The organism is Staphylococcus sp. FSL W8-0271, assembly GCF_038006605.1.
GTDB classification, from domain to species: Bacteria; Bacillota; Bacilli; order Staphylococcales; family Staphylococcaceae; genus Staphylococcus; species Staphylococcus cohnii.
The window spans coordinates 2,017,048-2,478,420 of the sequence record NZ_JBBOVM010000001.1 but is presented as its reverse complement, the minus strand read 5'-3'; the positions used below and the strand labels follow the sequence as shown (position 1 = coordinate 2,478,420).

General features: G+C 33.2%; 417 protein-coding genes, 11 tRNA genes, 10 rRNA genes, 1 other RNA gene, 5 pseudogenes and 1 other annotated feature (1 of these 445 only partly in view). Of the genes and pseudogenes, 348 read left to right on the top strand and 96 right to left on the bottom strand.

Going from position 1 to position 461,373, the window contains the following annotated elements:
* Window positions 1–150: 150 nt before the first annotated feature.
* Window positions 151–318 (bottom strand): hypothetical protein, encoded by a 168-nt coding sequence (locus NST87_RS12155; protein WP_019469920.1) that lies wholly within the window; start codon window positions 316–318, stop codon window positions 151–153.
* Window positions 319–467: 149 nt separating this feature from the next.
* Window positions 468–680, bottom strand: a complete 213-nt coding sequence (locus tag NST87_RS12150) for a hypothetical protein (protein ID WP_019469921.1) — start codon at window positions 678–680, stop codon at window positions 468–470.
* Window positions 681–868: 188 nt separating this feature from the next.
* Between NST87_RS12150 and NST87_RS12145 the strand changes: the two genes are divergently transcribed.
* The 3 genes from NST87_RS12145 to NST87_RS12135 all read left to right on the top strand — a co-directional run bounded on the left by NST87_RS12145 (window position 869) and on the right by NST87_RS12135 (window position 2,294).
* On the top strand, window positions 869–1,063 hold the full coding sequence (locus NST87_RS12145; RefSeq protein ID WP_019469922.1) for a hypothetical protein: 195 nt from the start codon (window positions 869–871) through the stop codon (window positions 1,061–1,063).
* A gap of 171 nt (window positions 1,064–1,234) precedes the next feature.
* The gene (locus tag NST87_RS12140) at window positions 1,235–1,396 is read left to right on the top strand and encodes a hypothetical protein (RefSeq protein ID WP_019469923.1); all 162 of its coding nucleotides are present in this window, start codon (window positions 1,235–1,237) and stop codon (window positions 1,394–1,396) included.
* Window positions 1,397–1,988: 592 nt separating this feature from the next.
* Entirely contained in the window at window positions 1,989–2,294 is a 306-nt protein-coding gene (locus NST87_RS12135) for a hypothetical protein (protein ID WP_019469924.1), read from the top strand.
* 127 nt (window positions 2,295–2,421) lie between these two features.
* Here NST87_RS12135 and NST87_RS12130 read toward each other — a convergent pair whose 3' ends face one another.
* Window positions 2,422–2,838: a YxeA family protein gene (locus NST87_RS12130; RefSeq protein WP_340721754.1), complete on the bottom strand. Its 417-nt coding sequence runs from the start codon at window positions 2,836–2,838 to the stop codon at window positions 2,422–2,424.
* Between the two features lie 343 nt (window positions 2,839–3,181).
* Here NST87_RS12130 and cspD point away from each other — a divergent pair, with 343 nt between their 5' ends.
* The gene (gene cspD / locus NST87_RS12125) at window positions 3,182–3,382 is read left to right on the top strand and encodes a cold-shock protein CspD (RefSeq protein WP_019469926.1); all 201 of its coding nucleotides are present in this window, start codon (window positions 3,182–3,184) and stop codon (window positions 3,380–3,382) included.
* 578 nt (window positions 3,383–3,960) lie between these two features.
* On the opposite strand, the gene NST87_RS12120 is transcribed toward cspD, so the two are convergent.
* Together NST87_RS12120 and NST87_RS12115 are read right to left on the bottom strand one after the other, a co-directional pair.
* Entirely contained in the window at window positions 3,961–5,394 is a 1,434-nt protein-coding gene (locus NST87_RS12120) for an MDR family MFS transporter (protein WP_040029833.1), read from the bottom strand.
* A 252-nt stretch (window positions 5,395–5,646) separates the two neighbouring features.
* A complete protein-coding gene (locus NST87_RS12115; protein ID WP_040029834.1) occupies window positions 5,647–7,266 on the bottom strand; it encodes a PucR family transcriptional regulator in 1,620 nt (539 codons plus the stop codon).
* Window positions 7,267–7,581: 315 nt separating this feature from the next.
* Between NST87_RS12115 and allW the strand changes: the two genes are divergently transcribed.
* The 3 genes from allW (at window position 7,582) to NST87_RS12100 (ending at window position 12,504) form a co-directional block, all read left to right on the top strand.
* Window positions 7,582–9,072, top strand: a complete 1,491-nt coding sequence (gene allW / locus NST87_RS12110) for an allantoin permease (RefSeq protein ID WP_019469929.1) — start codon at window positions 7,582–7,584, stop codon at window positions 9,070–9,072.
* Window positions 9,062–10,423 carry an allantoinase AllB gene (allB, locus tag NST87_RS12105; RefSeq protein WP_340721753.1) on the top strand — a complete coding sequence of 454 codons (1,362 nt, stop codon included), beginning with the start codon at window positions 9,062–9,064 and terminating at the stop codon, window positions 10,421–10,423. Before allW ends, allB begins: the two co-directional genes overlap by 11 nt.
* A 734-nt stretch (window positions 10,424–11,157) precedes the next feature.
* Complete coding sequence (locus NST87_RS12100; RefSeq protein WP_340721752.1) at window positions 11,158–12,504, top strand: alanine/glycine:cation symporter family protein; 1,347 nt, start codon at window positions 11,158–11,160, stop codon at window positions 12,502–12,504.
* 125 nt (window positions 12,505–12,629) lie between these two features.
* Here the strand turns inward: NST87_RS12100 and NST87_RS12095 are convergent, their stop codons facing one another.
* The 4 genes from NST87_RS12095 to NST87_RS12080 all read right to left on the bottom strand — a co-directional run bounded on the left by NST87_RS12095 (window position 12,630) and on the right by NST87_RS12080 (window position 15,575).
* Window positions 12,630–13,217, bottom strand: a complete 588-nt coding sequence (locus NST87_RS12095; RefSeq protein WP_019469931.1) for a histidine phosphatase family protein — start codon at window positions 13,215–13,217, stop codon at window positions 12,630–12,632.
* Between the two features lie 266 nt (window positions 13,218–13,483).
* Entirely contained in the window at window positions 13,484–14,734 is a 1,251-nt protein-coding gene (locus NST87_RS12090; RefSeq protein WP_145395532.1) for a M20 family metallo-hydrolase, read from the bottom strand.
* Between the two features lie 155 nt (window positions 14,735–14,889).
* Complete coding sequence (locus NST87_RS12085) at window positions 14,890–15,414, bottom strand: alpha/beta hydrolase (RefSeq protein WP_340721778.1); 525 nt, start codon at window positions 15,412–15,414, stop codon at window positions 14,890–14,892.
* Between the two features lie 2 nt (window positions 15,415–15,416).
* A complete protein-coding gene (locus NST87_RS12080; RefSeq protein WP_340721751.1) occupies window positions 15,417–15,575 on the bottom strand; it encodes a hypothetical protein in 159 nt (52 codons plus the stop codon).
* Between the two features lie 174 nt (window positions 15,576–15,749).
* Between NST87_RS12080 and allC the strand changes: the two genes are divergently transcribed.
* From allC to NST87_RS12035, 9 genes and pseudogenes are all read left to right on the top strand, one after another.
* A complete protein-coding gene (gene allC, locus NST87_RS12075) occupies window positions 15,750–16,982 on the top strand; it encodes an allantoate deiminase (protein WP_340721750.1) in 1,233 nt (410 codons plus the stop codon).
* Window positions 16,983–17,112: 130 nt separating this feature from the next.
* Window positions 17,113–17,938: pseudogene (gene allE, locus NST87_RS12070) on the top strand ((S)-ureidoglycine aminohydrolase).
* A 15-nt stretch (window positions 17,939–17,953) separates the two neighbouring features.
* Window positions 17,954–18,985, top strand: a complete 1,032-nt coding sequence (gene allD / locus NST87_RS12065) for an ureidoglycolate dehydrogenase (protein ID WP_019469936.1) — start codon at window positions 17,954–17,956, stop codon at window positions 18,983–18,985.
* Window positions 18,986–19,141: 156 nt separating this feature from the next.
* On the top strand, window positions 19,142–20,191 hold the full coding sequence (allD, locus tag NST87_RS12060) for an ureidoglycolate dehydrogenase (RefSeq protein ID WP_145395534.1): 1,050 nt from the start codon (window positions 19,142–19,144) through the stop codon (window positions 20,189–20,191).
* A gap of 15 nt (window positions 20,192–20,206) precedes the next feature.
* The gene (locus NST87_RS12055) at window positions 20,207–21,967 is read left to right on the top strand and encodes an acyl-CoA synthetase FdrA (RefSeq protein ID WP_071560200.1); all 1,761 of its coding nucleotides are present in this window, start codon (window positions 20,207–20,209) and stop codon (window positions 21,965–21,967) included.
* Window position 21,968: 1 nt separating this feature from the next.
* Window positions 21,969–23,234 carry a YlbE family protein gene (locus tag NST87_RS12050; RefSeq protein WP_340721749.1) on the top strand — a complete coding sequence of 422 codons (1,266 nt, stop codon included), beginning with the start codon at window positions 21,969–21,971 and terminating at the stop codon, window positions 23,232–23,234.
* Window positions 23,231–24,001: a DUF2877 domain-containing protein gene (locus NST87_RS12045; protein WP_019469940.1), complete on the top strand. Its 771-nt coding sequence runs from the start codon at window positions 23,231–23,233 to the stop codon at window positions 23,999–24,001. Before NST87_RS12050 ends, NST87_RS12045 begins: the two co-directional genes overlap by 4 nt.
* A 13-nt stretch (window positions 24,002–24,014) precedes the next feature.
* Complete coding sequence (gene arcC / locus NST87_RS12040) at window positions 24,015–24,965, top strand: carbamate kinase (RefSeq protein WP_340721748.1); 951 nt, start codon at window positions 24,015–24,017, stop codon at window positions 24,963–24,965.
* 112 nt (window positions 24,966–25,077) lie between these two features.
* The gene (locus NST87_RS12035; RefSeq protein WP_019469942.1) at window positions 25,078–26,289 is read left to right on the top strand and encodes a CynX/NimT family MFS transporter; all 1,212 of its coding nucleotides are present in this window, start codon (window positions 25,078–25,080) and stop codon (window positions 26,287–26,289) included.
* A gap of 93 nt (window positions 26,290–26,382) precedes the next feature.
* Here the strand turns inward: NST87_RS12035 and NST87_RS12030 are convergent, their stop codons facing one another.
* Complete coding sequence (locus tag NST87_RS12030) at window positions 26,383–27,612, bottom strand: pyridoxal-phosphate-dependent aminotransferase family protein (protein ID WP_340721747.1); 1,230 nt, start codon at window positions 27,610–27,612, stop codon at window positions 26,383–26,385.
* A 463-nt stretch (window positions 27,613–28,075) separates the two neighbouring features.
* On the opposite strand from NST87_RS12030, the gene NST87_RS12025 reads away from it, so the two are divergent.
* Window positions 28,076–28,816 carry an alpha/beta hydrolase gene (locus NST87_RS12025; protein ID WP_019469943.1) on the top strand — a complete coding sequence of 247 codons (741 nt, stop codon included), beginning with the start codon at window positions 28,076–28,078 and terminating at the stop codon, window positions 28,814–28,816.
* A gap of 76 nt (window positions 28,817–28,892) precedes the next feature.
* On the opposite strand, the gene NST87_RS12020 is transcribed toward NST87_RS12025, so the two are convergent.
* Window positions 28,893–29,264: an iron chaperone gene (locus NST87_RS12020; RefSeq protein ID WP_019469944.1), complete on the bottom strand. Its 372-nt coding sequence runs from the start codon at window positions 29,262–29,264 to the stop codon at window positions 28,893–28,895.
* 264 nt (window positions 29,265–29,528) lie between these two features.
* Window positions 29,529–30,833 carry a branched-chain amino acid transport system II carrier protein gene (gene brnQ, locus NST87_RS12015; protein WP_019469945.1) on the bottom strand — a complete coding sequence of 435 codons (1,305 nt, stop codon included), beginning with the start codon at window positions 30,831–30,833 and terminating at the stop codon, window positions 29,529–29,531.
* Window positions 30,834–31,112: 279 nt separating this feature from the next.
* On the opposite strand from brnQ, the gene NST87_RS12010 reads away from it, so the two are divergent.
* Window positions 31,113–32,441 carry a sodium-dependent transporter gene (locus tag NST87_RS12010; RefSeq protein ID WP_064263453.1) on the top strand — a complete coding sequence of 443 codons (1,329 nt, stop codon included), beginning with the start codon at window positions 31,113–31,115 and terminating at the stop codon, window positions 32,439–32,441.
* A gap of 376 nt (window positions 32,442–32,817) precedes the next feature.
* On the top strand, window positions 32,818–34,959 hold the full coding sequence (lip, locus tag NST87_RS12005) for a YSIRK-targeted triacylglycerol lipase (protein ID WP_340721746.1): 2,142 nt from the start codon (window positions 32,818–32,820) through the stop codon (window positions 34,957–34,959).
* Window positions 34,960–35,809: 850 nt separating this feature from the next.
* On the opposite strand, the gene NST87_RS12000 is transcribed toward lip, so the two are convergent.
* On the bottom strand, window positions 35,810–36,583 hold the full coding sequence (locus NST87_RS12000; RefSeq protein WP_026034736.1) for an AraC family transcriptional regulator: 774 nt from the start codon (window positions 36,581–36,583) through the stop codon (window positions 35,810–35,812).
* Between the two features lie 23 nt (window positions 36,584–36,606).
* Window positions 36,607–37,179 carry a LysE family translocator gene (locus NST87_RS11995; protein ID WP_019467869.1) on the bottom strand — a complete coding sequence of 191 codons (573 nt, stop codon included), beginning with the start codon at window positions 37,177–37,179 and terminating at the stop codon, window positions 36,607–36,609.
* Window positions 37,180–37,376: 197 nt separating this feature from the next.
* Between NST87_RS11995 and NST87_RS11990 the strand changes: the two genes are divergently transcribed.
* Window positions 37,377–37,784, top strand: coding sequence for a DUF2000 domain-containing protein (locus NST87_RS11990; RefSeq protein ID WP_019467868.1), 408 nt, complete (start codon window positions 37,377–37,379; stop codon window positions 37,782–37,784).
* 122 nt (window positions 37,785–37,906) lie between these two features.
* On the opposite strand, the gene ilvD is transcribed toward NST87_RS11990, so the two are convergent.
* Window positions 37,907–39,607 (bottom strand): dihydroxy-acid dehydratase, encoded by a 1,701-nt coding sequence (ilvD, locus tag NST87_RS11985; RefSeq protein ID WP_019467867.1) that lies wholly within the window; start codon window positions 39,605–39,607, stop codon window positions 37,907–37,909.
* Window positions 39,608–40,065: 458 nt separating this feature from the next.
* On the opposite strand from ilvD, the gene NST87_RS11980 reads away from it, so the two are divergent.
* Window positions 40,066–40,845: an arylamine N-acetyltransferase family protein gene (locus tag NST87_RS11980; protein WP_019467866.1), complete on the top strand. Its 780-nt coding sequence runs from the start codon at window positions 40,066–40,068 to the stop codon at window positions 40,843–40,845.
* A 161-nt stretch (window positions 40,846–41,006) separates the two neighbouring features.
* The gene (locus NST87_RS11975; protein ID WP_019467865.1) at window positions 41,007–41,972 is read left to right on the top strand and encodes a LysM peptidoglycan-binding domain-containing protein; all 966 of its coding nucleotides are present in this window, start codon (window positions 41,007–41,009) and stop codon (window positions 41,970–41,972) included.
* A gap of 123 nt (window positions 41,973–42,095) precedes the next feature.
* Here NST87_RS11975 and NST87_RS11970 read toward each other — a convergent pair whose 3' ends face one another.
* A complete protein-coding gene (locus tag NST87_RS11970; RefSeq protein ID WP_019467864.1) occupies window positions 42,096–42,365 on the bottom strand; it encodes a hypothetical protein in 270 nt (89 codons plus the stop codon).
* A 166-nt stretch (window positions 42,366–42,531) separates the two neighbouring features.
* Between NST87_RS11970 and NST87_RS11965 the strand changes: the two genes are divergently transcribed.
* Both NST87_RS11965 and NST87_RS11960 read left to right on the top strand, forming a co-directional pair.
* Entirely contained in the window at window positions 42,532–43,401 is an 870-nt protein-coding gene (locus NST87_RS11965) for a GNAT family N-acetyltransferase (protein WP_071560194.1), read from the top strand.
* 740 nt (window positions 43,402–44,141) lie between these two features.
* Complete coding sequence (locus NST87_RS11960; protein WP_019467862.1) at window positions 44,142–44,762, top strand: hypothetical protein; 621 nt, start codon at window positions 44,142–44,144, stop codon at window positions 44,760–44,762.
* A gap of 191 nt (window positions 44,763–44,953) precedes the next feature.
* On the opposite strand, the gene NST87_RS11955 is transcribed toward NST87_RS11960, so the two are convergent.
* The 3 genes from NST87_RS11955 to gltC form a co-directional block, all read right to left on the bottom strand.
* Window positions 44,954–45,742 carry a YibE/F family protein gene (locus NST87_RS11955; protein WP_019467861.1) on the bottom strand — a complete coding sequence of 263 codons (789 nt, stop codon included), beginning with the start codon at window positions 45,740–45,742 and terminating at the stop codon, window positions 44,954–44,956.
* On the bottom strand, window positions 45,739–46,851 hold the full coding sequence (locus NST87_RS11950; RefSeq protein WP_340721745.1) for a YibE/F family protein: 1,113 nt from the start codon (window positions 46,849–46,851) through the stop codon (window positions 45,739–45,741). Before NST87_RS11950 ends, NST87_RS11955 begins: the two co-directional genes overlap by 4 nt.
* Window positions 46,852–46,932: 81 nt before the next feature.
* On the bottom strand, window positions 46,933–47,820 hold the full coding sequence (gene gltC, locus NST87_RS11945) for a glutamate biosynthesis transcriptional regulator GltC (protein ID WP_019467859.1): 888 nt from the start codon (window positions 47,818–47,820) through the stop codon (window positions 46,933–46,935).
* Window positions 47,821–47,961: 141 nt separating this feature from the next.
* Here gltC and gltB point away from each other — a divergent pair, with 141 nt between their 5' ends.
* The 68 genes from gltB to rrf (NST87_RS11600) all read left to right on the top strand — a co-directional run bounded on the left by gltB (window position 47,962) and on the right by rrf (NST87_RS11600) (window position 119,126).
* Window positions 47,962–52,461, top strand: a complete 4,500-nt coding sequence (gene gltB / locus NST87_RS11940; protein ID WP_340721744.1) for a glutamate synthase large subunit — start codon at window positions 47,962–47,964, stop codon at window positions 52,459–52,461.
* A gap of 18 nt (window positions 52,462–52,479) precedes the next feature.
* Window positions 52,480–53,943 (top strand): glutamate synthase subunit beta, encoded by a 1,464-nt coding sequence (locus NST87_RS11935; RefSeq protein WP_340721743.1) that lies wholly within the window; start codon window positions 52,480–52,482, stop codon window positions 53,941–53,943.
* Between the two features lie 60 nt (window positions 53,944–54,003).
* A tRNA-Ser gene (locus NST87_RS11930) sits at window positions 54,004–54,096 on the top strand.
* Between the two features lie 340 nt (window positions 54,097–54,436).
* A complete protein-coding gene (treP, locus tag NST87_RS11925; RefSeq protein WP_064263480.1) occupies window positions 54,437–55,864 on the top strand; it encodes a PTS system trehalose-specific EIIBC component in 1,428 nt (475 codons plus the stop codon).
* An 88-nt stretch (window positions 55,865–55,952) separates the two neighbouring features.
* Window positions 55,953–57,587, top strand: coding sequence for an alpha,alpha-phosphotrehalase (gene treC, locus NST87_RS11920; RefSeq protein ID WP_340721742.1), 1,635 nt, complete (start codon window positions 55,953–55,955; stop codon window positions 57,585–57,587).
* Between the two features lie 30 nt (window positions 57,588–57,617).
* Window positions 57,618–58,343: a trehalose operon repressor gene (gene treR, locus NST87_RS11915; protein ID WP_019467668.1), complete on the top strand. Its 726-nt coding sequence runs from the start codon at window positions 57,618–57,620 to the stop codon at window positions 58,341–58,343.
* Window positions 58,344–58,414: 71 nt separating this feature from the next.
* Window positions 58,415–58,684, top strand: an RNA gene (gene ffs, locus NST87_RS11910) — signal recognition particle sRNA large type.
* Between the two features lie 181 nt (window positions 58,685–58,865).
* Entirely contained in the window at window positions 58,866–59,396 is a 531-nt protein-coding gene (locus tag NST87_RS11905; RefSeq protein ID WP_019467669.1) for a GNAT family N-acetyltransferase, read from the top strand.
* A gap of 59 nt (window positions 59,397–59,455) precedes the next feature.
* Complete coding sequence (gene dnaX / locus NST87_RS11900; protein WP_040029844.1) at window positions 59,456–61,165, top strand: DNA polymerase III subunit gamma/tau; 1,710 nt, start codon at window positions 59,456–59,458, stop codon at window positions 61,163–61,165.
* 89 nt (window positions 61,166–61,254) lie between these two features.
* On the top strand, window positions 61,255–61,572 hold the full coding sequence (locus tag NST87_RS11895) for a YbaB/EbfC family nucleoid-associated protein (RefSeq protein WP_026034724.1): 318 nt from the start codon (window positions 61,255–61,257) through the stop codon (window positions 61,570–61,572).
* A 4-nt stretch (window positions 61,573–61,576) separates the two neighbouring features.
* Window positions 61,577–62,173 carry a recombination mediator RecR gene (recR, locus tag NST87_RS11890; protein WP_019467672.1) on the top strand — a complete coding sequence of 199 codons (597 nt, stop codon included), beginning with the start codon at window positions 61,577–61,579 and terminating at the stop codon, window positions 62,171–62,173.
* Between the two features lie 524 nt (window positions 62,174–62,697).
* A 16S ribosomal RNA gene (locus NST87_RS11885) occupies window positions 62,698–64,250 on the top strand.
* Window positions 64,251–64,531: 281 nt separating this feature from the next.
* Window positions 64,532–67,452, top strand: a 23S ribosomal RNA gene (locus NST87_RS11880).
* Window positions 67,453–67,529: 77 nt separating this feature from the next.
* Window positions 67,530–67,644 (top strand): 5S ribosomal RNA (rrf, locus tag NST87_RS11875).
* The 16S, 23S and 5S rRNA genes sit together here, the layout of an rRNA operon.
* A 733-nt stretch (window positions 67,645–68,377) precedes the next feature.
* Window positions 68,378–69,721, top strand: a complete 1,344-nt coding sequence (locus tag NST87_RS11870; RefSeq protein WP_071560441.1) for an Orn/Lys/Arg family decarboxylase — start codon at window positions 68,378–68,380, stop codon at window positions 69,719–69,721.
* A gap of 1 nt (window position 69,722) precedes the next feature.
* Window positions 69,723–70,340, top strand: coding sequence for a dTMP kinase (tmk, locus tag NST87_RS11865; RefSeq protein WP_040030576.1), 618 nt, complete (start codon window positions 69,723–69,725; stop codon window positions 70,338–70,340).
* Between the two features lie 26 nt (window positions 70,341–70,366).
* Complete coding sequence (locus NST87_RS11860; RefSeq protein WP_019467733.1) at window positions 70,367–70,696, top strand: cyclic-di-AMP receptor; 330 nt, start codon at window positions 70,367–70,369, stop codon at window positions 70,694–70,696.
* 125 nt (window positions 70,697–70,821) lie between these two features.
* The gene (locus NST87_RS11855) at window positions 70,822–71,748 is read left to right on the top strand and encodes a DNA polymerase III subunit delta' C-terminal domain-containing protein (protein WP_019467732.1); all 927 of its coding nucleotides are present in this window, start codon (window positions 70,822–70,824) and stop codon (window positions 71,746–71,748) included.
* 2 nt (window positions 71,749–71,750) lie between these two features.
* Window positions 71,751–72,554, top strand: coding sequence for a PSP1 domain-containing protein (locus NST87_RS11850; protein WP_340721741.1), 804 nt, complete (start codon window positions 71,751–71,753; stop codon window positions 72,552–72,554).
* Between the two features lie 15 nt (window positions 72,555–72,569).
* Window positions 72,570–72,911 carry a DNA replication initiation control protein YabA gene (yabA, locus tag NST87_RS11845; protein WP_040030575.1) on the top strand — a complete coding sequence of 114 codons (342 nt, stop codon included), beginning with the start codon at window positions 72,570–72,572 and terminating at the stop codon, window positions 72,909–72,911.
* A 110-nt stretch (window positions 72,912–73,021) separates the two neighbouring features.
* Window positions 73,022–73,747 carry a tRNA1(Val) (adenine(37)-N6)-methyltransferase gene (locus NST87_RS11840; RefSeq protein WP_071560444.1) on the top strand — a complete coding sequence of 242 codons (726 nt, stop codon included), beginning with the start codon at window positions 73,022–73,024 and terminating at the stop codon, window positions 73,745–73,747.
* Window positions 73,740–73,988 carry a GIY-YIG nuclease family protein gene (locus NST87_RS11835; RefSeq protein WP_019467728.1) on the top strand — a complete coding sequence of 83 codons (249 nt, stop codon included), beginning with the start codon at window positions 73,740–73,742 and terminating at the stop codon, window positions 73,986–73,988. Before NST87_RS11840 ends, NST87_RS11835 begins: the two co-directional genes overlap by 8 nt.
* A 5-nt stretch (window positions 73,989–73,993) precedes the next feature.
* A complete protein-coding gene (rsmI, locus tag NST87_RS11830) occupies window positions 73,994–74,827 on the top strand; it encodes a 16S rRNA (cytidine(1402)-2'-O)-methyltransferase (RefSeq protein ID WP_019467727.1) in 834 nt (277 codons plus the stop codon).
* A gap of 302 nt (window positions 74,828–75,129) precedes the next feature.
* Window positions 75,130–77,103 (top strand): methionine--tRNA ligase, encoded by a 1,974-nt coding sequence (gene metG / locus NST87_RS11825; RefSeq protein WP_340721740.1) that lies wholly within the window; start codon window positions 75,130–75,132, stop codon window positions 77,101–77,103.
* 25 nt (window positions 77,104–77,128) lie between these two features.
* Window positions 77,129–77,902, top strand: a complete 774-nt coding sequence (locus tag NST87_RS11820) for a TatD family hydrolase (RefSeq protein WP_019467725.1) — start codon at window positions 77,129–77,131, stop codon at window positions 77,900–77,902.
* 132 nt (window positions 77,903–78,034) lie between these two features.
* The gene (gene rnmV / locus NST87_RS11815) at window positions 78,035–78,586 is read left to right on the top strand and encodes a ribonuclease M5 (protein WP_019467724.1); all 552 of its coding nucleotides are present in this window, start codon (window positions 78,035–78,037) and stop codon (window positions 78,584–78,586) included.
* Between the two features lie 6 nt (window positions 78,587–78,592).
* Complete coding sequence (rsmA, locus tag NST87_RS11810) at window positions 78,593–79,477, top strand: 16S rRNA (adenine(1518)-N(6)/adenine(1519)-N(6))-dimethyltransferase RsmA (RefSeq protein ID WP_162496144.1); 885 nt, start codon at window positions 78,593–78,595, stop codon at window positions 79,475–79,477.
* Between the two features lie 98 nt (window positions 79,478–79,575).
* Window positions 79,576–79,839: a biofilm formation stimulator Veg gene (gene veg / locus NST87_RS11805; RefSeq protein WP_019467722.1), complete on the top strand. Its 264-nt coding sequence runs from the start codon at window positions 79,576–79,578 to the stop codon at window positions 79,837–79,839.
* Between the two features lie 345 nt (window positions 79,840–80,184).
* Complete coding sequence (gene ispE / locus NST87_RS11800; RefSeq protein WP_019467721.1) at window positions 80,185–81,033, top strand: 4-(cytidine 5'-diphospho)-2-C-methyl-D-erythritol kinase; 849 nt, start codon at window positions 80,185–80,187, stop codon at window positions 81,031–81,033.
* Window positions 81,034–81,051: 18 nt separating this feature from the next.
* A complete protein-coding gene (gene purR / locus NST87_RS11795; RefSeq protein WP_019467720.1) occupies window positions 81,052–81,876 on the top strand; it encodes a pur operon repressor in 825 nt (274 codons plus the stop codon).
* Between the two features lie 17 nt (window positions 81,877–81,893).
* On the top strand, window positions 81,894–82,268 hold the full coding sequence (locus NST87_RS11790; RefSeq protein ID WP_019467719.1) for a RidA family protein: 375 nt from the start codon (window positions 81,894–81,896) through the stop codon (window positions 82,266–82,268).
* A gap of 70 nt (window positions 82,269–82,338) precedes the next feature.
* Window positions 82,339–82,647, top strand: coding sequence for a septation regulator SpoVG (gene spoVG, locus NST87_RS11785; RefSeq protein WP_019467718.1), 309 nt, complete (start codon window positions 82,339–82,341; stop codon window positions 82,645–82,647).
* Between the two features lie 135 nt (window positions 82,648–82,782).
* Window positions 82,783–84,326, top strand: a protein-coding gene (locus NST87_RS13860) for an IS3 family transposase (RefSeq protein ID WP_437129139.1) whose coding sequence is annotated in 2 segments (ribosomal slippage) — window positions 82,783–83,457 and window positions 83,460–84,326 — 1,542 coding nt in all. Because the reading frame shifts where the segments join, the coding sequence is not laid out codon by codon here.
* Window positions 84,327–85,279: 953 nt separating this feature from the next.
* Entirely contained in the window at window positions 85,280–86,635 is a 1,356-nt protein-coding gene (gene glmU / locus NST87_RS11770; protein WP_019467953.1) for a bifunctional UDP-N-acetylglucosamine diphosphorylase/glucosamine-1-phosphate N-acetyltransferase GlmU, read from the top strand.
* Between the two features lie 142 nt (window positions 86,636–86,777).
* Entirely contained in the window at window positions 86,778–87,743 is a 966-nt protein-coding gene (locus tag NST87_RS11765; protein ID WP_019467954.1) for a ribose-phosphate diphosphokinase, read from the top strand.
* 140 nt (window positions 87,744–87,883) lie between these two features.
* On the top strand, window positions 87,884–88,534 hold the full coding sequence (locus tag NST87_RS11760) for a 50S ribosomal protein L25/general stress protein Ctc (protein ID WP_040030460.1): 651 nt from the start codon (window positions 87,884–87,886) through the stop codon (window positions 88,532–88,534).
* Window positions 88,535–88,726: 192 nt separating this feature from the next.
* On the top strand, window positions 88,727–89,299 hold the full coding sequence (gene pth / locus NST87_RS11755) for an aminoacyl-tRNA hydrolase (RefSeq protein ID WP_340721739.1): 573 nt from the start codon (window positions 88,727–88,729) through the stop codon (window positions 89,297–89,299).
* Window positions 89,296–92,808, top strand: coding sequence for a transcription-repair coupling factor (gene mfd / locus NST87_RS11750; RefSeq protein WP_019467957.1), 3,513 nt, complete (start codon window positions 89,296–89,298; stop codon window positions 92,806–92,808). The genes pth and mfd overlap by 4 nt, the downstream gene beginning before the upstream one ends.
* Window positions 92,798–94,336: a polysaccharide biosynthesis protein gene (locus NST87_RS11745; protein WP_340721738.1), complete on the top strand. Its 1,539-nt coding sequence runs from the start codon at window positions 92,798–92,800 to the stop codon at window positions 94,334–94,336. Before mfd ends, NST87_RS11745 begins: the two co-directional genes overlap by 11 nt.
* Window positions 94,336–95,523, top strand: a complete 1,188-nt coding sequence (locus tag NST87_RS11740; protein WP_019467959.1) for a MazG nucleotide pyrophosphohydrolase domain-containing protein — start codon at window positions 94,336–94,338, stop codon at window positions 95,521–95,523. Before NST87_RS11745 ends, NST87_RS11740 begins: the two co-directional genes overlap by 1 nt.
* A 2-nt stretch (window positions 95,524–95,525) precedes the next feature.
* A complete protein-coding gene (locus NST87_RS11735; RefSeq protein WP_026034742.1) occupies window positions 95,526–95,789 on the top strand; it encodes an RNA-binding S4 domain-containing protein in 264 nt (87 codons plus the stop codon).
* Between the two features lie 20 nt (window positions 95,790–95,809).
* The gene (locus NST87_RS11730) at window positions 95,810–96,211 is read left to right on the top strand and encodes an FtsB family cell division protein (protein ID WP_019467961.1); all 402 of its coding nucleotides are present in this window, start codon (window positions 95,810–95,812) and stop codon (window positions 96,209–96,211) included.
* A gap of 100 nt (window positions 96,212–96,311) precedes the next feature.
* Window positions 96,312–96,710, top strand: coding sequence for a S1 domain-containing RNA-binding protein (locus NST87_RS11725; RefSeq protein ID WP_019467962.1), 399 nt, complete (start codon window positions 96,312–96,314; stop codon window positions 96,708–96,710).
* 208 nt (window positions 96,711–96,918) lie between these two features.
* A complete protein-coding gene (tilS, locus tag NST87_RS11720) occupies window positions 96,919–98,211 on the top strand; it encodes a tRNA lysidine(34) synthetase TilS (RefSeq protein ID WP_019467963.1) in 1,293 nt (430 codons plus the stop codon).
* A gap of 4 nt (window positions 98,212–98,215) precedes the next feature.
* Window positions 98,216–98,755 carry a hypoxanthine phosphoribosyltransferase gene (hpt, locus tag NST87_RS11715; protein ID WP_019467964.1) on the top strand — a complete coding sequence of 180 codons (540 nt, stop codon included), beginning with the start codon at window positions 98,216–98,218 and terminating at the stop codon, window positions 98,753–98,755.
* A 284-nt stretch (window positions 98,756–99,039) separates the two neighbouring features.
* On the top strand, window positions 99,040–101,154 hold the full coding sequence (gene ftsH, locus NST87_RS11710) for an ATP-dependent zinc metalloprotease FtsH (protein ID WP_019467965.1): 2,115 nt from the start codon (window positions 99,040–99,042) through the stop codon (window positions 101,152–101,154).
* A 212-nt stretch (window positions 101,155–101,366) separates the two neighbouring features.
* Window positions 101,367–102,245: an Hsp33 family molecular chaperone HslO gene (hslO, locus tag NST87_RS11705; protein WP_071560239.1), complete on the top strand. Its 879-nt coding sequence runs from the start codon at window positions 101,367–101,369 to the stop codon at window positions 102,243–102,245.
* Between the two features lie 156 nt (window positions 102,246–102,401).
* On the top strand, window positions 102,402–103,334 hold the full coding sequence (gene cysK / locus NST87_RS11700) for a cysteine synthase A (RefSeq protein ID WP_019467967.1): 933 nt from the start codon (window positions 102,402–102,404) through the stop codon (window positions 103,332–103,334).
* A gap of 444 nt (window positions 103,335–103,778) precedes the next feature.
* Window positions 103,779–104,582 carry a dihydropteroate synthase gene (folP, locus tag NST87_RS11695; protein WP_019467968.1) on the top strand — a complete coding sequence of 268 codons (804 nt, stop codon included), beginning with the start codon at window positions 103,779–103,781 and terminating at the stop codon, window positions 104,580–104,582.
* The gene (gene folB / locus NST87_RS11690; protein WP_071560240.1) at window positions 104,560–104,925 is read left to right on the top strand and encodes a dihydroneopterin aldolase; all 366 of its coding nucleotides are present in this window, start codon (window positions 104,560–104,562) and stop codon (window positions 104,923–104,925) included. The genes folP and folB overlap by 23 nt, the downstream gene beginning before the upstream one ends.
* Window positions 104,925–105,404, top strand: coding sequence for a 2-amino-4-hydroxy-6-hydroxymethyldihydropteridine diphosphokinase (gene folK / locus NST87_RS11685; protein ID WP_071560241.1), 480 nt, complete (start codon window positions 104,925–104,927; stop codon window positions 105,402–105,404). The genes folB and folK overlap by 1 nt, the downstream gene beginning before the upstream one ends.
* 556 nt (window positions 105,405–105,960) lie before the next feature.
* Complete coding sequence (lysS, locus tag NST87_RS11680; protein ID WP_019467971.1) at window positions 105,961–107,448, top strand: lysine--tRNA ligase; 1,488 nt, start codon at window positions 105,961–105,963, stop codon at window positions 107,446–107,448.
* A 470-nt stretch (window positions 107,449–107,918) separates the two neighbouring features.
* A 5S ribosomal RNA gene (gene rrf / locus NST87_RS11675) occupies window positions 107,919–108,033 on the top strand.
* A gap of 16 nt (window positions 108,034–108,049) precedes the next feature.
* A tRNA-Val gene (locus tag NST87_RS11670) sits at window positions 108,050–108,125 on the top strand.
* Window positions 108,126–108,141: 16 nt separating this feature from the next.
* Window positions 108,142–108,217 (top strand) — tRNA-Thr (locus NST87_RS11665).
* Window positions 108,218–108,223: 6 nt separating this feature from the next.
* Window positions 108,224–108,296 (top strand) — tRNA-Lys (locus NST87_RS11660).
* A gap of 14 nt (window positions 108,297–108,310) precedes the next feature.
* A tRNA-Gly gene (locus NST87_RS11655) sits at window positions 108,311–108,385 on the top strand.
* Window positions 108,386–108,392: 7 nt separating this feature from the next.
* Window positions 108,393–108,481, top strand: a tRNA-Leu gene (locus tag NST87_RS11650).
* A gap of 13 nt (window positions 108,482–108,494) precedes the next feature.
* Window positions 108,495–108,571, top strand: a tRNA-Arg gene (locus NST87_RS11645).
* A 26-nt stretch (window positions 108,572–108,597) separates the two neighbouring features.
* Window positions 108,598–108,671, top strand: a tRNA-Pro gene (locus NST87_RS11640).
* An 18-nt stretch (window positions 108,672–108,689) separates the two neighbouring features.
* Window positions 108,690–108,765: transfer RNA gene (locus NST87_RS11635), tRNA-Ala, on the top strand.
* A gap of 138 nt (window positions 108,766–108,903) precedes the next feature.
* Window positions 108,904–110,456, top strand: a 16S ribosomal RNA gene (locus NST87_RS11630).
* Between the two features lie 281 nt (window positions 110,457–110,737).
* Window positions 110,738–113,658 (top strand): 23S ribosomal RNA (locus NST87_RS11625).
* A gap of 77 nt (window positions 113,659–113,735) precedes the next feature.
* Window positions 113,736–113,850, top strand: a 5S ribosomal RNA gene (gene rrf / locus NST87_RS11620).
* 248 nt (window positions 113,851–114,098) lie between these two features.
* Window positions 114,099–115,651 (top strand): 16S ribosomal RNA (locus NST87_RS11615).
* 101 nt (window positions 115,652–115,752) lie between these two features.
* A tRNA-Ile gene (locus NST87_RS11610) sits at window positions 115,753–115,829 on the top strand.
* A 184-nt stretch (window positions 115,830–116,013) separates the two neighbouring features.
* A 23S ribosomal RNA gene (locus tag NST87_RS11605) occupies window positions 116,014–118,934 on the top strand.
* A gap of 77 nt (window positions 118,935–119,011) precedes the next feature.
* Window positions 119,012–119,126: ribosomal RNA gene (gene rrf / locus NST87_RS11600) — 5S ribosomal RNA — on the top strand.
* Between the two features lie 175 nt (window positions 119,127–119,301).
* Here rrf (NST87_RS11600) and pdxR read toward each other — a convergent pair.
* On the bottom strand, window positions 119,302–120,678 hold the full coding sequence (gene pdxR / locus NST87_RS11595; RefSeq protein ID WP_019468592.1) for a MocR-like pyridoxine biosynthesis transcription factor PdxR: 1,377 nt from the start codon (window positions 120,676–120,678) through the stop codon (window positions 119,302–119,304).
* 97 nt (window positions 120,679–120,775) lie between these two features.
* Between pdxR and pdxS the strand changes: the two genes are divergently transcribed.
* The gene (gene pdxS, locus NST87_RS11590; protein ID WP_019468591.1) at window positions 120,776–121,663 is read left to right on the top strand and encodes a pyridoxal 5'-phosphate synthase lyase subunit PdxS; all 888 of its coding nucleotides are present in this window, start codon (window positions 120,776–120,778) and stop codon (window positions 121,661–121,663) included.
* Window position 121,664: 1 nt separating this feature from the next.
* Window positions 121,665–122,240, top strand: a complete 576-nt coding sequence (pdxT, locus tag NST87_RS11585) for a pyridoxal 5'-phosphate synthase glutaminase subunit PdxT (RefSeq protein WP_340721737.1) — start codon at window positions 121,665–121,667, stop codon at window positions 122,238–122,240.
* Between the two features lie 67 nt (window positions 122,241–122,307).
* On the opposite strand, the gene NST87_RS11580 is transcribed toward pdxT, so the two are convergent.
* Window positions 122,308–123,522, bottom strand: a complete 1,215-nt coding sequence (locus NST87_RS11580; RefSeq protein WP_019468589.1) for a NupC/NupG family nucleoside CNT transporter — start codon at window positions 123,520–123,522, stop codon at window positions 122,308–122,310.
* Window positions 123,523–123,678: 156 nt separating this feature from the next.
* Between NST87_RS11580 and NST87_RS11575 the strand changes: the two genes are divergently transcribed.
* The 28 genes from NST87_RS11575 (at window position 123,679) to tuf (ending at window position 155,175) form a co-directional block, all read left to right on the top strand.
* A complete protein-coding gene (locus NST87_RS11575; protein ID WP_019468588.1) occupies window positions 123,679–124,140 on the top strand; it encodes a CtsR family transcriptional regulator in 462 nt (153 codons plus the stop codon).
* Between the two features lie 24 nt (window positions 124,141–124,164).
* Window positions 124,165–124,716: a UvrB/UvrC motif-containing protein gene (locus NST87_RS11570; protein WP_340721736.1), complete on the top strand. Its 552-nt coding sequence runs from the start codon at window positions 124,165–124,167 to the stop codon at window positions 124,714–124,716.
* Window positions 124,709–125,719, top strand: a complete 1,011-nt coding sequence (locus NST87_RS11565; RefSeq protein WP_019468586.1) for a protein arginine kinase — start codon at window positions 124,709–124,711, stop codon at window positions 125,717–125,719. Before NST87_RS11570 ends, NST87_RS11565 begins: the two co-directional genes overlap by 8 nt.
* Window positions 125,720–125,730: 11 nt before the next feature.
* Window positions 125,731–128,193: an ATP-dependent Clp protease ATP-binding subunit gene (locus NST87_RS11560; RefSeq protein WP_019468585.1), complete on the top strand. Its 2,463-nt coding sequence runs from the start codon at window positions 125,731–125,733 to the stop codon at window positions 128,191–128,193.
* A 347-nt stretch (window positions 128,194–128,540) separates the two neighbouring features.
* A complete protein-coding gene (gene radA, locus NST87_RS11555) occupies window positions 128,541–129,911 on the top strand; it encodes a DNA repair protein RadA (RefSeq protein WP_019468584.1) in 1,371 nt (456 codons plus the stop codon).
* Between the two features lie 74 nt (window positions 129,912–129,985).
* On the top strand, window positions 129,986–131,044 hold the full coding sequence (locus NST87_RS11550; RefSeq protein WP_340721735.1) for a PIN/TRAM domain-containing protein: 1,059 nt from the start codon (window positions 129,986–129,988) through the stop codon (window positions 131,042–131,044).
* A 439-nt stretch (window positions 131,045–131,483) separates the two neighbouring features.
* Window positions 131,484–132,938 carry a glutamate--tRNA ligase gene (gene gltX / locus NST87_RS11545; protein WP_019468582.1) on the top strand — a complete coding sequence of 485 codons (1,455 nt, stop codon included), beginning with the start codon at window positions 131,484–131,486 and terminating at the stop codon, window positions 132,936–132,938.
* A gap of 324 nt (window positions 132,939–133,262) precedes the next feature.
* A complete protein-coding gene (gene cysE / locus NST87_RS11540; protein WP_037539884.1) occupies window positions 133,263–133,904 on the top strand; it encodes a serine O-acetyltransferase in 642 nt (213 codons plus the stop codon).
* Window positions 133,888–135,288, top strand: coding sequence for a cysteine--tRNA ligase (cysS, locus tag NST87_RS11535; protein ID WP_019468580.1), 1,401 nt, complete (start codon window positions 133,888–133,890; stop codon window positions 135,286–135,288). Before cysE ends, cysS begins: the two co-directional genes overlap by 17 nt.
* 1 nt (window position 135,289) lies before the next feature.
* Entirely contained in the window at window positions 135,290–135,676 is a 387-nt protein-coding gene (locus NST87_RS11530) for a Mini-ribonuclease 3 (RefSeq protein ID WP_037539882.1), read from the top strand.
* 7 nt (window positions 135,677–135,683) lie between these two features.
* Window positions 135,684–136,433: a 23S rRNA (guanosine(2251)-2'-O)-methyltransferase RlmB gene (gene rlmB / locus NST87_RS11525; protein ID WP_019468578.1), complete on the top strand. Its 750-nt coding sequence runs from the start codon at window positions 135,684–135,686 to the stop codon at window positions 136,431–136,433.
* Window positions 136,430–136,954 carry an NYN domain-containing protein gene (locus NST87_RS11520; RefSeq protein ID WP_019468577.1) on the top strand — a complete coding sequence of 175 codons (525 nt, stop codon included), beginning with the start codon at window positions 136,430–136,432 and terminating at the stop codon, window positions 136,952–136,954. Before rlmB ends, NST87_RS11520 begins: the two co-directional genes overlap by 4 nt.
* Before the next feature lie 73 nt (window positions 136,955–137,027).
* Window positions 137,028–137,609 (top strand): sigma-70 family RNA polymerase sigma factor, encoded by a 582-nt coding sequence (locus NST87_RS11515; RefSeq protein ID WP_019468576.1) that lies wholly within the window; start codon window positions 137,028–137,030, stop codon window positions 137,607–137,609.
* 122 nt (window positions 137,610–137,731) lie between these two features.
* Window positions 137,732–137,875, top strand: a complete 144-nt coding sequence (gene rpmG, locus NST87_RS11510; RefSeq protein ID WP_071560108.1) for a 50S ribosomal protein L33 — start codon at window positions 137,732–137,734, stop codon at window positions 137,873–137,875.
* Window positions 137,876–138,002: 127 nt separating this feature from the next.
* On the top strand, window positions 138,003–138,182 hold the full coding sequence (gene secE, locus NST87_RS11505) for a preprotein translocase subunit SecE (protein WP_019468575.1): 180 nt from the start codon (window positions 138,003–138,005) through the stop codon (window positions 138,180–138,182).
* Window positions 138,183–138,196: 14 nt separating this feature from the next.
* A complete protein-coding gene (gene nusG / locus NST87_RS11500) occupies window positions 138,197–138,745 on the top strand; it encodes a transcription termination/antitermination protein NusG (RefSeq protein WP_019468574.1) in 549 nt (182 codons plus the stop codon).
* A 270-nt stretch (window positions 138,746–139,015) separates the two neighbouring features.
* The gene (gene rplK, locus NST87_RS11495) at window positions 139,016–139,438 is read left to right on the top strand and encodes a 50S ribosomal protein L11 (RefSeq protein ID WP_019468573.1); all 423 of its coding nucleotides are present in this window, start codon (window positions 139,016–139,018) and stop codon (window positions 139,436–139,438) included.
* Window positions 139,439–139,665: 227 nt separating this feature from the next.
* The gene (gene rplA, locus NST87_RS11490; protein ID WP_019468572.1) at window positions 139,666–140,361 is read left to right on the top strand and encodes a 50S ribosomal protein L1; all 696 of its coding nucleotides are present in this window, start codon (window positions 139,666–139,668) and stop codon (window positions 140,359–140,361) included.
* Between the two features lie 90 nt (window positions 140,362–140,451).
* Window positions 140,452–140,599, top strand: a sequence feature (ribosomal protein L10 leader region).
* 76 nt (window positions 140,600–140,675) lie between these two features.
* A complete protein-coding gene (gene rplJ / locus NST87_RS11485) occupies window positions 140,676–141,185 on the top strand; it encodes a 50S ribosomal protein L10 (RefSeq protein ID WP_019468571.1) in 510 nt (169 codons plus the stop codon).
* Window positions 141,186–141,228: 43 nt separating this feature from the next.
* Window positions 141,229–141,594, top strand: a complete 366-nt coding sequence (rplL, locus tag NST87_RS11480) for a 50S ribosomal protein L7/L12 (protein ID WP_019468570.1) — start codon at window positions 141,229–141,231, stop codon at window positions 141,592–141,594.
* 251 nt (window positions 141,595–141,845) lie between these two features.
* Window positions 141,846–142,454: a class I SAM-dependent methyltransferase gene (locus tag NST87_RS11475; RefSeq protein ID WP_019468569.1), complete on the top strand. Its 609-nt coding sequence runs from the start codon at window positions 141,846–141,848 to the stop codon at window positions 142,452–142,454.
* Window positions 142,455–142,653: 199 nt separating this feature from the next.
* Window positions 142,654–146,205, top strand: a complete 3,552-nt coding sequence (gene rpoB, locus NST87_RS11470; protein ID WP_340721734.1) for a DNA-directed RNA polymerase subunit beta — start codon at window positions 142,654–142,656, stop codon at window positions 146,203–146,205.
* Window positions 146,206–146,375: 170 nt separating this feature from the next.
* The gene (rpoC, locus tag NST87_RS11465) at window positions 146,376–149,969 is read left to right on the top strand and encodes a DNA-directed RNA polymerase subunit beta' (protein ID WP_186299744.1); all 3,594 of its coding nucleotides are present in this window, start codon (window positions 146,376–146,378) and stop codon (window positions 149,967–149,969) included.
* Between the two features lie 285 nt (window positions 149,970–150,254).
* Complete coding sequence (locus NST87_RS11460) at window positions 150,255–150,509, top strand: ribosomal L7Ae/L30e/S12e/Gadd45 family protein (RefSeq protein ID WP_019468566.1); 255 nt, start codon at window positions 150,255–150,257, stop codon at window positions 150,507–150,509.
* A gap of 95 nt (window positions 150,510–150,604) precedes the next feature.
* Window positions 150,605–151,018 (top strand): 30S ribosomal protein S12, encoded by a 414-nt coding sequence (rpsL, locus tag NST87_RS11455; protein ID WP_019468565.1) that lies wholly within the window; start codon window positions 150,605–150,607, stop codon window positions 151,016–151,018.
* Between the two features lie 71 nt (window positions 151,019–151,089).
* On the top strand, window positions 151,090–151,560 hold the full coding sequence (rpsG, locus tag NST87_RS11450) for a 30S ribosomal protein S7 (RefSeq protein WP_019468564.1): 471 nt from the start codon (window positions 151,090–151,092) through the stop codon (window positions 151,558–151,560).
* A 118-nt stretch (window positions 151,561–151,678) separates the two neighbouring features.
* Window positions 151,679–153,772, top strand: a complete 2,094-nt coding sequence (gene fusA / locus NST87_RS11445) for an elongation factor G (RefSeq protein ID WP_019468563.1) — start codon at window positions 151,679–151,681, stop codon at window positions 153,770–153,772.
* A gap of 215 nt (window positions 153,773–153,987) precedes the next feature.
* Window positions 153,988–155,175, top strand: a complete 1,188-nt coding sequence (gene tuf / locus NST87_RS11440; RefSeq protein WP_064264070.1) for an elongation factor Tu — start codon at window positions 153,988–153,990, stop codon at window positions 155,173–155,175.
* A 164-nt stretch (window positions 155,176–155,339) separates the two neighbouring features.
* On the opposite strand, the gene NST87_RS11435 is transcribed toward tuf, so the two are convergent.
* The gene (locus NST87_RS11435; protein ID WP_019468561.1) at window positions 155,340–156,512 is read right to left on the bottom strand and encodes a M20 family metallopeptidase; all 1,173 of its coding nucleotides are present in this window, start codon (window positions 156,510–156,512) and stop codon (window positions 155,340–155,342) included.
* A 190-nt stretch (window positions 156,513–156,702) separates the two neighbouring features.
* On the opposite strand from NST87_RS11435, the gene NST87_RS11430 reads away from it, so the two are divergent.
* From NST87_RS11430 to NST87_RS11385, 10 genes are all read left to right on the top strand, one after another.
* Window positions 156,703–157,890 carry a glycine C-acetyltransferase gene (locus NST87_RS11430; RefSeq protein WP_040029893.1) on the top strand — a complete coding sequence of 396 codons (1,188 nt, stop codon included), beginning with the start codon at window positions 156,703–156,705 and terminating at the stop codon, window positions 157,888–157,890.
* Window positions 157,891–158,074: 184 nt separating this feature from the next.
* Window positions 158,075–158,569, top strand: a complete 495-nt coding sequence (locus NST87_RS11425) for an AAA family ATPase (protein ID WP_040029894.1) — start codon at window positions 158,075–158,077, stop codon at window positions 158,567–158,569.
* A gap of 108 nt (window positions 158,570–158,677) precedes the next feature.
* Window positions 158,678–159,247, top strand: a complete 570-nt coding sequence (locus NST87_RS11420) for a GNAT family N-acetyltransferase (RefSeq protein ID WP_340721733.1) — start codon at window positions 158,678–158,680, stop codon at window positions 159,245–159,247.
* A 24-nt stretch (window positions 159,248–159,271) separates the two neighbouring features.
* Window positions 159,272–159,778, top strand: a complete 507-nt coding sequence (locus NST87_RS11415; protein WP_040029896.1) for a GNAT family N-acetyltransferase — start codon at window positions 159,272–159,274, stop codon at window positions 159,776–159,778.
* Window positions 159,779–159,927: 149 nt separating this feature from the next.
* Window positions 159,928–160,635, top strand: a complete 708-nt coding sequence (locus NST87_RS11410) for a CoA transferase subunit A (RefSeq protein WP_340721732.1) — start codon at window positions 159,928–159,930, stop codon at window positions 160,633–160,635.
* 1 nt (window position 160,636) lies between these two features.
* The gene (locus NST87_RS11405) at window positions 160,637–161,287 is read left to right on the top strand and encodes a 3-oxoacid CoA-transferase subunit B (protein ID WP_040029898.1); all 651 of its coding nucleotides are present in this window, start codon (window positions 160,637–160,639) and stop codon (window positions 161,285–161,287) included.
* Between the two features lie 146 nt (window positions 161,288–161,433).
* Entirely contained in the window at window positions 161,434–161,844 is a 411-nt protein-coding gene (locus NST87_RS11400; protein WP_040029899.1) for a hypothetical protein, read from the top strand.
* Window positions 161,845–161,853: 9 nt separating this feature from the next.
* Window positions 161,854–162,819, top strand: a complete 966-nt coding sequence (locus tag NST87_RS11395; RefSeq protein WP_040029900.1) for an ornithine cyclodeaminase family protein — start codon at window positions 161,854–161,856, stop codon at window positions 162,817–162,819.
* Between the two features lie 468 nt (window positions 162,820–163,287).
* Window positions 163,288–164,229: an NAD-dependent epimerase/dehydratase family protein gene (locus NST87_RS11390; protein ID WP_040029901.1), complete on the top strand. Its 942-nt coding sequence runs from the start codon at window positions 163,288–163,290 to the stop codon at window positions 164,227–164,229.
* A gap of 11 nt (window positions 164,230–164,240) precedes the next feature.
* Complete coding sequence (locus tag NST87_RS11385) at window positions 164,241–166,757, top strand: glycosyltransferase (RefSeq protein WP_040029902.1); 2,517 nt, start codon at window positions 164,241–164,243, stop codon at window positions 166,755–166,757.
* Window positions 166,758–166,913: 156 nt separating this feature from the next.
* Here NST87_RS11385 and NST87_RS11380 read toward each other — a convergent pair whose 3' ends face one another.
* Complete coding sequence (locus NST87_RS11380; RefSeq protein WP_040029903.1) at window positions 166,914–167,981, bottom strand: acyltransferase family protein; 1,068 nt, start codon at window positions 167,979–167,981, stop codon at window positions 166,914–166,916.
* Between the two features lie 228 nt (window positions 167,982–168,209).
* On the opposite strand from NST87_RS11380, the gene NST87_RS11375 reads away from it, so the two are divergent.
* Entirely contained in the window at window positions 168,210–169,052 is an 843-nt protein-coding gene (locus NST87_RS11375) for a sialate O-acetylesterase (RefSeq protein ID WP_340721731.1), read from the top strand.
* Between the two features lie 129 nt (window positions 169,053–169,181).
* Here NST87_RS11375 and NST87_RS11370 read toward each other — a convergent pair whose 3' ends face one another.
* Entirely contained in the window at window positions 169,182–169,487 is a 306-nt protein-coding gene (locus NST87_RS11370) for a monooxygenase (protein ID WP_040029905.1), read from the bottom strand.
* Window positions 169,488–169,758: 271 nt separating this feature from the next.
* Between NST87_RS11370 and isaB (NST87_RS11365) the strand changes: the two genes are divergently transcribed.
* The 3 genes from isaB (NST87_RS11365) (at window position 169,759) to cidR (ending at window position 172,489) form a co-directional block, all read left to right on the top strand.
* Entirely contained in the window at window positions 169,759–170,346 is a 588-nt protein-coding gene (gene isaB, locus NST87_RS11365; protein WP_340721730.1) for an immunodominant staphylococcal antigen IsaB family protein, read from the top strand.
* 376 nt (window positions 170,347–170,722) lie between these two features.
* Complete coding sequence (bla, locus tag NST87_RS11360) at window positions 170,723–171,571, top strand: class A beta-lactamase (RefSeq protein WP_040029907.1); 849 nt, start codon at window positions 170,723–170,725, stop codon at window positions 171,569–171,571.
* 42 nt (window positions 171,572–171,613) lie between these two features.
* Window positions 171,614–172,489, top strand: coding sequence for a cidABC operon transcriptional activator CidR (gene cidR, locus NST87_RS11355; RefSeq protein ID WP_040029908.1), 876 nt, complete (start codon window positions 171,614–171,616; stop codon window positions 172,487–172,489).
* A gap of 443 nt (window positions 172,490–172,932) precedes the next feature.
* Here cidR and NST87_RS11350 read toward each other — a convergent pair whose 3' ends face one another.
* Window positions 172,933–173,877, bottom strand: coding sequence for a LacI family DNA-binding transcriptional regulator (locus NST87_RS11350; protein WP_064209878.1), 945 nt, complete (start codon window positions 173,875–173,877; stop codon window positions 172,933–172,935).
* A 145-nt stretch (window positions 173,878–174,022) separates the two neighbouring features.
* Here NST87_RS11350 and eda point away from each other — a divergent pair, with 145 nt between their 5' ends.
* From eda to NST87_RS11310, 8 genes are read left to right on the top strand one after another with little or no spacing between them, the layout of a single operon-like run.
* Window positions 174,023–174,640 (top strand): bifunctional 4-hydroxy-2-oxoglutarate aldolase/2-dehydro-3-deoxy-phosphogluconate aldolase, encoded by a 618-nt coding sequence (gene eda / locus NST87_RS11345; protein ID WP_040029910.1) that lies wholly within the window; start codon window positions 174,023–174,025, stop codon window positions 174,638–174,640.
* Between the two features lie 2 nt (window positions 174,641–174,642).
* A complete protein-coding gene (locus NST87_RS11340; RefSeq protein WP_040029911.1) occupies window positions 174,643–175,614 on the top strand; it encodes a sugar kinase in 972 nt (323 codons plus the stop codon).
* Between the two features lie 28 nt (window positions 175,615–175,642).
* Entirely contained in the window at window positions 175,643–176,680 is a 1,038-nt protein-coding gene (locus NST87_RS11335; protein ID WP_340721729.1) for a TRAP transporter substrate-binding protein, read from the top strand.
* The gene (locus NST87_RS11330; protein ID WP_145381443.1) at window positions 176,655–177,164 is read left to right on the top strand and encodes a TRAP transporter small permease subunit; all 510 of its coding nucleotides are present in this window, start codon (window positions 176,655–176,657) and stop codon (window positions 177,162–177,164) included. Before NST87_RS11335 ends, NST87_RS11330 begins: the two co-directional genes overlap by 26 nt.
* Window positions 177,161–178,456 (top strand): TRAP transporter large permease, encoded by a 1,296-nt coding sequence (locus NST87_RS11325; protein WP_340721728.1) that lies wholly within the window; start codon window positions 177,161–177,163, stop codon window positions 178,454–178,456. Before NST87_RS11330 ends, NST87_RS11325 begins: the two co-directional genes overlap by 4 nt.
* Before the next feature lie 15 nt (window positions 178,457–178,471).
* Entirely contained in the window at window positions 178,472–179,878 is a 1,407-nt protein-coding gene (gene uxaC / locus NST87_RS11320; protein ID WP_040029914.1) for a glucuronate isomerase, read from the top strand.
* 2 nt (window positions 179,879–179,880) lie between these two features.
* Complete coding sequence (uxuA, locus tag NST87_RS11315; RefSeq protein WP_046207233.1) at window positions 179,881–180,912, top strand: mannonate dehydratase; 1,032 nt, start codon at window positions 179,881–179,883, stop codon at window positions 180,910–180,912.
* Complete coding sequence (locus NST87_RS11310) at window positions 180,912–181,733, top strand: SDR family oxidoreductase (RefSeq protein WP_040029916.1); 822 nt, start codon at window positions 180,912–180,914, stop codon at window positions 181,731–181,733. Before uxuA ends, NST87_RS11310 begins: the two co-directional genes overlap by 1 nt.
* A gap of 100 nt (window positions 181,734–181,833) precedes the next feature.
* Here NST87_RS11310 and NST87_RS11305 read toward each other — a convergent pair whose 3' ends face one another.
* Together NST87_RS11305 and NST87_RS11300 are read right to left on the bottom strand one after the other, a co-directional pair.
* A complete protein-coding gene (locus NST87_RS11305) occupies window positions 181,834–182,391 on the bottom strand; it encodes a MurR/RpiR family transcriptional regulator (RefSeq protein WP_340721777.1) in 558 nt (185 codons plus the stop codon).
* A gap of 93 nt (window positions 182,392–182,484) precedes the next feature.
* Window positions 182,485–182,616, bottom strand: a pseudogene (locus tag NST87_RS11300) (MurR/RpiR family transcriptional regulator); the annotation flags it as partial.
* Between the two features lie 73 nt (window positions 182,617–182,689).
* Here NST87_RS11300 and NST87_RS11295 point away from each other — a divergent pair.
* The 4 genes from NST87_RS11295 (at window position 182,690) to NST87_RS11280 (ending at window position 186,466) form a co-directional block, all read left to right on the top strand.
* A complete protein-coding gene (locus tag NST87_RS11295; protein WP_080760397.1) occupies window positions 182,690–183,751 on the top strand; it encodes an FAD-dependent oxidoreductase in 1,062 nt (353 codons plus the stop codon).
* Window positions 183,752–183,782: 31 nt separating this feature from the next.
* A complete protein-coding gene (locus NST87_RS11290; protein WP_340721727.1) occupies window positions 183,783–184,445 on the top strand; it encodes an MFS transporter in 663 nt (220 codons plus the stop codon).
* Window positions 184,442–185,101 carry an MFS transporter gene (locus tag NST87_RS11285; RefSeq protein WP_340721726.1) on the top strand — a complete coding sequence of 220 codons (660 nt, stop codon included), beginning with the start codon at window positions 184,442–184,444 and terminating at the stop codon, window positions 185,099–185,101. Before NST87_RS11290 ends, NST87_RS11285 begins: the two co-directional genes overlap by 4 nt.
* 291 nt (window positions 185,102–185,392) lie before the next feature.
* Entirely contained in the window at window positions 185,393–186,466 is a 1,074-nt protein-coding gene (locus NST87_RS11280; protein ID WP_040029918.1) for a YkvI family membrane protein, read from the top strand.
* A gap of 71 nt (window positions 186,467–186,537) precedes the next feature.
* Here NST87_RS11280 and NST87_RS11275 read toward each other — a convergent pair whose 3' ends face one another.
* From NST87_RS11275 to NST87_RS11265, 3 genes are all read right to left on the bottom strand, one after another.
* Complete coding sequence (locus tag NST87_RS11275; RefSeq protein WP_445684177.1) at window positions 186,538–187,713, bottom strand: Nramp family divalent metal transporter; 1,176 nt, start codon at window positions 187,711–187,713, stop codon at window positions 186,538–186,540.
* Window positions 187,714–187,774: 61 nt separating this feature from the next.
* Window positions 187,775–188,719, bottom strand: coding sequence for an agmatinase family protein (locus NST87_RS11270; RefSeq protein WP_040029920.1), 945 nt, complete (start codon window positions 188,717–188,719; stop codon window positions 187,775–187,777).
* A 223-nt stretch (window positions 188,720–188,942) separates the two neighbouring features.
* Window positions 188,943–190,187, bottom strand: a complete 1,245-nt coding sequence (locus NST87_RS11265) for a Glu/Leu/Phe/Val family dehydrogenase (protein ID WP_040029921.1) — start codon at window positions 190,185–190,187, stop codon at window positions 188,943–188,945.
* A gap of 833 nt (window positions 190,188–191,020) precedes the next feature.
* On the opposite strand from NST87_RS11265, the gene NST87_RS11260 reads away from it, so the two are divergent.
* From NST87_RS11260 to NST87_RS11250, 3 genes are all read left to right on the top strand, one after another.
* Window positions 191,021–192,403, top strand: coding sequence for an amino acid permease (locus tag NST87_RS11260; RefSeq protein WP_040029922.1), 1,383 nt, complete (start codon window positions 191,021–191,023; stop codon window positions 192,401–192,403).
* 75 nt (window positions 192,404–192,478) lie between these two features.
* Complete coding sequence (locus tag NST87_RS11255) at window positions 192,479–192,619, top strand: hypothetical protein (protein ID WP_340721724.1); 141 nt, start codon at window positions 192,479–192,481, stop codon at window positions 192,617–192,619.
* 21 nt (window positions 192,620–192,640) lie between these two features.
* Entirely contained in the window at window positions 192,641–192,955 is a 315-nt protein-coding gene (locus NST87_RS11250) for a hypothetical protein (protein WP_340721723.1), read from the top strand.
* Between the two features lie 156 nt (window positions 192,956–193,111).
* Here the strand turns inward: NST87_RS11250 and NST87_RS11245 are convergent, their stop codons facing one another.
* Complete coding sequence (locus NST87_RS11245; RefSeq protein ID WP_340721722.1) at window positions 193,112–194,293, bottom strand: MFS transporter; 1,182 nt, start codon at window positions 194,291–194,293, stop codon at window positions 193,112–193,114.
* 123 nt (window positions 194,294–194,416) lie between these two features.
* Between NST87_RS11245 and NST87_RS11240 the strand changes: the two genes are divergently transcribed.
* A complete protein-coding gene (locus NST87_RS11240) occupies window positions 194,417–195,307 on the top strand; it encodes a LysR family transcriptional regulator (protein WP_340721721.1) in 891 nt (296 codons plus the stop codon).
* A gap of 185 nt (window positions 195,308–195,492) precedes the next feature.
* Here the strand turns inward: NST87_RS11240 and fusF are convergent, their stop codons facing one another.
* Window positions 195,493–196,137 carry a fusidic acid resistance EF-G-binding protein FusF gene (gene fusF, locus NST87_RS11235; RefSeq protein WP_040029926.1) on the bottom strand — a complete coding sequence of 215 codons (645 nt, stop codon included), beginning with the start codon at window positions 196,135–196,137 and terminating at the stop codon, window positions 195,493–195,495.
* A gap of 408 nt (window positions 196,138–196,545) precedes the next feature.
* On the opposite strand from fusF, the gene NST87_RS11230 reads away from it, so the two are divergent.
* On the top strand, window positions 196,546–197,502 hold the full coding sequence (locus NST87_RS11230; RefSeq protein ID WP_040029927.1) for an NAD-dependent epimerase/dehydratase family protein: 957 nt from the start codon (window positions 196,546–196,548) through the stop codon (window positions 197,500–197,502).
* Window positions 197,503–198,031: 529 nt separating this feature from the next.
* On the top strand, window positions 198,032–199,108 hold the full coding sequence (locus NST87_RS11225) for a branched-chain amino acid aminotransferase (RefSeq protein ID WP_040029928.1): 1,077 nt from the start codon (window positions 198,032–198,034) through the stop codon (window positions 199,106–199,108).
* Between the two features lie 135 nt (window positions 199,109–199,243).
* On the opposite strand, the gene NST87_RS11220 is transcribed toward NST87_RS11225, so the two are convergent.
* A complete protein-coding gene (locus NST87_RS11220) occupies window positions 199,244–199,750 on the bottom strand; it encodes a cupin domain-containing protein (RefSeq protein WP_052437205.1) in 507 nt (168 codons plus the stop codon).
* Window positions 199,751–199,925: 175 nt separating this feature from the next.
* On the opposite strand from NST87_RS11220, the gene NST87_RS11215 reads away from it, so the two are divergent.
* Complete coding sequence (locus tag NST87_RS11215) at window positions 199,926–200,612, top strand: HAD family hydrolase (RefSeq protein ID WP_040029929.1); 687 nt, start codon at window positions 199,926–199,928, stop codon at window positions 200,610–200,612.
* A gap of 217 nt (window positions 200,613–200,829) precedes the next feature.
* Entirely contained in the window at window positions 200,830–201,219 is a 390-nt protein-coding gene (locus tag NST87_RS11210; RefSeq protein ID WP_040029930.1) for a hypothetical protein, read from the top strand.
* A gap of 655 nt (window positions 201,220–201,874) precedes the next feature.
* Here NST87_RS11210 and NST87_RS11205 read toward each other — a convergent pair.
* Together NST87_RS11205 and NST87_RS11200 are read right to left on the bottom strand one after the other, a co-directional pair.
* Window positions 201,875–202,537 carry a deoxynucleoside kinase gene (locus NST87_RS11205; protein WP_040029931.1) on the bottom strand — a complete coding sequence of 221 codons (663 nt, stop codon included), beginning with the start codon at window positions 202,535–202,537 and terminating at the stop codon, window positions 201,875–201,877.
* On the bottom strand, window positions 202,530–203,147 hold the full coding sequence (locus NST87_RS11200; protein WP_040029932.1) for a deoxynucleoside kinase: 618 nt from the start codon (window positions 203,145–203,147) through the stop codon (window positions 202,530–202,532). The genes NST87_RS11205 and NST87_RS11200 overlap by 8 nt, the downstream gene beginning before the upstream one ends.
* Before the next feature lie 64 nt (window positions 203,148–203,211).
* On the opposite strand from NST87_RS11200, the gene tadA reads away from it, so the two are divergent.
* The 3 genes from tadA (at window position 203,212) to NST87_RS11185 (ending at window position 205,258) form a co-directional block, all read left to right on the top strand.
* Window positions 203,212–203,721: a tRNA adenosine(34) deaminase TadA gene (tadA, locus tag NST87_RS11195; RefSeq protein WP_040029933.1), complete on the top strand. Its 510-nt coding sequence runs from the start codon at window positions 203,212–203,214 to the stop codon at window positions 203,719–203,721.
* A gap of 79 nt (window positions 203,722–203,800) precedes the next feature.
* A complete protein-coding gene (locus NST87_RS11190; protein ID WP_040029934.1) occupies window positions 203,801–204,673 on the top strand; it encodes a Cof-type HAD-IIB family hydrolase in 873 nt (290 codons plus the stop codon).
* 18 nt (window positions 204,674–204,691) lie between these two features.
* Window positions 204,692–205,258 carry an NADPH-dependent FMN reductase gene (locus NST87_RS11185; RefSeq protein WP_040029935.1) on the top strand — a complete coding sequence of 189 codons (567 nt, stop codon included), beginning with the start codon at window positions 204,692–204,694 and terminating at the stop codon, window positions 205,256–205,258.
* A gap of 135 nt (window positions 205,259–205,393) precedes the next feature.
* Here the strand turns inward: NST87_RS11185 and NST87_RS11180 are convergent, their stop codons facing one another.
* The 4 genes from NST87_RS11180 to NST87_RS11165 form a co-directional block, all read right to left on the bottom strand.
* The gene (locus NST87_RS11180; RefSeq protein ID WP_046207254.1) at window positions 205,394–205,732 is read right to left on the bottom strand and encodes a transcriptional regulator, SarA/Rot family; all 339 of its coding nucleotides are present in this window, start codon (window positions 205,730–205,732) and stop codon (window positions 205,394–205,396) included.
* 1,221 nt (window positions 205,733–206,953) lie between these two features.
* A complete protein-coding gene (gene folE2 / locus NST87_RS11175) occupies window positions 206,954–207,835 on the bottom strand; it encodes a GTP cyclohydrolase FolE2 (RefSeq protein WP_040029938.1) in 882 nt (293 codons plus the stop codon).
* A gap of 14 nt (window positions 207,836–207,849) precedes the next feature.
* A complete protein-coding gene (bshB2, locus tag NST87_RS11170) occupies window positions 207,850–208,515 on the bottom strand; it encodes a bacillithiol biosynthesis deacetylase BshB2 (protein ID WP_019468220.1) in 666 nt (221 codons plus the stop codon).
* A gap of 12 nt (window positions 208,516–208,527) precedes the next feature.
* Window positions 208,528–208,887: a YojF family protein gene (locus tag NST87_RS11165; RefSeq protein ID WP_040029939.1), complete on the bottom strand. Its 360-nt coding sequence runs from the start codon at window positions 208,885–208,887 to the stop codon at window positions 208,528–208,530.
* Window positions 208,888–209,247: 360 nt separating this feature from the next.
* On the opposite strand from NST87_RS11165, the gene NST87_RS11160 reads away from it, so the two are divergent.
* From NST87_RS11160 to hxlB, 3 genes are all read left to right on the top strand, one after another.
* The gene (locus tag NST87_RS11160; protein WP_040029940.1) at window positions 209,248–209,976 is read left to right on the top strand and encodes a glucosamine-6-phosphate deaminase; all 729 of its coding nucleotides are present in this window, start codon (window positions 209,248–209,250) and stop codon (window positions 209,974–209,976) included.
* A 115-nt stretch (window positions 209,977–210,091) separates the two neighbouring features.
* Entirely contained in the window at window positions 210,092–210,724 is a 633-nt protein-coding gene (gene hxlA / locus NST87_RS11155) for a 3-hexulose-6-phosphate synthase (protein ID WP_040029942.1), read from the top strand.
* A gap of 1 nt (window position 210,725) precedes the next feature.
* The gene (hxlB, locus tag NST87_RS11150; RefSeq protein ID WP_040029943.1) at window positions 210,726–211,274 is read left to right on the top strand and encodes a 6-phospho-3-hexuloisomerase; all 549 of its coding nucleotides are present in this window, start codon (window positions 210,726–210,728) and stop codon (window positions 211,272–211,274) included.
* A gap of 143 nt (window positions 211,275–211,417) precedes the next feature.
* On the opposite strand, the gene NST87_RS11145 is transcribed toward hxlB, so the two are convergent.
* Both NST87_RS11145 and NST87_RS11140 read right to left on the bottom strand, forming a co-directional pair.
* A complete protein-coding gene (locus NST87_RS11145; RefSeq protein ID WP_340721720.1) occupies window positions 211,418–213,592 on the bottom strand; it encodes a bifunctional glycosyltransferase/CDP-glycerol:glycerophosphate glycerophosphotransferase in 2,175 nt (724 codons plus the stop codon).
* Between the two features lie 228 nt (window positions 213,593–213,820).
* A complete protein-coding gene (locus NST87_RS11140; protein WP_340721719.1) occupies window positions 213,821–217,006 on the bottom strand; it encodes a CDP-glycerol glycerophosphotransferase family protein in 3,186 nt (1,061 codons plus the stop codon).
* Between the two features lie 118 nt (window positions 217,007–217,124).
* Here NST87_RS11140 and NST87_RS11135 point away from each other — a divergent pair, with 118 nt between their 5' ends.
* The 10 genes and pseudogenes from NST87_RS11135 (at window position 217,125) to NST87_RS11085 (ending at window position 228,553) form a co-directional block, all read left to right on the top strand.
* Complete coding sequence (locus tag NST87_RS11135) at window positions 217,125–218,552, top strand: glycosyltransferase family 2 protein (protein ID WP_340721718.1); 1,428 nt, start codon at window positions 217,125–217,127, stop codon at window positions 218,550–218,552.
* Between the two features lie 303 nt (window positions 218,553–218,855).
* Entirely contained in the window at window positions 218,856–220,883 is a 2,028-nt protein-coding gene (locus NST87_RS11130) for an acyltransferase family protein (protein WP_070038906.1), read from the top strand.
* 76 nt (window positions 220,884–220,959) lie between these two features.
* Window positions 220,960–221,115, top strand: a complete 156-nt coding sequence (locus tag NST87_RS11125; RefSeq protein ID WP_157948047.1) for a hypothetical protein — start codon at window positions 220,960–220,962, stop codon at window positions 221,113–221,115.
* 126 nt (window positions 221,116–221,241) lie between these two features.
* A protein-coding gene (locus NST87_RS13855; RefSeq protein ID WP_437129139.1) for an IS3 family transposase occupies window positions 221,242–222,785 on the top strand; the annotation gives its coding sequence in 2 pieces (ribosomal slippage) (window positions 221,242–221,916 and window positions 221,919–222,785; 1,542 coding nt in all).
* A gap of 310 nt (window positions 222,786–223,095) precedes the next feature.
* The gene (locus NST87_RS11110; RefSeq protein ID WP_230620694.1) at window positions 223,096–224,463 is read left to right on the top strand and encodes an AMP-binding protein; all 1,368 of its coding nucleotides are present in this window, start codon (window positions 223,096–223,098) and stop codon (window positions 224,461–224,463) included.
* Window positions 224,464–225,606 (top strand): thiolase family protein, encoded by a 1,143-nt coding sequence (locus NST87_RS11105; RefSeq protein WP_340721717.1) that lies wholly within the window; start codon window positions 224,464–224,466, stop codon window positions 225,604–225,606.
* A complete protein-coding gene (locus tag NST87_RS11100) occupies window positions 225,578–225,961 on the top strand; it encodes a hypothetical protein (protein ID WP_340721716.1) in 384 nt (127 codons plus the stop codon). Before NST87_RS11105 ends, NST87_RS11100 begins: the two co-directional genes overlap by 29 nt.
* Window positions 225,942–226,208, top strand: coding sequence for a hypothetical protein (locus NST87_RS11095; RefSeq protein ID WP_070038917.1), 267 nt, complete (start codon window positions 225,942–225,944; stop codon window positions 226,206–226,208). The genes NST87_RS11100 and NST87_RS11095 overlap by 20 nt, the downstream gene beginning before the upstream one ends.
* A gap of 186 nt (window positions 226,209–226,394) precedes the next feature.
* Window positions 226,395–227,806: pseudogene (locus tag NST87_RS11090) on the top strand (MFS transporter).
* 306 nt (window positions 227,807–228,112) lie between these two features.
* On the top strand, window positions 228,113–228,553 hold the full coding sequence (locus tag NST87_RS11085; RefSeq protein ID WP_340721715.1) for an ASCH domain-containing protein: 441 nt from the start codon (window positions 228,113–228,115) through the stop codon (window positions 228,551–228,553).
* A gap of 247 nt (window positions 228,554–228,800) precedes the next feature.
* Here NST87_RS11085 and vraX read toward each other — a convergent pair whose 3' ends face one another.
* A complete protein-coding gene (gene vraX / locus NST87_RS11080; protein WP_019468209.1) occupies window positions 228,801–228,971 on the bottom strand; it encodes a C1q-binding complement inhibitor VraX in 171 nt (56 codons plus the stop codon).
* A 284-nt stretch (window positions 228,972–229,255) separates the two neighbouring features.
* Here vraX and isaB (NST87_RS11075) point away from each other — a divergent pair, with 284 nt between their 5' ends.
* On the top strand, window positions 229,256–229,783 hold the full coding sequence (gene isaB / locus NST87_RS11075; RefSeq protein WP_019468208.1) for an immunodominant staphylococcal antigen IsaB family protein: 528 nt from the start codon (window positions 229,256–229,258) through the stop codon (window positions 229,781–229,783).
* A gap of 81 nt (window positions 229,784–229,864) precedes the next feature.
* Here the strand turns inward: isaB (NST87_RS11075) and thiD are convergent, their stop codons facing one another.
* Window positions 229,865–230,695, bottom strand: coding sequence for a bifunctional hydroxymethylpyrimidine kinase/phosphomethylpyrimidine kinase (gene thiD / locus NST87_RS11070; protein WP_340721714.1), 831 nt, complete (start codon window positions 230,693–230,695; stop codon window positions 229,865–229,867).
* A gap of 244 nt (window positions 230,696–230,939) precedes the next feature.
* Between thiD and NST87_RS11065 the strand changes: the two genes are divergently transcribed.
* The 4 genes from NST87_RS11065 (at window position 230,940) to NST87_RS11050 (ending at window position 233,923) form a co-directional block, all read left to right on the top strand.
* Complete coding sequence (locus NST87_RS11065; protein WP_256277550.1) at window positions 230,940–231,605, top strand: uracil-DNA glycosylase; 666 nt, start codon at window positions 230,940–230,942, stop codon at window positions 231,603–231,605.
* 5 nt (window positions 231,606–231,610) lie between these two features.
* Window positions 231,611–231,982 (top strand): DUF5327 family protein, encoded by a 372-nt coding sequence (locus NST87_RS11060; protein WP_340721713.1) that lies wholly within the window; start codon window positions 231,611–231,613, stop codon window positions 231,980–231,982.
* Window positions 231,983–232,006: 24 nt separating this feature from the next.
* The gene (locus NST87_RS11055; protein ID WP_046207271.1) at window positions 232,007–232,369 is read left to right on the top strand and encodes a DUF423 domain-containing protein; all 363 of its coding nucleotides are present in this window, start codon (window positions 232,007–232,009) and stop codon (window positions 232,367–232,369) included.
* Between the two features lie 63 nt (window positions 232,370–232,432).
* Entirely contained in the window at window positions 232,433–233,923 is a 1,491-nt protein-coding gene (locus tag NST87_RS11050) for an APC family permease (protein WP_340721712.1), read from the top strand.
* 202 nt (window positions 233,924–234,125) lie between these two features.
* On the opposite strand, the gene NST87_RS11045 is transcribed toward NST87_RS11050, so the two are convergent.
* The 3 genes from NST87_RS11045 to hemQ form a co-directional block, all read right to left on the bottom strand.
* Window positions 234,126–234,578 (bottom strand): threonine/serine exporter family protein, encoded by a 453-nt coding sequence (locus tag NST87_RS11045; RefSeq protein ID WP_340721711.1) that lies wholly within the window; start codon window positions 234,576–234,578, stop codon window positions 234,126–234,128.
* Between the two features lie 11 nt (window positions 234,579–234,589).
* The gene (locus NST87_RS11040; protein ID WP_046207274.1) at window positions 234,590–235,363 is read right to left on the bottom strand and encodes a threonine/serine exporter family protein; all 774 of its coding nucleotides are present in this window, start codon (window positions 235,361–235,363) and stop codon (window positions 234,590–234,592) included.
* Between the two features lie 741 nt (window positions 235,364–236,104).
* Window positions 236,105–236,854 carry a hydrogen peroxide-dependent heme synthase gene (gene hemQ / locus NST87_RS11035; RefSeq protein ID WP_046207275.1) on the bottom strand — a complete coding sequence of 250 codons (750 nt, stop codon included), beginning with the start codon at window positions 236,852–236,854 and terminating at the stop codon, window positions 236,105–236,107.
* A gap of 171 nt (window positions 236,855–237,025) precedes the next feature.
* On the opposite strand from hemQ, the gene pta reads away from it, so the two are divergent.
* The 23 genes from pta (at window position 237,026) to NST87_RS10920 (ending at window position 261,497) form a co-directional block, all read left to right on the top strand.
* Entirely contained in the window at window positions 237,026–238,012 is a 987-nt protein-coding gene (pta, locus tag NST87_RS11030; protein ID WP_340721710.1) for a phosphate acetyltransferase, read from the top strand.
* Window positions 238,012–238,851 (top strand): lipoate--protein ligase family protein, encoded by an 840-nt coding sequence (locus tag NST87_RS11025; RefSeq protein ID WP_340721709.1) that lies wholly within the window; start codon window positions 238,012–238,014, stop codon window positions 238,849–238,851. The genes pta and NST87_RS11025 overlap by 1 nt, the downstream gene beginning before the upstream one ends.
* Before the next feature lie 541 nt (window positions 238,852–239,392).
* On the top strand, window positions 239,393–240,316 hold the full coding sequence (gene mvk / locus NST87_RS11020) for a mevalonate kinase (RefSeq protein ID WP_070038939.1): 924 nt from the start codon (window positions 239,393–239,395) through the stop codon (window positions 240,314–240,316).
* A gap of 4 nt (window positions 240,317–240,320) precedes the next feature.
* A complete protein-coding gene (mvaD, locus tag NST87_RS11015) occupies window positions 240,321–241,304 on the top strand; it encodes a diphosphomevalonate decarboxylase (RefSeq protein WP_340721708.1) in 984 nt (327 codons plus the stop codon).
* Window positions 241,305–241,316: 12 nt separating this feature from the next.
* A complete protein-coding gene (locus NST87_RS11010) occupies window positions 241,317–242,393 on the top strand; it encodes a phosphomevalonate kinase (protein ID WP_046207280.1) in 1,077 nt (358 codons plus the stop codon).
* A gap of 425 nt (window positions 242,394–242,818) precedes the next feature.
* A complete protein-coding gene (locus tag NST87_RS11005; protein ID WP_340721707.1) occupies window positions 242,819–243,166 on the top strand; it encodes a DUF1450 domain-containing protein in 348 nt (115 codons plus the stop codon).
* Between the two features lie 227 nt (window positions 243,167–243,393).
* Window positions 243,394–245,925, top strand: coding sequence for a glycosyltransferase (locus NST87_RS11000; RefSeq protein WP_340721706.1), 2,532 nt, complete (start codon window positions 243,394–243,396; stop codon window positions 245,923–245,925).
* A 113-nt stretch (window positions 245,926–246,038) separates the two neighbouring features.
* Entirely contained in the window at window positions 246,039–247,019 is a 981-nt protein-coding gene (locus NST87_RS10995; protein WP_340721705.1) for a ketoacyl-ACP synthase III, read from the top strand.
* Between the two features lie 693 nt (window positions 247,020–247,712).
* The gene (locus tag NST87_RS10990) at window positions 247,713–248,648 is read left to right on the top strand and encodes an aldo/keto reductase (RefSeq protein WP_340721704.1); all 936 of its coding nucleotides are present in this window, start codon (window positions 247,713–247,715) and stop codon (window positions 248,646–248,648) included.
* Window positions 248,649–248,943: 295 nt separating this feature from the next.
* Window positions 248,944–249,483 (top strand): flavodoxin family protein, encoded by a 540-nt coding sequence (locus tag NST87_RS10985; protein WP_070038947.1) that lies wholly within the window; start codon window positions 248,944–248,946, stop codon window positions 249,481–249,483.
* Window positions 249,484–249,614: 131 nt separating this feature from the next.
* Window positions 249,615–250,094: a GNAT family N-acetyltransferase gene (locus NST87_RS10980; RefSeq protein ID WP_064209583.1), complete on the top strand. Its 480-nt coding sequence runs from the start codon at window positions 249,615–249,617 to the stop codon at window positions 250,092–250,094.
* 17 nt (window positions 250,095–250,111) lie between these two features.
* Entirely contained in the window at window positions 250,112–251,428 is a 1,317-nt protein-coding gene (locus NST87_RS10975) for an HD domain-containing protein (RefSeq protein WP_174894800.1), read from the top strand.
* A gap of 126 nt (window positions 251,429–251,554) precedes the next feature.
* Window positions 251,555–252,067 (top strand): YwhD family protein, encoded by a 513-nt coding sequence (locus NST87_RS10970; RefSeq protein WP_046207290.1) that lies wholly within the window; start codon window positions 251,555–251,557, stop codon window positions 252,065–252,067.
* Window positions 252,068–252,360: 293 nt separating this feature from the next.
* Window positions 252,361–252,774 (top strand): DUF1934 domain-containing protein, encoded by a 414-nt coding sequence (locus tag NST87_RS10965; RefSeq protein WP_340721703.1) that lies wholly within the window; start codon window positions 252,361–252,363, stop codon window positions 252,772–252,774.
* A complete protein-coding gene (argS, locus tag NST87_RS10960; RefSeq protein ID WP_340721702.1) occupies window positions 252,775–254,442 on the top strand; it encodes an arginine--tRNA ligase in 1,668 nt (555 codons plus the stop codon). It begins immediately after the preceding gene.
* A gap of 153 nt (window positions 254,443–254,595) precedes the next feature.
* Entirely contained in the window at window positions 254,596–255,231 is a 636-nt protein-coding gene (locus NST87_RS10955) for an endonuclease III domain-containing protein (RefSeq protein WP_340721701.1), read from the top strand.
* A 76-nt stretch (window positions 255,232–255,307) separates the two neighbouring features.
* Window positions 255,308–256,189, top strand: a complete 882-nt coding sequence (locus NST87_RS10950) for an ABC transporter substrate-binding protein (RefSeq protein WP_046207294.1) — start codon at window positions 255,308–255,310, stop codon at window positions 256,187–256,189.
* 228 nt (window positions 256,190–256,417) lie between these two features.
* Window positions 256,418–257,368: a FecCD family ABC transporter permease gene (locus tag NST87_RS10945; protein WP_070038959.1), complete on the top strand. Its 951-nt coding sequence runs from the start codon at window positions 256,418–256,420 to the stop codon at window positions 257,366–257,368.
* 102 nt (window positions 257,369–257,470) lie between these two features.
* Window positions 257,471–258,169, top strand: a complete 699-nt coding sequence (locus NST87_RS10940; RefSeq protein ID WP_046207296.1) for an HAD family hydrolase — start codon at window positions 257,471–257,473, stop codon at window positions 258,167–258,169.
* Between the two features lie 3 nt (window positions 258,170–258,172).
* The gene (locus tag NST87_RS10935) at window positions 258,173–258,970 is read left to right on the top strand and encodes an alpha/beta fold hydrolase (protein ID WP_340721700.1); all 798 of its coding nucleotides are present in this window, start codon (window positions 258,173–258,175) and stop codon (window positions 258,968–258,970) included.
* Window positions 258,971–259,118: 148 nt separating this feature from the next.
* The gene (locus tag NST87_RS10930; RefSeq protein ID WP_019468424.1) at window positions 259,119–259,625 is read left to right on the top strand and encodes an SA0570 family protein; all 507 of its coding nucleotides are present in this window, start codon (window positions 259,119–259,121) and stop codon (window positions 259,623–259,625) included.
* Between the two features lie 140 nt (window positions 259,626–259,765).
* Window positions 259,766–260,476 (top strand): hypothetical protein, encoded by a 711-nt coding sequence (locus tag NST87_RS10925; RefSeq protein ID WP_019468423.1) that lies wholly within the window; start codon window positions 259,766–259,768, stop codon window positions 260,474–260,476.
* Between the two features lie 217 nt (window positions 260,477–260,693).
* Entirely contained in the window at window positions 260,694–261,497 is an 804-nt protein-coding gene (locus tag NST87_RS10920) for an alpha/beta fold hydrolase (protein WP_019468422.1), read from the top strand.
* A 117-nt stretch (window positions 261,498–261,614) separates the two neighbouring features.
* On the opposite strand, the gene sarA is transcribed toward NST87_RS10920, so the two are convergent.
* The 3 genes from sarA to NST87_RS10905 form a co-directional block, all read right to left on the bottom strand.
* On the bottom strand, window positions 261,615–261,989 hold the full coding sequence (gene sarA / locus NST87_RS10915; RefSeq protein WP_019468421.1) for a global transcriptional regulator SarA: 375 nt from the start codon (window positions 261,987–261,989) through the stop codon (window positions 261,615–261,617).
* Between the two features lie 361 nt (window positions 261,990–262,350).
* On the bottom strand, window positions 262,351–263,274 hold the full coding sequence (locus NST87_RS10910) for an efflux RND transporter periplasmic adaptor subunit (RefSeq protein WP_340721699.1): 924 nt from the start codon (window positions 263,272–263,274) through the stop codon (window positions 262,351–262,353).
* Window positions 263,275–263,478: 204 nt separating this feature from the next.
* A complete protein-coding gene (locus NST87_RS10905) occupies window positions 263,479–264,408 on the bottom strand; it encodes a DMT family transporter (RefSeq protein ID WP_019468418.1) in 930 nt (309 codons plus the stop codon).
* A 249-nt stretch (window positions 264,409–264,657) separates the two neighbouring features.
* Between NST87_RS10905 and NST87_RS10900 the strand changes: the two genes are divergently transcribed.
* The gene (locus NST87_RS10900) at window positions 264,658–264,903 is read left to right on the top strand and encodes a hypothetical protein (RefSeq protein WP_019468417.1); all 246 of its coding nucleotides are present in this window, start codon (window positions 264,658–264,660) and stop codon (window positions 264,901–264,903) included.
* 98 nt (window positions 264,904–265,001) lie between these two features.
* A protein-coding gene (locus NST87_RS13850; protein ID WP_437129139.1) for an IS3 family transposase occupies window positions 265,002–266,545 on the top strand; the annotation gives its coding sequence in 2 pieces (ribosomal slippage) (window positions 265,002–265,676 and window positions 265,679–266,545; 1,542 coding nt in all).
* A 218-nt stretch (window positions 266,546–266,763) separates the two neighbouring features.
* Here the strand turns inward: NST87_RS13850 and NST87_RS10885 are convergent.
* Both NST87_RS10885 and sroA read right to left on the bottom strand, forming a co-directional pair.
* Window positions 266,764–266,982, bottom strand: a complete 219-nt coding sequence (locus tag NST87_RS10885) for a DUF2922 domain-containing protein (RefSeq protein ID WP_019468416.1) — start codon at window positions 266,980–266,982, stop codon at window positions 266,764–266,766.
* A 14-nt stretch (window positions 266,983–266,996) separates the two neighbouring features.
* Window positions 266,997–267,203 (bottom strand): sigS mRNA-stabilizing protein SroA, encoded by a 207-nt coding sequence (gene sroA / locus NST87_RS10880; RefSeq protein WP_019468415.1) that lies wholly within the window; start codon window positions 267,201–267,203, stop codon window positions 266,997–266,999.
* A gap of 146 nt (window positions 267,204–267,349) precedes the next feature.
* Between sroA and NST87_RS10875 the strand changes: the two genes are divergently transcribed.
* From NST87_RS10875 to NST87_RS10835, 9 genes are all read left to right on the top strand, one after another.
* On the top strand, window positions 267,350–267,901 hold the full coding sequence (locus NST87_RS10875) for a tyrosine-type recombinase/integrase (protein WP_019468414.1): 552 nt from the start codon (window positions 267,350–267,352) through the stop codon (window positions 267,899–267,901).
* Between the two features lie 23 nt (window positions 267,902–267,924).
* Window positions 267,925–270,321 carry a DUF4040 family protein gene (locus NST87_RS10870; RefSeq protein ID WP_340721698.1) on the top strand — a complete coding sequence of 799 codons (2,397 nt, stop codon included), beginning with the start codon at window positions 267,925–267,927 and terminating at the stop codon, window positions 270,319–270,321.
* Window positions 270,308–270,733 carry a Na+/H+ antiporter Mnh2 subunit B gene (gene mnhB2 / locus NST87_RS10865; protein WP_019468412.1) on the top strand — a complete coding sequence of 142 codons (426 nt, stop codon included), beginning with the start codon at window positions 270,308–270,310 and terminating at the stop codon, window positions 270,731–270,733. The genes NST87_RS10870 and mnhB2 overlap by 14 nt, the downstream gene beginning before the upstream one ends.
* The gene (gene mnhC2 / locus NST87_RS10860; protein ID WP_340721697.1) at window positions 270,730–271,077 is read left to right on the top strand and encodes a Na+/H+ antiporter Mnh2 subunit C; all 348 of its coding nucleotides are present in this window, start codon (window positions 270,730–270,732) and stop codon (window positions 271,075–271,077) included. Before mnhB2 ends, mnhC2 begins: the two co-directional genes overlap by 4 nt.
* A complete protein-coding gene (gene mnhD2 / locus NST87_RS10855) occupies window positions 271,067–272,569 on the top strand; it encodes a Na+/H+ antiporter Mnh2 subunit D (RefSeq protein ID WP_340721696.1) in 1,503 nt (500 codons plus the stop codon). The genes mnhC2 and mnhD2 overlap by 11 nt, the downstream gene beginning before the upstream one ends.
* Window positions 272,569–273,051 carry a Na+/H+ antiporter Mnh2 subunit E gene (gene mnhE2 / locus NST87_RS10850; RefSeq protein ID WP_340721695.1) on the top strand — a complete coding sequence of 161 codons (483 nt, stop codon included), beginning with the start codon at window positions 272,569–272,571 and terminating at the stop codon, window positions 273,049–273,051. The genes mnhD2 and mnhE2 overlap by 1 nt, the downstream gene beginning before the upstream one ends.
* The gene (mnhF2, locus tag NST87_RS10845; RefSeq protein WP_019468408.1) at window positions 273,048–273,350 is read left to right on the top strand and encodes a Na+/H+ antiporter Mnh2 subunit F; all 303 of its coding nucleotides are present in this window, start codon (window positions 273,048–273,050) and stop codon (window positions 273,348–273,350) included. The genes mnhE2 and mnhF2 overlap by 4 nt, the downstream gene beginning before the upstream one ends.
* On the top strand, window positions 273,325–273,774 hold the full coding sequence (locus NST87_RS10840; protein ID WP_019468407.1) for a Na+/H+ antiporter subunit G: 450 nt from the start codon (window positions 273,325–273,327) through the stop codon (window positions 273,772–273,774). Before mnhF2 ends, NST87_RS10840 begins: the two co-directional genes overlap by 26 nt.
* 370 nt (window positions 273,775–274,144) lie before the next feature.
* Complete coding sequence (locus tag NST87_RS10835) at window positions 274,145–276,196, top strand: cation:proton antiporter (protein WP_340721694.1); 2,052 nt, start codon at window positions 274,145–274,147, stop codon at window positions 276,194–276,196.
* A 361-nt stretch (window positions 276,197–276,557) separates the two neighbouring features.
* Here NST87_RS10835 and mntC read toward each other — a convergent pair whose 3' ends face one another.
* From mntC to NST87_RS10820, 3 genes are read right to left on the bottom strand one after another with little or no spacing between them, the layout of a single operon-like run.
* Window positions 276,558–277,490: a manganese ABC transporter substrate-binding lipoprotein MntC gene (gene mntC / locus NST87_RS10830; RefSeq protein WP_145395468.1), complete on the bottom strand. Its 933-nt coding sequence runs from the start codon at window positions 277,488–277,490 to the stop codon at window positions 276,558–276,560.
* Window positions 277,490–278,320 carry a metal ABC transporter permease gene (locus tag NST87_RS10825; protein ID WP_019468404.1) on the bottom strand — a complete coding sequence of 277 codons (831 nt, stop codon included), beginning with the start codon at window positions 278,318–278,320 and terminating at the stop codon, window positions 277,490–277,492. The genes mntC and NST87_RS10825 overlap by 1 nt, the downstream gene beginning before the upstream one ends.
* A gap of 21 nt (window positions 278,321–278,341) precedes the next feature.
* The gene (locus NST87_RS10820; RefSeq protein WP_340721693.1) at window positions 278,342–279,076 is read right to left on the bottom strand and encodes a metal ABC transporter ATP-binding protein; all 735 of its coding nucleotides are present in this window, start codon (window positions 279,074–279,076) and stop codon (window positions 278,342–278,344) included.
* A 121-nt stretch (window positions 279,077–279,197) separates the two neighbouring features.
* On the opposite strand from NST87_RS10820, the gene NST87_RS10815 reads away from it, so the two are divergent.
* On the top strand, window positions 279,198–279,842 hold the full coding sequence (locus NST87_RS10815; protein WP_019468402.1) for a metal-dependent transcriptional regulator: 645 nt from the start codon (window positions 279,198–279,200) through the stop codon (window positions 279,840–279,842).
* A gap of 171 nt (window positions 279,843–280,013) precedes the next feature.
* On the opposite strand, the gene NST87_RS10810 is transcribed toward NST87_RS10815, so the two are convergent.
* Window positions 280,014–280,763 (bottom strand): M50 family metallopeptidase, encoded by a 750-nt coding sequence (locus tag NST87_RS10810; RefSeq protein ID WP_019468401.1) that lies wholly within the window; start codon window positions 280,761–280,763, stop codon window positions 280,014–280,016.
* Window positions 280,764–281,017: 254 nt separating this feature from the next.
* Between NST87_RS10810 and tarA the strand changes: the two genes are divergently transcribed.
* Window positions 281,018–281,764, top strand: coding sequence for an N-acetylglucosaminyldiphosphoundecaprenol N-acetyl-beta-D-mannosaminyltransferase TarA (gene tarA / locus NST87_RS10805; protein ID WP_019468400.1), 747 nt, complete (start codon window positions 281,018–281,020; stop codon window positions 281,762–281,764).
* Window positions 281,765–281,921: 157 nt separating this feature from the next.
* On the opposite strand, the gene tagH is transcribed toward tarA, so the two are convergent.
* On the bottom strand, window positions 281,922–282,716 hold the full coding sequence (tagH, locus tag NST87_RS10800) for a teichoic acids export ABC transporter ATP-binding subunit TagH (protein WP_019468399.1): 795 nt from the start codon (window positions 282,714–282,716) through the stop codon (window positions 281,922–281,924).
* Window positions 282,717–283,082: 366 nt separating this feature from the next.
* Here tagH and NST87_RS10795 point away from each other — a divergent pair, with 366 nt between their 5' ends.
* The 4 genes from NST87_RS10795 to tagD all read left to right on the top strand — a co-directional run bounded on the left by NST87_RS10795 (window position 283,083) and on the right by tagD (window position 286,649).
* Window positions 283,083–283,883 carry an ABC transporter permease gene (locus tag NST87_RS10795; RefSeq protein ID WP_019468398.1) on the top strand — a complete coding sequence of 267 codons (801 nt, stop codon included), beginning with the start codon at window positions 283,083–283,085 and terminating at the stop codon, window positions 283,881–283,883.
* A 129-nt stretch (window positions 283,884–284,012) separates the two neighbouring features.
* Entirely contained in the window at window positions 284,013–285,104 is a 1,092-nt protein-coding gene (tarB, locus tag NST87_RS10790) for a teichoic acid glycerol-phosphate primase TarB (RefSeq protein ID WP_026034763.1), read from the top strand.
* Window positions 285,101–286,159, top strand: coding sequence for a glycosyltransferase family 2 protein (locus tag NST87_RS10785; RefSeq protein ID WP_340721692.1), 1,059 nt, complete (start codon window positions 285,101–285,103; stop codon window positions 286,157–286,159). The genes tarB and NST87_RS10785 overlap by 4 nt, the downstream gene beginning before the upstream one ends.
* 91 nt (window positions 286,160–286,250) lie before the next feature.
* On the top strand, window positions 286,251–286,649 hold the full coding sequence (tagD, locus tag NST87_RS10780; RefSeq protein ID WP_019468395.1) for a glycerol-3-phosphate cytidylyltransferase: 399 nt from the start codon (window positions 286,251–286,253) through the stop codon (window positions 286,647–286,649).
* A gap of 202 nt (window positions 286,650–286,851) precedes the next feature.
* Here the strand turns inward: tagD and pbp4 are convergent, their stop codons facing one another.
* Window positions 286,852–288,144, bottom strand: coding sequence for a penicillin-binding protein PBP4 (gene pbp4 / locus NST87_RS10775; protein WP_064264355.1), 1,293 nt, complete (start codon window positions 288,142–288,144; stop codon window positions 286,852–286,854).
* 241 nt (window positions 288,145–288,385) lie between these two features.
* Between pbp4 and NST87_RS10770 the strand changes: the two genes are divergently transcribed.
* The 12 genes from NST87_RS10770 (at window position 288,386) to NST87_RS10715 (ending at window position 301,946) form a co-directional block, all read left to right on the top strand.
* Entirely contained in the window at window positions 288,386–290,104 is a 1,719-nt protein-coding gene (locus NST87_RS10770) for an ABC transporter ATP-binding protein (protein ID WP_103211089.1), read from the top strand.
* A 338-nt stretch (window positions 290,105–290,442) separates the two neighbouring features.
* Window positions 290,443–291,672, top strand: coding sequence for a NupC/NupG family nucleoside CNT transporter (locus NST87_RS10765; protein ID WP_019468392.1), 1,230 nt, complete (start codon window positions 290,443–290,445; stop codon window positions 291,670–291,672).
* Between the two features lie 600 nt (window positions 291,673–292,272).
* A complete protein-coding gene (locus NST87_RS10760; protein WP_019468391.1) occupies window positions 292,273–293,109 on the top strand; it encodes a YitT family protein in 837 nt (278 codons plus the stop codon).
* Window positions 293,110–293,422: 313 nt separating this feature from the next.
* Window positions 293,423–294,226, top strand: coding sequence for an ABC transporter ATP-binding protein (locus tag NST87_RS10755; protein WP_019468157.1), 804 nt, complete (start codon window positions 293,423–293,425; stop codon window positions 294,224–294,226).
* 8 nt (window positions 294,227–294,234) lie between these two features.
* A complete protein-coding gene (locus NST87_RS10750; RefSeq protein WP_019468158.1) occupies window positions 294,235–295,236 on the top strand; it encodes a FecCD family ABC transporter permease in 1,002 nt (333 codons plus the stop codon).
* Window positions 295,233–296,249, top strand: coding sequence for a FecCD family ABC transporter permease (locus tag NST87_RS10745; protein WP_019468159.1), 1,017 nt, complete (start codon window positions 295,233–295,235; stop codon window positions 296,247–296,249). The genes NST87_RS10750 and NST87_RS10745 overlap by 4 nt, the downstream gene beginning before the upstream one ends.
* Window positions 296,250–296,494: 245 nt before the next feature.
* A complete protein-coding gene (gene dhaK, locus NST87_RS10740; protein ID WP_064264652.1) occupies window positions 296,495–297,463 on the top strand; it encodes a dihydroxyacetone kinase subunit DhaK in 969 nt (322 codons plus the stop codon).
* A 33-nt stretch (window positions 297,464–297,496) separates the two neighbouring features.
* Window positions 297,497–298,072, top strand: a complete 576-nt coding sequence (dhaL, locus tag NST87_RS10735; RefSeq protein ID WP_019468161.1) for a dihydroxyacetone kinase subunit DhaL — start codon at window positions 297,497–297,499, stop codon at window positions 298,070–298,072.
* A gap of 1 nt (window position 298,073) precedes the next feature.
* Window positions 298,074–298,439, top strand: a complete 366-nt coding sequence (gene dhaM, locus NST87_RS10730) for a dihydroxyacetone kinase phosphoryl donor subunit DhaM (protein ID WP_019468162.1) — start codon at window positions 298,074–298,076, stop codon at window positions 298,437–298,439.
* Between the two features lie 184 nt (window positions 298,440–298,623).
* The gene (locus NST87_RS10725; protein WP_040029953.1) at window positions 298,624–299,124 is read left to right on the top strand and encodes a hypothetical protein; all 501 of its coding nucleotides are present in this window, start codon (window positions 298,624–298,626) and stop codon (window positions 299,122–299,124) included.
* Window positions 299,125–299,702: 578 nt separating this feature from the next.
* A complete protein-coding gene (locus tag NST87_RS10720; RefSeq protein ID WP_019468164.1) occupies window positions 299,703–300,770 on the top strand; it encodes a YkvI family membrane protein in 1,068 nt (355 codons plus the stop codon).
* Window positions 300,771–300,914: 144 nt separating this feature from the next.
* The gene (locus NST87_RS10715; protein ID WP_019468165.1) at window positions 300,915–301,946 is read left to right on the top strand and encodes an alpha/beta hydrolase; all 1,032 of its coding nucleotides are present in this window, start codon (window positions 300,915–300,917) and stop codon (window positions 301,944–301,946) included.
* 364 nt (window positions 301,947–302,310) lie between these two features.
* Here NST87_RS10715 and NST87_RS10710 read toward each other — a convergent pair whose 3' ends face one another.
* On the bottom strand, window positions 302,311–302,817 hold the full coding sequence (locus tag NST87_RS10710) for a GNAT family N-acetyltransferase (RefSeq protein WP_019468166.1): 507 nt from the start codon (window positions 302,815–302,817) through the stop codon (window positions 302,311–302,313).
* A 122-nt stretch (window positions 302,818–302,939) separates the two neighbouring features.
* On the opposite strand from NST87_RS10710, the gene NST87_RS10705 reads away from it, so the two are divergent.
* From NST87_RS10705 to NST87_RS10685, 5 genes are all read left to right on the top strand, one after another.
* The gene (locus tag NST87_RS10705; RefSeq protein ID WP_040029952.1) at window positions 302,940–303,857 is read left to right on the top strand and encodes an NAD-dependent epimerase/dehydratase family protein; all 918 of its coding nucleotides are present in this window, start codon (window positions 302,940–302,942) and stop codon (window positions 303,855–303,857) included.
* 13 nt (window positions 303,858–303,870) lie between these two features.
* On the top strand, window positions 303,871–304,545 hold the full coding sequence (locus NST87_RS10700) for a response regulator transcription factor (protein WP_019468168.1): 675 nt from the start codon (window positions 303,871–303,873) through the stop codon (window positions 304,543–304,545).
* Window positions 304,538–305,563, top strand: a complete 1,026-nt coding sequence (locus NST87_RS10695; protein ID WP_019468169.1) for a sensor histidine kinase — start codon at window positions 304,538–304,540, stop codon at window positions 305,561–305,563. The genes NST87_RS10700 and NST87_RS10695 overlap by 8 nt, the downstream gene beginning before the upstream one ends.
* Before the next feature lie 739 nt (window positions 305,564–306,302).
* Window positions 306,303–306,920, top strand: a complete 618-nt coding sequence (locus NST87_RS10690; protein WP_019468170.1) for a DUF47 domain-containing protein — start codon at window positions 306,303–306,305, stop codon at window positions 306,918–306,920.
* Between the two features lie 13 nt (window positions 306,921–306,933).
* Window positions 306,934–307,941 carry an inorganic phosphate transporter gene (locus NST87_RS10685; RefSeq protein WP_019468171.1) on the top strand — a complete coding sequence of 336 codons (1,008 nt, stop codon included), beginning with the start codon at window positions 306,934–306,936 and terminating at the stop codon, window positions 307,939–307,941.
* Window positions 307,942–308,535: 594 nt separating this feature from the next.
* Here the strand turns inward: NST87_RS10685 and NST87_RS10680 are convergent.
* Window positions 308,536–309,345 carry a LysM peptidoglycan-binding domain-containing protein gene (locus tag NST87_RS10680; protein WP_019468172.1) on the bottom strand — a complete coding sequence of 270 codons (810 nt, stop codon included), beginning with the start codon at window positions 309,343–309,345 and terminating at the stop codon, window positions 308,536–308,538.
* A gap of 451 nt (window positions 309,346–309,796) precedes the next feature.
* On the opposite strand from NST87_RS10680, the gene NST87_RS10675 reads away from it, so the two are divergent.
* The 6 genes from NST87_RS10675 to NST87_RS10645 all read left to right on the top strand — a co-directional run bounded on the left by NST87_RS10675 (window position 309,797) and on the right by NST87_RS10645 (window position 314,701).
* Complete coding sequence (locus tag NST87_RS10675; protein WP_040029951.1) at window positions 309,797–310,459, top strand: Bax inhibitor-1/YccA family protein; 663 nt, start codon at window positions 309,797–309,799, stop codon at window positions 310,457–310,459.
* 96 nt (window positions 310,460–310,555) lie between these two features.
* On the top strand, window positions 310,556–310,747 hold the full coding sequence (locus tag NST87_RS10670; protein ID WP_040029950.1) for a hypothetical protein: 192 nt from the start codon (window positions 310,556–310,558) through the stop codon (window positions 310,745–310,747).
* Between the two features lie 166 nt (window positions 310,748–310,913).
* Window positions 310,914–311,270: a transcriptional regulator, SarA/Rot family gene (locus tag NST87_RS10665; protein WP_019468175.1), complete on the top strand. Its 357-nt coding sequence runs from the start codon at window positions 310,914–310,916 to the stop codon at window positions 311,268–311,270.
* A 192-nt stretch (window positions 311,271–311,462) separates the two neighbouring features.
* Window positions 311,463–313,006 (top strand): IS3 family transposase gene (locus NST87_RS13845; RefSeq protein WP_437129139.1). Its coding sequence is split into 2 segments (ribosomal slippage): window positions 311,463–312,137 and window positions 312,140–313,006, totalling 1,542 coding nucleotides; the frame shifts between segments, so codons are not numbered across the junction.
* 473 nt (window positions 313,007–313,479) lie between these two features.
* Window positions 313,480–314,196, top strand: coding sequence for a YebC/PmpR family DNA-binding transcriptional regulator (locus NST87_RS10650; protein ID WP_019468176.1), 717 nt, complete (start codon window positions 313,480–313,482; stop codon window positions 314,194–314,196).
* A gap of 1 nt (window position 314,197) precedes the next feature.
* Window positions 314,198–314,701, top strand: coding sequence for a cupin domain-containing protein (locus NST87_RS10645; RefSeq protein WP_019468177.1), 504 nt, complete (start codon window positions 314,198–314,200; stop codon window positions 314,699–314,701).
* Between the two features lie 70 nt (window positions 314,702–314,771).
* On the opposite strand, the gene NST87_RS10640 is transcribed toward NST87_RS10645, so the two are convergent.
* Window positions 314,772–315,884 carry a 5-methyltetrahydropteroyltriglutamate--homocysteine S-methyltransferase gene (locus NST87_RS10640; protein WP_019468178.1) on the bottom strand — a complete coding sequence of 371 codons (1,113 nt, stop codon included), beginning with the start codon at window positions 315,882–315,884 and terminating at the stop codon, window positions 314,772–314,774.
* Between the two features lie 210 nt (window positions 315,885–316,094).
* Here NST87_RS10640 and NST87_RS10635 point away from each other — a divergent pair, with 210 nt between their 5' ends.
* The 5 genes from NST87_RS10635 (at window position 316,095) to NST87_RS10615 (ending at window position 320,957) form a co-directional block, all read left to right on the top strand.
* Window positions 316,095–316,823, top strand: coding sequence for a DUF402 domain-containing protein (locus NST87_RS10635; RefSeq protein WP_064264637.1), 729 nt, complete (start codon window positions 316,095–316,097; stop codon window positions 316,821–316,823).
* Window positions 316,824–316,989: 166 nt separating this feature from the next.
* Window positions 316,990–317,844 (top strand): LysR family transcriptional regulator, encoded by an 855-nt coding sequence (locus NST87_RS10630; protein WP_019468180.1) that lies wholly within the window; start codon window positions 316,990–316,992, stop codon window positions 317,842–317,844.
* A gap of 89 nt (window positions 317,845–317,933) precedes the next feature.
* Window positions 317,934–319,142, top strand: a complete 1,209-nt coding sequence (locus NST87_RS10625; RefSeq protein WP_019468181.1) for a sugar efflux transporter — start codon at window positions 317,934–317,936, stop codon at window positions 319,140–319,142.
* 6 nt (window positions 319,143–319,148) lie between these two features.
* Window positions 319,149–319,637 carry a DUF456 domain-containing protein gene (locus tag NST87_RS10620; protein WP_019468182.1) on the top strand — a complete coding sequence of 163 codons (489 nt, stop codon included), beginning with the start codon at window positions 319,149–319,151 and terminating at the stop codon, window positions 319,635–319,637.
* A gap of 159 nt (window positions 319,638–319,796) precedes the next feature.
* Window positions 319,797–320,957 (top strand): MFS transporter, encoded by a 1,161-nt coding sequence (locus NST87_RS10615; RefSeq protein ID WP_340721691.1) that lies wholly within the window; start codon window positions 319,797–319,799, stop codon window positions 320,955–320,957.
* Window positions 320,958–321,033: 76 nt separating this feature from the next.
* Here NST87_RS10615 and NST87_RS10610 read toward each other — a convergent pair whose 3' ends face one another.
* Window positions 321,034–321,717, bottom strand: a complete 684-nt coding sequence (locus NST87_RS10610; RefSeq protein WP_026034754.1) for a DUF1129 family protein — start codon at window positions 321,715–321,717, stop codon at window positions 321,034–321,036.
* A 98-nt stretch (window positions 321,718–321,815) separates the two neighbouring features.
* Here NST87_RS10610 and NST87_RS10605 point away from each other — a divergent pair, with 98 nt between their 5' ends.
* The 5 genes from NST87_RS10605 (at window position 321,816) to NST87_RS13840 (ending at window position 325,403) form a co-directional block, all read left to right on the top strand.
* Complete coding sequence (locus NST87_RS10605) at window positions 321,816–322,277, top strand: GNAT family N-acetyltransferase (protein ID WP_019468185.1); 462 nt, start codon at window positions 321,816–321,818, stop codon at window positions 322,275–322,277.
* 53 nt (window positions 322,278–322,330) lie between these two features.
* Window positions 322,331–322,543, top strand: a complete 213-nt coding sequence (locus tag NST87_RS10600) for an SA0632 family lipoprotein (RefSeq protein WP_019468186.1) — start codon at window positions 322,331–322,333, stop codon at window positions 322,541–322,543.
* A 251-nt stretch (window positions 322,544–322,794) separates the two neighbouring features.
* A complete protein-coding gene (locus tag NST87_RS10595) occupies window positions 322,795–323,091 on the top strand; it encodes a hypothetical protein (RefSeq protein ID WP_019468187.1) in 297 nt (98 codons plus the stop codon).
* A 94-nt stretch (window positions 323,092–323,185) separates the two neighbouring features.
* The gene (locus tag NST87_RS10590; RefSeq protein ID WP_019468188.1) at window positions 323,186–323,740 is read left to right on the top strand and encodes a GNAT family N-acetyltransferase; all 555 of its coding nucleotides are present in this window, start codon (window positions 323,186–323,188) and stop codon (window positions 323,738–323,740) included.
* Window positions 323,741–323,859: 119 nt separating this feature from the next.
* Window positions 323,860–325,403, top strand: a protein-coding gene (locus NST87_RS13840; RefSeq protein WP_437129139.1) for an IS3 family transposase whose coding sequence is annotated in 2 segments (ribosomal slippage) — window positions 323,860–324,534 and window positions 324,537–325,403 — 1,542 coding nt in all. Because the reading frame shifts where the segments join, the coding sequence is not laid out codon by codon here.
* A gap of 418 nt (window positions 325,404–325,821) precedes the next feature.
* Here the strand turns inward: NST87_RS13840 and NST87_RS10575 are convergent.
* Complete coding sequence (locus tag NST87_RS10575; RefSeq protein WP_340721690.1) at window positions 325,822–327,273, bottom strand: aminotransferase-like domain-containing protein; 1,452 nt, start codon at window positions 327,271–327,273, stop codon at window positions 325,822–325,824.
* Window positions 327,274–327,585: 312 nt separating this feature from the next.
* On the opposite strand from NST87_RS10575, the gene NST87_RS10570 reads away from it, so the two are divergent.
* Window positions 327,586–328,203 (top strand): LysE/ArgO family amino acid transporter, encoded by a 618-nt coding sequence (locus tag NST87_RS10570; RefSeq protein ID WP_019468230.1) that lies wholly within the window; start codon window positions 327,586–327,588, stop codon window positions 328,201–328,203.
* 57 nt (window positions 328,204–328,260) lie between these two features.
* Here NST87_RS10570 and NST87_RS10565 read toward each other — a convergent pair whose 3' ends face one another.
* The 4 genes from NST87_RS10565 to NST87_RS10550 all read right to left on the bottom strand — a co-directional run bounded on the left by NST87_RS10565 (window position 328,261) and on the right by NST87_RS10550 (window position 331,037).
* The gene (locus NST87_RS10565; RefSeq protein WP_019468231.1) at window positions 328,261–328,827 is read right to left on the bottom strand and encodes an LOG family protein; all 567 of its coding nucleotides are present in this window, start codon (window positions 328,825–328,827) and stop codon (window positions 328,261–328,263) included.
* Between the two features lie 3 nt (window positions 328,828–328,830).
* Window positions 328,831–329,295, bottom strand: coding sequence for a YaiI/YqxD family protein (locus NST87_RS10560; RefSeq protein WP_340721689.1), 465 nt, complete (start codon window positions 329,293–329,295; stop codon window positions 328,831–328,833).
* Between the two features lie 5 nt (window positions 329,296–329,300).
* Entirely contained in the window at window positions 329,301–330,002 is a 702-nt protein-coding gene (locus NST87_RS10555; protein ID WP_040030248.1) for a hypothetical protein, read from the bottom strand.
* A 159-nt stretch (window positions 330,003–330,161) separates the two neighbouring features.
* Complete coding sequence (locus NST87_RS10550; RefSeq protein WP_040030247.1) at window positions 330,162–331,037, bottom strand: undecaprenyl-diphosphate phosphatase; 876 nt, start codon at window positions 331,035–331,037, stop codon at window positions 330,162–330,164.
* Window positions 331,038–331,422: 385 nt separating this feature from the next.
* Between NST87_RS10550 and NST87_RS10545 the strand changes: the two genes are divergently transcribed.
* Together NST87_RS10545 and cydC are read left to right on the top strand one after the other, a co-directional pair.
* A complete protein-coding gene (locus NST87_RS10545; protein WP_019468235.1) occupies window positions 331,423–333,048 on the top strand; it encodes an ABC transporter ATP-binding protein/permease in 1,626 nt (541 codons plus the stop codon).
* Complete coding sequence (gene cydC / locus NST87_RS10540; protein WP_019468236.1) at window positions 333,045–334,721, top strand: thiol reductant ABC exporter subunit CydC; 1,677 nt, start codon at window positions 333,045–333,047, stop codon at window positions 334,719–334,721. The genes NST87_RS10545 and cydC overlap by 4 nt, the downstream gene beginning before the upstream one ends.
* A 472-nt stretch (window positions 334,722–335,193) precedes the next feature.
* On the opposite strand, the gene NST87_RS10535 is transcribed toward cydC, so the two are convergent.
* Window positions 335,194–335,637 (bottom strand): MarR family winged helix-turn-helix transcriptional regulator, encoded by a 444-nt coding sequence (locus tag NST87_RS10535; RefSeq protein ID WP_019468237.1) that lies wholly within the window; start codon window positions 335,635–335,637, stop codon window positions 335,194–335,196.
* A gap of 225 nt (window positions 335,638–335,862) precedes the next feature.
* On the opposite strand from NST87_RS10535, the gene NST87_RS10530 reads away from it, so the two are divergent.
* From NST87_RS10530 to mdh, 5 genes are all read left to right on the top strand, one after another.
* On the top strand, window positions 335,863–336,789 hold the full coding sequence (locus tag NST87_RS10530; protein ID WP_019468238.1) for a CobW family GTP-binding protein: 927 nt from the start codon (window positions 335,863–335,865) through the stop codon (window positions 336,787–336,789).
* A 37-nt stretch (window positions 336,790–336,826) separates the two neighbouring features.
* Complete coding sequence (locus NST87_RS10525; protein ID WP_040030244.1) at window positions 336,827–337,735, top strand: aldo/keto reductase; 909 nt, start codon at window positions 336,827–336,829, stop codon at window positions 337,733–337,735.
* A gap of 26 nt (window positions 337,736–337,761) precedes the next feature.
* On the top strand, window positions 337,762–338,061 hold the full coding sequence (locus NST87_RS10520; RefSeq protein WP_019468239.1) for a hypothetical protein: 300 nt from the start codon (window positions 337,762–337,764) through the stop codon (window positions 338,059–338,061).
* 40 nt (window positions 338,062–338,101) lie between these two features.
* On the top strand, window positions 338,102–338,719 hold the full coding sequence (locus NST87_RS10515; protein WP_019468240.1) for a DedA family protein: 618 nt from the start codon (window positions 338,102–338,104) through the stop codon (window positions 338,717–338,719).
* 157 nt (window positions 338,720–338,876) lie between these two features.
* The gene (gene mdh / locus NST87_RS10510) at window positions 338,877–339,815 is read left to right on the top strand and encodes a malate dehydrogenase (protein WP_019468241.1); all 939 of its coding nucleotides are present in this window, start codon (window positions 338,877–338,879) and stop codon (window positions 339,813–339,815) included.
* A gap of 76 nt (window positions 339,816–339,891) precedes the next feature.
* Here mdh and NST87_RS10505 read toward each other — a convergent pair whose 3' ends face one another.
* The 3 genes from NST87_RS10505 to NST87_RS10495 form a co-directional block, all read right to left on the bottom strand.
* Window positions 339,892–340,167, bottom strand: a complete 276-nt coding sequence (locus NST87_RS10505; RefSeq protein ID WP_064264668.1) for a hypothetical protein — start codon at window positions 340,165–340,167, stop codon at window positions 339,892–339,894.
* Window positions 340,164–340,739: a DUF1361 domain-containing protein gene (locus NST87_RS10500; protein WP_046467659.1), complete on the bottom strand. Its 576-nt coding sequence runs from the start codon at window positions 340,737–340,739 to the stop codon at window positions 340,164–340,166. The genes NST87_RS10505 and NST87_RS10500 overlap by 4 nt, the downstream gene beginning before the upstream one ends.
* A 790-nt stretch (window positions 340,740–341,529) precedes the next feature.
* A complete protein-coding gene (locus tag NST87_RS10495) occupies window positions 341,530–341,949 on the bottom strand; it encodes a PPC domain-containing DNA-binding protein (RefSeq protein WP_340721688.1) in 420 nt (139 codons plus the stop codon).
* A gap of 207 nt (window positions 341,950–342,156) precedes the next feature.
* On the opposite strand from NST87_RS10495, the gene norA reads away from it, so the two are divergent.
* From norA to NST87_RS10440, 11 genes are all read left to right on the top strand, one after another.
* Window positions 342,157–343,317 (top strand): multidrug efflux MFS transporter NorA, encoded by a 1,161-nt coding sequence (gene norA / locus NST87_RS10490; RefSeq protein WP_040030241.1) that lies wholly within the window; start codon window positions 342,157–342,159, stop codon window positions 343,315–343,317.
* Between the two features lie 469 nt (window positions 343,318–343,786).
* Entirely contained in the window at window positions 343,787–344,533 is a 747-nt protein-coding gene (locus NST87_RS10485; protein ID WP_019468246.1) for a hypothetical protein, read from the top strand.
* Window positions 344,534–344,696: 163 nt separating this feature from the next.
* A complete protein-coding gene (gene galU, locus NST87_RS10480) occupies window positions 344,697–345,566 on the top strand; it encodes a UTP--glucose-1-phosphate uridylyltransferase GalU (protein ID WP_340721687.1) in 870 nt (289 codons plus the stop codon).
* Between the two features lie 61 nt (window positions 345,567–345,627).
* Entirely contained in the window at window positions 345,628–346,107 is a 480-nt protein-coding gene (gene ybaK / locus NST87_RS10475; RefSeq protein ID WP_019468248.1) for a Cys-tRNA(Pro) deacylase, read from the top strand.
* Between the two features lie 797 nt (window positions 346,108–346,904).
* On the top strand, window positions 346,905–347,663 hold the full coding sequence (locus NST87_RS10470; protein ID WP_019468250.1) for a DeoR/GlpR family DNA-binding transcription regulator: 759 nt from the start codon (window positions 346,905–346,907) through the stop codon (window positions 347,661–347,663).
* The gene (pfkB, locus tag NST87_RS10465) at window positions 347,660–348,583 is read left to right on the top strand and encodes a 1-phosphofructokinase (RefSeq protein WP_040030240.1); all 924 of its coding nucleotides are present in this window, start codon (window positions 347,660–347,662) and stop codon (window positions 348,581–348,583) included. Before NST87_RS10470 ends, pfkB begins: the two co-directional genes overlap by 4 nt.
* 1 nt (window position 348,584) lies before the next feature.
* Window positions 348,585–350,522: a PTS fructose transporter subunit IIABC gene (locus tag NST87_RS10460; RefSeq protein WP_019468252.1), complete on the top strand. Its 1,938-nt coding sequence runs from the start codon at window positions 348,585–348,587 to the stop codon at window positions 350,520–350,522.
* A 169-nt stretch (window positions 350,523–350,691) separates the two neighbouring features.
* Entirely contained in the window at window positions 350,692–351,852 is a 1,161-nt protein-coding gene (gene nagA / locus NST87_RS10455; RefSeq protein ID WP_040030239.1) for an N-acetylglucosamine-6-phosphate deacetylase, read from the top strand.
* 298 nt (window positions 351,853–352,150) lie between these two features.
* Complete coding sequence (locus NST87_RS10450; RefSeq protein ID WP_019468254.1) at window positions 352,151–353,503, top strand: hemolysin family protein; 1,353 nt, start codon at window positions 352,151–352,153, stop codon at window positions 353,501–353,503.
* Window positions 353,504–353,719: 216 nt separating this feature from the next.
* A complete protein-coding gene (locus NST87_RS10445; protein WP_019468255.1) occupies window positions 353,720–354,559 on the top strand; it encodes an aldo/keto reductase in 840 nt (279 codons plus the stop codon).
* Window positions 354,560–355,090: 531 nt separating this feature from the next.
* Window positions 355,091–356,182 carry a glycosyltransferase family 2 protein gene (locus NST87_RS10440; RefSeq protein ID WP_019468256.1) on the top strand — a complete coding sequence of 364 codons (1,092 nt, stop codon included), beginning with the start codon at window positions 355,091–355,093 and terminating at the stop codon, window positions 356,180–356,182.
* 543 nt (window positions 356,183–356,725) lie between these two features.
* Here the strand turns inward: NST87_RS10440 and NST87_RS10435 are convergent.
* From NST87_RS10435 to queC, 5 genes are all read right to left on the bottom strand, one after another.
* Window positions 356,726–356,980 carry a GlsB/YeaQ/YmgE family stress response membrane protein gene (locus NST87_RS10435; RefSeq protein WP_019468257.1) on the bottom strand — a complete coding sequence of 85 codons (255 nt, stop codon included), beginning with the start codon at window positions 356,978–356,980 and terminating at the stop codon, window positions 356,726–356,728.
* Window positions 356,981–357,043: 63 nt separating this feature from the next.
* A complete protein-coding gene (locus NST87_RS10430; protein WP_019468258.1) occupies window positions 357,044–357,637 on the bottom strand; it encodes a hypothetical protein in 594 nt (197 codons plus the stop codon).
* A gap of 242 nt (window positions 357,638–357,879) precedes the next feature.
* Window positions 357,880–358,596, bottom strand: a complete 717-nt coding sequence (gene queE / locus NST87_RS10425; protein WP_019468259.1) for a 7-carboxy-7-deazaguanine synthase QueE — start codon at window positions 358,594–358,596, stop codon at window positions 357,880–357,882.
* Window positions 358,589–359,014, bottom strand: a complete 426-nt coding sequence (queD, locus tag NST87_RS10420) for a 6-carboxytetrahydropterin synthase QueD (RefSeq protein WP_019468260.1) — start codon at window positions 359,012–359,014, stop codon at window positions 358,589–358,591. The genes queE and queD overlap by 8 nt, the downstream gene beginning before the upstream one ends.
* Window position 359,015: 1 nt before the next feature.
* Complete coding sequence (gene queC, locus NST87_RS10415; RefSeq protein WP_040030237.1) at window positions 359,016–359,687, bottom strand: 7-cyano-7-deazaguanine synthase QueC; 672 nt, start codon at window positions 359,685–359,687, stop codon at window positions 359,016–359,018.
* A 250-nt stretch (window positions 359,688–359,937) separates the two neighbouring features.
* On the opposite strand from queC, the gene NST87_RS10410 reads away from it, so the two are divergent.
* The 6 genes from NST87_RS10410 (at window position 359,938) to ltaS (ending at window position 367,297) form a co-directional block, all read left to right on the top strand.
* On the top strand, window positions 359,938–360,531 hold the full coding sequence (locus tag NST87_RS10410; RefSeq protein ID WP_040030236.1) for an anthranilate synthase component II: 594 nt from the start codon (window positions 359,938–359,940) through the stop codon (window positions 360,529–360,531).
* Complete coding sequence (locus tag NST87_RS10405; protein WP_040030235.1) at window positions 360,515–361,654, top strand: chorismate-binding protein; 1,140 nt, start codon at window positions 360,515–360,517, stop codon at window positions 361,652–361,654. Before NST87_RS10410 ends, NST87_RS10405 begins: the two co-directional genes overlap by 17 nt.
* Window positions 361,654–362,262: an aminotransferase class IV gene (locus tag NST87_RS10400; protein WP_019468264.1), complete on the top strand. Its 609-nt coding sequence runs from the start codon at window positions 361,654–361,656 to the stop codon at window positions 362,260–362,262. The genes NST87_RS10405 and NST87_RS10400 overlap by 1 nt, the downstream gene beginning before the upstream one ends.
* A 424-nt stretch (window positions 362,263–362,686) precedes the next feature.
* The gene (gene pxpB, locus NST87_RS10395; RefSeq protein ID WP_040030234.1) at window positions 362,687–363,394 is read left to right on the top strand and encodes a 5-oxoprolinase subunit PxpB; all 708 of its coding nucleotides are present in this window, start codon (window positions 362,687–362,689) and stop codon (window positions 363,392–363,394) included.
* A complete protein-coding gene (locus NST87_RS10390; RefSeq protein WP_040030233.1) occupies window positions 363,382–364,386 on the top strand; it encodes a 5-oxoprolinase subunit C family protein in 1,005 nt (334 codons plus the stop codon). Before pxpB ends, NST87_RS10390 begins: the two co-directional genes overlap by 13 nt.
* Before the next feature lie 970 nt (window positions 364,387–365,356).
* A complete protein-coding gene (gene ltaS / locus NST87_RS10385; protein WP_019469532.1) occupies window positions 365,357–367,297 on the top strand; it encodes a polyglycerol-phosphate lipoteichoic acid synthase LtaS in 1,941 nt (646 codons plus the stop codon).
* Window positions 367,298–367,829: 532 nt separating this feature from the next.
* On the opposite strand, the gene NST87_RS10380 is transcribed toward ltaS, so the two are convergent.
* On the bottom strand, window positions 367,830–368,648 hold the full coding sequence (locus NST87_RS10380) for a ZIP family metal transporter (RefSeq protein ID WP_019469531.1): 819 nt from the start codon (window positions 368,646–368,648) through the stop codon (window positions 367,830–367,832).
* A 112-nt stretch (window positions 368,649–368,760) separates the two neighbouring features.
* Here NST87_RS10380 and NST87_RS10375 point away from each other — a divergent pair, with 112 nt between their 5' ends.
* The 6 genes from NST87_RS10375 to NST87_RS10350 all read left to right on the top strand — a co-directional run bounded on the left by NST87_RS10375 (window position 368,761) and on the right by NST87_RS10350 (window position 377,218).
* A complete protein-coding gene (locus NST87_RS10375) occupies window positions 368,761–370,641 on the top strand; it encodes an ABC-F family ATP-binding cassette domain-containing protein (RefSeq protein ID WP_040030232.1) in 1,881 nt (626 codons plus the stop codon).
* 13 nt (window positions 370,642–370,654) lie between these two features.
* A complete protein-coding gene (recQ, locus tag NST87_RS10370) occupies window positions 370,655–372,433 on the top strand; it encodes a DNA helicase RecQ (protein ID WP_019469529.1) in 1,779 nt (592 codons plus the stop codon).
* Window positions 372,434–372,720: 287 nt separating this feature from the next.
* On the top strand, window positions 372,721–373,683 hold the full coding sequence (locus tag NST87_RS10365) for an ABC transporter ATP-binding protein (RefSeq protein ID WP_019469528.1): 963 nt from the start codon (window positions 372,721–372,723) through the stop codon (window positions 373,681–373,683).
* Window positions 373,680–375,194: an ABC transporter permease/substrate-binding protein gene (locus NST87_RS10360; RefSeq protein ID WP_019469527.1), complete on the top strand. Its 1,515-nt coding sequence runs from the start codon at window positions 373,680–373,682 to the stop codon at window positions 375,192–375,194. Before NST87_RS10365 ends, NST87_RS10360 begins: the two co-directional genes overlap by 4 nt.
* A 189-nt stretch (window positions 375,195–375,383) precedes the next feature.
* Window positions 375,384–376,439 (top strand): histidinol-phosphate transaminase, encoded by a 1,056-nt coding sequence (gene hisC, locus NST87_RS10355; protein WP_019469526.1) that lies wholly within the window; start codon window positions 375,384–375,386, stop codon window positions 376,437–376,439.
* Window positions 376,440–376,669: 230 nt separating this feature from the next.
* On the top strand, window positions 376,670–377,218 hold the full coding sequence (locus tag NST87_RS10350; RefSeq protein ID WP_019469525.1) for a 5' nucleotidase, NT5C type: 549 nt from the start codon (window positions 376,670–376,672) through the stop codon (window positions 377,216–377,218).
* Window positions 377,219–377,428: 210 nt separating this feature from the next.
* Here the strand turns inward: NST87_RS10350 and NST87_RS10345 are convergent, their stop codons facing one another.
* The 5 genes from NST87_RS10345 to NST87_RS10325 form a co-directional block, all read right to left on the bottom strand.
* A complete protein-coding gene (locus NST87_RS10345) occupies window positions 377,429–378,382 on the bottom strand; it encodes a diacylglycerol/lipid kinase family protein (protein WP_026034811.1) in 954 nt (317 codons plus the stop codon).
* 203 nt (window positions 378,383–378,585) lie between these two features.
* Window positions 378,586–380,094: a peptide MFS transporter gene (locus NST87_RS10340; protein ID WP_019469523.1), complete on the bottom strand. Its 1,509-nt coding sequence runs from the start codon at window positions 380,092–380,094 to the stop codon at window positions 378,586–378,588.
* A gap of 261 nt (window positions 380,095–380,355) precedes the next feature.
* Window positions 380,356–381,870 (bottom strand): peptide MFS transporter, encoded by a 1,515-nt coding sequence (locus NST87_RS10335; RefSeq protein WP_040030230.1) that lies wholly within the window; start codon window positions 381,868–381,870, stop codon window positions 380,356–380,358.
* Between the two features lie 179 nt (window positions 381,871–382,049).
* Entirely contained in the window at window positions 382,050–382,550 is a 501-nt protein-coding gene (gene queF / locus NST87_RS10330) for a preQ(1) synthase (RefSeq protein ID WP_019469521.1), read from the bottom strand.
* Between the two features lie 13 nt (window positions 382,551–382,563).
* Window positions 382,564–383,451, bottom strand: coding sequence for a DMT family transporter (locus NST87_RS10325; protein ID WP_019469520.1), 888 nt, complete (start codon window positions 383,449–383,451; stop codon window positions 382,564–382,566).
* Between the two features lie 710 nt (window positions 383,452–384,161).
* On the opposite strand from NST87_RS10325, the gene nrdI reads away from it, so the two are divergent.
* The 8 genes from nrdI (at window position 384,162) to NST87_RS10285 (ending at window position 392,736) form a co-directional block, all read left to right on the top strand.
* Entirely contained in the window at window positions 384,162–384,560 is a 399-nt protein-coding gene (gene nrdI / locus NST87_RS10320) for a class Ib ribonucleoside-diphosphate reductase assembly flavoprotein NrdI (protein WP_019469519.1), read from the top strand.
* A complete protein-coding gene (gene nrdE / locus NST87_RS10315) occupies window positions 384,523–386,628 on the top strand; it encodes a class 1b ribonucleoside-diphosphate reductase subunit alpha (protein ID WP_040030229.1) in 2,106 nt (701 codons plus the stop codon). The genes nrdI and nrdE overlap by 38 nt, the downstream gene beginning before the upstream one ends.
* A 236-nt stretch (window positions 386,629–386,864) precedes the next feature.
* Entirely contained in the window at window positions 386,865–387,833 is a 969-nt protein-coding gene (gene nrdF / locus NST87_RS10310; protein WP_019469517.1) for a class 1b ribonucleoside-diphosphate reductase subunit beta, read from the top strand.
* Window positions 387,834–388,289: 456 nt separating this feature from the next.
* A complete protein-coding gene (locus NST87_RS10305; protein ID WP_019469516.1) occupies window positions 388,290–389,258 on the top strand; it encodes an ABC transporter permease in 969 nt (322 codons plus the stop codon).
* The gene (locus NST87_RS10300) at window positions 389,248–390,207 is read left to right on the top strand and encodes an iron chelate uptake ABC transporter family permease subunit (protein ID WP_019469515.1); all 960 of its coding nucleotides are present in this window, start codon (window positions 389,248–389,250) and stop codon (window positions 390,205–390,207) included. The genes NST87_RS10305 and NST87_RS10300 overlap by 11 nt, the downstream gene beginning before the upstream one ends.
* Entirely contained in the window at window positions 390,204–391,004 is an 801-nt protein-coding gene (locus tag NST87_RS10295) for an iron ABC transporter ATP-binding protein (RefSeq protein WP_040030228.1), read from the top strand. The genes NST87_RS10300 and NST87_RS10295 overlap by 4 nt, the downstream gene beginning before the upstream one ends.
* A 106-nt stretch (window positions 391,005–391,110) precedes the next feature.
* Window positions 391,111–392,160 (top strand): ferrated catecholamine ABC transporter substrate-binding lipoprotein SstD, encoded by a 1,050-nt coding sequence (locus tag NST87_RS10290; protein WP_064264212.1) that lies wholly within the window; start codon window positions 391,111–391,113, stop codon window positions 392,158–392,160.
* Between the two features lie 249 nt (window positions 392,161–392,409).
* Complete coding sequence (locus NST87_RS10285) at window positions 392,410–392,736, top strand: PH domain-containing protein (RefSeq protein WP_019469512.1); 327 nt, start codon at window positions 392,410–392,412, stop codon at window positions 392,734–392,736.
* A gap of 135 nt (window positions 392,737–392,871) precedes the next feature.
* Here NST87_RS10285 and NST87_RS10280 read toward each other — a convergent pair whose 3' ends face one another.
* The 3 genes from NST87_RS10280 to NST87_RS10270 all read right to left on the bottom strand — a co-directional run bounded on the left by NST87_RS10280 (window position 392,872) and on the right by NST87_RS10270 (window position 394,789).
* Window positions 392,872–393,186, bottom strand: a complete 315-nt coding sequence (locus NST87_RS10280; RefSeq protein WP_040030226.1) for a CHY zinc finger protein — start codon at window positions 393,184–393,186, stop codon at window positions 392,872–392,874.
* 12 nt (window positions 393,187–393,198) lie between these two features.
* Window positions 393,199–394,122 (bottom strand): UDP-N-acetylmuramate dehydrogenase, encoded by a 924-nt coding sequence (gene murB / locus NST87_RS10275; protein WP_103211359.1) that lies wholly within the window; start codon window positions 394,120–394,122, stop codon window positions 393,199–393,201.
* Between the two features lie 124 nt (window positions 394,123–394,246).
* Complete coding sequence (locus NST87_RS10270) at window positions 394,247–394,789, bottom strand: GrpB family protein (RefSeq protein WP_040030224.1); 543 nt, start codon at window positions 394,787–394,789, stop codon at window positions 394,247–394,249.
* A gap of 127 nt (window positions 394,790–394,916) precedes the next feature.
* On the opposite strand from NST87_RS10270, the gene NST87_RS10265 reads away from it, so the two are divergent.
* From NST87_RS10265 to NST87_RS10255, 3 genes are all read left to right on the top strand, one after another.
* Window positions 394,917–395,804 (top strand): EMYY motif lipoprotein, encoded by an 888-nt coding sequence (locus tag NST87_RS10265; RefSeq protein ID WP_340721683.1) that lies wholly within the window; start codon window positions 394,917–394,919, stop codon window positions 395,802–395,804.
* A 153-nt stretch (window positions 395,805–395,957) separates the two neighbouring features.
* Window positions 395,958–396,278 (top strand): bacillithiol system redox-active protein YtxJ, encoded by a 321-nt coding sequence (ytxJ, locus tag NST87_RS10260; protein ID WP_019469507.1) that lies wholly within the window; start codon window positions 395,958–395,960, stop codon window positions 396,276–396,278.
* 430 nt (window positions 396,279–396,708) lie between these two features.
* Entirely contained in the window at window positions 396,709–397,833 is a 1,125-nt protein-coding gene (locus NST87_RS10255; RefSeq protein WP_019469506.1) for a glycerate kinase, read from the top strand.
* Window positions 397,834–398,219: 386 nt separating this feature from the next.
* Here NST87_RS10255 and pepT read toward each other — a convergent pair whose 3' ends face one another.
* The 3 genes from pepT to NST87_RS10240 are packed head-to-tail and all read right to left on the bottom strand — an operon-like array spanning window position 398,220 to window position 400,746.
* Window positions 398,220–399,458: a peptidase T gene (pepT, locus tag NST87_RS10250; protein WP_019469505.1), complete on the bottom strand. Its 1,239-nt coding sequence runs from the start codon at window positions 399,456–399,458 to the stop codon at window positions 398,220–398,222.
* A gap of 11 nt (window positions 399,459–399,469) precedes the next feature.
* On the bottom strand, window positions 399,470–399,970 hold the full coding sequence (locus tag NST87_RS10245) for a threonine/serine exporter family protein (protein WP_040030223.1): 501 nt from the start codon (window positions 399,968–399,970) through the stop codon (window positions 399,470–399,472).
* Between the two features lie 14 nt (window positions 399,971–399,984).
* Window positions 399,985–400,746 carry a threonine/serine exporter family protein gene (locus NST87_RS10240; RefSeq protein ID WP_040030222.1) on the bottom strand — a complete coding sequence of 254 codons (762 nt, stop codon included), beginning with the start codon at window positions 400,744–400,746 and terminating at the stop codon, window positions 399,985–399,987.
* 410 nt (window positions 400,747–401,156) lie between these two features.
* Between NST87_RS10240 and NST87_RS13835 the strand changes: the two are divergent.
* Window positions 401,157–401,525, top strand: a pseudogene (locus tag NST87_RS13835) (IS5/IS1182 family transposase); the annotation flags it as partial.
* Between the two features lie 357 nt (window positions 401,526–401,882).
* On the opposite strand, the gene gdpS reads toward NST87_RS13835, so the two are convergent.
* On the bottom strand, window positions 401,883–402,953 hold the full coding sequence (gene gdpS, locus NST87_RS10230; RefSeq protein ID WP_019469501.1) for a GGDEF domain-containing protein GdpS: 1,071 nt from the start codon (window positions 402,951–402,953) through the stop codon (window positions 401,883–401,885).
* Between the two features lie 406 nt (window positions 402,954–403,359).
* Here gdpS and NST87_RS10225 point away from each other — a divergent pair, with 406 nt between their 5' ends.
* Window positions 403,360–404,418 (top strand): glycosyltransferase family 4 protein, encoded by a 1,059-nt coding sequence (locus tag NST87_RS10225; protein ID WP_019469500.1) that lies wholly within the window; start codon window positions 403,360–403,362, stop codon window positions 404,416–404,418.
* Between the two features lie 226 nt (window positions 404,419–404,644).
* Here the strand turns inward: NST87_RS10225 and NST87_RS10220 are convergent.
* Window positions 404,645–405,285, bottom strand: a pseudogene (locus tag NST87_RS10220) (YigZ family protein).
* Window positions 405,286–405,422: 137 nt separating this feature from the next.
* Between NST87_RS10220 and fakB1 the strand changes: the two are divergent.
* From fakB1 to NST87_RS10120, 20 genes are all read left to right on the top strand, one after another.
* On the top strand, window positions 405,423–406,286 hold the full coding sequence (fakB1, locus tag NST87_RS10215; protein WP_040030220.1) for a fatty acid kinase binding subunit FakB1: 864 nt from the start codon (window positions 405,423–405,425) through the stop codon (window positions 406,284–406,286).
* Between the two features lie 254 nt (window positions 406,287–406,540).
* Window positions 406,541–407,809 carry a DEAD/DEAH box helicase family protein gene (locus tag NST87_RS10210; protein ID WP_019469497.1) on the top strand — a complete coding sequence of 423 codons (1,269 nt, stop codon included), beginning with the start codon at window positions 406,541–406,543 and terminating at the stop codon, window positions 407,807–407,809.
* Between the two features lie 107 nt (window positions 407,810–407,916).
* Window positions 407,917–408,480, top strand: a complete 564-nt coding sequence (locus NST87_RS10205; protein ID WP_230620702.1) for a ComF family protein — start codon at window positions 407,917–407,919, stop codon at window positions 408,478–408,480.
* Window positions 408,481–408,546: 66 nt separating this feature from the next.
* Window positions 408,547–409,113 (top strand): ribosome hibernation-promoting factor, HPF/YfiA family, encoded by a 567-nt coding sequence (gene hpf, locus NST87_RS10200; protein WP_019469495.1) that lies wholly within the window; start codon window positions 408,547–408,549, stop codon window positions 409,111–409,113.
* Between the two features lie 290 nt (window positions 409,114–409,403).
* Window positions 409,404–411,935, top strand: a complete 2,532-nt coding sequence (gene secA, locus NST87_RS10195; protein WP_019469494.1) for a preprotein translocase subunit SecA — start codon at window positions 409,404–409,406, stop codon at window positions 411,933–411,935.
* A gap of 234 nt (window positions 411,936–412,169) precedes the next feature.
* Window positions 412,170–413,295, top strand: a protein-coding gene (gene prfB / locus NST87_RS10190) for a peptide chain release factor 2 (RefSeq protein WP_103211357.1) whose coding sequence is annotated in 2 segments (ribosomal slippage) — window positions 412,170–412,241 and window positions 412,243–413,295 — 1,125 coding nt in all. Because the reading frame shifts where the segments join, the coding sequence is not laid out codon by codon here.
* Between the two features lie 411 nt (window positions 413,296–413,706).
* The gene (locus tag NST87_RS10185) at window positions 413,707–414,663 is read left to right on the top strand and encodes a CHAP domain-containing protein (RefSeq protein WP_040030218.1); all 957 of its coding nucleotides are present in this window, start codon (window positions 413,707–413,709) and stop codon (window positions 414,661–414,663) included.
* A gap of 345 nt (window positions 414,664–415,008) precedes the next feature.
* Entirely contained in the window at window positions 415,009–415,650 is a 642-nt protein-coding gene (locus NST87_RS10180; RefSeq protein WP_019469491.1) for a YfbR-like 5'-deoxynucleotidase, read from the top strand.
* Between the two features lie 5 nt (window positions 415,651–415,655).
* On the top strand, window positions 415,656–415,886 hold the full coding sequence (locus NST87_RS10175) for a CsbA family protein (RefSeq protein ID WP_019469490.1): 231 nt from the start codon (window positions 415,656–415,658) through the stop codon (window positions 415,884–415,886).
* A 307-nt stretch (window positions 415,887–416,193) separates the two neighbouring features.
* On the top strand, window positions 416,194–418,179 hold the full coding sequence (uvrB, locus tag NST87_RS10170) for an excinuclease ABC subunit UvrB (protein WP_026034809.1): 1,986 nt from the start codon (window positions 416,194–416,196) through the stop codon (window positions 418,177–418,179).
* 5 nt (window positions 418,180–418,184) lie between these two features.
* On the top strand, window positions 418,185–421,022 hold the full coding sequence (uvrA, locus tag NST87_RS10165) for an excinuclease ABC subunit UvrA (RefSeq protein ID WP_019469488.1): 2,838 nt from the start codon (window positions 418,185–418,187) through the stop codon (window positions 421,020–421,022).
* A gap of 338 nt (window positions 421,023–421,360) precedes the next feature.
* The gene (gene hprK, locus NST87_RS10160) at window positions 421,361–422,299 is read left to right on the top strand and encodes an HPr(Ser) kinase/phosphatase (protein WP_019469487.1); all 939 of its coding nucleotides are present in this window, start codon (window positions 421,361–421,363) and stop codon (window positions 422,297–422,299) included.
* The gene (lgt, locus tag NST87_RS10155; RefSeq protein WP_026034808.1) at window positions 422,296–423,132 is read left to right on the top strand and encodes a prolipoprotein diacylglyceryl transferase; all 837 of its coding nucleotides are present in this window, start codon (window positions 422,296–422,298) and stop codon (window positions 423,130–423,132) included. Before hprK ends, lgt begins: the two co-directional genes overlap by 4 nt.
* Before the next feature lie 9 nt (window positions 423,133–423,141).
* Window positions 423,142–423,618 carry an acyltransferase gene (locus NST87_RS10150; protein ID WP_019469485.1) on the top strand — a complete coding sequence of 159 codons (477 nt, stop codon included), beginning with the start codon at window positions 423,142–423,144 and terminating at the stop codon, window positions 423,616–423,618.
* A gap of 23 nt (window positions 423,619–423,641) precedes the next feature.
* Window positions 423,642–425,090, top strand: a complete 1,449-nt coding sequence (locus NST87_RS10145) for a tetratricopeptide repeat protein (protein WP_340721679.1) — start codon at window positions 423,642–423,644, stop codon at window positions 425,088–425,090.
* 65 nt (window positions 425,091–425,155) lie between these two features.
* Entirely contained in the window at window positions 425,156–426,100 is a 945-nt protein-coding gene (trxB, locus tag NST87_RS10140; RefSeq protein ID WP_019469483.1) for a thioredoxin-disulfide reductase, read from the top strand.
* A gap of 494 nt (window positions 426,101–426,594) precedes the next feature.
* Window positions 426,595–427,521 carry an RNase adapter RapZ gene (rapZ, locus tag NST87_RS10135; protein WP_340721677.1) on the top strand — a complete coding sequence of 309 codons (927 nt, stop codon included), beginning with the start codon at window positions 426,595–426,597 and terminating at the stop codon, window positions 427,519–427,521.
* Entirely contained in the window at window positions 427,508–428,494 is a 987-nt protein-coding gene (locus NST87_RS10130; protein ID WP_040030214.1) for a gluconeogenesis factor YvcK family protein, read from the top strand. The genes rapZ and NST87_RS10130 overlap by 14 nt, the downstream gene beginning before the upstream one ends.
* A gap of 51 nt (window positions 428,495–428,545) precedes the next feature.
* Window positions 428,546–429,490, top strand: coding sequence for a DNA-binding protein WhiA (gene whiA / locus NST87_RS10125; protein WP_019469480.1), 945 nt, complete (start codon window positions 428,546–428,548; stop codon window positions 429,488–429,490).
* Window positions 429,491–429,833: 343 nt separating this feature from the next.
* On the top strand, window positions 429,834–430,679 hold the full coding sequence (locus NST87_RS10120; RefSeq protein WP_040030213.1) for a YitT family protein: 846 nt from the start codon (window positions 429,834–429,836) through the stop codon (window positions 430,677–430,679).
* A gap of 393 nt (window positions 430,680–431,072) precedes the next feature.
* Here the strand turns inward: NST87_RS10120 and NST87_RS10115 are convergent, their stop codons facing one another.
* Both NST87_RS10115 and NST87_RS10110 read right to left on the bottom strand, forming a co-directional pair.
* Window positions 431,073–432,122 carry a tyrosine-type recombinase/integrase gene (locus NST87_RS10115; RefSeq protein ID WP_340721675.1) on the bottom strand — a complete coding sequence of 350 codons (1,050 nt, stop codon included), beginning with the start codon at window positions 432,120–432,122 and terminating at the stop codon, window positions 431,073–431,075.
* Window positions 432,123–432,134: 12 nt separating this feature from the next.
* Window positions 432,135–432,740, bottom strand: coding sequence for a helix-turn-helix domain-containing protein (locus tag NST87_RS10110; protein WP_019469478.1), 606 nt, complete (start codon window positions 432,738–432,740; stop codon window positions 432,135–432,137).
* Window positions 432,741–432,887: 147 nt separating this feature from the next.
* Between NST87_RS10110 and NST87_RS10105 the strand changes: the two genes are divergently transcribed.
* From NST87_RS10105 to NST87_RS10000, 22 genes are all read left to right on the top strand, one after another.
* Entirely contained in the window at window positions 432,888–433,049 is a 162-nt protein-coding gene (locus NST87_RS10105) for a helix-turn-helix domain-containing protein (protein WP_019469477.1), read from the top strand.
* A gap of 1 nt (window position 433,050) precedes the next feature.
* Complete coding sequence (locus NST87_RS10100; RefSeq protein WP_340721673.1) at window positions 433,051–433,692, top strand: BRO-N domain-containing protein; 642 nt, start codon at window positions 433,051–433,053, stop codon at window positions 433,690–433,692.
* 16 nt (window positions 433,693–433,708) lie between these two features.
* A complete protein-coding gene (locus NST87_RS10095; protein ID WP_019469475.1) occupies window positions 433,709–433,969 on the top strand; it encodes a DUF771 domain-containing protein in 261 nt (86 codons plus the stop codon).
* Between the two features lie 13 nt (window positions 433,970–433,982).
* Window positions 433,983–434,156: a hypothetical protein gene (locus NST87_RS10090; RefSeq protein ID WP_019469474.1), complete on the top strand. Its 174-nt coding sequence runs from the start codon at window positions 433,983–433,985 to the stop codon at window positions 434,154–434,156.
* Window positions 434,157–434,516: a pathogenicity island protein gene (locus NST87_RS10085; RefSeq protein ID WP_204171030.1), complete on the top strand. Its 360-nt coding sequence runs from the start codon at window positions 434,157–434,159 to the stop codon at window positions 434,514–434,516. It abuts the gene before it with no gap.
* A 1-nt stretch (window position 434,517) separates the two neighbouring features.
* On the top strand, window positions 434,518–434,949 hold the full coding sequence (locus NST87_RS10080) for a hypothetical protein (protein WP_340721671.1): 432 nt from the start codon (window positions 434,518–434,520) through the stop codon (window positions 434,947–434,949).
* A gap of 12 nt (window positions 434,950–434,961) precedes the next feature.
* Window positions 434,962–435,264 carry a type II toxin-antitoxin system toxin TscT gene (gene tscT / locus NST87_RS10075; RefSeq protein WP_103211174.1) on the top strand — a complete coding sequence of 101 codons (303 nt, stop codon included), beginning with the start codon at window positions 434,962–434,964 and terminating at the stop codon, window positions 435,262–435,264.
* 100 nt (window positions 435,265–435,364) lie between these two features.
* Window positions 435,365–436,249, top strand: a complete 885-nt coding sequence (locus NST87_RS10070) for a primase alpha helix C-terminal domain-containing protein (protein WP_340721670.1) — start codon at window positions 435,365–435,367, stop codon at window positions 436,247–436,249.
* A gap of 28 nt (window positions 436,250–436,277) precedes the next feature.
* Window positions 436,278–437,747, top strand: a complete 1,470-nt coding sequence (locus NST87_RS10065) for a virulence-associated E family protein (RefSeq protein WP_340721776.1) — start codon at window positions 436,278–436,280, stop codon at window positions 437,745–437,747.
* A 305-nt stretch (window positions 437,748–438,052) separates the two neighbouring features.
* Entirely contained in the window at window positions 438,053–438,394 is a 342-nt protein-coding gene (locus tag NST87_RS10060; RefSeq protein WP_040030201.1) for a hypothetical protein, read from the top strand.
* Window positions 438,395–438,707: 313 nt separating this feature from the next.
* Window positions 438,708–439,346: a hypothetical protein gene (locus tag NST87_RS10055; protein WP_340721669.1), complete on the top strand. Its 639-nt coding sequence runs from the start codon at window positions 438,708–438,710 to the stop codon at window positions 439,344–439,346.
* Window positions 439,347–439,358: 12 nt separating this feature from the next.
* A complete protein-coding gene (locus NST87_RS10050; RefSeq protein WP_040030199.1) occupies window positions 439,359–439,814 on the top strand; it encodes a hypothetical protein in 456 nt (151 codons plus the stop codon).
* 1,502 nt (window positions 439,815–441,316) lie between these two features.
* Window positions 441,317–441,739 carry a DUF3102 domain-containing protein gene (locus NST87_RS10045; protein WP_340721775.1) on the top strand — a complete coding sequence of 141 codons (423 nt, stop codon included), beginning with the start codon at window positions 441,317–441,319 and terminating at the stop codon, window positions 441,737–441,739.
* Between the two features lie 5 nt (window positions 441,740–441,744).
* Window positions 441,745–442,251 (top strand): phage terminase small subunit P27 family, encoded by a 507-nt coding sequence (locus tag NST87_RS10040; RefSeq protein WP_040030197.1) that lies wholly within the window; start codon window positions 441,745–441,747, stop codon window positions 442,249–442,251.
* 365 nt (window positions 442,252–442,616) lie between these two features.
* Window positions 442,617–443,153 (top strand): spore coat protein, encoded by a 537-nt coding sequence (locus tag NST87_RS10035; RefSeq protein WP_340721668.1) that lies wholly within the window; start codon window positions 442,617–442,619, stop codon window positions 443,151–443,153.
* The gene (locus NST87_RS10030; RefSeq protein WP_107385302.1) at window positions 443,150–443,476 is read left to right on the top strand and encodes a hypothetical protein; all 327 of its coding nucleotides are present in this window, start codon (window positions 443,150–443,152) and stop codon (window positions 443,474–443,476) included. Before NST87_RS10035 ends, NST87_RS10030 begins: the two co-directional genes overlap by 4 nt.
* Complete coding sequence (locus NST87_RS10025) at window positions 443,469–443,816, top strand: hypothetical protein (RefSeq protein ID WP_280561361.1); 348 nt, start codon at window positions 443,469–443,471, stop codon at window positions 443,814–443,816. The genes NST87_RS10030 and NST87_RS10025 overlap by 8 nt, the downstream gene beginning before the upstream one ends.
* A 394-nt stretch (window positions 443,817–444,210) precedes the next feature.
* A complete protein-coding gene (locus NST87_RS10020) occupies window positions 444,211–444,402 on the top strand; it encodes a hypothetical protein (protein WP_019469459.1) in 192 nt (63 codons plus the stop codon).
* A gap of 81 nt (window positions 444,403–444,483) precedes the next feature.
* Window positions 444,484–444,816, top strand: a complete 333-nt coding sequence (locus NST87_RS10015) for a DUF1722 domain-containing protein (protein WP_019469458.1) — start codon at window positions 444,484–444,486, stop codon at window positions 444,814–444,816.
* A gap of 127 nt (window positions 444,817–444,943) precedes the next feature.
* A complete protein-coding gene (locus tag NST87_RS10010; protein ID WP_071562172.1) occupies window positions 444,944–445,123 on the top strand; it encodes a hypothetical protein in 180 nt (59 codons plus the stop codon).
* A 1,238-nt stretch (window positions 445,124–446,361) separates the two neighbouring features.
* Window positions 446,362–446,844, top strand: coding sequence for a hypothetical protein (locus NST87_RS10005; protein ID WP_340721667.1), 483 nt, complete (start codon window positions 446,362–446,364; stop codon window positions 446,842–446,844).
* A gap of 98 nt (window positions 446,845–446,942) precedes the next feature.
* Window positions 446,943–447,782, top strand: a complete 840-nt coding sequence (locus NST87_RS10000; RefSeq protein ID WP_340721666.1) for an aminoglycoside 6-adenylyltransferase — start codon at window positions 446,943–446,945, stop codon at window positions 447,780–447,782.
* Window positions 447,783–447,961: 179 nt separating this feature from the next.
* Here the strand turns inward: NST87_RS10000 and NST87_RS09995 are convergent.
* Window positions 447,962–448,033 (bottom strand) — tRNA-Arg (locus tag NST87_RS09995).
* 150 nt (window positions 448,034–448,183) lie between these two features.
* Here NST87_RS09995 and clpP point away from each other — a divergent pair.
* Window positions 448,184–448,768 (top strand): ATP-dependent Clp endopeptidase proteolytic subunit ClpP, encoded by a 585-nt coding sequence (gene clpP, locus NST87_RS09990; RefSeq protein WP_019469455.1) that lies wholly within the window; start codon window positions 448,184–448,186, stop codon window positions 448,766–448,768.
* A 142-nt stretch (window positions 448,769–448,910) separates the two neighbouring features.
* Here clpP and NST87_RS09985 read toward each other — a convergent pair whose 3' ends face one another.
* The 3 genes from NST87_RS09985 to NST87_RS09975 all read right to left on the bottom strand — a co-directional run bounded on the left by NST87_RS09985 (window position 448,911) and on the right by NST87_RS09975 (window position 450,565).
* Window positions 448,911–449,099 carry a hypothetical protein gene (locus NST87_RS09985; RefSeq protein WP_019469454.1) on the bottom strand — a complete coding sequence of 63 codons (189 nt, stop codon included), beginning with the start codon at window positions 449,097–449,099 and terminating at the stop codon, window positions 448,911–448,913.
* A gap of 17 nt (window positions 449,100–449,116) precedes the next feature.
* The gene (locus tag NST87_RS09980; protein WP_019469453.1) at window positions 449,117–450,013 is read right to left on the bottom strand and encodes a TIGR01777 family oxidoreductase; all 897 of its coding nucleotides are present in this window, start codon (window positions 450,011–450,013) and stop codon (window positions 449,117–449,119) included.
* A gap of 363 nt (window positions 450,014–450,376) precedes the next feature.
* Entirely contained in the window at window positions 450,377–450,565 is a 189-nt protein-coding gene (locus NST87_RS09975; RefSeq protein WP_019469452.1) for a hypothetical protein, read from the bottom strand.
* A gap of 276 nt (window positions 450,566–450,841) precedes the next feature.
* Between NST87_RS09975 and NST87_RS09970 the strand changes: the two genes are divergently transcribed.
* Entirely contained in the window at window positions 450,842–451,489 is a 648-nt protein-coding gene (locus NST87_RS09970; protein ID WP_040030212.1) for a DUF4887 domain-containing protein, read from the top strand.
* A gap of 140 nt (window positions 451,490–451,629) precedes the next feature.
* Here NST87_RS09970 and NST87_RS09965 read toward each other — a convergent pair whose 3' ends face one another.
* On the bottom strand, window positions 451,630–451,857 hold the full coding sequence (locus NST87_RS09965) for a hypothetical protein (RefSeq protein ID WP_019469450.1): 228 nt from the start codon (window positions 451,855–451,857) through the stop codon (window positions 451,630–451,632).
* A 352-nt stretch (window positions 451,858–452,209) separates the two neighbouring features.
* Here NST87_RS09965 and NST87_RS09960 point away from each other — a divergent pair, with 352 nt between their 5' ends.
* The 10 genes from NST87_RS09960 to rnr all read left to right on the top strand — a co-directional run.
* A complete protein-coding gene (locus NST87_RS09960; protein ID WP_019469449.1) occupies window positions 452,210–453,238 on the top strand; it encodes a sugar-binding transcriptional regulator in 1,029 nt (342 codons plus the stop codon).
* Window positions 453,239–453,277: 39 nt separating this feature from the next.
* On the top strand, window positions 453,278–454,285 hold the full coding sequence (gene gap / locus NST87_RS09955) for a type I glyceraldehyde-3-phosphate dehydrogenase (protein WP_019469448.1): 1,008 nt from the start codon (window positions 453,278–453,280) through the stop codon (window positions 454,283–454,285).
* 129 nt (window positions 454,286–454,414) lie between these two features.
* Complete coding sequence (locus NST87_RS09950; protein ID WP_340721665.1) at window positions 454,415–455,605, top strand: phosphoglycerate kinase; 1,191 nt, start codon at window positions 454,415–454,417, stop codon at window positions 455,603–455,605.
* Window positions 455,606–455,669: 64 nt separating this feature from the next.
* The gene (tpiA, locus tag NST87_RS09945; RefSeq protein WP_019469446.1) at window positions 455,670–456,431 is read left to right on the top strand and encodes a triose-phosphate isomerase; all 762 of its coding nucleotides are present in this window, start codon (window positions 455,670–455,672) and stop codon (window positions 456,429–456,431) included.
* A gap of 1 nt (window position 456,432) precedes the next feature.
* On the top strand, window positions 456,433–457,950 hold the full coding sequence (gpmI, locus tag NST87_RS09940; protein ID WP_064264386.1) for a 2,3-bisphosphoglycerate-independent phosphoglycerate mutase: 1,518 nt from the start codon (window positions 456,433–456,435) through the stop codon (window positions 457,948–457,950).
* A gap of 192 nt (window positions 457,951–458,142) precedes the next feature.
* Complete coding sequence (eno, locus tag NST87_RS09935; protein WP_019469444.1) at window positions 458,143–459,447, top strand: surface-displayed alpha-enolase; 1,305 nt, start codon at window positions 458,143–458,145, stop codon at window positions 459,445–459,447.
* Between the two features lie 221 nt (window positions 459,448–459,668).
* Window positions 459,669–460,130 (top strand): hypothetical protein, encoded by a 462-nt coding sequence (locus tag NST87_RS09930; RefSeq protein ID WP_019469443.1) that lies wholly within the window; start codon window positions 459,669–459,671, stop codon window positions 460,128–460,130.
* Between the two features lie 68 nt (window positions 460,131–460,198).
* Window positions 460,199–460,432: a preprotein translocase subunit SecG gene (secG, locus tag NST87_RS09925; RefSeq protein ID WP_019469442.1), complete on the top strand. Its 234-nt coding sequence runs from the start codon at window positions 460,199–460,201 to the stop codon at window positions 460,430–460,432.
* 140 nt (window positions 460,433–460,572) lie between these two features.
* Complete coding sequence (locus NST87_RS09920; RefSeq protein WP_040030208.1) at window positions 460,573–461,313, top strand: alpha/beta hydrolase; 741 nt, start codon at window positions 460,573–460,575, stop codon at window positions 461,311–461,313.
* Between the two features lie 35 nt (window positions 461,314–461,348).
* A protein-coding gene (gene rnr / locus NST87_RS09915; protein ID WP_019469440.1) for a ribonuclease R crosses the window boundary here: on the top strand, window positions 461,349–461,373 show its start. It continues 2,348 nt past the right edge of the window; only the first 25 of its 2,373 coding nucleotides appear in the window; its start codon is at window positions 461,349–461,351; the stop codon falls past the right edge of the window.

The following is a 461,373-nucleotide window of genomic DNA, read 5'->3' as shown; positions in this document are numbered from 1 at the left end:
AGCATTAACCATAACAGAAATATTATGATGTGGATGTAGTCACAATCGTTTACTTTCCATAAGATAGTCATAGCTGAAACATTATTATGTTTCAGCTTTTGTTTTTATTACAAGTATAGTTTTATTTAAATATTTACCTATACAATAAGCTTAGGACTGAGACTTCATTTTATTGTAAAGAATACCCACGCCACAGCTGCTGTATCCTAATTGGTAATCAAACTTAATGATTTCGATATAAGGATTTTCTTCTAAGAATTCATTAACCTTCTTGTTTAGGCCTTTTTCTGTCATAGCCGTTAAATTTACAAATTTCATACGATGACTCCTTTGCTATTTTTTGTGTTTATTATATTATACAGTATATAAAAACATACTTTTTACAGTTCGAGTTTTAATTCAACTATATCATTTCTCATTTATGGTAGAAGATCATCTTATTTTGATTATTACTCAATTCAAATTTATTAGAACAAATTTGAATTGAGTAATAATAGATAAAAGCCTGTTGCCATAACTGCAAACAAACACCACATAAAGCGGCATTGTTTACCATTCATTGCTGCCGTACCTTCGTTTTCAGCTCGTCTAATAAGTTTGATATGTAAAAGTATTGTTGAATTTGAAGCATATACAAAAACGAAAATAATACCTAAAAGTGTAAGTAAAAATAGTTGCACAATACCCCTCCAACTTTATGATAGCTAACCCATATAATTTTAAAAAATAATCATATACAATGTTAATTATAAAATAACACATATGTTTTTATGTTGTAATAAAAATTAAAATTTATTTCGATATTTATTCTTTAAAAAACTTGTGGTACGATGTGGAATAAATCAGATGATATCTTGGAGGGCGAACCATGGCTATTATATTGTTGAGCATTGTTTTGATCGTTAATTTTGTTGAAGCGTTGTATTTAGGAATCAAATTTATTCGGTTGAAAATGCGTAATGCACCAGATCAAGCGTATAAAGATTTAGTGAGTTCTCCATTTTGGTTAATGTCACTCATTATTTCGATTATATTATTTGTGATTGCATACATATTGAGTTGAAAAACTTTAAGTGTGGTTAAGAGGGACTTGACTGTGTTTTGTAAATGAAAAGTTATTGTATTTGTGACGCCAAATTTTTTAAAACTCTACAACAGACTGTCTTTATTTCTTTTTAAATGAATTTTAGTATAGGAATAATGTAAATTAATATAGCGAAAAGGAAGTAATCCAATGAAACTTTCATCTATATTAATCAGTATTATAACTGGTTTGCTTATGTTTTTAGTGACGTTTTATACTAGCAATCATGCTGTTATACCATCATTAGTTATGGGAATTGTCGGTTTAATAACAAATATATGGATTGGTATTGACGCAAAAAAACGATTATAAGCGTTGAAATGATAGAAAAATATTAGAAGTATCAAAGACTGGGGCAAATGTTGTCTCAGTCTTTACTATATTATTGATTCATGAAACGTTAGTCAAAAGCGAGATAGATTATATCATATAGCGATTTTTATTTTTATGGACGCTATTGTTGTGATATTGCTCTCAAAACTTATGAATCTGTTTCATGGATAGTCAATTTCATCTTATACCCAAAGAATATAATGCATTATAATAGTATAAAATAATGAAATGTTTTGAAAAATTTTAAAAAGGATAGATATAAAATAGGTTCATTATAAGGGGATGAGGTATATGATTTCGGTGTTTTTATGGACGATATAGAAAATTGGTGCCATTTTGTCGATTTTTTATATCGTTTTATTAAATTATAAGTATAAATAAGAATTATCTAAATTAAAGTTTAAAATATAATTTCAGGGTATAGATGTAATATATAACTTTTGGAGTAATTTTAATTCATTGTAAGTGGTATGACTTGATTTATTGTTTTAAGTTTAGGGGTCAAAAAGTTAACTTGATATCATGTAACCTTAATTTGAGATGGATTTGGTGAATGAAATGGGGGATTCGAATGGTTAATGATTACAATAAAGATATAAAAATAGATAGAACTGATGAAATGCGTTCAGATGAAATTTCTAAAATGATTGAAGAGGGTGGACTAGGTGCTGATCAGTATTATGTTATAGATAAGTATCAGCCCAACCATAAGAGATTAGTAGAAAATATTGATCAATTTCGACAAGAATTAGTTCAAATGAATAATGATGATTTAGTAGATATTTTGATTATTAACACTCAAGAAAATACAAGTTCTAAGTATAGCCAAGCATTAATGATTATTAAGCATGAAATAGTCAAAAGAATGAATAACTAAGGCGTAGTCACTAAATCATTACAAACAAAGCGCGCAAGTTAGAAAGTTATATTTTGAAAATAAATATTTCTAACTTGCGCGCTTTTTATATTATCAGCACATTAAAGTGACTTTTTTATTAAGTGAATTATTTAAGTTGATTTAATGCTTTTTTAGGTACTTTATCTTTAGATACTTCTTCATAACTTTGGACATGACCAAGTTCGGTATCTAATTTTAAGAAATGATCTGATTTTAATGGTTTTTCACCAAAACCATTAAAATCTAAGTGTCTTTTTTCACCTTTTTTATTATAGCCATCTTGCTTATAATTATATGTGACAAAAGATTCTCCTTTATCATCTTTATCGTGTTCAACTTTTGTTGGTTTTTGAGTTTTTACGTAATATGCTTCATTAGTAATGAGGGGGTTTAATTTGGCAAAACTAACGATGTCAGGATTGTCTGCGTTTTTTTCTGCGTAAACTTTCCAGCCAAAAAGACCGATAAGAACAATGACAATGATAATAAAGATGCTTAGAAGTACTTTTATAAATCTGTTCATACTTATTACCTCCTTAAAGTAACTATCTATAATGTAAAAGTTGTTTGCATCGTTTGCTATATTTTTAAATTACAAAAAAGCATTTTAATATAACAATTTTGTCATTTTTTCATTAGTGATTAAATAGTATATATTCACTAATGGATTATATTACTAAAAATAAAGTGCAAAATATATTTTTTTGAAAATAGGGGTATACAAAGGTCGAATTATTCGTTATACTAGGTATTAAGTAATTTAGTTCGTGAAATTGATTTGTAGTTTTATTCTTTTGAATTTACTCCTTTTGATTTTTTAGACAGATTACAAATTTTTGTGCAAAAGCACTTGGAGGATTTTTATTATGAATAACGGTACAGTTAAATGGTTTAACTCAGAAAAAGGTTTTGGTTTTATCGAAGTAGAAGGCGGAAACGATGTATTCGTACACTTCTCAGCAATTAACCAAGACGGCTACAAATCATTAGAAGAAGGACAAGCTGTTGAATTCGAAATCGTTGAAGGCGACCGCGGACCTCAAGCAGCTAACGTTATTAAATTATAATAACGCATAAAAAAGACGAGCAACGCTCGTCTTTTTTTATTTGTCTTAAAATCAATATTTGAAATTATATGTGTGTATTCACTTTTAAAGGTGCAAATTCAAAGTCAACTTGTTAGTTGTTGCTGCGGATTTGCACCTATTTTTTGTTTTTTACTACCAATAAAATATTAATTACTCTTGAAAAATTGCTTAGCATTAATACATCATTGAAGCTAATCTTATAAAAGAATGGTAATAGCCACAAACAGCAACATAAAAATTAATTTTGGATGTATGCATGTAGAATAATTTTTAACATCATTTTGAGTTGAAATAGAGCCTTTTTTTAAAGTACGTCAATGAGAAATTACATATGAATATGTTGTATTTTGGCGAGACTCTTAAGGGGACAGGACAAGCTGAAGACTACAGGCTTAAGCTGTCCCCTAAGAAAGTGAGACAACAATACGAAATATTGAATAATAAAATAGCTATGAAGAAATCTATCGTCATAGATTTCTTCATAGCTAATCTTAGTATGTTTTTTTCACCGTTCGAGTTGTTGAAGCATTGCTACTTTCACTTAAATAGATTTAAAATTATACTTCATGCGTATTTTCCGCTTTGTTTTTTGTTTTTATCAGTAGTGTTAATATAAAACCAATAATTAATAAAAGCGTCGTGAATGCAAATGCTGCGTCAACACCTTGGACGGTTGCTTGTTGTGCAATGTCTGTTTTGGACTGATTTTCACTTGGAACATAGTTTGTACGAACAATTGCCATAATTGTAATCATAATGGCAGTACCAATCGCACCTGCAATAATTCTTAAAGAATTGATGATCGCAGTACCATGTGAAATATTTTTGCTTTCTAATGCGTTAATACCAATTGTATTCAGTGGCATTATAATCAATGCTACAGCAAACATTCTTATTGCGTAAATAACGACAATATACCAATAAGGTGTCTCTGACGTTAAGAAACAATGTAGAATTGTCATAAAAATTAACAGTATAAATCCAGGAATCGCCAATACTTTCAAGCCATATTTGTCATATATTTTCCCTGTATAGACGGACATGAATGCGTTGACTACTGCACCTGGTAAGATAACAAGACCTGACAGAATTGCAGATAGACCTAAGCCTGATTGGACATAAATTGGAATCAATAATGCTGGGCCTACAATTCCGATAAATAATACCATAGATGCAAATGCAGATAGTGAAAATGTACGATTTGTAAATACGCGCATATTTAATAGCGGATTATCGATTCTAATTTGTCTTGTTACGAAAATGGTAACAATTAAGATTCCCACAATAAGTGAAATAATAACGATTGGTGATGTGAAACCTAAGTTGCCTGCGCTACTAAAGCCGTAAAGCATTAAACCAAAGCCTAATGTTGAATATATAACAGAGGTTTTGTCTAATTGTGTATGTTTGGTTTCGTTATTACTTTCTACAAATATCGCACCTACAATAAATGCAATAATCGCAATAAAAGCTACCACAATAAATGGTGCTCGCCAGCTAAATGTATCAATTAAAAACCCAGTTAAGGTTGGTCCGATTGCTGGTGCTGATTGTGCTACTATACCGGTAAGTCCCATTGCAAATCCACGTTTCTCAGAAGGGAACAGTGTGAAAACAGTGAATTGCATAAGCGGTAAGAGTATACCTGCGCCAATAGCTTGAATCACACGTGCAAACATGAGTAAGCCAAATGTAGGCGAAAGTGCTGCAATGATCGAACCAATGAGGAACGCACTCATAGAAAAAATATAGAGTGGTCTTGTATGAAATCGATCCATGAGAAAGGCTGTTAGTGGAATCATGATGCCATTCACTAACATAAAACCTGTAATTAACCATTGAGCAGTTGTATCAGTTATTTCTAATCCCGTAATAATTGCTGGTAGTGCGGTATTAAGCAATGTTTGATTTAGCATCGCTACAAAAGCACTACTTAGCATAACTAATATAATCGTATTTCTTTTTTTATTAGATATAACATTCTCCGACATTATAAACGCATCTCCTTTTTATAACATCCCATCGATAAATTTTAATTATTTTAAGTTAGCAAAGCAAACCATTCGGTTTAAAAAATTAATATTTTTTACAAAGGATTTCTAGAAAAAATTAATGAATAGATGATTTAGGTCGGAATACATTGTATTAAAGGTGTCACAGGTCAGTGATGTTCAATTAATGAAAAAGCTACGCTGTTTGCATGGTTGTGCAAACAGCGTAGCTTTTTGAAATAGATTGAGCACCTAATCGAAACTAATCATTTCAGATACATATAAAGCGATACGTATATTTAATGAATGGACAGGGTCTTCAATATTTGTGCCAATCATATTACTACATTTATTGATTCTATATTTCACTGTATTTCTGTGTATAAATATTTTATCTGCCGTTTTAGTTATATCGCATTGATTATCCATATACACTTTTAAAGTTTGTTTTAATTCCAAATCTTTTTTTTGTTTTGGATAACTCAGTGGGCCCAAAGTATGTTTAACGAAAGGTAATAACTTTTCTTGAGGTATAAGTTGCAATAACTCTTGGATATCTTTGGAATGATATTGTGAGATAAATGCTTTTGCGTTATTTAACAATTCATTTTCAAAGGCTTCATTAGCTTCAAAAAAGGAAGATGGTAACTGTGTAAATTCTGTTACTTCATTGCCAATGCCAAATGAAATCGTATCATCAAAGTATTCGCTATAACTTTGCTGTATTTTTTTAAGGTATTCAAAATAATATTCGTGACGATTTTGTATGAGTATCGCAAAACGATCGTTACTAGGTAATTTATAAACACTAATATAAGAATCAATATCGGTTAATTTATGCTTTAACCAAAGGAATGTGAGATGGTGCCGTTCATTTAAGTAATAACTATTTTCTAAATTATTTTTAGTATCAATACCGCAAATGATAATTTGATAATAGTCAGAAGGATAAATATAATATTGTCTTAATAAATCAGCATGCTTTTTAATCGAAAGGGTTTGATCGTTTTGATTATTGACCAATGATTCGAAAAATCGATTAATATCATTTTCTTCGGCCTCTTGTATTTTGGTGTTTTTGTATAGGGCGAAACTCAACACACTGACCACTTGTTCGAGTGTTAATAAACTAAATGGATAGGAAAGCTTATTAACTTGAGAAACCATTAAATAGTAAGGGAAGTATGTGTAGCCTAATACTTTGAAGATTACATGATCTTTATTCTCAAAGACGAGGTTATTTTTATCATATGTTAGCGCATCTTGATAATGGTTCATGAAATATTTGGTATGTTCAGTCATTAGGGCATTACCTTGTCTATAATGACGACTGTATGCTTCAGGTGCTTTGAATGGGTCAAATAGAATGATAGGTACGCCTAGTAATTTGCTCATGCGATCAATCATTGTATCAATACTGAAACCTTTGATTAATAATTGATTTAATTCTTGTTGTACTTGTAATGCATAATTTAGCTTTCCTGTTTCAGAATCTGAAATAAATGAAGAAATTTCATGTGTAATTTCACCTAGATTCCAACTTTCTGGTATCTCAATTAATGGAAATTCGATAGCATCCGCAAAATCAATGACATCTTGATTGATTTCATGCAAAAATCTTGAAACTTTGATGCCAAGTCCAGCAGTGTTTATATCATTCAAATCTTTAATTAACTTTTTCAAGTTATCTTGATTATCTTGAAATAAGACACCAGTTGTTAAGATAAATGAATTATTTGAAGTGAAATGCTTAATATCATTATTCTCAGTAATATCCAAATTGGTTACTTCTGCTGATAAATCTCCGTTGCTATTTAACAATTTTAAGCCTTTAAATTGGGGAACGGATAAAATTTCATTTAGGGTAGTCATAATTATGTCCTCCGCTTCTAATTTACACAATCACTCGTTATGAAAATGCATAAAAAATATCTAATAATAAATTCTATTTGTCTGTATTATCTTAAAAAGCAGCTTTTTTGTCAATTCGTGATAACGATTGTTCAAAATGCTCAAAAAATTTAGTGTATATCGTTAATTATACACTTATTTTGTCCGATTCCTATAATTTTATTGCATAGAAATGTCATTAATAACAAAGAAAAACGCTTACACTCGTACTACACTTATAACTGAAGATTATACATTTAGTTATTAGCTTATTAAAGTAAAGGAGATATCAATAGAATGGGAAGACAGCAGAACAATGTGGCATTATCACAGGCGGTTTTCGAAAAGCGCGGTTATAATAAAGATATAATGCCAAAGACACCGACACAAAGAAATAACTCCGCATTTAACTTTTTTACACTATGGATGGGTGCTGTACATAATATACCTAACTATACTGCAGTTGGGGGATTCTTATTAATAGGTCTATCGCCATTACAAGTAATATTTGCATTAATATTAAGTTCTTTTGTAATCGCTTTATTATTGGTAAGTAATGGTTATGCTGGTTCTAAATACGGTATTCCATTTGCTATGCATTTACGTCATACATATGGTGATGTAGGCGCGAAGTTACCCGGTATCCTACGTGGTGTTGTCGCAGGTATCGCTTGGTTTGGTCTGCAAACATTTGCGGGGTCACAAGCACTATTAATACTATTAAATAAAATATTCCCTGGTTTTGCGGATATTGGACAAGGCATATCGATACTTGGTATTTCTGTTCCAGGTCTCATTGCATTTTTAATATTTTGGGCTATTAGTTTTGCGATTGGATTTGGTGGTGGAGATATTTTAAATAAATTCACAGCTATATTAAATCCACTTATTTATATTGTTTTTGGTGGTATGGCTATCTGGGGCGTTATGGCTGCTGGTGGCGTTGGAAATATTTTAGATTATGAAATTTCTACAAAATCTAGCGGTATCATTTACCCAGCGATTTTATCCTTTATTTTAATTATCAACTCGCTTTTAGGCGTGTGGGCTGGTCCTGGTGCGAGTGTCTCTGATTTTACACAAAACGCAAAATCAACTAAGACACAGGTGGTTGGTCAAATTTCAGGTATCGTGGTTGCGCACATTTTATTCGCGATTGCGAGTGTGTTTATCATTATTGGTGGTTCAATTTATCTCGGTCATCAAGAGTGGAACATCTTAACAATTATTAATGAGTGGAGCAACTTTTGGGCTATTCTGATATCTACTGGCGTGTTATTAATGACGACGATTTCGACAAATGCGACAAGTAATATCATTCCAGCAGCGTACCAACTCACTGCACTTTTACCAAAATGGATTAATTACCGTCGTGGCGTAATTATTGCCTCGGTATTGAGTATAGTCATTATGCCGTGGAAGATGATGGAAGAAGAAGATAGCATTTTCTTATTCTTAAACGCGATAGGTGCTATTCTTGGTCCGGTAGCAGGTGTAATGACTGTTCATTTCTATATTGTGTCTAAATGTCACATTGATATAGATAAGTTGTATTTTGATTTGAAAGATAAAGAGCACAAAATACCACGTATTAATATTTCTGCATACGTCGGAACGATTGCTGGTGTTATCGTTTCACTATTAGGATTTTTACCAGCATTCACAGTGATATCAGACTTTTCTTGGTTTATAGGCTTTGTCATTGCCGGTGGTGTTTACTTAATTTTACATTATGTATTCCATGCAGAAAGAAGAAAAAAAGGAGGAGCAGATTATAATGAAGTATGATTTGATTATTAAGAATGGTTTAGTCATTTTAGAAGACGGGGAGCAACAAGTTGAAGTTGGTGTTAAAAACGGTAAAATTGCCGCAATTGGTCAAGCATTGGGAGAAGCTGAGCAAGTCATTGACGCACAAAATCAAATTGTTTCACCTGGAATGGTGGATGCACATGTGCATATTACTGAGCCAGGTGGTGGCTATCGTGACGGTTGGGAAGGTTATGTTACAGGAACAAATGCTGCTGCTAAAGGTGGCGTAACTTCATTTGTAGAAATGCCATTAAACCAAGTTCCAGCTACAACTGACAAAGCATCTATCCAAGCTAAATTTGACGCTGGGAAAGATGAATTATCAGTAGATGTCGCAAGTTATGGTGGTTTAGTACCATATAACTTAAATGGAGGTATTCAAGAATTAGATGAAGCGGGTGTTGTGGCTTATAAAGCTTTCTTAGCTACTTGTGGTGATCGTTCTATCGAAGGAGACTTTGAAAATGTTGACGATTATTCATTATATGAAGGCATGAAGCAAATTGCTAAGACTGGTAAAATTTTATCAATCCATTCTGAAAATGCGGCCATCACTGACCGATTAGGTGAAATCGCAAAAGAAAATGGTGAAACGACATTAAGTGCTTACGTGGATAGTCGTCCAGTATTTACAGAAGTTGAACCAATTCGCAAAATCATTTTATTCGCTAAAGAAACGGGCTGTCGTGTGCACATTGTACACGTTGCTTGTGAAGAAGGCGTTGATGAAGTCATCAAAGCACAACAAGAAGGTGTAGACATTACTTGTGAGACATGTACACACTACTTGTACTTCTATAAAGAAGAATTAGATGACATTGGACCAGTTGTTAAATGTTCTCCACCAATCCGTGAGCAATCTCGCTTAGAAGGAATGTGGGATCGTGTATTAAACGGTGATATTAGTTTTGTAACATCTGATCATTCACCTTGTACACCAGACTTAAAAGATACTGACAATGCATTTGAAGCATGGGGTGGTATTGCTGGGTTACAAAACAACGTAGATATTTTATTCGACGAAGGTGTTCAAAAACGTCAAATGTCATTAACAAAATTCGCTGACATTATTGCGACAGCACCTGCTAAACGCTTTGGTTTAGATGCAAAAGGCAGTATTGCAATTGGTAAAGATGCTGACTTCGTATTTATTAAACCTGACGCACCGTATACTTTACAAGCTGAAGATTTAGCTTATCGTAACAAAATGAGTCCATATATTGGACGTGAAATTGGTGCTCAAGTAACACGTACAATTTTAAGAGGACAAGAAATTTATAGTGATGAAGCAGGTATTTCAGATAAACGTATTGGACGTTTTATCTAAAAATTTCTTAAAAAAAGACTGAAGTAAAAACATTGAAACATAAAAGCAAGAACAAAAGGACTAATCCATTTATTAACTGGATTAGTCTAGACTGTCGACAGAGTCTCCGACTTTGTTGGCAGTTTTTTTATGCACGCTTTCCGTGGGCACTGCCTTAGCCAGCAGTCTTCGGCTAGTGCTATTCCCGCAGGAGTCGGCATAAATCACTGCCAATATTAAATTGAAAACATATATAAATTAAACAGTGATGGTGTTTATGATGTTGAATAAATCAATTGAAAAAAAGATCAATATGAAATGAGTTCTATCTCTAAATTAGTCTTTAATAATCATTTATTGCATAAATTTGATGCGATATTAGATTTAAATTTTATATAAGAACTTGTCGAAGACAAATATTGACTTGATAATGGTAGACCATCTATAGAATCAATTGTTTTAGTGATAATATTGCATATTCAAAGACTATTTGTTAACAAATCAATGTGACAAATGATTAAAGAAATAGAAACAAATGTTGCATACCAATGATATTTAAAATATAGCTGAAGATTTAAGATTTGTTTTCATAAGCTCTGAACTCGGTTTGAGTGAGCAACTCTAGGGAATAATATTACATATTACATTTATTTAGTGTCTACATAGCTCATTTTTATAGCGTTTTGTGATTAAAGTCATAAGATTTTTATCACAACGGATGGTGAGATGCTTTAAAAACAAAGGGGTTGTAAAATTTGGAAAAATTAATTTCTTTTTCGGATTGGTTATGGGGTTATCCACTTGTACTTCTACTTTTGTTTGCAAGTGTATTTTTGACAGTCTATTTAAATTTTATTCAATTTCGTCATTTTTTCTATATGCTCAAGCAAACATTTGTAAGTGTTAATAAAAAACCCAAAGGGGAAGGGACAATTACACCTCGTCAGGCTTTGACCTCTGCGCTATCTTCAACTGTAGGTGCAGCTAATATTGTTGGGGTGCCTACAGCGATTATGATGGGGGGACCTGGTGCGGTATTTTGGATGATGGTTATTGCTTTTTTAGGTATGGCTTTAAAATTTAGTGAGAATGTCTTAGGTGTCCACTATCGTGAGAAAAATAAAAAAGGTGAATTTGTGGGCGGCCCGACTTATTACATGAAAAAAGGTTTTAAAAACAAGAAGTTAGGTACAGTTTTTTCTTTGATATTTGCCTTTGCATTGATGATTGAAATTATTCCAAGTATTATGGTTCAAGGTCATTCTGCAGCGAGCACTATGAAAGATACATTTAACGTACCTATGGCAGTTTCTGGCGTTATATTAGCATTTCTTGCTGCGCTTGTCGTTTTAGGTGGTGTGAAACGTATCGCATCGTTTGCTGAAAAAATTGTGCCAATCATGGTTGGCCTTTACTGTTTTTTTGGTTTTTTAATCATTTTGATGAATATTGGACATGTGCCTAATGTTATTTGGTTAGTGGTAGAACAGGCATTTAATCCTACGGCAGCTGTTGGAGGTACATTTGGTGCAGCGTTAGCTACTACAATTCGTTGGGGCTTTGCTAGAGGGATTTATTCTAATGAAGCTGGTCTTGGTACATCATCCATCGCGCATGCAGCCGCAAAAACGGATCACCCAGTTCGCCAAGCATTCTGGGGCATTAGTGAGATCGTAGTAGATACATTGATTATTTGTAGCACGACTGGTTTTGTGGTTTTAGTTTCAGGTGTTTGGAAAGCGAGTGATGCGAAAGCGCAGTCTGCAGCGCTAACAGCCAGAGCGTTTGAAAATTCTTTTGGCCAATTTGGAAGTATGATGGTCTCTATTTCAATGATGTTTTTCGTATTTTCGACCGTTGTGGTAGTCATTTTCTACGGATCGAGAATGGCAGAGTTTTTATTTGGACTTACGGCAGGTTGGGTGATGAAAACAATATATGTGCTTTCAATGATAGTGGGTGCGTTAGGTGCGGCACAACAATTGTGGGACTTGCTTGATTTGGCACTTGCTGCCGTATTGATTCCAAACGTTATCGCAGTGATAATGTTATCGCCAAAAGTGAAATCGTTAACTACAGATTTCTTTAAAAATTATAAGTAAAGTTAGTGAATATAAAAAGTACCAAACCTCATACCTGTCATTACTAAAAGGAAAATATTGGGTTTAACTTTTAGTATGATGAATCATGGATGAGCGTTATGGTACTTTTAATTGTTTATAAATAGTTATGATTTTGGGTTCTGAGCTGGTAAGTGATGTGTCGTGTTATAGTCTAGGATGTGCGTGTGGTTGTTGTTAATTTCTAAAGTGCTGAAACTACCATTGGTTAGTTTAGTAACACCTGTGCCGACTGTCCCATTAGAAAAATAGTGAAATATAGCATTAATAAAGGCACCATGAGAGACAATCAAAATATTTTTATTTGTGTAATTCTGATGTACAGTATGAATCCCCTTTAAAAAACGTTCAGTAACCATTGCTTCAGTTTCTTTGTTTGGATAATCGCGATTAGGAAAACGCACATCTCGTTCGTAATAAGTAAGACCTTCTGCATCTCCAAATGCAACTTCAATAAACGATGTCATTTCGTGAAGTGGTATGTTTAATTTTTGTTGAATAATTTGTCCAGTTTCTTTAGCTCTTAATAAAGGGCTTGTAATAATAAGATCCCATTCATTTTGAAGTAATGAAATGCCACAAGCTTGTGCTTGTTTTATGCCAGACTCATTCAGTGGGATGTCTGTTCTACCTTGTAATTTACCAGCAATATTCCAGTCTGTTTCTCCATGCCTAATAAAGCGTATTTTTGTCATTATATATCAACCTTTACAGTGATGTGTTTTCAGCAACATCTCTATTATAACGCTAACAGTTTTCTATTCATATGGTATTGCATAATTTGAAATGGCATCTATCTATAGATGATAGTCACACACAAGTCGGTGTTAAATGATAAAACGCATATCATTGAGTGTTAGATTCAAAAAATTATGTGCTTATGAATTGATAATAATGGATGTGACTATACTAAAAGTTTTACCTTCATAATAGTAATTGATTGGTCAAAAGCCAATGTACATTATGCGTCCAATACTGTGTCCACTTTTGCTAATTCAATCGTTGTTGCTATCATCACATTAATTCCTTTTTCGATTTGACTATCAGTTACAGATTCTTTTGGGGAGTGGCTAATGCCATTTTTACACGGGATAAAAATCATACTCGTAGGACAAATGGGCGCAAAATTCATAGCATCATGGCCAGCACCACTATACATATAGCGATATTGGTATGCTAGTGTCTTACAACTGTGTTCAGAAATCTTAGCAATTGTTTGATTGAATTTACGTGGTTGATCCTGACCTAAATCTTCTAATACATAATCTGCTTGACGATTTGTTGTAATGGTTTCGATGTGTACTTTCATCTCTTCGACTACTTTTTCACGAATAGATTTATCTTTACCTCGAATATCGATGAGTAGTGTGACCTCACCAGGTATTGCATTCATTGTATTAGGATAAACGTTGGCATAACCTACAGTCGTTACTATCCCCTTATCATGGTAAGCCTGACCTAAGGCTTCGATTTTTAAAATGACTTCAGCAGCAGTAGTTAAAGCATCTGTGCGCATCGGCATAGGTGTTGATCCTGAGTGACTTGTAACGCCAGCTATTTGTAACTTGAAGCGGTGTGGTGCAGCAATGTCTGTAACGATGCCAATATCCTTTTGATTATTTTCAAGAATAGGACCCTGTTCAATATGTAACTCTAAAAATGCTTTGATTTTGTTTCTTTCAAATAATGCTGTTTTACCGTTCATATCTTGAGCTAAAGGTGCAACGATATCATAAAGTACGTTGTCATCATTATCTTTGATGAATTTCATATCATCTTTTGTCATTTTGCCAGTAAGATATTTACTACCTAAAGTTGCTTCGTTGAAACGTGTAGATTCTTCGCAAGCAAAAGCAATAATGATAATTGGATGATCTGTTTCTATGTGATGTGCGTTTAGATGTTCGACAACTTCAAGTGCACCAAGTACACCTAAAAGACCATCATATTGTCCACCATCTTTTACTGTATCGATATGTGATCCTAACACAATTGGCTTTAAAGAAGGCTGCTTTCCCTCTCTACGTGCGATAACGTTACCAAAGAAATCAAAGTAAACATCTAGACCCGCCTTTTGACATAACATTGAAAATTTTAAAGCCGCGACACGTTCTGGATGACTAAAAGCAATGCGGTTAATACCGCCATTCTTAGGATTTCTGGCAAAGTTATTAAACGTTTGAAAATTTTCTATTACATTTTGTAAGTTCATCATTGATCCCCTTCGATATTCAGTTTAATTTGATTCAAGAATTGAATCGCTTGTTCATATATTGCTTTACTAGTGGGGGTAACTTCACGATCAAAATCATGGCTGTCTAGCTCTAAACGTACGAAGTGACTCGTTTCAATTAATTTATCTATATATTAACTTTCACTATAAGGTACATCAGGGTCTCCTGTACAGTGTACAATGAACATAGGAGGGAAATTTTTCAATTCTTGTGGTGTGACATTATAAGTGCTTTGTGTAGATGATTGAATTCCTAAATAGGACATCCAACGTGCTTGACCACGCGCATATAAGTAAATTGGATATCTTGTTTGTAACGGTGCAGATGTTAATGGTTTAGGTTGAATCAATTGATTTAATATTTTTGGTGTAATTTGTGTAGATAATGCTTGATATTGCTTATTTGGTTTCAAAAAGGCAGGTACATGTACACGGGAATAACCATAGAAATCAATGATACCATCAACTTTACGATGACGTGCGACAAGCATCGCTAAAAATGCGCCGGCTGAACGTCCAAAAGTAATCAAAGGTAACGAAGGATAAAGCGACTTTAAATAATCGTAGTTACTCAGTGCATCCTCAATAATCGTATCAATATGACTTTCTGGAGCAAGTCGATAGGAAACCATTATTAAGTGATATGATTCCGATAAAATATCTATATATGCTTGCGGTAAATCGTTTGGTTGCCCAAAAATGAGTCCACCCCATGAAAATACATAATGATACCTTTAGGGCTTTGGTTTTTAGCTTTTATCATTGAATAAGGTAATGAAAATCCATCCTTTGATAGACAAGTAGCTTGTTGTTGAGTCAAATTGACCTAGCCTCCTATTAGATATATTTTGCTAAATATAGTATCTCAAATAAAAAATACCATGTATTTGTATAAATCGAATAAAAGTAAAGAACATTATTGTTAGAATTGTGAATGATAAGTCATATGTAAACGCTTATAATTGTATGTGAAATGAAAAAGGAGTTGAATTACATGGACATCCGATCTTCTTTTGAGGCTCTAGACAAAAAATTTACTGCGTTTGGCGGTTTGACTGGTGGGGGCATCACGCGTCTACTTTATTCTAAAGAATGGTCAAATGCTGTTCAAGCATTGAAAGAAACACTAGAAAAAGATGGATTTGAAACAGAATTCGATAGCATAGGCAACTTGAAAGGACGTATTGAAGGTAGCAAATACCCAGAAGAAACAATTATGTCCGGTTCTCATATTGACACAGTTGTTGAAGGTGGTCATTTAGATGGTCAATTTGGTGTGTTAGCAGCTGTTGTTGCGATGCAGTCACTTAAAGCTGAATATGGTCAGCCATTACGTTCATTAGAAATTTTAGCTTTAGCAGAAGAGGAAGGTAGCCGTTTCCCATTTGCTTTCTGGGGAAGCAAAAACTTTTTTAACTTAGCTGATAAGGCTGATGTTGATTCAATTGCTGATGGTGAAGGTGTTGCTTTTAAAGAAGCAATGCGGGAATGTGGTTTTGATTATCGAACAGCAGATAATGATTATAGTTACATAAAATCATTTATCGAAGTGCATATTGAACAAGGTAAAGTATTGGAAACTGAAAACAAATCAATTGGTGTCGTTAACGGTATCGTTGGTCAGAAGCGTTATACAATCAACTTAAAAGGTGAAGCAAACCATGCAGGTACAACACCGATGGGCTTGAGAAATGATGCAGTTGTAGCTTTCAGCAAAATCGCTAACCAATTAACTGATCGTGCGCGAGAAATAGGGGATCCATTAGTCATTACATTTGGCCGCGTAGATCCAGTGCCAAATACAGTTAATGTAGTTCCAGGAGAAGTTACGTTCTCTATTGATTGTCGTCATATTAATCAAGATGAGTTAAATCAATTTGCAGAAGAAATTGATGCATGTATTAAACGTGTATCTGAAGAAGAAGGCGTGCAATGTGACATTGATTTATGGATGGATGAAGCACCGACATCGATGGATGAACGCTTGGTTAAAGAAGTTCAGAATGCTGCTGAAACTGTAGTGGGTGAATCAGAGTGGAAATTAATGCCTTCTGGTGCAGGTCACGATTCTCAAATTTTTGCTAAATATGTACCAACTTCAATTTTGTTTGTACCATCTATTAACGGTGTGAGTCACAACGTTGAAGAAGAGACAAATGTAGAAGATTTAGTTAAAGGTATCGAAGTGTTAAAACAAGTATTATATAAACTTGCTTATAAAGAATAATACTTGGTCATAGACAACTAGAACAACATCATTGAGCTATATAAATAAAATAAGCATGGTTCAACAAACTTTTTATAGAGATAAGCATAAAAGATTTTAAATACAGATAAAGAAAAGGAGCATTTTATTTATGGGTTATATTAATCATAATCAAGGATATAGAGAAGGTTTATTAGAAACACGTTCAGTAATTAAAAAAGATAACTACGCAGTCATCACACCAGACGGTTTAGTAAATAACGTTGTGCCTGGTTTTGAAGACTGTGACGTAACGATTTTAGGTTCACCGAGACTTGGTGCACGCTTTGTAGACTACCTTGTAACATTGAAAAATCAAGGTGGTAATAGACAAGGGTTTGGTGGAGATGGTGTTCAGACATTCATCTATGTTGAATACGGAAACATCAATGCGTATGCAGATGATAAAAAATACGAATTGAGTGCAGGTGGTTATTTATATGTACCATCTCATCAAGTAATGACATTTGAAAATAGCAATCAAAATAACGACAGTCGAGTGTTCTTATATAAAAAACGTTATCAACCTTAGTCGAGTGTTCTTATATAAAAAACGTTATCAACCTTTAGAAGGTTATACGCCAGAAGTTGTAACTGGAAACGTTAATGATATGGTACAAGAACCATACGAAGGCATGGAAGAAGTGAAAATTCTTGATTTGCTACCAAAAGAATTAGCATATGATATGAATATTCACATCTTGTCATTTAAACCAGGCGCTTCACACGGTTATATTGAAACACACGTTCAAGAACATGGGGCTTATGTATTAAGTGGACGTGGCATGTACAACTTAGACAACGAATGGCAACCAGTTGATAAAGGTGATTACATCTTTATGGGTGCTTATGCACCACAAGCAACTTATGCTGTTGGTTTAGACGAACCATTCGCTTACATCTATTCCAAGGATGCAAATAGAGATATAGAAATTTAAGGAAGGTTGTTAGTCATGGAAGAGGGAGCATTAATATACGTCGAACGTGGTAAACTACGCCAATTATTTAAAGAGAAATTAACACATGCAGGTTTACCTGACGCGCAAGCTGAAAAAACAGCAGATCTCATGATATTTGCTGACGAGCGAGGCATTCATTCACATGGCTCAGTTCGAATGCAGTATTATACAGAACGAATTGCTAAAAAAGGTTTTAATTTGGAACCAGATTTGAAATTTACGAAGACTGGTCCTTCAGCAGGCACATATTTCGGCGATAATGCTGTTGGCCATTATGTTGCATATCAAGCGATGGAAGAAGCCATTAATTTAGCAAAATCCAGTGGTATCGGTATGGTAGGTATTCAAGAGATGGGGCATAGTGGTGCCATTGGCTATTTTGCAGAACAAGCTGCAAAACAAGGCATGGTTGCATTAACCGTATGCCAATCTGACCCGATGGTCGTACCATTTGGTGGTACAGAACCTTATTTTGGTACGAATCCAATCGCCTTTGCGTCACCACGAAAAAATGGTGAGCCCATATTGTTTGATATGGCAACAACGGTACAAGCGTGGGGGAAAATATTAGATGCACGCTCAAAACACAAATCAATACCTGATACATGGGCAGTGGACAAACAAGGTGAACCTACTACAAATCCTTTTGAAGTAGCTGCATTATTACCTGTAGCTGGGCCAAAAGGTTACGGTTTGATGATGATGGTAGATATATTAGCGGGCAGCTTATTAGGTTTGCCATTTGGTAAGCATGTCACTTCGATGTATGAAGATTTAAGTCAATATCGTAGATTAGGACAATTTCATATCGTGATTAATCCAGCATATTTTGCTGATGAAGCACAATTTTTAACACGAGTTTCTGACATGGTAGACGAGTTACATGGTGTTAAACCAGCCAAAGGTTTTGATCAAGTGTATTACCCAGGTGAGATTCAAGAAGAAGTTAAAAAACAATATGCAGAGCGTGGTATTCCAGTTGCTCAAGAGATTTATGATTATTTAATATCTGATGACATATATTAAGAAGTCATAAAAAGAAGTGAACGAGATAATTTAATGTAATAAATGGTGACTTACGACATTTAGCATGGTGCGTCTTTAGTAACTTCTTTTTTTACTGCTTGAAAACACATTTTATAGTGAAATAAAACACAATAATAGTAATAAGGAGGTTGTAATATGCGCGTTTCTAAAAATGATTTATTTGATTTAATGAAAAATAAACTTGTTAAAGCTGGATTAAATGAAGATGCTGCAAAGGATGTCGCTGATGTTTTGACTTTTGCAGACCATCGAGGTATTCATTCTCATGGTGCAGTCAGAGTGGAATATTATGCGGAACGTATTGCTAAGGGAGGTATTACTGCTAACCCTGAGTATCAATTTGAGCAAACGGGTCCTTCGACAGGTGTTTTTGAAGGCGATAATGGCCCTGGACATCAAGCTGCAAAACAAGCAATGGAAAAAGCAATTGAAATGGCCAAAAAAAATGGCGTGACGGTTGTAGGTGTGAAACATATTTCTCATAGTGGTGCTTTAGGTTATTTCGTGGAAATGGCATCTAAAGCAAACATGGTTGGTTTAAGTATGTGTCAATCTGATCCAATGGTGGTACCTTTTGGTGGTACAGAGCCTTATTTTGGTACAAACCCAATTGCATTTAGTGCACCGTCAAATGATGAGCGTATCATTACATTTGATATGGCTACAACAGTACAAGCATGGGGTAAAGTGCTTGATGCTAGAGCTAAACATCAATCTATTCCAGATACATGGGCAGTAGATGCTAACGGTGAGCCAACAACAAATGCAAGAGATGTTCATGCACTTGTTCCAGTGGCGGGGCCGAAAGGTTACGGTTTGATGATGATGGTAGATATCTTGTCAGGAAGTCTGCTAGGTGTGCCACATGGTGTGCATGTTTCATCTATGTACAAAGATTTAACCAAAGGACGTGATCTTGGACAATTACACATCGTCATTAACCCTGCCTTCTTTACAGACTTAGACCAATTTAAATCACGTATTTCAACGATGTTAGATGAATTGAAAGCTCAACCAGCTGCTGAAGGATATGGAGAAATATTCTATCCAGGTGAACGTGGACGCTTACGTAGTGAAAAATACGATGAAAAAGGCATTGAAATTGTTGATGAAATTTACAATTACTTAGTGTCAGAAGACGTACACTTTGATCGTTATCACGGAAAAAATAGATTTGCAGAATAATAACGGAGGAATAGTATGTTATACACAATAATTAAAGAAAACACGTACCAAGATTCGATTGTCTTAATGTTATTATCGAATAAATTATCTGCGATTGATGGTGTGAACCAAGTATCAATTATGATGGGGACGCCTGCCAATAAAGACATTTTCAAATCATCAGGATTTGATACTGCAGAATTAGACAATGCGAAACCAAACGATATCGTAGTCATCGTAGATACAGATGATGAATCAAAAGTTGATGAAGTTAATGAACAAGTAGATGCAGAACTCAAAGGTAAAGGTGAAGAGGATGACAAGTCTAAAAAACAAGACGAAGCTTCAAACTGGAATCGTGCTTTAGAGTTAGCAAACAATCCTAACTTGGCATTAATTTCAATCCCTGGTCAATATGCAGCGATGGAAGCTGAAAATGCTTTAAAAAACAATTTAAACGTATTTATGTTTAGCGATAATGTTGCTAAATCAGACGAAGTACGTTTAAAACAAATGGCGCATGAAAAAGGATTATTAGTGATGGGGCCTGACTGTGGTACAGGTATTATCCATAGCTTACCACTTGCTTTCACAAACACAGTGAACGAAGGTGACATTGGTGTTATTGGTGCTTCAGGTACAGGAATCCAAGAAGTGACAACAATCATTGACCGTGAAGGAAAAGGTGTGACTAACGCAATCGGTACTGGCGGACGTGACCTATCAACTGAAGTTGGTGCAATCACGATGTTAGATAGTATTAAAGCGTTAAATGCAGATCCTAAGGTTAAAGTCATTACTGTTATTTCTAAACCACCAGCTAAAGAAGTCGAAGAAAAAGTATTAAATCTTCTACGTAATATTAAAAAACCTGTTGTTACCTTATTCTTAGGTTCTAAACCAACTTATACTGAAGAAAATATCTACCATGCATATACATTAGAAGAAGCGGCACGCGTATCTGTTCAACTGTCTAATGATGAAACGCCACAATTCAAACCAACATTTAAAGAAAATCTTGGTATTGAATTTGCTGACAACCAAGATGGCATCAAAGGATATTATTCAGGTGGTACTTTAGCTTCAGAAGCAGCTATGTTAGTTAAAGATACTTTAGGTGACGCTTCAGGCGAAGTAACACCAGAAGGTTTCTCATATAAAGGTGGAAACCATGAAATCATCGACTTGGGCGATGACATTTATACACAAGGTAGACCGCATCCAATGATTGATCCATCCAAACGTATTGAAATGTTAGAAACTTCTTCTGATGATCCTTCAACTGCTGTAATTATGTTAGATAATGTCATAGGTTATGGTAGTCATGATGATATGGCTAGTGAACTTGCGCCGACAATAAAAACGATTTTAGAAAAAGTTAAAGCCAACGGTCGTTCATTAGCGGTTCTTGCTACAGTTGTCGGTACGCAACATGACCACCAGGGATATGATAATCAAGTTAAAACGTTAACAGAAGCTGGCGCCATTGTTTGTGAAACAAATGATCAAATGGTGCGTACTGCACTTAACTTAGTTGGTAGTAATGTAGCTCAACCAAAATTAGCAACGAAATCATTTGATTCAGAACCGGTTGATTTAGCTGTCGATGAAAAAATAATGAATTTAATAAACATGAAACCAAGTGTAATTAATATTGGATTGAAGAGCTTTACTGAAGCAATCCAAGCAAGTGATGCACCAGTCGTTCAATTCAACTGGCGCCCAATTGCAGGTGGAGATGAAAAATTAATGAAAGTACTGCAATTCTTAAACAATTATGAAGGAGAGACGGTATAAAATGGCTTATAAAACAATAGATGAAGCTAACCAAGCAGTCATTGATAAGATGATTGCAGCAGCACCATTTTTAGTAGATGTAGTGCCAGCCAAATCTAAAATTCCTGAACTCAAAGAAAATGTATTATTACATGCTGGTCCACCAATTAAATATGAAAATATGACAGATCCTATGCAAGGTTCTTGTGTCGGTGCAATCCTTTTTGAAGGATGGGCAGATAATGAACAAGATGCACGTAAATTGTTAGAAGAAGGTCAAATTACTTTCATCCCGTGTCACCATGTCAATGCAGTTGGTCCAATGGGTGGTATTACTTCAGCTAACATGCCTGTACTTGTTGTGGAAAATAGAGAGACGGGTAACGAAGCATATTGCCAAATGAACGAAGGTATCGGTGCAGTATTACGTTTCGGTGCTTATAATGATACAGTAGTAAATCGTCTTCACTGGATGAAAGATGTTTTAGGACCAGTATTAAGCAAAGCATTACACAAAATGAACGATGGCTTAAATGTTAATGTATTAATCGCTAAAGCAATTGCAATGGGTGATGAATTCCACCAACGTAATATTGCAGCTTCATTAGCTTTCTTAAAAGAAGTTGCGCCTATTATCTCTTCGTTAGAGGATGTTGAAGCAGAAAAACGTACAGAGGTGCTACAATTCTTAGCTGATACAGACCAATTCTTCTTAAACGTAGCGATGGCTACAGGTAAAGCTATGATGGATGCAGCACGTACAATCGAACACGGTACAGTTGTAACAGCTATGTGTCGTAACGGTGAAAACTTCGGTATTCGCATCGCTGGTATGGGTGATGAATGGTTTACTGCACCAGTTAATACGCCTCATGGCTTATTCTTTACAGGCTATTCTGCTGAAGATGCTAATACTGATATCGGTGACTCTGCCATCACTGAAACAATCGGTGTTGGTGGTATGGCAATGATTGCTGCGCCAGCAGTAACTAGATTCGTTGGTACTGGTGGCTTTGATGATGCATTAGATATCAGCAATGAAATGACTGAAATTTGTATCGGTGAGAATCCAAACTTTGCCATTCCTACGTGGAACTTCAAAGGTGCTTGCTTAGGCATTGATGCACGTAAAGTCGTTGAAACAGGTATTACTTCAGTTATTAATACAGGTATTGCACATAAAATTGCTGGTTATGGTCAAATTGGTGCAGGTACAGTTCACCCACCGATTGAATGTTTCGAAAAAGCAATTACTGCATATGCAGAGAAATTAGGCTTTAAAGCTTGATTTTCCACGCAACAGCTATAGGCAATATTGCCAAGGAAATATTAACAAATCATCAAACTTTTTATGTGCATAGCATATTTAATAAAGGATTCAATATTGTTAATGATGCGCAAGAACTTATATTTATAGGTACCGATGAAAATGGCATGTTTCCATTTGGTATATTAATAGACCAACAAACGAAACGAAGTTTGTTAAATGAGATTTCCCTAAACCAACAAATCACTGTAGGTCCTAACACAATTCATATGAGTAAAACATGCCAACTTGTGTGGGATGTTGCATCATTGCCATTTAAAGACTTCGCTGAAAAGGTAAATAATGATGAACTAAAGCAAAATATATCGACATATGACTTTAAGATGTACGATGAAGGTGACTTTGACCGCCAAACAATGAGCCGAATCATACATGCACTTAAATATGAAGATGTTGAAACCGTAGAACAATATTACCGCTACCTCATTGGTAGAGGACAAGGACTTACGCCTTCTGGTGATGACATTCTAACTGGTATGTTGTTTATTCATTTTACCAATCCATATATTAGAAAACCAAATTTAGAAAAATTAAAACACCTACTTCATGAACCATTAACAACACTAGTAGGAGAAACCTTTTTAAAATGCGCACAACAAGGGTTGTTTAGTTCGAAAATATTAGAGTTACAACATGAACCGTCACTGGCAAACATTGATCGACTGCTTAAAGTAGGTTCGTCATCAGGAAGAGACACAGTATATGGCATGTTTGTAGCATTAACTTGAAGGAGTGAAACGTATGAGTAAGCGAGTTGTACTTGCTTTAGGTGGTAACGCTATTTTACAACCTAAACAAGAAGCGTCATACGACAACCAATATAAAAATGTGTTTGCTGCTACACGTAAAATGGCAGAGTTGAAAAAAATTGGACATAACATTGTCATTACACATGGTAATGGACCACAAGTCGGTAATATTATTGCTCAAAATGAAGCGGCAAAAGACGTTGTTGATCCACTTCCAATTAACGCTTGTAATGCTGAATCACAAGGATTCATCGGTTATATGATGGAAGAATCTTTAAAAAACCATTTGCATGCGTTAGACATTCAAAGTGATGTGGTAACATTATTAACAATGGTAGAAGTGGATAAAGATGACCAAGCATTTGATAATCCAACAAAACCGATTGGCGTATTTTTTGACGAAATTGAAGCAAAACGTCTAGAAGAAGCGCATGGTTTTGTGATGGTAGAAGATGCAGGTAGAGGCTACCGTCGTGTTGTTCCTTCACCAGAACCACTTGTGATTCACGGTGTAAATCAAATCAAAGCATTGATTGATCAAGCAATCGTTATTTCTTCTGGTGGCGGTGGTATACCAGTTTATCGTGATGAAAACGGAAGCATTCAAGGTGTTGAAGCGGTTATCGATAAAGACCGCTCTGGTTTGAAACTTGCGCAACAAGTTGAAGCAGATACATTCATGATGTTAACTGATGTCTCAAATGTTTGTGTGAACTTTGGTAAACCGAACGAAGAGAAATTAGCAACGATTTCAGTTGATCAAGCAAAAGCTTATGTTGCAGAGGGACAATTTCCTGCAGGAAGTATGTTACCTAAGATTGAAGCTGCGATTCAATTTGCTGAAATTGGTAAAGAAGCGATTATTTGTTCATTAGATGATGCAGTTGAAGCATTAGAGGGTAAAGCAGGTACACGTATTTTATTAAATGTTGATCAATCATAGATGAGTTCCTTAGAATCAATTATTTGCGAATCGTTCAAATGGTTTTCATTTGTTCGATTCGTTGTATTATTATATTAAAAGACTAAAAGACTTGGAAGAAAGGTGGTATAAGATGACTGAACCCTATCGCATACATAGAATCAAAGAAAATTGGGGCGTAATTTTAGCAATAGTGTTTATTGCTTCTACCTTACGTGCACCACTCACATCAGTAGGGCCTGTAGTTGATGAGATTAAGCATGTAATGGAAATTAATAACAGTGTTGCTGGCATCTTAACTACTATACCGCTCATTATTTTTGCGATTGTTTCTCCATTAGTATCGAGAGTAACCTCACGTTTAACAATGTCTCGTACAATTTTGTACTCTACAATATTACTGATTATTGGATTGTACTTACGTGTAGCTGGAGATTTTAGTTTATTCATTATTGGTACATTAGTATTAGGGATAGCAATTGCATTTGGTAACGTTGTATTACCTAGTTATGTGAAATGGTATTTCCCGATGCAAATTGGTATAGCTACGGGTATCTATAGTGGGACTATGAACTTTACAGCAGGCTTAGGTGGTGGACTGAGTTTCCCATTATCTCAAACACCGCTTGGTTTTAGGTTGTCATTGTCATTTTGGATTATTCTAGGGATTATCGCAATTATTTTGTGGATACCGAAAGCACGTAAAGGTGCAAAATTAGAAAAACAAACCATTGATGAAACACAAGTCAAACATCACAAAAAAGTTAATATTATCAAATCTAAATTAGCTTGGATGGTGGCTTTGACGATGGGCTTCCAATCCATGGTGTTCTATACTGTTGTTGCATGGGTACCATCGATATTAGTGGATAGAGGTGTGGATCCATCCACAGCAGGCTATTTATTAATGCTCAATCAATTTTCCCAAGTACCTATGACATTTTCATTTCCAATTATTGCATCTAAATTGAAAGACCAACGTATATTGGTCGTTATTATTACAATCTTATTCCTAACTGGTTTTGGCTTATTCTTTACACAGTCATTAGTATTACTTGTTATCGGTATGGTCATCGCTGGTTTAGCAATGGGCGCTTGTTTCAGTTTATGTATGACATTCTTTTCCATTCGTGCACGGACAAGTGATGGTAGTATTTCATTATCAGGATTTGGCCAATCAGTAGGATATTTAATCGCAGCGATTGGACCATTTTTAATTGGATACTTACATGATTACACAGGAAATTGGATATCAGGTATTATTGCATTATTGTTAATGTCACTACTATTCTTTATTTTTGGTTATCCAGCAGCTAAAAATAGAGTTGTAGAAGATGAATCGTAGAAAAGACTTAAATTTAAAAAGGTACGACACCAACGCTTTAGGTTTGGAGTTGTACCTTTTTGATTTATCTAATGAAAAGATGTGTTAAAAAGTTTATGATATTTCATTGTTATCATAGTGGTTTAAAAGTGTTTTAATCGCAGTTTCTAGGTCAAGATTTTTGATGTGGCCTTGGGAAATAAGGTGAGTTGCAAATGCAGCTAAAAACGTTAAGATGTTCTGTTTTTGGATAGCATAGCCCATGATTCCGATTCTCCATATTTTACCTTTTAATTCTCCAAAGGAACCTGCAATTTCTATGCCATAATTTTTTAATAAACCATCTCTGAATGTTATATCATCTATACCATCAGGGATATTAACGCATATCACCATTTTCATTTCGTTTGATTCATCGCCGTATATTTCTAGTCCTAATGCCTTCAAGGCTGCTTTTAAACCTTCTTGGTGAAAGGCATGACGTTGCGCACGTGCTTCCAGTCCTTCAGATAGTGCTAATCTTAGACCAGTATGAAGTGCATATATTGCAGTCGTTGCTTCAGTATGATGATTTAAACGTTTTGGGCTCCAATAATCTTGTAATTGTGTTAAATCTAAATAATTGCTTCTAATAAAATGATCTGGTTCTGTGGTTTCAGTAGAACGAATGCCAAGTTCTACACGTTTGCGCGCATTGATGGCATCACTAAATCTATCGTTGAAAGTAATTGGGGTAATACCTGAAGGAATAGATAAACATTTTTGAGCGCCACCAATGACTGCGTCTAATTCCCACTCATCTACTGGAATAACCATACCTTGGTATGTAGCAACGGCATCTACAACAGAATATATCCCTCTTTCTTTACATGCTCGACCAAGTTGATCAATTGGTTGCAATCTACCAGTCGACGTTTCACCGTGGACAATAGCAAGTACTTTCGGTTGAATTTGATCTAGAGCTTCAATGATTTCTGACTGTTCAAATACCTCTCCCATTGGTTTATAAATGCTGTGGACAATACCACCAGCACGCGTAACCAGTTCAGCGAATAAATAGCCAAAACGTCCAATGACTGGGACTAAAACATCATCACCAGGTTTAACAATACTGGCAATTACAGCTTCTAAGCCAGCACGACTTGTGCCATCAATAGGAAATGACCACTGGTTTTTTGTTAAAAATGATTTACGGATTAGCGCCATCGTTTGATTCATAATATCTACAAATTCATAGTCAAATTGACCTAAGTTAGAGTTTGACATTGCTTGTGAAACGCGGGGGTCTACGCTAACAGGGCCGGGTGTCATAATTAATCTTTTGTTGATTTTTAAATCATCCATATTTATTACCTCGTTTTCTTTAAATTGCGTCATTATATATTATAATATATTATACTTTATTAAAGCTGATATATATTCGCCAAAATCGATAATTATTTAACAATAATTTATCTGAATATTACAAAAATAAAGAAGTTTAATAGAAATTATCTTATATACTTGCATGTAGATAAAATGAATTTCCATAACTTCATTTTTTATAAATGTTTGAAAGAAGATACATAAAATTGTACACTATATAAGAATGCCAAGGGCATGCACACACTATGGGTTGCTGTGAGCATGCGCTTAGGCATGTTTCCAGACTTCCTCATAGAAGCAAGCTACTTCCTTTAAGGAAGTGGCTTGTATTTTTTACGATATTCACTTGAACAGTCTTGGTTTTTTAATAATCATATCTCTTTGTATCGTAACGATTTTCTATTACAATGTTGATGGATGTTAAAAGTTGGAGTGACAATGAATGATAAATGTAAAAGAACCTAATCCAATATTTTTGGAAAATGAATCTTCTGAACGTGCTGTATTGTTATTACATTCGTTTACAGGGACAATCAGAGATGTAAAATTATTAGCAACAAAATTAAATAAAGCGGGTTTTACCTGTTATGTTCCTGCTTATAAAGGACATGGTTTATTACTCGAATCATTGATTGCTTATGACGCAGAGGATTGGTGGCAAGATGCGTTAGAAGGGTATCAATTTTTAAAAGATAATGGCTATTCAAATATAAGTGTATGTGGCATATCGTTAGGTGGTATCTTGTCTTTAAAATTGGCAGAAGAAAAGCAAGTTAATTCTGTTGCAGTCATGTCGACACCGTTTAGTAAAGATGATGCAGGACTAGCGAGCAGGCTGGAATTTTATGGTGGACGTATGGGTAATTTAGTAGGTTTGTCTCAAGAAACAATTCAACAACAAATTGACCAAATTGAAAACTATACCACTGGATTTGATAAATTCAAAAAGCTTGTTGATGATGTGATGGCGAATTTAAACCGGATATCTGCTCCTATCGCTATAAAATTTGGTGAGCAGGATGAAAAAGTTTATGAAGTTAGTGCAAATTATATTTATGATCAAATTGCACATGAGGATAAAGAAATTCAAGGTTACGTTACTAGTAAACATTTAATGACGTATGGTGAAGGTCATTTAGAAGTAGAACAAGACATTATCGCATTTTTTGAAGATTATACATAAACCATGAAAATATTAAAAAAGATGATTTCTACTAAATGAAGTAGAAATCATCTTTTTTGTTTCAATATGTTTAAAATTAAGTTCTCCAAAATGTTGTACAATCCGCTTTGTCTTCGATATTGAATTGAATAATAGACTTCAATAAGTCATAGTTGACGTCTTGAGTCCATTTAATACGAAATAAATTATTGGTTTGTGAATATCCGGCTGCTTCAATTTGTTCCGTAAATTCAGCCATTCCTTTAGCTTCGGGTGCTACTGAGAAATGCTGTTTGGACTTACTAAAAGCGATAATAAACGTACCGTGATGCGTATACATCGGTTGATTCCATTTTACAGTTGTTTCGAGTTCAGGAAAAGTTTCAGAAATCCAATTAAAGATAGCTTCCATCGTGGCTGTTTGTTTGTCATTTTCCAGTGACTGTAAAAAGTCATTAAATTCAGTCATACAATATCTCCATCCTTAAAGTGTGAATTTTATGATATAGCGTAAGCGTATTATATCAATTACATGCAAATATATCACTTTATAGGCGAGTGAATTTAATCTAAATTTCCAATTTGAGTGTATCAACAGTTTATGATAATTTCAGAAATCCCTTTTTGGCATTTTGCTATGTTACATATAAAAAATACATCCCATATTTGAAGGGATGTATTGATGAGCATAGATATGTGTTGGCATATCGTTGGATTAACAATGCGCACTAACTTAAGTCATTTCAGTTTGCGATTTAGCATAAAAGAAATCGATGATGATACCGATTAGTAAACATACTATAAATGGTATCAACCATGCTAATTGGATATTCGCTAATGGGAAATGCGCATATACAACATTAAGTACTTTAATTAAATTAAAATCATTTAATATTTGTAATAAAGAAATAATCAATGTTGCAATCGTTGGTATGATAAAGCTATACTTCATTTCAAATGAGATAAATATACTCAATAACGAAATAAGTACTAATACGATAGATGTTGGATAAATAAATGTAAGTAATGGTACAGCAATTTCCAAAATAAGCTCTAATCCTAATGTAGAAACAATAAAACCTAATATTGAAAAGATAAGTACAAATAATTTATATGAAATTTTTGGTAATTTTTTCATTGCAAATGCAGAACAAGCATTTACAAGTCCAATACATGTTGTTAAACAAGCTAGTATCACAATAATCCCAAAAATTAAGTTTCCTAAAGCACCAAACACACGTAATGAGTTAAAAGTTAAAATATCTGTGCCATCTTTAAAGCCTGTCTGATCAGTTGTTGCGCCAACATAGGCTAAAGCAAAATAAATGATAAATAACAGTACAGCCGAAATAAAGCCAGCTTTCACAACATTTTTAACTAATAATTTTGGCTCATTAACACCATTTAATTTAAAACTTTGTACAATTACTACTGAAAAAGCGAGTGCAGCAACGAGATCCATTGTGAAATAACCTTCTAAGATACCTGACACAAGTGGAGTTTGCACAAAGTCGCCACCTGCATTACCGATTGAACCTTCAGGATTGATAATCACTAAAATACATAAAATAGCGATAATACATATTAAAATAGGTGTTAGGTATTTACCTAAATTATCTATGATTCGATTTGGATAAAGCGCAATCAAGTAAACAACTAAGAAAAAGACTGCTGAAAATATAATTAAAGTTAATTGGTTATGTACAGGTAAAACATTTTTTGTGCCAATTTCATAAGCGACATTTGCAGCACGTGGAATACCGTATAATGCGCCAATAGACGCGTAAATACAGATTGCAAAAATCGTACCAAATACTGGATGGACTTTGTTACCAATACTTTCAACGCCACCGTTCATATAAGCAACTACGATGACCGTTAAATACGGTAATAAAATACCGGTGATTGAAAATCCTATCATTGAAACCCACATATTTTCTTGAGCTGTATATCCTAACATAGGTGGAAATATTAGATTTCCGGCTCCAAAGAAAAATGAGAATAACATAAGACCGGAAATCAGTATGAGTCTATTCATTTTAATACCTCTATTATTTTTAAAATTATTTGTTGCAAAACATACATTAATATAACACAAAAGTTATATGAATTCAATGAAATTTCAGAAAATTAAATTATGTAAGAAGTTCAATTGAGTTGGTTTTGTATTGTCATATTAGTAAAGAAAACTGCAATATCAAGTGTTTTAATCAATTAACTATTGAGCTCAATTCAAAAAAATGTTACAGTAGTTTTCTATGTTACATGAACGCTTTAACGTAATAAAGAGTAATAGGGTGTAAAGGATGTATGAACGATGCACAATGAATCACAATGGAAGTCTTCGCTCGGTTTTATATTGGCAAGTGCTGGATCCGCGATAGGGTTAGGCGCAATGTGGAAATTTCCATATATGGCAGGTATATATGGTGGTGGTGCTTTCTTATTAATGTTTTTAATATTCACATTGCTTGTAGGACTGCCATTATTAATGATGGAATTTACAGTAGGTAAAATGGGCAAAACGTATACTACTAAAATATATGAAAAATTAACAAATAAAAAATGGTTAAATATTATAGGTTGGAATGGTAATTTAGCTGTATTTATCTTGTTTGGCTTTTATAGTGTTATCGGTGGTTGGATTATCATATATATATTCAATGTATTACTTCAAATATTTTCGCTTAATGGTGATAAATTAGGTCACATAGCATTTGAATCAATTATTAGTAATCCATGGTTGACCATTACAGGCCAAGGAATATTTATCTTGTTAACGATGTTCATCGTAATGATGGGGGTTGAAAAAGGATTAGAAAAAGCATCTAAATTTATGATGCCGTTACTATTTATCTTCCTTATTATTATTGTTGTTAAATCGTTATCTTTAGATGGATCATTTGAAGGTTTGAAATATATATTACAACCACGAATAGAAGACATTTCAATAGAGGGTATTTTATTTGCCCTAGGCCAATCATTTTTTACACTTTCATTAGGAACAACAGGCATGATTACATATGCTAGTTATGCACCTAAAGAAATGACGATTAAAACTTCGGCTGTTTCGATTGTAGCGATGAACATTCTAGTATCAGTGTTGGCAGGTTTAGCAATATTCCCTGCGATTTCAGCTTTTGGCTATAGTCCGACTGAAGGTCCAGGCTTACTTTTTAAAGTGTTACCAAAAGTATTTGATCAAATGGCATATGGTCCAGGTTTCTATTTTATTTTCTTAATATTATTTTTATTTGCAGCACTAACTTCTTCAATTTCGTTACTTGAACTCAATGTGTCCAACTTTACTAAAAATGATAATTCGAAACGTAAATCTGTATCGTTTTATATAAGTATTCTTGTTTTTATCATAAGTATTCCTGCAACACTGTCTTTTGGAAGCTTAAGTCATATAAAATTTGCAGCAGGAACTATTTTTGATAATATGGATTTCTTAGTTTCTAATATTTTAATGCCTTTGGGTGCGTTAGGAACAACACTTGTTGTAGGACAATTGCTCGATAAACAAGCATTAAAAGAACATTTTGGAAAAGATAAATTAAGATTGTTTATACCTTGGTATTATCTCATCAAATTTATCTTGCCAATCGTTATTATATTAATATTTGTCGTACAATTTTTATAGAAATTAAATAACATTAATTATTTGTCCCTTATCATATCAATGCAAAAATTGATTATTGATAAGGGATTTTTTGAATTATTTGTAAAGTGTAAATTAAGTTATTATAGTTTTATTTATATTGTTGACTATGTTTTATTTATTTAGTAAAGTCAAATTAAATTATTTATTTAAAAAATTGTTGTATTGTATCAATTGTTTTAAATAGATAATTTAATTTTTACAATTGTTTGAAAACGTTTTCTGAAAGGAGTGGTAGTTTATGAAAGAGATTTTTGGTAAATTTTTCGAATTAGTGCCACGCTTTATTTTAAATTTATTCGTTTAGCAAAAGGAAGTTTGTCATTAATTAAATTCTATTAACCAAGAGGTGTCTAGTATGGAACAGAAAAAAAACAAATATAGTATTCGTAAATTCACTTTTGGCGCATCATCTATATTGATTGGATCTTTACTATTTATAGGTGTAGACAGTGCGCAAGCTGCAGAAACAGATAAACAAACAAGTGAAATGAACTATCAAGACATTGGGGAAAATATTGGGGAAACAAATAGTGATAATGCTACTGGGGAAAGTGGTTTACCGGTTAATAAGAATGATAAACAAACTTCAGATAATCAAAGCTTACATAATGATACATTTACAACTGAAGCAGAAAACGAAAGTAACGAAAAAATCGACGTAGAAAATAATAATAACCAAACAAAAGACGTGGGATCAGAAGAAGTAGATCCAGAATACAACGAGCAAGATAAAACAAAGAATGAGACATCAAAAGAAGTAGATCCGGAATACAACGAGCAAGATAAAACAAAAGATGAAACATCCGAAGAAGTAGATCCGGAATACAACGAGCAAGATAATACAAAAGATGAAACATCCGAAGAAATAGATCCAGAATACAACGAACAAGATAAAGCAAAAGATGAGACATCCGAAGAAGTAGATCCGGAATACAACGAACAAGACAAAACAAAAGATGAAACATCCGAAGAAATAGATCCAGAATACAACGAACAAGATAAAGCAAAAGATGAGACATCCGAAGAAGTAGATCCGGAATACAACGAACAAGACAAAACAAAGAATGAGACATCCGAAGAAGTAGATTCGGAATATAATGAGCAAGACAAAGCAAAAGAGATGAAAGTAAATGCAGATTCATCGCAATCAGAAGTTCAAAGTGATGTTAAATTTGGACAGTTAAAAAATGATGATTTAGTTAGTGAAGATCGTCAAAGCAATCAAAAGAACAACGATCAAGAAAAAAGTTTAGCTTTACTTAAGAAAAATGCAGTTGCTACAACAAATAATCAAGTGAATCAACAGAACGTCGAGAAAACTCAAACGCAACCTACAAAAAAAGCGAAACAAAGCCAATATAAAAACCAAGATCCTATTATCTTAGTGCATGGTTTTAATGGTTTTACAGATGATATTAAACCATCTGTTTTACCTCATTATTGGGGTGGAGACAAATTAAATATTCAACAAGACTTAGAACAAAAGGGTTACAATGCATATGAAGCAAGTATTGGTGCTTTAAGTAGTAATCATGATAGAGCAGTTGAATTATATTATTACATTAAAGGTGGCACAGTAGATTACGGTGCTGCACATGCTGAAAAATATGGACATGACCGTTATGGTAAAACATATGAAGGTGTATATAAAGATTGGCAACCAGGTCAAAAAGTTCATTTAGTCGGCCATAGCATGGGTGGACAAACCATTAGACAATTAGAAGAATATTTACGTAATGGTGATCCAGAAGAAATAGAGTATCAAAAACAACATGGTGGCGATATATCTCCAGTATTTCAAGGTAATAATGATAATATGATTAGTTCAATTACTACCTTAGCAACACCTCATAATGGTACACATGCAGCTGATCAACTAGGTAATGAAACGCTCATCAGACAAGTTGCATTTGATTATGCGAAACTAAAAGGTAATAAAAATTCTAAAGTTAGCTTTGGCTTAGAGCAATGGGGTTTAAAACAAAAAGACGATGAGACATATAATCAATATGTTGAACGGTTGAAAGATAGTAAATTATGGACGACAGATGATAATGGATTTTACGATTTAACAAGAGCAGGCGCAACTGAATTAAATAAAAAAACATCGTTAAATCCGAATATAGTTTATAAAACATATACTGGAGAATCTACAAGAGATGGTTTATTTGGTAGACAAAAATCAGATATTAACATGTATTTACCTATGGGAATAACAGGCAATGTTATTGGAAAAGCACCAGAAAAAGAGTGGCGTGTCAATGATGGACTTGTTTCAACAATTTCAGCATTACATCCATTTAACCAAGCATATGTAGAAGCATCGAATCAGGTTCAAAAAGGTGTTTGGCAAGTAACACCAATTATGCACGATTGGGATCATGCAGATTTTGTTGGCCAAGATAGTAATGATACGAAGCGTTCACAAGCAGAATTAAGCCAATTTTATGAAGGCATTGCTTCGGATTTAGTAAGAAATGAAAGTGCTGAAGCATAGTTAAAACGCTACGATTATATTTTATGAAGGTGAGGGAAAATGATGAGTGGAGACTTTTTTGATTTAGTAGGTTCATTATTCAATATATTGAAAACTTTATTTTCGTAAGTAATCAGAAATTGATAAACAAAACAATAATGTTTAACTAGCAATATATACTGAGTATGGTTTAAGCCAATTTTATATGATACATCAGAGCGAGGATAATTAATCAAAAGTTACACTTTGATTTTATCTTCGCTCATTTTTAGTTGCGTAAAATGCAGTGTGCTCTATTTTCTTGAAAACAATATTTGTCTAACGAAGAAAGATGAAAGGTGAATGATATGATTGAAAAAGAGAAGAAAGTGAAACAAGACGCTAAATATGCATGGGAATAATATCAATGAATTGTAATGTGCAACTATTGATTATGCTGTATATCAAAAAGAAAAGAGACTGATACATGTCGTATCAGTCTCTTTAAAGAGGTTAGAAATTATTTACCTGTGAATAAACCAACGATTTTTTTGATGATATCAATGATAAAGTCCATGTCCTTCACCTCACTTTAATTTGTTAACTTCACTATAAAAGAATTGTGCTAAATTTTGTTTAAAATTCCCTAAATAGTAATAAATTATTCCAAAATGGAAATTAATAAAAATATATAACAATAAAGCATTCAAAAGTGTATGAAAGATGATTTCATAATTATTTAAATTATAGAATTTTGCTTTCAAAGAAAAGTAACGGTTTCATTAATACAAAATTTCCATAGAAACAAAGCAAACGTCGTAAATCAAAAACATTGATGTCTTAACATCATAATATTATCAAATTTTGTGAAATTAACTATATTTAATAAAGTTTAAAAAGACTGAGCATAATTGTTTGCAGTGATACCGTATATTTTTTTGAATTGTCTATTTAAGTGTGTTAAATCAGAAAATCCTAATTCACTCACTGCTAAATGTATATCTTTATCTATTTCTATGATATTTTTTGCTTCTTCGATTTTACTGTTTAATAAAAATTGATAAGGTGTTATGCCAGTTTGTTCTTTAAAATATCGTATAAATTGAAATTTTGACATGCCGAATTCATGTGCTAAATCTGTAATTTTCAAATTTTCTTTTAACCCATAAAGTATTCTTCCCTTAATCTTACTAATATAGGCGTTACTTTCAACATGTTTCCTAATTGTAGATTGATTTACTAAATCATCTACAAGTTTGATTAATTGCTCATCTACAATTTCTTCTTCGTTTTCATGAAATATAGCATTCGCTAGATGATATACATCAGATTCAATTTTACTATTATAAATTACTGGTGTTGTAAATTGAATAGCTTCTTTACGTTCAGCTGCATCTAATAATACAGCTGGTTCAATATATAACATAATATATTCAAGGCCTGATTTATCATGAGCCATTCCATCATGTACTTGTTCTGGGTTAAATAACATAATACCGTCTTGGTATGAAAGTTGAAGCTTACCGTCTAAATGATAACGTTGTATTCCACTTTTCGTAACTCCAATTGCATATTCGCTATGCGAATGATTCTTATATGAAAAGTCAGTAATATTAGCAGACAAAGCAGTTATTCCGCCACTTTTTTTATAGATGAATTCTTCCATTTTTTCACCTTCTTTTAAGTCGTTTAAACCCATAACATAACAGCAGCATAAATCAAAAGTATACCTAAAACAACATTTAGGATTTTGCTATATTTTTGAAACATTTTATTAAATACAGCACCGAATATTACCCAAAGTATAAATGCTATAAATCCAATAGTACCTATGATAACTATACTTAGCAACAATAAATAATCTTCATTAAAATACGGTAGTACAAAGCTTGGAAAGACTGTTAAAGTGAATAAAATAACTTTAGGATTTATGAATTGTAGTAATAAACCAGAAAAGAATGAACCTTTTTCTTTTGAATGATCTTTTTTTGAGACATCTATGTTGAATATTTGGTATGCCAAGTAAAGCATATAAATAGTTCCTAAAATTTGTAAATAGATTATGATATTTGGAAGTATATTATTTAAAAAAGAGTTTAATATAGCAGAAATTGCCAGCAATAATAAAAAGCCAATTGTAGATCCATACGTAAATTTCATACCAGCTTTTATACCATAGTTTTGAACATTAGATAAAATAATGATGTTGGTTGGCCCGGGTGTCGCAGTAACAATAAAGCAATAAATAATAAAAGAAACCATACTCGCTATATACTCCTTAATGTTTAATTATTTTAATAGAGTATACTTAAATTAATATTTTATATAGGACATTATTGCAATAATAATTTTCCAAGAACTTAAGTTCTGCAATTATATACTATATAAAACACCTAAATATATCTACTCTTTAAGATGTAGCAAAATATTTGATACTACTTCAAAGGAGTAAGATAGTTATGGCGTTTGATACTAAAATTAAAATTGTATTGAGAGAAGACTTAGAAATGTGGCAAAAATTAAATGTAACTGCCTTCTTAATGAGTGGAATTGCTGGAACTCAAAATATTATTGGGGAACACTATGAAGATAAGGATAATGTACAATATTTACCAATGTCTCAGCAACCTATCATGATTCATTCATCAACGCAAGAACCTATGGTAGAGTTGCTACAAAAAGCTTTGAATAAAGATGTTGTTATCACAGTGTATACTGAAGAGTTATTCTTCACATATAACGACGCAGATAATCGTGCGGTAATTGCTAAATATAAAACAGAGGAATTACATCTTGTTGGCATTGGTATACGCGGTAAGAAAAATCATGTAGATAAATTATTTAAAGGATTTGCATTGCATAGCTAAATGAATTAAAGACGTTATCATAAAAAAGCAACGTACAATCTTTTATGTACGTTGCTTTTTTCATTTATGAGATTAAATTATACTCACAACACTAATTAAACAACTTAAACGAATGTTACTCATTAGTCAGTGATTGCGCCTTTTGAAGCAGATGATACGAGTTTGGCATATTTTGCTAATGTACCACGTGTTTCTTTTAGTGGTGGGGCTTGCCATGCATTACGACGACGTTCTAACTCTTCATCAGAAATATCAAAACTAATTTCTAAATTTTCAGCATCAATAGTAATGATATCGTCTTCTTGAAGTAATGCCATTGGGCCACCTGCTTGAGATTCTGGAGCAGCATGACCTACAACTAGACCATGTGAACCACCTGAAAAACGTCCATCTGTTAACAATGCAACAGATTCACCTAATCCTTTTCCTACCAAAATAGAAGAAGCTGACAGCATTTCTGGCATACCAGGTGCTCCTTTTGGTCCAGCATAGCGAATCACCACGACATCTCCAGGTTGAATATCATCATTGAGAATTGCTTTTGTCGCTGCAGGTTCTGAATCAAAAACTTTTGCAGGTCCTTTAATATAAGTAACACTTAAACCTGAAATTTTTGCTACTGCGCCCTCAGGTGCTAAATTACCTTTTAAAATAACAAGTGGCCCTGTAGGATGTTTAGGCTGATCAAAATTAATGATTGTTTTATCATCAGAAAGACTTGGTTGTTGTGCTAAGTTTTCTGCAACGGTTTTACCAGTAACTGTTAAACAATCACCATGGATTAACCCTTTTTCATGTAATAGTTTCATTACGCCTGGCACGCCACCAACTTCATCAAGATGTGCCATTACGTATTTGCCGCTTGGTCTTAAATCAGCAATATGCGGTACGCGTTTACGTATTTTTTCAAAATCATCAAGTGTTAAATCTACATCAATTGTATGTGCAATAGCTAGTAAATGTAAGATTGCATTTGTAGAGCCACCTAACGCCATGACAACAGTAATTGCATTTTCAAATGCTTCTTTGGTCATGATATCTTTAGGGTATATACCTTGCTCTAATAAATGATAAACAGCTTTCCCCGCTGCGCGACTATCTTTTGATTTGTTTGTTGATACAGCTGGGTGAGAAGCGCTTCCAGGCAAACTCATTCCCATAGCTTCAATAGCAGAGGACATTGTATTAGCAGTAAACATCCCACCACAAGCTCCGGCACCAGGACAAGCAGCGCACTCTACTTTATGTAATGCGGCTTTATCTATTTCTCCATTATTGTATTGTCCAACACCTTCAAAAGCAGATACAGCGTCTAAATCTTTGCCATTCAATTTCCCAGGTAATATAGTCCCACCATATACAAAGACGGCTGGTAAATTAAGACGAGCGATACCAATCATACAACCTGGCATGTTTTTGTCACAGCCACCGATTGCTACAACGCCGTCTAAATTCTCAGCACTGACTACGGACTCAATTGAATCAGCAATGATTTCACGGCTTGGCAGTGAGAAGCGCATGCCGTCAGTGCCCATGGAAATACCATCTGAAACTGTAATCGTATTAAAAATCAGTGGTGAACCACCTGCTTCGCTTATACCGCGTTTAGATGCACGAGCGAGACCGTCGATGTGCATATTACATGGTGTAACTTCACTCCATGTACTAGCAACACCAATCATAGGTTTTTCAACATCTTCGTCTTCAAAACCAAGTGCACGTAAATAAGATCGATTAGGTGTACGGCTTACACCTTCACTAATCACTTTGCTGCGGATTCGTAAATCTTTTGGTTGTCGATTTTGCGATTGTTCCTTGCTCACATAATCCCCTCCAAAATAAAAAATCACATTATATTAAGAATAATCTGAAAAATTAAAAATAATTAGCACCTGATGTCATGACACTTAAGTGTTCGTACATATCACTGAATCGTTAAGTGACTTCGATACTTTTAAAATATAGTGAATTAGCTATACAAATGTATAGACATACACAATATCTATTTATTTAATTGATGTCAATATCAAAAGATTGTCTATAATCATTATTACCCCTTATCATATAAATTAACAAAACATTTTAAGAAAGTCTTACATAACTTGGAATAATTATATTTTTACTGTTAAAAGTGAATGAGGTTGATCAGTTATAAGTAGTTAATGCTTTTAATGAAATTAAAATGCTGAATTATATAAAAGTTTATCACTGGTAATTGAGTTAATGCATCATCACGCGTATAGGTCTTATTCTACGGCTATTGAGAATTGGAGGGAATTGTATGACTGATTTTAACGTACTAGAAAAGTATTTAGGTATAGATACACATACATATCATGACAATCTTTTAGAAACATTGAACTATTATATTGAAAGGTATGTATTGAACGTTCCGTTTGAAAATATTAATGTGCAGAATGGACAACCTATTGCTTTAGATAATCCATCAATGATAGATAAAATTGTAAACGAACATAGAGGGGGCTATTGTTATGAACAAAACAGATTATTTTGCGCATTTTTAACAAGTAAAGGATATAATGTGTATATGGTTTCTGCGACAATTTATAATGGCTCAGGTTGGGCCATGGAAGGGTCACATATGGCATTAATCGTTACATTGAATCAGAAAAAATACTTAGTTGATGTCGGTTATGCGGATATACCTAAAGCAGCCATGCCAATCACAAATGATGAGGAAATTGTTTATGATGTAAATAGTGAGTTTAAAGTAAGCAAAGTAAGTGACCACACATTTGAAATGAAGAAGAAAGTTGATCATAAATGGCAGACGCAATATCAATTTGAGGATGAACCTAAGGTATTGGCAGATTTTGAACAAGGCATAGCATTTAATCAAAATAATGAAGCGTCTATTTTTGTTCAACAACTTTTAATTAGTAAAGCAACGACTTTCGGTAGAGTAACGATGTCGAATAATCATTTGACAATTACGGATCATGGTCAAAAAGAAAAGAAAAATATAACATCTGGAAACTATAAATACTTTTTGTATCGTTATTTTGGTATTAAAGATATAAATATAAAAACTTTTGACTGAAATATATAGTATTCAACGTTATGTTTCATTGAAATAACAAAAGGTTTACTTTGTAATAATAATGTCATATAAATTATATACAAAAGTATTAAATTAAATTGTATAATAGTAAGCGTGATGGAAACGAAATGTATCGGATTTATATTGGGAGGTTTACATAAGTGCATAAAAAAATAATAGCAACTGTAATTGGGACAAGTGCGCTAGCAGCTATTAATTCTGCAAATGCAGATGCAGCTACAACTTATAAAGTCAAAAGTGGCGATTCTCTTTGGTCAATAGCGAATAAATATAATATTTCAATAGCAAAATTGAAATCATTAAACAATTTAACATCGAATGTGATTTTTCCAAATCAAACATTGAAAGTATCAGGGACTACAAGTTCAAGAACTTCAACAAGCAGCTCAAGTGCGACAACGTATACAGTGAAATCGGGTGACTCATTGTCATCAATTGCAGCTAAGCATGGGACGACATACCAAAAAATTATGAGTTTAAATGGACTCTCTAATTTTACAATTTATCCAGGACAGAAATTAAAAGTATCTGGCTCAATTTCAACAGGTGGTTCTACTCCATCTGGTAATACAACTACATATACAGTGAAGTCAGGCGATTCATTATCTGCGATTGCAGCTAAATATGGTACGACATATCAAAAAATCATGAGCTTGAATGGTCTTAAAAACTTCAATATTTATCCAGGGCAAAAATTAAAAGTATCTGGTACAGCATCATCAGGTGGCTCAACAGGATCAACGGGTTCAACTGGTTATAAAACGCCAGTATTTAACCATTCAAATTTGTATGACTGGGGTCAGTGTACATGGCATGTCTTTAATAAGCGTGCTCAAATTGGTAAAGGTATTAGTACTTATTGGTGGAATGCTAATAATTGGGATAACGCTGCACCAGGAGATGGATACACAGTAGATCATAGGGCGACTGTAGGATCAATACTACAAAGTGACCTTGGATATTATGGACACGTAGCATTTGTGGAATCTGTAAATTCAAATGGTAGCATTACTGTTTCTGAAATGAACTACAGTGCTTCGCCTGGAATCGCAACATATAGAACGATTCCGGCATCTCAAGTGAGTTCATATAAATATATTCATTAAGGGTATCTAAGACAAAAATATCTTTGACTAACGCATAAACGTCAATTTCTATTAAATCATATAGAAATTGACGTTTATTTTGCTTTTATGAAATTTTATAGCGCGTTGCTAGTCGTTTCGTGTTTATGGTTCTTGGCGTAATGATTTTATACGCTTGGCAGTTGAGAACAATGTACTTGCCAAAGTGAATGTTGAAAATATTTTAGCAAACTTTTTTGGTGATTTTAAGGCAGTGTAGAAATCTAAGACTGCCCCCACACTTGTAATAGCCATACTCGTGTAAAGTAACTTTTTATTTTTTGATTGATATGCATACCAATTAAAACCTTCTACGGCAATGCCTATGAAGTTAATTGTATTTGAAATGCGATTAATTTTTGTTTTTTTAGCCATGAATGAAATCCTCCATTTTATAAAATACGCTTTATTATTATAACATTAAATAGATTAAACTTTATTGTGAGAGATAAAAAACAAAATGTGTTCAAGGAATGGAATATGATAACATAAGCGTTGAAAGTATAAAAATAGTTTGTTTTGGGGAGTGGAGATGATAGTTATGATTAAATGTGTATGCTTGGTAGTCGAATTAGACGACAAATTATTATTGGTACAAGCTAGAAACAGAAAAAAATACTATTTTCCTGGTGGGAAAATAGATCAGGGAGAGTCTCTAAAACAAGCCTTGCGAAGAGAACTACAAGAAGAATTACAACTGGATATTTCGGAACAAAATTTTAACTATTTAGGTACTATTGTTGGAGATGCTTATCCTCAAAAAAATACTAAGACGGAGTTGAATTGTTTTTCAACGTCTTTAGATATAGATTGGTCATCGGTTAAACCAGCACAAGAAATTACTGATATAAAATGGATCTCAAAAAATGAAACAGAAAAAATTGCGCCTGCTGTGCTTACATGGATTAAATATGCTAAACAAAAAATCGAGTCATCTAAAGCAGTGAAATTAAGACCATATCATGTATCGCTATATGCTGATTTAGTGAATTTTACGCTGTCGGCAGAGGACCGGGAATTCACCAAAACACCTTTAGAGAATATTGATTTGGCAAATCGAGATCAAGAACGTCACTCTACATTAGTGTATGATGACAAGGGGCAATGTGTGGGCTTTTTCACGTTACATGAAGGTGACGGAGTCAAACCTTATTCTGCAAACGCAAACGCAATATTTTTCAGATCTTTTAGTGTAGATAGTCACTATAGAGGATTCGGTTTTGGTAAAAAAGTGATGCGTGTTTTACCTCAATATGTCAAACAGTATTATCCCACAATTAATGAAATTTATTTAGCGGTTAATACAGATAATCATTTGGCAAGAGAACTTTATATTCAAAGTGATTATGAAATTGTAGGTGAAACGTTATTAGAAAATAAACCTGTATACATAATGAAACAAAGTTGTTGAAATCATTGATTGGCGTCGTTAAAACTAACAAAGTTTGTTAGTTTTAACGACGCTTTTTTGTAGTAAGTGAACTTGCTGAAAGTGGTTGTGTAATAGAAGTATCAGCTGAAAATAAGTATAAGTATAAATAAAGTAAATATAATAAAAATCGATAATATTAAAAGGAAACCAAAAATATATTAGAATTATTTAAATTCAAATGAATCAATTATGTTTGTTTAAATATGAAAATCTGTTATGGTTGGATATTAAATGTTAAATATATAAATAATAAAAAATTAAGGATATGATTATTTTGAATGTATAAGTTATTAAACTGAATTGTTAATGCATTGATTGGATTGAATAGGCAATGAGGATGTAAATTTTATTTGAACCATTGATGTGCAGTTTGGTTTATGAAAAATAATTTTAAAATCGTTAAGAATGGCTTTTGCAAGTGCTTCGCATATGAGATTGTACGTAGAGCATAATAGATATTATGGTTAAAAATATTTTATTAATGTTGTCTGCTGTAATGTGATTGGATGATACTTTGTAAGAGTTTGTTTTTTGAAACTTTACCATGCCATAAATAGTAGAATTATTTCATTTTTAATAATTATTGACCTTAAGTTGAAAAATAAATATCAGCTTTGGCACTTCACATTTGATGTGGGGTGTTTTTCTATGTATGTCAGAAGTAACAATTGCGATAGCCAACTATTATGATGAATAACAATTTAGTAGGAGGTTCATCCATGCTTACAAAGCGTAACAGTATGAGTCCGTTTAATATTATTTGTAAAAGTTTTTATGAGGAAATAAAGCCTTTTACATATCAAAGGTTAGTAGATTTTGGGGAATGTTATTACTATTTGAAAGGTACGTCATTAGACTATGTTTCAACAAGTGTGATTACGAGATATGAGAATGAAAATCACCATACATTTAAATCTAGATTTGACCATTTTGGTGAAACTGAAAAGGTGTGTATTGAAAAATTAGAAGTTGCACCTCCTTTCGAAAACAAAGGTATTATGACGATTATGTTTTGCGACATAATGTTAGCGTTATTAACGAGAAGTTTAGCGAATGAAAACCATATAGAAATTAAATTTATAAATACTTCAGATTTAATTAAAGATGGGGAAATCGTGAATGTGTATCATAGTGTGATGCCTAAATACGAATTATCCCTAGCGCAACCTAGTAGTTCGAGAATTGCTTTGGAGGGTAGACGTACTAAAGCTAATATTGATTTTTATCAAGATGTTTATTATATATTCCCACTAAAAACGCGAGAAGAGGATATCACATATTATAAAAAATTACGAGAACGTAAAATGCAATTATTAAATGAAAAATTGCAAGAACTTTAAATGATTTAGCTTAGTTGAAAAAACGGCTGGCAACTTAAATGCACAAATAAAAACTGAAAAATTTGTGCCATTGTAAGATAGTAAAAAGTTTTAATTTTAAAAATTAGTATGTAGTCATATTATATAATCATACAAATATAAGAAGGGGGTGGGAGATATTTAATGATGACGTCCCACTTCCTTTTTATATTTTAATGTGAAGATTGATGCGAATGTTTTGAGTGACGCTCTTTTTGATATTTAATTAATAGTGCTGTTATCCATGCAGTAATCGGGATGCTAATTGCAACAGCGATGCCGCCTAGTAGGATGGATATAAATTCTTGTGCAAAGATTTTAGAATTGATGATATGTCCAAAAGAATAATTTAACCTAAAAAACCAAAAGAATAATGTCAATTGTCCTCCGAAATAGGCTAGATAAATTGTGTTTGCCGAAGTAGCTAAAATTTCACGTCCTACACGCATACCAGATTGAAATAATGCTTTGCTTGTTAAGTTTGAGTTGGTTTCGTATAACTCGTACATTGGAGAACTGATTGTGATTGCTAAATCAATAACCGCAGCTATGACTGCAAGTACTACGGTAAACACCATGAATTTCACCATATCAATGCCGATATTCATAGAAAAAATATACGTTTCATCTTGTTGTTCGGTTGTAAAACCTTGTAAATGTCCGATGGATACTGATAAATAAATACCAATAATTAAACACAAAGTAGTAATGACTGTTGCACAAAATGCTGCTTTTGTTTTTGTATTGTAACTATTTAAAACAAATAAATTACATGCTGCAATAACGATGCAAAATATAAGTGTTACGAGATAAATAGGCGCACCGAGCATAATTATAATGACAGTGATTAATAATATTACAAAATTCAAAAACAGTGTTAAATATGAGATGATACCTTTTTTTCCTCCGAATATTGCGATTAATAAGAAAAGTACAAGACCTAAGATTGTTATGACACTCACTGGTTAACACCTCGCATTTTAAACCATAATTGCATTAATAAAATTGTGATTGGAATCGTTAAAACTATACCAATACCACCAGTAATTGCCCGGGAAATTTCTAATGACCAATTCATGGAAATGGTATAGGTTACTGTATTTGCATTTTTAAGATAAATAAGAAACATCGGAAGACTACCAGATAAATATGAAAATAATAAGATGTTTGTCATTGTCCCCATAATATCTTGACCAATATGACGCCCTGCAAGCGCCCATCGAGTCATACTTATATTAGGTGTTCTGCGTAATATTTCTGCCATACCACTTGCTATAGTGATAGCTACATCCATGACAGCACCAAGTGTTCCAATCATAACAGAAGCAAGGAAAACATCCTTAGGAGGCAAAGTTAAGAAACTCATTGTTTCAAATTTTAAGCCTGCACCGTCTGTTAACGTAATCACTAATTGGGTGGCGCCAACACAAATAAAAGTGCCTAATAGTGTGCTTGCTATTGTAATTGACGTTCGCCATCGCCAACCGGTAACTAAGAGCAAAGTAAACACGGTGGTAAAAATGACACCGATACTCATAAGTGCAAATAAATTTAAATCAGGAAATTTATTATGTAAATAGATAGCTAAAAGCACAACAATTGTATTGAAAACTAAAGAAAGAATTGATTGTAAACCGATTTTCCGTCCTACTAATAAAACAGTTAATAAAAATATTCCAGTTATCATAACGACGAGGCTATCTCGTTTTTTTTCTATGATATAAGCATCGTCTAGATGTTTGCCAATGTGTAACAACACTTTGTTATGTTTTGAGAATGCCTCACTATCAGCTTGTGATGCTATGTAATGATAAGGAATCTTCGTCGATTGTCCCTCAAATTTCCCGTTTAAAATTTTAAGTGTTAGGGTTTGGTTATATTTAGTATCTTTATTGTGGTTATCATCTGTAACATGTGATGTGGATTTATTTTCGATCTTTGTAATTTGACCGATTGGTGTATCGTAAAATCTGGCATTGAAAAATGTGAAAATAAATACAGGCGCAAATAAGATGACAAATATCAAGATGACCCAATCAAAAGGGCGTTTAAATAACGTTTTAAAAGGCATTATTTTGTTTCAGTCCTCCCTATATAGACAATGCGATTATACGCTCCTAGCGATTTGAATTCAAAAGTTTTATGCATGTGATTAATGATAAGTCGTGCTTCTACTTAATAATTTATCAATCATTTCTAATAAATATTGTAAATCATGTTTTCGATTGTCTAGCCGAACAACTTGGCAAATGGTTCTTTTCAATGCTGTATGTTCTAATGATACTTCTCGCCATTTTTGCGGATTTTTTGAAAGTAAATGATAAGAAGCTGTGACGATGTAGCCACGCCCTTTACTTAAGATATATTCAGCCAGCTGAGGATGCGTAATCGTTTGTATAGGTGTTTTGGTTGTTTTTACTAATGTTTGTCTAATCTTGGTTGGTAATGGATATAATTCGTAAATAGATTTATTCGAAAATTGTACTAAAGGTGGGTTCGTAGCCATTGTGATTGGATCATCTTTAGGTGCATAGACATGGAATGTTTCTTCAAATAAAGGGCTTACCTTTAAAGAACGGTGCTGTTTGAATTCATCTGACATAGCAGTAAAAGCAATATCAATTTTATCTGTGAGCAAAGCTGAAAAAATATCTTCTTCTTCCATTAAAATAGGTTGAATGATAGATGTACTTTCATTTTCAAAGGATTGCATTAATAATGTGAGTACCTGTGTTATATAACTTTCAACATAACCAACACGTATAATATAATGCTCTGTTTCAGATTGGTTATGAAATAAACGAACTGTGTTATCAAGTTGTTCGATAATCTTTGTTGCTTCAGAAAATAATTGTTGTCCTTCTTCGGTAATGTGTATGTTGCGTCCTTCTCTGTTAAATAACGTCACTTGTAATTCCTTTTCTAATAGTGTGATTTGCCTACTGATAGCAGATTGAGCAATGTTAAGTTCTAGAGCAGCGTCTGATAAATGTTCTCTTTTTGCAACTTCTATAAAATATTTCAATTGTTTAATTTCCATATGACCATTCCCAACATATTAATATTATTCGAATTATTAGAATAATATCATCTATTTTATATATTGAATAGATTAATGTATTACTATATAGTTTACTATACTTATTCAATATTCAGAATTTTCGAAAAAGAGGTGAGGGTTATGTTCGAATATGGTAAGCAATTAGGATTATATGATAGTCGTGAAGAGCATGATGCATGTGGTATTGGATTTTATGCCAATATGAATAATGAGAGATCACACGATATCGTTGAAAAATCACTGGAAATGCTACGTAGGTTAGATCACCGTGGAGGAATTGGTGCAGATGGCATGACAGGTGATGGTGCCGGTATTATGACAGAAATTCCTTTTGATTATTTTTCTAAACAAACAGATTTTGAATTACCGGAAGAAGGTCATTTTGCAGTAGGTATGTTTTTTTCGAACGTGAAGATAAAAAATTCAGAGCATGAAGCAACGTTCAATCGTTATTTTGAAAGCGAAGGATTAAATGTTATTGGTTATAGAGATGTGCCAGTAGATGTCGATGCCATTGCCGAACATGTAGCCCAAACGATGCCATATATACAACAGGTATTCATCGCATTAAATGATGATACTCACATAGAAAAAGCGCTATTTTTAGCACGTAAACAAATTGAATTATATGCTAAAAAACAGCAAGTAGATTTATATTTCACAAGTTTATCTCATAAAACAATCGTCTATAAAGGATGGTTGCGTTCTGATCAAATTAAGAAGTTATTTCAAGATTTAAATGATGAACGCTATATATCAAAGTTAGGACTTGTGCATTCTCGTTTTAGTACAAATACATTTCCGAGTTGGAAGCGTGCGCACCCTAATAGATTATTAATGCATAATGGGGAGATTAATACTATTAAGGGTAATGTTAATTGGATGCGTGCAAGACAAAATGATTTGATTGAAACCATTTTTGGTGAAGACAAACATAAAGTAGAGGAAATTATTGATGAAGACGGTAGTGACTCTGCTATTGTTGACAACGCTTTAGAATTTTTATCTTTAGCTATGGAACCAGAGAGAGCAGCAATGTTAATGATACCAGAACCTTGGCTTTATAATACGGCGAATGACAGTAACGTCCGTGCTTTTTATGAATACTATAGTTACTTGATGGAACCTTGGGATGGTCCAACAATGATTTCATTTTGTAATGGAGATAAAATTGGCGCACTAACAGATAGAAATGGCTTGCGACCAGGACGTTATACAATCACTAAAGATAATTACATTGTTTTTTCGTCAGAAGTGGGCGTTGTAGATGTACCTGAGGAACAAGTTGCTTTTAAAGGTCAACTAAATCCAGGGAAATTATTATTAGTTGATTTTCAACAACAAAAAGTAGTTGATAATAATGAATTAAAAGCACGTATCGCTGATGAATTACCATATGAAAATTGGATAAATCAATTTAAAGTAGATTTAGATTTAGACAATGTGAAAGTGATTCCATCTAATTGGGATGAAACAACTTTAGCCAGATTACAAAAGCAATTTGTTTATACAAATGAAGAAATCAACAAATACATGACAGAATTAATTGAAAGTAAGAAAGACCCGATTGGCGCAATGGGGTATGATGTTCCAATTGCTGTTTTAAATGAAAAAGATGAATCGTTATTTAATTACTTTAAACAACTTTTTGCACAAGTCACTAATCCACCGATTGATGCATATAGAGAAAAAATAGTGACAAGTGAATTGTCTTATTTAGGTTCAGAAGGTAATTTGTTAAAACCTAACGAAGATGTATTGAATAGAATTCAATTGAAAAGACCGGTGTTAACAGAGGCGCAATTAAAAGCGATTGACGATAGCAGGTTTAAAGTTAAGCATTTATCAACGTTATATCACGAAAACTTAGAAACGGCGTTAGACAATTTAGGGGAACAAGCAATTCAATCCGTGAAAGATGGCTATGAAATTATTGTATTAGATGACCGAGTACTAGTTGAAGCGCAAGGCTATGCAATGCCAATATTGCTTGCAGTAAGTCATGTACATCAATTATTAATTAGAGAAGGTTTGCGCATGCGTACAAGCATCATTGCGCTTTCTGGTGAAACGAGAGAGGTGCACCATGTAGCGTGTTTATTAGGGTATGGTGCTAATGCAGTCGTACCATATCTAGCGCAACATACAATAGAAAACTTAGTGGAGAAAGGACGCTTAAACGGAAATATTGCCGAAAACGTTCAAACATATACGGATACATTATCAGAAGGTGTCATAAAAGTTATGGCTAAAATGGGAATTTCTACCGTTCAAAGCTACCAAGGGGCTCAAATTTTTGAAGCGGTAGGTTTGTCACAAGAAGTTGTTGACCGGTATTTTACAGGGACACAAACAAAACTATCTGGTATGGATATCAACTTGATAGATAAAGAAAATAAAGCGAGACAGTCATCTGAGAGCGAGTACCTTGAATCTGGTAGTACGTTTCAATGGCGTAAACAAGGCCAACATCACGCATTTAACCCGACGTCAATCCACTTACTGCAACATGCATGTCGTTTAAATGATTATGAACAGTTCAAAACGTTTTCAAATGAAGTCAATCATCAACGTACAGATCATATTCGTCACTTAATGGAATTTAAAAACCAAGATTCAATTGATATCAATGAAGTAGAACCAACGAGTGAAATCGTAAAACGTTTTAATACAGGTGCGATGAGCTATGGTTCTATTTCTGAAGAAGCCCATCAAACACTTGCTGAAGCAATGAATCAAATGGGTGGTAAAAGTAATAGTGGTGAAGGTGGTGAAAATCCCGAACGATTTGTAGTGGATGACGAAGGTCGTAATCGTTCTAGTGCAATCAAACAAGTTGCTTCTGGAAGATTTGGAGTGACGAGTCATTATTTACAACATGCTAAAGAAATACAAATTAAGGTAGCGCAGGGGGCTAAACCTGGAGAAGGCGGACAGCTTCCTGGTTCTAAAGTTTATCCGTGGATTGCTGAAGTCAGAGGGTCTACCCCAGGTATTGGTTTGATTTCTCCACCGCCACATCATGATATTTATTCCATTGAAGACTTAGCACAATTAATTCATGATTTGAAAAATGCTAATAAAAACGCAAATATCACAGTTAAGCTTGTCTCTAAAACTGGTGTCGGAACAATTGCAGCAGGTGTAGCCAAAGCTTATGCAGATAAAATTGTGATTAGTGGATATGATGGTGGTACGGGTGCTTCTCCCAAAACAAGTATTCAACACGCAGGTGTACCTTGGGAAATTGGATTAGCGGAGACACATCAAACACTTATGATGAATAACTTGAGATCGAGAGTAATTGTAGAAACAGACGGCAAATTACTCACAGGCAAAGATGTGGCATATGCATGTGCATTAGGAGCGGAAGAATTTGGTTTTGCAACAGCGCCATTAGTCGTACTTGGATGTGTAATGATGCGGGTGTGCCATAAAGATACATGTCCGGTAGGTATTGCTACACAAAATCAAGATTTGCGCGCGCTATTTAATGGTAGAGCTGATCACGTGGTCAATTTTATGCATTTTGTTGCTGAAGAATTAAGAGAGATACTAGCCGAACTTGGTTTGCGCACTGTAGATGATTTGGTGGGGCGTACAGACTTATTAAAACGAAAAGATCATTTATCTCAACGAAGACCTAAAGCTGCATCTATGAATGTTGAAGCATTATTATATCAGCACGAAGGTGAAAGATATAAAAAAATAGCGCAAAATCACCATCTTGATGAAGGTTTTGATTTAACACAACTATTACCTGATGCTCAAGCAGCAATTGAACAACAGAAGTCATTTACTGGTAATTATGTGGTGAAAAATGAGCAACGAGATGTGGGTGTCATTACTGGTAGTATGATCACCGATATCTACGGTGCTGAAGGTTTACCTGAAGATAGTATCAATGTCAATACGGTAGGCCATGCTGGTCAAAGTTTAGCTGCTTATATACCTCAAGGTTTAACAGTACATCACACAGGTGATGCTAACGATTATGTAGGTAAGGGACTTTCTGGCGGTAAAGTGATTGTGAAGGCGCCGACGCAACAGCGAGAATCAGAAATTATAGTTGGTAATGTCTGTTTCTATGGTGCGTCTTATGGTAAAGCTTTTATTAATGGTAAAGCTGGTGAAAGATTCTGTATTAGAAATAGTGGTGTGCAAGTAGTTGTTGAAGGTATTGGTGATCATGGTCTTGAGTATATGACAGGCGGTCGCGTTATTGTGCTGGGAGATGTCGGGAAGAACTTTGGTCAAGGGATGAGTGGTGGTGTTGCATATATCTTCCCATCTGATATTGAAAAATTTAAAGAAGAACATCAATTAGACAGTTTAGACTTCGACGAAATCACTGTTGCAGCAGAAGAAAATGTTGTGAAAGAGATGCTAGAAGATCATTTGCTTTATACAAATAGTACTAAAGCAAAAACTATATTAGATAGTTTTGAAGAAATGGCTAATAAAGTAGTGAAAGTCATTCCGAAAGATTATAAATTGATGATGCAAAAAATCGAATTACAAAAGCGCGAATCTAACCAGCAAGATGAAGCGTTACTGAATGCTTTTAATGACAAGAGAACACATTTAGAACCAGCGCAACAATTAACGTCTGTGTATTAATTTGAAGGGGGACTGAGTATGGGAGAATTCAAAGGATTTATGAATTATGATAAACAACCTTTACATGAATTGTCTTTAGTAGAACGTTTGAAAGGACACGCACCCTTTCAGCAAAGGTTTACAAAAGAAGAAGCCTCGGAACAAGGTGCGAGATGCATGGATTGTGGCACACCTTTTTGTCAAACAGGTGAACCATATGGTAGAGAAACAATTGGTTGTCCCATTGGGAACTATATTCCAGAATGGAATGATTTAGTGTACCAAAAAGACTTCGAAACGGCATATAAACGCTTGAACGAAACGAATAACTTCCCTGAATTTACTGGACGTGTATGTCCGGCTCCGTGTGAACAATCGTGTGTGATGAAGATAAATAGAGAATCTGTTGCGATTAAAGGTATTGAACGTACTATTATTGATGAAGCTTTTGAAAATGGTTGGGTCAAACCAACGATTCCCAATGAGCGTAAAGCAGCATCAGTAGCAATAGTAGGAAGTGGACCAGCTGGTTTAACAGCTGCAGACGAATTAAACAAATTAGGTTATCGCATAACTGTATATGAACGTGCACATGAAGCAGGTGGATTATTAATGTATGGTATACCTAATATGAAATTAGATAAAGACGTAGTGCGACGTAGAATTAAACTAATGGAACAATCTGGCATCACTTTTATCACTGATACGGAAATAGGGATAGATGTCAGTAAAGAAAGTTTAGAGGAACAATTCGATGCCATTATTATTTGTACAGGCTCGCAAAGTGCACGTGATCTACCATTAGAAGGTCGAATGGGCATGGGTATTCACTTTGCTATGGATTACTTAACAGAACAGGGCGAGTATTTAAATGGTGAAATTGAAAAGCCGTCAATATCTGCAGAAGGAAAAAACGTGATTGTCATTGGTGCTGGTGACACAGGTGCAGACTGTGTAGCGACTGCACTGAGGGAAAATTGTAAATCTATCGTTCAATTTAACAAATACACAAAACAACCTGAAGCAATTGAATTTGACGAAAATACGTATTGGCCATTAGCCATGCCTGTATTTAAAATGGATTATGCTCATAATGAATATGAGGCACGTTTTGGTTTTGAACCACGTGCATATGGTGTTCAAACAATGCGTTACGAGGTTGATCGTATTGGTAATGTAACAGGTGTTTATACACAAATACTTGAAGAAACAGAAGATGGTATGGTTGTTGTCGATGGTACAGAACGTCATTGGCCGGCTGACTTGGTATTGTTATCAATAGGATTTATTGGTACTGAAACCACTGTGCCACATGCGTTTAATATACAAACTGAGAGAAATAAAATTGTCGCAGATAACAAAAATTTCAAAACGAACCAATCAAATATTTTTGCAGCAGGCGATGCAAGAAGAGGTCAAAGTCTTGTTGTTTGGGCAATTCAAGAAGGTAGAGCAGTCGCTAATGCTGTTGACGAATACCTAACTGAAAAAACATTGGTGTAATATTCTAATTATAATTGACTTTTTTAATGGGCTATAATATTATAATTATTGTGTTCATTTGGAGGAATACCCAAGTCCGGCTGAAGGGATCGGTCTTGAAAACCGACAGGGGCTTAACGGCCCGCGGGGGTTCGAATCCCTCTTCCTCCGCCATTATCGTTAAATACCAAGACTAATAAATAATATAGTAGGCAAACGTTTATTTAATATAAAGTGTTTGTCTTTTTTGTTGTTTAAGGCCAATGATAGAAAAATAGACACGTGTTTAACATAGTTTTTATTATTGTTTGTGGCACATATCATTAAATTTATTGCTGTGATTACGCCAAACACAAAATAATATATACTTTTATTGAAAAAGGTCATCACGTAGAGATTGAAAATTAATGTCTACGTGATGACCTTTTTTAAGAAACTGAGTGAAAGCCTTTGCAAAACTTGTCTATACAAGTTATAATCTGGATAATATTAAAGTTTAAGGGAGTGAATCATCATGGCTGTTAAAAAGAAAGATGTTCAAGATATAGTCGAAGCTATTGGGGGCAGAGAAAACTTGGACACAGCAACACACTGTGTGACGCGTTTACGACTTGTTTTGAAAGATGATGATAAGGTCGATAAAGATCGACTGAGTAACAATGATTTAGTTAAGGGACAATTCAAAGCTGATAATCAATATCAAATTGTTATTGGACCAGGTACTGTTGATGAAGTTTATAAACAATTTATTGAAGAAACCGGGGTTGAAAGTGCCTCTAAAGATGATGCGAAAGCAGCGGCAGCTAAAAAAGGTAATCCTATACAAAGATTGGTTAAGTTATTGGGAGATATCTTTATACCAATTTTACCGGCAATCGTAACTGCTGGTTTACTATTGGGGATTTATAATGTATTAACAATGGAAGACTTGTTTGGGAAGCAAGCATTGGTGGCACAATATCCACAATTAGGGGACTTTGCAGATATTATTAATGTTATTGCAAATACTGCCTTTATTTTCTTGCCAGCTTTAATTGGTTGGAGTAGTATGCGTGTGTTTGGTGGGAGTCAAATACTCGGTCTGGTATTAGGTCTGATTTTAATGAACCCACAACTCGCTTCACAATATGATATTGGTAAAGGTAATATTCCAGCATGGCATATCTTTGGTTTAGAAATTAAACAACTGAACTATCAAGGTCAAGTATTACCAATCTTATTAGCGTCTTATGTATTAGCGCAAATTGAAAAGTTCTTAAGTAAATATGTACATGATTCAATCAAAATGTTAGTCGTTGGTCCAGTTGCCTTATTAATCACTGGTTTCTTAGCGTTTATCGTTATAGGTCCAGTTGCCTTATGGTTAGGAACAGGAATTACAAATGGTGTGACATTTGTCTTTGAACATATCGGTTGGTTAGGTGGCGCAATTTATGGTTTCTTTTACGCACCTCTAGTTATTACAGGCTTACACCATATGTTCTTAGCGGTTGATTTCCAACTGATGGGAAGCAGTCTTGAAGGAACGTACTTGTGGCCAATCTTAGCAATTTCAAATATCTGTCAAGGTTCAGCTGCATTTGGTGCATGGTTCGTCTATAAACGACGCAAAATGGCAAAAGAACAAGGTTTGGCAATGACTTCTGGTGTCTCAGGATTCTTAGGAGTTACTGAACCAGCATTGTTTGGTGTAAACTTACCGTTGAAATATCCTTTTGTTGCAGCAATTTTAACTTCGGGTGTTATAGGCGCTATCATAGGTGCAATTGGTGTCTTAGGTAATGTTGGCGTTGGTGGTGTGCCGGCCATTATTTCTATTAAAAAAGATTTTTGGTTAATTTACGGAATAGGTACCGTTCTTGCAATGGTAGTACCAGCGATATTAACTGTTATCTTCTCGAAATTCAGTAAAGAAGAAGCAAAAGAAATAGTAGAAGAATAGTTAATTCGAATAGATAAGTACAACTAAACTCGCTAAGTTTGATTAGCGAGTTTCTTAATTTAAAATACAAAGATAAGGTGGTAATAATATGGTAGGTAATGATTGGAGAAAATCGGTAGTTTATCAAATTTATCCTAAGTCATTCAATGATACGACGGGCAATGGTGAAGGTGATTTAAATGGCATAATTGAAAAGTTAGACTATATACAATATCTAGGTGTGGATTATATTTGGTTGACACCTATTTATGAATCACCAATGAATGATAATGGTTATGATATTAGCGATTATTATAAAGTGAATGAACAATTTGGCACGATTGAAGATTTAAAAACATTGATTGCTGAAGCGCATCAACGTAATTTAAAAATAATGATGGATATCGTCATTAATCATACGTCTACAGAACATGAATGGTTTAAAGAAGCATATTCAGAAAAAAGCAACCCATATAGAGACTACTATTTCTTTAGGAGGTCGGCAGATAATCAACCACCGACAAATTGGGAATCAAAGTTTGGTGGTAATGCTTGGAAATACGATGACAAAACAGATGAATATTATCTTCACTTATTTGACGTAACACAAGCAGATTTGAATTGGGATAACCCTGAAGTGCGTCGTGAACTCTATAAAGTGATTAATTATTGGATTGATTTTGGTGTAGACGGTTTTAGATTCGATGTCATTAATTTAATATCAAAAGGTGAATTTAAAAATTCAGAAAAGATAGGAAAAGAATTTTACACTGATGGACCGCGTGTGCATGAATACTTACACGAAATGAATCAACAGACATTTGGAGATAAAGATATGATGACAGTGGGCGAAATGTCTTCGACAACGATTGAAAATTGTATTCAATATACGGATCCTGAACGTCAAGAACTAAGTAGTGTATTTAACTTCCATCATCTAAAAGTAGATTATATTAATGGAGAAAAGTGGACAAACGCAAAGTTAGACTTTCATAAATTAAAAGAAATATTAATGGAATGGCAAATAGGTATTTATAACGGTGGCGGATGGAATGCTATTTTTTGGTGCAATCATGATCAACCACGTGTAGTAACACGATTCGGTGATGATTCGACGGAGGATTTACGTCAAAGTAGTGCTAAAATGCTAGCCATCGCCTTGCACATGCTTCAAGGTACACCATATATTTACCAAGGTGAAGAAATTGGTATGACAGACCCTCATTTCAATGATATCGACCAGTATAGAGATATAGAATCTCTAAATGCATATAAAAAATTAAAAGCTGAAGGTTATCCAGAAACAGAGATTCTAACAATATTAGGACAAAAATCTCGTGACAATTCTCGTACACCTGTACAGTGGACGAGCGGTGAAAATGCAGGTTTTACTTCAGGTACACCTTGGATTGATATTCCTGACAACTATAGGGAAATTAATGTTGAAGCAGCCATAGAAGACGATCAATCCATTTTGCAAACATATAGAAAATTGATAAAGCTACGTCACGAACATGATATTATAACTTATGGAAATATTGAGCCACTTTACATGGACCACGATGAATTATTTGTTTATAAGCGTCATTATAAAGATGAAACATGGTTAGTGATTGCTAACTTTTCAAAAGAAAAAGTTGAAATACCACAAGGCTTAAAAGTTGAAGGGCAAGTAATGTTACAAAATGGCTCGATAGTGAATGGTCTAATAGACGGATTTGGTGCCATCGTAGTTAGACAATAATTTAAATTAAAAGGCAGTGAGTGAAATCACATGAAACAGAAAAAATTTATTGCGATTTATGAAAATTTACGCACAGACATCATCGAATCAAAGCTACCATATGGTGCTCAGTTGCCATCAGAAAACGAATTGGTATACGATTACAATGCCTCTCGTGAAACCGTGCGCAAAGCGCTTAATCTACTTGTTAGAGACGGTATGATTCAGAAAATAAAAGGCAAAGGATCAGTGGTAATCTATCAAGGCATTACAGAATTCCCATTTGCGAATTTAACAAGTTTCAGGGAAGTTCAACAAGGATTAGGACTGAGTCATGAGACTGAAGTCAGATTATTAGAACGCATACCTGCCAGCGAAGTGCCTGAAGTAAAAAAAGCTTTGGATTTGCGGCAGAGTGAAACGCTGTGGCACATTATTCGAACGCGAAAAATTGATCATCGCGTAAAAATTATTGATGAAGATTATTTAGTAGAAAAAATTGTTCCTGATATAACAATGAACATTGCTAAAGATTCGTTGTATCATTATATAGAACAAACACTAGAGTTAGAAATTAGCTACTCTAATAAATCTATCACCTTTGAATCATTTGGTAATTTAGAATGTGAAATATTTGGAGATGTAACGCCACCATACACTGCAACGGTCCGAGGTATCGTCCATTTAAAGGATACGACAAAGTTTCAATATAACATTTCCAAACATTTAGCCACGGAATTTAAGTTTAATGATTTTTCGAGACGTCACAAAATATAATGAAATAAGTTATAAAATAATGAATTGTATGACTTGCAATCAGTCATTACCTTATAGTATGATATATCTTGCCGTGCTAGGTGGGGAGGTAGCGGTTCCCTGTACTCGAAATCCGCTTTATGCGAGACTTAATTCCTTCGCTAAGGCTACGTTTTTGTGAAGTCTGCCCAAAGCACGTAGTGTTTGAAGATTTCGGTCCTATGCAATATGAACCCATGAACCATGTCAGGTCCTGACGGAAGCAGCATTAAGTGGATCATCGTATGTGCCGTAGGGTTGCCGAGATTTAGCTGTCGACTTTGGTTACGTTTATGATACGTATTCGAAGCGAAGGTGCGCGGTTTTAATTTTTAAATAAATACAATTAATCATATATTACGAGTGACTTATCTTTTGATAGCAGTCACTCTTTTTTTATATTAAAATAATAACGATACATTCGTTTAATTGATTGAACTGTAACGATATCATTCTGATTGTAACTGCCCAAAATTGAATTTAGTGAATATGGAGGAACGACATATGCAAATTTATTTAAGTACATTAACTGAAAATGACTATGACGCAAGTTTAGACGAAATAAAAACTGCTTTTGAAAACGTCGCAGAGTCCAACCATGATGAACAAGATTTAGTTTTGAAAATTAGAGCATCTACAGAATATAATTACGAGTTGGAAGTTGTTGCGAAGACAGATGAAGGTGATGTCATTGGGCATGCCATGCTTTCAGAAATAGAGATTGTTAACGATGAAACACGTTATACCGCGTTAGCGTTAGCACCTTTATCTGTATTGCCTGAATATAGAAGTAAAGGTATAGGCAAAGCGCTTGTTCAAGCTGTGGAAGAACGCGCAAAGGCGCAAGATTATACGACTATTATTGTACTTGGAGATCCTGAATATTATGGTATGTTAGGTTATGAAGAGGCAAGCCACTATCAAATTTATAGTCCGTTTGATGTACCATCGAAATATTTTTTGGTTAAATTCTTGTGGGAGCAACTTGCACAGCAACCAAACGGTGATGTAGTTTATCCAGAGGCGTTTAATTAATATTCAAAATATAAAACACAGTGATATAATAGTTGTTGAATGTTATTGGAGGTGTGAAGGTGAATTATCAAGCTTTATATAGAATGTTCCGGCCACAGAGTTTTGAAGATGTCGTAGGTCAGGAACATGTAACTAAAACATTGCGCAATGCAATTTCAAAAGGCAAGCAATCACATGCGTATATTTTTAGCGGGCCGAGAGGAACAGGCAAAACAAGTATCGCAAAAGTATTCGCGAAAGCTATTAATTGTCTCGAACGCTCCGATGGAGAACCCTGTAATGAATGTGCTATTTGTACAGGGATTACGCGAGGAACGAATTCAGATGTGATTGAAATAGATGCTGCTAGTAATAATGGTGTGGATGAAATTAGAAATATCAGAGATAAAGTTAAATACGCACCAAGTGAATCAAAATTCAAAGTATACATTATAGATGAAGTTCATATGTTAACAACAGGTGCTTTTAATGCATTATTGAAAACTCTAGAAGAACCACCAGCACATGCAATTTTTATATTGGCGACTACTGAACCACATAAAATACCTCCTACAATTATTTCAAGAGCGCAAAGATTTGATTTCAAAGCAATTAGTCATGATGAAATTGTAGAACGTTTGCAATTTGTAGCAGACGCTCAAGATATAGAATATGACAATGCTGCCTTAGATTTTATTGCCAAAGCTTCTGAAGGTGGTATGCGTGACGCGTTAAGTATTATGGATCAAGCAATTGCTTTTGGTGATGATCATCTTACATTGCAAGATGCGTTGAATGTAACCGGTAGCGTAGATGCTCAAGCATTGAATGATTTACTAAAAGAGGTAGTTGAAGGAGATGTAAAAACTGCATTTTCAACTTACCATCAATTTATTGCACAAGGTAAAGAAGTGAATCGTCTGATTAATGATATGATTTATTTTGTGAGAGATACCATTATGAATAAGACATCTAATATAGAAACTGAATACGATGCATTGATGCATTTTGACTTGGAAACTTTGTATAAAATGATTGATGTGATTAATGATACGCTTGTTTCAATCAGATTTAGTGTCAATCAGAGTGTGCATTTTGAAGTATTATTAGTTAAAATAGCAGAAATGATTAAAGGCGAATCAGAAAATGTGCAAACTGTTGCTACAACGAGCGTAGCCAGTGAACCTAATAATGAAGTGTTGTTACAGCGAATGGAACAGTTAGAAAATGAATTGAAAACGTTAAAATCACAAGGTGTCGTAGCTAACAATGCTAAACCGCAAGCTAAAAAAACGGCTAGTAAAGGCACGCAATCGAAAAATGCCTTTTCAATGCAACAAATCGCCAAAGTATTAGATAAAGCTAACAAAGAAGATATTAAACAGCTTAAAGACCACTGGCAAGAGGTTATAGATCATGCTAAAAGTAATGATATGAAATCATTAGTAAGCTTACTTCAAAATTCAGAACCAGTGGCAGCTAGTGAAACGCATGTACTGATTAAATTCGAAGAAGAAATACACTGTGAGATTGTAAATAAAGATGATGAAAAAAGAGAGAATATTGAGAACGTAGTATGTAATATTATAGATAAAGCAGTTAAAGTAGTAGGTGTGCCAGCAGATCAGTGGATGAGGGTAAGAACAGAATATCTTCAAAACCGTAAACAAAGTACGAGTGCAGAAGAAAATAGAACAACGACAACAGCGTCTCCTGAAGAAGTCGACGTCGTTCAAAAGGCCAAAGACTTATTTGGAGAAAATACAGTAAATGTAATTGATGAAGAGTGATACATGACAATGAATTAAAAGGCATGTATAATGAGACAAAAGATGAATTACAATCAGATGAGATTGAAGTTTTTAAGGAGGATAAATATATGCGCGGTGGCGGAAATATGCAACAAATGATGAAACAAATGCAGAAAATGCAAAAGAAAATGAACGAAGAACAAGAAAAATTAAAAGAAGAAAAAGTACAAGGTACAGCTGGCGGTGGCATGGTAACTGTCACAGTATCAGGTCATAAAGAAGTTCTCGATGTAGAAATCAAAGAAGAAGCAGTTGATCCAGATGACATTGAAATGTTACAAGACTTAGTAATTGCTGCTACTAACGAAGCGATGAATAAAGCTGATGAACTTACTCAAGAACGCTTAGGTAAGCATACACAAGGCTTAAATATTCCTGGAATGTGATTGTATGTACTATCCAGAACCAATATCCAAACTTATCGACAGTTTCATGAAACTGCCAGGCATTGGGCCAAAGACAGCTCAACGTCTGGCGTTTCATGTATTAGATATGAAAGAAGACGATGTCGTTCAATTTGCTAAAGCTTTAGTAGATGTAAAACGAGAACTTACTTATTGTAGTGAGTGTGGACATATTACTGAGCAAGATCCATGCTATATTTGCCAAGATAAACAGAGAGATCGTTCAATTATTTGTGTGGTTGAGGACGATAAAGATGTTATCGCTATGGAAAAAATGCGTGAATATAAAGGCTTGTACCATGTATTACATGGTTCTATATCTCCGATGGATGGTATAGGACCAGAAGATATTAATATTCCAAGTTTAATCAATCGCTTAAAAAATGACGAAGTAAAAGAGCTCATTTTAGCAATGAATCCTAATTTGGAAGGTGAGTCAACGGCGATGTATATATCGAGACTAGTCAAACCAATAGGTTTAACAGTAACTCGATTAGCACAAGGGCTTTCTGTTGGTGGAGATTTAGAATACGCGGATGAAGTGACATTATCAAAAGCAATTATGGGCAGAACAGAGATGTAATAAATGCTTAATTGTAAATTAAAATGAAACCAAGCTACCTTTTTTAAGGTAGCTTTAATTTTTTGAAAAGAAATTTAATAAACAGTAAAGTTTGTTTTATAGAGTTATTTAAACTATTTATCAATATCAAAAATCACAATATAAAGATAAAAACGAACGATATGAATCCATGAAAATAAAAAGGTATGTAAAATGAACGAAGATCACATTTGGTCATGAAGAAAAGTGTAAATTTTACTGTTGTTCAAAGCGTTTTAAGCGTGTATAGTATTTACTTGTCGGACGAAACAAAACGACACACATAACAATATTTCAAAACACGACTTCAAATTAATTTTAAAAAGTTCTTGACTTTCAAAGTTAAAACCTGTAGAATTAATTCTTGTGATTGAAACAAATGAACATTGAAAACTGAATTACAATATGTCAACGTTAATTCCGATTTCAACATTAAATGTTGAATCAAAACAACGTGTTATTGATAACACAAATTAGTATTTTATGAGCTAATCAAACATCATATTTTTATGGAGAGTTTGATCCTGGCTCAGGATGAACGCTGGCGGCGTGCCTAATACATGCAAGTCGAGCGAACAGATAAGGAGCTTGCTCCTTTGACGTTAGCGGCGGACGGGTGAGTAACACGTGGGTAACCTACCTATAAGACTGGAATAACTCCGGGAAACCGGGGCTAATGCCGGATAACATTTAGAACCGCATGGTTCTAAAGTGAAAGATGGTTTTGCTATCACTTATAGATGGACCCGCGCCGTATTAGCTAGTTGGTAAGGTAACGGCTTACCAAGGCAACGATACGTAGCCGACCTGAGAGGGTGATCGGCCACACTGGAACTGAGACACGGTCCAGACTCCTACGGGAGGCAGCAGTAGGGAATCTTCCGCAATGGGCGAAAGCCTGACGGAGCAACGCCGCGTGAGTGATGAAGGTCTTCGGATCGTAAAACTCTGTTATTAGGGAAGAACAAATGTGTAAGTAACTATGCACGTCTTGACGGTACCTAATCAGAAAGCCACGGCTAACTACGTGCCAGCAGCCGCGGTAATACGTAGGTGGCAAGCGTTATCCGGAATTATTGGGCGTAAAGCGCGCGTAGGCGGTTTCTTAAGTCTGATGTGAAAGCCCACGGCTCAACCGTGGAGGGTCATTGGAAACTGGGAAACTTGAGTGCAGAAGAGGAAAGTGGAATTCCATGTGTAGCGGTGAAATGCGCAGAGATATGGAGGAACACCAGTGGCGAAGGCGACTTTCTGGTCTGTAACTGACGCTGATGTGCGAAAGCGTGGGGATCAAACAGGATTAGATACCCTGGTAGTCCACGCCGTAAACGATGAGTGCTAAGTGTTAGGGGGTTTCCGCCCCTTAGTGCTGCAGCTAACGCATTAAGCACTCCGCCTGGGGAGTACGACCGCAAGGTTGAAACTCAAAGGAATTGACGGGGACCCGCACAAGCGGTGGAGCATGTGGTTTAATTCGAAGCAACGCGAAGAACCTTACCAAATCTTGACATCCTTTGACAACTCTAGAGATAGAGCCTTCCCCTTCGGGGGACAAAGTGACAGGTGGTGCATGGTTGTCGTCAGCTCGTGTCGTGAGATGTTGGGTTAAGTCCCGCAACGAGCGCAACCCTTAAACTTAGTTGCCAGCATTTAGTTGGGCACTCTAAGTTGACTGCCGGTGACAAACCGGAGGAAGGTGGGGATGACGTCAAATCATCATGCCCCTTATGATTTGGGCTACACACGTGCTACAATGGACAATACAAAGGGCAGCTAAACCGCGAGGTCATGCAAATCCCATAAAGTTGTTCTCAGTTCGGATTGTAGTCTGCAACTCGACTACATGAAGCTGGAATCGCTAGTAATCGTAGATCAGCATGCTACGGTGAATACGTTCCCGGGTCTTGTACACACCGCCCGTCACACCACGAGAGTTTGTAACACCCGAAGCCGGTGGAGTAACCATTTATGGAGCTAGCCGTCGAAGGTGGGACAAATGATTGGGGTGAAGTCGTAACAAGGTAGCCGTATCGGAAGGTGCGGCTGGATCACCTCCTTTCTAAGGATATATTCGGAACATCTTCTTTAGAAGATGAAAAGGAATAACATTGACATATTGTATTCAGTTTTGAATGCTCATTCGAGTATTCTTTAATGATTTGTACATTGAAAACTAGATAGGTAAGTAAAATTTATGATTTTACCAAGCAAAACCGAGTGAATAAGAGTTTTAAATAAGCTTGAATTCAAAAAGAAATAATCGCTAGTGTTCGAAAGAACACTCACAGATTAATAACATTTTGGGTTTTCAACCGACGGTTGTCGAGTTGAAAGCAAATAGATTAAGTTATTAAGGGCGCACGGTGGATGCCTTGGCACTAGAAGCCGATGAAGGACGTTACTAACGACGATATGCTTTGGGGAGCTGTAAGTAAGCTGTGATCCAAAGATTTCCGAATGGGGAAACCCAATACGAGTTATGTCGTATTATCGATACGTAAATACATAGCGTATCGAAGGTAGACGCGGAGAACTGAAACATCTTAGTACCCGCAGGAAGAGAAAGAAAAATCGATTCCCTGAGTAGCGGCGAGCGAAACGGGAATAGCCCAAACCAACGAGCTTGCTTGTTGGGGTTGTAGGACACTCTATACGGAGTTACAAAGGAATAGATTAGACGAAGCATCTGGAAAGATGCATCAAAGAAGGTAATAATCCTGTAGTCGAAAATCTGTTCTCTCTTGAGTGGATCCTGAGTACGACGGAACACGAGAAATTCCGTCGGAATCCGGGAGGACCATCTCCCAAGGCTAAATACTCTCTAGTGACCGATAGTGAACCAGTACCGTGAGGGAAAGGTGAAAAGTACCCCGGAAGGGGAGTGAAAGAGAACTTGAAACCGTGTGCTTACAAGTAGTCAGAGCCCGTTAATGGGTGATGGCGTGCCTTTTGTAGAATGAACCGGCGAGTTACGATTTGATGCAAGGTTAAGCAGTGAATGTGGAGCCGTAGCGAAAGCGAGTCTGAATAGGGCGTTGAGTATTTGGTCGTAGACCCGAAACCAGGTGATCTACCCTTGACCAGGTTGAAGTTCAGGTAACACTGAATGGAGGACCGAACCGACTTACGTTGAAAAGTGAGCGGATGAGTTGAGGGTAGCGGAGAAATTCCAATCGAACCTGGAGATAGCTGGTTCTCTCCGAAATAGCTTTAGGGCTAGCCTCAAGTGATGATTATTGGAGGTAGAGCACTGTTTGGACGAGGGGCCCTTCTCGGGTTACCGAATTCAGACAAACTCCGAATGCCAATCAATTTAACTTGGGAGTCAGAACGCGGGTGATAAGGTCCGTGTTCGAAAGGGAAACAGCCCAGACCACCAGCTAAGGTCCCAAAATATATGTTAAGTGGAAAAGGATGTGGCGTTGCCCAGACAACTAGTATGTTGGCTTAGAAGCAGCCATCATTTAAAGAGTGCGTAATAGCTCACTAGTCGAGTGACACTGCGCCGAAAATGTACCGGGGCTAAACATATTACCGAAGCTGTGGATTGTCCGTAGGACAATGGTAGGAGAGCGTTCTAAGGGCGTTGAAGCATGATCGTAAGGACATGTGGAGCGCTTAGAAGTGAGAATGCCGGTGTGAGTAGCGAAAGACGGGTGAGAATCCCGTCCACCGATTGACTAAGGTTTCCAGAGGAAGGCTCGTCCGCTCTGGGTTAGTCGGGTCCTAAGCTGAGGCCGATAGGCGTAGGCGATGGATAACAGGTTGATATTCCTGTACCACCATGTATCGTTTTAAGCGATGGGGGGACGCAGTAGGATAGGCGAAGCGTACGATTGGATTGTACGTCCAAGCAGTAAGACTGAGTGTTAGGCAAATCCGGCACTCTTAAGGTCAAGCTGTGATGGGGAGAGGAAATTGTTTCCTCGAGTCGTTGATTTCACACTGCCGAGAAAAGCCTCTAGCTAGATTTATGGTGCCCGTACCGCAAACCGACACAGGTAGTCAAGATGAGAATTCTAAGGTGAGCGAGCGAACTCTCGTTAAGGAACTCGGCAAAATGACCCCGTAACTTCGGGAGAAGGGGTGCTCTTTAGGGTTCACGCCCAGGAGAGCCGCAGTGAATAGGCCCAAGCGACTGTTTATCAAAAACACAGGTCTCTGCTAAACCGTAAGGTGATGTATAGGGGCTGACGCCTGCCCGGTGCTGGAAGGTTAAGAGGAGTGGTTAGCTTCTGCGAAGCTACGAATCGAAGCCCCAGTAAACGGCGGCCGTAACTATAACGGTCCTAAGGTAGCGAAATTCCTTGTCGGGTAAGTTCCGACCCGCACGAAAGGCGTAACGATTTGGGCACTGTCTCAACGAGAGACTCGGTGAAATCATAGTACCTGTGAAGATGCAGGTTACCCGCGACAGGACGGAAAGACCCCGTGGAGCTTTACTGTAGTCTGATATTGAAATTCGGTACAGCTTGTACAGGATAGGTAGGAGCCTTAGATACGTGAGCGCTAGCTTACGTGGAGGCGTTGGTGGGATACTACCCTCGCTGTATTGGATTTCTAACCCGCACCATTAATCATGGTGGGAGACAGTGTCAGATGGACAGTTTGACTGGGGCGGTCGCCTCCTAAAGAGTAACGGAGGCGCTCAAAGGTTTCCTCAGAATGGTTGGAAATCATTCATAGAGTGTAAAGGCACAAGGAAGCTTGACTGCGAGACTTACAAGTCGAGTAGGGTCGAAAGACGGACTTAGTGATCCGGTGGTTCCGCATGGAAGGGCCATCGCTCAACGGATAAAAGCTACCCCGGGGATAACAGGCTTATCTCCCCCAAGAGTTCACATCGACGGGGAGGTTTGGCACCTCGATGTCGGCTCATCGCATCCTGGGGCTGTAGTCGGTCCCAAGGGTTGGGCTGTTCGCCCATTAAAGCGGTACGCGAGCTGGGTTCAGAACGTCGTGAGACAGTTCGGTCCCTATCCGTCGTGGGCGTAGGAAATTTGAGAGGAGCTGTCCTTAGTACGAGAGGACCGGGATGGACATACCTCTGGTGTACCAGTTGTCGTGCCAACGGCATCGCTGGGTAGCTATGTATGGACGGGATAAGTGCTGAAAGCATCTAAGCATGAAGCCCCCCTCAAGATGAGATTTCCCAACTTCGGTTATAAGATCCCTCAAAGATGATGAGGTTAATAGGTTCGAGGTGGAAGCATAGCGATATGTGGAGCTGACGAATACTAATCGATCGAAGACTTAATCAAATTTAAAAGTTTTGTTGGTTGAACTAAATTTTACTTACTATCTAGTTTTGAATGTATAATAGTTATACATGATATTGTCTGGTGACTATAGCAAGGAGGTCACACCTGTTCCCATGCCGAACACAGAAGTTAAGCTCCTTAGCGCCGATGGTAGTCGGACTTACGTTCCGCAAGAGTAGGACGTTGCCAGGCAATTAAGACCCGAAAGGGTCTCTTTTTTTTACCAAAAAGGAGCTTAACTTCCAGTTCGAAGAACTGCAAACTGACAAAAGAAAGCGTTTGAAGCTGACGAAGTGAGCGAAAGACGAAACGAGCTTACAAGTGGTAAGTGAGTGAGGAAAGCGAGAAACTGAGGAAAGATGCGAGCGCTTGTCTAAAGTCAGGAAAGGTCCTTAGGGCCGAAGGTAGCTGACTTACGTTTCGCAAGAGTAGGTGAAGAGGAATACATGAGCTAAAGCTCATGTATAAGTCACACTATTCCAATAACATATAAAATTATAAGATATATAAGTCTCAGGTGAAGAGGAATACATGAGCTAAAGCTCATGTATAAGTCACACTATTCCAATAACATATAAAATTATAAGATATATAAGTCTCAAACGTAAAAATTAAAATTAAGAAGTGTGACTTTACAGGCAAGTAAATAGGATGCGATGAGCCGAGACCGAGAGGTCTCTTTTTTTTGCATTAAAAGAATTTTAACTGCATGAGTTCATGTATAAATACTCTTAATTTAAAAAATGATCATGATACTTTGACAGTATGGTCTTCAAGTGCACTCATTTTTTTATGTTATTATGTTAAAATGTAAAAGATTAAAACGTTATACTGTTTTATAAGTAGATGTGTATTTTACTATATAATAGTAGGAATGTGATGAAACAAGAAATATAGAAATAGAAATTGAAAAGTGAGGATAAGTATGAGTGAATCATTGTTACATAAACTGAAAGGATTATTAGCTGAAAAACCTATTTCATTACATGTACCTGGACATAAAAATATGACTATCGGATACTTAAACCAATTGAATTTCAAAATGGATGTGACAGAAATTACAGGACTTGATGACTTACATTCTCCTGAATCTGTAATAGCTGAAAGTATGCAAAGGGTTACCAAACATCCTGATTATGATGCTTATTATTTAGTAAATGGTACTACTTCAGGAATATTATCTGTAATTCAGGCATTTTCCTCAAAAAAAGGGGATTATGCGATAGTACGGAATGCACATAAATCTGTATTTCATGCATTAGATTTAATAAAGGCAAAAGCACAATTATTAAAAATGGATGTTAGTGATGTTACGAATCAATATTTAGGACCTAACAAAACGTCATTATATGATCAAGTTAAAGATAGTAAGCTAGCAGTATTTACTTATCCTAATTATTATGGTGAATGTTTTGATATTAAAACTGTTATGGAATGTTTAAAATCATTGAAAATACCAACGCTAATCGATGAAGCACATGGTGCACATCTAGGTTTAGAACATTTCCCTGAGACAACATTAAACTTGGGGGCAGATTATGTTGTGCAATCATACCATAAAACATTGCCGTCACTAACGATGAGTTCAGTGATATTTATTCATAAAAATGCACCTTATAGAGAAGAGGTCATAAAATATTTATCTTATTTTCAATCTTCTAGTCCATCATATCTATTAATGAGTAGCTTAGAACTCGCGCAAAAATTTTATGAAGACTATAATAGTGAATGTTTTTTTCAAAAAAGAGAACAACTGATTCAACAATTAAAAAGCAAAGAGTTTGAAGTGATTGAGGTCGATGATCCACTGAAAATAAATATAAGATATAAGGGTTATAATGGCTATGAATTGCAATCATACTTTGAAACACAGCATATTTATGTTGAGTTGGCTGATGACCTTCAAGTATTAATGGTCTTGCCGTTATGGCACGAAGATGATCAATACCCATTTGATGAACTATTATCAAGGATTGAAGACATCCAATTAGTAGAGAGACAGTGGGATATAAATACTAGCATACCGTATAGAACTGAAAGTAGTGTGTACTATGGTGGCGAAATACAGCAGGTACGAAAAATAGACATAAAGTATGCTAAAAATAAAATATTAGCTAATCACATTGTGCCATATCCTCCTGGTATTCCGTTAATGTTTAAGGGAGAAAAGATAACAGAAGATATGGTAAAATTAATGGATTATTGGTGTGAACATCATCAGAGCGTTGAAGGAATTAAAAATTTAAAAATAGAAATTAAGGATGAATAAGATGTCGGCTTTTATAACTTTTGAAGGACCAGAAGGTTCTGGAAAAACAACTGTGATACAACAAGTTGCAGAAAAACTAAAATATGAATATAATATCATACTTACGAGAGAGCCAGGAGGCGTAAAGACAGGAGAGCAGATAAGAGAAGTATTACTCGAGGGAGAAGACATGGATGATCGGACTGAAGCATTATTATTTGCTGCATCAAGACGCGAACATCTTGTAGGCAAAGTTATCCCAGCATTAAATAATGGTAATGTTGTTTTATGTGATCGCTATATTGATAGTTCATTAGCATATCAAGGGTATGCAAGGGGTATAGGTATAGAAGAAGTTAAATCTATTAATGAATTTGCGATTAATGGATTATATCCAGATTTAACAATCTATCTAGATGTTAGTGTTGAAGTTGGTAGAGAGAGAATACTCAAAAATCAAAGAAATCAAAATCGTTTAGATCAAGAAGATGTAAAATTTCACGAAAAAGTAGTTGAAGGTTATAAAAAGATTATTCATAATGAGTCTGAACGCTTTATTGTAATTAATGCGGATCAAAGTATAGATAAAGTAGTGAAAACAACGTATGAATCTATCACCAATTATTTAGAAAAATTATGATATAATATTCAAAAGAGGTGTTTAGTATGAAAATGATTATAGCAATCGTACAAGACCAGGATAGTCAGGAACTTTCGGACAAACTTGTTAAACATAATTTTAGAGCGACAAAACTTGCAACAACAGGTGGATTTTTAAGAGCAGGCAACACAACGTTCTTATCAGGTGTAGAAGATGATCGTGTCGATGAAATGTTACAGGTTATTAATGACACTTGTGGTAATAGAGAACAACTTGTATCGCCGATTACCCCAATGGGTGGAAGTGCTGATTCATATATACCTTATCCAGTTGAAGTGGAAGTTGGCGGCGCAACGGTATTTGTTATGCCAGTAGAAGCGTTCCATCAATTCTAAAAATGTGGTTGCTGTATATGGTAACTTTTCGAATTACATGTTGCTAAGTGATTAGCTAATATTAAATGTAATTTGTTAAGGCACTGTGTATTAGCAGCCTTTTTATATAAAGGAGCAACATTATCATGGATGAACTAGAAAGACTGACAAAAGCATATCAATCTAATAAACTATCGCATGCATATTTATTTGAAGGTGACGATGGACAGACAATGCAACAAGTTGCTATCGATTTTTCTAAAATGATTTTATGTGGTGAAGAAAATCAATGTCAGTTAAAAGTAGAAACATTTAATCATCCAGATTTTATGTATGTGTCTTCTGAAGAAACGACTATAAAAAAAGATCAAATAGAGCAATTAGTACATCATATGAATCAATTGCCTATTGAAGGAAATTATAAAGTATATATTATAGAATCCTTTGAAAAGTTAACGATTCAAGGTGAAAATAGTATATTAAAATTTCTAGAAGAGCCTCCAGATAATACAATTGCCATTTTATTAACTACGAAACCTGAGCAAATTTTAGACACAATTCACTCGAGATGCCAGCATGTTTATTTTAAACCAATTAATAAATTAAATTTTATAGATAGATTAGTCGAGCAAGAAATCACGCGACCTGTTGCGGAATTGTTAAGCGCTTATACAACACAGATAGAGACTGCTGTTGCGTTAAACGAAGACTCAGACTTAATGGCACTGCGAAAGAGTATCATTAAATGGTGTCAGTTAATATTGAAAAATCGTTCGATGGCATTAATAGCAATTGTTGATTTATTAAAACAAGCTAAAAACAGACGCTTACAGTTATTAACATTGGCGGCAGTTAACAGTTTCTTTGAAGATATTATGCATGCTAAAGTAGGATTAGAAGATGCAATGATATTCCGAGATTTACAGGTAGAAATCAAACAATACGCACAAAATTTAACATATAATCAGATTGTTTTAATGTTTGATCAGATAACTGAAGCACATAAAAAATTAAATCAGAATGTAAATCCAACATTAGTATTTGAACAAATCGTTATAAAAGGGGTGAAATAATTATGCAAAACGTAGTAGGTATACACTTTCAACACTCAGGTAAAATGGAGTATTACTCACCGCAAAATTTTGACTTAAGTTTAGGCGAGTGGCTTGTTGTTGAATCAAAACGAGGATTAGAAGTTGGACGAGTGAAGTATGAACCTTTAAATGTAGCTGATGAAGATGTGGCATTACCTTTAAAACAGATTGTTCGTAAAGCTACAGAAAAAGATATAGTACAATACGAACAAAATGAACATGATGCAAAAGATGCTTTGAATTTGTGCAAAGATATTATTCAACAACAGCATTTGGATATGCGTTTAGTAAATTGTGAATTTACTTTGGATAAATCGAAAGTTATTTTTAATTTTACATCAGATGAACGTGTAGATTTTAGAAAGTTAGTGAAGGTATTAGCTCAAAAATTAAGAACAAGAATAGAATTAAGACAAATTGGTGTTAGAGATGAAGCAAAATTATTGGGAGGCATTGGACCTTGTGGTCGTTCGTTATGTTGTTCGACTTTTTTAGGTGACTTCGAACCAGTTTCGATAAAAATGGCTAAAGATCAGAATTTATCTTTAAATCCTTCAAAGATTTCTGGTGCTTGTGGTCGGCTTATGTGCTGTTTAAAATATGAAAATGACTATTATGAAGAAGCAAGAGCTCAGTTACCAGATGTTGGGGATGTCATTGAAACACCAGAAGGTAATGGTAGAGTTGTGGGTTTAAATATATTAGATATATCTATGCAGGTTAAAATAGAGGGTCTTGAACAACCATTAGAATATAAAATGGAAGAATTAGAAACATTAAATTAGGAGGCCGTGACAACATTGAATCGAAGCGACATATTTGAAAATCTAGCTCATTTAGAGGAAAACATTAATCAAATTAATCGTGACATGTTAAATTTAAAAAATCTTACAGTAGCATTAATTGAAGAAAATGTCTCATTACAAATAGAGAATGAGAATTTAAAAACATTAATAGATAAAGAAGAAAAAACTAAAAAAATAGAAAATGATAAAAAAGATCAACCTAAACGCCCATTACGTAGCAAAGATAATTTAGCGATGCTATACAAAGAAGGCTTTCATATATGCAATGGAGAGCTATTTGGCAAACATAGAAAAGGCGACGACTGTTTGTTTTGTCTCGAAGTATTAAGTGAGTAGTATAAATATCATTTATAAAAACAGAAAAATATGGAGTTGAGGATGAGAAAAGCGATAGGCTTCATTAGCGAAGCATCGTAAACTCATCCTCTTTTTTGGAGGTTACAAAAATGTTAATGGAAAATGAGAGGTATGATTTTTTACTAAGAGAGAAGTTAGAAATTATACAAAATGATGAAGTTTTTTCTTTTTCAACGGATGCTTTGTTACTCGCACATTTTACAAAAGTAAAGAAAAAAGACGTCATTATGGATCTGTGTTCCGGTAATGGTGTTATTCCTTTATTACTATCCCATAAAGGAAATCAATTTATTGAAGGTATCGAAATACAAGAACAATTAGTGAACATGGCTAAAAGAAGTATTGCTCACAATCATCTGAATAAAAGAATTCATATGTATCATATGGATTTGAAGCAAGCACATCATATGTTTAAACCGTCACAGTATAGTCTTGTTACATGTAATCCTCCGTATTTTAAAGTGAATCAACAATTTCAGCATCAAAAAGATGCGCATAAAATTGCGAGACATGAGATAATGTGTACATTGGATGATTGTTGTTTTGAGGCGCGGCATTTATTGAAAGAAGGCGGTAGGTTTTTAATTGTCCATCGTGCTGACCGTCTTATGGATGTCTTAAGTAGTATGAGACATTATCGAATAGAACCTAAGAAGCTTTATTTTATTTATAGTAAACCTGGTAAAGTAGCCCAAACAATTGTAGTTGAAGGTAGGAAAGGTGGAAATCAAGGGTTAGACATCCAGCAACCATTCTATATATATAATGAAGATGGAACATACTCAAAAGAAATGAGAGAAGTCTATTATGGATAAACATTTTATTTATATCGTTAGATGTAAAGATGGAAGTTTATATACTGGTTATGCAAAAGATATAGAACAAAGAGTAGCAAAGCATAACAGCGGTCAAGGCGCTAAATATACTAAAATAAGACGACCAGTAGAGTTAGTTTATCAAGAAGTGTTTGATACCAAATCAGAAGCTATGAAGCGGGAATATGAAATCAAAACATTTTCTAGACAGGAAAAATTACAGCTGATAAGTGAGGGGTAAGAAGAATGGCGACATTGTATTTAGTAGGTACACCGATTGGAAATTTAGCTGATATTACATATAGAGCAGTTGATATTTTACGAACCGTAGACTTGATCGCATGTGAAGATACACGTGTGACAAAAAAGCTTTGTGCGCATTATGATATACACGCACCGTTGAAATCATATCATGACCATAATAAAACACAGCAAACGGAATACCTCATTCAGCAATTACAGGAAGGGGTTAATATTGCGTTAGTGTCAGATGCTGGGCTACCTTTGATAAGTGATCCTGGATACGAACTTGTAGTAGCTGCTAGAAATAATAGAATCAGAGTTGAGACAGTACCTGGACCTAATGCTGGTTTAACCGCATTGATGGCAAGTGGATTACCCTCATTTACATACACGTTTCTTGGGTTTTTACCAAGGAAAGAAAAGGCGAAATATGATTTGTTAGAACAACGCATGTTTCAAGATAGTACTTTGATTATTTATGAATCACCGCACCGTGTTAAAGATACATTAAAGACCATTTATAAAATAGATGCGCAAAGAAATGTATCAATAGGTAGGGAATTGACAAAAAAATTCGAGGAAATTATCACGGATAAAGTTGAGAATTTACTAATGAAACTAGATGAAGGAGAAATACTTACAAAAGGCGAATTTGTCATCATCATCGAGGGGGACATTGCAGCAGAAGATACGTCTTGGTTTGAAAATATGTCTATACATGAACACGTTGGACATTATATTAACAAGAATATGAAACCTAAAGCAGCGATTAAACAAGTTGCAGAAGACAGGCAAATGAAGACAAGTGAAGTATATGATGTATATCACAATGTATAAAACACAAGATGACAAAATGCAATGCTAAAAAGAAAATTAAATAATAATTTTTTGAAATTTTATCAATAAAACCAAGCGAAAAATTCCCATAACAAGCTTGATTTATGGTAATGTAGATAAGATAGAGATTATTTATCATGTTGTAAAATGAGTGGAAATTGCTAAGGGATAAATACTTAATTTTATGCTAAATCAAACGTATTAAAATGATTAATAAATATAAATTGAACACTTATCTGCTTCATTGAAAATAAAAATAAATTTAGATATATTTGAAGTGAAAGAAACGAGGAGGAACATTGATGGCGAAAGAAACATTTTATATCACTACACCTATATATTATCCGAGTGGGAATTTACATATCGGTCATGCATATACAACTACAGCTGGTGATGTCATCGCACGTTATAAAAGAATGCAAGGCTATGATGTTCGATATTTAACAGGAACGGATGAACATGGTCAAAAAATACAGGAAAAAGCGCAAAAATCAGGGAAATCAGAATTAGATTATTTAGACGAAATGATTTCAGGCATCAAAGCGCTGTGGAAAAAGTTAGAGATATCCAATGATGACTTTATTCGTACAACTGAAGCGCGTCATAAAGAAGTTGTACAACAAATATTTGAACGCTTATTGGCACAAGGTGACATATATCTAGGTGAATACGAAGGCTGGTATTCTGTACCGGATGAAACGTATTATACGGAAACACAACTTGTTGATCCTGTATATGAGAACGGTGCAATTGTCGGAGGTAAAAGTCCTGATTCTGGACACGAAGTAGAATTGGTAAAAGAAGAAAGCTATTTCTTTAATTTATCAAAATATACTGACCGTTTATTAGAATTTTATGATGAAAATCCTGATTTTATTCAGCCACCGTCTCGAAAAAATGAAATGATTAATAATTTCATCAAACCAGGATTAGAAGATTTAGCAGTATCTCGTACATCATTCGATTGGGGTATTCATGTTGAATCGAATCCAAAGCATGTTGTTTATGTGTGGATTGATGCACTAGTTAACTATATCTCATCACTTGGTTATTTATCAGATGATGATAGCTTGTTCAAAAAATATTGGCCTGCAGATATCCATATTATGGCTAAGGAAATAGTTAGATTCCATTCTATTATCTGGCCGATTTTATTGATGGCTTTAGATATTCCTTTACCTAAAAAAGTCTTTGCACATGGTTGGATTTTAATGAAAGATGGCAAAATGAGTAAATCAAAAGGGAACGTAGTAGATCCTAACGTATTGATTGATCGTTATGGCTTAGATGCAACACGTTATTATTTAATGCGTGAGTTACCATTTGGTTCTGATGGTGTATTTACTCCAGAAGGGTTTGTAGAACGTACAAATTATGATTTAGCTAATGACTTAGGTAACCTAGTTAACCGTACAATTTCAATGGTTAATAAATATTTTAATGGCGAACTACCAGCTTATGAAGGACCTAAACACGAATTAGATGAAGAAATGGAACAATTGGCACTTGATACAGTAAAAACGTTCCATGAAAATATGGATAATTTACAATTCTCAGTGGCACTTTCAACAATATGGAAATTTATAAGTAGAACGAATAAATATATCGATGAAACAACACCTTGGATTTTAGCAAAAGATGAGAACCAGAAAGAAATGCTTGGCAATGTTATGGCTTATTTAGTAGAGAATATCCGTATCATTGCAGTGCTATTAAGACCGTTCTTAACAAATGCGCCAAAACAAATTTTTGAACAGTTAAATATCAATTCACCTGAATTATATGAATTTAACAGTATAGAACAGTATGGTGCGTTAACAGAGCCAATTATGGTAAGTAGTAAACCACAGCCTATCTTCCCACGCTTAGAAAGTGATGCTGAAATAGAATATATCAAGCAATCTATGCAACCAGATAAGGTGGAAGAAGCGCAAGAAGAAGTACCTAGTAAAGCGCAAATTGATATCAAGGATTTTGATAAGGTAGAAATCAAAGCGGCCACGATTATTGATGCTGAGAATGTAAAAAAATCTGACAAATTATTAAAAATCCAAGTTGATTTAGATAATGAACAACGTCAAATCGTTTCAGGCATTGCTAAGTTCTATCAACCAGAAGATATTATCGGAAAAAAAGTTGCGGTAGTTACCAATTTGAAGCCGGCTAAATTAATGGGTCGAAAATCAGAAGGTATGATTTTATCTGCTGAAAAAGATGGTGTACTTACACTGGTAAGCCTTCCGAATGCAATTCCAAATGGTGCAGTAATTAAGTAATCATAGATAAAGGGAGCGATTTAATATGCTAATCGATACACATGTTCATTTAAATGCAGAACAATATGATGAAGATTTAGAAGCGGTTATTGAGCGTGCAAGAGATAATGGCGTAGATCGTATGTTTGTAGTAGGCTTTGATACACCGACTGTTGAACGTACAATGGAATTAATTGATCAATACGACTTTATATACGGTATTATTGGATGGCACCCTGTAGATGCTATTGATTGCACAGAAGAAAGATTGGCATGGATAGAAAAGTTGGCAGCACACCCTAAAGTTATTGGAATTGGTGAAACTGGCTTAGATTATCACTGGGATAAATCTCCAAAAGATGTCCAACAATCTCTGTTCAGAAAACAAATCGCACTAGCTAAGCGCGTTAATCTACCAATCATTATTCATAATAGAGAGGCAACTCAAGACTGTGTAGATATTTTGAAAGAAGAGCATGCAGAAGAAATTGGCGGTATTATGCATAGCTTTAGTGCATCACCTGAGATTGCAGAGGATGTCATTAATAAATTAAATTTCTATGTGTCTTTAGGAGGACCTGTTACATTTAAAAATGCGAAGCAGCCTAAAGAAGTTGCTAAACATGTCCCATTTGATAGATTATTAGTTGAAACAGATGCACCGTTCCTATCTCCGCATCCATACAGAGGAAAGCGAAATGAACCAGCACGTGTAACTTTGGTAGCTGAACAAATTGCTGAGTTACGGGAAGTTAGCTATGAGGAAGTTTGCCGTCAAACAACTGAAAATGCTGAACGGTTATTTAAATTAAAAGCATAAAGATATTATTTTAAAGGTATCGGTCTGAAATATGGCTTAGTTGGTATATGAATACTAAGAGTAACCATAATTTGAGCCGATATCTTTTTATTTTTTCTTAAATGAAGTAAAAAATGAAAGGTGTCACAATAAATGAAGATAAATGAATTTATTGTAGTAGAAGGTAGAGATGATACAGAGCGGGTGAAAAGCGCTGTTGATTGCGACACAATTGAAACAAATGGAAGTGCAATTGATGAAAAAACGTTAAATGTGATTGCACAAGCGTATGAAACAAGGGGTGTCATTGTTTTAACAGACCCTGATTTCCCAGGTGATAAAATTCGTAATACAATAAAAAAGTATATTCCAGGGGTTAAACATGCTTATATTGATCGAGAAAAAGCCAAGAGTAAACGTGGTAAAATAGGTGTCGAACATGCGAAAATCGAAGATATCAAAGAAGCTTTGATTCATGTGAGTACGCCATTTGAAGAGGGATATGAAAGCATCAATAAGGATGTTTTGATTGATCTTGGATTAATTATAGGTAAAGATGCACGCAGAAAAAGGGAAATTTTAGGAAGAAAACTTCATATCGGTCATTCAAACGGGAAGCAACTACTTAACAAGTTAAATGCTTTTGGTTATACAGAAGAAGACGTTAGAAATGCCCTGAAAGATAATAAAGGAAGTGAAGAATAATTGGATATGAAAGATATAGCCACACCGTCGCGAACAAAATCACTTTTAAATCATTATGGTTTTAGCTTCAAAAAAAGTTTAGGTCAAAATTTTTTAATTGATGTCAACATCATCCATAATATTATAGATGCGAGTAATATAGATGAGCGTACGGGTGTTATTGAAGTGGGCCCAGGTATGGGATCACTGACAGAACAATTAGCTAAAAGTGCAAAAAAAGTAATCGCTTTTGAAATTGATCAACGCTTAATACCTGTACTGAATGAAACCATGGCACCATATAAAAATGTTACGGTAATCAATGAAGATATATTGAAAGCGGATATTGCACATTATGTGACACACGAACTAGCAGATTGTGATCAAATTTTAGTTGTTGCTAATTTACCATATTATATAACGACACCTATTTTATTAAACTTAATGCAACAAAAATTACTGATTGATGGTTATGTGGTAATGATGCAAAAAGAAGTTGGTGAACGATTAAATGCTGAAGTAGGAACAAAAGCTTATGGATCCTTATCTATAGTTGCACAGTTTTATACCGAAACTAGCAAAGTGTTGACTGTACCTAAGACAGTATTCTTACCACCTCCAAACGTAGATTCAATCGTAGTGAAGTTAATGAAACGTGAGCAACCACTTGTCGATGTAGACGATGAAGATAAATTTTTCAAATTGTCTAAAGCTGCATTCGGGCAAAGAAGAAAAACAATCAACAATAATTATCAAAGTTTGTTTGTTGACGGAAAAGCAAATAAAGAGATAATTGTAAATTGGTTAGAAGCTAGTGGCATTAACCCTAAAAGACGTGGGGAAACGCTTTCTATAAAAGAATTTGCAAATTTATATAATGAATTGAAAAATTTCCCAGAATTGGAATTTTAAATGATTGACAACTGCGTACGACCTTGCTAAAATTGATGTTTATTTGACAAAATCGCGCTAAATGTGTTATTATACAATTTGTAGCGAGGTGGAGCAATATGCCAAAATCTATTGGAGACATCAAAAATTCACTTGATTGTCAATTAGGAAACCGTATTGTACTGAAAGCGAATGGTGGTCGTAAAAAAACAATTGAGCGTAGCGGTGTTTTAAAAGAAACTTACCCATCCGTTTTTATTGTTGAACTAGACCAAGATATTCATAATTTTGAGCGTGTATCATATACATACACTGACGTTTTAACAGAAAACGTACAAGTTTCTTTTGAAGATGATAATCATCAAGAAGCAATTGCACACTAAATAGCAGTAATATAAATTGAAAATTTGGTTCAAGCAACCATTTTTTATTTAAGACATTAATATGAGATTGATTGGAAAAGGTATGTTGGTGAATAGTCATCAATATACCTTTTTCTTTTGAAATATTTTAGAATTCATTAGAATTAAAGAGATAAAGTTTTATTACGTCAAAATATTATTGTAAAATAAGGAATTAAATGGTTGAATGTTACGTTAAGCTGTTTAAAGTGATAAGCAAAGTAAATTGGGTAATAAACTTATAATTTTTCAAAAAAAGAATAACGCAAGTATAACAATATGTTAAAATCATTTTATTACCATATCGAATTGAAAGAGGGTGGGAATATGATTTATGAAACTGCGCCAGCAAAAATAAATTTAACGTTGGACACACTCTTCAAACGAGATGATGGTTTTCATGAAGTTGAAATGATTATGACAACGATTGATCTTAATGATCGTTTATCTTTTGAACTGCGCAAAGATAAAAAAATAGTTGTGGACGTAGAGCAAAGTTATGTTCCCTCCGATAATAAAAATTTAGCTTACAAAGCTGCAGAGTTAATGAAAGAAACTTATAATTTAAAGCAAGGTGTTACGATTACAATAGATAAAGATATACCAGTTTCAGCTGGCCTTGCAGGTGGATCGACAGACGCTGCTGCAACATTAAGAGGAATGAATCGACTATATAAGCTAAATAGACCTTTAGAAGAATTGTGTGAGTTAGGCATACAAATAGGAACCGATATTCCTTTTTGTATATATGGGAGAACCGCTTTTTGTAGAGGAAAAGGAGAATTGATTGGATTTATGAACAAACCGCCTTCTGCATGGGTGATTGTTGCTAAGCCAGATTTAGGCATTTCCTCCCCTGATATTTTTAAAAGGTTAGATTTAACTCAAGTACATGAGGTTTATACTGAAACTTGTAAAGAAGCATTGGATACGGGGAATTATGAATTATTATGTAATAGTCTTTCAAACAGATTGGAACCCATCTCTGGAGAAATGTATTCAGATATTTATAAAATCAAAGAAAATATGCTTAAAAATGGAGCAGATGGTGCTGTAATGAGTGGGAGTGGTCCAACCGTTTATGGATTAACACAAAAAGAACGTCAAGCCAGGCATGTGTATAATGCGGTCAATGGCTGTTGTAACGAAGTCTATATTGCAAGATTATTAGGTTAGTGAGAAGGGATGAATAAAATGCGCTATAAAAGAAGTGAACGTATTGTATATATGACACAATACTTGATGAACAACCCCAATAAATTAATACCTTTAACATTTTTTGTACAGAAATTTAAACAAGCAAAATCATCCATTAGTGAAGATGTACAAATCATCAAATCTACTTTTCAAAAAGAAAAACTGGGCACGGTGATAACGACTGCTGGAGCAAGTGGTGGAGTTACTTATAAACCACAGATGAGTAAAGTAGAAGCAAGTGAAGTCGTAGATGAAGTCATCGAACTTCTACAAGAAAAGGACAGACTTTTACCAGGTGGTTATTTATTCTTATCAGATTTAATGGGAAATCCTACTTTATTGAATAAGGTTGGAAAATTAATTGCAACGCTTTATATGGATCAAGAGTTGGATGCGATTGTAACTATCGCTACAAAAGGTATCTCACTAGCAAATGCAGTAGCGAATGTTTTGAATTTACCAGTAGTAGTGATAAGGAAAGATAATAAAGTAACCGAAGGCTCTACGGTTTCTATCAATTATGTGTCAGGGTCCACTAGAAAGATAGAAACGATGGTATTATCTAAGCGTACATTACCAGAAAACTCTAATGTTCTCGTTGTGGATGATTTTATGCGTGCAGGTGGTTCTATTAACGGTGTGATGAATTTAATGAATGAGTTTAAGGCACATGTTAAAGGGGTATCCGTATTAGTAGAATCAAAAGAAGTTAAGCAAAGATTAATTGAAGATTATACTTCCTTAGTTAGATTGTCTGATGTAGATGAGTACAATCAGGAATTTAAAGTGGAAAAAGGCAACAGTTTAACTAAATTTACTTAAAGGAGCGGATCAACATCATGAAAGTAGTCAACACTTCAAAAGCACCAGAGGCATTGGGTCCATACTCACATGCAACAGTCATTAATGGACTTGTGTTCACATCAGGACAAATCCCATTAAATTTAGATGGCGAAATTGTCAGTGATGATGTAAAAGCACAAACGAAGCAAGTCTTAGAAAATGTAAAAGTTGTATTAAATGAAGCTGGATCAAATATAGATTCAGTAATTAAAGCAACAATATTCATTGCTGATATGAATGAATTTCAAAATATAAATGAAGTTTATGGTGAATATTTTGCGGAACATCAACCGGCAAGAAGTTGTGTTGAAGTCGCAAGATTGCCTAAAGATGTAAAAGTTGAAATTGAAGTCATCGCAGAAGTGAAGTAATTTAAAGGATTTATAATTTTTGATGAAATTGTTAAGCTTCTAACAAAGAGATACTAGGGGGGCTCACTACATGAAAGTGACAGATGTAAGACTTAGAAAAATACAAACAGATGGAAGAATGAAAGCTTTAGTTTCAATAACTCTAGATGAATCATTTGTGGTGCATGATTTAAGAGTGATTGAAGGCAACTCAGGTCTATTCGTCGCAATGCCAAGTAAAAGAACACCAGATGGTGAATTTCGTGATATCGCGCATCCAATTAATTCAGAAATGAGACAAGAAATTCAAGATGCGGTTATGAAAGTTTATGACGAAACGGATGAAGTTATCCCTGATAAAAATGCTCAATCATCAGAAGAAACAAATGATGAAGCTTAATATATAAGACGAATCAAATTAAAAAAGGGTTTGGGATATGAATCTCAATCTCAAAATAAAAAAGACTAATCCTTTAATGATATGCTCCCTTCAAAGTAGACACTTAAAAATGTAAACTTTGAAGGGAGCTTTTTTATGACTCATAGAAAATTATCACCTGAAACTTATCAAAAAGCTTTCAGCTTATATGAAGAAGGATATAGTATGAAAAATGTAATTCAAAAATTAAATTTAAATTGTTCTCCTAGAACATTATTGATTAACTATTATAAATTTAAGAAGCATGGAATAAAGGTGCTTTTACCAATTCAGAGAAATAATACCTACTCAAATGAATTTAAGCTTAAAGTTGTGCACGAATATATAAATGATGGCCTATCTTTAACTGATTTAGTAGTTAAATATAATATCCCCACTACTTCAACTGTAAACAAATGGATTTCAAAGTATTTGTCGGGTAAAATATTAAAAACATATTCTCCAAAACCCGAGGTGTATCAATTGAAATATAAATCATTAACATTTGAAGATCGTGTAGAAATCGTTGATTATTATATGAATCATGGCCAATCGTATAAGACAACAGCAAATCATTTTAACATCAATTATAGCCAAGTATATAACTGGGTAAAAAAGTACAACTTGCATGGATATGATGGGCTTAAAGATGGACGTGGAAAAGGGAAACCCCAGTCTGTATTAACACCTGAAGAGGCATTAAAAGCTGAAATTAAGATACTTAAAGAGAAAAATAAATTTCTTCAAATGGAAAATGACGTTTTAAAAAAGGAAGAAGAAATAGAAAGGAAGTTGATGAAACAGGCATCAGACAAAAAGCATCATACCAAACGGTAAAAGCATTTAAAAACCTTTATCCGATAGCTTGGTTATGTTCAGTATTAAAGATATCACGTTCAAGTTACTATAAATGGTTACATCGCAAACCATCAAATAAAGAAATTGAAAACCAAAAATTGATCAAAGATATCGTTGATATCTACAATAAATACAAAGGCATATATGGATATCGTCGTATATACATATATTTAAGACTTAAACTACATCAAAAAGTAAATCATAAACGTGTCTATAGATTGATGAATCAACTGAATCTAAAATCTACTATCCGCCCTAAAAGAAAACGATATATTAAAACAACACCTGAAATTACAGCACATAATATATTAAATAGAAAATTTGAAGAACAAATCCCAAATAAAAAATGGTTAACTGACGTTACAGAATTCAAACTAAGCAATGGTAAAAAACTTTACTTAAGTGCTATTTATGACTTAGGCAGCAAACAGATTATCAGTCATAAATTAAGTACCTCAAATAACAATAAATTTGTATTAGATACGCTCAAAAAAGCAGTCAAACTTGTGCCGAATACCGAAGGTATACTCTTACATAGCGACAGAGGATATCAATATACAAGCAGATTATTTAAAGTTACGTTAGAGCAACTTGGTATAAAACAAAGTATGTCACGACCAGGATGTTGCATAGATAATGGACCTATGGAAGGTGTATGGGGAACTATTAAAAGTGAATTGTTTAGAGGAAGAAAAAAAGTGATTTTTAAAGACAAGGCTACAGCAATAAAAGCAATTAATTCATATATAGAATTTTTTAATCAAGAAAGAATAACATTAAAAATGGCTACCCTTATATCGTAAATATAAGGTAGCCATAAACATTTTGTTTTTTTCACTGTCTACTTGACAGGGTGCAGTTCATTAATGGATTAGTCTTTTTTGTATTAAAAAACATGCGATTTTAACGTGCGTGCTTGCCTGGGGATATGACTCGAGCCTGTAGTCTCTCACTCATATCATTTCCCTGGGCGTCCGCACGTAGTAAAATCGCTAGAATTAAAGTGGTTATGTATAAAGAGAAAAATACTTTCATATTAGTAAATACGTATTAATAAATTTTAAAAGTAATTGTCTTATAAAATTTATAATATGGTTTCATCTACGATTCTTAGTAAAATCATCATTTTTACTTTCACTAAATATTACAAATATATATGATAGGTTAGTCTTTTTTGTATTAAAAAACATGCGATTTTAACGTGCATGCTTCCCTGGGGATATGACTCGAGCCTGTAGTCTCTCGCTCATATCATTTCCCCGGGCGTCCGCACGATGTAAAATCGCTATAAGTGCAAAGGAAAATCACAGTTATATAAAATAATTAATTTAGGTTGGATTTGCATTAACAAAAATCCAACCGTTTTGTGTATTAAACTAAACTAAGGATATAAAGAATTAAAATAATTTATTATAATGAAAAGGTGACAAAAAATATATTTTCACTTTTACAAATGAATTATAAACAGTTCAATATAATTACAAGTTATTTAGAGAATTAAAAAAACTGACATTTAAATTAATAACGCCACGACCTCTGAAATATATTAGTATTTATAAAGTATGACATAAGTTTATGACAATCATTTTATTATGATTTGTGGAGGTCAAAGATGACAATTATGAATATGTTTAGCCGAAAGAAAATAACTTGAATTGTTTCCATTGTATAACATTAGGGTTTTGAGTCTTGAAAGTGGTACTAGCGTTAAATTATAATAATATAGAAGTGTATAATTTAATGGAGGGTTACACACATGCAAAGACATGCAATAGTACTTGCAGCTGGAAAAGGTACACGTATGAAATCTAAGAAATACAAAGTACTACATGAGGTTGCGGGCAAATCAATGATTGAACATGTCGTTGATAACGTTAAACAATCTGGAGTAGAAAATCTTGTGACCATTGTTGGCCACGGTGCAGAAAGCGTGAAAGAAACGTTAGGAGATACATCTTTATATAGTTTCCAAAACGAACAACTCGGTACTGCACATGCCGTTAAAATGGCGAGTGAGCACTTGAAAGACGAACAAGGTACAACATTAGTGGTTTGTGGCGATACGCCGTTAATAACTGCAGAAACACTCAAATCACTAGTAGAACACCATGAAAGCAATCAAGCTGATGCAACAGTTTTATCAGCGGCGACAAGTAACCCTTATGGTTATGGTCGTATTGTGAGAGATGGCAATGATCATTTAGTTAAGATTGTAGAGCAGAAAGATGCTACAGTAGATGAACAACAAATCAATGAAATTAGCTCAGGTATTTTTGCATTTGATAATAAATTGCTTTTTGAAAAATTAGAACTGGTAAAAAATGATAATGTTCAAGCTGAGTATTATTTACCTGATGTTTTGTCTCTTATTTTACAGGAGCAAGGAACGGTTGAAATATATCGTACAGAAGATTTTGAAGAAATTATGGGTGTTAATGATCGTGTAATGTTAAGCGAAGCAGAGACAGCTTATAGAAAACGTATCAATGACTACCATATGAGAAATGGTGTAACGCTTATTGATCCTGCTACTACATATATAGGTGCAGATGTGGAAATAGCCATGGATGTCACAATTGAGGCAAATGTGAAATTAGCTGGTAACTGTGTAATTGGTGAAGATACGATTGTTGGCCAAAACACAGAAATTCAAAATAGTAAAATAGGTGCTAACGTTACAATTAAACAATCGGTTATCAACGAAGCGATTGTAGGTGATAATACTACAATTGGACCGTTTGCTCAGTTAAGACCCGGAGCAGATTTAGGTGAAAATGTTAAAGTTGGAAACTTTGTTGAAGTTAAGAAATCGGTCGTTAAAACAGGTGCTAAATTACCACATTTAAGTTATATTGGTGATGCAGAAATTGGTGAACGTACCAACTTAGGTTGCGGTTCTATCACAGTGAATTATGACGGTAAGCATAAATCCAAAACAATCATCGGTAATGATTCATTTATAGGTTGTAATACCAACTTGGTAGCACCAGTAACTTTAGGTGATAGATCATTTATAGCTGCAGGTTCTACAATTACTGATAACGTGCCACATGACAGTTTAGCATTAGCAAGAGCGAGACAAACAACTAAAGAAGGTTATTTGAAAAAATAGACACGATTAGATTATGATTCTAATCACATATATATAATGTAGATGTAAGAAAGACCTCAATCGACATTTTGTAGATTAATGAGATAAATATAACTTTGTCTATGAACGAAACTAATTGAATGAATTAATTGGAGGACTATAAATGTTAAACAATGAGTATAAGAATTCTGCTTTGAAAATATTCTCTTTAAAAGGTAATGAACCCTTAGCCCAAGAAGTAGCAGATAATGTTGGAATCGAGCTAGGTAAATGTTCTGTAAAACGTTTTAGCGATGGAGAAATTCAAATTAATATTGAAGAAAGTATTCGTGGTTGTGATGTGTTTATTATCCAACCGACTTCTAATCCAGTAAACTTACATTTAATGGAATTATTAATTATGATAGATGCTTGTAAACGTGCTTCAGCAGCTAATATTAATATCGTGGTGCCATACTATGGTTACGCTCGTCAAGATAGAAAAGCGCGTAGCCGTGAACCAATTACAGCGAAATTAGTTGCAAACTTAATTGAAACTGCTGGCGCAGACCGCATGATTGCATTAGATTTACATGCACCACAAATCCAAGGATTCTTCAATATGCCAATAGATCACTTAATGGGTGTTCCGATTTTAGCAGAATATTTCCAAAATGATACAGACATTGACCCAGAAGAATGTGTCGTAGTTTCTCCAGACCATGGTGGTGTAACTAGAGCACGTAAACTTGCAGATATTCTAAAAACACCAATTGCAATCATAGATAAACGACGTCCTAAACCTAATGTAGCTGAAGTAATGAATATCGTTGGTGAAATTGAAGGTCGCACAGCAATAATTATTGACGACATTATCGATACAGCCGGTACGATTACATTAGCGGCTCAAGCGCTCAAAGACAAAGGTGCTAAAGATGTTTACGCATGTTGTACACACCCTGTATTATCAGGCCCAGCTAAAGAACGTATTGAAAATTCAGCGATTAAAGAGTTAGTCGTTACAAATTCAATTCAATTAGATGAAAGTCGTAAACCAGCTAATACTAAAGAACTGTCAGTAGCAGGTTTATTAGCACAAGCTATTGTGCGCGTATATGAAAGAGAATCTGTTAGTGTGCTATTTGACTAATTAGTGCAATAGTTGTATAATTATTCCGTTCGTGATTTCAATTCACGATTAAATAAACACTTGCAAGCAACATTGTGTTGATGGGCAAGTGAGGGGTTCTTATTATATGAATAAGGACAAAAATGAAAGGTGGAAATAATATGGCTTCATTAAAGTCAATTATTCGTCAAGGTAAACAAACACGTTCAGACCTTAAAACACTTAGAAAAATTGGTAAAGTACCTGCAATCGTTTATGGTTACGGTACAAAAAATACTTCAGTAAAAGTTGATGAAGTAGAATTTATCAAAGTTATTCGTGAAGTTGGACGTAACGGTGTTATCGAATTAGGTGTAGGTTCTAAAACAATTAAAGTAATGGTTTCAGACTATCAATTCGATCCACTTAAAAACCAAATTACTCACATTGACTTCTTAGCAATCAATATGAGTGAAGAACGTACAGTTGAAGTACCAGTTCAACTTACTGGTGAGGCAGTAGGAGCTAAAGAAGGCGGCGTTGTTGAACAACCATTATTCGACCTTGAAGTAACTGCGACACCAGATAATATCCCTGAATCTATCGAAATTGACATCAGCGAATTAGATGTTAACGATAGCTATTCAGTTGCAGATATCAAAGTTTCAGGTGATTTCACAATTGAAAATGATCCTGAAGAATCTGTAGTAACAGTAGTTCCTCCAACTGAAGAACCTACTGAAGAAGAAATCGAAGCTATGGAAGGCGAATCAGAAACTGAAGAGCCAGAAGTTGTTGGTGAAGAAAAAGAAGACGACGAAGAAGAAGAGTAATTTCTCTGACGTCATTCTAATACACGCGATTTCAATAAGAAAAAATGATCTTAAAAAGCACCATGCTTAATTCGTTAAGCTGGTGTTTTTTTATGTTAATATAGTGAATGATATGAAAATAAAAAAAGAAACGGCATAACGTTGTGAAATAATAAATGTTTTTGAGTGAATACAACAATTGGAGGTAACATAATGAAATGTATTGTAGGTTTGGGCAATATTGGTAAACGCTTTGAGCTGACAAAACATAATATCGGTTTTGAAGTTATTGATTATATGTTAGAACGCAATCAATTTAAATTAGATAAACAAAAGTATAAAGGTGCCTATACAATAGAACGTTTAGCTGGTGAAAAAGTGATGTTTATAGAACCAATGACAATGATGAATTTGTCTGGTGATGCTGTAGGGCCACTGATGAAGTACTATGACATTGATATAGACGATTTGCTTGTACTATATGATGATTTGGATTTACCACAGGGGGAAATTCGTTTACGACAAAAGGGTAGTGCCGGAGGTCATAATGGTATGAAGTCGATTATTCAAGCTTTAGGTACAGACCAATTCAAACGCATTCGTATTGGTGTTGATCGTCCATCCAATGGCATGTCGATTGTTGATTATGTATTACAAAAATTTTCGAAACAAGAAATGGATACAATGAATAAAGTAATAGAACATTCAGCACGTGCAGTAGAAGATTATATTGAAAGTTCTCGTTTTGACCGTGTGATGAATGAGTTTAATGGTGAGGTCAAGTGAAATCAATAATTACAGAATATATTAAAAAAGATAAACGCTATCAAGAGTTAAATGAAGTATTTGGTGAAGCAAACGTATTGGTTACTGGACTATCTAGTTCGGCAAAGGCAACTATCATAGCCGAAAAGTTTATTCATAGTTCAAAACAATTGCTTGTAGTAACGAATAACTTGTATCAAGCAGACAAACTAGAGAGTGACTTACAACAATATGTTGATACAGACGATATTTACAAGTATCCGATGCAAGATATTATGACAGAAGAATTTTCAACCCAAAGCCCCCAATTCATGAGCGAACGTGTACGTACTTTAACGGCACTTGCTCAAGAAAAGAGAGGGTTATTTATCGTACCGCTAAATGGTTTTAAAAAATGGTTAACACCTGTTGAAATGTGGAGTGCACATCAACTCAAACTTTCCATTGGTGACGATATTGATATTGATGAATTTTTAAATAAACTTGTAAACATGGGATATCGCAGAGAGAGTGTAGTATCGCATATTGGTGAATTCTCGTTACGTGGTGGGATTATTGACATATATCCTTTAATAGGTTTGCCAGTAAGAATTGAATTATTTGATACAGAAGTAGATTCAATTCGAAACTTTGATGTAGAAACGCAACGTTCGGAAGAAAATTTAGACTATGTAGACATTACAACTGCCAGTGATTACATCATTACAGACGAAGTATTAAAGCATACTAAATTAAAATTAAAAGAAGCATATGAGTATACACGTCCAAAAATTGATAAATCTGTACGTAATGACTTAAAAGAAACGTATGAAAGTTTTCAACTTTATGAATCTTCTTTATTTGACCATCAAGTATTACGTAGACTCGCAGCTTTTATGTACGAATCCCCTGCGACCATTATTGATTACTTTAAATCTGATGCGATTGTAGCAGTTGATGAATATAATAGAATCAAAGAAACTGAAACAACACTGGTTTCTGAAGCTGAAGAATTTATGCAGAGTTTAATTGAAAGCGGTAAAGGGTTTATAGGACAGAATTTCTTACAATATGACGGGTTTGAGTCACTATTAAATCGATATCCAGTTACGTATTTTACTTTGTTTACTGCAACGATGCCGGTAGAACTCAATACAATCATTAAATTTTCATGTAAGCCAGTACAACAATTTTATGGTCAATACGATATTATGCGTTCCGAATTCCAACGCTTTATCCAAAATGATTATACGATTGTTGTGTTAGCAGAAACCGAATCGAAAAAAGAACGTATTCAATCAATGTTAAATGAAATGCACATACCAACATTTATAGATACGCCAAGTGCACAAAGTGAAGGTGGTAGTGCAATTATCACTGAAGGTAGTCTATCAGAAGGTTTTGAATTACCATATATGCACCTTGTTGTTGTTACAGAACGTGAATTATTTAAATCAAAACAAAAGAAAAAAGCAAAACAACATAAGAAATTAACAAATGCAGAAAAAATCAAATCATATCAAGATTTGAAAGTTGGAGATTTTGTTGTTCATGTTCACCATGGTGTAGGTAAATATTTAGGTGTCGAAACACTTGAAGTTGGCGGCGTTCATAAAGATTATATAAAACTACAATACAAAGGTACCGATCAATTATTTGTACCAGTAGATCAAATGGATCAAGTACAAAAATATGTTGCCTCCGAAGATAAATCACCTAAATTAAACAAACTTGGTGGTACAGAATGGAAGAAAACAAAAGCTAAAGTTCAACAAAATGTTGAAGATATGGCTGATGAATTAATAGAATTATATAAAGAAAGAGAAATGTCAGTTGGCTATAAATATGGACCAGATACACCACAACAAAATGATTTTGAAATTGACTTCCCTTATGAATTAACGCCAGACCAAGGCAAGTCTATTGAAGAGATTAAACAAGATATGGAAATTGAACGCCCAATGGATAGATTATTATGTGGCGATGTTGGTTACGGAAAAACAGAAGTTGCAGTACGAGCAGCTTTTAAAGCTGTAATGGAAGGTAAACAAGTAGCCTTTCTTGTGCCTACGACAATCTTAGCGCAACAGCACTATGAAACTTTAATCGAGCGCATGCAAGATTTTCCTATAGAAATCCAACTTATTAGTAGGTTTAGAACGACTAAGGAAGTTAAAGAGGTTAAAGAAGGACTTAAATCAGGCTATGTTGATATCGTTGTTGGTACGCATAAATTGTTAGGTAAAGATATTCATTATAAAGATTTGGGATTACTCATCGTGGATGAAGAACAACGTTTTGGCGTAAGACACAAAGAAAAGATTAAGTCACTTAAGACAAATGTTGATGTATTAACGTTAACTGCAACACCGATTCCGAGAACTCTACATATGAGTATGTTGGGCGTGCGTGATTTATCGGTCATCGAAACACCACCAGAAAATCGTTTTCCTGTGCAAACGTATGTATTAGAGCAAAATATGAATTTTATTAAAGAAGCTTTAGAAAGAGAATTATCACGTGAAGGCCAGGTTTTCTACTTATACAATAAAGTGCAATCGATTTATGAAAAACGCGAACAACTGCAAATGTTAATGCCAGAAGCGAATATTGGTGTGGCACATGGTCAAATGAATGAACGTGATTTAGAAGAAACGATGCTGAGCTTTATCAATCATGAATTTGATATTCTAGTAACGACAACGATTATCGAAACTGGTGTAGATGTTCCAAATGCCAATACTTTAATTATCGAAGATGCCGATAAATTTGGATTGAGCCAATTATATCAATTACGAGGACGTGTGGGGCGTTCAAGTCGCATAGGTTATGCGTATTTCTTACATCCATCTAACAAGGTATTATCAGAGACTGCTGAAGAAAGACTGCAGGCAATCAAAGAATTTACTGAATTAGGTTCCGGTTTTAAAATTGCAATGCGAGATTTAAATATTCGAGGTGCAGGGAATCTTTTAGGTAAACAACAACATGGATTTATTGACTCCGTAGGCTTTGATTTATACTCACAAATGTTAGAAGAAGCGGTGAATGAAAAACGAGGTATTAAAGAAGAACAACCTGATGCTCCAGAAGTGGAAATCGAACTCAATATTGATGCTTATTTACCAGCTGAATATATTCCAAATGAACAGGCAAAAATAGAAATTTATAAAAAATTACGTAAAATTGAAACAGAATCGCAATTGATGGATGTTAAAGATGAGCTGATTGATCGCTTTAATGATTATCCAGTAGAGGTTGAAAGATTGCTAGAAATGATGGAAATTAAAGTGCATGCGTTGAATGCGGGTGTAACACTTATTAAAGATGTAGGTAAAAAAATAGATATTTATTTATCCGAAAAAGGCACTACAGATATCAATGGTGAAACACTTTTTAAACAAACCCAACCACTTGGACGTGCAATGAAAGTTGGTGTTCAAGATGGTAAAATGAAAGTGACGCTAAATAAAGATAAAGTATGGCTAGACAGTTTGAAATTCTTAGCGAAATGTTTAGAAGAAAGTATGGTTATACCAGATGAACGTTAAATCTGAAACAAAAGGTGTTTTTAATGGCGTTGTTGTACTAACTATAGCGCTTATCATTGTTAAAGTATTAAGCGCGTTGTACCGTGTGCCTTATCAAAATATACTAGGAGATGGAGGTCTATACGCTTATCAACAAGTATATCCAATAGTAGCTTTAGGCGTTATTTTATCGATGAATGCTATTCCTAGCGCAGTCACTCAAACTTTTAGCGCAAACGGACAACCCAATCAATATACACGCGTGTTATTAAGGTTGCAATTTGCTGGTGTTATCTTTTTCTTAGTTTTATTTATTTGTGCACATTGGGTTGCTTTTCTAATGGGAGATGTCAATTTAGCACCTATGTTAAGGGCAGCAAGTGTCAGCTTTTTATTTGTTGGCATACTTGGTGTCTATAGGGGTTATTATCAGGCACACCATGAGATGAATATACCTGCGATTTCCCAGGTTATAGAACAATTTATTCGTGTCGTAATTATCATGGTTGCTATTGTGATGTTTATGAGTCATTCATGGAGTATATATCGTGCAGGTACATTAGCGATTGTTGGTTCAGGTATTGGTTTTTTAGTATCTAGTTTGTTTCTAATACAACGGAAACCTTTTAAATTATCTAGAGCACATGCCAATGTTGATGTTGCTTGGAAAAAGTTAACGCTAGGCATAGTTGTATTCGCAGTGAGCCAATTGATTGTTATTGTATGGCAAGTGGTGGATAGCTTTACAGTGATACATGCACTTCAAATGACTGGTTTAGATTTTGATAAAGCAACTATTTTTAAAGGCATTTATGATCGTGGCGCCTCTTTTATACAGATGGGGTTAATTGTAACGACGACGTTCTGTTTTGTGCTTATTCCATTACTAACAGATGCATTAAAAACAAAAAAACATATACTGGTGAATCGCTATGCTAATGCATCGATAAAGATTACGATTTTATTTAGTGTGGCAGCAGCTATAGGCTTAATCAATTTGCTTCCTGTAATGAATAGCGTGTTCTTCAAAAATGATATTTTGAACGGAACGTTATCCCTATATATGCTTACAGTTATATGTGTTTCTCTTATAATGATGGATATTGCTTTATTACAAGTAAAAAATCGCGTTAAAGTTATTTTGTTTGCATTTGGCATTGGTGTTGTGATCAAAGCAATATTGAATATGGTTTTAATACCACAACTTTCAATTTTCGGCGCCAGTCTAAGTACTGTCATTTCATTGCTGTTATTTGTGTGGATTTTACAGTATCAAGTATTAAAAATGTATCATTTCCAAACAATGAAAAAATTCATTGTTAAATTAGTAGGGACAATGATGCTATTATCAATTACAGTACAAATAGTCATGTTTCTTATTCCAGGAGAAGGTAGAATGCAAGGATTAGTCGAATTAGCTATAGCAGCTACCATTGACGTTATTGTAGTGATTTTTTCTATCGTACGCATGCACTTATTAAGTTTTAGAGAACTCAAACATCTACCTTTTGGAGATAAACTATTCCATATGAAAAGAGGGAAACATTAATGACAAATAAGATAACAGTTGTTGGATTAGGAAATTATGGTATTGAAGATTTACCATTAGGTATTTATAAATTTTTGAAAAAGCAAACATTAGTTTATACACGTACCATTGACCACCCAGTCATCCAAGACTTAACAATGGAAGGTATTAATATTGAAAGCTTTGATCAAGAATATAAAAATCATGACGCTTTTCAAAATGTATATGAAGCTATTGTGTCAAAATTGATAAATACTGCAAAAGACAATAATATTGTATATACAGTACCAGGCCATCCACGTGTAGCTGAAACGACAACTGTGTATTTAGAGCAATATGCACAACAACATTCTGATATAGAAGTTGAAATATTAGGTGGTAAAAGCTTTATAGACGATATATTTGAAGCGGTGAAAATTGATCCTAACGATGGTTTTACAATGTTAGATGCAACAGATCTTCAAAAAGAAAAGTTGAATATTCGTACACATACACTTATCACACAAGTTTATAGTGCAATGGTCGCTGGTGATTTAAAAGTGACATTGATGGAACGTTATAATGATGACCAACTTGTTTATATCGTAGATGGTGCTAGAAATAATTATGCCAACGTTATCAAAACACCGTTATATGAAATAGATCATTACGACGAAGTTTTTAACAATATAACTAGTGTATTTATTCCAAAAGTGGAAATTGAAGAAACATACTTTGGTGATTTTAACTATGCAGTTGGTATCATTGAACACCTTGTAGATGACGAGAAAGGTTGCCCTTGGGACAAAGTTCAAACACATCATACTTTAAAACGTTATTTGTTGGAAGAAACATTCGAATTGTTTGAAGCAATAGATAATGAAGACGATTGGCACATGATAGAAGAGTTAGGAGACATTCTATTACAGGTATTACTACATGCAAGTATAGGGAAAAAAGAAGGTTATATGGATATAAATGAAGTCATACAAAGTCTTTCTGAAAAAATGATACGTAGACATCCACATGTTTTTGGTGATGCAAAAGCAGAAACAGAAGAAGATTTAAAAAATATTTGGTCTAATGCTAAGTCTAAGGAAGGTAAAGCACAGCGTGTGAAATTTGAGAAAGTATTTGCAGACCACTTCTTAGCATTGTATGATAAAACAAAAAATAAATCGTTAGATGAAAATGCTTTAAAACGAATTTTAGAGCAAGGAGGAAAATGATGATGAGATTAGATAAATATCTCAAAGTTTCAAGATTAGTAAAGCGTCGCACATTAGCTAAAGAAATCAGTGATCAAGGACGTATTACTGTAAATGGCGTAGTTGCTAAAGCGGGTACTGATGTAAAAGAAACAGATGAACTTGTTATTCGATTCGGACAAAAAATTGTAACAATCAAAGTCACAGGTTTGAACGAACATGCAACAAAAGAAAATGCAAAAGGTATGTATGAACTTATTAAAGAAGAAAAAGTTAGTGAAATATAAACACAGGAGGTGACAAGCAAATGAATAAAAAAGTTGAAAATATAGGCAATACGTATACTTCAGCAAAAAACAAAAAAAAGCAGCAGCAACAAATGAGAAAGCGTGTTGTTCGTAAGCGTATCACTTTATTTGGTGGTATTTTACTATTGATTATTATCATTTTAGCCATCATGCTTGTCACTCAAAAACAAAGTAATAATGAAGATTCAGTTGAACGTCAACAAAAAGAACAAAAGTATCAAAAACAACAAGATGAAGAATTAGCACTAAAAGAACAATTAAATAATTTAAATGATAAAGATTATATTGAAAAAGTTGCACGTGATGATTACTATCTAAGTAATGATGGAGAAGTTATTTTCAAATTGCCTGGAGATAATAAATCTGACACTAAATCTAAGGCGCAAAATGATGATAAATAAGTGAATTTAATTTTTTGCATCATTATACCATTGTTAATTTATGCAAACAGGCATATAATAGGGTTAAAATCGAAACGAATCGGGAGGATTTATTTATAATATGTCAATCGAAGTAGGAAACAAGCTTAAAGGTAAAGTCACTGGAATTAAAAAGTTTGGCGCTTTCGTCGAACTTCCAGAAGGAAAGAGTGGCTTAGTTCACATAAGTGAAGTTGCAGATAACTACGTTGAAAACGTAGAAGATCACTTATCTGTTGGTGATGAAGTTGAAGTTAAAGTGCTTTCAATTGCTGATGATGGAAAAATTAGTTTATCTATCAAAAAAGCAAAAGATCGTCCACGTAGACCTCAAAGTAAACCAAATTATAAACAACCTCAACCTAAAGGTGAGGACTTTGAAAAGAAATTAACAAACTTCTTAAAAGATAGTGAAGATAAATTGACTTCTATTAAGCGTCAAACAGAATCTAGACGTGGTGGAAAAGGCGCTAGACGCTAAAATATATAAAATAAGACTGTTCCCAAGAGAACTGAAATTAATTGCTTAAGACAACATTTAATATGATTTTAATGACGTTTGACTTTGACAATGAATGACTGTTTTCTTACTTAAGGAAACAGTCTATTTTTTGTTGTGTCCAGAAGTTTCAACGTACATGTAAAACTTAAAGAAAAAATCTTTCGCATTGTGACATAGGAGGTAAGCTATGGTAGAAGTTAATGCTGGTGGTTGGAATAAAGATCAACATATTGTGTTAGCCGTTTCGACGGGGATTGACAGCATGGTATTATTACACAACTTAATTAATCAGTTGTCTCAATCGTATAGAAAATTAACTTGCTTACATGTGAATCATAATATTCGTGATATTGCACAAGAAGAAGAAACATTTATAAGAAAATATTGTGAATCGTATCAAATTCCATTGTTCGTGCATCATTTAGATTTATCGAAAGTCATTGAACAAGGTAACAGCATTGAAAATATTGCAAGGAATGAACGGTATCAGTGGTTTGATAATATGATGGTGGAGCTGGATGCAGACGTTTTATTAACCGCTCACCATCAAGACGATCAAATTGAAACTATCTTTTATCGATTGATGACGGGTCGTTCAACTAGAAGTAGTTTAGGTATGTCATATCTGACTTCACGAAGTGCCTATATGTTGTGTAAACCATTGTTAAAAACAACAAAAGCAGACATTCGAAACTATCAGCAAAATTATGAAGTGCCTTATTATGAAGACGAGACAAACGCTGAAAATCATTACGTAAGAAATGATATTCGTAATCGTATTTTACCTGCCATCGATAGCAATCGCCATTTATCTACAAAACAGTTACTTAAGTTGAAAGATTGGCATGATATGCAACTGCAAGCGTTACATGACAATGCGTTACATTTTATAGAAACACATGTTTATGAAAATGACGATAAGACAGAAATAGTAATTCCAAGAGTTGCATTTTCTGATTTAAATCATAATATTAAAATAATTATTTTAGATAAAATATTTTCAAAATTACAGATTACGACACCAATGACTGAAAAAATGTATGAATCTTGGTTTGAGCAACTCGAAGGCAAAGTTACTCAATGTACAATATATACAACAGATAAATGGAATATTTATATCGCTTATGATAAATTTATAATAATGGCAAATTATGATAAATGTCTTGTACCAACAAAGATTTTGCAACCAGGATTGTATCACTATGGTCATTATAGTATAAACATAACTGATAATTTTCCAAAAGATGATTATCCGTTAGTCGTTAGAACTAGAAATACGGGAGATAAATTCAAACTAAATGGTATAAAAGGACATAAAAAAGTTAGTCGATTACTGATTGATCGCAAAATTATACAAACTGAGCGAAACCAGTTACCAATTTTAGTTAATGCAGATGAAACAATTATTGCTGTAGGTACGTTATACTTAAATAATGAATATAAAGATACTATTTTCATACGAAATACGGGAGAGGAATGAAATTATGCGAGATGATTTAAAGGAAATATTAATGGATGAGGCAGAAATCGAACAAATTTGTAAAGACTTGGGTGCAAAAATCACTGAAGCATATGCAGGTAAACCACTTGTCTGTATAGGTATCTTGAAAGGGTCAGTAATGTTTATGACAGACCTCATCAAACATATTGATACACATTTAGCTATCGATTTTATGGATGTTTCTAGTTACCATGGCGGTACTGAATCAACGGGTGAAGTACAAATACTTAAAGATTTAAGTGGTTCAATAGAAGGCAAAGACATCTTGATTATTGAAGACATTTTAGAAACAGGAACAACTTTAAAATCAATAACTGAATTATTGGAATCAAGAAAAGTCAATTCACTGGAAATTGTAACATTATTAGACAAACCAAATCGTCGCAAAGCGGATATCGAAGCAAAATATGTAGGTAAAAAAATTCCAGATGAATTCGTAGTAGGCTACGGATTAGATTATGCTGAAAACTATAGAAACCTACCATATATTGGTACACTTAAACCAGAAATTTATTCAAAATAAGCAGTACAATTTAATCGTATGAAATATTGTTATATACTGTAAAACGTAATCGGATTAAATGAGTCGATATACATAGTATGTTGATAAAATACGCGGACATATACGTAAATCATTTAAGGGATAGATTATAAAGTATATGTTAACTGTTTGTATATCAAAAATATAAAAGTATAAAAACAACAAGAACTGTAACGTACATACAAAAGTAGAATTACTAGCCCAACACTTGTGTATTGTGTTACAATTTTTGTTAGTTTTATTATTGAAGTAGGAGGAAACGACGCATGCAGAAAGCCTTTCGTAACGTGCTAGTTATCGCAATCATTGGCGTTATTATATTTGGCTTGTTTTCGTGGCTAAATGGTAACGGAAATATGCCAAAACAGCTTACATATAATCAATTTGTTAAGCAATTAGATAAAGGTGAATTGAAATCCTTAGAAATTCAACCAGAACAAAATGTATATATGGTAAGTGGTAAAACTAAAAAAGATGAAGATTATTCTTCAACTATTTTATATAATAATGATAAAGAGCTTGAAAAAATAACAGATAAAGCACAAAGTCAAGATGGATTGAAATTTACGGTTAAAGAAGAAGAAAAACAAAGCGTATTTGTAAGTATTTTAACTACGTTAATACCAGTTTTAATCATAGCATTATTATTTATTTTCTTCCTTAGCCAAGCACAAGGAGGCGGCGGTGGCGGCGGTCGTATGATGAACTTTGGTAAATCCAAAGCTAAAATGTACGACAGTCAGAAAAAACGTGTACGCTTCTCAGATGTAGCTGGCGCAGATGAAGAAAAACAAGAATTAATAGAAATTGTTGACTTCTTAAAAGATAATAAACAATTTAAACAAATGGGTTCTAGAATTCCTAAAGGTGTTTTACTTGTAGGACCTCCAGGTACAGGTAAAACATTATTAGCTCGTGCAGTAGCTGGTGAAGCTGGTACACCATTCTTCTCAATCAGTGGTTCAGACTTCGTTGAGATGTTTGTGGGTGTTGGTGCAAGCCGTGTACGTGACTTATTTGAAAATGCTAAGAAAAATGCACCTTGTATTATCTTTATTGACGAAATCGACGCAGTTGGTCGTCAACGTGGTGCTGGTGTTGGTGGCGGACACGATGAACGTGAACAAACGTTAAACCAATTACTAGTTGAAATGGATGGATTCGGTGAAAATGAAGGTATCATTATGATTGCTGCTACAAACCGTCCTGATATTTTAGACCCAGCATTATTACGTCCTGGTCGTTTCGATAGACAAATTCAAGTTGGTCGTCCTGACGTAAAAGGACGTGAAGCTATTCTGCACGTCCATGCTAGAAATAAACCACTTGATGAAACAGTAGACTTAAAAGCAGTATCTCAAAGAACACCTGGTTTCTCTGGTGCAGATTTAGAAAACTTGCTGAACGAAGCATCTTTAGTTGCAGTACGTGAAGGTAAGAAGAAAATAGATATGCGTGATATTGAAGAAGCGACTGACCGTGTGATTGCTGGTCCTGCTAAAAAATCACGTGTCATTTCTGAAAAAGAACGTAATATCGTAGCACACCATGAAGCAGGTCATACTATTATTGGTATGGTGCTTGATGAAGCAGAGGTTGTCCATAAGGTTACCATCGTACCACGTGGTCAAGCTGGTGGTTATGCAATGATGTTACCAAAACAAGATCGCTTCCTAATGACTGAGCCAGAATTACTAGATAAAATTTGTGGCTTGTTAGGTGGACGTGTTTCTGAAGATATTAATTTCAACGAAGTATCAACAGGTGCTTCAAATGACTTTGAACGTGCAACACAAATCGCACGACAAATGGTTACTGAATATGGTATGAGTAAGAAACTTGGTACGGTACAATTCACAAGTAGCAGTAATGGACAAGTATTCTTAGGTAAAGACATGCAAGGCGATCCAGAATATTCTGGACAAATTGCGTATGAAATTGATAAAGAAGTTCAACGTATTATTAAAGAACAATACGAACGTTGTAAAGACATTCTTTTAGAACATCAATCACAATTACTTTTAATTGCTGAATCTTTATTAAAAGAAGAAACATTAGTTGCTGAGCAAATCCGTTCATTATTCTATGATGGCGTATTACCAGAAGTTGATTACGATGCAGCAGAAGTTGTTAGTGATCAAGAAAGTGAATTTAAAGAAGGTAAATACGGTAAATCTTATGAAGATGTACGAAAAGAACAACTAGAAGTTGGTAAACAACAAGAAAAAGAAGATCAACAAGAAGAAAAAGATGTCGATAAAGAAAGTAAAGATAGCGAACATGACAATGATGACTCAGAAGAGACAGGTCATGAGCAAGCGCCAAATATCGATAAACCTAGCAACCCAAGTGATCCTAACGATCCAAGTAATAGAAATTAATAACTGAACAAAAAGCTTCTTTCTGCTATCATATTGATGTGGAAAGAAGCTTTTTTAATATTTATCAATCCGCCAAATTGCAAACAGATATGTAGCAATTTTTTGCCTGAACACTTACAATAAATTGCATTGATAAAAAGTATTATGGAATTTTATATAGAATTTAGAAGGCAATTTAAACATTATATTGAATAAAAGGAGAAATTATAGAAATGACAAAAGATTACATTGTTAAAGCATTGGCTTATGAAGGACAGATAAGAGCATATAGTGCATTAACTACAGAAAGTGTTCAAGAAGCACAAACAAGACACTATACTTGGCCGACAGCATCCGCAGCACTTGGCAGAACAATGACTGCAACGTTGATGATGGGTGCAATGTTAAAAGGCGATCAAAAACTGACAGTTACAGTTGATGGACAAGGGCCAATCGGAAAAATTATAGCTGATGCAGATGCCAGTGGTCATGTAAGAGGATACGTGACTCACCCACAGACTCACTTTCCTCTAAATAACATTGGGAAGTTAGATGTTAGTAGAGCTGTTGGAACCAATGGTGCAATAACTGTAGTAAAAGACGTTGGAATGAAAGATTATTTCTCTGGTTCAAGTGAACTTATATCCGGTGAATTAGGCGATGACTTTACTTATTACTTCGCAAAAAGTGAACAAGTACCATCATCTGTTGGACTAGGCGTATTAGTGAATCCTGACAATTCTATAAAAGCTGCAGGCGGTTTTATCATCCAAGTGATGCCAGGTGCAGAAGAAAAAACAATCAATAAATTAGAAACAGCAATCAACAATATGACACCAGTTTCGAAATTAATTGATCAAGGTTTATCGCCAGAAGAAATTTTATATGAAGTACTTGGTGAAGATGAAGTTCAAATTTTAGAAGAAATGCCTGCAAGTTTTGAATGTAATTGTGGTCACGAAAAGTTTTTGAATGCAATTAAAGGGTTAGGTCAAGCTGAAATCGAAAGTATGATTAATGAAGATCATGGTGCAGAAGCAGAATGTCACTTCTGTAGAAATAAATATCAATATACAGAAAATGAATTACAGGAATTATTAGAAAAGATGTAAAAAATCCTTTAAAATAAAGTTTAAGTCACATAAATTATAAAAATATTGTAATTTTCAATCTTCTTAGTTGTATTCAAATCAAAATCTGATAAAATATAAAGTATATCCGATAGAAAAAGTAGGTTTTAAACTTTTTAATGAAAAGGAGCAATACTTATGACAAACAAACCAGTAAATAATATCGTTGAGGTAATTGGTAATACACCAGTAGTTAAATTGAACAATGTGGTGGATGAAAATGCTGCAGATGTTTATGTAAAATTAGAATATCAAAATCCAGGTGGTTCAGTTAAAGACCGTATTGCATTAGCAATGATTGAAGCGGCTGAGAAAGATGGGAAAATCAAACCAGGAGATACAATTGTAGAACCAACGAGTGGTAATACAGGTATAGGTTTAGCTTTTGTATGTGCCGCTAAAGGTTATAAAGCAGTATTTACGATGCCAGAAACAATGAGTCAAGAACGTCGTAATTTATTAAAAGCTTATGGTGCAGAAGTTGTGTTAACACCAGGTTCAGAAGCAATGAAAGGCGCTATTAAAAAAGCAAAAGAATTAAAAGAAGAATTCGGTTATTATGAACCACAACAATTTGAAAACCCAGCGAACCCACGTGTGCATGAATTGACAACTGGCCCAGAATTGGTTGAACAATTTGAAGGAAAAACAATTGATTCATTCTTAGCAGGTGTTGGTACAGGTGGTACATTAACTGGTGCAGGTAAAGTATTGAAAGAGAAATATCCTGATATCAATCTTGTAGCTATTGAACCAGAAGATTCACCAGTATTAAGTGGTGGAGAACCAGGACCACATAAACTACAAGGTTTAGGAGCTGGCTTTGTACCAGATACTTTAGATACGAATGTCTATGACGAAGTTATAAAAGTGGGTAATGAAACAGCAATGGATATGTCTCGTAAGGTTGCTAAAGAAGAAGGTATACTTGGAGGTATTTCTTCAGGTGCAGCAATTTATGCAGCTATCGAAAAAGCAAAATCTTTAGGTAAAGGTAAAACAGTCGTTACTGTATTACCAAGTAATGGTGAACGTTACCTTTCAACACCTTTATATTCATTTGAAGATTAAAAACATATTTATAAAACCGATCATATGCAGATTTGATCAGTTTCAGACTGTCGACAAGGTACTGACTTTGTCGACAGTTTTTTTGTATGCTTTCTGTGAAGATTTTGTCGTTTTCAACACCTTGGTATAATATTATTACCTTACGGAATTACACGTATAGCAGCTGATATTAATTAGAAGTATTATAATGACTGTTAAAGACATGCCGATAGCGTTTATAAAATTAAATAAATCAATAGAAATAGGTCACAATATGAAAAGATTAATATATTTGAATGCGTTCTTGTCAATTACTTATTATTTAAATGAGTAAAATAAATTAGACTTAAATTTTTGGGTTACATGAGCATTGCTTACTGAAAATTTTATAAATTAGCGTTATTATAGAATAGTGATTACTAAGCTAGCGATGAGGTATTTAACAGTGAAAGGAAGAAAGTAACGATGGCACATACAAAAATTATGGGCATATTAAACGTAACACCTGATTCATTTTCTGATGGTGGTAAATATAATTCAGTAGAAAAGGCTGTTAAAAGAGCGGAAGAAATGATCGAAGAAGGTGTAGATATAATAGATGTCGGTGGTATATCTACACGTCCTGGCTATGAAGAAATCAGTGTAACTGAAGAATTGCAACGTGTAGTCCCAGTTGTAAAAGCACTCAGCCAATTAGACGTTCAACTTTCTATTGATACATATAGAAGTGAAGTGGCAGAAGCAGCAATGAAATTAGGCGCTACAATGATTAATGATCAGTGGGCTGGATTATATGACGAAAAAATCTTTGATATTGTATCTAAATATGAAGGCGAGATCATATTGATGCACAATGGTGATGGTAATCGAACAATGCCAGTTGTGGATGAAATGCTTCTACATTTATTGAAACAAGCAAATAAAGCTGAAATGGCAGGTATTCCCCAAGAAAAAGTTTGGATAGATCCTGGCATTGGTTTTGCAAAAACAAGAGATGAAGAAAAAGAAGTAATGGCGCGCTTGGACGAGTTAGTAGCTACGGATTATCCTGTACTATTAGCGACAAGTAGAAAAAGATTTATTAAAGAAATGATAGATAGAGACACACAAGCAACTGAAAGAGATGAAGCAACAGCCGCCACTACTGCATATGGTATAATGAAAGGTGTTAAAGGTGTGAGGGTTCATAATGTTGTGCTCAACGCCCGTTTGGCTCAAAGCATGGATTATTTAAAGGAGAATGAGGATGAGAGACACGATATTTCTTAACGGTATGAAATTTTATTGTTATCACGGTGCTTTACCAGCCGAAAATGAAATTGGTCAAATATTCGTCGTAGATGTGACAATGAAAGTTGATTTAAGTCTTGCAGGTGAAACAGATCAAGTTACTGACACTGTTCACTATGGTGAAGTATATGAAGATGTTAAATCAATCATGGAAAGTAAACCAGTGAATTTAGTAGAGCATCTAGCTGAACGTATTGCAAAACGTATAAATTCACACTATAATCGTGTAATGGAAACGAAAGTTAGAATCACTAAAGAAAATCCACCTATACCAGGCCATTATGAGGGTGTAGGCGTAGAAATAGTGAGGGAGAATTTCTAATGTCATATGCATACTTAGGTTTCGGAAGTAACGTTGGAGATAGAGAAACACAGCTTAATCAAGCGATTCATATTTTGAATGACACAGAAGGCATCAATGTAACACAAACATCCCTGATTTATGAAACAGACCCTGTAGGGTATGTTGAGCAACCTCAATTTTTAAATCAATGTATTGAAATACAAACGACACTAACACCTCGTGATTTATTAAAAGTATGTCAAGAAACAGAACAACAGTTGCATAGAGTAAGAGATATCAGATGGGGTCCTAGAACATTAGATGTTGATATTTTATTATTTGATAAACAAATTATAAATGAAGATGACTTGGTTATACCGCATCCACGCATGTTGGAACGCTCTTTCGTGCTCATACCACTCAATGATATTGCGCCAGATTTTACTGAACCTCATACAAACAAAAAAATTAGAAATTTAGTGACGTTAGATAATTCAGTGAAACAATATAAAGGTTAAGAAAGCAATGCTGTATAAACTCAATGAAGATGAGGCCAAGCAAAGCGTTTTTATTGAATAGGTATATTTGCAATTTTATTATAGATTAATTGTGAAATTCATTTAGTTGCTTCTATCATTATTTGGACGCAGTAGAAGCATGTTAAATTATTAATACAACTGATATAACAAGATTAACTCTAACTAGAACATCATGTATTACATAACTATTGTAGTAATAGTTATATACATTGAATTGCTGCGCAGTAAAAAATAGGTATTTTAAAAATTGTTTCATTCATAAAGATAAAACAGATACTTTAGCATACGCTAAAAAATATACAGCTTTAATTACTTTATTACATTCATAACCTCTAGTAAAATTGAAAAAATTAGTGCTGAGCACATAGTCAAATACTCATCTTTGTATTTAAAAGATAGGGTAGTCATGGTAAAGTAAGAAATGATTGGAACAAATCAAGATACATTAACCATAAATGATAGATATTCCTCGAATTCTAACAAAAAGTTGGGGCTAAAATTAAAATAGAACAAGAAGTATAAAGGAGAGAAAGTTATGTCAGAAGAAATGAACGACCAAATGCAGGTGCGTCGTCAAAAAATGCAAGAGCTATACGATTTAGGTATCGATCCATTCGGTGGAAAATTTGTACGAACTTCAATGGCTACTCCGTTACATGAAGATTGGGATCAATTCTCTAAAGAAGAATTACAAGAAAAAGAAGAAGAAAGTCATGTCAGCATAGCTGGGCGTTTAATGACGAAACGTGGTAAAGGTAAAGCAGGCTTTGCACACGTGCAAGATTTATCAGGTCAAATTCAAATTTATGTAAGAAAAGATCAAGTTGGAGAAGAACAATTTGAACTATGGAAATCAACAGACCTGGGAGATATCGTAGGTATTGAAGGTGTTATGTTCAAAACAAATACTGGTGAATTGTCTGTTAAAGCAAAATCATTCACGCTTTTAACAAAAGCATTACGCCCATTACCAGATAAATTCCATGGTTTACAAGATATTGAACAACGTTATCGTCAACGTTATTTAGACTTAATAACAAATCAAGATAGCACACAAACTTTTATTAATAGAAGTAAAATCTTACAAGAAATGCGTAATTACTTAAACAACCAAGGATTCTTAGAAGTAGAAACGCCAATGATGCACCAAATTGCAGGCGGAGCAGCAGCGAGACCATTCGTAACACACCATAATGCTTTGGATGCTACATTATATATGAGAATTGCAATAGAATTACATTTAAAACGATTAATTGTTGGTGGTTTAGAAAAAGTATATGAAATTGGTCGCGTGTTTAGAAATGAAGGTGTATCTACACGCCATAATCCAGAGTTCACAATGATTGAACTTTACGAAGCGTATGCAAACTATCACGATATTATGGATTTAACAGAAGATATGATTAGACATATATCCAATAAAGTACTTGGCACTGCAAAAATTAATTATGGTGAAGAAATGATTGACTTAGAATCAAATTGGAAACGAGTTCACATGGCAGATGCTGTCAAAGAAGTAACAGGTATTGATTTCTTTAATGTTCAGAATGACGAAGAAGCTAAAACACTTGCTAAAGAACACGGTGTTGAAATAACTGACAATATGAAATACGGTCATATTTTAAACGAATTCTTTGAACAAAAAGTTGAAGAAACATTAATACAACCTACATTTATATACGGTCATCCAATTGAAATATCACCATTAGCAAAGAAAAATCCGGAAGACCCTCGATTTACGGATCGCTTTGAATTATTTATTGTAGGTAGAGAACATGGTAATGCATTTACAGAATTAAATGATCCTATAGATCAAAGAGAAAGATTTGAAGCGCAATTAGTTGAAAAAGAACAAGGTAATGACGAAGCGCATGAAATGGACGAAGATTTCATTGAAGCATTAGAATATGGTATGCCTCCAACAGGTGGTTTAGGTATAGGTATTGATAGACTTGTTATGTTATTGACCGATTCAGCTTCAATTAGAGATGTGTTATTATTCCCATACATGAGACAAAAATAATATAAATTAACTTATATTAAAGGATTAAATGTTGTGACTCACAAATAAGAGCATGATGTTTAATCCTTTTTTAATTATAAATTTGAACTTTAAACAAATGGAATAGAGCGAATTTTTAAAAACAAATTAGAAATAATAAAGTAATAAGATACAATTATGCATAATTATGCTATTTAATTATAAAAATATACCAAAAAGGGTATGGTCAACTGCGATTTCTTATGGTAAGATAATTCAAGTCGAGTTAAGTGAGCGCGAATACGTGTGAAATAAAATATATGTTTAAAATAAAAGTTACGAAAACAGTTGACTTTAATGAAAAAACATAGTATTATATAAAAGTCGTCAAAAACGAGTGTTTACATAAGAAACATCAAGTAAAGAACTTGTGAATTTCTTTAAGATAGTGTAAAATTAACTATTGTAATTGGTTGATAAACAATGTATCATACATTGAGTAAGTTATTTTGTCTGGTGACTACAGCAAGGAGGTCACACCTGTTCCCATGCCGAACACAGAAGTTAAGCTCCTTAGCGCCGATGGTAGTCGGACTTACGTTCCGCAAGAGTAGGACGTTGCCAGGCTTTATAATAAACATGTGGAGGATTAGCTCAGCTGGGAGAGCATCTGCCTTACAAGCAGGGGGTCGGCGGTTCGAACCCGTCATCCTCCACCATTTTCAAAAATGAATAGCCGGCCTAGCTCAACTGGTAGAGCAACTGACTTGTAATCAGTAGGTTGGGGGTTCAAGTCCTCTGGCCGGCACCATTTCATGAGCCATTAGCTCAGTTGGTAGAGCATCTGACTTTTAATCAGAGGGTCAGAGGTTCGAATCCTCTATGGCTCATCCAGTTTCATTTTGCAGAAGTAGTTCAGCGGTAGAATACGACCTTGCCAAGGTCGGGGTCGCGGGTTCGAATCCCGTCTTCTGCTCCATTATTTTGCCGGGGTGGCGGAACTGGCAGACGCACAGGACTTAAAATCCTGCGATGAGAGATCATCGTACCGGTTCGATTCCGGTCCTCGGCACCATCATTTTAATAGAGCGCCCATAGCTCAATTGGATAGAGTACTTGACTACGAATCAAGCGGTTATAGGTTCGACTCCTATTGGGCGCACCATTTTAAAAATGATTTTATGATAAATACGGGAAGTAGCTCAGCTTGGTAGAGCACTTGGTTTGGGACCAAGGGGTCGCAGGTTCGAATCCTGTCTTCCCGACTCTTATTTAAAAATTATGGGGGCTTAGCTCAGATGGGAGAGCGCCTGCTTTGCACGCAGGAGGTCAGCGGTTCGATCCCGCTAGTCTCCACCATATATATTTAGATGAACATTGAAAACTGAATTGCAATATGTCAACGTTAATTCCGATTTCAACATTAAATGTTGAATCAAAACAACGTGTTATTAATAACACAAATTAGTATTTTATGAGCTAATCAAACATCATATTTTTATGGAGAGTTTGATCCTGGCTCAGGATGAACGCTGGCGGCGTGCCTAATACATGCAAGTCGAGCGAACAGATAAGGAGCTTGCTCCTTTGACGTTAGCGGCGGACGGGTGAGTAACACGTGGGTAACCTACCTATAAGACTGGAATAACTCCGGGAAACCGGGGCTAATGCCGGATAACATTTAGAACCGCATGGTTCTAAAGTGAAAGATGGTTTTGCTATCACTTATAGATGGACCCGCGCCGTATTAGCTAGTTGGTAAGGTAACGGCTTACCAAGGCAACGATACGTAGCCGACCTGAGAGGGTGATCGGCCACACTGGAACTGAGACACGGTCCAGACTCCTACGGGAGGCAGCAGTAGGGAATCTTCCGCAATGGGCGAAAGCCTGACGGAGCAACGCCGCGTGAGTGATGAAGGTCTTCGGATCGTAAAACTCTGTTATTAGGGAAGAACAAATGTGTAAGTAACTATGCACGTCTTGACGGTACCTAATCAGAAAGCCACGGCTAACTACGTGCCAGCAGCCGCGGTAATACGTAGGTGGCAAGCGTTATCCGGAATTATTGGGCGTAAAGCGCGCGTAGGCGGTTTCTTAAGTCTGATGTGAAAGCCCACGGCTCAACCGTGGAGGGTCATTGGAAACTGGGAAACTTGAGTGCAGAAGAGGAAAGTGGAATTCCATGTGTAGCGGTGAAATGCGCAGAGATATGGAGGAACACCAGTGGCGAAGGCGACTTTCTGGTCTGTAACTGACGCTGATGTGCGAAAGCGTGGGGATCAAACAGGATTAGATACCCTGGTAGTCCACGCCGTAAACGATGAGTGCTAAGTGTTAGGGGGTTTCCGCCCCTTAGTGCTGCAGCTAACGCATTAAGCACTCCGCCTGGGGAGTACGACCGCAAGGTTGAAACTCAAAGGAATTGACGGGGACCCGCACAAGCGGTGGAGCATGTGGTTTAATTCGAAGCAACGCGAAGAACCTTACCAAATCTTGACATCCTTTGACAACTCTAGAGATAGAGCCTTCCCCTTCGGGGGACAAAGTGACAGGTGGTGCATGGTTGTCGTCAGCTCGTGTCGTGAGATGTTGGGTTAAGTCCCGCAACGAGCGCAACCCTTAAACTTAGTTGCCAGCATTTAGTTGGGCACTCTAAGTTGACTGCCGGTGACAAACCGGAGGAAGGTGGGGATGACGTCAAATCATCATGCCCCTTATGATTTGGGCTACACACGTGCTACAATGGACAATACAAAGGGCAGCTAAACCGCGAGGTCATGCAAATCCCATAAAGTTGTTCTCAGTTCGGATTGTAGTCTGCAACTCGACTACATGAAGCTGGAATCGCTAGTAATCGTAGATCAGCATGCTACGGTGAATACGTTCCCGGGTCTTGTACACACCGCCCGTCACACCACGAGAGTTTGTAACACCCGAAGCCGGTGGAGTAACCATTTATGGAGCTAGCCGTCGAAGGTGGGACAAATGATTGGGGTGAAGTCGTAACAAGGTAGCCGTATCGGAAGGTGCGGCTGGATCACCTCCTTTCTAAGGATATATTCGGAACATCTTCTTTAGAAGATGAAAAGGAATAACATTGACATATTGTATTCAGTTTTGAATGCTCATTCGAGTATTCTTTAATGATTTGTACATTGAAAACTAGATAGGTAAGTAAAATTTATGATTTTACCAAGCAAAACCGAGTGAATAAGAGTTTTAAATAAGCTTGAATTCAAAAAGAAATAATCGCTAGTGTTCGAAAGAACACTCACAGATTAATAACATTTTGGGTTTTCAACCGACGGTTGTCGAGTTGAAAGCAAATAGATTAAGTTATTAAGGGCGCACGGTGGATGCCTTGGCACTAGAAGCCGATGAAGGACGTTACTAACGACGATATGCTTTGGGGAGCTGTAAGTAAGCTGTGATCCAAAGATTTCCGAATGGGGAAACCCAATACGAGTTATGTCGTATTATCGATACGTAAATACATAGCGTATCGAAGGTAGACGCGGAGAACTGAAACATCTTAGTACCCGCAGGAAGAGAAAGAAAAATCGATTCCCTGAGTAGCGGCGAGCGAAACGGGAATAGCCCAAACCAACGAGCTTGCTTGTTGGGGTTGTAGGACACTCTATACGGAGTTACAAAGGAATAGATTAGACGAAGCATCTGGAAAGATGCATCAAAGAAGGTAATAATCCTGTAGTCGAAAATCTGTTCTCTCTTGAGTGGATCCTGAGTACGACGGAACACGAGAAATTCCGTCGGAATCCGGGAGGACCATCTCCCAAGGCTAAATACTCTCTAGTGACCGATAGTGAACCAGTACCGTGAGGGAAAGGTGAAAAGTACCCCGGAAGGGGAGTGAAAGAGAACTTGAAACCGTGTGCTTACAAGTAGTCAGAGCCCGTTAATGGGTGATGGCGTGCCTTTTGTAGAATGAACCGGCGAGTTACGATTTGATGCAAGGTTAAGCAGTGAATGTGGAGCCGTAGCGAAAGCGAGTCTGAATAGGGCGTTGAGTATTTGGTCGTAGACCCGAAACCAGGTGATCTACCCTTGACCAGGTTGAAGTTCAGGTAACACTGAATGGAGGACCGAACCGACTTACGTTGAAAAGTGAGCGGATGAGTTGAGGGTAGCGGAGAAATTCCAATCGAACCTGGAGATAGCTGGTTCTCTCCGAAATAGCTTTAGGGCTAGCCTCAAGTGATGATTATTGGAGGTAGAGCACTGTTTGGACGAGGGGCCCTTCTCGGGTTACCGAATTCAGACAAACTCCGAATGCCAATCAATTTAACTTGGGAGTCAGAACGCGGGTGATAAGGTCCGTGTTCGAAAGGGAAACAGCCCAGACCACCAGCTAAGGTCCCAAAATATATGTTAAGTGGAAAAGGATGTGGCGTTGCCCAGACAACTAGTATGTTGGCTTAGAAGCAGCCATCATTTAAAGAGTGCGTAATAGCTCACTAGTCGAGTGACACTGCGCCGAAAATGTACCGGGGCTAAACATATTACCGAAGCTGTGGATTGTCCGTAGGACAATGGTAGGAGAGCGTTCTAAGGGCGTTGAAGCATGATCGTAAGGACATGTGGAGCGCTTAGAAGTGAGAATGCCGGTGTGAGTAGCGAAAGACGGGTGAGAATCCCGTCCACCGATTGACTAAGGTTTCCAGAGGAAGGCTCGTCCGCTCTGGGTTAGTCGGGTCCTAAGCTGAGGCCGATAGGCGTAGGCGATGGATAACAGGTTGATATTCCTGTACCACCATGTATCGTTTTAAGCGATGGGGGGACGCAGTAGGATAGGCGAAGCGTACGATTGGATTGTACGTCCAAGCAGTAAGACTGAGTGTTAGGCAAATCCGGCACTCTTAAGGTCAAGCTGTGATGGGGAGAGGAAATTGTTTCCTCGAGTCGTTGATTTCACACTGCCGAGAAAAGCCTCTAGCTAGATTTATGGTGCCCGTACCGCAAACCGACACAGGTAGTCAAGATGAGAATTCTAAGGTGAGCGAGCGAACTCTCGTTAAGGAACTCGGCAAAATGACCCCGTAACTTCGGGAGAAGGGGTGCTCTTTAGGGTTCACGCCCAGGAGAGCCGCAGTGAATAGGCCCAAGCGACTGTTTATCAAAAACACAGGTCTCTGCTAAACCGTAAGGTGATGTATAGGGGCTGACGCCTGCCCGGTGCTGGAAGGTTAAGAGGAGTGGTTAGCTTCTGCGAAGCTACGAATCGAAGCCCCAGTAAACGGCGGCCGTAACTATAACGGTCCTAAGGTAGCGAAATTCCTTGTCGGGTAAGTTCCGACCCGCACGAAAGGCGTAACGATTTGGGCACTGTCTCAACGAGAGACTCGGTGAAATCATAGTACCTGTGAAGATGCAGGTTACCCGCGACAGGACGGAAAGACCCCGTGGAGCTTTACTGTAGTCTGATATTGAAATTCGGTACAGCTTGTACAGGATAGGTAGGAGCCTTAGATACGTGAGCGCTAGCTTACGTGGAGGCGTTGGTGGGATACTACCCTCGCTGTATTGGATTTCTAACCCGCACCATTAATCATGGTGGGAGACAGTGTCAGATGGACAGTTTGACTGGGGCGGTCGCCTCCTAAAGAGTAACGGAGGCGCTCAAAGGTTTCCTCAGAATGGTTGGAAATCATTCATAGAGTGTAAAGGCACAAGGAAGCTTGACTGCGAGACTTACAAGTCGAGTAGGGTCGAAAGACGGACTTAGTGATCCGGTGGTTCCGCATGGAAGGGCCATCGCTCAACGGATAAAAGCTACCCCGGGGATAACAGGCTTATCTCCCCCAAGAGTTCACATCGACGGGGAGGTTTGGCACCTCGATGTCGGCTCATCGCATCCTGGGGCTGTAGTCGGTCCCAAGGGTTGGGCTGTTCGCCCATTAAAGCGGTACGCGAGCTGGGTTCAGAACGTCGTGAGACAGTTCGGTCCCTATCCGTCGTGGGCGTAGGAAATTTGAGAGGAGCTGTCCTTAGTACGAGAGGACCGGGATGGACATACCTCTGGTGTACCAGTTGTCGTGCCAACGGCATCGCTGGGTAGCTATGTATGGACGGGATAAGTGCTGAAAGCATCTAAGCATGAAGCCCCCCTCAAGATGAGATTTCCCAACTTCGGTTATAAGATCCCTCAAAGATGATGAGGTTAATAGGTTCGAGGTGGAAGCATAGCGATATGTGGAGCTGACGAATACTAATCGATCGAAGACTTAATCAAATTTAAAAGTTTTGTTGGTTGAACTAAATTTTACTTACTATCTAGTTTTGAATGTATAATAGTTATACATGATATTGTCTGGTGACTATAGCAAGGAGGTCACACCTGTTCCCATGCCGAACACAGAAGTTAAGCTCCTTAGCGCCGATGGTAGTCGGACTTACGTTCCGCAAGAGTAGGACGTTGCCAGGCAATTCCATTTTGACCTTTGGGTCGTTTTTTTATGGAATTATGATTGTTATGAATTGATTTTAAAAAAGTGTTTGACTTTCATAGTTAAAACCTGTAGAATTAATTCTTGTGATTGAAACAAATGAACATTGAAAACTGAATTGCAATATGTCAACGTTAATTCCGATTACAACATTAAATGTTGAATCAAAACAACGTGTTATTAATAACACAAATTAGTATTTTATGAGCTAATCAAACATCATATTTTTATGGAGAGTTTGATCCTGGCTCAGGATGAACGCTGGCGGCGTGCCTAATACATGCAAGTCGAGCGAACAGATAAGGAGCTTGCTCCTTTGACGTTAGCGGCGGACGGGTGAGTAACACGTGGGTAACCTACCTATAAGACTGGAATAACTCCGGGAAACCGGGGCTAATGCCGGATAACATTTAGAACCGCATGGTTCTAAAGTGAAAGATGGTTTTGCTATCACTTATAGATGGACCCGCGCCGTATTAGCTAGTTGGTAAGGTAACGGCTTACCAAGGCAACGATACGTAGCCGACCTGAGAGGGTGATCGGCCACACTGGAACTGAGACACGGTCCAGACTCCTACGGGAGGCAGCAGTAGGGAATCTTCCGCAATGGGCGAAAGCCTGACGGAGCAACGCCGCGTGAGTGATGAAGGTCTTCGGATCGTAAAACTCTGTTATTAGGGAAGAACAAATGTGTAAGTAACTATGCACGTCTTGACGGTACCTAATCAGAAAGCCACGGCTAACTACGTGCCAGCAGCCGCGGTAATACGTAGGTGGCAAGCGTTATCCGGAATTATTGGGCGTAAAGCGCGCGTAGGCGGTTTCTTAAGTCTGATGTGAAAGCCCACGGCTCAACCGTGGAGGGTCATTGGAAACTGGGAAACTTGAGTGCAGAAGAGGAAAGTGGAATTCCATGTGTAGCGGTGAAATGCGCAGAGATATGGAGGAACACCAGTGGCGAAGGCGACTTTCTGGTCTGTAACTGACGCTGATGTGCGAAAGCGTGGGGATCAAACAGGATTAGATACCCTGGTAGTCCACGCCGTAAACGATGAGTGCTAAGTGTTAGGGGGTTTCCGCCCCTTAGTGCTGCAGCTAACGCATTAAGCACTCCGCCTGGGGAGTACGACCGCAAGGTTGAAACTCAAAGGAATTGACGGGGACCCGCACAAGCGGTGGAGCATGTGGTTTAATTCGAAGCAACGCGAAGAACCTTACCAAATCTTGACATCCTTTGACAACTCTAGAGATAGAGCCTTCCCCTTCGGGGGACAAAGTGACAGGTGGTGCATGGTTGTCGTCAGCTCGTGTCGTGAGATGTTGGGTTAAGTCCCGCAACGAGCGCAACCCTTAAACTTAGTTGCCAGCATTTAGTTGGGCACTCTAAGTTGACTGCCGGTGACAAACCGGAGGAAGGTGGGGATGACGTCAAATCATCATGCCCCTTATGATTTGGGCTACACACGTGCTACAATGGACAATACAAAGGGCAGCTAAACCGCGAGGTCATGCAAATCCCATAAAGTTGTTCTCAGTTCGGATTGTAGTCTGCAACTCGACTACATGAAGCTGGAATCGCTAGTAATCGTAGATCAGCATGCTACGGTGAATACGTTCCCGGGTCTTGTACACACCGCCCGTCACACCACGAGAGTTTGTAACACCCGAAGCCGGTGGAGTAACCATTTATGGAGCTAGCCGTCGAAGGTGGGACAAATGATTGGGGTGAAGTCGTAACAAGGTAGCCGTATCGGAAGGTGCGGCTGGATCACCTCCTTTCTAAGGATATATTCGGAACATCTTCTTTAGAAGATGAAAAGGAATAACATTGACATATTGTATTCAGTTTTGAATGCTCATCAGAGTATTCTATTTATGATGGGCCTATAGCTCAGCTGGTTAGAGCGCACGCCTGATAAGCGTGAGGTCGGTGGTTCGAGTCCACTTAGGCCCACCATTTTTGTACATTGAAAACTAGATAAGTAAGTAAAATTTATGATTTTACCAAGCAAAACCGAGTGAATAAGAGTTTTAAATAAGCTTGAATTCAAAAAGAAATAATCGCTAGTGTTCGAAAGAACACTCACAGATTAATAACATTTTGGGTTTTCAACCGACGGTTGTCGAGTTGAAAGCAAATAGATTAAGTTATTAAGGGCGCACGGTGGATGCCTTGGCACTAGAAGCCGATGAAGGACGTTACTAACGACGATATGCTTTGGGGAGCTGTAAGTAAGCTGTGATCCAAAGATTTCCGAATGGGGAAACCCAATACGAGTTATGTCGTATTATCGATACGTAAATACATAGCGTATCGAAGGTAGACGCGGAGAACTGAAACATCTTAGTACCCGCAGGAAGAGAAAGAAAAATCGATTCCCTGAGTAGCGGCGAGCGAAACGGGAATAGCCCAAACCAACGAGCTTGCTTGTTGGGGTTGTAGGACACTCTATACGGAGTTACAAAGGAATAGATTAGACGAAGCATCTGGAAAGATGCATCAAAGAAGGTAATAATCCTGTAGTCGAAAATCTGTTCTCTCTTGAGTGGATCCTGAGTACGACGGAACACGAGAAATTCCGTCGGAATCCGGGAGGACCATCTCCCAAGGCTAAATACTCTCTAGTGACCGATAGTGAACCAGTACCGTGAGGGAAAGGTGAAAAGTACCCCGGAAGGGGAGTGAAAGAGAACTTGAAACCGTGTGCTTACAAGTAGTCAGAGCCCGTTAATGGGTGATGGCGTGCCTTTTGTAGAATGAACCGGCGAGTTACGATTTGATGCAAGGTTAAGCAGTGAATGTGGAGCCGTAGCGAAAGCGAGTCTGAATAGGGCGTTGAGTATTTGGTCGTAGACCCGAAACCAGGTGATCTACCCTTGACCAGGTTGAAGTTCAGGTAACACTGAATGGAGGACCGAACCGACTTACGTTGAAAAGTGAGCGGATGAGTTGAGGGTAGCGGAGAAATTCCAATCGAACCTGGAGATAGCTGGTTCTCTCCGAAATAGCTTTAGGGCTAGCCTCAAGTGATGATTATTGGAGGTAGAGCACTGTTTGGACGAGGGGCCCTTCTCGGGTTACCGAATTCAGACAAACTCCGAATGCCAATCAATTTAACTTGGGAGTCAGAACGCGGGTGATAAGGTCCGTGTTCGAAAGGGAAACAGCCCAGACCACCAGCTAAGGTCCCAAAATATATGTTAAGTGGAAAAGGATGTGGCGTTGCCCAGACAACTAGTATGTTGGCTTAGAAGCAGCCATCATTTAAAGAGTGCGTAATAGCTCACTAGTCGAGTGACACTGCGCCGAAAATGTACCGGGGCTAAACATATTACCGAAGCTGTGGATTGTCCGTAGGACAATGGTAGGAGAGCGTTCTAAGGGCGTTGAAGCATGATCGTAAGGACATGTGGAGCGCTTAGAAGTGAGAATGCCGGTGTGAGTAGCGAAAGACGGGTGAGAATCCCGTCCACCGATTGACTAAGGTTTCCAGAGGAAGGCTCGTCCGCTCTGGGTTAGTCGGGTCCTAAGCTGAGGCCGATAGGCGTAGGCGATGGATAACAGGTTGATATTCCTGTACCACCATGTATCGTTTTAAGCGATGGGGGGACGCAGTAGGATAGGCGAAGCGTACGATTGGATTGTACGTCCAAGCAGTAAGACTGAGTGTTAGGCAAATCCGGCACTCTTAAGGTCAAGCTGTGATGGGGAGAGGAAATTGTTTCCTCGAGTCGTTGATTTCACACTGCCGAGAAAAGCCTCTAGCTAGATTTATGGTGCCCGTACCGCAAACCGACACAGGTAGTCAAGATGAGAATTCTAAGGTGAGCGAGCGAACTCTCGTTAAGGAACTCGGCAAAATGACCCCGTAACTTCGGGAGAAGGGGTGCTCTTTAGGGTTCACGCCCAGGAGAGCCGCAGTGAATAGGCCCAAGCGACTGTTTATCAAAAACACAGGTCTCTGCTAAACCGTAAGGTGATGTATAGGGGCTGACGCCTGCCCGGTGCTGGAAGGTTAAGAGGAGTGGTTAGCTTCTGCGAAGCTACGAATCGAAGCCCCAGTAAACGGCGGCCGTAACTATAACGGTCCTAAGGTAGCGAAATTCCTTGTCGGGTAAGTTCCGACCCGCACGAAAGGCGTAACGATTTGGGCACTGTCTCAACGAGAGACTCGGTGAAATCATAGTACCTGTGAAGATGCAGGTTACCCGCGACAGGACGGAAAGACCCCGTGGAGCTTTACTGTAGTCTGATATTGAAATTCGGTACAGCTTGTACAGGATAGGTAGGAGCCTTAGATACGTGAGCGCTAGCTTACGTGGAGGCGTTGGTGGGATACTACCCTCGCTGTATTGGATTTCTAACCCGCACCATTAATCATGGTGGGAGACAGTGTCAGATGGACAGTTTGACTGGGGCGGTCGCCTCCTAAAGAGTAACGGAGGCGCTCAAAGGTTTCCTCAGAATGGTTGGAAATCATTCATAGAGTGTAAAGGCACAAGGAAGCTTGACTGCGAGACTTACAAGTCGAGCAGGGTCGAAAGACGGACTTAGTGATCCGGTGGTTCCGCATGGAAGGGCCATCGCTCAACGGATAAAAGCTACCCCGGGGATAACAGGCTTATCTCCCCCAAGAGTTCACATCGACGGGGAGGTTTGGCACCTCGATGTCGGCTCATCGCATCCTGGGGCTGTAGTCGGTCCCAAGGGTTGGGCTGTTCGCCCATTAAAGCGGTACGCGAGCTGGGTTCAGAACGTCGTGAGACAGTTCGGTCCCTATCCGTCGTGGGCGTAGGAAATTTGAGAGGAGCTGTCCTTAGTACGAGAGGACCGGGATGGACATACCTCTGGTGTACCAGTTGTCGTGCCAACGGCATCGCTGGGTAGCTATGTATGGACGGGATAAGTGCTGAAAGCATCTAAGCATGAAGCCCCCCTCAAGATGAGATTTCCCAACTTCGGTTATAAGATCCCTCAAAGATGATGAGGTTAATAGGTTCGAGGTGGAAGCATAGCGATATGTGGAGCTGACGAATACTAATCGATCGAAGACTTAATCAAATTTAAAAGTTTTGTTGGTTGAACTAAATTTTACTTACTATCTAGTTTTGAATGTATAATAGTTATACATGATATTGTCTGGTGACTATAGCAAGGAGGTCACACCTGTTCCCATGCCGAACACAGAAGTTAAGCTCCTTAGCGCCGATGGTAGTCGGACTTACGTTCCGCAAGAGTAGGACGTTGCCAGGCAATTAAGACCCGAAAGGGTCTCTTTTTTTTACCAAAAAGGAGCTTAACTTCCAGTTCAAAGTGCTGAAACATGAGTTAATACGCATGCATAAGTACCACTAGCTCAATCAATTGAGAGTGGTACTTAATTATTCTGAAATTTTAACTATTAGTAAATCTAGCAAAGAAATTCAAACTAGACCGTTAATGATTTGATAAGTGCGTCTGTATGTGCTTTGAGTTGTGATATCGGGATGCCACCAAAGCCTAGTATAAATTTAACTGTGATTTGATCACTATCATATTTGTTAAAGGGAATTATTTTTAAATCATTTGCCTTTGCACGTTCTAAGCATTGTTCCATAGTCAAACGATTTTTGACAGTGAGCGTAAAGTGCATACCCGCTAAAGCACCATCTATTGTTAATTGTGATTGATAGGGAGCTAATGCATTTAAAATTGTTGTTAATTTATGACGATATACATTTCTCATTTTATTGAGATGTCTTTCAAAACTACCTGATTTCATAAAGTGTGAAACTATTTTTTGTGTATGCGCAGGTACTGTATTTCCTTCTTTGTTTTCTAGTTTGTCATATTTTGATAGTAAAGTATTTGGTAAAACTAAATATGCAATTCGACAACTAGGAAATAAAGATTTGGAAAAGGTACTAATATATATTACTTTGTCTTTAGTATCAAGGCTTTGCAAAGCTGGAATGGGTTTGCCAAAGTAGCGAAATTCAGAATCATAATCATCTTCAATGATATATCTATCAGGGCTTTGTTGTGCCCAAGTGATAAGTTGGGTTCTTTTTTTTAAACTCATGACATAACCTGTTGGAAATTGGTGTGATGGCGTGACATATGCGATATTATTATTTGATTTCTGAAAACAATCTATTTCTATTCCTGTACTATTTACTGGTACTTGAAGATAAGCAATTTGTTTTTTATCTAATACTTGCTTAATAGGTGGATAGCTAGGATTTTCTATTAAGAATCGCCCATCATTTAAAATGTCAGTTAAAAGGTTTATAAGCTGCTCTGTTGAAGAGCCAATAATAATTTGTTCAGGTCGACAGTTAACGCCACGGCTATTAAATAAGTAATGCGCAATTTCTTGTCTTAATGATATTTCTCCCTTTAAATTAGCATGTTGTAGTAAATCAATTTCTTCATCTTCAAAGGCATCTTTTGCGTATTTTCTAAATTGTTTCATAGGAAAATATTCAGCATCAATTTCAGATAAATTAAATGCTAATGAATGGTTTGACTGTACTGCATCATGATTATTTTTCGAGTGATTTTGTGCATAAAATTGATCTGGGTTTCTTGTGACAATAGGAAGCGTTTCTATATCTGAAACAAAATACCCCGAACGTGGTTTAGAATATATATATCCTTCATCTAGTAGTAGCTGATATGCATGTTCTATTGTTGTGTTACTCACAGATAAATGTTGTCCTAACACACGTTTAGATGGAAATTTATCTTCAGACTCATATTGTCCTTCAATGATTTGTTGTTTTAAATTTTCGTATAAATTGATATAAAGATGATTTTTAGACAATAAACTGACCTCCTAAATAATTCCAAAAGTGTACCTTTTTAAATACCAGTTTATCTTTTAAAATGAATTTAATCAACTAAGTAAAGGGGTAAATAAAATGTCTAAATTTACTGGATCAGAAAGAGTTAAAAGAGGAATGGCTGAAATGCAAAAAGGCGGCGTTATTATGGACGTTGTCAATGCTGAACAAGCGAAGATTGCAGAAGAGGCAGGAGCAGTTGCTGTAATGGCATTAGAACGTGTTCCTTCAGATATTAGAGCGGCTGGTGGCGTTGCTAGAATGGCCAACCCTAAAATCGTTGAAGAAGTAATGAATGCTGTTTCTATACCTGTAATGGCAAAAGGACGTATTGGTCATATAACAGAAGCACGTGTACTAGAAGCAATGGGTGTTGACTATATTGATGAATCAGAAGTTTTAACGCCTGCTGATGAAGAGTTCCACTTACGCAAAGATACTTTTACAGTACCATTTGTTTGTGGCTGTCGTAATTTAGGTGAAGCAGCGCGTCGTATAGGCGAAGGAGCGGCAATGTTACGTACAAAAGGTGAACCTGGTACTGGTAATATTGTTGAAGCTGTCAGACATATTAGACAAGTTAATGCTGAAGTAAGCCGTATAACAGTAATGAATGATGATGAAATTATGACGGAAGCTAAAAATATAGGCGCACCTTTTGATGTATTAAAATCAATTAAAGAAAATGGCAAGTTGCCAGTTGTGAATTTTGCAGCGGGTGGTGTAGCAACACCACAAGATGCTGCTTTGATGATGGAATTAGGTGCAGATGGCGTATTTGTTGGTTCTGGTATTTTTAAATCAGAAGATCCTGAAAAATTTGCAAAAGCAATTGTACAGGCTACGACACATTATCAAGATTATGAATTGATTGGTAGATTAGCGAAAGAGTTAGGAACAGCAATGAAAGGTTTAGACATTAATGATTTATCATTAGAAGAACGTATGCAAGAGCGTGGTTGGTAATATGAAAATAGGTGTTTTAGCTTTACAAGGTGCCGTGAGAGAACATTTGAAGCATATTGAATTAAGTGGCCACGAAGGTATTGCCATTAAACATGTAGAACAATTAGACGAAATTGATGGGCTTATACTTCCAGGTGGTGAATCGACAACGTTACGCCGTTTAATGAATTTATATGGGTTTAAAGAAGCATTACAACAATCTGAATTACCTATGTTCGGAACTTGCGCAGGTCTTATAGTTATGGCGAAGGATATTGTTGGAGAAGAAGGATATCTTAATAAATTAGACATTACAGTTCAACGAAATTCGTTTGGAAGACAAGTAGATAGTTTTGAAAGTCATTTAAATATTACTGGTATAGCAGAAGATATAGAAGGTGTGTTTATCAGAGCACCACATATTGTAGAAGTACATGGCAATGCTACGATATTGAGCTCAGTTAGTGAGAAAATTGTAGCAGTTCAAGAAGGCCGTTATTTAGGTGTATCTTTCCATCCAGAATTAACAGAAGATTATCGCGTAACCCAATATTTCATTGAACATATTGTAGCAGCTACAACAATTGAGAAAGTTTAATGTAGCGCAATTAAAAACAGGTCAACTCCAAAATGGATTGACCTGTTTTTTCTTTTTGTCAATTTAGTTAGATAAAGAAGCCTGCGATTGCTGCAGAAATAAATGATACAAGTGTTGCACCAAATAATAGTTTCAAACCAAAGCGTGCTACCATGTCACCTTTTTCGTTGTTAAGTGATTTGATTGCGCCGGATATAATACCAATAGAACTAAAGTTAGCAAAAGAAACTACAAATACAGAGATTACACCTTTAGCGTGGTCACTGATATTTTTAACTTCATTTAAACTTTGCATAGCAACAAATTCATTAGATAGTAATTTTGTTGCCATAATCGAGCCAGCTTGAACAGCATCGTCCCAAGGTACTCCAATTAAAAACGCTAATGGTGCAAATATAAATCCAATCAAAGTTTGGAAATCCCATGTAATACTTCCACCAGAAATTCCAGTGAAAATTGCACTCACAACACCGTTTAATAAAGCGATAATTGCTATATAACCGATAAGCATCGCACCCACAATTACAGCAACTTTAAACCCATCTAAAATATATTCCCCTAACATTTCGAAGAAGGATTGTTTTTCTGTTTCACTTTCTTCAACAATTAATTTATCTTCTTTTGCATCTACTTTATATGGATTGATAATAGAGGCAATGATAAACCCACCAAATAAGTTTAATACTACAGCTGTAACTACATATCTGGGTTCAATTAAAGTGAAATAAGCACCTATAATAGAAGCCGATACTGTAGACATCGCGGAAGCAGTTAATGTATAAAGACGTTGTTTAGGTATAAGTGCTAATTCTTTTTTGAGCGAAATGAAAACTTCAGATTGTCCCAAAATTGCTGCTGCCACTGCATTATATGATTCTAAACGGCCCATACCGTTTACTTTAGAAATAGCTAAACCTAAATAATTAATAATGAACGGCAATATTTTTGTGTATTGTAAGATACCAATTAATGCTGAAATAAAAACGATTGGTAATAATACATTGAAGAAGAATGGGGGATTTTCAGGATCTACAAATTCAAATCCACCAAATACAAAATTGACACCCTCAGCAGCTTTAGCTAATAAATAATTAAAGCCATCTGAAATGCCACCAATGACTGTAATACCAAATTTTGTTTTTAATAATATAAACGCAAATACAAGTTGTATTACGAGTAATAAGCCGATGTATTGCCAACGAATATTTTTTCTGTCAGAACTAAAGAGGAAAGCTAACCCAAGAAACACAGCAATACCAATTAAACCGATAATAATATGCATAATAATTCATCCCTTTAAAATTTTTCTTAATTCCTATAATACAATAAACAAGCGCTTACTTACATCTAAAAACGAAAAAATTTAAAACATATTGGTTGAAAAAGGTCAAAGTTGGTCATATAATATAGTCAAAGAAGGTCAAAAGAGGTGATAATCATGCATAACATGTCCGACATCATAGAACAGTACATTAAAAAATTATTTGAAGACACCAATGAAGACGTTGTTGAAATTCAACGTGCCAATATTGCACAGCGATTTGACTGTGTGCCTTCTCAACTAAACTATGTGATTAAAACACGTTTTACGAATGAACATGGTTATGAAATAGAAAGTAAAAGAGGTGGCGGTGGTTATATTCGAATCACTAAAATTGAAAACAAAGACGAAACAGGTTACATTAATCATTTACTTCAACTCATCGGACCATCTATTTCACAACAGCAAGCATATTACATCATAGACGGTCTGTTAGATAAAGCTTATATTAGTGAACGCGAAGCAAAAATGATTTATGCTGTAATCGATAGAGAAACTTTGAAAATGGATGTATTATCAAGAGATATTATACGTGCTAATATAGTGAAACGAATATTACATGTAATAAATTATTATTAAAGAAATTAAGAGAGGTGTTTAGTCGTGCTGTGCGAAAATTGTCATTTAAATGAAGCAGAAGTAAAGTTAGCAGTTAAAGGACAAGACGGTGTACATGAAAAATGGGTTTGTGCTACATGCGCACAAGGCGGTAACCCGTGGACCCAAAACCAACAAATGCAGTCACAAGATGACATTGAAGGTGCGTTTGTTGTAAAACAAATATTACAACATTTAGCAGCGAAACACGGTATTGATTTCGATGAAATTGCATTTAAAGAAGAGAAAAGATGTCCTACTTGTCAAATGACATTAAAAGATATTGCGCATGTTGGTAAATTTGGTTGTGCAGACTGCTATGCAACTTTTAAAGATGACATTGTCGATATTGTACGACGTGTACAAGGTGGTCAAATCGAACACACTGGAAAAACACCGCGTTCTTCACATAGAAAGTTAGCTTTAAAAAAACAAATAGAAGAGAAAACATCTTATTTAAATCAGTTGATTGAAGAACAAAATTTTGAAGAAGCTGCAGTTGTTAGGGATGAAATTAAAGCATTGAAAGAAGACAGAGAGGTGAAGCATGATGAGTAAAAATGATATCAGCACTCACATTAGTGAGTGGATGAGAGACGAAGCAGAAAGTCCAATCGTAATGTCTTCGAGATTGCGTTTGGCCAGAAATTTAGAAAATCATGTACACCCTTTGATGTTTGCATCAGAACAAGATGGTAATAGAGTGATAAATGAAGTTCAAGATGCGCTTCCTAACATGTTTATACAGAGATTAGACACGATGGATCAGCAGAGCAAATATAAACTTGTAGCGAAACATCTTATAAGTCCCGAGTTAATAAAGAGACCTGCTGCTGCAGTACTTTTAAATGAAGATGAATCTTTAAGCATTATGGTTAATGAAGAAGATCATATACGAATTCAAGCCATGGGTAATGATTTATCATTACAAACATTATACGAAAGAGCTTCCGCATTGGATGACACACTAGACAGTGAATTAGATGTGAGCTTTGATGAAACACTTGGTTATTTAACTACATGTCCGACGAATATTGGTACGGGTATGAGAGCAAGTGTAATGTTACATTTGCCTGGACTTACGATTATGAAGCGGATGAATAGAATCGCTCAAACGATAAATCGTTTTGGTTTCACAATAAGAGGTATCTATGGTGAAGGTTCTCAAGTATACGGTCACATTTATCAAATTTCCAATCAACTGACGCTTGGAAAAACAGAGGAAGAAATTATTGAAAGTTTAACTGAAGTAGTACAACAAATTATTAATGAAGAGATGCAAATTCGCGAACGACTAAGCAAGCATAATAAAATTGAAACTTTAGATAGAGTATATCGTTCGTTAGGTATCCTAAAATATAGTAGACTAATATCTATGGAAGAAGCATCATTTAGATTAAGTGAAGTAAAATTAGGTATAGACTTAGACTATATTGATTTAGAAGACTTCAAATTTAATGAGTTGATGGTTGCAATTCAATCGCCATTCTTATTAGATGATGAAGATGATAGAACAGTTAACGAAAAAAGAGCAGATATATTAAGAGAACATATAAATTAGGAGGTCATGCTATGTTATTTGGTAGACTGACAGAACGTGCACAACGTGTATTGGCACATGCTCAAGAAGAAGCCATTCGCTTAAATCATTCAAATATAGGAACAGAACATTTACTTTTAGGTTTAATGAAAGAACCAGAAGGTATTGCAGCAAAAGTGTTAGAATCTTTTGATATTACTGAAGAAAAAGTAGTAACAGAAGTTGAAAAATTAATTGGCCACGGTCAAGAACAAATGGGTGCGTTACATTACACACCTCGTGCTAAAAAAGTTATTGAGTTATCAATGGATGAAGCAAGAAAATTACACCATAACTTCGTCGGCACAGAGCATATATTACTTGGCTTAATTAGAGAAAATGAAGGCGTGGCTGCACGTGTTTTTGCTAATTTAGACTTAAACATTACTAAAGCACGTGCTCAAGTAGTGAAAGCTTTAGGAAGTCCTGAAATGAGTAATAAAAATGCACAGGCAAATAAATCTAATAATACGCCAACGTTAGATAGTCTTGCACGTGATTTAACAGTAATTGCTAATGATGGCACACTAGATCCTGTCATTGGCAGAGATAAAGAAATCACGCGTGTGATTGAAGTATTAAGTAGACGTACTAAGAACAACCCAGTATTAATCGGGGAACCAGGTGTCGGTAAAACAGCAATTGCTGAAGGTTTAGCACTTGCAATTGTTAACAATGAAGTGCCTGAAACACTTAAAGGTAAACGTGTGATGTCATTAGATATGGGAACAGTCGTTGCAGGTACGAAATATCGTGGTGAATTTGAAGAACGTCTAAAAAAAGTTATGGAAGAAATTCACCAAGCAGGCAACGTCATTCTTTTCATTGATGAGCTACACACATTAGTAGGTGCTGGTGGTGCAGAAGGTGCTATCGATGCATCAAATATCTTAAAACCAGCATTGGCACGTGGTGAACTACAATGTATCGGTGCGACTACACTAGATGAATATCGTAAAAACATTGAAAAAGATGCAGCGTTAGAACGTCGTTTCCAACCTGTTCAAGTAAATGAACCAACTGTTGAAGATACAATTGAAATCTTAAAAGGTTTACGTGATCGTTATGAAGCACATCATCGCATTAACATCTCTGATGAAGCTTTAGAATCAGCAGCGAAATTAAGTCATCGCTATGTGTCTGATCGTTTCTTACCAGATAAAGCTATCGACTTAATTGATGAAGCAAGTTCAAAAGTAAGACTAAAAAGTCATACTACACCACCAAACTTAAAAGAGTTGGAACAAGAAATTGAACAAGTGAAAAATGAAAAAGATGCAGCTGTACATGCACAAGAATTTGAAAATGCAGCTAATTTACGTGATAAACAAACTAAATTAGAAAAACAATACGAAGAAGCGAATAATAATTGGAAAAATAGCCAAAACGGTGCGAATACATCTTTATCTGAAGATGATATTGGTGAAGTGATTGCTGGTTGGACTGGTATTCCACTAACAAAAATCAATGAAACAGAATCTGATCGCTTACTTAACTTGGAAGATACGTTGCATAAACGTGTTATTGGTCAAAAAGAAGCAGTGACATCAATCAGTAAAGCAGTAAGACGTGCAAGAGCTGGATTGAAAGATCCTAAGAGACCAATTGGTAGCTTTATATTCTTAGGTCCTACAGGTGTCGGTAAAACAGAATTAGCACGTGCATTAGCAGAAACAATGTTTGGTGAAGATGATGCAATGATTCGTGTAGACATGAGTGAGTTCATGGAAAAACATGCTGTCAGCCGTTTAGTAGGAGCGCCTCCAGGCTATGTTGGTCATGATGATGGCGGTCAATTAACTGAAAAAGTAAGACGTAAACCATATTCAGTTATATTATTTGATGAAATCGAAAAAGCGCACCCTGATGTGTTTAATATCTTGTTACAAGTATTAGATGATGGACATCTAACAGATACAAAAGGTCGTCAAGTAGACTTCCGTAATACTGTGATTATTATGACATCTAACGTTGGTGCCCAAGAATTACAAGATCAGCGCTTTGCAGGATTTGGTGGCGCATCTGAAGGACAAGATTATGAATCAATCCGTAAGACAATGATGAAAGAATTGAAAAATGCTTTCCGTCCAGAATTCTTAAACCGTGTAGATGACATTATTGTATTCCACAAACTTTCTCAAGATGAATTGAAAGAAATTGTGACGATGATGGTAAATAAACTTACAGATCGTTTATCAGAACAAGATATCGACATTATCGTGTCTGATGCAGCTAAAGAACGCATCGCTGAAGAAGGTTATGATCCGGAATATGGTGCTAGACCACTGATTCGAGAAATTCAAAAAACAATTGAAGATAACTTGAGTGAGTTAATCTTAGATGGCAACCAAATCGAAGGTAAAAATGTCTATATTGATCATGATGGTAAAGAATATAAATATGATATTAAGGATAGAACAGAAGATAAAAAAGAAAAAGAAACTTCTGAATCATAAAATTAGATAGATATAGGTAATAGTGCTAAAGCGTTTCTCAAGTGTTTATATGTAGCTTGAGAAACGCTTTTTTTATTAAGTAAATGTGATACAGTATGATGAAGAAATATGATATTAACTTGTATCTAGTTTGGCTATCATGAAAGTATATCTTTTTGATGGTGCTATAGACATAACAGTGTTATTTTAAAAAAATAGGTTTTTGCAATATATTCATTTGTATATTACAATATAAAGCTATTTATTTAGCATATAAAATATCAAAATAAATCATTTGTAAATAAAATTTGTTTTTACATAAACATAGGTATAAAATAGATTTGTTCAAGAAAGATGGAGGTGCGGTTTTGGCCAAAAAGAAAGTGGTTTTTGAATGTATGGCGTGTGGTTACCAGTCGCCTAAATGGATGGGGAAATGTCCTAACTGTGGTGGATGGAATCAAATGGAAGAAATAATAGAACAGAAAACGACAAGCCCGAAACATGGTGTGCGTAGTCGCGAAAATACTGCCAAAGTACAGAAGTTAAATGATATTAAGCATGAGACAACACCACGTATTAAAACGAATTCAGCAGAATTTAATCGAGTGCTTGGTGGCGGGATTGTAAATGGTTCGCTTGTATTAATTGGTGGTGATCCAGGTATCGGTAAATCAACACTATTATTACAAATATGTGCTGCATTATCACAAGATAAAAATGTTTTATATATAACTGGTGAAGAATCATTAAACCAAACAAAATTAAGAGCGGATCGATTAGATGAAGACTCAAGTAATTTAAATGTATTTGCAGAAACAGATTTAGAAGTGATACATGAGACAGTTAAACAATTGAAGCCTGATTTACTTGTTGTAGATTCTATACAGACCATTTTTCACCCTGAAATCAGTTCTGCACCCGGTTCGGTTTCTCAGGTGAGGGAGAGTACACAAAGCTTGATGAATATAGCTAAACAACTAAATATTGCCACTTTTATTGTTGGTCATGTAACGAAAGAAGGTCAGATTGCAGGGCCTCGTCTGTTAGAACATATGGTAGATACGGTACTTTATTTTGAAGGTGATGAACATCATGCATATCGTATTTTAAGAGCAGTGAAAAACCGTTTTGGCTCTACGAATGAAATGGGTATTTTTGAAATGAAACAGAGTGGATTGAAAGGTGTTAAAAACCCTTCAGAAATGTTTTTAGAAGAACGTTCTACAAATGTTCCAGGTTCGACAATCGTGTCTACTATGGAAGGTACAAGACCGTTATTAATTGAAGTTCAAGCCTTAGTAACGCCAACAACCTTTAATAACCCTAGACGTATGGCTACAGGAATAGATCACAATCGTTTGAGTTTGTTGATGGCTGTATTAGAGAAAAAAGAGAATTATTTACTGCAACAACAAGATGCTTATATTAAAGTAGCTGGTGGCGTAAGATTAACAGAACCTGCTGTCGATTTAGGAATCATTGTTGCTACAGCCTCAAGTTTTAAAGATTTAACTGTAGACGGGTTAGATTGTTTTATTGGTGAGGTTGGTTTAACCGGAGAAGTGAGACGTGTTTCACGCATTGAACAACGTGTACAAGAAGCGGAAAAACTAGGTTTTAAACGCATTATTATTCCTGAATCTAATATTGGGGGCTGGGAATTTCCTAGCAATATCAAAGTCATTGGTGTGACAAATGTGCACGAAGCATTAAAATATGCTTTAACCAAACATTAACCAACAACATATATTTAAATGATTACATGGCTCATGTAATCAAAATAGCTTTCATGCGAAAGGAGTGTTAGCATTTGAACATGATAAGACTCATTGTAATCTTGTGCTATATTATATTGGGTGCAAGTTTAGGCGTGTATCTTATTCCAGAAATTATTGCAGATGCTGGTTTGAGTCATTTCATGCTACTTACAAATAATTATTTCAATGGGCTATTAGGGATTATACTATTTTTTGTAATCTTTGGATGGTTTATTAAAAAGGTAACTTTAGCAATGAAAGATCTAGAACAAATGATTATGCGTCAAAGTGCGATAGAAATATTGTTTGCTACAATTGGACTCATTATAGGGTTGCTTATTTCTGTAATGATATCATTTATTTTCCAAATTATTGGCAACAATGTGTTAAATCATTTTGTACCAATCATTGTTACAATCATATTGGGATATTTAGGTTTTCAATTTGGTTTACGTAAACGCGATGAAATGCTTTTGTTTTTGCCAGAAAACATGACGCGTTCTATGGCTATGAACACACATAATGCGATGCCAAAAGTGATTGATACGAGTGCAATTATAGATGGACGTATTTTAGATGTTTTAGAATGTGGTTTTGTAGATGGAGAAATCCTAATTCCGCAAGGTGTGATTAATGAACTGCAAGTCATTGCAGATGCGAATGATAGTGTGAAGAGAGAAAAAGGGCAAAGAGGCTTAGATATGCTAAATGCATTACATGATGCACAACACCCTACACGTATTATACAACCTACAAAATCACACAGTGATATAGATGCAATGTTAATTAAACTAGCGCTCCATTATAGAGCTCAAATTATTACTACAGATTTTAATTTAAATAAAGTTTGTCATATACAGGGGATTCAAGTACTTAATGTCAATGATTTATCAGAAGCCATTAAGCCAACGGTTCACCAAGGCGATCGACTTAACTTATTGTTAACTAAGATGGGCAAAGAAGCCGGACAAGCAGTGGGTTACTTAGAGGATGGTACCATGGTTGTCGTAGATAATGCTAAAAAACATATTGGTGAGCACGTTGATTTAGAAGTCGTCAGTTTATTACAAACATCTTCAGGACGCATTATTTTTGCGAAAAAAATATATTGAAATTGAAGTGAAGGTTTCATGTGAAGTGTATCAACAACAGTTACAGTTTCACATGAAACCTTTTTTAGCGTAAAACACTAAATAGAGAAGATGTAAAAGAATTCTTATATAAACAATTAAATTTAAGCGCGGTAATATCATAATCAGCTTTAAAGTGCTACAATAGATAGCGAAATTGTATTACTATGCTTAGAGTTATACTGTTGAATTTAAAAACAAAGAAATGTTTGATTTTAATATAGTAATGCTTTAAAAAATGATGAGCTATGATATTATAAGTAAGCGAACAAGCAATATACTTTAAATGCTGAAACCTTATTTTTTAATATGAACTTCATTGGAGTCGTGTTGACATAAGCGTTGTTTATTTTATGGGAAAACACAGTTAAGATGAAAAAATAAAATTAAATCGTAAAAATTTTAAACAGGAGTGAACATAATGAGTAATCGTGTAAGAGTTAGATATGCGCCAAGTCCAACAGGCTATTTGCATATTGGTAATGCAAGAACTGCATTATTTAACTATTTATTTGCCAAACATTATGATGGAGATTTTGTAATACGTATAGAAGATACGGATAGCAAACGTAATTTAGAAGACGGAGAATCATCACAATTCGATAACCTAAAATGGTTAGGCATTGATTGGGACGAATCAGTAGATAAGGATAAAGGTTATGGTCCTTACCGTCAGTCAGAACGCGCTGAAATATATAATCCACTTATCCAACAATTATTAGATGAAGATAAAGCATATAAATGTTATATGACAGAAGAAGAGTTAGAAGCAGAACGTGAACAACAAATTGCGCGTGGTGAAATGCCACGTTATGGCGGTAAACATGCACATTTAACTGAAGAAGAACGCCAACAATTTGAAGCAGAAGGGCGTAAACCATCTATTCGTTTTCGCGTTCCAAAAGATACAACTTATAAATTCGATGATATGGTTAAAGGTGAAATTTCATTTGACTCAAACAATATGGGAGATTGGGTGATTGTCAAAAAAGACGGTATACCAACATATAATTTTGCCGTAGCTGTTGATGATCATTACATGGAAATTTCAGATGTTATACGTGGTGACGACCATATTTCTAACACACCAAAACAGTTAATGATTTATGACACATTTGGTTGGGAGCCACCAAGATTTGCGCATATGTCATTGATTGTAAATGAAGAACGCAAAAAATTAAGTAAACGTGATGGCCAAATACTTCAATTTATTGAGCAGTATAGAGATTTAGGCTACTTACCTGAGGCATTATTTAACTTTATTACGTTGTTAGGTTGGTCTCCTGAAGGTGAAGATGAAATCTATTCTAAAGAAGAATTTATCAAAATCTTTGACGAAAAACGTTTATCTAAATCACCTGCATTTTTTGATAAACAAAAATTAGCTTGGATTAACAACCAATATATGAAGCAAAAAGATACTGAAACAGTGTTTGAACTTGCTTTTCCACATTTAGTTAAAGCGGAATTATTACCTGAAAATCCTTCTGAAGAAGATAAGGCATGGGGTCGTAAACTTATTGCACTTTATCAGAAAGAAATGAGTTATGCTGGAGAAATTGTTCCGTTATCTGAAATTTTCTTCAGAGATGAACAAACATTAGGTGAAGATGAGCAAGAAGTTATTGATGGTGAACAAGTACCTGAACTCATGCACCATTTATATGGCAAATTAGAAGCTTTAGAACCTTTTGAAGCTGCTGAAATTAAAAAAACAATTAAAGAAGTTCAAAAAGAAACAGGTATTAAAGGTAAACAATTGTTTATGCCGATACGTGTAGCTGTAACTGGACAAATGCATGGACCAGAGCTGCCAAATACAATTGAAGTTTTAGGTAAGGACAAAGTGTTGAACCGTTTGAAAAAATACGTTTAATGCATAGTTTGAATAAAAAGGCATAAACATATAACACTTGAAAAATTACAATTTACCAATTATTATAATATGTGAATTGGCTAAAGGATTAGTATGCAATGGTATGTGTCAAGAGAGTGTGCGGTCGCTGTGAGCACAACACAAACATTGTTGAATGCACCTTTAGTTTGAAGAATTAAATAATGTAAATGAGTCAGTATAAGTTGTATTACTACGTGATTGAGGAATCAGCTTATTAAAAAAAGAGTGGAACCGTGCAAAGCACCTCTAACAATATGATGTTGGAGGTGCTTTTTTAATAAGGAGGTCGCAACCTTGTTTGAAATTTTGAAAAGAATCAAAGATGATGTAAATATGGTGTTTGAGCAAGACCCAGCAGCACGTACGACATTAGAAGTGGTTACATCTTATGCCGGAGTACATGCAGTGTGGAGTCATTTAATTGCACATGCTTTATATAAAAAGAAAAAATATGTATTAGCAAGATTGATTTCTCAAATTACACGCTTCTTTACAGGTATAGAAATACATCCAGGCGCTCAAATTGGCAAGCGTTTATTTATTGATCACGGTATGGGTGTAGTGATAGGTGAAACATGTAGGATTGGTGACAATGTCACAATTTATCAAGGTGTTACTTTAGGTGGAACAGGTAAAGAAAAAGGAAAGCGTCATCCTGATATTGGAGACAATGTACTAATTGCAGCTGGAGCAAAAGTACTGGGCAATATTAAAATTAATTCAAACGTTAATATTGGGGCGAATTCCGTAGTGTTGAACTCGGTACCTAGCTATTCTACAGTAGTCGGCATACCAGGACATATCGTAAAACAAGACGGAAGAAGAATCGGTAAAACATTTGATCATCGTAATTTACCTGACCCAATTTATGAGCAATTAAAACAATTAGAGAAACAACTTGAGAAAACAAGAAATGGAGAGATTCAAGATGATTACATTATATAATACACTTACACGTCAAAAAGAAACGTTTAAGTCAATAGAACCAGGTAAGGTTAAGATGTATGTTTGTGGACCAACTGTATATAATTACATTCATATTGGGAACGCAAGACCTGCAATTAACTATGATGTTGTTAGAAGATATCTTGAGTACCAAGGTTATGAAGTAATTTATGTTTCGAACTTTACGGACGTAGATGATAAATTAATAAAACGTTCCAAAGAATTAAATGAGCCAGTAAATACAATAGCTAACCGCTATATCGATGCATTTTATGAAGATGTTGGTGCATTAAATGTCAAAAAAGCGACTTCAAATCCAAGAGTCATGAATCATATGGACGATATTATTAAGTTTATAGAAGAACTTATAGAAGAAGGATACGCTTATGAAAGTGGTGGCGATGTTTATTTCAGAACACGTAAATTTGAAGATTATGGTAAATTAAGCCATCAATCGTTGAATGATTTGAAAGTAGGCGCACGTATTGAGCAAGGAGAACAAAAAGAAGATGCACTCGATTTTACATTATGGAAACAGGCGAAACCAGATGAAATTAGTTGGGACAGTCCATTTGGTAAAGGTAGACCAGGCTGGCATATTGAGTGCTCAGTGATGGCTTATCACGAGTTGGGCGCAACAATTGATATTCATGCAGGTGGTACAGACTTACAATTCCCACACCATGAAAATGAAATTGCTCAATCAGAAGCGCATAACCATGCGCCGTTCGCAAACTATTGGATGCATAACGGGTTCATCAACATAGATAATGAAAAAATGAGTAAGTCATTGGGGAATTTTGTCTTAGTGCATGACATTATTAAAGAAATAGATCCAGATGTCTTACGCTTTTTCATGATTAGTGTACATTATAGAAGCCCGATTAATTATAACATGGAGCTTGTTGGGGCAGCTAAAAGTGGATTAGAACGTATTCGTAATAGTTACCAATCCCTTGAAGAGCGAGAAGCAATTGCAACTAATATTGAAACACAAGACCAATATATTGATGAAATAAATCAAATATTAGATCAGTTTGAAACAGTCATGAATGATGATTTCAATACTGCTAATGCCATCACAGCTTGGTATGATTTATCAAAACTAGCGAATAAATATGTCTTGGAAAATACGACATCCACCAAAGTGATTGCACGCTTTAAAGAAGTTTATCAAATATTCAGTGATGTTTTAGGTGTTCCTTTAAAAGCATCAAACAGTGATGAATTATTAGACGAAGATGTCGAAGCGCTCATTGAAGAGCGAAATCATGCGCGAAAAAATAAAGATTTTGCACGTGCAGACGAAATTCGTGACCAGTTAAAAGAACAAAATATTATTTTAGAAGATACGCCACAAGGTGTGAGATTCAAACGTGGGTAACATGAATAATAAGTTATTAAATCCACTAACTTTAGCATATATGGGTGACGCCGTTTTAGATCAATTTGTAAGAGAATACATTATATTGAAGTTAAAAGCGAAGCCTAATCGTCTACATCAAGAGGCTAAGCGTTATGTTTCTGCAAAAAGTCAGGCACAATCACTTGAGTACTTATTTGAAAATAACTGGTTTACAGATGAAGAATTAGATATCGTGCGTCGAGGCAGAAACGCTAAGAGTTATACTAAGGCCAAAAACACAGATATTCAAACCTATCGAAAAAGTTCAGGTTTAGAAGCAATCCTCGGATTTTTATATCTAGAAAAAAATCAAGAGCGACTCACCTCGTTACTTGAATGCATCGTAAAAAATGTAGATGAAAGGTAGTGAGACTTTGGAAGAGATTGTAATCGTAGGTCGTCATGCCGTAAAAGAAGCGATTGTTTCCGGGCATACAATTAATAAGGTTTTAATTCAGGATACAGTGAAAAAAGGACAAATCAATGACATTTTAAAAAAGGCAAATAGTAACAAAATCATTGTACAAGCAGTGCCGAAATCGAAATTAGATGGTTTGTCTGATGCACCACACCAAGGTGTCGCTGCATACATTGCACCATATGAATATGCAGACTTTGATGCGTTTTTAGTACAACAAAAAGATAACGAAAAACTATCTACGGTTTTAATTTTGGATGGCTTAGAAGATCCCCATAATTTAGGATCGATTTTAAGAACTGCTGACGCTTCAGGTGTGGATGGCATCATTATTCCGAAAAGGCGATCGGTTGCACTCACACAGACCGTTGCAAAAGCATCTACAGGTGCGATCGAACATGTGCCTGTCATGCGTGTTACAAACTTAGCGAATACTATTGAAACATTAAAAGAACATGGTTACTGGGTTGTTGGTACTGAAGCGGAAAATTCAACAGATTATCGTGAAATGGACGCCGGTATGCCATTAGCAATCGTTATCGGAAGCGAAGGGCAAGGTATGAGCCGACTTACAAAAGATAAATGCGACTTTTATATAAATATTCCGATGGTAGGGCACGTAAATAGTTTGAATGCCTCTGTTGCGGCAAGTTTAATGATGTATGAAGTCTACCGTAAACGTAATCAGATTGGAGAAAAACCATGAAGGATCGTTTCTTGATTATTGACGGTTATAATATGATTGGCCAATCACAAGATTTAAGTCAAATAGCCCAAGAAAATTTGGAAGAAGCACGTGATCAATTACTAACTGCGATTGCAAATTATAATGCAGTTATAGCTGATGAGGTGGTTTGTGTGTTTGACGCTTACGAACAATCGGGCATGTCCTCAGAATATATGTATCATGGTGTAAAGATTGTTTTTACTAAAGAAAAAGAAACAGCAGATAGTTTTATAGAAAAATATGTATATGATTTATATGACAAACATACAAGACACATCACAGTGGTAACAAGTGATATGAGTGAACAACATGCCATATTTGGTGCGGGTGCTTATCGTATCTCTTCAAGAGAGATGTGGAGAGACTTAAGAGAAAATGAAGTTTCGGTTTCAAAAAAGCTTGAAGGATTCAATGAGCAGAAACCACGGACGCGTATAGAGCTGTCCAATGAAATTTTGGAAGAATTTGAAAAAATCAGAAGGGGTAACAATCATAAATAAGAAGATTGTCCCCTTGCTTTTTTTACAGAGTACTTTGTATGCTAGCTTTAACCTAATGAAAGGATTTTAAAGTATGCTGCAAAGAACAAATCATCAAGAACCAACACCAGTCTCAAAAAGCACATGGCAAGATATTCATTTCTTAATCGATTTACTAGAGAAATTACAACCACATATTTTGAAATGTTTGAACCATTTTTCAATACATCCAGATGACAAAGAAGATCTACAACAAGAAATATTTTTTAAATTATTTAAAGCGTTAAGACAATTCGATTTTTCTAAAGAAATCCCATTAGCACATTATGTAAATCGCACTATCAAAAATGCCAAAAATGATTATATAAGAAAAAAATTAGCTGATTTAAGGCGGCAAAGATTGTTGGAAAACGAAATGCTAATTAGTGTCCAAATGTTAAGGCAAGCGCGACAAACGGATGAAATTATTTTAAAAAAAGAAACACTAACTATGCTGCATCAAAGCATTGAAAAATTAACAGAGCTAGAACAAGGTATTATTAATTATATTTTAAATGACTATAAACCATCTGAAATTGCCTGCATTTTAAATCTAAATGTTAAAATAGTTTACAATACGATACATAGATGTAAACTGAAATTGAAGCGTGCATTTAACCCGAAGCGTTCGAATTAAAATCAGCTATAGATAGGTATTAATTGATTTTTGGGTTACTAGAAAGCAATGGTGGAAGATTGACAATTGACAGAGATGTTATGTATAGTAGATTGGTATTATAATGAGTAAGGTGAAGTAAAATGAAAAAAGTGCCATTAAGCTGTGAAACGTGTGGAAATAGAAATTATAATGTTCCTAAACAAAGTAACCTTACATCAAGATTGACATTGAAGAAATATTGTCCAAGATGTAACGCGCATACAGTTCATAAAGAAGCAAAATAATGTCGGTATATTAGATTAAGTAATTGAGTAAATATAACCTTCCAATTTAGTTGTGAGTATTGTATTTGCTTAATTTGTCGTATGTATAAGCAAATGAGAAAATCGAATTAATACGGAGGTATTGCTAATGGCTAAAAAAGAAAATTTCTTTCAAGGCGTAAAGTCAGAAATGGAAAAGACAAGTTGGCCAACGAAAGAAGAATTATTTAAATATACTGTAATCGTTGTAGCAACGGTAGTATTTTTCTTAGCCTTCTTCTATGTCTTAGATTTAGGTATTGGTAGAGTTATAGAGTTAATTAAATAGATAGGAGTGACGACATGTCTGAGGAAGTTGGCGCAAAGCGTTGGTATGCTGTGCATACTTATTCTGGTTATGAGAACAAAGTTAAAAAGAATTTAGAAAAACGTGTGGAATCTATGAATATGACTGAACTGATATTCAGAGTGGTTATACCTGAAGAAGAAGAAACACAAGTTAAAGATGGCAAAGCTAAAACATTAACTAAAAAAACATTTCCTGGCTATGTATTAGTTGAATTAATCATGACTGATGAATCATGGTATATTGTCAGAAATACACCAGGTGTTACAGGATTTGTTGGTTCAGCAGGTGCTGGATCAAAACCGAATCCATTATTACCTGAAGAAGCACGTTTCATCTTGAAACAAATGGGCATGAAAGAAAAAACAATTGATGTTGAATTAGATTTAGGTGAACAAGTCCAAATCAAATCAGGACCATTTGCGAATCAAGTTGGTGAAGTTCAAGAAATTGAAGCGGATAAATTTAAATTGACAGTTCTTGTAGACATGTTTGGTAGAGAAACACCTGTTGAAGTAGAATTCGATCAAATTGAAAAATTATAAAGGTATATAAGTGCGATAGCCCTTATATAAGTAATACTAGATTTGCTGAAGCAAGAAGTATTACTTTACATGCATTAAGAACCCCTAATCATTAAAATGATAAGGGGTTCTATAAAAAAAGTTACACTTTACTCTTGCTTTATGTTTTAAATAGATGTTATAATACTGTGGTCGCGCTCATAGAGCGTTCATTTCGTCACGAAATGTAGAAGAGTGGGAGGACAAAACTGAGTCCTGTGACCACATCACGATATCAAGGAGGTGCACATCGTGGCTAAAAAAGTAGAAAAAGTTGTTAAATTACAAATTCCTGCAGGTAAAGCAAACCCAGCACCACCAGTTGGTCCAGCATTAGGTCAAGCAGGTGTGAATATTATGGGATTCTGTAAGGAATTCAACGCACGTACACAAGAAGATGCAGGTTTAATTATTCCGGTAGAAATCAGTGTTTATGAAGATCGTTCATTTACATTCATTACAAAAACTCCACCGGCTCCAGTATTACTTAAAAAAGCAGCTGGCGTTGAAAAAGGTTCTGGCGAACCTAATAAAAACAAAGTTGCTACAGTAACTAAAGATCAAGTACGTGAAATTGCAAACCAAAAAATGCAAGATTTAAACGCTGCAGACGAAGAAGCAGCTATGCGTATTATCGAAGGTACTGCACGTAGTATGGGTATCACTGTTCAATAATATTAAAATTAACTGAAAACATAGATTGACGATAAAGCAGATGACAGAAATGACAAACAGGATCAAAGCGTTCAATATTGTCGTAATAAGAGGAAAATTGTCATTTACTTAGGAATTGATTCCTGAGATGCAATACGATTAAAACCTCTCTGTTATCTGCTCTTAACTTGCACAAGCGAGTAAATGTGGGAGGAAATTCCGCTAAAACCACTAAAGGAGGACATGAAATGGCTAAGAAAAGTAAAAGATTTCAAGAAGTAGCTAATAAAATCGACCGCCAAAAACACTATAGTGTTGAAGAAGCAGTTGAATTAGCTAAAGAAACAAGTATCGCTAACTTTGACGCATCAGTTGAAGTAGCATTCCGTTTAGGAATTGATACACGTAAAAATGATCAACAAATCCGTGGTGCAGTTGTACTACCAAATGGTACAGGTAAATCACAACGTGTATTGGTATTCGCAAAAGGAGACAAAGCAGCTGAAGCAGAAGCAGCAGGTGCTGATTTCGTTGGTGAAAGTGAATATGTTCAACAAATCCAACAAGGTTGGTTTGACTTTGACGTAGTAGTAGCTACACCAGACATGATGGGCGAAGTTGGTAAACTTGGTCGTGTATTAGGACCTAAAGGTTTAATGCCAAACCCTAAAACTGGTACTGTAACAATGGATGTTACAAAAGCAGTTGAAGAAATCAAAGCAGGTAAAGTAGAATATCGTGCTGAAAAAGCTGGTATTGTACATGCTTCAATTGGTAAAGTATCATTTGATACTGACAAACTTGTTGAAAACTTCAAAGCTTTACAAGATGTGTTAACTAAAGCGAAACCATCTTCAGCTAAAGGTACTTACTTCAAATCTGTTGCTGTTACAACAACAATGGGTCCTGGAGTAAAAGTCGATACTTCTAGCTTCAAACTTTAATCTTAAATATAAATGCTGATAAGACTGAATGAATTCATTCAGTCTTATCCTTAAAAATATATTGACATACTGCATTTAACCAGTTATATTGGTTAATGTATTATTTTACCTAAGACAGTAGGAGTTAGTGATAACTTAAAAATAATCCTACCGAGGCTAAAATTGACTTGAACGTGAAGATTTTTAGATCTTTCAAGCACTTTTTGCCGTGGGTAGAAAGTGCTTTTTTTATTGAGATAAAGTTGTTAATTCTTGTAATTAGCAGTTGTAATCAAGATTAAAAGCACCAAATAAAAAACTATGGAGGTGTCTAAATGTCTGCTATCATCGAAGCTAAAAAACAACAAGTTGATGTAATTGCTGAATCATTGAAAAATTCAGTATCTACTGTAATCGTTGACTACCGTGGTCTAACTGTTTCAGAAGTAACTGAATTACGTTCACAATTACGTGAAGCTGGCGTTGAATTCAAAGTATTAAAAAATACAATGGTTCGTCGTGCTGCTGATCAAGTTGGTTTAGAAGGTTTAAATGAACATTTAGTAGGTCCTACTGCAGTTGCTACTTCAACAGAAGATGTTGTTGCTCCAGCAAAAGTATTAGCAGGATTTGCTAAAGAACATAAAGCTTTAGAAATTAAAGTAGGTGTTATGGAAGGCAGTGTTATCTCTGCTGAAGAAGTTAACACAGTTGGTACATTACCATCACACGACGGTCTTGTTTCTATGCTTTTATCAGTATTACAAGCTCCAGTACGCAATTTCGCTTATGCAGTTAAAGCTGTTGGAGAAGATAAAGAACAAAACGAAGAAAGCGCTGAATAATTGCGCATAATAAACTAATAAAAATTAATGGAGGAATATTAAAATGGCTAATCAAGAACAAATCATTGAAGCAATTAAAGAAATGTCAGTTTTAGAATTAAACGACTTAGTAAAAGCAATTGAAGAAGAATTTGGTGTAACTGCAGCAGCTCCAGTAGCAGCAGGTGCAGCAGGTGGCGGAGACGCTGCTGAAGAAAAAACAGAATTTGATGTTGAATTAACATCAGCTGGATCATCTAAAATCAAAGTCGTTAAAGCTGTTAAAGAAGCTACTGGCTTAGGATTAAAAGATGCTAAAGAATTAGTTGACGGAGCTCCTAAAGTAATCAAAGAAGCTTTACCAACTGAAGAAGCTGAAAAACTTAAAGAAGCATTAGAAGAAGTTGGCGCTACAGTAGAATTAAAATAATTCTAGCTGGCTAACAGTTCATAATTTTATATTGAAGGTTGTCCAAGCAGCTTAACACATTAGCTATTTCGATACACTAATCTTAAATGTAATATGGATAGCCTGAAATCTTTGAGAAATGAAAACCCCGTTATCGATATAACGGGGTTTTATCTTATTTGAACTATCCTGAATAAAATTTTTGTTATTACAAAAATTTGTTGAGGGTATAGTATTAATCTAAGATAAATTAGATTAAAAGAGGTGTAGTCATGAGTCATTACTATGATGAAAATCCTGAAGTAGAAAGCGACGAACTTCCTTTTACTTATTCCTACAAAAACTATGATTTAAAATTAGTTACTGATTCAGGTGTGTTTTCTAAAGGGAAAATAGACTTTGGTTCAGATTTATTAATCAATACTTTTTTAAACGAAAATCCCCCGGGTCCTACTAAAAAAATTATAGATGTTGGTTGTGGTTATGGTCCGATTGGTTTGATGATTGCAAAAGTGTCTCCACACCATGAAATTACAATGGTTGATGTAAATCAGCGTGCACTTGCTTTATCGATTAAAAATAAAAAGAAAAACCATCTAGAGAACGTCGACATCATAGAAAGCGATGGGTTATCACAAGTAGAGAATGATGCTTTTGATTTTGTGCTAACTAATCCACCGATTAGAGCAGGAAAAAAGGTAGTTCACAGCATCTTAGCTGATGCATATCATAAATTAAAAGTGAATGGCGCCCTTTATGTTGTGATTCAAAAAAAACAAGGTATGCCATCCGCGAAGAAAAAAATGGAAGAAACATTTGGTAACGTAGAAGTATTAGAAAAGCGCAAAGGCTATTATATATTAAGAAGTGTAAAAGGTTGATTAAAAACCACTGTTCTGATATAGTAATAGAATGTAAAAAATTATGTTCAATAAGTGTGTACTTTTACGTATAAATTAACAAAGTATATAAGATGAAATAGAAAATGGTGTCATGAGTTATGCTACCGTTTTCTTTTTGTCTAATTATATTTGCTGATTTAGTAAAAGTAAACACGCAATTTTTGAGGGGTGAATCTGTTTGGCAGGTCAATTTGTCCAATATGGAAGACATCGTAAACGTAGAAACTATGCGAGAATTTCAGAGGTATTAGAATTACCGAATTTAATTGAGATTCAAACTAAGTCTTACGAGTGGTTCTTAGAAGAAGGTTTATATGAAATGTTTAGAGACATTTCACCGATTGAAGATTTCACAGGTAATCTGTCTTTAGAGTTTGTTGATTACAGACTTGGAGAATCAAAATATGATTTAGAAGAATCGAAAAACCGTGATACGACGTATTCTGCACCTCTACGTGTAAAAGTACGTCTAATCATTAAAGAAACAGGCGAAGTGAAAGAGCAAGAAGTGTTTATGGGTGATTTCCCATTAATGACAGATACAGGTACATTTGTGATTAATGGTGCTGAACGTGTTATCGTATCACAATTAGTTCGTTCACCATCCGTTTACTTTAATGAAAAATTAGATAAAAATGGTCGCACAAACTATGATGCAACAATTATTCCTAACCGTGGTGCATGGTTAGAGTATGAAACTGATGCTAAAGATGTAGTTTATGTACGTATTGATAGAACAAGAAAATTACCACTAACAGTATTATTAAGAGCTTTAGGCTTCTCAACAGATCAAGAAATCATTGATCTCTTAGGAGATAATGAGTACTTACGTAATACATTAGAAAAAGATGGTACAGAAAATACTGATCAAGCATTATTAGAAATTTATGAGCGTTTACGCCCAGGTGAACCGCCTACAGTAGAAAATGCGAAAAGCTTATTATACTCACGTTTCTTTGATCCGAAACGTTATGACTTAGCGAGTGTGGGTCGTTATAAAGCGAATAAAAAACTTCATTTAAAACACCGTTTATTCAATCAAAAATTAGCAGAACCAATTGTTAATGCTGAAACAGGTGAAATTGTAGCTGAAGAAGGTACTGTCTTAGATCGTCGTAATTTAGATGAAATCATGGATGTATTAGAATCTAATGCTAACAGTGAAGTTTTTGAACTTGAAGGTACTGTGATTGATGAACCAGTAGAAATTCAATCTATTAAAGTATATGTTCCTAATGACGAAGAAGGACGCACAACGACAGTTATTGGTAATGCGTTCCCTGATTCAGAAGTGAAATGTATTACACCAGCTGATATCATCGCATCAATGTCATATTTCTTTAATTTACTAAGTGGTATTGGATTCACAGATGATATTGACCATTTAGGTAATCGTCGTCTACGTTCAGTAGGGGAATTACTACAAAACCAATTCCGCATTGGTTTATCAAGAATGGAACGTGTGGTACGTGAAAGAATGTCTATCCAAGATACAGATTCTATTACACCACAACAATTAATCAATATTCGTCCAGTTATTGCGTCAATTAAAGAATTCTTTGGTAGTTCTCAATTGTCACAATTCATGGACCAAGCCAATCCATTAGCGGAATTGACACATAAACGTCGTCTATCAGCATTAGGACCTGGTGGTTTAACACGTGAACGTGCTCAAATGGAAGTGCGTGACGTTCACTACTCTCACTACGGTCGTATGTGTCCAATCGAAACACCAGAGGGACCAAACATTGGTTTGATTAACTCATTATCAAGTTATGCACGTGTAAATGAATTTGGTTTCATTGAAACGCCATATCGTAAAGTAGATCTTGAAACGAATAGTATCACAGATCAAATTGATTATTTAACAGCTGACGAAGAAGATAGCTATGTAGTAGCACAAGCAAATTCTAAGTTAGATGAAAATGGTCGCTTCTTAGATGATGAAGTTGTTTGTCGTTTCCGTGGTAATAACACAGTTATGGCAAAAGAAAAAATGGATTACATGGATGTATCTCCTAAACAGGTTGTTTCTGCAGCAACAGCATGTATTCCATTCTTAGAAAACGATGACTCTAACCGTGCATTAATGGGTGCGAACATGCAACGTCAAGCAGTCCCATTGATGAATCCAGAATCACCTTTCGTAGGTACTGGTATGGAACACGTAGCAGCTCGTGACTCTGGTGCAGCAATTGTTGCTAAAAACAAAGGCCGTGTTGAACACGTTGAATCTAATGAAATCCTTGTACGTCAACTTATCGAAGAAGATGGACAAGAATACGAAGGCGAAATCGATCGCTATCCATTAGCTAAATTCAAACGTTCAAACACAGGTACTTGTTATAACCAAAGACCAATCGTTGCTACAGGTGATGTCGTAACGAAAGGTGAAATTTTAGCCGATGGTCCTTCAATGGAACTTGGTGAAATGGCGTTAGGTAGAAACGTAGTTGTCGGTTTCATGACATGGGATGGTTACAACTATGAAGATGCTGTAATTATGAGTGAACGCCTAGTGAAAGATGACGTATATACTTCAATTCATATTGAGGAATATGAATCAGAAGCACGTGATACAAAACTAGGACCTGAAGAAATTACACGTGATATTCCTAACGTTTCAGATAGTGCGCTTAAAAACTTAGATGACCGTGGTATTGTATACGTAGGTGCTGAAGTTAATGATGGAGACATTTTAGTAGGTAAAGTAACGCCTAAAGGTGTAACAGAATTAACAGCAGAAGAACGCTTATTACATGCAATATTCGGTGAAAAAGCACGTGAAGTACGTGATACATCATTACGTGTACCTCATGGTGCAGGCGGTATTGTTCTAGATGTTAAAGTCTTCAACCGTGAAGAAGGAGATGACACATTATCTCCAGGTGTAAACCAATTAGTACGTGTTTATATCGTTCAAAAACGTAAAATACATGTTGGTGACAAAATGTGTGGTCGTCACGGTAACAAAGGTGTTATTTCTAAGTTAGTTCCTGAAGAAGATATGCCTTATTTACCAGACGGTACACCAATTGACATCATGTTGAACCCATTGGGTGTTCCATCACGTATGAATATCGGACAAGTATTAGAGTTACATTTAGGTATGGCTGCTAAAAACTTAGGTATTCATGTTGCATCACCAGTATTTGATGGTGCGAGTGATGAAGATGTATGGTCAACGATTGAAGAAGCAGGTATGGCACGTGATGGTAAGACAGTATTATATGATGGACGTACAGGTGAACCATTCGATAACAGAATTTCAGTCGGCGTTATGTATATGCTGAAACTTGCACACATGGTTGACGATAAATTACATGCGCGTTCAACTGGACCATACTCACTTGTTACGCAACAACCACTAGGTGGTAAAGCACAATTTGGTGGACAACGTTTCGGTGAGATGGAGGTATGGGCACTTGAAGCTTATGGTGCTGCTTACACACTTCAAGAGATCTTAACTTATAAATCTGATGACACAGTAGGTCGTGTTAAAACTTACGAATCTATTGTCAAAGGTGAAAATATTACTAAACCTGGTGTTCCTGAATCATTCAGAGTATTGATGAAAGAACTTCAAAGTTTAGGATTAGATGTTAAGATTATGGATGAGCTTGACAATGAAATTGACATGCAAGATAACGAAGATGAAGATGCAGTAGAACGTAAAGTGGACCTTCAACAAAAAGAAGCGCCACAATCACAAAAAGAAATTACTGACTAATACAGATCGCATTTAAGTTTATAAAGAGATATACCATATTGAGGTGAAGTCGTCGTACTTGCCTCATTATGAGTTTATCTAATATTGATAAAGAGCAATCAATCAATTTGCACAGCTAATCTAAATTGAAGGAGGTAGGCTCCTTGATTGATGTAAATAATTTCCATTATATGAAAATAGGACTTGCTTCACCTGAAAAAATCCGTTCATGGTCTTTTGGTGAGGTTAAAAAGCCAGAAACAATTAACTATCGTACTTTAAAACCAGAAAAAGATGGTCTATTCTGTGAGAGAATTTTCGGACCTACAAAAGACTGGGAATGTAGTTGTGGTAAATACAAACGTGTACGCTATAAAGGTATGGTTTGTGATAGATGTGGAGTAGAAGTAACTAAATCTAAAGTGCGCCGTGAAAGAATGGGACACATTGAATTAGCTGCGCCAGTTTCACATATTTGGTACTTCAAAGGTATTCCAAGCCGCATGGGACTATTACTAGACATGTCACCAAGAGCATTAGAAGAAGTGATTTACTTTGCTTCTTATGTTGTTGTTAATCCAGGACCAACTGGTTTAGAGAAAAAGACATTACTATCTGAAGCAGAATTCAGAGAGTACTATGATAAATTCCCTGGTCAATTTACAGCTAAAATGGGTGCTGAAGGTATCAAAGAATTATTAGATGAAATTGATTTGGATACAGAATTAAAAGAATTACGTGATGAGTTAGAGTCTGCAACAGGACAAAGACTTACACGTGCGATTAAACGTTTAGAAGTAGTTGAATCATTCAGACATTCTGGTAACAATCCAGCATGGATGGTATTAGATGTACTTCCAATTATTCCACCAGAAATCAGACCAATGGTTCAATTAGACGGTGGACGTTTTGCAACAAGTGATTTAAACGACTTATATCGTCGTGTTATCAACCGTAACAACCGTTTAAAACGTTTATTAGATTTAGGTGCGCCTGGCATCATCGTACAAAACGAAAAACGTATGCTACAAGAAGCAGTTGATGCACTTATCGATAATGGCCGTCGTGGTCGTCCAGTAACTGGACCAGGTAATCGTCCATTAAAATCACTTTCACATATGCTTAAAGGTAAACAAGGTCGTTTCCGTCAAAACTTATTAGGTAAACGTGTTGACTATTCAGGTCGTTCAGTTATCGCTGTTGGGCCTAGCTTGAAGATGTATCAATGTGGCTTACCTAAAGAAATGGCTTTAGAACTATTTAAACCATTCATCATGAAAGAATTAGTTCAACGTGAAATTGCGACAAACATTAAAAATGCTAAAAGCAAGATTGAACGTATGGATGATGAAGTATGGGATGTATTAGAAGACGTAATTAAAGAACATCCAGTGCTTTTAAACCGTGCACCAACGCTGCATAGATTAGGTATTCAAGCATTTGAACCTACACTTGTAGAAGGCCGTGCCATTCGTCTACACCCACTTGCAACAACAGCTTATAACGCTGACTTTGATGGTGACCAAATGGCTGTTCACGTACCATTATCTAAAGAAGCACAAGCAGAAGCACGCATGCTCATGCTTGCAGCACAAAACATCTTAAACCCTAAAGATGGTAAACCTGTTGTTACACCATCACAAGATATGGTATTAGGTAACTATTACCTTACTTTAGAACGTAAAGATGCTGTAAATACTGGTACAATTTATAATGATACAAATGAAGTGCTAAAAGCATACGCAAATGGTTATGTACATTTACACACACGTATAGGTGTGCATGCAAGTTCATTTAATAACCCAACATTTACAGAAGCGCAAAATCAAAAAATCTTAACAACATCTGTTGGTAAAGTTATCTTTAATGAAATCATTCCTGATTCATTTGCATACATTAACGAACCAACAAAATATAACCTTGAAAACAGTACGCCAGACAAATACTTTGTTTCTGCTGCTGAATTAGGTGAGGGTGGATTAAAAGCATATTTTGATGAGCAACCACTTAGCGAACCATTCAACAAGAATTTCTTAGGAAATATCATTGCAGAAGTCTTCAATCGATTCAGCATCACAGATACATCTATGATGTTAGATAGAATGAAAGACTTAGGCTTCAAATTCTCTTCTAAAGCTGGTATCACTGTTGGTGTATCTGACATTGTGGTCTTACCAGATAAACAACAAATTTTAGATGAACATGAAAAACTAGTTGAAAAAGTACAAAAACAATTTAACCGTGGTTTAATTACAGAATTTGAACGTTACAATGCAGTTGTTGAAATTTGGACTGATGCTAAAGACCAAATTCAAAATGAATTAATGGGTTCACTTGAAAAAACAAACCCAATCTTTATGATGAGTGACTCTGGTGCTCGTGGTAACGCATCTAACTTTACACAGTTAGCTGGTATGCGTGGACTTATGGCTGCACCATCAGGTAAGATCATTGAATTACCAATCACTTCATCATTCCGTGAAGGTTTAACGGTGTTAGAATACTTTATCTCTACACATGGTGCGCGTAAAGGTCTTGCCGATACAGCACTTAAAACAGCGGACTCTGGTTATCTTACTCGTCGTCTGGTTGATGTGGCACAAGATGTTATCGTTCGTGAAGAAGACTGTGGTACTGACCGTGGTTTACTAGTATCTGATATTAAAGAAGGTACTGAAATGATCGAACCATTTAGCGAACGTATTGAAGGTCGTTATTCTAAAGAAACGATTCGTCACCCAGAAACAGATGAAGTTATCGTTCGTCCAGATGAGTTAGTAACAGCAGAAATTGCTAAGAAAATCACAGACGCTGGTATAGAAGAAATGTATATCCGTTCAGCATTCACATGTAACACACGTCATGGTGTATGTGAAAAATGCTATGGTAAAAACCTTGCTACTGGTGAAAAAGTTGAAGTTGGTGAAGCAGTTGGTACAATTGCTGCCCAATCAATCGGTGAACCAGGTACACAGCTTACAATGCGTACATTCCACACAGGTGGTGTAGCAGGTAGTGACATCACGCAAGGTCTTCCTCGTATCCAAGAGATCTTCGAAGCGCGTAACCCTAAAGGTCAAGCAGTCGTTACCGAAATTGAAGGTGTCGTAGATGACATTAGCGTTGCCAAAGATCGTCAACAAGAAATCGTCATCAAAGGTGCAAATGAAACGAAATCTTACTTGGCTTCAGGTACTTCAAGATTAAAAGTTGAAGTTGGCCAAAGTGTTGAACGTGGTGAAGCACTTACAGAAGGTTCTATTGAACCTAAGAACTTCTTATCTATATCTGGTTTAAATGCAACAGAAAGCTATTTATTAAAAGAAGTTCAAAAAGTTTACCGTATGCAAGGTGTTGAAATTGATGATAAACACGTTGAAGTTATGGTAAGACAAATGTTACGTAAAGTACGTATCATTGAAGCTGGAGATACGAAATTACTTCCAGGTGCACTTGTAGATATTCATAACTTTACAGATGCTAACCGTGAAGCATTCAAAGAACGTAAACGTCCAGCAACATCTAAACCTGTATTACTAGGTATAACAAAAGCTTCTCTTGAAACAGAAAGCTTCTTATCAGCAGCATCATTCCAAGAAACAACTCGTGTACTTACAGATGCAGCTATCAAAGGTAAACGTGATAACTTACTTGGACTTAAAGAGAACGTTATTATCGGTAAGCTTATTCCAGCTGGTACAGGTATGAGACGTTACAGTGATGTACAGTATGACAAAGCGACACCTGAAGAAGTTGTTGAAGAAATTCAACCAACAGAAATCTAGTATAGCTTTTGAGATGTAAAATGGTTTTATCATTCATTTGAAGTTGTTTAAACATATAGACATGTGTTGAGGTTGTAAGACTTCATCACATGTCATATGTTTTAAGCGATTGACCATTTGAGCTCGGGCGAAATAAAAGATTTGATGGAGACATTTAATCTTTATTTCGCTCACTTATTTTTTTATATATTTTCTGCAAAAAATGTTAATTAAAGTTGACTACGCAGTAATTTTGATGTTATTATTATTAAGGTTGATGCAAGCAGAACTTTGGAGGATACTTAGATGTCTAATGAAAAAGTTGCACGCTTTAACAAACAACACTATGTTATTGGTCTTAAACAAACGCTGAAAGCATTGAATAAAGATCAAGTGACATCATTGATTATCGCTGAAGACGTTGAGATTCATCTGATGACTCGCGTGTTAAGTCAAATCAATCACAAAAACATATCTATCTCATTTTTCGAGAGCAAACAAGCTTTAGGAAAGTATGTAGGTATAAACGTTAATGCGACTGTTGTTGCATTATTGAAATGAGATTAGTAAGATTTTTTCTTACTAAATTTTATTTACCTTTAAAATGAACCACCTGGATGTGTGGGATTATAAAAGAAGAGAGGAGGACATATTTCATGCCAACTATTAATCAATTAGTACGTAAACCAAGACAAAGTAAATCAAAAAACTATGATTCACCAGCATTGAACAGAAACTACAACAGTAAAAAGAAAAAGTACACTAGCTTAAACTCACCACAAAAACGTGGTGTTTGTACACGTGTAGGTACTATGACACCTAAAAAACCTAACTCTGCGTTACGTAAATATGCTCGTGTGCGTTTGTCTAACAACATCGAAATCAACGCTTATATTCCTGGTATCGGACACAATTTACAAGAACACAGTGTTGTACTTGTACGTGGTGGACGTGTAAAAGACTTACCTGGTGTGCGTTACCACATCGTACGTGGTGCACTTGATACTTCAGGTGTTGACGGTCGTAGACAAGGTCGTTCATTATACGGAACTAAAAAACCTAAAAAATAAGGTTAAGATTGCGTAAATTTTCGTTATAAATAATGGAAATATATTATAATTAGGAAGGGAGGATTTATATTATGCCTCGTAAAGGATCAGTACCAAAAAGAGACGTATTACCAGACCCAATTCATAACTCAAAATTAGTTACTAAATTGATTAACAAAATTATGTTAGATGGTAAACGTGGAACAGCTCAAAAAATTCTTTATTCTGCATTTGAATTAGTTCAAGAACGCAGTGGTCGTGAAGCTATCGAAGTTTTCGAAGAAGCTATCGACAACATCATGCCAGTATTAGAAGTTAAAGCACGTCGTGTAGGTGGCTCTAACTATCAAGTACCTGTAGAAGTTCGTCCAGAACGTCGTACTACTTTAGGCCTTCGTTGGTTAGTTAACTATTCACGTCTTCGTGGTGAAAAAACGATGGAAGAACGTTTAGCTAACGAAATTTTAGATGCTGCAAACAACACTGGTGGTGCAGTTAAGAAACGTGAAGACGTTCATAAAATGGCTGAAGCTAACAAAGCCTTCGCTCACTATCGTTGGTAGGATAGTAGGTTTTTCCCTGAGCATGTTCCACACGGATAGTTTACTATCTAGGTGCATGCTTAGGGCATCGCCATATTTATAGTATTTATTCGCAGTTATACTGGAAGGAGAAAAATACATGGCTAGAGATTTTAGTTTAGAAAGAACTCGTAATATCGGTATCATGGCTCACATCGATGCTGGTAAAACAACTACGACTGAACGTATTCTTTACTATACTGGACGTATCCATAAAATTGGTGAAACTCATGAAGGAGCTTCACAAATGGACTGGATGGAACAGGAGCAAGACCGCGGTATCACTATCACATCAGCTGCAACAACAGCTTCATGGGATGATCACCGTGTAAACATCATCGATACACCAGGACACGTAGACTTCACTGTTGAAGTTGAACGTTCATTACGTGTACTTGATGGTGCAGTAACAGTACTTGATGCGCAATCAGGTGTTGAACCTCAAACTGAAACAGTTTGGCGTCAAGCAACAACTTACAGCGTTCCTCGTATTGTTTTCGTAAACAAAATGGACAAATTAGGCGCTAACTTTGAATATGCTGTAAGCACAATTCATGATCGCCTACAAGCGAATGCACAACCAATCCAATTACCAATTGGTGCGGAAGACGAATTTGAAGCAATCATCGACTTAGTTGAAATGAAATGTTTCAAATACAACAATGACTTAGGAACTGAAATTGAAGAAATTGAAATTCCTGAAGATCAAAAAGAAAGAGCTGAAGAAGCTCGTGCAACACTTATTGAAGCAGTAGCTGAAACAAGTGATGAATTAATGGAAAAATATCTTGGTGACGAAGAAATTACTGTAGCTGAATTAAAAGACGCTATTCGTGAAGCAACTAATAATATTGAATTCTACCCAGTTCTTGTTGGTACTGCCTTCAAAAACAAAGGTGTTCAATTAATGCTTAACGCAGTAATTGATTATTTACCATCACCATTAGATGTTAAACCAATTGTCGGCCACCGTGCTGATGATCCAGAAGAAGAAGTTATCGCAAAAGCGGATGACAATGCTGAGTTCGCTGCATTAGCGTTCAAAGTAATGACTGACCCTTATGTTGGTAAGTTAACATTCTTCCGTGTGTACTCAGGTACATTAACATCAGGTTCTTATGTTAAAAACTCTACGAAGAACAAACGTGAACGTGTAGGTCGTTTACTACAAATGCACGCTAACTCTCGTCAAGAGCTTAACACAGTTTACTCAGGAGATATCGCTGCTGCGGTAGGTCTAAAAGAAACTGGTACTGGTGATACTTTATGTGGTGAGAAAAATGACATTATCTTGGAATCAATGGATTTCCCAGAACCTGTTATTCACCTATCAGTTGAACCAAAATCTAAAGCTGACCAAGATAAAATGACTACAGCTTTAGTTAAGTTACAAGAAGAAGACCCAACATTCCATGCACACACTGACGAAGAAACTGGACAAGTTATCATCGGTGGTATGGGTGAGCTTCACTTAGACATCTTAGTTGACCGTATGAAAAAAGAATTTAACGTTGAATGTAATGTTGGTGCGCCAATGGTTTCATATCGTGAAACATTTAAGCAATCAGCACAAGTTCAAGGTAAATTCGCGCGTCAATCTGGTGGTCGTGGACAATACGGTGATGTTAAAATTGAATTTGAACCAAACGAAACAGGTGGCGGTTTCGAATTCGAAAACGCTATCGTTGGTGGTGTAGTTCCTCGTGAATACATTCCATCAGTTGAAGCTGGACTTAAAGATGCTATGGAAAACGGTGTATTAGCTGGTTATCCATTAATTGATGTTAAAGCTAAATTATTTGATGGTTCATACCATGATGTCGATTCATCAGAAATGGCCTTCAAAATTGCTGCATCATTAGCACTTAAAGAAGCTGCTAAAAAATGTGATCCTGTTATCTTAGAACCAATGATGAAAGTAACAATTGAAATGCCTGAAGAATACATGGGCGACATCATGGGTGACGTAACATCTCGTCGTGGACGTGTTGATGGTATGGAACCTCGTGGTAATGCACAAGTTGTAAATGCCTTTGTACCACTTTCAGAAATGTTCGGTTATGCAACATCATTACGTTCTAATACACAAGGTCGTGGAACATACACTATGTACTTCGATCACTATGCAGAAGTTCCAAAATCAATTTCTGAAGATATTATCAAGAAAAACACTGGTAATAAATCAGCTGAATAATTAAACTTGTAATGTGCAGTGACAGTCTGTACAATACATGTAAAGCTTAATTATATGGCTTACAGTTTTATTGATTGATTTTTTAGGGAAAATGCATTATAAAGGTACTGTATGGTACTTTTAACCTAAATAAATCATCTTCTCATGATGGTGAGAAACTGTCATGAGAGATAAATTTAACAATTAATTTTCTAACGAATAGGAGAGATTTTATAATGGCTAAAGAAAAATTCGATCGCTCAAAAGAACATGCCAATATTGGTACAATCGGACACGTTGACCATGGTAAAACTACTTTAACAGCTGCTATCGCAACTGTTTTAGCAAAAAATGGTGACTCTGTTGCACAATCATACGACATGATTGATAACGCTCCAGAAGAAAAAGAACGTGGTATCACAATCAATACTTCACACATCGAGTATACAACTGAAAAACGTCACTATGCTCACGTTGACTGCCCAGGACACGCTGACTATGTTAAAAACATGATCACTGGTGCTGCTCAAATGGACGGAGCTATCTTAGTAGTATCTGCTGCTGATGGCCCAATGCCACAAACTCGTGAACATATCCTTTTATCACGTAACGTTGGTGTTCCAGCATTAGTTGTATTCTTAAACAAAGTTGACATGGTTGACGATGAAGAATTATTAGAATTAGTAGAAATGGAAGTTCGTGACTTATTAAGCGAATATGACTTCCCAGGTGACGATGTACCTGTAATCTCTGGTTCAGCATTAAAAGCTCTTGAAGGCGACGCTGACTATGAGCAAAAAATCTTAGACTTAATGCAAGCTGTTGATGACTTCATTCCAACACCAGAACGTGATTCTGACAAACCATTCATGATGCCAGTTGAGGACGTATTCTCAATCACTGGTCGTGGTACTGTTGCTACAGGCCGTGTTGAACGTGGTCAAATCAAAGTCGGTGAAGAAGTTGAAATCATCGGTATGCAAGAAGATTCAAGCAAAACAACTGTTACTGGTGTAGAAATGTTCCGTAAATTATTAGACTACGCTGAAGCTGGTGACAACATTGGTGCGTTATTACGTGGTGTTGCACGTGAAGACATCCAACGTGGTCAAGTTTTAGCTGCTCCTGGTTCAATTACACCACACACAAACTTTAAAGCGGAAGTTTACGTTTTATCAAAAGATGAAGGTGGCCGTCATACGCCATTCTTCAGTAACTATCGCCCACAATTCTATTTCCGTACTACTGACGTAACAGGTGTTGTTACTTTACCAGAAGGTACTGAAATGGTTATGCCTGGCGACAACGTAGAAATGGAAGTTGAACTAATTTCTCCAATCGCTATCGAAGACGGTACACGTTTCTCTATCCGTGAAGGTGGACGTACTGTTGGATCAGGCGTTGTAACTGAAATCTACAAATAAGATATTTTATCTTGATATAGATTTGAAGAGTCTCCAATTTTTGGAGACTCTTTTTTATATTCGTGTTAACTCTTTTTTTGTTTTGACTATTTTTTAGTATAAATGAGATCATCATTCAAAAATTGGAATATTTGCATATAGAAAACGCCTTAGGCATCAAAAGCCTAAGGCGTTATTACATTTTCTAACTCCAATATTTTTAAAAACTGGCTGGCACTATATTTTAACGCTTTTTCATCTAGATTAAAATACGGACTATGATGTGGGTGTGTGGTACCTTTTTCAGGGTTACCGCAACCTGTTAGAAAGAATGCACCAGGACGTACTTTTTGATAATGTGAAAAGTCTTCGCCAATCATCATTAATTCTGATTCGTTAAATCTTAAATTCATATCATTCGTAGCTTGTTTAACAATGTCAAAACATTTTGGATTATTATGGACAGGTAAATATCCTTTGATATAATCAAAATCATAAGTGATGTCGTTCGCTACAGCTAACCCTTGTAAAAGCTTATCCATTTTGTGCATCACATGCGCTTGTACTTCTGTATCGAAAGTACGCACTGTGCCTTTGCAAAATGCTGTATCTGGAATGACATTATCTGCTGAACCAGACTGTACCATACCGAAGCTAATAACAGCTTGTTTTACAGGATCTATTGTTCTTGAAACAATCTTTTGCGCACTAATGATAAATTCAGCCATAATGACCACCGGATCGATTGTTTCGTGTGGTTTTGCACCATGTCCACCTTGACCATGAATGGTTACGTTGAATTCATCGGGAGAAGCCATCATTGCACCAGGACGAGAATAAATTGTGCCTGTAGGATAGCCACTCCACAAATGATTTCCATATACTCTATCTACATTTTGTAAGCAACCATCATCAATCATTTCTTGAGAGCCACCCGGCATGATTTCCTCACCATATTGGAAAATCAGTACGACATTACCATTTAATTTGGTTTTATACGCTTCTATTATTTCAGCAACTGCTAATAATGTTGCTGTATGGCCATCATGCCCACATGCATGCATCGCACCAGGATTTTTAGATTTGTAATCTACTTCTGTTAATTCATTGATCGGTAAAGCATCAAAATCAGCACGCAATGCAATCGTTGGACCGTCTCCTTGTCCATTAAATGTTGCGACGATGCCATTTCGTCCGACGGGTGAACGAACGTCACATGATAGTTGGCTGAGTTGATTTAGGATGTAGTCACGTGTGTGATACTCCTCAAATGATAATTCAGGATATTGATGCAAATAGCGACGTATTTGAATCATTCTGTTTTCCTTTTCTCTTGCTAGTTGAAACCAATCAAACAACTTCAACCCTTCTTCCTTAAAATGATTATTCTATTATATCATTTTAAATGACTTTACTGTAGAGACAATTATTATGACTTTAATTAAATTGCAGAAAACGCTTTAGTGATTCGTGTGATTCTACTTTCCTGATACAAGAAAATGGGTTATGATAAGATTAAATAGTAGATAACTCAAAGGGGGATTTTCAGTGGTACAGTCACTACATGGCTTTTTAGATGAAAATATTCAGTATTTGAAAGAAAATGGACTTTATAACGAAATTGATACAATTGAAGGCGCGAATGGACCAGAGATTAAGATTAACGGGAAAAATTATGTCAATTTGTCTTCAAATAACTATTTAGGACTTGCAACAGATGAAGATTTAAAACAAGCTGCTAAAGATGCCATTGATACACATGGTGTAGGTGCAGGTGCGGTAAGATCTATTAACGGTACATTAGACCTTCATGATGAATTGGAAGCAACACTAGCGAAATTTAAAGGTACAGAGGCTGCCATTGCATACCAATCAGGTTTTAATTGTAATATGGCAGCAATTTCAGCTGTGATGAATAAAAATGATGCTATCCTATCAGACGAATTAAATCACGCATCAATTATTGATGGATGTCGCTTATCTAAAGCGAAAATCATTCGTGTCAATCATTCAGATATGGATGATTTACGTGCTAAGGCAAAAGAAGCTGTTGAATCTGGACAATACAATAAAGTAATGTATATTACTGACGGGGTATTTAGTATGGATGGCGATGTTGCCAAATTACCAGAAATCGTAGAAATTGCCGAAGAATTCGGTTTAATCACATATGTTGATGACGCACATGGCTCTGGTGTCATGGGCAATGGTGCAGGTACAGTGAAACATTTTGGCCTTCAAGACAAAATTGATTTCCAAATTGGTACATTATCTAAAGCGATTGGTGTTGTCGGTGGTTATGTAGCTGGTACACAATCATTGATCGATTGGTTGAAAGCACAATCAAGACCATTCTTATTCTCAACATCACTAGCGCCTGGTGATACAAAAGCCATTACTGAAGCTGTTAAGAAATTAATGGCATCAACAGAATTGCACGATAAACTTTGGGAAAATGGTAATTACTTAAAAGACGGACTGAAAAAATTAGGTTTTGACATTGGTAATTCTGAATCACCAATTACACCAGTAATCATAGGTGACGAAAAAGAAACACAAGCATTTAGTAGTCGCTTAAAAGATGAAGGTATCTATGTGAAATCTATCGTCTTTCCAACAGTACCAAAAGGTACAGGTCGTGTGCGTAATATGCCTACAGCTGCACATACAAAAGAAATGCTTGATCAAGCATTAGCGGCATATGAAAAAGTAGGTAAAGAACTAGGTACAATTTAACGCGAACTAGCTAAATATAAAACGAATATAAATAAAGCAACAAACTGCTAGACTGCTTATGTCCTAATTGTATGGACATGGGTTGTCTAGCTTTTTTGATTTTAATCATATTAATAGGGTATAGGTTTAACACTTAGGAAAGCATATACATAAATTACAATTTTTCTTGGATCTAGGTGATACAATGACAAAACTGATATTATTAAGAGGAAACTCTGGCAGTGGCAAAACGACCATTGCCCATAAATTACAAAACATGTTAGGCAATGGTGTCATGTGCGTGGGTCAAGACGAAATAAGACGCCATATGTTAAATGTTTCTGATAGCCCAGGGAATTTATCAATTGAGCTAATCAAAGACATTACAGCATATGGCATAGCGCATTGTAAATATGTTATTTTAGAAGGTATTTTCAATAAGGAAAAATATGGTAATATGTTACAGAGCATTATTTCAAATGCTCATATTAAAAGTTATATTTATTATTTTGACTTACCTTATGCAGAAACTGTGAGAAGACATCACACAAAAGCATATACGGATTTTAGTGCAGAAAAACTTGCAAGCTGGTTTGTTGGAAAAGATACACTAAATGTAAAAAATGAGAAATTGATTACTGAAATGATGACACAAAATGATATACTCACGATGATCATGAATGACCTACATGACGAGTGAAAATCGTCCTTAGAAGCAGTTCATATTTTTAATAAATTAAAAGGTTGATTTTATGCCAAATGATGTTATAGTTTTGGTTGCTGACGCCTTATGTTAAGGGGTTTTTCAATGAAAAATAATTTAGGGTTGCATTTCACTACACAACGGCTTATCATTAGACCGTTAGAAGAAAATGATTATGAGTCATGGTTGTCAGGATTTGTAAATCGTTATCCTGCGCAATACAAGCATGATAAAGGCCAAGTCGACATGTCAGATGCCACGGAACCATGGTTTGCGGCAATGGTTTTAAAGTATCAACAAGCAATTATAGATGATGATTTGTATATATTTGGCATATTTGATAAAACGGGACGTTATCTTGGTATGCTTAACATTAAAAATTTAAGCCGCGATCAATTTCAATGGGCAGAAATCGGTTATTTTATCCATAATCAATACTGGCATCAAGGGTATGCTTATGAAGCTTTATCAGAACTTGTGAAACAAACGAAAGAGACTTTAAAGTTTCATAGAATAGAAGCACACATCAATTTGGATAATCAACGTTCTATTCAGTTAATTGAAAAATTAGGTTTTGCATTTGAATGTATTCGAAAAGGATTTATTTTCGAACATGGACAATGGACTGACAACTACGTGTATTATCTCAATACACATGACGAACCAATGGGATAGCAACTAAAAGGAAGGATTGTCAACATGGTTGAATTTAGAGAGTTAACAATGGCTGACGAAACATTATATTGTGATTATATGAAAGAATGGATAGATCACGATGAAAAGGTAGTGCCTGAGATTACGAATATTACCAAATACAATAATTTTGAAGAAATTGTACATGAATTAGCAGATAACAAATCTAATGATGAGACAGTAGATAATACGACATTGTTTTTAATTGATGATGATAAGATTATTGGCGCTGCCAATATTCGCCATCATTTGAATGAAAAATTAAAAATCATTGGCGGCCATGTTGGCTACGGTGTTCGTAAGAGCTACCGAGACAAGGGCTTTGGTAATAAAATTTTGAAAAAGTCATTAGACTACTTATCACGTATTGGCGTACAAGAAGCGCTGATTACTTGTGAAAAAGATAATGAAGCCTCTGCAGCTGTCATCTTACACAATGGTGGGGAAGAAATAGAATCTTCAACATTAGATGATGGCACAGTCGTTCGTCGTTTCCAGATAGAAATCGCATAAAATGCATAATTATTAAAAGTTGCCATGTAAGAAAATGGCAACTTTTTTTATGAAAACGGCAACATGAAATAAAAGACTTCGCAAAAAATTTCAAGTATAATTGTTTTTAATACTAGGTATTAATTTTAAAAAAGAAGTGAGGTTATTACATGTCTAAAGTCATTCAAGACATACATACAGCGTTTGAGTATTTAGAAGATGGCATGACAGTACTTGCCGGTGGTTTTGGGCTATGCGGGATACCAGAGCATGCCATTGAATCGATTCGTACAAAAGGTACAAAAGGATTAACCGTAGTGAGTAATAACTGTGGTGTAGATGATTTTGGATTGGGTCGTTTACTTGAGAAAAAACAAATAGATAAAATGGTTAGCTCGTATGTAGGTGAAAATAAAATATTTGAGCAACAACTGATCAATGGTGAGTTAGATGTAACACTAACACCTCAAGGTACGTTGGCTGAAAAACTACGTGCAGGCGGTGCAGGTATTCCAGCATTTTACACAAAAACAGGTGTGGGTACTTTGATCGCTGAAGGTAAAGAATCACGAGAATTTGACGGTGAAACGTACATTATGGAACGTGCCATTACAGGCGATTTTGGTATTGTGAAGGCTCAAAAGGCGGATACATTTGGTAATTTAGTATTTGAAAAAACAGCGCGTAATTTTAATCCTTTATGTGCTATGGCCGCCAAGACTACTGTCGTTGAAGTAGAAGAAATTGTTGAATTAGGTGAAATTGACCCAGATGATGTACATCTGTCAGGTGTATATGTGGATTATATCTATCTAGGAAAACATTTTGAAAAACGCATAGAAAAACGCATAGAAAAACGTACAGTGAAGGAGGTATAACATGGATAAACAAACACAACGTAAGAAGATTATTCAGCGTGCAGCACAAGAAATTCATAGTGATATGGTAATAAATTTAGGTATTGGTATGCCAACACTTGTAGCAAATGAGATGAATGACCATGTAGAAAATGTCTTTTTCCAATCTGAAAATGGTTTGCTTGGTATTGGCCCATATCCTACTGAAGATGAAGTGGATTCAGATTTGATTAATGCAGGTAAAGAAACGGTTACTGCTGCTAAAGGGGCTTCCTATTTCGACAATGCAGAATCATTTGCGATGATACGCGGCGGGCATATTGATTTAGCAATTCTTGGTGGTATGGAAGTTTCGGAAACAGGTGATTTAGCAAACTACATGATTCCTGGCAAGCTCGTAAAAGGTATGGGCGGTGCGATGGATTTGGTGGTTGGAGCTCAAAAAGTGGTCGTTATCATGGACCATATGAATAAACATGGTGAATCTAAGATAAAATCAAAATGTGAGTTGCCTTTAACAGGCGCAGGTGTTGTTAATACGTTAATCACAGATTTAGCTGTTTTTAAATTTGAAGATAAAGTTATGAAATTGGTTGAACTTCAAGAAGGTGCCACACTTGAACAGGTACAAACCCATACAGATGCTTATTTTATAAATTGCTTGAATCATTAGCTGTTTTTCCACATATTGTACGATGTATTCATAGGTAGATCATTATCTATTTTAAAAGATTAGCTCTTAGTCAAACTTAAAATTCCGAGTAAGTATGTTATTGTAACAATAGAGATTGAATTAATGACAAAGGTGCGGGGATTGATATGAAGAAAAATGCAGAACTGAAAAGTTTTGTTATCGCTATTATATTTGCAGCGGCTGCAGATGTGGTTCCTAACGGCATATTTCATAAAATCTTGTTGGTAATCGGTATTTTAGCATTTATTTATATGTTGATTACACATTTAAAGTTTACGATATATCATATTAAAATAGAGGATAATCAGCAACAAACATGGTTTAGTGTGAAAACGGATTATTGGTTGCTGTTTATTAAAAATATGTTGGCCATAACGCTATTATTAGCGATATATTGTGTGTCTGTGTATGTCGATAATCATATGGCTTGGATTATCATTCCTTTACTTGTCGTTGGATTTATAGGAATAATCTTATTTGAAAATAAATTTGAAAAGAAGAGCAACATTTTAGAGTCAGAAAATGTAAAAGAATAGAGGTGGCTTATGAAATTTATTGATGCACATGAACAAGCTGAATTATTAAACATGGAAGAAGTCGTTGAAGCAGTAGCCGAATCTTTACAGGCCTATTCTGAAGGGAAGACGGATACCCCTTTACGTTATGTACTTCCTTTTAATGAAGACAATCGTTATCTAGTTATGCCGGCTTTATCTGATGAATTGAAAGTTGTGGGGCTTAAAACAGTAACAATGGCCCCTAATAATACAAAGATAGGTAAAAATACCATTGTTGGTTCTGTGATATTATCAGATTATGAAACTGGTGAAACATTAGCTGTATTAGAAGGTTCTTACTTAACTAAAATTCGTACAGGCGCAATTTCTGGCGTAGCTACAAAATACCTTGCTCGTGAAAATGCAGAAACATTATGTGTCATAGGGACAGGCGATCAAGCACAAGGATTAATTGAAGCTGTATTAGCTGTTAGAGATATCAAACATATTCAACTGTATAATAGAACTCACCGTAAAGCAGTGACATTTGCAGAAACGATTCAACAGCAATATCAATCCGTTGATGTGACAGTGATGGAAAATGTTGATGATGCTATAGCTAATGCTGATGTTATTGTCACTGCAACCAACGCCATCCAACCTGTTTTTAATAAATCATTAGAAGCTGGGGTCCATGTGAATGCTGTAGGTTCTTTTAAATCAGATATGCAAGAGTTGCCTTCACACGCTATAGCCAATGCAGATAAAGTAGTTGTAGAAGCATCGGAAGCGGCATTAGAAGAAACAGGAGATTTAATTACCCCAATAAAAGAAGGTCTATTTGGAGAAAAAGATTTATATGGCGAACTAGGTGAAATTGTCGGTTCTCTTTTAGCTGGACGCGAAAGTGATGAAGAAATTACCATATTTAAATCTGTAGGTGTAGCCATTGTAGATATTATTGTGGCTAACTATTTTTATCAAAAAGCACAGAAAAATAATGACGTGCAGTAATTTATATATAAGATCGATAAAGTAAAATTTTGATAGGCTATAGTAAAATTATTAAACGTTTCGCTGTATTGCTTTATAGTATAATGTAGGTATTATTTTATACTTTAAAGGATACTTATGGCGGAACGCTTTTTATAATGATTTTTAAAATCAAAATTTTCAAACTATACTTAGACCAAAAATAAAACATATTATAAATAACTTTATTTAAATAAGGATCAAAAGATTTTTTGTAAAGTTCTTGGTAGCATTATTCAATTATTATTACAATTTCACCTCGATTTCTTTTGATTTGTTCGTCAAAATTGTTAAACTCATACTAATATATAGAAGACGTAAATTAACTAAATTTATAATTTTATTTGTAATACTATTTTATTTTTATAATAAAAATCAGGTGTTCAACGTATTATATTAATAAAATTGACGATAAGTATATTATGACTTGAGTATATAGGAGGATGAAAAATGAAACTACTAATTACAGGTGGTGCTGGATTTATTGGCTCGCACTTAGCAGAACACTTTAACAAAGCTAATGAGGTGTTTATATTAGACAATTTAAGCACAGGGCATCGTTCGAATGTCGAATTTATAGATGATGCGTATTTCATTGAAAATGATGTGATTAATACATCATTTGTGACATCCTTAGTAGAGAAAGAACAATTTGATATCGTCATTCATTTAGCAGCCGTAGTTAGTGTTGTAGAAACAATAAATGACCCTATAAAGTCTCAGTCTGTCAATATAAATGGCACATTAAATCTCTTAGAAGCCAATCGTCAATATAATCATAATTTGAAGAAATTTATTTTTGCATCATCAGCGGCCGTTTATGGTAATACCGAAGGATTGCCAAAACAAGTCGAAACGTTCATTGATCCTGAATCACCTTACGCTGTGGAAAAATATGCTGGGGAACAATATACAAAAATTTACAATACACTATATCAACTGCCAACAACTGCTTTAAGATTCTTTAATATATATGGACCGAGACAAGATCCTCATTCACCATACTCTGGTTTATTATCTATTATAGATAATAAATTTAAAAATAACGAAACATTCACATTTTTTGGGGATGGAGAGCAAACGAGAGATTTTGTATACGTAAAAGATTTGGTGCGAGCAGTTTCAATAGTGTTAGATAATGAAGTAACGAATGGCAAAATTTACAACTTAGCTACTGGTAAACAAATATCATTATTAGAAATTTTCGATAAGTTCAAAATGGTTTATAATAAAACTATAAATTATCAGTTTGCTGAATCAAGAAGCGGGGATATTAAACATTCTTGTGCTGATATCAAAGGTTTGGAAGCACTAGGATTTAATCCACAATATGATATTATGTCAGGTTTAACTGAATATATTAATTACTCGAATACAGATAAGATAAATTAAGAGGTGGAAGAATGATTGGTAAAACGAAAAAGTTTGTATTAAATCAAACAAAAAGAAAATTAAAATTCATTTCGGAACCATTGAAATTACAACTTAGAAGTAAATACACAAGAAATATTATGCATTATGCAAATCTATATAAAACGATTGAAGTAGATGACAATCATATATTGTATCAAGTTAGAGATGGACAAAGTATGACAGATAGTCCTTATGCAATATTTAAATATTTAATGAGCCATCCTGATTATCAAAAATATATACATATTTGGGTCGTAGCATCTCAAAAAATGCAAAAAGCATTTTCTAAAAAATATAGTAAATATAAAAATGTAAAATTTATAGTTAAAGAAAGTGAAGACTATTTACATTATTTAACAAAGTGTAAATATCTCATCAATAATGCGACGTTTCCAACGTATTTTACGAAAAAGCCAAATCAAATATATGTTAATACTTGGCATGGTACACCTTTAAAAGCAATGGGGTTAGATATCAAACATAATTTATTAGAATCACAAAATACAATTCGTAACTTTTTAAGTTCTGACTATATTATTTCACCTAACCAACATACGACAGATATTTTTAAAAAAGCATTTAAATTAGACGGTTTAAATGATGAAGCAATTTTAGAAATTGGTTATCCCAGAATAGATGCAACGCTAAATGCACAGTCAAAAGAAGTTATGCAGAAATTAAAGCAACAAGGCATTAAATTAACAGATGCGCCGATTTTACTCTTTTCACCGACATGGCGTGGCCAAACGGTCAGTATACCAGAAGATAATATTGAAGAAATTGAAGCGCTGATTGAGTCATTAAATAAACAAACACATTATCAAGTATTATTAAAAGTGCATCCGTTTATTTATAAAAAAGCAGTAGGTAATAAAAAATTAAAAAAATACTTAGTTGAAGATACATTTGATACGAATGAATTACTCAGTATTGTTGATTTACTTGTAACTGATTACTCAAGTATCTTTTTTGATTATTTAGTTACAGATAAACCTATTATTTTTTATACACCCGATTATAAAGCCTATGAAGAAGACAGAGGATTTTATCTTCCTGTGGATAGTCTTCCAGGTCCAAGTGTGCACTCAATTGAAGCATTGGTAGCAACTGTCCAAGAATCACAGCGCATGCTAGCACAATATAAGGGGAACTATCAAAAATATAAACAAAAATTTGTGAATTACGATGATGGACAAGTAACGGAAAGAGTTGTCAATCAAGTGTTTCATCATGATGCACCCAAAAATGGCGTTCAAAACAACAGAAAAGAGCGTATTTTAATATATCCAGGTGGTATGAAACCTAATGGCATAACAACATCGATCCTGAATTTATTAGAAAATGTTGATTATGATAGATATGATATTACGGTTTATCTTGGATTCAATAGAAATAAAGATGTGATAGATAATCTATATAGCTTAAATGACAATGTGAGGGTTATTTTAAGAAAAGGACCATTGTTGGCAAACACTTCAGAATACTATCGTAACCTATTGGTACGCAATAGAGGCATCAAATCGAAAATTGAAGAAAAAATTTATCCGGATGCATTGTATCAACGCGAATTTAGAAAAGTGTTTGGTAACTCAGCGTTTGATGTCGTTATGGATTTCAGTGGCTATGCGATGTTTTGGTCTGAAATCTTGTTAGCAAGCAAGACTAAAAGAAAATTAATCTACTTGCACAGTGATATGAAAATGGATATGGAGCGTAAAGTGAACGGTGTGAGACCGCATTACGCTAATCTAAAAGGTGTGATGTCCTTATATCCTTATTATGATAAGCTCGTAAGTGTGTCTGAAGTGACTAAGCAGGAAAATGTTAAAAAAATAGCGAATAGAAAAACAAAAGATAAATTTAAATCATCGATGAATACCATTAACTTAGATAGAATTTATAATTTGGTGGATGAAGATAATGATATCTTTATGAAAAATGGGGAACGTGTCATTGTAAGAGAACAGGATAAGCAAATTACAAGCGTACCGTTCCATAAATCCGATTATAAAGTGATGACAATGGGAAGATTATCTCCTGAAAAAGGATTTGATAATTTGATTCAAGCGTTTAGCGGCGTGGTGGAAGCAAATCCTAACGCGAAATTATACATTTTAGGTGATGGCCCACTCAAAAATCAACTAAATAAACTAATTACGTCATTAGATTTATCAGAGCATGTATTTTTAATGGGACAAAAAAGAAATCCATTTAATATTATGAGAGATTGTGATCTGTTTGTTTTACCGTCTTATTACGAAGGGCAATCAATGGTCTTATTAGAGGCGTTGACTGTTGGTATAGATATTCTGGCATCAGATATACCAGCCAATCAATATGTACTTGATTATGGCAAGTATGGAATGTTGAGTTTTAATGATGCTGAATCATTACAAACAAGCATACAACAGTTTATTAATAAGGAAACACCTGTTTATGCCAAATTTGTTCCAGAATTATATAATAAAGAAGCGATTGAACAATTTTATCATTTATTAGATGACTAAAGTATCATATAACTGAGGGATGAGAAATAATGCTCAAGCCCAAAATAAAGGACGCATCCATGTGAAATGGATGCGTCCTTTTTATATTTAAAAGCCTTCAATTTATACTGTGCTTGTTTATTTGAAATGCCATGTTTATATAGTAACTTTTACACTTTAACTATGATGTTTATAATTATTGATAACCATAGGCTGTAGTGTATTTCTTCCTACAACAATTCTTATATATGGAATAAAAGATAGTATTATCGCTAATCCAATACAAAATCCAAGTGTGAAAATAGAACTTAAGATTAAAAATAGTGGTGGGAATGTAACAAATGATGCTAGCGATCTAGAAATAAAATCTACAATGATTTGGTGTGCTAAGTATATGAAAAATGATATTTCGCTTATTAAAAACACAAATACTAAATTAAACCGAGTTAAAAATTTAGATAAATAGACGATAAATACAAAACTGATTGCAGAAAATAAGACTAAATCAAATCGATTAGACTCATTTAGATGTACGTCTAAATAAGAAAAATTAAATGCCATATAGGATAAAGCCAATAGCCAAATCAATAGAAGCCAAACTAAATGACGCTTTAAAAAATGAATAACAGTATCATAATATTTACCGAAGTAGAAACCAACAACAAAGTAAAATAGCCAATATAAAATAATGGTTCTACTGAATAAAGGATAAAAATCCCAGAATTCAAGATAAGCAGTACTGTAATACATTAAATAAGAATGTCCAAAACTAATGATAAAGGTAACAACAAGTACAAAAATAGGATTGGCTTTACTCAATAATTTATAAAATAAGCGATGTAATATATAAAACTGAAAAATAACAAGTACAAACCATCCGAAAAATTTACCTTCCACTATGATATTCAAAAAGATTTCCCAAAATGATTTATCTGAATTATCACCAAGAAATAGTCTAAAAGTGATAAATAAACCAAATATAGCATAAGGAATTAAAATAAATTTCATGCGCTTAAGTAAAAAGTTTTGCGGAATTTTAGTTGAATATCGCATACCTAATAATGTTTCGGACAAAATAATAAAGCAAGGTGTTGCAAATAATAAAATAACTTGTAAAAAACTATAAAATGATTTTTCAAATTGTGAAATGTGATAATCGTTTACTAAACCGGTTAAACAATGGACGATGACTATTGCGATACAAAATATCGCTCTAGCATAGGTGAGTTCCATTTTCCTCTCCAAAATAAAAACTCCTCTCAAAATCCATTCCATAATATGATAATTAGTATTAAAAGTAAAGTTTATATGAATTTATTTTTATAATAATTATATATAAAGCGTAATACTTTCTAATATGAAATTTGGGTAAGTTTAAGAAAAAAATGATATGCTTACATATATTTAAAATATTCACTGAAAAATAGCTACTAGCAGTTAATTAAAAAACTAAAAATTGAAAGGAACAACGTTATGAAATCAATCTTACTAATTGGTCAATCAAATATGGCAGGAAGAGGATTTTTAGATAGTGTAAATCCCATCATTGATGAACGTATTTTTATGCTTAGAAATGGTAGATGGCAAATGATGGAAGAACCGATACATAGCGATCGTTCTGTCGCTGGTATTGGACCAGCTGCATCGTTTGCAAAGCAATGGCTCGATGATCATCCAAATGAAACAATAGGGTTCATTCCATGTGCTGATGGAGGTACTTCTATTGAAGAATGGTCAGATGAAAGTATGATGACGCGGCATGCTGTAAGTGAAGCGAGATTTGCTATGGAAACGTCTGAATTGATTGGTGTTTTATGGCATCAAGGTGAAAGTGATAGTCAAAATAATAAATTTCAAACATATGAAACAAAATTATCACACCTCATTGATTATTTTAGAGAAGCACTTGAATTGCCTAAACTTACTTTTGTCATTGGATTGTTAGGAACGTTTTTGGGAAAAGAAGGGTTTGGCGCTAGTGCTACAGAGTATCAAGAAATTAATAACAGTATCAAGAACGTCGCGCAGAAACAACATGATTGTTACTTTGTTACAGCAGAAGGCTTAACGGCAAATCCAGATGGTATTCATATAGATGGATTCTCACAACGCTTGTTTGGGATTAGGTATTATGATGCATTTTCAAAATCAAAGGACGTCGTCAATCCTTTAGATAATGAGAGCGAAAGAGAACAAGATTTATATAAAACTGAATTTACTAAAAATGAACAAATGTATATGCTTGTGGCTAGGTTATCTAAAAATGAAATCACGTATCAAGATTTTATCAATGAAATGTCACAAATGAATAAATAATGATCTGGAAAATTATCATTTTTAAAAATATTTATTTTTTTCGTTCAATCTATGTCTAACAAGCCTTTCAAAACACACGAGATGTGTGTACATTTGAAAGGCTTGTTGTATTTTATCATCCCAATACGGTTATGTTAATCGTCCATGTGTGATTTTAGTAAGTGCGTCATTTGTAGCAAATATTTTAGCATTTACAGTTGGGACGCCCATGGATTGTAGGCGCTCACTATGCATATTTAAATAGTTTTTAGCATTTTTGTAACTATCAAATGCATAAATGCCACCCGCTTCTTTTTCATCAGCATTTTCTGTCCAAATTTTCCATAAAAAACCTGGTTCTCCATTTATAGATTTCGCTAAATCAGCGAATTGTCTGGACATCTCTTGTCCAAAAGGACCATCGATTGGAAAATCAACTTGTAAAATATAGATCATGATAAACCATCCTTTTTAAATTATTTATTATGTTTACTATACCAATTAAAAATACATTGCAGTATGGTTTTAGCTCAAGCACTTTTCTAATATAAACAATAAAATGTTTAACATAACATCAAAGCTACATCAATAAAGTATTTTCATATTTAATTTGTACTAATATTCATAAAAAGTATAATTTTACTTGAAAATAAAATGGAGAGGTGTATGATGAAAGTGGACAATTACACTTTGCATATGTAAGACTACAAATAAGGAGTGATTTATTATGCGGAAAGTTGGAAAGTTAATTTTAGCAACTGTCGTTGTATCTACACTGGTTGTCGGTTCTTCAGCAGCATATATCTCAACGAGTAGTCCAACAGCGCAAGCTGCAGAGCAAGTCCAAAAGTGGGGACACGGTGAAGGTGGCGCAAGCGGTGCAAATAGTGAAAATGGTGTTCGTTCACAAGCACAAACAAAACCTTGGTATAATTACGAAGGTTATACAACATATGATCCATCTTTTACTCAAGATTATAACTTCATACGTGCTTTAAAATATGACAATGTTACGATTGATGGTTATAAAGTTGACACTAATGCCAAGAAAGAATTTGATCATTCTAAGAAAACTTATGATACAAGCGTAGAATTTAATAGTGACAATGAAGTGGTGCAACTTACTTTCTTCACAAAACCTGATTCAGTATCTAAGTCAACATTTAAGAAGGCTCATACTTCAAATGAAATCATAGGAGAAGGTAAATTAGGCAATAAAGATGGCACTTATGTGAAATATGAAACAAATAATGGCTTTTATACTGCTTTCTTTGATCAAAATGATAATTTGGTGGAAATAACAATTGGTCAGTAGTTTAAATAGTATTAATAAAGTTAAGATTCAACTCAGAGATGATTTGAAATCGCACGTTTTTGAGATTATAGCAACAGTTACTTTAATTGAAATTGTATGCTTTGGCTGGGGCAAATTAAATGTCTCAGCCTATTCTGTTGTACAGTCAATAAAATAAAGTATTCATTAAGAGTGAATGTAGCAGATTTTGTTGATGAAATGTTTAATTGCAGTATTTTTAAATTTTAAAGTTACTGAAGTATATATTTAGTCCCAATTATTTCTACTCGTTAATGGTTAGGCGTAATAAAGATAATTGTGTTTTGTTATATTTATGATTATAGTTAAACGTAAGTATAGCGTATTGCTTTCAAATGTAAATAGGGGGATTGAAAACTTGAAAAAATTCTATTTAAGTGTTTTGTTTGGGCTTTTTTTACTCACAGTGACAGGAAAGGTTGCTGATGCAAAAAGTTTTGATCAAATAGAACAAGATAATGATACAATTGTAGGGGTTTATGGTGTCAATACAGCTAATGGCAAAGTGGTACAGCACAGATCAGGTGAACGGTTTGCATTTGCATCTACATATAAAGCAATTTCAAGTGGTATATTATTACAAAACAGGCCAACGTCAGAACTAAATAAAAAAATAGCGATATCCAAAGATGACATTGTCGCTTATTCACCCGTCACTGAAAAATATATCGGCAAGCAAATGACTTTAAAAGCATTAATAAAAGCTTCTATGTTGCAGAGTGATAATACAGCTAATAATAAAGTCATCGAAGAAATAGATGGAATTAAAGAATTTCAACAAGCACTCATACATCGTGGAGACCATATATCTAATCCACAAAGACTCGAACCAGATTTAAATTTATATGATCCACAAAGTACAGATGATACAACCACACCTAAAAGAGCTGCAACAACGTTCAATCATCTTCTACAGAGTGAAAATATGAGCAAAGCTAACCTTGAATTACTAAAGCATACAATGATTCATAATGAAACTGGAGGTACGTTAATAAAAGCAGCTGTATCTAAGGATGATGTTGTAGGAGATAAAAGTGGTCAAGGTTTAACCTATGGTAGCCGAAACGATTTAGCTTTTATATATCCAAAAAAGCAAAATAAGCCAATTATTCTTGCTATTTACACGAAAAAATCAGATAAAGATGCGAAACCTGATGATAAAGTTATTCAAACAGCGGCAGAAACAGCTATTAAGTCATTAAAATAAATTCAAGTAAGCGAAACTTAGATTGGTGCAGAGGGGTTAAATATGGAAATAAAGCAAATGAAATATTTTGTAGAAGTTGTGAAAAATGGGGGGATGACACAAGCATCCGAGCATTTATATATTGCGCAATCTACAATAAGTAAAAATATTAAAAGTATTGAAGACGAATTTAATATCACTTTATTTGATAGAAGAAAAAAGCATATTATTTTAACGGATATCGGCCAGATTTTTTATGATAAATGCGTGGAAGCTTTAGCGGTGCTAGATGATTTATCATTAGAAATGGGAGATGTAACAAATTTAGAAAAAGGCCATATTAGAGTTGGTATATCAGCAATTATGAACGTGAGACTTTTTACAGAAAGTTTAAATCATTTTCATAGTAAATATCCAAAAGTGACATACGAAGTTATTGAAGGTGGAGGCAAAGCTGTAGAGTCTTATTTAAATAATGATGAAATTGATGTAGGCATTACTACGTTACCTGTAGATAATGATATCTACCATGCTATCCCGCTATATAATGAAAAGTTATTGCTAGTCGTAAACAAAGATGCGATGCTTGCGAAACAAGGACCAGTCTATCTAGGTGATTTGAAAAATGAACGTTTTATTATGTTTCATGATGATTACTATTTAAAAGATCAAATTATTGAAAGTTGTAGAAAAGTTGGTTTTCATCCCAAAACGGTTGCTAAAATGTCTCAAATTACTTTTATTGAAAATATGATTCGAGATGGCATCGGTGTGAGTATATTACCAGAAAGTATCGTAAATATTTTAAATGAAGACCTTGTGGGTATAGAAATTTCAGGTGCAGATGTGTCATGGAATTTGGGAGTTATTTGGAAAAAAGATAGCTATATGAATTATGTAACTCACGAATGGATTAAATTTTTAAAAGATACTAGATAATGAAGCTTAACAAAGCGATTATAGTTTATGAAATATGTATTCCATAAGAGAATGTTATATATTCCAACTATGTATTTTAATCATATTTCAGTGCGTAATATAATAGACATATAGAGGTAGTAAGTACTGATGATTAATAGAAGAATAAAAGTTAAAACATTTATGATAATCCCTAGCGCCAAAATATTAACTATATAAGCGTTTCATAATTTAAAGCTCATAACAAATTTATATAGAATTTAACTAATATAATAACTCTCCCCTTTCATTCACTAAAATAAGGACACTCTATTCTTATTCATTATTATATTATTGAGCAATGATATTTAAAAACTAAGCTTATCTTCTAAATCAGTACAGTTTAATAAACGACCCTCTTGTCAAACATCAAACAAACATATAAACATGCCCAAACCTTAGCAATAGGTTTGGGCATGTTTATTTTAAATGTTTTTTTGTATTTTAGGATGAAGATGATAGGCCGACTCAGTTGCTTCATCTTTAATAACTTTATCTAAAGTTGCTACAATCGTTTGAGCAATTTCAGCGGTTGGAACGCCAATCGCGTTGACTGGGTAATCTAATTTTTTAATTTGAGGGATATTGTCATAAGAATACAAGATAGGGTGATCTTGTGGTCCTAGTGCATTTATTGTACCGACTGTTATATCATAGCTGCCACAAATCACGCCTGGTGCAAGTGCGTGTGTTTGTAAAAATTGTTTAACGGCAGATTCCGTTTCAATTGCATTCAAACTTGTAGAATCAATGATACGATAATTTATCTTGTGTTTGTCACAATATTGAGCAATCGCTTCTTTTTTTGCGATTTGACGTGTATCATTTGTATGTATATCACCAATATAATCAATGTGATCAATGTCCTGATCGACCAATGCTTCAATTGCCATGATCATCGCTTCTGAATGGTTTACGTTTATAATCGGATAAGGGATGTCACGATCGACACCATAGGCAACGACTGGGACATTGTTATAAATTTCTGGAGATAAGTTTGTTGCGTCACCTTCATCAAAAATGACGATACCATCACAACCGAATTCAACAAATTTTTTCGAAGCGGCAGCGACATCGTCTATCGACACAAACATGACATAACCTAAATCTTTGATAGCGTGATTGATTTCTGAAATAAGGTGTGTAACCGCTACACGATCTACAGAAGGCCAGATTAATCCAATTGTGCCACTTTTCTTTGAAACAAGTGCTCTAGCAGAATGATTAGGTATATAATTCATTTCTAAAGCTTTTTGTTGAATTAAATTTTTGGTTTTTGGTTTTACGAGATGAGAATTTTTAAGTGCTTTACTAACTGTGGAATAGCTGACACCACAGGCTTCAGCAACATCTTTTAAAGTTACAGCCATAAAATTTCTCCTTGAAATTGATTGATTTAAATGCAAATTAATTATACCATAGAGATAAGCATTACAATATTTTTTTGTACAAAAATAACAACGTTGTTATTTTGGAGGGTATTGTAATTGATATCATTTTTGAGGGGTTGAAGACATGGATTCAATGAATACAATGAAAGAGATTCAACAAGGCAAACACATTGCTGTCATGCGAACTGAAGATGCAAAATCTTTTTTAGATATTGCACATACCATTATTGATAAAGGCCTACACACAATTGAGGTTACTTTAACAACGCCGAACGCTATAGAAATTATAGCTGAATTATCAAAAAGAGACGACGCATTGATTGGTGCAGGAACAGTGTTAGACAGTATTTCTGCACGTACTGCCATTTTAAATGGTGCGAAATTTATCGTTAGCCCATCTTTTGATAAAGAAACAGCGAAAATCGCTAACTTATATGATGTACCATATATTCCGGGCTGTATGACTGTTAAAGAAATGGTTGAATCATTACGTTATGGTTGCAAAGTCCTTAAATTATTACCAGCGACGCAATTCACACCTAAGTCAATTAAAGATTTCAAAGGGCCATTACCACAAATTGAAATTGTGCCTACAGGTGGCGTTGGTAAAGAAAACCATAAAGCATGGTTAGATGCTGGAAGTTTTGCAGTTGGCATTGGAAGCGAAATAACAAAAATTTATCAACAAGAAGGAAAAGATGCTTTAGAAAGATATATTTCAGAAATAAAAAGTGAGGTATAACAATGACGGTCTATGGTTTTGGTGAAGTATTATTACGTTACACGCCACCAAATTATGAACAGTTGAAAGATGCCAATACGTTTAAAGTAAATGTTGGTGGTGCAAAATTGAACGCACTTGTGACACTAGCACAATTTGGACATACGACTGAAATGTTAACGGTATTACCCAATCACGCGCTAGGACATTTAGCATTACAAAAAATGTTTCAAACACGTGTAGGTACTGCTTCAGTGAAATATAATAATGGCCGAATTGGTACATATTATATGGAAGAGAGTTTCGGCTTTCGTAGTGGCAAAGTGATTTATGATCGCGAGCATTCAACATTTGCGAATCATGGTGAAGATGTAATGGAAGAAATCAATGCTCAAAGTGGAGATTTCTTTGTATTTACAGGTATTACGTTAGCTGTAAATAAAATGATTCGTCATCAAATTGTCGATGTATTAAAGCAACTAAAGCAACAAGGCGTTAACATAGTGTTCGATATTAATTTTAGAAGTAACTTATGGTCAAAAGAAACAGCAGTACCAATAATAAAGTCAATTTTACCATTTGTCGATGTTCTATTTTTTGGAAAAAAAGATGCTACACATTTGCTCGAAACTAATGATTTAGATGATGATATACAGATATGTGCAAAAACAATTCAATCCGAATACGACATTGATTTGATGGCTTCAAGTAATAGAAATATAGAACAAAGTACATTACAAGGTATTATGCTGACAAAAGAAAAATATATTGAAGGCCAAGCATATACTTACACTGTTTTAAACAGAATCGGTGCTGGTGATGCATTTATGGCAGGTGTATTACATGGATTGAATAAAGCATGGCAACCAGAAGATACAGTAGATTTTGCAACAAAATGTTCTGTTCTACAACATACGACAAATGAAGATGCACTAAGTGTACAAGAAAGTGATGTATTTAATTTATCAACGCATTTTGGAGAACTGAAACGATAAAAATTGCAATATAAGGGGTATAATCTTTATGAAGAAATTTACACTCCTTCTTGTAAGCGCATTCTTTACGATGGGGATGGTATCGATGTTGCTTACAAATAAGGAGACGATTGCTAAAACAAAGACAAAAGAGATCATGTTAGCGCATAATCAGCCAACGGAACATCCTGTCCATAAATCTTTAAAAATTTTTAAAGATAGATTAGAAAAAGAATCACATGGTCAAATAAAAGTGAATATTTATCCGAATGGTCAGCTCGGTAGTGAGCGTGAAGCAATAGAAATGACACAGACGAATGCAATTCAAATGACTAAAGTTTCGGCTGGGGCATTGGAAAGTTTTTCGTCAACGTATTCATTATTTAATATGCCGTATTTATTTGAGTCAGAAGAAAATTATCGACACGTAATGAAACGTAAAAACGTACAAGACGCTTTCTTTAAATCGACAGGGGACCAAGGATTTTTAGGTATTACTTATTATGATGCAGGTATGCGTAATATCTATACGAAAGACAAAGAAATCAAAGACAACAAAGATTTGAAAGGCTTGAAGATTCGTGTTCAGCCAGGCAAAACAAGTGTAGATTTAATTAAATCGTTAGGTGGCACGCCAACACCGATGGATTATGGTGAAGTGTATACTGCAATGCAATCAGGTGTTATTGATGCATCAGAAAATAATGAAACATCTTTAACAACGAATAACCATGGTGAAGTTGCAAAAAATTATTACTACACAGAACATGCAACCGTACCTGATATTTTAATCATGAACAAAAAGACCTATGACAGCTTGACGAAACAACAACAAAAATGGTTAGAAGATGCAGCAGATTATTCCACAAAAAAACATGAAGTAATTTGGGATAAAGCAGTGAGCGATGCTAAAAAAACAGCGACAGAAAAAATGGACGTGAAGTTCCACGATGTAGACAAATCTACATTTAAAGCGACTTCAAAACCTCTTCAAGATGAATTTAAAAATAATCCGGATACGAAAGCGGATTATAAACTAATCGAGAAGGAGGAACAGCGCTATGAAAAGAGCAAAGCAAATCATTGATAAATTGTTGTTAACACTAGCTGGTATAACGCTTTTTGTTATGGTTATTTTATCGGTTTATCAAGTTGCAACACGCTTTATTTTTAACACACCGAGTACGACGAGTGAAGAAATTGTTAGATTCTTGTTGATATGGTTTGGGTTATTGAGTGCAAGCTATGTCTTTGGAATCAAACAGCATATTGCCATTGTATTTATCAGAGAAAAATTGCCTGAGAAAGTACAGTTATACTTGGAAAAGATTTCGGACATTATATTAATTATCGTGGCACTCGTGCTCATGATTTGGGGCGGTTTTGAAGTTGTGAAGTTAACTTGGTCTCAAATCGCGCCGTCAACAGGTTTATCAATGGCTGCAATGTATAGTGCATTGCCAGTTTCAGGAATATTTATTATTTTCTATGCATTTTATAATTTATTTAGTAAAGAGACAATGACTACAATTCAAGCGCGTGATGAGCTTGAAGGCGGTGATGGCTTATGACAATGATTGCGGGATTAGTATTATTCATCACATTCTTCATCTTTCTTATCATTGGCTTACCGATTGCATTAGCGATTATTTTAAGTTCTATTATTACGCTATTATTGATCTTACCATTCGATGTCACTATCGTAACTGCAGCACAGCGTATGGTTACGGGCATTGATGATTTTACGATGTTAGCGATTCCGTTATTTGTGCTAGCAGGTATCATCATGAATAACGGCGGCATTGCATTTAGATTAGTTCACTTTGCGAAGGTACTCGTTGGCAGATTGCCAGGATCATTAGCGCATACCAACATTGTTGGGAATATGCTTTTTGGTTCCATTTCTGGTTCTAGTGTTGCAGCAGCTGCTGCCATGGGTCGTATCATGGGACCAATGGAAAAAGCGCAAGGTTATAAAAAAGAATATTCAGCAGCAGCAAATATCGCTTCAGCACCTTCAGGTTTACTTATCCCACCGAGTCCACTATTGATTGTTTATTCATTAGTCAGCGGCGGGACATCCATTGCAGCGTTATTTATCGCGGGTTATATTCCAGGAATTCTATGGGGTATTGCTTGTATGATTGTTGCTTATGTCATAGCGAAAAAACAAGGTTATAAAGTATCAGAGAAAATTAGTTGGAAAGATAGATTATTCTTAACATTGGATGCATTACCGAGTTTATTTTTAATAGTAGTAGTGATTGGTGGTATTGTCGGAGGAATCTTTACAGCAACAGAAGGTGCAGCGGTCGCAGTTTTATATTCTGTAGTACTTTCGCTAATTTATAAAAGCTTAAAAATCAAACAATTATCCAACGTTATCAAAGAAACAGCTGAAATTAGCGGTATGATTTTATTTCTAATCACCGCTTCGGCGTTATTTTCACTTGTGATGAGTTATACCGGCTTACCGGAAGCAATATCCAATGGCATTATCTCAATGACTGACAATCCAATTGCACTGTTATTATTAATCAACGTTATCTTATTAGTCATTGGTACTTTTATGGACATTACACCAGCAGTACTTATATTTACACCAATCTTTTTACCGATTTCAGAAGTACTAGGTCTTGATCCCATTCATTTTGGTATCATTATCGCTTTTAACTTATGTATTGGTAATATCACACCACCAGTTGGTAGTGCGTTGTTTGTAGGAGCAAGTGTAGGCGGTGTACGTGTTGAATCAGTATTTAAATATTTAATTCCATATTTTGTAGCTTTAATTATTTTAATGCTAATCATTACTTTTATACCACAATTATCATTATTCCTTCCAAAATTATTAGGATTATAGAAAAGGAGCAATTATATGACTTTAATTAATGACAATTTTTTATTAAATAGTAAAACAGCAGTAAAACTATACCAGAAAGTTAAAGATTTACCGATTTATGATTTTCATTGTCACTTAGATCCAAAAGAAATTTACGAAAATAAAAATTATGACAATATTACACAGTTATGGCTAGGTGGAGATCATTATAAATGGCGTTTAATGAGAGCTTATGGCATTGAGGAAGCTTTTATTACAGGCAGTGTTGATGATTTTGATAAATTCCAAGCGTTTATGCATATGTTACCGTATGCGATTGTAAATCCGATGTATCATTGGTGTGCATTAGAATTAAAACGCTATTTTAATGAGGATACAGATTTAGATAAAGTGAATATCAGTAAATTATATAAATCATTAAATAAAAAGTTAGCAAAACCTTCACATACACCACAAAATCTAATTAAGCAAAGTAATGTTAAGGTGGTATGTACGACAGATGATCCATGTGATGACTTAAAGTATCATAAGTTATTAAACGAAGATAGCAACGTTACATTTAAAGTTATACCTACATTTAGACCGGATAGTTACGTTTTCTTAAATCATGAATCTATCAATACAAAAATTGACCAATTGAATCAAGCGACTGATTGCGACATCCAAGATTTAAATACTTATATTGATGCATTAAAAGCACGTGTACATTATTTTGATAGACAAGGTGCGCGCAGTTCAGACCAAAGTTTTGAAAAGACACCTTTAGTAACAGCAACGGTTGACACAGCAACTGAAATTTATAATGCGCTCAAACGTGGCGAACAAGTAACAGAAACTGAACAATATGAATTAGCAGGTTATATATTAACTGAAATTAGTAAAGTTTATGAAGAATTAGGTTGGGTTGTACAATTCCACCTTGGACCAACAAGAAATAATAACTCAAACATGTTTAAAATTACAGGACCAGACAGTGGTTTTGATAGTGTAGGTGAACAGTTGAGTGCTAAAAAATTAAATGCATTGCTAGATCATCTTGAGCAAAATCATGCGTTATCAGATACCATCATTTACCCCAATAATGGCAATGATCATTTAATGGTACAAGCAACTGCAGGGAACTTTACAAATAGTCATCACAAAGTCCAACTCGGTGCTGCATGGTGGTTTAACGATACAAAAGAAGGTATGGAACAACATTTAGTAGAGTATGCTAATGTCGGTTTATTATCTAAATTTGTAGGCATGCTCACAGATTCACGTAGTATGATTTCGTATACACGTCATGAGTACTTTAGAAGAATATTATGTAATTTCTTAGGAGATAGAATTGAAAAAGGTGAGATTCAATTATCAGAAGAAACTATCACTCAAATAGTGAAAGATATTTGTTATAACAATGCAGTAAAATTATTCAAAATAGAAGGCGTTGAGGAGGTATAACCATGGAATTATCATTTCGTTGGTATGGGGAAGATGACCCAGTAACATTAAATAATATTAGACAAATTCCAGATATGAAACAAATTGTTACAGCAATTTATGACATTCCAGTTGGAGAAGTTTGGACTAAAGAAAGAATTGCAGCATTAAAACAGTCAATTGAAGATGCAGGTTTGAAATTTGAAGTTGTAGAAAGTTTACCTGTCAGTGAGGAAATAAAGCTTGGTACAGAGAAACGCGATCAACTCATTGAAAACTATAAAACTTCATTGATTAATCTCGCAGAAAATGGTGTTAAAACAGTAACTTATAACTTTATGCCGGTATTTGATTGGACACGTTCACAATTAGACTATGACTTGTCAGATGGTTCCAATACACTGATTTATAACCATGATCAAATTAAAGATATTGATCCACTAACGACGAATTTAAATCTACCAGGTTGGGATGAAAGTTACTCGCGTGAAGAGATGAATCAACTGATTACATCCTATCGTGAAACCTCAGATGAACAATTATGGGACAATCTGAAGTACTTCTTAGATGCTGTGTTACCCACTGCTATCGAACATGATGTGGATCTGGCGATACATCCGGACGATCCACCTTGGCCGATATTTGGCATACCACGTATCATTAAAAACAAAGAAAGCTACGAACGCTTATTAGCTATTAGTAATGATACACATAATGGTATTTGTTTCTGTACTGGTTCATTAGGTTCATTAGCAGAAAACGATTTACCGAATATGATTCGTACATTTGGTGATCACATTCATTTTGTACACATGCGCAATGTTAAACGTATTGGTGATAATTCATTTATAGAAACAGGCCACTTATCTAAAGATGGCTCAGTAGATATGAAAGCTGTTACTGAAGCACTGAGAGATATTGATTACAAAGGGACTATCAGACCTGACCATGGACGTATGATCTGGGGAGAAACAGGTAAAGCTGGTTATGGCTTGTTTGATAGAGCTTTAGGTGCAACTTATATTAATGGCTTAATAGAAGGAGTGAGTAAATAATGGCAATACGATTCAAAGATGTTAATGTCGTTATTACAGGTGCGACAGGTGTGATTGGTTCTACTTTTGTCAAAGCACTTGTAGAAAAAGGTGCTAATGTGGGTATATTAGGTCGTTCAGAAGACAAAATTATAGAATTACAAGATGAAATTGATAAAAATAGACAACAAACTGTAGCGCTCGTTGCAGATGTGCTAGATAAATCAGCTTTAGAGCAAGCGAAACAAACATTCAATGATAAATTTGGTGCAATTACAATACTTATCAATGGCGCCGGTGGTAATCATCCTGATGCGACAACGAATGATGAAATGTACGATAAAGCAGGCGACAAAACGTTCTTTGATCTCACAGAAGAAGGTGTAGATAATGTATTTAAATTAAACTATACTGGAACATTTTTACCATCACAAGTATTCGGTAAAGATGTTGTGGCATCTGAAACAGGAACAATTATCAATATTTCATCTATGAACGCCTTTACGCCGTTGACAAAAATTCCAGCCTACAGCGGTGCAAAAGCTTCAGTAAGTAACTTTACTCAATGGTTGAGCACTTATTTTGCAGGGCAAATTCGTGTTAATGCAATTGCACCAGGATTTTTCGAAACAAATCAAAATAAGGCATTGCTAAGAAATGAAGACGGTTCTTATTCAGAACGTGCTCAAAAAATTCTTTCACAAACGCCAATGAATCGTTTTGGTGTACCTGAAGATATATTAGGTACATTGTATTGGTTAATGGACCATGATATGAGCGGTTTCGTAACAGGTATTGTGGTTCCAGTAGATGGTGGCTTCTCATCATATTCTGGTGTATAAATTAAATAAAATAAATCAAATAAAAATCAACACTTTCATTGTTATAAGGATGAAAGTGTTGATTTTTTTGTTTGATTGTCTGGTTAACATTGTTGTTATTCTATGTGTCATGGTAAGTAATATTATTGCGATATAATACATCTTCTAATTTTTCTAAATTGGATAATGCATTAGCTGAAGTACGTCTGCCGAGTTCTAATACTAATGCATCAATCAGCGCAATAATTGGAATGATTGAAAAATGATCCTTTCTAACGGAAAGCTTTAAAGTAATAGTTGCATGTTCTAAAACTGGTGAAGAGTCATAATCTGTGATTAAAATAATATGGTTGCCTTGACGTTTTGTTTCTTTGACAGCTTGAATCACTGAATTTGTGTAGGGTTCAAAAGCAAAAACAATTAATATATCATTTTTAGTCATTTTAGTAATTTTATCAAAAATAGCATCAGTATCATTACTAAGCTGATGAATATTTAAATAAAATTCGTTTAGTAAATGCTCAAAATATAAATCGGTCGCCCTATAAGGACGATTGCCAAGGATACATACACTCGTTGCATTTTCTATATATTCAACAGCAGTAGCAAAATTTTCAATCAAATCAGGTTTTAATGACTGATTTAATAAATCAACGCTTTTATCCCAAACATCAGTCAATGCATAACCTTGTTCACGATTGATGTCTCCAAAAGCATTTTTAAGAGAAAACTTATTTTCATTTGGTAAGGCTTCACTGTAAATATCTTTACGAAAATCATTGAAATTTTCATAGTCTAAAGCGTGCATGGTACGCATAACTGTAGAAACGCCTACTTCAGCCTGTTGAGACAATTCTTTAATTGTTATTAAGCCTAAGTCTTCAAAATGTTTAAGTATAAAGTCGCAGAGTTTTTGCTGTTTTTATGGAAAACTTTTGTTAGATGGTCGAGTAGAATTATATCCATTTAGAGTACCTATGTCATGGAAATCGAGATTAGCAATGTTAACTGCAGGTGCAAAAGTAAGAGCTGCAGTGATGAAATATGCAAAAGTTGCTCAAAAGAAAGAAGTTGAAGATTATTGTGTCCAACAACAACGTATTTTAGATTTTATGAATAATAAAACATTTTCAGAATTCACAGGAAAATTACCGATTGATGCAGATGCTATTTTTAGACCAACCGTAAGTAGATCAACAGGTGAACCTGAACAAATTTCGGCTGGAGCAGGCATCGGTTACTTTCATATGATTTGGAATAAAAAAGGCGGGCTATCTCAAAATATAATGGGTGGGCCATCTACATTAACAAACACAATAGCCAACCATTTAAAAAATAAAGTTGAAATCAATGCACACGTACAAGAAATCATTCATAACCAAGACTTTGTAACAGTAAAGTATCAACAAAATGGAACTGAGTTTGTGGAAACCGCAAAGTACGCCATCATAACTACGCCGGCACCCATCACACGTAAAATCACAAAAAATTTAAGTGCAAAGCTAGATTATGCACTTAGCCAAATTAAATATGGACCGCATGTAAGTGCGTCATTTTTAACGAATGAACAAGGTAAACAAATTTGGGATGATGTATACGCATTTGCTACGCCAAAGCGGTCATTTGATATATTAATACACAATTCTAATGTCATTCATGCCCAACAGAAAAATCGTGAACAGGGTAGTAGTTTTATGACATTTTCACCTGCGAATAGAGGTAAAGCATTGATTGACAAATCTGAAGATGAAATATTAGAAATATATCTGAATGATTTAGAAGAGATTCTTCCTGGTTTTAGAGATTATGTTATAGAAGCTAAGGTGAATAAATTTCCTTATGGATCGGCGTATGTGTATCCTGGACGCGCTGATATACAATCAACATTAATAGAACCAGAAGGACGTTTATTTTTAGCAGGTGATTATTTAGGTACGTTTTATACTGAAACAGCCATTCAAACTGGATATACCGCTGCGCAAAATATTAATAGTCTATTAGGTTTTACCAAAAATGAAGATTTACGAGAAGTTTTGTAAGCGTTTACAAAAATGATGTGGAGGCTTTTTTATGACAAATAAATCTATGGAGGATATGCCCTTTTGCAAATTTCACATGAAAATCTTTTCTTATGCGAGTGGCAGTTCTTTTGTTGATGGCTATAGTTTAGGAATTATAGCCATCGCACTTTCAGTAATGCAAAATGATTTTGAAATGTCTGTGCCGATGGTTGGCTTACTAGGTATGGGGACATTAGCTGGTATGATCATTGGCGGTTTAGTTGGTGGTTATTTTACAGACATATTAGGACGTAAGAAAATGTTTATTATTGATATGTTGTTATTAGGTGTTTTTACCACTGCGCAATTTTTTGTTACAGATCCAATGCAGTTAGTAGTGTTGAGACTGTTGATTGGTATTGCTCTAGGTACAGATTATCCTATAGCTGGTTCATTAATGATCGAATTTGCACCTAAAAAGCATAGAGGAGCATTGTTAGGCGGCATTAATGCGTTTTGGTTTATTGGCTATGCCATTTCATATCTTGTTGGTTATTTTATGCTTCCATTAGGTGCAGATAGTTGGAGATGGATGTTATTAAGCGGGGCTTTACCGATTATCTTTTTATTATTAGCTCGACTTAATATGCCAGAATCTCCACATTGGTTAACAAAACAAGGTAAAAGTGTAGAAGCAGCCCAGATTGTTAAAAAATATTTGGTGACGACGTGATTGTTTCAAATACAAACCATGAACATAAAAAAACAAGTTTGGCAGATATTTTAAAAAATGGTTATGGTAGACGTACATTTTTTGTTTCCATGTTTTGGTCATTACAAGTGATGACTACATTTGCTATTGGAACGTATATCCCTGAGATTCTTTCACAATTTGGATTCCATGAAGGTTCACAAAAATACTTAGGATCTGCTGTTATTAATATGTTTTATTTAATAGGTATTTTTCCAGCATTATACTTAGTTGAAAAATATGGAAGAAGACCTACTTTGATATGGCCCTTCTTGATTACTGCACTAGCTTTGTTATCATTAGGTATAGTATCTGGTGGCAACGCTCCATTTTTAATGATACTTGTACTATTTATTATTTACGGTATTTTCAATACAGCTATGGGCAGTCATCAATGGATTTATCCATATGAACTATTCCCTACATATGTACGTGGTACAGGTGGAGGTTTTACTACTACTGTGAGTCGATCAGCATCTGCTTTAAGTACATTTTTCTTTCCGATGATTTTAGAAAATTATGGTTTAAGTGTAACAATGTATATTTCATCGGCACTATTATTTATTGGTTTTATACTGTCGATTTATATGGCACCGGAAACAAAAGGGAAAAATTTAGAAGAGGCAGGAGCTATTTAGGTTGAAATTTAAAGTGTTGTGGTGTTTTTTAAGCATCGCTAAATGGCCTTGATTTGATTGAATATGATTGTTATATGTTGAATGAAGTGAAAAGTTGACTAGATGAACTGTACTTTCATCCTAGTTACTTTTGTTGGGCGGGACAAAGGAATCTACTAGAAAAGTATGATGTTTGTCTCGCTCTTATTTGCTTCGACATATGTATTTTTAATCTTTTAGCACAATGATTGTTTGTTTTGAAAACCTGATAAATAGTACATAGTAACTAACTTCGAAGGGGATGTATGATCAATGAGTAAAGATAATAAGGCAGCAGTTAAGACTGCGCTCGCTTATCTTAGTTTTATTGTTGGCGCAGGATTCACAACGGGCCAAGAACTATTACAATTCTTTGTTAATCATGGAAACTATGCATATATTGCAGTAATTCTTACAGGTATTATTGTAACGTTTGCGACTAGGCAAATTTCAAAAATTGGTTATCGCTTGGATGCGAATACATATGAAATTTCATTGAACCATATTTTCGGAAAGTATGTAGGTAAGATTATTGATTATTTAACTATTTTCTTTTTATTTGGCTTAACTGTTGTTATGATTGCAGGCGGCGGCTCTGCACTTTATCAAGGATTTGGGCTTCCAATGTGGACAGGTTCATTAGCAATTGTAATTTTGCTTTTTATTGTGCTACAACTTAGATTTAATAAAATCATGACAATACTAAGTGTAGTGACACCATTTTTAGTCATCGCAGTTTTAGTGATTGCGGGCTATAATATTATCAATCCTACAATTCCATTTTCAGAGGTAGAACATTACACAAAACCATCTAAAACATCTAGTTCCATATGGTGGTGGGATGCGATTGTTTATGGAGGATTAATCATTGGCAATAGCTTTAGTTTCTTAACCATCGTTGGTAGTGATGCTATGAGTCATAAAACAGCACGCAGGGGAGCATTTTATGGTGGCCTATCTTTTAGTATATTGTTATTAATTATGACGTGTGGATTAATGGCTAATATCCAAAACGCTAATAGTGTAGACATTCCTACATTATTATTGGCAAATGATATACATCCTTATATAGGTGTATTTATGTCAGCGGTGATGATTGGTGTTATTTTCAATAGCTGTATCGGTATGTTGTATCCATTTTTAAGTAGATTTACACGACCAAGTAGTAAAGGTTATGTTGCACTATTAACAATTTCTTTAATTGTGGCTTTTATCTTAAGTTTTATTGGCTTTGTCGATCTAGTGAATTTCGTGTTTAAAACATTCGGTTATATCGGCCTGTTTATCAGTGCTGCGCTATTAGTTAGATGGGTTTATAATAAATTTAGTGAAAAACGTTTAATGTAATCATTAAAAACATAAATAAAAGACGTATAGTAACCAATTTTGTATATAATTGGACTATACGTCTTTTTTATTTAAGATAGAAAGCTAGTAATTGCGTCGACTAGACTATAAAGACCTAAGAAAGTAACGATTAAAACGACAACAAAACCGATAATATTAAGCCAAATGTTATTGACAAAACGGCCCATTAGATTTTTCTTGTTGATGAGAATAAAAATTAATATAGCAACGATGGGTAAAATAATACCATTTAAGGCTTGTGCCACTAATAATACTTCTAATGGTTCAAATCCGAGTGAGGATGTTGTAATACCAATAAGGATAATGACTGCAAAGACAATCTTGTATTTTTTGCTTTCCATGCCACCTTTCCACCCTAATAAGCTGCTTATTGTAGCTGCCGCTCCAGTAGGGGAAGCAATAGCAGATGAAAGCCCTGCTGCAAACAAACCGATGCTAATTGCAAAGGGAGCGGCATCGCCTAAAACAGGTTTGAGTGGACCAGAAAGTTGAATAATACTTTTGACTTCATCACCACGAATTAATGTGGCAGCAGCAATAAGAATAGCTGCTGAAATGATACCACCAACAGTAATCGAAATAATAGTATCCCAACGCGCAAATTTGAGTTCTTTTATACCATTAAAACGTTCGTGTACCGCTGTGGAATGGATGAAGAAATTATAAGGAACTACAGTCGTTCCGATTAATGCTATGACAGTTATTATAGAACCGTTCGGAATTGTAGGTACAAATACACCTTTTAAAATACCAAAAATATCAGGCTTAATGACGATCATAGTTGTAATAAAGATAATGCCCATGATGACCATCAAGAAAATCATTATTTTTTCTAAAAATTTATAATTACCAAATAACCCGATGAGTAAAATAATAAAACCGATAATAGGTGCTACTAGGTTTTCTGGTAAATTTAATAGATATGCTGCACCAAGTGAAGTTCCAATTAAATCGCCACTGATGTAAGCAGCACAACCAATGGTTACAGCTATTAATGTAAACCATACAATAATTAGTTTTCCTACTTTATGGGCAAATAATTCTTGTATCGCTTCGCCTAAACCTTCTCTTGTTACGAGTGATAGTCGAATAATCATTTCTTGGAGCACGATGGTTGTAACAATTGAGAAAACAACAGCCCATAACAGGCTATAACCAAACCCCGCACCACCTTGTGTCATCGTTGTAACGGTTCCGGGACCTATAAATGAAGCGGTGATAATCATACCAGGACCGAGAGATTTAATAATCTTCCTTACATTTTTGACCAATGTCATCACCCCTCATTTATTTTGTGTTATTTAAATAATTCACATGGCCCGCAAGTACATATAATACAGCTGTTGAAACGAAATGGGCAGAGTTTTGGTTAGCGTCTTGCATTGGGTAAACTTCAACATAATCCATACCGCATAAGCCTAATGCACCAAATTCATATATCATTGTTAATAGCTCATAAGAACTTAGTCCATTGCCATCTACTGGCCCGCCTGGATTAAAGGCAAAGTCTAGTACATCACTACATATTGTTAAATACACGACATCTACATCTTTACTCGCCTGTGCATAAATATCTCTAGCATATTGTTTTAAATCCTTAGCAGCTCTAATATCATTGATCGTAAGTGTTACTGCACCAGCTTCTTGAGCGTAACGGCCTGTTTCTGGTTTGTTTCTAGGACCATGAATACCTGTATGAATGATACTTTCATTACGTATACCATCTGTTTCATATAGTCTCATGAATGGAGTGTTACGTGCGTAGGGTTCTCCTTCATAATCGGGCATGTTATCATAATGCGCATCCAAATGTATAATGCCCACTTTTTTACCCGTTTCCGCCAGTGACTTCAGAATAGGGTAAGTGACACCATGTTCACCACCAAAACCAACTAAAAATTTCTCGCTTTCCCATAGCTTTTTAGTGAATTTTTCAATATTTTCGTAGCTTTGTTGATTATTGTGCGCAACAAAAGGCACATCACCTACATCGCCCATTGTTAAATGTTCACTAATATCAATATGATTTAATTCTGGTAAATATTGACTGTAACGTGCTGAGCAAACTCTAATTTGTTTTGGACCTAATTCAACGCCAGTATAGTCACCCCAAGTGCTTTCACCTTCAAAAGGCGCACCATAAATTATGACATCTGTATCTAAATTATCTGTAGATGTGAGATTTTTACTATTTAAAAAGCATGGTACATTACCATAAATATTGTTTTTCATATTGTATAACCTCCCCTTTGTTGTAAATAAGTATATATTGGATAATTTTTTATTTCAAATAAATTCAGAAAATTCTATTTTTAAGCCTTTTGAAAATGTAAATATTTTAATAGGAAAGTATTTTTATATAGAAATTTAGTCTGAGTGTGAAAATTAATGTATAAAAAATAAGCTGATTCAAATTTGAATCAGCTTTTTGCAACATGGAATAGGGAATAAAGTATTATGCCCAACCACGGAAACACGTTGCTTCAGCTGTACGTTTTAGACCTACAACATAAGCTGCTAAACGCATATCCATTTTTCTATTTTCTGCTAAATCATAAATTTTATTAAATGCTTCAACCATTTTTTCTTCAAGTTTCGTGATAATTTCTTCTTCAGACCAATAATAGCCTTGATTATTTTGCACCCATTCGAAGTAAGATACTGTAACACCACCTGCACTAGCAAGTACATCTGGTATGATTAAAACGTCGCGTTGGGTTAATATTTTAGTCGCTTCTTGTGTCGTAGGACCATTAGCTGCTTCTGCTACAATTTTAGCTTGAATTAAATGGGCATTTGTTTCTGTAATTTGATTAGATAATGCAGCAGGAATCAAAATGTCGCAGTCGAGTTCAAATAATTTTTCATTAGGAATGACGTCTTCAAATAATGGTGTTACACGACCATGTTGTTCTTTTAACGCTAGAAGATGTTCAATATCCAGACCCTCAGGATTATATAAAGCGCCTCGACTTTCTGATATCGCGACAATTTTAGCCCCTTTATCATGCAAAATTTTAGCAATAAAACTTCCGGCATTGCCAAAACCTTGAATCGCTACACGAGAACCTTCGATATTAATATTTCGATGTTTCGCAGCTTCTTCAATTGTGATTACAGCACCTAGCGCTGTGGCTCGATTACGTCCTTGTGAACCACCTAATGAAAGCGGTTTGCCTGTAATAAATGCAAATGCATTTGAGCGGTTGATTTTACTGTATTCGTCCATCATCCAAGACATGATTTGTGGGTTTGTATAAACATCTGGTGCTGGAATATCACTGGCAGGTCCTACAAATTGTGAAATAGCTTTAACATAACCACGTGATAAACGTTCTAGTTCTAAATTACTCATTTCTCTTGGATCACATATGACGCCACCTTTACCACCACCAAAAGGTAAGTTTGTGATGCCGCACTTCATTGTCATCCACATGGATAATGCTTTCACTTCCTCAACATTCACATCAGGATGGAAGCGGATACCACCTTTGGTAGGTCCTACGGCTTGATTGTGTTGTGCACGATAGCCTTTAAAAGTTTTAACAGTGCCATCATCCATACGTACAGGAATTCGTATTTCTAAAAATCTTAAAGGCTCTTTGACAAGTTCATACATACCATCGTCAAACCCTAATTTATGTAAGGCTTCTTTCATAATTTCTTGAGTCGAAGTTACTAAGTTATTGTTTTCTGTCATGTTTATCTCCTCTATCATTACTTCAATACTTATAAGTTACTTATATATAAATGTTATCGATAATAAGATATAAAATCAATACATAATGACTGAATTTTTATAAAAGTTTGAAAATTCAATTAATACAAAATATATGATTTTTTGGAGAGAAATTGTCTAGTTTTATGCTTGGATAGGGGGTGATTATAGCTGAGAACTTTAAGTGATTGCTTATAGTGTTGAAAAACAGCGTCGTATAATTGATTAATTATACTGAAAAATTAATAGATATAGAAAGGTATATGATGTTGTAGATAGTAAAATTTAATGTTACTTAAATATGAGTAATCGTTTATAGTTATAATCGATTTATAGGGATGAGTAAATGGATAGTAATGATTAAATACATGTATATCTATTAGAAAGGCTATATTTTTTGTTACACATTGTACTGTGACTTGTCTATCTGAGTTAAGAACTATGCCATAATGTAACTACTTTATTATAGCTGTGAAGCATTAAGAGACATACTTTTTTAATATGAATTATTTACAATTACCATAGACTTTAATACACAACGAAGATATAGCACGCAAATATCATGATGTACAATGAAAGTAAAAATAAATAAAATAGTAATTCACTAATAAACTTTATAGTATAAATGAAACAATAGTGTAATAACACATTTTTATTTAAAATAATTTTGAAGAATAGTTGTAATTTTCAGAAAAAATAATATTATACAATCAAACATTTTTGATTTATAGTATTTTGCAATTTGAAATTAAGGGGTATGATTTTAAGTTCTATATGTTGATTATGTTTTAAAACAAATGAATTGGAGCAAATTTATGACAAATAAATTAAACAGAGAGTTAAGCAATAGACACATTCAACTTATTGCTATTGGTGGCGCCATTGGTACTGGCCTATTTTTAGGGGCGGGTCAGTCTATCAGTTTGACTGGACCATCGATATTACTCACTTACATAATTGTAGGTTTTGTTTTATTTTTATTTATGCGCGCAATGGGGGAAATGTTACTTGCTAATACGAAATACAAAACATTTGCAGATATAGCTCATGATCAAATTGGACCTTTTGCTGGTTTTATAACAGGATGGACGTATTGGTTAACATGGATAACTTCAGGTATGGCAGAAATTACAGCTGTTGCTAAATATGTAGAATATTGGGTTCCAGATTTACCAAATTGGATTACATCATTAGCTTGTATCTTGATACTCATGACTTTCAACTTAACGAGTACAAAAATGTTTGGTGAGTTAGAATTTTGGTTTGCCATTATTAAAGTTGTGACTATACTAGCACTCATAATTGTAGGTGTAGTGATGATTATATTTGCGATCCAAACGCCATTTGGAAAAACGAGTATATCTAATATTTATAGTAATGGTGGATTATTTACTCATGGTGCTTCAGGTTTCTTTATGTCATTTCAAATGGTTGTTTTCTCATTTACAGGTATAGAAATTCTAGGTATTACAGCAGGTGAAACGAGAAATCCACATAAGACGATACCTAAAGCAATCAATAGTGTGCCTATACGTATCTTATTGTTTTATGTAGGGGCCTTAGCAGTTATGATGTCAATTATTCCTTGGCAAGATATAGATCCGAACAACAGTCCATTTGTCAGCTTATTCGTGTTAATAGGCGTACCATTTGCAGCTGGTTTAATCAATTTTGTAGTACTTACTGCAGCATCATCAGCTTGTAATAGTGGTATTTTTGCGAATAGTAGAATACTATTTGGACTATCAGAAAAAGGTCAAACACACCATTTGCTAATGAAGACGAATCATAGAGGTGTCCCTTTTGTTGCAATACTTGTCACTTGTGCATTACTGTCTATAACTGTACTGTTAAATTATTTTATTCCAAATGCGACTCAAGTATTTTTCTATGTAACGTCAATTTCAACTATTTTGTTAGTTGTTGTATGGATGTTCATCATGCATGCGTATGCAAAATATGCGAAATCAAATCCTAACCATCACAAAGAAAGTCAGTTTAAGTTACCAGGTGGTATTCACACTGCAAGATTTGTACAATTATTCTTTGTCTTTGTGTTGTTGATATTATTTATTGTACCTGACACAAGAATGGGTGTTGTATTATCACCAATATGGTTTATCTTACTGGGGCTTATCTATTTTAATTACACGAAAAAAGAAAGAGCGATTCAATTACAAGTTAAAGAAAAAGTATAATAAAAATAATTTTAGGGAATATAACCAAAGTAATGATTACTGATAGGTTATATTCCTATTTTTAGGAGGGAAAAAATGGCAATACAGTATGCTAAAGATAAATCAGGCGTTTATCAAACAATAAATTTGAAAATTAAGAGTGACGTACATCGTATTTTTGATTATTTAAGTACTACAGAAGGGATACAGCAATGGTTTCCGCAATTGTCATTTTAAGAACGAATAGAAGGCGGGAAAATGTTGTTTCACTTAGACGATAGTGAAGATTTAGAAATGCGTATTACACATTTCGAACCAAATAAAACGATTGGTTTTACATGGGATATTGGAAAAGTGAAATTTGAATTATTTGAACATCAATCATATGTAGAACTCATTTTTTATGAATATTTACCTTTTGAATTTCCACATATTACATTAGATTTTGCTGGTTGGCAATTTCAAACCGAAAGTATCAAAAGTATTGCCGAAACAGGCAAGCCATTATCACAACAGGATTGTGATTTTGATGCGAAAAAAACTGAAATTGAAGCCAGCTTAGCTGTGATTTAAAGTGAAAGGCATTAAAAATACTTCCAAAACATAAGGCAAGCAAACGACAGTTCGTTTTCGTTTGCTTGCCTTATTAATGTGATATAAGTATATGGTAGATGACAAATTTTGTTACATCCACATTTAGATGATTAGATTAGATTATAAATGATTATATTAATAATTGTTGTTTTTAGCTGCTTTTTTTCCATGTAATAGGAAATAAAGTACAATTGATAAAATAACGAGCGCAGCCATGGTGATATATAGGTTACGATAACCCATAATTGGAATAATCACACCTAAAATAAATGGTCCTATACCAGCGCCGAAATCTGCAAACATATAGAATGTAGAAGTCGCGAGTCCAATTTTTTTAACTGGAGACTGTTGTATAGCAATAGCTTGTGCGCTTGGAATGATAGTACCATATCCAACGCCAATGAAAATTGCTGAAATAAGCAATAATAAACTTGTGTGTGTTGCACTTAAAAGTATAAGTCCAAGCATGAAACTAATTAATACTGGATACATCACTTTATTTTCACCGTAATGATCATAAATTTTTCCAGTAAACGGACGTGTAACAAATGTACTCACTGCATATACAATAAAGAAGAAACTAGATGCCGTAGCAAGATTGATTTGTTCTGTATAAACAGTTAAAAATGATAGTACACTAGAATAAGCGATACCAACGAATATGATTACAACAGATATTGATAATGCTTCTTTTTGGATATAAGCACTAAGTCCTTTTTCCTTGGAATTATTGTCTGTTGTTGACGGTTCTGCTTTTGGTAACCCTTTGATAAACAATGAGATAACAAAAGCGATAATAATGACTGCCAAGCTAACGATAAAAATAGATTCAAAACCAAATCTTTGATTTAATATGATACCAGTGAATGGTCCGATTGCTGAAGCGGTCGTTACGCTTAATGCATAATAACCGATACCTTCACCTTTTCGTTTATCTGGAATAATTCTAGATGAAATGGTTCCAGTTGCAGTTGACGATAAACCAAAAGCAATACCATGCAGTAATCTTACGATCATTAATATAAGAAGACTGTTGATTGCAAAGTATAAGCCAACTGTAATAATTGAGAAAATAATACCATATATTAATACTTTTTTAGGCTGCAGATTATCGATGATTCTGCCAGAAACTAAGCGTCCAAATAACATACCGATGATAAATATACCAGCTGCTAAACCACCCATACTTTCTGAAGCGTGGTATTTATCAATTGTAAATATAGTGACAGTGACGATTAATGTATAATGGATTAAATACATTAAAAAGTTTGTCATTGTAATGAAGATAAAATCTTTTGACCAGAGTTTATCGTACATATTTAATACCGTCCTTTAATATAAATTTTTTCAACCATCATTTATTATAATAGATAATGTATACTAATGTATAATTTGAATTTTTTAAGTTTACATAAGCTTTACTGATATAAGGAGGATACAATGAATTTTGAACAATTATCGTATGTTAAAAAGATTTATGAGTTAGAATCTATTGTTCACGCTTCGGAAGCAATGCATATTAGCCAATCAGCGATGAGTCAGTCTATTGCTAATTTAGAGTCAGAGTTAGGGTATAAAATTTTTAATCGTTCACGTAAAGGGACATTGCCAACGGAAGTTGGAAAGCGACTTATACCTTTAATTATAGATATTTTAGAAGCTCAGACGAGTTTATTATCGGAAGTAGAGGCATTGCATAGTAATATCAAAGGTTCATTAAAAATAGCGACGATACCAACCTTATTTAATAAAATTGTACCAAAAGCTTTATCAAATTTTAAAAAAGACTATGCGCATATTGATGTAGAAGTATTTGAAAGTGATAGACAAGAAATTATAAAAATGATTGAAAATAATGAGATTGATATCGGACTTATAGGGAAAACTGAAAATGAGACTTTTAGTCATCACATCGTCCCACACTCATTGAATTTATCTACTGACTTTAAATTAATTGTACCTAAAAAATCTAAACTATCATTAAAAAGCATGGTTGAAATGGAATCAATTAAACAATTTCCTTTTGTCTTGTATGATCGCAATTTTTATCATAATAATTTTAAAGCATTTGAAGATGAAAATGGTCCATTAAAAATTGTGTTTAGAACGAATAATCCAAGTGTATTGATTAAAACAGTTTCCGAGGGGTTGGGTGTAAGTATTGTATCGAGTTTGATACTAGAAGATGATCCGTTCATACTTAATGGTTTGATTGAGATGCTCCCCATTGGCTCACCATTTGATTATTATATTTATTTTACAGCTTTAACAAATGTTGATCGCGTGAACGAACAAACCATTCGTACTTTTATTGAGTATTTGAAAAATTAAAGTCGCACTTCCCAACTTGTTGGGTTAGTGGGACTTATGCATGAGCGGAAGCTCGAGTAAACCTTTAAAGCACTTCCCAACTTGTTGGGTTAGTGGGAGTTATGCATGAGCGAAAGCTCAAGTAATTCTTTGTATTTTGAAGTTAAAGTACTAACATAATGATCATACTAGCGGAACTATAAAACTTATGAGTGGATTTTATCGACGAATTGATAAAATTGTGTAATATCCGACAATTGTTGATTACATTTGATACTGTCAAAACAAATATAGTCACCTTTTTTGGTATATTGTCCATCACCAGAAGTACGTGTTTTACGCATAAATAGAGCGACATTAGATTCTTTATTACAAATTGCGCAATAGCCCTTAACGGTTTGGTTAGCAATGTCGCCATAAAAACCTGTTAAAGTTCCTTGCTCGTTATAATAGATGATAAATTTTCTGTTTGAAGCGATATCGTTCCATCCGATATAAGTACTTTCCAAAAGAATTTCATCACTAATAAGCGGTGATTTAAGCTTTTTAATTTTACGAAAAGTTTTTTCGACTTGTTTTTTTGAGGGGTGTTCAAAGGGTATAACGTATGTCTGTAAAGTTTCTAATATTTTATCTACTTGTACTTTAGTAATACGTATGTTCATTAATTTTTCAATCGCTTCAGTCAACGTATCATCTGTTTGATGAAACTGCTGATAAATGTCTATTTTAGTTGTTTCTTTTATAGAAGCAATTGTATTTAAGTCATTTACTGATTTATAAGCATTAAGTAAATGTGCGATTCGTTCTTTAATATAGTTAAATTGATATGGATAAATTTGTTTTTCCAATTTTTTTAAATTCCTTTCACATTATAATTCTTAAAAGCAAAAGATGCTTTGTGAAAAGAAATTTTAAACAAAGCATCATACTATAGACAGTAATTGCTTTGTATTAATAATGAAGCATTGTTATGCAACATATCATCATCTCCACATATTGTATTTGTTTGTTTTATATCAAATTACCAAAGAAATGTCAAAATCTATATATTATAAAATTTTCCTATATAGCGAGAAGTCAAAAGCTTAACAATCATTAGCTTACAACGACAATATCGTAAAATATAATTAGTTGATTCATGTACACGCGTAGTATACAAAAAAGCGCTTTTATAGTACAATGTTTGTAAATGATAGATGTTTGTCCACTACGAAAATACATTACGATTTCTGTAATAAACAAGGGAGTTTTTGATTATGAAAAAGATAATGATTACAGGTGCTTTAGGTCAAATTGGTACTGAGCTCGTAGTAAAATGTAGAGCGTTATATGGCAATGATAATGTACTTGCCACAGATATTAGAGAACCAGAAACAGGTTCGGCGATTGCTAATGGACCATTTGAAATTTTAGATGTTACAGATAAAAACAGAATGACGGAAATTGTTGAGTCTTTTAAACCAGATACATTTATGCATATGGCGGCATTATTATCTGCAACAGCTGAAAAAAATCCACAATTTGCATGGGATTTAAATATGGGTGGTCTTTTAAATGCTTTAGAAGTAGCTCGAGAATATGACTTACAATTCTTTACACCAAGTTCAATTGGAGCTTTTGGTCCTTCAACACCGAAAGTGAACACACCACAGGTTACGATTCAACGACCAACTTCTATGTATGGCGTTAACAAAGTTGCTGGTGAGCTATTATGCCAATATTACTTTGATAAATTTGGTGTAGATACAAGAAGTGTTAGATTCCCTGGATTAATATCACATATTAAAGAGCCTGGTGGCGGTACAACAGATTATGCAGTAGATATTTATTTTAAAGCAGTTCGTGAAGGTCAGTATACAAGCTATATTGCTAAAGATACATTTATGGATATGATGTATATGGAAGATGCAATTGACGCTATTATCAAGTTAATGGAAGCAGACGGCGTAAAATTAATTAATCGTAACGCCTATAATTTGAGTGCGATGAGCATTGAACCAGAAATGGTCAAAGCGGCAATTCAAGAGCATTACCCAGATTTTAAATTAAATTACGAAGTTGACCCAGACAGACAAGGTATTGCTGACAGTTGGCCAAATAGTATTGATACAAGTTGTGCTAGAGCAGAGTGGGGCTTTAATCCTAAATATGATTTGACTAAAATGACAGAAGTTATGTTTAAAGAAATCTCAAATAAAGATAAAGTAAGATAATTACTTTTGAAATAATCGATGACAAAGCGATTAAGGTATAAACTTTTAAAAAGTAAGAGCGCTAATTCACTTTGGATTAGTGCTTTTTATATTTGAAGTTATATCATCATGTACGTGAATGCTTCTTGTCTGATATATGGTTTAGCCATATAATCTTGCAGTTATGACGTTCCTTGAGTGTTAGTGTTGTACAATACCTTTGTACAGCTTTTAATACTCAAAAAAGCCTTTTTCCTATCGTTCACTACACAATATCAATGAAAATTTTGAACTTAGTTACTAATATTAATAGATTGTGATATATCAATATCGATTTCCGTAGTATCTCAAAAAATGTGAACGTTCATGCTTTAATCAGTGACATCTATGTATTATCTTCTATATGATGTTACACTTGAATCAATTAATTTCATTAGTTTAACCAAAGATGTTGTTATTTTTTTAATTTTTTGAAAATTATTGAATGAAACTATTCTGATTGGTATAATTTAATGTATTAGTTATTAATAGAACATTGGAGGAAACAGTCATGTCAGAAAAAATAAAATTGATACAGCGTGAAAGCCTTAAAGAAAAACCAGATCCAAGTAATTTAGGATTTGGGGAATATTTCACAGATTATATGCTAAGTTTCGATTACGATACTGATCAAGGATGGCATGATTTGAAAATTGTACCTTATGGACCGATTGAACTTTCTCCAGCGGCCCAAGTATTACATTATGGACAAGCAGTATTCGAAGGATTGAAAGCTTATAAACATGACGGCGAAGTAGATTTATTCCGTCCATCTGAAAATTTTAAACGTATTAACAATTCTTTAGCACGTCTAGATATGCCTCAAGTTGATGAAGATACGTTATTAGAAGGTTTAAAACAATTAGTAGATATCGAACGTGATTGGGTACCAGAAGGAGAAGGCCAATCATTATACATACGACCATATGTATTTGCTACAGAGGGTATTTTAGGTGTACGACCTTCATATTCATATAAATTATTAATTATTTTATCACCTTCAGGTTCTTATTACGGTGGTGACTCTTTAAATCCGACAAAAATTTATGTAGAAGATGAATATGTACGTGCAGTCCGTGGTGGTGTTGGTCATGCAAAAGTAGCTGGTAACTATGCGGCTAGCCTTTTAGCACAAACAAATGCATCAGCACAAGGCTATGACCAAGTACTATGGTTAGATGGTGTAGAGCAGAAATATGTGGAAGAAGTCGGCAGTATGAATATCTTCTTTGTAGAAAATGGAAAAGTGGTAACACCTGCATTAAATGGTAGTATTTTACCAGGTATCACACGAAAAACAGTTATTGAATTAGCGCAAAACTTAGGTTATGAGGTAGAAGAACGTCGTGTATCTATCGATGAATTGATTGAAGCGCATCATAATGGTGAATTGACTGAGGTGTTCGGTACTGGAACAGCAGCGGTGATTTCACCAGTTGGTCAATTAAAATACGGCGATACTGAAATCGTTATTAATAATAATGAAACAGGAGAAGTAACTCAAAATTTATATGATCATTATGTTGGTATTCAAAGTGGTAAGCTTGAGGATCCGAATGGTTGGAGAGTAGTCGTACCAAGATATTAAATTTCTCCCCAAAAGATAACAATAAACAGCACAATAAAAGGAGCAAGTCAGAAATCTCACGTTACTAAAGATTTCAGCGTCTTGCTCCTTCTTTTTTGTTGAAAACTATTAACAGACAGTCTGCGATGGTTTAACTTAATGCCAATATTTAAATAGCGGGCCATCTTTGCCATATATTGGATCTGTGTCAGGTAAACTTGCGTTTTTGATGTTCTCTATATTTTGTGGCCATTCGTCAGGGTTTCCAGTACAAAAATCATAATCTTGACCATTTGGATAGGCACCTATTACTGCAAAATTATGATAACTGTGAACTCGTTTATGACCATAACCAGCTGGTATGATAATGACATCGCCTTGCTGAATATCTACATGAGGCCCCAATTCACCACCTAGTTGTACGATGGCATTTCCTGAAACGACAATTAGGACTTCATGTGTATTGCTATGATAATGATGTATTGGAAATATGCCGCTACGCCAAGCGTTTGGCCAATTGTTTTTATTTAAAATATCTAGAGGTCTTTCTTCTTGTTTGATTACATTTTTATATAGCAGCAAGGCATATTTAGGGTTATTGGGAATTGAATCATCACTGTCGCAAGAAATGGTTTCAATTTTAACATTAGGGTTAGGCGCCAAACTTTTCACCTCTTTTATAGGTATTACTATATCTCATAACCTAAATATTAGGATTTTAAACGGTGTTCACAATCGGTATGTTAGTTGAGTTATTTGTTTTAAGAACGATTTTTATATTAAAATTAAGTAGTAAGTTGAGGGATACATATTGTTAAACATAGGAGCTGTTTAAAACATGGAATGGATATTATTTGATAAAGATGGCACAATCATATATTTTGATCGCAGTTGGATGAAAATCGGATTGCAACTCGTTGATGATTTTATGGCAACATATAAGGATGCAATTGACGATATAGATGAAGGTTACGCGTATTTAGGTGTTATAGATGGTGAAATTCAACCAGGTACGATTATGGCTTCAGGCGCATTAGATGAAATGATTGAGGCATTTTGTAAAATTGCAAATCAAGATGTAACAAGTTGGGCTCAACAAAGAAGTCAAGTGCTCGTCGATAATAGGGTGCCAGAAAATGTTTTAGTTGAAGGCATCAGTGAAACATTAGATATGTTAAAGCAAAGAGGTTACAAACTAGGTATTGTGACAAGTGATTCTAAAAGAGGGGTAGAACAATTCTTGGAATACACGCAATTCGACCATTACTTCGATATTGTGATTTCTACTGAAGCGGATGCCGTTGAAAAACCAAATCCTGAAGTGCTAAATCCACTTTTTTATAGATATGATATAGAACCTGAAAATGTAGCCATTATCGGTGATACTGCGAATGATATCCAAACTGGCATCAATGCTAAATTAGGGTTGAAAGTTGCAGTTTTAACAGGTGTTGGTTTAAAAGAATCATTTACTAAAGCGGATTATATTTTTGAAACTGCAAATAGTGTAGTCGACATATTATAATAATGGGACTAATCCACAAAATATAGGAGTGGGACAGAAATCTAATTTTATTAAATAGATTTCGTCGTTCCACCTTGGCAAGTATGGCTAGAATTGAAAAAACTTGATTTAAAGCGCATTTTCAGTTCAATCACCTACTGTCAATATGGGATTGGCTTGGTACGAATCCATTATGTCTTAGTCTCTATTTGTAAAAAAACGTAAACGAGGTGGTTGAATGATTGATGGAAGATATGCAAATTATCGCGGTGAAACATATAAAGTTGTAGAAATTGTAAGTAATGAAGTATTGTTAGTCACTGAGGATGAACGAGCTACGGAACATGGTTTTGAAGCACAAACGCATCGTCACGCTGCACATACATTATATTATAAACATGTAGCGAGAGATGATGTTGATGAACTTTATGAACTATATCAAGAAGCGAGATATAGTGGTGCTATTTTTGATTTATATCAAGACTTAGAGGGGCAATTATATATAGGTACTGAAGACGAAGATAAAGCAAGTACATTTGGTCTCGACCAAACTGAGGAATATTATTATAGTAAGTATGTAGATGAAGACGAGATAGAAAAGATTATTTATCGTAAACATATTGAATAAAGTCCCACTTCCCAACTTGTTGGGTTAGTGGGACTTATGCATGAGCAGAAGCTCAGGTAAACCTTTAAACCACTTCCCAACTTGTTGGTTTAGTGGGACTTATGCATGAGCAGAAGCTCAAGTAAACCTTTAAAGCACTTCCCAACTTGTTGGGTTAGTGGGACTTATGCATGAGCAGAAGCTCAGGTAAACCTTTAAACCACTTCCCAACTTGTTGGTTTAGTGGGACTTATGCATGAGCAGAAGCTCAAGTAAACCTTTAAAGTACTTCCCAACTTGTTGGTTTAGTGGGACTTATGCATGAGCAGAAGCTCAGGTAAACCTTTAAACCACTTCCCAACTTGTTGGTTTAGTGGGACTTATGCATGAGCGAAAGCTCAAGTAAACCTTTAAACCACTTCCCAACTTGTTGGTTTAGTGGGACTTATGCATGAGCGAAAGCTCAAGTAAACCTTTAAACCACTTCCCAACTTGTTGGTTTAGTGGGACTTATGCATGAGCAATGGCTCAGGTAATGGGTTAACTTGATGGTGCGTGCAGGAAAGAATTGATTTCTTTCAAAAGATATTGTTGTCCTGCGTTTTGTTCTACATTACAAAATCTGTTTTATATGGTACTATTCTTGATTTTGCAAATGTTTTAAGCAATAAACGTATTATCGTTGATCTACATTTCGATAAGTTTCAATAATATGACGGATTTTATCAATAACAGGATTTAGTGATTCTGGATCTGCATGTAAATCATATTCATTGATGTTCACTCTTACAACTGGACACGCATTGAATTCACTAATCCAATCTTCATATCGTTTGAATAATTTTTTCCAATATTCTGGATCTGTTTCAATTTCCATTTGTCGACCACGTTGTTTGATGCGATCAATCACTTCATCATAATCACATTCTAAATAGATAAGTACATCTGGTTTTGGGAAGTATGGTGTCATGACCATAGCATTAAATAGTTCGGAATATGTGTTGAAGTCTTCTGGACTCATTGTCCCTTGTTCTTCATGCATCTTAGCAAAAATATCAACATCTTCGTATATAGAGCGATCTTGGATAAAGCCGCCGCCATATTCAAACATACGTTTTTGTTCTTTGAAGCGCTCTGCTAAAAAATAAATTTGTAGATGAAAGCTCCAACGTTCAAAATCATGATAAAACTTATCTAGATAAGGGTTATGATCTACATTTTCAAACGATGTTTTAAAATTTAATCTTTGTGCCAATGCTTTCGTTAATGTTGATTTTCCAACGCCGACTGTACCAGCGATTGTTATCACAGCATCTTGAGGGATACCGTATTTATTCATCATCTTTTCCTCCAATCAATGGTTGTACTAAATCTAAAATATAATTATAATCATTTTCTTGCTTCATAAAATCTAAATCAGTCGTATCTATTCGAATGACACTTTCACCATCTGCTTTTAACGAACGATAATAGGCATTGTAATCACGTTTTAAATTAAGTAAGTAGTCGTCTTCAATCTGATGTTCGAAGCTACGATTACGTAACGCGATACGCTTTTTCAATATTTCTAAATCTGCATCTAGAAAGATAATCACATTTGGCATTTCTAAATCTTCAGTTAAAATATCATAAATTCTAGAGAATTTATTAAATTCAGAAGGTGTTAAAGTATTATTTGCAAATATTTTATTTTTATAAATATGGTAATCACTTACAATACCTGTAGGAATTGCTTCAAGATCTTGAAATTGTTTGTAACGATTACATAAAAAGAACATTTCTGTTTGAAAACTCCATTTGGAAATATCTTCATAAAAATCGGATAGAAAAGGATTTTCATTTACGATTTCTTTTTCTTCATAATAATTAAAAGTCTGGCTAAGTTTATGTGTTAATGAAGATTTACCGACGCCAATCGGCCCTTCAACAGCAATAAATTGTTTTTTCATGTTTTTACCGCTCCAATGTTAAAATAGACAATAAATATTGTACCATATGTGAGGTGATAGACACATGTATACTGACCAATTTTATATGAAAATTGCGCTAGAAGAAGCGCGGAAAGCTGGTGCTATTGGAGAAGTACCAATTGGAGCTATTGTCGTGAAAGATAATGAAGTTATTTCACGAGCGCACAATTTACGAGAATCCACTCAAGATCCTACTGCACATGCTGAACATATTGCGATTCAAAAAGCTGCAAAACAGCTTAATAGTTGGAGGTTAGCGTCCTGTAAACTTTATGTTACTTTGGAACCTTGTGTAATGTGTTCAGGTGCAATCGTCATGAGTCGTATTCCTGAAGTAATCTATGGTGCACAAGACTTAAAAGGTGGTTGTGCAGGTAGTTTGATGAATCTGTTGCAAGAATCGCGATTTAACCATCGGGCCAAAGTTACTACAGGTGTATTAGCAGAGGAGTGTAGCCAATTATTGAAGACATTTTTTAAAGATATTAGACAAAAGAAGAAAATCATACGAACAGAGGATAATACAAATAGTGAAACATTTGGTAAAATATGAAATGTGTTACAAAATTATGGCAATTTGAGAATGAGTATTCAATCGGTGTTTTGAGATAAAGTAGAAACGAGGTAAATCAATGATAAATTTAATTGCAACAGATATGGATGGTACGTTATTGAACGCTGCACATGAAATATCAGAAGAAAATATCCAAGCTATCAAATATGCACAATCACAAGGCATAACTGTAGTCATTGCTACTGGTCGGGCATTTTATGAAGCAAATGGACCAATCAATCAAACAGACTTAAAAGTGCCATATATTTGTTTGAACGGTGCAGAAGTCAGAGATGAATCATTTAATATTATGAGCACTTCAAATTTAAATAGAGAACTCATAAATCGCATTACGGTAGAATTAAATAAAGAAAACATTTTCTATCAAGTGTATACCAACTTAGGCATCTATACTGAGAATCCATTACGAGACTTAGAGATTTATATTGATATTGCACAACGTGCTGGTCAAGAAGCAGATGTAGAAAAAATTAAAAGTGGCATTCAAAAACGTATAGATAACGGTACATTAAAAGTAGTTGAGAATTATGACAAAATTCAAGATACACCTGGTGAAATTGTGATGAAAATATTAGCTTTTGATAGTGATTTAGAAAAAATTGATCGAGTAAGTGAAACATTAGCAAAATCAGAAAGTTTGGCAATTTCTTCTTCATCACGCGGAAATATAGAAATTACGCATTCAGATGCACAAAAAGGTATTGCTTTAAACACGATTGCAGAGCGTCTAAATATTGATATGGAAAATGTTATGGCAATCGGTGATAATATGAATGATGTTTCAATGTTGGAACGCGTCGGTTATTCAGTTGCAATGGAGAATGCAGCTCCAGAAGTTAAAGCAATCGCAAAATATGAAACTGACTCTAATGAACAAAGTGGTGTTGGTAAAGCGATAATGAAACTACTTAGAGAAAATAACAAATCATAGCATGAGGTGAAAGGATAAATGAAAGGATTAATCATAATAGGGAGTGCTAAAATGGGCTCGCATACAAATGCTTTAGCTCATTATTTAAAAGGTCATTTTGAAGACCAATATTTTGAGGTTGAGATCTTTGATCTAGCGGAACACTCAATTCATCAACTGGATGTCTCTGGCGTTTCTTCACCAAGTGAAGTGTATAAAAATAATTTAACATTATTACAAACGAAAGCGCGAAATGCAGATTTCTTTATATTAGGAACACCAAACTACCATGGCTCATATTCTGGTATTTTAAAAAATGCATTGGATCATTTAACGATGGATGATTTTAAAATGAAACCAGTTGGATTAATCGGTAACAGTGGTGGAATTGTAAGCTCTGAACCATTGTCTCATTTACGTTTGATAGTACGTTCATTACTCGGAATCGCAGTACCAACGCAGATTGCGACGCATGATACAGACTATAATAAATTAGATGATGGTACGTATTACTTGGATAACGAGGAGTTTCAATTACGTTCAAGACTATTTGTGGATCAAATTATTTCATTTGTGAAAAATAGTCCGTATGAACACTTGAAATAATGTGAAGTCATTTTTGAATAGGGGTTACGATGCAAGTTGTATCTCGCTATGTACATAATCTAAAGGGTTTTGGAGCGCATATGAAATCAAACATTACTTTGATTTCATATGCGCTCTTATGTTGCTGAGGTTTAATTAGGCAGTACTGTGAAGTATTGAATTAACTATTAAATGATACTGTTCAATCAGCTGTTTAATTTCTTCTAACTTGATATCATGCAAATAAATACATCTTTCATCAGATTGATCTCGAGATTTTTTTAAAAGGTTAAGTTCGATAAAATGGTTGATTTGTGAAGAAACAGGTGAATTTTGGACTTGTAATAACTTTTTTAATTCAATGGCATTTATTTTATTCTTATTAAGATAGAGCAATTTATCCAAAATGATTACCTCAGAAATCGTAAGATTCAAATTTTGTTTCACTACTTTATTAATCAATCCTCTTTTTTCTTCATAAATAATTGTATTCATATTGTCACCACACTTTTAATATTTTGCTTTTATGCGTTAAATTGAAATTGTTGATAGAAATAGAATTTTAAATGTTGAATTACTGACTAGTTTCTTATGGTATTTAAAATCAGAAGGTTGGCAACCAATAATATTATTGAACAGATAACAATATTCATTTTGACTACGAAAATCATAGCGTTGTTGAACAATGTTTAAATGATCACCATTAAGCAAATCACATATGGAAGCATGAATTTTAGATGACGTAATATATTGAGATAACTTACAGTTCATCAATGTTGAAAATTCTCTTGATAAAAAGCTATTATTTACAAAAAAATAATTAGCAATTTCTTTGCAGGTAATTTTAGTCGTTAAATGCGTATTAACATATTGTACGACATCTTTAATTAAAGATGTTTTATAACTGCATTGTAATTCAGAACTTTGAAAATTTTGATACTCAGAATATTTTATACTTTTAATTAAATCTTTAATGGCATTGTTCGGATTGGTTATAGATTGATGTTGAATCGCATCAATTATATCTAATAATTTGAGGCGTATCTCTTTTTTTAACGATATATGTTTAAACGTGTTAAAATTTAGTTGCTGGAAGTATTGATAATATTAAAAATTATTTAGTGAAAGACAGATTAAACTACCGTTAAAAGAGATTTGTTTAATGGATTCATAGTCGTGGATATGAAATATGTCACCTACTTTAAAATGATGGAAAGTAGTGTTTTTCAAAGCCACAAATTCTCCTTCTGTTACTAAAAAAATATGTAGAAAATGAGGTCTGCTTAATTGGCTTATAGAGCCATACTGCGCATGTTTTATTTTAAAAGTATCATCCATTTTATTGGTTTCACCACTTACATCAAAATAAAAATTGATTATAAACTACTACTGTAATTATTTTAATATGAAAATTGTATATAGAACATTAATAAAATTTAACAGTTAATATACATTATTTTATAATTAGTTGTAGATGGATATATTTAGTGGTGGTATTTTTAAATGAACCATTAAAATTTTACTGTTACAAATTTAACTAATGAATTTGGAGAAAAATAACATTATTTAGTAAGGATGGAAAGTTTAATTGTTGAGAGAATGTTTTGAAATTAAAATAAAAATTGAATAAAAAATAATAGGCTACTAAACTTCTATATCATTTAGAAATTAAGTAGCCTATTTTTGATGATTTGCTGTGTTAATTTATAGTTATAATTACTGTTTTCTATATTTTATTTTTGCAAAAGCGTCATGTTGGTGAATAGATTCTTCGTTTCTACACTCAATATCAAAGCCCTCAATCCAATCAAAATCGACTAAATCTGCTGCGATAAGGCGAATTAAATCTTCAACAAATCTCGGATTTTCATAAGCGCGTTCTGTGACACTTTTTTCATCTGGTCGTTTTAATATAGGGTAAAGTATAGAACTTGCGTTGGCTTCCATTGCATCTAAAATTTTTTCTTTGTAGTCATCTGTTAAAATAGTTTCGTTATTCAAAATTGCTTTAACGGTAATGATACCGCGTTGGTTATGCGCCGAGTACTCACTGATTTCTTTTGAACAAGGGCACAATGTTGTAACTGCAGCTTGTAGTGTAATTTCTTTTCTTGTAATATTTTCCTTGTTTATCGCCATACCGTATGTCACATCTGCATGGCCTACAGCTTTGATATTCGTGATTGGACTGTAGCGATCAAAGAACCATTTAGCTGAAACATCAACGCCAGCAGCATTTTGTTCCATGCGTTCTTGTAAGCTACGCAAAAGACGATACAAAGAATCGAAATCTAATTCAATGCCGTTGTCATAGTGTTTTTCAACACTTTCTAGAATACGACTCATATTTATACCTTTTTCATCTTGATTAAGGCTTGTTGAGAAACTGAAGTTTCCAGCTGTTTGAAAACGGTCAACTAATACAGGATATACAAGATTTTTAATACCTACTTCTTCAATTTCAAATAAGTAGTTTTTGTTCGTACTTTGCAAATCTTTCATTTCTTCTTTAACGGTTGGTTTTGTACCTTCGATTGGATCAACTGAACCAAAATGTTTCCATCGACCTTCTCGAGTTGATAAATCAAATTCTGTCATGATATTGCCTCCACTTAAGATTCAAAGTTATAAGTCCAATAAGGTTCAACTTCTAAAAAGCTTTGCGCTTCTCCAGAAACATCAGGTGTAGCAAGTTGTTTCAAGAATGGTCCTGTTTGAGATGCGTGTGCTTCAAATGCGCGAAGTTTTACCTCTTTATAATCACTGATCTCATTTAGAATGTCAGGTTCACCCAATTTTTCAGGCGCATCATTACTAAATGCAACAAGTTGTAGACGGGGTCTTTCTGATGGCTTCATGCGTCCCACAGTTCTCACGACTGCTTCTGCTGTAGCTTCATGGTCTGGGTGTACTGCAAATTGAGGGTAGAACGATATGATGACGGATGGATTTAATTCATCAATTAATGACTGTACCATCTCATCCATTTCGTCGTGAGGTTCAAATTCTACAGTTTTATCACGTAAGCCCATTTTGCGTAAATCAGTTATACCGATGGCAGCCATCGCAGCTTCTAATTCTTTTTCACGAATGTCAGGTAAAGATTCACGAGTGGCAAATGGTGGGTTACCTAAATTACGTCCCATTTGACCTAATGTTAAACAAGCGTATGTGACTGGTACACCATTATCTATATAACGTGCCAATGTCCCTGCAGATGAGAATGATTCATCATCTGGATGTGGAAAAATAACTAATACATGGCTTTCCTCTGTCATGATTCATCCTCCTTATGCTTTAAATGGTTGAGTGCTTATTTCTAAAGCAGCAGCTAGTTGACCTTCATAGTTAAAGCCAGCTAATAGAAATTCACCTTGCTCATTTATTTCGTAATGTGTTAAACCTTGAACGTAGACCCAACCGCCATCTTTTAGTTTTAAACCTACACGATATGGGTCTTTATTACCACCTTTAAGCTGTGCATGCTCAAAAGTGACTTGAATATTTCTTAAAAAAGTGCCCGCGTTAAATACACGTTGGTCAAAATGTGCAGCATATGCACCATTCGTCGTCTCTACATGTAAATACACGGGTTTATCTTCATATGAAGAAAGTAATGTTTGTACTTTTTCATCTATTATTGATTCCAAACTTTTTGCCTCCTTGATTCCAAACCCCTATACTTTTATGCAATAAATTGTACGATACAAGTGTTAATAAAAATAATCAGTCTAATCTTTAGTGTAAACTGACTTTGAAACATTTTCTACCTGAAAAATGAATTTCAACTTAGATTTATACATAAAATTTTGATTATCTATTTATTTTACTAAAAACAGCGATGAAAATGTATTAGTCTGCTCATTATACTTTTAGTCATTTTAAACAATCATTACAATTTATCAAATATCGATTTTCTGTAAAAACGATTAAAAGCACGTATAATAGAAGTGTATTCACATTTTGTTTATAGCTAATGACAAATTCAATATATTTGGGAGGGCAATAACATGAAAATCACAAATTTAGGGTCTAGGGCATATGCTTCATTTTATGTTGCATGTGAATTGTTTAAACAAATGAGTCAACAACCACATAGTAAATTAGGATTAGCTACAGGTGGGACAATGGTAGAAGTTTACGAATTTCTAGTTAGTTTACTGCAAAAGAATCAATTAGATGTATCTGGAATAGAAACATTTAATCTAGATGAATATGTCGGTTTATCTGCGACGCATGAACAAAGTTATCATCGTTATATGAATGATATTTTATTTAATCGTTATCCACATTTTACGAAATCTTTGATACACATTCCTGATGGAGCTGCAGAAAACTTAATGGAAGAAACGAAGCGATATGAAGATTTAATCAATCAAAAAGGACCAATGGATATACAAATATTAGGTATTGGTGAAAATGGTCATATCGGTTTTAATGAACCAGGGACTGATATGAATAGTACCACTCAAGTTGTGGATTTAACTGATAGTACAATCAATGCAAATAGTCGTTATTTTGATAATGAAAGTGAAGTACCTAAACAAGCTGTGTCCATGGGTTTAGCTTCAATTTTAAAAGCGAAAAGAATCATTTTGTTAGCATTTGGAGAGAAAAAAAGAGAAGCAATTGAACAATTAGCTAAGCATGAAGTTAATAAACAGGTTCCAGCTACGATTCTGCTTGCACATCCTGATGTTGAAATTTACGTTGATGACGCTGCAGCACCTCGCTTATAATCTCTCAGTTTAAATTATTACTTTAAGGGTAAAACATTTATGCGTAAGTTTTTAAATAAAGTAAGTTAGGTCATGATTTCCATGCCTATCATTAAATCAAGAAGGGATGATCATTTTGGAATTACAACTAGCAATTGATTTATTAAATAAAGAGGAAGCGGCAGAACTTGCAAATAAAGTTAAAGATTATGTTGATATTGTAGAAATTGGTACACCTATTGTGATTAATGAAGGATTACCAGCTGTACAACATTTAGATAATAATATCGATGGTGTGAAAGTACTTGCAGATTTAAAAATTATGGATGCGGCAGATTATGAAGTAAGCCAAGCTGTTAAGTATGGTGCAGATGTAGTTACAATCCTAGGTGTTGCAGAAGATGCATCTATTAAAGCTGCGGTAGACGAAGCACATAAAAATAATAAAGAATTACTTGTAGATATGATTGCAGTACAAGATATACAAAAACGTGCGAAAGAATTAGATGAATTAGGTGCAGATTATATCGCTGTGCATACTGGTTATGATTTACAAGCAGAAGGTGAATCACCATTAGAAAGCTTAAGACAAGTTAAATCCGTAATTAACAATTCTAAAGTTGCTGTAATTGGTGGTATTAAACCAGATACAATTAAAGAAGTAGTAGCTGAGGACCCAGATTTAGTTGTAGTTGGTGGCGGCATTGCTAACGCAGATGACCCAGTTGAAGCAGCAAAACAATGTAGAGATGCGATTGAAGGTAGATAAGATGAGTGAAATTACAAATTATCGTTTGATTTTAGATGAGTTAGATCATACGTTATCTCATGTTAGAGATAGTGAAACACAAGCTTTTTTATCGCAAGTGACTAAAGCAAAACATGTATTTGTAGCAGGTAAAGGACGTTCTGGATTTGTAGCAAATAGTTTTGCTATGCGTTTAAATCAACTTGGAAAATTTGCTTATGTTGTTGGAGAATCAACAACACCTTCAATTACTGAAAATGATTTATTTATTGTCATTTCAGGTTCAGGTTCAACGGAACACTTGAGATTATTAGTTGAAAAAGCAAAATCTGTTGATGCAGAAGTTGTGTTATTATCTACGAATCCAAATTCGGCAATTGGCGCATTGGCCAACACTGTTATAGAACTTCCTGCAGGTACAAAATATGATGCAGAAGGATCTGCACAACCCTTAGGTAGTTTGTTTGAACAAGCAGCGCAAGTCTTTTTAGATAGTTTAGTACTATATTTAATGAACGAACTTAATGTCGATGAGGAAACGATGCAAAGTAATCATGCTAATTTAGAGTAGTGTATTAGAATATAACGTTTTGCGTTGAGGATGTGAAAGTTAAATCTCATTCTCATAGAAAAAGAGCTAATCCCAAATGATTAGCTCTTTTTTTATGAGAAATTTTACAAATTAATTTTAATCGTACGCTTGTTTGAATATTATTAATTTTTAGGATTGTGAATATTATTATAAATCAAATCACCAATATATTGAGAAACATGGCCATTTTCGATTGAACAAAATTTATTATGAAAACTGTTTATTTTATCGCTGTATTGTTGTGCATAATATGCAAAGTGATTTAAGCCTTCAATCACTTCATCAGTGTTTGTGAAAATAGGACCTGGTAATTCATGGAAATAATCAATATAAAATCCACGTAATTTTTCTTTGTATTTTTCTATATCATAAGCATAGAAAAATTGAGGGCGTTTCAAAACACCATAATCAAACATCACGGAAGAATAATCCGTGATTAAACCATCGCTAATTAAGTAAAGCTCAGAAATATCACGATAATCGGAAACATCAACGATAAAGTCTTCATAATCGCTCAAATCAAGTTTATTTGCAATTAGATAGTGCATGCGTAATAAGATAATATATTGATCACTAATATTTGCACGGAGTTTAGTTAAATCTAGTTGTACAGTTTGTTGATAATTACCTGCTTCATCGTATTCATCATCTCGCCATGTTGGTGCATATAAAACAACTTTTTTATCAAGAGGTATATTTAAGTTTGCTTTAATTTCATTTGTATATGGTTGGTTCTGAGCATGATTGACTAAAATATCATTTCTAGGATAACCGATTTCTAAAATGTTTTCTCTTTGCATCCAAAATGCTGATTGAAAAATAGCGGTAGAATAGGCATTGGGTGATATTAAGTAATCCCAGCGGCGAGTTGCGTTATAAAATGATTTTTTATAAGATGCAGTAGTTGTATTGGGCATTCGTACTACTTTCATATCATTTGCTAATTTTTTAAGTGGCGTACCATGCCAAGTTTGAATATATAATTGATTATTCTTTTTGTTGATGTGCACTGGTATCCTAGCGTTTGTAACCCAAACATGTGCTTTTCGATAAATGTCGAAATAGGATTTACTGTTTTTAGCAATTAAATTTAATTCTTGAGGGAAATTTGCTTTGTTTTGTGTGTCATAAATCCAATAATATTTGAGATTAGGGTATTTATGTTGCATGTATTCATAAATGTACTTTGGGCTATCGTTATAATTTTTCCCACTAAAAGATTCAAACACTATCGTTTCATTGTCTACATCTTTCTTTTTATTGAATAAAAGATATTTAGAAAGGTTTTTATTTGGTTTGTTTAGCAAGATATTTTTTAAATATCTTGTACGTAATCTCCACTTATTAAAAGAAAGTGCCAATCGATAATTTGTATGTTGTAATAATAATAATTCGACTTTAAATAGAAACTTGGTTTCGCGTTGTATAGCTGGCATTAGTAATGGAATTAATTTAGTTAATGATTTATGACCGATGCGATATTTCTTTTCAATATCAGGGTCACTGGGTTCAAACCAAAGTTTGATAGCTTTTAATATACTTTTAAGTACATATTGTTTTAATACTGGGTCTTCGATGCGAGCAAGTGCATCGTGAGATGCTTTAACAAAATCTTTAAATAAATATTCAAAAGATTGTTCTCGTAGTTTATTTGTATTCAATGGATCATAAATTTCCCCACAAATATAGAAAGGGATTCCTTTAATATCAACGTAAGTTTTTGCATATTTCAGATAGTCGATGACAAACGACCAATCTGAATAAACATTCAAAGATTCATTAAACATTAGTTTTTGTTGAAGCACAATACGTGTATTAAAAATAATGTTAACAATAGCATATTGTGCTAAGATATTACTTTCATTTTCTCGTGTTTTTTTATAATTAACCTGCAAAGTATCGTCAGTATATACAGTTGGTATGTTCAAAATAAAATCTGTAATAGGAGCAATAAGGGTATCACAGTTTTTTAAATATTTAAGATATATTTCAACTGTATAAGGTGCAAGAAAATCATCAGCATCAACAAATAAAAAATGAGTCGTTTTAACATGAGCAATGGCTTCATTTCTTGCATGACTATGGCCCTGATTTGTATTGAACTTAATGTACTTTACATTTATATTATCATTATCGATTTGCATAAATAATCGCTTTTCTGAAGTATCGGTAGAACCATCATTTACTAATATTAAATTAAAATTTTTATCTGTTTGATTCATTAATGAAGCGATACATTGCTCAATGTGATCTTCATTATTAAAAAAAGGAACTATTATAGACAATGTATTGGTCATATTTAGGTAACACCTCTCGAACATAGTATTAGATATAAATACAGGAGTGAGTTAAGAAATCAAATAGAGATTATTTGATTTCAAATACTCACTCCTAACATTGATATTAATCATTAGATTTTTGACATCTTTTACATTATAAACAAATAGGAATACATATAGAGTGGGTATTTTATTTGTTTACGTTATTAAATATACTGTATTTTTAATAATAATTACGTGCATTAGTTAAAAGAAACGTTCTACTATACTTTGAGCTGCAGTTCCGTTCTCATATGAACAAAATCTTTCGTGAAATTGCTCGTATTTCATTTTGTATTCTTGTTGAATTTGTTCAATATTTTTAATTGCGTGTATTAATGTTTCATTTGTTTTTATAAGCGGACCTGGTGCTTCATTTTCAAAGTCAAAATAAAATCCACGCAAACTGTTTTTATAGTGTTCTAAATCGTAAGTGAAAAATAGCATAGGTTTTCTAGTATTAGCAAAATCAAACATTACAGAAGAGTAATCCGTGATACAAATGTCCGTAATTAAGAATAAATCACTGATATCGTTATATTTACTGCCGTTAATTACAAAATTGTCTAAGCTACTATCTAATTTTAATGCATTACTAATAATTATATGTGGCCTTAGAATTAAAATATAGTCTTCACTAAGTTGTTCTTGCATCTTTTGTAAATCAATTTGTAAGTTGATGATATGCTTTTTAGCTTTATTAATTTCATCATCACGGAAAGTTGGTGCGTATAGGATGATTTTACGATCATCTTGAATACCCAAACGTTGTTTGATTTTTTCTTTTTTATTATTAATATAAGCTACATCGTTATTGTAGAATATATCATTGCGTGGATAGCCAACTTCTAATATATCTTTATGAAATTCAAAGGCTGATCTAAAACATTCAGATGCATATGGACTTGGTGAAACGAGATAATCCCAATATTGAATTGCACCGTTAACACGCTTTTTATAGTTCGCATCTCTACCCTCAAAGCTTTCAACATCATTTAGCATTTTTTTCAAAGGCGTACCATGCCATGTCTGAATGTAGATTGTATCTTTAGGTTTTGAGATATAGTGTGGAAAATTTTGGTTATTTATCCAATATTTTGCACGTGATAAATAATGGTAATACTCTGGTGACAATCGTTTTACTGTTATGACGTTAGGATCATTAAATGGGAATTGTTGATTACTTACCCATACAATTTGGTAATGGTCAGTATATGCTTTTAATTTGTCATAGATAACTTTCGGACTGTCACTGACGGCTTTGCCTACATTACTTTCAAATACAACTAAATCTTTTTTGACTGGTACAAACTTAGAAATAGCTGAGTTATATTTATCCATTACATTAAAGTATTGCTTGCTCTTTCTAAAACGTTTGAATAAATGTTGAGACAAAATATCGTATTTAAATTTGCTTTTTAATTGGTTAGTTGTTTTATGATTTAAGACTGCTTCGAAAATTCTTTCGCTATTGTTTTGATCATGATATTTAACGAAACGATTTGCTTTTATTTCGACTGCTTTATCGATCTGATAATGATTGTTAATCGTTTTTTTAATCAATGATTCTAAATCATGTTGATTATTAACAATTGTACCAGGTAATTCATTTTCTATATCAAGGTGTGAAGGTTCATTACCTAGAAATGCGTGTTTATCAAATTGATAATAAATCACAGGTTTGTTTAAAAAGCTGAAATCAAATGCAACACTTGAATAGTCAGTAATCATTAATTTACTTTCTTGGATTAGTTTCTGTACGTTAACATCACCTTGTTTAATACTTGTAATATAATTTGGCACATTAAATAATTCAATGAAAGGCTGCATATTAGGATGTAAACAGAAAATGACTTCATTGCCTTTGTTAGCAATAGACTTAATACTAGGACTATTCAATAATTGGTTGATATTTTCTAGATATTCAGAATCCTCTAGTCGCTCCCAATTGATTAACCAGTCTCTCCATGTTGGAATAATTAAAATTTGGTCTTTGGTATTAACTTTCGGATTAAAAAGTTCGTCAAATCGTGCTAAGCCTGTCACTACAACTTGTTTACTATCAAACTTCAAATCTCTTACTACGATTTCTTTCTCTCTTTCAGAACTTGTAATAAAAAGGTCAACATTGAAATCTTTCAGTTGATTACCATTAATATTTGATAAATTTTTAACCCCTAAGACACCATGTTGTAAAAAGACTCTAGTTGCTTTAATCTTTTTTGTGTAAATGGCGCTATTAGTAGGGAATATTAATTCGGGATGATGTGTTGTACAAATATAATCAGCATGTAACATAATGTTGAAATGCTCTGGCGATTTATAGTAAATAACATTACCAAAAGGAAGCACATTTTTAGCTTCGATAGAGTCTTTTTCAATTATGTAAAAGACAGGTAATTCAGGATGGTATGTACGCATATATTTAAAGAAGTGATAACCATTATCTTGAGCTTTATACGATTTTTCACCAATTACCCAAACCTTTTGATTTTGCTTTTTGAAGGGTAATTTCATATTTGGCATTTTTAAATTTTGTATATAAGTTAAATAACTATCGATTGTATATCTATTGACTCTAAATGAAAGGTTGCGACCTTTCATAGTTAAATAAGGCGTAATAGAGATGATTTCATCTTTGAATTCAGTAATGATTTCCCCTTTAAGAAAGCGCTCTGCTAATATTCTAGGATTTCCTAACTTAACTTCAATAGGTAATTTTGATTCTTGAATGTCAATTTCTAAGTAGATATCAATGATATCACCGTTTTCAAATGGATATTTCATGAAATCAATGAGTTCGTGATAAATATCTAATGAAAAATTTATGTAAGTTGTCTGTTTTCTTTTAGTAATTGATTTTGCTGGGAATGTAATCATTTTTTTTCGAGTCGTAAATCGTGTTCCTAATACCAGAGCGATGTTTTCAAAGGTTGAATTAATGATTGAACATTGACCCTCGATTTTAGCTTCATGATTATTAAATCTAAATGAGTCAATATGTCTTCTTGAAAAATAATTTTTTGAAGGTGTATATTGAGTCATTGAAAAGTGTAGAAAACCATTTTTAGTAATATAAGGATGGATAGAATAGTCACCATCTGTTACCTCTGATAAATTGCAAACAGTTGAATTTGCGTTATTAACTTTCAGGTTTTTTTGCGTCGTTAGAATTACATCAGATTCTTCAACGACCAAATATAATTTATTCGTCTCTTGTTGTTTAAAAACAGAAATTACTTCATTTAAATCAATCTTAAAGTTAGCTGTATCATCTATTGGTTCATAACAAAGTGAGTTATATTCGTTTTTAATATATAATTTGTCAATTGATCTATTTGTTTCATTAAAAGAAATATTAAGGTTTGACCCTTCTTGTATTATATTTTGCAACAAACTTCCTCCCCAAAATAAATATTTTTTTTATTAGTATAATTATAACAATCTATAGGCTATAATTGTTAATATAATTCAAATTTCAAAAAGAAAATAATTTACATGGAGGTATCATATGAAAAGAGTTTTATTTTCGATTATCATAACAACCTTCAATAATGAAGATTTTATTAAAAAAACATTAGATTCAGTTGTAAACCAAACACTCAATAATAAACAATATGAAATCATTGTTATAGACGATCATTCAAGTGATTGTACTTGGGATATCGTGCAACATACGGAAGCAGAAAATTTAAATATGTATAGATTGCCCAAAAACAGTGGTGGACCGTCACATCCAAGAAATAAAGGAATTGAATTAAGTAAAGGAGATTTTATATATTTTCTAGATGGTGATGATTGGTTAGAACCTACGATATTAGAAAACATTGCTGAAAATAAACAGTGGTTAAAAAGTGATGTGATTATTTCTAAAATAGTAAAAGTAGGTGACAACAAACAATCAGTTCATGCTCGGTTTATGACAGATCAAGTCCATATTAATCAACAAACTAATAGTATTCCATACTTATATTATTACTTAGGGCCTAGTGGTAAATTTATTAGCCGTCAATTGATTAAAAAAAATAACATTCATTTTTCACCTGACTTACACTTTGGTGAAGATAAGTTATTTTTTATGAATGTGTTTAATGTGGCTAAACGTGCAACTACTACTAATAATATAGGTTGTTATTTAAATAGATTGTCTCAAAACGTTTCTATTATAAGAAGAACGAATTTTATAAAAAAAAGGGAAAGCGACTTTGAAATTTTTAAAGCAGCTTTACAAATAAAAAATACAAAAACACGTGATAAATTTTTATTGCGTATCGTCGAATATGATTTGCTATATAATTGTAATTCTCATGTATTTAACAACTTAAATGATTCTGAAAAAGAAAGCGTTTTTGAAATTATAAAAAGTATTTATTATAATAACTATGTAAGAAAGAAAATTGTTAAAAATATTAGTTATAGATTTAAAAATGCTGTAGAAGCTATTTATGAAAATGATTTAGAGAAATTTGTGTACTTCTTTGAATGGTTGAAACAAGGAGTGAAGCTATTAGAACAACGCGATCATAACCGTTATAGTTTAACAAGTGTAGATGATTATCATTTTGAATATATCGCACCAATTAGTAACCTGAAAAATTTACAAGTTTCTGAAGAACATGTATATTTGCAAATTGATATTCATAACTTAGACAAAGAACGAGTGTCATCTATTCAACTAGAAAACCGTAAAAATTGGCAAGATTCAACATTCATTCAAACATTTACATTGAGCAAAGGTTTTTTGACAATTGTATTAAATAAAAAAGATTTAGATAAATTAGTTTTAGGTATTTTTAATATTATGATTATGTATGATAGTTACAAAACATTAAATGTTAAATATGCTTTTACTAAAGAAGTAAAGATTACAGGTAAAATTGCTACATTTTATCCCACAATCAACGGTAATCTGGCACTCAAAGTTACATCTAGTTCATGAATTTATTGAATAAACCATATTATGTTTGAAAAAAATTAAATAATAAAAACAAAATGAGAAGGAACGCTAACATTTTAGTCTCAATAATTACTTTGGATTTAAGTAATTTGATTGTACAACCATTTATTTGGTTATTTATAAGCTTACCTATAAATATCTTGTAAGGTAGATGGTTTAGACGACCTAAGTAGTTCTTAAAAATTCTTAGGAATTTGTACGGTTTCTAATCGATTTTGTTAGAGTGGGATAGAAAAATTCTATCCTGCTTCTTTTTATAAAGGATCATAATTAAAGGAGAACAAAATGGAAAATAGGAAAAATTTAATAGACATAGAAAGAAAATTCAGACCAGAAATAGAAGGTTTAAGGATAGTTGCAGCTTTGCTAGTTGCAATTTATCACATTTGGTTTGGAAAAGTATCAGGTGGTGTAGATGTTTTCTTTGTAATCTCAGGTTTTTTAATTACTACATCCATTATTTCTACAATAAACCGAACAGGTGATTATAAATTTTGGCCATACATATCTAAGTTGTTGAAAAGACTACTACCATCAGCATTATTTATTGTTTTAGTAACATTAATATTAAGCTTATTCTTTTTACCTTCGACTATTTTAGTGAAAACAATTAAAGAATCATTAGCCTCCATATTTTATTACCAAAATTGGCAATTGGCATTTAGTAGTACCGACTATTTAGATGCTAATCAAATGAAAAGTCCATTAGAACATTTTTGGGCTATGTCCATACAAGGACAATTTTATATCATTTGGTTTTTGTTATTTACTTTTGTACTATTTTTAGTTAGAAGATATTCACTTTCAAATGGTAAGAAACTCGTCAATTTCTTTCTAGGAATCATATTTATTGTTTCGTTTATTTATTCGATATATCTTACTATCGTGAATCAACCTTTCGCATACTTTATAACCTTTACAAGAGTATGGGAATTTGCACTGGGTGGGTTGCTATGTGTAAACCTAGCTAGTATTAAAATTAATAAAAAAGTAGCTGCCATCATAGGGTGGATAGGTCTAGTAGGATTGATATTAACAGGGGCACTCTTTGATGTTTCTACAATGTTTCCTGGCTACATTGCTTTATGGCCAATGACATGTGCTTTATTAATTGTGCTCTCAGGTAATGTGGATACTAAATATGGTGTGAAAAGATTTTTATCTTTACCTATTATGACAAAATTAGGTGGTATATCATTTGGTATTTATTTATGGCACTGGGTATTACTGTCATTTTTCAAATACAAAATAGCTGAAAATCCTTCAATATTAGAAGGGGTTATAATTATTTTATTATCTATAGTTCTATCTTTATTAATGACTAAATATATTGAAGCGCCTATAAGAAATAATAAAATAAACAAAAAAGCGTTTAAACCAATTTTAGTAATGTTAGCAATTAATTTGTTATTGGTCATTGCACTATCCATAATACATTTTTCAAATAAAAGTAATATGGACAAGCCTATCAATACAAAAGATTATCCGGGTGTAAATGCTATTTTTAAACAATTGAATGTAAAAGAACAGAACCCAATACCTAACTCAGCAAATACATTTGATGACTTACCACAATCTCACAAAGATGGAAGTAACCAAAACCTCAAAGATACAGATGTTAAAGTAGGAAAATATGGTAAAACAAAAGATTATAAAGCGACTATTGCGTTAGTAGGTAGTTCTCACTCAGAACATTGGCTTGGTGGCTTTATCAAAGCAGCAGAAAAAAATGATTATAGAGTGTTAAATATTACTAAATCAGGCACACGTTTTTCGAGTGGTTATGAAGATGATTCGATTAAAGGTAAGTGGGTAAAAAATGTGAATAAATATTTGGAAAACAACGATGATATTGACTTAGTAGTTTCACATGCTACTTCCGCTGCAAGTGATAGTAAGTGGGTGCAAGATCAAATGGTAAATCAACTCAATATTGTAAAAAATGATTATGGTATTGACGTTTTAGCAATTAGAGATATACCAACATATAATTTTAACGTTGCTGAGGAATTTGATAAGTATGGTGAGAAAAAAATAATTAATAAAATGAATAATTATCATAGTCAACAAGATCAATCGTATTGGAAGAAGTTTATACAAAACAATAATAATATGTATACATTTGACCCAACTGAATATTTCAAAGAAGATAACCAATATAAACCGGTTATTGGTAATGTTGCAATTTATAGAGATATGGATCATATGACAAATACTTATTCAGAATCGTTTGGGGATATGCTGGCAGAAAAATTGAAATATGCAATCGAAAATAAAGATGACAATAAAGATAAAAACTTAAATGAAATATAGCGATTAGTATTTCTTTTTTAGTTCAATAAGTATGATTATGTTGTTTAATATAAGTAATGGGAAAGGGGAATTATTTATGAAGTTTGTAAAAGGAATTATTGGTTTCATTTGTATTAATTTATCGATTTTGGGAGTAATAAACATTTTAAAGCGGTATAAAAAAGATTCTATTACAGTAGATGAGGATACATCAGACAAAGCATATGCGTTGATTATTAACAATATTGACTAAATCATTCAATGATAACTGAGAGTGATTAGATATGAATATTTGATTATCAAAAAATAACTAATAAATTGTGATATGCTCCCTTCAAAGTAGACACTTAAAAATGTAAACTTTGAAGGGAGCTTTTTTATGACTCATAGAAAATTATCACCTGAAACTTATCAAAAAGCTTTCAGCTTATATGAAGAAGGATATAGTATGAAAAATGTAATTCAAAAATTAAATTTAAATTGTTCTCCTAGAACATTATTGATTAACTATTATAAATTTAAGAAGCATGGAATAAAGGTGCTTTTACCAATTCAGAGAAATAATACCTACTCAAATGAATTTAAGCTTAAAGTTGTGCACGAATATATAAATGATGGCCTATCTTTAACTGATTTAGTAGTTAAATATAATATCCCCACTACTTCAACTGTAAACAAATGGATTTCAAAGTATTTGTCGGGTAAAATATTAAAAACATATTCTCCAAAACCCGAGGTGTATCAATTGAAATATAAATCATTAACATTTGAAGATCGTGTAGAAATCGTTGATTATTATATGAATCATGGCCAATCGTATAAGACAACAGCAAATCATTTTAACATCAATTATAGCCAAGTATATAACTGGGTAAAAAAGTACAACTTGCATGGATATGATGGGCTTAAAGATGGACGTGGAAAAGGGAAACCCCAGTCTGTATTAACACCTGAAGAGGCATTAAAAGCTGAAATTAAGATACTTAAAGAGAAAAATAAATTTCTTCAAATGGAAAATGACGTTTTAAAAAAGGAAGAAGAAATAGAAAGGAAGTTGATGAAACAGGCATCAGACAAAAAGCATCATACCAAACGGTAAAAGCATTTAAAAACCTTTATCCGATAGCTTGGTTATGTTCAGTATTAAAGATATCACGTTCAAGTTACTATAAATGGTTACATCGCAAACCATCAAATAAAGAAATTGAAAACCAAAAATTGATCAAAGATATCGTTGATATCTACAATAAATACAAAGGCATATATGGATATCGTCGTATATACATATATTTAAGACTTAAACTACATCAAAAAGTAAATCATAAACGTGTCTATAGATTGATGAATCAACTGAATCTAAAATCTACTATCCGCCCTAAAAGAAAACGATATATTAAAACAACACCTGAAATTACAGCACATAATATATTAAATAGAAAATTTGAAGAACAAATCCCAAATAAAAAATGGTTAACTGACGTTACAGAATTCAAACTAAGCAATGGTAAAAAACTTTACTTAAGTGCTATTTATGACTTAGGCAGCAAACAGATTATCAGTCATAAATTAAGTACCTCAAATAACAATAAATTTGTATTAGATACGCTCAAAAAAGCAGTCAAACTTGTGCCGAATACCGAAGGTATACTCTTACATAGCGACAGAGGATATCAATATACAAGCAGATTATTTAAAGTTACGTTAGAGCAACTTGGTATAAAACAAAGTATGTCACGACCAGGATGTTGCATAGATAATGGACCTATGGAAGGTGTATGGGGAACTATTAAAAGTGAATTGTTTAGAGGAAGAAAAAAAGTGATTTTTAAAGACAAGGCTACAGCAATAAAAGCAATTAATTCATATATAGAATTTTTTAATCAAGAAAGAATAACATTAAAAATGGCTACCCTTATATCGTAAATATAAGGTAGCCATAAACATTTTGTTTTTTTCACTGTCTACTTGACAGGGTGCAGTTCATTGATGTTACTTCCCCTTTTTTTAATCATTTACTTAATAAAAAGATTTAGAAATATAGCTTTATATGCTTAAAATTGGGATAATTCACCACGAATTGTGCCATTTTTTGTATTTTAAGGAAAACAAGATTCAAAATGACTCAATTTGAATTAAAAATTTGGGATATTTATGGCATTGGGAACCAAATGTTTTCATTATATTATTTCACACCCTAAATGTTAATATATTTTGTATAAAAGTTAACAAAGGGGTGTTGCATTTGGAAATTTTAGAAAAAATAGAAAATCACGCTAAGAAACAACCGCATCAAGTTGCTTTGCGCTTTGATGAACAAGCATTAACATATGATGAATTAATTAAAGAATTAAATAACAAAAGGGACTTATTTTCTAATATACCCAAACGTAGCATTGTAGGATTGGTCACACGACATCCGCAGAAGGCAATGATTATTTATTTAGCATTGTTAAAAAGTGAGTGTGTACCATGTATTTTTGATGATAGATGGTCGAGCGCGCAAACCTTCAATTTAGTCGAAAAAAACGGTGTTCAATATCTTATGGAAGAAGAGGATTTAAGTATACATAATGTGACCCAAAAAGATAATTTCAAGGACGATGACGATTTGTTACATATCGCTTTTACATCTGGAACGACAGGCTTACCTAAAGCATATTATAGGGGAGCGTTATCTTGGATTAAGTCTTTTTCCAAAAATGATCAATTATTTGACAGAATGATAAATACAGTTGTTGCTCCGGGTCCGTTGTCGCATTCTTTATCGTTATATGCATGTATTTATGCATTATATACAGGTAGAACATTTATTGGACAGCGATATTTTGAAGCCAAGCGTTTAATGCAGACAATCCAACACCAAAAAGTAAACACAGCGTGTTTTATGGTGCCAACAATGATACAAGCTTGCGTTGCAACTCAAATTTTAATAGAAGGAAAACATTATATTTTAAGTACTGGGGATAAACTTGGCTTACATATTCGTCAACGTATTCAACAATGTTTCCCTAAAAGTGATCTAATTGAGTTCTTTGGGACATCAGAAGCTAGCTTTATTAGTTATAACTTCAATAATAGTGCACCACCAGAATCTGTTGGCAAATTGTTTCACAACGTGCACGTGAATATTGAACAGCCTGACGTATCAGGTATAGGCCTACTAAAGATAAGAAGTGATATGTCATTTGGTGGTTATGTTGATGAAGATGTCAGCGATGATAGTTGGATTGAAACAGGAGATTTTGCATCATGTGACGCGCATGCACATTTATTTTTACATGGTAGAAAGCATGATCGTATGATTATTGGTGGACGTAATGTTTATCCGTTTGAAATTGAACAGCATGCAAAATCCATTAATTTATTCAAAGAAGTAGTTGTTATCAGTGAAAAACATTCTAAATTTGGAGAAATTGCCGTATTACTATATACCGGTGATCATACAGTTCGTTATAACGATTTTAGAAAAATTATGAAACATCATGTAGCGCGTTACCAAATACCATCGAAACTAGTTAAAGTAAAGCAAATGGTCTATACCTCAAGTGGAAAGATTGCGCGCGAACGTATGAAACAATGCTATTTAAAAGGAGAATTATAAATGAATGAAGCGGTAATTATAGCAGCGAAACGTACAGCATTTGGGAAGTATGGTGGGAAATTGAGACGTTTAGAACCTGAATTATTATTACAGCCACTATTCAATTATTTGAAAAATAACTTCCCTGCAATTGTTAATAATATAGATGACGTGATTTTAGGTAATGTTATCGGAAATGGAGGTAATATTGCGCGAAAGGCACTTTTAGAAGCTGGATTAAATCAACAAGTGCCAGGTGTGACGGTTGATCGCCAATGTGGTTCGGGATTAGAGGCTGTAAATCAAGCCTGTCGCATGATACAAGCAGGTGCAGGGTCAATATACATTGCAGGTGGCGTGGAAAGTACAAGCAGAGCACCCTGGAAGATTAAGCGGCCACAATCTGTATATGACACACATTTACCAGAATTTTATGAAAGAGCATCATTTGCACCTCAAGGCCAAGATCCATCTATGATACAAGCAGCTGAAAATGTTGCAGAAAGATATGGTATATCAAGATTTGAACAAGATGAATTTGCATGGCACAGTCATCAAAAAACGCTTGATGCATATAACCATCGTAAGATTACTCAAGAGATAACGCCACTGATGATTAAAGGAGAAACATTTCAACAAGATGAAAGTATTAAACCTAAATTAACGCAACAAACGCTAAATCGGTTAAAGCCATTATTACCAAACGGGAGCATTACTGCTGGCAATTGTTGTATGAAAAATGACGGTGCCGTACTACTACTTGTCATGGAAAAAACACTTGCTAAAGCATATGGCATACACAGTGGATTATCATTCATTGACCAAGTAACTATAGGTGTAGACCCAAATATACTTGGTATTGGTCCTGTGCCTGCTATAGAAAAACTATTAGCAAAACAGCAATTGTCTTTAAATGATATCGATGCTATAGAATTAAATGAAGCTTTTGCATCACAAGTGTTAGCAAGCCAACAAGCTTTAAACGTACCAGCTGAAAAATTAAATATTTATGGTGGCGCGATAGCTACTGGACATCCTTATGGCACAAGTGGTGCAGCACTTGTTACACGGCTATTCTATATGGAACATAAACATAGGACAATTGCAACTATGGGTATTGGAGGAGGTATGGGCAATGCCACATTATTTGAAAGATGGTCATGAACAACGAGAAATGATATTCCCAAAAAAAGATGTAGAAGCTTATAATCAATTGTTTGCACAAACGAATAGCGTTGATGTTTCACCACTTTATTGTGCAAGCCTGTGGCCCGAATTTGAATTGTTCAAACCGTTTATTTCTAGTAAGTTACTATTAAAATCAACAGAAATTGAACAATATCATCCCTTAGCAATTGATGTCATATATCAAGTGCAATTAACATTAATCGAACAAAAAAGGATTCGTCAATTTATCAAATATAGCTTTCAAATGAAAATAAATAAAAATCTGACTAAATGTATATATATTAAGCAAACGTTTTTAGAGAAGGTGAAAAATGATACAGATATTACCTAACGATGTAGAACGATATTTGAGACTTGTCAAAGATGAGAATCCTTTGCATCAACATATTGTACCAGGACAAATGATTGTACAAATTGCATTGATATACAATGAATTGAATTGGAAAAATTATAAAATTAATTATGTTGAACCAGTTGATACATATGAATTTCTTCATTTTGATTTTGAAAGCAATAATAAATTAATCGTGAAAAATAATTATGATAAAGTTAAAGTTACTATTTTGAAAAATAAATAAGTAATCATTGAAAATTGTCCTTAACTAGATAACAAACTTAAAAATAAAATGAATTATTCCATATTTAAAAACAACTACAATTTTTGTATAAAAATTAAAAAATAGAATTTAAAAAATTTGAAACAGTTTGACATACACTCCGAACTCAGTATAATAAGTAAACATGTTAAGGGAGTGACTTAAATCGTGGATTATGAACAAGATTTTGATAAAAGTAATATTAATAAGGTGAATCCTAGAACTGCGAAAAAACTGTATTTGCAACCGGTATTGGTAATGCGATGGAATGGTTCGATTTCGGGTTATATTCTTACCTAGCAGTTATATTGGGGCAAAACTTTTTTAGTTCGGTAGAAAATGACCAGTTAAAAACGATATTTACATTTGCCACATTTGCAATTGCATTTTTATTAAGACCAGTAGGTGGCATTATTTTTGGTATTATTGGTGATAAATTTGGTAGGAAAGTCGTTTTAACGACAACCATTATCATGATGGCATTTTCAACTTTGTTAATTGGTTTATTACCTACATATGATCAAATAGGTGTATGGGCGCCAATTTTACTATTATTAGGTAGAGTGCTTCAAGGGTTTTCAACTGGTGGAGAGTATGCAGGTGCGATGGTTTATGTTGCTGAATCCTCACCAGATAAATCTAGAAATGGTCTAGGTTCAGGTTTGGAAATTGGTACATTATCAGGTTATATCGCCGCATCAGTAATCAGTGGCTTACTATTTTTCTTTTTAAATGAGGAACAAATGGCTACATGGGGATGGAGAATACCATTTATTTTGGGTCTATTTTTAGGTATATTTGGTTTTTATTTAAGAAGAAAATTAGAGGAATCTCCAGTATTTGAAAATGAAATAGCTACACAACCTAAACGAGATAACATCGGATTTTTCACAATTGTTCGATATTACTACAAAGATATTATTGTATGTTTTGTAGCTGTAGCATTCTTTAATTGTACTAATTATATGGTAACTTCATATATGCCATCTTATTTACAACAAATAATTAAATTAGATAGCACAACGGTTTCTGTACTTATCACGGTTGTCATGGCAGTAATGATTCCATCGGCATTAATGTTTGGTAGAGTTGCAGATCGCATCGGAGAGAAAAAAGTCTTTTTAATCGGGCTATGTGGCACAGCTATCTTTAGTACTGTGGCATTTGCGTTATTCCAATCAGGTTCGTTGGTTTTAATAATTGTAGGTATATTTACGTTAGGATTTTTCTTGTCTACTTATGAAGCAACGATGCCAGGTTCATTACCAACGATGTTTTATACGCATATCCGTTATCGAACATTGGCGGTAACATTCAATGTGTCAGTATCATTATTTGGTGGAACAACACCGTTAATTGCTTCTTCATTGGTTGCGAAAACAGGAGATCCGCTTTCACCAGCTTATTACTTAGCGGCAATGAGCGTCATAGGGATTATCGTTATTTCATTGTTACATGTCAGCACAGCAGGTAAATCGCTTAAAGGTTCATATCCAAATGTTCAAAGCGATGAAGAATATGAATATTATACGAAAAATCCTGAGAAAGCTTTATGGTGGGCAGACGATAAACGCGTATAAGGCGAATGACATTACAAATGACTATTAAGAAAAAAGTATGCTAGCTATCGATACTAAAACTGAATAGTAGAAATTTAAAAATAGGTTATTCATTTCCTTTTAGAGTTAGGAAGTGAGTACCTATTTTTTTAGTAAATTTCACTATTATTGCAAGAAAGAATAGATTTCTTGCAATAGTCTAGATATTTATAGTTTAGTGTATTGCCTCATTTTGGTAGTAGAATAACATAGGATAGCAATGGTTATATCATTTATTTATGTTATGTTTAAGAAGAAAAAGGACATACATAGTTTGGAGGAAAAATGATGACAATAGAACAATATTGGGAGAAATTTGTACAATTATTTCCATCTTATAAGGGCAAAACATATGAAGCATGGTCATTTGGTGTAGATGAGGATACATTAGCAGAATTAGTAAAACAAGGTGAAAAAACGGCTACGACAAGTGGTTACGAAACTTATCAAGTTGATGGTGAACCACTACCTCAAGTGGGAGATGTGAGCGTGATTTTAAATAAAAAAGGGGAACCACAATGTGTGATTGAAACAACACATGTATATCAAACAACTTTTAATGCTGTCTCTGAACATCACGCTTATTTAGAAGGTGAAGGCGATAAGTCACTAGCTTACTGGCGTAAAGCACATATTGATTTCTTTGAACCTTACTATGCATCTCTAGGATTGGCATTTAACGAATCTACTATTGTAGTGTGTGAGGAATTTAAAGTTTTATATAAATAAGTAAAGTGGTACATAAGTTAGGATCGCTTCGAGTGTGCTCTCCAAGCAAACAAAGGGGACAATCTTTGCCTAACTATGTACCACTTAGGATGAGTGTTTATAAGGGATGTGTTATACCATGTATATATAATGGGACAGTTACATATACATGGCGCATATTTCTAAAGGGGAATTCTTTGTTCTGTTTCTTCTAATTTTAGTCTTGGAACTTACGCTTCTGTTTTTTCATCGATGTATTGAAGTGTAGCTAATAACTTACATTTAAGTTATCAACATCACTTTCAAGTAGAGAGAGTAACGTATATAATTCATTCTTGCTGAAATTTTCATCGCATTTAACAGAAATCGTTTTGAACGTCTTGGTGATAATTTCATAGATAGGGTTACCATTCTCAAAAGATTGTTCGTAGATAATCATGATGTCATACCTCCTTGTCTCTCTACACTTATTATAATAATAGATATGTATGCGAAATACATGAGTCTACAGTATCAACTTTTTATCAGTCGAACGTCGTATAATCATAAAATACTTTATTTTAATTTTTGTTGTATTAATACTATCACTTAAATGTTTATGCTATTAAAAAACAAAAATAATATATTGTGTATTTGGTTTATATTTGCACTTTTTGAAACATTTATGTAACATTGTAATCGAATCGTAATGCGATTCCAAAATTTTAAATGGAGTGATACAGAATGAATAAGATTGCAAAGACTTTTGTAGCTGGAAGCATTGTATTTGGAACTACATTAGGCATAAGCGTTTCTGATGAAGGCGTATCACATAGCGAAGCACAAGCAGCAACAACACCTTATTATCAATATGAAGGAAATGCTGGTAACGACCCTAGCTTTTTATTAAATGAACAATTTAAAAATGGAATCAAATATGGCAAGGTTACTTTTAATGGCGTGAATGTAAGTGCAAGAACAGTAGAGGGTGGCAAGACAACTCAGAAATATGACCAAACTTTCTCAGACTATTCAAAAGATGATAATATAGCAAGTAACGTTAATTTTTCTATAAAAGGGAACTTAACTTATGAGCAAGTCAAAGATGCTTATGGAAAAGATTTAAGTAAGATTAAAACACCAGATAAACAACCTAAAGGTACAGGTGTATACGCATATCAATCTCAAAATAATGGGCCAACCGTTTTCTTTGAAATGAAAGATGGTCAAGTCAATGAAGTGAATATTGGGTATGGCGGATACGGTGGTTAAATAAAAACATAAATGAGTAAATTAACTTAAAAAGGCGCACGTTCATCATCAGAAATGGACGTGCGCTTAGTTTATATTTGATTAAACTTCTGTAACTTCGACATCAATGTGTTCTATACGATTATAGGCACCGTGGTCAACAGGACCGACGAAGTCGTTCATTTTCCAACTGTTTTTAATTGCAGATGCAACAAATGCTTTAGCAGCGATGACGGCTTCTTTTGGAGATTTGCCTTTTGCTAAATATGCAGTAGTTGCTGCGGCAAATGTACAACCAGCGCCGTGATTATAACTTTGTTGGAACATATCAGTAGTTAGTTGATAGTAGTTTTCCCCATCATAGTATAAGTCATAAGATTTATCTTGATCTAACGCTTTACCACCTTTAATTATAACGTGTTGTGCACCTTGTTGATGAATGATATCAGCAGCTTTTTTCATATCGTCTATTGATTTTAAAGTGCCGAGGTTTGCAAGTTGACCAGCTTCGAATAAATTCGGTGTTACGACTGTAGCTTTTGGTAACAAATATTCAATCATTGCATCAGTATTGCCAGGATTTAAAACTTCATTTTCTCCTTTGCATACCATAACTGGATCTACTACAAAGTAGTTCGCACCAAATTCAACATATGCTTCGCCGGCACGTTTGATAATTTCTTGTGTCCCTAGCATGCCCGTCTTCACTGCATCCGGACCGATTGATATAGCTGTTTCTAATTGTTTTTCAAAAACATCGAATGGAATTGGCGTAACATCATGAGACCAAGATTCTTTATCCATTGTTACAATTGATGTTAATGCAACAATACCGTATGTTCCTAACTCTTGGAATGTTTTTAAATCTGCTTGCATGCCTGCGCCAGCACTTGTATCTGAACCAGCAATGGTTAAAGTTTTTTTCAATGCCATTAATTTTCACTCCTAAATATGCTTTTATATATATCATACCACGTTTGTCGACTATTCTAAATCATGACGTTTACAATGTAATAAGGTTACAATGATGAATAAATTAGTATATCCTTTTGATTCTATTACTGATACATATTAAAATGAAATAAAATATATTCATTTTAACTGTGTTTATGATAAAGTGAGTACTACTAATCTCACGAGCGAGTAAGTAGTGCTTTATGTTACTATATTAATCGAGGTGAGCGATATGGAGTGGTCGGATGTTTTTCATAAAATTACTACAGAACATGATTTTACTGAAATGCATAATTTTTTAGAAAATGAATATACGACAAAGATAGTATATCCAGATAGGGAAAATATTTATCAGGCATTTGATTTAACGCCTTTTGAAAAAGTGAAAGTTGTTATCTTAGGTCAAGATCCTTATCACGGACCAAATCAAGCACATGGTTTAGCATTTTCTGTGCAACCGAATGCTAAATTTCCGCCTTCATTAAGAAACATGTATAAAGAACTTGAAGACGATATCGGTTGTGTAAGAAAATCACCACATTTACAAGATTGGGCAAGAGAAGGCGTTTTATTATTAAATACTGTTTTGACAGTCCGACAAGGAGAAGCGCATTCTCACAGAGATATAGGGTGGGAAACTTTTACGGATGAAGTCATTAAAACAGTTTCAGAAAATTTGAGTAATGTTGTGTTTATATTGTGGGGTAAGCCTGCACAACAAAAAATAAAACTGATTGACACAGCGAAACATCATATTATTAAATCACCACATCCAAGCCCATTATCTGCATATCGCGGATTTTTCGGTTCAAAACCGTATTCATTAACAAATGCATATTTACAAAAAAATGGTATTGAACCTATAAACTGGTGTGAAAGTGGGTTGTAAAATAAATGGAAAAAGAGAAAATTATTCAACTTATTGAGCAAGAATTAGTTCAAGCAGATGAAGCTAAAAATGATGCAGAATTTGAAAAGCATATCTATGCCATTCATACACTAACGTCACTCGTAAATAGTTCAAATAACAAACATCATTTTAAAGATAATACGTATTCAGTGTCTGATTCATTCAAATCATCTCGAAATGTAGAACAAACTGCTGCAAGTAAGAAGCAAGGCATCTCACCAGAAGAAATTCAAGCAATGGGCGGAAAAGTACCTGCCTCATCGACAAAATTTGCAAATGCTAATACTTCACTAAATGCTAATAAATTGGTAACAGATGATGAAATTGGTAATGGAGATTCAATATTTGATTTTTAATTCAAGAAAGAGAGGTTAATTTTTATGAAATTATTTATTATTCTCGGTGCTTTAAATGCTTTAATGGCTGTTGGTACTGGTGCATTTGGCGCGCATGGTTTGGAAGGTAAGTTATCGGATAAATATTTATCCGTATGGGAAAAAGCAACTACTTATCAAATGTATCACGGCCTTGGTTTACTATTAATTGGAATTATAAGTGGTACAACGTCAATTAATGTGAATTGGGCAGGATGGCTATTATTCTTAGGTATTGTATTTTTCAGTGGTTCGCTATATATTTTAGCATTAACTCAAATTCGTATACTTGGAGCAATTACACCAATTGGAGGTATTTTATTTATTATAGGTTGGTTAATGTTAGTGATTGGTACGATTAAATTATAAATTTATAATTGTTATAGAATTCATCTTAGGGGTATAATACATCCCATGAGGTGAATTTTATTTATGGGAAAAAATGATAGGAAAGTAGATAGAGGAGATTTAAAACAAAACTTGTCTGAGAAATTTGTTTGGGCAATTGCCTATGGTTCATGTATCGGCTGGGGTGCATTTATTTTACCTGGTGATTGGATTGGTCAATCTGGACCTATTCCAGCAGCTATAGGTATTGTCATTGGCGCATTATTAATGATTTTAATTGCGGTAAGCTACGGCGCACTTGTTGAACGCTTCCCAGTTTCTGGTGGGGCTTTTGCGTTTAGCTTTTTAGGTTTTGGTAGATACGTAAGTTTTTTCTCATCTTGGTTTTTAACTTTTGGTTATATTTGTGTAGTAGCCTTAAACGCAACTGCATTCAGTTTATTAATTAAATTTTTATTACCTGATGTTTTAGAAACAGGTAAATTATATACCATCGCAGGATGGGATGTTTATATTACCGAAATATTAATTGCATCATTGTTATTGATTGTATTTATGTTTATTGCGATTAAGGGCACGAGTGTTTCAGGCTCACTACAATTTTATTTCTGTGTGGCAATGGTCATTACAATCTTACTGCTATTTTTCGGCTCGTTCTTTGGTAATAATTTTTCATTGGAAAATTTACAACCATTAGCGAACAAAGAAAAAGGCTGGCTTACATCAATTGTAATGATAGTTGCAGTAGCACCGTGGGCTTATGTAGGTTTTGATAATATCCCACAAACTGCCGAAGAATTTGATTTTTCTCCAAATAAAACGTTTAAACTGATTGTGTATAGTTTGTTAGCAGCAGCATTCACATATGTGTTAATGATTTTATATACAGGCTGGCTAAGTAGCTCAGAAACGAGTTTGAACGGGCAATTATGGTTAACAGGTGCCGTCACGAGTGGTACATTCGGCTATATAGGTTTAGCAATTTTAGCGATTGCTATTATCATGGGTATTTTTACTGGTTTAAATGGATTTTTAATGAGTTCAAGTCGTCTATTATTCTCAATGGGACGTTCAGGTATTATGCCTTCAGTATTTAGTAAACTGCATAATAAATATAAAACACCATATGTCGCAATCATATTCCTTGTAGCTATCACATTGATTGCACCTTGGTTAGGTCGTACAGCATTGACATGGATCGTTGATATGTCATCTACAGGTGTTTCAATCGCTTACTTTATTACATGTTTATCAGCAGCGCGTTTATTTAGCTATGACAAAACAAGTAACACTTATGGTCCTGTATATAAGACATTTGCGATTATAGGTACAGTAGTATCATTTGTTTTCTTATTACTATTATTAATTCCTGTTTCACCAGCTGGACTATCAATGCCATCTTATATTGCATTATTTGGTTGGTTAATTATAGGATTAATCTTTTTCGTAATTCGTTATCCTAAATTAAAACAAATGGATAATGATAAACTAAGTAAATTGATATTAAATCGTTCTGAAGATGAAGTAGTGAATCAGATTAATGAGAATAAAGTGACGAACCAAACACATAAATAGAAGTTAATCATTGATTATTTATGAAATAAACATATAAATCATTGGAAACGGATTTTCTGAAAAATTTTGAATATGAAACGACTCCTATCAATAGCAGTGGACTTTAAGTTCATATTGATAGGAGTTTTTAAAATCAAATAATGATGTCTAATATAAAAAATCTGAGGACTTTAAAGATCCTCAGATTTTTTATGTTCAATGCTCATATGTGTTTTTTGCTAAATATTGTGCCAGAAACGATGAGTTTAGATATTTGATCAGCAAATAATAAGCCTAAAGCGATTGCGCCGGCAATTAGCGTTACTTCTAGCATCGTGTTAATAGCTTTACTAAAGTCTAACAAAATAAGATTTTTAGTAGCGTCAAAGGCTAATCCTCCAGGCACCAATGGTATAATACCTGGTACCATAAATAGAATCACTGGTTCTTTTTTATAACGAGCCATTACATGACTAAGTAAACCCAATGCTAGACTTCCAAAGAAGCTTGAATAAATTGTATGAAGTTCGAGACCATCATAAAACAATGTATAAACCATCCAACCACATGCACCTACAATTCCAACAGCATTATATAAATATTTTGGAACATCAAATATAATACCGAAGAAGAGTGAAGCGGTATAACTAAATATTAAATTTAAAATCCAAAACATAAGCATTGCTCCTAAGAAATAATAAGTATTGTACCGACACCTGCACCAATACCAAAGGCAGTTACTAAGGCTTCTAATGATTTAGTAGTAAACATTAACATGTGCCCACTAAATAAATCTTGAATTGCATTTGTAATTAAAACACCAGGTACGATTGGCATCACAGCTGATATAATAATTGTTGAAATAGAGCCACCTTGTATGATGGCATTTCCAAACACTGCCACTGCTCCAATAACGAGAGCCCCCATAAATTCTGGAATGAATTTAGTGTGTAAATTTCTATTCAAAAGTTCTACAACTAGATACCCTAAAGCACCTGCAACGAGTGCAGTGAATACATCCACTAAATAACCACCTTGTAAATATAGAAAACTGATTGAGATAATCGCAGCGGCAATAAATTTAAAAAACAAATCATGATTAATGCTTTGTTCATGATATATTTTTTGTAATTCTTGATATGCATCTTCAACTGATAGTGTCCCCTCGGAAAGTTGTCTAGAAACGCGATTGGTTCTTGATATACGATGTAGATTGGTGTCTCTAGTTCGTATTCTATAAATTCTTGGATAAGATTCATTATGTAACATAAAATTAATGACTGTATTTGTAACAAAACTATTACTTTCTGTATAACCTAACGTGAAAGCAATACGCGTCATTGTATCTTCTACACGCGAACCTTCTGCCCCAGACTCAAGTAAGATTCTGCCAGCGAGAATTATGACATCTTTTGCTATTTTTTCTTCATAATTTTCTGAGTATTGAACATTTCTTGTCATTTAATCACCAATTATATTTTATTTAACTAAACTATTCGTAACTGTATTTTCATGGGATATATAAGTAAGTTAATATTTTTTATTGTAACACTTTATTCAAATGATATGTTGGGTAAAAAGACACATATTGTGTTTTAAAAAAATGAGTTTTATACAACTTTAGTAATGCAAATATGTTTCAAATATTTCAAATAGGTTAAAATAGTATTAGTTGACTGTTACAAAATATTGAGTAGCGACAATATTTAACAGTTGACCCTTAAATTAAGTAGTGATTAAAGTTCTCCCAAACACACTACATTCAGACAGGCACACTTGTTTTATTTCAAGTGTGCCTTTTTTTAGTCGCTCTACTTTCTACTTCGTAGAAAGTAGAGCGACTTATGCATGCGAGGAGCATGCGAACCGAATCAAACGAAGTAGAAAGCAAGAGCGACTAATACATGTAACTTATGACAATAGCTATCTTTTGAGATTTAGTAGTCAAATTCAAACATAGGTATTGAATGATTTATTGTGATTGTACCTAAAAGTGCAAAATATAAATGGCAGTGCGTCTAAAATATATACGTTTGAGACGTAATTGTAGTTATATATGAATGCAAAAAAATGATATATAAAAGCCCCTCCATTATTAAATGAAGGGGTTGATCATAGTTTATAAAAAATAAAGTTATACTCTAAAACAAGAAAGATTGTAATTTGTATTAAAAATAACATTAGTCAAAATATAGTGATAAATTATATTTCAAAAAGCGTTGGTAAACTATCTTTGGTGATAATGTTACCCACATAGAAACTGCCAAAATCACCGTAACGTGCCGTCGTTTCGTCAAATCTCATTTCAGAAACAATTTTTTTAAATTGAAGTGGGTCATCTGCAAATAGCGTGACACCCCATTCGAAATCATCAAAGCCCATAGAGCCTGTGATAAATTGTTTGATTTTACCAGCATATTGACGACCGATTTTACCGTGATTGTACATTAGTTCTTGTCTTTCTTCTAATGGCAACATATACCAGTTATAAGTTTCATTACGACGTTTGTCCATAGGATAGAAACAAATATATTCGGATTGAGGTAATTCTGGATATAATCTTGGTTTGATATGTGGATTTTCGTATGGATCTTCGTCAGATTTTCCTGCTAAATAATTGCCGAGTTCAATAATCGAAACATATGAGTATGTCGGAATTAAAAAGTCAGTGATTTTCAATTTGTTAAATTCATTTTCAAAAGCATTTAAATCTTTTAATTCAGGACGTAATGCCCATAAAAGAATATCTGCTTTTTGACCAGTAATATTATAAAATGCGTGATCGCCGACATGGTTCGTACGTGCTTCTTTGTGTTTATCTAAAAATGATTGCAACTCTTCAACTAACGTTTGACGTTCATTTTCTGGAACTAGACGTAAACTAGCCCAATCTATAGCATATAATAAATGTAAACTATACCAACCATCTAAAGTTTCTGGCGCTTGTGGCATATTGAATCGCTCCTTTATAAATAATTCTATATCTACACTGAAAATTCTATCATAAAGGTAACTGTAAAACATAAGTAAATGATTACAAATTGGTGACATGGAATTCTATAAAAAAATGACGTATAATAGTAATGGAAAAAATAATAGTATTAAAAATTTGAGGAGGCCCATATGTCTTTATTAGATGTATTACAAGAGAAATTGTCAGGAAAAAATGTGAAAATTGTTTTACCTGAAGGAGAAGATGAACGCGTATTAACTGCGGCAACACAATTACAAAGTACAGATTATGTAACACCAGTTTTATTAGGTAATGAAGCAAATGTTAATGCGTTAGCTAAAGACAAAGGTTTAGATATTTCAAACTTAGAAATTATCGATCCTGAAACGAGTGATTTGAAACAAGAGTTAGTGACAGCTTTTGTTGAACGTCGTAAAGGGAAAGCAACTGAAGCCCAAGCTCAAGAAATGTTAAAAGACGTAAATTACTTTGGTACGATGCTAGTATATACTGGTAAAGCTGAAGGTTTAGTAAGTGGTGCTGCGCACTCTACAGGTGATACCGTTCGTCCAGCCCTACAAATTATAAAAACAAAACCAGGTGTAACTAAAACATCAGGTATATTCTTTATGATCAAAGGTGAAGAACAATATATCTTTGGTGATTGTGCGATTAATCCTACATTAGAAGCACAAGATTTAGCGGAAATTGCGGTAGAAAGTGCAAAATCTGCTCAAAGTTTTGGCATGTCTCCACGTGTAGCAATGTTAAGTTTTTCAACAAAAGGTTCTGCAAAATCGGATGATGTTGAAAAAGTTTCCAATGCGGTAGCGTTAGCACAAGAAAAGGTTGAAACTGATCAACTTAAAGATGTGGTTATTGATGGAGAATTCCAATTTGATGCAGCAATTGTACCTGAAGTTGCTAAGAAAAAGGCACCGGATGCACAAATTCAAGGCGATGCAAATGTATTTATTTTCCCAAGTTTAGAAGCTGGTAATATTGGATATAAAATCGCACAACGCCTTGGTGGTTATGATGCGATAGGCCCGGTATTACAAGGTCTTAATTCACCAGTAAATGATTTATCTCGTGGTTGTTCAATAGAAGACGTGTATAATTTATCAATCATCACTGCTGCACAAACATTACAATAATGGATTTAGCAAGTAAGTACTTTAATAGTGCCACTTGGCGTTATGTAGATCATTCTTCTGGTTTAGCACCGATGCAGTCATTTGCATTTGACGATACTTTGTCAGAAAGTGTAGGCAAAAATTTATCAAGCAGTGTGGTACGTACTTGGATACATCAACATACAATAATTTTAGGTATCCATGATTCAAGATTACCGCACTTGCAAGATGGTATTCGCTATTTAACTGAAGAACGAGGGTATAATGCGATTGTGAGAAACTCAGGTGGTCTAGGTGTTGTATTAGACCAAGGTGTACTCAATATTTCACTTATTTTTAAAGGCAAGCATGATATTACGATTGATGAAGCATTTTCAGTCATATACTTATTAGTGTCGAAAATGTTTGAAGATGATGATGTTGAAATTGAGACCTATGAGATTGAACAATCATATTGTCCAGGGAAATTTGATTTAAGTATTAATGGGAAGAAATTTGCGGGTATTTCGCAAAGACGTGTTCGAGGTGGCATAGCTGTCCAAGTGTATCTATGCGTAGAAGGCGATGGCAGTGAACGCGCTGCATTGATGAAAGCATTTTATGAACGAGCATTACAAGGCGAGCGTACTAAATTTGAATACCCTGATATTGACCCTCAATGCATGGCATCTTTATCGCAATTATTAGGCAGAACATTAACAGTTCAAGATGTGATGTTCCAGTTACTATATGCGTTAAAAGATTTAGGCGCCAATTTGACGATGGAAGACATTACGGATGATGAGTGGCAACGATATGAAGGTTATTTTGACAAGATGATTGAACGCAATGCTAAAGTTAATCGAAAAATGGACGAATGAGACAAAGACTAGAAACGATACAATATAATGTATTCGTTTTTAGTCTTTTTATTTATAATTGCATAATGGAAAGATTACTATAATTTGTTGAATTATAGTAATTAAATAAGTAATATAGTGAAAGTATACGTTAAAAATCAAAAATAAATTAATAAAATAAAGTGAAGTTTTTGAATAATAGGTCATCGCGTTTTATAATAAATAAGTATTGTTTATAATTAGTAGCAGGTATTAACTTTTTGCTCATTTCGTTCAATTTTGATACAAATTAAAAACTATGTCTCGAGACGTATGTCAATATATGAAATTTGTGAGATAATATACTTTGATTTGTGTGAAAATCGATTGAGTTGTGTAAAAATGCACGTAATGGTTGCTTGATTAAAAATGAAAAGCATGAATACTATAGCGAAATGCTATTAAACACAAAATTTCCCGGGAAATGTTAAGATAACTAGGAATGAAATTGAGATTAATAAAAATCGCGGTGCAAAGCATATATTATTTAAATTTAAAGAAAATACTAAAGGTGATTGAAAATATGGCACAACAAGGTTATGGGGAAGCGAATGGCAAGGTGATTTTAATAGGTGAGCACGCGGTGACATTTGGAGAGCCTGCAATTGCGATTCCATTTACGACAGGGAGAGTGAGTGCATTAATTGAGTCTTTAAATGCATCAGAGTCTTCCTATATTAAAAGTGAAGTGTATGACGGTGAATTGGTTTACGCACCTGAACACTTAAAATCAGTAATAACGAGGTTTATTGATAAATATGATATTGTAACACCCATCAAAGTTTCTATAGATACGAACTTACCACCATCAAGAGGCCTAGGATCAAGTGCTGCAATGGCAGTCGCATTTGTACGTGCGAGTTTCGATTATATAAATAAACCCTTAACAGATGCGGTTTTGATAGAAGAAGCGAATTGGGCAGAACGTATTGCGCATGGCAAACCCAGTGGGATAGATACACAAACCATAGTATCTAACAAGCCAGTTTGGTTTCAAAAAGGAAAGGTTACTACATTAAAGCCTTTAGATTTAAATGGGTATATGGTTGTGATAGACACTGGTATTCGTGGTTCAACAAAACAAGCAGTAGAAGACGTACATAATTTATGTAAAGCAGATAGTGGATACCTTAGCTTTGTCGAACATATCGGCAAATTGGTACATGAGGCGCGAGATTCTATCGAACACCATAACTTTGAACAACTTGCTACGGTATTTAATTTGTGTCAAGAGAATTTAAGAACACTCACTGTTAGTCATGAAAAAATTGAGCAATTGTTAGAGGTTAGTAAAGAGCAAGGTGCTATAGCTGGTAAATTAACTGGAGGAGGTAGAGGCGGAAGTATGATTGTTCTAGCTTCTACTTTAGAAACGGCTGAAAAAATTGTGGAAAGTGCACAATCGTTAGGTGCACATCATACATGGATTGAATATTTAGGAGGTTAGTAAGGTGGTTAGTAGTGGCAAAGCACGTGCACATACAAATATTGCACTGATTAAATATTGGGGGAAAGCTGATGAAGCCTATATTATTCCAATGAATAATAGCTTGTCGGTAACATTAGATCGGTTTTATACAGAGACTAAAGTAACTTTTTCTGAACAATATACTAAAGATTTATTGATTTTAAATGGACAAACAGTAGATGATGCTGAAGCAACTAAAATTCGTCGTTTTATGGATATTGTTAGAGAACTGGGTAAAACATCTATGTATGCGCATATCGAAAGTGATAATTTCGTACCAACAGCTGCAGGTTTAGCCTCATCAGCAAGTGCTTATGCCGCATTAGCAGCAGCATGTAATGAAGCTTTAAAACTTGGATTAACGGGTAAAGCATTATCTAGACTTGCTCGAAGAGGATCAGGATCAGCTTCTAGAAGTATCTATGGCGGTTTTGTAGAATGGGAAAAAGGTCATGATGATGCATCATCATATAGTTTCCCGATTGATGCAGATCACTGGGAAGATGATTTGTCAATGATATTTGTCGTGATCAATAATCAAACAAAAAAAGTTTCTAGTCGTACTGGTATGTCACATACGCGTGATACATCTCGTTTTTACCAATACTGGTTAGATCATGTAGATGAAGACATAGCGTCAGTTAAGCATGCGATTAAAGACAAAGATTTTAAGTACTTAGGAGAAGTTATTGAAGAGAATGGCTTGAGGATGCATGCAACAAATTTAGGTTCACAGCCTCCTTTTACATATATGGTAGAAGATAGTTATTTAGCTATGGATATTGTACATCAATGTCGCGAAGCTGGTTACCCTTGTTATTTCACAATGGATGCAGGACCCAACGTTAAAATTTTAGTAGAAAAGAAAAATCAACAGGCAGTCATTGATGCACTGAAAAAATCATTTAATGATGATCAAATTATTGCAAGTGACATTACACGTACAGGTGTTGAAATTATTGAGTAAGGAAGAGATAACATGATTCAAGTAAAAGCGCCAGGTAAGCTCTATATTGCAGGTGAATATGCTGTTACTGAACCTGGGTATAAATCTGTGTTAATAGCTGTTAATAGATTTGTAACGGCTTCAATTGAAGACTCTAATGCTTCAGAAGGTACAATCCACTCAAAAACGTTACATCATGAGCCAGTTACATTTCAAAGAGAAGAAGATAAGATAGTCTTATCTGATTTATATGCAGCAAAGCAATTAAAATACGTCATCACAGCTATAGAAGTTTTTGAGCAATTTGTGAGTAGTAATCACATTGACCTAAAACATTTTAATTTAACGATAGATAGTAATCTAGATGACGCAAATGGTCATAAATACGGTTTAGGTTCAAGTGCAGCAGTACTTGTATCTGTAGTAAAAGCTTTAAATGAATTTTATGAGATGCATTTATCAAATCTTTATATTTATAAACTTGCAGTGATTGCAAATATGAAATTGCAAAGTTTGAGTTCTTGTGGAGATATCGCAGTTAGTGTATACACAGGGTGGCTTGCTTATAGTACATTTGATCATGAGTGGGTTTCACAACAAATTGAAGATACCTCTGTCAACGAAGTACTAAATAAAAACTGGCCAGGTTTACATATTGAGCCACTACAACCACCAGAAAATATGGAAGTCTTAATTGGTTGGACAGGATCGCCTGCGTCTTCACATCACTTAGTGAGTGAAGTGAAACGTTTGAAATCTGACCCTACATTTTACGGGAAATTTTTAGAACGTTCACATGCTTGCGTAGAAAAATTAATTCATGCCTTTAAAACGAATCATATCAAAGGTGTACAGCAAATGATCCGGATGAATCGTGAAATTATTCAATCCATGGATAATGAGGCTACGATTGATATTGAAACTGCACATTTGAAAGTGTTATGCTCTGTAGCTGAAAAATATGGTGGTGCTGCTAAAACATCAGGCGCTGGTGGCGGTGACTGTGGTATCACAATCATTAATAATGAAGTTGATAAACAATCAATTTATAAAGAATGGCTAGAAAATGAAGTGAAACCGTTAGAGTTTAGTATCTATCATGGTCAATAAGCTTAGGAAAAACAATTTTTAAATGTTGCGTTGTCTAATCCTAGCAAGGATGAGCAGGGATAATGCTTTAGTTGAGTTGAAACTCATATATAAGTTATACTATCGTAATAATACATTGAGAAGCGACACGGCTGTGACAATTGATTTGTCCAGCCGATTTTTGATTGAATTATAAAAATCAGACAGAAAAGTATATAGAAAAAAGTAGTATCATGAACGTGTAATGCTATGTTTTCATACACAACTTTTAGTTCTTATGGGGCATAACTTGAAAAAAATTAAAAATAGAGTAAAATAATTAGAGTTGTAATTTATCGTTATAAATATATTGATGTGGCTTTGATAGGAAATTGAGCGCATATTTCACATAATTTATCAGTAAAATGAGTGAATCATTCACGTTTGGAAAGATGAGGGGATTGATTTTGCAAAATAAATTTTTAATCTGCGATGATTGTCAGGGCGTTAATTGTAAATCTTTACAGAAAAAACTGACAAAATTAGATCCTTATGCAGAAATAGAAATAGGTTGTCAATCGTATTGTGGTCCTGGTCGACGTAAAACTTTTGCATTTGTTAATAATCGCCCATTAGCAGCCTTAACTGAAGATGAGCTTATGGAAAAAATTGAAAAACAGTTGCAAAAACCTAGAGATCCTGAAGAGGAAGAGCGCCTTAGAAAACGCAATGAGGAACGTAAACGACGTAAAGAAGAACAAGATCGCAAACTGAAAGAAAAATTAGCTAAGAAGAAAAGTAAAACTGAAAATTAACTATTGTGATATAGTATTTAGTATTAATTATTAAGTTCGGGTTAATATTGTAATAATTAAAATTATGCTAGTGTTAAAATGTTATTAATTTAAATAAAAAAAATGTATGGGAGTACGTGCTTTGGTATTGAAGTGCTTAAATTTTTTTCTTTTCTTAAAGCATAATTTAGATAATTATTTTTAAACTTAGTAATTTAAAAGTAATGATTTTTGGGAGGAAAATTAGGATGACAAATAATTATGAAGATTTATCTGTTAAAGGGAAATTAGTTGTACATGCGAATAGAAAAATGGACTTTTTAATGAAACCTATTACATCTTATTATGGTATGAATAATATTAGTATTATTATGGATTATGCTAAATATTACGAACAATTAAGTGTAAAAAATAACAGAATTTTATATCAATCAAGAGATGGAAAAAGTATGTCAGATTCTCCATATGCAATTTTTAAATACATTTTATCTAATCCTAAATATAAAGATTATATTCATGTTTGGGCTTGTGAAAGTAATGAAGTTAGAAAATATTATAAAAAGAAATATAAGCACTTAAAACAAGTAGATTTTGTAGTTATACATGGCCAAGAATATCTAAAAGAGTTAGCGCAATGTAAGTATTTAATAAACAATTCATCATTTTCTATATATTTTTGTTCAAAACCAGAACAAATATATATAAATACATGGCACGGAACCCCTTTAAAATACTTAGGTTTAGATTTGGAAAATAGTTTAGTTGCAGTCCAAAATTTAACACGTAATTTTTTACATACTGAGTACTTATTAACTCAAAATAAACATACAACTAGTATTTTTAAAAGAGCATTCCAATTAGATGGTATATATGAAGGGGAGATATTAGAAGATGGATACCCTAGAACAGATCTAACGTTAAATAAATCCAAAGTTGAAATGAAAAATGAAATTTTAGCTGAAAATAAAAAAATTAAGTTTAGTAGACCTAAAAATTTGTTGTTTGCACCAACTTATCGTGGTGACTTTATGGATCCAGCTGACAATATTGATGAATTGTTCAATAGCGTAGAAAAACTTGATGAAAGTACTGAATATAATATTTTATTAAAGGTACATCCATTTTTATATCAAAATATAATAGAAGATGGCAGATTTGAAAAATATTTAATACCTGATACATTAGACCCAAATGAAATACTGAGTATAGCTGACTTATTGGTTACTGATTATTCAAGTATATTTTTCGATTTCCTCGTAACAAATAAACCTATTATTTTTTATACTTCAGACTATGAAAAATATACCAAAGAACGTGGTTTGTATATGGATGTTGATTCATTACCTGGTCCAACAACTACAAATATTGAAGATTTGATAAAAACTATTAATGATCGACTATATAATAATGAAAAATATAATGAATTATATGAAAAATACAAAAAAACTTACGTTCCATTTGATGATGGCAATGTAACGAAAAGGATTGTAACTCGTATATTTGATAAACAAATAAAAAATGGTGAACAAATAAATAAAGAAAAACTATTAATTTATGCGGGTGGATTAGTAAATAATGGTATCACAAGTTCTTTATTAAATCTTTTAGAAAATATAAATTATAATCGGTTTGAAGTTACTATTTTCTTGCAAAGAAGGACTAATAAAATAACACTTGATAACCTATACAATGTAAATAAGAATGTGAAAATCATTTTAAGAAACGGGGGCTTTTTCGCTACATTCATAGAAAATTACAGAAATAACTATGTAAGAGATAGAGGGATGATATCTAAAAGGGAAGAAAAAATATTCCCTCAAAAAGCATATCAAAGAGAATTCAGGAGATTATTTGGAAACAGTAAGTTTGATTATGTTATGGATTTTAGTGGGTATTCCATGTTTTGGTCAAATTTACTATTAGCTACCCCTTCGAAGAAGAAATTCGTTTATTTACACAGTGATATGGTAGAGGATTTAGTTAAAGTTGTAGGAAACAGAAGACCCCATATAATTAATCTCAAAGGATTAATGACTTTGTATCCAAAATTTGATAAATTAATAAATGTTTCAGAAAATATTCATAAGATTAACAAACAAAAATTAAAGAAACTTAAAGTTGATTCGAAATTTGTGACAGTGAATAATATGTTGGATTTCAAAAAGATAAACATAGACAAAGACAATGATAAAAATATTATAAAAACTGAAACTGAAAATAAGTTGTTAATTATAGGAAATTCTCCTTCAGGAATAGAAATAATCAATTTTGACACTAATAAATTTAATATATTTGCAAGTGGGAGATTATCTCCAGAAAAAGGGTTCGATAATTTGATAGAGGCTTTTTATATACTCTCAAATGAGTATCCAGAGACTATGTTATACATTTTAGGTGAGGGAAAAGAAAGAACTAATTTAGAAACACTAATTCATAATTATGGACTTACTGAAAGAGTATATTTATTAGGTCATCAAACTAACCCCTTTAGCTTAATTAACAGGGCTAACTTATTTGTATTGTCGTCACATTATGAAGGTCAAGGGTTAGTTCTACTAGAAGCCTTGGCACTCAAAAAAAATGTACTTTCAACTGATTTAGAAGTTACTAGAGAAATTTTAGGTGATGATGAATATGGTATGTTAAAATATGATGACGCAAAATCGTTAGCTGAAGGTATAGAAGAATTTTTGAATAATAGTAATCCTGTATATAAAGAATTTGATATTGAAAGTTATAATAATTTAGCACTGTCCCAGTTTAATAATTTATTTAATTAATTTTTAGTGTGAAGAGAAATCATGAAATTTTAAATCTATCATTCATTAGTAAGAAACGTATAATATAAGATTATGAAATTTTAAAGTTACAGATTGATAAAAAGAGTTATGGCATGAATTTATTTGCCCAAATTACTACGCAAGGTACTTATGTACCGGAAAAAAGAATGGATAACCATGATTTCGAGAAGATTGTTGATACTTCTGATGAATGGATCCAACAAAGAACTGGGATTGTTGAAAGAAGAATTGTAGCTGAAGATGAATATACGAGTGATATCAGTTATAAAGCAGTGCTGGATTTGCAAGAGAAATATCAAGTGGAATTAAATGATGTTGATATGATTATCAATGCTACATTGACTCCAGATTATAAAACCCCAAGTGTCGCATCTTATGTGCAAGCGAAACTTGAATTGAAAAATGCAGGGGCCATTGATATTAATGCAGCTTGTGCAGGTTTTGCCTATGGTTTGAACATAGCTAATGGTCTGATTACATCTGGTCAAAATAAAAAAGTGCTAGTTATTGGCGCGGAAACACTATCACGAATTACAGATTACACAGACCGTAATACATGTATTTTGTTTGGTGATGGAGCAGGCGTATTTTTAGTAGAATACAGTGAAGATGAAACAAGCTTTATATCTAGTAGTTCTGGCTCGGACGGTGACAAAGGACATCATTTATATTGTTCAGAACTTTCTCATACTATGTTTGGCGAAGATTTACAAAATCCTGGTTATATTGTTCAAAATGGTCGTGGCGTATATAAATGGGCTGTCGGCAATGTTCCGAATATTATTGACAATACGTTACGTAACACGAATTATAAAAAAGAGGACATAGATTGGTTTGCACCACATAGTGCTAATGCCAGAATGATAGAATCAATATGTGAAAAGGCTAACCTCTCTAAAGATAAAGCGCTAATGAGTCTTAAATATTATGGTAATACGTCATCGGCTACGATTCCATTATCGATTGACTTAGCTGTCCAAGCGCATCAACTTAAAAAAGGTGACCTCATGCTATTAGTTGGGTTTGGTGGCGGCTTGTCATATGCGTCTACATTAATTAAATGGACACTTTAAAAATACTATAACAATTTAATATAAATGATTCGATAGTAGGTGTATCACGCATTGCATCCTACTTTTTTATGTGTATATCTCTGTAATTGATTTGTCCCAGTGCATTTATATTGTAGGTAGATGATTGAACTTAGGTAAATCATTTTATGTTTTTCAAATCAAGTCATCTTTGCAAAGGTGGATGACGAAATAATTTTAATAAAATTAGAATTCTGTCCTACGTCCCATTATGTCTAAATTTTTGAAACGTAATTTTTAAGCATTTTACTTCAAGGTCTCATCAAAAACATGCTAAATTTTGAGTAGTGGTAGAAAAGTTATTCAGCAACTTAATATTGTTATGTCTCAACATTACGTGTTAAATCATATGTGTTCCGAACGAATTATGCTAGCAATAGTTGAAATAATTGAATTACATGGCAATACATTTTTTAGAGAGACTAGATAACATATTAAAATAACGATAATTACTAATGAAGTTAAGTAATTTTTGTTATGTGTATAAATACGATATGTATAACATATTATTAAACTGAGTGAAAAAGGGTAAATATATATTATATAGTATTCAGCAGTTCATTCGTTTGTTGATGGCATTGTCAAAGTATCTTTCGTAATGAAGGGATACAAAAACAATTTGAGCCAGAGATTCTATAAATATATCAAAATTAATATATAAGGAGTTGGATTGTTTTGACGGAAAAAGTTCAATTAGGAAAATCAAATGTAACGGTATCACCGATTGCTTTAGGTACAAATGCTGTTGGTGGACATATTTTTTATAATGATTTAGACGAAGAAAAAGGTAAAGAAACGGTTCGCACTGCTGTTAGAAATGGTATTACATTGTTAGATACAGCCTATATTTATGGTCCAGAACGTTCGGAAGAATTAGTAGGAGAAGCGGTTAAAGAATTTGCTAGAGACGAGTTTGCAATTGCCACAAAGGGTGCGCATTATTTTGATGAAGATGGTAATGTGAAAATGTCTAATGATCCAGCATTTCTTAAAGATCAAGTAGAAAAAAGCTTAAAACGTCTTCAAGTAGATTATATTGATTTGTATTATATTCATTTTCCAGATGATACTACACCTAAAGATCAAGCAGTTGCTGCATTAAAAGATTTAAAAGATGAAGGTAAGATTAAAGCGATAGGAGTTTCTAATTTTACATTAGATCAACTTAAAGAAGCGAATAAAGACGGCTATGTTGATGTTGTGCAAATGGAATACAATTTATTAAATCGCGAAAATGAAGATGTGTTTGAATATACAAAAGAAAATCAAATTACATTTATTCCATATTTCCCTTTAGTTTCAGGTCTTTTAGCTGGCAAATACACTGAAAATACAAAATTTGATGATATTCGTGCTAAGAATCCAGAATTCCAAGGTGAAAAATTCAAAGAAAATTTAGAGAAAATTGATGAGTTGAGAGGTATTGCAGATAATCATAATGTAGATGTTGCACATATTGTGCTTGCATTCTATTTAACTCAACCTTCATTGGATGTCGTGATTCCAGGCGCAAAGCAACCACATCAAGTCGTGGACAATTTAACAACTTTAGAGGTTAATTTAACTCAAGAAGAGATTGAAAAAATAAATCAACTATTTCCTAGAAAATAATAAATAAGTGAGTGGACTTATGTATAAGTTTTAGCTCAGGCATCACTGTGTACTTTTATTCTTTCTAGTTATCATTTCCAGGTTGAGATGACGAAATTTTTAAAAGAAAATTAAGTTTCTATCCTATGCCCATTTTATAAAGTTTTTAAATTTTAGTTGAAATATATAAATTTTCCTACAAATCATTTAATGCTATAATATACTATTGTAAACGCATGTTATATTTATGAACTTTTGTGTAAAATTATTAAGATATCTCTAATGGAATATTTTAATATATGAAAAGGAGATTATTATGATTACAGTTTTGTTCGGGGGCAGTCGTCCGGAGGGAAACACTGCTCGATTGACTAAAATGGCCTTATCAGGACATGACTACAAATGGTTTGATTTAACTCAGTACCAATTGAATCCAGTGAGAGATGTGAGACATGATGGGACAACGATTGATACTTATGAAGATGATTATAAAAAAATGATAGATCAAGTGTTAGCCAGTGATACAATTGTTTTTGCATCACCCGTGTATTGGTATAGTATATCAGCCTCTTTGAAAGCATTCATTGATCATTGGTCTGAAACTTTAATGGATCCTAATTATAAGGATTTTAAGGCAAAAATGGCTGAAAAAGATTTTAGACTCATTATTGTCGGCGGAGATTTTCCAAAAGTAAAAGCGAAGCCATGTATCACTCAAATCAAGTATAGCTTAGAGTTTTTAGGTGCTACGCTATCTGGTTATATTATTGGAACTGCTGAAAAACCAGGAGATATTGATAAAGATTCGTATGCATTAAACCGCGCACGAGAATGGCAAGATACATTAAATAAGTAATATTTAGAGATAGTTTGGGCAATGTTATCTATTGTCCAAGCTATTTTCATATGAATAGATTAAGTATTTTGAACACTAAAATTATGTTATAATATGAGTATTATTACCTACTATAAATAGGGGGAACCAACATGCACAAAGTTAGGAAAGCAGCTCCAGAAGATGTTGTAGGCATCAGAGATGTAGCAACAAAAGCTTGGTATAATACTTATTTAAATATCTATGCAGCTAAAACTGTAAATGAATTATTGGCTGCTTCATATAATGAACAACATTTACTTAAAAGGTTAGAAGAACAATTATTTTTAGTCATCGAAGAGGATGATCAGATCATTGGTTTTGCTAACTTTATATATGGCACTGAATTATTCTTATCAGCCCATTACGTGAGACCTTCGTGGCAACATCATGGATATGGTTCTGATTTACTGAAAGAAGGCTTGGCATATTTCCAAAATGAATATGATGAAGTATTTTTAGAAGTGGATAATAAGAATGATGAAGCGGTAGCTTTTTATGAACAAAAAGGGTTTGAGCGTGTGCGCTCGTATATGCACGTGATGTATGGGGAAGAAATGGATTTAGCATTGATGCGTAAAACTTTATCATAGATGCACATTAACAAGGTATGAATAGGAGGACGACATTGACTTTTACAACTTATGCTACACAAAAGTTACCTGAAGAAAAAGTATTTAAAGACCCCATTCATAGATATATTCATGTAAGAGACCAAGTGATTTGGGATTTGATTAAAACGAAAGAATTTCAACGTTTACGTCGTATAAAGCAATTGGGTACATTATACTTATCATTTCATACCGCTGAACACAGTAGATTTGGACATTCATTAGGTGTATATGAGATTGTTCGAAGATTAATTGATGATTCGTTTGACGGTCGTGAAGCATGGAATAATGATGATCGTCCACTTGCACTATGTGCCGCATTATTACACGACTTAGGTCATGGACCATTTTCACATAGCTTCGAGAAGATTTTTAATACAGATCATGAACAATTTACGCAAAAAATTATTACTGGCCCGACAGAAGTAAATCGTGTATTACGACGTGTTTCTGAAGATTTTCCGCAGCAAGTAGCTGATGTTATTAATAAAACACATGAAAATAAATTGGTCATCTCTATGATTTCTTCACAAATAGATGCTGATAGAATGGATTACTTGCAACGTGATGCATATTTTACGGGTGTTACGTATGGGCAATTTGATATGGAACGTATTTTGAGATTGATGCGACCTTCAAAAGATGAAGTACTTATTAAAGAAAGTGGTATGCATGCAGTAGAGAACTTCATTATGAGCCGTTACCAAATGTATTGGCAAGTTTACTTCCATCCAGTTAGTCGAGGTGGAGAAGTGTTGCTTAATAATTGTTTGAAACGAGCAAAGCAACTTTATAATGAAGGGTACACTTTTAAAAAATATCCTGCCGATTTTATACCGTTCTTTGAAGAATCTATGACGATTGAACAGTATGTAGATTTAGATGAAGCGGTTGTAGTTTATTACTTAAAAGCATGGATTAATGAAGATGACGCTATATTAAGTGATTTGTCTCGTAGATTTATTAATCGGGATTTGTTTAAATATATGCCATTTGATGGTTCTATTATTACAATTACAGAATTAACAGATTTGTTTATACAGGCAGGTATAGATCCGAATTATTACTTTGTAAGTGAATCCTTTTCTGATTTACCTTATGATTATGACCGTCCAGGATCAGACAGACAGCCGATTCATTTGTTGAGACGTAATGGTAAAATAAGAGAAATTAGTAGTCAATCCTTAGTTATTCATAGTATAACTGGCATTAACAGACAAGATTATAAATTATATTATCCAAAAGAATTTATTTCTGATATAGAAGATGACCAAGTTAGAAATGCTATTAATAGTATATTAGATGAATTAAATTAAGCACTTAAAAATTGATGACTTTTATCACTTTGTTAAATATGGCAAAATTTTAATATAGACAACTTATGTAGGATTGTAATTTAACAATTGCAGCGCTACTTGTTTTAATAATGGAGGTGGAAGCTGATGGCTGAAAATAAGGGATTTAAATTCAATATTATTAAAAATGATCCGTTGGATGGTCACAAAGGTACCAATATTGGTTCTATAAGTTTAGACAACGTAGCACCAGTGTTTATCGATGTTGCAAACGAAGAGGCATTTATTGATATTGCAGGTATGCATGCGCGTTCTAGTGTTGAAAAAGGTGTCAAATGGATTAAAGATAAGGCGACCGTTGAAGGTGAAGAGGCGAAAGAATATTGGTTGTGTTGGGTTACAACAGAACGTGGTGAAAATGGTCCCTACTATGCCGGACTAACAGCATGCTATTTATTAGTAAATAGAAGTATTCGTAGAGGTTACAAAAGTATGCCTGAACATGTCAATATGATGGACAAATCAATGAAACATAATATTGAAATCGATCAAATAGGTGACCAAAATAAAAAAATATTAGCAGCGTTTCTTAAATCGCATGATATAGATATGTGGAATAACTCTGATGCTTCATTGCATGAAGCTTTAGAGACAGTTTAATATCATTAGTTTTTAAGAGTTCAACGATATTAAACGAAGAACATCGGTATTTAAATGCATGTAACGTGTGAATTGAGATATTTGTATCATTTGAAAAGAGTAGAAATACGAAATCAGATTTTGATTTTGTTTTTTCTACTTTTTTTATGTGTGATTTTTGAATATTGTGAAGGTGTTGTAAACGAACTTTGAAAATGTAGATTATGAATTTAAATTAATTTAGCAACTGTTTTGCATATTTCAAGTATGCTATAATGGTTTGTATTATTTTAAAGATTAGGGTGAAACTTACATTGGAAAACAATGTTGAAATCCAAACGAAACAAGTGGTTAAACAATTCGATAACAAGGAAAAATTCTCATTGTCTACTACAGGATCTTGGCAAAAACGTAAAGCCGATTTTATTCGTTATCAAGAAGAGATAGACGGAGCAATCGTTAATGTGACAGTTAAAATTGAAAGTTCAGGAGTAAAGATTATCCGCAATGGTGATATTAAGTTAAACCTTCATTTTGTAGAAGGTGGGGAAACGATTACTTTGTATGAAATTAGTGGCGGTCGCATACCATTGATCGTTTATACACATTCTATTTTACATTTTGTAAATGATAATGGTGGAAAATTGAAAGTGCATTATGATTTAATTCAAGATGAAGAGAAGATGGGATCTTATCAATATGAAATTACTTACAAGGAGATGCCGTAAATGAACATAATCGAACAAGTCAAACAAAAGTTGGTTGAAGAAATTAAGAAAAGTATTCAACAAGCACAACTTGCCGACGTGAATGAAATACCTGAAATTAAAATCGAAATACCAAAAGACAATAAAAATGGTGACTATTCAACAAACATAGCAATGGTCTTAACAAAAATAGCGAAACGTAATCCACGCGAAATCGCAACAGCAATTGTTGAAAATTTGGATACAACGGCTGCACAAGTTGAAAAAGTTGATATCGCAGGACCTGGTTTTATCAATTTTTATTTAGATAGTGCTTATTTGACTGCGATTATTACTGAAGCAATCAATAATGGTGATCAATTTGGTCATAAAAAAGTTAAAAATGGTGAAAATATTTTATTAGAATATGTATCGGCTAATCCTACAGGTGATTTACATATAGGTCATGCCCGTAATGCTGCAGTTGGCGATACGTTGGCCAATATATTAGAAGCGGCTGGTTATAATGTCACAAGAGAATATTATATTAATGATGCTGGTAATCAAATTACCAATTTAGCTCGTTCAATAGAAGCACGTTATTTTGAAGCGCTTGGTGATTATTCTTTTGAAATGCCAGAAGGTGGCTATCACGGAAAAGATATCATCAATATTGGTAAAGATTTGGCAGAGAAACAACCGGAAATAAAGGGTTTAGACGAAGAAGCACGTATTAAAACATTCAGACAACTTGGCGTCGATTACGAAATGCAAAAACTAAGAAAAGACTTAGCTGATTTTAATACACATTATGATAATTGGTTTAGCGAAACAACGCTTTATGAATCTGGTGAAATCAAACAAGTACTTAATAAAATGACTGAACTTGGTTACACTTATGAAGAAGATGGTGCAACATGGTTACGTACAACTGATTTCTCGGATGACAAAGATCGTGTATTGATTAAAAAAGATGGTAATTATACTTACTTTTTACCAGATATTGCATACCATTTTGATAAAATTGAACGTGGTAACGATATATTAATAAACTTATTTGGTGCAGATCACCATGGCTATATACAGCGTTTGAAAGCATCAATGGAAACATTTGGTGTTGATAGCGAGCGTCTTGAAATTCAAATTATGCAAATGGTCCGCTTAATGCAGGACGGTCAAGAAGTGAAAATGAGTAAACGTACTGGAAATGCAATTACTTTACGTGAAATTATGGATGAAGTAGGCGTGGATGCCGCGAGATATTTCTTAACGATGCGCAGTCCTGATACGCATTTTGATTTTGATATGGAATTAGCAAAGCAAGAATCACAAGATAATCCGGTATATTATGCACAATATGCACATGCACGTATTTGTTCAATTTTAAAACAAGCTAAAGAAAAAGGCATTGAACCTTCAACTGACGCAGACTATTCGTTTATCACAAACGATAAAGCGATTGAGCTTATGAAAAAAATTGCTGAATTTGAACCAACGATTGAAAGTGCCGCAACACACAGAGCACCACATAGAATTACAAACTATATTCAAGATTTGGCAGCACATTTCCATAAGTTTTACAATGATGAAAAAGTTTTAACAGATGATTTAGAAAAAACAAAAGCGTTGATTGCATTAATTGATGCAGTGAGAATTACATTACATAATGCATTAAACCTTGTTGGCGTAACAGCGCCAGAGTCAATGTAATTATTATGTAATTAAAGTAGTCCTTTATTTAAGAGCAAGTTTAGGTTTGTTAATCATAGTTTGATGCATTTCCGTCAGTACTATCACCAAACCTTACTTGCTCTTTTTTGATATTGGTTACTTCATCGTGATCACTGGGAGGGTAATGCTAACATGTTAGATATTCAGTCGCTTTATAAATTATTATCTTCACATATGGGATCACAACATTGGTGGCCTGCTGAGTCTAAAATCGAAGTGATATTAGGAGCGATTTTAGTACAAAATACCAATTGGAGAAATGCTGCTTATGCGCTTGAACAATTAAAGGTGAAGACTGAATTTGATCCAGAGCAGATGCTAAATTTGAATTTGGAATCTTTGCAAATGCTTATAAAATCAAGCGGATTTTATAAAAATAAAACTAAAACGATTTTGAATATACTTGCCTGGTTGAAACGTTTTGATTTTGATTATCAAGCTGTAAGATCATATTATCAACTTCAATTGCGTAATGCTTTATTAGAAATCAAAGGTATTGGTAGTGAAACGGCAGATGTGTGTTTAGTTTATATTTTTGAAGAAGTTGTCTTTATTCCAGATAGTTATACTAGAAGAATTTTTAAAAAACTAGGCTATACCAACACAGAAAGTTATGAGAAATTGAAGCGACATATTGAACTTCCTGAAACATTTACTAATGCAGATGCTAATGAATTTCATGCGTTGTTAGATAATTTTGGGAAAAATTACTTTAATGGAAAAAATGAAAACAAGTATACATTTTTAGATCCTTATTTTGAAAATTAAATTTCATAAAATAGACTTAACGATTGAGATGAGAGTTTGGTAATATAGAATAAAATAACTATTAGGAGATTAAGGTATGAAGAAATGGAATAAATTATTATGTTTGTTACTTGTTTTTGTAGTAGTCTTAACTGCTTGTGGTACGAAGTCAGACCAAAAGCATGATGAAGGGCAATCTGAGGGTCACACTTATAAACGTATTATTTCTCTAATGCCTAGTAATACGGAAATTTTATATGAACTCGGTTTGGGTGACGATGTGATAGGCGTATCAACTGTAGATGATTATCCTAAAGAAGTAAAAGATAAGAAACAATTTGATGCGATGAAACTTAATAAAGAATCATTGATGAAAGCCAAACCAGATTTAATATTGGCACATGAATCTCAAAAAGCGACGAATGATAAAGTACTTAAAGGATTAAAAGATAGTGGTGTGAAAGTTGTTTATGTGAAAGATGCACAATCTATTGATGAAATGTATGAATCATTTATGCAAATTGGTAAGGTAACGCATAAAGAAAAAGCAGCCAAAAAACTCGTTAAAGAAACAAAACAAAATATCGAAAACGTAAAAAAATCAGTGCCTAATGATGTAAAAGGGCAAAAAGTTTTCATGGAAATTTCATCTGAACCAGAAATATACACTGCAGGTAAAGAAACATTTTTTGATGATATGCTGACACAATTAAAAGCAGAAAACAGTTTTTCTAATTTAAAAGGTTGGCAGAAGGTGAGTAAAGAAGATATTATTAAGCAAAATCCAGATTTGATGATATCAACAATGGGTATTTCATCATCTGAATATCAAAAAATGATTAACAAACGTGGTGGTTTTAATCAAATTAAAGCGGTACAGCACAATAAAGTTAAAGCTGTTAATGGTGATGAAATATCAAGACCAGGTCCACGTATAGATGATGGATTGAAAAAATTGAAAGAAGCTATTTATGAATAGTAATTTACTAAAACACAAAGATAGATTAGCCTAGGAACTAAATAGCTTTCGCTAACAAATAAACGTCAATTGCTATAGAAATGATATAGAATTGACGTTTTCTTTATGAATTTCTTATCATGTGATATTTACTTTTAGCATAAAAATATATACCATTTTAATAACGAACAATAAATATTTTTATCATTCAATATAACTGAACGATTTTATTGAAAGCGTGGCAAAGACATGAAATATAATAAAGCACTTATTATTTGTATCGTCCTACTCATTATCAGTATGCTACTAAGCATGCTTTGGAATATCGGTAATATTAATGAAGCATTGTCACAATCTATATTATTTCAAGTTAGAGTGCCTAGAACACTTCAAGCATTATTAGCAGGTATTGGTTTAACATTAGCAGGTCATATGTTTCAGACGCTATTAAATAACCCATTAGCCGACAGCTTTACATTAGGTTTAGCAAGTGGGGCAACTTTTGGTTCTGGTATAGCTGTAGTATTAGGGTTATCGTTTTTATGGTTACCAGTTTTTTCTGTTATTTTTAGTGTTATCACATTAATTACAGTGATCTCACTTACTACTGCTATGTCTAAAGGCTATCCGATAAGGACACTCATCTTATCCGGTATTATGATAGGTGCATTGTTTAATGCATTTCTTTATGTATTGATTATTTTTAATCAACAGAAGATGAATAATATTGTGAATTATATGTTTGGCGGTTTCTCATCTGCAGAGTATAACGAGGTAATATATATAGGTATTACGTTATTCATCGGTATTATTGTATTATGTAGTTTAATACCAAAAATTAAGATATTACAGCTAGGCCATTTGAAAGGAACATCTTTAGGTTTAAATGTACAATCATTAACATATTGCGTGTTATTAATTGCTTCATTGATTACTGCAGTAATTGTCGCATATGTAGGCATCATTGGTTTTATAGGCATGATTATTCCACAGCTTGTACGACGTCAGGGTCAGCAGTTCAATCTTGGACAACAAATGGTACTAAATATGTTTATAGGTGGTATAGTGATGGTAATGTCGGATTGGTTAGGAAGTATATTGTTAAGCCCATTTGAAATTCCTGCTAGTATTATTTTAGCATTATTAGGCATACCAGTACTATTTTACATCATGATCACTCAACCACGGAGCATAGAATAAACTTAAGGATTACTATCGTCTCGAGATGGTTTATACGATATAATGATATTTATTAATTAAGGTTAAGTAAAAGGTAAACCTAAGATTGAAGAGGTTATGATTATGGATTTAACTCAGGTGAAAGCGATTGTATTTGATTTAGAAGGGACATTATTAGACAGAAAGAAATCTCGAGAAAAATTTATAGAAGAGCAGTTTGAAAGGTTTCATGACTATTTTGTACGCATACAATTGGAAGACTTCAAACGTAAATTTATAGCACTAGATGATGATGAAGATCACGATAAACCTGAATTATATAAGGCGCTCATTAAAGATTTTCATGTAGATCGACTAACTTGGAAAGATTTGTTTAGTGATTTTGAAATGCATTTTTACAGATATGTATTTCCATATTATGATACACAGTATACTTTAGAAAAATTAACAGAGAATGGTTATTTGACTGGTGTGATTGCAAATGGTAAGTCAAAAATCAAACAATTTCGTCTGCACGCTTTAGGTATCGAAGATAGTATCAATTATTTATCTACATCTGAAACTGTAGGTTACCGCAAGCCCCATCCTAAAATTTTTGAAGATATGTTGTCGCAATTAGGTACCAAACCTGAAGAAACAATATATGTTGGTGATGATCCACTCAATGATGTAGCACCTGCAAGGGCCATGGGTATGATTAGTGTTTGGTTTAATGAAGATAATGAAAATGATCTAACACCTTTACCAGAAGAAGTAGATTTTACGATTAAAACTACGGAAGAATTACTTTCCATTTTATCAATTAATAAGAAAGGGAGATAAATGATGAACCTATTTACAACAAGTGATGGTGTTGCTTTAAATTACAAGACGAGTGGAGAAGGTAAAGCAATTGTCATGATTCATACTGCTTTTGATAACTTTTCAGTGTTTAATGATTTAGAACCTAAATTTAATAAAGATTATCAGGTAGTACTTATCGATTTAAGAGGTCATGGCTATTCCGATAAACCGAATGAAATCAATTTCAAAACATATGCAAAAGACATTAAGGAATTATTAGATTATTTATATATTCATGAATGTTCTGTCATAGCTCACGAATTAGGCGGTTCAATTGCTGCATTATTTGCAACACAATATCCGGAAATAGTGTCATCATTAACGATGGTGAATCCTACACTATTGAATGACATCACGCCTGAAGAGCGTTTATATAGAAAATATTCAGATAAAATTAGAAATTGGGATGATGAAACACAACAAAAATTCCTTGATAAACAATTATATTATTCTAAAAGAAAAGCAAAAAAATTCTTAAAACAAGTTGAAAATACGAATAGTTTGTCTACGAAATCAGAAATCGAAGCGGTAAAACAATCATTTATTGATAATAATGTTATGCATTATTTGAAATCATTAGATTTACCCACATTAATTATTGTTGGACAACACGGAGAAAGAACAACAATATTTGAAGCAAAAGAAGTTGCAGATTATATCGGAAATACCCAATTCGAAGTTTTCGAAGCGTCTGGATTATATCCGTTTGTAGAAGAAAAAGATAAATTTATCAGTGATGTGAGCAGATTTATAGAACAACATCTACAAATAGCATCTTAATTTTAACGGATGGATAGATTTCTTGAGATATTACAATGCTACACTGTTTTGTAATCGTTTTGTAACATCACTGTTATTTTAGTAATGTTTATAGTACAATGTGAATAAGCACAATGAAGGTAAGTTAAATATAAAGGAGAGAGTGCTTATGAAAAAAATATGTGCAGCAGTTTTAGTTACAGGTTTGGCATTTTCTGGTATTTCTGCAGGAAGTGTTGAAGCAGCATCAGGGAACTCTATCCAAAGTGTTAATGAATTGCAACATGGTGATCAATCCTTAGAAGGCGCGAAATTAGGAAGTTCTATTCAATCAGTATTAAAAAATAATAAAAAACCAGTTTATTCATATAAACCTGATGGCTCAGAACATTATTATGAATTTAAAAAAGATAATGGTGTCCTTGTGGTAACTGCAGATGGCAAGAAAAATAATGGTAAGATTATACGTGTATCAATGAGTTACAACGATACAAATGGACCATCATATAAAGAAGTTAAAAAGGCTGTAAGCAATGAAGCAGTTGCTCGTGAACATTATAATAAAGTAACAGGCAACTTTGGATATGTTCAAGACAATCAAGTATCTTATCAATTTAGTTCTCCATCACCGAGTGATAAAAATATTAAACTTTATCGCATTGATATTGGTAAATAATCTTCACTTGTAATTATTAAAATGGATAATAACCGACAAGTTTAAAGCTATATACTTGTCGGTTATTTTATTGTTACAATAAGTGAAAGTCTAATTTTATTAATAAATAAAATACTTATTTAACAAAAAAGGAGCCTATCATGAGAGTCAATGACAAAGTATTAATAGAAAATATCAATGATTATTTTACTCATAAAGGTCTTTCTCCCAATCTTATAGATGATATTAAAGGAAAATTGAAAAAAGAGTTAAAGAAATCAGAAGCACAAGATTTGGATTATATAGAATACAGAAAGAAATCACCAGCTGAAATAATTTTAACGATTCAGCGCAATTTATTTACATTACAATTAAATCCAATTGTATTTTTTATTATCAATTTTATTTTATTATCTTACTTGTATGATAAACAATACGTGCCGTTCCAAGCAGCGACTGGCTTATCAATTTTTTATTGTTTAATTATTTTACCTATTTCAATCTTCATTTATTTGAGAATTGATTGGAAAAATTATCTCTATAGTAATAAATTTGAAAGAGTGATAGGGCTCAGTGTTGCAGCAGCAGCGCTTATCTTGGTATTTGCGCATGCTTTTGGATTTAATTTAGGTATCGTAGCTGTCTCGTTATACGCGCATCAATTTATCTTTTTTGTAGGTATTATATTTAGTATTTCAGGTGTCTACTTTAAAAGATTAGAATTTACTGGAATTGGCTTATTATTTTGCCAAAAAACAATAGATGCGATGGTTAGCAATCCAGTGATTACGCAAATTGCATCTATTGTGATTTGGGTATTATTATTAATTGTCATAATTTATTATACAATTAGAATATCTTCAAGAAATTAAAGTTTCGTAATTACTCGGTGGTGTTGTAATATAATAAGTTGCATATACTCAACTTACATTTAATGTGCCAAAAACATTAAGTGCAGGTTGAGTATTTTTATCTTTAAAGCCCAATACTATAAGGTCATAGTAAAAAAACGTTGCAGTTAAATATTTTAAAATGAGCATATGCATCATAAATCGAGGGTATATAAATCATATAAGGAGGTGGCCCACAATGGAAAAAGTAGAAATTAGTTGTAATACTAAATTGGCATACATCCGTGAGGGTCTAGGCTTTCCTATAATTTTAATTCATGGTTTAGATGGTAATCTAGCTTCTCTATGTAGTTTAAAAGATGAATTAAAACATAATTATGATGTCATTACTTATGATGTTAGAGGACATGGTAAGTCTTCAAAACCTAATGCATATCATTTAAAAGACCACGTAGAAGATTTGAAATTATTAATGAAAAAGTTAAATATTGAAAAAGCGCATATAATTGGTCATGATATGGGTGGACTTATTGCTAAACATTTTGGTGATAAATATGAATATATGGTTGCGTCATTAACTTTAATTGCATGTAATCTTATTGATAGTGTATTGGAGTTAAACAAATTAATGATTGAACATGACGACGAAATAGAAGGATTTGATAAATCTGAATCTCTGATTTTATTATTACCTTATATGTATAAAGAACAAGAAAAAGCTAAAAAATGGTTTCAATCACAGTTGATTTATAATAGGCAATCGGCTGAAGAAAGCGCGATAGCTACAAGAGCACTAATGGAATTTCCTGTATATAATCAAAACATTGTACTTGAACAAACGAATATTCCCACACTAATTGTAAATGGTAATTATGATCCATTAATTACTAAAGAAATGAAGCGCGAATACGATCAGGTATTTCATAATTTGAAAATAGTTAATTTTAACCAATCAGGGCACGCACCTCATATTGAAGAACCAAACCACTTTTTAGACGTTTTTTTAGCATTTATAAAAACAAATGCATACTCAGAAGGATAATATTGTTAAAACATATGATGCTTATTTTTTGATATATAAAAAAACCACTTCACCAAATTAATTCGGCGAAGTGGTTTTTTATGTTGCTAGATATTTTAAGTGGGAAGCTAAAGTTAGTTATACTTCTTTTTCATCATTTGCTTCTTGAATACGCTTGTTCACACGTGATAATAATTCATTAATTTTTTTACGTTGTTTTGAATCAACTAATATTAAAACTGTTCTTTCATCGTGTTCATTACGCTTTTTATCAAAATAATCTTCTTGAGATAAGTTTTTAACCGCTTTAACAACTTGAGGTTGTTTATAATTTAAATGATTAATAATATCTTTTAGATAATACTCTTCACTTTCATGTTCACTAATATATGTTAATACAGCGAATTCTTCGAAACTTACTGAAAACTCTTTTTTGATAATACTTTTTAATTTATCAGCGTACGTTACCATTGCTAATAGTTCAAAACAGTCATTTATTTTGGTGATAGCCATTTTTAATTCCTCCCTAATTTATATGCCCAATCTAATATACATATTAAAAATGTTTTGTATAATAATTTGTCTTAATTCAAAGTTGAATACAAAGTTTTTATCATAATTTACAGCTCTGATATATTTGGGTAAAATATATTAAAACTAGCATTATTTAGTTTATTATAACTAAATTAAAATAGCAAGTAAACATAAAACTGATTAAACGGTACGGTAATGTTTAAATTTATTAATTCAATTATTTAAACACCAATCATTTAATTATAATAATTTCTCTAAATTTACAATTTACCACTATTTGATAAAAACAGTAAAAAACAAATTATATTTTAAAGATTTATTGTGTTTATACTGTGCACATCTAATTTTTGGACCGCACAGTATCAACATTTCTAGCTATGATATCTCCAGGTTTTAAACCTTCAATGATAAGCATAGTTTTTCTATTACCCGATTTTTCTGATTTAATAACTTTTTTAATAAATTTTTTATTTCTTAGTAAATAAACAAATTGTTCATTATCTATTGCAGTACGTGTTATTTCTATCAGAGTAGTTGGTTTTTCAATTTTTACATGTTCACCAAAAAAATGATCAGCATTTGGTGAAATTTCAAGTAAATATTTAGATGGTTTAGCTAAATTTTTTTGATTGATTGGAAGTTTAGATATATGCGTAATTGTACCAAAACTATTATTTGTAATATCACTACTTATCTTTACTTTGTCCTTGATACGTAAGTCGTTTTTTTCTTTCTCAGAAATCTCTGCTCTTATGACAGGCTTAGGATCATAGATTTGGATAAAGGGTAGGTTTTGTGAAAGCATATGCGAGGGGTTTATGATAACTGTACCAGAAATCGGTGAGAAAATTGTAGTACGCAGTTTAGATTGTAAATGGGAAATTTCAGTTTTTAAGTTAATAAGTTCAGCTGAAGTAGATTTATTAGTTTTAATGAGTTGCGCTAATAACTTTTGTTTTTGAGCGATGTTTTGTTCAATGTGCGGATTATAATACTCAAAAAGTGGTTGGTTTTGTGTTACTTTTGTTTCGGTTTGTACAAACCAGTCGTGAATAGCACCTTGAGAAGTATCATAATTGATCGATACTAACTGAGAAGGCTCTTGTCTTCCTATAAAGTATGGTAATTTTTTATAAGAAATTTTAACTGTTTCGATATGCTTTTCATAGTTACTACTATGTGTTTTTAAATAAAACCATAAGGATATGGCGATTGTGCTAAAAAGGGTTAATAACGTGGTTAATATGATAAAGATACGTTTCAAAATTTGTCACCTCTAGATGTTTTATTGTACTGATTATACTGCTTTTATAACTACTGCGCTACAGAAAAAAGAAGCTAAGACAAATTAATTGTCTTAGCTTCTTATCATTAAAACAAACCCAAGGACTATTATTATGAGTAAGGTAGAGGGTATAATTTTTTTGAATATATTAAAATTGTATTTTACGTTCTAGGCTATTATTAATTAAAATAATCTTAAAAGTACGATACCAATCATCATAGCTACAATGCCAATGATTTTTCGCTTCGTAATTTTATTAACATAAGTACCTAACAATCCAAAGTGATCAATGATTACACCCATTAACATTTGACCTAACATCACAATAATTGTAGTTAAAGCAGCACCTAGGTGTGGCATCAATATAATATTTGTAGTGACAAAAATCACTCCAAGAATGCCACCAATGAAATAAATTGGTTTTAATTTGCCTTTTTGCTGATCATAAGCTTTCATCTTAAGTGTTCTATTGAAGATTAAAGTTAGGATGAATAATGCTATTGTACCAATCGTAAATGAAATTAAAGACGCTAAAATGGATGAATGTAATTGTTGTCCTAATGCGCTATTAATCGCAGTTTGTATTGGTGGACAAAAGCCGAATACAAAACCGATGATCAACCAAATATATACTTGAGCATTCATGTTTTTATCTTTGGGATTACTACGTACATAATTCATAAGTATAATGCCAAGCATTAAAAAGAGAATACCCAATACTTTAAACATAGTAAAAGGCTCTACATCTGCGCCAAACCAACCAAAAGTATCAATTGTAACGCCCATAATAATTTGGCCAGCAACTGTCATTACGACGGTTAAAGATGCACCTAATCTCGGCAGTAATAATAAATTCCCTGTAAGAAAAATAACACCTAATATACCGCCGACAAACCATATGTAACTCAATGATTGATTACTATAAAAATCAGTAGTAAAAACATGTGGGTTGGTAATTAAATTGATTAAGATTAAAAAGGTAGTTCCAGTAGCAAAAGAAATTGTAGATGCATAGAATGAAGACTTCGTATAAAGACTTAATCTTGAATTTATCGAAGTTTGAAAAGGAACGACCATCCCAGCAACAATTCCTACTAAATATAAAAAAATCATTAAATCACGCTTTCTCCTAAGATAATTATATTATATAGGAAAGGTGTGGATTTTCCTATGCTCTTTTCTATTTATAAAAGAGGGAAGTATAAAATAATGTACACAACTAATGAAATATAATAAAATACTTATGTTGATGTTATAATAAAAGGAAAATTATTAGATTTAAATTGAAAATCAAGACCTATAAAAATTAGTAAGATGAATTTTTGGTGGTTTAAAAATATATAGAAGTGGTGACAATTTACATTGAAACAACTTTCAATCATACGCTTATTAGATGAAGAAACTTTTTTTATAGGTGCAGGAAGTAATGAAGGAATTCAAAAAGAACAATTTATAGAAGTATTAAATCCTAGGAAATCATATAAAAATCTTGCTCAAGTGACAGAAGTTTTTGGACAATATGCAATGTGTAAAAAATTAGGCAAAAGTAAGATTTTTTTCGGTGATACAGTTAGGTTAAGACCGATTAGAAACAAAAAACATCATTAATAATATCGTATAAGTGATAAAAAGCGAATGCAATTTGATTTGATATGCTCCCTTCAAAGTAGACACTTAAAAATGTAAACTTTGAAGGGAGCTTTTTTATGACTCATAGAAAATTATCACCTGAAACTTATCAAAAAGCTTTCAGCTTATATGAAGAAGGATATAGTATGAAAAATGTAATTCAAAAATTAAATTTAAATTGTTCTCCTAGAACATTATTGATTAACTATTATAAATTTAAGAAGCATGGAATAAAGGTGCTTTTACCAATTCAGAGAAATAATACCTACTCAAATGAATTTAAGCTTAAAGTTGTGCACGAATATATAAATGATGGCCTATCTTTAACTGATTTAGTAGTTAAATATAATATCCCCACTACTTCAACTGTAAACAAATGGATTTCAAAGTATTTGTCGGGTAAAATATTAAAAACATATTCTCCAAAACCCGAGGTGTATCAATTGAAATATAAATCATTAACATTTGAAGATCGTGTAGAAATCGTTGATTATTATATGAATCATGGCCAATCGTATAAGACAACAGCAAATCATTTTAACATCAATTATAGCCAAGTATATAACTGGGTAAAAAAGTACAACTTGCATGGATATGATGGGCTTAAAGATGGACGTGGAAAAGGGAAACCCCAGTCTGTATTAACACCTGAAGAGGCATTAAAAGCTGAAATTAAGATACTTAAAGAGAAAAATAAATTTCTTCAAATGGAAAATGACGTTTTAAAAAAGGAAGAAGAAATAGAAAGGAAGTTGATGAAACAGGCATCAGACAAAAAGCATCATACCAAACGGTAAAAGCATTTAAAAACCTTTATCCGATAGCTTGGTTATGTTCAGTATTAAAGATATCACGTTCAAGTTACTATAAATGGTTACATCGCAAACCATCAAATAAAGAAATTGAAAACCAAAAATTGATCAAAGATATCGTTGATATCTACAATAAATACAAAGGCATATATGGATATCGTCGTATATACATATATTTAAGACTTAAACTACATCAAAAAGTAAATCATAAACGTGTCTATAGATTGATGAATCAACTGAATCTAAAATCTACTATCCGCCCTAAAAGAAAACGATATATTAAAACAACACCTGAAATTACAGCACATAATATATTAAATAGAAAATTTGAAGAACAAATCCCAAATAAAAAATGGTTAACTGACGTTACAGAATTCAAACTAAGCAATGGTAAAAAACTTTACTTAAGTGCTATTTATGACTTAGGCAGCAAACAGATTATCAGTCATAAATTAAGTACCTCAAATAACAATAAATTTGTATTAGATACGCTCAAAAAAGCAGTCAAACTTGTGCCGAATACCGAAGGTATACTCTTACATAGCGACAGAGGATATCAATATACAAGCAGATTATTTAAAGTTACGTTAGAGCAACTTGGTATAAAACAAAGTATGTCACGACCAGGATGTTGCATAGATAATGGACCTATGGAAGGTGTATGGGGAACTATTAAAAGTGAATTGTTTAGAGGAAGAAAAAAAGTGATTTTTAAAGACAAGGCTACAGCAATAAAAGCAATTAATTCATATATAGAATTTTTTAATCAAGAAAGAATAACATTAAAAATGGCTACCCTTATATCGTAAATATAAGGTAGCCATAAACATTTTGTTTTTTTCACTGTCTACTTGACAGGGTGCAGTTCAATTCGTTGATTGTCACTTTTTTTATTTAAAACAAGGTAGCAACCTAATACTTATGTGTATCAGGCTGCTACGATTGTTTATATAATTTATTTACTTCAGTTTCGCTGACTATACAAACTCACTAGAAAAATGATACGTGTGTTTGAAATTTTATTGATTTAACTTTCAAAAATTAATTTTGTAGATTTATCTATGATTTGTGCTGCACGCACTGTAGTAGGAATACCCGCTTTAGGACGCAAGATATCTAGAGCGACTAATTTGTTCATTCCATCTTTTACTGTGCTTTCATTGATGAAGTGCTCTATTTTGGGTAATTGTAATTTAATGTCTTTGTTAACAGCATCGTTGAATATAAGTTCTAAAGTTTGACTCATAATATTTAACCTCCTTAATTAACTGTTTCAGTTTTAATGATTTCCACTGTTTCAAATTTTTCTCCAGTGATTTGTTCAATGATAGATTTGAAACTTTTAATTTGATCAGTTGTTGCTTGGGTATTCAGATTTGCAAAGTGACGTTTAAATTGTGTAGCTTTTCCATCTTTGTCATATGTTATTCGTGACATAGTGACGGCTAAGTGACTGATTTGGTTCATTTGTCTAACCTCCTTTCACTATATATATCGTTATTAAATTTCAAATGGGTCAAAAAAATTTGAAAAAATTAGACAAAATACTTTCATGTGACAAAAACATGCTATATCATTAAATATGCAACATTAATTAATTCAGAGGTGAATTTATGAATCAAGTAGACCCTATTAGGAATACTAATGAGATAAAAGCGATGTATGAGGTTTTAAAAGCCAAATCCATGCGTGATTATCTGTTGTTTAAGTTTGCAATACATACTGGTGTGAAGCTTTCCTCATTATTAAATTTAAATGTAAGTGATGTGAAAATAGAGGACGATGATATCAAACACTATTGGATAGAGTCGCATGCACCTAAAATTCAGATCAGATTACCAGAAACTTTGAGAAATGAATTAATGACATATATATCAGAACAACAATTGAAGAATGATGAGTTATTATTTCAGTCTAATAGGACATTAAAAGGTCTATCACGCCAGCAAGCTTATCGCATTATTCATCTTGCTGCAGAAGATTTAGGAATGTTACATATTGGTTTGACGACGTTGCGTAAAACATTTGCCTATCATGCTTATCAATCAGGTATTTCAATATCGATTATTCAAAAGTACCTAGGACATCAAACAACCTTTGAAACAATGAAGTTTATAGGTATTTCTACAAAATCTAGCAAAACAACGATAGCTTTAAATTTGTAAATTATAGTTAAAGGGGGTATAAGATGAGTTTAGTTTATTTACTGAGTGCGATCGTTTTAATAATGATGGTACTTTTGCTCACAATGACGAAACGAAAATTTCATAAATTTGCTGGGCCGATCGCTTTAATCGCTCCAATCATTTCTTCTATTTACTTTCTATGGCAGTTGCCACAAGTAATGAAGGGGCAATTTGTATCAATTAAAATCCCTTGGCTCACATTATTAGATATAAATATAGATTTTAGACTAGATGGATTAAGTTTATTTTTTAGTTTGTTAATATCGCTCATTGGACTAGCAGTGTTTTATTATGCTACACAATACTTATCAAAAGAACATGATCATTTGCCACGTTTTTATATATACTTATTGTTATTTATGTTCAGTATGCTTGGTATTGTTACAGCAAATAATACAATTTTGATGTATGTATTCTGGGAATTGACGAGTGTATCATCTTTCTTACTCATTGCTTACTGGTACAGTAAAGGCGCAAGTCAATTTGGTGCTATCCAATCGTTTATGATCACAGTATTTGGTGGTCTTGCACTATTAACAGGTTTTATCATGATTTATATTGTTACGGGTACAAATTCTATTACATCGATTATTGCGCAAAGTGACAAAATAGCGGATAGTCAGTTGTTTATACCGATTATTATACTGTTGCTTTTAGGTGCATTTACTAAATCAGCACAATTTCCTTTCCATATTTGGTTACCAAAAGCCATGGAAGCACCGACACCCGTGAGTGCTTATTTACACTCTGCCACAATGGTAAAAGCAGGTATATTTTTACTATTTAGATTTACGCCTGTTTTAGGGCTAAGTGATTTTTATATTTATTGTGTCACTTTTGTTGGATTGATAACAATGATTTTTGGGGCGGTTAATGCCACTCGACAATATGATTTGAAAGGGATTTTAGCTTATTCTACAATCAGTCAACTAGGTATGATAGTTTCTATGGTCGGCCTCGGTGGAGGCTTTGCACAACATGCCACTGGTGAACTATCTAAAGTATACAGCCTTATTCTCTTCGCAGGTCTTTTCCATTTGATGAATCATGCGTTATTTAAAGGTGCTTTATTTATGGGTGTTGGTATCATTGATCATGAAACAGGTACGAGAGATATACGTAAATTGTCTGGATTGAGAAAAGTACTGCCAATTACACATGTAGTTATGTTACTTTCAGCTTTATCTATGGCTGGTATCCCATTTCTTAATGGTTTCTTAAGTAAAGAAATGTTTTTTGATGGTTTGGTAAGTTCATACCAATTACTTCAATTTAATATCACTTTAACAATTATTATTGCAGTGATAGGTGTTGTTGCTAGTATTTTCACGCTTATTTATGCAGTTTACATGATTAAGGAAGTTTTCTGGGGAGACTTTAAACATAATGATTCACCAGTACAAAGTCCCCATGAACCATTTTTATTTACACTACCTTCTGCAATTATGATGATTTTGTTGCCGATTGTGTTTTTTGTGCCAAATTTATTTGGACATCATATTATTTTACCGGCATTACGAAGTATCACAATTGGAGAAAAAGTAGATAATATTGCACCGCATATTTCACAATGGCACGGATTTAATTTACCACTGTTGTTAAGTTTCATTGTGATTGTTGTAGGTTTTATAGCAGCGCTTAAAATTGATTGGAAAAAACAATCCGAAAAAATCAGGGTCAAATCTATAACAGATGTTTATTTAGACTCATATAAACAGTTTGAAAATTATTCAGGTTATAGTATTCGTACATTGATGAATAACCGTTTAAATCATTATATTATATTAACGTTAGCGGTTTTCATCATAGTAGTTGTTTATGGAATCATCCAAGCTGGATTTCCTGACGTTAAACAGATACATGTCAGTGAATTTGGCCCATTAGAAATCATCACGTTAATTGTTGTTTTTATTTTAGGTATTGCTTTAACGTTTATTCGTCAACGTTTAACGATGGTAATATTAAACGGCATTATTGGTTACTGTGTAACGATATTCTTCATTTTAATGAAAGCACCAGACTTAGCGCTGACGCAATTAGTGGTAGAAACAATAACTACAATATTGTTTATTGTAAGTTTTTCACGCTTACCAAACGTACCACGTTCAAAAGTTCATAAGAAACGAGAAGCTGTTAAGATTGTTGTTTCATTAATGATGGCGATTACTGTAGTTACACTAGTTTTCATTGCTCAGCAAGGCCAAACTATGCCAACGATTTCAACTTTTTATCACGACGCATATAAACTTGCAGGCGGTAAAAATATTGTAAATGCTATTCTTGGTGATTTTCGTGCTATGGATACCTTATTTGAAGGTATGGTATTAATCATCGCTGGTTTGGGTATCTATACATTACTTAACTTTAAAGAACGGAGGGGTCAAGATGAAAGAGAATGATGTAGTCTTACGAACAATTACTAAAATTGTTGTATTTATATTGTTAACATTCGGGTTCTACTTATTTTTAGCAGGACATAATAATCCTGGCGGTGGATTTATCGGTGGTCTTGTATTCAGTTCTGCATTTTTACTTATGTTCTTGGCCTTCGACGTTAAGCAAGTATTAGTCGCTTTGCCACTTGATTTTAGAATATTAATGATCATCGGCTCCTTAGTATCATTTGCTACTGCAGTCATACCAATGTTCTTTGGTAAACCGTTCCTTTACCAAACAGATGCATACGTTCAATTACCGATACTAGGTGAAGTACATTTAACAACTGTTACGCTTTTCGAAGCTGGCATTGTTTTAGCGGTCGTAGGCGTTGTAGTAACAGTTATGCTATCCATAAGTGGTGGTCGCTCATGAATTTTATATTGTTAATGGTGATTGGCTTCTTAATATTTATAGGAACGTATATGATATTATCAGTCAATTTAATCCGTATCGTCATAGGTATTTCAATTTATACGCATGCAGGAAATTTAATTATCATGAGCATGGGTCGTTATGGTAAGAATATGGTAGAACCACTTATTGGTGAAGGTAGTAAAAACTTCGTAGATCCATTGTTGCAAGCTATTGTATTGACTGCTATTGTGATAGGTTTTGCCATGACTGCGTTTTTACTTGTACTCGTATATAGAACGTATCGAGTTACTAAAGAAGATGAAATTGATGTGTTAAGAGGTGATGACGATAATGATGAGTAATTTGTTAATTCTGCCATTACTTCTGCCAGCAATTTGTGCGCTTGTACTGGTATTTATTCGCACGCATAGCAGATTATCAAGGATTTTTTCAATTGGCACAATGTCGCTTACGACAATCATATCTTTATTGTTATTGATTTATGTAATGCAACATAAGCCAATTGCTTTAGATTTTGGTGGTTGGGAAGCACCTTATGGTATTCAATTTGTTGGTGACTCATTGAGTTTACTCATGGTCACGACATCTAGTTTTGTCGTGACGTTAATTATGGCATATGGTTTTGGTAGCAGAGAAAAAAGAGCAATTCGTTATTACTTACCGAGTTTTATTCTGTTTTTAACAGTAGGCGTTATTGGTTCGTTTTTAACTGCAGATTTATTTAATATATATGTCATGTTTGAGGTAATGTTGCTTGCGTCGTTTGTGTTAATTACGTTAGGACAATCAGTAGAGCAGTTACGTGCAGCTATTATTTACGTTGTACTTAATATTTTAGGTTCTTGGTTGTTATTATTAGGCATTGGTTTATTATACAAACTTACTGGTACTTTAAATTTTGCTTTAGTAGCACAAAGAATAACTGAGATGCAAGGGGAAAGTTCAGTAGTAATTATTTCAATGGTGTTTTTAATTGCATTTGGTGCCAAAGCTGCGCTTGTATTATTCATGTGGCTTCCTAAAGCATATGCTGTTTTAAACACTGAATTAGCAGCATTATTTGCTGCATTAATGACAAAAGTAGGCGCTTATGCTTTGATACGTTTCTTCACATTGTTATTTGATAATCATAGTGGTATTACACATCCGCTATTAGTTGTCTTATCTTGTATAACGATGTTAATTGGTGCATTTGGTGTCTTAGCTTATCGAGATATTAAAAAAATAGCAGCATATCAAGTTATTCTTTCTATTGGTTTTATAATTTTAGGCCTAGGATCAAATACAATTTCAGGTGTCAATGGTTCTATTTTTTATCTGACAAATGATATTGTAGTGAAAACACTGCTGTTCTTTATCATTGGTAGCTTGGTATATATTACTGGTTATCGACAATATAAAAACTTATATGGTTTAGCTAAAAGAGAACCATTCTTTGGTGTAGCATTTGTGGTAATGATTTTAGCAATTGGTGGCGTTCCACCATTTAGTGGTTTCCCTGGAAAAGTGTTTATTTTTAAAGGGGCTGTTGAAAATGGTAATTATATTGGTTTAACTTTGATGATTTTAACTAGTCTGATTGGTATGTTTAGCTTGTTTAGAATTTTCTTCACAATGTATTTAGGTAATTCTGATAAAGGCGAACATATAGACTTCAAACCAATTCCTAGATATCGTAAAGGCTTAATCGGCATTCTTGTAGCAGCAATTATCGGTATGGGCCTAGCTGCACCATTGATTTTCAAAGTAACTGATAATGCTACCCATTTAAATATGGATGATGGATTATATGAAAAAATGGTCAATCCTCATTTAGTGAAGGAGGAGAAATAATGAGACAAGTCTTACTTAATATGGTCATTGCATTTTTATGGGTGCTATTTCAAGATGAAGAATCATTTAAAGCTTCTACCTTCTTCTCAGGTTATCTTATTGGTTTTGTAGTTATTTATATACTACATCGTTTTTTTGGCCAACAATTTTATTTAAAAAAAGTTTGGGTAGCATTTAAATTTTTAACAGTATACTTATATCAGTTAATTACATCAAGTATGACCACAATAAACTACATTTTATTTAAAACGAAAGACTTAAACCCTGGTTTAGTTAGATATGAAACGACTTTAGAAACAGATTGGGAAGTTTCCTTCTTAACGATTCTAATTATAATTACACCTGGTTCCACAGTCATTAGAATTTCAAAGGAAAGAAAAAAGATTTTTATACATGCAATTGATATCTCTGAAAAAGAAAAACAGAAACTGCTTAAAAGTATTAGACAATATGAAGGTCTCATATTGGAGGTGGCAGAATGATCGAATCACTGATAAATTTCTTTATAACAAGTTCAATTATTTTGTTTGGTATCGCACTTATTTTAACGTTGTTTAGGTTAGTAAAAGGACCAACGACGGCTGATAGGGTGGTTGCATTTGATACTGCTAGTGCTATATTAATGTCAACGGTCGGTGTGTTAAGTATTGTTTTTGGTACTTTTTCTTTCTTAGATTCTATCTTGTTGATTGCGATCATTTCATTTGTAAGCACCGTTTCTATTTCAAGATTTATAGAGGGGGGGCATGTCTTTAATGCAAATAACAAGCGAAATCGTTAATTTAATTGCAGCTTTTATGATGTTCTTGGGCAGTATTATAGCTTTGATTAGTGCAATTGGTCTTATTAAGTTCCAAGACGTATTTTTAAGAAGTCATGCCTCTACGAAAAGTTCTACATTATCGGTATTGTTAACACTTGTAGGTGTTGTCATTTATTTCATTTCTTCACAAGGTTATTTAAGTGTTAGGATGATTTTAGCATTGGTATTTATCAATTTGACTTCTCCAGTAGGTGGACACTTAATATCCAGAGCAGCATACCGAACAGGCGCTTATATGTATAGGAAAAGTGATGCACCTAAACAAACAAGTATCTTATTAAGCGCTTCGGAAAATGACACATTTGAACAATTGAAAAAACGTGCTCAAATTCGTGAAGAGCGTAGACATAAAATTAATGAAAAAGAACAAGATAAGTATTAAGTTAAATACAATCTACTTGTTGGTTATGTATTAGACTAGGCGGGTTGGAAATCAAAATTAAGTTTGATCTCTAATCCGCTATTTCTATATATAACGTTTTAAAAGTTTTGTTAGTGTTTATGATTGTGGAATAACAAAATTTAATCATGATTGAAGTGCAATACATTTTAGTGGCTACTAAAAAAATGATAAAATTATATATATTTGTAATTGTGTTAATGTAAAAAAATATATATCAGGGAAACATCATTGCTCATATAAACAATGATATATAAGAGTTTGAGACACAATATGTTCATAAATAAACGATTGTATTTTTGTTTCAACCTCAACAATTATGAAAGTTTAAATGTTGAAAAGAGGTGAAACCATGCAAATATTCGAAACGATACTTATATTTTTAGCGGTAGTAATCGCAAGTTCTTTAGTGCATATACTATTACCTAAAATTCCTTTAGCTTTTATTCAAATTATCCTCGGTATGTTATTGTATATTACACCAGTTCCCGTAGAGTTCCATTTTGATTCGGAATTATTTATGGTTGCCTTGATAGCCCCGCTATTATTTGTTGAAGGTGTAAAAGTCTCTCGTGTGCATTTAAGGCGTTATATCAAACCGGTTTTAATGATGGCATTAGGTCTTGTAGTAACTACTGTAATCGTAGTTGGCTTATTTGTACATTGGATTTGGCCTGATCTTCCATTAGCTGCTGCGTTTGCGCTAGCTGCAATCTTATGTCCCACTGATGCTGTTGCTGTTCAAGCAATTACGAATGGTAAAGTACTACCCAAAGGCTCTATGACAATTTTAGAGGGTGAATCATTATTAAATGATGCTGCTGGTATCATATCTTTTAAAATTGCTGTAGCTGCATTGATTACGGGTGGCTTTTCGATGGTGAATGCAGTTGAACAATTTTTAGTATCCTCAATTGGTGGATTTATTGTTGGTTTAATTATTGGCGTAGCACTCGTTAGGTTTAGAGTATCACTTTCCAGAAGAGGTATAGAAAATATAAATATGTTTACATTTATACAGCTTGTGACGCCTTTTATTACATATCTTGTTGCTGAAATGTTTCATTCTTCAGGTATTATTGCAGCTGTAGTAGCAGGTTTGGTACACGGTTTTGAACGTGACCGAATTGCACAAGCACGTACTAGATTACAAATGAGTTATAACCATACCTGGAATATATTGGGCTATGCATTAAATGGTTTTGTTTTTTCTATTTTAGGATTTTTAGTTCCAGAACTTGTAGGTCGAATTATAGAAAATGAACCCCATAATTTTATTTTTCTAATTGTAGTTACAGTTTTAATTGCTTTAGCAATATATTTATTTAGATTTTTATGGGTTTTTGTTTTATATCCTTATTTTTATTTACCAATCAGTCCATTCCAAAAAATACTTACGAATTATGAAGATAATACGAAAGTCACTGAGAAACCACCGAAGCGTGGTATGTATGCTTTTATCATGACGTTGTGTGGTGTACATGGGACAATTTCTTTAGCGATTGCCTTAACATTACCTTATATGTTGGCAGATCATCATTCGTTTGTATTTAGAGATGACTTATTATTTATCGCATCTGGTATGGTCATTATAAGTTTAATTATTGCACAATTTGTGTTACCTATTGTGACACCTAATGCGGTTCAACCAAAACAACACGGTATGAGCTTTAAAAAAGCAAGGGTATATATTTTAGAAAATGTTATAGAACACTTAAATAAATTATCCTCTGAAGAATCAAGTTATCTATATGGTAATGTTATTAAAGAATATCATGATAAATTGGCATTTCTTAAAACTGTTGAGAACGAAGATGAAAATACCAAAGAGTTAGAACGGTTACAAAAAATCGCTTTTGATGTTGAAAATAATACGTTGAATAGTTTGGTATCTAATGGTGATATCACAACCAATATCTTAGATAACTATATGCGCTATGCGGAACGTACTCAGGTTTATAAACAATCTTCTCTAATTCAACGTATTAAAGTGGAATTAAAAACATTTATTTTAAAAAGTAGAATTAAAACGAAAGTGAGAACAAACGCAGCTTCCTCATTATCAGTGATTGAAAACTTGAGAGAAATTTCTAATGTTATGAGAACCGTGCACTATCGTGTAGTTAGTCGTTTAGGTAAAGAAACAACTGAAGAAAATAAATTAGAAGTAGGCATGATTTGTGATAGTTATTTAATGAGAATTGAAAACTTAACACCATCTAACTTCTTTAATCCAAAAAGTGAAACTTCTATTACTAAAATTAAATTGGGTGCACTTAGAGAACAGCGTCGTGTTCTAAATGAACTTACTGAAGACGAAGAAGTTAGTGAAGTTACTGCGCTAAAATTACGTGAAGCGATTAATTATGATGAAATGATTATCGTTGATAGTTTAACAGACTAAAGTAAATGGTTGGCAACTTTACTTCATGCACAGATGAAAAAAGTTGTGAGATACAACTTCTATTAAAAAATTAATACTAATCCATTTTGATATGCTCCCTTCAAAGTAGACACTTAAAAATGTAAACTTTGAAGGGAGCTTTTTTTATTACGATTTTGTTTGTACATAAGTCTTACTAATTCAGCAAAGCTGAAAAGTAAGACTAAAAAAAATCTCCATCAATGGGGGGAGGAGCCAACCATTGATGGAGTTAAGGGAGATAGATGATTTAAGGCTTGAATACCACCATACCGTACGTCATTAGGAGGGAAACGTACGGTATGGGGCTACTCACCTACAATGTAGGTTAAATAGCCTTATTTTATTCCATACTTCCGTGAACAGTGTTGATATTTTCTTGCATCATATTAAAATATGAATCTCCTTTAGTGCCTTTCTTACCTATAGAATCGGTATAAACCTCTCCATAAATATCTAAGTTTGTTTCTTCACTTAGACTTTGCATACTTTTCTTATCTACACTCGTTTCTACAAGTAAATGTTTAAGGTTATTGTCTTGCACAAATTTTACAGCTTGTTTCATTTGTTCAGGTGTACCTTGTTTCTCGGTATTGATTTCCCAAATGTAACCAGGTTTAATATCAAACTGTTTTGAGAAATATTTAAATGCACCTTCACTTGTTATCATTGCACGTTGTTCTTTTGGTATATCATTGAATTTATCGTGACTTTCTTTTTTCAAATCTTCTAATTTAGTTATGTAATCTTTGGTATTATTTTGGATATCATCTTTATAGTTGTCATTCTTCTTAATCAAGGCTTTGCTTATTTCTTCTACATACTTAATACCATTATCTAAACTTAACCAAGCATGTGGATCCTGTTTTGATTCATCGCCTTCTTTAGCACCGTTTAAGTATAAAGGTTTTACATTTTTTGAAACTTTAACAACAGAGCCATCTTCATATGACTTATTAGCTTGTGATAATGCGTTTTTAAACCAACCGTTACCTGTTTCTAAGTTTAGTCCGTTATAGAATACTACGTCAGCATCAGTTAATGCTTTAATATCTTTTGGTTTTACTTCATATTCATGTGGATCTTGACCGATTGGAACGATACTATGAATTTCTACGTTATCGCCACCAACGTTTTTAACCATGTCATAAAGAATTGAGTTTGTTGTTACCACCTTTATTTTTTCATTGGATTGTGATGTAGAATCGTTGTTTCCTTTGCCACATGCACTTAAAAATAATATAAGAATCATTGTAATTGTTAATAACTTTTTCATTAAATTGCTCCTTTTTTTGCGAAAAATTGCATTTTATTACAAGTGAAAATAATAATATAAATGATAAACGCACATAAGACGATAGTTGCACCACTTGGAATATTATAAATGTAACTAAAGTACATACCGACGATTGAACTTATAACACTAATAAGACTGGAAATGATCATCATTGTATGTAGTTTTTTAGCGATTAAAAATGCAGCTGAAGCAGGTGTAATTAATAATGCGACAACTAATATAATACCTACTGTTTGTATGCTTGCTACTGTAACGAGTGAGAGCAATAACATTACAAAATAGTGTAAGAATGTAGTGTTTAAACCACTCATTCTACTGAAAATTGGGTCGAATGTAGAAATCATTAATGGTCTATAGAAAGTTACGATTAAAACCATAACAATCAAACCAACTACGACAGTGGACCAAAAAGTAGCGTGTGTAACTGCTAATAGATTTCCAAAAAGAATATGATATAAGTCGGTGGTACTATTAATTAAACTAATTAAAATGACCCCGGTTGCTAAAAATGCTGTAAAGCTAATACCTATAGCCGCATCAGGCTTGGTTTTACTACTTTTGGTAATGAATCCGATAAAGATACTAGCAATCATACCTGTCACTAACGCACCCACAAACATAGGAACGCCGAATAAAAATGATAATGCAACACCAGGTAAAACTGCATGACTCATTGCATCTCCCATAAGGGAAAGACCTCTTAGTACAATGAGGCAACCTACTGTACCACAAACGATTCCTACAACAATTGAAATAATCAATGCATTGCTTAAAAATTTGTATTCAAATAGGTGTTGAAAAAATTCCATATCGTGTTACTTCCTTTCTATTTATGCCGGTTCTGACTTTTCTTGATCTTCTTGTGTGGGGTTTAAGAAAGTTTCGTTTAAATGATCTGGTTGCATAGCAACATGACTTTCTCCAAAGAAACGAATTGTTTTGTTTAAAAGAATAACACGATTAAAATACTTTTCTGCTTTAGATAAATCATGATGAACAATTAAAAGTAATTTCCCGGCTTTTTTAAGCTCGTTTAATTGAGACATTATGATTTGTTCACTGTGGAAATCGATGCCTACAAATGGTTCGTCTAAAAGATAGAGCGTACTTTCTGTCATAAGTGCTCTCGCTACTAAAACTCTTTGTAATTGACCGCCACTGAGTGCAGAAATTTGTCGATTTCTTAAATCTTGCAATTCTAATGTTGTTAGCAGCTGATTAAGCCTAGCTCGCGTTTTAGGGGTAACAAACCTAAACCATCCAATATCTTTGTAAGCACCAGAAAGTACAACATCTTCTACCTTGATTGGGAAGTCTAAGGCAATATGCGCTTTTTGTGGGATGTATGTAACATTTTTAAGTGTTTGTTGTATAGCAATGTTATGTAAATTAGCAATACCTGTTGACTTGAATTCACCAATAATTGATTTGAGTAAGGAAGATTTACCAGCTCCATTGGGTCCCATAATACCTATAATTTCACCTTTTACGGGAATTTCTAAATTGATATTATCTAAGACATGTTTATTCCCTAAAGTGAGATTTAAGTTATTAATTTCTAACATTTTTCTGCCTCCTTAAATTAAATTTTAGGCTAACCTAATTTAATTTATAATATAACATTAACTTTTAGCGTGTCAAGTAGATTCGTGATACAATAAAGTGAATGACTTGAGAGGTGAAACCATGCTAACTGAAGAAAAAGAAGATTATTTAAAGGCAATTTTAACCCATAATGGCGATCATTCTTTTGTTTCAAACAAGACATTATCCCAGTATTTAAATATCAAACCACCATCTGTAAGTGAAATGGTGAATCGTTTAGAAAAATCAGGATTTGTAGAAACGAAGCCATATAAAGGTGTGCAGCTGTCCGAGGAAGGATTGACATATACCTTAGATATCATAAAAAGACATCGATTATTAGAGTTATTTTTAATTAAGATATTAGAATATAACTGGGAAGAGGTACATCAGGAAGCTGAGGTACTAGAACATAAAGTTTCACACTTATTTGTTGAACGGTTAGATAAATTATTAGATTATCCAATAACTTGTCCACACGGTGGTGTTATCCCTAGAGATAATAAATACAAAGAGATTTATACTACAGATTTATTGTCATTTGAAGCGGGTGATTTAGTGACGATAAAACGTGTGCGAGATAGAACAGAATTATTAGTTTATTTATCAAGTAAATCTATATTGATTGGTGAACAAATAAAAATATTAGATAAAGATGATACGAATAAAGTGATGATGGTGCAAAAAGAAGAAAAAGTGACTGTACTAAGTTATGACAATGCTAAACATATTTATGCCGAAAAATAAAAAATTGAATACGAGCATTTTTAAGTTGGTATTTAGACTGATTTAGTAAAATTATTTGTCTAAAGTATAGAAAAAAGCGTGACATTGTAATCATATTTAAAAATTAACAGTTTAGTTGAAATGAAAAAGCGAAATCTAAATAAAAATTAGATTTCGCTTTTTTGAAGAGGTCTAAGGAATAAAATACACTCGGAATAATTGATAAATCGTAAATAAATTGATGGCTATCCAAATAAAGCTATAGATAAAAGTTGGGATATGAGTCAATGTTTTTAAAGTACTGCCATCCCAAGTGATGTCATCTGTCGATATTGTTAATTTGAATATTGTCCAAGAAGATTGAAGTACTTCTCCTAGTAAAACACCTAATATAAAATGTTGTGTGATGGTTACAACATAAAGTATCGCCAATTGGTTTTCACTTTTAAATAAGCAATATAGTAAAAAAATTAAGAGCATTACGATGAACATCGGTAACAATTTTCTAGAAGTTAAGCATACAAAATATATAAATATTAATAGATACGCAGTGATAAATAAACTTGGATATTGATATTGCGTTGATAGAAAACCTATATATAACATAAGCGGGGGCATAATGTAGCCACCAAATGTGGTAATGGACTGCCCGATGCTATTTTTTGATTGTGTTATGGCGAAGCCTTGTTGAGATGTTGCAAGACGTTCTGATGGTCTTGCGACAATCACTAAGTCTCTTGCTTTACCTCCGCTTAATTTATTAAATAATATATGGCCAAATTCATGTGTTAAGACAGGAATATAATTAAAATAGATATCTAAAAGTTGGTTTATGGATTTATTTCGATAAGTATGTATAATGATATAGATTATGGCAACCAATATAATCCAATAAAGATGTAATTGAATAGACGAGCTGAAAAATGCATGTAGTTTAGACATGAAATACCTCATTTGTATAATACGATTATTTGATGTTTTACGAGATACGGTATCGGTGAACAGCATCTCACATATAACAGTATAAAGTAAGAACACCCATAAAGCATTTGGACTTTTGTCGTATATTATCGTATAACACTGTTTGACCTAGGTTTTATGGATATTGTAATATATGCGAGAATGAATGTATTCATATTACAAGAAAAATACTATAGCGTATCGAGAAAAAGAGTTGAGTTAGGAGATAACCAATCATGACAAGAGCTAATAAATTAGAAAAGGTAAACGTATTATCTGTATTATTTGATAATGTAACACTGACAGAAATGCGTGACCGCATAAAACTTTTTTTTGAATCAGAAACGGATAAAAATTTATTTATTGTAACTGCTAATCCTGAAATAGTTGATTTCGCTACCGAAAATGCAGATTATCGTAAGTTAATCAATGGGGCAAATTATGTAATTCCAGATGGTACAGGTGTAGTTATGGCTTCAAAATTGCTTAAAAAACCATTGCAAGAGCGTGTACCAGGTATAGAATTGATGGAAGCGTGTTTAAAGATTGCTAATGCGAATTATCAAAAAGTCTTTTTATTAGGTGCAAAAGACGAGGTTGTAGTGAAAGCTGTAAAGCAATTAAGTGAAAAATATCCCAATATTTATTTTGATTACCATCATGGCTATTTTAACTTAGAAGATGAAACGGTAGTGAAACACGTTAGTTCATTTAATCCAGATTATGTTTTCGTTGGTATGGGTTATCCAAAGCAAGAACAATGGATTAAACGTCATGATGATCATTTTAAACAGGCGTTGCTGATGGGTGTCGGCGGATCTATTGAAGTTTTTAGTGGAACGAAAAAAAGAGCGCCAAAAATATTTCGCAAATTAAATATAGAATGGGTTTATCGTTTTATCATTGATTGGAAGCGGTTGGGTAGAATGAAAGCAATACCGAAATTTGTATTTAAAGTGATTAAACAAAAAACCAAGAAATAATAAAAACCGGTTATAGCATCGTTTGCGCTATAGCCGGTTTTTACTAAAATGAGCTTGATACGTTTTACCATTATTAGTCTAACTAGATGATTAACAATCCATTAAAATTGCTATGCAATTGGCAGTTGTTATCTATTACATTTAATATGCAATAATACTATTTAACTTCAAATCTTGAATTATCTAATTTATTTCTAAATGCTTTTTGTTCCTCTTTGGAATATTTTTTAAAGCCATTCAGGAATTTTTCATATTTAGGTAGGACCTCGTCTAATTTCCCAAATTCTTTTAATTTCCCAGCTTCTATCCATGCGATTTTAGTGCAAAATTCACGGACTTGTTTCATATTATGACTAACGAAGAAGATGGTTTTACCTTGCTTTTTATACTCGTAAATTTTATCTAAACATTTTTGAGCAAAAGTTTGGTCTCCAACAGATAATGCTTCATCAATGACAAGAATGTCAGGATTTGTCGTAATATTAATGGAGAAACCTAACTTTGCGCGCATACCACTGGAATATTTTTTAACAGGTTGATAAATGAATTCTCCTAATTCACTGAATTCAATAATATCAGGTGTTAATTCTTTAATTTGTTTTCTTGTGAATCCCATGCATAGCATTTTGAATTCTATGTTTTCAATACCTGTTAACTGTCCATTTAAACCAGCATTAATTGCAATTACGCTAACTTCACCGTGGCGATCAACATCTCCAGCAGTAGGAGATAGGGATCCACCAATAATATTACTAAGCGTAGATTTGCCTGACCCATTGATGCCTACGAGACCTATAACATCACCTTCGTATGCAGTTAGTGACAAATCGTTCAGCGCATAAAAGGTTTTATTTTTATTAAAAGGGACTAAAGCATCCTTTAAACGCTCTTTATTATTGCGATAGATACGGTATTCTTTAGTTACATGTTCAATGTTAACCGATACATTCATAATTTTACCTTCCTTATTTGCAGATAGTATATAGTATATTATATTATATATTAGTTGTTAAATTTATTAACCTATTGTAAAGTAAGTGAGTACAAATTTTAAGATAACGTTCTTATACAATTGTTAAAGTTTACTGAATTTAAGTTATAAAATCAACTAAAATGAAGTCATTTTAGCATAGTTGTTTTTCTATTATACAACAATCATATGTGTAAGCACATTCGCTTTTACCACATGAAATATTTAATTTACTTAATTAAATATAGGTTGTTAAGATTAATAACAAAGCGTATATTAGATTTGAATGTAATCTTTTTTATAACATAATTATGATTAGCAAATTGATTGAAAGTGTGGTTTATTTAAATGAGTGCAGTGTGGGTAGTCTTAAAAGAGCATTTTAAAAATTTCTATCTAATTCAAAGGTTAGCACAGTTCCAAGTTAAAATTACTAACACCAATAATTACCTTGGTATGGCTTGGGAATTAATTAACCCAGCAATGCAAATTATGGTTTATTGGTTTGTATTCGGCCTTGGAATTAGAACTAATAATCCAATCGAAGGTGTGCCATTTATTTATTGGTTACTCGTTGGTATTAGTATGTGGTTCTTTGTGAATCAAGGTATTTTAGAAGGTACAAAATCCATCGCAAGTAAATATAATCATGTCGCTAAGATGAATTTCCCGTTATCAATTATACCATCATATATAGTGATGAGTAGGTTCTATGGGCATATCGCACTATTAGTTGCTGTTATTTTATTATGTATGCTAGGCGGATATTATCCATCAATCTATACATTACAATTATTTTTATATGTGCCGTTTGCACTAATTTTTACTACAACAGTAGCACTGTTTACTTCTACATTAGGTGTACTAGTAAAAGATACACAACCAGCAATACAAGCATTAATGAGAATGGTATTCTTTGCTTCATCTATTTTAATTGTACCGCCAGAAGGTATCGTTAAAGATGTTATGCAACTAAATCCAATATATTATCTTGCTGAGGCGTATCGTGCATCTGTTCTATACAATGAATGGTATTTTGTTACACATTGGGAATTAACATTCTATAACTTCTTTATCATCGTATTTTTATTTGTTATAGGATCAATTTTGCATATGCGTTATAGAGATCATTTTGCAGACTTTATGTAATGGAATTTAGACAATAACGTGTTATATTAAATCCTTTGATGGCTTAAATGTCGTTAAAGGATTTTTCTATAATTTTAAATATAAAATAGCTATAATAAAAGAGAATAAATAATAACCGGCGGTGGAAATTTGAGACAGTTAATAAAAAAGCTTTATATGACAATCATTAGCTTTTTAAATTTGATATATGTAAAGAAAGAAATAGATCCACAGCATATTGTGGTCATGATGACATTTGTTGAAGATGTACTTCCAATTATTGAAGCATTAAATCAAAAATCTTATAAAGTGACAGTGATTGCCAAGGAAATAAATAGAAAACATGTTGAACGATTAGACAATGTAGCATTTATACCTGCAGGCAACAAACAAGTCTTCAAACATATAAAGGCGATGAGTACGGCAAAAATCATAGTGATAGATACATATTATTTATTGTTTGGTGGGTTCAAAAAGAAATCACAACAGACAATGATTCAAACCTGGCACGCTGTTGGTGCTTTGAAAAATTTTGGACTTACTGACCACCAAGTAGATTTAAATAATAAAAAAATGGTGAAACAATATAAAAAAGTTTATCAGGCTACTGATAAATATTTAGTGGGTGGCGAACCAATGGCGGATTGCTTTAAAGCTTCATTTGGTGCACGAGATGATCAGTTTTTAAAAACTGGATTGCCACGTCTTGTTCCATATGTGAATTTAGACATCAAACAGAAGCAACAAGCATTAAAATTACAATATGGTATCAAGGATAAATTAGCACTTTATGTACCAACGTACCGAGAACACCATCAAGCCAATCAAGTTATTGATAAAACGCGTTTTGAAACAGCGTTGCCTTCATATACACTGATTAGTAAATTACATCCGTCTTTACCTCAAGATAAGCAATATCATATAAATCTACAATCATTGATGATTATGGCGGACGTTATCATCACGGATTACAGTTCATTAGCAATAGAGGCAAGTTTATTAAACAAGCCAACGTTATTTTATGTCTACGATGAGGCAAATTATGAACAAGTACGGGGGCTAAATGCATATTATTATGAAATTCCAGAACTTTACAAAGCATATAGAGAAGATGACATCGTTCATATACTTCAAACACATGCAAGTGAATTAAACCCGCTATTTAAAAATTGGCATGATTATAATGATCAAAATAGTTTAAATCAGGTTATAAAACATATAGAGAAAATGGTGAAAACATGAAAATATCAATTATCATACCCGTCTATAATGCAGCAAATACAATTCAAAGAGCAATAAGTTCAGTAGATACAAAGCAAGATTATGAAATTATTTGTGTCAATGATGGTTCAACAGATGAGAGTAAACAAGTTTTAGAAAGATTACAAAAAGCATACAAAAACATTCGAATTATTAATCAAGAAAATCAAGGTGCAGCGATGAGTAGAAATAATGCATTGGCCTACGTCACAGGTGATGCTTTTATGTTTTTAGATGCAGACGATGTGTTTTTGCCCAATAGTATAGATGCTATGGCCGATTATTTTCACCAGGATGAACATGTAGATATTGTATTAGGACAAATTGGTAGGTTAAATAATGGTACGTGGCAAAGTTTTTATACGCATCAGCCAATACAAAAATTTGATAAAGTGAATTTAGCACAATGTCCTGAAATGATGCAGTCTATCGGACCTGGAGGTAAGTTGTTCAGTGCCATTTTCAAAGATTTACGTTTTGATGAAGATGTAGTGTTTTGTGAAGAACATACATTTGTGATAAAAGCGTATAAGAAAGCGCGGGATGTACAATTATTACCATTCATTGTGTATGGATATCATGAAGAAAAAGGGTCGGTCACAGCTCAAAGAGCAGATCGATTTGTAAATTATATGAGTGATGCGATTAAAGTAAGACATAGAGTGATGGATACATTGTTGTTAAGAGAAGAAAGGATTTATTACAGTTATCGTATGGATGAGCTCATTGTCAGTTATTTGCTGCAAGCATATCTCACAAATAATAAAAAACTAACAGATTCATTTTTAGATGTTGTAACGTCATATATGTATAATATGCAGGAAGCAGATTGTTCAGGAGAGGCAATGTTTAGAATAATTAAGGTCATTGAACAATGTGGTAAGAACTGGAATAAATCATTATATAAAAAATGGCAGGAAGCATTACTTAATGTTGGCATTGGTAGACCGAACTATTACCGTTTTCAAATTAAAGTGTTACCGAAACGTGTAAAATTCAGGGGTAAGTTGAAATTAAAACAAATACTAAAAAAATGAATTTTGGGTATAGTTCGTAAACTTCAAATCAGTGTGCTATACTTTTAAAAAATGTAAATTTTAATTAAATTTTGTTAAGGAGTATGAGCGTATGAAACGTGTTATTACTTATGGAACGTATGATTTATTACATTATGGTCACATTGAATTATTAAGAAGAGCTAGAGAAATGGGCGATTATTTAGTAGTTGCATTATCTACAGATGAATTTAATCGCATTAAAAATAAAAAGTCTTATTACAATTATGAACAACGAAAAATGATGTTAGAGTCTATTCGTTATGTTGATCTTGTAATCCCTGAAAGTGGATGGGGACAAAAAGAAATAGATGTTGATCGTTATGAAATTGATACTTTTGTAATGGGGCATGACTGGGAAGGTGAATTTGACTTCTTGAAAGATAAATGTGAAGTGATTTACCTTAACCGTACAGAAGGCATTTCCACTACTAAAATCAAAAAAGAACTTTATGGTGATGCAGAAAAATAAATTGGCAATGATTTGTCGATAATGAATTGTAATTTTAATAAATCATATGTTTAGTAAATATATCAAGCGAGGCTGGGACTTCATAATGTCCCAGCCTCAATTTATTTAGTCATCGAATGATCAATAGAGGAAAAGCCCCGAGAAGATTGCTAAGTTAAAGCATCTTTTCGGGGCTGAATTTTGCTACTGATATTCGGGTACTTTATTTATGGTTTTTTCTATTTTTGAAAGTTTCGATAATAAGATAAATAATAATTGCGATTGCAGCTATGATTAAAATAGTTCCTAATAAAGTGAGAATTGGATGTTCATCCCACGTCGTTTTCACAACTGTAGTAGTTTGATGTAGTATTGGTTTACTTACATTAACTGTTGGAGGACCGTATTTTTCAGAAATGAATTTACGGTCATACTCAATATGCAATTTACCATCCTCGATTACATATTTGTAATCATTTTTATCAAAATCATTTGGAAGCACATCGTATAAGTCTTTTTCTACATAATATGTTTTGCCATTAATTTCGTGATTGCCTTTAGAAATAATTTTTTTGTATTTATATTGATCAAAAGACATGTTCATTAAAGCATTTCCCATCATATTACGTTGTTTTTCGCCGCCTAAGTTGTCATAGTTGCCGGCACCCATAATTGTTTGATTAATTCTAAAGTTACCTCTTTTTGTAGTGATAGTGTGATTGTAATCTGCAATGTCACTGGAACCAGTTTTTAAACCATCAGTACCTTCTAAGCTCATATCCGCACCTTCTAAAGAATGATTGAATGTGTAATATGTAACATCGTGTTGGGTTGGAGCTAATTGTTTAGTGAAATAAATAATTTTCGGTGTATCTTGAATGGTACGCTGAGCCAAAATGGTAAAATCTTTGGCTGTTGATGTATTATTTTCTTCATTTTTATATTTTTTAGGTGCAAAGTCTTTTAGTTGTTTGTTTTCTGCGCCAGTTGGATTAACAAAATGTGTATCTTTCATACCTATTGATTTTGCTTTTTTGTTCATTGCATCTGTAAAATCTGACAGGTTTCCGGATACTTCTTGTCCAAGTATAAGTGCTGCGGCATTGCTTGAATTTGAAACAGTGATTTGGAGTAACTCTTTGATCGTGTATGTTTCTCCAGGATAAAGCTTGGTATTACTTAATTCAGGTAAAGTAGACATTCTATAGTGTTTGTCTGTGATTTTAACTTTATCATCCAAAGATAAATCCCCGTTATTAACTGCTTCGAGTGTTAAATACATGGTCATTAATTTACTCATCGAAGCAGGATACCACTCTTTATCAGCATTATATTGATAAAGAATTTGACCAGTTTGGGCGATATTTACTGCACCTTCAGGTTGATAATTATCAGTAACATTATAACCATATTGATTTGCCGCCTGTGTAGGTGTTACTGTTTCAGCTTTGGCAAAAGGTGTTACAATTGAACCGACGAAGAGTACAGTTACAATTGCCAGAATTAACTTTCTCATAATTACATTCCCTCTTAACATATTCTGTTTAATTGCAATAGAAGTATTTTAGCATATTGTATGTAGTTTATAAAATATTACACAGAAGAATATTTTTAATAACAAAATAATTGAAAATTATTGTGTAAAACATGATAAAATAAGTTGAAATTAATTTAACTTATTACTTCGAAATTCATCTGCTCATAATTAATATAAGTAAGAGGTAATTTAAAATATTTTTAGAAGAGGTAAATTAGACATGAATCAAGAAAATCCATTATTCTACTTATTTAAAAAGTTATCATGGCCTGTTGGTCTGATTATCATAGCTGTTTTAATTTCTTCATTAGGTAGTATTACAGGACTAGTAGTTCCGTTTTTTACAGGTAAACTTGTAGATAAATTTTCTTTTGAAAATATTAATTGGCTGTTTATCACTGCATTTATTTCTATATTTATTATCAATGCTTTACTTAGTGGTATAGGACTGTATTTATTGAGTAAAATCGGTGAGAAAATCATATACGCGATTCGATCTGTTTTATGGAAACACATTATTCACTTAAAAATGCCTTTTTTTGATAAAAACGAAAGTGGACAATTAATGAGTCGTTTAACAGATGATACAAAAGTAATCAATGAATTTATTTCACAAAAATTGCCAAACTTATTACCTTCTGTGTTGACTATTATTGGTTCTTTAATAATGCTATTTGTGATGGATTGGCAAATGACCTTGCTAACTTTTATCACGATACCTATATTTGTATTAATAATGATTCCATTAGGTAAAATCATGCAAAATATTTCTAAAAAAACACAGACAGAGATTGCGAATTTCAGTGGTTTATTAGGCCGTGTATTAACAGAAATACGTCTAGTAAAAGTTTCACGTACAGAAAAAACAGAGTTAAACAATGCGCATAAAAATCTACAAGAAATATACTTTTTAGGACTAAAACAAGCTAAAATTACAGCTATCATACAACCTATATCAGGCGTGATTATGTTATTAACAATTGCAGTTATCTTAGGGTTTGGTGCAATTCGAATTTCTACTGGAGCAATTACAGCTGGAACCTTAATTGCAATGATTTTTTATGTTATACAACTCACACAACCTATCATCAATTTATCAACTTTGGTTACAGATTATAAAAAGGCTGTCGGGGCAAGTAGTCGTATATATGAAATAATGGAAGAACCTACTGAAGTTTTTGAATTAGAAGAAGCTAAACCAATCATCGATGGTAACTTATCCTTTGAAAATGTACATTTTAAATACGGTAATAAACCAATTCTTACAAATGTGAGTTTTGATATACCTTCTGGTAGCATTACTGCTTTTGTGGGACCTTCAGGTTCAGGTAAGAGTACAATTTTTAATATTATAGAGAGAATGTATGACATAGAACAAGGTGATATCACTTATGGTAGCCAATCGATTTATGATATAGACCTAGGTGATTGGCGTGAAAAAATTGGTTATGTTATGCAATCTAATTCCATGATGAATGGCACAATCAGAGACAACATTTTATATGGAATTAATCGTGAAGTTTCAAATGAAGCATTAATTTACTATGCAAAATTAGCAAATTGTCATGAATTTATTACTGCGTTTGAAGACGGTTATGACACAATCGTTGGTGAGCGAGGCTTAAAATTGTCAGGGGGCCAACGTCAACGTATAGATATTGCGAGAAGTTTTGTTAAAAATCCAGACATCTTATTATTGGATGAGGCTACTGCTAACTTAGATAGCGAAAGTGAGCGGAAGATTCAAGATGCTTTAGAAGAATTGATGGAAAACAGAACAACTATCGTGATTGCCCATAGACTGTCTACCATTAAAAAAGCAGAACAAATTATTTTTATTGATAACGGTAGTGTTACAGGTGTAGGTACTCATCAGGAGTTGATTGCTAGTCATGAAAAATATCAACAATTTGTTCATACACAAAATCTAACAAAGTAATATAAAAAACACGTATAATTTGATGTTGGATAAATATATTTTTTGACCATAAACGAACCATAAAATTTTTATTTTATATAATGTACATACATGGTATAATTATTGTGAATTCATAAGTAACAATCATTTGGGGAATGATAGATTTTTATCAAGAATGAAATTAAATAAATGGGTAACAAAATTTAAGATGAGTATATTTGCCGCTATGTAATTAATCTTTACAACTTATTTAATGAGCGAGAGACAATGTACTCATCTTAATAATTCTTATACATAATCGAGTGTTGCTTTTAAATATTCAATTAATTATTTATTTAATAGGAAATGGTGGGTGTATGATGTTTTTACTAATTAATATTATTGGGTTAATTGTGTTTTTAGGTATTGCTGTGCTTTTTTCTAGAAAGAAATCAGATATCCAGTGGAAATCAATTGGTATTTTAGTCGTGATTAACTTGTTCTTAGCGTGGTTCTTTATGTATTTCCCTTGGGGGAAAGCAGGCGTTCAATTATTAGCGAATGGTATTTCATGGGTCATTGATTCAGCCCATGTAGGTACAGGGTTTGCATTTGCCAGTTGGACAAATACTGAAATGATGGATATGGCTGTGAGTGCACTATTTCCAATACTATTAGTAGTGCCACTATTTGATATCTTGATGTACTTTAATGTATTACCTAAAGTTATAGGTGGTATTGGTTGGGTTTTAGCTAAAATTACACGCCAGCCAAAATTCGAGTCTTTCTTTGGTATTGAAATGATGTTTTTAGGAAATACAGAAGCATTAGCAGTTTCAAATGAACAATTGAAACGCATGAAAGAAACACGTGTGTTAACGGTAGCGATGATGTCGATGAGTTCGATTTCTGGTGCGATTGTTGGCGCATATGTATCAATGATACCTGGTGATTTAGTGTTAACAGCTATTCCATTAAATATCATTAATGCAATTATTGTTTCTTCTATTTTAAATCCTGTTTCTGTAGAAGAAAAAGAAGATATTATTTATAGTATTCGCAATGAAGAAATTGATAAACAACCGTTTTTCTCATTTTTAGGTGATTCAGTATTAAATGCGGGTAAATTGATTTTAATCATCATTGCTTTTGTAATCAGTTTTGTTGCACTTTCTGATTTAATTGATCGTTTTATTAATTTAATCACAGGTATCGTTGGCAGTTGGGCTGGTATTAAAGGAAGTTTTGGTCTAGATCAAATACTTGGTACATTTATGTATCCATTTGCTTTATTGCTAGGATTACCATTTGATGAGGCGTGGATAGTTGCACAACAAATGGCTAAGAAAATTGTAACGAATGAATTTGTGGTAATGGGCCAAATTAAAGATGTCATTGATTCATACTCACCACATAGACGTGCCGTTATTGCAACATTTTTAGTATCATTTGCTAACTTCTCAACAATAGGAATGATTATTGGAACATTAAAAGGAATTGTAGATAAGAAAACATCTGACTTTGTTTCACAATATGTGCCAATGATGTTACTAGCGGGTATTTTAGTATCGCTAATGACTGCTGGATTTGTTGGTTTGTTTGCTTGGTAAAGCACTCTTTATTGAGTGAATCATTATAAAATGATAGATGCTGAAACAACCACAAGGGTATGTCAATCGAGTGAAACGTTGTAATAAGGTATTTATTCATATTAATAAACTATGTAAAGGAGCGTGTGAGATCAATTAATGATTGATATCAATAGCGCTCCTTTTTTTGCACTAGTAGTCGTGAGTTAGTATCACGATGTTTTGAAAATAAAAATAAAGCCAAGTAATTGAAGTGAGGAGACACATTCAATATTACTTGGCTTTTACGGGAAATGAATTAATTGTATATTAATAGTAAGGACTAGGTACTAAAAATATACTCGAGCAAAAATTGTTTTGTATGTTACTATAAACAACACAAAGGAGATGGCTTCTTATTGGCAATCAATAAGAAGATAGATTTTATTATAGCAAAGGAAAGTGTATAAGTAAACCGAAAATTCAGAATTTTTGAACTTTTAAAATAATATTAAAAACAAACCTTATAAAATCAAGCTTTTGCAAGTATGTGGTTCAGAATTTTTTACGAATGTTGTTGTGGTAAGTTCTATAGTTTGCTACTATTCAATTGATTGAAGTTAATTTGAGGGGGTCATGTGGGTGAATAAAACAGTACGAGATTTGTTATTCGTTGTAATTGGGTCATTTATATTTTCAGCAGGCGTTAATACTTTTATCATATCTGCTGATTTAGGCGAAGGAGGCGTGACCGGTATAGCTATCGTACTCTATTATGCCTTTCACATTTCTCCTGGTGTAACAAACTTTGTATTCAATGCGGTACTTATTGCTATAGGTTACAAGTTTTTAAGTAAGAGAAGTATGTATTTAACGATAGTGGCGACAGTATTGATCTCACTATTTTTGGAATTAACAGTGAGTTGGAAAATTGAGACAGGTAACATATTAGTTAATGCAGTTTTTGGTGGTATGTCTGTAGGTTTAGGTATTGGTGTTATCGTTCTTGCAGGAGGGACAACTGCTGGAACAACGATATTAGCTAGAATAGCTAATAAATATTTAGATGTTAGTACACCATATGCGTTGTTGTTCTTTGATTTAATTGTTGTGGCAATATCATTAACAGTAATTCCTGTTCCGAGTGCATTAGTAACAGTGATTTCACTGTATATCGGTACAAAAGTAATGGATTATGTTATAGAAGGTTTAAATACGAAAAAAGCGATGACGATTATTTCCAGTAAACCAGATGAAATAGCGAAAGTGATTGATGAACAGGTTGGTCGTGGTTTAACTATACTTAATGGAAGAGGTTATTTCTCTAAACAAGAAAAAGACATATTGTATGTTGTTATTACTAAAACACAAGTTAGTAAGGCGAAACGTTTAATTAAACGCATCGATAATGAGGCATTTTTAGTTATACATGATGTTCGTGATGTTTATGGTAATGGCTTCTTAATTGATGAACATTAATAATGAGATAATAAAAAATAAAACCTTGATATATGGATAATTTCCATATATCAAGGTTTTATTTTAGATATAGCTAAATAATTCGATAAATAAGAAATTAATCATGCGGCTTAAAATGCAATATAGCAAGCCTAAACATATTTATAGACCATACATATTGCATATTAACATAGAACATTTATTAGTCATCATATCTAAAAAATGATATAATATCATCTGTGATAATGATTATCATTTAAATAACGAATTTGATTAAAGTGATATAGATATAGATTGTTTTTTGGTACATTTTGTATTAGGAAGAAGGGAAATTATGACTCGATTAGAAGGAGAACAAGTTACGATAGGTTATGGGGATAATGTTATCGTTGATAATTTGGATGTTCATATTCCGACTGGTAAAATTACATCTATTATAGGGCCAAATGGTTGTGGAAAGTCTACATTACTAAAAGCATTGTCACGTCTTTTACCAATTAAAGATGGTGAAATCAAATTAGATGGTGAGAACCTGCATACACAATCAACAAAAGAAGTCGCAAAAAAAATTGCTATTTTACCACAATCGCCAGAGGTCGCTGATGGACTTACGGTTGGAGAGCTTGTTTCTTATGGTCGCTTTCCACATCAAAAAGGATTCGGAAGACTTTCTGCTGAAGACAAAAAAGAAATTGACTGGGCTATGAATGTAACAGGGACTTATGAATTCCGACTACGTTCTATCAATGATTTAAGTGGTGGTCAACGTCAAAGAGTGTGGATTGCCATGGCATTAGCACAACGCACAGATATTATTTTCTTAGATGAACCTACAACATATTTAGATATTTCACACCAATTAGAAATCTTAGAATTAATTACTCAATTAAACCAAGAACAAGGTTGCACTATTATTATGGTGTTACATGATATTAATCAAGCAGTTCGTTTTTCAGATCATCTAATTACAATGAAACATGGAGACATTGTTGCTGCTGGAGATACGGAAGATGTTTTAACTAAAGAAAACTTAGAAAAAGTATTCAATATAGATGTAGAAATTAGTACAGACCCTAGAACAGGGAAACCAATGCTAGTTACCTATGATTTATGTAGAAAAAGCTATTCAGAAATTTAGGTGTAAACATGGCTACGCAAAAAAAAGGGAAATTAAGCTTCACAACAACATTTATAATCAGTTTGATTCTTTTAGTCATTGCATTGACAGTATCAATATTGATTGGAGACGCAAAAATTCATATTTCAACAATATTTGATGTTATATTCAATTATGATAATAAGAATCAGCAACATAATATCATTAGCGAAATACGCATACCAAGAGATATAGGCGCAATGCTCGTAGGTGTAGCATTGGCGACTTCAGGTGCAGTCATTCAGGGCGTTACTAAAAATGGTTTGGCAGACCCGAGTTTAATCGGATTAAATTCAGGTGCTTCATTTATGTTAGCGCTAACTTTTGCATTTTATCCAACAGCACCATTTATAGTGTTGATGATTGCAGGTTTTATTGGTGCTATCATGGGCGGATTTATTGTACTGATGATTGGCAGATCAAGAAGTGATGGCTTTAATCCAATGAGGATTATATTGGCTGGGGCTGCCGTAAGTGCTTTGCTAACAGCTTTAAGTCAAGGTGTAGCATTGTTGTTTAGATTAAATCAAAGTTTAACGTTTTGGAGCGCCGGTGGTGTTTCTGGTACAACTTGGGGACAGCTCGTTTGGGCAGCGCCATTTATCATTATTGCACTGGTTATCATTATCGCGATGAGTAAACATTTAACAATTTTAAATTTAGGTGAAACTTTAGCGATTGGGTTGGGACAAAATGTTGCATTAACACGAGCGATTGCATTAATTATATCCATGGTTATGGCAGGTATTGCCGTAGCGATGGTAGGTCAAATAGCCTTTGTAGGACTAATGGTCCCGCATATTGTACGTTATTTAGTAGGTACAGACTATGCTCGTGTTCTGCCATTAACTGCTGTTGTGGGTGGCTTATTGCTACTCGTTGCAGATACGTTAGCACGCATGTTAGGTGAAGCTCCAGTAGGTGCAATTATTTCATTTATTGGCGTACCTTACTTCTTGTATTTGGTTAAACGAGGGGGACGCTTTTCATGATAGACCCAAAATTAAAATATAAACAGTTTATTACCATGATTATTCTTATAATATTAATAATATTCGCATGTGCTTGGAGCATGACTTCAGGTGAATATAAGATGTCGATAGGTACTTTTTTTAAAACACTTATAGGTCAAGGTGAATATACCGATACTCTGATACTTATGGAATTTCGATTTCCAAGGATGGTTATAACTATTTTAGCAGGAGCTGCATTAGCAATGAGTGGGGCTATTATACAAAGTGTGTCTAAAAACCCATTAGCTGAACCTGGTATTTTAGGTATAAATGCGGGAAGTGGATTTGCCATTGCATTATTTATTGTAGTCGGTCAAGTTAATGCGGATAATTTTGTGTACGTATTACCATTTATAAGTATGATTGGTGGTATACTAACTGCGTTAATTATTTTTTCATTTAGTTATAATAAAGGTGAAGGTATCACTCCAGCAAGTATGGTGTTAGTAGGCGTAGGTATGGCTACAGCTTTAAGTGGTGGTTCGCTAACACTAATGTCAACATTTGATGAAGATCAATCAGAGTTTATTGCTTCATGGCTTGCGGGTAACATTTGGGGTGATGAATGGGCGTTTGTAATTGCCTTTTTACCTTGGGTCATTGTACTTATACCATTTTTATTGTTAAAAGCGAATGTATTAAATTTATTAAATACACATCAACATATTGCTCAAGGTGTTGGGGTGAAAATTGGTAGAGAACGCATTGTATTATTATTAATAGCAGTAATTCTGTCTTCAGCTGCGGTATCTGTTGCGGGAGCTATTGGATTTATAGGTTTGCTGGGTCCACATATTGCTAAATCAATCGTTGGTCCGAGACATCAACTATTTCTACCAATTTCCATATTAATAGGTGCATTTTTACTTGTGTTAGCAGACACGGTCGGACAAGTGATATTACAACCTTCTGGCATACCAGCTGGAATTGTTGTATCTATTATTGGCGCACCTTACTTCTTATATTTAATGTATAAAACAAAATCAGTTTAAGTACATGAATAAAGGTTATCAAATTTTTGTACGTGTTAAATAAGTATGAAAAGAGATGCGCATATCGTTAGAGATGATCGCAAGTAAAGCATAAATTTCATATATGAGCGGGTTTTAGAATCAATTTTGAAAAAATTGGTTGTAGACCCGCTTTTTTATAAAGAAAAAAACCTTTAAGTTGTTAGCGTTTACATTTATGTGTAGGGTATACTATAAGTGAATAGTGAAAATAGGAGGTCCTCATTATGAAAAAGCTCATTAAAGATAAAACACAATTTTTACCAGATATGTTAGATGGTCTTTCGATTTCAAATAAAAATGTCGAAGTAATTGCTGACACAGTAGTTGTGCGTAAACAGAAAAAAGAAAAAGGCGTAGCAATTGTTTCTGGTGGTGGGAGTGGTCATGAACCTGCTCATGCAGGGTATGTAGCACAAGGCATGCTAGATGCTGCAGTATGCGGTGAGGTATTTACATCTCCAACACCTGACAAAATTTTAAGTGCAATTAAAGCCGTGGACAACGGAGAAGGCGTACTGCTTGTTGTAAAAAACTATGCAGGTGATGTTATGAATTTCGAAATGGCACAAGAAATGGCGGAAATGGAAGACATTCAAGTAGAGACAGTGGTGGTCAAGGATGATATTGCTGTTAGTGATGAAGCACAACGTAGAGGTGTTTCTGGTACAGTGTTTGTGCATAAAATTGCTGGATATTTAGCTGAAAAGGGAACATCGCTACCACTAATTAAAGAAAAATTAAATGAATTATTACCAAATATCAAATCAATAGGTATGGCTTTAACACCACCGTTAGTTCCGACGACAGGACAGTATGGTTTCGATATAGATGACGAATCAATGGAAATCGGTATTGGTATACATGGAGAAAAGGGTCTAGCACGTGAAAAATTTGAAAGCGTTGATATAGTTGTAGAACGATTGATCGCCGAATTATTAAAAGAGGTAGAAGATGAACAACTTATCGTGATGATAAATGGTATGGGAGCTACCCCTTTATCTGAACTAAATATTGCAACAAAATACGTGGCGCAACAATTAGAAGATAAACAAAAAGATGTGAAACTATGGTTTGTTGGAGACTATATGACTTCATTAGACATGGAAGGTTTATCAATAACCTTTTTGCCATATACAGAAGCAGTTTATGATGCATTGACTGCACCGACAAGCAGTCCTTATTTTAATGTGTAAATAACGAATATATAAGACAGGAAGTGAAGAAGAATGAATGTGTCAGAGTTAAAAGAAAGATTGCTTAATTTAGTTGATGTCTTTGAAGAAAAAGAATCATTATTAACAGAGTTAGATAGAGCAATTGGTGACGGTGATCATGGCGTGAATATGTTAAGAGGATTTAAAGCCTTACCCGAAAAGTTAGATGATAGCTCTATATCTGCATTATTAAAATCTACTGGTATGACATTAATGTCTAATATTGGTGGTGCTTCTGGTCCACTTTATGGATTTAGTTTTGTGAAAATGTCTCAAGTTGTTGGTGATGAAATTGAAAAAGAAAATTTAAAAACATTGCTAAATACATTTTCTGAGGCAGTTGCACAACGTGGTAAAGTTGAACTGAATGAAAAAACAATGTATGACGTTATTGAACGTACCAATGAAGCAGTTAATAACGGAGAAACTTTATCATTTGAAGATTTACAATCTTTTGCAGAATCCACTAAGGATATAGTAGCTACTAAAGGTAGAGCTGCCTATTTTAAAGAAGCATCAAAAGGACATGTTGATCCGGGGGCACAGAGTAGTGTATATATTTTAAACGCATTGATAGGAGCTGATTAATATGACGCAAATTATCATTGTAAGCCATAGTAAAGAGATCGCTGATGGTACTAAAGCGCTGGTAAGTCAAATGGTAGGAGAGGATATCACGATCACGGCTCAAGGTGGTGTGAACGGTAAAATCGGTACATCATATGACGATATTCAAGAAATGGTGAATCAAATAGATGATGATACATTATGTTTTTATGACATTGGTTCTGCTGAAATGAATTTAGATTTAGCGATTGAAATGTATGATGGCAAGCATCGTGTAGAAAAAATAGATGCACCGATTGTTGAAGGTACTTTTACTGCGGCTGTAAATATTTCTGTAGGAAATACCGTAGATGAAGTGATAAATGAACTAAATACGAAATTTGGTTAAATGAAAATTATGAAGTAATGTCATCATTCAAGAAGTTATAATTATATATATGAGTAGCGTATGTAATTATAACTTTTTCTATTAACTTGACAAAAATATTCTTTTTTATATGAATATATAATTAAGATATGGTAAAATGAGATTTAACTATTAAAGAAATCTGGATATCTAGGAGGACATTGCAATGAAAGAATTGATACAAAAGCATGTCTTAAACGGCGAATTTGAATCAGTATACCGTCTTATGTCCCAGACAGATTTTATGGAATTTGAAGAAGCTTATATCTCAAGCGCTCATGAAGTGGAAAGTATCATGTTTTATACATGTATTTTAGATATGATGAAAACTGAAGAAACTGCAGAAATGCATGACTTAGCTTTTCTACTACTCGTTTATCCATTAAGTGAACTACAAGGTGCTTTAGATTCTGCGTATTATCATGCGGATTCATCCATAAAACTTACTGACGGCAAAGAAGTAAAAAGCTTATTACAGATGTTGTTATTACATGCAGTTCCCGAACCAGTCATTTCTGATAAAAAAGCATTAGAGATTTCTCGCCAAATACTTAAACTAGATCCAACGAATAGCGTTGCGCGTAATGTACTTAAAGAAACAGCGAAACGTTTAGATAATGTTGTCGTTGATTTCAATAAATTAAATCGTTTTAAAAATGCACATTAACTTGAGTGATAATTAAATTTTAGTATAGTGTTTAATTCTGATGTAAAAACAAATGTATATGAAAATGACTTTTGAGGCTGAGACAAATGGATTGTCTTAGCCTTTTTGTATGAGCAAAAGGACAGGTGAAACTAAACGTTATTTTCTTAAAATATTGTGATGTCTCGTTAGGTGGTACTACGAAAGCATTTTAAATCAATGAGATTTCTATTCTGCTCATTTTTATTTATTTATTATCATATGAGTAAAATTAACACCGTAATTTACCTTTTATATTTATTAATTATAGTTAGAGATGAAGTGATGAAAAATTTTTCATTTTATTTTTAGAATTATCATGAAATTAGAAAATGTATAAAGTTGCAAAATCTTATTGTAAATTGTTCATTTTTATAGTGTATCTAGGAATATGTGATTTATTTTTAAAAGATAAAATGAATGATTAAAAAGAAATATATTGTTTGACTATTATGTTTAATTTTAATGAATTGTGCAAATCTTAATTTTCTCATGTTGCAAATTACAGTCAGTACGTTATAATTACAAAATGTGTTAACTATGAGGAGGTTATTTATCACATGGGGTTGAATAAAGAAGCTATAAAAATTGGTTTCGCTTATGTCGGTATCGTCGTAGGTGCTGGCTTTTCAACAGGACAGGAAGTTATGCAATTCTTCTCACCATATGGCTTATGGTCATATATTGGTGTTTTACTTTCTGGGCTAATTTTAGGATTTATTGGTAGACAAGTTGCAAAAATTGGTACTGCGTTTGACGCACAAAACCATGAATCAACTTTAGACTATTTATTTGGAAATGCATTCAGTAAAATTGTAGACTACTTACTTATCTTTTTCCTATTTGGTATTTCAGTCACTATGATTGCTGGAGCAGGATCAACATTTCAAGAAAGTTTCGGTGTACCGACGTGGTTAGGTGCATTGATAATGGTAATTGCAATATATATCACACTATTGATGGACTTTAATAAAATTGTACGAGCTTTAGGTATCGTTACGCCATTCTTAATTATATTAGTAGTTATTATTGCTGCGTACTATCTTTTCAATGGTAGTATTTCACTTGGGAAAGTTAACGAAACTGTACCACATGACAGCTTATGGCTCGGTATACTTAAAGGTATTAACTATGGTGGTCTTGCATTTGCTGTAGGATTCAGTACTATTGTCGCTATAGGTGGCGATGCTTCAAGACGTCGCGTTTCAGGCGCTGGCGCGTTATTTGGAGGTATTATTTATACCATACTATTAGCGTTAATTAACTTTGCATTACAGTCTGAATTCCCAAAAATCAAAGATGCAGATATTCCGATGTTAACGTTAGCAAATGCAATTAATCCTTGGATAGCGCTTGTGCTATCGGTAATTATGTTAGTAGTAATGTATAATACAATTTTAGGTTTAATGTATTCATTTGCAGCGAGATTTACAGAACCATACAGTAAAAAGTATCATATCTTTATTATAGTTATGGTAATTGTGGCTTATGGTTTAAGTTTTGTAGGTTTCGCAGGATTAATTAACTACTTATATCCAATAATGGGATATGTTGGTTTAATTGTTGTTATTGGAGTACTTATTAAGTATTACAGTAGAAAACGACAAAACAAGAAATTTATTGCTTAATCTTTAAAAGTGAAAACATAATTTATATATGATATAGCTCAGCTTGCCAACATATGCAAGCTGAGTTTTCTACTTCATTATCTCTGTAATACTATTGTGAACTTATTTATTATGGTACAATGCTTCCGAAAGGAAAGGTAATCTATGAAGAAAAAACATAAATGGACCCTTATCACAACTTTTATCATTGTCACTGTTGTAGTAGTTATGGCAGTACTTTTAAAACTACAGTATGATAGACAAAACACGGGTAAAGTACACGAAAAAGTTCAAATTAATAATAAAAATGTGAATGCTTTTACAAACATCACTTATGGTAAAGGATTGCCAAATAGTCGACTTGATATATTAACTCCGAATGAATTGGATCAAGATAATAAACTGCCAGTAATCTTTTGGATGCATGGTGGAGGATTTATTGCAGGAGATAAACAATATAAAAATCCATTATTATCTAAGATTGCTGAACAGGGATATATAGTGGTGAATATTAATTATGCACTTGCACCAGATTTTAAATATCCTATGCAATTACAACAGATTGATCAAGCGGTGAGTTTTATTAAGAGAAATAAACATGAATTGCCTATTGATTTTAATCAAGTTATCTTTGGTGGTGATTCCGCAGGTGCACAATTATCAAGTCAATTCACAGCGATACAAACAAATGAATCTTTAAGAGAAGACATGAACTTTAAGCAACAATTCGAACCGGACCAGCTTAAAGCTGCCATCTTTTTTGGTGGATTTTATGACATGAAAACAGTTAGAGCAACAGAATTCCCAAGAATTCAACTCTTTATGGAAAGCTACACTGGGAAGCGCGATTGGGAACAACAATTTAAGTATATAAGTGAGATGTCTACTATCAATCAAGTTACAGAGGATTACCCTCCAACATTTTTATCAGTGGGTGATGCTGACCCATTTTATAGTCAAAATATTGAATTCTATAAAAAATTAAAGTCAACAGACGTACCAGTTGATACATTATTTTATGACGGTTCACATAAATTGAGACATCAGTATCAATTTCATATGGAATTGCCAGAGTCGCAGCAAAATATGAAAGACGTCTTAAGGTTTTTAAGTAGAAATACTACTTCCTCAGGTGTTGAAACGGAATATCAATCTGAAGATGCAAATCCAAATGGTGTTGAATTAAACCCGTACTAGGTTGACAATGGGTAACCATGTTTGAATCAAATAACCTCAACTTTATAAAGATTTTGAAATAAAAAAGCACTTTCGTTGAATGCAAATGAGATGTATTCATACGGAAGTGTTTTTATTAATATTGAATAGATTCATATTTATTTGTTAGTTCATTTTGACTATATGTTTGAGAATAAAATAGAAGTATTATCGGTGTGAGAATCGAAAGAAGTTGTGCGCTAAGTTTGTCTTGGTATCATATATAATTCTATAATGATATTATTGCTAAAATTTTCAAAAAGAATATGTTGTTATTTGGATAATTATCAAAAAACGATTAAACTGCAATTAAGGAAATATTTACTAACTCATTACATTTAATTTATTAAATTAGTAATTTGGCCATGATATATTTATTATAATAGCGATGTTCAATAAATAGTTTATCTTTAAGTTCTCCTTCGACTTGATAGTTTGCACTTTTAAATAAATCAACAGCAGTCGTATTTTCGGGAACGACTTCAACTTCAATACGATGAATGTCATGATTGAGACACCATGCTTCAATGGAATTAATTAATGATTGTCCTAATCCTTTTTCGCGATAATGCCTTATAACGCCCATAGAAAAATGTGCTTCATGCCGTGTGCGTTCGAAATTTTCGGTAGTGACAATTGCAAATCCTACAAGTTCACCATTGTTTTCTGCAATATAAATTGCATTAGAAGGAGAAGTTATATAATGTTCTAAGGTTGCGATAGCATCTGTATTAGAGGGTGCATACTCGCCGGGATTGTATATCAAATAATCAGATTCATCATAAATCGTACTTAATAGTTTTATAAAAGGTTCTATATCGTTGATACCAATTTCTCGAATTTGATGAACCATATATGTCCACTCCTCATTTTCATTTTTTAAAACTCAGTTATAGTATAACGTAACATCATTAACATGAATTTACTAGGGAATAATTAAAATAAGAAAAAATATATGATAAAGGGTGTCGTATAATGAAACCGAATATATTGCTTGCGGGCGTAACAGGATATATAGGAAAGAATCTAATTGAATCCATTAAAGATGAAGGGATCTTATACACATTGTCTAAGTATCCTAAAGAAAGAGAATATAAAGAAATTATTTGGCTTGAAAAGGACATTTATAATTATAATGATGTTTTAACTGCTATGGAAGGTATAGACATTGCAATATATTATTTGGACCCTACCAAGCATTCTGCTAAGTTAACACATGCAACTGCTAGGGATATCAATTTGATAGCTGCAGATAATTTTGGTAGAGCTACAGCAAAACAAGGTGTGAGTAAGATTATATATATTAGTGGTAGTCGTTTCGATGTTGAAACGAAAAGACGTTTATCGGCATATGGCACTGAAGTAGAAGAGACGACAGCACAAGTGGCACGCCCACACGTAGCAGTTGAGTTACAAACATCGAAATACGATGATGTAAGAAGTGCGCTAAGTATACAATTACCGATGAATTGGACATTAAATCAAATGGTCACATACTATTTTAAATGGCTAGATGAAACGAAAGGTACATTATTACATACAGCAAAACAAGGTGATAATTTTATCGTTTATATGAAAAATAAGCGTAATCCTATACTAGTACTACGTAAGTCGAAGACTGAAAAAGATATCATAACGTTGTATCTTGTAAGTGGTAGTATTGTAAAACCTAATTTAAAAAAGCAAGGGAAATTAGAGTTTCGCAAATTAAAAGATACACAACAAGTTATCGTACACCTGTTTGATTATATCCCGAAATTAACTTGGCCGATATATTATTTATTACAGTCACCTTTCCAAGATTTAATGATGAGAGGATTTGAAATTGATTGCCGTATTAAACATTACCAAGGTCGAATTAATTCTGGAGAAAATATAAAATATACAAAATAGTTGAGGTGAACTTATGGAAATCTTATTAGTGGAAGATGATATGACTTTATTTAAAGAACTTAGTGAAGAGTTGGAACAGTGGGATTTTAATGTGAATGGTATCGATGATTTTAATCTTGTAATAGAGAAGTTTCAAGCGGTGGATCCAGCCATAGTCATTATGGATGTTAAACTACCGAAATATGATGGATTTTACTGGACGAGAAAGATTCGAGAAATATCAAATACACCAATTTTATTTTTATCCTCAAGAGATAACCCAATGGATCAAGTAATGAGCATGGAATTAGGCGCAGACGACTATGTTCAAAAACCATTTAATACGAATATTTTAATTGCTAAGTTACAAGCGATATATAGACGCGTTTATCAATTTAGTATAGATGAAAAAAGGGTCATAACTTGGCAAGAAGCGACACTCGATCTTACAAAGGATAGTATCAATAAAGGTGATCAAGTCATATACTTATCTAAAACAGAAATGATTATTTTAGAGATGTTAGTAAAAAAACAAGATACGATTGTAACTAGAGACACACTGATAACTGCACTTTGGGACGATGAGGCGTTTGTCAGTGATAATACCTTAACTGTAAATGTGAATCGTTTAAGAAAGAAACTTGCAGATATAAATATGAAAGATGCAATTGAAACTAAAATCGGTAAGGGATACATGGCTCATGGATAGTATTAAATGGGTTGTGTTATTTCTCCGTTCACGGAAAAACTGGATATTTTGGTTAATCATTTTGCAATTCATCTTTTTAGGTATTGCATTTTTAGATTATGATTTAAATGTAAACAGTGTTTTATATATAATTATTTTAAATATAGGATTAAGTTGTATTTTTTTAGTATTTACATACTTAAAAGAAGTTAAGTTTTATAAACACTTAGATGATAATATAGAGCCCGAAGCGTTAAAGCATAAATCACTGGCAGATACGCCATTTCAACAAGAGATGTTAGACTATTTATATGATCAAATTACGACACAAAAAAAATTAGTGACTGAACAAAAACAACAAATTAAATCTACTGAAGCTGCGTTAACAGATTTCGTGCATGATATTAAGACGCCAGTCACTGCATTGAAATTATTGATTGAAAAAGAAAATGATGACAATAGAAGACGAGCACTACTATTTGAATGGACACGTATCAACGATATGTTAGATAAACATCTGTTTTTGACTCGATTAGAGTCACAAAATAAAGATATGTATTATGAATATGTGTATTTAAAACGCTTAGTCATAGATGAAATACAGATTACTAGGTATATTAGCCAAGCGAAAGGCATTGGTTTTGATCTTGAATTTGAAGACGATTATAAAGTATATACAGATACGAAATGGTGTCGAATGATGATAAGACAAATTCTTTCTAATGCTATTAAATATAGTGAAAATAGCACAATTTATATAAGTGGAAGGCTGATTGAAAACCATGTGACGTTGGAAATTGAGGATGAAGGTAGGGGAATAAGTAAAAAAGACTTGCCAAGAATTTTTGATAAAGGTTTCACCTCAACGAAAAATCGTAATGAAACGACGTCTTCTGGTATAGGGCTATATCTGGTAAAAAATGTAAAAGAAAAATTAGCTATAACTGTTCATATCAATTCTGAAATCAATAAAGGAACGAAAGTACAGTTTGTTTTTCCAAACCAAAATGAAATTGTTGAAAGGTTATCTGACTTTTGAAACTGTTCATATGCAATGTATGAAAATGCGTTGACAAATAAAGATGTTTAAATATTGTATTTATCGACTATGATGGACCGAAATTTACACAAAGTGTAAAAACGCAGAGCTTGAGACATGAATGACGTGGTTAGCGCCAAAGTGGCGATCCCTAATTTTGCTAAAGGGATTGCCATTTTTTGTTATTTAGTTATATTTACTGTAATTAAAATAAACAATATATTCACATTTGACGCTATTGTGTATTAAATGAACCGTTGACGGAAATATTTATTGTCATGAATTTTAAGATAAGTGCTATCTTGAAATAATTTGACGTATGCTAATTCTGAAAAATATAGAAAAATAATTGTTGATTATAAATAATAATTATGCAATTATTGCTATTGTGCGTTTTGATGTATGAATTTATCAGTTTCTTAATCATTTTTGAAAAATTATAAATACGACAGAACAATATACACACAATTATTAATTTAACGAAAATGTAATGTTAAGAATTTGTAAACTTAATTGTAGGATTGTTAAATTTGTGCTATTTTCAAATAAGGACAAATCAACATTTGTGAGATTTTTTAAACCTAGTAAGCAAATACTCATTTACATAATATTAATAAATCAAAAAAAGTAATGGGTGTATTGTAAATCTTGCCAATTTTAATTTGTCTAGAAAAGAATGTAATTTTTTAAATTTATTGAAGGTGATTGTATTGGTCACTGTAAATGGAGGATTTTTTGAATGTTTAACAAGAAAAAAGATAAGTTCATGGTGAAACTTGAAGAAATGGTTTTCAACTTAGACCGTGCAGCAATTGAATTTGGTAAAATGGATTTTAATACACACTTAGACCTTAAAGCGTACTCAGATAACATTAAAACATACGAATCGCATGGTGATGAGCTTATGCATCAAGTGATTTCGGATTTGAACCAAACATTCATTACACCTATTGAACGTGAGGACATCCTCTCTTTATGTAACGCTATTGATGATGTTTTAGATGCAATTGAAGAAACATCAGCAATGTTTGAAATGTACTCTATAGAATATACAGATGAATATATGGCTGAATTTGTTGATAATATCCAAAAAGCTATTGCTGAAATGAAATTAGCAGTAGGCTTACTTGTCGATAAAAAATTATCTCACATGCGCATTCATTCTATTAATATTAAAGAATTTGAAACTAACTGTGATGGTATATTACGCCAGTCAATTAAACATATTTTTAACAGTGAAACTGATCCTATCACACTTATTAAAATCAAAGAGATTTATGAAAGTCTAGAAGAAATTGCCGATAAATGTCAAGCTGTAGCGAATAACTTTGAAACAATAATAATGAAAAATAGCTAAGGAGTCCTAACTTATGGAATATATTTTGATTATCACAGTAGCTATCGTTATTTTTTCTTTGATATTTGACTTTATCAATGGTTTCCATGATACAGCCAATGCCGTCGCTACTGCTGTTTCAACACGTGCATTAACTCCTAGAACTGCGATTATTTTGGCGTCAGTTATGAACTTTATTGGTGCATTAACATTTACTGGAGTTGCAAGTACGATAACAAAAGATATTGTAGATCCATTTAAATTAGAAAATGGTCTAGTTGTGGTTTTAGCTGCTATTTTGGCAGCAATCATTTGGAATTTAGTAACTTGGTTTTTTGGAATACCTAGTTCATCTTCACATGCATTAATTGGCTCAATCGCTGGTGCAGCAATTGCTTCGCAAGGTACATTTGCTGTACTACACTATCAAGGCTTTACAAAAATAATAATTGTATTACTTTTATCACCAGTTATTGCGTTTTGTGTTGGTTTTATTATGTATTCAATTGTTAAAGTAGTTTTCAAAAATGCAAATCTTACGAAAACAAATCGTAATTTTAGATTTTTCCAAATTTTCACTGCTTCATTACAATCATTTTCACATGGTACAAATGATGCACAAAAATCAATGGGTATTATTACTTTAGCGCTTATAGTTGCGAATATCCAAACCGGTACAAGCACCGAGCCTCAACTATGGGTTAAGGTTGCCTGTGCTACTGCGATGGGGTTAGGTACAGCTGTTGGTGGTTGGAAAATCATCAAAACAGTTGGTGGAAACATAATGAAAATACGTCCAGCTAATGGTGCAGCAGCTGATTTATCTTCTGCTTTAACTATTTTTGTTGCGTCATCATTACATTTTCCACTTTCAACGACGCATGTCGTGTCTTCATCTATATTAGGTGTAGGTTCTTCTAACCGTATTAAAGGTGTGAAATGGAATACTGCACAACGTATGATTATTACTTGGGTAATCACACTACCTATTTCTGCGTTATTAGCTGCTTTAATATATTTTGTAATCAATCTTGTTTTATAAGTATTAACAAAGGTTAATACTAAATAAATTTAAGAATGAGTTTAAGTACTACATCTTATTCTCAAGATAAAGGAGTAATCTATATACAATAGGATTACTCCTTTCAGTCTGCCGACCAAGTCTCTGATTTTGTCGGCATTTTTTTGTGCGTGCGCTCTTTTTCTTAGGTATTGCCTTATACAGCAGTATTCGGCTTGTGGACTTTCACAGAAGTCGACTCAAATCACTGGCGGAATTATAATATAAAGTAAGCAGTGGTGTTATTTGTTATGTTGCATAACTCAATTGGTAGAGGTGATTAATGAAATAATTGAACAAGGGGAAGAAAAGAGAAAGAAGTTAAAAAGCTAAAAATATATTTCAATATAAATGAGATAGTAGTACAGGTTTATCTCATGAATATATTGATTTAACATGATCACAATTTGGATGAAGGCAGTACATACTTATTTAATCAAAACAATGAATCAAGAGATGAAAATTGAGCAAAAGAAAACGTCAATTTCTATATGGTTTCCATAGAAATTGACGTATATTTGTTTGATAAAGAGGTTTAAGTCTTTCCTCTTTTTTTAATCATTTATTTTGGTTATCTTAATGAATATAATTATAACTAGAAGCAGTAGATGCTGGAATTGTACGATAATCTACTGTACCTGGAGGTGTATTATAATTCATTTCTGATATTAAAATACTGCCATCAGGGTTTACTTGCTCAACATATGCAACATGACCAATTGGACCTTCATAATTTTGCATGATAGAACCAGCAGTTGGCGTATTGTTTACTGTATAGCCGTCTGCAGCAGCATTGTTAGCCCAGTGATCAGCGTTCCACCAATATGTACTAATTGGTTGTCCAGTTTCTGCTCTACGGTTAAATACATGCCATGTACATTGACCCCAATCATATAAATTAGCGTCACTAGCAGAAGAATTACCAGTAGAAGGTGTTTGTGTAGCAGTGTTACCAGAACCACCAGAACCACCAACACTTGACCCATTAGGAATCGTAAGTGATTGACCAGGATGGATTAAATAACCATTTAGATTATTTTCTGACATTAATGCATCTACTGAAACACCGTAATTATTAGCAATGATGTTTAATGATTCACCAGATTTAACTGTATGTGAAGAACCACCTGATGTTTGTGAAGAAGTGTTTGAACTTGAGCTTTGACCACTTCCACCAATTTCGATAACTTGTCCCGGAAATACCATATTGTTATCGAGGTTATTGTTTTGTTTAATCTCATCTACTGAAACACCATATTGTTCAGAGATTGTCCAAAGTGACTCACCTGATTGTACTGTATGTTGTGTTGATGCTTCAGCTTCATGGTTAGCAATAAATGCTGCTGCACCTGAAGCAGCAGTTACTGCAAATGCGAACTTTTTCAAAAGAACTCCTCCTCACACCTATATAAATAACTCATTTTAAATTATATATATCTGTTTGATTTTCTTTATTTGAATTCATGTTACATACTAACAAAAAATAGGCGACTTGTGTTTATTGTTATAGAGATGTAACATTATTAACATTTTTGTGCGTTGGGATGTAAATATAATAAATACTTTTGTTATGGACTTTAAACGGGATTTGAGTGTTGAAATTCATTTAAAAATTTATTACTTTGTAACATTTGAAAATGTGTAAATTTCAATTAACTTAAATATCTTTTTAGAATTGATAATAAAATGTTTGATATAGCTTGGAATAGTGAAAATAAAAGTAATACATTTAAGCAAAAACAAAACTATAACGACGTTTAAGCACTTTGATTATACAAATTAGCAAATTAATTTCAATTAATGTGTAAAACGTTATAACATCTAAGGAGTGAATTGGTTGGCTGAATCAACACAACAAATTAATCAAAAGCATTCTAAATCAAAAAAAGACAAATCCAAATCCCATGCGTATGGTAAAGTATGGTTATTCTTTGTTTATTACTGGATTATTTTTGGTATTGGCTGTTATTTTGGACAGTTTTTACCTATGGAATGGAGAAAGCCACTATCTATCGTCTTACTCGTATTAGTATTATTTACAGTTTTAACTAATCGTGCACGTAAGTATGGATTAGTTATTTCGCATATATATGCAATAGTTGTGGGTTTATTGTCCTATGCTACATTTACAGCTTATTTGCAAAATTTAGGGCCAGAAGTGTTTTATAAAAATGTGTTACTAGCAATAGGTGCTTTTATCGCATTTGGTATAATTGGTTATTTTATTGTCGATAACGCTGCAGGTATGGGTAAATATTTATTTGTTACGTTAGTCGCACTGATTGTTGCTGGAATCATCGGTATGTTTGTGCATAATCCAATATTCCATACAATCATTACAGTAGTAGGTTTATTGTTATTCTTATTATATACAATATATGATTTTAATCGTATGAAACGTGGTCAGTTTTCTCCGCGAGAAATGGGATTCAACTTATTCATCAATTTATTACACATTATCAAATATGTATTAAGACTAGCGAACAAATTTAAAAAATAATATATAAGATTTAAAATTTACAAACCGTAAATAATAAATTTTAAAGATTTAAAGTTAAGAAAAAAGCATTTAATTTTTAAAGAGACTTATAATAATATGCATGGAAATATCAATTGTGTAATACCATGCAATTTACGTGAGAAATACCAATGGTCTGATTTATTTATAGAAAAAATTGAAGCATATAATAAGCCGCTAATTAACGTGTTTGAACATCCATTTAATGACGAATTTTTAAGTGTAGATATCGATTATAACACTGTCCACATTATTGATATTTATAAATAAGCATTTGAGTATGGAATATATAATCAATTTAATATGTTTTATAAAATTTAATTTACTGGTGTTCGTAATAATGACAAAGCTATAAAAATAAATGATAAAGACAGAGCTACTTTTTTTAGAGATAATGAAATTGTATTGCTTACTAGCGTTTGGAGGTGTAGCAACAATGACTGATGAAAATAAAGCGCAGTTATTAAAAATTTATAAAAAATATAATAGAGTAATGTCATATATAGAAAATAAATATAAATTAACAATGAATGATATTGCGATTTTGGAAATAATACAGCAAAATTGTAGACAGCAAAACATGCTGATGCAACCATTTTTAAAAATTGCGACGACTGAACTAGATTTGAGCCGAACAAAAGTGTTAGCGTCAATTCGACGATTAATTAACCAAGATCGTGTAAGCAAATTACGTTCAACAAAAGATGAAAGAAAAGTTTTTTTATCGATGACTGAAGAGAATAATACGAAGTATCAAACTTTGTTAGATGAAATCGAAGCACAGGTAGACTAAAATATTAAAAAATGCATAATTACATAAAAAATATCGCTATATTAAGTTACGAATATTAAAGATTATAACGGTACTGCGTGAACGAATATGAGATATTAATCTCATACGCGATATAAAGGGACTTTTCCATATTTTGATATGCTCCCTTCAAAGTAGACACTTAAAAATGTAAACTTTGAAGGGAGCTTTTTTATGACTCATAGAAAATTATCACCTGAAACTTATCAAAAAGCTTTCAGCTTATATGAAGAAGGATATAGTATGAAAAATGTAATTCAAAAATTAAATTTAAATTGTTCTCCTAGAACATTATTGATTAACTATTATAAATTTAAGAAGCATGGAATAAAGGTGCTTTTACCAATTCAGAGAAATAATACCTACTCAAATGAATTTAAGCTTAAAGTTGTGCACGAATATATAAATGATGGCCTATCTTTAACTGATTTAGTAGTTAAATATAATATCCCCACTACTTCAACTGTAAACAAATGGATTTCAAAGTATTTGTCGGGTAAAATATTAAAAACATATTCTCCAAAACCCGAGGTGTATCAATTGAAATATAAATCATTAACATTTGAAGATCGTGTAGAAATCGTTGATTATTATATGAATCATGGCCAATCGTATAAGACAACAGCAAATCATTTTAACATCAATTATAGCCAAGTATATAACTGGGTAAAAAAGTACAACTTGCATGGATATGATGGGCTTAAAGATGGACGTGGAAAAGGGAAACCCCAGTCTGTATTAACACCTGAAGAGGCATTAAAAGCTGAAATTAAGATACTTAAAGAGAAAAATAAATTTCTTCAAATGGAAAATGACGTTTTAAAAAAGGAAGAAGAAATAGAAAGGAAGTTGATGAAACAGGCATCAGACAAAAAGCATCATACCAAACGGTAAAAGCATTTAAAAACCTTTATCCGATAGCTTGGTTATGTTCAGTATTAAAGATATCACGTTCAAGTTACTATAAATGGTTACATCGCAAACCATCAAATAAAGAAATTGAAAACCAAAAATTGATCAAAGATATCGTTGATATCTACAATAAATACAAAGGCATATATGGATATCGTCGTATATACATATATTTAAGACTTAAACTACATCAAAAAGTAAATCATAAACGTGTCTATAGATTGATGAATCAACTGAATCTAAAATCTACTATCCGCCCTAAAAGAAAACGATATATTAAAACAACACCTGAAATTACAGCACATAATATATTAAATAGAAAATTTGAAGAACAAATCCCAAATAAAAAATGGTTAACTGACGTTACAGAATTCAAACTAAGCAATGGTAAAAAACTTTACTTAAGTGCTATTTATGACTTAGGCAGCAAACAGATTATCAGTCATAAATTAAGTACCTCAAATAACAATAAATTTGTATTAGATACGCTCAAAAAAGCAGTCAAACTTGTGCCGAATACCGAAGGTATACTCTTACATAGCGACAGAGGATATCAATATACAAGCAGATTATTTAAAGTTACGTTAGAGCAACTTGGTATAAAACAAAGTATGTCACGACCAGGATGTTGCATAGATAATGGACCTATGGAAGGTGTATGGGGAACTATTAAAAGTGAATTGTTTAGAGGAAGAAAAAAAGTGATTTTTAAAGACAAGGCTACAGCAATAAAAGCAATTAATTCATATATAGAATTTTTTAATCAAGAAAGAATAACATTAAAAATGGCTACCCTTATATCGTAAATATAAGGTAGCCATAAACATTTTGTTTTTTTCACTGTCTACTTGACAGGGTGCAGTTCATTTTGTGGATTAGTCCTTTTTACAATTGAACTGATATCATTTTAATCGTGTTTATTTGACTAGGTATAGCTTGAAGTTATAGTACATCGACGCTAAGTTTACAATGAAGCAAACACGTTTCAAATTCGCTTTGAAATATGTACTCAAGTGAAAAAAGGCTATACATACTATAAAATTACTATCTTACAACTTTAAAAGGTGATATTTATAAATTTAAATCAACCTATATGATTTGAACCTTTGTGATCAACTATCAATGTTCGCTTTAAATAAATGACAAAACAGTTAAGTTTAACTGAGAGCATCAATAAAAAATACAAGCAAAGTAGCATGTTTATCTATGTGATATAATAAAAATATTGTATAATATGATGTACTGATATACGCATTTAATTAGAAAGTGAGATGAAATTATGGGACGTAAGTGGAATAATATTAAAGAGAAAAAGGCCCAAAAAGATAAGAATACGAGTAGAATTTATGCTAAATTTGGTAAAGAAATCTATGTAGCGGCTAAATCTGGTGAACCCGATCCAGTATCAAACCAAGCTTTAAGATTAACATTAGAAAGAGCAAAGACATATTCTGTGCCTAACCATATTATAGATAAAGCTATTGAAAAAGCTAAAGGTGGCGGCGAAGAAAATTACGATGAGTTGCGATATGAAGGATTCGGCTCAAATGGTTCAATGATAATTGTAGATGCGCTTACTGATAATGTTAATAGAACCGCATCTGATGTTCGTGCCGCATTTGGTAAAAATGGTGGCAATATGGGGGTTTCTGGATCTGTTGCTTATATGTTTGAACATACTGCAGTATTTGGTGTTGAAGACAAGCCAGCGGATGATGTCTTAGAAAGTTTAATGGAACAAGAGATAGATGTTAGAGATGTCATAGACGAAGATGGTTTAACAATTGTATATGCTGAGCCTGATCAATTTGCGCAAGTACAAGATGCATTACGTGCATCAGGTGTTGAAACATTTAAAGTAGCGGAATTTGAAATGTTACCACAGTCAGATATTGAATTATCAACAGAAGATCAAGAAACATTCGAACAATTAATTGAAGCATTAGAAGATTTAGAAGATGTACAAAATGTATTCCATAATGTGGATTTGAAATAACATGGATAAAAATCAAGAAGTACAAAAATGGATTGAACAATTACAATTACAGCCGCATCCAGAAGGTGGGTATTATAAAGAGACTATAAAAGAGATACCTGATAACTCAAATCAAAGGTCAGCTTATTCTAGTATATATTTTCTTTTAACGCATGATAATATATCACATTTTCATCGTATAGATGCCGATGAAATCTGGTATTACCATGCAGGATCTTCTTTAACTGTTCACATGATACACCCAGACGGTAGCTATCAAAAAGTAACTGTAGGGCCACATATCGAAAACGGTGATGTATTACAACATGTAGTGCCAAAAGGTACGATTTTTGCCTCGTCTATTGAAGATTGTGCTGGTTATGCGCTTGTGGGTTGCATGTGCCATCCAGCATTTGAATTTAACCATTTTGAGTTATTGAGTAAAGAATGGTTAAACGAAACTTACCCAGAGTTAAAACAAATTAACGATCGTTATGCTTTATCATCACTGGACATTAATAGTTAAATATAAAAGCAAACTCGTGTTACTTTCTCATTAAAACGCTTGTGAAAGTAACACGAGTTTCTTGTTTATATTATTTTGAAGTACCAAAAACTTCATTAGCGATTTCAACAATATAAGCTAACTTTTTCCATTGTTCTTCTTCTGTCAATTTATTGCCTTCTTCTGTAGACGCAAAGCCGCATTGCGGACTTAGACAAATTTGTTCTAAATCTATATAATTTTGTGCTTCTTTTACACGTTTTAAAATAGTATCTTTATCTTCTAACTCACCGTTTTTTGAAGTGAATAATCCTAATACTGCAAATGAACGGTCTTTTGGGAAAAATCTTAAGGGTTCGAAATCACCTGAACGTTTATCGTCATATTCTAAGAAGAAACCATCTAATTGTTCTTTGAATAGATACGGTGCGATTGGTTCGTAACCACCAGAAATGGCCCAAGTAGATTGATAATTTCCACGACAAATATGTGTTGTGATTAATAAATCTTTTGGTAAATCACTGATTGCTTCATTAATCACTTTATAAGCAAGCTGACGCGCAATTTCTTTTTCTGATTCACTTCTATCACGCCCACGTGTGTTTTGTGTTCCAGAAGTCAAGTTTGCCCAATACACATCATCTAGTTGAATATAACGTGCACCAAGCTCATAGAATTTAAGTGAACTATCATGATAAGCCTTTGCTACATCATGTGCAAAATCATTGATGTCAGGATATATTTCTTCGTTTAAAATATTAGGGTGGAATAATTGGTTTGGACTTGGAATTGAAACTTTTGCTGTTGCACGACCGTTTACCTTATCATATAAAAATTTAAAGTGTTCAAAATGGGGATGATTTGGATTGAATGCAACTTTATCAACCACTTTGACGTTGTGATTTCTAGTTTCTACACCTTCAAATGTTAAACCTCGCTCAGATGTGTAACCTTCAACACCATCCAAGTTTTCTAAGAAATCGAAATGCCACCAACTTCGGCGGAATTCACCATCAGTAATACTATGTAAACCAATTTCTAGTTGTTTATCTATGATGCGTTCAATTTCTTCATCTTCTATATTTTTTAAAGTTTGTGCATCTATTTCGTTGTTTTGATAATCTTTGCGTGCATCTTTTAAGCGTTTTGGACGTAGCAAACTCCCTACGTGATCCGCTCTAAATGGTCTTTGTGTCGTTGACATATGGCTATCTCCCTTTTTAAAGAATTTTCTGAAAAATATATTAAAAATTTAACAAAGTTCTCAACAATTGTCAATTTCGCTTTTGCGCTATGAAATATAGTACAATAAAAATAATTATCTACTCACTATTAATTAAAAATTTAAATGTAACAAACATAAGATGACATGTAAGGTTCAGTTTTATATAATAATGACAAGGAGTTGGTGGCAGTGAAAGTAAAATATATTGATAAACGTCACTGGCGTCGCATCATTGACCGAGAGTATACGGAAGTCAAAGTGAATAATAACAAATTTAAAGGTATTATTGGTTTAGTAACGATGAAAAAAGTACGTGAACCGCTAGAAGTATCGGTGGTAGGACAAAATATTGTTGTTGCCGATGATAACTATCAGTGGTTACAAATATTACCTGAAAAAAAGCGTTATAGTATCACAGTGATGTTAGACGACAAGGGCAATCCGTTAGAATATTACTTTGACATAAATATAAAAAACGTTACGCAAAAAGGAAATGCGCGTACGATTGATTTATGCTTGGACGTATTAGCATTACCTGGTGGAGCATACGAGCTTGTAGATGAAGACGACTTATTACGCGCGTTAAATCAAGGACAAATAACGAAGAAACAATATCACGAAGCATACATTATCGCACATCAGTTAATGATTAAAATTGATACAGATTTTACAACGATGCAAGACAAAATTATGTATTGTTTTCATAAGATAAAACAAAAAGCGAATTCTCAAAAGCAATCTTCTTTTAATAAACAAAAATTTAAAGGGAAAAAGCATAAAGACAAAGACTCTGTATACAATGAGACTAAACATAAGTCGATTAAAAAATACAATAAGCATTATAATCATTCTAATCAAAACAAAAATAAATCACATCATAGTAAGATTAAAGATTCAAATGCATCTCAAAAATCTTAAAATTGTGGTAAACAAAATTCCCTATATTAGTCATGCATTAACCATGTTATAGTAAACACTGCGAGAATTGAAGATTACTGAATATAAGTAATTAACGCAAAGTAGATACAAGTAAGGCCACCATAAATAAAGATATTTAAGTATTTGTAAAAATAGGGGGATAATTATGAAGATTGACGATTATCGCTTGTTAACTACATTAGATGAGACAAAAACGCTCAGGAAAGCAGCAGAAATTTTATATATCTCTCAACCAGCAGTAACACAACGATTAAAAGCGATAGAAAATGCATTTGGTGTCGACATATTCATACGTACAAAAAAGCAATTAATAACCACGACTGAGGGTATGATGATTATTGAACACGCGCGTGATATGTTAAATAGAGAGCGTCTATTTTTAGATAAGATGCAAGCACATATCGGCGAAGTAAATGGTACCATTTCCATCGGTTGTTCGTCTTTAATAGGTCAAACGTTGTTGCCGGTTGTATTGAATTTATATACACGACAATTTCCAAATGTAGAAATTCAAGTTCAAGTAGGATCAAGTGAACAAATTAAAGCGAATCATAGAGATTACCATGTGATGATTATTCGTGGTAATAAAATGATGAATTTAAGCAACACACATTTATTTAATGACGAACATTATTTTATCCATCCAAAAAATCGTAATGATGAAGTAGAAAAGATGCCGTTTATCGAATTTCAGGCTGACCCTATATATATTAACCAAATTAAAGAATGGTATGGTAGTCAAATTGGTCAAGATTATCATGCGATGATTACGGTTGACCAAGTGGCGACATGTAAAGAAATGTTATTAAATGGTGTTGGCGTGACAATATTGCCAGAAATAATGATGAAACATTTGGATAAGGAACAATTTGCGTTTCAACGCGTAGATATAGACGATAAGCCGCTGATTCGTTCTACTTATTTAAGCTATGATCCAAGCATGTTACAGTTGCCACAAGTTGATTCATTTATTAATTTAATAATGGAATACGTAGAATAATAATTATTCACAATTGAATATTTTGGTTCAGTTATAAAAGTAACTTTGCGAAGAGTTATATTGAATTTAATAGGAATAGAGGACGCTAAATGTTTAGTGAATTGTTACATATAAAAAATTATAAATTATTTGTTGTTAATATGATGATGTTAGGTATGGGAATTGCGATCACTGTACCGTATCTGGTGTTATTTGCCACAAATGATTTAGGTATGACTTCTACCCAATATGGCTTGTTATTAGCATTAGCTGCAATTAGCCAATTTACAATGAATACAATTGTAGCGCGTTTTTCTGATACACATAGTATCAATAGAAAAACGATTATTATTACTGCACTTTTTATGGGCGCAGTCAGTTTTTCAATTTATTTTTATGTTCATGAAATATGGATTTTTATAGCAATGTATGCCATTTTTCAAGGTTGTTTTGCCCCAGCTATGCCACAAATGTATGCGTCAGCGAGAGAATCGATCAATACTTCTACATCAAAGGATAGAGCGAAATTCGCTAACGCTGTATTACGTTCGATGTTTTCATTTGGTTTCTTGTTCGGTCCACTTATAGGTGCGTTGTTACTCAGTTTTAAAGGATATGCAGGTTTATTTGGCGGAACGATAACAATCATATTATTCACACTTTTATTACAAGTTTTTTTCTTTAAAGATATTCAAACAAAGCGTCCGGTAGCAGATAGTACACATGTCGAAGCGGCTGCACCTAATATGCTGAGAGATAAAGTTTTGTTTGTACCATTTTTGGCTTTTATTTTATTACATATAGGACAATGGATGTATACGTTGAATATGCCATTGTATGTAACGAACTTTTTAAACGAGCCAGAAAGTCGAGTGGGCGTGCTAGCTAGTATCTGTGCAGGACTAGAAGTACCATTTATGGTCATATTAGGTATTTTATCGGCCAAGTTGACTACACGTACGTTACTGATACTTGGAGGTTTGTTTGGAGGATTATTCTATTTTAGTATTGGCGTATTTAACAGTCTTATCATGATGATTGTGGGCCAGGTGTTTCTAGCGATTTTCCTAGCAATTTTGCTCGGATTAGGTATAAGTTATTTCCAAGATATTTTACCTGATTTTCCTGGTTATGCATCTACATTATTTGCTAATGCGATGGTTATAGGACAATTATGTGGTAATCTGCTCGGCGGTATAATGAGTCACTGGGTAGGCTTAGGCAACGTGTTCTTTGTTTCTGCAGGATCAATATTTTTAGGTATGATTTTAATATATTTTACGAAAGAACAAAAATTCACAGAAGAAAGTATGGAGTAGATTGTAATGACATTGATTTTATGGTTATTTATTATAGCAGCATTTGTTTTAGCGTTTATCGGTTTAATTAAACCAATTATACCATCAGTACTTATATTGTGGATTGGTTTCTTAATTTATCAATTCGGCTTTGATAATCATCATTTGTCTTGGATTTTTTATGTATCGATGGCATTGTTCACAATATTTATTATTATTGCGGATTTCATTATGAATAAATATTTTGTCAGTAAATTCGGTGGATCAAAATTAAGCGAGTATGCAGCATTGATTGGTGTTATCGTTGGTTGTTTTGTCTTTCCACCATTTGGAATAATCATTATCCCGTTTATAGCGGTGTTAGTAGTTGAATTTATACAGGAGCCACACTTTTCTAAAGCTTTAAAGGCAAGTTTTGGTTCAGTTGTAGCATTTTTAGCAAGTTCTATCGCTCAAGCGATAATAATGATTATTATGGTGATTTGGTTTTTCATTGATGCATTATTAATCAATTAATTTACGTAGTGAAAGATGTCACAAGAGGCATACAATCTTGGCGAGCGTCCTTATAGCATAAATGAATTGGAATATAAGCAATCTTCTTGTTTTCGTTATGACTACTTTAGTATAATCACTCACATGTGTTAAAAAGCGGGAATAGGAAGGGAGTCTTAAATGAAATATCCAATTGCTATATGGATGCTCGCAATCGGTGCGTTTGCAATAGGAATGACAGAGTTTGTAATTATGGGATTATTACCCAACATCGCTAGAGATTTTGATGTTAGTGTGAGTCAAGCTGGTCAACTGATTACAGGTTACGCTTTAGGTGTTGCTATCGGTGGTCCTATCATTGTAATGTTGACAATTAAATGGAATAGAAAATATTTATTGTTGGCATTAATGGCGATATTTATTATAGGAAACTTTGCAGCATCATTCAGTCCTAATTATGGATTCATGATGACGAGTCGAATTATTACTTCATTAGCGCATGGTTCATTTTTTGGTATAGGTTCAATATTAGCAGCAAGTATGGTTAAACCAGAAAAGCGTGCTAGTGCAATGGCATTAATGTTTATGGGTTTAAGCATGAGTAATTTATTAGGTGTGCCATTTGGAACGTTAATCGGCCAAAACTTTGGTTGGCCAATGACATTTATTATTATATCAATTATCGGAGCATTAGCATTAATAGGTATTATTATATTTGTACCAATGAAAAAAGAAACAGTTAAATCATCTGTATTAAATGAACTGAAAATCTTAAAAGAAAAACGCTTATGGTTAACATTAGCTGTTACATTATTTGGATTTAGCAGTGTGTTTGCTTACTTTACTTATATATCAACAGTACTTATTGATGTGTCACATGTACAAGAAAATTTAATTTCATATTTATTGATTATATTTGGTATTGGTGTCACATTAGGTAATGTTGTAGGCGGAAAACTTGCAGATTGGAATTTAAATAAAGCATTAAAAATGATATTTAGTGTATTTATTTTATATTTCATCTTATTATATTTTGTACAAATGAATGGACTATTAATGGTAGCAGGTATTTTCTTTTTCGGTCTGATCGGTTTCAGTATGAGTCCGTCACTACAATATAAAAGTACTTTAATTTCACAAGATGCACCAACACTTGCGAGTACGCTTAACCAATCAGCATTTAATTTAGGTAATGCTTTGGGTGCGTTTATCGGAGGTGTCGTGGTAACAAATCTACCAGTTGCATCATTAAGTTTAATTGCGCCAATATTAACATTAATTGGCCTTATATTCTTATTTATCAATATTGCAGTAGAAAAGAAAGAAAGTATAACAACATAAGTGAACCATAAACTAAAAACACGTCAGCCACTTCTTGAATTTTAGAAGCATGTGCTAACGTGTTTTTTAATTATCTTTATAAAGAAGCGTTTGTATTTTTATTAGTAAAGTGATGATCAATATATAATGCTGTTGGAATGAAGATGAAAGAAATAATAATAAAAGTCCAGTTGCTAATTAATATATATGGTCCGACAGTTAAAAGTGTCTGTGGAATGAAAAAAACATAAAATATCCCGCATACGGATAAAAGTAAAACGAGATATGTTAAAAGCCAAGATAAATGTGATGTACTAAAACAGCGTATTTGGACTGTTTTAAATAACATCCAAATAAAGAAAAAAATGATAGCAATACCTACGATTAATGTGAGTGGAAAAGTATATAGATATAGTCGTTTTGCACCAATAAAAAATCCTGCAAATCCTTTGAGAAAACAAAAAATACCCACAAACAGCATAATATGACGCATAATATACTTGAAAATATTTCTTATTGTTTCATTTGGTAAACGTCTAAGTTCTCTTTTGGCGTGAGCTTTAGGATCATGATCAAAGAATTCCATTGCTAATGCACCATCTTTTTCTGCTTCTAACAACTGATTTAAAACACGATTTAACATTTTTTCAGAATCATGCGGATTGACACTCAAATCAGCTCTAACGTAAGTCATATAATTTTCGAAAGTATCTCGATCTGTATTATTTAAACGTAATGCTTTTACATTGTTTTCACGCATTAATTTATCGGTAGATTTCATTGGCATTTGGCATTCCTTCTTACATATAAAATATATTTATAATGCTAATTATGACTAATATAGTATTATAAATCAATAACACTTTCAAAGGAGTAATAATGGAATATTTAAAACAAACACAACAACAATATTTAAATGAAATTGCAGAAATTCACGAACAACAACTTAATGAACAATATGAGCAATATCAAAACACTACTATCTCTGTTGCATTGCGTAAAGAAATGATTGAAAATGGATTAATGGCCAACACAGATGTTGTGATTATCGAAATACAACAACGACGAATGATTGCTTTTATCTGGGCAAGGTATTTAAAACAATACCAAAAAGTCATTATTGAAATGTTGTATGTTTCCGAGGATTATCGCAATCAAGGTATAGCGAAAGTATTAAAAAAAGAAGTGGAAATATGGGCGCATGCTAAAGGCGCTTTAGAAATCGAAAGCACAGTAGTCAACCACAATAACGCAATGAAAGATTTGAATTTTAAACTTGGATATCATATAAGTTCAGTGACTATGAATAAAAGATTAATAATAAATAATGAAGATATTTAAAAATAATGATAAAATTATATTATTATTATGAAATTAACAAAAGGAGTTCTTACATGAAAAAATGTTTAGCACTCATACTTGCGTCCACTGTGTTACTTACAGCCTGTGGAAAAAATGATGAAAAAGCAACGTTAGAGAAAGATATTGATAAATTAGAAAAGCAAAATAAAGATTTGAAAAAGCAAAAAGAAGATTTAGAAAAACAAAAAGATAAACTCCAAGATAAGTCAAAGAATTTAGAAAAAGATGTTAACACTGAAACATAGGCTTCTAAACGTATTTCTTTACAAAATGATTTTATGCAATATTTCCCAGGAAATTATTGTACTATCGTTTTACAAGTTGTTATAATGGGTATCATTAACGTAATGAACATAAAAAGTTTTAAAAAATAGATTTGAAATTATAAGTCAGTTGTCTAGCAATAACTTTATATCAAGTGTGACTTTATAATGAATCATTTATTATACGCAGTTTTTAAACAATCATTTTTCATTAGGAGAAAGAGGGAATAACGATGCATGAAAAAGATTTTGTATTACTAGAAGGGCGTTCAATTACGCTTCCAGAATTAGGTAGAGAAATTGAAAGTATAACTGGTAGAGAAATCAAAGATTCAACGGGTGAAATTAAACGTGTTATTGCACATTTACCAAACTTTGAATCTGATACTGATACATTTGTAGCTACTTACAAATTAAATCATAAAAATGATTTTATAGATGCAACATTTACCGCACCAAAAAGTGAACGTGGTCGGTTAAAAGAAGTGGCTGTAAATGTTGAATTGATTAGTTATATTTCAAAAGCATAAGCAAAGCTTAATCCATGTGATAGCGCGGTATGAGAATAATCATAACGCGTTATTTTCTATAGAAATTTAATTTCCAGTTTAGAGGTGTAACAGTATGACAGTTTATATAGAAACTGAGCGTTTAAGGTTACGGGACTGGCAAGCAGAAGATTTACTTCCATTTCAACAGATGAATGCGAATCATCAAGTCCGTAGATATTTCCCGAGTTTATTAAGTTATCGACGTTCAGAACATGATATGAAAAAGATGAATGACATTATTATAAATCATGGTATAGGACTTTTTGCTGTTGAATTAAAAGAAACAAATGGATGGCTTGGTTTTATTGGATTGAACTATGTACCTAAAGACAGCAAATATACGTTTGATGAGTTACCATTCTATGAAATTGGCTGGCGTTTAATCCCGGAAGTATGGGGGAATGGTTTCGCAACTGAAGGTGCAGAAGCGGTACTCCAATATGCAAAACAGCATGGTATTAATGACGTATACGCATTTACTTCAGAAAATAATGCGCCTTCACGTAAGGTTATGGAAAAAATAGGTATGGAATTATATGATTTCTTTGAATACCCAGAATTAAGCAAATATCATCCACTTAAAAGACATGTTAGGTATTATAAAGATCTAACAAAACAAGCAAAATAGAAGTTTAAATAAAGTAGTGGGGCATAAAGCTCAATCTCATAAAAAAGACTAATCCATATGATGATATGCTCCCTTCAAAGTAGACACTTAAAAATGTAAACTTTGAAGGGAGCTTTTTTATGACTCATAGAAAATTATCACCTGAAACTTATCAAAAAGCTTTCAGCTTATATGAAGAAGGATATAGTATGAAAAATGTAATTCAAAAATTAAATTTAAATTGTTCTCCTAGAACATTATTGATTAACTATTATAAATTTAAGAAGCATGGAATAAAGGTGCTTTTACCAATTCAGAGAAATAATACCTACTCAAATGAATTTAAGCTTAAAGTTGTGCACGAATATATAAATGATGGCCTATCTTTAACTGATTTAGTAGTTAAATATAATATCCCCACTACTTCAACTGTAAACAAATGGATTTCAAAGTATTTGTCGGGTAAAATATTAAAAACATATTCTCCAAAACCCGAGGTGTATCAATTGAAATATAAATCATTAACATTTGAAGATCGTGTAGAAATCGTTGATTATTATATGAATCATGGCCAATCGTATAAGACAACAGCAAATCATTTTAACATCAATTATAGCCAAGTATATAACTGGGTAAAAAAGTACAACTTGCATGGATATGATGGGCTTAAAGATGGACGTGGAAAAGGGAAACCCCAGTCTGTATTAACACCTGAAGAGGCATTAAAAGCTGAAATTAAGATACTTAAAGAGAAAAATAAATTTCTTCAAATGGAAAATGACGTTTTAAAAAAGGAAGAAGAAATAGAAAGGAAGTTGATGAAACAGGCATCAGACAAAAAGCATCATACCAAACGGTAAAAGCATTTAAAAACCTTTATCCGATAGCTTGGTTATGTTCAGTATTAAAGATATCACGTTCAAGTTACTATAAATGGTTACATCGCAAACCATCAAATAAAGAAATTGAAAACCAAAAATTGATCAAAGATATCGTTGATATCTACAATAAATACAAAGGCATATATGGATATCGTCGTATATACATATATTTAAGACTTAAACTACATCAAAAAGTAAATCATAAACGTGTCTATAGATTGATGAATCAACTGAATCTAAAATCTACTATCCGCCCTAAAAGAAAACGATATATTAAAACAACACCTGAAATTACAGCACATAATATATTAAATAGAAAATTTGAAGAACAAATCCCAAATAAAAAATGGTTAACTGACGTTACAGAATTCAAACTAAGCAATGGTAAAAAACTTTACTTAAGTGCTATTTATGACTTAGGCAGCAAACAGATTATCAGTCATAAATTAAGTACCTCAAATAACAATAAATTTGTATTAGATACGCTCAAAAAAGCAGTCAAACTTGTGCCGAATACCGAAGGTATACTCTTACATAGCGACAGAGGATATCAATATACAAGCAGATTATTTAAAGTTACGTTAGAGCAACTTGGTATAAAACAAAGTATGTCACGACCAGGATGTTGCATAGATAATGGACCTATGGAAGGTGTATGGGGAACTATTAAAAGTGAATTGTTTAGAGGAAGAAAAAAAGTGATTTTTAAAGACAAGGCTACAGCAATAAAAGCAATTAATTCATATATAGAATTTTTTAATCAAGAAAGAATAACATTAAAAATGGCTACCCTTATATCGTAAATATAAGGTAGCCATAAACATTTTGTTTTTTTCACTGTCTACTTGACAGGGTGCAGTTCATGAAATGGATTAGTCTTTTTTTATTATGATTTTAACCGTGCATGCTTGCCTGGGGATATGGCTCGAGCCTGTAGTCTCTCACTCATATCATTTCCCCGGGCGTCAGCACGGTATAAAATCTCTATAAGCAATGTTTTTTAATACACAAAACACTTCGTATTATATAAAGAAGTAACTATTTTATAACATTAGAAAACATGCTTTATCATATACAACTAATAGAAAGTTAAATTTTAATTAATCAAATGATGGATTAGTCTTTTTTTATTATGATTTTAACCGTGCATGCTTGCCGATATGGCTCGAGCCTGTAGTCTCTCACTCATATCATTTCCCCCGGCGTCAGCACGATACAAAATCACAACGAATAACTATGTTTTAAATATATTTTGCTTTGTATTTGATTTTTAATGAGGTGACTCAATTTTTGTAATGCAACATCAATATCTTCAATATTTATATAAGAATATGAAAATCTTATGTGATATTGAGCGTCTTTATCATAAATTTCACCGGGATGAATTAGAATTTGATTTTGAATCGCTAAATCGAATAGTGTCTTCATGTTTACTGGTACATTCAATTTGAACCAAATATAATAAGAACCTTCAGGTATTGACCACGTGCCTAATTCTTGAAAATGTTGATTTAAAGATTTTAAAAATTTATTACGTCTCTCTAAAAGCGCTTGTTTTAAATATTTTAAATGTTGTTCATGGTATATGGGGTTATTTAACCACTCAGTTGCGATAAATTGTGATAGTGAACTGGCACCATAGTCATTTTGCATTTTTAAATCAGCTAAATGCATAACAACGGACGGTTTACCTATAATCCATCCTACTCTTAAACCAGGGCTCACTGTTTTGGATAAACTACTCATATATAAAATATTGTCGTTCTCTTCTAATGATTTTAAAGGTCGAGGGCGAAGTCCTTCGAACCACAAGTCACCGTATACATCATCTTCAACAATAGGGATACCTGCTTGTTGACATTGTTGAATTAATTTATATTTTTCTGTTTGGTTATATGAATGTTGCGTGGGATTATGTAAAGTCGGTATACAATAAAAGATACTGTTTTTATATAACGTTTTTGCATTGAAAATAGTATTAATTTGTTGCTTTATTTTAGAAATCGGTAAAAAGTTAAGGTCTGCTCGAATATTATGCCATGTATGTACAGAATTTATATATGAGGGTGTTTCTATAATAATCTTTGAATTTGGTATGAGTAAACCGTCAGCGATTAGTTTTAATCCCTGCAATGCACCTGAAGTGACACAAATGTTTTCTTCATTACATGTAATCCCCAATTTTTTAACATGATTTACAATCGCTTTTCTTAAATTCAAATTACCTAAGGGATGTTCATAATTCGTTTTTAGAGCAGTTGTCGTTTGTTTTGAAAAAATATCTCGAAATTGCTTGTTTGGGATTAACTGTGGACTAAGTTCACCAGTACTTAAACGTATTATGTGTGCATCGAATTCTAATTGGTTAATTCGTTGTATAAAGTATTGGTTATTCTTTGAAGCGCTATTTTTAATATAGTCATGCCAATTCATTTTATGATTGATATATGTGTTCCAATTGCTTTTTGAAACGTATAACCCTTTACGTGCTTTGCTTTCTAAAACTCCATAACTTTGTAGTATTTCTAAAGACTGAATAATAGTTGAACGATCGACACGATATTGAGTAGCCAAATTCCTCTGAGAAGGTAATTTCATACCTGCTTCTAAATCACCATTTTTAATTTTTAAAAGTATATCATCAATAATTTCTTTGTATTTTGGCGTGAACATGCTAAATCTCCTTTAAATGATTGGTTGGCTTTTTAATTTATAACTGGTTGGTAAAAATCAATTGAATTTATTGTATCATGATTATATACAGAAACACGTTCCGTAGTTTAAATTTGAATATTTAGTGCGTATTATTTTGTAGAAGATTAATTCATTCAGTTGAAAACATCAGTATAATGTGTGGATTAAAGCGAAATGTTGGTTAGTAGTAATTGATTGTGAATAGCTATATATACCTGCTAGTTAAGTTCGAGAGAAGAGGGGACTGGTATGGTTTAATGATGATTTTGTTATTCAGAAAGAGGAGATAATATGTTTCAACCAATGATTCATGGTTTGTTTTTAGCTTTAGGTTTAATTTTACCTTTAGGCGCACAAAATGTATTTGTATTTAACCAAGGAGCAAATCAAAAACAATTCATTAAGACAATTCCAGTGATCATAGCAGCAGGGCTATGTGATACATTATTAATTGTATTAGCTGTATTAGGTGTGTCAGTTATATTACTGTCGCTACCAATGTTACAAATTGTAATTTATTGTATTGGTTTTATTTTTCTTATTTATATGGCTTGGTCATTATGGAAAGAGAAACCTCAAGCGCTTGATCGTTATCAATCAATGTCTGCGCGAAAGCAAATTGGTTTTGCTTTGTCTGTTTCATTACTGAATCCTCATGCAATTATAGATACCATTGGTGTTATAGGTACGAACGCAGCAATATATGAAAGTACAGATAAAATGTTTTTTACCCTAACTACAATCATTGTTTCTTGGGTTTGGTTTATATTTTTGGCTATTGCAGGCAAAGTCGTAGGTAATATTGATAAAACTGGAAAATATATCTTAATATTAAATAAATTTTCAGCAATGATTATTGTGATAGTTGCATGTATCATATTAAAACAATTATTAGTAATACTATTTTAAACATAAGAAAAGCAGAGATAGTTGCATCGTAATGCATACATATCTCTGCTTTTATAGTTAATCATAACTTCTAACACCTAAAGGCTTATAGTTATGAATCGTTTCGAACAGCTCTTCAGGGTTGTTACATAGCGGTGCAAGTGATTGATATTTTTTATCGATAAATCCTTCATGAATCATATGATCAATCAATGTTTGTAAAGGCTCGAAAAAACGGTTGATATTATAGATAGCGATTGGCTTTTCATGAATACCAATTTGCGACCAACTATACATTTCAAAAAATTCTTCTAAAGAGCCAGCGCCTCCTGGGGCCATAACAAAAGCATCTGCTAATTCTGCCATTTTGTTTTTTCTTTCATGCATAGAATCAACTAATATGAGTTCACTTAGTCTAGTACTAGTAATTTCTCGTTCGTTTAACATATTGGGCATAACGCCAATGGCACTACCGCCATGATCTAATACACCATCTTGAATGGCTCCCATAATACCGACAGAACCAGCACCAAATACCAGTTCATAATTATGTTTAGCCATATAAGTGCCTAACTGATAAGCTTCTTTCATGTATGATGCGTCTTTACCTTTACTTGCACCACAATAAACAGCAATTTTTTTCATACTCTATTCCTCCGTAAATAATGACAAATCATTAATTATAGACAAAAAATTTTGTTCAAATATCGCAATATCATCTGCTGTAAAAGCAGAAGGACCTTTAGTACGCCCGCCACTTTTTCGGAATTGTGCACTAGCATGTCGTTGTTCTAACAAGGTGTTGATATTATTTTGATTAAACACAAACCCTTTATGATGCATAACAACTTTAGCTTTATTTAATAATAAACTCGCAAGTCCATAATCTTGTGTTATTACAATATCTTCTGATTGAGTGATTTTAACGTTTTTATAATCGACAGCATCTGGTCCATCATCAACATAAATGATATTAACGTGATCAGGTTGTACTTTTGAAGAAAAATGACTAAAGCTTCGAACGACGGTAACAAAGATGCTTGTCCCTTGTGTCAATTCAACAACAGAATTGGTAACAGGACAAGCATCTCCATCAATGATGACTTGAGTCATAATAATTATTTACCTTTTTCTTCATTGTTTTGTTTAACAATGCTTTTAGCAACGTAATTTTTGTACTTTTTAAATTCTGCTAAACGATCTTTTTTATTTTTATCGCGAGCTTTATCTTCTTCTTTATGACGTTTATCAATATTTTTTTGTAATTTCTTATTGAATTTATTTATTTCTTTGCGATTTTCTTTTTCAAGTTTTTCGCCTTTTTGTTCTGTTTCTTTGTCTAATTTTCCTGGAGTCATGCCAACTTTTTCCATGTGTTTATTAGATTTTTTCATAGACTGAATACGTTGTTTTTCATTTTCTTGACGTTTCTTATCTTCTTCATTATGACGTTTGTCTATATTTTTCTGTAATTTCTTATTCATTTTGTCTGCTTCTTTACGATTTTCTTTTTCAAGTTTTTCGCCTTTTTTCTCAATATAAGCAGGATTATGCTCTTTAGCAATACGTTTTAGTTCACGTTTTTGATCCATATTATGTTTTTTATCAATAACATAATCTTTTGCGTTTGAAGATTTATCTACTACTGTATCTTTAATTTGAACAGATTTGTTTGCTACGGTTTTTGAAGCTTTAGCAGTTGCATCACTGGCTTTTTTAACATCTGGATGATCTTTAATACGTTTACGTTCAACGATTAACGGTACTAAAAACACAGGCGCTACTGTGATGATTGTTTTAATTAATTGCTTTTTGTCCATACTCGTTGCCTCCAATAATTTTATACTATCTACTTATTACCCCATAATACATCATAATAAACGGTAAATACACGTACTTTCATGGATTTATTGCTGTAATTTTAGAAATGAAATTTAAGAAGAGGCTGGACAAATTATTTGTCTCAGCCTCTAACCATTTTACTGTCCACTGATTCCCTGGCCTATACCAAAGCCGAAGTAAAGGATTGCGATTATAATAACTAACACAATTCTATAAATGGCAAATGGAATCAATTTTATTTTACTAATTAAGAATAAGAATGTTTTAATGGCAATTAAACCAACGATAAATGCTGTGATAAACCCTAGGAAGTAAAAACCAATGTGATTTAATTGAATATATTCAAAGTTTTTCACTAGTGATAAACCACTTGCTGCTAACATCACAGGAACTGCCATAATAAATGTGAAATCAGAAGCAGATTTATGGTTCATTTTCATGAGTACACCTGTTGAGATTGTAGAACCAGATCTACTGAAACCAGGCCACATAGCGATGGCTTGAGATAAACCAATTATAAAAGCTTGGAAATAATTAATTTGATCTACTGTTTGTGGATTCGTAACTTTTTTACTGTATATATCTGCAATAATCATATATATTGCACCGACAAATAATCCAATCATGACTGTTGGGACGCTAAATAAATATTTTTCAATAACATCATCAAACATTAAACCAAGGATACCAGCTGGAATCATACCCACAATGATATGGAGTAAATTTAAGCGTTTTGGTTTTTGGCCGATGCCATCTATGGGCTCAGACCTATATTTACCTATATGTAACATTTCAAAATAACGTTCACGGAATACCCAGGCTCCTGCGAACACAGAACCGAGCTGAATCACAATTTTAAAGGTGAATGCAGATTCAGAGCCTAAAAATTGAGTTGATTTTAACCACATATCATCTACCAGAATCATATGACCAGTAGAAGATACAGGCGCAAACTCAGTTAATCCTTCGACAATTCCTAGAATGATTCCTTTTATCAATTCAAGCAATATCATAATTAACCTACTTTCATAATATGGATTATAATTTATTCATTTTCATTTTATAATAATAGCACATTAAAATTATAAAGTGCCATAGATAAATAAGATTTTGGACTAAAGACTGAGGAAAAAATGCTTACTTCAGTTAATGGGGCGAAAAGTACATTATGATAAATTTCCATTATAAAGTCGAAATTATTTTTAGGAAACTTTATTTATAATTTAATAAGTTTATAATGATAAAAAGTTTGTTGTTTATGATTAAAATTTAAGAATTCAATCGCTTAATTATAATTATGGCAAAAATATGAATTAAGTAAATAAAAATGTATTAATTTTTGAGCCAATTCATTTCATTTTAATACAATCCATATATAATATGAACCAGGTGATATTTGTGAAAAGATTAACAAGTTTAGCGATGAAGTATAAAATTTATCCGATTTTAATGTTTGTAATCAGTACAGCATTAGCACTTACTGTAGTCATTCAGAACGTTGCTATAGCAGAAATTTTAAATGCAATGTTACGCAATACACACCAAGGTTTGTTAATTTTACTACTAGTGACATTAATTATTTTATTAGCAAGAGCAACATTTAACACAATAAATCAAATGATAGGTAATCGTATGTCTGCTCGCGTTAAATATGACTTACGACGTCAATTGATTTTGAATAAATCGTCAGAACCCATTGGTGTCCAAATAAATACACTGACTGAAAATATAGATGGCATAGTGCCATTTTTTAATAGTTACTTTCCTCAGGTTTTTAAGTCTATGATGATACCGCTATTTATCATAATTGCAATGTGTTTCATACATTTAAACACTGCTTTAATTATGATTGTTACTGCACCATTTATACCAATGTTTTATATCATTTTTGGATTGAAAACACGTGATGAATCAAAAGATAAAATGACCTATTTAAATCAATTTAGTCAGCAGTTTTTAAATAAAATAAAAGGGTTGATTACGCTCAAATTATTTAATAAAACTGAGGCTACAGAACAATCTTTATATGAAGAAAGTACAACATTTCGAAATTTAACGATGCGCATTTTAAGAAGCGCCTTTTTATCGGGATTGATGTTGGAGTTTATTAGTATGCTAGGTATTGGCCTTGTTGCTTTAGAAGCGGGTCTAGGATTGATATTGTTTGATAGTATAGATTTTAAGACGGCAGCTATAGCAATCATATTAGCCCCTGAATTTTATAATGCTATTAAAGATTTAGGTCAATCTTTTCATACTGGAAAGCAAAGTGAAGGATCAAGTGATGTTGTCTTCGATTTATTAGACCGACAAGAGCAATATGTAAAATCACAAGTGCAAACAAATAGTTATCAAAAGCCATTGATACAGCTTGAGCATGTGTATTATAAATATGACGACGCGCAGAACCATGCTTTAGAAGATATCAATCTTAGTATTTATGATGGAGAACATATTGCATTAATTGGAAAAAGTGGGGCTGGAAAGTCTACTTTAGCCCAAGTTATAGCACAACATTTTAAAACACAATATGGCTCTGTGATCTATAAACAACAATTGAAAATTGGTTTTTTAAGTCAGCATCCATATATTTTTAACGCATCTATAAGAGATAATATGACCATGTTCCAAAAAATTGACGAAGATAAAATTTTAGAAGCGCTTGACGATGTTAACTTAAAACATGTGGTCAATGCGTTAGAAAACGGTATTGATACTTGGATTGGTGAAGGTGGGGAAATGCTCTCTGGAGGACAGATGCGAAGAATTGAACTGTCACGATTGTTATTATTGCAACCTGATGTATTGATATTTGATGAACCTGCAACGGGATTGGATGTACAAACAGAACATGTTATTCAATCTGTGATAAACAAAAAGTTTGAAAATACGACTATCATCACCATCGCACATAGAGAAAACACCATAAAAAATGCAGATAGACGTATAAAGATTAATGAAGGTTCTGTTGAGTCCATAAAAGTAATCAAGCAAAATGCGTATAAAGGTGGTGACTTTTGTTGAGACCACATATTCAATTTAAGGTAGATAAAGATTTAATTTTATCTATCATTGTAGGTATTTTAGGCAGTTTAACTGCATTAAGCATGTTTTTCTTAAGTGGTTATATGGTAACGCAAAGTGCTTTAGGTGCACCATTATTTGCTTTAATGGTTTTAATTGTTTCTGTTAAAATGTTTGGATTTATACGTGCTATTGCAAGATATATCGAACGATTATTATCTCACAAAGCAACATTTACTATGTTGAGAAATGTGAGAGTACAATTTTTTAAGAATATTATACCTGTCGTACCAGACGTATATAGAAAATTTAAATCCAGTGATTTACTTGGTCGCATGGTTGGTAGTGTGGAAGCACTACAAAATATTTATTTAAGAGTTTATTATCCACCAGTAGTTATTGGCTTAACGGCGATAATTGCAATGGTTGTGACTTTTTATTTTTCATTTGTTCATGCAATTATCATATTTATTAGTATGCTGATAACATTGGTTTTAATTCCTTGGTTAAGCGCGAAAAAGGCACAATTATTAAAAAGGGATGTTAATCGTATACAAGACCAATTTTTAAATCAATTTTATGATTATAAAGAAGGATATCAAGAACTTGCGCGATTTGACCAAACAGAATATTATCAGCATCGGGTTTTAAATCAATTGAATGCGTATGAACAAGCACAAGCAAAAGAGCAACGTTTCTTATCGTTGTATGAATATAGCTTAAATCTGGTTTCAATGATTGCTTTATTTGCAACATTATATTTGGGTGTTATACAAGTGCAAAATCAACAGCTAGATGTTGTTTACTTAACAAGTATTGTTTTGATGATGTTAACATTATTTGAACAAGCAATTCCTATGAGTAATGTGGCTTATTATAAAGCAGATACGGATGAAGCTTTAAATAATATCAATGAAGTTATTGCACACCCAATTCAACAAGGCAATCAACCATTATCATTGGATAATGCTGTACATCAATCGTTAGTAGAAGTTCAAAATGTTGATTTTAAATATTGGAATCAATCGAAGTACACTTTAAAAGAAGTACAGCTGAGTGTGCATGAAGGTGAACATGTTGCAATTATTGGTCCTTCTGGTTCAGGTAAGAGTACCTTATTACAATTAATGTTAGGTCTCTATCAAAGTGAAGAAGGCACTGTTTTATTAAATAATCAAGATATTACAAGTATTTTAGATTCAGATAAATACAGTTCGATTAATGCTCTATTACAGTCACAACAGTTATTTGATGGTACAGTACGTGATAATTTATTCACTGATCAAGAAGATGCAGTAATCGAAGATGTTTTTGATACACTAGGTTTATCACACATTGATTTAGATAGACACATCACACTTTCAGGTAATACACTATCTGGTGGTGAAATTCAAAGGGTTGGTATTGCAAGATTATTATTAAAAGAGGCTCCGATTTGGGTGATTGATGAGCCTACTACAGCACTAGATATTTATCACACGAATCTTGTGATGGATGAAATTCACAAACAATCTCAAACATTAATCGTTGCAACACATGATTTACGATTACTACCAAAATTTGATAAAATCGTGGTTATGGTTGACGGTGAAATAATAGAATATGGAGATTACCAATCGTTACTATCAAACAAAGGCTATTTATATCAAATGGTCATGTTAAATCAAGAGTGACTTTTTAATAAAAGATAGCAATATAAGCACTTGATTTGTAAATGGAAAATGTTAAAAATTTAATTTGAAGGTCAAACAAATGAACGAATCACTGAAGTATTTGTGCAGAAATGTATCATTACTTCGGTGATTTATTAATAGTATTTAAAAAAGGGGTGGGGTAGAAATCTAATTTATTAACAGTTTTCGTCGTCCCACCCTCGTAAGAATGATTAGTATTGAATATAAAATGATTACCTGAGCTGTGGCTCGTGCACAAGTCAGACTAACTCAATAAATTGAGAAGTGGTATTAAGGATTACCTGAGCTAAAGCTCATGCATAAGCCCCACTAACTCAATAAATTGAGAAGTGGGGCTTTACAATAAACTAGAGTCTAGGACAATTCAATGATGTCCCAGACTCTAGCTTTAAATTAATATATTTAATTCATCAATTTCATATAGTTTAACCTTAACATTAGAAATTTAGCATTATTTTGCTTTTTCTTCAGTAAAGGCATTAATTACTTTTGAAAGTAATCGATTTAGTTCTTTGTTTTCTTCTGCGCTAAGTGAAGATGCAACTGCCACATCTTGGCATGCTGTGTCCAATTCAGGTCGAATTGCTTCACTTTTATCTGTTAAGTGGATAAACACTTCACGTTGATCTACTTCAGAACGTTCACGTTTAATTAAATCAATTTGCTCCATTCTTTTTAGTAATGGAGATACAGTACCTGTATCAAGTGCTAATTCAGTTACGACTTTTTTCACGTTAACAGGTGAATCAGCCCATAAGATTGTTAAAACTAAAAACTGTGGATATGTTAATTTGTATTTTTTAAAGACATTATTAGAGTAGTAGCGATTTACTTGTCTTTGAGCATTATACAAACTGAAACATAATTGATCCTTTAAATTAAGTGGTTCAGACATAAAGTTCTCCTCCAGACATTCTATCCGTTTTGTTCTTTCTGTTTCGGATTTGAATCCGTCTATTGTTGTGTTTCACTTCCTCAAGCATACTTTCACACTGTGCCATGCTAAAATAAAGTATGTATAAAGTTTAGAAGAAAGTCAACATTTTATCAAGTGAAAGGTTAATTATAAGAATAATTAAGGTTTTACGCAAACATTTTTATTTATGAAATGAGTGAGTATATGAAAAATATTAACCATCAAAAAACTAAAATTACGATTATTACAGGATTTCTAGGAAGTGGTAAAACAACTTTCCTCAGTAAATATGTAAAATATTTACAAAAAAGCAATGAATATCCAGGCGTAATCGTAAACGAATACGGTAATTTAGATATAGATAGCTATGCTATTAGCAATGATATTGAGGTTGTGTCAATATTAAATGGTTGCGTATGCTGTGATTTGCAACTAGATTTAATAAAACAATTAAAACATTTTCTAAGCAAAAGTGCAATGCGCCATATAATAATTGAGGCGACAGGTTTAGCACATCCAATTGAAATTATTGCGGCATGTCAGGATCCTGAAATCATTGAACAAGTCGCCCAACCTACAGTTATAGGATTGGTGGATGGGCCTCGTTTCCTAAATCGTTTTCAATATACCAACCATACAATTCAATTGATGGAAGAACAATTATCTGTGTGTCATGACATAGTCATGAACAAAATGGATCTCATTGATAATCATGCACATGATATTGATGAAGCAATTCGCAAAATTAATCCAACAGCATCTAAATATTTTACTACCTATGCAGATATGGATATGAATCAAATTAGTGCGGCTGCAAATGACAATCAAATGAAAATGAATTCCCATGTACATCATCATGGTATAAATCGTCTACATTATCGTTTTTCTGGACCCATTAATAGACAATTATTTTATCAATTTATTTTACGGTTGCCGGATAATGTTCTAAGATTAAAGGGATATGTGAAATTTAAAGATGTGCCCGAAGATATTTATGAATTTCAATATGCTTTTGGGTTGCCAGATTATCAAACGATTGATAAAGAAGTGTCCTTGACGATTGTTATTATTGGTGAGCAATTAGATGTAAATAAACTACGAAATCAATTAGATATGCTACAATTTACCTAATTTAAATTAATGTAATGAAGAAGGGGGTTGATTCACTATGGAAAGAGTGAAGATTAACCAACATGTATCCTTTTCAAATGTAATACAAGGATTTTGGAGAGCAAACGATTGGAAGTGGACTCCACAACAGTTAAATCGCTATATTAATGAACTGGTCGAGCGTGGTATTACTACGATGGATCACGCAGATATATATGGTGATTACAGTTGTGAAGGGATTTTTGGAGAAGCGCTTAAATTATCGCCTAATCTACGTGAACATCTTGAAATTGTTTCTAAATGTGGCATCGTTTTGCCATCTGACCATTTAGCGACAGCAGATGGACATCGATATGATCATAGTAAAAAACATATCACAGAAACTGTAGAACGTTCTCTCAAACAATTACAAGTAGAACAACTAGATTCATTACTGATTCATCGGCCATCACCATTGATGGATCCACATGAAATCACAGAAGCTGTTAAATCTTTAGTTAAAGAAGGAAAAATCAAATCGTTTGGAGTATCAAATTTCAACAAATCGCAGTATGATTTATTAAGTAAATGTTTAGTTTGTGATAAATTACATATTACTTTAAATCAATTAGAAGTTTCTCCTTATACGTTAGATGCAATTGAAGATGGAACTATTAACTATATGTACAAAGATGATGTTAAAATAATGTCATGGAGTCCATTGGCTGGAGGAAAACTGTTTGATCTTGAAGACGAAAAAACAGCAAGAATTACTGCGATTATATCCCCATTGGCACAAAAGTATAATGTTACGACAACTGCAATTATTATGTCTTGGTTAAAGAAACATCCAGCTTCAATCATGCCAGTGCTAGGCACACAAAAGATTAATCGTATTGATGAAGCATTACAAGGTATGGCAATAACGTTAACTGACCAAGAATGGTTTGATATTTATACAGCTTCCTTAGGTCATGATATTCCTTAGATTTTAATTTAGAAGGAGCGTAGAACATGAGTAATCAAAGTGAACAACACCTTAGAAATCAGTTTAGATTTCAACGCAATTTTATTAATTTTCCTATTTTGGGTTTTGCAATAGTAATTGCTTTATTAAACATAATATATCCTGACATTAATTTAATGATGACATTATTTGGTCTGTTCTTTTTTTACAATGGTGCGATATTGTTTGTTGCGTTTATTAAACATTATAAACGCGTTATGTTATTAGCAATCATCTTAACCTTATTATCATTAGCACTATTTGGAATGACGATGTATTTGTATGCTAAATCAAATAACTTACTATAATGATTAATACGATTTGATTTAAATAATTAGGAGGACATACATGGAGCAATGGATCACTCACTTTATGGAACAATATGGTTATTGGGGAATTGCTTTTCTAATATTTTTTGAGAATATCTTTCCACCTATACCATCTGAAATCATCTTAACCTTTGGTGGTTTTATGACTACACACTCTAACTTGAATTTTATTGGTGTAACACTAACATCAACTGTGGGATCTGTTGTTGGAGCGATTGTCCTTTATGGCATTGGCGCTTGGATAGGAGAGCGAAACTTATATAAAGTTATAGATCGTTATGGAAAAATTATACGAGTAAAAAGAAGTGATTTAGATAAAACACTGCAATGGTTTGAACAATACGGTTATTGGACGATATTTTTCTGCCGATTTGTACCGCTTTTAAGAAGCTTAATTTCAATCCCAGCCGGTTTAACACGTATGAATATGCCTTTGTTTTTATTATTTACAACAATTGGTACATTGATTTGGAATATCGTTTTAATTTATTTAGGACAAACAGTTGGTAGCAATTGGCACGTTATCGTGCACTATATGGATATTTACTCTAAAATTATTTATATCGTACTTATTATTATAGCTGTTTTTATTATTTGGAAGTGGTTGAAACGCCAACGAAAACATAAGCGAAAGTGATGATAGTTAACGTACTAGCTCAATAAATTGAGAAGTGGTATTAAGGATTACCTGAGCTAAAGCTCATGCATAAGTCCCACTAACTCAATAAATTGAGAAATGTAATTCAAGCATACTAAGACAATTCATTTGTCTAACATTATAAGGGGCTGACATTATGACAAAACAAAAGATTTCTATTATAGGTGCTGGTAATACAGGGTCTACTTTAGCTTTTATTATCGCTAAACACGAATTAGCGGATGTTGTACTGATCGATCAACCTAAAAATGAAGGGCAGGTTAAAGGTAAAGCACTCGATATATTACAAAGTAGTCCTATTTATGGATTTGATGTAAATGTTTCAGGCTCAGTAGATTATTCTGATACAAAAAATTCAGATATTGTTGTAATTACTGCAGGGGTACCACGTAGGCCTGGAATGAGTAGAGACGATTTGGTTAAAATAAATGAACAAGTAATGGAAGAAGTTACAAAAGAAATTGTTAAATACTCTCCAGAATGTAAAATAGTAGTGCTTACTAATCCAGTTGACGCAATGACTTATACAGTCTTGAAAGCATCAGGTTTTTCTAAAAAACGTGTTATTGGACAGTCAGGTATATTAGATACTGCAAGATATCAAACATTTATAGCAGAAGCTTTAGGAATTTCTATTAAAGATGTTAAAGGGTTAGTTCTAGGTGGTCATGGAGATACCATGCTTCCATTAGTAAATGCTACAAATGTTAATGGTGTACCATTGACTAAATTATTAGATGAAACTACGATTAGCCAAATTATTGAACGCACTCGAAAAGGTGGTGCTGAAATAGTAGAATTACTAGGTACAGGTTCTGCTTATTATGCGCCAGCTTCGGCAGTATATAGTATGTTGGAAGCAATTTTGAAAGATCAACAACGTTTATTACCTGCCATCGCATATTTAGAAGAGGAATACGGTTTTTCTGATATTTGTTTAGGTGTTCCTACAATATTAGGTGAAAATGGTATAGAACGCATTTTAGAGCTTGCGCTTTCGGATGAAGAATTAAAGCAATTACAAATTTCAGCAAATGCTGTTCAACAAGTGAAGCAATCGCTAAAAAATAAATAACTTTTTTAAAAAGAAACACCCACAACATGGCTAATAAGTCTGCTGTGGGTGTTTCGTTATATAATTAAATTTGTGATTACATCCTGAAAATACAAATATACATCGCAACGTACTCAAGAAAAGTTAAAATATACATATACTTTAACCTTATCTTTGTTTTAATAGAAACATGCCAATTAGGATATTTTCGTTCATAATAAAATAATTGTAAATAAAATAAACCGATACCTAGTGGTAAACACATAAGCAAGATGCTTTTTGTGTATGAAAAGCCTACGTCATGAAGTAAATGTCCAATAATTAATTGAAATACGATGAGTACAATAAGTAAAATTAAGATATTAAAAGTCATTTTGTACGTTGTACTCCTTTCGCAAATGTATAAATTAAAATTTGAAGTAATACCAATAATATGACAAATAGGAAAGCATCAAAATCTAAATGATTGATAACTTCTCTATAAATTCGAAGTGGTTCATTGATAATATAAACAGAATGCAAACGTAAGAACCGTCCAATATAAATACCTAAGCCATTTAAAAACATCATAATGAGTATAATGGTTCTATTTAACCAACGGTGAGTTGTAAAATTTTCCATTTCTACAAACATCAAAATTAATAAATATAAAGCTAATAAGACGCCGGCAACTAAAAATGTAAAATACACCCATTCAACGATGATTAAACCTTGATAAAAATTAAAAGTAAATTGATTTAAATGTATTAAATCTGTAACCATATATAGCGTATTGGGTACCATGCATAAAAATATAAGTACAAAAACGATAAATAATGGCCATTCATATTTATATTTGGGTTTAAATAAATTTAAGAGTAAGCATAATTCAAATGGAACATATGCTAGAAAGAGATTAAGCGTCATAAATTGATAAAATTGATTAAAGAAAATTGATATGATCATTAAAATTAAAAATATTGTTCTAGCAATGTAACGAGGGGCGATACTTACACCTACTTTCTTTTTGAATTTATATTTGTGCTAAGCACACAAGCTCATATAATTATTTTTATAGAGTATAACTATAGCTGAAGTTTAAAAAACAACTTTACCCGAAATTGAATTTTTATATAATCTTGTCTATGAAGTATTAGATATTGTTTCGTACATGATAATAAGTATTAATTTTAAACAGCAAATAAAAATCCCCTTAAAAAGCTTACTGCTAAGGGAACATAAACATAAAATTACGAATGTGATTTTTTATAATACAATTTATAGACAGAAATTTCAATTATAAACACTAGTCAAAATGAATGAAAACGTTTTACAAACAAAAACAAGTTAAACATAAATATTTATTTTCAAATAATGGCTAATCATTAAAATTTGGGTTATCGTGTGTGACTTTGTCCAGTTATCAATTCGCATAGTTCAATTCAATAGTTATTTACATAATCAATCCTTGAACGTCAATACGTATCAAAATTGTAAAAAAGATACATGTTAATACAAAAAAATGGAGCATGGTAGTCAGCAATATTACAAAATTTTCATAAACGTATAAAAACGCTAATTCCTATATAATTTCAATAGAAATTAACGTTTATGCTTTAGGCAGAGATATTAATATCCATGATGCTTGATTAGTATAGATTACGTTTTTAAATTCCAACTTATAAAATTATATTTAAATTGATATGTTTTTATAAGTTGAATAATGTTAAAACCCTGTTGGCCGAGCGTCATTGAATTACAAATCTAATAGATTCAAGCCGATATCGCCATTGTGTTTACGATTTATATCTAGGTTTGTCATTGTAATGACGATTTCTGCAGTAGCTGAAACAATTGCTTTTGTTAAATGACCACTTAATGTTTCGTATTGATTAGTACCAAAAGTTGCATGTAAATGTGCAAATGGCTTTTCATCAATATGAGAAATATTACCTAAAAGGCTGATTAATTCTAAAGGTTCTTTAATTTCTTTTTTTTCATAGGTTTTAGTTTCTAAATTATAGAAATTTAATTCTACGTTATCACAAGCGCCGATACCACTGACTGTTCCAAATTTACCATTTTGCTCACGAGCGAGATCCGTTACAGCTTCAACAATGTCTTCACCTTGTTCTAAAACTAATACGATCGTATTACCATCTACTTGATATAGCATTTGAAAACCTCCATTCAAATTAATGCATTTAATATCATTATACAATTAATTATTTATGAGATGTATAATAGTGTTTGAAAATGTAAGTTTTTCTATTGTTTTTCTGTAGGAAAATGTTATAGAATGTTCTAATATTGTGCATTCCTCTAAATTAACGATACAAAACAAGATGGTGAAAAAAGTGTGTAAAAGAATGGAGTGAGAAACGTGAATAAACAATTTTATATTTTATATTTTAATATCTTTTTAGTCTTTTTAGGTATAGGTCTAGTTGTACCAGTGCTACCAGTTTATTTAAAAGATTTAGGTTTAAAAGGTAGTGATTTAGGAATTCTTGTTGCGGTCTTTGCACTCGCACAAATGATTATTTCACCGTTTGGTGGTACGCTTGCAGATAAATTAGGTAAAAAATTAATTATTTGTATTGGACTTGCACTTTTTGCAATTTCAGAATTCTTGTTTGCCGCAAGTCACACGTTTTCTCTACTAATCATTTCCAGAATATTAGGTGGTTTTAGTGCTGGAATGGTCATGCCTGGTGTTACTGGGATGATTGCGGATATTTCTATAGGAAAAGATAAAGCAAAGAATTTTGGTTATATGTCGGCAATCATTAATTCTGGCTTTATTTTAGGACCTGGTTTAGGTGGTTTGCTGGCGGAAGTATCGCATAGATTGCCGTTCTATGTGGCTGGTACAAGTGGTATCGTGGCGCTTATATTATCTATCACATTAATTAAAAACCCGAAAAATGAAACGCAAGATGGTTTTACACAATATCAACCTGAATTATTGGCTAAAATAAATTGGAAAGTGTTCCTCACTCCAGTCATTTTAACACTAGTACTTGCATTTGGTTTGTCTGCGTTCGAAACATTATTCCCTTTATATACAGCCGATAAAGCACATTATTCACCTATAGATATCTCCTTTGCAATTACCGGTGGCGGTATTTTTGGTGCGATATTCCAAGTGTTTTTCTTTGATAAGTTTATGAAATATTTTGAAGAGCTTACTTTTATTACTTATGCATTACTTTATTCAGCGATTATTTTACTTGCATTGACGTTTATGCATAGTTATTGGTCAATTATGATTATTAGTTTTATAGTATTTATTGGTTTTGACATGATTCGTCCAGCAATTACCAATTATTTTTCAAATATAGCTGGAAATCGTCAAGGATTTGCTGGTGGGTTAAATTCGACTTTTACCAGCATGGGGAATTTTATAGGTCCATTAGTAGCTGGTACGTTATACGATATTAATTTTGAATTTCCACTGTACATGGCGATATTAGTGATGTTTATTGGAATGATAGTAATATTTTTTGAAAAAGCAATTCGAAATCGTCTAAAAAAATCATAAATTCAATGAATGACGTAGCTATTTTGCTATGCTTATTGCTAAAATGTTTATGTATAAAATGTAAAAATGAATAATTATTTTATAAAAGACAATTTAACTTTCTGACGAATTAGTTAATGTTATAGGAGTAAGAGATGAAATTAGAACCACCATTTTAATTTCATTTCTTGCTCCTTTTTTTATTAAGTAAATTAAACATGGCAATTTTTAAACTTATGTTCATTAGAAAAATTTCAAAATACGTATGAAGTAATAGGATGTAATGGTTAATGTATTAATGGATATAAAAATTGTCAGAATTAGTACATTAGAATTTCAAATATGACACGAATGTTAAATAAAGTTGCACACATAATATTCATGTTACAGAAATTACAATTGTTTTAAATTGTGGTCTATATAAGTTTTTTGTTAAATATTTGTGATAATATGTTGTTATTATTAAAGAGAGATGATTAAGGGGATAAAGTTGAAGAATTTACTATTATCAATATTGGCTTTCCTATTAACATGTTGTTTCATATTTTTATTAGTGTTAGTTACTAATCAACAAGTGCTTGCAAAAGTACATGAAACAATATCGAGTTATTCCGATACAAATAATGTTGCTCAATCCAAAGCAGGAGAAGAAAAAGCAGATTTTGATTCAAATGTGCCGGATGACACAAAACATGACGTGCCAAAAGAAAAGCCATATAATGCAAAAAACCACGAACCTATAGCAAAATTAGCAACACATGATTTGAATGATAAAGAGGCTGGAGAAATCAATTTGCCTCAATTTTCAGAAGCGTTAAATAAAGCACAAAAAATGGTTGATAGTGATAACCATTCTGAAAATGAATATAATGACTATGGTATTGATAGTACATGTGAGGGGACATATTACTATATTTTCACTTTTAAGAATAAGCAACATCCCAAAACATATTATAGAGTCACTGTAGATCAAAATAATAAGGCAAGGATATTTGATGATGCTTATAAAGTGCAAAATCACCAAGACCAAGACAAACCGAGAATATCGCCACATGAATCAGAAGTAATAGCTCAAAAATATGCAAAAGATGCATTGGGAAACAATGCTACCTTGAAGCAAGTACATGCCTCAAAGCAAGGTATGTTTTATACATTTTATGATGCGACAGCTAAAAAAGAATATAAAGTTATTGTGAATAAACTGGGTGATGTCATCCGTCAACCTGCGTTGAAATAAGAAAATGAAAACATTCAACTTTTAGATTCTATTGAAGTTGGATGTTTTTTATTGTCATAAAAAGTATAAAGTTAAATGTATCGATGTTATTATTATATTAAGTTTAAACTGATTTATACTTTGATTAATATTTAAATATTAAAAATTGAAAAGGATGAATGTTTTGAAAAAAATAAAAAAAGCAATTATACCTGCGGCAGGATTAGGTACAAGATTTCTTCCGGCAACAAAAGCGATGCCAAAAGAAATGTTGCCGATTTTAGATAAGCCAACGATTCAATACATTGTAGAGGAAGCAGCTCGTGCTGGTATTGAGGATATTATAATTGTAACTGGTAAACACAAGCGAGCAATTGAAGATCATTTTGATAATCAAAAAGAATTAGAAATGATTTTAGAAGAAAAAGGAAAAACGGATCTATTAGAAAAAGTGAATTATTCTACTGAACTTGCTAATATTTTTTATGTAAGACAAAAAGAACAAAAAGGGTTGGGACATGCAATTTATTCAGCACGTCAATTTATTGGCAATGAACCTTTTGCGGTACTATTGGGCGACGACATTGTGGAGTCAACACAACCAGCCATTAAACAATTGATGGATACATATGAAGAAACTGGTAAATCTGTAATCGGTGTCCAAGAAGTGAATGAAAATGATACACATCGTTACGGCATCATTGATCCGTTAGGTAAAAGTGGTCGTCAATATGAAGTGAATCAATTTGTGGAAAAACCGAAACAAGGAACAGCACCTTCAAATTTAGCGATTATGGGACGTTATGTGTTAACACCTGATATCTTTGAATATTTAGCAAACCAAGGTAAAGGCGCCGGTGGAGAGATTCAACTGACAGATGCTATTGAAAGAATGAATAAAGAAAGTCAAGTCTATGCCTACGACTTTGAAGGTGAGCGTTATGATGTTGGTGAAAAGTTAGGTTTTGTAAAAACTACGATAGAATTCGCTTTGAAAGATCAAGAAATGAACGAAGTCTTAACGAAATTCATTAAACAACTTAAGCTAGATTGATTGCTTGTGATAAAATAATTTTGATATGCATAAAATATTTATAATCATATGAGGTATCGAAATGAAACAAAAGAAAACAAATGCTATGCGCATGTTAGATCGTCAAAAGATAAAATACAATGTCAATACGTATGAAATCTCGGATGAACATATGGATGGTACTGAAGTAGCACACAAAGTTGGCATAGAGGATAAATATGTATATAAAACACTTGTTTTAGAAAATAGTCATCACCAACATTTTGTGTTTATCATTCCAGTAAGTGACACATTAGATATGAAAGCGGCAGCTAACGCCGTAAATGAAAAGAAACTACATTTAATGCCTTTAGATGAACTTAAAAACGTAACAGGTTATATTAGGGGTGGTTGTTCACCAATTGGAATGAAAAAACAATTTCAAACGGTTGTCGATCAGCAAGCGACATGTATAGATTCTCTTTATATTAGTGGTGGAGAACGTGGGGTACAGATTGAAATGACAGTTGATGACTTGATTAAAATAACTAAAGCAAAAGTGTTGAACGTCACTCATCAGTAACAGCATAATAAGATAATTAAAATCACGAAGTGGTCATGATACCATTTCGTGATTATTTAATGGACAGTAAGCAAACATATACCTTTTATAATATTATAAAATCGCGAGCGTTAATGATTTGAAACTTTTTTCGAATTTTGCGCTCTTTTTTTTATGCGTTTTTTAAATTGATGTTCTACGGTTATTAAAAACATAAAGCTCAATGTAAAAAATGTGAGGACCATAGTTAAAACAAGCATAGAATCTATTGGGGATATAAGTAAAATTAACAACACGATAAAGTTACTAATATAAGCATATGTATAGAGTAAAATCATGGTTATTCGTATATGTTTGTTCGTCGTATGACTAAGAAATTGTAACAGGTTAAAGCCCATTTGAAAAAACAACAAGATATACATAATCAACGTTTGAAAAAATACAAAGTCAGTTTTGAATTTTTCACTTATGTATATGTTGAGCATCATTAAAATAGCAAAGATAATTGCGGTACTGATTCTGATTCTTTTTTCCCATTTAACTATAGATGATTGTTGCATAACTTCAAGGCACTCCTTGTAAGAAATATGTGAAATAAAAAAGTTGTATAATACATAATTATTGTAACGTAATGAGATGTATTATCAAGATGTTCAAATGTGGTTATTAACGCATAGATAAAAATCATAATTTATTGAGGAAAAGGTGGAATATCAAATTTCATTAACTTTATATGATTGTTTTTGATTGTTTCTGACAAAAAATGATTGAAATAAGAAAGCGTAACCATTATAATGAAAATGAATTGAGGTGAAGGGATGATTACTGAAAAAAGGCAGGAACTCATATTGACTGAATTGTCAAAAAAAGATTTTTTGACTTTACAGGAATTAATAGAGCGAACAGGATGTAGTGCGTCCACAATTCGCCGAGACTTATCCAAATTACAAAAAATTGGAAAATTGAAAAGAGTGCATGGCGGGGCAATGCTAAACGACTCATCTATCTTAGAACCTAATTTAGCAGATAAACGTGGAACAAACTTAAAAGAAAAGCAAGAAATTGCACGGTTAGCAGCACTAGAAATAGAAGATAATGAATGTGTTTTTATTGATGCTGGCTCGACTACACTTGAGATGATCCCTTACATCAGTGCACAAAATATTGTTGTTGTAACGAGTGGTTTGACGCATGTCGAAGAGCTAATTAAACAGGGTATTCGAACATTTATTTTAGGTGGAGAAATCAAATCGACAACATATGCGACAGTAGGTGCTAGCGCGCTTGAAACGTTGAAGAGCTATCGTTTTGATAAGGTATTCCTTGGTATGAATGGTATAGATATAAAATATGGTTTAACTACACCTGATGAGCAAGAAGCGATTATTAAAAAATACGCTATACATTTAGGCACAAACGCTTATATTTTAGCTGATCATGATAAATACGACAAGGTGTATTTTGCACATGTGCCTGTCGAAACACAAGTAAGCATTGTTACTTCTAAAAAAGTAAAAGAGAGTGACATATTTAAGAAATATACTGAACATTACACATTTATTGGAGGTACACGATGATTTATACGGTAACTTTTAATCCCTCTATTGATTACATCATGTTTGCTGATGATTTTGAATTAAATGGATTAAATAGAGCGACAGAAACTTTTAAATTTGCTGGAGGTAAGGGTATCAATGTTTCAAGAGTGTTGCAAACATTGAATGTACCTTCAACAGCCTTAGGATTTGCGGGTGGATTTCCAGGTCAATTTATAGATGACACTTTAAAAAAAGCAGGTATTCAAACCGATTTTATAGAAATAGATGAAGATACACGGATTAATGTAAAATTGAAAACTGGTGATGAAACAGAAATAAATGCACCAGGACCAAATATTTCTCAAACACATTTTGAAAATCTACTCAGACAACTTAAACAAACTTCAAAAGAAGATATAGTTGTCGTGGCAGGAAGCATACCGAAAAGCGTCCCTAAAGATGCGTATGAACAAATTGCAAAAATCATAAAACAAACAGGTGCTCGATTAGTCGTAGATGCTGAAAAAGATTTAGTGGAATCCGTATTAAAATACAATCCGCTATTTATTAAACCAAACAAACATGAATTAGAAGTCATGTTTGATACAGCAATCGATTCGGACGAAGATGTTATCCATTATGCACAAGAAATTATGAAACAAGGAGCATCATCTGTGATTGTGTCACTTGGTGGCGAAGGCGCAGTTTATGTTGATCATAAGCATAGTTTGAAAGCATCAGTACCTCTTGGCCAAGCTGTCAATACAGTTGGTTCAGGTGATAGCACTGTTGCAGGCATGATAGCTGGTCTTGAAACAGGATTGACAATTGAAAACGCGTTTAAACAAGCGGTTTCTGCGGGAACGGCAACTGCTTTTAACGATGATTTAGCCTCATACAAAGCAATTGAAGATATTAAAGAACAAGTGACAATTACGACTCTAAAAGGGAGTGAATGAGATGAGAATTACAGAGTTATTAACTCAAGAGACAATAGCTATGGATCTTTCATCAACTGATAAGAATGGTGTCATAGATGAATTAGTGAATCAACTGGATAAAGCAAAGAAATTAAACGATGTATCAGTTTTTAAAGAAGCTATTTATAACCGTGAAGCGCAAAGTACGACTGGTATTGGAGAAGGTATTGCGATACCACATGCCAAAGTAGCTGCAGTAGATACGCCTGCCATCGCTTTTGGTAAATCTAAAGCGGGTGTAGATTATCAAAGTTTAGATATGCAACCGGCACATCTGTTCTTTATGATTGCGGCTCCAGAAGGTGGCGCACAAACACATTTAGATGCATTAGCAAAACTGTCAGGTATTTTAATGGATGACAAAGTAAGAGAAGATTTACTAAATGCAACTTCTCCTCAATCTGTGTTACAAATCATTGATAAAGCTGATGATGAAGCTACAGAAGAAGTTGAAGAAGATACTGAAAGCTCTGTTGCTTCAGCTGATACAAATGAACCCTATATATTAGCGGTTACAGCTTGTCCAACGGGTATAGCACATACTTATATGGCGCGAGATGCATTGAAAAAGCAAGCTGAAAAAATGGGCGTTAAAATAAAAGTAGAAACAAATGGATCTGGCGGTATAAAAAATCATCTCACGAATGAAGATATCGAACGTGCTACTGGTATTATTGTAGCGGCAGATGTACATGTTGAAACAGCGCGGTTTAATGGTAAGAACGTCGTTGAAGTACCAGTAGCTGACGGTATTAAACGCCCAGAAGAATTAATTAATATTGCTCAAGATACTTCTCGTAAACCGTTTGTAGCGAGTACTGATTCAAGTAAAGCACAATCAGAAAGTAATGAAAAACAAGGTGTAGGTAAGACAATTTATAAACATTTGATGAACGGTGTTTCTAATATGCTACCACTTGTTATAGCTGGTGGTATTTTAATGGCTATCGTGTTCTTGTTTGGTGCAAATTCGTTTGATCCAAAAAGTTCAGATTACAACGCGTTCGCAGAACAATTGTGGAACATAGGTAACAAGAGTGCCTTTATGCTAATTATTCCTATACTTGCTGGTTATATAGCACGTAGTATTGCAGACAAACCAGGTTTCGCAGCTGGTTTGGTTGGTGGTTTATTAGCTAGTACAGGTGATTCTGGTTTTATCGGCGGCATTCTTGCAGGTTTCTTAGCAGGTTATTTAACATTAGGCATCAAGAAATTAACAAATGGTATGCCACAATCTCTAGAAGGTTTAAAACCAACTCTAATTTTCCCAGTATTCTCTGTTTCTATAACAGGTTTACTGATGATTTATGTTTTAAATCCTCCAGCATCTTGGTTAAATAATTTATTGCTGAATGGCTTACAAAGTTTATCAGGTACTAATATTATGTTATTAGGTCTTGTTATTGGCGCGATGATGGCTATAGATATGGGAGGTCCCTTTAATAAAGCAGCTTATGTATTCGCTGTAGCTGCATTGACAGAAGGCAATGCAGCACCAATTACAGCAGCGATGATTGGCGGTATGGTGCCACCGATTGCTATTGCAACAGCAATGTTACTGTTCCGTAAAAAATTCACTAAAGAACAAAAAGGTTCTATTGTTCCAAACTATGTGATGGGGCTATCCTTTATTACTGAAGGTGCAATTCCTTTTGCCGCAGCTGACCCTATTCGTGTAATCCCGTCTATGATGGTGGGTTCAGGTGTAGCAGGTGCAATTGCATTAGGTTTAGGATCATCCATTCAAGCACCACATGGTGGTATTATCGTTATATTAGGAACAGACTTTAGTCACGTATTGCAATCATTGATAGCAATCATTATTGGAGCTATCATAGCAGCAGTTATTTATGGTATGTTAAAAACAAAATTAACTAAAGAAGAGATACAAAACTCAGAAGCGATGAATGATTAAAATTACAGAGATTCATAATGAAAAGCCAGAAGAACTCATGATTGAGTGAAACTTCTGGTTTTTTTATTATTTGCTTTTGAATATAATATAAGCGTTGAATTTGGTAAAATAAATTACAAGTGATGTAAGAAAATTTTAACCTAAAATAATTGAAAAGAAGGTAATATAAATGGTTGAATATGTAATTGAAAATGGACGAATATATACTGAAACTGAAACCATTGATTGCGGTTATATCATCATTAAATCTGGTAAAATTGCTGGTTTAGGTGTAGGAAAGTATGAAGGTGATTTACAAACGATAGATGCACAAGGGTATCATATTTTACCTGGTTTTATTGATATTCATATGCATGGCGGTTACGGTGAAGATGCAATGGATGCATCGATGACGGGCTTAAAACATTTGTCAGAGTCATTGTTATCTGAAGGTACAACGAGTTATTTAGCAACTACAATGACACAATCAGATGAGAATATTACAGATGCGCTAAAAAATATAGCTGCATATCAAACACAACAAGATACGTTAAATACAGCTGAAATTGTGGGAATCCATTTAGAAGGCCCGTTTATTTCTGAACATAAAGTAGGTGCGCAAAATCCTGGTTATGTCCAACGACCTTCAGTGGAAAAATTAAAATACTTCCAAAATATAGCGAATAATCACATCAAAGTCATCACATTTGCACCTGAAGTCGATGGCGCTAAAGAAACATTAGCAGCTTTTAAAGATCAAATTATATTTTCAATTGGACATACAGTTGCGACATTTGATGAAAGTAATGAAGCGGTAAAAAACGGGGCCAAACATGTAACGCATTTATATAATGCTGGTACACCTTTTGAACATAGAGAACCAGGTCTATTTGGGGCAGCATGGGTTAATGATCAATTGAACACTGAAGTTATTGTCGATGGCATCCACTCACATCCCGCTGCTGTAGATATCGCATATAAGCAAAAAGGAAATGAACATTTCTATTTAATTACAGATGCTATGCGCGCAAAAGGCATGCCAGATGGAGAATATGATTTAGGTGGCCAAAATGTCATCGTGAAAGACTCAGAAGCGCGTTTAGTTTCAGGAGCATTAGCAGGAAGTATTTTAAAAATGAATACTGGTTTGCATAATCTTCTTAAATTTACAGGTGATTCATTGGATAATCTATGGCGTGTCACTAGCTTGAATCAGGCAATTGCTTTAAACATTGACGATAAAAAAGGTAGCTTAAAAGCAGGTAAAGATGCAGATATTGTCATCGTGAACGATGATATTGAAGTTCAGACAACTATCAAAAATGGTGAAATACATCAATTTATTAAGTAATCATTATTTTAGAATAAATAAATATTATTTAGGACAAATGATGTAAAATTTAGAAAGTTGACGCGAAGGTAATTTTGCGTTTAAATGATACATTAGGTGAATATAAATTTTAATTTGTATAAATTACTTTCGAAACAACTATTATGATAAAATAAAAGAAATGCGTATTTTTAGGGAGGTGTTACAATGGGAAGGATTTAGCATATAATACAAACTTTAACAATCATATAATATTTTATAAGCAGTCACCTATTGTGACACAAAATTTGGAGGTGAATCCCTAGAAATAGGGAACTAATTGGAAACAGTGACCATAATAAATTTAGTAATATTCTTTTTTTTAATAGCATTAACTACAGTCTTCGTAGGATCAGAATTCGCATTAGTTAAAGTGCGTACTACTAGGATTGAACAACTTGCAACAGAAGGCAACGGTAGTGCACGTGTTGTTAAAAAGATGATTAAAAACTTAGACTATTACTTATCAGCATGTCAATTGGGTATTACCGTGACATCTTTAGGACTAGGTTGGTTAGGTGAACCAACATTTAACAAATTGCTACACCCATTATTTGAATTAATCCATTTACCAGAAGCACTAACGACAACTTTTTCATTTATTGTAGCGTTTATCATTGTGACATATTTGCATGTTGTCTTGGGTGAATTAGCACCGAAAACGCTTGCTATCCAATATACCGAAAAATTGGCACTAGTTTATGCTAGACCGCTATATTACTTCGGATTTATAATGAAGCCATTAATTTGGTTAATGAATGGTTCAGCAAGAATGATTATTCGTATGTTTGGTGTGGATCCTGATGCAAATAATGATGCTATGTCAGAAGAAGAAATAAAAATTATCATAAATAATAGTTACAATGGCGGAGAAATCAATCAAACAGAATTAGCATATATGCAAAACATCTTTTCTTTTGATGAAAGACATGCTAAGGATATCATGGTGCCGCGTACACAAATGGTTACACTAAATGAGCCATTTAATGTAGATGAATTATTAGAAACAATTAAAGAACATCAATTCACACGTTATCCAATTACAGAAGATGGCGATAAAGACCATGTAAAAGGGTTTATTAACGTAAAAGAATTTTTAACAGAGTATGCTTCTGGTAAACCGATGAAAGCAAGTAACTATATCCATGATTTGCCAATGATTTCCGAAACTACTAGAATCAGTGATGCGCTTATCAGAATGCAGCGTGAACACGTTCACATTAGTTTGATTATTGATGAATATGGTGGTACAGCAGGTATTTTAACTATGGAAGATATATTAGAAGAAATTGTTGGTGAAATTCGTGATGAGTTTGACGATGATGAAGTCAATGATGTTCTCAGACTAAGTGACAATAAATACCAAATTAACGGTAGAGTGTTATTAGATGATTTAAACGATCAATTTGGTATTGAATTTGAGGATTCTGAAGATATAGATACAATTGGTGGTTGGTTACAAGCACATAATACCAACTTACAACCAAATGATTATGTAGATACACAATATGATCGTTGGGTAATATCGGAAGTGGATAATCATCAAATTATCAATGTTATCTTAGAGTTTGAATATCATGAAACACGTCCGACTCCTGAAGAAGATGAAGACGAAGAAAGTAATGATAATTAAACTGCGAATGATGATAATTTAGTGATGTTTGAGTTTTTAACATAGCAATTATCATTTGCTAGCAAAATATCAACATATATTTTGCACCATACGCATACAACTTGTATTATAAAAATGAGTAGGTATTGCAAAAACTGGGACATCAATCAATGTCCCAGTTTTTTTATTTAAAGGATGAAAATATACATCTATACTAATAAAGAGGAGGATAAATTTATGATAGAAGATACTTATTATTTAAATAATGGTTACCCTATGCCGAAAATCGGTTTGGGTGTTTACAAAATTACTGATGAGGAAATGGAAAAAGCTGTATCTAGCGCTTTAGATATCGGTTACCGTGCTTTTGATACAGCTTACTTTTATAAAAATGAAATTGCATTAGGCAATGCTTTGAAAAAATCTGATGTGCCCCGTTCTGAATTGTTTATTACTTCAAAGATATGGAATGATTATCAAGGGTATGATAAAACGATTGAATTTTTTACAAAATCTATAGAGAATTTAGGCACTGATTATTTAGATTTATTTTTAATACATTGGCCATGTGAAGAAGATGGACTTTTTATTGAAACATATAGAGCGATGGAAAAATTATACAAAGAAGGTCGAATACGTGCAATTGGTGTATGTAACTTTAAGCAACATCATTTAGAAAAATTGATGGCTGAAACAGAAATTACACCTGCAGTAAATCAAGTGGAGGTACATCCTTATTTCAATCAGCATGAATTACAAGATTTTTGTGATAAGCATGATATCGCCGTGACAGCTTGGATGCCGCTCATGCGAAACCAAGGTTTACTTGAACATCCTGTCATTGCTGATATTGCTGAACGTTATAGTAAAACACCTGCGCAAATTGTGTTGCGTTGGCATTTAGCACACAACCGTTTGATTATACCTAAATCTAAAACACCAAAACGTATCCAAGAAAATTATGAAATTTTTGATTTTAATTTAGAATTAACAGACATTGCTGAAATTGATAATCTAAATCGAGATGCTCGTCAAGGTAAAGATCCTGATCAAGTGCGTATAGGTGATTTAAAATAAGTTATTTAAAGTAGTAAGTTTAAATCGTTTTATCAGCATGTGTTACTGAATAATAATTACAAAATTAATAATCAGCGATTATAATCATTGGTCTATTTTCTGTAACATATACCTAAAAGGTTGTAAGCTGATTATTTTATATTGTGTAAGATAGAGAATTGTTTTAATGACACTTAATTCTCTATCTTATTTTTTTAATTTTACTAATATTAGGTTTTGTTTCCATTTCTGACAAATAGTTGATAAACTAGACGGACAAAGTTACAACTTTTTTCAAAAAAGATATAGAGCAACATTTATGTGTATATATAATCTGTTTTATTAGAAAAATTTGAAAATTGCATTTTAGATTTTCTTTGTTATGTAAACCATTGATGTTATCTGTTTCGGCAATTTTTTTAAAGCGTGTAAGTTTTATAATTGAATATTAAGGAAATATAAAAATTATGTAAATCTAAATGAAAAGAATGGCGAAATAACTGTAAATATTGGTAAAGTGAAATTGAAGTAATTGAAATGAAGGTGTTTATTATGCAGATAAGAGTTATAGTGCCATGTTATAACGAAGGTGAAGTAATATTAAAAACATACCATAGGTTAACTGAAATACTAGAAAAAGATAGTCTTAACCGTCACTATAACTATGATTTACTATTTGTAGATGATGGTAGCCATGATAAAACGATTAATTATATTCAAGAAATGGCAACTCATGATGAACATGTGAAGTATATTTCGTTCAGTAGGAATTTTGGTAAAGAATCAGCGATGATTGCCGGTTTCCAACACAGTGTGGCATGTGATGCTGTTGTGATGATTGATGCTGATTTACAGCACCCGCCAGAGCTTATACCACAGATGATAGATAGTTATTTGGATGGCTATGATCAAGTTGTTGCAAAACGTGATAGAACAGGTGAAAAACGTTCAAGAAAATTTTTAACTAAATGCTATTATAAAATGATTAATCACTTTGTTGAGGATATTAAATTAGAAGATGGCGTTGGAGATTTTAGGTTGCTTAGTCAACGCGCACTACACTCATTAACATCGTTAAATGAATATAATCGTTTTTCAAAAGGGTTGTATGAATGGATAGGTTATAATACTAAGGTTTTCACTTATGAAAACGTTGAAAGAGAAGAAGGTACGTCTAAATGGTCATTTGGTAAATTACTAAATTATGGAATAGATGGCTTGATTTCATTTAATAATAAGCCGTTACGGGCTATGATTTATTTAGGACTTATCGTATTTTTTGTGAGTCTACTTTATATTGTATTTAGCTTTGGTAACATTATGATTAACGGTGTGAAAACACCAGGATACTTTTCAACCATTGCAGCTATTTTATTACTTGGAGGTATACAACTTATTTCAATAGGTATTATAGGCGAATATATCGGTAGGATATATTATGAAGTAAAACAGCGACCAAAATATATTGTTCAAGTATCTAATTTGAAACCAATACACAAAACAACAGGATTGGGATCTGAAATAGAAATGTCTGAATATCCAGAAGAAAATAATGAAAACAGAATAAATAGAGAAGAGCATTTTTATGTACCATCACATAAGGTGAAAACTGAAAAAAATAAAACGCTCGTTAAACACAGATAATTCTAGCCCTCAAGCTATGCTAAAAGTATAGCCTGGGGGCTTCTTTGTGTATAAACAAAATGATTATTACAATTTTGACCTTAGATGCTTGGAGATACAATTGAGTCTGTAGGCTTTTAAGCATATCATTCTCAAGCATTAGCACATTACAAAATTATAGAACGAGTCTAATTAGTTAAATACTTTTAAAAACAAAAACACTATAGTCAAAGAAATTTTGATATAGAAGTAATGTTTGTTTTATAAAAGTTATTTTAGATTTTAGGTTATTGTTGTGCCATACACACAAAGTTAAAACAACGACTAAGGTTGATACGAGTGACATTTTACGAAAGATAGATTATAAACCCCTCAAGATAATATAACTTCAAAAAACAAAAAAACGTCAATTTCTATAATATGTTTATAGAAATTGACGCTTATTTTTGGTTGAGATTTTAGTATTCCTGAATACTTTCGCTATATAGTCATCTTCTGTCGATATAGAAACTATGACATTAAGTTTTAGGAATTTCTGTTAAAACTAAAAATTTTACAAACCATTTATTTTTTACGTAATTTACCCAATATAAATGATAAAAGGGCAACAAGAACAATTGTTCCAATTAGTGCAGGGAAGATAGCGATACCGCCTAAGTGCCAACCCCAATCACCTAATATCCATGAGCCTAGTGCAGAACCTACGATACCGGCAATAATATTACCTAAAATACCTCCAGGGATATCTTTACCGACGATACCACCAGCAATCCAGCCAATCAAACCGCCGACAATTAACATAATAATAAATCCAAACATAAGTATACCTCCTTTTTAAATATTATTATCAATTATTACATACCACAAAATATAATTTGCTAATCATTTTTTTGAAAAAAATATATTCTGCCATAATAAAAAAAGTAAGAATAATAAATGTACAATAATAAAGGCATACCAATAAGGTGTTAATAACGGCATGATTGTAAAAGATAATACAATAATAATTTGCCCAATCATTACTGGTTTACGAATACGATTCAAGATTTTAATTTGTTCTTTTTCATGTGTTTGAAATGTACTATAGAACAATAAAGTTGCACCTATGAGAAAAATAGCTGGAGCTAAATACGGAATGGACATATAGTAAGAATCTTTACTTGTATCGTATGAAAGGATTAAAGATGTACTCATGATAATCGTTAAAATAAAACCAATAAATTTTTGATCAGTTATCACATATATTTTTGTTTTTTTATTGAGATACAATTGCAATAATGTCCAAATAACCAATTGAGTGCAAGTGTAAAATGTTATGTAATCGTATTTACCAACAAAGACTAAATTGATGATACTGTTAATAGTTATTGATAAAAGTATAGAGCTAAACTTAAGTTGTTTGAAATTCTGACGATATAAATCAATACCGAGTATGATTACTACCGTAGCTATATTGATGATTATATTTATTAGCATGTTGCTCTCCTAACCTAGATACTTCACTGCAACATTATATCAATTAAGTTAGATTTAATCATTTAATAACAGTTGATGTTTTAAAAAATTATAAGTCATCATCTGACATATTGTAAAAATGTTATTATTTTTAATAATTATATTTACAGTGACAATCATTACTATATTTAATGTACAAAAGAAAAACCGATTTATTGTATAGACAAAGAGCATTATACAACGAACCGGTTGATTTACTCAATTTAAACACCTTTTTTATTACTCCAAAGTAATGTGTGTAATTGAGGTAATACATATACATTATTCATATCGCTACTATCCATAACACGATTAACAAGGGCTTCATATAATGAAAGTAACTTTTCTGTATGAGATTCGACATATTCTCCATCTAGGTATGGATTCCCAACTTGTAAATAAAATGGCACATTAGGATATCTATGATGAATCATTTTTGCGAATTCAAAGTCATCGTCATCAAAAATAACTACCTTGAGATTGAGTGTTTCTGGCTTACATTTAGCAATGACGTCATCTAATATAGGTAAATTTGGTTTCATCATTGAGCTAGGTGGTTTTGGACTAATTGTTAAATCATCAATTTGTGTCATCCATGGCTGGAATTTGCTTCCTTGGGTTTCTAGAGCGCTTTGTATGCCTTTTTCTTCGAATAAATCGACTAATCCTTGAATGCCTTTTATTAAAGCAGGATTACCTCCTGAAATTGTTACGTGGTTAAATGATTCACCCGCAATGTCATATAATTTCTCATAAATCTCTGTGGCATCCATCATGCGTATATCTTCTTTAGCACTGCCGTCCCATGTAAAACTTGAGTCACACCAACTACAACGATAATCACATCCAGCTGTACGTACAAACATGGTTTTACGACCGATTACACGGCCTTCACCTTGTATCGTTGGACCAAAAATTTCAAGCACAGGTATTTTACTCATGATTTAGCTCCTTTGGTCGATATATGACATAACTTGTTGGTGTTTCTCTAACATAAACTTGTAAGCATTGTGGTTTGTTTGGTCTTTGATCTAATGAGGACTGAACCATCTCATATATCGTTTGTGCAACAATTTCAGTCGATGGACTTTTACCTTTAAATTGAGGTAACTCATTCAATAATTGGTGGTCGAATTGTCCGTGAACGAGCTGCTTCAATTCACTAAAATTCACTAAAAATCCATTATGGTCTACGGTATCTCCACCGATTGTTAAGTTGACAAAATAAGTATGTCCATGCGTACGCATGCATTTTCCAGCGTCTTCACTTGGAATATAATGTGCAGCTGAAAAATTAAAATCCTTATTAAGTTCAAATTGGTAATTGTGGTTCACACTCGGATAATTTTGTTGGAACATATTAATTCGCTCCTTTTTCTTTTAAATAAGCATTAAGACCACGTGCGCGTAATTTACAGGCAGGGCATTCGCCACAACCTTCACCAATAATACCGTTATAACAAGTTAACGTTCGATTTCTAACATAGTCTAATACACCGAGTTCATCACTCAATACCCATGTTTGTTTCTTATCAAGCCACATTAACGGTGTGTGAATAACGAAATCTTTATCCATAGAGAGTGAAAGTGTAACGTTCATTGACTTTATAAAGTTATCCCGACAATCAGGGTAACCAGAAAAGTCTGTTTCACATACGCCTGTGATAATATGTTTTGTATTAGTTTGATAAGCTAGTGCGCCAGCAAATGATAAGAACAGCAAGTTACGTGCAGGTACAAAAGTGTTTGGCATGCCGTCTTCATCTTCATTTATATCAATGTCATGTTGTGTGAGCGCATTAGGAGTGAGTTGAGATAATAGTGACATATCAAGTACATGGTGTTCTACTGCTTGCTCCTTGGCGATTTGTTTTGCAACTTGAATTTCTGTATCGTGCCTTTGTCCATATTCAAAAGTCACTAAGACTACTTCATCAAAATGTTTTTTTGCCCAAAATAAACAGGTTGTACTGTCTTGGCCCCCGCTAAAAACGACGATGGCTTTATTATTGTTTAATGGCTGTTGTGTCATTATAGTTTACACTCCTTAAAATATCGTGCTAGCTTTGCCATATAAAACTTATGACGCCATAAAAAAACGCCTATCTCTATAAAAAGATAGACGTCGTTCAAGTGTCTAGTTTTTTATAGAGGGTGTCAGCTAGAAACCTCTGTTATATTTATACCGTGACTAGAATAATACATTTAAGCTGTAAAATCAAGTTGAGATTTGGGATAATGACTATATTAGAACAATATATAATTATAATTGAGGTGATTCAATGCTACTTGTAATCGATAATAAAGACTCATTTACCTATAATATCGTGGACTATCTCAAACAATGTTATACAGAGGCAATCACAGTGATTGATGTGGATGAAATTAATATAGAAAAGCTGATCAATATGAAACCCTCAGCAATTGTAATATCGCCAGGGCCAGGAACGCCGTCAGATTATCCGATTTTAAATGAAGTCATAACACAATTTATGAACCATGTGCCGATTTTGGGTGTGTGTTTAGGGTTTCAACAAATTATTAGTTATTTTGGTGGGCACATCGTAAAGAACTATAAGCCTATCCATGGACATACAACTTTAATTACGCATACAGGCAAAGGTATTTTTAAAAATTTACCAAAAGCATTTAATGTTATGCGTTATCACTCATTAATGGCTGATATACCTACATTTCCTGCTGAGCTAACCGTGACAGCAACCAATGATAAAGGGATTATTATGGCTTGTGAACATCGAGCATTTGCTGTTTATGGTGTCCAATACCATCCTGAATCATTTTTGAGTGAATACGGTATCGACCAAATTAAATTATTTATTGAAATTGTGGAGGCACATCATGCAAGTAAAATTTAATTATCAATATTACATAAATGAAACCGAAACCGAAACTTATCAATATCTATTTAAACAATGTGTATGTAAAAAAATAGCATATCAAAAGCAGGACATTGGAGCAGTCATTCAATTTGCTGAATTACATCAAAGCAAAGGGCAATATGTAGCTTTATATTTACCGTATGAAGCGGCAAGTTATTTTAATGATCAGTTAGCAACAGTAACTTCCGATAGTGCATTTGTTTATGCTGCTGCATATGTATTTGAAGCAGTACATGATAGCATAAATGAACAAAATGGCACATATCAGCGTAAATATAACTTTGAATTTCAATATGCACATGCGCAAATGATTGAACATATAAAACAAGTACAAAAAGCGATTGTTGAAGGCAATACATATCAAGTTAATTATACAACAAGATTGAGCGATGATATACAAGGCCCAATTTCTGAACTTTACCATGTACTACAGGGTGGGAATCATGGACATTATTCTGCACTGATTGATACAGAAGAAGTTCAAATTGCATCATTATCACCAGAGCTATTTTTTCAATATGGGCCCTTTAAAAATCAATCAAATATTGTATTAAGTAAACCCATGAAAGGGACCATAGCTAGGGGAGAAACAGAATTAGAAGATAAGGAACATTTTGAAAAATTAAGAAACTCTACCAAGGATAGAGCGGAAAATGTAATGATTGTTGATTTGTTGCGTAATGATATAAGTAGAGTAGCCAATACTGGAACAGTTAAAGTATATCAACCGTTTCATATTGAAAAATATCAAACAGTTTATCAAATGACATCCATGGTAACTGGACAATTACCAAATCATATGTGTTTATTACGTGTTCTCGAAGCCATTTTCCCTTGTGGTTCAATTACCGGTGCACCGAAACTGAACACAATGAAATATATTAAACAATTAGAGCAAACACCAAGAAATGGTTATTGTGGAACGATAGGCTTATTGCTACCTGATGGGAAATCTATTTTTAATGTACCTATTCGTACAATTCAATATATTAATGGGAAAGCTGTTTATGGCGTTGGCGCAGGTATTACCATTGATTCTGATCCAGAATCTGAAGTGCAAGAATTTATTGATAAGACAAAAATATTGGAGAGATTATAATGCAGTTATTTGAAACATTACGATTAGATTCTGGCAAATTTTCAAGGCTGATGTATCATTACGACAGAATAAAACATTCGGCAAATCAATTCCAAATGACTTTCGAAGATGCGCAATGGAACAAAACGATTTCGGAAATTAAAGGCTTATATTTTACAGGAACTTATAGAGTGAAAATTATATTACACTCTAACGGTATTTTTAAATATGAAGTTGCGGAATTACCTCAAAAAGATAGCTTTACGGCAAAAATTGTACCTTCACCTCAAATTCAAGATAAACGAGTGCTTACGAATAAAACAACAAATAGGGATCATTTAGCACATAATCATGAAACTGATCTCATCTTACTCTATGACAAATCAGGAAAAATATTAGAATTTGATATTGGAAATATTATGATCAAAGAGGGAAACTATTATTATACACCAGCATACAATGAAGACTTTTTAAAAGGGTGTAAGAGACAAGAATTAATAGAAAAAGGTAAATTGATAGAAAAAGATTATAGTTTGACAGATTTTAAGCAAAAGTTAAGGCGGAATCAAATTCAAGTTTTTCTGATAAATAGTTTGAGAGAGGTTGCCGATGTTGTAATAAATCTATAGAATATAGAAAGTATAAGAAAAATATTAATTTTAATTCTTATAATTGTGATGAAACGTTGTTGTGAGCGTGTTTGATGCCAATAGTTGGAAATATCAAATATGCCACACATAGATGTAGTTTAACTGTATGAGTTGAATTAAGATCAACAAAGTTATACGAGTTTTAAAAAATCTAATGTCAGCAAGCGAGGCAAAATAATGATATTGATTTGGCTCTTATTAATTATCGCGCTAATCGGCCTTACAAAATGGTATGTAACCTATTTAATGAATCAACATAAATATTCTGCTACTAAGTTAATCGTCACTATTTCATGTGCTATTCAGTTGATATTTATCTATGGTTTAGTTAAAGAATTAATACGCTACTTAATACAAATATTAAATGTATTTTATCGATAGTCACAATAGATGAGGTGAATTTATGAAGATATACAGTCAAGGTGACCAAGCAATTGTGGTTTCTATAGAAAAAGAAGTCTCCAAAGATTTAACTGACGATTTACTCGCGTTAAAAACATATCTTGTTAACAAAAATTATCCTTTTATTACGGAAATTGTGCCAACAGAGTCGGATATGATGATTTGCTATGACGCCAGAGATATGATTAAACATCACAACATAAAATCACCATTTTTATATATGAAAGCATTGTTGCAATCTGTTCAATTAGAAATAAAACATGTAGAAGAGACGTCTGAACCAATTCAAATACCTGTCGTATATGGTGGTGAATTCGGTCCAGATTTAGCGTCTTTGCTAAAATATTATAAAATGGGTTTTGACAAATTTGTAAAATTACATACAAATTCGAACTTTTTCGTATCAATGATGGGCTATTCTCCAGGATTTCCATATTTAACAGGGATGGATAAGCGTTTATTTGTAAATCACACAGGTGGTAAAAAAGCATTTATTCCTGCGGGATCAGTGATTATTGAAGGTAAGAAAACAGGTATTACTACGATTGATACTTATGGTGATTGGCTAGTGATAGGCTATACGCCAGTTGAATTATTTAATCCACATCAAACAGATTTTACGACTTTAAAATTAGGAGATAATGTGCAATTTAAGGCTATGACAGCAGAAGCATTGGATTTAGGGGGATTTAAACCATGTCAATCATAATAGAAAATGAAGGATTGTTCTCAAGTTTTCAAGATTTTGGTCGTATCGGTTTTGAACACAATGGTGTAATCCCAAGCGGTGCTTTAGACCCATTGTCACATGAAATTGCTAATCGGTTGGTAGCCAACGATAAACATGAAGCAACATTAGAAATGACCAATAGAATGGCTAGTATTCGTTTCACTGAACCTACTTTAATTGCATTAAGTGGCGGCAGTTTTAAAGCCAAAACTTCTAATTTAAAAGTCTTACCTAATAAACTTTATTTAATGGAAAAAGGTGATGTACTTGAGTTTACAGAAACTTCACGGACCTCAAGAGTTTACTTAGCCGTTGGTGGAGGATTTGAGTTAGACGAATGGCTGGGTTCTACATCTACTGATTTTATGTCTAAACTAGGTGGTTTTAATGGTCGCAAATTAGAAAAAGGCGATGAAATCAATATGAAACGTGATTATACAGAACGTCACCACAAACTTTTTGAGAATCTTGAACATACACATCAAACAGATTGGGGTATAGATGGCTATGCACTTTCTTTTAATTATATGTCAGATGTATTTCATGTCATTAAAAACAAAGGAACAGAAGATTTTAATCAAGATGCTTTAAATCGTTTTATTTATGGGGAATATAAAGTGACAAGTAAAGCGAATAGGGTGGGCATGTATGTTGAAGGTCAACCTGTTAAAGCATTTTATGAAGATATGCCTGCACATCAATCTGTACAAATAGGAACGATTCAAGTTAAGAGGGACGGTACACCTATTATATTGTTAAATGATCATTACACATTAGGCAGTTACCCACAAATAGGGACAATCGCCAGTTATCACTTAACGAAGTTAGGCCAAAAACATCCCGGTACTAAGTTGAAGTTTCAATTCATAGATGTTGAAACTGCAGAAAAGAATTTAATAAAATATACCAATTGGTTAAATCAACTGTTTCATGGTATTGAGTATAGAATGCAATTAGAAATGTTAAAATAGTATACACAAAAAAATAAACGGATTTTTGTATAGTAATACGTTGTGAAAGTGTGCATTTAAAATTAAAAATCTTTTATCCATAAAATAATTATTATATCAATATGTCTTTTGGTTAATGAATTTTAGAATGTAAAAAACCTTAGGTAATAAATTACCTAAGGTTTTTTACATTAGATGATTTTCTCAATATACATAAATCTTAGACAAATGTTTAACTAAAATATAGTTCTGAAATTTTATTTGTGATACATAATTAGTGATTATTCGATAAACATTTAGATTCAGTGATTAATTCTTAAATATTTGTACTCATTTATCTAGTATTATAAACGGTGATCGTGTTGAATATGATAAGATTAAGTAATTGCATAAGCCATTCAGTATAAATTAACCATTATTTAAATAGGTCCAAGGCCTGATTAATTTATTAAATAGAGCAAGTATAATTATAAAGGAAATTTAAATTTTAATCTTATTTTAATCACGTATTCACAATAGGTTAATGATACCTTCATAAAACGGTTAAATCAGCGTTTTTAATTAAAAAAAGTGTGTTTTTACTTGATATTAGACAAGAATTGCTTTATATTTATTAATTGAACTATAATCGTTTTATTACAAAGATGTTACAGAGTGAATGCAGTGTAAAAACGATGTAAAACTTAATGAAACGCATTAACATAATTTACATTACAACAAATATAATTTTTCAAAAAGAATCAATAAATTTCATTAAAAATAAAAATTGCTACTTTATAAAAATAAATTAGTGACAAAAGGTAAAAAGATGTGTTTTAGAAGAAAGATACAGGATGTCACCCTATTTTTCTTATTTAAATTTTAACTTTCGCAAATAACGATAAAGACATTGTTAGATAATATAAGCTACACATTAACAATGATTACAAAGTATTTTAATTGGGCTAGGTATTAGCACCAACTTTTATTAATTTATATCGGGGGAACAGACATGAGTCTACACAAAAAGAAACTAACTCTTTTTGCGTTTTTTATTTTAACTGTATTAACAGTTACTGCTAAAACGTATTTTTCATACTATGTTGACTTTTCTTTAGGTGTTAAAGGGTTAGTTCAAAATTTAATCTTATTAATGAATCCATATAGTTTAATTGCATTAGTATTGAGTATTTTCTTATTCTTCAAAGGTAAGAAAGCATTTTGGTTTATCTTTATAGGCGGTTTTATTTTAACCTTCTTATTATACGCAAATGTTGTATATTTTAGATTTTTCTCTGACTTCTTGACTTTTAGTACATTAAATCAAGTAGGTAATGTTGAATCAATGGGTGGTGCTGTATCAGCTTCATTTAAATGGTATGACTTTGTTTACTTTATCGATACAATCATTTATTTATTTGTATTAATATTTAAACAAAAATGGTTAGACAAGCGTGTGTTTAGCAAAAAATTTGTTCCAGTGATTATGGCAGCATCCGTTGCATTATTTTTCTTAAACCTAGCTTTTGCTGAATCTGATCGTCCGGAATTATTAACACGTACATTCGACCATAAATATTTAGTTAAATACTTAGGTCCATATAACTTCACAGTTTATGATGGTGTAAAAACGATACAAAATAATCAACAAAAAGCATTAGCAAATGAAGATGATTTAACAAAAGTCTTAAATTATACGAAACAAAAACAAACACAGCCGAATCCAGAATACTTCGGAGCGGCTAAGAAAAAAAATGTGATTAAAATACACTTAGAAAGTTTCCAAACTTTCTTGATTAACAAAAAAGTAAATGGTGAAGAAGTTACACCTTTCTTAAATAAACTTTCTACTGGTAATGAAGATTTTAGATACTATCCAAACTTCTTCCATCAGACAGGACAAGGTAAAACTTCAGATTCAGAGTTTACAATGGATAATAGTTTATATGGTTTACCACAAGGTTCGGCATTCTCACTTAAAGGTGACAATACGTTCCAATCATTACCAGCGATTTTGCATCAACAACAAGGTTACACATCTAGCGTGATGCACGGTGATTATAAAACTTTCTGGAACCGTGACCAAGTTTATAAACATTTCGGCGTAGATAAATTCTATGATGCAACGTACTATGATATGTCTGAAGAAAATCAAGAGAATTTAGGACTGAAAGATAAAGAATTCTTTGATGAATCAGCAGATTATTTAGCGAAAGAAAAAGAACCTTTCTATAGTCATTTGATTACACTAACGAACCATTATCCGTTCACTTTATCTCCAGAAGATGCATCAATTGATAAACCAAATACTGGTGATTCAACAGTTGACGGTTATGTACAGACTGCGAGATATTTGGACGAATCGTTAGAACAATTTGTAAATGAATTGAAGAAAAAAGGCGTCTATGATGATTCAGTTATCATGATTTACGGTGACCATTACGGTATTTCAGAAAATCATAACAAAGCAATGGAAAAATTATTAGGTGAAGATATTACACCAGCTAAGTTTACAGATTTAAATCGTACAGGTTTCTGGTTGAAAATCCCTGGTAAAGAAGGTACTGTTGATAAAACATATGCTGGACAAGCAGATGTAATGCCTACATTACTACATTTAATGGGTATTGATACTAAGAATTATCTCATGATGGGTACAGACTTATTATCAAAAGATCATAATGATACTGTACCGTTTAGAAACGGTGACTTTGTAACGAAAGATTACAAATATGTAAATGGCAGAATATATGATAATAAAAATAATGAGCCAGTAACAGAAAAACCTAGTGATTTTGATAAACGTAAACAGCAAGCTGAAAAAGACTTGCAAATGAGTGATGATGTCTTAAACGGTGACTTATTGAGATTTTATGATAATCCTGACTTTGATAAAGTGAAACCATCAGATTATAAATACGAAGTAGGTCCAAAAGGACAAGAGAAAAAATAATAATTATTTAAGCCCTAATCCATTTTTTAGATAATGGATTAGGGCTTTTATATATGCAAGTGTATTGAATGGTGTCTTATAATGCACATGATGATTGTATTAAATTATTTAATATGAGTGAAGTTTAAGAAGTGCGGGATAGCGGATTAATCCATTTTACGAGCAAGTACTTACGCTTAAAATAACAAGAAATAAATGCTAAAAAGAGATGGGGTATAAATCACCATTCTCAAAATAAGATTTCCTGAGACATATAGTTCTTGAACAAATGTGAGGTATTTTGGCGAGACGCATGAGGGAATGGGACAAGCTGAAGATTATAGGATGAAGCTGCCCTCCCTATGAAAGCGAGGCAACAATACGAAGTGTTGAATAAAAAAATAACACTCAGATGAATTGAATTCAATCATCTGAGTGCTATTTTCTGGGTTTTATGCCCCAGATTGTTTGTTTTGATTTTGAGACGATTGTCCCAGGCTCATCATTTTTTATTTGAAGAATGGATCCAAGTTATTTCTTTTTCTTTTACCTTTTATCCAAGTGCAACGTCTAAAATCATCATAATAGTAAAGCCTAGCATTAAACTTAATGTTGCTAAATCAGTGTTATTACTAGCTTGAGAATCTGGTATAAGCTCTTCTACAACAACAAATATCATTGCTCCAGCGGCAAAAGCGAGTGCATAAGGTAACATAGGCGTAATGAAAAGAACTGCAGCAGCGCCTATTGTAGCAAAAATGGGCTCAACAATTGCAGATGCTTGTCCATAGTTAAATGCTTTCCATCGTGAAGCACCAGCTGCTCTGATAGGCATTGAAAGCGCAGCGCCTTCGGGGATGTTTTGGATCCCGATACCAATTGCTAAACCAAGTGCACCTAAAAAAGTTGCTTGTCCATTACCAGCTACTACGCCACCAAATGCTACACCAATAGACAGACCTTCTGGTATGTTATGCAATGTAATGGCTAATACAAGTAATGTATTTTTATTGAGTTTTTTCGTTCCTACACCTTCTTGGTATTGGTTAGTGTCTTGGGTGTTTGGGTGAATGTGTGGAATAACTAAATCTAACGCGCGTATAAAAAAACCGCCCAATAAAAAACCTATTGCTGCTGGTAACCATGCAAAAGATGAACCAGAACCGTAATCGATTGATGGTTGTAATAGAGACCAGAAACTTGCAGCAATCATAATGCCTGCAGCAAATCCTTGCATTGAATTCAGTATTTTATCATTTACTCTTTTGAATATAAAGACTGCTGCAGCACCTAATGCAGTCAATAACCATGTGATGATACCTGCGATTAGTGCTTGGATAAAAGGAGGTAAGTCTTGGAAAAAATCTGACATAAGCTACGCTCCCTTGTATCATTTGAGTTCAAAAAGGTGTATAATATATAGAACTGAAATTAAGTTTAACAGAATTAATTATAATTTTCGATATTAAAAAGGATGTTGGACGATGGAAGCCTACAAAATTGAACATTTACATAAATCTTACGCTGATAAAATCATTTTCGATGATTTACATCTGTCTATTTCTGAAGGAGAAAAAATAGGTCTTGTAGGTATTAATGGTACAGGCAAAAGTACTTTGTTAAAAGTAATTGCTGGTTTGGATGAAGATTTCGAGGCAGAGGTCTCACATCCTAATGCATATCGCATACGTTATTCGTCTCAAAAACAAGAGTTTGAAGGAGATTTAACTGTTTTTGAAGCGGTATTAACGTCAGAGACAAAGACACTTCAGGTGATTCGCTCATATGAAGCTGCTGTAACAAAATATAGTGAGACGCAGAATGAGACAGATTTTCAACAAATGATGCAAGCACAAGAAGCAATGCATACATATCAAGCTTGGGATTATAGTGCTGAAATTAAGACTATTTTATCAAAGCTAGGCATCAATGATACGACTAAAAAAGTGAGAGAACTTTCAGGTGGGCAACAAAAACGTGTTGGTCTTGCTAAAACACTTATAGAGCAACCGGATTTATTACTTCTGGATGAACCTACGAACCATCTAGATTTTGAGTCAATCAACTGGTTAATTAATTATGTTAAGCAGTATCCGCATACAGTGCTGTTTGTAACACATGATCGTTACTTTTTAAATGAAGTATCATCTCGCATTATTGAATTAGATCGTGGTAAATTAACTGCTTATCCAGGTAATTATGAAGATTACATCGCACAACGTGCTGAAAACGAAATTGTTGAGCAAAAACAACAAACGAAACAGCGCGCATTATATAAACAAGAATTAGCTTGGATGCGTGCAGGAGTAAAAGCGCGTTCTACAAAGCAACAAGCACGAAAAAATAGATTTAAAGATTTAGAACACGATGTGAAAAATCAACAACAACAAGATAAAGCATCTTTAAATCTTGCGTATTCACGTTTAGGTAAACAAGTTTTTGAACTTGATAACGTGTCAAAACGTATAGGCGATAAAATATTATTTGAACATGTCACTGAAATTATTCAAAATGGACAACAAATTGGTATCGTTGGACCAAATGGTGCTGGTAAAACAACATTGTTAAATATTTTGAATGGTGATGACCAGGCGTTCGAAGGGGAATTGAAAGTTGGTCAAACCGTTAAAGTTGCTTATTTCAGGCAGACTGAAGCTCGTTTAGACAGGGACATCAGAATGATTGATTATTTGCGTGAGGAAAGTGAAGTAGCGAAAGAAAAAGATGGAACTGCTGTGTCAGTTACGCAATTATTAGAACGCTTTTTATTCCCAAGTGCAACACATGGTAAAAAAGTTTATAAATTATCAGGTGGAGAGCAAAAAAGATTGTACTTATTAAAATTATTAGTGCATCAACCTAATGTTTTATTATTAGATGAACCGACTAATGACTTAGATACAGAAACGTTAACTATTTTAGAAGATTATATCGATACGTTTGGCGGCACAGTTATCACGGTGAGTCATGATCGCTACTTTTTAAATAAAGTTGCTCAAGAATTTTGGTATATTCATGATGGAAAAATAGAACGTATCATAGGAAATTTTGATGACTATGAAGCATATAAAAAAGAGATAGATAAATTACAAACGCAAGAAAAACAACAAGCTAAAGTGAAACCAACGTATGAAAAGAAAAAGAAAAAAGGTTTATCATATAAAGAAAAACAAGAATATGAAACAATAATTGCGCGTATTGAAACAACCGAGCACAGATTAGAAGAAATCGAACAAGAAATGGTTGAAGCAAGTTCTGATTATGCTAAAGTAAAAGAATTAAATGAAGAACAACAAAATCTTAATATGTTGTATGAAGAAGATATAACAAGATGGAGCGAACTTGAAGAATTAAAAGAACAATGAGGGATTATATAACATGGAAGCAACATTATCACATTATTTTGGCTATGACACATTCCGTCCAGGTCAAAAAGAAATTATAACTAAAGTAATGGATCATCGTAATGTGCTTGGCGTTTTACCAACTGGTGGGGGAAAATCAATTTGTTACCAAGTGCCAGGGTTAATGTTGGGTGGTACGACAATCGTAATCAGCCCATTAATTTCACTTATGAAAGATCAAGTTGATCAATTAAAGGCCATGGGGATTCGCGCAGCATATTTAAATAGTAGTTTGACTCAAAAGCAACAAAAAGACATTCAAGCACAACTAAAAAGTGGAGAAATCCAATTTTTATATGTTGCACCGGAACGTTTTGATAATGCTAACTTTATGCGTTTATTACAGCAGTTAGATATACATTTAGTTGCCTTTGATGAAGCCCATTGTATTTCAAAATGGGGACATGATTTTAGACCAAGTTATCAAGAAGTTATTCATAAGGTTTTTGCCTTGCCACAAGATTTTTCAATTGTAGCATTAACAGCAACGGCTACAATTGAAGTGCAAAAAGATATTATGGATCGCTTAAATATCGACAAGCATGACGAAATTAAAACAAGTACGAAACGACGTAATTTAATATTTCAAGTTAATCCAACGTATCAACGTCAAAAGTTCGTACTAGAATATGTTAAAGAACATCAAAAAGAAGCAGGCATTATTTATTGCTCGACACGTAAACAAGTAGAAGAACTACATGAAGCACTTGAAAATAATAAAATTAGTAGCACAATATATCACGCTGGTTTATCCAATAAAGAGCGTGAAGCAGCGCAAAATGATTTTGTATATGATCGCGTGCGTGTCGTTGTAGCAACGAACGCATTTGGTATGGGGATTGATAAATCCAATGTGCGATTTGTGATTCACTATAATATGCCTGGTGATTTAGAGTCTTATTATCAAGAAGCGGGGCGTGCTGGTCGTGATGGATTGAAGAGTGATTGCATACTTTTATTCAGTGATAGAGATATTGGGTTACACCAATATTTCATTTCATCTTCAAAAGCAGACGATGATTACAAAGAAAAAATGGGTGAAAAATTGAATAAAATGCTGCTATATACAAAAACTAAAAAGTGTCTAGAAGCAACACTTGTACATTATTTTGAACCTAATGAAAAACTAGAAGAATGTGAACAATGTAGTAATTGTGTTAGAGAAAATAAAACATATGACATGACGAACGAAGCTAAAATGATAGTGAGTTGTATTGCACGTATGAAACAGCAAGAAAGCTATAGTGTCATTATTCAAGTTTTAAGGGGCGAAGACTCTGATTACATTCGTTATTGTGATTATAATCAATTGACAACGCATAGTATTATGAAAAACTATACGACTTCTGAACTCAGTCATCTTATTGATGAATTGCGATTTAAAGGATTTTTGAATGAACACGATGAAATATTAACCTGTGATGTTTCTGTAAAGGAACTGCTTAATAACCAAATTTCGATATATACAACACCATTTAAACGCAAATCAAAAGAAAAGGTTAACATCAACACTGTAGAAGGTGTAGACCGTGCTTTATTCGATGAATTAGTTGCTGTACGTAAACAATTAAGTGAAAAATTAACTATTCCACCAGTAAGCATTTTCTCAGATTTTACTTTGGAAGAATTTGCTAAGAGAAAACCAGAATCAAAACAAGATATGATATTAATTGATGGTGTTGGAAGTTATAAATTAAAACACTACTGTCCAATATTTTTAGAAACAATACAATCTTATAAAGCTCAAATTTAGTTGAGCAAATAATTGTTTTTAGAATATATAATCCCATATACTTAATTTTAATGGTATTAGTATTTTACATTGAAATGATTGCAAAAAATACGAAGTTAATTTGACAACTATTAATATACTATACAGGCACAAATGTAATAGTATTATTGACTAGTTTGAATTAACTTCGTTTTTGTTTTATCTAACTATGATTAAAAGGGTTAAAGTGTTAGTAAATCGGTTATGTGTTAACTATGTGAATTTTTTTAACTGATAGTAAAGGCAATGAGAAGAGTGAGGGTGACAAATTGATAGAATTTAAAAATGTTATGAAACGTTATGGGGATAAGAAAGCTGTAGATAATCTTAGCTTTAATATAAAAGAAGGTGAATTTTTTGTTTTAATCGGACCTTCAGGTTGTGGTAAAACAACAACATTAAAAATGATTAATCGTTTAATTTCATTAACAGAGGGATTTATTTATTTTAAAGGGAAACCAATTAGTGACTATCCAGTTTATGAAATGCGCTGGGATATTGGTTATGTTTTACAACAAATTGCATTATTTCCGCATTTAACGATAAAAGAGAATATTGCACAAGTACCACAAATGAAAAAATGGAAAGAAGCAGATATTGATAAACGTATAGACGAGTTATTAAAGATGGTTGGCTTAGAGCCAGAACTATTTAAAGATAGAAAACCAGATGAATTATCAGGTGGACAGCAACAACGTGTTGGTGTAGTACGTGCATTAGCTGCAGACCCACCAGTTATTCTGATGGACGAACCTTTCAGTGCATTAGATCCAATTAGCAGAGAAAAGCTGCAAGATGATTTAATAGCATTACAGCAAAAAATTAAAAAAACAATCGTTTTTGTCACACATGATATACAAGAAGCGATGAAGCTAGCTGATAGAATTTGTTTATTAAACAAAGGACAAGTAGAGCAAATAGATACACCTGACAATATGGTTAATCATCCTAAAAGTGATTTTGTAAGACAATTTGTTGGGGATAAATCACTGAAAATAGAAAAAGATATAAAACTATCAGAACTTATTGGTGAATTAACAATTAATGAACAGGAAGCTACCAAAGGCTATCCTATTGTTAATAGTAACGCGTCTATTAAAAGCATTTATAGTGATTTGGCTAACCACGATGCAATCATTATTAATGATGATTCAACTGCTACACAGCATGTGCTTAAACGCGAAGATATGTTTAAATATCTATCGGAGCATACAGGGGGTAGTCAAAAATGAATGAATTAATAAATACACTTTCAGATCGGAAAGGACAATTGTTAACTACGATATTTGAACATATCCAAATATCGTTTATTGCATTGCTCATTGCTGCAGTAATTGGGGTACCCCTGGGCATTTTACTCACAAAGACACGCAAGGTTTCTGAGATTGTGATGAATATCGCTGCCGTGTTACAGACAATACCATCATTAGCTTTGCTTGGTTTGATGATACCGCTGTTTGGTATTGGTAAGGTACCAGCAGTGATCGCATTAGTAGTTTATGCATTGTTGCCGATATTAAGAAATACATACACAGGTATCAATGAGGTAGATAGCTCGTTAATTGAAGCAGCCAAGGGTATCGGTATGAAGCCAGGACGAAGATTAACGAAAGTGGAATTGCCAATAGCCATGCCAGTAATTATGGCAGGTATTAGAACCGCTATGGTATTGATTATCGGTACTGCTACATTAGCAGCTTTAATTGGTGCAGGAGGTCTTGGTGATTTGATTCTTTTAGGTATAGATCGAAATGACACATCATTGATCATTATTGGTGCGATTCCTGCGGCTTTATTAGCAATTCTATTTGATTTAGTTTTACGTTATATGCAAAAACTGTCCTATAAAAAATTGCTTATTTCCCTTGGTGCAATTATTATAATACTGTTATTAGTGATTATTGGACCAATGTTTGCTCAAAAAGGGGATAAAATTACATTAGCAGGTAAACTTGGGTCAGAACCATCTGTAATTACAAATATGTATAAAATTTTAATTGAAGAAGAAACAGATGATACAGTAGAAGTGAAAGATGGCATGGGGAAAACCTCATTCCTATTTAATGCCTTGAAGTCTGACGATATAGATGGCTACCTTGAGTTTACGGGTACTGTACTTGGAGAGTTAACAAAAGAAGACTTGAAGTCTAAACAAGAAAATAAAGTATATCAACAAGCAAAATCAAGTTTAGAAGATAAATACGATATGACTATGTTAAAACCAATGCAATATAATAATACTTATTCATTAGCGGTGAAAAAAGATTTTGCGAAAAAGCATAATCTTAAAACGATAGGTGACTTAAACAAAGTGAGCGATCAAATTAAACCAGGTTTCACATTAGAGTTTAATGATCGTGAGGATGGTTACCCAGCTGTTAAAAAAGCATATGATTTAGATTTCGGTGACGTGAAGACGATGGAGCCGAAATTAAGATATCAAGCAGTTGAAAGCGGAGATATTAATTTAATCGACGCATATTCAACAGATGCTGAATTAAAACAATACGATATGGTTGTATTAGAAGATGATAAAAAAGTATTCCCTCCATATCAAGGTGCGCCTATGTTTAAAACATCGTACTTAAAAGAGCATCCTGAAATTAAAGCACCGCTTAATAAATTAGCAGGTAAGATTTCTGATGAAGATATGCAACAAATGAATTATGAAGTTACAGTAAAAAAAGAAGATCCATATGAAGTAGCTAAAAACTATCTAGAGAAACATCATTTAATTGATTAATTCATAAGACAATACGAGTTTAACAATGCATTTTATTACGGACAAAAATGCATTAAGTTGAACTCGTATTTATATTTGATTAAATTCTAGCTTTAAAAATTAAGTTACATTGATTTTCAATGGAAATAAGGTATATAATGGTTACTAAGTTTTGAAATTTCTGTAAATTTAAGGAGGCCCGAATCAACAATGAAAAAACAAATCGAACAATTATCAGCATATCAACCAGGTCTATCACCAAGAGCACTAAAAGAACAATACGGGATTGAGGGTGAACTTTATAAATTAGCTTCTAATGAAAATTTATATGGACCATCACCTAAAGTGAAAGACGCAATCAAACATCATTTAGATGAATTGCAATTTTATCCTGAAACGGGTTCTCCGTTAATTAAAGAAGCGATAAGTGAACACTTGAATGTTGACCCAGCACGTATTTTATTTGGTGCAGGATTAGATGAAGTGATATTAATGATTTCACGTGCTGTTTTAACCCAAGGAGATAAAATTGTTACAAGTGAAATGACTTTTGGTCAGTATTATCATAATGCCATAGTTGAAGCGGCAGATGTTGTACAAGTCCCACTAAAAGATGGTGGATTTGATTTAGAAGGCATACTTTCTGAAGTGGATGACTACACTAAACTTGTATGGTTGTGTAACCCTAATAATCCTACCGGCACATACTTTACACATGAAGAGTTGCAACGATTCTTATCACGTGTGCCTCAAGATATACCGGTAATTATAGATGAAGCCTATGTTGAATTCGCAACAGCTGAAGACTTTCCGAATTCATTAGCTTTACAAGAGCAATTTCCAAATGCTTTCTTACTGAGAACATTTTCTAAAGCATATGGATTAGCCGGCATGCGTATTGGCTATGTGATTGCTGCTCAAGAAGCGATTGAAAAATGGAATATTATACGACCACCATTTAATGTAGGTCGATTATCAGAACACGCTGCACTTGCTGCGTTAGAAGATCAAGATTATTTAGATTCTATTCGTGAAAAAAATGCACAAGAAAGAGCAAAATTCTTTGATTCAGTTAGTAGTCATAAATTAAATCCAAGCCAAACGAACTTCATTTTTGTGAATACGTCGCGACCTCACGAATTATATGAGGCATTGTTAAAACAAGGGTGCATTACAAGAGAATTTCCGAATGGTGTCAGAATTACGATTGGTTTCCCTGAGCAAAATGATAAAATGATCGAAGTATTAAATAACTTTGATTTATAAAAAGTAGTATTTATAACGTTCAATAAATTAAAATGTATAAAGCTTAAACTATATAATGAAAATAATTAATTTATATAGTATATTATGATATGCTCATATACAATTTTGGTTTCATTGAACGTTTTTTGCTATACTAATAGTGATAAACAAGATCATGTTCTAAGATGACTAATGTAATCATGCGTGATCTTTGCTAATGAACGAGAACTTAAAAGGGAGTAGAGTACGAGATGACTAGAAAATCAATTGCTATTGATATGGATGAAGTACTTGCTGATACAGTAGGTGCATTGATTGAAGATGTGAATAAACGTACGGATTTAGGAATAACATATGATATGTTGGATGGTAAAAAATTACGTCATGCTATGCCTGAACATGATGGGTTATTGCATGAAATTTTACGCGAACCAGGTTTTTTCAAAAAATTAAAAGTGATGGCACATTCACAAGAAGTGGTGAAAAAACTAACTGAGTATTATGATGTCTATATTGCGACTGCCGCAATGGACGTTCCTACATCGTTTCATGATAAATATGCATGGTTAAGAGAGTATTTTCCGTTTTTAGATTCACAGCACTTTGTTTTTTGTGGTCGTAAAGATATCGTGAACGCGGATTATCTCATAGATGACAACCCTCGTCAGTTAGCTATATTTACTGGTAAACCAATTATGTATACAGCATCACATAATGTTAACGATGATCGTTTTACACGCGTGAATGATTGGTATGATGTTGAAAAATATTTCTTAGGGGATCGTGATTACGATATATAATATAAATGACATGAATGTGTTTTTGGTGTTTAAATATGAAATTTAATGATGCTTTACTTAAAATGTGCGGACATCTGAATATGTCATGAGTGAGAGATTATGGGCTATCTATATTTCAAGTAAGTAAATATGATTTAACACTAAATTCAAAGGACGAATCCATATGTATGTGGATTCGTCCTTTTTTATTAATCATTATATATAGTGTATTTATTCATATTCATTATCAGGTGTGTCTTCAGGTAACGTTAAAATTTGAATTGCTTTTGGTATAACTTCGATATGGATGGGTGTTTTTAATGCAATTTCGCCATCGATATCTACTTTCATTTCAGGTTTAGTCTCTATTTTGATATCTTTGGCTAATAAATGCTGAATACCTTCTGTCATGTGGTTCCAGTTCATGCTGTCTCTTTGCTTAAATATATCACTCAGTACACTTGAACTGTGTTCTTTGAAGATAAATAAATTCAGATAACCATCACTAGGCGAAAGGTCTGTTAATGGTATGCGACTGCCTCCTATAAATGACCCATTAGCAACAACAAGCATGGCAGTATTACCATCAATGACTTTACCATCAACGGTTAATTGATAATCAAAGTGCTCTGGATTAAGTAAAGTTTTAACAGTAGACCCTACGTAGCTCAATTTCCCAAAAATGTCTTTATTGCCATTTTGAACATTTTCTGCATTTTGAACAATGAGACCCAATCCAGCAAAGTTTAGTGCATACTGATCATTTATTTTCATAACATCATAAGATTGTAACTCTGATTGAATAAGTTGTTGACTGGCTATTTTATGACGTGGACTTAGGTTTAATGTTTTAACGAAATCATTAAACGTACCACCTGGAATAATACCAATAGGGATATTCAATTCATGTTGCATCATACCATTGATTAATTCGTTGACAGTACCATCTCCACCAAGGAGAAAAATGATATCTACATCGTCACTGTAACTTTGGTCTTTAATCTTCTGGCAAAATCTTATGATATCACCTTCATCTTCACTTAGTTGGATTGACAGATGTTTACAAAACGTAGTTAAAGAAGCTGCTACATCTCCCAGTCCTCGATATATATCTTTAATACCACTATATTCATGATAAAATAAGACACCGTGTTTGAATTTAGTATTTTCCAATTTTTTCACCATATTCTTTTAAATTTTGTTGCTTATTCACTTTACCCATATTTCTATAGTTATAAATATATTTTGGCGGGCGAAACATCTATTTCATTTCAAATGATTTCTTCGCACTATTATACAAGGATAATTAGGTCGATGTTTATCTGAGCTTTAGGGCATGGAAAAAGCCCACTAACTCAATAAATTGAGAAGAGGGCCTTTTCCATGCGCTACTTAATGCCACGCATACCTTTGATGATTTTTGGTACAAATGCTAAAACAATTAAACTAACTACAACTGCAATACTACCTAAAAATAGGAAGTAGTTTTTGTGTCCAAGAGGTTCGATTAGTTTTACTAATGTACCATTTATAGCCTGTGCACAGGCATTAGTTAACAGCCATAAACTCATCATCTGTGTGTTGAAAGCTTTTGGAGCAAGTTTAACTGCTGCACTGTTACCTGTAGGTGATAAACAAAGTTCACCGATTACACAAATGATATAAGATAAAATAACCCAGTTGACACTAATATCGGTACCGCCAGCTGAATGACCGATAAAACCAATCATTATGTAAGAAGCACCTGCTAATATTGCGCCTAGAACAAATTTTGTGGCTATACTTGGTTGGCGTCGAGCCATTTTTGCCCAAATCAATGAAACCACTGGTGCTAGTAATACAATAAATAATGGATTAATCGACTGGAAGAGCGTAGGACCGAAATCAGCTTTCCATCCAAATATATTTAATTTCATATCACTGCTTTCAAACGCAAAGAGGTTAAGTACGTTGGCACCCTGTTCTTGAATAGACCAGAATATTACACCGAGTATAAATAGTGGTATAAATGCTATTACTCTTGAGCGTTCATCATCTGTGATTTCTTTACTTCGAATCATAATTGTGAAATATATGATTGGTAATGCCACCCCTAGTATGAGTACCGTTGTACTAACTAAGTTAAATGATAATGTACCTGTTAAGCCGGTAATTAATAATACTACTGCAATAATTAAGATGATTGCAGCAAATAAAATGCTATATTTCTTTTTCTCGCTTTTATTTAATGGGTTTGTTGGTTTTGAACCAATTTGCCCTAAATTTCTTTTATTGAAAAATATATACCATACGAGTCCAAGTGCCATACCAATCGCAGCGATTAAGAAACCACCGTGGAAATTCCCTGTATGTACAAAGCGATCTAAAATAATTGGTGAAATTAATCCACCTAAGTTAACAGACATATAGAATATAACAAAACCAGCATCTATACGTGTATCTCTATCAGGGTATAATCTACCGACAATATTTGAAATACTTGGTTTCATTAAACCAGAACCTACAATAATAAAGAACATAGAAATAAATAGTCCTATAATATCTAAAGGTAAACTTAAGAAGATATGTCCAATAATGATCAACACGCCACCGTAAAATGTTGCTGCGCGTGTCCCCGTAATTCTATCGGAAATCCATCCACCCAGCACGGATGTCATGTATATCAGTGCACCGTATACTGCCATAATAGACTGTGCAGTGCCTTTATCCATGCCGAGTCCGCCATCTTTAATAGCGAAATACATGTAGAAAATCAGCAAGGCACGCATACCGTAGTAGCTGAACCTCTCCCAAAATTCAACAAAGAATAATACGCCTAGCCCTTTAGGATGTCCAAAAAATCCTTTTTGTGGAATAGATTGAACCGCTTGTTCATGGGCTTTATCTTGATTTTGCATAAAAAACATTCCCCGTCCTTTCATACTCCCTATAAGAATGTATAAAAATGATTTTACGCTTAATTAAATTAAATTTCAATAATATTCTCAAAACAACAATATTCAAAATATTCTGATTTATTATCACTGTATATAAGCATAAATTTTTATTTAAGGATATTTAAATTGACGACAGTGTATTTTTACAAAAAATAAACAATATAGAAATCTTTGAAATCAGATCTCTATATTGCTTATTAAAAAATATTATCGTTTAAGTGATTAATATATACCTTTCATTGCACGTTTTACTTTTGGTGAAATAATCAATAATATAACGCCGATAACAACTGCAACTAATCCTGAATACATAAAGTAATCACTTTGATCCATTTTTGTGTATACAACCACAAGTTGAGCATTGAGGCCCTGTGCTGTTGCGTTACTTAACATCCACAAGCTCATCATACGCGCCGTGAATGTGACTGGTGCTAGCTTTGTAGTAGTTGATAAACCGACTGGAGATATACAAAGTTCACCGATAGTAATTAATAAGAAACTGAGTACAAGCCATAATGGGTTTATTAAGTCATTGCCTGTAGCTAATGGAATAATCATGACTAGATAGGATAACCCAGCGATAATTGCGCCATAGGCAAATTTATGTACTGTAGGCGGATTCTTTTTACCTAATTTAACCCATAGCGTTGCAAAGACTGGCGCTAAGAGAATAATAAACAATGGATTTAAAGATTGTGCCCATGAGGCAGGAATTGAAAAATCAATTAACCCATTCGTTAATACAGACATTTCGAGTTGTGTCTTTTTATCTGCAAATGTTGCGAGAATCGTTGACCCTTGTTCTTGTATCATCCAAAAAGCAACAGATGTAATATACAATGGTATGTAACTATATACACGTGAACGCTCATCTTTCGTAACGTCTTTATGTAAAATCATATTAATAAACAAGTAGATTGGTAATACGATACCTAAAATGGTAATTAAAAAGCTAAAGTTTTCTAAGCTTAAGGCATTATTTAAATGTAGAATTAATAAATATGCTAAAAATAATACAACAATACCTAAACTAAATAATACGAACTTTTTGATTTCTGGTTTAGTTAAAGGATTCGGCACGTTACGACCAGCCAAACCTAAATTCACTTTACGTTTTAGTGCATATACTACTAAGCCACAGAACATACCGATAGCAGCTACTAAGAAACCTGCATGGAAACTCACTCTAGTTTGTAAATAACCTGTAAGTAATGGCGCAAATAAACTACCGAAATTAATACCCATATAGAATAATGTGAATGCAGCGTCTCGTCTTACATCATTACGATCATACAGTTCACCAACAGTTGATGAAATATTTGGCTTTAATAGACCAGTACCTGCAATGATGACTGCGAGCGCAACCATTACTAATGTTAAATTATTAGGTAAGGACAATAAAATATGCCCGATCATGATCAAGAATCCACCGTAGAAGACAGCGCTTTGTGTCCCGGTTATCCGATCTGCAATCCATGCCCCAATAACACCTGACATATAAATTAAAGTTCCGTAAATTGCGACAATTTGCATTGCCACGGCTTGACTTAAACCGAAACCACCCTCAGCCACACTATAATAAAGATAATATATTAGTATCGCTTTCATACCATAATAACTGAATCTCTCCCAAAATTCAGTGAAAAACAGTGTACCTAGTCCTTTTGGATGTCCGAAAAACCCCTTTCTCGGAGTACTTTTCATAATTTCCTCGTGCGTGTAACTTATCTGTTTCATAATTTCCCTCCCCTAAATGGTTGGATTTATTTTATAATGTTTTCACTTAAATAACAAGTGTATATATCAATAGTACAAAATTATATAAGTAAGCGTTTTAATATCTAAATGAAATAAATAAAAAAATAATCCACACGAATTATTTTTAGTTCGAGTGGATTATTCATAGTAGGAATAAATTAACGATTATCTATTTTTTCTGGATAGAGGTCATGATTCATTAAACGATGTTCTGCCATTTTTTCATATTTACTGTCAGGACGGCCATAATTTGTATAAGGGTCTATAGATATACCACCACGAGGTGTGAATTTGCCCCAAACTTCTATATAATGGGGATCCATTAAGTCGATGAGATCATTCATAATAATATTCATACAATCCTCATGAAAATCACCATGATTTCTAAAGCTAAATAAATATAATTTTAATGATTTAGATTCTACCATTTTAATATTTGGGATATAAGAAATATAAATTGTAGCAAAATCAGGTTGACCTGTAATAGGGCATAAAGATGTGAACTCAGGGCAATTAAATTTAACAAAATAATCACGGCCTGGATGTTTATTATCAAATGATTCCAATACATCTGGTCGATAATCAAAATCATATTTATTGTTTTGGTTTCCTAGTAAAGTAATGTCATTTAAATCTTCTTGTTTACGTCCTTCAGACATCGTAATTGCTCCTTTAATATTTAGATTTTTGTTCTTTTTTCTGAATTGTTAGCGGTTGGCGTCTTGCTTTTTCAAACATATAGTAACTTGCACCAATGATAATGATGTAACCTAAAATTGCATAGAAATCTGGTGATTCGCCAAATAAAATAAAACCAAATAACGCAGTGAAAATAATAGATGCGTACGTAAATATTGAAATATCTTTTGCTGGTGCAAAACTATATGCTAAAGTAATACCTATTTGACCAGCAGCTGCAGCTAAGCCAGCACCAATTAAATAAACAACTTGCATGACAGACATTGGTTCGAATGTAAAAATCGTAAATGGAATGAGAACTATTATAGAAAAGAAAGAAAAATAAAAAACAATCGTATAAGGTGCTTCTCTGCTACTTAATGCTCTAACACAAGTGTAGGCACTTGCTGCGAAGATACCTGATAACAATCCACCAATCGCTGGTATCATTGATGATGAAAACTCAGGTTTTACAACGAATAGCATACCCAAAATGGCTATAATCATAGCAAAAACTTGGTAGTTGCGTACTTTTTCATTTAGGAAAATTAAACTAAGTAGTATCGTCCAAAATGGATTTAATTTCATTAATGTGTCTGCATCACTGAGTATCATATGGTCGATGGCATATATATTTAATAAAACGCCAATCAAGCCAAGCGCAGAACGAGATATTAATAAAGGCTGACTACTTAATTTACCAAAAAGTGGTTGCTTATATTTAAATATAAAATACAAAGGTATAAACATCGCCACGAGGTTTCTTGCCAATGATTTTTGAAAGACAGGGAGATCTCCAGCTAATCTAAAAAAAACAGACATAAAGCTAAAGCCAACTGCAGAAATTAGAATAGCAATAATACCTTTTACTTTTGGATTCACATACATCGCCTCAATTTTAAAATTTTAACGTATCTATATTAGCATAGTTAATTAGAAAATGTATATATGCTTGAAATCAAAGTAGAAATATATTAAAATGATATACGAACAAATGTTCTGTTGGAGAGTATATAATCGAGAAACTTAAAAGTAATTTAGCATAGTAATTAGTTTAAAAATATAATAGATGAAGCGCAATATATATGAGGATAGATGAAGTAATGCAGGTATATCAAGGCTTAAGAAAAAATTAAAAAAAGCAAGCATTGAGACTCTAAAAAAGACAAAAATATTTTTTTAATTTTTTAAATTGATTTTAAAGTTGAATTGGTGCCATTTTCATACTGTTTTCATCGTTTTGTCATAAATTAAAGACTTTTAATAAGGCGATGAGTTATGTATAATGAAACACATAATATAGTATTTCTGGCCAGGACTAAACACAATATATTGTGTTTTAGTATGTGGTCAATTTATTTATAATAAATCAAATTTTAAGTAAAATCACACAGTTTTAGGCTTTGAATAATGACAAATAAGGCATTAATACTTAAATGTTGAGTTTTTACATACCTACTTATAGATTTACTAGTTACTATATATAGTGGTTACTTCAATCATTTAAAACACATTCAAATAATAACACCTCGAAAGCCTTACATTTTTTGATTTTCCAACTTACGTATATCTATTAGAAAGAAGGTGATCCAATGAAAGTGGTATATTTTTCGTTTTCCGGCAATGTGCGCAGATTTATAAAAAAAACCGAACTGACAAATGTTATGGAAATCACGCAAAATAATTGTTCAGAGAGAATAGAGGAACCATTCGTTTTGGTCACTGGAACAATAGGATTTGGTGAGGTACCCCAACCAGTTCAAATGTTTTTAGATGTGAATGATGATTTGTTAAAAGCTGTTGCAGCAAGCGGAAATCGTAACTGGGGACAAAATTTCGCAAAAGCTGGACGATCAATTTCGGAACGATATCAAGTTCCACTATTATTGAAGTTTGAAGTACAGGGCACTGCAGACGATATAAATGAATTTAAAGATAAGGTGGGAAATTTCAATGAAGATTATGGACGAGAAGAAATACAATCATATTGAATTAAATAATGAGGTTACAAAACGAAAAGATAATGGTTTCTTTAATTTGGAAAAGGATCAAGAAGCACTGGCAGTTTATTTAGAAGAGATTCAAGATAAGACAATCTATTTTGATACTGAAATTGAACGTTTACGCTATCTTGTAGATAACGATTTTTATTTTGATGTTTTTGAAAAATATTCAGAAGCAGATTTACAAGAAATTACAGATTATGCTAAAAGTATAGACTTTCGTTTTGCAAGTTATATGTCGGCCAGTAAATTCTTTAAAGATTATGCGCTAAAGACAAATGATAAAACACAATTCTTAGAAGATTATAAGCAACATGTTGTGATTGTTGCACTTTATTTAGCAAATGGTCATAAACCGACAGCTAGACAACTTATTTCAGCTATGATTGAACAACGTTACCAACCAGCAACGCCAACATTTTTAAATGCGGGACGTGCGCGTCGTGGTGAGCTCGTGTCATGTTTCTTATTAGAAGTTGACGACAGTTTAAATTCAATCAATTTTATAGATTCTACTGCAAAACAATTAAGTAAAATTGGCGGCGGTGTTGCTATCAACCTATCTAAATTGCGTGCAAGAGGAGAAGCGATTAAAGGCATTAAAGGTGTAGCAAAAGGCGTATTACCTGTTGCTAAATCTCTTGAAGGTGGCTTTAGCTATGCAGACCAATTAGGACAGCGTCCTGGTGCTGGTGCGGTGTACTTAAATATTTTCCATTATGATGTAGAAGAATTTTTAGATACTAAAAAAGTTAACGCAGATGAAGATTTGCGATTATCTACTATTTCTACTGGTTTAATTGTACCTTCAAAATTCTTTGAGTTGGCAAAAGAAGGTAAAGACTTTTATATGTTTGCACCGCATACAGTTTATAATGAATATGGTGTAACGTTAGATGATATTAATTTAGATGAATACTATGAAAGTTTAGTAGCCAATCCAAATGTTGATAAAAAGAAAAAAGACGCTCGTGAAATGCTAAATATGATTGCACAAACACAGCTACAATCTGGTTATCCTTATCTAATGTTTAAAGATAATGCGAATAAAGTACATCCTAACTCTAATATTGGTCAAATTAAAATGAGTAATTTATGTACAGAAATCTTCCAATTACAAGAAACATCTATTATTAATGACTACGGTACAGAAGATGACATCAAGCGTGATATATCTTGTAACTTAGGATCTTTAAATATTGTTAATGTTATGGAATCAGGTAAATTCAAAGATTCAGTGCATACAGGTATGGATGCATTGACAGTGGTTAGTGATGAAGCAAATATTCAAAATGCGCCAGGTGTTAGAAAAGCTAATAGCGAGTTACATTCAGTTGGATTAGGCGTTATGAATTTACATGGTTATCTTGCTAAAAATAAAATTGGTTATGAATCTGAAGAAGCAAAAGATTTTGCTAACATATTCTTCATGATGATGAACTACTATTCAATTGAAAGATCCATGGAAATTGCAAAAGATAGACAAGAAACATTTAAAGACTTTGATAAGACAGATTATGCGAATGGTAAATATTTTGAGTTTTACACTTCGCAAACATTTGCACCAAAATATGAAAAAGTACGTAAATTATTTGAAGGCTTAGAAATTCCTACACCTGAAGATTGGAAAGCATTACAAAAAGAAGTTGAAACTCACGGTTTATTCCATGCATATCGTTTAGCGATTGCACCAACACAAAGTATTTCTTATGTACAAAATGCGACAAGTTCAGTTATGCCGATAGTTGATCAAATTGAACGTCGTACTTATGGTAATGCAGAAACGTTTTATCCAATGCCTTTCTTATCACCAGAAACAATGTGGTACTATAAATCTGCATTTAATACTGATCAAATGAAATTAATTGATTTAATAGCTACGATCCAAACACATGTGGACCAAGGTATTTCTACAATTCTTTATGTAAATTCAGAGATATCAACACGTGAATTATCTAGATTATATGTTTATGCACATCATAAAGGATTGAAATCTTTATATTACACTAGAAATAAATTATTAAGTGTTGAAGAATGTACAAGCTGTGCAATATAAAACGAAACTTTTTAATTAATGAAAAAGATCTATGAATCTTGAAATAACGCATCTGTTTTAAATACAAAAAGGTGAGGCATTAAGTGAATGTCATTTAAATCAAAGTGTATCGACATTAGAGAAATATAGTCACTTATGCAAAGGGATAGAAAATCTAAAAATATATTTAGATTTCTGTCCCACTTTCTGTGTTTTATAAATTAAACAAATATTTACTAGATAGGGGAATTATCTAAATGAAAGCAGTCAATTGGAATACTCAAGAAGATATGACAAATATGTTTTGGCGACAAAATATTTCGCAAATGTGGGTAGAAACTGAATTTAAAGTTTCAAAAGATATTGCAAGTTGGAAAACATTATCTGATGAAGAAAAAAATGCATTTAAAAAGGCATTGGCAGGTTTAACTGGTTTGGATACACACCAAGCAGATGATGGTATGCCATTAATTATGTTACATACTACAGATTTACGTAAAAAAGCGGTTTATTCCTTTATGGCGATGATGGAACAAATTCATGCTAAAAGTTATTCTCACATCTTTACAACACTATTGCCATCTAGCGAAACAAACTATTTATTAGATAAATGGGTCCTAGAAGAACCACATTTGAAATTCAAATCGGATAAAATTGTAAATAATTATCATAAATTATGGGGAAAAGAAGCATCTATTTATGATCAATATATTGCACGTGTATCAAGTGTTTTTCTAGAAACATTTTTATTCTATTCTGGTTTCTATTATCCATTATATTTAGCTGGACAAGGTAAAATGACGACTTCAGGAGAAATTATTCGTAAAATTTTATTAGATGAATCAATTCATGGTGTATTTACTGGTATGGACGCACAAAGTTTACGCAATGAATTGTCTGAAAGTGAAAAACAGCAAGCAGACCAAGAAATGTATAAATTATTAGATGAACTATATAAAAACGAAGTTTCTTATACACAATCTTTATATGATGATATCGGTTTAACTGAAGATGTGCTTAACTATGTAAGATATAATGGTAACAAAGCACTATCAAACCTCGGATTTGATCCGTACTTTGAAGAAAGAGAATTTAATCCGATCATCGAAAATGCATTAGACACATCTACAAAAAACCATGATTTCTTCTCTGTTAAAGGCGATGGTTATACTTTAGCGCTAAATGTTGAAGCATTACAAGATGAAGATTTTATTTTTGAAGACTAAATTACACTTGCTTAAACTATCATAATGTAAAAGTTATTAATAGCAGATGAATGAAATATAAATCAATTTTAATCACCAACAAACGTCAATTTCTATTGGAATTATATAGAGATTGACGTTTTTTATTTATTAAAGTTTTGCGCGTTGCACTAATATTTTACACATTTATGCAATACAATTAATTCAAGCACGTATTTAACTTTATTTAGTATTTGAATTAGTTTGTCAACTGAAACGTCAAAAATTTCTATAAATACATAAATTTAAAAAATGCATTTGGCTAAAAGTTTTTGTTTTTATTTTGAAAATTTTGACATAAATAGAGAATTGTTTTGATAATCTCTGTTATAGCTATTGAATTTACATGCAAAGATGATAAAATTTAACTTACAGGTATTGATAATGATTATCACACTCAATAAAACATGACGTTTATGAAAGGATTAATTACTCACTATGAAATTTTTACTCAATGGTGTTGTCTTAGCTATTATTTTATTCTTTTTAACTATCCTTTCTTTATTTATAGGCGTTAGTAAAGTATCAATTACTGATATTTTTCATTTAACGCCCGAACAATTAAATATCATCGTGTCTAGTAGGATTCCTAGAACAATAAGTATATTAATATCTGGAAGCACTTTAGCACTTTCTGGCCTTATTATGCAGCAGATGATGCAAAATAAATTTGTGAGTCCAACGACAGCAGGGACTATGGAATGGGCAAAGTTAGGCATTTTGATATCAATGATATTTTTTCCACAAGAAAACATTATTATTAAATTAATATTTGCGGTGATATTAAGTATTGGTGGCACATTTTTATTTGTTAAATTAGTTCAATACATACGATTCACTGATGTTATTTTTATTCCGCTTTTAGGTATTATGCTTGGTGGTATTGTGTCTAGTTTAGCAACTTTTCTTGCTCTAAGAACCAATACTGTACAAAGTGTAGGTAACTGGCTCAACGGAAACTTTGCCATCATTACGAGCGGTAGATATGAAATATTATACTTAAGCATTCCTTTATTGATACTTACATATATATTCGCCAATCATTTTACGATTGCAGGGATGGGAAAAGATTTTAGTAATAACTTAGGCGTCAACTATGAAAAAATAATAAATATTGGTTTATTTATAACTGCAACTATAACAGCACTTGTAGTTGTTACAGTAGGAACACTACCATTTTTAGGTCTAATTGTTCCGAATATTGTGTCAATATTCAGAGGTGACCACTTAAAGCAAGCATTACCTCACACGGCAATGTTAGGGGCGGTATTTGTTATGTTTTCTGACATAATTGGTAGGATTGTTGTCTACCCATATGAAATAAATATTGGTTTAACAATTGGTGTCTTTGGCACGATTATTTTCTTGATCTTATTGATGAAAGGAAGACACAATTATGCAAATTAGTGCTAAATCAAAGTTAATGATATTAATAGCTGTCACTTTAAGTGCTGCGTTAATATATCTTTTCATCGGTATTGATTTTGAAATTTTTAGATACCAGTTTATCAGTCGTTTTCGAAAGCTTGTGCTCATGATATTGGTAGGTGGAGCAATTGCAGCTTCAGTAGTTATCTTTCAAGCGATTACAACGAATCGTTTATTGACACCATCAATTATGGGACTTGATGCTGTATATATGTTTGTGAAAGTATTACTAGTATTTGTGTTTGGCGTACAGTCTGCATTTGTAACTAATATATATTTAAGTTTTGCTACTTCGCTGTTGGTTATGATTGTATTTTCATTATTATTATTTCAAGGTATCTTTAGAATTGGCGATGTGTCGATATATTTAATTTTACTCATAGGTGTCATATTAGGTACTTTCTTTAGAAGTATAACTGGATTTTTAGAACTGATTATTAATCCTGAAGATTTTTTAGCAGTTCAGAGTTCAATGTTTGCCAATTTTGATGCTTCCAATAGTAAATTGGTAATGTTGTGCGGCGTTATATTAATTATTTTAATCATTATTACAGTGATTGCGATACCATATTTAGATGTGCTTTTATTAGGAAAAGACCAAGCAATAAATTTAGGTTTGTCCTATAAAATGATTACAAGATTACTGCTCATACTTGTCGCGATATTAGTATCTGTCTCTACTTCATTGGTAGGTCCGATTACATTTTTAGGATTGTTAACAGTTAATCTAGCGCATGAATTGATGAAAACCTATGAACATAAATATATATTACCGGCAACAATCTGTTTAAGTTGGTTGAGTTTATTTATTGCACAAGGCGTAGTAGAAAATTTATTTGAAGCGACGACGCAAGTGAGTATCATTATTGACTTGGTAGGTGGAACATACTTTATCTATCTATTAATTAAAAGGAGACATGCGAATTGATACGAGTTCAAGGTTTAAATAAAACCATTCAAGATAAAACGATTTTAAATGACATTAACGTAGATATAAGTAAAGGGCGTTTAACTTCAATGATAGGTCCAAATGGTGCAGGTAAGAGTACTTTACTTTCAGCAATTACACGACTGATCGATTTTGATAAAGGGACTATTGAGATTGAAGGGAAAGCTATTTCTGAATTTAAGAGTAATGAATTATCTAAAAAATTATCGATTTTGAAACAAGCTAATCATACTGAGTTAAATATTACTGTTGAGCAACTCGTAAATTTTGGAAGATTTCCGTATTCAAAAGGCCGCTTAAATGAAGCAGATCGGGCGCAAGTTGAGTATGCACTTGAGTTATTGAATCTTAAAGAAATAAGACATCGTTACCTAAAAACATTATCAGGTGGTCAACGACAACGTGCATATGTAGCTATGACAATAGCACAGGACACAGAGTATATTTTACTAGATGAGCCATTAAATAATTTAGATATGAAACATTCAGTTCAAATCATGAAAACGTTACGTCAACTCGCAAAATCACTCAATAAAACAATTGTTGTTGTGATTCATGATATTAATTTTGCTTCGTGTTATTCGGATGACATCATTGCATTGAAAGATGGAGAAATGGTTAAAGCCAGTACTAAAGATGAAGTTATACAAGAAAATACGCTCAAAACATTGTATGATATGGACGTTAAAATTGAAGAAATTCGCGGACAACGCATTTGTGTATATTTTGATGAAGAAACAGCAGATTATGAATTATCTATTTTACAATCCGTTTAAAATGGAATGATTTTTATTGAAGGGAGTGATGCAGCTGCAACGTTGCTCATTTTAAACGGCATATTGAAATGGTGATTAACTTTAGTATTCCAGGAGGATTAAACATATGAAGAAGTTTGCTTTGTTTATGGTAATAGGTTTAATGTTTTTATTAGTAGCATGTAATAATGGTGGCTCAGACGACAAAAAGTCATCGGATACAAAATCAGATAGCAATGAATCAAATAAAACAGTTAAGATAGAAAATGATTATAAAGCTAATGGAGAAAAACGTGATGGAAGTGATGCTAAATCTGTAAAAGAGACAGTTGAGGTTCCAGTTAATCCTAAGAACGCAGTTGTGTTTGATTATGGTGCATTAGATACATTAAAAGAATTAGGACTTGAAGATAAAGTTAAAGCAGTTCCTAAAGGTGAAGATGCTAAATCATTACCAGATTTTTTAAGTGAATTTAAAAGTGATAAATATTTAAATACTGGTAGTTTAAAAGAAGTTAATTTTGACAAGGTTGCAGAAGCAAAACCAGAAGTGATATTCATATCTGGACGTACAGCAAACCAAAAAAACTTAGATGAATTTAAAAAAGCTGCACCAGATGCTAAAGTTGTTTACATAGGTGTAGATAATAAAGATGAAGTTAAGTCGCTTAAAGCAAATGCTAAAAAAATAGGTAAAATTTATCAAAAAGAAGACAAAGTTAAGTCTCTTAATAAAAAATTAGAAGATAAAATAGCAAGTATGAAAGAAAAAACAAAAGATTTAAAAGACCAAAAAGCGTTATATTTGTTAGTAAATGAAGGTGAATTATCAACATTTGGTCCTGGGGAACGTTTCGGTTCTATGATTTTTAATACTATGGGCTTTACACCAGCAGATAAAGAAATTAAAGAAAGTAATCATGGCCAAAATGTTACAAATGAATATGTTGCAGAAAAAAATCCTGGCATTATTTTTGCGATGGACCGAGGACAAGCTGTAGCAGGTAAATCTACTGCTAAAAAAGCATTGAGTAATGATGTCATCAAAGATGTTGATGCGATTAAAAATGATAAAGTATATGAATTAGATCCAAAACTTTGGTACTTCTCAAGTGGTTCGACAACAACTGCGATTAAACAAATTGAAGAAGTCGAAAAAGCAATAGATAAAAAATAATAATAGACATGAGTGGGGATTGTCTTAATAACGCATACTCAAAGCAGTGAAAATCACTTTAATCGTGAATTCACTGCTTTTTTGATATGGATGATTCCTCCTGCTTGTAAGATGGTATAAAATCTAACTAGGCTAATCTCAATTGTTTTTTGGTTGGCTCAATACTAGAATGGAGTTGAGCACTTAAGTAATAAATTGATTTAAAAACTTGTATAATGAATAAAAATAGTAAAAGTAGGTGACATAAAAATGATTTTAGATAATGTAAACCCAAATGATTTATTTCCAACAGAAAAGAAAGGACCTAGTGTTCTAGGTACGATAGAGTATTCTGTACAAGGTTCTACAGAATTTGAAGGTGCATTTATTGCTACAAATGAACGTATTATTTTGAATGTAGATATGAATGGAGAATTCTATTATAGAAGTATTGGTTATGATGAAGTAGAGAAAATTACATACGAAGACGGTCGCATTCATTTTACGTTTAATATTGGGCCTATGCCGATGAAAAACATACAAAAAGGTGATGCAGAAGCGTTTGTACAATTTGTAAAGGACAAAATAAACGCATAATAAAAGATAGCGTTTGAATGAACTTGTGTATGTCACGTTTATGTTTATTTTACAATGGTTTAAATAGATAAAAGAGCGACGTAGAAATTTGATTAGAAAATAAATTTCTGCGTCGCTCTTTTTGTTTAGCGTTAATTATATAGAAAAGTAAGTGCTGTAATGATATTTACAACGATTATTAAAATGTGCATCACAGTTTGGACACGATTCAATCAGCATATATTCATTGATTGTCATTTCGTGTTTGCATACACCACATAAAATAGCTTTTGTATTAAATTCATCAGCATCCCATCTTTGTATTGAATGAGAGGTGTCCTCATTATGACATTTATAACATGGGTAGTATCTATTACAGCATTTGAATTTAATTGCTATTACATCTAATGGTGTATGGTAGTGTGTACAACGTGTTTCATTATCTACAGTTGCACCGTATACTTTCGGCATTTTATAACACTCCTAACGTTCAAAAGGATGTTCACCAATGATTCTAACTTCTGGATGAAGTTCAACATCAAATTTTGCTTTAACCGTTTTTTGCACGTGATGGATTAAATCTTCGTAGTCAGTTGCAGTACCTTTATCAACGTTTACCATAAAACCTGCATGTTTCTTAGATACTTCTACGCCACCTATACGATAGCCTTGTAGGTTTGAATCTTGTATTAATTTACCAGCAAAATGTCCTGGTGGTCTTTGGAAGACGCTACCACAAGATGGGTATTCTAAAGGTTGTTTCGTTTCTCTTCTCTCAGTCAAATCATCCATTTTTGCTTGGATATCTTGTAAATTGCCTGGCGCTAATGTAAATGCAGCTTCTAATACAACTAAGTGTTCTTTTTGGACGATACTATTACGATAATCTAACTCCAGTTCTTTGTTTGTCAGTGTGATTAGCTCTCCCTTTTCATTAACACATAGTGCATAATCAATACAATCTTTGACTTCACCACCATAAGCACCTGCATTCATAAATACAGCGCCACCAATAGAACCTGGGATACCACAGGCAAATTCTAATCCAGTGAGCGCATTATCACGTGCAGTACGTGACACATCAATAATTGCAGCACCGCTTCCTGAGATGATCGCATCATCGGAAACATCAATATAATTTAACTGAAGTAAACTGATAACGATTCCTCTGATGCCACCTTCACGGATGATGATGTTTGAACCATTACCTAAATATGTGACGGGTATATCATTTGTGTAGGCAAAATGGACGATAGCTTGGACATGTTCATTTTGGGTTGGAGATAAATAATAATCAGCTTGACCTCCCGTCTCAGTGTAGGTATAGCGTTTTAGCGGTTCGTCAACTTTTATAATATCTTTTGGAACTATTGCTTCTAATTCTTTTAAGATGTCATCTTTATGCAATTATAGAACATCCTTTCCTGTTGAATTCATTTATACATTATACCAATGATTTAACATGTTTGCTAAATAGTATATCGTTTTATTGAAAACGATTAAGTTCATTTATTATTTTAGTGAATAAAGATTAGTTGTGTGCATTCGATAAATCTTTATTAATTTTTCGGAGTAGTTGTTTAAAAAGTAACTGTTTTTGATTTTCATATTCACGAATTGGTACTGCGTCTGTCGATAAATTATACTTTTGCTTTCCAAAGTTGGTTGCTGAAGATGGATTTATTGTTAAATAATGATTTGTCTTCAGATAATCATTATAAAGTTGTGAATCTATTTGAACAATATGTAATCGAGCAATTTGTCTTAAATCAATGAGATTATTAAATTGAGCCATAACTACTTTTTTGTGATATGGGTGATGAAGTCTATAAAACCCTTCATAATTTAATCTTTTTTCATCTAAAGCAGTTATATCATGTAAATTATTGACGCCAACTAAAACATCTAAAATAGGTTCAGTAGGGTAGTTGAAGTGACTTGTCCCCCCGATATGATGGGTTGTTTTTACAGGTGTATCTAAGAGTGACAATAATTTATGACGTAGCATCTGATATTGTTTAATAAAAGTTTGGTGTATATCTTCATTGATAAAAGGTTGAACATCTGAATGCATTGAACTAAATCACTCCTTTAAATGATCAAAATAAATTGTTAAACTGTAAATTCTGGAATAATATATCATATATTATTTTCAAGTTAAATAAGTTTCTGTATAATACGTAATGATAAGGAGTGCAGAAATGAAAAAATTAATGTGCTTTGTTTTATTAGTTTGTTTTGCTGTAGTACTTGTCGCTTGCGGACATGAAGGTGCTAACGAATTTAAAGATTTCGATAGTACATTAACTGACGTAAAGCAAAAAGAAAAGGAATTTAATAAAGTAATGGATTCTATTGATTTAGAAAACATTAATGATTTAAGTAAAACAGATATGACTGATAAAAACAAAAAAGAATTCAATCAATTGCAAAATAACTTGAATAGCAAGTTAACACCTAAACTTGAAGCATATGAGAAATCTACAAAGCATCTGCCAGCAAATTCTGAGGAAACCAAGGAATTAAAATCAAAATATTTAACTTCTGTCAAAAAGAAAAAAGCCGCCATCGAGGAAGTTAAAACATTTGTTGATTTATACAACCAAGCAGTTAAAGCGAATGAAGATATTTTAGATTATACAAAACTTTTTGAAAAGAATAGATCAGAAGTAGAAGAAAACATGAAAAAAGCTAATAATGCTGGTGAAAGTGTTAAAGGCTTTAAAGAGAAATTGGAACAAAATAACAAAGATTTAAAAAATACAGCGGAAAAAGAATCCAATTCTACAAATGCTAAATCAGAGAAACAAGTTATTGAAACTCAAATCATGCCATTAATTAAAAAACAAATTAAAGACTTAAATAAGGCAGAAATAACAGATGGTTATGTGAATGATGCGCGTAAAAACACGATTGAGATGTACTATAGCTTACAAAATTATTACGAAACAAGAGAAGAAACAATTGAAATTGGTGAAGCAATAGCTAAAATAGACATCAATAAATTACCAAAAGAAAGTGAAGATTTAAAACATTATGATAAGGAATTTAATAAACGGTATGCCGAATTAAAAGAAAAATATCAATAATAAATTAATTGGTTAAGTTATGAGATTTGTAATAAACTGTTAACAATAAAAAGGGAATTGTGTATAATTGGAAACAATGATATGTGAATATCATTGGAATTTCACACTTTTAGAGACAATGTGGTGTGTTAAATATTTTTAGAGGTGAATAGAATGGCTATAAAGCTGAGTTCGATTGACCAGTTTGAGCAAGTTTTAGAAGAAAATAAATATGTATTTGTGCTGAAGCATAGTGAAACATGTCCAATTTCAGCAAATGCAATTGATCAATTTAACAAATTTTTATATGAAAGAGATATGGACGGTTATTATTTAATCGTACAACAAGAGAGGGCTTTATCAGATTATATAGAAGAAAAAACAAATGTTAAGCATGAATCGCCACAAGCATTTTATTTTGTGAAGGGACAAGCGATTTGGAATGCAAGTCACGATCATATTAATGTAAAATCTTTGGCAGGTGCTGAAGAATAAAAAAATAAATATTTAATAAAGAAACGCTTGTTAAGCTTTAAGTTATATTAAAAGGTTTAACAAGCGTTTCTTATAATGTGAAAAAATGTGTTTTGACATGTATAATATAAAGTTGAATTAGTAATGCGTCTATGCGCACAAATGTATGTTATTTATGTAACTATTGTATTTATCAGCAATACAATGATTGAACGTGATACCAACTTTAAGTGTGATGATATTTTTACCAGTGATTTAGTAGCATATGATTTGTGCCAAATATATAACACAATGTGAAATGATACTTGTTTGAGTGCTGTACAGCTGAATTAAATATATCAACGAATCACAGCTATTTGAAAGTTATAAATTTATAAGGTGTGGTAATCACGTTAATTTAAAAATAAAGCTATGAAAATTGCAATGTAATATTAATATTAGAGGTGACAAAATGAAAGTATTAGTAGCAATGGATGAATTTAATGGTATTATATCTAGCTATCAAGCCAATCGATATGTAGAAGAAGCGGTTGCTAGTCAAATAGAGAAGGCTGATATTGTTCAAGTACCGTTGTTTAATGGTCGGCATGAACTGATGGATTCTGTCTTTTTATGGCAGTCAGGTACCAAATACAGAGTGGTTGCACATGATGCAGATATGAATGAAGTAGAAGCTGTTTATGGTATTACTGATAATGGCATGACAATTATTGAAGGTAATCTATTTTTAAAAGGTCAACGTCCAATTATAGAAAGAACGAGTTATGGTTTAGGTGAAATTATACTTGATGCAATAGAAAATGGTGCTGAACATTTAATTATTTCGCTAGGTGCTATTGGTAGTTTTGATGGTGGTGCTGGCATGCTTCAAGCACTCGGTGCTAAATTTTATGATGACGAAGCTCAAGAAATCGACGTTACACAAGGCAGTCGTGTTTTAAAATATATTCGTCGTATAGATGTATCTCAAGTTAATCCTAAGTTGAAAGAGATTAGAATCCAACTTATGTCAGATTTTGACAGTAAATTATATGGTAAAAATAGTGAAATCATGCAAACGTATGAAACGCATCAAATTTCGCATCAAGAAGCAAGTGAGATAGATAATTTAATATGGTATTTAAGTGAGATGTTTAAAGCTGAATTGAAAATCGCACTAGGGCCTATTCAAAGAGGCGGCGCTGGTGGGGGTATAGCTGCAATGTTGAATGGTTTATACAATGCTGAGATTATGACGAGTCATGAACTGGTAGACCAAATTACACATTTAGAGTCATTAATTCAACAGGCAGATTTAATAATTTTTGGTGAAGGTGTGAACGAACAAGATCAAATTTTAGAAACGACTACCGTTCGCTTAGCAGAGCTAGCTACAAAACATGACAAACCATCAATCGCAATTTGCGCAACAGATGATAAGTTTGATTTGTTTGAATCGATGGGTGTAACAGCAATGTTTAATACATTTATAGAAATGCCTCAATCCTTTACAGATTTTAAAATGGGAATTCAAATTAGACATTATACAGTTCAAGCGATTAAGCTATTGAAAACACAGTTTGATGTTAATAAATAAAATATAAATGCCAAACCGTCAATTTCTATTATAATCATATAGAAATTGACGGTTTTTTTAAATTCTACAAAAATCAGCAGGTATTCGAAGTTACAATTATAAGACATAAATTTTATAAAATTATTTTTAATACACATACGTATGAAAAAAACAACACCACCATAATGTTGGCTCCCAGTGGTATCGTCTGATTAACAAATACAAGTTTGAGGTTGATACGAAATATGTGTTGGAATAGCATGAACAATCCAAACTGTAAGGTACAAAAATAAAAAAGGGAGTAGGACAGAAATCTAATTTTTTGAAAAGATTTCGTTGTCCTACTCCGACAAGGATGACAAGCATTAAAATGTATAAAATGAGCGCTATATCCGAGTCATTTCTATTTAATCATTCTTTTGATAAGTTTGTACGACTTCTTGAGCGATACCTACTATGACATCTACAGCTTTTTCCATGACATCGATAGAAGCATATTCGAAAGGTCCATGGAAGTTATCACAACCAGTAAAAATGTTAGGTGTTGGTAATCCCATAAATGATAGTTGTGAACCATCTGTGCCACCACGTATCGGTTCAGTATTAGCTGGAATATCTAACTGGTCAAAGACACGTTTAGGAATGTCTATAACATGTGGTTTTGGCTTAATTTTTTCTCCCATATTGTAATATTGATCGTTTATTTCAACTTCGATTGGCGCATCTTCAAAATGACTATTGATATCATTTTGAATTTCTACTAGGCGTTTTTTACGTAAATCAAATTCATGCTTATCATGATCACGAATAATATAGTAAAGTTTTGCTTTCTCAACATCGCCATCAAATTTCATTAAATGATAAAAGCCTTCATAACCCTCTGTACGTTCAGGTACTTCATTTTGAGGTAAAAGAGCGTTGAATTGTTGACCTAAAAGCACAGCATTGACCATCGCATCTTTAGCAGAACCTGGATGAACATTAACACCGTGACAAGTTACAATCGCTTCTGCAGCATTAAAACTTTCATATTGTAGCTCGCCAAATTGGCTGCCATCCATTGTATATGCAAAGTCAGCATTAAAACGTTCAACGTCAAATGCATGTGGTCCTTTACCAATTTCTTCATCAGGTGTAAACGCTACTCTGATGCGACCGTGTTTGATTTCTGGATGCGCTGTTAAATATTTTAAAGCTTCCATAATTTCAACGACACCAGCTTTATCATCTGCACCTAATAATGATGTGCCATCTGTAATCATTAAAGTATGTCCTTCTACTTGTTTCATAGCAGGAAAGACATCTTGACTTAAAACTCGATTTGTATCGCCGAGCTGAATGGGTTTTCCATCATACTGCTCAATAATTTGTGGATTGACATTTGTAGCATTAAAATCAGGTGAAGTATCAACATGCGCAAGAAAACCAACAGTTGGAATAGTTTCGTTAACATTACTTTCTAATGTTGCAAACAAGTATCCATTTTCATCAACATCAGTTTCTAGACCTAAATCAGTTAATTCGTCATTCAATAAATTCAATAAATCCCACTGTTTATTAGTGGAAGGTGTTGAATTTGAATGTGGATCAGATTGTGTATCAATTTTGACATATCTTGTAAGTCGTTCAATAATATCATTTTTCATAAAAACACCCCTTATGCTCTGTTATTCATATTATATGATTTCTTATATATTTTACCATTCATTTTGCCAATGTGTTGTTTTATGCGTGTATAAAGATAATAAATAATCTCTGCACACAAAATACCAAAGGCAATTGCACCTGAAATAAGTGTTACTTCGAGAAATGTATTAACAGCATGTGTATATTGGTTGCTCACTAAATAGCGTGTTGCCTCATAGGCAAGTCCACCAGGAACGAGCGGGATGATGCCAGGCACAATAAAAATGATAACTGGTCTTTTATAACGTCTACTCATGGTATGACTCATAATTGCTAATATAAAACTTCCTAGGAACGAAGCCATTACCTTTCCTAGTTCAATATCAAGTGTCACTTTATATATAATCCATCCCATAGCACCAACGAAACCGCAAGCCAAAAGGAGACGTCTGGGTGCGTTAAAAATAACAGAAAAGAGCATTGTCGCTAAATAACTAATAATAAATTGTAAAACATAGTAGCCAATGACCATTTGAGCACTCCTTTTTAAAATATTAATAAAACGATTGCCACACCAGCACCTATAGCAAATGATGTTAACGCCGCTTCGACACCACGAGACATACCAGCGATGAGTTCGCCTGCCATGAGGTCTCGAATAGCATTTGTAATTAAAATACCAGGGACTAGTGGCATGACGCCTGCAATGGTAATAATATCTTGGTTTGCTGCCATGCCTAATTTTGAAAATGTAGCTGCTATTGTAATAACAACCGCAGCACTAATAAATTCCGAAAAGAATTTTATTTGTATATAACGTTGAACAAAATCAAAAGTTAAAAATGCACCAGCTCCTGCAAGAATTGCAAAAAAGAAGTCATTCATAACACCGCCAAACATAAATAAGAAAAAACCACATGCAATGGCAGCAGCAAAAAATTTAGTGATAGATGAAAACTGTAATGATGCATGGTGTAAATGTATAAGTTCAGATTTTGCTTCATCTATATTTAACTGATTATTAGAAATCTTTCTAGATAAACTATTAGTTAATGCAATTTTTTCTAGATCAGTCGTCCGCTCACGTATACGGATAAGTCTCGTGTTTGTTCTATTATTGAGTGAAAAAATAATCGCTGTAGACGTGACAAAACTATATGTATCATCTAAGCCAAAACTTGCTGAAATTCTATTCATCGTATCTTCAACACGATAAGTTTCAGCACCACTTTCAAGCAATATTCTGCCTGCAATGAGTACAACGTCAATCACTTTATCTTCATCAATGATAGTGATCGAATCAGACATAGCTGGGCACCTCCTAAATTTTTCATAAATCAATAGAAAGTTTACCGTGTACTAAGGTAACTTTCAATAATATTTATTTCAGTATAGATTGTTATTATAATTACATCCTATATTGTAACAAACTTAAATTTGTAAATGATATGTTTAATTTTAAAAATATTGAAGGAATGCTTATGCATTGTTATATCTTACGAGTGTTGGTATATATACAATACTATTTTTAGAGTTATACTTTCAAAAGAACGATGCGATGAAATACATTGGGGATATGGCTCGAGCCTGTAGTCTCTCACACATACTATTCCCCGGGCGTCAGCACAATGCAAAATCGGTTCAATATATTAATATTCAAAAAACAAGGCATTTTCGTATAATTTAATAAACACAACTAAATTAAATTAACGAGTTGCCTCTTTCAAAACCAAATACCTCCCTCTAAAGCAATCAATTGCTTTAGAGTTAACCCTAAAACTGACGCTTTATTGTCATCACTTTTTATTCAATTTCATAGTCAGTGTCTTGAACAATCTCTCCTTGATGACAAATCTCTTTTTATTCATGGTACAAAGGTAGGAGCTAATGCCAATAAATATACATTTGTATGGAAAAGAAGTATCCAAAACTACGAAACAAAAATGAATGAAAATTCAAAGTTAATGTACAATGAACTTATAAAAAATAAAATCATACCTGATATTAAACAAGAAAGTGATACAAATTTAACTCAAGAGGAAATAGATTTAATAGGAACTCACTTAAATAAAGAAATCGAAGATTTAATTAATGAAGAATTATAACTGGGAATATTTAAAATCCAATATTAACCAAAGGCTTTCAGAACCAGAAACTAAAAAATCTACAGTTAAAGAAAAATTGATGTAGAACCAGATTTTGGTTTTTGAAGGCTATTTTGGTTTTCACTCGAATATCAGTTTGAGGCATAAATAAAGTTAAACAAGGACTTGGTTTTATATTAATATCATTGAATATAAGAGAGATGGTAGCTTAACGAGCTATAAAATTTCATAAAACTAAAGAAAGGGTCAATTTCTACTTCTCAATAGAAATTGGCCCTTATTTTTTTAGTCAGAGATATTTATGTCCTAGATTCTTAAAAATGGTTTCATTTTATTTAGTTATAATTTAACAATAGGATTAAACATGACTTGATTACGTCCTTCGTTTTTAGCCATATGCAACATATCATCTGCGACTTTAAAGACAGTACGTTGAGATTTATAATCATCTTTAGTTAAGTATCCAACACCAATAGAAACGGATAATTTAATCATTTCTTTATTTGGTAAATGGAAAGTAGATTGTTCCACGCCTTTACGGATACTTTCACTTAATTTAACGCATTGATCTAACGTATAGTCATATAATACTACAGAAAATTCTTCGCCACCGTTACGGTAAATGCTAAATTGTTCTGGGACGTAGTTTTTCAGTAATTGTGCGATTTGTCGTAATACAGCATCACCTGAATCATGTGAATACATATCATTAACATCTTTAAACCCATCAATATCGATGAGTAGTAAACCTAAACTTTCATCATTTTCTTCTGCAATACGTGTTGTTTCATTCAAATGTCTATCGAATTCTTTAACATTGCCTAAACCCGTCAAATAATCAAATTTATCTTCATTCTCATAGCGGTTTACTAAAGAGAAGAAATGCCAAATATCTACGAATGTAATCGAAGAAGTGATTGTTAAAATGAACGATAACGGTATCATGTATAACACTTCTTTAAATTCATAATATGGACTGATAAATGACAAGATGACAAATATGACTAGCGTAATTAAGTTGAGTATTTGTAATGAGATGATGTCATTTTGTTTTAAAAATGGTCCTATTGCTCCGACAATGATGGCTATTACAATTAAAATCATTGCAGTTATAATCGTAAAATCGCCAATTAATACATTAACTAAAGACACGATAAACGCTGCTAAAACTGTATAAACCATATTTGTATATCTACCTAAAAATAAAATCGGCACAAAAGATAAATAGAGTACATATTCATTGAAGATAGGGACAGGCTTTACAGATAATAATAATGCTACAATGGTCATTAAAATCGTGACGTATTCTTTTGAAAATACCATATTTTTATTTTCAGAGTACTGTAATCGGTGGAATAAATAAATTCCTGCGACAGTAACCGCAATATTGTAAATTATCGCTTCAAACATTTTTCTTACGCTCCTTTAAATAAACACTTAGTCATTGTAAGTGAAAAGTTACATTTTGTCATCATTGATATTCAGAAATTAATAACATTTGTTTAAAATTCATGTTAGAATACTTATTTGAGTGATTGTAAAATAAATAAATTGTTTATTCTATAAAAAATAAAGTGAATTTCTGCGTTGAATCTTACTAATGATTACATTACTATTTGTATTACTAAAAGTACATCGTGTATTATAGACTTAATTGAATCGTTTATAGAATTACTCGAAATATATAAATTTAATTATGTTTTAAAAACATACATGTGTATATCCATTCCAAATATGATTTCATATTTGGAATATTTATAGAGATTTTAAATTCCAATTCAAAAATATAAAGACTTAAAATAATGAAGGTGAACTGATGTATACGTTATTATTAATCATTTTTTCAATGATTGTCAGTTTAATACTTACTCCCATTGTCATAAAGGTTTCCCATAAATTGGGTGTTGTCGATCAACCTAATTTTAGGAAAGTACATAAAAAACCAACTTCTGTCCTAGGAGGTACCGTGATATTACTTTCCTTTTTATTAGGGATTTGGTTAGGACATCCAATTGAAACAGAGGTGAAGCCACTTGTCATTGGGGCAGTATTAATTTACTTAGTAGGATTGATAGATGATATCTATGATCTAACGCCAATCGTAAAATTATTAGGTCAAGTAGTTGCAGCACTGGTTGTCGTTTATTATGGTGTAACCATTGATTTCATATCTTTACCGATTGGACCAACAATACATTTTGGTATATTAGGCATTCCTATTACAGTGATTTGGATTGTAGCGATCACCAATGCAATCAACTTAATTGATGGTTTGGATGGTTTGGCATCTGGTGTCGCAACAATCGCATTGATGACTATTGGTTTTATCGCAATACTACAAGCAAATATATTTATAATTATGATCTGTAGTGTACTTATCGGTGCGTTATTAGGTTTCTTATGTTTTAATTTTCATCCTGCTAAAATATTTTTAGGGGATAGCGGCGCTTTACTTGTTGGCTTTATTGTTGGTTTTCTCTCACTATTAGGTTTTAAAAATATTACGTTTGTGTCTTTATTCTTCCCGATTGTGATTTTAGCAGTACCGTTCATAGATACTTTATTTGCTATGATACGACGTGTGAAAAAGGGCCAACGTATTATGCAAGCGGACAAGTCACATCTACATCATAAATTACTAGAGTTAGGTTATTCACATCGTCAAACAGTAATTCTGATATATTCAATCGCATTGTTATTTAGTCTTTCAAGTATTATTTTATATTTATCGCAACCATGGGGCGTACTCATGATGCTTGTACTTATACTCATTACGATTGAACTCATTGTTGAATTTACAGGATTAATAGATGATGATTATAGGCCACTCTTAAAATTAATTGAAAATAAAGAACGACATAAAAAAGATGAATAGTTAGACTACCAATTAGAACCTGAGATATGAATATCTCAGGTTCTAATTTTGTTTTATGAACAACAATAAATTAAAGCAACGACTGATATACTTACTTTTTTAAAGTTTACTTTGATTACAAATATCAATGCATATCAGCAAAGTTTTTTCATTTTTTTATCTTTGTAGCAGGATAGATATTATTTATGATAGATGGTACGTATAAATAATTTGAAATAACTATACTTCAGGTTGTTGGTATATCAAATGGTAACTGAATGATCTCTTGTTCAACTAAATCATAGTTACCAGAAGTAATTTTATTTAGAAAAGCAATAAAATCATCATATTCCGCTTCTACCACATCTATTTGATAACTCACTTTGTCTGTGTAGTTTGTGTTTCTTAAGAAGAAAGATGTTTGCGCTAATTCATATTCAAATTTACCAGTAAGATCATAATCAATCGTGATTGTAGTTGGTATTGCTGAGCGTAAAGCAACACGACCCACTTCGTAAATGACATCTCTCACAGCGCCACTGTATGCTCTTATTAAACCGCCACCACCCAATTTTATACCACCGAAATAACGCGTAACTACGACACAAACATTGTGAACTTCTAGTTTTTTTAATATTTCTAGCATAGGTACGCCTGCAGTTCCACTTGGTTCTCCATCATCATTTGCTTTTTGAATATTCATTTGTGCTCCAACCGTATAGGCTGAACAATTATGTGTTGCTTCCCGATGTTCTGATTTTACCAAGTTGATAAAATCTTTAGCTTCTGCTTCAGAGTCAACAGGTTTGATATGGGCAATAAAACGCGATTTGCTAATTACATTTTTATCATATGTTCTTGCTTTATTGTTATGATTGATTCATCCATATTTAAACACTCCAGTCATAGTTTCAATCAATACCTAATATTATACACGGTTCTGAATTCAAGTTTAATGTAAAAAAAATTTTCTTTTAATATAAAATAATGTATCATAGTTGTGAGTATAATTGAGGAGGATTATGATGAAAATTGCTGTATTAACAGATTCGACGAGTTATCTATCTCAAACATTAATTGATAAATATAATATAAATATTGCACCACTAAGTGTAACTTTTGATAACGGTGAAAATTTTGAAGAAAATGCATCTATTTCAGCAGATGAATTCTACGAAAGAATGAAAGCATCTAAAACAATTCCTACGACAAGCCAACCGGCAATCGGTGAATTTGTAACTAAATATGAACAATTACGTGATGAAGGCTATACAGATGTCATAGGCGTTTTCCTATCTTCAGGTATCAGTGGTACTTATCAAACAGCTACACAAGCGGGTGAAATGGTTGAAGGTATTAATGTTCATACTTTTGATTCGAAAATTTCAGCGATGGCAATGGGGAGTTTCGTATTACGAGCTATTGAATTCATTGAACAAAATGAAACACCGCAGGCTATCATTAAAGAGCTTGAAGCAATGCGAGAAGTCACTGGTGCGAGATTGATGGTAGACGATTTGAAAAACTTGCAGAAAAGTGGTCGTATTACTGGTGCTCAAGCGTGGGTTGGTACGATGTTGAAAATGAAACCAGTCTTAAGATTCGAAGATGGTTTAATTTTACCTGATGAAAAAATACGTACTAAAAAACGTGCACTTAAAGAAATTATCAATAAAGTGATTGAAATCGTTAAAGATTATGAAGAGGTCACTTTATTAGTGATAGGTGGAGATGTTCAAGAAGATACAGACTGGATGTATAATGAATTACAAAAGAACTATCCTCAGTATAAATTATATCGTTCTTATTTAGGCCCTGTAGTCGCAGCGCATTTAGGTCCAGGTGGTATGGGATTAGGTTTCACAGGTAGATCCATACGTACAGACTAAATGATAGATTCGAAAATACTTTTATCATGTTAAGTAAAGTAGCATTTTGCGAGAAACACTTGTTATAAATACAACTATTCATTCAGCCAGCAATGACAACAATAAGATGACAAATGAGTTGTTTAGCGTTTGAATTTTTGTGCGATAAATCAATAAATCAAATATTTTATGGCGGGTCTTGGAATTAAAGTAAGGTTTAATTTGTGACTCGCTTTTTAGTTTGGAGGAAATAAACGATTAAATATTATGGAAGAATGATTAATGATAAGACCTTATTAACTGATGAACGCATAAGACAAACGACGAAAGGTGTTAAATTAGAAAACGGCTATTGGACGTGTTCGCAATGTCATTCACGCCGACCGACGCATTTTTATAAATATCAATCTATGGTATTAAATAAGTCAATCGTCTACTGTAGAAATTGTATCAATATGGGTAGAATGGATAATATTACCGAAGTCTATATCATAGAAAGTCATAACGTAGTGACGCCTTGCCATTATCAATTATCATTCAAATTATCAGAGCAACAGCAATTTGCATCCGACAAAATTGTATCAGCGATTGCAAGCTTACATTCTCTGTTACTTCATGCTGTGACAGGTGCAGGTAAGACTGAGATGATATTTGAAGGAATTAAATTTGCGAGGAACCAAGGTTATAATGTCGCAATCGTGTCCCCAAGGGTTGATGTTGTTTTAGAAGTGAGCATGAGGATTAAAGCAGCATTCTGCGAAGAAGAAATAGATGTGTTACATCAGTCCTCTCAACAACAGTTCAATGGTCATTTTATTATTGCCACAGTTCATCAACTTTATCGTTTCAAACAACATTTTGATGTAATTATTGTAGATGAAGTAGATGCCTTTCCATTACCCACAGAACCAACGTTGATAAAAGCATTACAGCATGCCTCGAAATTAAAACACTGTCATATATTAATGACTGCTACACCCACAAAATCATTAATTAGACAAATCAGCAATATAGAAATCATTCAATTACCCGCGCGCTTTCATAGACATCCTTTACCAGTACCTCAATTTAAATTTTTGAGAATTAATCCCCAAAAAAAGCAATATCAATTATTACGATTTTTACAACATCAAGTCAGACAACAACGATATACGCTCGTCTTTTTTAACGACATTACTTTAATGAAACAATTGTATCAATTATATAAAGATGACTTACCATCTTTAATATATGTCTACAGTAATGATGTCTTTCGATTTGATAAAGTAAAGCGTTTAAGAGATGGCGAACACGCTATTGTTTTCACCACTACTATTTTAGAAAGAGGGTTTACTATGGCAAAACTCGATGTTGTGATCATAAATAGCCACCAGTTTGAGACGAGTGCCATCATTCAAATATCAGGTAGAGTTGGAAGAAAAGCGAAAGCACCAACAGGAAGCGTCTTTTGTATGCATGAAGGCATCACACTGTCTATGCTTCAAGCTCAATATCAGATAAAGAAAATGAATAAACTTGCTAAAAAAAGAGGGTGGATAGACTGACAGCGATATGTTTATATTGTCACACTGATTATTCAGAACCGTTAAATGCATTCACCTTTTATAAAAAAGCTTCAAAATTGTGCCATAATTGTAATCATCAATGGGATATGATGAAATTAAATGCGACAAATCGCTGCCCAACATGTATGAAGTTACTTAATAAAACAGAAAAATTATGCTCAGATTGTTCTGAATTATCTTCGAAATATAAATTAATGAATAAATTGTATTGTTTTTACCGATACGACGGCATTATAAAAGAAATGCTTCAACAATATAAATTTAAAAGAGATGTTGCGATAGCAGAAATAATTGCAGAAAGAGTTAAATTGCCTCATTATAAATATGATTACGTTATTCCTATACCGTCTCCATTATATAGAGATATGGAAAGAACATTTAATCCTATACAATTAGTATTAGACTTAAAAAAGGTTAAATATCATTGTCTACTTGCTACACACTCAAGTATAAAACAATCAGAATTAAGAAAACAAAAACGCATGCAACGACCGAACCCTTTTGAAATAACACGATGTGTAGATTTAAAAGAAAAAAATATTTTGTTGATAGATGACATATATACTACAGGCTTAACGGTTCATAATGCAGGACAGTTGTTATTTGATAGAAAAATCAGAAAATTCGATGTGTTTACGTTTGCACGGTAAGTTATTCGTGGTATTATAGATATAAGCACTATTACCAATATAGAGGTTTTAAAGGAGTCGATTACTATGATCAGATTTGAAATTCACGGAGAGAACCTCACTATTACTGATGCGATTCGCAACTATATTGAGGAGAAAATTGGTAAATTAGAACGTTATTTTAACAATGTGCCAAATGCGACTGCACACGTTAAAGTTAAAACGTACCAAAACTCAGCAACTAAAATAGAAGTAACTATTCCATTGAAAAATGTTACGCTTAGAGCGGAAGAACGTCATGATGATTTATACGCTGGTATTGATTTAATTAATAGTAAATTGGAAAGACAAGTTAGAAAATATAAAACGCGTGTAAACCGTAAAAATAGAAAGAATGACGAACCAGAAGCATTTGCATCATTACCTGAAGAACAAGAAGCAGAAAAACTTCAAAATGATGACAATGATAGTGAAATTGAGATTATTCGTTCAAAAAATTTCAGCTTAAAACCTATGGATTCTGAAGAAGCAGTATTGCAAATGGATTTATTGGGCCATGATTTCTTCATTTTTACAGATCGCGAAACAGATGGTACAAGTATTGTCTATAAAAGAAAAGATGGCAAATATGGACTAATTGAAACAACTGAATAATTCAATTGCATTAGTATCATATTTATAAAAGTAATAGCGTCCATGATTGAGTGAAATCATGGACGCTCATTTTTTGCTATGTTATTATGTAATAATTTGAAAGTGAACATGTATGTTGTGTATATTTTTATTGAACCAGTATTCCAATATGTATTCCAAAACATGTAAGTAAAACATAGCGTAGGTAGTACGATAAACGTAATAAGTGTAAATTTAAGCTTATAAATGATATTATAAATTGTTGTAAACGAAGAGTTATAATGAGTTATAAAGCTAAAGGAGCGAACAAAATGGGTTTTTTATCAAAAATTGCAGATGGCAATAAAAGAGAAATAAAACGCCTTGGTAAATTAGCCGACAAAGTCCTTGCATTAGAAGAGGATATGTCGATATTAACTGATGAAGAAATTAAAGAAAAAACGAAAAATTTTCAAGCGCAAGTTCAAGAAGAAGAAGATATTAAAAAGCAAAATAAAATTTTAGATGATATTTTACCAGAAGCATTTGCTTTAGTTAGAGAAGGATCCAAGCGTGTGTTTAACATGATCCCTTATAAAGTACAAGTTATGGGTGGTATAGCGATCCACGGCGGCGATATTTCTGAAATGAGAACCGGTGAAGGTAAAACATTAACGGCGACAATGCCAGTTTATTTAAATGCGTTAACAGGACGCGGTGTACATGTTATTACAGTCAATGAATATTTATCTAGCATACAGAGTGAAGAAATGGCAGAATTATATGAATTTCTTGGTTTGAGTGTTGGTTTGAACTTAAATAGTAAAACGACTGCAGAGAAAAGAGAAGCTTACGCATGTGATATTACTTATAGTACCAACAACGAATTAGGATTTGATTACTTACGTGATAACATGGTGAATTATGCCGAAGAACGCGTGATGCGACCACTTAATTTTGCGATTATTGATGAAGTAGACTCAATTTTAATTGATGAAGCACGTACACCATTGATTATTTCAGGTGAAGCAGAAAAATCAACTTCACTTTATACTCAAGCAAATGTTTTTGCTAAAATGCTTAAAGGCGAAGATGATTATAATTATGATGAAAAAACAAAAGCAGTCCAATTAACTGAACAGGGTATTGATAAAGCAGAACGTATGTTTAAAATTGATAACCTTTACGATGTAAAAAATGTTGATATTATCAGTCATATCAATACTGCATTACGTGCACATGTTACTTTACAAAGAGATGTAGATTATATGGTAAATAACGGTGAAGTATTGATTGTTGACCAATTTACAGGACGTACAATGCCTGGACGTCGTTTTTCAGAAGGATTACACCAAGCAATTGAAGCTAAAGAAGGTGTGAAAATTCAAAACGAATCAAAAACAATGGCTTCAATTACATTCCAAAACTATTTTAGAATGTATAATAAATTATCTGGTATGACAGGTACTGCAAAAACAGAAGAAGAAGAATTTAGAAATATTTACAATATGACAGTTACGCAAATTCCTACCAACAGACCAGTACAACGTATTGATAAACCTGATTTAATTTACATCAGTCAAAAGGGTAAATTTGATGCAGTTGTAGAAGATGTCATTCAAAAGCATAAACAAGGTCAACCAGTCTTATTAGGGACTGTTGCTGTTGAAACAAGTGAATATATTTCTAATTTATTGAAAAAACATGGCGTCCGTCATGATGTTTTAAATGCGAAAAATCACGAACGTGAAGCAGACATTATCGCAAGTGCTGGCCAACGCGGTGCAGTGACAATTGCTACCAACATGGCTGGTCGTGGTACGGATATCAAATTAGGCGATGGTGTTGAAGAAATTGGTGGCTTAGCAGTAATTGGTACAGAACGTCATGAATCACGTCGTATAGATGACCAATTACGTGGTCGTTCAGGTCGTCAAGGAGATAAAGGTGATAGCCGTTTCTATTTATCACTACAAGATGAGTTAATGGTGCGCTTTGGTTCGGAACGTTTACAAAATATGATGAATCGATTAGGCATGGATGATTCAACGCCAATCGAATCTAAAATGGTTTCACGTGCTGTTGAATCAGCGCAAAAACGTGTTGAAGGTAATAACTTTGATGCTCGTAAACGTGTCCTTGAGTATGATGATGTACTGCGTAAACAACGTGAAATTATCTATAGTGAACGTAATGATATTATTGACAGCGACGAAAGTAGCGAATTAATCAATGCGATGCTACGCTCTACGTTAGAAAGAAGTATTCATTATTATGTAAATGAAGAAGATGACGAACCTGACTATGAGCCATTCATCAATTATGTGGAAGATGTTTTCTTGAATGAAGGCGAATTAAAAGTAGAAGATATTAATGGAAAAGATAATGACGATATTTTTGAAGTTGTATGGTCAAAAATAGAAATTGCCTTAAAAGATCAAAAAGAGAAAATAGGTACTCAGTTTGATGAATTTGAGCGTATGATTTTACTCCGTTCCATTGACACGCATTGGACAGACCATATTGATACAATGGACCAATTACGACAAGGTATTCATCTCCGTTCATATGGTCAACAAAATCCATTACGTGACTATCAGAATGAAGGTCACCAATTATTTGATACGATGATGCAAAACATTGAAGAAGATGTGAGTAAATATATTCTCAAGTCAGTAATTTCAGTAGAAGATGATATAGAACGTGATAAAACAACTGATTTTGGTAAAGCTGAGCATGTGTCAGCAGAAGATGGAAAAGAAAAAGCGAAAGCAGAGCCCTATGTCAAAGATGAACACATAGGCAGAAATGACCCATGTCCTTGTGGCAGCGGTAAGAAATATAAAAACTGTCATGGCGCTTAAACTTATCTAAATTGATAATCGTGTGAGATAGGATTTATTATTTTTTGTATATCAAACATCTTTTGCAGTTAAATTGTGGTGTTTAACTGTGAAAGATGTTTTTTTTAATAATTTAAGCATAGTGGCTAGTGCTTAAGTTGAAATTGTCAGTTTATATTTTGTATCATATGTATGATAGTGTAGTAATTGATTTATCAAATATATTTCATTCGTAAAAATTAGGAGAGATGCACAATGGAATTATCTGAAATTAAGCGTAATTTAGATGCTTATAACGAAAAGTTAGAACAACTTAGGGGGTCTCTTTGACTTAGAAGAAAAAGAGATAAACATACAAGAATACGAAGAAATGATGACAGATCCTTCATTTTGGGATGATCAAGATAAAGCTCAAGAAATTATTGATAAGAATAATGCTTTAAAATCGGTTGTTAATGCCTACAGAGATTTAGAAGCAAACATTGAAGATATGGAAACAACACGAGAATTATTGTTAGAAGAAGATGATACATCGATGAAAGATGATTTAGAAGCAAGTGTCATTCATTTTCAAAACGAGCTAAACCAATTTGAGTTACAATTATTGTTAGATGGACCTTATGATGCGAATGATGCAATTATTGAATTGCATCCTGGTGCAGGTGGTACAGAATCTCAAGATTGGACAAATATGCTGTTGCGAATGTATCAACGTTACTGTGAACAAAAAGGCTTTAAAGTTGAAATCGCAGACTATTTGCCTGGGGATGAAGCGGGCGTTAAAAGCGTAACAATGATTGTGAAAGGTCATAATGCATATGGCTATTTAAAAGCAGAGAAAGGTGTACATCGACTTGTACGTATATCACCATTTGATTCATCAGGTCGTCGACATACATCTTTTGCTTCTTGTGATGTTATACCACAGTTTAATAACACTGAAATAGAAGTGGAGATAAATTCTGATGACATTACCGTTGATACATTTAGAGCTTCAGGTGCAGGTGGTCAACATATCAATAAAACAGAATCAGCTATTAGAATTACCCACCATCCAACAGGTATTGTGGTAAATAACCAAAATGAACGTTCACAAATCAAAAACAGAGAAGCTGCAATGAAAACTTTGAAGTCTAAACTCTATCAATTAAAAATAGAAGAACAAGAACAAGAAATGGCAGAAATCCGCGGTGAGCAAAAAGAAATTGGATGGGGAAGCCAAATAAGATCTTATGTATTCCATCCATATGCGATGGTTAAAGATCATAGAACAAACGAAGAAACAGGTAAAGTAGATGCAGTTATGGACGGTGATATAGGACCATTTATCGAAGCATATCTACGAAATCAAATGAATCTAAATCATTCAGCAAAAGATTAAAACTTAAATAGATGTTAATATTATACTAACTTTATGAGTGAGCTGGGAACCAATTTATAACTAATTGTTTTCTAGCTTGCTCATATTTTTTATAGAGTAATATAGAAAGTAAGAAGAACTATTTAATTCAATCAATTGCTTAATTTTATTAGTGATTTTTTAATAAACAACTTCTTAATATGTAAAATGCAAATTAAAATATTACAGTTGAATTTAACCGATGTGCGTCAATGATTAAAATTATTGTGATAAAGGTAAGAAAGGCTTGGTTAATGGCCAATGAGGCGTTCAGTTAATAATTATCTTTTGCATTACAAAACGATAACAATGCTAAAAGTATTAAGCGGATATGCTATATTATGATTGATTAAATATCGCATAAATTTAGACAGCAAAGGATTGAAACACATAATGAAGAAAGGCTTAACTTTTTCTCTAACTTCTGCAGCACTGTTTTTTGGCGTGAATGGTCTAGCATCAGCGAATCAAGTACATACAGTGAAAGAAGATACTGATTTATCAAATATAGCGCAAGCATTCGCAACAACGACTAATACGATACAATCATTAAATCATATGGAACTTGTACAGTCGGTTAAATCTGGACAAACGCTAGTACTCCCTGACGAAGATATTGTAGAAGTAAAAGAAGGAGATACATTACAAGGTATTGCGAATAAACATCAAATAAGCTTAAATGAACTTTATCAATTGAATCCGTTTATTACAGAGACAATTCATCCTGGACAGCTTATTGCTGTTTCTGAAAAAGGTTCATCACATTTAAATAATCAATTACAAAGCGCATATGCACAAATTAATTCTGAAAGCTACGCACAAAATGACTTAGAAAGTACGTCTAATAGTGATCAATTGACAGTAGGTGTAACAACTGAAAACAATAATACGTTCACAAAATTAGCTAACCGTTCTTTACCAGTAAAGCAGCAGTCTTGGTCAAATGATAGTATTGATGAACGCGATACTACATCAAGCGTTGACAATATTCATAACAATAGTTATCAACCAAAATACCATGCATCCGGAGGACAGAATTATTATGATTGGGGTCAGTGCACATACTACGCTTTCGATAGGCGTCAACAATTAGGTAAATCTGTAGGAACGCTTTGGGGCAATGCGAATAACTGGGCTTCAGCTGCACGTCAAAATGGTTATGTTGTTAATTCTACACCTGAAGTAGGCGCTATTTTACAAAGTAATGCTGGAAATTATGGTCATGTAGGCATTGTAGAACGTCAAAACAGCGATGGATCCATTTTGGTGTCGGAAATGAACTGGCGAGGTGTTGGACAAAAATCTTATAGAACCATTCATAATTCGGGACAATATAACTATATTCATTAAAAAGTTAAAAACTTATAATCAGCAATATTACTAGCAATTGTACAACTATATTTAAATTAATGGCCCGGGACATAAATGATGTCTCGGGCTTATTATCATAATAGTCATTATATGTCAGAGATGCCATTTTTTACGTTCGGTACTTTTTCAATAAAATTTTTAAAGGACACATCAATTTTTGAAATGATGTAAAATGAATAAAACTTGAAAGACAAATAAATAGGTTATATTTTGAAAATAGAATGATTTGATGATATTTAACAGCATTAAAAAGACATTTTACATGTGGAATGATATTATAAAATCAAGTATAATCAATCATTAAATAAATGAGGAGGCGCTATCATGGGAGTACATCAATATTTTAAACGTTTATCAGACTTAGAAAAATTAATACGATTGCCTGGGAAATTTAAATATTTTGAGCATAATGTTGCAGCACACTCTTTTAAAGTGACTAAAATTGCTCAATATTTAGGTACAGTAGAAGAATATCACGGCAATAAAGTAGATTGGAAAAGCTTATACGAAAAAGCCTTAAACCATGATTTCGCCGAAATTTTTACAGGAGATATTAAAACACCAGTCAAATATGCGAGTGGAGAATTAAAAAAATTATTCTCACAAGTAGAAGAAGAAATGGTAGATCATTTTATCAACGAAGAAATACCAGAACAATATCAATCTATATATCGAGAACGACTGCAAGAAGGAAAAGATGATTCGCTAGAAGGTCAAATTTTATCTGTTGCTGACAAAATAGATTTGTTATATGAAACATTTGGTGAAATTCAAAAACGTAATCCTGAGCCACTATTTTTTGAAATATACGAAATGTCATTAGAAACAATTATGCAATTTGACCATTTGAATTCAGTGCAAGATTTTATAGAAAATATTATTCCTGAAATGCTTACAGAGAGATTTATACCAAAATCGGAATTACGAGAAACAACGATGTCTATTTTAAATAATAGGAACGGGTGACATGAATGATCTGGTATATACTAGCATCTTTTTTTCCCTGCATACTTGTTGTATTGTTTAGTGTACTGACAAGAAGTAAATGGGTAGGTACTATTTTAACTTTGATTTTAATAGGAACATCAATTGAAAAAGGTTTTTTTCATGATGAATGGATTATTTTTATAGATGTTGCTTCATTATTAGCAGGTTACTTAATTATTGATCAATTGGAACTCCACAAAAAAGAAGATGATTAGCTAATAAGTGTTAAGCAACTTAATTGATACAACATGACAAAAAGTATATAATTATTTAACTTCATTTTATCAGAATAAAAATTTATTAACGCAAACAAACATGGTCATGTACTGTGTTTGTTTTTATTTAGTGAAACACTAATTTACGAACAAATGTTTGTATTAAAGGTTGTAAATCTGTTAAAATATAAACTGTTAATAACATACGTATGTAAAATATAGTTATATAAATTAAAATAAGTCGCGTGTTAAATGAGATATTTAAATTATGTTCGAGCAGATAGAAATATAATAGGAGGTTTGTGTCATTATGGAACACTACCCATTTAAATTACAATCGGATTTTGATCCTAAAGGGGACCAACCAGAAGCGATTCAACAAATTGTAGATGGTGTGAATGCAGGGAAGAGACATCAGACATTACTAGGAGCTACGGGTACTGGTAAGACATTTACAATGAGTAATGTGATTCAACAAGTTGGTAAGCCAACTTTAATTATCGCCCATAATAAAACGTTAGCGGGTCAACTATATAGTGAATTTAAAGAATTCTTTCCTGAGAATAGAGTCGAGTACTTCGTCAGTTACTACGATTATTATCAACCAGAGGCCTATGTACCATCAACTGACACATTCATTGAAAAAGATGCGTCAATTAATGACGAAATTGACCAATTACGTCACTCTGCGACAAGTGCATTATTTGAACGAGATGATGTCATTATTATTGCTAGTGTGAGCTGTATCTATGGTTTAGGTAATCCAGAAGAATATCGTGACTTAGTTGTCAGTGTTCGTGTTGGTATGGAAATGGACAGAAGTGAGTTACTTAAAAAATTGGTAGATGTGCAATACACAAGAAATGATATTGATTTTAGACGTGGTACGTTTCGTGTTAGAGGTGACGTTGTAGAAATCTTCCCAGCCTCTCGTGAAGAAATGTGCATTCGTGTTGAATTTTTCGGCGATGAAATTGATAGAATACGTGAGGTTAATTATTTAACTGGAGAAGTGTTAAGAGAGCGCGATCACTTTGCAATTTTCCCAGCTTCCCACTTCGTTACCCGAGAAGAAAAAATGAAATCTGCCATCCAACGTATTGAAAATGAACTTGAAGAACGTTTGTCAGAGTTGCGTTCCGAAAATAAATTGCTTGAAGCTCAACGCCTGGAACAAAGAACGAATTATGATTTAGAAATGATGAGAGAGATGGGATTTTGTTCAGGTATCGAAAATTATTCTGTACATTTGACACTAAGACCTATGGGTTCAACGCCTTATACATTGCTCGATTATTTTGGAGATGATTGGCTTGTGATGATTGATGAATCGCATGTGACATTACCACAAATCAGAGGTATGTATAACGGTGACCGTGCGCGTAAACAAGTACTTGTTGACCATGGTTTTAGGTTACCAAGTGCTTTAGACAATAGACCGTTAAAATTTGAAGAATTTGAAGAAAAAACGCAACAACTTGTATATGTGTCTGCAACACCAGGACCTTATGAATTAGAACATACAGATGAAATGGTGGAACAAATTATTCGCCCAACAGGATTATTAGATCCTAAGATAGAAGTTAGACCGACAGAAAAGCAAATTGATGACTTGCTCAGTGAAATACAAGAACGTATTAATCGAAATGAACGTGTATTAGTAACAACATTGACTAAAAAGATGAGTGAAGACTTGACCACGTATTTGAAAGAAGCAGGCATTAATGTGAATTATTTACATTCAGAAATTAAAACTTTAGAACGTATTGAAATTATTCGAGATTTACGTGTGGGTACCTATGATGTGATTGTTGGTATTAACTTGTTAAGAGAGGGTATTGATATACCAGAAGTATCTCTTGTTGTCATATTAGATGCAGATAAAGAAGGCTTCTTACGCTCGCAAAGATCACTTGTCCAAACAGTAGGTCGTGCAGCGCGTAATAGTGGCGGTGAAGTTATTATGTATGGTGATAAAATTACAGATTCAATGCGTTACGCGCTAGATGAAACAGAACGTCGTAGATCGATTCAACAAGCATATAATGAAAAACACAATATTACACCTACCACAATTAATAAAAAAATTCACGATGTTATCAGTGCTACTGTTGAAACAGATGAAACAAACGAAGCACAACGTACGGAAGTACCTAAAAAAATGACGAAAAAAGAGCGCGAAAAAACAATTAGCAATATAGAAAAAGAAATGAAACAAGCAGCTAAAGATTTAGACTTTGAAAAAGCAACTGAACTCAGAGATATGTTGTTTGAATTAAAAGCAGAAGGGTGACGAAAATGAAGCAACCATCCATTGTAGTTAAAGGGGCACGTGCCCACAATTTAAAAGATGTGGATATTGAAATACCTAAAAATAAACTTATAGTAATGACAGGGTTATCTGGCTCAGGCAAATCCTCATTAGCTTTTGATACGATTTATGCAGAAGGGCAACGTAGATATGTAGAATCGTTAAGTGCTTATGCAAGACAGTTTTTAGGACAAATGGATAAGCCAGATGTTGATACTATTGAAGGTTTATCTCCTGCGATTTCAATAGACCAAAAAACAACGAGTAAAAATCCAAGATCTACGGTTGCTACTGTTACTGAAATCTATGATTATATTCGTCTATTATATGCACGTATTGGAAAGCCATATTGCCCAAATCATGGTATAGAAATTGAATCTCAAACTGTACAACAAATGGTCGATCAAGTTTTACAACTTGAAGAACGCAGTAAGATTCAATTACTGGCACCTGTAGTAAGTCATAGAAAAGGTGCGCATGAAAAGTTAATTGATGACATTAGTAAAAAAGGATACGTACGTGTGCGTGTTGATGGCGAAATTACGGATGTAAATGAAGTGCCAAATCTAGATAAAAATAAAAACCATACGATAGAAGTTGTTGTAGACCGACTTGTAATCAAAGAAGGTATTGAAACACGTCTTGCTGATTCTATAGAAACGGCATTACAACTAGCAGAAGGTAATATAATCGTAGATATCATTGATGGCGATGAACTAAAATTTTCCGAAAATCATGCATGCCCTATATGTGGATTTTCAATCGGAGAATTAGAACCACGCATGTTTAGCTTTAACAGCCCATTTGGAGCTTGTCCAACTTGTGATGGTTTAGGACAAAAACTAATGGTAGATTTAGACTTAGTTGTTCCTGATAAGGAGAAATCATTGAATGAAGGTGCAATTGTTGCTTGGGAATCTTCAAGTTCAGACTTTTATCCAACATTATTAAATCGTGTCTGTGAAGTATATAAAATAAATATGGATAAACCATTCAAAAAATTAACAGAACGCCAAAAAGATATTATTCTTTATGGTTCCAAAGATAAAGAAATTGAATTTACTTTCAAACAACGCAATGGCCAAACAAGAAAACGTACGATGGCGTTTGAAGGTGTTATCAATAATATCAATAGACGTTATCATGATTCACCATCAGAACTCGTTAGAGAAATGATGAGTAAATACATGACAGAACTTACATGTGAAACATGTCATGGCAAACGTTTAAGCCGTGAAGCTTTGTCTGTATATGTGGACGGGAAAAATATCGGTGAAGTGGTAGAGCACTCTATTAAAGATGCACTGTATAACTATGAACATATCACATTATCAGAGCAAGACAGAAAAATTGCTAATCAAATTTTAAAAGAGATTAATTCAAGATTAGAATTTTTATATAATGTAGGTTTAGAGTATTTAACACTCAATCGTGCCTCTGGTTCTTTGTCAGGTGGTGAGGCACAACGTATACGTTTAGCAACTCAGATTGGTTCGAGACTATCTGGTGTGTTATATGTTTTAGATGAACCTTCAATAGGATTACATCAGCGTGATAATGATCGGCTAATTAGCACTTTAAAAGAAATGCGAGATTTAGGAAACACTTTAATCGTTGTTGAACATGACGATGATACAATGCGTGCCGCAGATTACTTAGTAGATGTAGGACCAGGTGCTGGAGACCACGGCGGTGAAATTGTTGCGAGTGGTACGCCAAAACAAGTTATGGCAAATACAAAGTCTTTAACTGGTCAATATTTGAGTGGTAAGAAAAAAATCCAGGTGCCAGAATCACGTCGTGAAGTTACGGATAGAAAGATAAGTGTCAAAGGCGCACGCAGTAATAATTTGAAAGATGTTAATGTAGATTTTCCACTTTCAACGATGAATGTTGTTACGGGTGTATCTGGTTCCGGTAAGAGTACATTGGTCAATGAAGTACTTTATAAATCATTAGCTAAAAAGATAAATAAATCTAAAGTTAAACCAGGTGATTATGATGAAATTAACGGTATAGATCAACTTGATCGTATTATTGATATTGATCAATCGCCAATTGGTAGAACACCACGTTCTAATCCAGCAACGTATACAGGTGTTTTTGATAACATACGGGATATCTTTGCTCAAACAAACGAAGCGAAAGTCAGAGGTTATTCTAAAGGTCGCTTTAGTTTTAATGTTAAAGGTGGTCGCTGTGAAGCATGTAAAGGTGACGGTATCATTAAAATAGAAATGCACTTTTTACCGGATGTCTATGTACCTTGTGAAGTTTGTGGCGGTTCGAGATACAATCGTGAAACACTAGAAGTAACATACAAAGGTAAAAACATTGCGGATATCTTAGCTATGACTGCCGAAGAAGCAACAAACTTTTTTGAAAATGTCCCTAAGATACATCGGAAATTGAAAACTCTAGTGGATGTTGGTTTAGGTTATGTTACTTTAGGACAACCGGCTACGACATTATCTGGTGGTGAAGCACAACGTGTTAAACTTGCTTCAGAATTGCATAAACGCTCTACTGGTCGTTCAATATATATATTAGATGAGCCAACAACTGGTTTGCATGTTGATGATATTAGCCGATTATTAAAAGTGTTAAATAAATTAGTTGATAATGGTGACACAGTTGTCATTATTGAACACAATTTAGACGTTATTAAAATGGCTGATTATATTATTGATTTAGGCCCAGAAGGCGGAGACGGTGGTGGTACTATCGTTGCGACAGGTACACCAGAGGATATTGCAAAAGTGAAAGGAAGCTACACTGGACAATATTTAAAACCAGTATTAGAAAGAGATACAGTTCAAGCATAATAGTTTATTGACCAATCTCTGAAAAAATATATAAAATATTAGCTACTCCATACAAATAGGCATGTTGATGTGTCTGGCATATATGGAGTAGTTTTTTGATATCTAGCATTTTATCCCATTCAAGCTTATCCAACCTTGCTGGATTGTAACGACGTAATCATTTAAAATAAATGGGATTACTAACCATTTTAGTAATTTTATTCAAAAATAATATAGGGTATGATAAAAACGATAGGATTTATTTTAGACTTTTGTACTTTTTTATATAGATTATCAGTCCTTTTTGATATGATAATGACATATGAAATTTCAGGAGAAATATTAATAGAGGTGAACCTATGTTAACAACAAAGAGTTTAATTGAACGCTTTAACCTTGAGCTTATAGCTGGGGAGTCGGGCTTAAATAAGCAAATAAAAAATACAGATATATCAAGACCAGGATTAGAAATGGCTGGATATTTTTCGCACTATGCCTCTGACCGCATTCAATTGTTAGGAACGACAGAATTATCATTTTATAATCTACTACCGGATGAAGAGCGCAAAGGACGCATGAAAAAATTATGTCGACCAGAAACACCAGCAATTATATTGACAAGAGATTTAGAGCCACCGGAAGAGCTTGTAGCATCAGCGAAAGAATTTGATACACCACTCATTACGTCAACAATTGCAACAACACAATTAATGAGCCGTTTAACGACTTTCTTAGAACATGAACTTGCACGAACAACTTCGTTGCATGGTGTATTAGTAGATGTGTATGGTGTAGGTGTACTAATAACAGGAGACTCAGGTATCGGTAAAAGTGAAACAGCACTTGAACTAATTAAACGCGGTCACAGACTTGTCGCGGATGACAATGTAGAGATTAGAGAAATTAGTAAAGATGAACTGATTGGTAGACCACCTAAATTAATAGAACATTTATTAGAAATTAGAGGTTTAGGCATTATAAATGTAATGACACTCTTTGGTGCAGGTTCCATATTGACCGAAAAGCGTTTACGCTTAAATATTCATTTAGAAAATTGGCATAAAGATAAATTGTATGATCGCGTTGGTTTGAATGAAGAAACATTGCGTATTTTAGACACTGAGATTACTAAAAAGACCATACCAGTTAGACCTGGTCGTAACGTAGCAGTTATCATTGAAGTTGCAGCGATGAACTATAGACTTAATATCATGGGGATTAATACTGCAGAAGAATTCAATGATCGCTTAAATGCTGAAATTATGCGTAATGGTAGCAACAATAAGGAGAATAAATGATGATATTGAATTACATTGATCCAATTGCATTTGAGCTTGGTCCAATATCTGTTCATTGGTATGGCATTATCATCGCCGTGGGTATATTATTAGGTTATTTTATTGCTCAGGGAAGTGTTAAACGCATAGGCTTTGATAAAGATATATTAATTGATATCATCTTTTGGAGTGCAATTTTTGGTTTTATCGTAGCTAGAATTTATTTTGTTATTTTCCAATGGCCTTATTATGCGCAACATCCAATAGAAATACCTATGATTTGGTATGGAGGGATCGCAATCCATGGCGGTCTGATTGGCGGTTTTATCGCAGGTATTATTGTATGTAGACAAAAAAATATCAATCCATTTCAAATTGGTGATGTGATTGCACCGAGTTTGATTTTAGGACAAGGTATTGGCAGATGGGGTAACTTTATGAATCATGAAGCCCATGGTGGTCCTGTGTCTAAATCATTTTTAGAAAATATGCATATACCAGACTTTATTATTAACAATATGTATATTGATGGCCAATACTATCACCCAACGTTTTTATATGAATCCATATGGGATATTCTAGGTTTTGTTATATTAATTTCATTAAGAAAGCATTTACGTATAGGTGATACTTTTGCACTATATCTTATCTGGTATTCTATAGGTAGATTCTTTGTAGAAGGTTTACGTACAGATAGTTTGATGCTCACGAGTGATATACGTGTTGCGCAACTCATGTCTGTCGTACTTATTGTTGCGGGCATTGTCCTTATGATAATTAGAAGAGTGAGATATAATGCACCAAGATATAAAGATGTTGGCCCTTTAACATGGTCAAAGCAAAAGGTGAAGTGATAGAATATAATGCGTGACTTAAAAAAGCTAAAAGTTAATGGTAAAAATCCATTATGGCATATGTATCGCTACATAAGCCATGTCAAAATGTTTAAACAAACAGTGATTATAGAAGTTTGTCGTTACTTACCTAATGTGAAATTAAAACATTGGATGTATCGTAATTTATTAAATATGAATATAGGTGCACATACTGCATTTGCTTTTAAAGTTGTACCTGATTTATTGCATCCCGAGTATATAACGGTTGGTGAAAACTGTATCATAGGTTATAACACAACTATTTTAACGCATGAATTTTTAGTAGATGAATTTCGAACAGGGCATGTCTATATTGGAAATCACACGTTAATCGGAGCTAATGTAACAATCTTGCCTGGGGTAAAAATAGGAGATCATGTGAAAGTTGGCGCAGGTACTGTTGTATCCAGAGACATCCCGAATCACACGTTAGCATATGGAAATCCAATGCAACTGAAACAATGACTAAATACAGGAGGTGAACATGGATGGCGCAAAACAGCAATGAAATTATTTCAATGAAACTTGACAGTCCTTTTTATAAAAAATTAGCTGATCAAAAATATCAACAGCAAGATTATAAAAAGGCAGCAGAATACTATGAAAAAGTGCTTGAAATGTCACCCCAAGAAATTGATGTTTTTGAAATTAAAGTAAAATTATCAGAATGTCTAGCACATCTTGGTTATAACAATAGAGCAGAACATATTTTTTATGAAATGATTGCTAAACAAGAATCGATAGTGGATAGTTACTATCAACTCAGCCAATTAAATATTACGCTCAATGAAGCAAATAAAGCCTTTTTATTCGGAATGAATTATGTCATTTTAGCAGATGATGACGACTACCAAGAAGAATTAGAAGAAATGTTTGAGGTTACTTATAACTCTGAAGAAAAGATTGAGGTTGAGTGCCAATTATTTGCGGTTCAGCTCATTTTTCAATATTTATTTTCACAAGGCAGACTGCCCGAGGCAAGAAACTTTGTTTTAAATCAAAATGAAGCGATTCAAGATCATCGAGTAGTTAGAAATTTATTAACCATGTGTTATCTTTACCTCAATGAATATGATACTGCTAAAGTAATGTTTGAACGTTTGCTTAATGAGGATAATACTGATGTACATGCACTTTGTCATTACACTTTATTGTTATATAACACCAATGAAAAAGAAAAATATCAACGTTATTTGAATATTTTAAGTAAAGTCGTACCTATGAATGATGATGAATCGTTCAAGTTAGGTATTGTACTTTGTTATTTAAAACAATATGAAGCTTCTCAAAAATTGCTGCAACCACTTTATAGAAAAGGGAAATTTCTCTCTATACAAATGTACAATGCATTGAGCCACAACAATTATCATCTCAATCATATCGAAGATAGCAAATATTTTTGGTCTAAGTTACAAGAAATATCTAAGGTTGATGTAGGTTATGCGCCTTGGGTAATTGAGCAAAGTAAGGCGTATTTCGACCAACAAGTATTGCCACTATTATTGAGTGATGATAGTCATCGGAGGTTATACGGGATTTTCTTATTAAATCAATTAAAGGGTCGTGAAGTCTTACTGACACAAGACATATGGGCTGTTTTAGAAGATATGAATGATTATGAAAAATTATATTTAACTTACCTCATTCAAGGTTTACAGTTAAATAAGTTAGATTTTATTCATAGAGGCATGTTAATGTTGTATAATATTGAATACTTGAAAAATAACTCAGAATTATTTATCGTATGGATTGATAAAGCAGAGGCGATTATAGCAGAACAAGCAGATTTAACTAATGTAGATGATTATGTGGCTGCTTTTGTTTATATGTATTATCGGAGTATGGATACTAAGATTACTAAACAACAAGTATTAGAATGGTTTGATATAACGGCTTATCGTTTAAATAAAACAATAGACTATTTGGTAAGCATATAATTTTATGAAATGCAAGAAATCATATATAATGCGTATAATGAATTAATAAACAGGAGGCAATTTAAATGGCTGAACAAGTGGATTTTGATGTTGCGATTGTAGGTGCAGGGCCAGCTGGTATGACTGCTGCCGTGTATGCATCACGTGCAAACTTAAGTACTGTAATGATTGAACGTGGTATGCCAGGTGGACAAATGGCAAATACAGAAGAGGTTGAAAACTTCCCAGGTTTTGAAATGATTACTGGGCCAGATTTATCAACTAAAATGTTTGAACACGCTAAAAAATTTGGCGCAAAATATCAATATGGTGATATCAAATCAATTGAAGACAAAGGTCGATATAAAGTCATAAATCTTGGCAACAGTGAGATTACTGCACGAGCTGTGATTATATCTACTGGTGCTGAATATAAAAAAATCGGTGTGCCCGGTGAACAAGAATTAGGTGGCCGTGGTGTGAGTTATTGTGCGGTATGTGATGGTGCATTCTTCAAAAACAAAAAATTATTTGTTATCGGCGGTGGAGATTCAGCAGTTGAGGAAGGTACATTCCTTACAAAATTCGCTGACAGTGTAACAATCGTTCACCGTAGAGATGAACTACGTGCGCAAAAAATCTTACAAGATCGTGCTTTTAAAAATGATAAAATCGACTTTATTTGGAGTCATACACTTAAAACAATCAACGAAAAAGACGGTAAAGTTGGTTCAGTTACTTTAGAATCAACAAAAGATGGCGCTGAACAAACTTTCGATGCTGACGGTGTTTTCGTATACATTGGTATGAAACCATTAACAGCACCATTTGAAAATTTAGGCATTACAAATGAAGTAGGCTATATTGTCACTAATGAAGATATGAGTACGAAAATCCCAGGTGTTTATGCTGCTGGAGACGTACGTGCAAAAGGCCTACGCCAAATCGTAACTGCAACAGGTGACGGCAGTATTGCAGCACAAAGTGCAATTTCTTATATTGAAGAATTAAAAGATACTATAGAAGCATAAGATTAAAATATATTATTTATAGAATTTAATTGGATAATAACGGGATTCAGACAGGCTAGAATGTTTCAACCATACATTAATCATGTAGGTTTAGCATTCTAGCTTTTTTACATAATCGCATTTTAAGTGTAAGTGTGCAGTGTTAGCTCTATGAATCGCTTGTGTGAGGTATAAACCTAATATATGTATATTTCAGGAGCTATATACTAATTACGTCGCACAGACGCTAATCTATTATAAATTATGTTAATTGAAAAATTGAAAAGTGCTCAATTACATTTGTGGACACAAATTTATTTCATTTAAGTCAGTCTACATAGTACTTAGGGTCGATTAAGTGATAAAACTACTACCAAAGTCGTTTTTCATGTAAAATATAATGTGATAGCATAGTGGTCATAAACTGACTAAGTTAAAATGATTGCGTGGTTTGAAATAAAATTCCAGAACAATAAATGGAATGTCTAAAAATAATCTTTGGATGGTGTAAAGTAATGCAACGAGAAGAAAAAGAAGTGACTAAAAGTGAATTATTAGTTGTAACGGGTTTATCTGGCGCAGGTAAGTCAGTTGTAATACAAAGTTTAGAAGATATCGGTTATTTTTGTGTAGACAATTTACCTCCAATACTGTTGCCGAAGTTTGTAGAATTAATGGGTCAAGGAAATCCTTCGTTGCAAAAGGTAGCCATTGCCATTGATTTAAGAGGGAAAGAACTTTTCAAATCATTGATTAAAGAAATCGATCAAATCAAAAGTAACTCAGACATTATTGTTGATATGATGTTCTTAGAAGCCTCCAACGAAAAGTTGATCTCGCGTTATAAAGAGACACGACGTGCGCATCCATTAAATGAACAAGGGCAACGCTCGTTAATTGAAGCAATTGAAGAAGAGCGCAGTTTACTCTCTGAGATTCAAAGTTTAGCAAACTACACGATTGATACATCATTTATGAAACCCAAAGAGCTTCGTAAGCGAATTGGAGATTACTTTAATCAAAGTAATTATCAAATATTCAACATTAATGTAACCAGTTTTGGTTTTAAACATGGGATTCAGATGGATGCGGATTTAGTGTTTGATGTGAGGTTTTTACCAAACCCGCATTATGTAGATGAATTAAGACCCCTAACTGGAGAAGATGAAGCAGTATATAATTACGTTATGAAATGGAAAACAACAAATATTTTTTATGAGAAATTGATGGATTTATTAAAATTTATGATTCCAGGATATAAAAAAGAAGGTAAATCACAACTTGTGATTGCTATTGGTTGTACCGGAGGCCAACATCGTTCTGTAGCTCTGGCGAAACGCATTGGTGCAGAACTCAACGAAAATTTTGACTATAATGTATATGTGCATCATAGAGATGCTCAAATTGAAAGTGGCGTGAAGCAAAAAAATGAAAAGAATTAAACTTGTACTTATTGGCGGAGGTACAGGTTTATCTGTTTTAGCACGTGGTTTAAAAGATTTTCCAATAGATATTACGACCATTGTCACAGTTGCTGATGATGGGGGTAGTACGGGGAAAATTAGAAGCGAAATGGATATTCCTGCACCAGGTGACATACGAAATGTAATTTCAGCACTCAGCGATTCAGAATCAACAATTGAAAGATTGTTCCAATATCGTTTTAAAGAAAATCAAGTTGAAGGTCATTCTTTAGGTAACTTATTAATAGCTGCATTAACGAATATGAATGACGATTTTGGACACGCAGTAAAAGAATTAAGTAAAATTTTAAATATTAGAGGTCGAGTAATACCGTCTACAAATTCCAGTGTACGCTTAAATGCAGTGATGGAAGACGGTGAAATTGTTTATGGCGAATCAAAAATTCCTAAAAAAAATAAAAAGATAGAACGTGTATTTTTAGAACCAGAAAATGTAGAACCTATGGAAGAAGCTGTTGAGGCGATAGAAGATGCTGACTTAATCGTTTTAGGACCAGGTTCCCTATATACAAGTGTAATTTCTAATCTGTGCGTTAAAGGTATTGCGGATTCATTATTAAAATGTGATGCGCCAAAGCTATATGTATCAAATGTTATGACGCAACCTGGGGAAACTAATCATTACACTGCTTTAGATCATGTTGATGCAATACATAATCACATGGGACGTCATTGTATAAACTATGCTATATGTAGTACTCAGACGTTTAATGCTGATGTTTTACGTCGTTATAAAGAAGATGGCGCAGATCCAGTTAAATGCAACATGAAAGATATGGAAGCACAAAATATAAAAGTTTTTACACACGAAAACCTAGTAGAAGTGTCACAAGAAAATTATGTTAGACATAATACAGAGGTCTTGTCTAAAATGATTTACGAGATTGCCATGAGTGAAACAGAAACGATTGAATTTAACAGAGATAAATAAAATAGTAAATAAACTAAGTATTAAACTTAGATAAGAAGGGGCTGAAGATGTATGAGCTTTGCATCAGAAATGAAAAATGAACTTACGAGAATAGAAGTAGATGAAATAAATGCAAAAGCAGAGCTCAGTGCACTCATACGGATGAACGGTGCACTCAGTCTTTCAAACCAACAATTTGTGATAAATGTTCAAACTGAAAATGCTACGACAGCCAGACGTATATATTCTTTAATAAAAAAAGTATTTAATGTTGAAGTAGAGTTACTTGTAAGAAAAAAAATGAAATTAAAAAAGAATAATATTTATATTTGTAGAATTAAAGCTCGTGCCAAAGAAATTTTAGATGAATTAGGTATTTTGAAGAATGGTGTTTTTACGCATGAAATAGATGAAGCAATGATCCATGAAGATGAAATGAAAAGAAGTTATCTACGTGGTGCATTTCTAGCAGGTGGATCAGTGAATAATCCTGAAACATCTTCCTATCATTTAGAAATATTTTCATTGTATGAAGATCATTCAGAAGGCATTACGAATTTAATGAATGAATATGAACTTAATGCGAAACATCTAGAACGTAAAAAAGGAAGCATCGCTTATTTAAAAGAAGCTGAAAAAATTTCTGATTTCTTGAGTTTAATCGGTGGTTATCAAGCGTTGCTTAAATTTGAAGATGTGCGTATTGTCAGAGACATGAGAAATTCTGTAAATAGATTAGTTAATTGTGAAACGGCTAATTTAAATAAAACCGTTAGTGCAGCGATGAAGCAGGTCGAAAGTATTCAATTAATAGACCAAGAAATCGGGTTAGATAACTTGCCTGATCGATTACGTGAAATAGCGAAATTACGAATAGAACATCAAGATATTTCTTTGAAAGAATTAGGCGAAATGATGTCTTCAGGTACAATTTCAAAATCTGGTGTCAATCATCGTTTAAGAAAATTAAATCAAATGGCTGACAAAATCCGAAGCGGTGAAACAATCGAACTTTAATTAGTTTTTCTTAAAAGAATGTGGCATTTATTACAAATGATAAGACTAAATTTAAAAATATATTAAAATGTTATTGAAAAAAACTACGTTTTGATATTATAATATTCTAATTAGATTTATAGATGACGCCTCATAAGAGGTGTCTTTTTTAATAGGGCTACATTTTCTGAGGATCTTACGATGCCTTATTAATACTAAATTAAGTTTTGACACTTAAATGTGCTGCTATTGTAATCTAAGTTTAGGAATAGCTAAGTCAATTATTTAGGCATGGATTGAATATATACATAACATATGACGTGATTATAGTTTAGATTAAATCGAACAGAATGGGAGTGAATAAATGTCAGCATTAATAAAAAATCATTATAAAAGTATTATCTTGTGTTTAGTTGGAACGTTTATTAACGCTATAGGTGTAAATTGCTTTTTACTAGGATCAAATTTAGGTGATGGGGGTACAGTCGGTATCGCACTAGCCTTGAAGTATACCTTAGGCTTTTCTCCAGCTTGGTCTTCTTTAGTTATTAATACAATCGTTGTTTTTGTTGGTTGGAAGTATTTAAGCAAAACAATCGCTGTTTATACCGTCATCTCAAACACGGCACTCTCATTCTTTTTAAGAGTAACTGAAAATATAAATTTAGGTATAGATGATTTTGTTATCAACTCTGTATTTGGTGGTGCAATTATAGGAATCGGTGCTGGACTAGTAATTTCTACAGGGAGTACACTTGGAGGCACATCTGTCATTGCTAAAATCATAAGTAAGTATTCAGAAATGAAAACATCACAAGGTATTTTTATTTTAGATGGTATTGTCGTCTTATCTTTCTTAATGGTATTACCATTAAAAAATGTGTTATTTACGATTATCATGTTATTCATTACAGAAAGAGCGACTTCATTTATCATTGAAGGCTTTAATCCTAAAAAAGGCGTTACGGTCATTTCTAGTAAGAATGAAATTATCAGTGACAAAATAAATTCCTTTACCGGTCGGGGCTCGACACTATTAAATGGAAAAGGCGGTTATGCTAAAACTGAAACAACGATGTTATATGTTGTTGTACCTCAGTCTCAGGTGACCAGAGTTAAAAAATTAGTCAATGAAGTAGATGAAAATGCCTTTTTAGTTATTCACGATGTGAGAGATGTTTTAGGCAGCACGTTTATCAATGTGAAATAATGGTGATATATTTAAGTAGTTAAATGTTTAAAAATAATCATAAAATCATTTTCGCGAAACTTTAAATGCTTGAATCACAATAGTTAAGCCATTTAAACGTTATAAATGAAGAAATTTGTTTTTAAATCTTATGAATCGTTGTTTTATATTTTACGTGGTGTAGAAATATAAAAAGGACTTTCAATGACTGAAAATAAAAGTCATTGAAAGCCCGATAAATCACTACTTAAGGTAATGTCTTATAACGAAGAACATTCAATTATCCCCTCGAAGGGCATATTATAAAGTGATTAAACGTTGTTATATAAGCTTTTTCTTTACTTTGTGGGGACTATTTGGGGACTGAAATATAAATTATAATAAAAAACCACCTAATATTTATTATTAAGTGGCTTAAATAGTTTCTAATAATTTCATTGCTTTTTCATCTTCACGTTCATAGGTTTCCTGAAGTAGGTGGGAGTAAATGGATTGTGTTGTGGCTGGATTGGAATGCCCTAAATGTTTTGATATATATAGTATTGAAAAGCCATGATGTATGAGTATAGAACAGAAACTGTGTCTTAGCGAGTGAATAGTTATCTCTTTTATATTTAGATTAGCACATGCTTTTCTCAGTACTTTGTTTACAGCAGCGTTAGTTATCGTTTTACCATCAACAGTAAAGATGTAACCACTGATATTAGTAGGTCGTGAATCAATAAATGATTGAATACGTTTCATAGTTACTGCATCAATACTTATTATTCTGTCTGATGTTTCGGTCTTGGTACCTCTTAAATGAATTTTATTATTTTTAATATCCAGATCTTCACGTTTCAATTTAGCGATTTCTGAAAATCTACCACCTGTTGCAAGTGCTACTAATAGCACAAGTGATGAGGTGGTATTTTTTTGTTCAAAATAATGTTTAAGTTTTTTGAATTCTGATTCATTAATAAACTTCATTTCTTCTGTTTTGGCTGGAATAGATGCGTGTAATTCTGCTTTGTATGTAGGGTTTTTAATAACATAACCTTCATGTATAGCATCATCGAATGCATTACGTATATAACTATTTAACTTTCTAATCGTTTCATAACTATGCGTTAAACCGTACTCATTGAGAAACTTTTGGTATTCAGTACGTTTAATATCTTTTAATAACTTGTGTCTAAAATGGTCTTTAATATGCTTGTATGCAGATTCATAATGTCTTTTAGTTGATTCTGATACGTGTGGTAGTTTATTAACTTCATACCATTGATAAAAATAATCTGCAAATGTTATATCATTACTTACAGCATAACCATTTCTCATTTTATATTCTAAATCCTCTGCAATTCGTTTAGCTTCTTGTTTAGTACGATAACCACCTTTTTGAACCTTTTTACGGTTGCCTTCATCATCTACATATGAGATTGAATATCTCCATGTTTTACCTCTTTTTTCAATGTAAGCCATAATATCACCTACTTAATATTTTAAATCATTGGGATCATACAATTTATTTATCAAATCCTCATATTCTTCAATGTGCTTGTTTGCAACATTTCTTTCAATAGAATTTAACTCTAATTGATGTTCCACTTCTCTTTTTTGCAATTGTACTTTTCTAATAAAATAGTCATTTATGAATTTATAAATATAATTTCTATCATCATCAGTCATTTTTAGTTTTCTGAAATATTTAGAGTTATATTTATCATCTAAATGAAATGAAATGTCATTAACTGGAAAACTAAATGTATCGTTAGTGACAGCATTTCCATTTTTTATATTCATAACATTAGGTGCATTTGTAGATAAAAACGAATCAAGTAAGGAATTGTCATTTTTAAAGTATTTTTCGCTAGTCAGATTTTTAACTTTATTTTTCATATCATATATTTCTTCGTTAGTTTTAGCCAAACCGTAAATATATGACTCTAAAAATCTTTGCGAGGGATTCTTTTTTTTGTCATTCTCTACAGATGATATATATGTGTATGAAAAATTAATTAAATTTGATAATTCTCTTACAGTAAATCCTTTTTCTTCTCGGAATCCTTTTAAAAGACTTCCTAAACTTAGTGAATTCAATTTAGACCCTCCATTTTTAATCAATTACACTGAATATTATAACTAGAGGACAAAACTATTTACAAGCGACAACTAAAATGCTAATATTTAAATATAATCTAGTTAAACAAAAAATATAAACTAGATTAACTAAGGAGGTGAAATAATATGTACTTAACAGTTAAAGAAGTATCTGAGTTGTTACGTCTAAACGAACATCACACGTACAAACTGATTAGAGAGAAAGAAATACCAAGCATTCGTTTAGGTAGAAAAATCTTAATTCCTAAACAGTCACTTATGGAGATGCTAAAACAAAAGGAGGCATAACATGATAAAGCAGATTTTTGATGGCAAAGAAATTAGATTCATAGAAAAAGATGGTGAGTATTGGGCAGTCGCTGGAGATGTTTCTAATGCTTTAGGTTATTCTCAAACATCAAACATGTTAAGGATGATAGATACAGAAGATGTGACTACTCACAATGTGAAGGTCACCTCAAATAGTAAGTTCGCAAGAAAGACACAACTAGTAAGTGTCATTTCTGAATATGGCATTTACGAAGCTATTTGGAATAGTAGACGTGATGAAGCTGATGAGTTTAAGAAATGGGTTAAGCAAGTTATTAAAGAGTTAAGACAAACAATCGGATTAAAGCAACATGAAGTATTCCACTTAATGGATAAGCAACATCAACGAAAAGCTATGGATGTTTTGCAAAAAGGTTTATCTAATCCCCAAAAGATTAGTTATATGAAATGTCAAACTGTAGTTAATAAATGTGTTTCAACATTATTTGGTTATGATAAAGCTTTAAAAAAAGATCAAATGAGTGAAGATATGTTAATTATTCGGCAACAAATTTTAGATGACACAGTCGATTTAATGACTTCTATTAACAAATTTGGTTTAGATATTTCAGTCAGTAAAACTATCTACAATAAATACTTAAATACACAAGCTACTGCTTAATAAGGAGGTGAAAATAATGCAAGAACAACTACAAGAAAGTGAAGGTATTGTAATTATCAATGAACCTAAACTTGTGTGGTCATTCAAAGATTTACAGTCACACATGCAATTATCAAGGAATTCAATTATGAAAAAACTATTGCTAAATCCAAAATTTAAAAAGGATATTGAAAGGTTTGTACATGAGCCTAAATCACAAGCAGATCATTACAAGTTTTTGGCAGAACCCATGAAAGAATATATCAAAAAGAATTTTACTGAAATATACAACGCTTAGGGGGGGTGATCCAATGAGAATGCTAATGACTTTTATAACTATACCATTTACCACAATTACATTCAGCACATTAATTCCAGATTTCTACATTGCACTGGTATTAGTAGTATTAGCAAGTTTTGGAAGTTACACGTTTTTTGATAACTATTTTAACGAAATTGAGAATAAAAAATTGGAGGAATTATAAATGAATAAATTAACTAAACAGGATTATAAAAATATAAAAAATGCAGTGAGTGAAGATCGTATTTTTAAAGGTAAGAAACACGCTAAAAAAATGACAGAACTATTAAAAAAACGCCGTGATAAAGATGCGTCAATTATAAGCAAGGAATATCCTAACTTGAATGATAATGAGATTTCAGAAATCCTTGATGATTATAGAAATTATAGTGAGCTTGTGCAGGCGATAGAAATTTTTACAGACTTTCCTATAAATTATGAGGATTCTAACGTACGTCATTTTATTACCAAAGACGATATTGAAGAATTAAAAATAGCTATCGAAGAAATGGAAAATTTTGTGAGATTTTTGGAGGTTGAATAAGATGACAAACCATGAAAGCAGCCCACAAATAGAAATAGTTAGAGAATTTAAAAGTAAATATGGTAGAGAAATTGCACTCATGCTCATAAATGAACGTATTAATAATAGAAAATTGAGTAAAGATGATAGAGAAGTACATGAAATGCAACTTATTCAAGAATATATGAAATCTCAAGACATTAATGACAAATATATTGGCGAATTAGACATTCTTGATATGATCCAAGATTTTGAAACGATGATTCAAATGTCAGTATATTCAACAAACATATTAAAGAAAATGCGAGTTAAGAATTATGATATGGCTAATGAAATTAGTTATTTCTCACGCGAAGACGATTTGAACTCCCTCTGGCTTGCTAAGTTAGAAATCGAAAAGTTAATTAAAGCTATTGAGAAGCATAGACCGAATTACATTAATTTTTATAAATAAAGGAGTTTTACGATGAATTGGAATCAGAAAGATTTAATATGCGAATTTGAATTATTGAAAGAAAAAATTGATGACGTGATAACGACCCACGTGTGGCATGGTGATGAAATGTTCACTAAAAGAGATTTAACAACTAAAGAGGAAATGATGACTTACGCAATTGGTTATAACGAATCTCGTATACAACATGAACATACAACTGAGTTAATGGAGTCTTATCTCAAACAATTCGATAAATTAATAGAAAAATTGAAAGTGTTAGAAATAGAAAAAAGCGCATCTGTACAGTCGGCAAACTCAACAGATAACGCTTAATGCAATTTGGAATATTAATAAAAACAAGCATGGAACGGCTTATTTATATATTAATTATACCATTTCATGCCTTGTTTTTACAGTAGGAGGGGCAAAATAAATGGGCTTTGAACAAATAAAATTGCAGCATGATTTTAAATTAAAAATTATCGAGTACAAAAATTTATATTCCGATTCATTTGCTCAAAATAACGATGTAATGTGGTCGGAATGGCTTAATAGAATACAAACGCCAATGAATAACGATGATAAATATAAACGTGGTTTAGTCGTTTATGGAGATGTAAAAGACATGGAAAAAGACGGCAAAATCATTCAAAAGTACCGTAATGATGAAAACATTATAAACAGAAATACACTTGCACTTGATTATGATGATATCACTGATTTCAAAGGGTTATACAGTGCTATTTGTAAGCAATTAGAGGGCTATTCTTGGGCATTCCATACAACCTATAACCATACTACAGATAATCCTAGAGTACGTCTTATGCTGCCTATAAATGAACCAGTGAGTGCAGATGATTATAGGAAGTATACGCAAGCATTAGCGCAGAAAATTGGCCACAAAATTGATGAAGGCAGTTTCCAACCTTCAAGAGCTATGGCGCTACCAGTAAAGCCAGATAAGAGTATACCATATATATTTAAATATAATGATGCACCTGCAATCACTATAGGTGATTTAAATGAGTTGTCGAGAAATATCGATAGCCAAAAAAATAAACCAATTACTATTAATTATTCAAACCAATATAAAAAACGTGATTCGTCTTATTGGCGTGATCTTGCGTTTGGTGTAGGAGAAGGCGAACGTAATCAAGCGCTAGCATCAATTAGTGGATACCTACTGCGAAGATATGTAGATGCCAACCTAGTATATGGCCTTGTGATAGCGTGGGGCAAATCATGTAATCCACCTATGGACGATGGAGAGATAAACAAAACATTTAATTCAATACTCAAAAAACATATGAGCAACTAGAGGGGGACGGGATATGACAGTAGAGGAAATGGAAGTAACACAAGATGAAATTTTTGAAAATATGAAAAAATTACAAGAAACGAACCAACAACAAAATTGGCAAAGTAGACTAATAGCTAATAATAGTGGTACAGGTTATGCTAAATACTTTTACAATGGTGAGTTGATTCTTGAAAATGATGAAAGTATTAAGGATTTAATCCAATATGATTTGATGGAATATAGAATAAAATTAAAGCGATTTCCTTATTGGCGTAAGAAAAGTGATAAGCGCTATTACTGGTTAGATTATGATTCTAATGAAATACAACGCCATTTTGAGACAAATTACGGTATTGATTTTTCAGATGATAAAATTCTAAAAATGGTTATGCACGAAGCATATGCTAACAGTTATCACCCTATCCATTCCATGATTGAATCTAAAGAATGGGACGGCGTAAAAAGAGTTGATGATTTACTAATAAAATATCTTGGTGCAGATGATACGAAATATGTGCGTTCGGTAACTCGTAAAACATTAGTTGGAGCCGTAGCACGTGTTTATAAGCCTGGATGCAAGTTTGACACTGTATTAACGATAATGGGTGGTCAAGGGTTAGGAAAGTCAGAGTTATGTAAGAGATTAGGAGGAGATTATTACAACCCTTCTATAGGAAAGTTGAAAGACGATGAAGATAAGAAAAAGTTACAGGGTAGTTGGATTTGTGAGCTTGAAGAATTAGAAGCACTAAAAAAATCCACCACAGGTGAAGCTAAGGCTTTTATTAGTACACCTATAGACTATTACCGTTCTTCGTATGGTCGATTAGTTGAACCCCACCCTAGGCAATGTATTTTTATAGGAACAACCAACGATGCTGAATTTTTAAAAGATAGTACAGGAAATAGAAGATTTTTGCCAGTAGTCGTGGGCCAAAATAATAAGACTGGCGATTTATTTGAGGATATGACTTCTGAATTTGTCCAGCAAGTTTGGGCTGAAGCTAAATACTATTATGATGAAGGCGAAAGTTTAATACTTGACGACAAAGATTCTGAAACAGCATTAATGTTACAAGAAGCTCATACAGAAGCAGACCCTTACCAAGGTATTGTTGAGGAAATGATTAAGAAACCTATACCATCAGATTATTGGTATAGATCATTAAATGAAAAGCGTTGGGTTATGAGTGAATATGTAGATATAGATTATATAAAAACTTATGACGATGGTAAAACAATAGAATTGCCAAATATTAGACCTGGAGCTTATGAGTGGCGAGATAAAGTATCTGCACATGAAATTTGGCATATAGCTTTAAAAAACGACAGAATACCTAAACGCAGTGAATTGAGACAAATAAATGAAACTTTAAGAAATAGTATATATACCACACAAGAACATGACAAATTAAGGTTCGGTGACGGTATAGGTAGAGTTAAAGGATTTACGGTTGATTTAAAACCATATCACGAAGAATTACACGAGAATTGTTGTGGATCGTCTGGTCCATAACAATGGAAAGTGACTGTCACTCTGTCACTGTAGTAAAAAGTCTAGGGTGACACCTTGAGTGACAGGATAAATGTTGATATACCAACGTTTATAGGGTCACTGTCACTCTGTCACTCTAATAATTAAGGTAAAAGTTGAAAATATAAAAGCATATATTTTAAAAGTGTGGGTTTTTTTTAGGGTGACACAGTGACACTTTGGCCTGAATGCATGCGGCTCTAAGGCTCAACCTGTCACTCTACGCTATTTTAATAAGGGACCGTCACTTTAATAGAGTGACAGCATATGATATTAGGAGGACAACAATGGATAAAAATAATATTAAACAAAAAGTATTTGAATATGTAGATGGCCATGAAGAAACATCGTTTGTAGAAATTGAAAGGGTTTTTGAAGAACATGGTTTCAATTATGAAGGTGATCTAACTTTAACTGGTACAAATAATGAAACACTTATATTATGGATCAATTGGAATAAAGAAGCTATTGAGGTTGTTACGGAATTAATGGCTGAAGAAAAAATATATATGGATGCATGTCAGCCGTTATATTATCTAATTGATGGTAAAAGCATAAATTTACCAATTCCTAAAAGAGCAGGCACTAAAAAACCACATTGGCTACCAGTAGCTTTTTCCACTTTATAAAATATGTAAAAAAATGCTATAAAAAACATCGCAAAAAGCGCTTTTAATCCAGTCGTACCATGTGTTTAAGGCGTTTTTTATGGTATAATATAAGTATATTCAAAATACACAAAATGAGTATAAATTCATATAAGAGGTGATGAGCTGAATCACCAAAATATTGCTTATAAAATTATGATGACACTTCCTGCAAATGTGAATAAGGTATCGGATAGATATATTAGTTCATTGGTAAGAAAACATACTAGGAAAAAGAAAGATTTTATCGAAGTAAAACGCATAATAAATCAAAAACGAAAGAAGGCATTTAATTATGGTAAAAACAGTACAAGACAATACAATCAATATCTTTGATAATCAAATTTATGATAAGGGTGTTAAGGCAAAAGAGATTAAACAGAAATACCATCAGCTAACAAATCGTATTAAACAGCTTAATAGTAAAATTACACATTACCAAAATAATGATGAATTTGCAGAAGCAACAAAATTAAAAAGTCTACAATCAGATTTAGAACAGGAATTAATCGAAGTCGACGAACAACTTAACTCATCAGATTATAAAGTAACTGAAGAAGAATTTGACCAGTTCTACAAGGCATACAACAAAGAAATGACAGGATTTAAGGATGAACATCAAAAACTAGCGAAAGAGATGCAGGATAAACTGCAAGATGTTGTGAAAGTGTATCGTAAAATGATTGAGAATAAAAATGAGGCTGGTCGTCGTATATCTCGTGAACGTTATGTTAAGCAAGAGAAAAATAATCCTGGTAACATTTACAACCAGTATAAAGGCCAAATGCTAGACCATGAAATTAATTTAGGTGATGGCAACAAGTACAACGAACAAACGACTCCTAGAGGCTATGCATGGCAACTGGAGAAAGCATTAGATACCGTTTCTCGTGATGAGTTCCAAAAATATCATTATGGCAAGAAACAATGGTAAGGATGTGAGTATATGCTAACAACAATCAAACAATCAGATAATAACGTTAAATATAATAAGCAAAAGAATCGAATTACAGTACAAGCACTTACAACTGATAAACCTGTAGAAATGGGAACGACCAAAACAGTAGATCCTAACTATCAGACATTTAAACCATATGAGTTAGATAACAATGTATTTCAAGCATTAAAAGACAATGACAAGCTATGTGTGATGTTAGACAACAATAAAGATAGTAATATCCTAGCATCGATACATCGTGGCAATTTAACAGTGGTAGTCAATAAAGGACTGTATGGACTGTCTATAGAAGTGGATGACAAACCAATTATGCAAGAATTTATAAAGTTAGTGCAGCATAACAAAGTTAAGAGTGTACAAATCTATACAGATGAAGTGACATCGATGAATAAGCTCATTGAAAAGATTGGTAAAATAAAAGCAATTTCTATTAATACTAGATAATATAAAGTAGCATTATGACGGCGTTCATGGTATAATATAGATATTAAAGATATACTAAATCTTTAATGTTGAGCGCTCAGTATTAAAGTCTAAATTAGCCATTGGGCATTTAACTCCTTGTTATTTTCATTAGTTCCTAGTTCTTCTGTACGTTGGTTTAGACCATCACTATTAATTGGTGGTGGTCTTTTCTTAAAGTATATATGTGAAAGTAATCACAATGATATATTTGGAACGCATTCAATGTGTAGCAGATACTTCAACATAGTATATAAAAGCACATGCAGTTATAAGACCCAAGTATTAAAGGTGCAGGCAAATAATGAGCATAGATAATAAAGCGCCATCTGTTATAAAGTGCCCAAGCATTAAAGACACTGTGTATTAAAGCACACTGCTTATTAAGGTGGATAGTTTAGAGGACTGCACAATAAAGTACGCAGTGATTAAGCTACCTACATTAAAGGTCGGGTTATTAAGGACACAGTTTATAAGGTCACTACTTTTAGTATAAGGATTAGATCCAACTAATGAGATAGTTCACACAGAAGTTTCATTGTGATTGTTCATCAACATTCAAAGAGAAGAAATGAATTGTAATTGATATTTGATTTCTAATTAAGAATGATTAATCCAATTAAGATAAATTGTTTAAGTTAATTCATTTGTTGAAGTTCAATTGTTGATTGAGTTCAGAAGATAAATGATTTCATTTGTTGAATCAATTCAGTTAAGAAGTTCATTAAGAGAAGAAAGTAAATGTAAAAAGTAATTTCAGATTTGAATTACAAAAAAGTTTTAAAGAATTATTTTCAAAATAATATTTCTAATTTCAAAATAAAAATTAAATTCAAAAATCAAAATGAGATTTAAAAATATAAATAATAATTGTTGTTCGTAAAGTGATAAGCAAGAACAATGTTAGAAGCAATTAGGAGATACAAAACGTTATAACTAAGCATGAATACTTTGCATTATACAATGCCATTTGTAGCCATTTAGAGAGCTATACAGAGCATACATTTATTATTTAGTTTTTAGGTACTCAACAATCTTACATGTGGCTTAAATGGGCTTAGAATACGTTGTATGAAAAGAGTAAAAAGTAACTAAATTTAGATTGAAAATAAATTAATTTTGCCCAGTAGATAATTAAAGTAGTGGTGGAAATTTTAACGGATAGATTAATTTTATCGGCAGTGAAAAAAATTTTCGGATTGAGATTCAAAAAATAAATTTCAAAAATATTTTTGGCGGGGCTTCGAACAACGCCCGTCACATCAAGGGTTGAGAACAACGAGCCCGTCTTATCTGGAACCGCATCTTGAAATGAAAAGTTAAAATTGTGTAATTTTTCACAACATATGCAGGCGATATAGATTAAATTTAAGTATATAACGCCCTATTATCAAGATAATCATGTTCTCAACGCAATATAGGGCTTTTCTCAGTAGCGATTATCGATGAATTAGTAAAGTTTTTAAAACCAATATGGTCAATCGATATTCGAAATTGGTCGAAGATTAAAGCATGTGAAAGAAAATGACCTAGCACATGGCGAATTTATGAATTGGGTTAGAAAGATAGGAATGAGTCAAGCATCCGCTAATAAATTTATGAAGATTGCAAATGATCCACAATTAAATTCTTCTCCGGCGAAGAATTTAGGAGTAACTGTTTTATACGAAATAGCAACTTTGCCAGAAGAAGAACGAAATAAAGAATATATCACTTCTAGTGGCGAAGTTAAGACACCAGACGAAATGACACGAAAAGAATTACGCGAATTAAAAAAGCAAATCAAGCAAGAACAAGAAGAAAAAGCCCACCTCGAATCCCGACTTGAACAAGCACAACGTTCTGAATCAATTGCACGTAAGCAACTAGAGGAATATATTTCAATACATAATATTTATAGGAGATGATATAAATGTCACAGAGAAAACTATTATCACAACAAAAAGCTTATCGTACCAAAGATGTACAAGAACAAAGAAATGCGACTGAGAAAGCTATGAATGAGCTTACACCTTTATCAAAAGAGCCACCCGATTTTTTAGACGATGATGCTATTCAAGAATGGTATAGAGTGCTTCCACTTATTAATGAATTACCTATAAAAGATTTAGACAAAGGTCTGCTTGCTACTTATTGCCAAACATATAGTAACTACAAAAATGCCACACTCAAAATTCAAGAAGAAGGTATGGTAGTTGTGACTGAACGTGGAAGTAAGCTCTCACCTCATTACACAATACAAAGGGATAGCGTGAATACAATGAACGCCATATGTCCCAAATTAGGCTTAACTGTTGAGGCACGTCTCAAGATTATGGAACCTAAGACAAAAAATGAGTATGATCCTGTAGGTGATTTTGTGACAGGTAAGAAGCCTAAATCAGTATATGAAGAGTTTGGCATAGGCAAAGATGACTGATAGGTTAGAAAACTTTGGGGAATTGAGCTGTTACTCTTTTTTGAGTAATAGCTACATAATCAACATTTTTAAATACTTATCTAGCTATAGACAAAAATGTCCGTTACTACATAACTATTTTTGTTATCTACTTAGGTTGTGACGTTTTTGGTATACCCTTTAATCTTAAAATATATGATGCGTAATTTTAGCAAGAGTCAGAACGACAATTAATTGGAATGTATAAACTAATAAATAGCAAATCTCGTTGCACAAACTTAAATATATAATAATGCGTGCCAAATTTTGGTAAGAAATGGATTTCTGTAACTGTTGCAGAAACTTATAAGCGTTTATATAACTATATAAAGAAATGAGGTTATAACATGCATCTAAAACCCTGTAAGCAAGTATTAAGATATTATCCTGCAGAAAAGATAACCGAATACGAGCTATTAACTGCTTATAATCCCATGTTTATTAATCGTAAAATACAAACCATTGAAGAACAAATCGAATGTATGTATAGCCTTAATACGTCGCACATGACATGTGATGATGTGATGGGTGTAGTCACAACTTCATATCCTTTAGAAAAGTTAGTATGTTGGATTGTTGAGAAAAAAGACGAGCTGGATAGATATAAAAAACAATCAAATAAACGACTAAATTTGGTTAAAAAGCTAATCAAACACTATCCTTCGTATGAACAAAAGGCTATCATTCAATACATGCAGTCAAATGGCTCATATAAGCCACACGAAACGATTGAGAAACTGCAGAAAGATTTATATCAAGTCCATCATAAAAACCGTTCACAACGGCGTGAGAAGCACATACAAGCCAATAAAGTGATTTATAATGACTATATCGAAACAAAACGTGAAAGCCTGCAAAATGAACGTGAGGTGCTTGCCATATGATTATTGAGTATCAAGATGTGAACTATAAAATGTTATCCAAGTATATGTTGAACTATCACAGACTTTGTGACTGGTACATCAACAGACCTCATAACGTCAATGACCTTCAGTACCGAAATATATGTGATATGGTTAAAGGTATAACTGCTGTATATAATGATTCTTCTTTATTAAAACAACAAGTTATCAAGTTGACGTGGTGGGACAAGGAAACCTTATCAGATGACGTTATTTGCGACATTATCGGTATTAAACAAAGAGCATTGTTGCGTGCTAGAACGTCTATATTAGATCGATTGGCGAGTGAAATCGGCTATGTATGATAAAAAGACGATTAAACAGTTTATATTGAGCTGCCACGAGCATATTAACGATGATTATGAAGATAAACCCATTGAAACAGATGATTTCTTTGAGGTAGGTGCTGAAGTTGACCATAAGCGTATAGATCAAATGAATACAGAAGATGCGATATTTTTAAACGAGCTAGAATTGGCTGCCGAAACAGTAGGAACATTCAAAGAGTTTAATTTGTTTTTACTGATGGTAGAGGGGAAAACTTACAAAGATATGGCTCGTATATTCGAAGTAGGCGAGCAGAGAGTTAAGCAGATGTTAGACAAGTTAATAGTTAAAATGATTAAATATTTGCAATATAACTAAAATTGTATATAATAGGTAATGGAATCACTTATCACTTTCTTACGAATACACACTAGACGACTTTTAAAGTCGTCTTTTTATTTGGTTATTAATACAACTAAATTTTTTAATCACATTAGAGTGAGTATAGAATAGGCTTATTCTGATATTTAATGCTATAGTAAACTTACATACAGCTATATATATTATTTTATAATTATTAATTTTTGCTCATACCAATTGCCAAAGTAAGTTACGGGGTGGTTATATGCTTGATAGTTCAATGTCATGTTAAAATATATTTATCAGTTTTTTAGCATCATAACTCTTAATTTACAAGGCAGACAGTCTAGTCTGTCTTTTTTTATTTAAATATATGAACTAGAGTTCTATTATATTTACGAGGTGATTATAAATGAAACTCAATTTAGACTGGAATAAAGAGTTTCAAGAGTTTCAAGATATTTTGAATTCAGGAATAAATCCCGAATGGTTATATAATGCTAAAGCAAATTTGATACTTAATCCAGCATATACTGGACAAGGTAAACAATTTTTCTTTACTAAAGATATTATTGAAGCCAGTAAAAGAATTCCTTTTTATTAAATTAAATATTGAAAGTAGGTATTTAAAATCAATAAACGACTTCAAAAAGAAAAACTATGGAGTAGATATAAATATGAAGTTTTGTGGCATGATCACAATACTTATAATGACATTAGATATTTGATGAATAACGATGCTGAAATCGAATTAGTTCAGCAAAAAATTCAATACGCATTAAGTAAGAAACCATCTAAAGGTTCAATAATTAATGCCTTTTGTCATATGTGGGGGTATTTCAAAAAGATAAGCACCGAACAAGAAAAACAGAAATTTATAAAATTAAAAACAGATTTTGAAAATCAATTAATAAATGAAAGGAATTTAATTGATTTTATTAAGAGGTTAGCTGATTTATATGAAGTTTCTTATTTAAAACAGTCCTCTATTATAAGTGATCTAAATCTAAATAGGTGAGTATAGTTTATAGGTAGTTATTATAACTTTGATCTGCTTTTTAATATTTAAATTAATTTAATATCTTTATTGCTATTTATGTTATACATTCGATTATATTACAAATAAATAACCAAGGAGATTATATATGGATTACAAAAAAGAAATCAATAAAATAGGTTGGAACTCAAAAGAAGTAGAAAATAGAATCGAAAGTTTAATAGATGATGGATTTATAAGTTCAAAAGAAAATGACAATGAAAATATAGAGAATCTTATTGAAAAAGAAAGTGATAACTCTACACTAAATGAATTTTTAAATAAATAAAAAACCTATAGGCTTATTTCATATAAATTTGTTAAGTGTGTTGACTGATTTGATTATATTATTACAAGAAAAAATCCAGACCAGAAAGACCTTATAATCTATAGTATGTTAATTATAATTATATGTTTAATGGCCATTTTTACAATTTGACACATTATTTTAAATTATGCAATTTAAGAAGAAAAGACAAGCGCAAAGCCTGTCTTTTCTTACTTGTGTGTTTTAATAATAATAATAATAATAATAAAGGAATGTGAATTGTATGTCTATTTACAAATTATCATTTCCTCATAGTTTGGTCAAGCAAAATAAAAACACTCACCTGTTGGTGAGCGTTAGTAACTAAATTTATCATTACATGCTCGTTGATTGTCATTTTACTTAGGGATTCTATTAACAAAAATAATTTTCGAGTTAGACAAAATTGACGCATTAAATATCCCCTAATATATGTATTTTAATTAGTTGATGCAACGCAGACCAAATGTTAAAACTATACATTAAGGTTATTTGATAACTTTGAGCAAATTTTAAGCGTGATGTTATACATTTGGATTTGAATATATTAGAGAACTCTAAATTGAAGAGTCTGTAAAACAAATTACTCATATCTGAGTGATTTAAATTATCCAACTGGTAATAACTATAACAACACTTGTAAAATAGAGAGGACGTAAAATGCTAATCCATAAGGAGTGAATGAATCATTAGGGCAGACCAAAAGCCAATTTGCCCCCCCAGATTTGTAGACTCGGTGATTTTTTACCTGTTCTTTATTACACTATTACTTAAAATTGAGTAACAGCTCAAAAAAGTGCATGTACTAATGAAAACTCTAGTTTTAATATTGTTTATGTTTCTATATATATGAATATATGTTTAGCAATATAAAAATGGTAATAAATGTAATAATAAGTTTGTAAATCCCATACTTCTCTATCTTATAAAAGGTAGGGATGTATTTTGCGTTCTGAGAGAAGATTTGTGTTGTATTAAGAAGTTATAAGATGGATAATTATATATACAATACTTATATAGGATGAATTGTAAATGAATGAGATTTGTTTTTTATAATAGAATTAAATGACGGTACATTTTTCGTGAGTATGTAGAAAACGTTTGGAAAATTGATGAAAGTTTAGCTTTAAAACGGTTTGATAAAAGTAATAAAAAAGCGTTACAGAGTTAGGGCGTTACAGGAATTAAATCAAAACGAAATATCAGCTATAAAGGAAGATATGACAAAGAGCGAAGCACTTAAATTCGTAAGAGACACTGCTGTTAAAAGAAGAACTTTAAATAAAAATCAAAAGTTAAATGTTGTTCTTAATACCAAAGATTTAATAGAAGAATTGCAAGAGAAATCAAAAGAAAATAGATTAGCAAATTTGAAACAAAACAAACCGAAAAGCCCAGTTGAACCTATCGGTAAAAAAGTCAAGACACCAGTAAAAGAAAACGCTGAATTGGCTAAATTAGCAGGCGTTTCTGAAACAACATTAAAAAGAGCTAAGAAAGTAAAAAAAATCAGTAACATTGGTCGTACAAAAATGTTTAACCAAAATTATGTACTCAAAAATGATTGTGTAAAAAGTACGCACACAAAAAAGTTTATGTGCTATTACTCAAAAATGAGTATGAGGTTTGGTTTCTCAAAAAAAGAGCAACCAATGTACACAGTCAAAAATGACCACGTACTATTGCTCAAGAATGGACGATAGCAAACGAACAAAATTGTCTGATTGTACAACCGTAGTTATAACTACACATATAAGACAGTTACAGACAAAAAAGTCCATAACTAAATGTGAGGTGTCTAATGAGAACAGAAAAAGAAATGTTGGGCTTAATTCTTAATATTGCTAAACAAGATAAAAATATAAAAGCAGTATGTATGAATGGGTCTAGGGTTAATGAAAAAATTAAACCCGATATACATCAGGATTTTGATATTGTCTACATTGTTGAAAATTTAGAAGATATAATTGCTGATTTGGAATGGATAAATCAGTTTGGAAATAGAATAATAACACAGTTTCCAGAAGCGCAAGATTTATATCCATCTGAATTAGAAGAACGTTATCCAATATTAATGCTATTTGATGATTACAATCGAATAGACTTAACATTATTATCGAAAAATAAATTATCTGAATATTTGGTAGAAGATAAATTAATAAAAATACTTCTTGATAAAGATAATTTGTTACCAAAAAACAATAGTGTTAGTGAAGCAAGTTATTGGATAAGCAAGCCATATCAGAAATTGTTTGATGAATGTATAAATGAGTTTTATTGGGTTTCTACCTATGTAATGAAAGGTATATGGAGAAATGAGTTGCTTTATTCAATAGATCATTTGAATATATGTAGAAGAATGCTACTTTTAATGCTTGCATGGGATAAAGGTTATAAATTTGATTTTCAAGTTAATTTTGGTAAGAGCTTTAAATACTTGCCTAATTATTTAGGATCTAATAAAAATAGTGAATTGACTTCCACTTATCCTCATTTAAATACTAACGAAATAAAAGAAGCATTATATAAAATGACTGAAATGTTTGAGTATGCTGCAGTAATGGTCAGTAAGAAGTGTAAATTAAATTATGATACAGAAAACTATGCAGAAGTTAAGAAATATATTGGTTTTAATAATTAAAGTTCGTGCATAATGAGAGAAGTATTTACAAAACAATTGATTTTATAATGGGGACTAAATGGGGGCGCGAAATTCAAAACGTATCAAAACGAATGATACTATAAAATATAAAAATACCGACACCACAAGTGTTTTGACGACTAGTGATATCGGGTGAAAATGAGAAAATAACTTATTAATCCCCTCGAAGGGAATCGAACCCCTATTCTAAGAACCGGAATCTTATGTGTTATCCATTACACTACGAGGGGTAAATAACAATAATATTAGTGTACAAATCTTATAAGTGTTGGTCAACAATAATTTATACAGTTTAAGGAAATTCTAAGCGTTATTTTTTGACCATATTTGACTTTTAGGTTAAAATAAATTTATCAGTTAGAAATAAGGAGGCAATATTAATGAATTTAATACCTACAGTAATTGAAACTACAAACCGTGGGGAACGTGCTTATGATATTTACTCACGTTTATTAAAAGACCGTATTATTATGTTAGGTTCACAAATTGACGATAATGTAGCAAACTCTATCGTATCACAATTATTATTTTTACAGGCACAAGATGCTGAAAAAGATATCTATCTTTACATTAACTCACCAGGTGGTAGTGTAACTGCTGGATTTGCTATTTACGATACAATCCAACACATTAAACCAGATGTACAAACAATTTGTATCGGTATGGCAGCATCAATGGGATCATTCTTACTTTCAGCAGGTGCAAAAGGTAAACGTTTTGCATTGCCTAATGCTGAAGTAATGATTCACCAACCATTAGGCGGTGCACAAGGTCAAGCAACTGAAATTGAAATTGCCGCTAACCATATTCTAAAAACACGTGCTAAATTAAACAAAATTTTAGCTGAACGTACTGGTCAATCAATTGAAAAAATTGAAAAAGATACTGACCGTGATAACTTCTTATCAGCAGAAGAAGCTAAAGAATACGGATTAATCGACGAAGTTATGGTGCCAGAATCATAATATTTTGCATAAGTAAATTAGGATAAACAGATTATAAAACAAGTCACGACAATGTATGACTATTTCCAAATGTATGATGCATAAGGAAATGGTTGGCATGCGTGACTTGTTTTTTTAAATATATTGTAACTATAAGTTGTGTTTATTTAATAGATTTTGCTTTTTTATAAATTAATAAAATTGAAATAACTAAAGTTAACAAACCTATGATGAATAAAGTTATTGAAATAAAGATCATTATTGCAGGTTTTTCAAATGCTAAAATACCATTGGTGATGAGGAGCAAACCTGCAATGAATAATAAGATATGGCTAAAACTATCTCGTTTCATTTTTAATGGTACCTTTCTTAATGAACTAAATTTTCTAGTGCAAGTTTTAGGTTAGGATATTTAAATTCAAAATCTAGTGCTTGTAATTTATTAGGTAAAACTTTTTGAGTATCAAGTACTACTGTAGACATTTCTCCTAAGACAATTCTGAGCGCAAATGATGGCACCCACGTATAATGTGGACGATGTACCTCTCTTGCAATAGTATAACCAAACATATTTTGATGTTCTGCGATAGGTGATGTGAAATTAAATACGCCGTGCGCTTTATCATTATTGATGGTATAAAGTAGCGCTCTTGTTAGATCTTCAATATGAATCCAAGAATACCATTGTCTACCACTACCTATTTTACCGCCGACATTTAATTCATAAGGTAATTTCATTAATGGTAATGCACCACCTTTATTTGATAATACCATTCCAAATCTACCTATAATCACACGTGTTCCAAAGGATTCAAATTGACGTGCTAACCGTTCCCATTGATATATTACTTCAGATAAAAAGTCGAATGGTAATGTTTGATACAACTCAGTATATGTACGTGTTAAATCAGGTTTATAATAACCCACAGCGCTAGCGTTAAAGAATACAGATGGTTTTTGCTTCCTGTTTTTGAAAAGATCGTATAATGCCTGTGTAGATTGTAATCGACTTAGCATAATGTTTTGTTTGTGTGAGGAAGTCCATCGGTTATTTAAGCTAGCACCGGCCAAATTGATGACGATATCAATATCTGGAATTTGACTTTCCCAATTTGGTTCTGACCAATTTACATATGTGATTTTAGGGTGTGATGTAGCGTGTTTTTGTCTTGTTAATATCGTGATTTTCGAATCACTTTGTTGTATTGCCTCGATTAGCTGCGTACCTATTAGACCAGTACCGCCCGTAATTAGATAGTGTTTCATAGTATCACCTCATAGAATTGTAGTATTGAATCGTGCAGGCTTTAAAAGTAAAAAATCTCATGTTTAGTATGACAAAATTTATTCGAATTTTGTTCAAAAATATGTCATTTACTACGCCTAGGATGTATTTAAATTAAAATCAGATGTCGTTATAATAAGGGTACCTTCGATATTAATTAATCATCTCTTAATTATTTCGAGTATACCCCATAATATACTAGCGAAGGTAAAATTTTGACTCCCTTTAGTAGAGGTCTATACGATTATCGTGTAGGCCTAATTTTTATACCTTTTAATATATATTATTGAATAATAAGAAATAATTATGATGTCGTTTTAAAAAGGAAATTGAAGTACTACATATTATAAAATAAATAAGGCAATAATGCCAAAAGCGAGTAAAAATAAAAAAAGAACGAGTATAAAAAGTTTATAGCGTGTTTTGATTGGAACGTTTAATTCGTCATTGTCATTTTCGGTCATCATATGTCGTAAACCTTTAGGCTTTTGTCGTGATTGATCTGTTTCGTTAAATAAGTCGTACTTTTTCAAAATCTAGTCACATCCTGTTATGATATTACTGACAATAGTAGAATAATTTAAGTAAAAGTGTTGAAACAATCATTGAAATTAGATTAATATGAAGTTAAAAATAAAAAAGTTGTATATGATTATTTTACTATAGTTTGGAAGACAAAGTAATATCTACATTAAAATGTGGTTAATATGGTTGTTTAATCAAAGAAATAGTGTAAAATATAGTTCTAACATGAAGTTAAATGCCATTTGAAAATGATGATTTGATATAAATTGAAGTGAGGGGAGCATATGCCTAAGCATAATCAAAATAATAATTTTGATGATAAAGATAATAAAAAAATGAGTGGTTTTGCAAAACTTATCAGTGGATTAATTGTGCTACTACTTATAGGTGGATTAGTTTTTGCAATTTTTGCATTCGTAGATCATTCAAATAAGGCCAATGAACGTTTGGCAGATCAAAAACAAGAAGAAAAAGACAAAAAGAAAGAAAAAACAAAGGAACAAAAAGACAAGAAAAAAGAAAAGTCAACTGAAGAAACACAACAAACACAACAGACACAGCAAACTCAACAAGTTCCTCAAACACAACAAACGCAACAGACACAACAGACCCAACAAACACAGCAGCCTAGAACACAAGAACGAAGAACTACGGAAGAAAAAGATTCACCTGAAAAAACAAAAGAAGAACGTACTACTGAAGAACGCTCGACAGAAGAAAAAACAACTGAACCATCCACAGAGGAAAAAACAACTGAAGAAAAGACGAGTGAACCATCAACTGAAGAGCGCACATCTGAGCCTTCGACAGAAGAGAAGACCGATGAACCTTCTACACAACAACGAAGTACGCAACAAAATACCCAACAACGTTCAACACAAAACAATAATTCAAATTCAGAAAAAAGTTCGCAATCATCTGATGAAGATTAAATAGAATTTGAAAAATATATGCTTAGAACACGTGCTGCCATATGACAGTGCGTGTTTTTTGTAATGATTAATGGAACTTAAACACTGAAATGAAATATTGTAAATTATTTATAATACGAATTATAAAAGACAAAGAAAGGTTAAAATAGCAGGCTTACTAAATATGAAATGAAAGACAATAGCAGTATGATGGAAAAGCAGCCACCTAAACAACCAAAAGGTCCAAAATGACAGCCAATGTGTTTGTTGTAATTAAAAGATTGATATGGGTTTTTGTGAGAACTTTCTTTTGTTTGTTTAAAATAATCGTCATCTTTATATCTCTGATCTTCTGGGTCTATAACTTCTGGGTGTTTATTGTTAGACATGTATATTCCTCCTGATAAATATGATTTAAATTTATATTTATTTTAAGCATAAATGGTGATTGATTCAATGAAACGCATGTTAATGAAGTGATTTTAAAACATATCATTAAAAAATTAATGGGTAAATGATTATTAAAATATGGAATCGGGTATAATTATTCTATAGAGGAAAGAATTATAGAAGTTTAGAATTTACTTTATTTAAGACAAAAGTATTTCTCTTGCTTTTTTAAATGTATAGTAGTATTATTGCAAATATAAGAGGTTATATTTTTTTGTCCCAGCAGGGACGAAAAAAGTCAATCTATGGTTAGAACTTGACCCTTGTATATAGAAACGGAGGAGGATAGTAGTGAAAGACTTGATAAAAATTCAACAAAAGTTAGTTCCAGAAATTGTTGAAAAGATGTATCGTCGTTTTTCAATACTCACTACTATCGCTCAGTATCAACCCGTCGGTAGACGTAGTTTAAGTGAATATATGGATTTAACTGAAAGAGTATTGCGTTCTGAAACAGATGTTTTAAAGAAACAAGCGCTTATCAAAGTTAAACCTACAGGCATGGAAATCACTGAAGCTGGTGAAACGACAGTACGCCAATTAAACAGCTATTTTAACGTTTACTCGGATGATCATCACCTTGCTCAAATTATCAAAGAAAAATATGACATCAAAGATGTTTATGTCATTCCAGGTGATTCAGACACTGATAAAACGGTTAAAATTGAGTTGTCTAAACAAGCGGGACAGTTAGTTGAAGATGTTTTATATGATCACGCAACAGTAGCAGTTACAGGTGGCTCAACGATGGCATACGTAAGCGAATCTATGCATCGCCAACCTTACGACGTATTTTTTGTACCCGCTCGAGGTGGACTTGGTGAAAATGTTGTATATCAAGCCAATACGATTGCTGCCAGTATGGCACAGCAAACAGATGGAGATTATACAACGCTTTATGTGCCAGATAATGTCAGTGAAACAACCTATAACACACTTATGTTAGAACCGTCAGTGATACACACCTTAGAGAAAATTAAAGAAGCGAATATTACAATCCACGGCATTGGTGATGCGCTGAAGATGGCGCGAAGACGTCAATCACCTAGTGAAGTTATTGAAAAACTTCAACATCACAATGCCTCGGGAGAAGCATTTGGATATTATTTCGATGAACAAGGACAAATCGTTCACAAAGTAAAAACGATTGGACTTCAATTAGAAGACCTTGTATCGAAAAAGTTTATCTTTGCCGTTGCTGGGGGTAAATCAAAAGGAGAGGCAATTAAAGCTTATCTTTCGATTGCACCTAAAAACACTGTATTAATCACAGATGAAGGCGCGGCAAGTATTATCGCAAATAATAGTAATAAAAAGTGATTCCACTTTTTAAATATCATTTTAAAGGAGGCCATTATAATGGCAGTTAAAGTAGCAATTAATGGTTTTGGTAGAATTGGTCGTTTAGCATTTAGAAGAATTCAAGATGTAGAAGGAATCGATGTAGTAGCAGTAAACGACTTAACAGATGATGAAATGTTAGCTCATTTATTAAAATATGACACTACACAAGGTCGCTTCACAGGAGAAGTTGAAGTTGAAGAAAATGGTTTCCGCGTTAACGGATTAGAAGTTAAATCATTTTCTGAGCCAGATCCAAGTAAATTACCTTGGGGAGACTTAGATATCGATGTTGTATTAGAATGTACTGGTTTATTCACAGATAAAGAAAAAGCAGAAGCACACATCAATGCAGGCGCTAAAAAAGTATTAATTTCAGCACCAGCTAAAGGTGACTTAAAAACAATCGTATACAACACTAACCACGATACTTTAGATGGTTCAGAAGATGTTGTTTCAGGTGCTTCATGTACTACTAACTCATTAGCACCAGTTGCTAAAGTTTTAAATGATGAATTCGGCTTAATCGAAGGTTTCATGACTACAATCCACGCATATACTGGTGACCAAAGCACACAAGATGCGCCTCACAGAAAAGGTGACAAACGTCGTGCGCGTGCAGCTGCTGAAAACATTATCCCTAACTCAACAGGTGCTGCTAAAGCTATCGGCCTAGTAATTCCTGAAATTGATGGTAAATTAGACGGTGGAGCACAACGTGTACCAGTTGCAACTGGTTCATTAACTGAATTAACAGTAGTATTAGATAAAAATGTAAGTATCGAAGACGTAAATAACGCAATGAAAAATGCATCTAACGAATCATTCGGTTATACTGAAGACGAAATCGTTTCTTCTGACGTAATCGGAATGACATACGGTTCATTATTTGATGCAACTCAAACACGTGTTATGACTGTTGGAGATCGTCAATTAGTTAAAGTAGCAGCTTGGTATGATAACGAAATGTCATACACTTCACAATTAGTACGTACATTAGAATATTTAGCAAGTCACGCTAAATAATTTGATGTTCACTTTAGCTTAACAAGTATAGCGTTGTGAAATTGAATCAATAAGCTTAGGAGTAAGCGGGGAGCTCAACGCTTCTCCGCTTATTTTACTTTATTCATCCATCTGAAGGAGGAAGATTACATGACAAAAAAAAATGTATCTGATATAGAGTTAAAAGGTAAAACTGTACTTGTACGTGCAGATTTTAACGTACCTATGAAAGACGGTGAAATTACGGATGACAACCGTATCGTTCAAGCTTTACCAACTATAAAATATATTATAGAGCAAGATGGTAAAGTCGTTTTATTCTCTCACTTAGGAAAAGTTAAAGAAGAAAGTGATAAAGCAGAATTAACTTTAAAACCTGTAGCTAATGCATTAGCTGAAAAATTAAACAAAGACGTGGCATTTGTTCCTGAAACACGTGGAACACAATTAGAGCAATCTATCAAAGCCTTAAATGAAGGTGATGTGCTATTAGTTGAAAATACACGTTTTGAAGATTTAGAAGGTAAAAAAGAGTCTAAAAATGACCCTGAATTAGGTAAATACTGGGCATCATTAGGTGATGTTTTCGTAAATGATGCATTTGGAACGGCACACCGTAAACACGCGTCAAACGTAGGTATTGCAGCACACTTAGAAACTGTAGCAGGCTATCTAATGGAAAAAGAAATTAGATATATCGGTGGCGTTGTAGAAAACCCAGATAAACCTGTTGTTGCAATTCTTGGTGGTGCTAAAGTTTCAGATAAAATTGGTGTAATCACTAACTTATTGAAAATTGCAGATAAAGTGCTTATTGGTGGCGGTATGTCATACACATTCTTTAAAGCTCAAGGAAAAGAGATTGGCCTATCTTTATTAGAAGAAGATAAAGTAGACTTTGCAAAAGAATTGTTAGAAAAAGCAGGAGATCAAATCGTATTACCTGTAGATTGTAAAGTTGCAAAAGAATTTTCTAATGATGCGAAGATTACAGAAGTTTCTGTAGATGATATACCTGCAGATCAAGAAGCAATGGATGTTGGTCCGAAAACTGTAGAATTATTCAAAGAAAAATTACAAGGTGCACATACGGTAGTATGGAATGGACCTATGGGCGTATTTGAATTCAGTAATTTTGCAAAAGGTACAATTGGTGTTTGTGAAGCAATTGCTGAGATGAAAGATGCAAACACAATCATCGGTGGTGGCGACTCAGCTGCAGCTGCGATTTCATTAGGATATGCAGATGACTTTAGTCACATTTCGACTGGTGGCGGTGCATCATTAGAATATCTTGAAGGTAAAGAACTGCCAGGTGTAGTTGCGATTGCTAATAAATAATCGCTGATTTACGAGCAAAACTTGATTAAACAATAATCATAATTTACTAATAGGAGTGTATATAATGAGAAAACCAATTATTGCGGGTAACTGGAAAATGAACAAAACGGTTCAAGAGGCTAAAGATTTTATTAATGAATTACCAGCATTACCAGATACTAAAGAGGTAGAATCTGTTATTTGTGCTCCAACAATTCAATTAGATGCTTTAGTAACAGCAGTTAATGAAGGTAAAGCACAAGGCTTACAAATTGGCGCACAAAACGCCTTTTATGAAGATAACGGTGCATTTACAGGTGAAACATCACCAGTAGCATTAGCTGATTTAGGTGTGAAATATGTTGTTATTGGACACTCAGAACGTCGTGAAATCTTCCATGAAACAGATGAAGATATCAACAAAAAAGCACATGCTGTATTCAATCACGGTATGACACCAATTATTTGTGTTGGTGAAACAGACGAAGAACGTGAAAGTGGCAAAGCTAATGAAGTTGTTGGCAACCAAGTGAAAAAAGCTGTAGAAGGCTTATCAGAAGCACAATTGAAACAAGTTGTTATCGCATATGAACCAATTTGGGCAATCGGTACTGGTAAATCATCAACTGCAAAAGATGCTAATGAAATGTGTGCATTTGTAAGAGAAACAATCGCAGATTTATCTGGACAAACAGTTGCTGATGCAACACGTATTCAATATGGCGGTAGTGTTAAACCTAACAACATAAAAGAATACATGGCAGAATCAGACATTGATGGCGCATTAGTAGGTGGCGCATCACTTAAAGTGGATGATTTTGTACAATTGTTAGAAGGTGCAAAATAATATGGCTAAACAACCAACTGCATTAATTATTTTAGATGGTTTTGCAAATAGAGAAAGTGAGCATGGTAATGCTGTAAAACTAGCTAATAAACCTAATTTTGATCGTTATTATAATCAGTATCCAACAACCCAAATCGAAGCAAGTGGCTTGGATGTTGGACTTCCTGAAGGTCAAATGGGTAATTCAGAAGTTGGACATATGAATATCGGTGCTGGACGCATTGTTTATCAAAGTTTAACGCGTATCAATAAATCTATTGAAGACGGCGACTTCTTTGAAAATGATGTATTGAATCAAGCCATTCAACACGTAAAAGGTAATGATTCAGCACTTCATATTTTTGGTTTATTATCAGATGGTGGTGTGCACAGTCATTATAAACATCTATTTGCTTTATTAGAATTAGCCAAAAAGCAAGGCGTTGACAAAGTTTATGTACATGCGTTTTTAGATGGACGTGATGTAGATCAAAAATCTGCGCTTAAATATATCGAAGATACAGAAGCTAAGTTTAAAGAACTAGGCATTGGTCAATTCGCATCTGTTTCAGGTCGTTATTACGCAATGGACCGTGATAAACGCTGGGATAGAGAAGAAAAAGCTTATAACGCAATTCGTAACTTTGGTGGAGAAACATTTGAATCAGCTAAAGCTGGTGTTGAAGCAAACTATGCTAAAGACTTAACTGATGAATTTGTTGAACCATTTATCATCAAAGATCAAAATAATGGTGTAAATGATGGAGATGCAGTCATTTTCTATAACTTCCGTCCTGATAGAGCTGGTCAACTGTCTGAAATCTTTACAGATAAAGCATTTGAAGGCTTTAAAGTGGATCAAGTAAATGACTTGTTCTACGCTACATTTACAAAATATAATGATAATGTTGATGCAAAAATTGTTTTTGAAAAAGTTGACTTAACTAATACAATTGGTGAAGTTGCACAAGATAATGGCTTGAAACAGTTACGTATAGCGGAAACTGAAAAATTCCCACACGTCACTTATTTTATGAGTGGTGGTCGCAATGATGAATTTGAAGGCGAACGTCGTAGATTGATTGACTCACCTAAAGTTGCGACTTATGATCTTAAACCGGAAATGAGCGCTTATGAAGTCAAAGACGCACTCATTGAAGAGTTAAATAAAGGTGATTTGGACTTAATCTTATTAAACTTTGCCAACCCTGATATGGTAGGTCACAGCGGTATGCTTGAACCTACGATTAAAGCAATTGAAGCGGTTGACGAATGTTTAGGTGAAGTCGTAGATAAAATTGTTGATATGGGTGGTCATGCCATTATTACAGCTGACCATGGTAACTCAGATATGGTATTGACTGATGATGAGCAACCGATGACGACACATACGACTAATCCTGTACCAGTGATTGTTACTAAAGAAGGTGCAACTTTACGTGAAACAGGTCGACTAGGTGATTTAGCACCTACATTGTTAGATTTGTTACAAGTAAAACAACCTGAAGACATGACTGGTGAATCACTCATCAAGCATTAATTTGATAGAAACAAAACATGGACTGAAATTAGCAACATAAAAGCGTGTCACAGTTTAAAATTTGCTTAAAAGACTGATGACACGCATAATCAAATTGAAGTAATTAAATTATTTGTATTTATAGCATTTATAGCTATAATGAAGATGAAATTTAATATTTCTAAACTACTTATTATAAAGGAGATTACAAACATGCCAATTATTACAGATGTTTACGCTCGCGAAGTCCTTGACTCACGTGGTAACCCAACAGTGGAAGTAGAAGTATTAACTGAAAGTGGTGCATTTGGACGCACACTTGTACCATCAGGTGCTTCTACTGGTGAACACGAAGCAGTAGAATTACGTGACGGAGACAAAACACGTTATTTAGGTAAAGGTGTAACGAAAGCTGTTGAAAATGTAAATGAAATTATTGCACCTGAATTAATTGAAGGTGAATTTTCAGTATTAGAACAAGTCTCAATTGATAAAATGATGATTCAATTAGACGGAACTGAAAATAAAGGTAAATTAGGCGCAAATGCTATTCTTGGTGTTTCTATTGCAGTAGCACGTGCAGCAGCTGATTTATTAGGCCAACCACTTTATAAATATTTAGGTGGCTTCAACGGTAAACAATTACCAGTTCCAATGATGAATATTGTAAATGGTGGTTCTCACTCTGATGCACCAATCGCATTCCAAGAGTTCATGATCTTACCAGTTGGTGCAGAAACATTTAAAGAATCATTACGTTGGGGAGCAGAAATTTTCCACAACTTAAAATCAATCCTTAAAAACCGTGGTTTAGAAACAGCAGTAGGTGACGAAGGTGGTTTCGCTCCTAAATTTGAAGGTACAGAAGATGCTGTTGAAACAATATTAGAAGCGATTAAAGCAGTTGGATTAGAACCTGGTAAAGACGTATTCTTAGGCTTTGACTGTGCTTCATCTGAATTCTTCGAAGATGGCGTTTATAACTATGCTAAATTTGAAGGTGAAAATGGTTCAAAACTTACAGCAGAACAACAAGTTGACTATTTAGAAGAATTAGTTAATAAATATCCAATCATTTCTATTGAAGATGGTATGGATGAAAATGACTGGGACGGTTGGAAAGTATTAACTGACCGTATCGGTGATCGTGTTCAATTAGTTGGTGACGATTTATTCGTTACAAACACTGTTAAATTATCAGAAGGTATCGAAAAAGGTATCGGTAACTCAATCTTAATTAAAGTTAACCAAATTGGTACATTAACTGAAACATTTGATGCTATTGAAATGGCTCAAAAAGCTGGATATACAGCAGTAGTATCACACCGTTCTGGTGAAACAGAAGATACAACTATCGCGGATATCGCAGTTGCTACAAATGCAGGTCAAATTAAAACTGGTTCATTATCTAGAACTGACCGTATTGCTAAATACAATCAATTATTACGCATCGAAGATGAATTGTTTGAAACAGGCAAATTCGATGGTATTAAATCTTTCTACAACTTAGATAAATAATATTTATCTTGAAAAAAAGAGTTCACGCGCTAACACGTAAGCCCAATGGGTTTGCGTGTTTTTTATTGCAAGACGCGTTAATATCATTTATGATTCGAAATTGTGTCAGACAAAGATAAGTTTCAATGAAATACATCGTCAAGATTATTTAATTTGTTCATCTTTGTTAGTGAAACTGATATAATTAAAAGTGTAAATTATAGAAGGAGTATTGACTGATTATGAAGGCACAACCTAAAACAAAAGAAATTAGAACAGGTCATTTTCTTGCTTATACTTCACTTATCATAGCAATTTTATATGCCATCCATTTATTTGTTATTTTAGATGATAGTGTAATAAAACAAATGTTAATAAATAGTAGACAAAAGCCTTCTGAAAACGCAATTGGTGTGATAAAAAACAGTTTCCAATTTACAGGTATCATGTATGTGATTGCTAACTTAACAGGGATTATTGCGATTTGGAATAGGCACACGTATTTGTGGTGGTTTATGTTTGCAGTATTCACTTCACAAATTTTATATAATTTAGTTAATATCAGTGCGGTTTATGAGGCGATATTAGATACAAAATCAATGATAAATATCTTACCGTTAACAATTGTATTAATCATATCACTTATTTTAGCGATTTATATGTTGGTTGTTTCAATCAAACGTAAAAGTACATTTAATAGATAGAAGTTTGCTAAATAAGTCAAACGTGTGATATAATGCGGTTCGTATATAATGAATGGAGGACAATTTTTATGCATACATTTTTCATGATCATTTTAATTTTAGATTGTATTGCATTAGTGACTGTTGTATTACTCCAAGAAGGTAAAAGTAATGGACTATCAGGTGCGATAAGCGGTGGCGCTGAACAGTTATTTGGTAAACAAAAACAACGTGGCGTTGATTTATTCTTGCATAGATTAACAATTGTATTGTCTGTCATTTTCTTCTTGTTAATGTTAGGCATAAGTTATTTTGGTTTATAAGGTCCGACGATGTAAAAGTCGGGCTTTTTTATTTATAATAGAAGTATTCGGCTTTTAAATGCTTCAAAGTAGGGAATATATTTTGAGTACAACTGATATCATATTTATTTTAATAGCTTGGACGAAAGGATTGAATCACGATGCAAATTAGATTACCAGAACCATTCTTTTTTGAAGAAGGTAATCGCGCTGTATTACTTTTACACGGTTTTACTGGAAATTCTTCAGATGTAAGACAATTAGGGCGATTCTTACAAAAAAAGGGTTACACTTCTTATGCGCCACAATATGATGGGCATGCAGCACCACCAGAAGAGATACTCCAATCTAGTCCATTTGCATGGTATAAAGATGCGATAGATGGATATGAATTTCTTGTGGATAAAGGATATGATGAAATTGTGGTTGCCGGCTTATCACTCGGTGGTTGTTATGCATTGAAAATAAGCTTAGATAGAGACGTAAAGGGTATTATAACAATGTGTTCACCTATGCATATTAAGACTGAAGGGGCAATGTTTGATGGTGTCTTAACGTATGCACGTAATTTTAAAAAATACGAAGGCAAAGATGAAACAACCATAGAAAAAGAAATGGATGAGTTTCATCCAACAGATACTTTAAAAGATTTGCAAGGTCAAATTCAAAGTATACGTAATCAAGTAGATGAGGTTATGGATCCGCTACTGGTTATCCAAGGTGAGCAAGATCAAATGATTAATACAGATTCTGCTAACATTATATACAATGAAAGCGACTCAGATGATAAAGAGATTAAATGGTATGCGAATTCAGGACATGTCATTACAATTGATAAAGAAAAAGAACAAGTTTTTGAAGATATATACCAATTCTTAGAATCATTGGATTGGTCCAAATAAATTTACAGTATTTAATAAAAGAAAGGAGGGGCATAATGAATTTAAAGCAATCCATAGAAG

Bases quoted from the DNA above. Each gene is read 5' to 3' on its own strand.
- NST87_RS12155 (WP_019469920.1), bottom strand. From the start codon at position 318: ATGAAATTTGTAAATTTAACGGCTATGACAGAAAAAGGCCTAAACAAG.
- NST87_RS12145 (WP_019469922.1), top strand. From the start codon at position 869: ATGGCTATTATATTGTTGAGCATTGTTTTGATCGTTAATTTTGTTGAA.
- NST87_RS12140 (WP_019469923.1), top strand. From the start codon at position 1,235: ATGAAACTTTCATCTATATTAATCAGTATTATAACTGGTTTGCTTATG.
- NST87_RS12135 (WP_019469924.1), top strand. From the start codon at position 1,989: ATGGTTAATGATTACAATAAAGATATAAAAATAGATAGAACTGATGAA.
- NST87_RS12130 (WP_340721754.1), bottom strand. From the start codon at position 2,838: ATGAACAGATTTATAAAAGTACTTCTAAGCATCTTTATTATCATTGTC.
- cspD (WP_019469926.1), top strand. From the start codon at position 3,182: ATGAATAACGGTACAGTTAAATGGTTTAACTCAGAAAAAGGTTTTGGT.
- NST87_RS12120 (WP_040029833.1), bottom strand. From the start codon at position 5,394: ATGTCGGAGAATGTTATATCTAATAAAAAAAGAAATACGATTATATTA.
- NST87_RS12115 (WP_040029834.1), bottom strand. From the start codon at position 7,266: ATGACTACCCTAAATGAAATTTTATCCGTTCCCCAATTTAAAGGCTTA.
- allW (WP_019469929.1), top strand. From the start codon at position 7,582: ATGGGAAGACAGCAGAACAATGTGGCATTATCACAGGCGGTTTTCGAA.
- allB (WP_340721753.1), top strand. From the start codon at position 9,062: ATGAAGTATGATTTGATTATTAAGAATGGTTTAGTCATTTTAGAAGAC.
- NST87_RS12095 (WP_019469931.1), bottom strand. From the start codon at position 13,217: ATGACAAAAATACGCTTTATTAGGCATGGAGAAACAGACTGGAATATT.
- NST87_RS12090 (WP_145395532.1), bottom strand. From the start codon at position 14,734: ATGAACTTACAAAATGTAATAGAAAATTTTCAAACGTTTAATAACTTT.
- allC (WP_340721750.1), top strand. From the start codon at position 15,750: ATGGACATCCGATCTTCTTTTGAGGCTCTAGACAAAAAATTTACTGCG.
- allD (WP_019469936.1), top strand. From the start codon at position 17,954: ATGGAAGAGGGAGCATTAATATACGTCGAACGTGGTAAACTACGCCAA.
- allD (WP_145395534.1), top strand. From the start codon at position 19,142: ATGCGCGTTTCTAAAAATGATTTATTTGATTTAATGAAAAATAAACTT.
- NST87_RS12055 (WP_071560200.1), top strand. From the start codon at position 20,207: ATGTTATACACAATAATTAAAGAAAACACGTACCAAGATTCGATTGTC.
- NST87_RS12050 (WP_340721749.1), top strand. From the start codon at position 21,969: ATGGCTTATAAAACAATAGATGAAGCTAACCAAGCAGTCATTGATAAG.
- arcC (WP_340721748.1), top strand. From the start codon at position 24,015: ATGAGTAAGCGAGTTGTACTTGCTTTAGGTGGTAACGCTATTTTACAA.
- NST87_RS12035 (WP_019469942.1), top strand. From the start codon at position 25,078: ATGACTGAACCCTATCGCATACATAGAATCAAAGAAAATTGGGGCGTA.
- NST87_RS12030 (WP_340721747.1), bottom strand. From the start codon at position 27,612: ATGGATGATTTAAAAATCAACAAAAGATTAATTATGACACCCGGCCCT.
- NST87_RS12025 (WP_019469943.1), top strand. From the start codon at position 28,076: ATGATAAATGTAAAAGAACCTAATCCAATATTTTTGGAAAATGAATCT.
- NST87_RS12020 (WP_019469944.1), bottom strand. From the start codon at position 29,264: ATGACTGAATTTAATGACTTTTTACAGTCACTGGAAAATGACAAACAA.
- brnQ (WP_019469945.1), bottom strand. From the start codon at position 30,833: ATGAATAGACTCATACTGATTTCCGGTCTTATGTTATTCTCATTTTTC.
- NST87_RS12010 (WP_064263453.1), top strand. From the start codon at position 31,113: ATGCACAATGAATCACAATGGAAGTCTTCGCTCGGTTTTATATTGGCA.
- lip (WP_340721746.1), top strand. From the start codon at position 32,818: ATGGAACAGAAAAAAAACAAATATAGTATTCGTAAATTCACTTTTGGC.
- NST87_RS12000 (WP_026034736.1), bottom strand. From the start codon at position 36,583: ATGGAAGAATTCATCTATAAAAAAAGTGGCGGAATAACTGCTTTGTCT.
- NST87_RS11995 (WP_019467869.1), bottom strand. From the start codon at position 37,179: ATGGTTTCTTTTATTATTTATTGCTTTATTGTTACTGCGACACCCGGG.
- NST87_RS11990 (WP_019467868.1), top strand. From the start codon at position 37,377: ATGGCGTTTGATACTAAAATTAAAATTGTATTGAGAGAAGACTTAGAA.
- NST87_RS11980 (WP_019467866.1), top strand. From the start codon at position 40,066: ATGACTGATTTTAACGTACTAGAAAAGTATTTAGGTATAGATACACAT.
- NST87_RS11970 (WP_019467864.1), bottom strand. From the start codon at position 42,365: ATGGCTAAAAAAACAAAAATTAATCGCATTTCAAATACAATTAACTTC.
- NST87_RS11965 (WP_071560194.1), top strand. From the start codon at position 42,532: ATGATTAAATGTGTATGCTTGGTAGTCGAATTAGACGACAAATTATTA.
- NST87_RS11960 (WP_019467862.1), top strand. From the start codon at position 44,142: ATGCTTACAAAGCGTAACAGTATGAGTCCGTTTAATATTATTTGTAAA.
- NST87_RS11950 (WP_340721745.1), bottom strand. From the start codon at position 46,851: ATGCCTTTTAAAACGTTATTTAAACGCCCTTTTGATTGGGTCATCTTG.
- gltC (WP_019467859.1), bottom strand. From the start codon at position 47,820: ATGGAAATTAAACAATTGAAATATTTTATAGAAGTTGCAAAAAGAGAA.
- gltB (WP_340721744.1), top strand. From the start codon at position 47,962: ATGTTCGAATATGGTAAGCAATTAGGATTATATGATAGTCGTGAAGAG.
- NST87_RS11935 (WP_340721743.1), top strand. From the start codon at position 52,480: ATGGGAGAATTCAAAGGATTTATGAATTATGATAAACAACCTTTACAT.
- treP (WP_064263480.1), top strand. From the start codon at position 54,437: ATGGCTGTTAAAAAGAAAGATGTTCAAGATATAGTCGAAGCTATTGGG.
- treC (WP_340721742.1), top strand. From the start codon at position 55,953: ATGGTAGGTAATGATTGGAGAAAATCGGTAGTTTATCAAATTTATCCT.
- treR (WP_019467668.1), top strand. From the start codon at position 57,618: ATGAAACAGAAAAAATTTATTGCGATTTATGAAAATTTACGCACAGAC.
- NST87_RS11905 (WP_019467669.1), top strand. From the start codon at position 58,866: ATGCAAATTTATTTAAGTACATTAACTGAAAATGACTATGACGCAAGT.
- NST87_RS11895 (WP_026034724.1), top strand. From the start codon at position 61,255: ATGCGCGGTGGCGGAAATATGCAACAAATGATGAAACAAATGCAGAAA.
- recR (WP_019467672.1), top strand. From the start codon at position 61,577: ATGTACTATCCAGAACCAATATCCAAACTTATCGACAGTTTCATGAAA.
- NST87_RS11870 (WP_071560441.1), top strand. From the start codon at position 68,378: ATGAGTGAATCATTGTTACATAAACTGAAAGGATTATTAGCTGAAAAA.
- tmk (WP_040030576.1), top strand. From the start codon at position 69,723: ATGTCGGCTTTTATAACTTTTGAAGGACCAGAAGGTTCTGGAAAAACA.
- NST87_RS11860 (WP_019467733.1), top strand. From the start codon at position 70,367: ATGAAAATGATTATAGCAATCGTACAAGACCAGGATAGTCAGGAACTT.
- NST87_RS11855 (WP_019467732.1), top strand. From the start codon at position 70,822: ATGGATGAACTAGAAAGACTGACAAAAGCATATCAATCTAATAAACTA.
- NST87_RS11850 (WP_340721741.1), top strand. From the start codon at position 71,751: ATGCAAAACGTAGTAGGTATACACTTTCAACACTCAGGTAAAATGGAG.
- NST87_RS11840 (WP_071560444.1), top strand. From the start codon at position 73,022: ATGTTAATGGAAAATGAGAGGTATGATTTTTTACTAAGAGAGAAGTTA.
- NST87_RS11835 (WP_019467728.1), top strand. From the start codon at position 73,740: ATGGATAAACATTTTATTTATATCGTTAGATGTAAAGATGGAAGTTTA.
- rsmI (WP_019467727.1), top strand. From the start codon at position 73,994: ATGGCGACATTGTATTTAGTAGGTACACCGATTGGAAATTTAGCTGAT.
- metG (WP_340721740.1), top strand. From the start codon at position 75,130: ATGGCGAAAGAAACATTTTATATCACTACACCTATATATTATCCGAGT.
- NST87_RS11820 (WP_019467725.1), top strand. From the start codon at position 77,129: ATGCTAATCGATACACATGTTCATTTAAATGCAGAACAATATGATGAA.
- rnmV (WP_019467724.1), top strand. From the start codon at position 78,035: ATGAAGATAAATGAATTTATTGTAGTAGAAGGTAGAGATGATACAGAG.
- rsmA (WP_162496144.1), top strand. From the start codon at position 78,593: ATGAAAGATATAGCCACACCGTCGCGAACAAAATCACTTTTAAATCAT.
- veg (WP_019467722.1), top strand. From the start codon at position 79,576: ATGCCAAAATCTATTGGAGACATCAAAAATTCACTTGATTGTCAATTA.
- ispE (WP_019467721.1), top strand. From the start codon at position 80,185: ATGATTTATGAAACTGCGCCAGCAAAAATAAATTTAACGTTGGACACA.
- purR (WP_019467720.1), top strand. From the start codon at position 81,052: ATGCGCTATAAAAGAAGTGAACGTATTGTATATATGACACAATACTTG.
- NST87_RS11790 (WP_019467719.1), top strand. From the start codon at position 81,894: ATGAAAGTAGTCAACACTTCAAAAGCACCAGAGGCATTGGGTCCATAC.
- spoVG (WP_019467718.1), top strand. From the start codon at position 82,339: ATGAAAGTGACAGATGTAAGACTTAGAAAAATACAAACAGATGGAAGA.
- glmU (WP_019467953.1), top strand. From the start codon at position 85,280: ATGCAAAGACATGCAATAGTACTTGCAGCTGGAAAAGGTACACGTATG.
- NST87_RS11765 (WP_019467954.1), top strand. From the start codon at position 86,778: ATGTTAAACAATGAGTATAAGAATTCTGCTTTGAAAATATTCTCTTTA.
- NST87_RS11760 (WP_040030460.1), top strand. From the start codon at position 87,884: ATGGCTTCATTAAAGTCAATTATTCGTCAAGGTAAACAAACACGTTCA.
- pth (WP_340721739.1), top strand. From the start codon at position 88,727: ATGAAATGTATTGTAGGTTTGGGCAATATTGGTAAACGCTTTGAGCTG.
- NST87_RS11745 (WP_340721738.1), top strand. From the start codon at position 92,798: ATGAACGTTAAATCTGAAACAAAAGGTGTTTTTAATGGCGTTGTTGTA.
- NST87_RS11740 (WP_019467959.1), top strand. From the start codon at position 94,336: ATGACAAATAAGATAACAGTTGTTGGATTAGGAAATTATGGTATTGAA.
- NST87_RS11735 (WP_026034742.1), top strand. From the start codon at position 95,526: ATGAGATTAGATAAATATCTCAAAGTTTCAAGATTAGTAAAGCGTCGC.
- NST87_RS11730 (WP_019467961.1), top strand. From the start codon at position 95,810: ATGAATAAAAAAGTTGAAAATATAGGCAATACGTATACTTCAGCAAAA.
- NST87_RS11725 (WP_019467962.1), top strand. From the start codon at position 96,312: ATGTCAATCGAAGTAGGAAACAAGCTTAAAGGTAAAGTCACTGGAATT.
- tilS (WP_019467963.1), top strand. From the start codon at position 96,919: ATGGTAGAAGTTAATGCTGGTGGTTGGAATAAAGATCAACATATTGTG.
- hpt (WP_019467964.1), top strand. From the start codon at position 98,216: ATGCGAGATGATTTAAAGGAAATATTAATGGATGAGGCAGAAATCGAA.
- ftsH (WP_019467965.1), top strand. From the start codon at position 99,040: ATGCAGAAAGCCTTTCGTAACGTGCTAGTTATCGCAATCATTGGCGTT.
- hslO (WP_071560239.1), top strand. From the start codon at position 101,367: ATGACAAAAGATTACATTGTTAAAGCATTGGCTTATGAAGGACAGATA.
- cysK (WP_019467967.1), top strand. From the start codon at position 102,402: ATGACAAACAAACCAGTAAATAATATCGTTGAGGTAATTGGTAATACA.
- folP (WP_019467968.1), top strand. From the start codon at position 103,779: ATGGCACATACAAAAATTATGGGCATATTAAACGTAACACCTGATTCA.
- folB (WP_071560240.1), top strand. From the start codon at position 104,560: ATGAGAGACACGATATTTCTTAACGGTATGAAATTTTATTGTTATCAC.
- folK (WP_071560241.1), top strand. From the start codon at position 104,925: ATGTCATATGCATACTTAGGTTTCGGAAGTAACGTTGGAGATAGAGAA.
- lysS (WP_019467971.1), top strand. From the start codon at position 105,961: ATGTCAGAAGAAATGAACGACCAAATGCAGGTGCGTCGTCAAAAAATG.
- pdxS (WP_019468591.1), top strand. From the start codon at position 120,776: ATGTCTAAATTTACTGGATCAGAAAGAGTTAAAAGAGGAATGGCTGAA.
- pdxT (WP_340721737.1), top strand. From the start codon at position 121,665: ATGAAAATAGGTGTTTTAGCTTTACAAGGTGCCGTGAGAGAACATTTG.
- NST87_RS11580 (WP_019468589.1), bottom strand. From the start codon at position 123,522: ATGCATATTATTATCGGTTTAATTGGTATTGCTGTGTTTCTTGGGTTA.
- NST87_RS11575 (WP_019468588.1), top strand. From the start codon at position 123,679: ATGCATAACATGTCCGACATCATAGAACAGTACATTAAAAAATTATTT.
- NST87_RS11565 (WP_019468586.1), top strand. From the start codon at position 124,709: ATGAGTAAAAATGATATCAGCACTCACATTAGTGAGTGGATGAGAGAC.
- NST87_RS11560 (WP_019468585.1), top strand. From the start codon at position 125,731: ATGTTATTTGGTAGACTGACAGAACGTGCACAACGTGTATTGGCACAT.
- gltX (WP_019468582.1), top strand. From the start codon at position 131,484: ATGAGTAATCGTGTAAGAGTTAGATATGCGCCAAGTCCAACAGGCTAT.
- cysS (WP_019468580.1), top strand. From the start codon at position 133,888: ATGATTACATTATATAATACACTTACACGTCAAAAAGAAACGTTTAAG.
- NST87_RS11530 (WP_037539882.1), top strand. From the start codon at position 135,290: ATGAATAATAAGTTATTAAATCCACTAACTTTAGCATATATGGGTGAC.
- NST87_RS11520 (WP_019468577.1), top strand. From the start codon at position 136,430: ATGAAGGATCGTTTCTTGATTATTGACGGTTATAATATGATTGGCCAA.
- NST87_RS11515 (WP_019468576.1), top strand. From the start codon at position 137,028: ATGCTGCAAAGAACAAATCATCAAGAACCAACACCAGTCTCAAAAAGC.
- rpmG (WP_071560108.1), top strand. From the start codon at position 137,732: ATGAAAAAAGTGCCATTAAGCTGTGAAACGTGTGGAAATAGAAATTAT.
- secE (WP_019468575.1), top strand. From the start codon at position 138,003: ATGGCTAAAAAAGAAAATTTCTTTCAAGGCGTAAAGTCAGAAATGGAA.
- nusG (WP_019468574.1), top strand. From the start codon at position 138,197: ATGTCTGAGGAAGTTGGCGCAAAGCGTTGGTATGCTGTGCATACTTAT.
- rplA (WP_019468572.1), top strand. From the start codon at position 139,666: ATGGCTAAGAAAAGTAAAAGATTTCAAGAAGTAGCTAATAAAATCGAC.
- rplJ (WP_019468571.1), top strand. From the start codon at position 140,676: ATGTCTGCTATCATCGAAGCTAAAAAACAACAAGTTGATGTAATTGCT.
- rplL (WP_019468570.1), top strand. From the start codon at position 141,229: ATGGCTAATCAAGAACAAATCATTGAAGCAATTAAAGAAATGTCAGTT.
- NST87_RS11475 (WP_019468569.1), top strand. From the start codon at position 141,846: ATGAGTCATTACTATGATGAAAATCCTGAAGTAGAAAGCGACGAACTT.
- rpoC (WP_186299744.1), top strand. From the start codon at position 146,376: ATGAAAATAGGACTTGCTTCACCTGAAAAAATCCGTTCATGGTCTTTT.
- NST87_RS11460 (WP_019468566.1), top strand. From the start codon at position 150,255: ATGTCTAATGAAAAAGTTGCACGCTTTAACAAACAACACTATGTTATT.
- rpsL (WP_019468565.1), top strand. From the start codon at position 150,605: ATGCCAACTATTAATCAATTAGTACGTAAACCAAGACAAAGTAAATCA.
- rpsG (WP_019468564.1), top strand. From the start codon at position 151,090: ATGCCTCGTAAAGGATCAGTACCAAAAAGAGACGTATTACCAGACCCA.
- fusA (WP_019468563.1), top strand. From the start codon at position 151,679: ATGGCTAGAGATTTTAGTTTAGAAAGAACTCGTAATATCGGTATCATG.
- tuf (WP_064264070.1), top strand. From the start codon at position 153,988: ATGGCTAAAGAAAAATTCGATCGCTCAAAAGAACATGCCAATATTGGT.
- NST87_RS11425 (WP_040029894.1), top strand. From the start codon at position 158,075: ATGACAAAACTGATATTATTAAGAGGAAACTCTGGCAGTGGCAAAACG.
- NST87_RS11420 (WP_340721733.1), top strand. From the start codon at position 158,678: ATGAAAAATAATTTAGGGTTGCATTTCACTACACAACGGCTTATCATT.
- NST87_RS11415 (WP_040029896.1), top strand. From the start codon at position 159,272: ATGGTTGAATTTAGAGAGTTAACAATGGCTGACGAAACATTATATTGT.
- NST87_RS11410 (WP_340721732.1), top strand. From the start codon at position 159,928: ATGTCTAAAGTCATTCAAGACATACATACAGCGTTTGAGTATTTAGAA.
- NST87_RS11405 (WP_040029898.1), top strand. From the start codon at position 160,637: ATGGATAAACAAACACAACGTAAGAAGATTATTCAGCGTGCAGCACAA.
- NST87_RS11400 (WP_040029899.1), top strand. From the start codon at position 161,434: ATGAAGAAAAATGCAGAACTGAAAAGTTTTGTTATCGCTATTATATTT.
- NST87_RS11395 (WP_040029900.1), top strand. From the start codon at position 161,854: ATGAAATTTATTGATGCACATGAACAAGCTGAATTATTAAACATGGAA.
- NST87_RS11390 (WP_040029901.1), top strand. From the start codon at position 163,288: ATGAAACTACTAATTACAGGTGGTGCTGGATTTATTGGCTCGCACTTA.
- NST87_RS11385 (WP_040029902.1), top strand. From the start codon at position 164,241: ATGATTGGTAAAACGAAAAAGTTTGTATTAAATCAAACAAAAAGAAAA.
- NST87_RS11375 (WP_340721731.1), top strand. From the start codon at position 168,210: ATGAAATCAATCTTACTAATTGGTCAATCAAATATGGCAGGAAGAGGA.
- NST87_RS11370 (WP_040029905.1), bottom strand. From the start codon at position 169,487: ATGATCTATATTTTACAAGTTGATTTTCCAATCGATGGTCCTTTTGGA.
- isaB (WP_340721730.1), top strand. From the start codon at position 169,759: ATGCGGAAAGTTGGAAAGTTAATTTTAGCAACTGTCGTTGTATCTACA.
- cidR (WP_040029908.1), top strand. From the start codon at position 171,614: ATGGAAATAAAGCAAATGAAATATTTTGTAGAAGTTGTGAAAAATGGG.
- NST87_RS11350 (WP_064209878.1), bottom strand. From the start codon at position 173,877: ATGGCTGTAACTTTAAAAGATGTTGCTGAAGCCTGTGGTGTCAGCTAT.
- eda (WP_040029910.1), top strand. From the start codon at position 174,023: ATGGATTCAATGAATACAATGAAAGAGATTCAACAAGGCAAACACATT.
- NST87_RS11340 (WP_040029911.1), top strand. From the start codon at position 174,643: ATGACGGTCTATGGTTTTGGTGAAGTATTATTACGTTACACGCCACCA.
- NST87_RS11335 (WP_340721729.1), top strand. From the start codon at position 175,643: ATGAAGAAATTTACACTCCTTCTTGTAAGCGCATTCTTTACGATGGGG.
- NST87_RS11330 (WP_145381443.1), top strand. From the start codon at position 176,655: ATGAAAAGAGCAAAGCAAATCATTGATAAATTGTTGTTAACACTAGCT.
- NST87_RS11325 (WP_340721728.1), top strand. From the start codon at position 177,161: ATGACAATGATTGCGGGATTAGTATTATTCATCACATTCTTCATCTTT.
- uxaC (WP_040029914.1), top strand. From the start codon at position 178,472: ATGACTTTAATTAATGACAATTTTTTATTAAATAGTAAAACAGCAGTA.
- uxuA (WP_046207233.1), top strand. From the start codon at position 179,881: ATGGAATTATCATTTCGTTGGTATGGGGAAGATGACCCAGTAACATTA.
- NST87_RS11310 (WP_040029916.1), top strand. From the start codon at position 180,912: ATGGCAATACGATTCAAAGATGTTAATGTCGTTATTACAGGTGCGACA.
- NST87_RS11295 (WP_080760397.1), top strand. From the start codon at position 182,690: ATGTCATGGAAATCGAGATTAGCAATGTTAACTGCAGGTGCAAAAGTA.
- NST87_RS11290 (WP_340721727.1), top strand. From the start codon at position 183,783: ATGACAAATAAATCTATGGAGGATATGCCCTTTTGCAAATTTCACATG.
- NST87_RS11280 (WP_040029918.1), top strand. From the start codon at position 185,393: ATGAGTAAAGATAATAAGGCAGCAGTTAAGACTGCGCTCGCTTATCTT.
- NST87_RS11275 (WP_445684177.1), bottom strand. From the start codon at position 187,713: ATGATTATCACCGCTTCATTTATAGGTCCCGGAACCGTTACAACGATG.
- NST87_RS11270 (WP_040029920.1), bottom strand. From the start codon at position 188,719: ATGAAAAACAATATTTATGGTAATGTACCATGCTTTTTAAATAGTAAA.
- NST87_RS11265 (WP_040029921.1), bottom strand. From the start codon at position 190,187: ATGACAGAAAACAATAACTTAGTAACTTCGACTCAAGAAATTATGAAA.
- NST87_RS11260 (WP_040029922.1), top strand. From the start codon at position 191,021: ATGACAAATAAATTAAACAGAGAGTTAAGCAATAGACACATTCAACTT.
- NST87_RS11255 (WP_340721724.1), top strand. From the start codon at position 192,479: ATGGCAATACAGTATGCTAAAGATAAATCAGGCGTTTATCAAACAATA.
- NST87_RS11250 (WP_340721723.1), top strand. From the start codon at position 192,641: ATGTTGTTTCACTTAGACGATAGTGAAGATTTAGAAATGCGTATTACA.
- NST87_RS11245 (WP_340721722.1), bottom strand. From the start codon at position 194,293: ATGTACGATAAACTCTGGTCAAAAGATTTTATCTTCATTACAATGACA.
- NST87_RS11240 (WP_340721721.1), top strand. From the start codon at position 194,417: ATGAATTTTGAACAATTATCGTATGTTAAAAAGATTTATGAGTTAGAA.
- NST87_RS11230 (WP_040029927.1), top strand. From the start codon at position 196,546: ATGAAAAAGATAATGATTACAGGTGCTTTAGGTCAAATTGGTACTGAG.
- NST87_RS11225 (WP_040029928.1), top strand. From the start codon at position 198,032: ATGTCAGAAAAAATAAAATTGATACAGCGTGAAAGCCTTAAAGAAAAA.
- NST87_RS11215 (WP_040029929.1), top strand. From the start codon at position 199,926: ATGGAATGGATATTATTTGATAAAGATGGCACAATCATATATTTTGAT.
- NST87_RS11210 (WP_040029930.1), top strand. From the start codon at position 200,830: ATGATTGATGGAAGATATGCAAATTATCGCGGTGAAACATATAAAGTT.
- NST87_RS11205 (WP_040029931.1), bottom strand. From the start codon at position 202,537: ATGAATAAATACGGTATCCCTCAAGATGCTGTGATAACAATCGCTGGT.
- NST87_RS11200 (WP_040029932.1), bottom strand. From the start codon at position 203,147: ATGAAAAAACAATTTATTGCTGTTGAAGGGCCGATTGGCGTCGGTAAA.
- tadA (WP_040029933.1), top strand. From the start codon at position 203,212: ATGTATACTGACCAATTTTATATGAAAATTGCGCTAGAAGAAGCGCGG.
- NST87_RS11190 (WP_040029934.1), top strand. From the start codon at position 203,801: ATGATAAATTTAATTGCAACAGATATGGATGGTACGTTATTGAACGCT.
- NST87_RS11185 (WP_040029935.1), top strand. From the start codon at position 204,692: ATGAAAGGATTAATCATAATAGGGAGTGCTAAAATGGGCTCGCATACA.
- NST87_RS11180 (WP_046207254.1), bottom strand. From the start codon at position 205,732: ATGAATACAATTATTTATGAAGAAAAAAGAGGATTGATTAATAAAGTA.
- folE2 (WP_040029938.1), bottom strand. From the start codon at position 207,835: ATGACAGAATTTGATTTATCAACTCGAGAAGGTCGATGGAAACATTTT.
- bshB2 (WP_019468220.1), bottom strand. From the start codon at position 208,515: ATGACAGAGGAAAGCCATGTATTAGTTATTTTTCCACATCCAGATGAT.
- NST87_RS11160 (WP_040029940.1), top strand. From the start codon at position 209,248: ATGAAAATCACAAATTTAGGGTCTAGGGCATATGCTTCATTTTATGTT.
- hxlB (WP_040029943.1), top strand. From the start codon at position 210,726: ATGAGTGAAATTACAAATTATCGTTTGATTTTAGATGAGTTAGATCAT.
- NST87_RS11145 (WP_340721720.1), bottom strand. From the start codon at position 213,592: ATGACCAATACATTGTCTATAATAGTTCCTTTTTTTAATAATGAAGAT.
- NST87_RS11135 (WP_340721718.1), top strand. From the start codon at position 217,125: ATGAAAAGAGTTTTATTTTCGATTATCATAACAACCTTCAATAATGAA.
- NST87_RS11130 (WP_070038906.1), top strand. From the start codon at position 218,856: ATGGAAAATAGGAAAAATTTAATAGACATAGAAAGAAAATTCAGACCA.
- NST87_RS11125 (WP_157948047.1), top strand. From the start codon at position 220,960: ATGAAGTTTGTAAAAGGAATTATTGGTTTCATTTGTATTAATTTATCG.
- NST87_RS11105 (WP_340721717.1), top strand. From the start codon at position 224,464: ATGAATGAAGCGGTAATTATAGCAGCGAAACGTACAGCATTTGGGAAG.
- NST87_RS11100 (WP_340721716.1), top strand. From the start codon at position 225,578: ATGCCACATTATTTGAAAGATGGTCATGAACAACGAGAAATGATATTC.
- NST87_RS11095 (WP_070038917.1), top strand. From the start codon at position 225,942: ATGATACAGATATTACCTAACGATGTAGAACGATATTTGAGACTTGTC.
- NST87_RS11085 (WP_340721715.1), top strand. From the start codon at position 228,113: ATGACAATAGAACAATATTGGGAGAAATTTGTACAATTATTTCCATCT.
- vraX (WP_019468209.1), bottom strand. From the start codon at position 228,971: ATGATTATCTACGAACAATCTTTTGAGAATGGTAACCCTATCTATGAA.
- isaB (WP_019468208.1), top strand. From the start codon at position 229,256: ATGAATAAGATTGCAAAGACTTTTGTAGCTGGAAGCATTGTATTTGGA.
- thiD (WP_340721714.1), bottom strand. From the start codon at position 230,695: ATGGCATTGAAAAAAACTTTAACCATTGCTGGTTCAGATACAAGTGCT.
- NST87_RS11060 (WP_340721713.1), top strand. From the start codon at position 231,611: ATGGAAAAAGAGAAAATTATTCAACTTATTGAGCAAGAATTAGTTCAA.
- NST87_RS11055 (WP_046207271.1), top strand. From the start codon at position 232,007: ATGAAATTATTTATTATTCTCGGTGCTTTAAATGCTTTAATGGCTGTT.
- NST87_RS11050 (WP_340721712.1), top strand. From the start codon at position 232,433: ATGGGAAAAAATGATAGGAAAGTAGATAGAGGAGATTTAAAACAAAAC.
- NST87_RS11045 (WP_340721711.1), bottom strand. From the start codon at position 234,578: ATGTTTTGGATTTTAAATTTAATATTTAGTTATACCGCTTCACTCTTC.
- NST87_RS11040 (WP_046207274.1), bottom strand. From the start codon at position 235,363: ATGACAAGAAATGTTCAATACTCAGAAAATTATGAAGAAAAAATAGCA.
- hemQ (WP_046207275.1), bottom strand. From the start codon at position 236,854: ATGCCACAAGCGCCAGAAACTTTAGATGGTTGGTATAGTTTACATTTA.
- pta (WP_340721710.1), top strand. From the start codon at position 237,026: ATGTCTTTATTAGATGTATTACAAGAGAAATTGTCAGGAAAAAATGTG.
- NST87_RS11025 (WP_340721709.1), top strand. From the start codon at position 238,012: ATGGATTTAGCAAGTAAGTACTTTAATAGTGCCACTTGGCGTTATGTA.
- mvk (WP_070038939.1), top strand. From the start codon at position 239,393: ATGGCACAACAAGGTTATGGGGAAGCGAATGGCAAGGTGATTTTAATA.
- NST87_RS11010 (WP_046207280.1), top strand. From the start codon at position 241,317: ATGATTCAAGTAAAAGCGCCAGGTAAGCTCTATATTGCAGGTGAATAT.
- NST87_RS11000 (WP_340721706.1), top strand. From the start codon at position 243,394: ATGACAAATAATTATGAAGATTTATCTGTTAAAGGGAAATTAGTTGTA.
- NST87_RS10995 (WP_340721705.1), top strand. From the start codon at position 246,039: ATGAATTTATTTGCCCAAATTACTACGCAAGGTACTTATGTACCGGAA.
- NST87_RS10985 (WP_070038947.1), top strand. From the start codon at position 248,944: ATGATTACAGTTTTGTTCGGGGGCAGTCGTCCGGAGGGAAACACTGCT.
- NST87_RS10980 (WP_064209583.1), top strand. From the start codon at position 249,615: ATGCACAAAGTTAGGAAAGCAGCTCCAGAAGATGTTGTAGGCATCAGA.
- NST87_RS10975 (WP_174894800.1), top strand. From the start codon at position 250,112: ATGAATAGGAGGACGACATTGACTTTTACAACTTATGCTACACAAAAG.
- NST87_RS10970 (WP_046207290.1), top strand. From the start codon at position 251,555: ATGGCTGAAAATAAGGGATTTAAATTCAATATTATTAAAAATGATCCG.
- argS (WP_340721702.1), top strand. From the start codon at position 252,775: ATGAACATAATCGAACAAGTCAAACAAAAGTTGGTTGAAGAAATTAAG.
- NST87_RS10955 (WP_340721701.1), top strand. From the start codon at position 254,596: ATGTTAGATATTCAGTCGCTTTATAAATTATTATCTTCACATATGGGA.
- NST87_RS10950 (WP_046207294.1), top strand. From the start codon at position 255,308: ATGAAGAAATGGAATAAATTATTATGTTTGTTACTTGTTTTTGTAGTA.
- NST87_RS10945 (WP_070038959.1), top strand. From the start codon at position 256,418: ATGAAATATAATAAAGCACTTATTATTTGTATCGTCCTACTCATTATC.
- NST87_RS10940 (WP_046207296.1), top strand. From the start codon at position 257,471: ATGGATTTAACTCAGGTGAAAGCGATTGTATTTGATTTAGAAGGGACA.
- NST87_RS10935 (WP_340721700.1), top strand. From the start codon at position 258,173: ATGAACCTATTTACAACAAGTGATGGTGTTGCTTTAAATTACAAGACG.
- NST87_RS10930 (WP_019468424.1), top strand. From the start codon at position 259,119: ATGAAAAAAATATGTGCAGCAGTTTTAGTTACAGGTTTGGCATTTTCT.
- NST87_RS10925 (WP_019468423.1), top strand. From the start codon at position 259,766: ATGAGAGTCAATGACAAAGTATTAATAGAAAATATCAATGATTATTTT.
- NST87_RS10920 (WP_019468422.1), top strand. From the start codon at position 260,694: ATGGAAAAAGTAGAAATTAGTTGTAATACTAAATTGGCATACATCCGT.
- sarA (WP_019468421.1), bottom strand. From the start codon at position 261,989: ATGGCTATCACCAAAATAAATGACTGTTTTGAACTATTAGCAATGGTA.
- NST87_RS10905 (WP_019468418.1), bottom strand. From the start codon at position 264,408: ATGATTTTTTTATATTTAGTAGGAATTGTTGCTGGGATGGTCGTTCCT.
- NST87_RS10885 (WP_019468416.1), bottom strand. From the start codon at position 266,982: ATGAGTCAAACTTTAGAACTTATATTCAACGATGCTGTTAACAAAGAC.
- sroA (WP_019468415.1), bottom strand. From the start codon at position 267,203: ATGAACCAAATCAGTCACTTAGCCGTCACTATGTCACGAATAACATAT.
- NST87_RS10875 (WP_019468414.1), top strand. From the start codon at position 267,350: ATGAATCAAGTAGACCCTATTAGGAATACTAATGAGATAAAAGCGATG.
- NST87_RS10870 (WP_340721698.1), top strand. From the start codon at position 267,925: ATGAGTTTAGTTTATTTACTGAGTGCGATCGTTTTAATAATGATGGTA.
- mnhB2 (WP_019468412.1), top strand. From the start codon at position 270,308: ATGAAAGAGAATGATGTAGTCTTACGAACAATTACTAAAATTGTTGTA.
- mnhC2 (WP_340721697.1), top strand. From the start codon at position 270,730: ATGAATTTTATATTGTTAATGGTGATTGGCTTCTTAATATTTATAGGA.
- mnhD2 (WP_340721696.1), top strand. From the start codon at position 271,067: ATGATGAGTAATTTGTTAATTCTGCCATTACTTCTGCCAGCAATTTGT.
- mnhE2 (WP_340721695.1), top strand. From the start codon at position 272,569: ATGAGACAAGTCTTACTTAATATGGTCATTGCATTTTTATGGGTGCTA.
- mnhF2 (WP_019468408.1), top strand. From the start codon at position 273,048: ATGATCGAATCACTGATAAATTTCTTTATAACAAGTTCAATTATTTTG.
- NST87_RS10840 (WP_019468407.1), top strand. From the start codon at position 273,325: ATGCAAATAACAAGCGAAATCGTTAATTTAATTGCAGCTTTTATGATG.
- NST87_RS10835 (WP_340721694.1), top strand. From the start codon at position 274,145: ATGCAAATATTCGAAACGATACTTATATTTTTAGCGGTAGTAATCGCA.
- mntC (WP_145395468.1), bottom strand. From the start codon at position 277,490: ATGAAAAAGTTATTAACAATTACAATGATTCTTATATTATTTTTAAGT.
- NST87_RS10825 (WP_019468404.1), bottom strand. From the start codon at position 278,320: ATGGAATTTTTTCAACACCTATTTGAATACAAATTTTTAAGCAATGCA.
- NST87_RS10820 (WP_340721693.1), bottom strand. From the start codon at position 279,076: ATGTTAGAAATTAATAACTTAAATCTCACTTTAGGGAATAAACATGTC.
- NST87_RS10815 (WP_019468402.1), top strand. From the start codon at position 279,198: ATGCTAACTGAAGAAAAAGAAGATTATTTAAAGGCAATTTTAACCCAT.
- NST87_RS10810 (WP_019468401.1), bottom strand. From the start codon at position 280,763: ATGTCTAAACTACATGCATTTTTCAGCTCGTCTATTCAATTACATCTT.
- tarA (WP_019468400.1), top strand. From the start codon at position 281,018: ATGACAAGAGCTAATAAATTAGAAAAGGTAAACGTATTATCTGTATTA.
- tagH (WP_019468399.1), bottom strand. From the start codon at position 282,716: ATGAATGTATCGGTTAACATTGAACATGTAACTAAAGAATACCGTATC.
- NST87_RS10795 (WP_019468398.1), top strand. From the start codon at position 283,083: ATGAGTGCAGTGTGGGTAGTCTTAAAAGAGCATTTTAAAAATTTCTAT.
- NST87_RS10785 (WP_340721692.1), top strand. From the start codon at position 285,101: ATGAAAATATCAATTATCATACCCGTCTATAATGCAGCAAATACAATT.
- tagD (WP_019468395.1), top strand. From the start codon at position 286,251: ATGAAACGTGTTATTACTTATGGAACGTATGATTTATTACATTATGGT.
- pbp4 (WP_064264355.1), bottom strand. From the start codon at position 288,144: ATGAGAAAGTTAATTCTGGCAATTGTAACTGTACTCTTCGTCGGTTCA.
- NST87_RS10770 (WP_103211089.1), top strand. From the start codon at position 288,386: ATGAATCAAGAAAATCCATTATTCTACTTATTTAAAAAGTTATCATGG.
- NST87_RS10765 (WP_019468392.1), top strand. From the start codon at position 290,443: ATGTTTTTACTAATTAATATTATTGGGTTAATTGTGTTTTTAGGTATT.
- NST87_RS10755 (WP_019468157.1), top strand. From the start codon at position 293,423: ATGACTCGATTAGAAGGAGAACAAGTTACGATAGGTTATGGGGATAAT.
- NST87_RS10750 (WP_019468158.1), top strand. From the start codon at position 294,235: ATGGCTACGCAAAAAAAAGGGAAATTAAGCTTCACAACAACATTTATA.
- NST87_RS10745 (WP_019468159.1), top strand. From the start codon at position 295,233: ATGATAGACCCAAAATTAAAATATAAACAGTTTATTACCATGATTATT.
- dhaK (WP_064264652.1), top strand. From the start codon at position 296,495: ATGAAAAAGCTCATTAAAGATAAAACACAATTTTTACCAGATATGTTA.
- dhaL (WP_019468161.1), top strand. From the start codon at position 297,497: ATGAATGTGTCAGAGTTAAAAGAAAGATTGCTTAATTTAGTTGATGTC.
- dhaM (WP_019468162.1), top strand. From the start codon at position 298,074: ATGACGCAAATTATCATTGTAAGCCATAGTAAAGAGATCGCTGATGGT.
- NST87_RS10725 (WP_040029953.1), top strand. From the start codon at position 298,624: ATGAAAGAATTGATACAAAAGCATGTCTTAAACGGCGAATTTGAATCA.
- NST87_RS10720 (WP_019468164.1), top strand. From the start codon at position 299,703: ATGGGGTTGAATAAAGAAGCTATAAAAATTGGTTTCGCTTATGTCGGT.
- NST87_RS10715 (WP_019468165.1), top strand. From the start codon at position 300,915: ATGAAGAAAAAACATAAATGGACCCTTATCACAACTTTTATCATTGTC.
- NST87_RS10710 (WP_019468166.1), bottom strand. From the start codon at position 302,817: ATGGTTCATCAAATTCGAGAAATTGGTATCAACGATATAGAACCTTTT.
- NST87_RS10705 (WP_040029952.1), top strand. From the start codon at position 302,940: ATGAAACCGAATATATTGCTTGCGGGCGTAACAGGATATATAGGAAAG.
- NST87_RS10700 (WP_019468168.1), top strand. From the start codon at position 303,871: ATGGAAATCTTATTAGTGGAAGATGATATGACTTTATTTAAAGAACTT.
- NST87_RS10695 (WP_019468169.1), top strand. From the start codon at position 304,538: ATGGATAGTATTAAATGGGTTGTGTTATTTCTCCGTTCACGGAAAAAC.
- NST87_RS10690 (WP_019468170.1), top strand. From the start codon at position 306,303: ATGTTTAACAAGAAAAAAGATAAGTTCATGGTGAAACTTGAAGAAATG.
- NST87_RS10685 (WP_019468171.1), top strand. From the start codon at position 306,934: ATGGAATATATTTTGATTATCACAGTAGCTATCGTTATTTTTTCTTTG.
- NST87_RS10670 (WP_040029950.1), top strand. From the start codon at position 310,556: ATGCATGGAAATATCAATTGTGTAATACCATGCAATTTACGTGAGAAA.
- NST87_RS10665 (WP_019468175.1), top strand. From the start codon at position 310,914: ATGACTGATGAAAATAAAGCGCAGTTATTAAAAATTTATAAAAAATAT.
- NST87_RS10650 (WP_019468176.1), top strand. From the start codon at position 313,480: ATGGGACGTAAGTGGAATAATATTAAAGAGAAAAAGGCCCAAAAAGAT.
- NST87_RS10645 (WP_019468177.1), top strand. From the start codon at position 314,198: ATGGATAAAAATCAAGAAGTACAAAAATGGATTGAACAATTACAATTA.
- NST87_RS10640 (WP_019468178.1), bottom strand. From the start codon at position 315,884: ATGTCAACGACACAAAGACCATTTAGAGCGGATCACGTAGGGAGTTTG.
- NST87_RS10630 (WP_019468180.1), top strand. From the start codon at position 316,990: ATGAAGATTGACGATTATCGCTTGTTAACTACATTAGATGAGACAAAA.
- NST87_RS10625 (WP_019468181.1), top strand. From the start codon at position 317,934: ATGTTTAGTGAATTGTTACATATAAAAAATTATAAATTATTTGTTGTT.
- NST87_RS10620 (WP_019468182.1), top strand. From the start codon at position 319,149: ATGACATTGATTTTATGGTTATTTATTATAGCAGCATTTGTTTTAGCG.
- NST87_RS10615 (WP_340721691.1), top strand. From the start codon at position 319,797: ATGAAATATCCAATTGCTATATGGATGCTCGCAATCGGTGCGTTTGCA.
- NST87_RS10610 (WP_026034754.1), bottom strand. From the start codon at position 321,717: ATGAAATCTACCGATAAATTAATGCGTGAAAACAATGTAAAAGCATTA.
- NST87_RS10605 (WP_019468185.1), top strand. From the start codon at position 321,816: ATGGAATATTTAAAACAAACACAACAACAATATTTAAATGAAATTGCA.
- NST87_RS10600 (WP_019468186.1), top strand. From the start codon at position 322,331: ATGAAAAAATGTTTAGCACTCATACTTGCGTCCACTGTGTTACTTACA.
- NST87_RS10595 (WP_019468187.1), top strand. From the start codon at position 322,795: ATGCATGAAAAAGATTTTGTATTACTAGAAGGGCGTTCAATTACGCTT.
- NST87_RS10590 (WP_019468188.1), top strand. From the start codon at position 323,186: ATGACAGTTTATATAGAAACTGAGCGTTTAAGGTTACGGGACTGGCAA.
- NST87_RS10575 (WP_340721690.1), bottom strand. From the start codon at position 327,273: ATGTTCACGCCAAAATACAAAGAAATTATTGATGATATACTTTTAAAA.
- NST87_RS10570 (WP_019468230.1), top strand. From the start codon at position 327,586: ATGTTTCAACCAATGATTCATGGTTTGTTTTTAGCTTTAGGTTTAATT.
- NST87_RS10565 (WP_019468231.1), bottom strand. From the start codon at position 328,827: ATGAAAAAAATTGCTGTTTATTGTGGTGCAAGTAAAGGTAAAGACGCA.
- NST87_RS10560 (WP_340721689.1), bottom strand. From the start codon at position 329,295: ATGACTCAAGTCATCATTGATGGAGATGCTTGTCCTGTTACCAATTCT.
- NST87_RS10555 (WP_040030248.1), bottom strand. From the start codon at position 330,002: ATGGACAAAAAGCAATTAATTAAAACAATCATCACAGTAGCGCCTGTG.
- NST87_RS10550 (WP_040030247.1), bottom strand. From the start codon at position 331,037: ATGATATTGCTTGAATTGATAAAAGGAATCATTCTAGGAATTGTCGAA.
- NST87_RS10535 (WP_019468237.1), bottom strand. From the start codon at position 335,637: ATGTCTGAACCACTTAATTTAAAGGATCAATTATGTTTCAGTTTGTAT.
- NST87_RS10530 (WP_019468238.1), top strand. From the start codon at position 335,863: ATGAAAAATATTAACCATCAAAAAACTAAAATTACGATTATTACAGGA.
- NST87_RS10525 (WP_040030244.1), top strand. From the start codon at position 336,827: ATGGAAAGAGTGAAGATTAACCAACATGTATCCTTTTCAAATGTAATA.
- NST87_RS10520 (WP_019468239.1), top strand. From the start codon at position 337,762: ATGAGTAATCAAAGTGAACAACACCTTAGAAATCAGTTTAGATTTCAA.
- NST87_RS10515 (WP_019468240.1), top strand. From the start codon at position 338,102: ATGGAGCAATGGATCACTCACTTTATGGAACAATATGGTTATTGGGGA.
- mdh (WP_019468241.1), top strand. From the start codon at position 338,877: ATGACAAAACAAAAGATTTCTATTATAGGTGCTGGTAATACAGGGTCT.
- NST87_RS10505 (WP_064264668.1), bottom strand. From the start codon at position 340,167: ATGACTTTTAATATCTTAATTTTACTTATTGTACTCATCGTATTTCAA.
- NST87_RS10500 (WP_046467659.1), bottom strand. From the start codon at position 340,739: ATGATCATATCAATTTTCTTTAATCAATTTTATCAATTTATGACGCTT.
- NST87_RS10495 (WP_340721688.1), bottom strand. From the start codon at position 341,949: ATGCTATATCAAGTAGATGGTAATACGATCGTATTAGTTTTAGAACAA.
- ybaK (WP_019468248.1), top strand. From the start codon at position 345,628: ATGAAACAAAAGAAAACAAATGCTATGCGCATGTTAGATCGTCAAAAG.
- NST87_RS10470 (WP_019468250.1), top strand. From the start codon at position 346,905: ATGATTACTGAAAAAAGGCAGGAACTCATATTGACTGAATTGTCAAAA.
- pfkB (WP_040030240.1), top strand. From the start codon at position 347,660: ATGATTTATACGGTAACTTTTAATCCCTCTATTGATTACATCATGTTT.
- NST87_RS10460 (WP_019468252.1), top strand. From the start codon at position 348,585: ATGAGAATTACAGAGTTATTAACTCAAGAGACAATAGCTATGGATCTT.
- nagA (WP_040030239.1), top strand. From the start codon at position 350,692: ATGGTTGAATATGTAATTGAAAATGGACGAATATATACTGAAACTGAA.
- NST87_RS10445 (WP_019468255.1), top strand. From the start codon at position 353,720: ATGATAGAAGATACTTATTATTTAAATAATGGTTACCCTATGCCGAAA.
- NST87_RS10440 (WP_019468256.1), top strand. From the start codon at position 355,091: ATGCAGATAAGAGTTATAGTGCCATGTTATAACGAAGGTGAAGTAATA.
- NST87_RS10435 (WP_019468257.1), bottom strand. From the start codon at position 356,980: ATGTTTGGATTTATTATTATGTTAATTGTCGGCGGTTTGATTGGCTGG.
- NST87_RS10430 (WP_019468258.1), bottom strand. From the start codon at position 357,637: ATGCTAATAAATATAATCATCAATATAGCTACGGTAGTAATCATACTC.
- queE (WP_019468259.1), bottom strand. From the start codon at position 358,596: ATGAGTAAAATACCTGTGCTTGAAATTTTTGGTCCAACGATACAAGGT.
- queD (WP_019468260.1), bottom strand. From the start codon at position 359,014: ATGTTCCAACAAAATTATCCGAGTGTGAACCACAATTACCAATTTGAA.
- queC (WP_040030237.1), bottom strand. From the start codon at position 359,687: ATGACACAACAGCCATTAAACAATAATAAAGCCATCGTCGTTTTTAGC.
- NST87_RS10410 (WP_040030236.1), top strand. From the start codon at position 359,938: ATGCTACTTGTAATCGATAATAAAGACTCATTTACCTATAATATCGTG.
- NST87_RS10405 (WP_040030235.1), top strand. From the start codon at position 360,515: ATGCAAGTAAAATTTAATTATCAATATTACATAAATGAAACCGAAACC.
- NST87_RS10400 (WP_019468264.1), top strand. From the start codon at position 361,654: ATGCAGTTATTTGAAACATTACGATTAGATTCTGGCAAATTTTCAAGG.
- pxpB (WP_040030234.1), top strand. From the start codon at position 362,687: ATGAAGATATACAGTCAAGGTGACCAAGCAATTGTGGTTTCTATAGAA.
- NST87_RS10390 (WP_040030233.1), top strand. From the start codon at position 363,382: ATGTCAATCATAATAGAAAATGAAGGATTGTTCTCAAGTTTTCAAGAT.
- ltaS (WP_019469532.1), top strand. From the start codon at position 365,357: ATGAGTCTACACAAAAAGAAACTAACTCTTTTTGCGTTTTTTATTTTA.
- NST87_RS10380 (WP_019469531.1), bottom strand. From the start codon at position 368,648: ATGTCAGATTTTTTCCAAGACTTACCTCCTTTTATCCAAGCACTAATC.
- NST87_RS10375 (WP_040030232.1), top strand. From the start codon at position 368,761: ATGGAAGCCTACAAAATTGAACATTTACATAAATCTTACGCTGATAAA.
- recQ (WP_019469529.1), top strand. From the start codon at position 370,655: ATGGAAGCAACATTATCACATTATTTTGGCTATGACACATTCCGTCCA.
- NST87_RS10360 (WP_019469527.1), top strand. From the start codon at position 373,680: ATGAATGAATTAATAAATACACTTTCAGATCGGAAAGGACAATTGTTA.
- hisC (WP_019469526.1), top strand. From the start codon at position 375,384: ATGAAAAAACAAATCGAACAATTATCAGCATATCAACCAGGTCTATCA.
- NST87_RS10350 (WP_019469525.1), top strand. From the start codon at position 376,670: ATGACTAGAAAATCAATTGCTATTGATATGGATGAAGTACTTGCTGAT.
- NST87_RS10345 (WP_026034811.1), bottom strand. From the start codon at position 378,382: ATGGTGAAAAAATTGGAAAATACTAAATTCAAACACGGTGTCTTATTT.
- NST87_RS10340 (WP_019469523.1), bottom strand. From the start codon at position 380,094: ATGCAAAATCAAGATAAAGCCCATGAACAAGCGGTTCAATCTATTCCA.
- NST87_RS10335 (WP_040030230.1), bottom strand. From the start codon at position 381,870: ATGAAACAGATAAGTTACACGCACGAGGAAATTATGAAAAGTACTCCG.
- queF (WP_019469521.1), bottom strand. From the start codon at position 382,550: ATGTCTGAAGGACGTAAACAAGAAGATTTAAATGACATTACTTTACTA.
- nrdI (WP_019469519.1), top strand. From the start codon at position 384,162: ATGAAAGTGGTATATTTTTCGTTTTCCGGCAATGTGCGCAGATTTATA.
- nrdE (WP_040030229.1), top strand. From the start codon at position 384,523: ATGAAGATTATGGACGAGAAGAAATACAATCATATTGAATTAAATAAT.
- nrdF (WP_019469517.1), top strand. From the start codon at position 386,865: ATGAAAGCAGTCAATTGGAATACTCAAGAAGATATGACAAATATGTTT.
- NST87_RS10305 (WP_019469516.1), top strand. From the start codon at position 388,290: ATGAAATTTTTACTCAATGGTGTTGTCTTAGCTATTATTTTATTCTTT.
- NST87_RS10300 (WP_019469515.1), top strand. From the start codon at position 389,248: ATGCAAATTAGTGCTAAATCAAAGTTAATGATATTAATAGCTGTCACT.
- NST87_RS10290 (WP_064264212.1), top strand. From the start codon at position 391,111: ATGAAGAAGTTTGCTTTGTTTATGGTAATAGGTTTAATGTTTTTATTA.
- NST87_RS10285 (WP_019469512.1), top strand. From the start codon at position 392,410: ATGATTTTAGATAATGTAAACCCAAATGATTTATTTCCAACAGAAAAG.
- NST87_RS10280 (WP_040030226.1), bottom strand. From the start codon at position 393,186: ATGCCGAAAGTATACGGTGCAACTGTAGATAATGAAACACGTTGTACA.
- NST87_RS10270 (WP_040030224.1), bottom strand. From the start codon at position 394,789: ATGCATTCAGATGTTCAACCTTTTATCAATGAAGATATACACCAAACT.
- NST87_RS10265 (WP_340721683.1), top strand. From the start codon at position 394,917: ATGAAAAAATTAATGTGCTTTGTTTTATTAGTTTGTTTTGCTGTAGTA.
- ytxJ (WP_019469507.1), top strand. From the start codon at position 395,958: ATGGCTATAAAGCTGAGTTCGATTGACCAGTTTGAGCAAGTTTTAGAA.
- NST87_RS10255 (WP_019469506.1), top strand. From the start codon at position 396,709: ATGAAAGTATTAGTAGCAATGGATGAATTTAATGGTATTATATCTAGC.
- pepT (WP_019469505.1), bottom strand. From the start codon at position 399,458: ATGAAAAATGATATTATTGAACGACTTACAAGATATGTCAAAATTGAT.
- NST87_RS10245 (WP_040030223.1), bottom strand. From the start codon at position 399,970: ATGGTCATTGGCTACTATGTTTTACAATTTATTATTAGTTATTTAGCG.
- NST87_RS10240 (WP_040030222.1), bottom strand. From the start codon at position 400,746: ATGTCTGATTCGATCACTATCATTGATGAAGATAAAGTGATTGACGTT.
- gdpS (WP_019469501.1), bottom strand. From the start codon at position 402,953: ATGTTTGAAGCGATAATTTACAATATTGCGGTTACTGTCGCAGGAATT.
- NST87_RS10225 (WP_019469500.1), top strand. From the start codon at position 403,360: ATGTATACGTTATTATTAATCATTTTTTCAATGATTGTCAGTTTAATA.
- fakB1 (WP_040030220.1), top strand. From the start codon at position 405,423: ATGAAAATTGCTGTATTAACAGATTCGACGAGTTATCTATCTCAAACA.
- NST87_RS10210 (WP_019469497.1), top strand. From the start codon at position 406,541: ATGATTAATGATAAGACCTTATTAACTGATGAACGCATAAGACAAACG.
- NST87_RS10205 (WP_230620702.1), top strand. From the start codon at position 407,917: ATGATGAAATTAAATGCGACAAATCGCTGCCCAACATGTATGAAGTTA.
- hpf (WP_019469495.1), top strand. From the start codon at position 408,547: ATGATCAGATTTGAAATTCACGGAGAGAACCTCACTATTACTGATGCG.
- secA (WP_019469494.1), top strand. From the start codon at position 409,404: ATGGGTTTTTTATCAAAAATTGCAGATGGCAATAAAAGAGAAATAAAA.
- NST87_RS10185 (WP_040030218.1), top strand. From the start codon at position 413,707: ATGAAGAAAGGCTTAACTTTTTCTCTAACTTCTGCAGCACTGTTTTTT.
- NST87_RS10180 (WP_019469491.1), top strand. From the start codon at position 415,009: ATGGGAGTACATCAATATTTTAAACGTTTATCAGACTTAGAAAAATTA.
- NST87_RS10175 (WP_019469490.1), top strand. From the start codon at position 415,656: ATGATCTGGTATATACTAGCATCTTTTTTTCCCTGCATACTTGTTGTA.
- uvrA (WP_019469488.1), top strand. From the start codon at position 418,185: ATGAAGCAACCATCCATTGTAGTTAAAGGGGCACGTGCCCACAATTTA.
- hprK (WP_019469487.1), top strand. From the start codon at position 421,361: ATGTTAACAACAAAGAGTTTAATTGAACGCTTTAACCTTGAGCTTATA.
- lgt (WP_026034808.1), top strand. From the start codon at position 422,296: ATGATGATATTGAATTACATTGATCCAATTGCATTTGAGCTTGGTCCA.
- NST87_RS10150 (WP_019469485.1), top strand. From the start codon at position 423,142: ATGCGTGACTTAAAAAAGCTAAAAGTTAATGGTAAAAATCCATTATGG.
- NST87_RS10145 (WP_340721679.1), top strand. From the start codon at position 423,642: ATGGCGCAAAACAGCAATGAAATTATTTCAATGAAACTTGACAGTCCT.
- trxB (WP_019469483.1), top strand. From the start codon at position 425,156: ATGGCTGAACAAGTGGATTTTGATGTTGCGATTGTAGGTGCAGGGCCA.
- rapZ (WP_340721677.1), top strand. From the start codon at position 426,595: ATGCAACGAGAAGAAAAAGAAGTGACTAAAAGTGAATTATTAGTTGTA.
- NST87_RS10130 (WP_040030214.1), top strand. From the start codon at position 427,508: ATGAAAAGAATTAAACTTGTACTTATTGGCGGAGGTACAGGTTTATCT.
- whiA (WP_019469480.1), top strand. From the start codon at position 428,546: ATGAGCTTTGCATCAGAAATGAAAAATGAACTTACGAGAATAGAAGTA.
- NST87_RS10120 (WP_040030213.1), top strand. From the start codon at position 429,834: ATGTCAGCATTAATAAAAAATCATTATAAAAGTATTATCTTGTGTTTA.
- NST87_RS10115 (WP_340721675.1), bottom strand. From the start codon at position 432,122: ATGGCTTACATTGAAAAAAGAGGTAAAACATGGAGATATTCAATCTCA.
- NST87_RS10105 (WP_019469477.1), top strand. From the start codon at position 432,888: ATGTACTTAACAGTTAAAGAAGTATCTGAGTTGTTACGTCTAAACGAA.
- NST87_RS10100 (WP_340721673.1), top strand. From the start codon at position 433,051: ATGATAAAGCAGATTTTTGATGGCAAAGAAATTAGATTCATAGAAAAA.
- NST87_RS10095 (WP_019469475.1), top strand. From the start codon at position 433,709: ATGCAAGAACAACTACAAGAAAGTGAAGGTATTGTAATTATCAATGAA.
- NST87_RS10090 (WP_019469474.1), top strand. From the start codon at position 433,983: ATGAGAATGCTAATGACTTTTATAACTATACCATTTACCACAATTACA.
- NST87_RS10085 (WP_204171030.1), top strand. From the start codon at position 434,157: ATGAATAAATTAACTAAACAGGATTATAAAAATATAAAAAATGCAGTG.
- NST87_RS10080 (WP_340721671.1), top strand. From the start codon at position 434,518: ATGACAAACCATGAAAGCAGCCCACAAATAGAAATAGTTAGAGAATTT.
- tscT (WP_103211174.1), top strand. From the start codon at position 434,962: ATGAATTGGAATCAGAAAGATTTAATATGCGAATTTGAATTATTGAAA.
- NST87_RS10070 (WP_340721670.1), top strand. From the start codon at position 435,365: ATGGGCTTTGAACAAATAAAATTGCAGCATGATTTTAAATTAAAAATT.
- NST87_RS10065 (WP_340721776.1), top strand. From the start codon at position 436,278: ATGGAAGTAACACAAGATGAAATTTTTGAAAATATGAAAAAATTACAA.
- NST87_RS10060 (WP_040030201.1), top strand. From the start codon at position 438,053: ATGGATAAAAATAATATTAAACAAAAAGTATTTGAATATGTAGATGGC.
- NST87_RS10055 (WP_340721669.1), top strand. From the start codon at position 438,708: ATGGTAAAAACAGTACAAGACAATACAATCAATATCTTTGATAATCAA.
- NST87_RS10050 (WP_040030199.1), top strand. From the start codon at position 439,359: ATGCTAACAACAATCAAACAATCAGATAATAACGTTAAATATAATAAG.
- NST87_RS10040 (WP_040030197.1), top strand. From the start codon at position 441,745: ATGTCACAGAGAAAACTATTATCACAACAAAAAGCTTATCGTACCAAA.
- NST87_RS10035 (WP_340721668.1), top strand. From the start codon at position 442,617: ATGCATCTAAAACCCTGTAAGCAAGTATTAAGATATTATCCTGCAGAA.
- NST87_RS10030 (WP_107385302.1), top strand. From the start codon at position 443,150: ATGATTATTGAGTATCAAGATGTGAACTATAAAATGTTATCCAAGTAT.
- NST87_RS10025 (WP_280561361.1), top strand. From the start codon at position 443,469: ATGTATGATAAAAAGACGATTAAACAGTTTATATTGAGCTGCCACGAG.
- NST87_RS10020 (WP_019469459.1), top strand. From the start codon at position 444,211: ATGAAACTCAATTTAGACTGGAATAAAGAGTTTCAAGAGTTTCAAGAT.
- NST87_RS10010 (WP_071562172.1), top strand. From the start codon at position 444,944: ATGGATTACAAAAAAGAAATCAATAAAATAGGTTGGAACTCAAAAGAA.
- NST87_RS10005 (WP_340721667.1), top strand. From the start codon at position 446,362: ATGACAAAGAGCGAAGCACTTAAATTCGTAAGAGACACTGCTGTTAAA.
- NST87_RS10000 (WP_340721666.1), top strand. From the start codon at position 446,943: ATGAGAACAGAAAAAGAAATGTTGGGCTTAATTCTTAATATTGCTAAA.
- clpP (WP_019469455.1), top strand. From the start codon at position 448,184: ATGAATTTAATACCTACAGTAATTGAAACTACAAACCGTGGGGAACGT.
- NST87_RS09985 (WP_019469454.1), bottom strand. From the start codon at position 449,099: ATGAAACGAGATAGTTTTAGCCATATCTTATTATTCATTGCAGGTTTG.
- NST87_RS09980 (WP_019469453.1), bottom strand. From the start codon at position 450,013: ATGAAACACTATCTAATTACGGGCGGTACTGGTCTAATAGGTACGCAG.
- NST87_RS09970 (WP_040030212.1), top strand. From the start codon at position 450,842: ATGCCTAAGCATAATCAAAATAATAATTTTGATGATAAAGATAATAAA.
- NST87_RS09965 (WP_019469450.1), bottom strand. From the start codon at position 451,857: ATGTCTAACAATAAACACCCAGAAGTTATAGACCCAGAAGATCAGAGA.
- gap (WP_019469448.1), top strand. From the start codon at position 453,278: ATGGCAGTTAAAGTAGCAATTAATGGTTTTGGTAGAATTGGTCGTTTA.
- NST87_RS09950 (WP_340721665.1), top strand. From the start codon at position 454,415: ATGACAAAAAAAAATGTATCTGATATAGAGTTAAAAGGTAAAACTGTA.
- tpiA (WP_019469446.1), top strand. From the start codon at position 455,670: ATGAGAAAACCAATTATTGCGGGTAACTGGAAAATGAACAAAACGGTT.
- gpmI (WP_064264386.1), top strand. From the start codon at position 456,433: ATGGCTAAACAACCAACTGCATTAATTATTTTAGATGGTTTTGCAAAT.
- eno (WP_019469444.1), top strand. From the start codon at position 458,143: ATGCCAATTATTACAGATGTTTACGCTCGCGAAGTCCTTGACTCACGT.
- NST87_RS09930 (WP_019469443.1), top strand. From the start codon at position 459,669: ATGAAGGCACAACCTAAAACAAAAGAAATTAGAACAGGTCATTTTCTT.
- secG (WP_019469442.1), top strand. From the start codon at position 460,199: ATGCATACATTTTTCATGATCATTTTAATTTTAGATTGTATTGCATTA.
- NST87_RS09920 (WP_040030208.1), top strand. From the start codon at position 460,573: ATGCAAATTAGATTACCAGAACCATTCTTTTTTGAAGAAGGTAATCGC.